Origin of the sequence: Microbacterium trichothecenolyticum, from assembly GCF_041938625.1 — a bacterium.
GTDB classification, from domain to species: domain Bacteria; phylum Actinomycetota; class Actinomycetes; order Actinomycetales; family Microbacteriaceae; genus Microbacterium; species Microbacterium trichothecenolyticum_D.
Genome location: NZ_CP169427.1, coordinates 3,639,373 through 4,094,444 on the forward strand (window position 1 = coordinate 3,639,373; position 455,072 = coordinate 4,094,444).

At 70.0% G+C, this 455,072-nt stretch carries 397 protein-coding genes, 3 tRNA genes and 4 pseudogenes (2 of these 404 only partly in view); 206 read left to right on the top strand and 198 right to left on the bottom strand.

Annotated elements, in window-relative coordinates; all coding sequences use genetic code 11:
• Nucleotides 1-11: the final stretch of an ABC transporter permease gene (locus ACEYYH_RS16940; RefSeq protein WP_374975478.1), read on the top strand. 787 nt of this gene lie to the left of the window's left edge; only the last 11 of its 798 coding nucleotides appear in the window; the start codon falls outside the window, past its left edge; its stop codon occupies nt 9-11.
• Between the two features lie 53 nt (nt 12-64).
• Here ACEYYH_RS16940 and ACEYYH_RS16945 read toward each other — a convergent pair whose 3' ends face one another.
• On the bottom strand, nt 65-475 hold the full coding sequence (locus tag ACEYYH_RS16945) for an ArsR/SmtB family transcription factor (protein ID WP_374975479.1): 411 nt from the start codon (nt 473-475) through the stop codon (nt 65-67).
• 128 nt (nt 476-603) lie between these two features.
• Between ACEYYH_RS16945 and ACEYYH_RS16950 the strand changes: the two genes are divergently transcribed.
• Genes ACEYYH_RS16950 through ACEYYH_RS16960 form a run of 3 tightly spaced genes read left to right on the top strand, consistent with a single transcriptional unit; the run spans nt 604 to nt 3,109 of the window.
• On the top strand, nt 604-2,016 hold the full coding sequence (locus tag ACEYYH_RS16950) for a TrkH family potassium uptake protein (protein WP_374978250.1): 1,413 nt from the start codon (nt 604-606) through the stop codon (nt 2,014-2,016).
• A gap of 4 nt (nt 2,017-2,020) precedes the next feature.
• Nucleotides 2,021-2,680: a TrkA family potassium uptake protein gene (locus ACEYYH_RS16955; protein WP_374226639.1), complete on the top strand. Its 660-nt coding sequence runs from the start codon at nt 2,021-2,023 to the stop codon at nt 2,678-2,680.
• Between the two features lie 51 nt (nt 2,681-2,731).
• Nucleotides 2,732-3,109, top strand: coding sequence for a YybH family protein (locus tag ACEYYH_RS16960; RefSeq protein ID WP_374975480.1), 378 nt, complete (start codon nt 2,732-2,734; stop codon nt 3,107-3,109).
• Nucleotides 3,110-3,112: 3 nt separating this feature from the next.
• Here ACEYYH_RS16960 and proC read toward each other — a convergent pair whose 3' ends face one another.
• Entirely contained in the window at nt 3,113-3,958 is an 846-nt protein-coding gene (gene proC / locus ACEYYH_RS16965; RefSeq protein WP_374975481.1) for a pyrroline-5-carboxylate reductase, read from the bottom strand.
• A 178-nt stretch (nt 3,959-4,136) separates the two neighbouring features.
• On the opposite strand from proC, the gene ACEYYH_RS16970 reads away from it, so the two are divergent.
• The 5 genes from ACEYYH_RS16970 to ACEYYH_RS16990 all read left to right on the top strand — a co-directional run bounded on the left by ACEYYH_RS16970 (nt 4,137) and on the right by ACEYYH_RS16990 (nt 8,441).
• A complete protein-coding gene (locus ACEYYH_RS16970; protein ID WP_374975482.1) occupies nt 4,137-4,547 on the top strand; it encodes an ArsR/SmtB family transcription factor in 411 nt (136 codons plus the stop codon).
• Between the two features lies 1 nt (nt 4,548).
• Nucleotides 4,549-5,220: an SRPBCC domain-containing protein gene (locus ACEYYH_RS16975; RefSeq protein WP_374975483.1), complete on the top strand. Its 672-nt coding sequence runs from the start codon at nt 4,549-4,551 to the stop codon at nt 5,218-5,220.
• 124 nt (nt 5,221-5,344) lie between these two features.
• Nucleotides 5,345-6,457 carry an alpha/beta hydrolase gene (locus ACEYYH_RS16980; protein ID WP_374975484.1) on the top strand — a complete coding sequence of 371 codons (1,113 nt, stop codon included), beginning with the start codon at nt 5,345-5,347 and terminating at the stop codon, nt 6,455-6,457.
• 66 nt (nt 6,458-6,523) lie between these two features.
• Nucleotides 6,524-7,489: a cation diffusion facilitator family transporter gene (locus tag ACEYYH_RS16985; RefSeq protein ID WP_374975485.1), complete on the top strand. Its 966-nt coding sequence runs from the start codon at nt 6,524-6,526 to the stop codon at nt 7,487-7,489.
• 25 nt (nt 7,490-7,514) lie between these two features.
• On the top strand, nt 7,515-8,441 hold the full coding sequence (locus ACEYYH_RS16990; RefSeq protein WP_374975486.1) for an LLM class F420-dependent oxidoreductase: 927 nt from the start codon (nt 7,515-7,517) through the stop codon (nt 8,439-8,441).
• Between the two features lie 11 nt (nt 8,442-8,452).
• On the opposite strand, the gene ACEYYH_RS16995 is transcribed toward ACEYYH_RS16990, so the two are convergent.
• From ACEYYH_RS16995 to ACEYYH_RS17020, 6 genes are read right to left on the bottom strand one after another with little or no spacing between them, the layout of a single operon-like run.
• Nucleotides 8,453-8,758, bottom strand: coding sequence for a CHY zinc finger protein (locus ACEYYH_RS16995; protein ID WP_374975487.1), 306 nt, complete (start codon nt 8,756-8,758; stop codon nt 8,453-8,455).
• A 17-nt stretch (nt 8,759-8,775) separates the two neighbouring features.
• A complete protein-coding gene (locus ACEYYH_RS17000; RefSeq protein ID WP_374975488.1) occupies nt 8,776-9,387 on the bottom strand; it encodes a CbiQ family ECF transporter T component in 612 nt (203 codons plus the stop codon).
• Nucleotides 9,381-10,064 (bottom strand): energy-coupling factor ABC transporter ATP-binding protein, encoded by a 684-nt coding sequence (locus ACEYYH_RS17005; protein ID WP_374975489.1) that lies wholly within the window; start codon nt 10,062-10,064, stop codon nt 9,381-9,383. The genes ACEYYH_RS17000 and ACEYYH_RS17005 overlap by 7 nt, the downstream gene beginning before the upstream one ends.
• Complete coding sequence (locus tag ACEYYH_RS17010; protein ID WP_374975490.1) at nt 10,061-11,185, bottom strand: thiolase family protein; 1,125 nt, start codon at nt 11,183-11,185, stop codon at nt 10,061-10,063. The genes ACEYYH_RS17005 and ACEYYH_RS17010 overlap by 4 nt, the downstream gene beginning before the upstream one ends.
• A complete protein-coding gene (locus ACEYYH_RS17015; protein ID WP_374975491.1) occupies nt 11,175-12,269 on the bottom strand; it encodes a class I adenylate-forming enzyme family protein in 1,095 nt (364 codons plus the stop codon). Before ACEYYH_RS17015 ends, ACEYYH_RS17010 begins: the two co-directional genes overlap by 11 nt.
• A complete protein-coding gene (locus tag ACEYYH_RS17020) occupies nt 12,266-12,913 on the bottom strand; it encodes a biotin transporter BioY (protein WP_374975492.1) in 648 nt (215 codons plus the stop codon). The genes ACEYYH_RS17015 and ACEYYH_RS17020 overlap by 4 nt, the downstream gene beginning before the upstream one ends.
• A 77-nt stretch (nt 12,914-12,990) precedes the next feature.
• Here ACEYYH_RS17020 and ACEYYH_RS17025 point away from each other — a divergent pair, with 77 nt between their 5' ends.
• A complete protein-coding gene (locus ACEYYH_RS17025) occupies nt 12,991-13,596 on the top strand; it encodes a TetR/AcrR family transcriptional regulator C-terminal domain-containing protein (RefSeq protein ID WP_374975493.1) in 606 nt (201 codons plus the stop codon).
• Nucleotides 13,597-13,613: 17 nt separating this feature from the next.
• On the opposite strand, the gene ACEYYH_RS17030 is transcribed toward ACEYYH_RS17025, so the two are convergent.
• Complete coding sequence (locus tag ACEYYH_RS17030) at nt 13,614-14,339, bottom strand: DUF2306 domain-containing protein (RefSeq protein WP_374975494.1); 726 nt, start codon at nt 14,337-14,339, stop codon at nt 13,614-13,616.
• 332 nt (nt 14,340-14,671) lie between these two features.
• Here ACEYYH_RS17030 and ACEYYH_RS17035 point away from each other — a divergent pair, with 332 nt between their 5' ends.
• Nucleotides 14,672-15,616 carry a DUF222 domain-containing protein gene (locus tag ACEYYH_RS17035; protein WP_374975495.1) on the top strand — a complete coding sequence of 315 codons (945 nt, stop codon included), beginning with the start codon at nt 14,672-14,674 and terminating at the stop codon, nt 15,614-15,616.
• Nucleotides 15,597-15,881, top strand: a complete 285-nt coding sequence (locus ACEYYH_RS17040; RefSeq protein WP_374975496.1) for an HNH endonuclease signature motif containing protein — start codon at nt 15,597-15,599, stop codon at nt 15,879-15,881. Before ACEYYH_RS17035 ends, ACEYYH_RS17040 begins: the two co-directional genes overlap by 20 nt.
• A 100-nt stretch (nt 15,882-15,981) precedes the next feature.
• Here the strand turns inward: ACEYYH_RS17040 and ACEYYH_RS17045 are convergent, their stop codons facing one another.
• Complete coding sequence (locus tag ACEYYH_RS17045; protein WP_374978251.1) at nt 15,982-16,413, bottom strand: nucleoside deaminase; 432 nt, start codon at nt 16,411-16,413, stop codon at nt 15,982-15,984.
• A 100-nt stretch (nt 16,414-16,513) separates the two neighbouring features.
• Between ACEYYH_RS17045 and upp the strand changes: the two genes are divergently transcribed.
• Nucleotides 16,514-17,146, top strand: a complete 633-nt coding sequence (gene upp / locus ACEYYH_RS17050; RefSeq protein WP_374975497.1) for a uracil phosphoribosyltransferase — start codon at nt 16,514-16,516, stop codon at nt 17,144-17,146.
• Between the two features lie 16 nt (nt 17,147-17,162).
• Here the strand turns inward: upp and ACEYYH_RS17055 are convergent, their stop codons facing one another.
• The 4 genes from ACEYYH_RS17055 to ACEYYH_RS17070 all read right to left on the bottom strand — a co-directional run bounded on the left by ACEYYH_RS17055 (nt 17,163) and on the right by ACEYYH_RS17070 (nt 23,242).
• Entirely contained in the window at nt 17,163-18,425 is a 1,263-nt protein-coding gene (locus ACEYYH_RS17055) for a type III PLP-dependent enzyme (protein WP_374975498.1), read from the bottom strand.
• Nucleotides 18,422-18,976 carry a hypothetical protein gene (locus tag ACEYYH_RS17060; RefSeq protein WP_374975499.1) on the bottom strand — a complete coding sequence of 185 codons (555 nt, stop codon included), beginning with the start codon at nt 18,974-18,976 and terminating at the stop codon, nt 18,422-18,424. The genes ACEYYH_RS17055 and ACEYYH_RS17060 overlap by 4 nt, the downstream gene beginning before the upstream one ends.
• A gap of 218 nt (nt 18,977-19,194) precedes the next feature.
• Nucleotides 19,195-19,515, bottom strand: coding sequence for a DUF3467 domain-containing protein (locus ACEYYH_RS17065; RefSeq protein WP_374975500.1), 321 nt, complete (start codon nt 19,513-19,515; stop codon nt 19,195-19,197).
• Nucleotides 19,516-19,618: 103 nt separating this feature from the next.
• Entirely contained in the window at nt 19,619-23,242 is a 3,624-nt protein-coding gene (locus ACEYYH_RS17070; RefSeq protein ID WP_374975501.1) for a TM0106 family RecB-like putative nuclease, read from the bottom strand.
• Nucleotides 23,243-23,647: 405 nt separating this feature from the next.
• On the opposite strand from ACEYYH_RS17070, the gene ACEYYH_RS17075 reads away from it, so the two are divergent.
• Nucleotides 23,648-25,708, top strand: coding sequence for an NAD(+) synthase (locus tag ACEYYH_RS17075; RefSeq protein ID WP_374975502.1), 2,061 nt, complete (start codon nt 23,648-23,650; stop codon nt 25,706-25,708).
• 49 nt (nt 25,709-25,757) lie between these two features.
• Here ACEYYH_RS17075 and ACEYYH_RS17080 read toward each other — a convergent pair whose 3' ends face one another.
• Entirely contained in the window at nt 25,758-26,336 is a 579-nt protein-coding gene (locus ACEYYH_RS17080) for a hypothetical protein (protein WP_374975503.1), read from the bottom strand.
• Between the two features lie 129 nt (nt 26,337-26,465).
• Between ACEYYH_RS17080 and ACEYYH_RS17085 the strand changes: the two genes are divergently transcribed.
• Both ACEYYH_RS17085 and ACEYYH_RS17090 read left to right on the top strand, forming a co-directional pair.
• On the top strand, nt 26,466-27,941 hold the full coding sequence (locus tag ACEYYH_RS17085; protein WP_374975504.1) for a phytoene desaturase family protein: 1,476 nt from the start codon (nt 26,466-26,468) through the stop codon (nt 27,939-27,941).
• Between the two features lie 4 nt (nt 27,942-27,945).
• Nucleotides 27,946-29,430 carry a lipase maturation factor family protein gene (locus tag ACEYYH_RS17090; RefSeq protein ID WP_374975505.1) on the top strand — a complete coding sequence of 495 codons (1,485 nt, stop codon included), beginning with the start codon at nt 27,946-27,948 and terminating at the stop codon, nt 29,428-29,430.
• On the opposite strand, the gene ACEYYH_RS17095 is transcribed toward ACEYYH_RS17090, so the two are convergent.
• Entirely contained in the window at nt 29,402-30,949 is a 1,548-nt protein-coding gene (locus tag ACEYYH_RS17095) for an MFS transporter (protein WP_374975506.1), read from the bottom strand. The two genes, ACEYYH_RS17090 and ACEYYH_RS17095, sit on opposite strands and share 29 nt — an antisense overlap.
• Before the next feature lie 67 nt (nt 30,950-31,016).
• Between ACEYYH_RS17095 and ACEYYH_RS17100 the strand changes: the two genes are divergently transcribed.
• Entirely contained in the window at nt 31,017-31,574 is a 558-nt protein-coding gene (locus ACEYYH_RS17100) for a nucleoside phosphorylase (RefSeq protein ID WP_374975507.1), read from the top strand.
• A gap of 57 nt (nt 31,575-31,631) precedes the next feature.
• Here the strand turns inward: ACEYYH_RS17100 and ACEYYH_RS17105 are convergent, their stop codons facing one another.
• Together ACEYYH_RS17105 and ACEYYH_RS17110 are read right to left on the bottom strand one after the other, a co-directional pair.
• A complete protein-coding gene (locus tag ACEYYH_RS17105; protein ID WP_374975508.1) occupies nt 31,632-34,640 on the bottom strand; it encodes an AAA family ATPase in 3,009 nt (1,002 codons plus the stop codon).
• Nucleotides 34,637-35,785, bottom strand: coding sequence for an exonuclease SbcCD subunit D (locus ACEYYH_RS17110; protein WP_374975509.1), 1,149 nt, complete (start codon nt 35,783-35,785; stop codon nt 34,637-34,639). The genes ACEYYH_RS17105 and ACEYYH_RS17110 overlap by 4 nt, the downstream gene beginning before the upstream one ends.
• A gap of 110 nt (nt 35,786-35,895) precedes the next feature.
• Here ACEYYH_RS17110 and ACEYYH_RS17115 point away from each other — a divergent pair, with 110 nt between their 5' ends.
• The 4 genes from ACEYYH_RS17115 (at nt 35,896) to ACEYYH_RS17130 (ending at nt 38,080) form a co-directional block, all read left to right on the top strand.
• Nucleotides 35,896-36,369 carry an 8-oxo-dGTP diphosphatase gene (locus tag ACEYYH_RS17115; protein WP_374975510.1) on the top strand — a complete coding sequence of 158 codons (474 nt, stop codon included), beginning with the start codon at nt 35,896-35,898 and terminating at the stop codon, nt 36,367-36,369.
• 89 nt (nt 36,370-36,458) lie between these two features.
• The gene (locus ACEYYH_RS17120; RefSeq protein WP_116195798.1) at nt 36,459-37,019 is read left to right on the top strand and encodes a hypothetical protein; all 561 of its coding nucleotides are present in this window, start codon (nt 36,459-36,461) and stop codon (nt 37,017-37,019) included.
• A 3-nt stretch (nt 37,020-37,022) separates the two neighbouring features.
• On the top strand, nt 37,023-37,754 hold the full coding sequence (locus ACEYYH_RS17125) for an alpha/beta fold hydrolase (protein WP_374975511.1): 732 nt from the start codon (nt 37,023-37,025) through the stop codon (nt 37,752-37,754).
• A 110-nt stretch (nt 37,755-37,864) separates the two neighbouring features.
• Nucleotides 37,865-38,080 (top strand): hypothetical protein, encoded by a 216-nt coding sequence (locus ACEYYH_RS17130; RefSeq protein WP_374975512.1) that lies wholly within the window; start codon nt 37,865-37,867, stop codon nt 38,078-38,080.
• Nucleotides 38,081-38,090: 10 nt separating this feature from the next.
• Here ACEYYH_RS17130 and ACEYYH_RS17135 read toward each other — a convergent pair whose 3' ends face one another.
• From ACEYYH_RS17135 to ACEYYH_RS17150, 4 genes are all read right to left on the bottom strand, one after another.
• A complete protein-coding gene (locus ACEYYH_RS17135) occupies nt 38,091-38,537 on the bottom strand; it encodes a DUF1622 domain-containing protein (protein ID WP_374978252.1) in 447 nt (148 codons plus the stop codon).
• A 56-nt stretch (nt 38,538-38,593) separates the two neighbouring features.
• Nucleotides 38,594-39,202 (bottom strand): hypothetical protein, encoded by a 609-nt coding sequence (locus ACEYYH_RS17140; RefSeq protein ID WP_374975513.1) that lies wholly within the window; start codon nt 39,200-39,202, stop codon nt 38,594-38,596.
• Nucleotides 39,202-39,441 carry a hypothetical protein gene (locus ACEYYH_RS17145; protein WP_374975514.1) on the bottom strand — a complete coding sequence of 80 codons (240 nt, stop codon included), beginning with the start codon at nt 39,439-39,441 and terminating at the stop codon, nt 39,202-39,204. Before ACEYYH_RS17145 ends, ACEYYH_RS17140 begins: the two co-directional genes overlap by 1 nt.
• A gap of 96 nt (nt 39,442-39,537) precedes the next feature.
• Nucleotides 39,538-39,831 (bottom strand): GNAT family N-acetyltransferase, encoded by a 294-nt coding sequence (locus ACEYYH_RS17150; RefSeq protein WP_374975515.1) that lies wholly within the window; start codon nt 39,829-39,831, stop codon nt 39,538-39,540.
• Between the two features lie 519 nt (nt 39,832-40,350).
• Between ACEYYH_RS17150 and ACEYYH_RS17155 the strand changes: the two genes are divergently transcribed.
• Together ACEYYH_RS17155 and ACEYYH_RS17160 are read left to right on the top strand one after the other, a co-directional pair.
• Nucleotides 40,351-41,154, top strand: coding sequence for a winged helix-turn-helix domain-containing protein (locus ACEYYH_RS17155; protein ID WP_374975516.1), 804 nt, complete (start codon nt 40,351-40,353; stop codon nt 41,152-41,154).
• 51 nt (nt 41,155-41,205) lie between these two features.
• Nucleotides 41,206-42,213: a DNA-3-methyladenine glycosylase family protein gene (locus tag ACEYYH_RS17160; protein WP_374975517.1), complete on the top strand. Its 1,008-nt coding sequence runs from the start codon at nt 41,206-41,208 to the stop codon at nt 42,211-42,213.
• 57 nt (nt 42,214-42,270) lie between these two features.
• Here ACEYYH_RS17160 and ACEYYH_RS17165 read toward each other — a convergent pair whose 3' ends face one another.
• Nucleotides 42,271-43,440 carry an RtcB family protein gene (locus tag ACEYYH_RS17165; protein WP_374975518.1) on the bottom strand — a complete coding sequence of 390 codons (1,170 nt, stop codon included), beginning with the start codon at nt 43,438-43,440 and terminating at the stop codon, nt 42,271-42,273.
• A gap of 400 nt (nt 43,441-43,840) precedes the next feature.
• On the opposite strand from ACEYYH_RS17165, the gene ACEYYH_RS17170 reads away from it, so the two are divergent.
• Both ACEYYH_RS17170 and ACEYYH_RS17175 read left to right on the top strand, forming a co-directional pair.
• Complete coding sequence (locus ACEYYH_RS17170; protein ID WP_374975519.1) at nt 43,841-44,218, top strand: STAS/SEC14 domain-containing protein; 378 nt, start codon at nt 43,841-43,843, stop codon at nt 44,216-44,218.
• 94 nt (nt 44,219-44,312) lie between these two features.
• Complete coding sequence (locus ACEYYH_RS17175) at nt 44,313-44,729, top strand: VOC family protein (RefSeq protein WP_374975520.1); 417 nt, start codon at nt 44,313-44,315, stop codon at nt 44,727-44,729.
• Between the two features lie 54 nt (nt 44,730-44,783).
• Here ACEYYH_RS17175 and ACEYYH_RS17180 read toward each other — a convergent pair whose 3' ends face one another.
• From ACEYYH_RS17180 to ACEYYH_RS17200, 5 genes are all read right to left on the bottom strand, one after another.
• Entirely contained in the window at nt 44,784-45,833 is a 1,050-nt protein-coding gene (locus ACEYYH_RS17180) for an LLM class flavin-dependent oxidoreductase (RefSeq protein WP_374975521.1), read from the bottom strand.
• Nucleotides 45,834-45,867: 34 nt separating this feature from the next.
• Nucleotides 45,868-46,182 carry a hypothetical protein gene (locus tag ACEYYH_RS17185; protein ID WP_374975522.1) on the bottom strand — a complete coding sequence of 105 codons (315 nt, stop codon included), beginning with the start codon at nt 46,180-46,182 and terminating at the stop codon, nt 45,868-45,870.
• 1 nt (nt 46,183) lies between these two features.
• A complete protein-coding gene (locus ACEYYH_RS17190) occupies nt 46,184-47,704 on the bottom strand; it encodes an FAD-binding oxidoreductase (RefSeq protein ID WP_374975523.1) in 1,521 nt (506 codons plus the stop codon).
• Nucleotides 47,704-49,194 carry a (Fe-S)-binding protein gene (locus ACEYYH_RS17195; protein WP_374975524.1) on the bottom strand — a complete coding sequence of 497 codons (1,491 nt, stop codon included), beginning with the start codon at nt 49,192-49,194 and terminating at the stop codon, nt 47,704-47,706. The genes ACEYYH_RS17190 and ACEYYH_RS17195 overlap by 1 nt, the downstream gene beginning before the upstream one ends.
• A 118-nt stretch (nt 49,195-49,312) precedes the next feature.
• The gene (locus ACEYYH_RS17200) at nt 49,313-50,230 is read right to left on the bottom strand and encodes an aldo/keto reductase (RefSeq protein WP_374975525.1); all 918 of its coding nucleotides are present in this window, start codon (nt 50,228-50,230) and stop codon (nt 49,313-49,315) included.
• A 96-nt stretch (nt 50,231-50,326) separates the two neighbouring features.
• On the opposite strand from ACEYYH_RS17200, the gene ACEYYH_RS17205 reads away from it, so the two are divergent.
• Nucleotides 50,327-50,551 (top strand): hypothetical protein, encoded by a 225-nt coding sequence (locus ACEYYH_RS17205; RefSeq protein WP_374975526.1) that lies wholly within the window; start codon nt 50,327-50,329, stop codon nt 50,549-50,551.
• Between the two features lie 69 nt (nt 50,552-50,620).
• Complete coding sequence (locus ACEYYH_RS17210) at nt 50,621-50,806, top strand: DUF1918 domain-containing protein (protein ID WP_116195782.1); 186 nt, start codon at nt 50,621-50,623, stop codon at nt 50,804-50,806.
• Nucleotides 50,807-50,830: 24 nt separating this feature from the next.
• Here the strand turns inward: ACEYYH_RS17210 and ACEYYH_RS17215 are convergent, their stop codons facing one another.
• Together ACEYYH_RS17215 and sigJ are read right to left on the bottom strand one after the other, a co-directional pair.
• Nucleotides 50,831-52,978: a S9 family peptidase gene (locus tag ACEYYH_RS17215; protein ID WP_374975527.1), complete on the bottom strand. Its 2,148-nt coding sequence runs from the start codon at nt 52,976-52,978 to the stop codon at nt 50,831-50,833.
• A gap of 45 nt (nt 52,979-53,023) precedes the next feature.
• Nucleotides 53,024-53,905 (bottom strand): RNA polymerase sigma factor SigJ, encoded by an 882-nt coding sequence (gene sigJ / locus ACEYYH_RS17220; protein ID WP_374975528.1) that lies wholly within the window; start codon nt 53,903-53,905, stop codon nt 53,024-53,026.
• A 128-nt stretch (nt 53,906-54,033) separates the two neighbouring features.
• On the opposite strand from sigJ, the gene ACEYYH_RS17225 reads away from it, so the two are divergent.
• Nucleotides 54,034-54,777, top strand: coding sequence for an SDR family oxidoreductase (locus tag ACEYYH_RS17225; protein ID WP_374975529.1), 744 nt, complete (start codon nt 54,034-54,036; stop codon nt 54,775-54,777).
• An 81-nt stretch (nt 54,778-54,858) separates the two neighbouring features.
• Nucleotides 54,859-55,605 carry an SDR family oxidoreductase gene (locus tag ACEYYH_RS17230; protein ID WP_374975530.1) on the top strand — a complete coding sequence of 249 codons (747 nt, stop codon included), beginning with the start codon at nt 54,859-54,861 and terminating at the stop codon, nt 55,603-55,605.
• A gap of 54 nt (nt 55,606-55,659) precedes the next feature.
• On the opposite strand, the gene ACEYYH_RS17235 is transcribed toward ACEYYH_RS17230, so the two are convergent.
• From ACEYYH_RS17235 to ACEYYH_RS17245, 3 genes are all read right to left on the bottom strand, one after another.
• Nucleotides 55,660-56,493 (bottom strand): aldo/keto reductase, encoded by an 834-nt coding sequence (locus tag ACEYYH_RS17235; RefSeq protein WP_374975531.1) that lies wholly within the window; start codon nt 56,491-56,493, stop codon nt 55,660-55,662.
• A 53-nt stretch (nt 56,494-56,546) separates the two neighbouring features.
• Nucleotides 56,547-56,765, bottom strand: a complete 219-nt coding sequence (locus ACEYYH_RS17240) for a hypothetical protein (protein WP_374975532.1) — start codon at nt 56,763-56,765, stop codon at nt 56,547-56,549.
• A gap of 80 nt (nt 56,766-56,845) precedes the next feature.
• Nucleotides 56,846-57,475, bottom strand: a complete 630-nt coding sequence (locus tag ACEYYH_RS17245; protein ID WP_374975533.1) for a TetR/AcrR family transcriptional regulator — start codon at nt 57,473-57,475, stop codon at nt 56,846-56,848.
• Between the two features lie 99 nt (nt 57,476-57,574).
• Between ACEYYH_RS17245 and ACEYYH_RS17250 the strand changes: the two genes are divergently transcribed.
• The 4 genes from ACEYYH_RS17250 (at nt 57,575) to ACEYYH_RS17265 (ending at nt 61,505) form a co-directional block, all read left to right on the top strand.
• Complete coding sequence (locus ACEYYH_RS17250) at nt 57,575-58,609, top strand: agmatine/peptidylarginine deiminase (RefSeq protein ID WP_374975534.1); 1,035 nt, start codon at nt 57,575-57,577, stop codon at nt 58,607-58,609.
• Nucleotides 58,606-60,348 (top strand): amidase, encoded by a 1,743-nt coding sequence (locus ACEYYH_RS17255; RefSeq protein ID WP_374975535.1) that lies wholly within the window; start codon nt 58,606-58,608, stop codon nt 60,346-60,348. The genes ACEYYH_RS17250 and ACEYYH_RS17255 overlap by 4 nt, the downstream gene beginning before the upstream one ends.
• Nucleotides 60,349-60,438: 90 nt before the next feature.
• Nucleotides 60,439-60,876: a hypothetical protein gene (locus ACEYYH_RS17260; RefSeq protein WP_374975536.1), complete on the top strand. Its 438-nt coding sequence runs from the start codon at nt 60,439-60,441 to the stop codon at nt 60,874-60,876.
• Nucleotides 60,762-61,505: a C45 family autoproteolytic acyltransferase/hydolase gene (locus ACEYYH_RS17265; protein WP_374975537.1), complete on the top strand. Its 744-nt coding sequence runs from the start codon at nt 60,762-60,764 to the stop codon at nt 61,503-61,505. Before ACEYYH_RS17260 ends, ACEYYH_RS17265 begins: the two co-directional genes overlap by 115 nt.
• 94 nt (nt 61,506-61,599) lie before the next feature.
• Here ACEYYH_RS17265 and ACEYYH_RS17270 read toward each other — a convergent pair whose 3' ends face one another.
• On the bottom strand, nt 61,600-62,667 hold the full coding sequence (locus ACEYYH_RS17270; protein WP_374975538.1) for a class I SAM-dependent methyltransferase: 1,068 nt from the start codon (nt 62,665-62,667) through the stop codon (nt 61,600-61,602).
• Nucleotides 62,668-62,796: 129 nt separating this feature from the next.
• On the opposite strand from ACEYYH_RS17270, the gene ACEYYH_RS17275 reads away from it, so the two are divergent.
• Nucleotides 62,797-63,813: a GlxA family transcriptional regulator gene (locus ACEYYH_RS17275; RefSeq protein WP_374975539.1), complete on the top strand. Its 1,017-nt coding sequence runs from the start codon at nt 62,797-62,799 to the stop codon at nt 63,811-63,813.
• Nucleotides 63,814-63,822: 9 nt separating this feature from the next.
• Here the strand turns inward: ACEYYH_RS17275 and ACEYYH_RS17280 are convergent, their stop codons facing one another.
• Nucleotides 63,823-65,277, bottom strand: a complete 1,455-nt coding sequence (locus tag ACEYYH_RS17280; RefSeq protein WP_374975540.1) for an MFS transporter — start codon at nt 65,275-65,277, stop codon at nt 63,823-63,825.
• 115 nt (nt 65,278-65,392) lie between these two features.
• On the opposite strand from ACEYYH_RS17280, the gene ACEYYH_RS17285 reads away from it, so the two are divergent.
• The 4 genes from ACEYYH_RS17285 to ACEYYH_RS17300 all read left to right on the top strand — a co-directional run bounded on the left by ACEYYH_RS17285 (nt 65,393) and on the right by ACEYYH_RS17300 (nt 67,704).
• Nucleotides 65,393-66,046, top strand: coding sequence for a TetR/AcrR family transcriptional regulator (locus ACEYYH_RS17285; RefSeq protein WP_374975541.1), 654 nt, complete (start codon nt 65,393-65,395; stop codon nt 66,044-66,046).
• A gap of 62 nt (nt 66,047-66,108) precedes the next feature.
• Nucleotides 66,109-66,513, top strand: coding sequence for a DUF6855 family protein (locus tag ACEYYH_RS17290; RefSeq protein WP_374975542.1), 405 nt, complete (start codon nt 66,109-66,111; stop codon nt 66,511-66,513).
• Nucleotides 66,514-66,520: 7 nt separating this feature from the next.
• Entirely contained in the window at nt 66,521-66,880 is a 360-nt protein-coding gene (locus ACEYYH_RS17295; protein WP_374975543.1) for a DUF1801 domain-containing protein, read from the top strand.
• Nucleotides 66,877-67,704 (top strand): esterase/lipase family protein, encoded by an 828-nt coding sequence (locus ACEYYH_RS17300; RefSeq protein WP_374975544.1) that lies wholly within the window; start codon nt 66,877-66,879, stop codon nt 67,702-67,704. Before ACEYYH_RS17295 ends, ACEYYH_RS17300 begins: the two co-directional genes overlap by 4 nt.
• A 174-nt stretch (nt 67,705-67,878) precedes the next feature.
• On the opposite strand, the gene ACEYYH_RS17305 is transcribed toward ACEYYH_RS17300, so the two are convergent.
• The 3 genes from ACEYYH_RS17305 to ACEYYH_RS17315 all read right to left on the bottom strand — a co-directional run bounded on the left by ACEYYH_RS17305 (nt 67,879) and on the right by ACEYYH_RS17315 (nt 69,694).
• Entirely contained in the window at nt 67,879-68,352 is a 474-nt protein-coding gene (locus ACEYYH_RS17305; RefSeq protein ID WP_374975545.1) for a GNAT family N-acetyltransferase, read from the bottom strand.
• Nucleotides 68,349-68,717, bottom strand: a complete 369-nt coding sequence (locus ACEYYH_RS17310; RefSeq protein WP_374975546.1) for an HNH endonuclease — start codon at nt 68,715-68,717, stop codon at nt 68,349-68,351. The genes ACEYYH_RS17305 and ACEYYH_RS17310 overlap by 4 nt, the downstream gene beginning before the upstream one ends.
• A gap of 146 nt (nt 68,718-68,863) precedes the next feature.
• Nucleotides 68,864-69,694, bottom strand: a complete 831-nt coding sequence (locus tag ACEYYH_RS17315; protein WP_374975547.1) for a Cof-type HAD-IIB family hydrolase — start codon at nt 69,692-69,694, stop codon at nt 68,864-68,866.
• Between the two features lie 123 nt (nt 69,695-69,817).
• On the opposite strand from ACEYYH_RS17315, the gene pgi reads away from it, so the two are divergent.
• Complete coding sequence (gene pgi / locus ACEYYH_RS17320) at nt 69,818-71,497, top strand: glucose-6-phosphate isomerase (protein WP_374975548.1); 1,680 nt, start codon at nt 69,818-69,820, stop codon at nt 71,495-71,497.
• A 284-nt stretch (nt 71,498-71,781) separates the two neighbouring features.
• Here pgi and ACEYYH_RS17325 read toward each other — a convergent pair whose 3' ends face one another.
• Complete coding sequence (locus ACEYYH_RS17325; protein WP_374975549.1) at nt 71,782-73,887, bottom strand: glucose PTS transporter subunit IIA; 2,106 nt, start codon at nt 73,885-73,887, stop codon at nt 71,782-71,784.
• Nucleotides 73,888-74,269: 382 nt separating this feature from the next.
• On the opposite strand from ACEYYH_RS17325, the gene ACEYYH_RS17330 reads away from it, so the two are divergent.
• A complete protein-coding gene (locus ACEYYH_RS17330) occupies nt 74,270-75,163 on the top strand; it encodes a phospholipase (RefSeq protein ID WP_374975550.1) in 894 nt (297 codons plus the stop codon).
• A gap of 65 nt (nt 75,164-75,228) precedes the next feature.
• Here ACEYYH_RS17330 and ACEYYH_RS17335 read toward each other — a convergent pair whose 3' ends face one another.
• The 3 genes from ACEYYH_RS17335 to ACEYYH_RS17345 form a co-directional block, all read right to left on the bottom strand.
• The gene (locus ACEYYH_RS17335) at nt 75,229-75,936 is read right to left on the bottom strand and encodes a DUF899 domain-containing protein (protein WP_374975551.1); all 708 of its coding nucleotides are present in this window, start codon (nt 75,934-75,936) and stop codon (nt 75,229-75,231) included.
• Between the two features lie 537 nt (nt 75,937-76,473).
• Nucleotides 76,474-78,090, bottom strand: coding sequence for a cation acetate symporter (locus ACEYYH_RS17340; protein ID WP_374975552.1), 1,617 nt, complete (start codon nt 78,088-78,090; stop codon nt 76,474-76,476).
• Nucleotides 78,090-78,458, bottom strand: coding sequence for a DUF485 domain-containing protein (locus tag ACEYYH_RS17345; RefSeq protein ID WP_116195758.1), 369 nt, complete (start codon nt 78,456-78,458; stop codon nt 78,090-78,092). Before ACEYYH_RS17345 ends, ACEYYH_RS17340 begins: the two co-directional genes overlap by 1 nt.
• Nucleotides 78,459-78,639: 181 nt before the next feature.
• Here ACEYYH_RS17345 and ACEYYH_RS17350 point away from each other — a divergent pair, with 181 nt between their 5' ends.
• From ACEYYH_RS17350 to ACEYYH_RS17365, 4 genes are read left to right on the top strand one after another with little or no spacing between them, the layout of a single operon-like run.
• Nucleotides 78,640-79,878, top strand: coding sequence for a sensor histidine kinase (locus ACEYYH_RS17350; protein WP_374975553.1), 1,239 nt, complete (start codon nt 78,640-78,642; stop codon nt 79,876-79,878).
• Entirely contained in the window at nt 79,875-80,618 is a 744-nt protein-coding gene (locus tag ACEYYH_RS17355; RefSeq protein ID WP_374975554.1) for a LytR/AlgR family response regulator transcription factor, read from the top strand. Before ACEYYH_RS17350 ends, ACEYYH_RS17355 begins: the two co-directional genes overlap by 4 nt.
• Nucleotides 80,615-81,028: a DUF485 domain-containing protein gene (locus tag ACEYYH_RS17360; protein WP_374975555.1), complete on the top strand. Its 414-nt coding sequence runs from the start codon at nt 80,615-80,617 to the stop codon at nt 81,026-81,028. The genes ACEYYH_RS17355 and ACEYYH_RS17360 overlap by 4 nt, the downstream gene beginning before the upstream one ends.
• Entirely contained in the window at nt 81,025-82,506 is a 1,482-nt protein-coding gene (locus ACEYYH_RS17365; protein WP_374975556.1) for a cation acetate symporter, read from the top strand. The genes ACEYYH_RS17360 and ACEYYH_RS17365 overlap by 4 nt, the downstream gene beginning before the upstream one ends.
• Nucleotides 82,507-82,539: 33 nt before the next feature.
• On the opposite strand, the gene ACEYYH_RS17370 is transcribed toward ACEYYH_RS17365, so the two are convergent.
• Nucleotides 82,540-84,339: a DUF2207 domain-containing protein gene (locus ACEYYH_RS17370; RefSeq protein WP_374975557.1), complete on the bottom strand. Its 1,800-nt coding sequence runs from the start codon at nt 84,337-84,339 to the stop codon at nt 82,540-82,542.
• Nucleotides 84,340-84,381: 42 nt separating this feature from the next.
• Between ACEYYH_RS17370 and ACEYYH_RS17375 the strand changes: the two genes are divergently transcribed.
• Nucleotides 84,382-84,822 carry a MarR family winged helix-turn-helix transcriptional regulator gene (locus tag ACEYYH_RS17375; RefSeq protein WP_374975558.1) on the top strand — a complete coding sequence of 147 codons (441 nt, stop codon included), beginning with the start codon at nt 84,382-84,384 and terminating at the stop codon, nt 84,820-84,822.
• 151 nt (nt 84,823-84,973) lie between these two features.
• Here ACEYYH_RS17375 and ACEYYH_RS17380 read toward each other — a convergent pair whose 3' ends face one another.
• Together ACEYYH_RS17380 and ACEYYH_RS17385 are read right to left on the bottom strand one after the other, a co-directional pair.
• A complete protein-coding gene (locus tag ACEYYH_RS17380; protein ID WP_374975559.1) occupies nt 84,974-85,708 on the bottom strand; it encodes an ABC transporter permease in 735 nt (244 codons plus the stop codon).
• On the bottom strand, nt 85,705-86,529 hold the full coding sequence (locus ACEYYH_RS17385; RefSeq protein WP_374975560.1) for an ABC transporter ATP-binding protein: 825 nt from the start codon (nt 86,527-86,529) through the stop codon (nt 85,705-85,707). Before ACEYYH_RS17385 ends, ACEYYH_RS17380 begins: the two co-directional genes overlap by 4 nt.
• A gap of 62 nt (nt 86,530-86,591) precedes the next feature.
• Here ACEYYH_RS17385 and ACEYYH_RS17390 point away from each other — a divergent pair, with 62 nt between their 5' ends.
• Both ACEYYH_RS17390 and ACEYYH_RS17395 read left to right on the top strand, forming a co-directional pair.
• The gene (locus ACEYYH_RS17390; protein ID WP_374975561.1) at nt 86,592-87,776 is read left to right on the top strand and encodes a low temperature requirement protein A; all 1,185 of its coding nucleotides are present in this window, start codon (nt 86,592-86,594) and stop codon (nt 87,774-87,776) included.
• Between the two features lie 39 nt (nt 87,777-87,815).
• Entirely contained in the window at nt 87,816-88,400 is a 585-nt protein-coding gene (locus ACEYYH_RS17395; RefSeq protein ID WP_374975562.1) for a thymidine kinase, read from the top strand.
• Nucleotides 88,401-88,459: 59 nt separating this feature from the next.
• On the opposite strand, the gene ACEYYH_RS17400 is transcribed toward ACEYYH_RS17395, so the two are convergent.
• The 3 genes from ACEYYH_RS17400 to ACEYYH_RS17410 all read right to left on the bottom strand — a co-directional run bounded on the left by ACEYYH_RS17400 (nt 88,460) and on the right by ACEYYH_RS17410 (nt 91,110).
• Complete coding sequence (locus ACEYYH_RS17400; RefSeq protein WP_116195751.1) at nt 88,460-88,912, bottom strand: Hsp20/alpha crystallin family protein; 453 nt, start codon at nt 88,910-88,912, stop codon at nt 88,460-88,462.
• 138 nt (nt 88,913-89,050) lie between these two features.
• The gene (locus tag ACEYYH_RS17405; protein ID WP_374975563.1) at nt 89,051-90,634 is read right to left on the bottom strand and encodes an L-serine ammonia-lyase, iron-sulfur-dependent, subunit alpha; all 1,584 of its coding nucleotides are present in this window, start codon (nt 90,632-90,634) and stop codon (nt 89,051-89,053) included.
• 104 nt (nt 90,635-90,738) lie between these two features.
• Entirely contained in the window at nt 90,739-91,110 is a 372-nt protein-coding gene (locus ACEYYH_RS17410) for a VOC family protein (protein WP_374975564.1), read from the bottom strand.
• 104 nt (nt 91,111-91,214) lie between these two features.
• Between ACEYYH_RS17410 and ACEYYH_RS17415 the strand changes: the two genes are divergently transcribed.
• Nucleotides 91,215-91,379 carry a hypothetical protein gene (locus ACEYYH_RS17415; protein WP_374975565.1) on the top strand — a complete coding sequence of 55 codons (165 nt, stop codon included), beginning with the start codon at nt 91,215-91,217 and terminating at the stop codon, nt 91,377-91,379.
• Between the two features lie 23 nt (nt 91,380-91,402).
• Here ACEYYH_RS17415 and ACEYYH_RS17420 read toward each other — a convergent pair whose 3' ends face one another.
• Both ACEYYH_RS17420 and ACEYYH_RS17425 read right to left on the bottom strand, forming a co-directional pair.
• Complete coding sequence (locus ACEYYH_RS17420; RefSeq protein WP_374975566.1) at nt 91,403-92,245, bottom strand: NAD(P)H-hydrate dehydratase; 843 nt, start codon at nt 92,243-92,245, stop codon at nt 91,403-91,405.
• A complete protein-coding gene (locus ACEYYH_RS17425) occupies nt 92,229-92,954 on the bottom strand; it encodes a histidine phosphatase family protein (RefSeq protein ID WP_374975567.1) in 726 nt (241 codons plus the stop codon). The genes ACEYYH_RS17420 and ACEYYH_RS17425 overlap by 17 nt, the downstream gene beginning before the upstream one ends.
• Nucleotides 92,955-92,994: 40 nt before the next feature.
• On the opposite strand from ACEYYH_RS17425, the gene ACEYYH_RS17430 reads away from it, so the two are divergent.
• The gene (locus ACEYYH_RS17430; RefSeq protein WP_374975568.1) at nt 92,995-93,477 is read left to right on the top strand and encodes an alpha/beta fold hydrolase; all 483 of its coding nucleotides are present in this window, start codon (nt 92,995-92,997) and stop codon (nt 93,475-93,477) included.
• A gap of 102 nt (nt 93,478-93,579) precedes the next feature.
• Here ACEYYH_RS17430 and ACEYYH_RS17435 read toward each other — a convergent pair whose 3' ends face one another.
• From ACEYYH_RS17435 to ACEYYH_RS17445, 3 genes are all read right to left on the bottom strand, one after another.
• The gene (locus tag ACEYYH_RS17435) at nt 93,580-94,665 is read right to left on the bottom strand and encodes a winged helix DNA-binding domain-containing protein (RefSeq protein WP_374975569.1); all 1,086 of its coding nucleotides are present in this window, start codon (nt 94,663-94,665) and stop codon (nt 93,580-93,582) included.
• A gap of 164 nt (nt 94,666-94,829) precedes the next feature.
• The gene (locus ACEYYH_RS17440) at nt 94,830-95,000 is read right to left on the bottom strand and encodes a hypothetical protein (RefSeq protein ID WP_374975570.1); all 171 of its coding nucleotides are present in this window, start codon (nt 94,998-95,000) and stop codon (nt 94,830-94,832) included.
• 67 nt (nt 95,001-95,067) lie between these two features.
• A complete protein-coding gene (locus ACEYYH_RS17445) occupies nt 95,068-95,295 on the bottom strand; it encodes an RNA-binding S4 domain-containing protein (protein WP_116195746.1) in 228 nt (75 codons plus the stop codon).
• A gap of 58 nt (nt 95,296-95,353) precedes the next feature.
• On the opposite strand from ACEYYH_RS17445, the gene ACEYYH_RS17450 reads away from it, so the two are divergent.
• From ACEYYH_RS17450 to ACEYYH_RS17460, 3 genes are read left to right on the top strand one after another with little or no spacing between them, the layout of a single operon-like run.
• Nucleotides 95,354-95,692 carry a metalloregulator ArsR/SmtB family transcription factor gene (locus tag ACEYYH_RS17450; RefSeq protein WP_116195745.1) on the top strand — a complete coding sequence of 113 codons (339 nt, stop codon included), beginning with the start codon at nt 95,354-95,356 and terminating at the stop codon, nt 95,690-95,692.
• A 1-nt stretch (nt 95,693) separates the two neighbouring features.
• Nucleotides 95,694-96,341 (top strand): dihydrofolate reductase family protein, encoded by a 648-nt coding sequence (locus tag ACEYYH_RS17455; RefSeq protein WP_374975571.1) that lies wholly within the window; start codon nt 95,694-95,696, stop codon nt 96,339-96,341.
• A 10-nt stretch (nt 96,342-96,351) separates the two neighbouring features.
• Complete coding sequence (locus ACEYYH_RS17460) at nt 96,352-96,843, top strand: SRPBCC domain-containing protein (RefSeq protein WP_374975572.1); 492 nt, start codon at nt 96,352-96,354, stop codon at nt 96,841-96,843.
• 12 nt (nt 96,844-96,855) lie between these two features.
• Here ACEYYH_RS17460 and ACEYYH_RS17465 read toward each other — a convergent pair whose 3' ends face one another.
• On the bottom strand, nt 96,856-97,125 hold the full coding sequence (locus ACEYYH_RS17465) for a hypothetical protein (RefSeq protein ID WP_374975573.1): 270 nt from the start codon (nt 97,123-97,125) through the stop codon (nt 96,856-96,858).
• A gap of 374 nt (nt 97,126-97,499) precedes the next feature.
• Between ACEYYH_RS17465 and ACEYYH_RS17470 the strand changes: the two genes are divergently transcribed.
• Together ACEYYH_RS17470 and ACEYYH_RS17475 are read left to right on the top strand one after the other, a co-directional pair.
• The gene (locus ACEYYH_RS17470) at nt 97,500-98,294 is read left to right on the top strand and encodes a hypothetical protein (RefSeq protein WP_374975574.1); all 795 of its coding nucleotides are present in this window, start codon (nt 97,500-97,502) and stop codon (nt 98,292-98,294) included.
• The gene (locus ACEYYH_RS17475) at nt 98,287-99,189 is read left to right on the top strand and encodes a hypothetical protein (RefSeq protein ID WP_374975575.1); all 903 of its coding nucleotides are present in this window, start codon (nt 98,287-98,289) and stop codon (nt 99,187-99,189) included. Before ACEYYH_RS17470 ends, ACEYYH_RS17475 begins: the two co-directional genes overlap by 8 nt.
• Nucleotides 99,190-99,282: 93 nt before the next feature.
• Here ACEYYH_RS17475 and ACEYYH_RS17480 read toward each other — a convergent pair whose 3' ends face one another.
• Nucleotides 99,283-99,792 (bottom strand): GNAT family N-acetyltransferase, encoded by a 510-nt coding sequence (locus ACEYYH_RS17480; RefSeq protein ID WP_374975576.1) that lies wholly within the window; start codon nt 99,790-99,792, stop codon nt 99,283-99,285.
• A gap of 91 nt (nt 99,793-99,883) precedes the next feature.
• Between ACEYYH_RS17480 and ACEYYH_RS17485 the strand changes: the two genes are divergently transcribed.
• On the top strand, nt 99,884-100,525 hold the full coding sequence (locus ACEYYH_RS17485) for an LON peptidase substrate-binding domain-containing protein (RefSeq protein ID WP_374975577.1): 642 nt from the start codon (nt 99,884-99,886) through the stop codon (nt 100,523-100,525).
• A gap of 472 nt (nt 100,526-100,997) precedes the next feature.
• Here ACEYYH_RS17485 and ACEYYH_RS17490 read toward each other — a convergent pair whose 3' ends face one another.
• The gene (locus ACEYYH_RS17490; RefSeq protein WP_374975578.1) at nt 100,998-101,261 is read right to left on the bottom strand and encodes a ribbon-helix-helix domain-containing protein; all 264 of its coding nucleotides are present in this window, start codon (nt 101,259-101,261) and stop codon (nt 100,998-101,000) included.
• 279 nt (nt 101,262-101,540) lie between these two features.
• Nucleotides 101,541-101,846, bottom strand: coding sequence for an NIPSNAP family protein (locus ACEYYH_RS17495; RefSeq protein WP_374975579.1), 306 nt, complete (start codon nt 101,844-101,846; stop codon nt 101,541-101,543).
• Nucleotides 101,847-102,062: 216 nt separating this feature from the next.
• On the opposite strand from ACEYYH_RS17495, the gene ACEYYH_RS17500 reads away from it, so the two are divergent.
• Nucleotides 102,063-103,220, top strand: coding sequence for a DUF4232 domain-containing protein (locus ACEYYH_RS17500; RefSeq protein ID WP_374975580.1), 1,158 nt, complete (start codon nt 102,063-102,065; stop codon nt 103,218-103,220).
• Between the two features lie 28 nt (nt 103,221-103,248).
• On the opposite strand, the gene ACEYYH_RS17505 is transcribed toward ACEYYH_RS17500, so the two are convergent.
• Complete coding sequence (locus ACEYYH_RS17505; protein ID WP_374975581.1) at nt 103,249-103,722, bottom strand: hypothetical protein; 474 nt, start codon at nt 103,720-103,722, stop codon at nt 103,249-103,251.
• A gap of 95 nt (nt 103,723-103,817) precedes the next feature.
• Nucleotides 103,818-104,300: a MarR family winged helix-turn-helix transcriptional regulator gene (locus tag ACEYYH_RS17510; protein ID WP_374975582.1), complete on the bottom strand. Its 483-nt coding sequence runs from the start codon at nt 104,298-104,300 to the stop codon at nt 103,818-103,820.
• Between the two features lie 86 nt (nt 104,301-104,386).
• Between ACEYYH_RS17510 and ACEYYH_RS17515 the strand changes: the two genes are divergently transcribed.
• Nucleotides 104,387-104,869, top strand: coding sequence for a hypothetical protein (locus tag ACEYYH_RS17515; protein ID WP_374975583.1), 483 nt, complete (start codon nt 104,387-104,389; stop codon nt 104,867-104,869).
• Nucleotides 104,870-105,077: 208 nt separating this feature from the next.
• Here the strand turns inward: ACEYYH_RS17515 and istB are convergent, their stop codons facing one another.
• Entirely contained in the window at nt 105,078-105,878 is an 801-nt protein-coding gene (gene istB / locus ACEYYH_RS17520; RefSeq protein WP_374975584.1) for an IS21-like element helper ATPase IstB, read from the bottom strand.
• Nucleotides 105,878-107,087, bottom strand: a pseudogene (istA, locus tag ACEYYH_RS17525) (IS21 family transposase). Before istA ends, istB begins: the two are co-directional and overlap by 1 nt.
• On the opposite strand from istA, the gene ACEYYH_RS17530 reads away from it, so the two are divergent.
• Complete coding sequence (locus tag ACEYYH_RS17530; protein WP_374978296.1) at nt 106,990-107,199, top strand: hypothetical protein; 210 nt, start codon at nt 106,990-106,992, stop codon at nt 107,197-107,199. The pseudogene istA and the gene ACEYYH_RS17530 overlap by 98 nt on opposite strands.
• A 353-nt stretch (nt 107,200-107,552) precedes the next feature.
• Here ACEYYH_RS17530 and ACEYYH_RS17535 read toward each other — a convergent pair.
• Nucleotides 107,553-107,696, bottom strand: a pseudogene (locus ACEYYH_RS17535) (toxin); the annotation flags it as partial.
• Nucleotides 107,697-107,750: 54 nt separating this feature from the next.
• A pseudogene (locus ACEYYH_RS17540) lies at nt 107,751-109,100 on the bottom strand (esterase-like activity of phytase family protein); the annotation flags it as partial.
• Between ACEYYH_RS17540 and ACEYYH_RS17545 the strand changes: the two are divergent.
• The 3 genes from ACEYYH_RS17545 to ACEYYH_RS17555 all read left to right on the top strand — a co-directional run bounded on the left by ACEYYH_RS17545 (nt 109,063) and on the right by ACEYYH_RS17555 (nt 111,452).
• The gene (locus ACEYYH_RS17545; protein ID WP_374975585.1) at nt 109,063-109,677 is read left to right on the top strand and encodes a hypothetical protein; all 615 of its coding nucleotides are present in this window, start codon (nt 109,063-109,065) and stop codon (nt 109,675-109,677) included. The pseudogene ACEYYH_RS17540 and the gene ACEYYH_RS17545 overlap by 38 nt on opposite strands.
• 315 nt (nt 109,678-109,992) lie before the next feature.
• Nucleotides 109,993-110,460, top strand: coding sequence for an IS3 family transposase (locus ACEYYH_RS17550; protein ID WP_374975586.1), 468 nt, complete (start codon nt 109,993-109,995; stop codon nt 110,458-110,460).
• Entirely contained in the window at nt 110,379-111,452 is a 1,074-nt protein-coding gene (locus tag ACEYYH_RS17555; RefSeq protein WP_374975587.1) for a LacI family DNA-binding transcriptional regulator, read from the top strand. Before ACEYYH_RS17550 ends, ACEYYH_RS17555 begins: the two co-directional genes overlap by 82 nt.
• 3 nt (nt 111,453-111,455) lie before the next feature.
• Here the strand turns inward: ACEYYH_RS17555 and ACEYYH_RS17560 are convergent, their stop codons facing one another.
• From ACEYYH_RS17560 to ACEYYH_RS17570, 3 genes are read right to left on the bottom strand one after another with little or no spacing between them, the layout of a single operon-like run.
• Nucleotides 111,456-112,580: a Gfo/Idh/MocA family protein gene (locus tag ACEYYH_RS17560; RefSeq protein ID WP_374975588.1), complete on the bottom strand. Its 1,125-nt coding sequence runs from the start codon at nt 112,578-112,580 to the stop codon at nt 111,456-111,458.
• Nucleotides 112,577-113,392, bottom strand: a complete 816-nt coding sequence (locus tag ACEYYH_RS17565) for a DUF6807 family protein (protein WP_374975589.1) — start codon at nt 113,390-113,392, stop codon at nt 112,577-112,579. The genes ACEYYH_RS17560 and ACEYYH_RS17565 overlap by 4 nt, the downstream gene beginning before the upstream one ends.
• Nucleotides 113,389-114,933 carry a family 43 glycosylhydrolase gene (locus tag ACEYYH_RS17570; RefSeq protein ID WP_374975590.1) on the bottom strand — a complete coding sequence of 515 codons (1,545 nt, stop codon included), beginning with the start codon at nt 114,931-114,933 and terminating at the stop codon, nt 113,389-113,391. The genes ACEYYH_RS17565 and ACEYYH_RS17570 overlap by 4 nt, the downstream gene beginning before the upstream one ends.
• Before the next feature lie 43 nt (nt 114,934-114,976).
• On the opposite strand from ACEYYH_RS17570, the gene ACEYYH_RS17575 reads away from it, so the two are divergent.
• Nucleotides 114,977-116,533: a pectinesterase family protein gene (locus tag ACEYYH_RS17575; protein WP_374975591.1), complete on the top strand. Its 1,557-nt coding sequence runs from the start codon at nt 114,977-114,979 to the stop codon at nt 116,531-116,533.
• Between the two features lie 54 nt (nt 116,534-116,587).
• Here ACEYYH_RS17575 and ACEYYH_RS17580 read toward each other — a convergent pair whose 3' ends face one another.
• The 5 genes from ACEYYH_RS17580 to ACEYYH_RS17600 all read right to left on the bottom strand — a co-directional run bounded on the left by ACEYYH_RS17580 (nt 116,588) and on the right by ACEYYH_RS17600 (nt 121,981).
• Entirely contained in the window at nt 116,588-117,358 is a 771-nt protein-coding gene (locus ACEYYH_RS17580; protein WP_374975592.1) for a sialate O-acetylesterase, read from the bottom strand.
• A complete protein-coding gene (locus ACEYYH_RS17585; RefSeq protein ID WP_374975593.1) occupies nt 117,355-118,743 on the bottom strand; it encodes a Gfo/Idh/MocA family protein in 1,389 nt (462 codons plus the stop codon). The genes ACEYYH_RS17580 and ACEYYH_RS17585 overlap by 4 nt, the downstream gene beginning before the upstream one ends.
• The gene (locus ACEYYH_RS17590; protein WP_374975594.1) at nt 118,743-119,654 is read right to left on the bottom strand and encodes a carbohydrate ABC transporter permease; all 912 of its coding nucleotides are present in this window, start codon (nt 119,652-119,654) and stop codon (nt 118,743-118,745) included. Before ACEYYH_RS17590 ends, ACEYYH_RS17585 begins: the two co-directional genes overlap by 1 nt.
• The gene (locus ACEYYH_RS17595) at nt 119,647-120,576 is read right to left on the bottom strand and encodes a carbohydrate ABC transporter permease (protein WP_374978253.1); all 930 of its coding nucleotides are present in this window, start codon (nt 120,574-120,576) and stop codon (nt 119,647-119,649) included. The genes ACEYYH_RS17590 and ACEYYH_RS17595 overlap by 8 nt, the downstream gene beginning before the upstream one ends.
• 97 nt (nt 120,577-120,673) lie before the next feature.
• Entirely contained in the window at nt 120,674-121,981 is a 1,308-nt protein-coding gene (locus tag ACEYYH_RS17600; protein ID WP_374975595.1) for an ABC transporter substrate-binding protein, read from the bottom strand.
• Between the two features lie 197 nt (nt 121,982-122,178).
• Between ACEYYH_RS17600 and ACEYYH_RS17605 the strand changes: the two genes are divergently transcribed.
• From ACEYYH_RS17605 to ACEYYH_RS17615, 3 genes are read left to right on the top strand one after another with little or no spacing between them, the layout of a single operon-like run.
• Nucleotides 122,179-122,922, top strand: coding sequence for an alpha/beta fold hydrolase (locus ACEYYH_RS17605; RefSeq protein ID WP_374975596.1), 744 nt, complete (start codon nt 122,179-122,181; stop codon nt 122,920-122,922).
• Nucleotides 122,919-125,276, top strand: a complete 2,358-nt coding sequence (locus ACEYYH_RS17610) for a glycoside hydrolase N-terminal domain-containing protein (protein ID WP_374975597.1) — start codon at nt 122,919-122,921, stop codon at nt 125,274-125,276. Before ACEYYH_RS17605 ends, ACEYYH_RS17610 begins: the two co-directional genes overlap by 4 nt.
• The gene (locus tag ACEYYH_RS17615) at nt 125,273-126,442 is read left to right on the top strand and encodes a hypothetical protein (protein WP_374975598.1); all 1,170 of its coding nucleotides are present in this window, start codon (nt 125,273-125,275) and stop codon (nt 126,440-126,442) included. The genes ACEYYH_RS17610 and ACEYYH_RS17615 overlap by 4 nt, the downstream gene beginning before the upstream one ends.
• A gap of 466 nt (nt 126,443-126,908) precedes the next feature.
• On the opposite strand, the gene ACEYYH_RS17620 is transcribed toward ACEYYH_RS17615, so the two are convergent.
• Both ACEYYH_RS17620 and ACEYYH_RS17625 read right to left on the bottom strand, forming a co-directional pair.
• Nucleotides 126,909-128,585 carry a thiamine pyrophosphate-binding protein gene (locus tag ACEYYH_RS17620; protein ID WP_374975599.1) on the bottom strand — a complete coding sequence of 559 codons (1,677 nt, stop codon included), beginning with the start codon at nt 128,583-128,585 and terminating at the stop codon, nt 126,909-126,911.
• A gap of 160 nt (nt 128,586-128,745) precedes the next feature.
• Entirely contained in the window at nt 128,746-129,648 is a 903-nt protein-coding gene (locus ACEYYH_RS17625) for a Glu/Leu/Phe/Val dehydrogenase dimerization domain-containing protein (RefSeq protein WP_374975600.1), read from the bottom strand.
• Between the two features lie 58 nt (nt 129,649-129,706).
• Between ACEYYH_RS17625 and ACEYYH_RS17630 the strand changes: the two genes are divergently transcribed.
• On the top strand, nt 129,707-130,486 hold the full coding sequence (locus ACEYYH_RS17630; RefSeq protein WP_374975601.1) for a tyrosine-type recombinase/integrase: 780 nt from the start codon (nt 129,707-129,709) through the stop codon (nt 130,484-130,486).
• Between the two features lie 298 nt (nt 130,487-130,784).
• Here the strand turns inward: ACEYYH_RS17630 and ACEYYH_RS17635 are convergent.
• The 3 genes from ACEYYH_RS17635 to ACEYYH_RS17645 form a co-directional block, all read right to left on the bottom strand.
• Nucleotides 130,785-130,857: transfer RNA gene (locus tag ACEYYH_RS17635), tRNA-Arg, on the bottom strand.
• A gap of 112 nt (nt 130,858-130,969) precedes the next feature.
• Nucleotides 130,970-131,299: an MmcQ/YjbR family DNA-binding protein gene (locus tag ACEYYH_RS17640; RefSeq protein WP_374975602.1), complete on the bottom strand. Its 330-nt coding sequence runs from the start codon at nt 131,297-131,299 to the stop codon at nt 130,970-130,972.
• 95 nt (nt 131,300-131,394) lie between these two features.
• On the bottom strand, nt 131,395-132,024 hold the full coding sequence (locus ACEYYH_RS17645) for an asparagine synthase (RefSeq protein WP_374975603.1): 630 nt from the start codon (nt 132,022-132,024) through the stop codon (nt 131,395-131,397).
• A 101-nt stretch (nt 132,025-132,125) separates the two neighbouring features.
• Here ACEYYH_RS17645 and ACEYYH_RS17650 point away from each other — a divergent pair, with 101 nt between their 5' ends.
• Complete coding sequence (locus tag ACEYYH_RS17650) at nt 132,126-132,974, top strand: SDR family NAD(P)-dependent oxidoreductase (protein WP_374975604.1); 849 nt, start codon at nt 132,126-132,128, stop codon at nt 132,972-132,974.
• A 193-nt stretch (nt 132,975-133,167) separates the two neighbouring features.
• Nucleotides 133,168-133,356, top strand: a complete 189-nt coding sequence (locus ACEYYH_RS17655; RefSeq protein WP_374975605.1) for a hypothetical protein — start codon at nt 133,168-133,170, stop codon at nt 133,354-133,356.
• Between the two features lie 69 nt (nt 133,357-133,425).
• On the opposite strand, the gene ACEYYH_RS17660 is transcribed toward ACEYYH_RS17655, so the two are convergent.
• The 5 genes from ACEYYH_RS17660 to ACEYYH_RS17680 form a co-directional block, all read right to left on the bottom strand.
• Nucleotides 133,426-134,370 (bottom strand): aldose 1-epimerase family protein, encoded by a 945-nt coding sequence (locus ACEYYH_RS17660; protein ID WP_374975606.1) that lies wholly within the window; start codon nt 134,368-134,370, stop codon nt 133,426-133,428.
• A 150-nt stretch (nt 134,371-134,520) separates the two neighbouring features.
• Nucleotides 134,521-136,032, bottom strand: a complete 1,512-nt coding sequence (araA, locus tag ACEYYH_RS17665; RefSeq protein ID WP_374975607.1) for an L-arabinose isomerase — start codon at nt 136,030-136,032, stop codon at nt 134,521-134,523.
• A gap of 17 nt (nt 136,033-136,049) precedes the next feature.
• Complete coding sequence (locus ACEYYH_RS17670; protein WP_374975608.1) at nt 136,050-137,672, bottom strand: xylulokinase; 1,623 nt, start codon at nt 137,670-137,672, stop codon at nt 136,050-136,052.
• Complete coding sequence (locus ACEYYH_RS17675; protein ID WP_374975609.1) at nt 137,669-138,421, bottom strand: L-ribulose-5-phosphate 4-epimerase; 753 nt, start codon at nt 138,419-138,421, stop codon at nt 137,669-137,671. Before ACEYYH_RS17675 ends, ACEYYH_RS17670 begins: the two co-directional genes overlap by 4 nt.
• Nucleotides 138,422-138,588: 167 nt before the next feature.
• Complete coding sequence (locus ACEYYH_RS17680) at nt 138,589-139,590, bottom strand: LacI family DNA-binding transcriptional regulator (protein WP_374975610.1); 1,002 nt, start codon at nt 139,588-139,590, stop codon at nt 138,589-138,591.
• Between the two features lie 260 nt (nt 139,591-139,850).
• On the opposite strand from ACEYYH_RS17680, the gene ACEYYH_RS17685 reads away from it, so the two are divergent.
• The 8 genes from ACEYYH_RS17685 to ACEYYH_RS17720 all read left to right on the top strand — a co-directional run bounded on the left by ACEYYH_RS17685 (nt 139,851) and on the right by ACEYYH_RS17720 (nt 148,611).
• On the top strand, nt 139,851-140,837 hold the full coding sequence (locus tag ACEYYH_RS17685; protein WP_374975611.1) for an ABC transporter substrate-binding protein: 987 nt from the start codon (nt 139,851-139,853) through the stop codon (nt 140,835-140,837).
• A 111-nt stretch (nt 140,838-140,948) separates the two neighbouring features.
• Nucleotides 140,949-142,484, top strand: a complete 1,536-nt coding sequence (locus ACEYYH_RS17690; protein WP_374975612.1) for a sugar ABC transporter ATP-binding protein — start codon at nt 140,949-140,951, stop codon at nt 142,482-142,484.
• Nucleotides 142,481-143,530 carry an ABC transporter permease gene (locus ACEYYH_RS17695; RefSeq protein ID WP_374975613.1) on the top strand — a complete coding sequence of 350 codons (1,050 nt, stop codon included), beginning with the start codon at nt 142,481-142,483 and terminating at the stop codon, nt 143,528-143,530. Before ACEYYH_RS17690 ends, ACEYYH_RS17695 begins: the two co-directional genes overlap by 4 nt.
• Nucleotides 143,527-144,546 carry a sugar ABC transporter permease YjfF gene (locus ACEYYH_RS17700; RefSeq protein ID WP_374975614.1) on the top strand — a complete coding sequence of 340 codons (1,020 nt, stop codon included), beginning with the start codon at nt 143,527-143,529 and terminating at the stop codon, nt 144,544-144,546. The genes ACEYYH_RS17695 and ACEYYH_RS17700 overlap by 4 nt, the downstream gene beginning before the upstream one ends.
• A 60-nt stretch (nt 144,547-144,606) precedes the next feature.
• Nucleotides 144,607-146,124, top strand: a complete 1,518-nt coding sequence (locus ACEYYH_RS17705; RefSeq protein ID WP_374975615.1) for a sugar ABC transporter ATP-binding protein — start codon at nt 144,607-144,609, stop codon at nt 146,122-146,124.
• A complete protein-coding gene (locus tag ACEYYH_RS17710; protein WP_374975616.1) occupies nt 146,117-147,151 on the top strand; it encodes a LacI family DNA-binding transcriptional regulator in 1,035 nt (344 codons plus the stop codon). The genes ACEYYH_RS17705 and ACEYYH_RS17710 overlap by 8 nt, the downstream gene beginning before the upstream one ends.
• Nucleotides 147,152-147,193: 42 nt before the next feature.
• A complete protein-coding gene (locus ACEYYH_RS17715; protein ID WP_374975617.1) occupies nt 147,194-148,045 on the top strand; it encodes an NAD-dependent epimerase/dehydratase family protein in 852 nt (283 codons plus the stop codon).
• On the top strand, nt 148,042-148,611 hold the full coding sequence (locus tag ACEYYH_RS17720) for a DUF1992 domain-containing protein (RefSeq protein ID WP_374975618.1): 570 nt from the start codon (nt 148,042-148,044) through the stop codon (nt 148,609-148,611). Before ACEYYH_RS17715 ends, ACEYYH_RS17720 begins: the two co-directional genes overlap by 4 nt.
• Before the next feature lie 115 nt (nt 148,612-148,726).
• Here ACEYYH_RS17720 and ACEYYH_RS17725 read toward each other — a convergent pair whose 3' ends face one another.
• A complete protein-coding gene (locus ACEYYH_RS17725; RefSeq protein ID WP_374975619.1) occupies nt 148,727-149,017 on the bottom strand; it encodes a DUF4287 domain-containing protein in 291 nt (96 codons plus the stop codon).
• 10 nt (nt 149,018-149,027) lie between these two features.
• Nucleotides 149,028-149,414 (bottom strand): cupin domain-containing protein, encoded by a 387-nt coding sequence (locus ACEYYH_RS17730; RefSeq protein ID WP_374975620.1) that lies wholly within the window; start codon nt 149,412-149,414, stop codon nt 149,028-149,030.
• A 71-nt stretch (nt 149,415-149,485) separates the two neighbouring features.
• Here ACEYYH_RS17730 and ACEYYH_RS17735 point away from each other — a divergent pair, with 71 nt between their 5' ends.
• Both ACEYYH_RS17735 and ACEYYH_RS17740 read left to right on the top strand, forming a co-directional pair.
• Nucleotides 149,486-150,475 carry a DUF5937 family protein gene (locus ACEYYH_RS17735; RefSeq protein WP_374975621.1) on the top strand — a complete coding sequence of 330 codons (990 nt, stop codon included), beginning with the start codon at nt 149,486-149,488 and terminating at the stop codon, nt 150,473-150,475.
• A 144-nt stretch (nt 150,476-150,619) separates the two neighbouring features.
• A complete protein-coding gene (locus ACEYYH_RS17740; protein ID WP_374975622.1) occupies nt 150,620-151,867 on the top strand; it encodes an MFS transporter in 1,248 nt (415 codons plus the stop codon).
• 9 nt (nt 151,868-151,876) lie between these two features.
• On the opposite strand, the gene ACEYYH_RS17745 is transcribed toward ACEYYH_RS17740, so the two are convergent.
• Complete coding sequence (locus ACEYYH_RS17745) at nt 151,877-152,911, bottom strand: potassium channel family protein (RefSeq protein WP_374975623.1); 1,035 nt, start codon at nt 152,909-152,911, stop codon at nt 151,877-151,879.
• 166 nt (nt 152,912-153,077) lie between these two features.
• On the opposite strand from ACEYYH_RS17745, the gene ACEYYH_RS17750 reads away from it, so the two are divergent.
• Complete coding sequence (locus ACEYYH_RS17750; RefSeq protein ID WP_374975624.1) at nt 153,078-153,452, top strand: PadR family transcriptional regulator; 375 nt, start codon at nt 153,078-153,080, stop codon at nt 153,450-153,452.
• A gap of 1 nt (nt 153,453) precedes the next feature.
• Nucleotides 153,454-154,833, top strand: coding sequence for a permease prefix domain 1-containing protein (locus tag ACEYYH_RS17755; RefSeq protein ID WP_374975625.1), 1,380 nt, complete (start codon nt 153,454-153,456; stop codon nt 154,831-154,833).
• 116 nt (nt 154,834-154,949) lie between these two features.
• Here ACEYYH_RS17755 and ACEYYH_RS17760 read toward each other — a convergent pair whose 3' ends face one another.
• Nucleotides 154,950-155,417, bottom strand: coding sequence for an SRPBCC family protein (locus ACEYYH_RS17760; protein ID WP_374975626.1), 468 nt, complete (start codon nt 155,415-155,417; stop codon nt 154,950-154,952).
• A gap of 235 nt (nt 155,418-155,652) precedes the next feature.
• On the opposite strand from ACEYYH_RS17760, the gene ACEYYH_RS17765 reads away from it, so the two are divergent.
• Both ACEYYH_RS17765 and ACEYYH_RS17770 read left to right on the top strand, forming a co-directional pair.
• Entirely contained in the window at nt 155,653-156,708 is a 1,056-nt protein-coding gene (locus ACEYYH_RS17765; protein ID WP_374978254.1) for a DNA polymerase IV, read from the top strand.
• A gap of 72 nt (nt 156,709-156,780) precedes the next feature.
• Nucleotides 156,781-157,677 (top strand): helix-turn-helix transcriptional regulator, encoded by an 897-nt coding sequence (locus ACEYYH_RS17770; RefSeq protein WP_374975627.1) that lies wholly within the window; start codon nt 156,781-156,783, stop codon nt 157,675-157,677.
• 170 nt (nt 157,678-157,847) lie between these two features.
• Here ACEYYH_RS17770 and ACEYYH_RS17775 read toward each other — a convergent pair whose 3' ends face one another.
• From ACEYYH_RS17775 to ACEYYH_RS17790, 4 genes are all read right to left on the bottom strand, one after another.
• Nucleotides 157,848-158,222: a DUF2255 family protein gene (locus tag ACEYYH_RS17775; RefSeq protein WP_374975628.1), complete on the bottom strand. Its 375-nt coding sequence runs from the start codon at nt 158,220-158,222 to the stop codon at nt 157,848-157,850.
• Nucleotides 158,222-159,202, bottom strand: a complete 981-nt coding sequence (locus ACEYYH_RS17780) for an aldo/keto reductase (protein ID WP_374975629.1) — start codon at nt 159,200-159,202, stop codon at nt 158,222-158,224. The genes ACEYYH_RS17775 and ACEYYH_RS17780 overlap by 1 nt, the downstream gene beginning before the upstream one ends.
• Nucleotides 159,203-159,317: 115 nt before the next feature.
• On the bottom strand, nt 159,318-160,970 hold the full coding sequence (locus ACEYYH_RS17785; protein ID WP_374975630.1) for an FAD-dependent oxidoreductase: 1,653 nt from the start codon (nt 160,968-160,970) through the stop codon (nt 159,318-159,320).
• A 13-nt stretch (nt 160,971-160,983) separates the two neighbouring features.
• Complete coding sequence (locus ACEYYH_RS17790; protein ID WP_374975631.1) at nt 160,984-161,331, bottom strand: UBP-type zinc finger domain-containing protein; 348 nt, start codon at nt 161,329-161,331, stop codon at nt 160,984-160,986.
• A gap of 81 nt (nt 161,332-161,412) precedes the next feature.
• On the opposite strand from ACEYYH_RS17790, the gene ACEYYH_RS17795 reads away from it, so the two are divergent.
• Nucleotides 161,413-162,177, top strand: coding sequence for an MBL fold metallo-hydrolase (locus tag ACEYYH_RS17795; protein ID WP_374975632.1), 765 nt, complete (start codon nt 161,413-161,415; stop codon nt 162,175-162,177).
• 5 nt (nt 162,178-162,182) lie between these two features.
• On the opposite strand, the gene ACEYYH_RS17800 is transcribed toward ACEYYH_RS17795, so the two are convergent.
• Genes ACEYYH_RS17800 through ACEYYH_RS17810 form a run of 3 tightly spaced genes read right to left on the bottom strand, consistent with a single transcriptional unit; the run spans nt 162,183 to nt 164,894 of the window.
• Nucleotides 162,183-163,055 (bottom strand): hypothetical protein, encoded by an 873-nt coding sequence (locus ACEYYH_RS17800; protein WP_374975633.1) that lies wholly within the window; start codon nt 163,053-163,055, stop codon nt 162,183-162,185.
• 1 nt (nt 163,056) lies between these two features.
• Nucleotides 163,057-163,755 carry an iron-containing redox enzyme family protein gene (locus ACEYYH_RS17805; protein ID WP_374975634.1) on the bottom strand — a complete coding sequence of 233 codons (699 nt, stop codon included), beginning with the start codon at nt 163,753-163,755 and terminating at the stop codon, nt 163,057-163,059.
• Nucleotides 163,752-164,894, bottom strand: a complete 1,143-nt coding sequence (locus ACEYYH_RS17810; protein WP_374975635.1) for a 3-oxoacyl-[acyl-carrier-protein] synthase III C-terminal domain-containing protein — start codon at nt 164,892-164,894, stop codon at nt 163,752-163,754. The genes ACEYYH_RS17805 and ACEYYH_RS17810 overlap by 4 nt, the downstream gene beginning before the upstream one ends.
• A 155-nt stretch (nt 164,895-165,049) precedes the next feature.
• On the opposite strand from ACEYYH_RS17810, the gene ACEYYH_RS17815 reads away from it, so the two are divergent.
• On the top strand, nt 165,050-165,496 hold the full coding sequence (locus ACEYYH_RS17815; RefSeq protein ID WP_374975636.1) for a pyridoxamine 5'-phosphate oxidase family protein: 447 nt from the start codon (nt 165,050-165,052) through the stop codon (nt 165,494-165,496).
• A gap of 38 nt (nt 165,497-165,534) precedes the next feature.
• On the opposite strand, the gene fdhD is transcribed toward ACEYYH_RS17815, so the two are convergent.
• From fdhD to ACEYYH_RS17840, 5 genes are all read right to left on the bottom strand, one after another.
• A complete protein-coding gene (fdhD, locus tag ACEYYH_RS17820) occupies nt 165,535-166,395 on the bottom strand; it encodes a formate dehydrogenase accessory sulfurtransferase FdhD (protein WP_374975637.1) in 861 nt (286 codons plus the stop codon).
• Nucleotide 166,396: 1 nt separating this feature from the next.
• Nucleotides 166,397-167,512, bottom strand: coding sequence for a GTP 3',8-cyclase MoaA (gene moaA, locus ACEYYH_RS17825; protein ID WP_374975638.1), 1,116 nt, complete (start codon nt 167,510-167,512; stop codon nt 166,397-166,399).
• Complete coding sequence (locus ACEYYH_RS17830) at nt 167,509-167,970, bottom strand: molybdenum cofactor biosynthesis protein MoaE (protein WP_374975639.1); 462 nt, start codon at nt 167,968-167,970, stop codon at nt 167,509-167,511. Before ACEYYH_RS17830 ends, moaA begins: the two co-directional genes overlap by 4 nt.
• On the bottom strand, nt 167,967-170,405 hold the full coding sequence (locus ACEYYH_RS17835; protein WP_374975640.1) for an FdhF/YdeP family oxidoreductase: 2,439 nt from the start codon (nt 170,403-170,405) through the stop codon (nt 167,967-167,969). Before ACEYYH_RS17835 ends, ACEYYH_RS17830 begins: the two co-directional genes overlap by 4 nt.
• 117 nt (nt 170,406-170,522) lie before the next feature.
• Nucleotides 170,523-171,416 (bottom strand): LysR family transcriptional regulator, encoded by an 894-nt coding sequence (locus ACEYYH_RS17840; protein WP_374975641.1) that lies wholly within the window; start codon nt 171,414-171,416, stop codon nt 170,523-170,525.
• Nucleotides 171,417-171,776: 360 nt separating this feature from the next.
• Between ACEYYH_RS17840 and ACEYYH_RS17845 the strand changes: the two genes are divergently transcribed.
• Together ACEYYH_RS17845 and ACEYYH_RS17850 are read left to right on the top strand one after the other, a co-directional pair.
• Nucleotides 171,777-173,411 (top strand): LuxR C-terminal-related transcriptional regulator, encoded by a 1,635-nt coding sequence (locus ACEYYH_RS17845; protein ID WP_374975642.1) that lies wholly within the window; start codon nt 171,777-171,779, stop codon nt 173,409-173,411.
• 90 nt (nt 173,412-173,501) lie between these two features.
• A complete protein-coding gene (locus ACEYYH_RS17850) occupies nt 173,502-174,665 on the top strand; it encodes a flavin-containing monooxygenase (RefSeq protein WP_374975643.1) in 1,164 nt (387 codons plus the stop codon).
• Nucleotides 174,666-175,387: 722 nt separating this feature from the next.
• Here ACEYYH_RS17850 and ACEYYH_RS17855 read toward each other — a convergent pair.
• Complete coding sequence (locus ACEYYH_RS17855; protein WP_374975644.1) at nt 175,388-176,470, bottom strand: transaldolase family protein; 1,083 nt, start codon at nt 176,468-176,470, stop codon at nt 175,388-175,390.
• 11 nt (nt 176,471-176,481) lie between these two features.
• Nucleotides 176,482-176,898 (bottom strand): tautomerase family protein, encoded by a 417-nt coding sequence (locus ACEYYH_RS17860; RefSeq protein WP_374975645.1) that lies wholly within the window; start codon nt 176,896-176,898, stop codon nt 176,482-176,484.
• 169 nt (nt 176,899-177,067) lie between these two features.
• On the opposite strand from ACEYYH_RS17860, the gene ACEYYH_RS17865 reads away from it, so the two are divergent.
• A complete protein-coding gene (locus ACEYYH_RS17865) occupies nt 177,068-178,507 on the top strand; it encodes a sugar porter family MFS transporter (protein WP_374975646.1) in 1,440 nt (479 codons plus the stop codon).
• Between the two features lie 66 nt (nt 178,508-178,573).
• A pseudogene (locus ACEYYH_RS17870) lies at nt 178,574-178,741 on the top strand (sugar phosphate isomerase/epimerase); the annotation flags it as partial.
• 386 nt (nt 178,742-179,127) lie between these two features.
• On the opposite strand, the gene ACEYYH_RS17875 reads toward ACEYYH_RS17870, so the two are convergent.
• The 8 genes from ACEYYH_RS17875 to iolC all read right to left on the bottom strand — a co-directional run bounded on the left by ACEYYH_RS17875 (nt 179,128) and on the right by iolC (nt 188,383).
• Entirely contained in the window at nt 179,128-179,994 is an 867-nt protein-coding gene (locus ACEYYH_RS17875; RefSeq protein WP_374975647.1) for a sugar phosphate isomerase/epimerase family protein, read from the bottom strand.
• 16 nt (nt 179,995-180,010) lie between these two features.
• Nucleotides 180,011-181,024, bottom strand: coding sequence for a Gfo/Idh/MocA family protein (locus tag ACEYYH_RS17880; RefSeq protein WP_374975648.1), 1,014 nt, complete (start codon nt 181,022-181,024; stop codon nt 180,011-180,013).
• A 22-nt stretch (nt 181,025-181,046) separates the two neighbouring features.
• Nucleotides 181,047-181,997, bottom strand: coding sequence for a sugar phosphate isomerase/epimerase family protein (locus tag ACEYYH_RS17885; protein WP_374975649.1), 951 nt, complete (start codon nt 181,995-181,997; stop codon nt 181,047-181,049).
• Between the two features lie 43 nt (nt 181,998-182,040).
• Nucleotides 182,041-183,954, bottom strand: a complete 1,914-nt coding sequence (gene iolD / locus ACEYYH_RS17890) for a 3D-(3,5/4)-trihydroxycyclohexane-1,2-dione acylhydrolase (decyclizing) (protein ID WP_374975650.1) — start codon at nt 183,952-183,954, stop codon at nt 182,041-182,043.
• A complete protein-coding gene (gene iolB, locus ACEYYH_RS17895; RefSeq protein WP_374975651.1) occupies nt 183,954-184,868 on the bottom strand; it encodes a 5-deoxy-glucuronate isomerase in 915 nt (304 codons plus the stop codon). The genes iolD and iolB overlap by 1 nt, the downstream gene beginning before the upstream one ends.
• Nucleotides 184,869-184,950: 82 nt before the next feature.
• Nucleotides 184,951-186,504 carry a CoA-acylating methylmalonate-semialdehyde dehydrogenase gene (locus ACEYYH_RS17900; RefSeq protein WP_374975652.1) on the bottom strand — a complete coding sequence of 518 codons (1,554 nt, stop codon included), beginning with the start codon at nt 186,502-186,504 and terminating at the stop codon, nt 184,951-184,953.
• A gap of 23 nt (nt 186,505-186,527) precedes the next feature.
• On the bottom strand, nt 186,528-187,424 hold the full coding sequence (locus tag ACEYYH_RS17905; RefSeq protein WP_374975653.1) for a class I fructose-bisphosphate aldolase: 897 nt from the start codon (nt 187,422-187,424) through the stop codon (nt 186,528-186,530).
• Nucleotides 187,421-188,383 carry a 5-dehydro-2-deoxygluconokinase gene (gene iolC / locus ACEYYH_RS17910; protein WP_374975654.1) on the bottom strand — a complete coding sequence of 321 codons (963 nt, stop codon included), beginning with the start codon at nt 188,381-188,383 and terminating at the stop codon, nt 187,421-187,423. The genes ACEYYH_RS17905 and iolC overlap by 4 nt, the downstream gene beginning before the upstream one ends.
• 239 nt (nt 188,384-188,622) lie before the next feature.
• Between iolC and ACEYYH_RS17915 the strand changes: the two genes are divergently transcribed.
• From ACEYYH_RS17915 to ACEYYH_RS17930, 4 genes are all read left to right on the top strand, one after another.
• Nucleotides 188,623-189,651 (top strand): substrate-binding domain-containing protein, encoded by a 1,029-nt coding sequence (locus ACEYYH_RS17915; protein ID WP_374975655.1) that lies wholly within the window; start codon nt 188,623-188,625, stop codon nt 189,649-189,651.
• Nucleotides 189,652-189,733: 82 nt separating this feature from the next.
• A complete protein-coding gene (locus tag ACEYYH_RS17920) occupies nt 189,734-190,825 on the top strand; it encodes an ABC transporter permease (RefSeq protein WP_374975656.1) in 1,092 nt (363 codons plus the stop codon).
• On the top strand, nt 190,822-191,598 hold the full coding sequence (locus ACEYYH_RS17925; RefSeq protein ID WP_374975657.1) for an ATP-binding cassette domain-containing protein: 777 nt from the start codon (nt 190,822-190,824) through the stop codon (nt 191,596-191,598). The genes ACEYYH_RS17920 and ACEYYH_RS17925 overlap by 4 nt, the downstream gene beginning before the upstream one ends.
• 149 nt (nt 191,599-191,747) lie before the next feature.
• Nucleotides 191,748-192,509, top strand: coding sequence for a GntR family transcriptional regulator (locus ACEYYH_RS17930; protein ID WP_374975658.1), 762 nt, complete (start codon nt 191,748-191,750; stop codon nt 192,507-192,509).
• 251 nt (nt 192,510-192,760) lie between these two features.
• Here the strand turns inward: ACEYYH_RS17930 and ACEYYH_RS17935 are convergent, their stop codons facing one another.
• Nucleotides 192,761-194,095, bottom strand: a complete 1,335-nt coding sequence (locus ACEYYH_RS17935; protein ID WP_374975659.1) for a glycoside hydrolase family 140 protein — start codon at nt 194,093-194,095, stop codon at nt 192,761-192,763.
• Nucleotides 194,092-195,867 (bottom strand): family 43 glycosylhydrolase, encoded by a 1,776-nt coding sequence (locus ACEYYH_RS17940; RefSeq protein WP_374975660.1) that lies wholly within the window; start codon nt 195,865-195,867, stop codon nt 194,092-194,094. Before ACEYYH_RS17940 ends, ACEYYH_RS17935 begins: the two co-directional genes overlap by 4 nt.
• An 80-nt stretch (nt 195,868-195,947) precedes the next feature.
• On the opposite strand from ACEYYH_RS17940, the gene ACEYYH_RS17945 reads away from it, so the two are divergent.
• The 3 genes from ACEYYH_RS17945 to ACEYYH_RS17955 are packed head-to-tail and all read left to right on the top strand — an operon-like array spanning nt 195,948 to nt 199,283.
• Nucleotides 195,948-197,591: an MFS transporter gene (locus ACEYYH_RS17945; protein ID WP_374975661.1), complete on the top strand. Its 1,644-nt coding sequence runs from the start codon at nt 195,948-195,950 to the stop codon at nt 197,589-197,591.
• A gap of 17 nt (nt 197,592-197,608) precedes the next feature.
• Nucleotides 197,609-198,427, top strand: a complete 819-nt coding sequence (locus ACEYYH_RS17950; RefSeq protein WP_374975662.1) for a sugar phosphate isomerase/epimerase family protein — start codon at nt 197,609-197,611, stop codon at nt 198,425-198,427.
• The gene (locus tag ACEYYH_RS17955; RefSeq protein ID WP_374975663.1) at nt 198,414-199,283 is read left to right on the top strand and encodes an SDR family NAD(P)-dependent oxidoreductase; all 870 of its coding nucleotides are present in this window, start codon (nt 198,414-198,416) and stop codon (nt 199,281-199,283) included. Before ACEYYH_RS17950 ends, ACEYYH_RS17955 begins: the two co-directional genes overlap by 14 nt.
• 64 nt (nt 199,284-199,347) lie before the next feature.
• On the opposite strand, the gene ACEYYH_RS17960 is transcribed toward ACEYYH_RS17955, so the two are convergent.
• The 5 genes from ACEYYH_RS17960 to ACEYYH_RS17980 all read right to left on the bottom strand — a co-directional run bounded on the left by ACEYYH_RS17960 (nt 199,348) and on the right by ACEYYH_RS17980 (nt 207,249).
• Nucleotides 199,348-200,940: a hypothetical protein gene (locus ACEYYH_RS17960; RefSeq protein ID WP_374975664.1), complete on the bottom strand. Its 1,593-nt coding sequence runs from the start codon at nt 200,938-200,940 to the stop codon at nt 199,348-199,350.
• Nucleotides 200,941-201,108: 168 nt separating this feature from the next.
• Nucleotides 201,109-201,936: an SDR family NAD(P)-dependent oxidoreductase gene (locus tag ACEYYH_RS17965; RefSeq protein ID WP_374975665.1), complete on the bottom strand. Its 828-nt coding sequence runs from the start codon at nt 201,934-201,936 to the stop codon at nt 201,109-201,111.
• Nucleotides 201,937-201,965: 29 nt separating this feature from the next.
• The gene (locus ACEYYH_RS17970) at nt 201,966-203,198 is read right to left on the bottom strand and encodes a glycoside hydrolase family 1 protein (RefSeq protein WP_374975666.1); all 1,233 of its coding nucleotides are present in this window, start codon (nt 203,196-203,198) and stop codon (nt 201,966-201,968) included.
• Nucleotides 203,195-205,900 carry a family 78 glycoside hydrolase catalytic domain gene (locus ACEYYH_RS17975; protein ID WP_374975667.1) on the bottom strand — a complete coding sequence of 902 codons (2,706 nt, stop codon included), beginning with the start codon at nt 205,898-205,900 and terminating at the stop codon, nt 203,195-203,197. The genes ACEYYH_RS17970 and ACEYYH_RS17975 overlap by 4 nt, the downstream gene beginning before the upstream one ends.
• Nucleotides 205,897-207,249 carry an MFS transporter gene (locus ACEYYH_RS17980; RefSeq protein ID WP_374975668.1) on the bottom strand — a complete coding sequence of 451 codons (1,353 nt, stop codon included), beginning with the start codon at nt 207,247-207,249 and terminating at the stop codon, nt 205,897-205,899. The genes ACEYYH_RS17975 and ACEYYH_RS17980 overlap by 4 nt, the downstream gene beginning before the upstream one ends.
• Nucleotides 207,250-207,354: 105 nt before the next feature.
• On the opposite strand from ACEYYH_RS17980, the gene ACEYYH_RS17985 reads away from it, so the two are divergent.
• Complete coding sequence (locus ACEYYH_RS17985) at nt 207,355-208,008, top strand: TetR/AcrR family transcriptional regulator (RefSeq protein ID WP_374975669.1); 654 nt, start codon at nt 207,355-207,357, stop codon at nt 208,006-208,008.
• Between the two features lie 28 nt (nt 208,009-208,036).
• Nucleotides 208,037-209,062: a LacI family DNA-binding transcriptional regulator gene (locus ACEYYH_RS17990; protein ID WP_374975670.1), complete on the top strand. Its 1,026-nt coding sequence runs from the start codon at nt 208,037-208,039 to the stop codon at nt 209,060-209,062.
• 39 nt (nt 209,063-209,101) lie between these two features.
• On the opposite strand, the gene ACEYYH_RS17995 is transcribed toward ACEYYH_RS17990, so the two are convergent.
• The 14 genes from ACEYYH_RS17995 to uxaC all read right to left on the bottom strand — a co-directional run bounded on the left by ACEYYH_RS17995 (nt 209,102) and on the right by uxaC (nt 227,605).
• Complete coding sequence (locus ACEYYH_RS17995; RefSeq protein ID WP_374975671.1) at nt 209,102-209,899, bottom strand: SDR family NAD(P)-dependent oxidoreductase; 798 nt, start codon at nt 209,897-209,899, stop codon at nt 209,102-209,104.
• A 199-nt stretch (nt 209,900-210,098) separates the two neighbouring features.
• Nucleotides 210,099-211,880 (bottom strand): beta-glucuronidase, encoded by a 1,782-nt coding sequence (gene uidA / locus ACEYYH_RS18000; protein WP_374975672.1) that lies wholly within the window; start codon nt 211,878-211,880, stop codon nt 210,099-210,101.
• Between the two features lie 85 nt (nt 211,881-211,965).
• Nucleotides 211,966-213,708, bottom strand: a complete 1,743-nt coding sequence (locus tag ACEYYH_RS18005) for a family 43 glycosylhydrolase (protein WP_374975673.1) — start codon at nt 213,706-213,708, stop codon at nt 211,966-211,968.
• Nucleotides 213,705-214,694, bottom strand: a complete 990-nt coding sequence (locus tag ACEYYH_RS18010) for a Gfo/Idh/MocA family protein (RefSeq protein ID WP_374975674.1) — start codon at nt 214,692-214,694, stop codon at nt 213,705-213,707. The genes ACEYYH_RS18005 and ACEYYH_RS18010 overlap by 4 nt, the downstream gene beginning before the upstream one ends.
• 105 nt (nt 214,695-214,799) lie before the next feature.
• Nucleotides 214,800-215,858, bottom strand: a complete 1,059-nt coding sequence (locus ACEYYH_RS18015; protein ID WP_374975675.1) for a LacI family DNA-binding transcriptional regulator — start codon at nt 215,856-215,858, stop codon at nt 214,800-214,802.
• Nucleotides 215,848-216,399, bottom strand: a complete 552-nt coding sequence (locus ACEYYH_RS18020) for a gluconokinase (protein ID WP_374975676.1) — start codon at nt 216,397-216,399, stop codon at nt 215,848-215,850. The genes ACEYYH_RS18015 and ACEYYH_RS18020 overlap by 11 nt, the downstream gene beginning before the upstream one ends.
• Nucleotides 216,389-217,627, bottom strand: coding sequence for a D-mannonate dehydratase ManD (manD, locus tag ACEYYH_RS18025; protein ID WP_374975677.1), 1,239 nt, complete (start codon nt 217,625-217,627; stop codon nt 216,389-216,391). Before manD ends, ACEYYH_RS18020 begins: the two co-directional genes overlap by 11 nt.
• Before the next feature lie 19 nt (nt 217,628-217,646).
• Complete coding sequence (gene uidA, locus ACEYYH_RS18030; RefSeq protein WP_374975678.1) at nt 217,647-219,440, bottom strand: beta-glucuronidase; 1,794 nt, start codon at nt 219,438-219,440, stop codon at nt 217,647-217,649.
• A gap of 55 nt (nt 219,441-219,495) precedes the next feature.
• Complete coding sequence (locus ACEYYH_RS18035; RefSeq protein ID WP_374975679.1) at nt 219,496-220,317, bottom strand: ATP-binding cassette domain-containing protein; 822 nt, start codon at nt 220,315-220,317, stop codon at nt 219,496-219,498.
• Nucleotides 220,314-222,110, bottom strand: coding sequence for an ATP-binding cassette domain-containing protein (locus ACEYYH_RS18040; protein WP_374975680.1), 1,797 nt, complete (start codon nt 222,108-222,110; stop codon nt 220,314-220,316). The genes ACEYYH_RS18035 and ACEYYH_RS18040 overlap by 4 nt, the downstream gene beginning before the upstream one ends.
• 20 nt (nt 222,111-222,130) lie before the next feature.
• A complete protein-coding gene (locus ACEYYH_RS18045) occupies nt 222,131-223,072 on the bottom strand; it encodes an ABC transporter permease (protein WP_374975681.1) in 942 nt (313 codons plus the stop codon).
• A 58-nt stretch (nt 223,073-223,130) separates the two neighbouring features.
• Nucleotides 223,131-224,690 (bottom strand): ABC transporter substrate-binding protein, encoded by a 1,560-nt coding sequence (locus tag ACEYYH_RS18050; protein WP_374975682.1) that lies wholly within the window; start codon nt 224,688-224,690, stop codon nt 223,131-223,133.
• 165 nt (nt 224,691-224,855) lie between these two features.
• Nucleotides 224,856-226,181: a mannitol dehydrogenase family protein gene (locus ACEYYH_RS18055; RefSeq protein ID WP_374975683.1), complete on the bottom strand. Its 1,326-nt coding sequence runs from the start codon at nt 226,179-226,181 to the stop codon at nt 224,856-224,858.
• Nucleotides 226,178-227,605, bottom strand: a complete 1,428-nt coding sequence (gene uxaC, locus ACEYYH_RS18060) for a glucuronate isomerase (RefSeq protein ID WP_374978255.1) — start codon at nt 227,603-227,605, stop codon at nt 226,178-226,180. The genes ACEYYH_RS18055 and uxaC overlap by 4 nt, the downstream gene beginning before the upstream one ends.
• Before the next feature lie 215 nt (nt 227,606-227,820).
• Between uxaC and ACEYYH_RS18065 the strand changes: the two genes are divergently transcribed.
• Nucleotides 227,821-229,530 (top strand): DUF5597 domain-containing protein, encoded by a 1,710-nt coding sequence (locus ACEYYH_RS18065; protein WP_374975684.1) that lies wholly within the window; start codon nt 227,821-227,823, stop codon nt 229,528-229,530.
• A gap of 36 nt (nt 229,531-229,566) precedes the next feature.
• Here ACEYYH_RS18065 and ACEYYH_RS18070 read toward each other — a convergent pair whose 3' ends face one another.
• The 3 genes from ACEYYH_RS18070 to ACEYYH_RS18080 all read right to left on the bottom strand — a co-directional run bounded on the left by ACEYYH_RS18070 (nt 229,567) and on the right by ACEYYH_RS18080 (nt 234,629).
• Nucleotides 229,567-230,592, bottom strand: coding sequence for a Gfo/Idh/MocA family protein (locus ACEYYH_RS18070; protein WP_374975685.1), 1,026 nt, complete (start codon nt 230,590-230,592; stop codon nt 229,567-229,569).
• Nucleotides 230,593-230,656: 64 nt separating this feature from the next.
• A complete protein-coding gene (locus tag ACEYYH_RS18075; RefSeq protein WP_374975686.1) occupies nt 230,657-232,144 on the bottom strand; it encodes an MFS transporter in 1,488 nt (495 codons plus the stop codon).
• A 34-nt stretch (nt 232,145-232,178) separates the two neighbouring features.
• Entirely contained in the window at nt 232,179-234,629 is a 2,451-nt protein-coding gene (locus ACEYYH_RS18080) for a glycoside hydrolase family 2 TIM barrel-domain containing protein (protein ID WP_374975687.1), read from the bottom strand.
• 87 nt (nt 234,630-234,716) lie between these two features.
• Between ACEYYH_RS18080 and ACEYYH_RS18085 the strand changes: the two genes are divergently transcribed.
• Nucleotides 234,717-235,676, top strand: a complete 960-nt coding sequence (locus ACEYYH_RS18085) for a LacI family DNA-binding transcriptional regulator (RefSeq protein ID WP_374975688.1) — start codon at nt 234,717-234,719, stop codon at nt 235,674-235,676.
• A gap of 150 nt (nt 235,677-235,826) precedes the next feature.
• Here ACEYYH_RS18085 and ACEYYH_RS18090 read toward each other — a convergent pair whose 3' ends face one another.
• Nucleotides 235,827-236,798, bottom strand: coding sequence for an SMP-30/gluconolactonase/LRE family protein (locus ACEYYH_RS18090; RefSeq protein ID WP_374975689.1), 972 nt, complete (start codon nt 236,796-236,798; stop codon nt 235,827-235,829).
• Nucleotides 236,799-236,830: 32 nt separating this feature from the next.
• Nucleotides 236,831-238,663: a flavin-containing monooxygenase gene (locus tag ACEYYH_RS18095; RefSeq protein ID WP_374975690.1), complete on the bottom strand. Its 1,833-nt coding sequence runs from the start codon at nt 238,661-238,663 to the stop codon at nt 236,831-236,833.
• Nucleotides 238,664-238,808: 145 nt separating this feature from the next.
• Between ACEYYH_RS18095 and ACEYYH_RS18100 the strand changes: the two genes are divergently transcribed.
• Entirely contained in the window at nt 238,809-239,288 is a 480-nt protein-coding gene (locus tag ACEYYH_RS18100; RefSeq protein WP_374975691.1) for a MarR family winged helix-turn-helix transcriptional regulator, read from the top strand.
• Here ACEYYH_RS18100 and ACEYYH_RS18105 read toward each other — a convergent pair.
• The 4 genes from ACEYYH_RS18105 to ACEYYH_RS18120 form a co-directional block, all read right to left on the bottom strand.
• Nucleotides 239,281-240,192 (bottom strand): carbohydrate ABC transporter permease, encoded by a 912-nt coding sequence (locus ACEYYH_RS18105; RefSeq protein ID WP_374975692.1) that lies wholly within the window; start codon nt 240,190-240,192, stop codon nt 239,281-239,283. The genes ACEYYH_RS18100 and ACEYYH_RS18105 overlap by 8 nt on opposite strands.
• Nucleotides 240,189-241,121: a carbohydrate ABC transporter permease gene (locus ACEYYH_RS18110; protein ID WP_374975693.1), complete on the bottom strand. Its 933-nt coding sequence runs from the start codon at nt 241,119-241,121 to the stop codon at nt 240,189-240,191. The genes ACEYYH_RS18105 and ACEYYH_RS18110 overlap by 4 nt, the downstream gene beginning before the upstream one ends.
• A complete protein-coding gene (locus tag ACEYYH_RS18115; RefSeq protein ID WP_374975694.1) occupies nt 241,118-242,410 on the bottom strand; it encodes an ABC transporter substrate-binding protein in 1,293 nt (430 codons plus the stop codon). The genes ACEYYH_RS18110 and ACEYYH_RS18115 overlap by 4 nt, the downstream gene beginning before the upstream one ends.
• A 173-nt stretch (nt 242,411-242,583) precedes the next feature.
• Entirely contained in the window at nt 242,584-244,734 is a 2,151-nt protein-coding gene (locus ACEYYH_RS18120; protein ID WP_374975695.1) for a hypothetical protein, read from the bottom strand.
• Between the two features lie 106 nt (nt 244,735-244,840).
• Here ACEYYH_RS18120 and ACEYYH_RS18125 point away from each other — a divergent pair, with 106 nt between their 5' ends.
• The 4 genes from ACEYYH_RS18125 (at nt 244,841) to ACEYYH_RS18140 (ending at nt 248,652) form a co-directional block, all read left to right on the top strand.
• Entirely contained in the window at nt 244,841-245,428 is a 588-nt protein-coding gene (locus ACEYYH_RS18125) for a TetR/AcrR family transcriptional regulator (RefSeq protein WP_374975696.1), read from the top strand.
• A 988-nt stretch (nt 245,429-246,416) separates the two neighbouring features.
• Nucleotides 246,417-247,031 (top strand): hypothetical protein, encoded by a 615-nt coding sequence (locus ACEYYH_RS18130; RefSeq protein WP_374975697.1) that lies wholly within the window; start codon nt 246,417-246,419, stop codon nt 247,029-247,031.
• On the top strand, nt 247,028-248,248 hold the full coding sequence (locus tag ACEYYH_RS18135; RefSeq protein ID WP_374975698.1) for an acetyl-CoA C-acyltransferase: 1,221 nt from the start codon (nt 247,028-247,030) through the stop codon (nt 248,246-248,248). Before ACEYYH_RS18130 ends, ACEYYH_RS18135 begins: the two co-directional genes overlap by 4 nt.
• A gap of 2 nt (nt 248,249-248,250) precedes the next feature.
• Nucleotides 248,251-248,652 (top strand): PaaI family thioesterase, encoded by a 402-nt coding sequence (locus ACEYYH_RS18140; RefSeq protein WP_374978256.1) that lies wholly within the window; start codon nt 248,251-248,253, stop codon nt 248,650-248,652.
• Nucleotides 248,653-248,674: 22 nt separating this feature from the next.
• On the opposite strand, the gene ACEYYH_RS18145 is transcribed toward ACEYYH_RS18140, so the two are convergent.
• Together ACEYYH_RS18145 and ACEYYH_RS18150 are read right to left on the bottom strand one after the other, a co-directional pair.
• Complete coding sequence (locus ACEYYH_RS18145) at nt 248,675-249,694, bottom strand: dihydrodipicolinate synthase family protein (protein ID WP_374975699.1); 1,020 nt, start codon at nt 249,692-249,694, stop codon at nt 248,675-248,677.
• 14 nt (nt 249,695-249,708) lie between these two features.
• Nucleotides 249,709-250,722 carry an ornithine cyclodeaminase family protein gene (locus ACEYYH_RS18150; RefSeq protein WP_374975700.1) on the bottom strand — a complete coding sequence of 338 codons (1,014 nt, stop codon included), beginning with the start codon at nt 250,720-250,722 and terminating at the stop codon, nt 249,709-249,711.
• A 110-nt stretch (nt 250,723-250,832) separates the two neighbouring features.
• Here ACEYYH_RS18150 and ACEYYH_RS18155 point away from each other — a divergent pair, with 110 nt between their 5' ends.
• From ACEYYH_RS18155 to ACEYYH_RS18220, 14 genes are all read left to right on the top strand, one after another.
• Nucleotides 250,833-252,209, top strand: a complete 1,377-nt coding sequence (locus ACEYYH_RS18155) for an aldehyde dehydrogenase family protein (RefSeq protein WP_374975701.1) — start codon at nt 250,833-250,835, stop codon at nt 252,207-252,209.
• A gap of 54 nt (nt 252,210-252,263) precedes the next feature.
• Nucleotides 252,264-253,169, top strand: coding sequence for a LysR family transcriptional regulator (locus ACEYYH_RS18160; protein ID WP_374975702.1), 906 nt, complete (start codon nt 252,264-252,266; stop codon nt 253,167-253,169).
• A 125-nt stretch (nt 253,170-253,294) separates the two neighbouring features.
• Entirely contained in the window at nt 253,295-254,803 is a 1,509-nt protein-coding gene (locus tag ACEYYH_RS18165; RefSeq protein WP_374975703.1) for a bifunctional 3-(3-hydroxy-phenyl)propionate/3-hydroxycinnamic acid hydroxylase, read from the top strand.
• Between the two features lie 9 nt (nt 254,804-254,812).
• Entirely contained in the window at nt 254,813-255,754 is a 942-nt protein-coding gene (locus ACEYYH_RS18170; protein ID WP_374975704.1) for a VOC family protein, read from the top strand.
• Nucleotides 255,755-255,764: 10 nt separating this feature from the next.
• On the top strand, nt 255,765-256,766 hold the full coding sequence (locus ACEYYH_RS18175; RefSeq protein ID WP_374975705.1) for a fumarylacetoacetate hydrolase family protein: 1,002 nt from the start codon (nt 255,765-255,767) through the stop codon (nt 256,764-256,766).
• The gene (locus tag ACEYYH_RS18180) at nt 256,763-257,590 is read left to right on the top strand and encodes an ABC transporter substrate-binding protein (protein ID WP_374975706.1); all 828 of its coding nucleotides are present in this window, start codon (nt 256,763-256,765) and stop codon (nt 257,588-257,590) included. The genes ACEYYH_RS18175 and ACEYYH_RS18180 overlap by 4 nt, the downstream gene beginning before the upstream one ends.
• 93 nt (nt 257,591-257,683) lie before the next feature.
• Nucleotides 257,684-258,973: a hypothetical protein gene (locus ACEYYH_RS18185; RefSeq protein ID WP_308866657.1), complete on the top strand. Its 1,290-nt coding sequence runs from the start codon at nt 257,684-257,686 to the stop codon at nt 258,971-258,973.
• Nucleotides 258,974-258,982: 9 nt separating this feature from the next.
• Nucleotides 258,983-259,690, top strand: coding sequence for an EthD domain-containing protein (locus tag ACEYYH_RS18190; protein WP_374975707.1), 708 nt, complete (start codon nt 258,983-258,985; stop codon nt 259,688-259,690).
• A 77-nt stretch (nt 259,691-259,767) separates the two neighbouring features.
• Nucleotides 259,768-260,613 carry an SDR family NAD(P)-dependent oxidoreductase gene (locus tag ACEYYH_RS18195; RefSeq protein ID WP_374975708.1) on the top strand — a complete coding sequence of 282 codons (846 nt, stop codon included), beginning with the start codon at nt 259,768-259,770 and terminating at the stop codon, nt 260,611-260,613.
• Between the two features lie 97 nt (nt 260,614-260,710).
• Nucleotides 260,711-262,516, top strand: a complete 1,806-nt coding sequence (locus ACEYYH_RS18200) for an FAD-dependent oxidoreductase (RefSeq protein ID WP_374975709.1) — start codon at nt 260,711-260,713, stop codon at nt 262,514-262,516.
• A 23-nt stretch (nt 262,517-262,539) separates the two neighbouring features.
• Nucleotides 262,540-264,279 carry an FAD-dependent oxidoreductase gene (locus tag ACEYYH_RS18205; protein ID WP_374975710.1) on the top strand — a complete coding sequence of 580 codons (1,740 nt, stop codon included), beginning with the start codon at nt 262,540-262,542 and terminating at the stop codon, nt 264,277-264,279.
• Between the two features lie 16 nt (nt 264,280-264,295).
• Nucleotides 264,296-265,513, top strand: a complete 1,218-nt coding sequence (locus ACEYYH_RS18210; protein ID WP_374975711.1) for a hypothetical protein — start codon at nt 264,296-264,298, stop codon at nt 265,511-265,513.
• A gap of 26 nt (nt 265,514-265,539) precedes the next feature.
• The gene (locus ACEYYH_RS18215; RefSeq protein ID WP_374975712.1) at nt 265,540-266,283 is read left to right on the top strand and encodes an EthD domain-containing protein; all 744 of its coding nucleotides are present in this window, start codon (nt 265,540-265,542) and stop codon (nt 266,281-266,283) included.
• 28 nt (nt 266,284-266,311) lie between these two features.
• Nucleotides 266,312-267,274, top strand: coding sequence for an LLM class F420-dependent oxidoreductase (locus ACEYYH_RS18220; RefSeq protein ID WP_374975713.1), 963 nt, complete (start codon nt 266,312-266,314; stop codon nt 267,272-267,274).
• Here the strand turns inward: ACEYYH_RS18220 and ACEYYH_RS18225 are convergent.
• From ACEYYH_RS18225 to ACEYYH_RS18240, 4 genes are read right to left on the bottom strand one after another with little or no spacing between them, the layout of a single operon-like run.
• Nucleotides 267,187-267,924 carry a glucose 1-dehydrogenase gene (locus ACEYYH_RS18225; RefSeq protein ID WP_308866522.1) on the bottom strand — a complete coding sequence of 246 codons (738 nt, stop codon included), beginning with the start codon at nt 267,922-267,924 and terminating at the stop codon, nt 267,187-267,189. The genes ACEYYH_RS18220 and ACEYYH_RS18225 overlap by 88 nt on opposite strands.
• 51 nt (nt 267,925-267,975) lie before the next feature.
• The gene (locus ACEYYH_RS18230) at nt 267,976-269,007 is read right to left on the bottom strand and encodes an ABC transporter permease (RefSeq protein WP_374975714.1); all 1,032 of its coding nucleotides are present in this window, start codon (nt 269,005-269,007) and stop codon (nt 267,976-267,978) included.
• Nucleotides 269,004-269,963: an ABC transporter permease gene (locus ACEYYH_RS18235; RefSeq protein ID WP_374975715.1), complete on the bottom strand. Its 960-nt coding sequence runs from the start codon at nt 269,961-269,963 to the stop codon at nt 269,004-269,006. Before ACEYYH_RS18235 ends, ACEYYH_RS18230 begins: the two co-directional genes overlap by 4 nt.
• Nucleotides 269,960-271,465, bottom strand: a complete 1,506-nt coding sequence (locus ACEYYH_RS18240) for a sugar ABC transporter ATP-binding protein (RefSeq protein ID WP_374975716.1) — start codon at nt 271,463-271,465, stop codon at nt 269,960-269,962. Before ACEYYH_RS18240 ends, ACEYYH_RS18235 begins: the two co-directional genes overlap by 4 nt.
• Nucleotides 271,466-271,586: 121 nt before the next feature.
• Here ACEYYH_RS18240 and ACEYYH_RS18245 point away from each other — a divergent pair, with 121 nt between their 5' ends.
• The 5 genes from ACEYYH_RS18245 (at nt 271,587) to ACEYYH_RS18265 (ending at nt 277,196) form a co-directional block, all read left to right on the top strand.
• Nucleotides 271,587-272,840 carry a substrate-binding domain-containing protein gene (locus ACEYYH_RS18245; RefSeq protein WP_374975717.1) on the top strand — a complete coding sequence of 418 codons (1,254 nt, stop codon included), beginning with the start codon at nt 271,587-271,589 and terminating at the stop codon, nt 272,838-272,840.
• A gap of 94 nt (nt 272,841-272,934) precedes the next feature.
• Nucleotides 272,935-273,942, top strand: coding sequence for a fumarylacetoacetate hydrolase family protein (locus ACEYYH_RS18250; RefSeq protein WP_374975718.1), 1,008 nt, complete (start codon nt 272,935-272,937; stop codon nt 273,940-273,942).
• A 4-nt stretch (nt 273,943-273,946) separates the two neighbouring features.
• Entirely contained in the window at nt 273,947-274,555 is a 609-nt protein-coding gene (locus ACEYYH_RS18255) for a cupin domain-containing protein (RefSeq protein WP_374975719.1), read from the top strand.
• Complete coding sequence (locus ACEYYH_RS18260; RefSeq protein ID WP_374975720.1) at nt 274,552-276,528, top strand: acetoacetate--CoA ligase; 1,977 nt, start codon at nt 274,552-274,554, stop codon at nt 276,526-276,528. The genes ACEYYH_RS18255 and ACEYYH_RS18260 overlap by 4 nt, the downstream gene beginning before the upstream one ends.
• 56 nt (nt 276,529-276,584) lie before the next feature.
• Nucleotides 276,585-277,196 carry a TetR/AcrR family transcriptional regulator gene (locus tag ACEYYH_RS18265; RefSeq protein WP_374975721.1) on the top strand — a complete coding sequence of 204 codons (612 nt, stop codon included), beginning with the start codon at nt 276,585-276,587 and terminating at the stop codon, nt 277,194-277,196.
• A gap of 57 nt (nt 277,197-277,253) precedes the next feature.
• Here ACEYYH_RS18265 and ACEYYH_RS18270 read toward each other — a convergent pair whose 3' ends face one another.
• The 3 genes from ACEYYH_RS18270 to ACEYYH_RS18280 form a co-directional block, all read right to left on the bottom strand.
• Nucleotides 277,254-278,507: a PHB depolymerase family esterase gene (locus ACEYYH_RS18270; protein ID WP_374975722.1), complete on the bottom strand. Its 1,254-nt coding sequence runs from the start codon at nt 278,505-278,507 to the stop codon at nt 277,254-277,256.
• A 356-nt stretch (nt 278,508-278,863) separates the two neighbouring features.
• Complete coding sequence (locus ACEYYH_RS18275; RefSeq protein ID WP_374975723.1) at nt 278,864-279,529, bottom strand: response regulator; 666 nt, start codon at nt 279,527-279,529, stop codon at nt 278,864-278,866.
• Nucleotides 279,526-280,719: a sensor histidine kinase gene (locus ACEYYH_RS18280; RefSeq protein WP_374975724.1), complete on the bottom strand. Its 1,194-nt coding sequence runs from the start codon at nt 280,717-280,719 to the stop codon at nt 279,526-279,528. Before ACEYYH_RS18280 ends, ACEYYH_RS18275 begins: the two co-directional genes overlap by 4 nt.
• 150 nt (nt 280,720-280,869) lie before the next feature.
• On the opposite strand from ACEYYH_RS18280, the gene ACEYYH_RS18285 reads away from it, so the two are divergent.
• Nucleotides 280,870-281,562, top strand: coding sequence for an ABC transporter ATP-binding protein (locus tag ACEYYH_RS18285; RefSeq protein WP_374975725.1), 693 nt, complete (start codon nt 280,870-280,872; stop codon nt 281,560-281,562).
• Entirely contained in the window at nt 281,559-282,869 is a 1,311-nt protein-coding gene (locus tag ACEYYH_RS18290; RefSeq protein ID WP_374975726.1) for an ABC transporter permease, read from the top strand. The genes ACEYYH_RS18285 and ACEYYH_RS18290 overlap by 4 nt, the downstream gene beginning before the upstream one ends.
• Nucleotides 282,870-282,981: 112 nt before the next feature.
• Here ACEYYH_RS18290 and ACEYYH_RS18295 read toward each other — a convergent pair whose 3' ends face one another.
• Together ACEYYH_RS18295 and ACEYYH_RS18300 are read right to left on the bottom strand one after the other, a co-directional pair.
• Nucleotides 282,982-283,635: an NAD(P)-dependent oxidoreductase gene (locus tag ACEYYH_RS18295; protein ID WP_374975727.1), complete on the bottom strand. Its 654-nt coding sequence runs from the start codon at nt 283,633-283,635 to the stop codon at nt 282,982-282,984.
• Between the two features lie 121 nt (nt 283,636-283,756).
• Nucleotides 283,757-284,482 (bottom strand): flavin reductase family protein, encoded by a 726-nt coding sequence (locus ACEYYH_RS18300; protein WP_374975728.1) that lies wholly within the window; start codon nt 284,480-284,482, stop codon nt 283,757-283,759.
• 135 nt (nt 284,483-284,617) lie between these two features.
• On the opposite strand from ACEYYH_RS18300, the gene ACEYYH_RS18305 reads away from it, so the two are divergent.
• Nucleotides 284,618-285,100, top strand: coding sequence for a VOC family protein (locus ACEYYH_RS18305; RefSeq protein ID WP_308866506.1), 483 nt, complete (start codon nt 284,618-284,620; stop codon nt 285,098-285,100).
• Between the two features lie 70 nt (nt 285,101-285,170).
• On the opposite strand, the gene ACEYYH_RS18310 is transcribed toward ACEYYH_RS18305, so the two are convergent.
• The 4 genes from ACEYYH_RS18310 to ACEYYH_RS18325 form a co-directional block, all read right to left on the bottom strand.
• Entirely contained in the window at nt 285,171-286,205 is a 1,035-nt protein-coding gene (locus tag ACEYYH_RS18310) for an ABC transporter permease (RefSeq protein WP_374975729.1), read from the bottom strand.
• The gene (locus tag ACEYYH_RS18315; protein WP_374975730.1) at nt 286,202-287,782 is read right to left on the bottom strand and encodes a sugar ABC transporter ATP-binding protein; all 1,581 of its coding nucleotides are present in this window, start codon (nt 287,780-287,782) and stop codon (nt 286,202-286,204) included. Before ACEYYH_RS18315 ends, ACEYYH_RS18310 begins: the two co-directional genes overlap by 4 nt.
• Nucleotides 287,779-288,885: a sugar ABC transporter substrate-binding protein gene (locus ACEYYH_RS18320; RefSeq protein ID WP_374975731.1), complete on the bottom strand. Its 1,107-nt coding sequence runs from the start codon at nt 288,883-288,885 to the stop codon at nt 287,779-287,781. Before ACEYYH_RS18320 ends, ACEYYH_RS18315 begins: the two co-directional genes overlap by 4 nt.
• A 312-nt stretch (nt 288,886-289,197) precedes the next feature.
• Entirely contained in the window at nt 289,198-290,448 is a 1,251-nt protein-coding gene (locus ACEYYH_RS18325; protein ID WP_374975732.1) for an acyl-CoA dehydrogenase family protein, read from the bottom strand.
• A gap of 262 nt (nt 290,449-290,710) precedes the next feature.
• Here ACEYYH_RS18325 and ACEYYH_RS18330 point away from each other — a divergent pair, with 262 nt between their 5' ends.
• The 3 genes from ACEYYH_RS18330 (at nt 290,711) to ACEYYH_RS18340 (ending at nt 293,311) form a co-directional block, all read left to right on the top strand.
• Nucleotides 290,711-292,009, top strand: coding sequence for a PucR family transcriptional regulator (locus ACEYYH_RS18330; protein ID WP_374975733.1), 1,299 nt, complete (start codon nt 290,711-290,713; stop codon nt 292,007-292,009).
• A 203-nt stretch (nt 292,010-292,212) separates the two neighbouring features.
• The gene (locus ACEYYH_RS18335; protein ID WP_374975734.1) at nt 292,213-292,923 is read left to right on the top strand and encodes an SDR family oxidoreductase; all 711 of its coding nucleotides are present in this window, start codon (nt 292,213-292,215) and stop codon (nt 292,921-292,923) included.
• A 55-nt stretch (nt 292,924-292,978) separates the two neighbouring features.
• Nucleotides 292,979-293,311 carry a hypothetical protein gene (locus ACEYYH_RS18340; RefSeq protein ID WP_374975735.1) on the top strand — a complete coding sequence of 111 codons (333 nt, stop codon included), beginning with the start codon at nt 292,979-292,981 and terminating at the stop codon, nt 293,309-293,311.
• Nucleotides 293,312-293,408: 97 nt separating this feature from the next.
• Here ACEYYH_RS18340 and ACEYYH_RS18345 read toward each other — a convergent pair whose 3' ends face one another.
• Together ACEYYH_RS18345 and ACEYYH_RS18350 are read right to left on the bottom strand one after the other, a co-directional pair.
• Complete coding sequence (locus ACEYYH_RS18345; protein WP_374975736.1) at nt 293,409-294,278, bottom strand: NAD(P)-dependent oxidoreductase; 870 nt, start codon at nt 294,276-294,278, stop codon at nt 293,409-293,411.
• Complete coding sequence (locus ACEYYH_RS18350; protein ID WP_374975737.1) at nt 294,275-295,657, bottom strand: M24 family metallopeptidase; 1,383 nt, start codon at nt 295,655-295,657, stop codon at nt 294,275-294,277. The genes ACEYYH_RS18345 and ACEYYH_RS18350 overlap by 4 nt, the downstream gene beginning before the upstream one ends.
• A 111-nt stretch (nt 295,658-295,768) precedes the next feature.
• Between ACEYYH_RS18350 and ACEYYH_RS18355 the strand changes: the two genes are divergently transcribed.
• Nucleotides 295,769-296,470: a helix-turn-helix domain-containing protein gene (locus ACEYYH_RS18355; RefSeq protein WP_374975738.1), complete on the top strand. Its 702-nt coding sequence runs from the start codon at nt 295,769-295,771 to the stop codon at nt 296,468-296,470.
• A 103-nt stretch (nt 296,471-296,573) separates the two neighbouring features.
• On the opposite strand, the gene ACEYYH_RS18360 is transcribed toward ACEYYH_RS18355, so the two are convergent.
• Together ACEYYH_RS18360 and ACEYYH_RS18365 are read right to left on the bottom strand one after the other, a co-directional pair.
• Nucleotides 296,574-297,938 carry a dihydrolipoamide acetyltransferase family protein gene (locus ACEYYH_RS18360; RefSeq protein WP_374975739.1) on the bottom strand — a complete coding sequence of 455 codons (1,365 nt, stop codon included), beginning with the start codon at nt 297,936-297,938 and terminating at the stop codon, nt 296,574-296,576.
• Between the two features lie 2 nt (nt 297,939-297,940).
• Nucleotides 297,941-300,118: a thiamine pyrophosphate-dependent enzyme gene (locus ACEYYH_RS18365; RefSeq protein ID WP_374975740.1), complete on the bottom strand. Its 2,178-nt coding sequence runs from the start codon at nt 300,116-300,118 to the stop codon at nt 297,941-297,943.
• A 160-nt stretch (nt 300,119-300,278) separates the two neighbouring features.
• On the opposite strand from ACEYYH_RS18365, the gene ACEYYH_RS18370 reads away from it, so the two are divergent.
• Together ACEYYH_RS18370 and ACEYYH_RS18375 are read left to right on the top strand one after the other, a co-directional pair.
• The gene (locus tag ACEYYH_RS18370; RefSeq protein ID WP_374975741.1) at nt 300,279-300,821 is read left to right on the top strand and encodes a VOC family protein; all 543 of its coding nucleotides are present in this window, start codon (nt 300,279-300,281) and stop codon (nt 300,819-300,821) included.
• A 14-nt stretch (nt 300,822-300,835) separates the two neighbouring features.
• Nucleotides 300,836-301,501 (top strand): GntR family transcriptional regulator, encoded by a 666-nt coding sequence (locus ACEYYH_RS18375; RefSeq protein ID WP_374975742.1) that lies wholly within the window; start codon nt 300,836-300,838, stop codon nt 301,499-301,501.
• Between the two features lie 878 nt (nt 301,502-302,379).
• On the opposite strand, the gene ACEYYH_RS18380 is transcribed toward ACEYYH_RS18375, so the two are convergent.
• On the bottom strand, nt 302,380-302,676 hold the full coding sequence (locus tag ACEYYH_RS18380; RefSeq protein ID WP_308866490.1) for an antibiotic biosynthesis monooxygenase family protein: 297 nt from the start codon (nt 302,674-302,676) through the stop codon (nt 302,380-302,382).
• A gap of 155 nt (nt 302,677-302,831) precedes the next feature.
• Entirely contained in the window at nt 302,832-303,449 is a 618-nt protein-coding gene (locus ACEYYH_RS18385; RefSeq protein WP_374975743.1) for a hypothetical protein, read from the bottom strand.
• 25 nt (nt 303,450-303,474) lie between these two features.
• Here ACEYYH_RS18385 and ACEYYH_RS18390 point away from each other — a divergent pair, with 25 nt between their 5' ends.
• Nucleotides 303,475-303,927 carry a tyrosine-type recombinase/integrase gene (locus ACEYYH_RS18390; RefSeq protein ID WP_374978257.1) on the top strand — a complete coding sequence of 151 codons (453 nt, stop codon included), beginning with the start codon at nt 303,475-303,477 and terminating at the stop codon, nt 303,925-303,927.
• Between the two features lie 146 nt (nt 303,928-304,073).
• Here ACEYYH_RS18390 and ACEYYH_RS18395 read toward each other — a convergent pair.
• Nucleotides 304,074-304,162 (bottom strand) — tRNA-Ser (locus tag ACEYYH_RS18395).
• Between the two features lie 119 nt (nt 304,163-304,281).
• Here ACEYYH_RS18395 and ACEYYH_RS18400 point away from each other — a divergent pair.
• A complete protein-coding gene (locus ACEYYH_RS18400) occupies nt 304,282-304,974 on the top strand; it encodes a DUF2278 family protein (protein ID WP_374975744.1) in 693 nt (230 codons plus the stop codon).
• Nucleotides 304,975-305,018: 44 nt separating this feature from the next.
• Here ACEYYH_RS18400 and ACEYYH_RS18405 read toward each other — a convergent pair whose 3' ends face one another.
• From ACEYYH_RS18405 to ACEYYH_RS18415, 3 genes are all read right to left on the bottom strand, one after another.
• Nucleotides 305,019-306,308, bottom strand: a complete 1,290-nt coding sequence (locus ACEYYH_RS18405; RefSeq protein WP_374975745.1) for a diguanylate cyclase — start codon at nt 306,306-306,308, stop codon at nt 305,019-305,021.
• 143 nt (nt 306,309-306,451) lie between these two features.
• The gene (locus ACEYYH_RS18410) at nt 306,452-307,783 is read right to left on the bottom strand and encodes an LCP family protein (protein WP_374975746.1); all 1,332 of its coding nucleotides are present in this window, start codon (nt 307,781-307,783) and stop codon (nt 306,452-306,454) included.
• Nucleotides 307,783-309,069 carry an LCP family protein gene (locus tag ACEYYH_RS18415; RefSeq protein WP_374975747.1) on the bottom strand — a complete coding sequence of 429 codons (1,287 nt, stop codon included), beginning with the start codon at nt 309,067-309,069 and terminating at the stop codon, nt 307,783-307,785. The genes ACEYYH_RS18410 and ACEYYH_RS18415 overlap by 1 nt, the downstream gene beginning before the upstream one ends.
• Nucleotides 309,070-309,310: 241 nt before the next feature.
• Between ACEYYH_RS18415 and ACEYYH_RS18420 the strand changes: the two genes are divergently transcribed.
• The gene (locus ACEYYH_RS18420) at nt 309,311-311,308 is read left to right on the top strand and encodes a DUF4012 domain-containing protein (RefSeq protein ID WP_374975748.1); all 1,998 of its coding nucleotides are present in this window, start codon (nt 309,311-309,313) and stop codon (nt 311,306-311,308) included.
• A gap of 16 nt (nt 311,309-311,324) precedes the next feature.
• Here the strand turns inward: ACEYYH_RS18420 and ACEYYH_RS18425 are convergent.
• The 3 genes from ACEYYH_RS18425 to serS form a co-directional block, all read right to left on the bottom strand.
• Nucleotides 311,325-311,409, bottom strand: a tRNA-Ser gene (locus ACEYYH_RS18425).
• A gap of 61 nt (nt 311,410-311,470) precedes the next feature.
• A complete protein-coding gene (locus ACEYYH_RS18430; RefSeq protein ID WP_374975749.1) occupies nt 311,471-312,379 on the bottom strand; it encodes an HAD family hydrolase in 909 nt (302 codons plus the stop codon).
• Entirely contained in the window at nt 312,376-313,641 is a 1,266-nt protein-coding gene (serS, locus tag ACEYYH_RS18435; protein WP_374975750.1) for a serine--tRNA ligase, read from the bottom strand. The genes ACEYYH_RS18430 and serS overlap by 4 nt, the downstream gene beginning before the upstream one ends.
• 97 nt (nt 313,642-313,738) lie before the next feature.
• Between serS and ACEYYH_RS18440 the strand changes: the two genes are divergently transcribed.
• The 4 genes from ACEYYH_RS18440 (at nt 313,739) to ACEYYH_RS18455 (ending at nt 318,489) form a co-directional block, all read left to right on the top strand.
• Nucleotides 313,739-315,133, top strand: a complete 1,395-nt coding sequence (locus tag ACEYYH_RS18440) for a diacylglycerol/lipid kinase family protein (RefSeq protein ID WP_374975751.1) — start codon at nt 313,739-313,741, stop codon at nt 315,131-315,133.
• Between the two features lie 122 nt (nt 315,134-315,255).
• Entirely contained in the window at nt 315,256-316,611 is a 1,356-nt protein-coding gene (locus ACEYYH_RS18445) for a cryptochrome/photolyase family protein (RefSeq protein WP_374975752.1), read from the top strand.
• 72 nt (nt 316,612-316,683) lie between these two features.
• Nucleotides 316,684-317,325, top strand: a complete 642-nt coding sequence (locus ACEYYH_RS18450; protein WP_374975753.1) for an NADPH-dependent F420 reductase — start codon at nt 316,684-316,686, stop codon at nt 317,323-317,325.
• A 99-nt stretch (nt 317,326-317,424) separates the two neighbouring features.
• A complete protein-coding gene (locus tag ACEYYH_RS18455) occupies nt 317,425-318,489 on the top strand; it encodes an LLM class flavin-dependent oxidoreductase (RefSeq protein WP_374975754.1) in 1,065 nt (354 codons plus the stop codon).
• A gap of 15 nt (nt 318,490-318,504) precedes the next feature.
• Here ACEYYH_RS18455 and pheA read toward each other — a convergent pair whose 3' ends face one another.
• A complete protein-coding gene (pheA, locus tag ACEYYH_RS18460) occupies nt 318,505-319,485 on the bottom strand; it encodes a prephenate dehydratase (protein ID WP_374975755.1) in 981 nt (326 codons plus the stop codon).
• A gap of 170 nt (nt 319,486-319,655) precedes the next feature.
• On the opposite strand from pheA, the gene pgm reads away from it, so the two are divergent.
• Complete coding sequence (gene pgm / locus ACEYYH_RS18465) at nt 319,656-321,299, top strand: phosphoglucomutase (alpha-D-glucose-1,6-bisphosphate-dependent) (RefSeq protein WP_374975756.1); 1,644 nt, start codon at nt 319,656-319,658, stop codon at nt 321,297-321,299.
• A 90-nt stretch (nt 321,300-321,389) separates the two neighbouring features.
• On the opposite strand, the gene ACEYYH_RS18470 is transcribed toward pgm, so the two are convergent.
• Complete coding sequence (locus tag ACEYYH_RS18470; protein WP_374975757.1) at nt 321,390-321,671, bottom strand: GlsB/YeaQ/YmgE family stress response membrane protein; 282 nt, start codon at nt 321,669-321,671, stop codon at nt 321,390-321,392.
• Nucleotides 321,672-322,151: 480 nt separating this feature from the next.
• Here ACEYYH_RS18470 and ACEYYH_RS18475 point away from each other — a divergent pair, with 480 nt between their 5' ends.
• Nucleotides 322,152-323,183 carry an IS110 family transposase gene (locus ACEYYH_RS18475; RefSeq protein WP_374975758.1) on the top strand — a complete coding sequence of 344 codons (1,032 nt, stop codon included), beginning with the start codon at nt 322,152-322,154 and terminating at the stop codon, nt 323,181-323,183.
• Nucleotides 323,184-323,269: 86 nt separating this feature from the next.
• Here ACEYYH_RS18475 and ACEYYH_RS18480 read toward each other — a convergent pair whose 3' ends face one another.
• The 3 genes from ACEYYH_RS18480 to ACEYYH_RS18490 are packed head-to-tail and all read right to left on the bottom strand — an operon-like array spanning nt 323,270 to nt 330,239.
• A complete protein-coding gene (locus ACEYYH_RS18480) occupies nt 323,270-325,816 on the bottom strand; it encodes a glycoside hydrolase family 3 C-terminal domain-containing protein (protein WP_374975759.1) in 2,547 nt (848 codons plus the stop codon).
• On the bottom strand, nt 325,813-328,194 hold the full coding sequence (gene yicI / locus ACEYYH_RS18485; protein WP_374975760.1) for an alpha-xylosidase: 2,382 nt from the start codon (nt 328,192-328,194) through the stop codon (nt 325,813-325,815). Before yicI ends, ACEYYH_RS18480 begins: the two co-directional genes overlap by 4 nt.
• Nucleotides 328,191-330,239, bottom strand: a complete 2,049-nt coding sequence (locus ACEYYH_RS18490; protein WP_374975761.1) for a beta-galactosidase — start codon at nt 330,237-330,239, stop codon at nt 328,191-328,193. Before ACEYYH_RS18490 ends, yicI begins: the two co-directional genes overlap by 4 nt.
• 115 nt (nt 330,240-330,354) lie before the next feature.
• Between ACEYYH_RS18490 and ACEYYH_RS18495 the strand changes: the two genes are divergently transcribed.
• Genes ACEYYH_RS18495 through ACEYYH_RS18505 form a run of 3 tightly spaced genes read left to right on the top strand, consistent with a single transcriptional unit; the run spans nt 330,355 to nt 334,587 of the window.
• Entirely contained in the window at nt 330,355-332,991 is a 2,637-nt protein-coding gene (locus ACEYYH_RS18495; RefSeq protein ID WP_374978258.1) for a glycoside hydrolase N-terminal domain-containing protein, read from the top strand.
• Complete coding sequence (locus tag ACEYYH_RS18500; protein WP_374975762.1) at nt 332,985-333,974, top strand: LacI family DNA-binding transcriptional regulator; 990 nt, start codon at nt 332,985-332,987, stop codon at nt 333,972-333,974. The genes ACEYYH_RS18495 and ACEYYH_RS18500 overlap by 7 nt, the downstream gene beginning before the upstream one ends.
• A 7-nt stretch (nt 333,975-333,981) precedes the next feature.
• Complete coding sequence (locus ACEYYH_RS18505; protein WP_374975763.1) at nt 333,982-334,587, top strand: YesL family protein; 606 nt, start codon at nt 333,982-333,984, stop codon at nt 334,585-334,587.
• 365 nt (nt 334,588-334,952) lie between these two features.
• On the opposite strand, the gene ACEYYH_RS18510 is transcribed toward ACEYYH_RS18505, so the two are convergent.
• From ACEYYH_RS18510 to ACEYYH_RS18520, 3 genes are read right to left on the bottom strand one after another with little or no spacing between them, the layout of a single operon-like run.
• On the bottom strand, nt 334,953-336,704 hold the full coding sequence (locus ACEYYH_RS18510) for an ABC transporter substrate-binding protein (protein WP_374975764.1): 1,752 nt from the start codon (nt 336,702-336,704) through the stop codon (nt 334,953-334,955).
• A gap of 44 nt (nt 336,705-336,748) precedes the next feature.
• Complete coding sequence (locus tag ACEYYH_RS18515) at nt 336,749-337,705, bottom strand: carbohydrate ABC transporter permease (protein WP_374975765.1); 957 nt, start codon at nt 337,703-337,705, stop codon at nt 336,749-336,751.
• 10 nt (nt 337,706-337,715) lie between these two features.
• The gene (locus ACEYYH_RS18520) at nt 337,716-338,717 is read right to left on the bottom strand and encodes an ABC transporter permease (protein ID WP_374975766.1); all 1,002 of its coding nucleotides are present in this window, start codon (nt 338,715-338,717) and stop codon (nt 337,716-337,718) included.
• A 323-nt stretch (nt 338,718-339,040) separates the two neighbouring features.
• Here ACEYYH_RS18520 and ACEYYH_RS18525 point away from each other — a divergent pair, with 323 nt between their 5' ends.
• From ACEYYH_RS18525 to ACEYYH_RS18645, 25 genes are all read left to right on the top strand, one after another.
• Nucleotides 339,041-340,051: a LacI family DNA-binding transcriptional regulator gene (locus ACEYYH_RS18525; RefSeq protein ID WP_374975767.1), complete on the top strand. Its 1,011-nt coding sequence runs from the start codon at nt 339,041-339,043 to the stop codon at nt 340,049-340,051.
• Complete coding sequence (locus ACEYYH_RS18530; RefSeq protein ID WP_374975768.1) at nt 340,048-341,835, top strand: ABC transporter ATP-binding protein; 1,788 nt, start codon at nt 340,048-340,050, stop codon at nt 341,833-341,835. Before ACEYYH_RS18525 ends, ACEYYH_RS18530 begins: the two co-directional genes overlap by 4 nt.
• Nucleotides 341,836-341,941: 106 nt before the next feature.
• A complete protein-coding gene (locus ACEYYH_RS18535) occupies nt 341,942-343,036 on the top strand; it encodes a Gfo/Idh/MocA family protein (RefSeq protein WP_374975769.1) in 1,095 nt (364 codons plus the stop codon).
• Between the two features lie 308 nt (nt 343,037-343,344).
• The gene (locus ACEYYH_RS18540; RefSeq protein WP_374978152.1) at nt 343,345-343,680 is read left to right on the top strand and encodes a transposase; all 336 of its coding nucleotides are present in this window, start codon (nt 343,345-343,347) and stop codon (nt 343,678-343,680) included.
• Nucleotides 343,677-344,549 carry an IS3 family transposase gene (locus ACEYYH_RS18545; RefSeq protein ID WP_374975770.1) on the top strand — a complete coding sequence of 291 codons (873 nt, stop codon included), beginning with the start codon at nt 343,677-343,679 and terminating at the stop codon, nt 344,547-344,549. The genes ACEYYH_RS18540 and ACEYYH_RS18545 overlap by 4 nt, the downstream gene beginning before the upstream one ends.
• 325 nt (nt 344,550-344,874) lie before the next feature.
• The gene (locus tag ACEYYH_RS18550; RefSeq protein ID WP_374975771.1) at nt 344,875-346,176 is read left to right on the top strand and encodes an ABC transporter substrate-binding protein; all 1,302 of its coding nucleotides are present in this window, start codon (nt 344,875-344,877) and stop codon (nt 346,174-346,176) included.
• A gap of 75 nt (nt 346,177-346,251) precedes the next feature.
• Nucleotides 346,252-347,247 carry a carbohydrate ABC transporter permease gene (locus tag ACEYYH_RS18555; RefSeq protein WP_374975772.1) on the top strand — a complete coding sequence of 332 codons (996 nt, stop codon included), beginning with the start codon at nt 346,252-346,254 and terminating at the stop codon, nt 347,245-347,247.
• Nucleotides 347,244-348,167 (top strand): carbohydrate ABC transporter permease, encoded by a 924-nt coding sequence (locus ACEYYH_RS18560; RefSeq protein ID WP_374975773.1) that lies wholly within the window; start codon nt 347,244-347,246, stop codon nt 348,165-348,167. Before ACEYYH_RS18555 ends, ACEYYH_RS18560 begins: the two co-directional genes overlap by 4 nt.
• Nucleotides 348,168-348,174: 7 nt before the next feature.
• Entirely contained in the window at nt 348,175-348,822 is a 648-nt protein-coding gene (locus tag ACEYYH_RS18565; protein WP_374975774.1) for a DUF624 domain-containing protein, read from the top strand.
• Between the two features lie 49 nt (nt 348,823-348,871).
• Nucleotides 348,872-350,986, top strand: coding sequence for a beta-galactosidase (locus ACEYYH_RS18570; protein ID WP_374975775.1), 2,115 nt, complete (start codon nt 348,872-348,874; stop codon nt 350,984-350,986).
• A gap of 32 nt (nt 350,987-351,018) precedes the next feature.
• Complete coding sequence (locus ACEYYH_RS18575; protein WP_374975776.1) at nt 351,019-352,299, top strand: ABC transporter substrate-binding protein; 1,281 nt, start codon at nt 351,019-351,021, stop codon at nt 352,297-352,299.
• An 82-nt stretch (nt 352,300-352,381) separates the two neighbouring features.
• On the top strand, nt 352,382-354,715 hold the full coding sequence (locus ACEYYH_RS18580; RefSeq protein ID WP_374975777.1) for a beta-galactosidase: 2,334 nt from the start codon (nt 352,382-352,384) through the stop codon (nt 354,713-354,715).
• Between the two features lie 28 nt (nt 354,716-354,743).
• On the top strand, nt 354,744-356,048 hold the full coding sequence (locus ACEYYH_RS18585; protein ID WP_374975778.1) for a glycoside hydrolase family 27 protein: 1,305 nt from the start codon (nt 354,744-354,746) through the stop codon (nt 356,046-356,048).
• 142 nt (nt 356,049-356,190) lie between these two features.
• Complete coding sequence (locus tag ACEYYH_RS18590; protein ID WP_374975779.1) at nt 356,191-357,393, top strand: Gfo/Idh/MocA family protein; 1,203 nt, start codon at nt 356,191-356,193, stop codon at nt 357,391-357,393.
• A gap of 11 nt (nt 357,394-357,404) precedes the next feature.
• Nucleotides 357,405-358,622 carry a dihydrodipicolinate synthase family protein gene (locus ACEYYH_RS18595; protein ID WP_374975780.1) on the top strand — a complete coding sequence of 406 codons (1,218 nt, stop codon included), beginning with the start codon at nt 357,405-357,407 and terminating at the stop codon, nt 358,620-358,622.
• Nucleotides 358,619-359,497, top strand: a complete 879-nt coding sequence (locus ACEYYH_RS18600; RefSeq protein ID WP_374975781.1) for a sugar phosphate isomerase/epimerase family protein — start codon at nt 358,619-358,621, stop codon at nt 359,495-359,497. The genes ACEYYH_RS18595 and ACEYYH_RS18600 overlap by 4 nt, the downstream gene beginning before the upstream one ends.
• A gap of 294 nt (nt 359,498-359,791) precedes the next feature.
• Nucleotides 359,792-360,826 (top strand): LacI family DNA-binding transcriptional regulator, encoded by a 1,035-nt coding sequence (locus ACEYYH_RS18605; RefSeq protein WP_374975782.1) that lies wholly within the window; start codon nt 359,792-359,794, stop codon nt 360,824-360,826.
• Between the two features lie 91 nt (nt 360,827-360,917).
• Nucleotides 360,918-361,931, top strand: coding sequence for a LacI family DNA-binding transcriptional regulator (locus ACEYYH_RS18610; protein WP_374975783.1), 1,014 nt, complete (start codon nt 360,918-360,920; stop codon nt 361,929-361,931).
• Between the two features lie 43 nt (nt 361,932-361,974).
• A complete protein-coding gene (locus ACEYYH_RS18615; protein ID WP_374975784.1) occupies nt 361,975-363,729 on the top strand; it encodes a CHAT domain-containing protein in 1,755 nt (584 codons plus the stop codon).
• Nucleotides 363,730-363,740: 11 nt separating this feature from the next.
• Nucleotides 363,741-364,088, top strand: coding sequence for a CU044_2847 family protein (locus tag ACEYYH_RS18620; protein ID WP_374975785.1), 348 nt, complete (start codon nt 363,741-363,743; stop codon nt 364,086-364,088).
• 87 nt (nt 364,089-364,175) lie between these two features.
• A complete protein-coding gene (locus ACEYYH_RS18625) occupies nt 364,176-365,531 on the top strand; it encodes a Gfo/Idh/MocA family protein (RefSeq protein ID WP_374975786.1) in 1,356 nt (451 codons plus the stop codon).
• Nucleotides 365,528-366,508, top strand: coding sequence for an NAD-dependent epimerase/dehydratase family protein (locus ACEYYH_RS18630; protein ID WP_374975787.1), 981 nt, complete (start codon nt 365,528-365,530; stop codon nt 366,506-366,508). The genes ACEYYH_RS18625 and ACEYYH_RS18630 overlap by 4 nt, the downstream gene beginning before the upstream one ends.
• Nucleotides 366,505-367,404: a 5-dehydro-4-deoxyglucarate dehydratase gene (locus ACEYYH_RS18635; RefSeq protein WP_374975788.1), complete on the top strand. Its 900-nt coding sequence runs from the start codon at nt 366,505-366,507 to the stop codon at nt 367,402-367,404. Before ACEYYH_RS18630 ends, ACEYYH_RS18635 begins: the two co-directional genes overlap by 4 nt.
• Nucleotides 367,401-368,522 carry a mandelate racemase/muconate lactonizing enzyme family protein gene (locus ACEYYH_RS18640; RefSeq protein ID WP_374975789.1) on the top strand — a complete coding sequence of 374 codons (1,122 nt, stop codon included), beginning with the start codon at nt 367,401-367,403 and terminating at the stop codon, nt 368,520-368,522. The genes ACEYYH_RS18635 and ACEYYH_RS18640 overlap by 4 nt, the downstream gene beginning before the upstream one ends.
• Nucleotides 368,523-368,631: 109 nt before the next feature.
• A complete protein-coding gene (locus ACEYYH_RS18645; RefSeq protein WP_374975790.1) occupies nt 368,632-370,086 on the top strand; it encodes an aldehyde dehydrogenase (NADP(+)) in 1,455 nt (484 codons plus the stop codon).
• A 155-nt stretch (nt 370,087-370,241) separates the two neighbouring features.
• Here the strand turns inward: ACEYYH_RS18645 and ACEYYH_RS18650 are convergent, their stop codons facing one another.
• Complete coding sequence (locus ACEYYH_RS18650; RefSeq protein WP_374975791.1) at nt 370,242-371,369, bottom strand: glycerate kinase; 1,128 nt, start codon at nt 371,367-371,369, stop codon at nt 370,242-370,244.
• A gap of 85 nt (nt 371,370-371,454) precedes the next feature.
• Here ACEYYH_RS18650 and ACEYYH_RS18655 point away from each other — a divergent pair, with 85 nt between their 5' ends.
• Entirely contained in the window at nt 371,455-372,147 is a 693-nt protein-coding gene (locus tag ACEYYH_RS18655) for a ThuA domain-containing protein (RefSeq protein ID WP_374975792.1), read from the top strand.
• Between the two features lie 200 nt (nt 372,148-372,347).
• The gene (galE, locus tag ACEYYH_RS18660; protein ID WP_374975793.1) at nt 372,348-373,325 is read left to right on the top strand and encodes a UDP-glucose 4-epimerase GalE; all 978 of its coding nucleotides are present in this window, start codon (nt 372,348-372,350) and stop codon (nt 373,323-373,325) included.
• 344 nt (nt 373,326-373,669) lie between these two features.
• Here galE and ACEYYH_RS18665 read toward each other — a convergent pair whose 3' ends face one another.
• Entirely contained in the window at nt 373,670-374,668 is a 999-nt protein-coding gene (locus ACEYYH_RS18665; RefSeq protein ID WP_374975794.1) for a LacI family DNA-binding transcriptional regulator, read from the bottom strand.
• A gap of 118 nt (nt 374,669-374,786) precedes the next feature.
• On the opposite strand from ACEYYH_RS18665, the gene galT reads away from it, so the two are divergent.
• The 3 genes from galT to ACEYYH_RS18680 all read left to right on the top strand — a co-directional run bounded on the left by galT (nt 374,787) and on the right by ACEYYH_RS18680 (nt 378,288).
• Nucleotides 374,787-375,986, top strand: coding sequence for a galactose-1-phosphate uridylyltransferase (gene galT / locus ACEYYH_RS18670; RefSeq protein ID WP_374978259.1), 1,200 nt, complete (start codon nt 374,787-374,789; stop codon nt 375,984-375,986).
• Nucleotides 375,983-377,179, top strand: coding sequence for a galactokinase (gene galK, locus ACEYYH_RS18675; RefSeq protein WP_374975795.1), 1,197 nt, complete (start codon nt 375,983-375,985; stop codon nt 377,177-377,179). Before galT ends, galK begins: the two co-directional genes overlap by 4 nt.
• 266 nt (nt 377,180-377,445) lie before the next feature.
• Nucleotides 377,446-378,288: an alpha/beta fold hydrolase gene (locus tag ACEYYH_RS18680; RefSeq protein WP_374975796.1), complete on the top strand. Its 843-nt coding sequence runs from the start codon at nt 377,446-377,448 to the stop codon at nt 378,286-378,288.
• A gap of 108 nt (nt 378,289-378,396) precedes the next feature.
• Here the strand turns inward: ACEYYH_RS18680 and ACEYYH_RS18685 are convergent, their stop codons facing one another.
• On the bottom strand, nt 378,397-380,682 hold the full coding sequence (locus ACEYYH_RS18685; RefSeq protein WP_374975797.1) for a glycoside hydrolase family 3 C-terminal domain-containing protein: 2,286 nt from the start codon (nt 380,680-380,682) through the stop codon (nt 378,397-378,399).
• Nucleotides 380,683-380,790: 108 nt separating this feature from the next.
• Between ACEYYH_RS18685 and ACEYYH_RS18690 the strand changes: the two genes are divergently transcribed.
• From ACEYYH_RS18690 to ACEYYH_RS18710, 5 genes are all read left to right on the top strand, one after another.
• Nucleotides 380,791-381,456 carry a TetR/AcrR family transcriptional regulator gene (locus ACEYYH_RS18690; RefSeq protein ID WP_374975798.1) on the top strand — a complete coding sequence of 222 codons (666 nt, stop codon included), beginning with the start codon at nt 380,791-380,793 and terminating at the stop codon, nt 381,454-381,456.
• 93 nt (nt 381,457-381,549) lie between these two features.
• The gene (locus ACEYYH_RS18695) at nt 381,550-382,341 is read left to right on the top strand and encodes a histidine phosphatase family protein (protein ID WP_374975799.1); all 792 of its coding nucleotides are present in this window, start codon (nt 381,550-381,552) and stop codon (nt 382,339-382,341) included.
• A 47-nt stretch (nt 382,342-382,388) separates the two neighbouring features.
• A complete protein-coding gene (locus ACEYYH_RS18700; protein WP_374975800.1) occupies nt 382,389-383,579 on the top strand; it encodes an ROK family protein in 1,191 nt (396 codons plus the stop codon).
• A 139-nt stretch (nt 383,580-383,718) separates the two neighbouring features.
• The gene (locus ACEYYH_RS18705) at nt 383,719-385,026 is read left to right on the top strand and encodes an MFS transporter (RefSeq protein ID WP_374975801.1); all 1,308 of its coding nucleotides are present in this window, start codon (nt 383,719-383,721) and stop codon (nt 385,024-385,026) included.
• Nucleotides 385,027-385,075: 49 nt separating this feature from the next.
• Nucleotides 385,076-386,578, top strand: a complete 1,503-nt coding sequence (locus tag ACEYYH_RS18710; protein ID WP_374975802.1) for a carboxylesterase/lipase family protein — start codon at nt 385,076-385,078, stop codon at nt 386,576-386,578.
• Between the two features lie 96 nt (nt 386,579-386,674).
• On the opposite strand, the gene ACEYYH_RS18715 is transcribed toward ACEYYH_RS18710, so the two are convergent.
• The 5 genes from ACEYYH_RS18715 to ACEYYH_RS18735 all read right to left on the bottom strand — a co-directional run bounded on the left by ACEYYH_RS18715 (nt 386,675) and on the right by ACEYYH_RS18735 (nt 392,455).
• On the bottom strand, nt 386,675-387,661 hold the full coding sequence (locus ACEYYH_RS18715; RefSeq protein ID WP_374975803.1) for an LLM class F420-dependent oxidoreductase: 987 nt from the start codon (nt 387,659-387,661) through the stop codon (nt 386,675-386,677).
• A gap of 88 nt (nt 387,662-387,749) precedes the next feature.
• On the bottom strand, nt 387,750-388,655 hold the full coding sequence (locus ACEYYH_RS18720) for a DNA-methyltransferase (protein WP_374975804.1): 906 nt from the start codon (nt 388,653-388,655) through the stop codon (nt 387,750-387,752).
• On the bottom strand, nt 388,634-389,683 hold the full coding sequence (locus tag ACEYYH_RS18725; protein ID WP_374975805.1) for a biotin/lipoate A/B protein ligase family protein: 1,050 nt from the start codon (nt 389,681-389,683) through the stop codon (nt 388,634-388,636). The genes ACEYYH_RS18720 and ACEYYH_RS18725 overlap by 22 nt, the downstream gene beginning before the upstream one ends.
• Before the next feature lie 104 nt (nt 389,684-389,787).
• Nucleotides 389,788-391,383, bottom strand: coding sequence for a glycoside hydrolase family 6 protein (locus ACEYYH_RS18730; RefSeq protein ID WP_374975806.1), 1,596 nt, complete (start codon nt 391,381-391,383; stop codon nt 389,788-389,790).
• A 220-nt stretch (nt 391,384-391,603) separates the two neighbouring features.
• Entirely contained in the window at nt 391,604-392,455 is an 852-nt protein-coding gene (locus tag ACEYYH_RS18735) for an alpha/beta hydrolase (RefSeq protein WP_374975807.1), read from the bottom strand.
• Nucleotides 392,456-392,569: 114 nt separating this feature from the next.
• On the opposite strand from ACEYYH_RS18735, the gene ACEYYH_RS18740 reads away from it, so the two are divergent.
• Entirely contained in the window at nt 392,570-393,043 is a 474-nt protein-coding gene (locus ACEYYH_RS18740; protein WP_374975808.1) for a MarR family winged helix-turn-helix transcriptional regulator, read from the top strand.
• A 5-nt stretch (nt 393,044-393,048) separates the two neighbouring features.
• Complete coding sequence (locus ACEYYH_RS18745; RefSeq protein ID WP_374978260.1) at nt 393,049-394,401, top strand: MFS transporter; 1,353 nt, start codon at nt 393,049-393,051, stop codon at nt 394,399-394,401.
• Nucleotides 394,402-394,506: 105 nt separating this feature from the next.
• On the opposite strand, the gene ACEYYH_RS18750 is transcribed toward ACEYYH_RS18745, so the two are convergent.
• Together ACEYYH_RS18750 and ACEYYH_RS18755 are read right to left on the bottom strand one after the other, a co-directional pair.
• The gene (locus tag ACEYYH_RS18750) at nt 394,507-396,939 is read right to left on the bottom strand and encodes a glycoside hydrolase family 2 TIM barrel-domain containing protein (protein ID WP_374975809.1); all 2,433 of its coding nucleotides are present in this window, start codon (nt 396,937-396,939) and stop codon (nt 394,507-394,509) included.
• Nucleotides 396,936-397,688 (bottom strand): TetR/AcrR family transcriptional regulator, encoded by a 753-nt coding sequence (locus ACEYYH_RS18755; RefSeq protein ID WP_374975810.1) that lies wholly within the window; start codon nt 397,686-397,688, stop codon nt 396,936-396,938. Before ACEYYH_RS18755 ends, ACEYYH_RS18750 begins: the two co-directional genes overlap by 4 nt.
• 198 nt (nt 397,689-397,886) lie before the next feature.
• Here ACEYYH_RS18755 and ACEYYH_RS18760 point away from each other — a divergent pair, with 198 nt between their 5' ends.
• The 9 genes from ACEYYH_RS18760 (at nt 397,887) to ACEYYH_RS18800 (ending at nt 413,132) form a co-directional block, all read left to right on the top strand.
• The gene (locus ACEYYH_RS18760; RefSeq protein ID WP_374975811.1) at nt 397,887-399,419 is read left to right on the top strand and encodes an ABC transporter substrate-binding protein; all 1,533 of its coding nucleotides are present in this window, start codon (nt 397,887-397,889) and stop codon (nt 399,417-399,419) included.
• A 64-nt stretch (nt 399,420-399,483) separates the two neighbouring features.
• Nucleotides 399,484-400,425, top strand: a complete 942-nt coding sequence (locus ACEYYH_RS18765) for an ABC transporter permease (protein WP_374975812.1) — start codon at nt 399,484-399,486, stop codon at nt 400,423-400,425.
• Complete coding sequence (locus tag ACEYYH_RS18770; protein WP_374975813.1) at nt 400,422-402,284, top strand: dipeptide/oligopeptide/nickel ABC transporter permease/ATP-binding protein; 1,863 nt, start codon at nt 400,422-400,424, stop codon at nt 402,282-402,284. Before ACEYYH_RS18765 ends, ACEYYH_RS18770 begins: the two co-directional genes overlap by 4 nt.
• On the top strand, nt 402,281-403,156 hold the full coding sequence (locus ACEYYH_RS18775; RefSeq protein WP_374975814.1) for an ATP-binding cassette domain-containing protein: 876 nt from the start codon (nt 402,281-402,283) through the stop codon (nt 403,154-403,156). The genes ACEYYH_RS18770 and ACEYYH_RS18775 overlap by 4 nt, the downstream gene beginning before the upstream one ends.
• 90 nt (nt 403,157-403,246) lie before the next feature.
• Complete coding sequence (locus ACEYYH_RS18780) at nt 403,247-405,679, top strand: glycoside hydrolase family 3 protein (protein WP_374975815.1); 2,433 nt, start codon at nt 403,247-403,249, stop codon at nt 405,677-405,679.
• A 134-nt stretch (nt 405,680-405,813) separates the two neighbouring features.
• Nucleotides 405,814-406,944, top strand: a complete 1,131-nt coding sequence (locus ACEYYH_RS18785) for a serine hydrolase domain-containing protein (RefSeq protein WP_374975816.1) — start codon at nt 405,814-405,816, stop codon at nt 406,942-406,944.
• 21 nt (nt 406,945-406,965) lie between these two features.
• On the top strand, nt 406,966-408,483 hold the full coding sequence (locus tag ACEYYH_RS18790; RefSeq protein ID WP_374975817.1) for a family 43 glycosylhydrolase: 1,518 nt from the start codon (nt 406,966-406,968) through the stop codon (nt 408,481-408,483).
• The gene (locus ACEYYH_RS18795; protein WP_374975818.1) at nt 408,480-411,332 is read left to right on the top strand and encodes a family 78 glycoside hydrolase catalytic domain; all 2,853 of its coding nucleotides are present in this window, start codon (nt 408,480-408,482) and stop codon (nt 411,330-411,332) included. The genes ACEYYH_RS18790 and ACEYYH_RS18795 overlap by 4 nt, the downstream gene beginning before the upstream one ends.
• 39 nt (nt 411,333-411,371) lie before the next feature.
• Nucleotides 411,372-413,132, top strand: a complete 1,761-nt coding sequence (locus ACEYYH_RS18800) for a DUF5605 domain-containing protein (RefSeq protein ID WP_374975819.1) — start codon at nt 411,372-411,374, stop codon at nt 413,130-413,132.
• A gap of 33 nt (nt 413,133-413,165) precedes the next feature.
• Here ACEYYH_RS18800 and ACEYYH_RS18805 read toward each other — a convergent pair whose 3' ends face one another.
• The 4 genes from ACEYYH_RS18805 to ACEYYH_RS18820 are packed head-to-tail and all read right to left on the bottom strand — an operon-like array spanning nt 413,166 to nt 415,939.
• Nucleotides 413,166-413,522, bottom strand: a complete 357-nt coding sequence (locus tag ACEYYH_RS18805; protein WP_374975820.1) for a DUF202 domain-containing protein — start codon at nt 413,520-413,522, stop codon at nt 413,166-413,168.
• Nucleotides 413,519-413,881 (bottom strand): YidH family protein, encoded by a 363-nt coding sequence (locus ACEYYH_RS18810; protein ID WP_374975821.1) that lies wholly within the window; start codon nt 413,879-413,881, stop codon nt 413,519-413,521. Before ACEYYH_RS18810 ends, ACEYYH_RS18805 begins: the two co-directional genes overlap by 4 nt.
• A gap of 47 nt (nt 413,882-413,928) precedes the next feature.
• Nucleotides 413,929-415,176 (bottom strand): D-arabinono-1,4-lactone oxidase, encoded by a 1,248-nt coding sequence (locus tag ACEYYH_RS18815; RefSeq protein WP_374975822.1) that lies wholly within the window; start codon nt 415,174-415,176, stop codon nt 413,929-413,931.
• A 25-nt stretch (nt 415,177-415,201) separates the two neighbouring features.
• Complete coding sequence (locus ACEYYH_RS18820; protein ID WP_374975823.1) at nt 415,202-415,939, bottom strand: FadR/GntR family transcriptional regulator; 738 nt, start codon at nt 415,937-415,939, stop codon at nt 415,202-415,204.
• Nucleotides 415,940-416,069: 130 nt separating this feature from the next.
• Between ACEYYH_RS18820 and ACEYYH_RS18825 the strand changes: the two genes are divergently transcribed.
• From ACEYYH_RS18825 to ACEYYH_RS18860, 8 genes are all read left to right on the top strand, one after another.
• A complete protein-coding gene (locus ACEYYH_RS18825; RefSeq protein ID WP_374975824.1) occupies nt 416,070-417,485 on the top strand; it encodes an MFS transporter in 1,416 nt (471 codons plus the stop codon).
• Nucleotides 417,482-419,227 (top strand): dihydroxyacetone kinase family protein, encoded by a 1,746-nt coding sequence (locus ACEYYH_RS18830; RefSeq protein WP_374975825.1) that lies wholly within the window; start codon nt 417,482-417,484, stop codon nt 419,225-419,227. The genes ACEYYH_RS18825 and ACEYYH_RS18830 overlap by 4 nt, the downstream gene beginning before the upstream one ends.
• Complete coding sequence (locus ACEYYH_RS18835; RefSeq protein ID WP_374975826.1) at nt 419,220-419,690, top strand: ribose-5-phosphate isomerase; 471 nt, start codon at nt 419,220-419,222, stop codon at nt 419,688-419,690. Before ACEYYH_RS18830 ends, ACEYYH_RS18835 begins: the two co-directional genes overlap by 8 nt.
• Before the next feature lie 86 nt (nt 419,691-419,776).
• Complete coding sequence (locus ACEYYH_RS18840) at nt 419,777-420,556, top strand: triose-phosphate isomerase family protein (RefSeq protein WP_374978261.1); 780 nt, start codon at nt 419,777-419,779, stop codon at nt 420,554-420,556.
• Nucleotides 420,553-421,347 (top strand): sugar phosphate isomerase/epimerase family protein, encoded by a 795-nt coding sequence (locus tag ACEYYH_RS18845; RefSeq protein WP_374975827.1) that lies wholly within the window; start codon nt 420,553-420,555, stop codon nt 421,345-421,347. The genes ACEYYH_RS18840 and ACEYYH_RS18845 overlap by 4 nt, the downstream gene beginning before the upstream one ends.
• Nucleotides 421,344-422,210, top strand: a complete 867-nt coding sequence (locus tag ACEYYH_RS18850; RefSeq protein WP_374975828.1) for a phosphogluconate dehydrogenase C-terminal domain-containing protein — start codon at nt 421,344-421,346, stop codon at nt 422,208-422,210. Before ACEYYH_RS18845 ends, ACEYYH_RS18850 begins: the two co-directional genes overlap by 4 nt.
• Nucleotides 422,211-422,213: 3 nt before the next feature.
• Nucleotides 422,214-422,969 (top strand): SDR family NAD(P)-dependent oxidoreductase, encoded by a 756-nt coding sequence (locus ACEYYH_RS18855; protein WP_374975829.1) that lies wholly within the window; start codon nt 422,214-422,216, stop codon nt 422,967-422,969.
• 154 nt (nt 422,970-423,123) lie between these two features.
• Complete coding sequence (locus ACEYYH_RS18860; RefSeq protein ID WP_374975830.1) at nt 423,124-424,851, top strand: hypothetical protein; 1,728 nt, start codon at nt 423,124-423,126, stop codon at nt 424,849-424,851.
• Nucleotides 424,852-424,964: 113 nt separating this feature from the next.
• On the opposite strand, the gene ACEYYH_RS18865 is transcribed toward ACEYYH_RS18860, so the two are convergent.
• The 3 genes from ACEYYH_RS18865 to ACEYYH_RS18875 are packed head-to-tail and all read right to left on the bottom strand — an operon-like array spanning nt 424,965 to nt 428,392.
• The gene (locus ACEYYH_RS18865; RefSeq protein WP_374975831.1) at nt 424,965-426,491 is read right to left on the bottom strand and encodes a DUF4038 domain-containing protein; all 1,527 of its coding nucleotides are present in this window, start codon (nt 426,489-426,491) and stop codon (nt 424,965-424,967) included.
• A 43-nt stretch (nt 426,492-426,534) separates the two neighbouring features.
• On the bottom strand, nt 426,535-427,560 hold the full coding sequence (locus ACEYYH_RS18870; RefSeq protein ID WP_374975832.1) for a LacI family DNA-binding transcriptional regulator: 1,026 nt from the start codon (nt 427,558-427,560) through the stop codon (nt 426,535-426,537).
• Between the two features lies 1 nt (nt 427,561).
• Entirely contained in the window at nt 427,562-428,392 is an 831-nt protein-coding gene (locus tag ACEYYH_RS18875) for an NAD-dependent epimerase/dehydratase family protein (RefSeq protein ID WP_374975833.1), read from the bottom strand.
• A 213-nt stretch (nt 428,393-428,605) separates the two neighbouring features.
• On the opposite strand from ACEYYH_RS18875, the gene ACEYYH_RS18880 reads away from it, so the two are divergent.
• Both ACEYYH_RS18880 and ACEYYH_RS18885 read left to right on the top strand, forming a co-directional pair.
• On the top strand, nt 428,606-431,218 hold the full coding sequence (locus tag ACEYYH_RS18880) for a family 78 glycoside hydrolase catalytic domain (RefSeq protein ID WP_374975834.1): 2,613 nt from the start codon (nt 428,606-428,608) through the stop codon (nt 431,216-431,218).
• 175 nt (nt 431,219-431,393) lie between these two features.
• A complete protein-coding gene (locus tag ACEYYH_RS18885) occupies nt 431,394-432,371 on the top strand; it encodes a sugar-binding transcriptional regulator (RefSeq protein WP_374975835.1) in 978 nt (325 codons plus the stop codon).
• Between the two features lie 15 nt (nt 432,372-432,386).
• On the opposite strand, the gene ACEYYH_RS18890 is transcribed toward ACEYYH_RS18885, so the two are convergent.
• From ACEYYH_RS18890 to ACEYYH_RS18905, 4 genes are all read right to left on the bottom strand, one after another.
• Nucleotides 432,387-433,049, bottom strand: a complete 663-nt coding sequence (locus ACEYYH_RS18890; protein ID WP_374975836.1) for an aspartate/glutamate racemase family protein — start codon at nt 433,047-433,049, stop codon at nt 432,387-432,389.
• Nucleotides 433,050-433,069: 20 nt separating this feature from the next.
• On the bottom strand, nt 433,070-433,987 hold the full coding sequence (locus ACEYYH_RS18895) for a carbohydrate ABC transporter permease (RefSeq protein WP_374975837.1): 918 nt from the start codon (nt 433,985-433,987) through the stop codon (nt 433,070-433,072).
• A gap of 1 nt (nt 433,988) precedes the next feature.
• A complete protein-coding gene (locus tag ACEYYH_RS18900; protein WP_374975838.1) occupies nt 433,989-434,870 on the bottom strand; it encodes a carbohydrate ABC transporter permease in 882 nt (293 codons plus the stop codon).
• Between the two features lie 68 nt (nt 434,871-434,938).
• Complete coding sequence (locus ACEYYH_RS18905) at nt 434,939-436,282, bottom strand: ABC transporter substrate-binding protein (protein WP_374975839.1); 1,344 nt, start codon at nt 436,280-436,282, stop codon at nt 434,939-434,941.
• 243 nt (nt 436,283-436,525) lie between these two features.
• Here ACEYYH_RS18905 and ACEYYH_RS18910 point away from each other — a divergent pair, with 243 nt between their 5' ends.
• The 4 genes from ACEYYH_RS18910 to ACEYYH_RS18925 are packed head-to-tail and all read left to right on the top strand — an operon-like array spanning nt 436,526 to nt 441,522.
• Nucleotides 436,526-438,517, top strand: coding sequence for a glycoside hydrolase family 127 protein (locus ACEYYH_RS18910; RefSeq protein ID WP_374975840.1), 1,992 nt, complete (start codon nt 436,526-436,528; stop codon nt 438,515-438,517).
• Nucleotides 438,518-438,522: 5 nt separating this feature from the next.
• A complete protein-coding gene (locus ACEYYH_RS18915) occupies nt 438,523-439,794 on the top strand; it encodes a RuBisCO large subunit C-terminal-like domain-containing protein (RefSeq protein WP_374975841.1) in 1,272 nt (423 codons plus the stop codon).
• Entirely contained in the window at nt 439,787-441,052 is a 1,266-nt protein-coding gene (locus ACEYYH_RS18920; protein WP_374975842.1) for a four-carbon acid sugar kinase family protein, read from the top strand. The genes ACEYYH_RS18915 and ACEYYH_RS18920 overlap by 8 nt, the downstream gene beginning before the upstream one ends.
• A 17-nt stretch (nt 441,053-441,069) precedes the next feature.
• A complete protein-coding gene (locus ACEYYH_RS18925; protein WP_374975843.1) occupies nt 441,070-441,522 on the top strand; it encodes an NUDIX domain-containing protein in 453 nt (150 codons plus the stop codon).
• A gap of 227 nt (nt 441,523-441,749) precedes the next feature.
• Here the strand turns inward: ACEYYH_RS18925 and ACEYYH_RS18930 are convergent, their stop codons facing one another.
• Nucleotides 441,750-444,821 carry a glycoside hydrolase family 2 TIM barrel-domain containing protein gene (locus ACEYYH_RS18930; protein WP_374975844.1) on the bottom strand — a complete coding sequence of 1,024 codons (3,072 nt, stop codon included), beginning with the start codon at nt 444,819-444,821 and terminating at the stop codon, nt 441,750-441,752.
• Between the two features lie 92 nt (nt 444,822-444,913).
• On the opposite strand from ACEYYH_RS18930, the gene ACEYYH_RS18935 reads away from it, so the two are divergent.
• Entirely contained in the window at nt 444,914-447,790 is a 2,877-nt protein-coding gene (locus ACEYYH_RS18935) for an FAD-binding and (Fe-S)-binding domain-containing protein (RefSeq protein WP_374975845.1), read from the top strand.
• Between the two features lie 219 nt (nt 447,791-448,009).
• On the opposite strand, the gene ACEYYH_RS18940 is transcribed toward ACEYYH_RS18935, so the two are convergent.
• The 3 genes from ACEYYH_RS18940 to ACEYYH_RS18950 form a co-directional block, all read right to left on the bottom strand.
• Nucleotides 448,010-449,017: a LacI family DNA-binding transcriptional regulator gene (locus ACEYYH_RS18940; protein WP_374975846.1), complete on the bottom strand. Its 1,008-nt coding sequence runs from the start codon at nt 449,015-449,017 to the stop codon at nt 448,010-448,012.
• 78 nt (nt 449,018-449,095) lie between these two features.
• Nucleotides 449,096-451,921 (bottom strand): family 78 glycoside hydrolase catalytic domain, encoded by a 2,826-nt coding sequence (locus ACEYYH_RS18945; RefSeq protein ID WP_374975847.1) that lies wholly within the window; start codon nt 451,919-451,921, stop codon nt 449,096-449,098.
• A gap of 59 nt (nt 451,922-451,980) precedes the next feature.
• Nucleotides 451,981-454,668, bottom strand: coding sequence for a family 78 glycoside hydrolase catalytic domain (locus ACEYYH_RS18950; RefSeq protein ID WP_374975848.1), 2,688 nt, complete (start codon nt 454,666-454,668; stop codon nt 451,981-451,983).
• Nucleotides 454,669-454,934: 266 nt separating this feature from the next.
• Between ACEYYH_RS18950 and ACEYYH_RS18955 the strand changes: the two genes are divergently transcribed.
• Nucleotides 454,935-455,072: the 5' portion of an ABC transporter substrate-binding protein gene (locus ACEYYH_RS18955; RefSeq protein WP_374975849.1), read on the top strand. Its footprint extends 1,185 nt past the window's final position; 138 of the gene's 1,323 nt are visible here — the first part of the coding sequence; it begins with the start codon at nt 454,935-454,937; its stop codon lies beyond the right edge, outside the window.

Here is a 455,072-nt window from a genome sequence, read left to right on the forward strand (position 1 = left end):
GCCGCCGGTAGCGCACACCGCGGGGGAGACGGATGCTGCGGCCCGCAGCATCCGTCTCCACATGTCAGCGTCCGGGGAGGCGCTTGAAGGCGCTCTCGAGGGCGTGCTTCGCGGAGGCGGCGGCGCGGCCCACGACCTCGGCCGCGTGCGCCGCGGAATCGGGCAGTGCGGCGGCGAGGCCGTCGCCGTCGATGGCGCTGTCGTCGTCGAGGAAGGGCACGAGCCAGTCGTCGACCTCGTCGAGGGGTGCGGCCGAGAGGCTGTAGTAGCGGTGCTGGCCCTCTTCGCGCACCGAGACGAGGTGCGCGTCGCGCAGCACCTTGAGGTGCTTCGAGACCGTCGGCTGACTGGCGCCCAGCTCGGTCACGATGTGCGACACGCTGGTGCCGCGCTCTCCGGCGGTGGATCGATCGAGCAGCAGTCGCAGGATGTCGCGACGCGTTCCGTCCGCGATCACGTCGAAGATGTCCGCCATGTGCTCAGATTAGTCGGGAGCCCAGCGGAGTACCATGAGCGAGACCGCCGGGCCGCCCGCACGAGGACCGTTCGCACCAGGAGGAACCCCGCATGACGGATGGCAGGCGCGCCGCCCCCGTCTCAGGCATGGGCGCTCTGCGCGCCATCGGCCACGGGTTCATGGAGTTCTTCCGCGACCTGACCCAGCGCTCACCCGCCCGGTTCGCGATCATCATCTTCCTGTCCCTGATCCTCGTGTTCACGGGGCTGTTCTCGCTTCCGCTCGCGGCGGCGAACGGTCAGGTCACTCCCTTCGCCGACGCCTTCTTCACGGCCGTGTCGACGATCTGCGTCACCGGACTCGCCACCGTCGACATGGCGACGCATTGGTCGCCATTCGGCCACGTGCTGGTGTTCATCGGCGTCCAGATCGGTGCCCTCGGCGTGCTGACGCTCGCGTCGATCCTGGGCCTCGTGATCTCGCGGCGACTCGGTCTGCGGGCGAAGCTCATCGCCGCGAGCGACTCGAATCCGCTGCGCACCCACGGCGGGCCGGTCAACGAGGGGCAGACGGTGCAGCTGGGCCAGATCGGCAGCCTGCTGGCGACGGTCGCGCTGTCGACGCTGGTGATCGAGACGATCATCGCGATCCTCCTATACCCCGGCCTGATCGTCGCGGGCGTCCCGTGGCACGTCGCGCTCTGGGAGGCGCCGTACTTCGCGGCGATGTCGTTCACCAACACCGGCTTCACGCCCAACGCCGAGGGACTGGTGCCCTTTCGTCACGACTACTTCTTCCTCACCGTGCTCATGGCGGGCGTGTTCCTGGGCTCCATCGGCTTCCCCGTCATCTACACGCTCCTCCGGCAGCGCTGGCGGGTACGGCGGTGGTCGCTGCACGCGAAGCTCACCATCATCACGACCGTGACCCTGTTCTTCCTCGGCGGCGTGGTGTTCCTCGTCCTCGAGTATGACAACCTGCTCACGCTCGGCACCAACGACGCGTGGGATACGACGTTCCAGGCGTTCTTCCTGTCGGCGATGACGAGATCCGGCGGCTTCGCGATCCTCGACATCGGCGAGCTCAATCAGTCCAGCCTGCTCGTCGCGTGCATGCTCATGTTCGTCGGCGGCGGCTCGGCGTCGACTGCGGGCGGCATCAAGGTCACGACCCTCGCGGTCATCGCGCTCGCGGTCATCTCCGAGGCGAAGGGCCGCGCGTCGAACCAGGTGTTCGGTCGCCGCATCCCGAGCGACGTGCTGCGCGTCGCGCTGTCGGTCGTCGCGTGGGGATCGACGATCGTCGCGATCTCGACGATCATCATCACGCAGATCACGAAGGCCGATCTCGGCGACGTGCTCTTCGACGTGATCTCGGGCTTCGCGACCGTGGGCCTGTCGACGGGCCTCACGGCGGAGCTGCCCGATCCCGCCATCTACGTCCTGGCCATCACGATCGTCATGGGTCGCGTTGGTACAGTGACACTCGCCGCGGCGGTGGCCGCGTCATCCCGATCGCAGCTTTACTCGCTGCCGGTGGAAAGGCCGATCGTTGGTTGAGCGGATGAGGGGCGATGCGCCCGTTCTCGTGATCGGACTCGGGCGCTTCGGCGCCGCCTGCGCGGGTGAGCTCGACCGGCTCGACCGCGAGGTGCTCGCCATCGACGACAACCTCGACCTCGTGCAGAAGTGGTCCGAGCGGGTCACCCACACCGTCCAGGCCGACGCCCGCAACATCGACGCACTGAAGCAGATCGGCGCCCAGGACTTCTCGGTCGCCGTGGTCGCGGTCGGCTCGTCGATCGAGGCATCCGTCCTCATCACCGCCAACCTCGTCGATCTGAAGGTGCCGCAGATCTGGGCGAAGGCGGTCTCGCAGTCGCACGGCAAGATCCTCGCCCGCGTCGGAGCGAACCACGTCATCTACCCCGAGCGCGAGGCGGGCGAGCGCGTCGCGCACCTCGTCAGCGGTCGCATGCTCGACTTCATCCGGTTCGACGACGACTTCGCGCTCGCGAAGCTCTACCCCCCGAAGTTCATCCGCGGCGTCGGCCTCAACGAGTCGGGCGTGCGCACGAAGTACAACGTGACCGTCGTGGGCGTGAAGAGCCCGGGGAAGCCCTTCCGCTACGCCGAGGCGAACACCGTGGTCACCAACCACGACCTCATCATCGTGTCGGGCACGAACTCCGACATCGAGCGCTTCGCGTCGCTCGAGCGCTGATCCGCCACGGCCCCCCGCGCGGATGTCGGCGGGCGGAGGCAGACTGGCGGCATGAGCGATCGAGAGAGCATCGTCGCGGGTGCCCAACGCTGGCTCGACGGCTATCGCCGGGCCTGGGCGTCCAACGACGCCGACGATATCCGCGCCATCTTCAGCGACGACGCCGAGTACCGGTACGAACCGTGGGGCGACCCGCTGCGCGGGCAGGACGCCATCGTGGCGTCGTGGCTCGAACGGCAGGACGAACCCGGGTCCTGGAGCTTCGAGGGCCGCGTGATCGGCGTCGACGGCCGGCTCGCCTTCATCCAGGGCGAGACGACCTACACGTCGGGCCGCAGCTACAGCAACCTCTGGGTGGTGACGCTGGCCGACGACGGCCGCGCGGACGCGTTCACCGAGTGGTACATGGATCGGTCGAAGGCGAGCTGAGCCTCAGGCTCCCGCCGCGAGCTCCTTCGCGCGGGCGAGGGCTGCATCCGTCGCCTCGGCGAACACGCCGTCGAGGCGCGCCTCCTGCAGCACGGCGATGGCGCGCTCGGTGGTGCCCTTCGGGCTGGTCACGCGTCGGCGCAGCTCCGCTGGGTCGTCATCGGACGCCTCGAGCAGCGCCGCGGCGCCGATGAAGGTCTGCTCGGCCATGAGCCGCGCCTCCGACGGGGCGAACCCCTTGCCGACCGCGGCCTTGGTGAACTCCTCCACGAGCAGGAAGAAATAGGCCGGGCCCGACCCCGAGATCGTGGACAGGGCGTCGATCTGCGACTCCGGCACTTCGATGACGGTGCCGACCGTCTCGAACAGCCGGCGAACCGTGGCGACCGCATCCTCGTCGGCGTGCGAACCGGCCGCGAGACCCGTGACACCGCGACCGACGAGCGCGGGGGTGTTCGGCATCGAGCGCAGCACGGTGACCCCGTCGCCCAGGATCTCCTCGAACGTCGCGATCGTGACGCCCGCGGCGAGGCTCACCACGATGGAGCCGGGCTGCAGCGCAGGAGCGATCTCGCGCAGCAGGTCCGGCACCATGACCGGCTTGACGCCGACGAGCACGACGTGGGCCGCGGCCGCAGCATCCGTGTTCCCCGTCGGATCCGTCTCGAGCGCGATGCTCGTCACGCTCGCGAGACCGCCGAGCTCCGCTGCCTTCGCGAGGGAGCGGTTCGTCGTCGTCACTCCGCCTGCCGCGAGCCCGGAACGCGAGAGGCCGCGGGCGATCGCACCACCCATCGAGCCGGCGCCGAGGATGGCGATGGGCGGGAGGTCGGGGGTGTCTGCAGCCATGGTCCGATCCTACGAGCCGCCCCGGTTCGCCACTCAGGATGGTTGCCGTCACGGCGTGCGCCGCCCCCCGCACAGACGCGACTCGCGCCGCACCCCGAGGCCATCCGTCCTGAAACGGCAACACGCGAAGACTGATATCGGTCTTGACTTATATAAGCGGCGGCGCAATCATTGGATCGTGCACGCACTCGACATCCTCGGTGACCCGGTGCGCCGGCGCATCCTCGAACTCCTGGCGGAGGGCGAGCGCAGCGCCGGCGAGATCGGCGAGGACGTGCAGCGCGAATTCGGCATCTCGCAGCCCGCCGTCTCGCAGCACCTGCGAGTGCTGCGAGAGTCCGGCTTCGCGACCGTGCGCCCGGAAGGCGTCCGGCGCCTCTACGCGATCGCCCCCGACCCGCTCGAGAACGCGGCGGCCTGGTTCGACCCTTTCCGGCGGTTCTGGCAGCCGCACCTCGACGCCCTCGGCACCGAGCTCGCGCGCGGACGCCGCGCCCGCCGCCTCGCGGCCGAACAGGCGGATGCCGAGACCCGTACCCCCGACTCCGATACCGAAGAATCCGACACGACCGATCCTCAGGAGGAATGACATGGTCGACGTACAGAGCCAGCTCGCCGCGGTGACGCGCGAGATCGCGAGCGAAGAGGTCGACGGCTTCCCGTCGCACGTGCAGACGCTCGCGCAGACGTATCCGTCACCCATCGACGACGTGTGGGACGCCGTCACCAGCGCGGACCGGATCGCCCGATGGTTCCAGCCCATCTCGGGCGAGCTCATGGTCGGCGGTCGCTACCAGATCGAGGGCAACGCCGGCGGCGAGATCCAGGAGTGCGCCCCTCCCGAAGGCGGCGCCGCGCACTACAAGGCGACGTGGGAGTACGGCGGCGGGGTGACGTGGCTCACGGTGCGGCTCACCGCCGAGCCTGGCGAGGCGACCCGCTTCGAACTGGAGCACATCGCCCGCACCGACGACGTGCCCGCCGAGTTCTGGGACCTCTACGGCCCCGGTGCCACCGGCGTCGGCTGGGACGGCGGACTGCTCGGACTCGGCCTTCACCTCACCGGCGGCGGCGGACCGAAGCCCGAAGACGCCGAGGCGTGGGCTTTCACCGATGAGGGCCGCGCGTTCTACCGCGGTGCCGCCGATGCGTGGGGTGCCGCGCACGCCGCCGACGGCGCGGATCCCGCCGCCGCCCGGCGAGCAGCCGACAACACGTATGCGTTCTACACCGGCCAGACCCCGCCATCCACGGCGGAATGACACGGATGCCGCGGCCCCGCAGCATCCGGAACATGAAAGCTGATTCACAAGGTCGGGCGGCCGGTCTATTCTCGTGAGTGGGCGGGGGCGCAGGGGCTTCCGCAGGACGTGGGAGGCACCCGGAATGACCCTCTTCGACGGCATCGCCGCACGCATCGTCGAGACGCCCGACCTGTCGGTGAACGTGCTGGAGCGCGTCGCGGACGACCCGAGCACGCCGCCCGATCGCACGGTGGTGCTCATCCATGGGAACGCCTCCTCGTCCCTCTTCTGGCAGGAGCTGATGGAGGACCTCCCCCACGATCTCCGGGTGATCGCGATCGACCTCCGCGGCTACGGCGGCACCGAGCACGCCCCGATCGACGCGACACGCGGCGTGCGGGATTTCAGCGACGACGTGCACGCGACGCTGGAGGCCCTCGGCATCCCGATCGCTCATCTCGTCGGCTGGTCGCTCGGCGCCGCGGTCGTCATGCAGTACGCGCTCGACCACCCCGTGCTGAGCCTCACGCTGGAAGCGCCGGTGTCGCCCTACGGCTTCGGCGGCACACGTCGCGACGGCACGCGGCTCACCGACGACGACGCCGGCACCGGCGGCGGGGCGGGGAACCCCGACTTCGTGCAGCGGCTCATCGACCACGACGAATCGGCGGATGCCCCGACGTCGCCCCGCAACGTCTTCCGCGCCCACTACGTCGCCCCCGGCTACCAGACCGCGCACGAGGACATCTGGGTCGAGTCGATGCTCTCGACCTCGACGGCGACCGGCAACTACCCGGGAGACTCGATCGCGAGCGAGAACTGGCCGGGATTCGCCGCCGGCACGATCGGCGTGCTCAACACGCTGGCGCCTGGGCACCACGACGTGTCGGGCATCGTCGACCTGCCCGAGAAGCCCCCGATCCTGTGGATCCACGGCGCCCTCGACCTGATCGTGTCGGACGCGTCGCTCTACGACCTGAACAACCTGGGCAAGCTCGGAATCGTCCCCGGCTGGCCGGGCGAGGACATCGCGCCGCCGCAGGAGATGGTGGCGCAGATGCGCGACGTCCTGGCGCGCTATTCCGAGGCCGGCGGAGAGGTGACCGAGATCGATCTCCCCGAGACGGGCCACACCCCGCACCTCGAACGCCCGGCCGAGTTCCGCCACGCGCTGCTCGAGGTGATCGGGTACGTCGGGCACCCGCATAATCCCGTTCCGCCGACCGAGGCGATCATCCTGCGCTCGTCCGACTGAGACCGGGCCCATCACGCCCGCGACCCGCGCGAAACGCGGGGTCGCAGCATCCGTAGACTCATCCGCATGAGTGCTTCCGGCGGCGGCAAGGCGATCCTCGCGGCGTTCCTGGCGAACATGGGCATCGCCCTGGCGAAGTTCATCGCGTGGTTCCTGTCGGGGTCGGCGTCGATGCTCGCCGAGGCGATCCACTCGGTCGCCGACTCGGGCAACCAGCTGCTGCTGATGCTCGGCGGGCGGCAGGCGAAGAAGAAGGCCGACCGCGAGCACCCCTTCGGCTACGGCCGCGAGCGGTACGTGTACGCGTTCGTCGTCTCGATCATCCTTTTCTCGGTCGGTGGCCTGTTCTCGATCTACGAGGGCATCGACAAGCTCACGCACCCGCACGAGCTCGAGAACGCGTGGATCCCGATCACCGTGCTCGTCGTCGCGATCGTGCTCGAGTCGTTCTCGCTGCGCACGGCCGTCAAGGAGAGCAACCATGTTCGGGCCAAGGGCCAGTCGTGGGTCTCGTTCGTGCGGCACGCGAAGGCCCCCGAGCTGCCGGTGGTGCTGCTCGAAGACATCGCGGCGCTCACCGGCCTCGTGTTTGCGCTGTTCGGCGTCGGCCTGACGGTGATCACGCACAACTCCGTGTTCGACGCGATCGGCACGCTCATGATCGGCACGCTGCTGATCCTCGTGGCGATCACCCTCGGCATCGAGACGAAGAGCCTCCTCGTCGGCGAGGGCGCGACGGACGCCGACCACGACCGCATCGTCGACGCCATCAACGACGGGCCCGAGGTCGAGAAGATCATCCACATCAAGACGCTCTACCTCGGCCCCGACGAGCTGCTCGTCGCCGCCAAGCTCGGGTTCGCGTCGGACGCGCCGCTCGCGCACGTCGCCTCCGACATCGACCGCATCGAGGCGCGCGTGCGAAAGGCCGTGCCGACCGCGCGCATCATCTACTTCGAGCCCGACATCTACCGGCCCGGCGACGACCCGACTCCTTCCACGGCGGAGTTCGTCATCAAGTCGGCCGACTGACGATTCGACAGGCTCAGCGACCACCATGGAATACTGCATCTTCACCGAGCCCCAGCAGGGCGCGAGCTACGACGATCAGCTCGCCTTCGCGCAGGCGGCGGAGCGCCTCGGCTTCGACGGCTTCTTCCGCTCCGACCACTACCTGCACATGGGCGACGGCGATGGGCTTCCCGGCCCCACCGACGCCTGGACGACGCTGGCGGGACTCGCCCGCGAGACATCCCGCATCCGACTCGGCACCCTCGTCTCGTCGGTGACGTACCGCGTGCCCGGGCTCCTCGCGATCCAGGTCGCGCAGGTCGACGCGATGTCGGGCGGCCGCGCCGAGCTCGGCCTCGGCACCGGCTGGTTCGGCCGCGAGCACGAGGCCTACGGCATCCCGTTCCCGGCCAAGCGGTTCGGCCTCCTCGAGGAGCAGCTCGCGATCGTGAACGGCCTGTGGTCGACCCCCGTGAGCGAGACCTACAGCTTCGCGGGTGAGCACTATCGGCTGACGGATGCCCCGGCCCTGCCGAAGCCGGTGCAGTCCCAGGTCCCTGTCATCGTGGGCGGGGGCGGCCCGAAGCGCACGCCCGAGCTCGCCGCCCGGTACGCGACGGAGTTCAACATCGGGTTCCGGTCCGAGGCGGAGTCCGCCGAGAAGTTCGCCGGCGTGCGCGCCGCGTGCGCGCGCCTCGGTCGCGACCCCGAGTCGCTCAAGCTCTCTGTGGCGCTGCCGACGCTGGCCGGGGCATCCGTGTCGGAACTCGACCGCCGTGCCGAGAACCTCGGCCGCACCGTGGACGAACTGCGCGGCGACGTGAACATCGTCGGCACCCGCGACGAGATCGTCGCGAAGGTCGAGCGCCTGGTCGCGATCGGCGCCCAGCGCGTCTACTTCCAGCTCATGGACCTGCAGGACGTCTCGCACGTCGAGTACCTCGGCGAGGTGCTCCCCCACCTCCCCCGCTGACGGCCCCGGCGTCAGCCTGAGAAATACAGCTCCCAGTGGAGCTTGCAGCCGGGGTTGAACGGCGCCGCGCACGACGGGCACGCGTTCGCCTGCGCGTACTCGCCGATGGTCAGGAGGCGTCCGCAGGAGCCGCAGAGGATGGCGTGTTCGTGATCGGATGCTGCGGGCCACTGCTCGGCCGGATGACCGGCGGCCTCCTCGTGGCAGAGGTGGCAGGGGTAGAACTCGCCGCAGCAGGAGAACTTGATCGCGATGATGTCCCGGGGCGTCGAGTAGTGGATGCAGCGGGTCTCGGCGTCGACGACGGGCCCGCGCACGCGCGGACGCTGCGGGTTCATCGCAGCCCCCGGGCGGCGAGCGCGTCGCCGAGCTGGTCGGCGTGCTTGAGGGAGACGACGAGGAACGGCACAACGAACGTGCGCAGGCTCGCTCGTGCCCCCCGGGCGCGTTGGGCGTCGCGCACCTCGCCCGCGAGCCGGGCGAGCACGGGAACGGTGCCGAGCGTCACGGTCAGCAGCAGCGCGGCCCGCTCGGCGTCGACACCGATGCGCCCGAGCGGCCGAAGTCCCCTCTCGAACGCAGCGAGGAGGTCGCTGACACGCGTGGTGAGGACCAGGAGACCCGCGAGGACGAGGGACGCGGCGACCCGGGCGGTGTTGGCGGCCGCGGCCTCCGGGCCGAGGAAGAGCAGCTGCCCCGCGATCGTGATGACGAGCACCCAGCGGATCGCGAACAGCTGCCGCCCGAGTTCGCGCATCCCGCGGCGGCCGTCGCCGAGCCCCGCCACCGCGTACGCGACGACGCTGATCGCGGCGGCCGCGCCCACCGTCCACCAGGCCGCCGGCATGACCAGCACCCCGAGCATCACCACGAGGAGCAGCAGCGTCTTGGGGCCGGCGGGCATCCGGTAGAGCCAGCTGTCGCCGGGGCGGTACAGCGTCAGCATCGCAGGGTCGTCTCGTACTCGGCGACGACCGCCGCCGGCTCGCCCACCGCCGCGACCCGGCCCTCGGAGAAGAGCACCGCGTGCTCGCAGCGCTGTGCGAGGGCCAAGTCGTGAGTCACGAGGAGCAGCCGGTGGCCCTGATCCTCGAAGAGGTGGTCGGCGACGAGCCGCGCGTTCCGCGCGTCGAGGTAGGCCGTCGGCTCGTCGGCGATCACGAGATCGGGGCGGCGCACGAATGCGCCGCAGAGTGCGAGCAGCTGCTTCTGTCCGCCCGAGAGGTCGTGCGCGGATCGCTCCGCGAGCGGCGTGAGGCCGAACCGCTCGAGAGCCGCCGCCACCCGCTCGCGGACCTCCGGCGCCGGCATTTGGTCGGCGCGGAGCGAGAACGCGACGTCCTCCGCGACCGTGGGCATGACGATCTGCGCGTCGGGGTTGCTGAACACGAGCGCTGTGCGGCGTCGCAGTTCCGCCGCATGCCTGCCGGCGTCGAGCCCGAAGATGCTGATCGAGCCGCTGGTGGGCCGCGCGAGTCCGCCGAGCAGGCGGGCGAACGTCGACTTGCCCGAGCCGTTCTCGCCGATGACCGCGATCGTGCGCGCGGTGAGGTCGACAGACACGTCCCGGAGTACGTCGGTCTCGCCGAGGCGCAGGTCCACGGCGTCCAGTCGGATCGTCATCGCACCACCTCGACGACCGCGGCGATCCCCAGCCCACCGCCGACCGAGGCGGCGGCGACGCCGAGCGTGCCCGCCGGCCGGCCGGCGCGCACGAGCCGACTGAACAGCCGCACCAGGGAAACCGCTCCGCTCGCGCCCCACGGATGACCGAGGGCGAGCGCGCCGCCCTCCGCGCACACCCGTGGATCGTCTTCGTCGACCCCGATCCGGTCGAGCACGGCGAGGCTCTGCGCCGCGAACGCCTCCACGATCTCGAACGCGTCGACGTCGGCGACGGTCGCGCCCGCAGAACGGAGAGCGGAGTGGATGCCGGGTGCCGCACCGATGCCCGGAAGCGCGGGGTCGCAGCCCACTACCGCGGCCGCGCGCACCGCGAGCCCGGGGCCTGTCCCGGACGGAGCGACGACCACCGCTGCGGCGCCGTCGCCGATGCGCGTCGAGGTGCCGGCGGTCACGGTTCCGCCGGGGAAGAGGGCGGGCAGTCGCGGCAGCAGTCGCACGGCGCCGCCGATCGCGTCGTCGTGCCCGAGCCCCGCGAGCGGCACGAGTTCGGCATCGAAGCGTCCGGTGTCGAGGGCGACACGCGCCCGCGTGTGGCTCCGCGCCGCGTGCGCGTCCTGCCGGCTCCGCGGGATGCGGTCGTGCACCGCGAGGTCCTCGGCCGCGCGGGTCATGTCGGGATCGGGGAAGCCGGCGGGCGCGAACGGGGCACGGTCGTACGCGACGCCGTCCGCGATCCGCACCGGTGCAGTGGAGGGGCTCTCGACGCCCCCGGCCACCCGCATCCGCTCGTCGCCCGCGCGGATCGCCGCCACCGCGTCCAGCACGGCGGCGAGGCCGCTGCCGCATTGCCGGTCGACCGTGCCACCAGGAACATCAGGGCCGAGCCCGGCCGCGAGCGCGGCGATCCGCCCGGGGTTGCCGCCCGGGCCCATGCAGTTGCCGAGCAGGACGTCGGCCACCTCGACCGACGCTGCGGTCACCGCTGCCGCGTCGGTCAGCGCCGCGCGGATCACGGCGGCGCCGAGGTCACCCACGCCCAGTCCGGCGAGGGCTCGGCCACGCGTGCCGATGGGCGTGCGGCGGGCGGCGATGAGCACGGGATCGCGGTCAGACGGCAAGGCGCGCCACCTCCCCGTCCACGGCCCGGCGCACCGCTTCGGCGCGCGCCGGCTTGCCCGACGCGGTGCGCGGCAGCTCGCCGGCGAACCACTGGCGCGGGCGGTGCGCCGGCGCCAGCCGCGTCGCGACGATCTCGCGGAGATCGGCGGCCGGGTCGCCGTCGTCGAGCTCGACGAACGCGGCGACGAGCGCCCCGACACGATCGCGGGGGAGCCCGAACACGATCGCATCGCGGACGCCGGGGACGGTGCGCAGCGCCTCCTCGACCTCTTCGGGCACGATCGTCGCGGACGCGCTCAGGATCGCGTCATCCGCGCGTCCGCGCAGCCGCAGTCGGCCGTCGACGAGCTCGGCGCGGTCGCCGACCGTCGCCCACTCGCCGTCGCGTCGCAGCGGACCCTCCGCCCCCGCATACCCGTGAGCGACGAACGGCGACCGCACCCACAGCTCGCCGTCGCGGACGTCCAGCTCCACGCCCGGGAACGCACGCAATCCGTCGCCGCGGTCGACCGCCACGAACGACAGCTCGGCCGCACCGTAGTAGGAGACGACACGGATGCCGGCGGCCTCCGCCCGCTCGCGAAGTCCGGCGTCCAGGTGCGAGCCGCCGACGAGCGCCGTCCGCAGCTGCGGCGGGGCGCCCGCATCGAGCACCGCCCGGAGCGTCTGCGGGGTGCCGTGCAGGCAGGCGACGCCCGCGTCTCCGACGGCGCCGAGCACCGGGCGCGGACCGCCCGCCAGCGCGTGGGCGATCGAGAACAGCGTGAGCGAGGAGGACGGAGGCACGGGAAGGGCGATCGCGCCCGGGGGCCCCGCGTCGAGAAGCTCCACGATCGTGGCGAAGGAGTCCTCCCACGAGGACCCGGTGCGCAGCACGAGGCGTGGCCGGCCGCTCGATCCCGAGGTGAGCGTGGCCCACGCGATCCCCTCGGGCGAGCCGGCCCGTTCGGCTGCGGCGAAGACGGCGTCCCGCTGCGCGTGCGGCCAGCGGGAATCGCCCACGAGCGGGACGTCGCCCGCAGCGCGCACCGCGCGCACGCGCTCGAGCAGATCGGACGCGTCGCCGTCGAGCGGGATGATCACGGCACGATGGCGGGATCGCTGTCGCCCGCAGCGGCGGGCTTCGTCCGCCAGGTCCGGCGGAACGCCCGCGGGTAGGCGCGGACCAGCGTGACCACGATGGCCGTGGCCAGCACGGCCTTCACCAGGTCGCCGGGCACGAAAACCAGACTGGTCAGCGCGGTCTCTCCCAGCGGGAGACGCGTCACGAGGCTCTGCACGGGAATGCCGAAGGCGTAGACGACGAGGATGCCACCGGTCACGATCCCGAGCAGCGTGCGCCAGGTCGTGGGCTTGCGGCCACCGGCGTGGACGATGAGCCCGATCACGATCGCTCCGGCGATCCACCCGATGAGGTACCCGGCGGACGGCCCGAAGAACACCCCGATCCCGCCGCGCCCTCCGGCCAGCAGCGGCATGCCCACCGCGACCAGACCGAGCAGCACGGTGACGGACAGCGCACCCAGCCAGGGGCCGAGGATGGCCCCCGCGAGCATCACGCCGAGAGTCTGCGCCGTGATCGGCACCGCCCCCAGGATCGAGAACCCGCCGGGCAGTCCCAGCACGGCGATGATCGCGGCGAACACGGCGACGCGCGCCAGAGCGGTCGCATCGAGTGCGCTCACGTGCGCCGGTCGGTCGAGCGAGGAAGCGGGGGGCGTGGCCATCGGACGAGGTCCCTTCTGCCGAGGAGTGCTGCTACCTGAACACCGTTCACTAGAACGGTGTTCAATATAGTGGGCTCATGGGGACGGCGCGAGCAAATCGGGGTCACACCCGCGACGAGGTCGCGCGGGCCGCGATGACGATCCTCGACGCGTACGGCCTCCCCGACCTGACGATGCGCCGGCTCGCCGCCGCGCTCGAGGTGCAGCCCAGCGCCCTCTACTGGCACTTCCCCAACAAGCAGAGCCTGCTTGCAGAACTCTCCGACCGGATCATCGCCGAGGTCGACTCCGGATCGGCTGATCCGGAGTGGACGTCTCGGGTCCGTGCGGAAGCCTCCGCGCTGCGCCGAGCACTGCTGGCACACCGCGACGGTGCGGAGCTCGTCGCGAGCACGTTCGCACTCGGACTGGGATCGCGGGGGGCGCACGATCGCCTGGCCGCCGCGATCGCCGCCGGCGGATTCGACGACGAGTCCGTCCGGCGGGCGACATCTGCCCTGCTCCACTTCGTGCTCGGTCAGGTCCTGCACGAGCAGCAACGGCAGCAGTATCGCCAGCTGGGCGTGCACAACGACGCGGACGCATCCGTGGCGCTGCGGCAGGACGACGCTCCGGAGGCCGAGTTCGCGTTCGGCGTCGATCTTCTCGTGGGCGGACTCGAGTACCGCCGGGTCGGCGTCTGACGGAACCGCGATCGACCTCAGACGGGCAGGCGGTACGAGGGCAGGCCGCGGCGACGGATGAGCCACTCGGCGAACACGAGGTTGGGGAGCCAGCACAGGAACGGCACTGCGCCGTAGGCGTTCGCGAAGGCCGAGTCGAGCTCCCACGGCTGCCCGAGCACCAGCGGGGCCATCAGCAGCAGCGGCAGCCAGATGCGCAGCATGACGCCGGAGTACGTCAGCGCGTAATTGCGGATCATCCAGGACTGGTGGCTCGGCACGTCGCGGCGGCGGATCGCACGGTACGCGCGCCAGCCCGTGATCAGCCACAGCACAGCGAGCGCGCCGAACCCGAAGAACCCGACGTAGCCGGCGGGACTCGACGGCGCGATGATCAGACCGCCGACGGCCCCGATCGCGACCGCGACCAGGTACACGCGTCCGATCCAGCGGTGCACGCGCGGCGCGCGGGTGCGCAGGCCCCGCCAGAACTGCAGCGGTCCGCTGGCGAGCGCCACCGCGCCGCCGACGATGTGCACGTACAGCGCCCCCTGCACGAACGGATGCGCAGCCGCGTACGTCGGCGCGAGCCCCACATCCTGCCCGGCGAGGTCCGCCAGTGACGCGGTGAAGTAGGGCACGGCGGAGTACGCGACGATCGCGAGCGCCGTCAGCAGGACGAACGTCCAGCCGATGCGGGAGCGGACGCCGCCCGGCCGTGGGACGGCGGGAGCGGTCCGGACAGGTTCGATGAGGCGGGTCATGGCCGTCACGCTAGGCCCGCGGCCGAGGCTGCCAGCAGGGTGCTGTCCCCCCGATGACGAGGGGCTCTCCCCCGTATCTGCAGCGGGCTCGGCCTCGCCGAGGTAGTCGCTCACGGTCGCTTGGCCGCTGAGAAACGCGACCTCGGGACAGGCGAATCAAACATCTGGCGATTGCGAGTTTCGAATGTTTGTTCTATTGTGGACTCATGTCCGAGACGCCTCCTCCGCCCGAGAGCGAGGATGGCATGTGGGTGTTCGGGGCGGAGGAAGAGTTCGTGCCGCCGGTGCCGGATGCGGTGGATCTGGTCGTGGAGACCGCGACGATGATGTCGGTGTTCGCGGCGCAGCGACTGACGCGGATCGACCTGATGCGGCGGGAGCTGCTGCGGGAGGCCGACGGCCGAGGTGACGGGGTGCGGGACATCGTGGAGCGGTCGATCCGTCTCGAGCTGGCGGCGGCGATGCGTGTCACCGAGTACGCCGCGGGGCGTCTGATCGCGCAGGCCGAAGCGCTGGTGCGGCGCTACCCGGCGGCGTTGGAGGCGCTGGGGTCGGGTCGCCTCACCGAGAAGCACGCCGAGATCATCGCGGATCTGCTTGACGAGGCGCCGCCGGAGTTACGCGAGATGCTGCTCGAACGCGCGGTGCCGCTGGCCGAATCGGAACCGGTGGGCACCTTCCGGCGGGCGCTGCGGACGCTGATCGACACCGCCCAGGCGACGACCCTGGAAGAGCGGCACCAGCGCGCGCTCCGCGCGCGACGCATCGTCGTCGAACCTGGGCGGGATGGCATGGCCGGGCTGTGGATCTTCGCGCCCGAGGTGGAGATCCACGCGATCCACGGTCGGCTGACGCAGATGGCGAAGACGATCGCGAGCGCTGAAGGTGAGACCCGCACCCTCGACCAGTTGCGCGCCGACGTCGCGACCGACCTCCTTATCGACGGCACCACCGACCACCTCCCCGCGGCGGCGTCCGGCATCCGGGCGCAGGTTGTGGTCACGGTTCCCGCGCTGTCGCTGCTCGACGACGGGTACGCCGACGCCGGTGACCCGCCGGTCGTCGAAGGCATTGGTCCGATTCCGCTGTCGAAGGCCCGCGAGCTGTGCGGCGGCGACGCCCGGTGGATACGGGTGCTCACCCACCCCGAGACCGGCATCGTGCTCTCCGTCGGCCGCGACAGCTACCCCCCCGCCGGCCCCGTTGAAGAGACTCGTCAGATGGCGCGCCGACCGATGCATGGGCCCCGGCTGCTCGATGCCCGCCTCCCGGTGTGAGATCGACCATCAGATCCGATGGGACGACGGCGGCGAAACCGCCCTGGACAACACCCTGCCGTTCTGCAAAGGCCACCACCTCGTCAAAGACAACACCGACTGGCAGGTCCGGCAGATCGAAGGCTCGGGCGGAGCCGTGGCGTGGACGTCTCCGACGGGGCGCCGGTACGTCGTGCAGCCCGAGCGCAAGGTGCCGACGTTCACCGTTCGGCCCCCGGCACGTTCTGATCTCGACGATGCACTGGGCGCAGAGGCACCCTTCTGACGAGGACGCGCCCGCCCGACAGCTGGCGCGCGACGATCATCACCGACACTCGAGCACGCCCGCGCACCGACGGTCCCGATGCGCGTCAGGACCAGTCGAATCAGCGGCGGGCGTCGAAGAAGCTTCGCAGCAGAGCGGATGCTGCGTCCTCGCGCACGCCCGCGACGACCTCGGCCCGATAAGGCAGACGCCGATCGCGCACGACGTCGTACATCGATCCGGCGGCGCCGGCCTTCTCGTCCCAGGCGCCGAAGACGAGCCGCGAGATGCGCGACTGGAGCACGGCGCCCGCGCACATCACGCACGGCTCGAGGGTCACGACGAGCGTGCAGCCCTCGAGGTTCCAGCTCCCGCGGGCCGCCGCCGCCGCGCGCAGGGCGACCACCTCGGCATGCGCGGTGGGATCGTGCTCGAGCTCGCGGAGGTTCCGCCCCTCGCCGATCACCGCGCCCGCAGCATCCGTCACCACCGCCCCGACCGGCACGTCACCCGCCTCACCCGCCGACGCGGCGAGCTCGAGCGCGCGATCCATGGCGGCGAGGTCGGCGGGGGCGGGAAGCACACGCACGAGCGTAGCCGCCCGGGCAGAAGTCGCCCCGGGTTCCGGCACCGCGACGCACTAACCTGTCTCTATGCGCCTGCACGTCGCCGACCACCCCCTCATCACCCACAAGCTCACGGTGCTGCGCGACCAGCGCACCCCGTCGCCGGTGTTCCGCCAGCTCACCGAAGAGCTCGTGACACTGCTCGCCTACGAGGCGACCCGCAGCGTCCGCGTGGCGCCGATCGAGATCCAGACGCCCGTGACGACGACGACCGGCGTCCGCATCGACGACCCGCGCCCGCTCGTCGTGCCCATCCTCCGTGCCGGGCTCGGCATGCTCGAGGGCATGGTCAAGCTCATCCCGACCGCCGAGGTCGGCTTCCTGGGCATGGTCCGCGATCACGAGACGCTCGAGCCGTCGACCTACGCCGAGCGCCTGCCCGACGACCTCAGCGACCGCCAGTGCTTCGTGCTCGATCCGATGCTCGCCACCGGCGGCTCGCTGGGTGCGGCCATCGACTTCCTGTTCGACCGCGGCGCGCAGGACGTCACCGCGATCTGCATCCTCGGCGCGCCCGAAGGCGTCGCCGCGATCGAGAAGCAGGTCGCCGGCCGTGACGTGACTCTCGTGCTCGGTGCGATCGACGAGCGCCTCAACGAGCACGGCTACATCGTGCCCGGTCTCGGCGACGCCGGCGACCGCCTCTACGGCACGGTCTGACCCGCAGCCGCACGAATCAGACGATCGGGACGCGGAGCGCGTCCGACGTCACGGCGACCTCGCCCGTCGTCGCACCGCGCCCGATCACCGCGATCGGCGTGAACGGGCGTCCGTTGAATCGCGTCGCGGTGACCGTCGTGTATGCGCCCATCGTCGGGCTCACGAGCAGGTCACCGACCTGCAGTTCGGGCAGCAGCACCTCCCGCGCGACCACGTCCGACGAATCGCATGTCGGGCCTCCGAGGGTCGCCCAGCGGTGGTTCGCGGCATCCCGACCCGTGAGATCGCGTTCGGCGAACACGAGCGGGTGGACATCCTCGGTCAGGACGTTCGAGTACGAGCCGTAGAGGCCGTCGTCGAGGTAGTACCAGCGGCCGTCGCCGCGTTCCGCGATGCCCACGACACTCGTGACCAGTGACATCGCGTCGGCCACCATGACCCGGCCGGGCTCGGCGATGATGTCGAGCCGTCGTGCGTGCGGCTCGAGCACGGGGCGGAGCACCGCCGCGACGTCTTCGATGGCCGCCGACTCGGAGTCGTAGGACGCGGGGAACCCACCGCCGATGTCGAGCGTGTCGAACTGCACGTTGAGGCGCCGCTCGAGGATGCCCATGAGCTCGAGCGTGTCGGCGGCCGCGGCGGCGAACCGGCCCGGGTCGTCGAGCTGGCTGCCCACGTGGTAGCTGAAGCCGGCGACCGTGATGCCCGCGGCGAGCGCCTGTTCGACGAGATGCGCCGCTTCGAACGGCCCGACGCCGAACTTGCTCGACAGGTCGCTCTTCGCGTGCGGGCTGCGGTACGCGAGCCGCACCAGCAGTCGCGTATCGCTCGGCGCGCCGCGGAACTTCTCGATCTCGACCTCGTTGTCGACGACGAACGTGCGCACACCCGCGGCCAGCGACTCGGCGATCTCGGCGGGCTTCTTGATCGGGTGCGTGTGGATGATGCGGGATGCCGCGACACCGCGCCGCGTCAGCATCGCCAGCTCTTCGCCGGTCGCGACGTCGAAGCCGCAGCCGGCGTCGTCGAGCACATCGAGCACCGCATCGTGGGCGAGCGCCTTCACCGCGTAGTGGAACCCCACGAACGGCAGGGCATGGCGCAGGTGCCGGTACTGGCGCCGCACGCGCTCGGGATCGAGCAGCAGCAGCGGCGTGCCGTGCAGCGCGATCGCCGCGCGGGCCGCCACGGACGACAGCAGGGCGGATGCCTCGGCCCGGCGCCGATGCTCGAGCGCGCGGGTCGTGCGCGGCTCGCGTCGCAGGGCTGCGAGGTTCACGTCGCCACCTCCTGCGGGCCGACGGGGCGACGTCCGTCGCGCAGGCCGGTCTTGGCGGTGACGGTGAACGCCCCGGCGGCGACCGCGTAGAACACGATGTCGGCGGCGACCTTACCGGCGAGCATGCCCAGCAGCGGATCGGGGATCAGCCACACGCCGAGCACGAGCGCCGCGGGGCGCACCACGAAGGTGTCGAGGAGCTCGGCGGCGCCGAACTCCGCCACGAGAAGCGCGGCGGTCCGTCCGACGGCACGTCGCCGGGTCGCGGACACGGGTGCCTGCTCGATGTAGATCGTGACCGCAAGCACGGCATAGAAGCCGATGATCTCGCCGACGAGCGCCGCGACCGCGATGAGCGTCGGGGCGTCGGTCCACAGTGTCGCGAGGAGTCCCCCGACGACCATCGCGGCGGTCCCGGCGACCTCGGCGGGCAGGTACCGGACGATCCAGAAGACGATCCCGCGCCGCCGGGGCGCAGCATCCGTCTGTAGCCTGTCCGCAGGCTCCGGCCTGGTCGCGACCGTCGCGAGCGGCTGGTCGATCGTGGTCATGGCGTCCTCCTCCGTGTGTCAGAGGAGGAAGCATCGGCAGTGATACCGGAAAGAGTGCGGCGCGGCATCCGCCCCTCGCCGAACGGATACCGCGCCTCTGCGCTTTTTACGACGCGTGGAAAGGGTACGTGGCGAAGATTTTTCGCGAAAAGGGGTTGACTTTGCCTCTGATGCCCGTCTAACGATGGCCGCGTCGGAAGGCTCGCGTGGGGACGGCGTCAGTCGCCGAGCGGGGGGTCCTGGGGGTTGCGCCGGCCGGTCTCGCGCTCCCAGAACTCGAGCTGCTGGGTGAGCGCCTTGGCGAGTTCGAACACCTGGTCCGGTGGGATGCGGATGCGGCTCACCACCCGCGCCGGCACGACCGTGTGGCGCTGACCGGTCTCGGCATCGACCTGCTCGCGCGGGGGCTGCGCAAGGGTGAGGAAGTCCATCACGAACACCGTCGGCGTGTGCCAGACGTTGGCGAAGTCGGCGTAATTGCCGCCGATGAGCTCGGGTGGGAGGTCGATCTCGAACTGCTGCGATGCGTCGTCGGCCATGCGGGCTCCTGTTCGGGCGGGTGTCTCATCCCTGACCGGTGCGAGACGCTCGGGGGCTGTCGTGTGCGACGTGTTCGACTGTGAGCGCGAGTCTACGCGGGCCTCAGCCCCGGCCGACGAGTCGGGCGAAGCCGCTCAGCCGCGCCACCCCTTCCGGGGTGTACGGCAGGTCGTCGAGGAGACCCGGGGAGTACACGACGTACGCCGTGTGCATCGCGCGCGAGACCGCCACGTTGAGGCGGTTGCGCAGCAGCAGGAACTCGAGCCCCCGCGGTGCGTCGCGCCCGCTCGAGGCCGCCAACGACACGATCGCGACGGCCGCCTCCTTGCCCTGGAACTTGTCGACCGTGCCCACGGGCACGTCAGGGAACCCCGCCGCGGCGAGCGCCGCCTCGACGGCGACCTGCTGCGCGTTGTACGGGGTGACGACGATGAGGTCCTGCTGTGCGAGCGGTCGCGGCGGCAGCGCGACCGAGGAGCCGTCGACGTCGTCGGTGGCGGCATCCGTCCAGTCCCGGCCGATGAGGTCGGTGACGAGGCGCGCGACCTCCGCGGCCTCCTCGAGCGACTGCGTGGCGTTGCCGTGATGGCGCAGGGGGATCGGGACGAGACCCGCGGGCACGCCGTCGAGGCGGCGCAGCGCCGTCGAGGGGTGCGCCTCGAGCTCGCCGCGGTACGAGAGCGTCGACACGGGCGCGGCGACCTCGGGCCGCATGCGCCGGGTCTCGGCGAGGAAGTAGCCGTACTCGTGCGGGATGACGTCGGCGCCGTCCATCACCCAGCCGAGCGCCGAGGTGTCGACGGGCGCCGGGTGCGTGCCCTGGCTCACCTGCGGGAGCTGCTGCGGATCGCCGAGCAGCAGCAGCCGCGGCGCGGCGAGCGACACTGCGATCGTCGAGGCGAGCGAGAACTGGCCGGCCTCGTCGACGACGAGGAGATCCAGGCTGCCGCGCGGGACGCGGCCCTCATGACTGAAGTCCCACGCGGTGCCGCCGATCACATACCCGGATGCCGCGTGCTCGCCCGTGAACGCCGCCACGCCGTTCTTCGGCAGCACGGTGAAGGCGTGGTCGGCCGCGGCGTCCTTCGGGGCCTTGCCCACCTGCGACGCGGGCACACCCGCGGCGATGACGCGAGCGAGCAGGTGCTCGATCGTCGCGTGCCCCTGGGCGACGACGCCGACCTTGTAGCCGTGATCGCGCACGAGCCGGGCGATCACGTGTGAGCCGACGTACGTCTTGCCGGTGCCAGGAGGACCCTGCACCGCCAGGTAGCTGCGATCGAGGTCGCGCACGGCCCGAGCGATGGCGTCGACGGCGTCGTCGCCCACGGGGGGCAGCGACCCCGTCAGGGTGCGTGGAGGACGACGGCACAGGATGTCTGTGGCCGGGTCGGCCGGGAGGGCCGGCGACGCCTCGATGACGGCATCCGCCCAGGCGTCGATGGCCTTCTGCTGGTTGCCTGCGGCGGGCGGTGCCTGCGGCGTGAGCGCGAGGGGCAGGTCGCTCCAGGTCACGCCGTCCACGGCGGTCTCTTCGACCACCGCGCCGTCGTCGAGCACCTCGACCACGGTGACCGACCGGTAGGCGTGGATCCAGCGCGGCGAGGCCTCGAAGGGGAACGGAGCCGGGAGCTCGTACAGCGCGAACGGGTTCGTGCCCTCGCTGAGCCGCGTGCCCGGGGCGAGGTCGCCGCGCAGTTCGACGATGCGCCGCTCGCCGCCCTTGCCGCTTTCGGGGAAGTGCCAGTCCTCGCGCACCCGGCTGCGGGCGGGGTCGATCGCGACGACGTCGCGCGTCTCGTCCCACAGCGAGACCGGCTCGCGCAGGCGGAGGAAGTGCGTCGCCCAGAAGGACTTCGCCTCGCGCGGGTAGTAGTCGATCGCGGCCGCGCCGAGGCGCAGCGAGCGCGCCTCGACCGAGTCATCGGGGTGGTCGAGTGCGCGCGCATCGAGCACCGTGGCGCGTGCCGACGGCTCGTACGCCCGCTCGTCGGGCTCGGGGTTCGGCGAGGGCACGAGCTTCGCCTCGCGCGCACGGTCGACGAGCCAGTCGCGCAGGCGCCGGGTCGAGACGCAGTCGTAGCGGTTGTAGTCGGCGAGGTCGTCGAAGACGGCGGATGCCTCCGCGGCGGCACCGTCGGCGTGCAGCGCGCGCGCCTCGACGTAGCGGACGATCGAGTCGTCGCCCTTCTGCACGTCGCTGGTGCGCACCTCGTCGCCCATGTAGAGCGGCTCGAGCTTCTTGATCGAGTACGAGCGGGATCCGACGCGCAGCGCCCTGCGCACGATCGGGTACAGGTCGACGAACACGCCGTCGCGCAGCAGCCGGTCGACGTCGGCCTCGCGCACACCGTGGCGCGCCGCCATGGCGAGCAGGTGCGTCGGCTCGTACGGCGCGTAGTGGTAGATGTGCATGCCCGGGTGCTGCTGCCGGCGCAGGTTCACGATGTCGAGGAAGGCCTCGAGGGCGCGCTTCTCGTCGGCGAACGAGTGCGCCCACAGCGCGGTGTACTGCTCGCGGGTGTCGACCCAGCCGAACAGGTAGTCGATGCCCCACTGCGTGGGCTCCCCCGGTGCCGGCGGCTCGGTGTGCAGCGGGTCGCCCTCGAAGTCGAAGAACAGGTCGCCGTGGTCCGGACGCGGAAGGGCGCCGAGCGCCTTGGGCGCCACGACCTCGAACACCGGGATCGGCGTAGCGGCGGCGGGAGCCTCGAGCACCGCGGCCATCGTCGCCTGCGCGACGGCCGCGCCGTCGGTGGCGATGACACTCTCGGCCACCACGATCTCGTGTGGCACGGGCTTCGGCGCGATGAGGGGCGGCGTGCCCGCCGGGCTCTCGAGCTGCAGTCGCGCCTGCGTGCGCAGCGACGCGAACACGTCGGGGTTCATACCGGCCGGACCGATCGGCGCCTCGGCGAGCTGCTCGATCGTCTCGATGCCGGCGGCGCGCAGCCGCTCGCGCTGCACCGGGCGCATGCCGGCCACGAGGAGCAGATCACGGGATGCCACGACCTCGGCGTCGCAGGTCGCGCAGCGCCCGCACGCCATGATGCCGAGCTCGCCACGCGGGTCGCCCCATGCGATCGGCTCCCCGGCCGCGCCGAGGTCGAGGCGGCGGTCGGCGATGAGGTCCGCGAGCCGCTCGCGCCGCAGCGCGAACACGGGGAGCAGGTCGTCGACCTCGTGCTCGCTGACGCTGCCGTCGCCGAGCAGGAGCTGCACGCGGTCGGAGCGGGCGACCCCGAGGCGGTCGAGCTGGTCGACGTATGCCGCCAGCTGCATGAGCGCGGTCACGCGCGCATGGCGCGCGAGCTTGGTGTCCTGCACGAGCCAGCGGCCGGCCCCGTCACGTACGAGAAAGTCCGCGAAGCCGACGAACGAGTCGGTCGAGAACGCGGCCTGGTAGACGACCTCGGCGTCCGACGCGAGGGCCGCGATCGTCTGGGCGACCGCATCGGCGAGGGCTGCGGCATCCGACGATCGCGTCTCGGGGATCTCGACCACACGATCGCCGTAGCGGGCCACGTAGTCGGCGAGCACCCGGCGCTCGTGCACCGTGCCGAGGCGCCCGGCGCGCTCGAGGGTGAGGTCTTCGGGCTCTTCGACCGGGGCCACGCGCCCCAGCCGGGCGTCGATCGCACGCAGCCACGCGAACTCGCACTCCGCCGCGGTCTTGAGATCGCTCGCGCTCCAGACGATCCGGCCTTCGTCCTCGATGTATCGCATACCCCGCCCTTCCCTCACGACGATAGCCGCGCCCCCCGACACCTCCGCCCTCCGGCGCACGCCGCACGCCGCTCGCCGCACGCCGCTCGCCGCTTGCGGCTCGCCGCTCCGACGTCTTGGCGAGTCGCCAGAATCCACGAACACGCACGTCATTCCTGGCGAGTCGCCAAAACGGTCCCGCGCCCGACGCCACGGCCCTCCCCCGACGTGTTGGCGAGTCGCCGGAATCCGCGAACACGCACGTCATTCCTGGCGAGTCGCCAAAACGGTCCCGCGCCCGACGCCACGGCCCTCCCCCGACGTGCCCTGGCGAGTCGCCGAAGCGCGGCGGGGCGCGCCGTGCGTCCTGGCGAGTCGCCAGAACGCATCGATCGGCGAGGCGAGGCACCTGACAGACTTGACCCCATGAGCCTGCCCTTCGACAGCGCGTACCGGCACGGGTTCGCCCGCGTCGCGGCCTGCACGATCCCGGTCGCCATCGCCGACCCTGCGACGAATGCCGACGCGGTGCTCGAGGCGGCGCGCGTGTGCGACGCCGACGCGGTCGCGGTCGCGGTCTTCCCGGAGCTGTGCCTGACCGGCTACGCGATCGACGACCTCGTCCTGCAGGACCCGGTGCTCGATGCCGTCGTCGTCGCGATCGAGGGCCTGGTCGAGGCATCCGTCGATCTTCTTCCGGTGCTCGTCATCGGCGCGCCGCTGCGCCACCGCAACCGCCTCTACAACTGCGCCGTCGTCATCCACCGCGGCGAGCTGCTCGGGGTCGCGCCGAAGTCGTACCTGCCGACCTACCGCGAGTTCTACGAGCGCCGCTGGTACGCGCCGGGCGATGACCAGGCCGGGCAGGACATCCGCGTCGGCGAGCTCGAGGCGCCCTTCGGACCCGACCTGCTGTTCGAGGCGCTCGACATCCCCGGTCTCGTGGTGCACGCCGAGGTCTGCGAGGACGTCTGGGTGCCGATCCCGCCGTCCTCGCGCGCGGCGCTGGCCGGCGCGACCGTGCTCCTCAACCTCAGCGGCAGCCCCATCACGATCGCCCGCGCCGAGGACCGCAAAGACCTGGCGCAGTCGCAGTCGCTGCGGTGCCTCGCGGCCTACGCGTACGCGGCCGCGGGCTCGGGCGAGTCCACGAACGACCTCTCGTGGGACGGCCAGACGATGATCTACGAGGGCGGCAGCCTGCTCGTCGAGACCGAGCGCTTCCCCGACGGCCCGCGCCGCTCGATCGCCGACGTCGACCTCGACCGCCTCCGCCAGGACCGCCTCCGCCAGGGCACCTTCGACGACAACCGCAGGTCGACGGGAGCGGATGCCGCGTTCCGCACCGTGCACTTCCGGCTCGACCCACCGCGCACCGACGTGGGTCTGCGCCGCACGCTCGACCGGTTCCCGTTCGTGCCGGACGACCCCGCGCGCCTCGCGCAGGACTGCTACGAGGCGTTCAACATCCAGGTGTCGGGCCTCGTGCAGCGCATGCGCGCGATCGGCGGGCCGAAGCCCGTCATCGGCGTGTCGGGCGGCCTCGACTCGACGCACGCCCTGCTCGTGGTCGCCCGCGCCATGGACCTGATGGGCCGCCCGCGCAGCGAGATCCTCGCGTACACGATGCCCGGGTTCGCCACGAGCGAGCACACCAAGTCGAACGCGATCGCCCTCGCCGAGTCGGTGGGCGCGTCGATCGAGACGATCGACATCCGCCCGCTCGCGACCGAGATGCTCGAGCGCATCGGACACCCGTTCGCCGACGGCGAGCCGGTGCACGACATCACGTTCGAGAACGTGCAGGCGGGCCTGCGCACCGACTACCTCTTCCGCCTCGCGAACCACCACGGCGGCATGGTGATCGGCACGTCCGACCTGTCGGAGCTCGCCCTCGGCTGGGCGACGTACGGGGTCGGCGACCACATGAGCCACTACGCCGTCAACGCCGGCGTGCCGAAGACCCTCATCCAGCACGTGATCCGCTGGGTGATCTCGCATCGCGAGGGCGTCGACGAGCGCGAGGCCGAAGTGCTGCAGTCGGTGCTCGACACCGAGATCTCGCCCGAGCTCGTGCCCATGGGCCAGGACGGCAAGATGCAGTCCACCGAGGACCGCATCGGCCCGTACGCGCTGCACGACTTCGCGCTCTTCCACATCCTCCGGTACGGGTTCCGGCCGTCGAAGATCGCCTACCTCGCCGCGCACGCCTGGCGGGATGCCGAGGCCGGTGCCTGGCCTCCCGGGTTCCCCGACGAGGACCGCTACGCGTACGACCTGCCCACGGTCGCGAAGTGGCTGCAGGTGTTCCTCACGCGCTACTTCGCCTTCGCCCAGTTCAAGCGCTCGGCGATCCCGAACGGCCCGAAGGTCTCGCCGGCGGGCTCGCTCTCGCCGCGCGGCGACTGGCGCGCCCCGTCCGACGGCAACGCGACGGTGTGGCTGGCGGAACTGAAGGCCGCCCTCCCCGAGCTGGTCAAGGACTGATGGAAGCGGATGCTGCGGCCCGCAGCATCCGTTCCCTCGACCGTCCCTCTCAGGTGGGCGCCTGCGTGTAGGCGAGAGTGATGATCCAGCTGTCGCGGGACAGATCCGCGAGCTGGTAGTAGACCTTGCGGTCAGGGATCCACCCCTTGGTGAGCGGGCTGTCGAGGCGCACGTGATCGGCCGCGACGCGTGCACCTCGGCCGTCGGCGTCACGGACGGCCTGCACGCGGGTCCAGTGGGCCAGGAGCTTGCCGAGGTCGTTCTCGTCCAACAGGTGCGAGTGCCGCTTCATGAGGTGCAGCTCGGCGTCGTCGGGGTGTGCGTCGCGCAGATCGAGCCCGAGGGAGGCGTCGGCGTCGGCGACCGCGACGACGGTGGCCGCGCGGAAGTTCACATTTCGGATCTTCAGCGGCACCTCGGCGCCGTCGACCTCGGCGATCAGCTGGGTGTGGAACCCGAACGTGCGGGGCGCCTCGCGCTCGACGCGCACATCCTCAGGATCCACGCCGAGCTTGGTCGCGACGATCTCCTTGGCGAGCGCGCGCTTGCGGTCGTGGTCCGAGAGCTTGGGGTCCCAGCCGAGTCGCGCCGTGATCCCCGCCGGAGTCTCGAGAAGCACCGATTGCATGATCCACCTCTTTCTCCGCGGACCGTCCGCACCTCCATCCTGTCGCGGGCCCGTTCCGGGAGGAAGCCCGCCACGCCACACGGCGTCAACCCCCCTCCCGGTGCCGCGACCCGATGGAAGGATGGGGCCATGGCGAGACGTGCGACGGTGATCGGCAGCGGTCCCAACGGGCTGTCCGCCGCGGTCGCGCTCGCGCGCGCCGGGTACGAGGTCCGGGTGCTCGAAGCGGCCGCGACCATCGGCGGCGGCGTGCGCACGTCGCCGCTCACGCTCCCCGGGTTCCGCCACGACGTGTGCTCGGCGGTGCATCCGGCGGCGCTCTCATCGCCGTTCTTCCGCGCATTCGGCATCCACGAGCGGGTCGGCTGGATCCACCCGCTCGCGTCGTACGCACAGCCGCTCGACGGCGGGCGGGCGGCGATCGCGTGGCGCGACATCGAGCGCACGGCCGATGCCCTCGGCCCCGACGGCCGCGCGTGGCGCGGAGTGCTGCGCCCGCTCAGCCGGCACCTCGGCGGCTTGGTCGACTTCACCGGCTCGCAGCTGCTGCGGTGGCCGCGGCATCCGATCACCACCGTCCGGTTCGGACTGCGCGCCCTGCAGCTCGGCACGCGCCTCGGCCGCGGAACGTTCCGCACCGAGGAGGCGAACGCGCTGCTGGCGGGCGTGCTCGCCCACGCGAACACCCCGATGCCCTCACTCGGAGGGGCGGCGTCCGGGATCTTCCTCGCGGCGCACGCGCACGCCGCCGACGGGTGGGCGTTTCCCCGCGGGGGATCGCAGACGATCGCGGACGCCCTCGCCGCCGACCTCGACGCCCACAGCGGAACCGTCGAGACGGGCACCCGGGTCCAGACGCTCGCGGGTCTGGACTGGGGCGATCCGGATGCTGGAGACCTGCTCCTCCTCGACACCACACCGCGCCTGCTGCTCACGCATCCTGACCTGCCCGCGCGGTATGCGCACGCGGTCCGGCACTACCGCTACGGGCCTGCCGCCGCGAAGGTCGACTTCGCGCTCGACGGTCCGGTGCCCTGGGCGCACCCCGACGTCGCCCTCGCCCCCACCGTGCACCTCGGCGGCACGCGGGAAGAGATCGAGGCGAGCGAGAACGCGGTCGCACAGGGCCGCGTGCCCGACCGACCGTACGTGCTCACGGTGCAGCCGAGTGTGCTCGACGGCACGCGGGCGCCTTCCGGCAAGCAGGTGCTGTGGGCCTACATCCATGTGCCGGCGGGCTCGACGTTCGACCCCACCGAGGCGGTCGTGCGACAGGTCGAGCGCTTCGCCCCGGGCTTCCGGCACCGCATCCTCGCCAGCCACGCGATGACCGCCGCCCAGCGCGAGGCCTACAACCCCGCCGACATCGGCGGCGACATCCTCGGCGGCGCGTTCACGTTCGCGCAGGCGATCCGTCGCCCCGTGGTGTCGACGACGCCGTGGCGCACACCACTGCGCGGGGTGTACCTCGCGTCGGCGTCGACCCCGCCCGGTCCCGGAGTCACCGGGATGCCCGGGTGGTACGCCGCGCGCCAGGCGCTACACGACAGCGCGCGCCGCGGCCACGGCGAACGCCTCGAGCTCGGGGACCTCTTCGGAGCGTGACATCATGGACGGCTTCGCCGCGGTCGACTTCGAGTTCGCTCGACAGGTGCTGCAGCGAGGCGTCGCGGCGCTGTTCGTCATCACGTTCGTCTCGTCACTGAACCAGTTCCGCCCGCTCCTGGGCGAGCACGGCCTGCTGCCCGCTCCGGAACTCCTCGAGTGGGCGCGCACCTCGAAGCGCGGGGCACGGATGCTGCGCCCCACCCTGTTCCGGTACCTCCGGTACACCGATCGCAGGCTCGTCGGCCTGTGCTGGGCGGGCATCGTGATCGCGGCGGCGCTGGTCGCCGGCGTCCCGCAGCTCGGTCCGCCGTGGGTGCCGATGCTGTGCTTCCTGGCGCTGTGGCTCGGCTACATGTCGATCACGTCGATCGGCCAGACGTTCTACGGCTTCGGGTGGGAGATGCTGCTGCTCGAGGCGGGGTTCCTCGCCGCGTTCCTGGGGTCGGACGACCAGCCGCCGCCTGTCGTCGTGATCGTGCTGTTCTGGTGGCTGGTGTTCCGGCTCGAGTTCGGCGCGGGCATGATCAAGATCCGCGGCGGGCGCGAGTGGCGCGACCTCACGGCGCTCACGTACCACCACGAGACGCAGCCGATGCCGGGGCCGCTCAGCCGCCAGGCGCACCTGCTCCCCCGCTGGTTCCACAAGGGCGAGGTGCTCGGCAACCACTTCGCGCAGCTCGTGGTGCCCTGGTTCCTGTTCGCCCCGCTCATCGGGCTGTTCGTCCTGGGCCCGGTCCCCGCGGTCGTCGGCGCGGTGGCGGCCGCGATCGTCATCGCGACGCAGGCCTGGCTCGTCGTCACCGGCAACTTCGCGTGGCTCAACTGGATGACGATCGTGCTCGCCTTCTCGGCGATCGGACTGCCCGGCATCGGCGCAGAGCACGAGGGCGCAGCATCCGTTCCTCCCGGCGTGATCGACGGGATCCCGGTGTACTGGCTCGTCGTCACGTGCGCGCTGGGCGTGCTGTACCTGGTGCTCAGCTGGTGGCCCCTGCAGAACCTGTTCGCCAGGCGCCAGCTGATGAACGCCTCGTTCAACCGGTGGCAGCTCGCCAACGCCTACGGCGCGTTCGGCACGGTGACGAAGGAGCGCATCGAGATCGTCGTCGAGGGCACGCTGGACGAGGATCCCGACAACGCCACCTGGCACGAGTACGCCTTCAAGGGCAAGCCCGGCGAGGTGCACCGCATCCCGCGTCAGTTCGCCCCGTACCACCTGCGCCTGGACTGGCTGATGTGGTTCCTGCCGCTCGGCCGCTCCCTGGACGACTGGTTCACGGCGTTCCTGGTGCGGCTTCTGGAAGCGGATGCTGCGACCCTGCGCCTGCTCGCCCACGACCCGTTCGCCGGTGAGAGGCCGCGATGGGTGCGGGCGGTGTCGTACCGTTATCGCTTCACGACGCGGTCGGAGTTCCGCGAGACGCACGCCCGATGGACGCGCGACCGGCGGCGCCGCGTCATGGGACCGGCGTCCCTGCGCCGCTGACGGCGGCCTTGCGGTCGCGAGCGGTGCGGCGGGCGGTGAGGTCGACGATGGCCACGAGGAACGCGAGCGCGAGGAAGACCGCGACCGACAGCATGCCGAACGCGTACGCGTCGTGGTACACGACGAGGTTGTCGTGTGTACCGGACTCGCGGTAGATGGCGGCGTAGAACAGCGACAGCGCGACCGCTGTGCCGACTGCGGCGCCGATGCGCTGCCCGAGCTGACCGACGGAACCGGCGAGCCCGCCCTGCTTGACCGGGATGTCGCCGAGCGTGAGCGCCTGGTTGGGCGCGATGACGAGGCCGCCGCCCGCGCCGCCGACGGTCATGACGGCGGCGGCGATGTACGGGGTCCACGCGGGGTCGCTGTAGAGCGCGGCGAGCACCAGTCCGCCGACGCACAGCAGCATGCCGACAAGTCCCCACACCACGACGACGCGGCCATGGGTGCTGACGAGGTTGCCGCCGATCCACGATGTGACGGCTGACGCGAGCGCGAATCCGATCGAGACCATGCCCGCGTACACCGGCGCGAGCCCGAGGCCCAGCTGCAGGAACAGCGTCGTGACCAGGAACATCGCCGGTGCCGCGGTGAAGTACGCGGTCTGCAGCAGCGTGCCGTTGCGGTACGACGTGATGCGGAACAGGCCCAGCGGGATGAGCGGGTTGCGCCCGCGCTTGGCATAGCCGCGCTCCCACGCGATGAACACCGACGCGAACAGCGCGAAGGCCACGAGCAGCCACCAGCGCGCGGGGTTGTCGGTGGGCGCACCGGTCGTGAACAGGAAGGGCCACATCAGTGAGACGACGCTCGCGCCGAACAGCAGCACTCCGACCGGATCCAGCTGCACCTTGCGCTGCGACCGCGTGCGGGTGTCGGGCAGCAGCCACAGCGCGAGGGCGATCGCGATGAGGCAGAGCGGCACGTTCATCCAGAAGATGAGCCGCCAGCCGTTCGTCGGTCCGCCGAGGGCGATGAGCAGGCCGCCGAGGGTCGGGCCGAAGGCCGTCGCGATGCCGATGGTGGCACCGAAGAGGCCGAAGGCGCGAGCGCGCTCCTTGCCCTGGAACAGCTCCTGCGCCATGCCCAGCACCTGGGGCATCTGGATGCCGGCGGCCACGCCCTGCAGCAGCCGCCCGATCAGCAGCACCTCCGCCGTCGGCGCGAGCGCGCACAGCACGCTCGTCACCGTGTAGAGCGAAAGCCCGACGACGAACAGCGTGCGCCGCGACCGCTGGTCGCCGAGGCGGCCCATCGGCACCAGCACGAGGCCGAAGGTGAGCACGAACCCCGACACGATCAGCTGCAGCTGGGTCGAGCTCGCACCGAGCACCTCGCCGATCGACGGCAGCGCGACGTTGACCTTCGTCATGTCGAGGATCGTGATCGCCGCGACCGAGACGCACACCCAGAAGGCCCGCCAGCGGGCTCCGTGCGAGAGGGGGATGACAGCGGTCGTGACCGGCACGGCGCGCGTCTTCTTCGAGGTCTTCTGCGGCGCCGGCTGTGACTGGGACATCCTGCCCAGGCTAGCCCCGTCCACGGCGGGCCGGGCGCAAACGTGATAGGCGGGAGATGATGGGAGGGTGAGACTCCTCGTCGCCGCCCTCGCCTCCGAGCTCGTCGCCTTCCCCGACGACCTCGACGGATTCGACCGCCTCGTCACCGGCCCCGGCAAGCTGCAGGCGACCTACGCGCTCACCCGCGCCCTCGACGCGACCGCCTACGACGAGATCGTGGTGGTCGGCACCGCCGGCGCGATCGACGCGCGGCTCGAGGCATCCGTGTACGAGATCTCGGCCGCCCTGCAGCACGACGTCACCGACATCGACGGCATCGTCGGCCAGCACGTGTCACTGCCGGCGCGGGTCGAACTCGACGCCGAGGGTGTGACGATCGCGACCGGCGACCACTTCGTCGACGACTCCGAAGCGGTGGAGGTCATCCGCCCGCTCGGGGCAGGCCTCGTCGACATGGAGACGTACGCCTACATCTGGGTCGCACAGCGTTTCGGCATGCCGATCCGGGTGCTGAAGGCCGTGTCGGACCGCGCCCAGGACGGCGCGATCACCGACTGGCACGCCGCGGTGACCGCCTGCAGCCATCAGCTGCGCGACCGCATCCGCGCCGACTACGGCGTCTGACCCTGCTCCGCCATCCGTCTCGTCTCCGCGTCGAGATGTCGGACGTCGCCGCGCGCGTCAGGCGCGGACGTCGGCGTCCTGGCGGATGACGCTCGGGCCTGCCGCTGTCGCCTCGACAGCGAGCTGCGCCGGCAGCTGCTCCTTCATCGCGGCGACGTGGCTGATGACGCCCACGGTGCGCCCGCCCTGGCGCAGTTCGTCCAGTGTGCGCATCGCGAGGTCGAGCGTCTCCTCGTCGAGCGAGCCGAAGCCCTCGTCGACGAACAGGGTGTCGAGCCTGACCCCGCCCGCGCGGGCGGTCACGACCTCGGCGAGCCCGAGGGCCAGCGCGAGAGACGCGAGGAAGGTCTCGCCGCCCGAGAGCGACTGTGCCGGACGCGACTGGCCGGTGAAGGCGTCCATGATCTCGAGGCCGAGCCCCGACGCGGCGCCGCGGGCCGCCCGGGCGTCGGTGTGCTGCAGCCGGTAGCGGCCCGACGACATGTCGCTGAGCCGCAGGTTCGCGGCGGCCACGATCTCTTCGAGCTCGGCGGCGAGCACGAACGTCTCGAGGTCCATCTTCATCGTGTTGGGGGCGCGACCCGCGACGGTGTCGGCGAGACGGGCGATGGCGGCGGCATCCGCAGCCCGAGCGGCGACTCCGGCATACGCCTGATCGATCTGCATCGCGAGATCACGCAGACCTGCCACGAGCGTGCGCGCGTCGCTCTCGGCGCGCAGCGCCGCGGTGCGTGCGGTGTCCGCCGCCGCGAGCGCGTTCTGCGACTCCTCCGTGTGCACGGGTTCGGTGGGGGCGCCCGCGAGCTCGAGCTCGAGCTCGAGCATGCGCGCCCGCGCAGCGGCGAGCTGCGCGTCGTGCGCCGAGATCCGCTCGGCGAGCGCCTCCATCTCACGGGGTGCGATCAGCGCGGCGGTCACCTCGGCGGCATCGGCGAACACGGATGCCGCGACCCTGTCGTCGACGTCGGCCCGCGCCTGCGTGGCCAGCGTGGCTGCGCGCTGCGCGTCGGCGCGGGCGTCGACCGCGGCGCGGCCGGCGTCGCGGATCGAGGTGGCGTGCGCGACGCGGTCGGCGACGCTCGCGTGCTCGCCCCGGGCGGCCTCTACCGCCTCGCGGGCGGCGTTCACGCGCTCCTGCAGCGCCGCGATCCGGGTGCGCGCGTCGGCGAGCTGGTCGGCCAGCGTCGCACGCGACGTCTCGGCCTCGAGATCGAGCGCCGCGAGCCCGGTGCGCCGGGCGGCCAGCGCATCGCGGCGTTCCGCAGCCCGCTCGGCCGCTGCGAGGTCGTCGGCGGCGACGGCCAGCTGCTCGCGGAGCGGCTCCGCCCCCTCGCCGCCGGCGCGGGCGGCCACCGCGGCATGGCGCTCGCGCGCGCGCTTCGCCGCGTCGGAGGCGGCCCGCTCGTGATGGGAGGCCGCATCTCGCCGCGCTTCGGCCGCTGCGAGGATCTCGTCGGTCACCGGCTCATCGGCGGGTGTTGCAGGAGACGGGTGCGCCGTCGCACCGCACACCGCGCAGGGCTCCCCGTCCACGAGGGTGGTCGCGAGCTCCCCCGCATAGCCGTCGAGGCGGAGCTGCAGCAGCTCGGCGACGTTCGCGGCCGCCACGGCCGCCGCGGCGGCCGCATCGCGATGGCGGAGCTCGGCCTCCCGCTGCGCGTCGGCGAGCCCCTCGGCCTCGACGGCGGCGGCGAGGCGCGCGGCGATCTCGTCGTGGCGCGCCCGCGCGGGGTCGCGCCGGGAAGCAGCATCCCGATGGGCGTCGAGTTCGGCGTCGATGCGTTCGAGCTCGGCCGGCACCTGCGCCCGCTGCGCATCGAGGGCGACGATGTCGGCTTCGAGCCTCGCCGCGTCGGCCGCGGCAGCCGTCATCCGCGCTTCGCCGTCGGCGAGGGCGGCTTCCTGCGCGAGCGCCGCATTCCACACGGCGAGCTCGCCGGTCAGTCGCTCGACCACGGTGGTGAGATCGTCCGTCAGCGCGTCATCGGTGCCGGACACCGCGCGGACCCAGACCGCCTCGGCGGACGCGGCGAGTTCCGCCGCCGCTGCCGCGGCGCCGTCGGCTCGGCGAGCGGTCTCGAGCGGGGCGCGCAGCACCTCGGCCGAGCGCGCGCGGTCGAGTCGCCGGCGGTCGTCCGCGATCAGAGGGCCGGCCGCCTCGAGTCCGGCAAGCCGGTCCCGTGCACGACCGAGCTCGGCCTGCGCCTTCGCCAGCGCGACGCGTGCGCGGTGCGCGGCTTCCGCTGCCGCGCGGGCGTCATCCGCATCGACGCGTTCGCGCGTCAGCGTGTCGAGTCTGTACGACGCGCGCTTCTCTCCGAGCTCGACGGCCGCGCGTCGTGCGGCGAGATCGAGCTTCGTCGCGCCGTCGATCTCGTCGGCCGGCACCAGCTCCTGCGCCACGATCAGGCGCTCGGCCTGATCGAGCAACGTGCGTGCCCGCTCGCCCAGCGCATCGAGCTCGTGCTGCGCCGCCTTGCTGCGCTCACCCAGCTCGCGGGCGTACTCCTCGTATCGGCGCGTTCCGAACAGCGCCCGCAGCAGTGACTGGCGCTCCGTGCCGGAGGCGAGGAGGAACCTCGAGAACCGGTTCTGCGCCAGCAGGATCACCTGCTGGAACTGCTGCGCGTTGAGCCCGAGCACCTCGTCGAGGAACAGCCCGACGTCGCGGGGCTTGGCCGCCCGTCCGATCCACGCGCCGTCGACGCGCTCTTCGAGCTCGGCGCGCGTGGGCTCGGTGGTGAGCCCGCCGCCCCGGCGAGCAGGCCGTTGGTACTCCGGCGCGCGGGTGACACGCCAGCGACGATCGCCGACGGTGAACTCCAGACGCACCTCGGTGGGGTCCTCGGGTTCGCAGTGATCGCTGCGGAGGCGCTTGTCTCCCGTCTCGTAGCGGGGCACGCTGCCGTACAGCGCGAAGCAGACCCCGTCGAGGATGCTCGACTTGCCCGCGCCGGTGCGCCCGGCGATGAGGAAGATGCCGTCGTGCTCGAACGCCTCGAAGTCGACACTCTGCTTCTCACGGAACGGACCGAACCCGGTGAGCTCGAGGTGGTGCAGCCTCACGCGGTCGCCTCCACCCGCGCGCGCTGCGCGAGCAGCTCGCCGACGAGCTCCGCCTCGCGGGCCGACGCGCCCTCGCCCTCGCGCACGTGCGCGAGGAACGCGTCGACGAGCTCCGCGTCGTTGCGTGCAGCGCGCACACGCTCGGCGTAGGTGCGCACCTCGTCGGAGCGCGTCGCGAGGGGGGCGTGGCGGACCTCTGCGCAGAAGGGGAATCGCGTGAGCAGGCGCCGCATCGGATCCCGCTGCGGCAGCGGATCCGTGTACTCGGCGCGCACCCACTCGTGAGCATGGGCGGCGAACCGCTCGTCGGTGAGCAGCTCGTCGAGGGTCGCGGTCAGGGTTGTCAGGGCGCGCGGCACCGGAAGGGGCAGCCATTCGACCTCGCCGAGTCCGTCGGCGCCGAGCTCGACCAGCCACGACCCGCGCGGCTTGTGCCCCTCGTCGAAGCTGTAGTGCAGCGGGGCACCGGCGTAGCGCACGCGAGGCGAGAGCTGCTGGCGCCCGTGGATGTGCCCGAGCGCCATGTAGTCCACGCCATCGAAGGTCGGCAGCGGCACGATGTCGAGACCGCCCTGCTGGATGTCGCGCTCGAGGTGCGGCGTGGGTTCGACCCCCGCGGCGAAGCAGTGCGCGGCCGCGATCGTGCGTCCGCCTCGGGATGCAGCATCCGTCCGCACCAGATCCATGGCGTGAGCGAGCACGTCGGCCTGAGAGCGCACGCCCGGCCACACGCTGCGCAGCAGCACGGGCTCGAGATACGGGATGCCGTAGACATGGACGGGGCCGTGCTCGTCGTGGACGGTGATGGGGGTTCCGACGGCGGCCGGGTCGGTGATGACGTGGACTCCGTCTCGGAGAAGGCCCGATTGGAAGCCGAGCCGCGCGGCCGAGTCGTGGTTGCCGCTCGTGACGACCACGGTGGCGCCGGCGTCGGCGAGGCCGCGCAGCGCGTCGGTGAGCACCGTGTACGCCCCGGCGGCGGGGGTTGCGGAATCGAACACGTCGCCCGCGACGATCACCAGGTCGACGTGGCGCTCGGTCACCTGCGCGACGAGCGCCTCGAGCACACCGCGCAGCGCATCGAGCGTGGCGTGGCCGTGGAACGACCGCCCGATGTGCCAGTCCGAGGTGTGCAGGATCCGCATGCCAACACGGTACGTTCGGCCGCTGACATCGGCGGCGAGGCAGGCCGCGGACCCGCGAACCACCGGGGTTTCCGCGTCGCTGCGACGGGTGCGCCGCGTACCCTCGAGCCATGTCCTTGCCCGAGGTCTGCGTGGTGTTCCTGCTGCGCCGCGGGCCGAACGGCGTCGAGGTGCTGCTGGGCCGCAAGCACACCGGGCTCGGCCGCGGCAAAGTGGTCGGCATCTGCGGCTGGGTCGACCCGGGCGAGGGCGCCGGCGGGGCCGCAGCGCGCGAGGTTCTGCGGGAGGTCGGCGTGCGGGTCGAGGCATCCGATCTCCATGTCGCCGGCACCGTCGAGTACCACTTCCCCACCCGGCTGGCCTGGTCGCAGCAGGCGACCGTCTTCGTCTGCCGACGGTGGGAGGGCGAGCCGGTCGGGAGCGACGGGATGACGCCGCAGTGGTACGGCCTGGACGCCGTGCCGTACGCCCACATGTGGGACGACGCCTCGCGGTGGCTGCCGGGTGTGCTCCGCGGCGGCACCGTCGACGCGCGCTTCACGTTCGGCGCGGACCTCGCGACGGTCGTGTTCACGGCGGAGTGACGGTCCGCCGGCACCGCCGGGAGCGCGGGTCCGATGCTCCTCCGGCGGGGCACCCTCCCCTGCGCGCCCCTCCGGACGTATCGTGGAACATGGCGCACAACGCAGACACCGCTCCGCGATCGACCGTGGTGGCGCTCGTGGGAGCCGACAGCGACGAGCTGTTGACGGGCCTCGCCGATGTCCCGGCGCTCGTTGCGCTCTCACTCCGCGAGGCCGAGCCGGCCGTCGCCGCGCACCTCGTCGCCTCGGTCTCGATGCCCTACGTCGTCCACGACGCCGATCCGCTCGAACACGTCGCCTCGGCCTGGGTCGAGCTCTACGAGGAGCGCGCCACGCTCGGCTCGCTCGAGGCGGAGGTCGATGCCCTCCTGGCGCTGTTCTCGTCGGGCGAGGCGGTCATGCCCGACTACTACGTCGTCGCGGGCCCCGAGGCGATCGAGGGCACATGGCGCCACTGGTGGCTCGGCGCGCTCGCGCACCGCGCACCGTCGCGCGTGCTTCCGGTCGAGGCATCCGGCGCGGCGCTGCGAGCCCGGCTGCGTTCGCTTCCCGCGTCGCGTCCGTGGCCCGAGCCGTCCGCCTGGCTTCCCCGGGTGCAGTTCGACATCCCGGACCGGGTGGGGCTGCGCGATCAGCCGGGCGCCGCCTGATCCATGGCGGAAGTCGAGAGCTTCGCGCACGCCGGCGCGATCCTCGTGGCGGAGCGGCGCGGTCGCGGTGACCGCGTCTACGTGCTGATCCACGGCATCGGCATGGGCAGAAGCGTCTTCGCTGACCTGGGACGACATCTCGGCGATGGCGAGGTCGTCGCCGTTGACCTCCCCGGCTACGGCGAGGCTCCCGAGCCGCGGCGCGTGCTGACGATCGAACGCACGGCCGACCTCGTGGCCGCGTACCTCCGGGCGCGCGTGCGCACGCCCGCCGTCGTCATCGGCCACTCGATGGGCGCGCAGATCGCGCTGGAGGTCGCTGCGCGCCACCCCGCCGTCGTGGACCGCATCGTGCTCATCGGACCCACCGTCGACCCCTCCGCCCGGACGGCACCGCGTCAGCTGTGGCGGCTCCTCCGCGACATCGCCGTCGAGAGCCCGGTGGTGATCGCTCTCGGCGCGCGGGAGTACGTCCGTGCGGGGCCGCGGCTGCGTGCGAAGTTCCACGCGATGCTCAGGCATCGCCCCGAGGACGTGCTGCCGTGCGTGCGAGTGCCCGCGCTGGTGCTCCGCGGCGAGGACGACCTCGTGGCGCCGCAGGCGTGGTGCCGGCGGGTCGCGGACGCGCTGCCCGACGGGCGGCTGGCCGAAGTGGCCGGGCACGGTCACGAGACGATGATCCGCGATGCGGCACCCGCCGCGCGACTGATCCGCGAGTTCGCCCGACCGGAGTGAGAACCGCTCGCGACTGCCGCGTCCCGGCGAAATCCTGCCATCCCCGCCGTATCCGGCAATGTCGGAACCCCCGCGTAGGTTTCACACTGTCGGAACCAACGGAGGAAACCATGTTCGCTGTATACGCCGCCGAACAGCAGTACCGCCACGACACCTGGTCGCGAGATCGCGAGCACGCGATCCTCGCCTCCATCAAGGAACGGAGGGCCGCTGTCGCTTCGCGTCACCCGGCTCGCGTGATCGCCCGCCCGCAGCGCGTCGCGTGGGCTCGGCCGATCGGGCTGCATGTCGCGGAGAACGACCCCGCGGCCTGCGCCGTCGCGTAGCCGACGACGGTCAGGGCGTGCGCGGGTCCGCCTGAGCGGATCCGCGCGACGCGCCGGCGGCCTGCTGGGCCGCGCGATCCTTCGCCACCGCGTCACCGACCATCTGGCCGCCGCTGCGGAGCAGTGCGCGGCGCCACGGGAGGGTGCCGTCGATCTCGATCTGGATCGAGATCGACAGGATGGTGCGGATGAGCACGATGAGGCCGAGGACGGCCGCGTCCTCGAGTGACGGCTTCGAGGTGATCGTGCGGATGAGGTCTGCGGCGACCAGCACCTCGAGTCCCAGGAGGATCGCGGCGCCGAGGGTCGTGCGCAGCGTCGTGAACGCGACCTGACCGCCCTCATGACGGGCGAGCGACCGGGCGCCCAGCACGACCGCGATCACGAAGCCGACGATCATGGCGGCGGCGCCGATCGCCTCGAATCCGACGGCGACGGCGGTGAACACCTCCTCCATGTGCACGCGCCCAGCCTAGGGCCGGGCGCGCACACATGGACGGCCGAATCGCGGTGTCAGCCAGCCGTGCCGCGTCGCGGGTGCGCGGGGTCGTCGGTGTCGCCCACCGACACCTGTCGTGCGAGCTCCTCGATGTCGTTCTCCGGCAGCTCGATGCCCGACTGCGTGAGCCGCTGACGCAGCACGTGCGCGATCTCCTCCAGTGGCTCGGTGCCGACGTCCTGCCGGGTCTGCGCGACGATGCCCGCGACTTTGTCGACGTCGGACGCGTTGTTCTGCGCCATCGCCGGGAGCCGCTGCTCCTGCTCCGCGCCGAGAGCGCCGGGCGTGCGCTGGGCCTCACTCGCGGTCTGCGTGTCGCGGGCGCCGTCCTGACCGTGGTGGTCGATCCCGTCCTCCACGACCCCGATGCCGACGGCCTCGTGGCTCGGCGCGGGCGCTGCCGGAGCCGCGGGCTCGACGTCGCCCTCCCGTGCGGACGACGGGTCAGTCCACGCCGGCGCCTCCTGCGCGTCCGGGGCGGGCTCGCCCATGGTCGGGGCAGAATCGGAAGAGTCTTCGCGCACGGGTTCGCCGGGCGCGGGCGTCGACGCGGCGCCGGCCGCATCCTCGCGATCCGGGTAGTTGACACCCGGCTGCTCGTACTCGTTGCCTGTCGTGCTCATCAGGGCTGTTCCCCTCTCTCGCTGTCGGTCAGCATGTCGGGGTCGGCGCCCCGCCGGGCCGCCTCTCCCTCGACCGGGTCGTCCGGCTGCAGCGCCGTGTCTGTGAGCAGCTCGGATTCGGCCGCCTCTGCGCTGCGCTCGCGGGACTCCGTGTCGTCTACCGCATCCCGTCCGCCGGGCGGGTCGGCGTTGACGACGCCTTCGGGAAGCTTCTGGTCGTTCGACCCTTCGCGGTCCATCGCATGCTCCTCTCGTCAGCCTCCACCCTCCGACGAGCGGGCCGTCGGCGACATGGGGTTGACAAGGTGAGCCGACGGTGTCGGCGCGTTACTGCGTCACGGACGCTCGTTCAGGATGCCGCGGCGCGAGGGGTTCGCATCGAACCAGTCCGCGACGTACCAGCACACCGGGATGACCTTGCGATCGCCACGCTCCTCGAGCTCGTCCACGGCCCGCTCGACGAGCTCACCGGCGTACCCGTGCCCGCGGAAGGTGGGGATCGTGTAGGCACGCGTCATGGCGACGGTGCGGCCGTCGTCGCGATAGTCCAGTACGCTCACCAGGTCGTCGCCGCGATGGAGGGTATACCGCGAGGCGTCGGCCTCTTTCGTGAAGCGGAGCTCGGTCACGCCGACAGGCTACGCCCGCGGCGGCGGGGCCGGACGCGTCTTGGGGCATGTCGCAGTGATCGCTCAGGTGGGACTCGGTGTCACACCTCGTGGGACTGAGCAATCTGTCACATTCCGAAACGATCTGGGCCCAGAACCCGTGCGATTTGACGTTTTTGGACAAAGTCGGTAATAATCGGGCACATGACTGACAACGCGCTGTATCTGTCCGCCCGGGAGGCGAACAGGACTGCCGGCATGATGATGGCCGGCCGCATTGTCATGTGTTGTCGAATGTGCCACTAGCACGGTGACCCCCGCCGGACTCCTCCTCCGCTTCTGAACACGGATCGTACGGAGTCCCCCGAAGCACCGGGTTCGTGCGTCGATCACGCGCACCCGGACCCGCTTCGCACACCGCCCAACGTCGGGCACAGGCCCCCACCGGCCTCCGGCCTTTCTCGCCACCGACGACCAGGGCCGCAGCACATCATTCAACCCGGCTCCGCCATCCGGGTTCCTCCCGCAAGGACCATCATCATGTCGACAACCGCCCTCCTCGACCGTCCCGCCACCGCGGTTCCCCACGGGGCTACACCCCAAACCCCCGGTTCGCTGACGCGCACCCCCGTCCGCCACCTCCGCGCCGTGAATCACCCGGCGCCGGTCGAGGCACCGGCCGCACCGGCCGCACCGGCCCCGGAGCCCGCGCAGCCCGGCGGCCGCGCCCTTCCCGCGGGCACCGCGCCGCGCGGCTTCGCCCTCTACGTCGGAATCGACGAGGTCAAGGCCGCCGCCTCCGGCGTGAATCTCGGCGTGCTCGTCGACGCCCTCCGCCGCACGCTCGCCGAGCTGGCCCCGTCCGCTGAGACCTACGCCACCGTCGCCCTCGCGCCGGTGGGCTCGGGCGGGCGCGACGTCGACGTCGTGCGCCTCGCGCTGCACGAGCCGTCGGCCGTCGCCCGTACCAAGCAGGAGGAGCCCGAGGAGGAAGAGCCGGCTTCGGGCGGCGTGGTCGTCGACATCTCGCGCAAGCGCGTGCTCATCGACGGCGAATCGGCCGCCTTCACATTCAAGGAGTTCGAGCTGCTGCAGTACCTGGTGCTGCGCGAAGGCCGCACCATCGAGCGCACCGAGCTCGTGACCTCCCTCTGGCAGGGTGCGACCGATGACGACGCGCCGGGCGAGCGCACGATCGACGTGCACGTGCGTCGCCTGCGCGCCAAGCTCGGCCGCTACGAGGACATCGTCCGCACCGTGCGCGGCGTCGGCTACCGCTTCGACCGTCACGCCGACGTCGTCATCCGCTACGGCCACGGCACCCCGTCGCCCGACCGCTTCTGAGAGCCGCCGCTCCGGCCGCGATGTCGGAGGGCGGGGCGTAGGGTGGGCGGCATGACCACCTCGCTCTCGCGCATCCCCCGCACGAGGGATGCCGAGCGCTTCGGTCCGCGGGCGCAGACCCGCGATCCCTGGCCCGATCACGGCCGACCGGTCGAGACGGAGTACCGCCCGCGGCATCCGCTCGATCTCCGCCGCACCGTGCTGTACCAGCGACGCGGCGCCGGCGACCCGACGATGGCGGTCTCGGGCGCGGTCATCTGGCGGGTCAGCCGCACGCCGGCGGGCATCGCGACTCTCGCGATCCGCGAGACGCATCCCGGCGTGATCCGCGGCGCGGCCTGGGGTCCCGGCCGCGAGTGGGCGCTGGCACAGCTTCCCGCGCTGTGCGGTGCGGACGACGATGCCGGCGACTTCGATGCGTCGCAGCATCCGCTCATCGCCGACGCCCACCACCGCAACCCCGGCCTGCGCCTCTCGCGCACCGATCTCGTGTTCGATGCGCTCGTGAGCGCGATCTTCGAGCAGAAGGTCACCGGCATGCAGGCGTTCGGCGCGTGGCGACGCGTCGTCACCTGGTGCGGCGAGCGTGCTCCCGGCCCGACGCCGACACCGATGTTCGCGCCGCCGACCATCGACGGCTGGCAGCATGTGCCGTCGTGGGTCTGGCACCGCGCGGGGCTCGAACCTCCGCAGTCGAAGACCGTCGTGCGCGTCGCGCGCCGCGGCGACGCCATCGTGCGCAGCGTGCTCGCCGCCGAGCACGGCGAGGCTGTCGACCGCGTACTGATCAGCCAGTCCGGCATCGGTCCGTGGACCGCGGCCGAGACCCGCATCCGGGCACTCGGCGACCCCGACGCGGTCAGCGTCGGCGATTACCACGTGGCTCACGAGGTCGGCTATGCGCTGACCGGCCACCGGATGGACGACGATGGGATGCTGCGGCTCCTGGCCGCGTGGCCGGGTCAGCGTCAGCGCGTCATCCGCCTCATCGGGGCGAGCGGTGTGCGCGAGCCGCGCCGCGGCGCGCGCCTGCACCCCGAAGACCACCGCGACCGCTGACTCCGCGCCCGGCCGCGACCCGGCCGCGGGGTCGAGCGGCCGGGTCGCGCCATCCCTTCAGTCTCCCTTCACGTTGACGAGCTGCCGCAGCGTGTGCCGCACCGTGACCAGGTCGGCCGCGTCGGCCATGACCCGGTCGATCGGCTTGTACGCCTGCGGAATCTCGTCGATGAACGCGTCGGTGTCGCGGAACTCGATGCCCGTCATCGCCGCCCGCAGCTGCTCATGCGTGAACGCGCGGCGCGCCGCGGTCCGCGAGAACTCGCGACCCGCACCGTGCGGCGAGGAGTTCAGCGACAGTGGGTTTCCGAGACCCTCCACGACGTAGGATGCCGTCCCCATCGAGCCGGGGATGAGGCCCGGGCGACCCGCATCCGCCTGGATGGCGCCCTTTCGGGACACCCAGACCTGCTTGCCGAAGTGCCTCTCCGACTCCGTGAAGTTGTGGTGGCAGTTGATCCGCTCGTGCTCGATCACAGGCTCGCCCATGACCTCCGAGAGCTGGCGGGCCACGCGGTCCATCATCTCCTCACGATTGAGCAGAGCGAAGTGCTGTGCCCATCGCAGCTCTCGGATGTACGCCCGGAACTCGGGCGTGCCCTCGACGAGGTACGCGAGGTCGGGGTCGGGAAGCGCGATCCACCACTGCTTCGCCAGGCGCTGCGCGACGCCGATGTGGTGCGTGGCGATCTTGTTTCCGACCCCCCGCGAACCGGAGTGGAGGAACATCCACACGCGGTCGAGCTCATCGGCCGAGACCTCGATGAAGTGGTTGCCCGACCCCAGCGAGCCGAGCTGCAGCCGCCAGTGGCCGGCGTACCGCGTCGGGTCGAACTCGGCCTTCTGGGCGAGTTCCTCCAGCTCCGCGACCCGCGGCTCGGCGGTGGCGACCACTTTGCGGTTGTCACGCCCCGCCGAGAGGGGAACGGCCCGCTCGATCTGCTCGCGCAGCCGTGTGAGACCGCGCGCGACGAGCTGCTCCTTCGTGAACTGGGTGCGGACCGCGATCATGCCGCAGCCGATGTCGACCCCGACGGCGGCGGGCATGATGGCCCCGAGCGTCGGGATGACCGATCCGACGGTCGCGCCCTTTCCGAGATGGGCATCGGGCATGAGCGCCAGATGCGGGTGGATGAACGGCATGCGCGACGAGGTGCGGGCCTGCTCGACGGTCTTCTCGTCGATCAGACTCGCCCACGAGAGCAGCCGGTCTGTGAGCCTCTCCATGATTCCTTTCCTTGCGAGCTCACGCACCAGTGAGGGTGCGCGGGAGCGGACCGTCGGTTCGGAGCTCCCCGGCAAGGGAAACGCCCCGGACCTGTGCGGTGCGGGGCGTGGATCAGCGGATGCTGCTACACGGCCTACGCCGGAGGAGACGACTCGTATCGGTCACCGGGCTGCTGACCCAGGACCGCCTCGAAACGGAGTTCGCGCTCAGCGTTCATCCGTCGTCCTCTCGGCTCGCTCGTGAGGCCGCGCCGGTCGGCGCAGCCACGCCACGCTAGAGGACGGCGGCGTGCGGCGTCAAGTGAGGGCGACCGTCGGCGTCCGCAGTCGTCCGCGTCCGCGACCGTCGGCATCCGCGCGCCAGCGGCGCGAACGCGCGCCTGCGCGGAAGGATGGGGGGATGATCGAGTCTCTGCATGGCCTGCCGGACGGCGTCATCGGGTTCCGCGCCGTTGGAGCCATCGACGCATCGGACTACGTCGGGTCACTCGACCCGGCCATCGATGCGGCGATCGACGCCGGCCGCAAGGTCAATCTCGTCTACGTCCTCGGCGATGAGTTCGAGCGATATTCGCTCGGCGCGCTCTGGCAGGATGCGAAGCTCGAGGGCAAGCCGGCACATGTGTGGGGGCGGATCGCGCTCGTCACCGACCACAGCCTGATCGGCGAGGTGATCCATGGGATCGCATTCCTGTTCCCCTGCGAGCTGCGCATCTTCGCGGTATCGGCGCTCGACGACGCTATCGCGTGGGCCGCGGAGGGGCCGAAGGAGGCCTGACGCGCACCTTCTTGTGGATGTCGGAGGCCCCGACGACACTGGGACGCGCCACGCGGCCGGGCGCGGCAGCCACCATCCACTTCAGGAGTTCGACATGCCCAGCCTCAATCCCTACCTCTCCTTCCGGAATCAGGCCCGTGAAGCGATGACCTTCTACCAGAGCGTCTTCGGGGGCGACCTCGACATCTCGACATTCGGTCAGTTCGAGGGGATGGTGCAAGACCCCGCCGAGAACGACCTCGTCATGCACGCGCAGCTCACGAGCCCCGACGGCTTCGTCCTCATGGGCGCGGACACACCTGGCGGCATGACCTACGAGAAACCCGCGGGCATCTCGGTATCGGTGAGCGGTGACGATGAGGCCTCGCTGCAGGGCTTCTGGGACAAGCTCGCCGACGGCGGCACCATCACGATGCCGTACGACACCCCGCCGTGGGGCGGCAAGTTCGGCATGCTCACCGACCGCTTCGGCATCGACTGGATGGTCGCGGTCAACGCCCAGCAGGCGTGAGCCCGGCGTGAGCCCGGCGGTGCCGCCGCGCGGCACCGCCGGGCGGCGGGATCGTCAGGCGAACGACGGCATGACGCGGTCGTGCACGAGCCGGAGCTGGGTATCGACGTCGGGGACTCCGGCTACCTCGCGGCCCATGAGCGCCTTGACGAGCGCGGCATCCGTGATCGCGAGGATCATGTGGTTGATCCCCGCAGGCTCGATCTCGCGCTTGATCTTCTCGGCGCACTCCTCCGGCGTGCCGGCGATCGAGAGTCGCTCGGCGAGGGCGGGTGGGGTGAGGTCGATCGCGCCACCGAGGTCTCCCGCTCCGAGCGCCGCGATCACCGGAGCGAGCTCGTCGGGTTCGACGCCGTTGCGCCGCAGCTGTTCGGGCGGCATCGCCGAGGCATAGAGGCCGACCATCGACCGCGCGGCCTCCTTCGCGGCCGCCGAGTCCTCGCCGACCGAGAACACGACCCACGCGCCGAGGTCGAGGTCCTCGACGTTCTTGCCCGCGCGCTCGGCTCCGATGCGGCAGTGCTCCACCATGTATTCGTACGCCTCACGGGTATAGCTGAGGGCGTGATGGCAGCCGTCGGAGAACTCGGCGCTGGCCTCGAACGACTTCGGACCGCGCATCGCTCCGATCTTGACCGGCATCCGTTCCTGTACCGGTCGAGCGAAGGTGAACAGCCCTGCGTAGTTGAAGAACTCACCGTCCATCGTGATGGCGCCATCGTCGAGGAACGTGCGGATCACCTTGGCACCTTCCAGCACGCGCGAGAGCGGCTTCGTGTCACTCCAGTCGATCTTGTACTGGGCGAGCAGACCGAAGTTCCCGCTTCCGATCACGACCTCGGCGCGTCCGTTCGTCAGCTCGTCGAGAGTCGCGGCCGCCTGGGCGATGAGAGTCGGCTCACGCAGCACGACACCGGAGACACTCGGCCCGAAGCGTACGTTCTCGGTCTTGTCGGCAGCGGCGGCGAACAGGAGCCAGAGGTCCTTGTGCCAGGTCTCATCGGCGGCGTACACGGCGTAGTAGCCGAGTTCGTCGGCGAGCTGGATCGATCGCAGCGACTCCTCGAGCGGATAGTCGGGCAGCATGACGTAGCTGAACTTCATGATGGTCTCCTTCGGGTGGCGGGATGCCGGACGATCAGTCCGGCGAGAGACCGTGGCTCGCGGCATCCGGGATTGTCGCGCTTCCCCCCGCGTCCTCGGCGTCGACCTCGGCGAGCACCGCTGAGCCGGTCACGACGTGCGACGCGAAGTGCCGGTGCATCCACGCGAGGTGGTCGCCGCGCGCGTTCATGATCCGCAGCGAGTCCCAATTGGGGAACTCCTGCTGGAGCACCCAGCGCTCCATGAGCCGCGGGTCCACCTCGAAGATGTGCTCGTGCGCCGTGATCGCGACGTCGCTCACGCGCTGCGGATCGGGCGGCTGCATCTGCTCGTCGTAGCGGTACGCCAACTCAGCCCCCCTCGCCGTCGCGGCCGGGGCCGTAGGCCCGGTCGAGGTGGTACTTGCCTGGATTCATGATGTTGTGCGGGTCGAGGGTGCGCTTGATGTCGAGCATGACGTCGAATCCGCGACCGAGTTCTTCCGGTACGAGGTCGACTTCGCCCTCCCGGCACGAGCCGTGGCAGGCACTGATCGAACCGCCGTGATCGATCGACACGCGCGCGATGTCGCGTTTGGCGTTCACCCACAGCTCCCACGCCCGGTCGTCGAGCTGCTGCTCCCAGATGCCGATGTCGATCTCGGTCAGGTAGTCGGCGCCGGTGCTGCCCTGCGTGTAGGCGAACATCCCCCAGTCGTCGAAGACGTCGGTGCGGCGGCGCAGCTCGGCGACGATGCCGTGCCAGGCCTTCGTCACGCTCGGCAGCTGCGAGTAGTTGATCGCTGCGTCTTCGCAGTGCCAGCTCATCGGCACGACCTGACCGTCTTTCGTGCGCCCGTGCAGCGGCGTGGCGTAGCGGTCGTGCCGCGCGGCCCAGTCGCCCTCGGAGATCTCGTCGCCGAGATAGCGGGCGCCGTGCTCCTTCGCGATGCGGAACAGCCGCCGCCCGCCCGCGCGCACCTCGTCGTCGTAGCCGTACATCACCGCGCACACGAGCGCGCGCACGTCGGTCGGCTGCGGGATGTAGGCCTCGTCGTCGCGCCGCAGGTAGGCCACCTTGTGCTCGTCGAAGAGCACCGCTCCGGCGAACGTCGCCACGCCCGCGCGGGCGAGAGCGCCCGTGCACGCGTACGCGTCGTCGTAGTTGTCGAACGACCAGAACGGCGACAGCTCCGCCTCGGCCTTCGGGAAGAGCTTGAGCGTCGCCTTCGTCGCGATGCCGAGCGTGCCCTGGTGACCCATGAAGAGGTGCTTGAGCTGGTAGCCGCTCGAGGACTTCGTGATCTTGCCGCCGATGCCGTCGCCGACGTGCAGGATCTCGCCCGTGGGCAGCACATGGTCGAAGCTCAGCACCAGATCGCGGGTGTGCCCGTACCGCGAGCCGATGAGCGACCAGCCGCTCGTGCCGATGCGTCCGCCGACGAGCGAGCACGGGTACGACGCGGGGTTGTCGGGGTAGAACAGGCCGTACGGCGCGAGGTACTCGTTCAGCTTGAGCATGTTGATGCCGGTCCCGACCGTTACGGTGCGGTTGACGAGGTCGAGTTCGTGCACCTGGTTCATGCGCTTGACGTCGACGAGGATGCCGCCGCGGAGAGGCACAGCGCCGTCTGTGAGGCCCGTCCCGCCGTCGCGCGGCACGACCGGGACGCGCAGGTCGTTCGCGATCTTCACCACCGCCGCGACCTGCTCGGTGGAGGTGGGCAGCACGACCAGGTCGGGCAGGCGCTCCGACCAGCGGTGCACCGGGAAGGGTGCGGGGACGCGGGCGCGGTTGTACCGGTCGGCCTTGCCGGTGAGGATCTGCTCGTCGGCGAGGACGGTTGCCAGGGCCCGGACGACGGTGTCGACGTCGTCGATCGTCATCGACATCAGTGGGCTCCTCCGCAGCCGCACGCGCCGCCGGAGCCACCGCCGCACCCGCCACCCCCGCAGCCACCCTCGGAGCATCCGCGCGGGCTGCGTTCGCGACCCGCCGCACCCTGCCGCGCCCGCGCGAGACGTCGGTCGCCGGTCGCGCCGCGCGTGCCGCCGACCCGGATCCCCAGCGAGGTCGCGAGCAGCTCGTGGATGTCGAGCACGTCGATGTCGACGTCGTCGCCCGCTTCGGTGAGCGGCCGCTCCGACCAGGGGCACGCGCTCACCAGGGTGTCGATGTCGAGCTTCTGGGCGTGCGAGAGGCGGCGGGCGCTGATCGCGGCGGTCAGCTCGGGCTTCTCGACCGCGAGTCCGCCGCCCGCCCCCGAGCAGTACGACCACTGCGTCACCCGGTCGACGTCCTCGAAGCGCAACCCCGGGATCGCCCGCAGGATCTCGCGCGGCTCCTTCCAGATGCCCTTGCGCTTGTTGAGCCGGCAGGGGTCGTGGTACGTGATGGCCCGGTCGACCGCGACGTCCGGCGTAAGGCGACCATCGCGGATCATCTCGGCGAAGAGCTCGACGACGAGCACCACCTCGAGGTCGAAGTCCGCTCCGAAGTACTTCGGGTAGTCCTCGGTGAACGAGATGTAGTCGTGCGGGTCGAGCACGAGGATGCGGCGCGTGCCGGTCGCCCGCCACGACGCCATGTTGTGCTCGGCGAACGCGCGCGCCTGGTCGACGTAGCCCATCTCGGCCGCGGGGCCGCCGCAGCACCACTGCTCTTGCATCAGCCCGAACTCGTAGCCCGCCTTCTGCAGGATCTGGGCGACCGCGCGCGGTACCGACGTGCGGTAGAACGCGGCCTCGCAGTCGACGAAGAGGATGCTCTCGCCGCCGACGGGTATGCCGAGCCCCTCGGCCCAGTCGCGCACGGTGTCCTGCCCGACCGGCTGCGCGCCGAGCACCGGCTCATGGCTGCGCTCGGCGGTCAGCTCGTTCCACACCTTGTAGCCGGGTTGGTGGATGCCGGAATCCACCGCGAGCGCGCGAGCGGCCTTGACCACGTCGACGGTGCGCGTGCGGAACCGATAGAAGTCGCCGGTGAAGAGGGTGTTCGGGCAGCGCAGCTCGCATGCGCCGCACTGGGTGCAGTTGACGTAGTCGGCGGCGACGTCTTCGATCGTGAGCTCGCCGCGCTCCATCGCCACCACGTTCGCGTGGAACGCCGTGGGCGTCCACGATTCGTTGCGCGTCTCGGTCATCACCGGACACACCTCGCGGCAGAACTTGTGTCCCGACGAGTAGCAGTTGTACGAGGCGTTGCGCCACTCCTCGACGAACTCCCGCGTCTTCACATCCGCGACCGGGATCACGACCTGCGACACGATCTGGTCGTTGCGGGTCAACTCCGCCAGCTCAGGCGGATTTCCGCGCATCCCAGGCGTGAAGGGCTGGAGGAGTACGTCGTCGGACGGCGATCCGTCCGGGGCGGGCTCGGGCACGGAAACCCCCTGAGCGTGGAGTCCAACCCGGCGTGTCCGGCGTCGGACTGCGTTGAGTCACATCCTGGCCGCCCGGCCCGCCAAGTTCAAGAGTGCGTCCCTCGAGAGGAAGTGGCGCTCAGGCGTAGGCGCTGTCGTCGACCGGCGACGGCGCCGGGCCGAGCGCGTCGAGCTCGGCCCAGACATCGCCCGGGATCGGCGTGGCAGCGAGTTCGTCGAGCTGCGCGAGACGCTGCGCCGACGAGATGCCGACGACGGTCGAGTCCACCTCCGGCGAGCGGAGCGAGAAGTGCAGCGCCACCGCCGGGAGGCTGACGCCGAACGACGCGGCGACGCGCTCCAGGCGCGACACCCATTCCTGCAGCTCGGGCGTCGCCGGACGATAGCCGTACATCGCACCCTCGCGCGCCCCGGTGGCGAGGATCCCGGCACCGAACGGCGCGGCGTTGAACACCGTCATGCCGCGCTCGCGGGCGTCGGCGAACACCGGCGCGGCGGACTGGTCGACCACCGTGAACCGGTTGTGGATCAGCACGGCGTCGAAGACCCCGGTGCCGACATAGCGGGCCATGAGCCCGATCGGCCCCGCCGCCACGCCGATCGCGTCCACACGGCCGGATTCGCGCAGCTCGATGAGCCCCTCCACCGCGCCGCCGCGACCCATCGCCTCGTCGAAGGTGACGGTGTACGGGTCGTGCAGGTGCAGCAGCGGGAGCCGGTCGACGCCCAGGCGCGCGGTCGTCTCGTCGAACGACCGCATGACGCGGTCGCGGTCGAAGGCGCCGGTGTCGGGATCGCCGTCGACCTTCGAGATGACGCGCGTGACAGCATCCGTCCCCTTCCGTGCGATCGCGAGGCCCAGCACGGCCTCAGACCTCCCGCCGGCGTAGTTGTTGGAGGTGTCGATGAAGGCGTGGCTGCTGTCGAACAGCTGCTCTGCGAATCGGACAGCGGCGTCTTCTTCGGGGGAACCGGGCTCGGTGCCGCGTCCGAGAGGAGAGGTGCCGAGGGTGAGCGGGCTGACGTTGAGGATCATGACGTCCGTTCCGTGTGGAGTGCTTCCCTCCAACCTAGTGAGCGGGGCGGATGGGCAGGCCGCCCGACCGCCCCGCGGCAGCCCTAGGCTGGCCGCATGACCACGACGCGGAAGGGCTGGACGCGCGGGCACTCGGGCTGGGCGCTCGGCACGGCCCTCATGTTCACGCTGGGGATCGTCTTCGGACTCATCTGGGGCAACGTGCTGCTGGGCGTCGTGCTCGCCGCGGCCGTGTCGATCGGCTGGCTCATGGCGTACGAGTCGTGGCGCGGGCGCAACGTCGGGCTCGAGAACCGCGACGACGATGGCGCCCAGCTCTGACCGGACCCCGTCCCCCCCTACCCCTCGCCGTCGGCGCGTCGTATCGTGAGCGCCAGGAGGTGGTCCGCCATGCAAGCGAGCGTCGGCGATCGCGTGATCATCCACGGCCGCGTCGTCGGTGCCGTGGAGCGCGCGGGTGAGGTCATCGAGGTGCGGGGCAGCGCAGAGAATCCGCTGCTGGTGGTCCGCTACGACGACGGCCACGAGGCGATCCTGTCGCCGGGAAGCGACTGCGAAGTCCGGCACGCGACCTGAGGCGCGCGCCGGACGCGGCGCAGATCAGCCGAGCAGCTCGTACCGCGACGGCTCGGCGCCGAGCACGTGCTCGCCGAGGAACGCGAACACCGTCTCGTACCAGACGACCGCGTGCTGGGGCTTCAGCACCCAGTGGTTCTCGTCGGGGAAGTAGAGGAAGCGGTGCGGCATGCGCCCATCCTCGTCGGCATGGTGCTCGGCGAGCTCCGACCACAGGCGCAGGCCCTCGCCGATCGGCACGCGGTAGTCCTTGTCGCCGTGCACGACGAGCACCGGGGTGCGGATGTCCCCCACGAACTGGTGCGGCGAGTGCTCGACCATCGCCTCGGGCGTGAAGATCCGCTGCCAGTACTCCGAGCTGTCGGTCGTGCCCGCGAACTGATCGAGCGCCCACAGGCTCGCGTGTGTGACGATCGCCCGGAAGCGGTCGGTGTGGCCGGCGACCCAGTTGGCCATGTAGCCGCCGAACGATCCGCCCATCGCGGCGGTACGGGTCTCGTCGATGTCGTCGCGAGCCTCGACGGCGTCCGTGATCGAGAGCAGGTCGGTGTAGGGCTTCCCGCCCCAGCTGTTCCAGCCGCGCGCGATGAAGTCGAGGCCGTATCCCGTCGACAGGGCCGGGTCGGGCAGCAGCACGGCGTACCCGCGAGCCACGGCGAGCAGCGGCGCCCAGCGCCAGCTCCACGCGTTCCAGCTGTTGAGCGGACCGCCATGGATCCACAGCAGCAGCGGCGCCGGGGCATCAGCCGACGCACCCTCGGGCAGCAGCAGCCAGCCGCGCACGCGCGCGCCATCCTCCGCGGTCGCCTCGACCTCGGTGATCGAGCCGGGCGCGGCCGGTGCCGGCGCCGGGGTCGTGAGCGGGGTGACGACGCCGTCACGCGCGATGCGAACGGGGTGCGGCGGGACGACCCACGAAGAGCGCAGCGCGACGATCTCTCCCGTGCCGCGGTCGACCACCACGTTCGAGTAGGCGAAGTCGTCTTCGGTGAGCTTCACCGGCGTACCGCCGTCGAGCGGGATGCGGAACACCGGCCCGCGGCCGTCGTGGTCGGCGGTCGCGATGAGCGCCGCGTCGTCGGCGGCGAACGCGAGCGACGACGCCCAGTGGTCCCACTCGGCGGCCACACGGCGCGCGTCGCCGCCGTCGAGGTCCGCCACCCAGATCTCGTAGTCCGTGGGCGCGGCGGGGGTGCTCTTGACGGTGCGCAGGTACGCGATGCGCGTGCCGTCGTGGCTGACCGCCGGCATCTCGTAGTCCACATCGACCTCGTCGAACAGTGTCGTGCGCTCGCCCGTCTCCGTGTCGATCGCGACGATCACCCGGCGCCCGGCGCGCTGCTCGCGCTGCTCGAGCGACACGACGAGCGTCGACCCGTCGGGAGTGAGCGCGGCTTCCGCGTGATCGAGCGAGCGCGCCGGCTTCGGCGTCAGGTCGCGCGGGCGCGGCAGCGTCGGCGGGTACGGCTTCTCTTCGGAAACGGATGCTGCGGCCTCGGCGTCCGTGCCGGGAGTCGCAGCATCCGTTTCCGATGTGTCCTCAGCCGCCGCATCCGCCACCGCGGCGGCGATCGTGTCTTCGAGGGCGTCGATGTCGATCGCGAGAAGGTGCGGCTCGGCAGGGCCGAGGTCGTGGTCCCAGTAGCGCACCGGGTAGGTGTCGTGGAGGATCGCCGACACCTTCTTCTCCTTGCGCTTGGCGCGCAGCGCCGCTTCACCCTCGAGGGTCTCGGCGCCAGGGAGCAGGGAGGCGGCGATCACGAGCCGTGGGGAGGCGTCGGCGGTGGCGGCGATGCCGTCGACCCCGCCCGCTAGCCGCGTCACCGGACGGGCCTCGCCGCCGGTGGCCGGCAGCAGCCAGAGCTGCCCCGACTCGTCGTCGGCGTCGCCCTCGGCGTCGGGGCGCGCCGACACGAACAGGATGTCGCCGCTCGCCGTGAACGCGGCTCCCGCTTCGCCCTTGGCTGACCGCGTCAGCCGGCGGGGCGTGCCGCCGCCCGTCGCCGGCACCGCCCACAGCGACCGGTCATAGCCGGTGCCGTCCTTCTTGAGCGCCGCGACGGTGAGCACGGCGGTCCTGCCGTCGGGCGAGAGGGCGAGCGCCTCGACCCGGGGAAGGGCGATGTAGTCGGTCAGCGAGTCGAAGGGAGTGGGGGTCGATGGGGTCGCCATGGCTCCACGCTAACCGACCCGTTCGCGGCGCCGGACCGAGCCCCGTCAGCTCCATTGGGTGAGCTTGTCGGGGTTGCGCATGATGAAGACGTCGGTGATCCGGGCGCCCCGCACCTCGAGCGTGACCAGCGCGTCGGGCACGTCGTGGACCGTCGCGAGGAACCCCAGTCCGTCGGGCGTCTCGACCGGGACGAGCACCGCCTCGGGCAGCAGGCGCGGGAGGCCCAGGAGGAACCGCCCGACCCGGTCGGCGCCCTGCACCGGACGCAGCGCGGCCGAGACGCGCCCGCCGCCGTCGGAGCGCAGCACGACGCCGGGGTCGAGCACGGTGACGAGCGCGTCGAGATCGCCGGTGGTCGCCGCCGCCGCGAAAGCGCGCGCGACCGCATCGTGCTGTTCCCGCGAGGCCGCTCCCGCACGATGCTCCCGCACGCGACGCCGGGCCTGTGACGCGAGCTGACGCACGGCATCCGGACTGCGCCCGACCGTCTCGGCGATCTCCGCGAACGGCACGCCGAACACGTCGTGCAGCACGAACGCGACGCGCTCCGCAGGCGTGAGGGACTCGAGCAGCACGAGCAGGGCCATCGAGACCGATTCGTCGAGCGTGACCTGCTCGATCGGGTCGACAGGGACGGATGCTGCGAGCGGCGAGTCCTGCGGAACGGGCTCGGGCAGCCACTCCCCCACGTAGCGCTCGCGCCGGGCGCGCGCCGAGCCGAGCATGTCGAGGCACACGCGTCCGGCGACCCGCGTCAGCCACGCCGCCGGGTTGCGGATCGCGGCCCGCTCCTCGTCCGACAGCCGCAGCCAGCGGACGTACGTCTCCTGCACCGCATCCTCGGCGTCGGCCACCGTGCCGAGCATGCGGTAGCAGAGGCCGAGCAGGACGCGGCGTTCGCTCTCGACCTCGTCGGTGGGCAGCATCCGTGATCCCCTCTCGATGTTCCGACGACGCAGGCGACGTGAATGTGAGTCGTCCGCTCACATTCTCGCGCGCTGCATCGTCGGACTGTCGAGAGAGATCCCCACCCGGGGACGAGAGGAGTGAGGTCATGAGGATCGCGGTCGCCGGAGGAACGGGCGTCGTCGGAAGCCGGGCTGTCGAGGCGCTGCGCGGGGACGGGCACGACCCGGTCGTGCTCAGTCGCCGCACCGGCGTCGATCTCACCACGGGCACGGGACTCGACGCCGCGCTCGACGGCGTCGACGCGGTGATCGACGCCGCGAACGTCACGACGGTGTCGGCCGACGTCGCCACCCGCTTCTTCGAGGCGGCGACGGGCAATCTCGTCGCGGCTGCCGGCCGGGCGGGGGTCGCGCACGTCGTGCTGCTGTCGATCGTCGGGATCGACCGGATCCCCCACGACTACCTGGCGGGCAAGCTCGCGCAGGAGCGCGTGGTCGAGACGGGCACGGTGCCGTGGACGATCCTGCGCGCGACGCAGTTCCACGAGTTCGCGGGCCAGGTGTTCGACCGCGCGAAGCTCGGCCCGCTCCACGTCGCGCCCCGCGGACGGGTGCAGCCGGTCGCGGCCCGCGAGGTGGGCGCGCACCTCGCCGCGCTGGCGGCAGGCGCGCCGCAAGGGCGGGCCGCTGACCTCGCCGGACCCCGGGAGGAGCGCCTCGACGAGATGATCAAGGCGTACGCGCGGCGGACGGGCCACGGCGGCTGGATCCCGTCGGTGAGCCTGCCCGGCGGGCAGATGAAGGGCATGCGGCACGGGCTCGGCCTGCCGGGTCCGGGCGCGGTCCTCGGCACGCAGACCTTCTCGGAGTGGCTCGCCGAACTCGGCTGACCCGGGCCGCACGTCTCGTGCGGCGGGACCGCGCGGGTCTACGCTGAGCGGGGGTTCGGGTCACACGCACCGGGAGGACTCGTGAGACTCGCCATCGCCGGCGGCACCGGCATGACGGGCGGACACATCGCGGCGATCGCACGCGAGCGCGGCCACGATGCCGTCATCCTGTCGCGCCGCACGGGTGTGGAGCTGCTGAGCGGTGCGGGCCTCGCGGGCGCCCTCGACGGGGTCGACGCGCTCATCGACGTCACCAACGTGACGACCGCGAAGCCCGACGTCTCGGTGATGTTCTTCGCCGGCGCCACGAAGAGCCTGCTCGCGGCCGAGCGCACAGCGCACGTCGCGCACCATCTGGTGCTGACCATCGTCGGCGCCGAGGCGGCGCCCGACGGCTACTACGCCGGAAAGCTGGTGCAGGAGCGCCTGGTCGCCGGCGGCGACGTGCCGTGGACGATCCTGCGCACGACCCAGTTCCACGAGTACGCGGCGATGATCTATCACCGGGGCCACGCCGGCGCCCACGTCGCCCCGTCGGGCCGGGTGCAGCCCATCGCCGTCCACGAGGTCGCCGCGCACCTCGTCGACCTCGCCGAGCAGGATGCCGCGGGCCGGACGACCGACCTCGCCGGACCGCAGGAGGAGAGTCTCGCCGACATGGTGCACCGCTACGCCCACGCGATCGGACACCGCGCGCCGGTCCCCGTGGTGAACACCCCCGGCGCCCTCGGCCGAGCCCTCCGGTCGGGCGCGCTGCTTCCCGGCCCGGACGCACTGCGGGGCACGCAGACGTACACCGAGTGGCTCCACGCCCTCCCCGACGCCTGAACAGGCGAGCGGATGCTGCGGCCCGGCGCGGTGCGCCGGGCCGCAGCATCCGTGTCACATCTCCTCGTGGGTATTCGGGTCGCCGTCCCAGAGGCGACCGCGCTCGAGTGCGCTGACCGCCGCGAGCTGATCATCGGTGAGGGTGAAGCCGAAGACGTCGGCGTTCTCGCGCTGGCGGTCGGCGTCGGCCGACTTGGGGATCGGCGTGCTGCCGAGCTGGGTGTGCCAGCGCAGCACGATCTGCGTCGGCGTGACGTCGTAGACCGTCGCAAGCTCGGTGAGGATCTGCTCGGTCAGCAGCTCGCTGCGCTTCGCGAGCGGGCTCCAGCTCTCGGTGCGGATGCCGTGCGTCGCGTGGAACGCGCGCAGCTCGTCCTGCGGGAAGTACGGGTGCAGCTCCACCTGGTTCACGGCGGGCACGACGCCCGTCTCCTCGATGAGCTCGGTGAGCTGCTCCTCGGTGAAGTTCGAGACGCCGATCGAGCGCACGAGGCCCTGCTCACGCGCCTCGATCAGGCCGCGCCAGGTGTCGACGTACTTCCCGACGCTGGGGTTCGGCCAGTGGATCAGGTGCAGATCGATGCGGTCGAGACCGAGCCGGTCGAGCGAGCCCTTGATGCTGTCGAGCGCCTCCTGGCGCCCGTGATGGCGACCTGGGATCTTCGAGGCGACGAGCAGCGTGTCGCGATCGGCACCGCTGCGGCGTACGGCCTCGCCGACCTCGCGCTCGTTCTCGTAGTTGACCGCGGTGTCGAGCAGGCGGTAGCCGGAGTCGATCGCGGCGACGATGGCCTCGATCCCCTCCTCTCCGCGCAGGTCGTAGGTGCCGAGTCCCAGTTCGGGGAACCAGGTGCCGTCGTTCAAGGTCACGGAGGGGATCGTGCTCATGGTTCCATCCTGGCCCTGCTCCGCCGCGCGGGGTGCGCGTCGCGTGCGGGGCGTCACGGACGGTCGTCGACGTCGAGGGTGCCCTCGGTCGCGGCGCGCTCGTCGGCGGCCGCGCTGTCCATGCGGTCGTTGTCGAGGTCGGGGTCGAGCGGGCGGTCGTCGTCGAGTGTCGGATCGAGCATCTCGTCCGCGTCGTCGGCGGTGCCGTCCGCGATCGTGGGATCGTCGTCGTCACCGAGGGGCGCGGGGATGAGCGGTGGCTGATTGGTCATGGCGTGCTCCTTTCGCTGCCCCGAACGTACGGGCGGGGTGTGCAGGCAGCGGAGGGGCTTGTGCGGTCGTGCGAGGGCGGCTACGCACCCACCCGAACCGACCCAGGCCGGGCGCCGACCAGCGCCTCCGCCGCGCGGGCGGTGCGCGCGGCGAACCGGGTCGTGTCGGTGCCGCGCGCGAGGGACTGGGCGTTGAGTCCGTCGATCATGCCGATGAGCTCCCACGCCACCTCGCCGGGCTCGGTCGTCGAGAAGGCGCCGGTGCGGCATCCGTCTTCGACGATCGACTCGACGAGCGTCTGCCAGCGCTCCATCTGAGCACGCACCGCGAGCGCGAGCGCGTCGTTGCGGCGGGCCATCGCCCAGCTCTCGACCCACACGACGGTGAGCTCCTCGCGCTCACCGTCCATGAGGGTGTCGATGAGGGCGCCGAGCCGGGCGGCCGGATCGGCGACAGCGCCCACGACCCGCTCGACATCGCGCACCTCCTCGTCGACGAGGTCGGCGTAGACGCGTGCCACCAGATCGTCCATCGACGGCTGGTAGTGCGCGACGAGGCCGGACGCGACCCCCGCCCGCTCCGCCACGGCCCGCAGTGTGAGGGCACTGAGACCCTGCTCGCGCGCGATCCCCGTCGCCGCGGCGACGATCTCGGCTGCCCGCTCGGCGGGGGCCTTGCGGGTGCGGGGCCGCGAAGATGTGCTTGACATGGTCACGCCAGCATAGGTATCTTTCCTATTGATCGCTAGATCAATTACTTCGCGAGGCGCATCGCCGCCGCCGCGACAACGACGAACGAAGGGGCGACGATGGCCTGGAGGATGCCGCACGAGGGCGATCCGCACGAGCGCACGTGGATGGCGTTCCCGAACGAGGGGCCGACGCTCGGCGACGACCCCGCCGAGCAGGAGCGCTTCTACGCCGCCTGGAGCGCGGTGGCGAACGCCGTCGCCGGTTTCGAGCCGGTGACGATGCTCGTCGACCCGTCCAAGGCCGAACGCGCCCGGCGCATGCTCGACTCCGCCATCGACATCGTCGAGACGCCGGTCGACGAGTTCTGGTTCCGCGACCACGGGCCGACGTTCGTCGTCGACGACGAACGCCCGGGTGAACTCGGCGCGGTGGACTGGATCTTCAACGGCTGGGGAGCGCCCGAGTGGGCATCGTGGGAGAAGGCCGCGCAGCACGCCCGCTTCACCGCGGAGCGGGTCGGCGCCGAGGTCGTCAGCTCGCTGCTCGTCAACGAGGGCGGCGGCATCCACGTCGACGGCGAGGGCACGGTGCTCGTCACCGAGACCGTGCAGCTCGACCCCCGCCGCAACCGGTTCGCCGATCGCGCCCGCGTCGAGGCCGAGCTTCATCGGACCATCGGGGCGACGAAGGTCGTGTGGCTCCCCCGCGGCCTCACCCGCGACTACGACGAGTTCGGCACGAACGGCCACGTCGACATCGTCGCCACGATCCCGACTCCGGGTCGCGTGCTGCTGCACGCGCAGCAGAACCCCGAGCACCCCGACTTCGAGGTGTCGCGCGAGCTGCGCGCCTTCCTCTCGGAGCAGACGGATGCCGCGGGCCGAACCTTCGAGATCATCGATCTGCCCGCCCCCGACACGCTGCGCGACCACGAGGGGTTCGTCGACTACAGCTACGTCAACCACCTCGTCGTGAACGGCGGGATCATCGCGTGCGGCTTCGGCGAGGACCGCGCCGACGCGCGGGCGCGCGACATCCTCGAAGCCGCGTACCCGGGGCGCCGCGCGGTGACGGTCGACGCACGCCAGATCTTCGCCGGCGGCGGCGGCATCCACTGCATCACCCAGCAGCAGCCGGTGGTGGCCCGATGACCCGCCACTACCCCGTGGTCGAGAAGACGATCGCCGAGCTCCGCGCGGCCCTGGAGTCCGGCGCCGTGACCAGCGTCGAACTCGTGGACGCGTACCTGGCCCGGATCGACGCGTACGACGCTCCCGGCACGGCGACCGCCCTCAACGCGGTGATCGTGCGCAATCCCGACGCGCGGGCCGAGGCGGCAGCATCCGATCTCCGTCGTGCCGACGGCCGCACGCTCGGGCCTCTCGACGGCATCCCGTACACGGCGAAGGACTCGTTCATGGCGAAGGGCCTCACCGTCGCGGCGGGGTCGCCCGCGTTCGCCGACCTCGTCGCGCAGCGCGACGCGTTCTCGATCGAGCGGCTGCGCGACGGTGGAGCGGTGCTCATCGGGCTCACGAACATGCCCCCGATGGCGAATGGCGGCATGCAGCGCGGCGTCTACGGCCGCGCCGAGAGCCCGTACAACGCCGAGTACCTGACCTCGGCGTTCGGGTCGGGCTCGTCCAACGGCTCGGGCACGGCGACCGCGGCGAGCTTCGCGGCGTTCGGGCTCGGCGAGGAGACCTGGTCGAGCGGCCGCGCACCGGCCTCGAACAACGCACTGTGCGCCTACACGCCATCGCGCGGGGTGATCTCGGTGCGCGGCAACTGGCCGCTCGTGCCCACGATGGACGTCGTCGTGCCCCACACCCGCACCATGGCGGACCTGCTCGAGATCCTCGATGTGATGGTCGCCGACGATCCTGAGACCCGCGGCGACTTCTGGCGCGCGCAGCCCTGGATCGAGATCCCGGATGCCTCGGCCCTGCGCCCGGCGTCGTACCCGGCGATCGCGTCGGCCGATGCCGACACCGCCGCTGCAACCCTGGCGGGGCGCCGATTCGGCGTGCCGCGGATGTACATCAACGCCGACGCCGAGGCCGGGACGAACCCGCACGGCGGCATCGGCGGGCCGACAGGCGCCCGGATCGAGACGCGGCCCTCGGTGCTCGCGCTGTGGGAGAAGGCCCGCATCGACCTCGAGGCCGCGGGTGCGGAGGTCGTGGAGGTCGACTTCCCGGCCGTGACGAACTACGAAGGCGACCGGCCGGGCGCCCCGACGATTATGACGCGCGGGCTCGTGACCGAGGCGTTCCTCCAGCGCGAGATCGTCGACCTGTCGGCGTGGGCGTGGGACGACTTCCTGCGGGCGAACGGCGACCCGGCGCTGGACCGGCTCGACGACGTCGACGGCGCCACGATCTTCCCGCACCCCGACGGCGCCCTGCCCGACCGCTACACCGGCTTCGACGACGACATCGCGACCTATCCGGCGCAGGCGCGCGAGCACCCGTACGCCTCGTTCGCCGACATCCCCGAGATCGATGACGGCGCGCGGGGCCTCGAAGAGACGCGGCGCATCGATCTCGAGGACTGGATGTCGATCCTCGGCCTCGACGCCGTCATCTTCCCCGCGGTCGCCGACGTCGCGCCTGCCGACATGGACGTGAACGAGGCATCCGCCGATCTCGGCTGGCGCAACGGGGTGTGGGTCGCGAACGGCAACCTCGCGATCCGCCACCTCGGCATCCCGACAGTGACCGTGCCGATGGGGACGATGGACGACATCGGAATGCCGGTGGGCCTCACGATCGCCGGGCGCGCGTACAGCGACCCCGACCTGCTCGCCTGGGCGGCGGCGTTCGAGGCGTTGCGGCCGCGCCGCACCGCGCCCCCGCGCACGCCCGAGCTCACGCAGACCGCAGACTGAGAAACCGCGCGTACGTCGAGAAGCCACGCCAGGGGTGGTTTCTCCACCGGCACGGTTTCTCGGCCGCGCGCGATCGGAGATGGGAGAACGATGAGGCTTCGCACGGCAGTGGTGGCGGAGACGGATGCTGCGGCCCGCGGCCGCGAGCTCGGGTCGGCCTTCGGGCCGCACTACCGACAGACGGCGGCGCTCTACCTCACGCACTTCGCCGAGCTCGGCATCCCGGCCGCGCAGGTGCGCGCCATCGCCGAGCGCAGTCGCGAGGCGCTCGCCGCGTGGGCGCCCGGCCTCGCCGCTGAGTCGGACGCCATCGCGGACGCGGCGGACGTCGAGCGCTGGCGGCTCGCCGCGGTCGCCGCGCGAACCGAGATCCTCGCGGCCGCGCCGCCGCGCCCCGGCGAGTGCTCCAGGCCGTGCACGTCGGGACCGGTGTGGCGGCCGAGTCGCTCCAGACGTGGGACTGGCACGAGTCCCTCGTCCCCGAGGCGCTGCTGCTCGAGCTCACGTCGGCGAGCGGGCTGCGCGTGAAGACGTTCACGGAGTTCGGCACGCCGGGCAAGATCGGCGTGAACAGCGCGGGCGTCGGGCTGCATTTCAACATCCTTTCCCACGAGTCCGATTCGGACGCGGGCGGCGTTCCGGTGCACGCGGTCGCCCGCCGTGTGCTCGACGAGGCCCGATCGATCGACGACGCCCGATCGATCGCGGCGAGCGCGCCCGTCAGCGCGTCGACCGTGCTCACGGTGTTCGAGACCGCTCCTACGGGTTCCCGGGCCGCCGCGTTCGAACTCGCACCGACGGGACTCGGCGTCGTCGAGCCTGGCGCCGACGGGTGGCTCTTCCACACGAACCACTTCCTCGATCCGGCGCTGTCGGCGGGCGACACGATGGAGGACGCGACGACGGTCGCCCGCCTGGCGCATCTCGACCACGTGCGCGGAGAGCTCGTCGGCCTCGCGCCCACCGGTCGCGCCCTGGCGGCGTGCGGCGGGCGAGGTTCGGCCGCCGAGATCTGCATGATCCCCGACCTGGCCCTGTCCCCGCTCGATCAGTGGACGACCCTCCTCACGGTCGCCGTCGACACCGAGGAGTTCGCGCTGGAGGTGTTCCCCGGCCGTCCCGACGAGGCGGCCGCCGCGGGACTCGCGCGCTTCTGAATGCCCCACCCTCGCGCACACGGTCGCGGCGGCGACCCCGTCCGGGATCGCCGCCGCGTGCGTCTGAGTGGAGTTCGGTGCGTGTCCTCCGCCGTCAGCGCCTCGCCTCGATGATGAGGTTGAACGGCGTCTCGGCGACCACGCGCACGCGCGAGAAGCCGGCCTCGTTCAGCACCTGCGTCAGCCGCGCCGGCCCGGCCTGCGCCCCCAGCACGAGTTCCCCGCCGTCGGCGATGGAGTGAGCGGTGCAGATCATGCTCGACGCCGCGTAATACGTCTGGCCGACGATATGGAGGTTGTCCTCCAGCCGGTCAGCGGCGTTGGGCTCGACGAGCAGCAGCGTGCCGTCCGCCGTGAGCGCTTCGCCCGCGTGCCGCACCACGCCAACGGGGTCGCCCATGTCGTGCAGCGCGTCGAAGAAGCAGATCAGCCCGAACCCGCGCTCGTCGTACTCCTTCGCACTCACCTGTTCGAACGAGGTGCGCTCCTGCACGCCCGCCTCCCGCGCGTTGCGTCGCGCCTCGGCGATCGAGGGCGCGTGGGTGTCGTACCCGTGGAACCGCGAGTTCGGGAACGCCTCGGCCATGAGCACCGTGGTGTGCCCGTGGCCCACGCCGACGTCGGCGACGGCGATGCCGCGCTCGAGTGCCGGCACGACATCCTGCAGAGCGGGCAGCCACTGCGACACCAGGCTGGCTCGGTAGCCGTTACGGTAGAAGGCGGCCGTGCCGTGCGCAAGTCGAGGATCGTGGTCGCCCCACGCGATGCCCTCGCCGGTGCGGAACGCGTGCAGCGCCCGCGCCTCGTCGCTCCACATCGCCGCCGGCGTGTTCCACGCGGGCGGCAGGTACACAGGGCTGTCCTCATCGGCCAGCACGAGCGCCTGCTCGGGCGTCAGCGAGAACGTGCCCGCCTCGGCGTCGTAGGCGACGTAGCCCGCGGCGGCCTGCGAGGACGCCCAGTCGCGCACATACCGCTCGGCGCAGCCGGTGCGGTCGGCGAGCTGCTGCGAGGTGAGCGGGCCCACCTCGGCGAGCGCCTGATAGAGGCCGAGGCGTGCGCCCAGGCTCACCATCACCCCGAGGTAGCCGGCGCCGAGGTGGTCCACGGCGCGGAGCACGAAGGCGTTGAGCGCGGTTTCGTCGACGGTGTTCATCGTCATGTCGTCGGTCCTTTCTGTTCGATCGACATCGGTGATTCCATGCTCGGGATGCCGCATCCTTCTGTTCAGAGGCATCCAGACCCTCGTTCGGTCCACTCGTGCCACGATGTGGTGCGAGGAGGGCCGGACATGTCCGCACGCACGCTCGACGTGAGCGTCATCGCGTTGCCCGACACCGGGGTCGCGACGATGTTCGGCGTACTCGACGTGCTCAACTCGTTCGAGGTGATGGGCATCGGCGATCCCGCCGCCCCCGCTCCCTTCCGCGCACGGATCGTCGGTGCGCAGGAGGGGCCGCTTCTGGGCGTGAGCGGGATCCCTGTGCCCGTGTCGCAAGCGGTCGCCGACATAGAGGCGACCGACATCGTGATCGTCCCGTCCATCGTGCTCGGCCCGGACGGCTGGGAACGCGGGCGCTACCCCGAACTCGTGGACTGGGCGACCCGCATGCATGAGCAGGGCGCGCTCCTCTGCTCCGCCTGCTCCGGGATCTTCCTCCTCGCCGAGACCGGTCGATTCGACGACCGCGATGTGACGGTCCACTACGACTACGCCACCCAGTTGCGCGCCACACATCCCGACGTGCGCGTGCACCCCGAGCGCGCGCTGATGGTGACGGGCGTGCGCGACGAGCTCATCACCTCCGGTGCCTCGACCACGTGGCACGACCTCGTGCTCTACCTCACCGGCCGGTTCGCCGGCGCGACGCTGGCGCAGGAGACGGCGCGGATGTTCGCCCTGCAGTGGCACCAGGACGGCCTCGCGCCGTACATGGTGTTCGAGGGTCGGACCGATCACGGCGATGCGGTCGTCGCCGACGCGCAGGACTGGCTCAACGCCCACTCCTCCGTGGCCGCCCCCGTTGAACAGATGGTGGTGCGTTCCGGGCTGGCCGAGCGCACGTTCAAGCGCCGCTTCACAGAGGCGACCGGGGTGAGCCCGCTGACGTACGTGCAGCGGCTCCGTGTCGAAGACGCGAAGCGCCGGCTCGAGCAGACCGAGGACTCGGTCGAGGCGATCGCCTGGCACGTCGGCTACGAAGACCCGGCCTTCTTCCGGCGCCTGTTCAAGCGCGTCACCGGGCTTGCGCCCGGCGCGTATCGCAAACGATTCCGCGTGCCCGTGATCGGGGCTCGACCCTCGTAGAGCGGTGCGTCAGCGCAGCCCCGACCGCAGGTCCTCACCGGCCTCGCCGATCGCGGTGGCAGCATCTGTTCCCTCGTCGTCGGTGTGGAGCGACGGCGGGGCCGCGGCGTACGCGTCGGACAGCTCACGGTAGGGCTTCGACACGAACGCGAGCAGCACGACGAGCAGCAGCACCAGGCTGGCGCCGACGAACGCGAGGGCGATGCCTCGGGCTTCGCCCTCGCCGAGGAGCCAGCCCCACGCCTGCTGCCCCTCGGGCGAGTTCATGTACGGGATGAGCCAGAACTGGGCGATGGGCCCGATGAGGAACGCCGAGACCGGGGCCGCCGCGGACTCCACGCTGGCCGCGAAGCCGAAGACACGCCCCTGCTTCTCGAACGGCACGACGCGCTGCACGATCGTCTGCTCCGAGGCCTCCGCGATCGGCATGAGCGCCATGAAGACGAGGATGCCGAGCCCGTACAGCCACCACCACTCGCGGATCGCGAAGGCCATGCCGAGGAAGGCGATGCCGATGTTGACGAGGAGCATCGTGCGCACCGGGTTCTTGCCCAGCCCGAACTTGGCCACGAGCGCACCGCCGATGATGAACCCGAAGCTCGTGACGCCGAGGACGATGCCCCACATCTCCACCGAGAAGAGCGTCAGCCCGTACGGGTCCATGAGGGCCATGAAGACCCCGCCCACGAGGTTGTTGAAGGTCGAGAAGAGGATGAGGGCGAGCAGGCCGGGCACCGCCATGACCGCCGGGATCACGCCCTTGAAGCTGAAGCCCTTCGGCGCGTCCCCCTCCACGTGCGCGACGCCGCGCTCGGGGATCGGGACGAAGAACAGGTGGATCAGGGCGACGCCCGTAGCGGCGACGGCGATCGCAATCGTCCAGCCCATGCCGAGGAGTCCGATCGACAGGCCCGAGAATACGCTCGTCACCATGAAGGCGATGCCCTGCACCGCGCCGACGAGGCCGTTCGCCTTGTCGCGTCGGTCCGCCGGCACGAGCAGCGTGACCGTCGTCGAAAGCGCGATGTTGCGGAGGTTCTCGACGACCCCGCCCACCAGGATCACGCCGGCGAACGCCCAGAACCAGGGTCCTGTCCAGTCCAGCAGCGCGCTCTCGGGGAACGCCACGAACATCGCGCCGGCGACGACGTACGCCGACGCGGTCACGATGCTCGAGAGCAGCATCACCGACTTCTTCTTCATGTGGTCGACGATCACGCCGAACACGACGCCGAAGACGGCGACGAGCAGCATGTACGACCCGCCGATGATCGCCGTCGCGAGCACCGACTTCGTCTCGAGGTACACCCAGAACGTCAGCGCGAACCACAGGTAGCTCGACGTCACGTTGGCGAGCGCGGTGTTGACGAGCACCTGGTAGAACGCGCGCAGGGTGCGCGCATCGGGGCGGTGCTGGACGGGATCTTCGGATGCTGCGGGCCCGGCGGGGCTGGGCTGGCTCATGACGAATCCTTCGGCGTGTTCACTGAACGAGCGGTGAGGGCGAGGGTCTAAGGTGAATGTGGACACTGTTCACATTCGGGTGTTCACAACGTACACACCTGGCCGGGAGGACGCAATGACTTCACCTGCGCGTGCCTATCATCACGGCCACCTCCGACACGCGCTGATCAGCCAGGGGCTGCAGCTCGCACGCACCGGAGGGCCGGCCGCGGTGACCCTGCGCGAGGCGACCCGCGCCGCCGGCGTCTCACCCAACGCCGCCTACCGCCACTTCGCCGATCGCGACGCTCTGGTGCGCGCGGTCGCTCGCGAGGCGCAGCTCGCGCTGGCCGCCGCGATCACGGCGCGCGTCGAGGCGACGCCCGCGAACCTTTCCCCCGCCGACGCTGCGATCGAGCGGCTGCGCCGCGTCGGCCTCGCGTACATCGATTTCGCGCGCGCCGAGCCCGGGTGGTTCGAGACCGCGTTCTTCACGCAGGACACCCACGCCAACCACGGCATCGTGACCCTGGACGACGAGATCGTCGCCCCCTTCCGCCTCCTGATGGACACGCTCGACGCGATGGTCGACGCCGGAGCCCTCTCCGCCGAACGCCGCCCGTTCGCCGAGTGGGCGTGCTGGTCGGCCGTCCACGGCTTCGCCGACATCGCCGTGCACGGCCCGGTGCGGTGGCAGCCGGCTGCCGTCATCGATGCGCTCGCGGCCTCGGTCGTGGAGTCGGCGATCACGGGCGTGCGCGGCACGCCCGACCCCCCGAGCCGCGGCTGACCGGCGCCCCTTGCCGCCGCCCGATCATGCGGCCAGACTCGCACCGACGAAGGGAGATGCAGATGGCAGGTTCGGGAACCGCTGAGGACCCGTGGCGCCTCACCACGGCGCCGGGGACCAGCGAATACACCATGTACCGCGACGAGGCCGCCGACCCGCCCGCGCTCGTCTGCCAGGTGGGCTCGACGACGCTCAAGTATCACCTGAGCGCGATCGACGACCTCGCGGCGTGGCTGCGCGAGCAGGGAGACTGGGTGCCGCTCGGTGCGACCGATGAGCAGAAGCCCGCAGCCGACGGCACGGTCGAGGCCTGGGGGCGTGACGAGGGCAACCCGGTCGGAGGTTGGTACGGACTCCGCAAGGGCTACCGCGGGCGGTTCGGGATGTACCTCCCGCCGCTGCTCGAGGAGCTGGGGCTCGCCGAGCTGACACACGACAAGCGCAACAACAGCATGCGGGCGGTCTGAGAGCCGGATGCCCACCTCCCCCGACGTCGACGCGTGGTTCGAGCGCTACGACAACCCCCAGAAGCCGCTCGTCCATGCGGTGCGCCGTGCCGTGCTCGACAGCGATCCGCGCGTCACCGAGACGATCAAGTGGCAGGCGCCGACGTTCGTCTACAAGGGCAACATCGCGTCGTTCTACCCCAAGGCGCGTGCTCACGCGAGCCTGATGTTCCACACCGGCGCGTCTCTGCCCGATCCGCATGGCATCCTCGAGGGCGAAGGCGACGTCTCACGCGTCGCGAAGTTCGCCGACCTCGAAGATCTCGACCGCAAGCGAGCCGCGCTCCAAGAGATGGTGCGCGCCTGGATCGCCGCGAAGGACGCATGACCGCCACGATCACACCCCCGCATGTCGCCCACCGCGCCGCATCCTGGGTCGCCGACTACGTCTACGCCGCGCGCCGGCAGCTCGCCGTGCTGTCGTTCCCGTGGACGATCGGGCGGCCTCGTCCCGTTCCGCCGGCATGGCGCCACGGCGATCCGGCGCTGCCGGAGGTCTATCTCATCCCCGGCGTGTACGAGCACTGGACGTTCCTGCGCCCCCTCGGCGATGCGCTCGCCGCCGCGGGCCACCGCGTGGCGGTCGTGCACGGCCTGGGCGTGAACCGCCGGACCATCCCCTCGACCGCCGACCGCCTCGCCGAGATGCTCGCCCGCACGCCGGCGCCCGACACCGGGCGCGTGCTCGTCGCGCACAGTAAGGGCGGCCTCATCGGCAAGCACCTGCTCGTCTCGTCGGGTGCCGCGGCACGCGCCGCTGCGGAGGCGGCCGCGGGCGGCGATCCGGGCGAGGGCGCCGCAGCGGCGACCGACGGCGGGCGACCGCTGGGCCTGGTCGGCCTCGTCGCGGTCGCGACGCCGTTCGGCGGCTCGCGGCTGGCCCGTCTCTTCATCGTGCCGAGCATCCGCGCGTTCCGCCCCAAGGACGAGACGATCCTCACCCTCGGGCGCGAGACGTCGGTCAACGGCCGCATCGTGTCGGTCTTCGGGCCGTGGGATCCCCACATCCCGGAGGGGAGCGCCCTCGACGGCGCGACGAACATCGCCGTACCGACGTCGGGTCACTTCCGGGTGCTCGGCGCCCGCGCGACCGAGCGCGCCGTGCTGGACGGCATCGCCGTGCTCACCGGGACGAAGCCAGCGACGCCGTAGCCCCGATCAGGCCTCGGTCGACTTCGGCGTCCTCGCCTCGGACGCCGCCGCCTTCGTCAGCGGCGGTTACCACCTCGTCGACGGCGGATACGCCGCGCAAGAGCATCCGACCCCGGGAACCAGCGGCCCGCGTGCACCCGAAGCACGCGGGCCGCTTCCCATTCCGCGCGATGTCTACAGCTGCGGCGGGGTCCAGACGAGAGTGTGACCGGTCGCGGTGAACGTTTCGTTACCGGCGAGCTTGCCGGTCGTGGTCGACTCGAGCACGAAGCCTAGCGCCTCGTAGAAGTCCCGCGCGGCGTTGCCGTCGAGCACCTCGAGCTCGACCCGCCCGCCGGAGCGCGCGACGAAGTGCTCGACGAGCGCTCGACCGATCCCGCGGCGGTAGAGGCCGGGGTCGACGTAGATCCAGGTGATCTCACCGCCGTCGACTCCCACGCTTCCGGCGATGAAGCCCGCGACCGCGCCATCAGCCTCGGCGACCCAGACCTCGTCGTCGAAGAGCCCCTCGTTCTCGTACGTGGCCGCGAGGTCGAGATAGGCCTCGAGAAGGCCGGCACCCCGCAGCTCGTCGAGCCGGGCGGTGTCGTGGATGCGCTGGATGTCGTCCCAGTCAGAGCTCTCGTACGGACGGATGCTGACGCTCATGCTGTCTCCTGCGGCACCGACGCGGTTCCGCGCCATGCGGCGAGCACCTCGACGTGACGCAGCAGGAACGCCCGCTCATCGAGCCGCTTGCGGCGCAGCCACCCCGTCACCTCGTCGTTGCTCTTGCTCGCGTTGCACGACCGGCACGCCGGTACGACGTTCTCGAACGTGTAGCGGCCACCGCGCGAGATCGGCAGCACGCAGTCCTTCTGGAACGGACCCGCGGCCATGCCGCAGTAGGCGCACGCACCCCATGCTTCGACGAGAGCCTCCCACTCGTCGAGCGTGAGGTCGTTGTCGGCGGCGGCCACCCGGCGCGCGCGGCGCCGCGCGGCGCGGGCACGCCTGGTCTGACTCAGCGCCATACCCGGAGCCTATTCCCCGCCGGAGGCACGGCGTCGTCGACCCACCGCCCGCGCGTCGACATCGTGCGTTGTCGCCGAGGTGACACGCTACGCACGCGCGGATCGCGTCGTCTCGGCGAGAACGTACGATCGCGGCGCTCGGGGGCTCAGGCGACCGGGTCGGGCACGCCGTCGAGGAGCTTCCCGATCGTCGTGATCACGCCGTACTCCAGGTTCGAGGGCGCGCGGTAGCGCGCGCGGGCAGCGACGTCCGGATGCGCGTTGGCCATCGCGAACGAGAGGGACGCGGCATCCATCATCTCGAGGTCGTTGAGGTAGTCGCCGAACACCGCGGTCTGCTCGGGCGTGATGCCGGTCGCCGCCTGCAGCCGCCGCAGTGCGACGCCTTTATTGACGCCCTGGTTCATGACGTCGATCCAGTGCTCGCCCGAGACGACCACCTGGTGGGTCGCGCGGAGGTCCTCGAGCGCGGGAGCCGTGGCCGCGGCATCGGCGAAGTCGAAGATCGCGACCTTGAGGATCTGGTCGTCGACCGCGAGCAGGTCGGGTACCGCCTCCAGGCGCGCGTAGTACTTCTGGGCCTCGGAGAGGAAGGCGCCATCGGCGCGCTCGACGTACGCGGAGCGTTTGCCGCACACCACGACGCCGAGGTCGCGCCCGGCTGCGGCGAGCGCACGCAGGCGCGTGACGAGGGACGCCGTGAACGCGGCATCCATCGCGTCCGAACTGATCTCGGTGTCGCCCTCGACGACGTACGCGCCGTTCTCGGCGATGAACACCATGTCGTCGAGGTGCTCGGCGAACGCCCGTTGGAGGGTCGCGAGCTGCCGTCCACTCGCGGGCGCGAAGCGGATGCCGTCCGCGTGCAGGCGGTCGAGCAGCGGCCAGAGTGCTTCGGGTATGCGGCCGTGGCCGTCGAGCAGGGTGCCGTCCATGTCGACGGCGATGAGGCGCAGGTCGGGCGAAGGGAAAGGCATGGTGCCTCCACCATACGTTCGGCTTCCTGAACGCCCGGCGGGATGCCTGCCTCACAACGGTGGCGGGACGACGGTGAGTAACGCGTAACCAAAGCGCGCACCCGCGCGGGTACCTTGGGGTTCGTGACAGCTCCCATCGATGCCACCACCACGTCCGCCTGGTCCGAGCTCAGCTCGATCCGCGACTCGTTCGCCCCCGATCTGCGCGACTGGTTCGCCATCGATCCGCGTCGCGCCGAGCGCCTCAGCTTCGAGCTCGCCGACCTGCACGTCGACCTGTCGAAGAACCTCGTGACCGACGAGATCCTCGCGTCGCTCGTGAAGCTCGCTGAGCAGACCGGCGTCGCCGAGCGCTACGCCGCGATGGTCGCCGGCGAGCACATCAACACCACCGAGGACCGCGCGGTGCTCCACACTGCGCTCCGCCGCCCGTCCGGCGCCGAGCCCCCTCTTGTCGTCGACGGCCAGGACATCGACGCCGACGTGCAGGCCGTGCTGGAGAGCATGACTGCCTTCGCCGACCGCGTGCGCTCAGGCGAGTGGAAGGGCGTGACCGGAAAGAAGGTCACACACATCGTCAACATCGGCATCGGCGGCTCCGACCTCGGCCCCGTCATGGTGTCAGCCGCCCTGGAGCCCTACGCGACCGCCGGCATCCAGGCCCGCTTCGTGTCGAACATCGACCCGTTCGACATCGCGAACAAGACCAAGGGCCTCGACCCCGAGACCACGCTCTTCATCGTCGCGTCGAAGACGTTCACGACGCTCGAGACCCTGACCAACGCGCGCCTCGCGCGCGACTGGCTGTGGGCGGGCCTCACGGCGTCGGGCGCGATCGACGGGTCGGACGAGGCGAAGACGGATGCCGTCGCCCACCATTTCGTCGCCGTGTCGACCGCTCTCGACAAGGTGGCGGCATTCGGCATCGACACCGACAACGCCTTCGGCTTCTGGGATTGGGTGGGCGGCCGCTACTCGGTGGACTCCGCCATCGGCCTGTCGCTCATGATCGAGCTCGGCCCCGACGTCTTCCGCGAGCTGCTCGCCGGCTTCCACGCCGTCGACGAGCACATGGCGAACACGCCGCTCGAGCGCAACGTTCCCGTGCTGATGGGCCTCCTCAACGTCTGGTACTCGAACTTCCTCGGCGCGCAGTCGCACGCGGTTCTCCCCTACGCCCAGCAGCTCTCGCGCTTCGCCGCGTACCTGCAGCAGCTGACGATGGAGTCCAACGGCAAGTCCGTCCGCTGGGACGGCACCCCGGTGACGACCGACACCGGCGAGGTCTTCTGGGGTGAGCCCGGCACGAATGGGCAGCACGCGTTCTACCAGCTGATCCACCAGGGCACGCGCCTCATCCCCGCCGACTTCATCGCGTTCGCGAACCCCGCGTACGCGCTCGAGGACGGCGGCCGCGACGTACACGGCCTGTTCCTGTCGAACTTCCTCGCGCAGACCAAGGCCCTCGCCTTCGGCAAGACCGCCGAGGAGGTCGAGGCCGAGGGCACCACCGGCGCCCTCGTCGCCGCGCGCACCTTCGCGGGCAACAAGCCGACGACGTCGATCTTCGCGCCGGCCCTCACGCCGGCGGTGCTCGGGCAGCTCGTCGCGCTGTACGAGCACATCACCTTCACGCAGGGCGTGATCTGGGGCGTCAACTCGTTCGACCAGTGGGGCGTCGAGCTCGGCAAGCAGCTGGCCCTGCAGATCGCGCCCGCCATCGAGGGCGACGAGGCCGCCATCGCGGCGCAGGACGCCTCGACCCGGGCGCTCCTCGCCTACTACGCGCAGCACCGCAAGTAACGCGCACGACGTCGGACGGGGCGGATGCCGGGGCCTCCGGCATCCGCCCCGTTCTGCTGTCCGCGAATCTTGGCGAGTCGCCGAACAACTCCGATCCCGGTGCGAATCCTTGGCGAGTCGGGGAAACCTGCCCCTCCGCGGAGTTCTTGGCGAGTCGCCAGATCGCGCGCCAGAGGCGCCGGTTTCTGGCGAGTCGCCAAGACGGGTGCGTACTGCACGTGGTTGGTGAGGGGGGACGGATGCTGCGGCCCGGCGCAGTGCGCCGGGCGGCAGCATCCGTTCCCCTACTCCTTCGGGTCGACCGTGATCAGCGAGCCGCCGACGGCGATCTCGCCCTCGAGCACCGGCGACACCTCGCCGAAGTCGTCGGCGTTCAGCACGATCACCGGGGTGATGAGCGGGTATCCGGCCTTCTCGATCACCGCGCGGTCGAAAGTGACCAGCGGGGTGCCGAGCTCGACGCGGTCGCCGTTCTTGACCTTGACGTCGAACCCTTCGCCCTTGAGGTTGACGGTGTCGATGCCGACGTGGATCAGGAGTTCCACACCGCCGTCGAGAACGATGCCGAACGCGTGCCCGGTGGGTTGGGCCGCCGCGATCACGCCCGCGCCGGGCGAGAACACCGTGTCGCCGACCGGCTCGATGGCGGCGCCCGGACCCATGACCCCTCCGGCGAACACCGGGTCGGGCACCTCCGACAGCGGCACGACCTTGCCCGCCAGCGGCGACAGCACCTCGATCGAGGCCTTCTCGAGCACCGCGGTCGCCACGGGGACGGCCGCCGCAGCCGGGGCGGCCTCGGACGCGTCGATCGTGCGCGGCTCGCTCGCCTCGACGACGGCCGGAGCCACGTGCTCGGCCGCCGCCGCTGCCTCGGCCGCGTCGCGCGCCGCCTCGAACTCGGCCTGCTGCTCGGGGGTGCGGAAGTTCGACCAGATCACCAGGAACATCGAGGTGAAGAACGCGAGGCCGATCGCGATCGCGTACAGCCCCGTCGGCTGGAACGCCGGGATCGTCAGCAGCGACGTGAAGACGAAGGCCTGGGTGGTGACGCCGTTCTCCAGGCCCATCACCAGACTCCCGATGCCGATCGTCAGGCCGCCGACGAAGCAGCCCACGAGCATGCGCGGGTAGATGCGCTTGAACCGCAGATGGATGCCGTACAGCGACGGCTCCGAGATGCCGCCGAGGAGACCTGCCGCGAGGGCGCCGGTCGAGGTCTGCCGCATCTGGGTGTCGCGATGACGGAGTGAGAGCACGAGCACGCCGGCGGTCGCGCCGAAGCACGCGAAGTTCCAGGCGCCCATCGGGCCCTGGATGAAGTCGTACCCGAGCGTCTGGATGTTCAGGAGCATGATCGCGTTGATCGGCCAGTGGAGGCCGAGCGGCACCATGAACGGGTAGGCGAGCGGGATCACGATCGCGAAGATGAACGGCGAGAAGCTGTTGATCGCGGCGAGGGCCTGCGCCAGGACCGCGCCGACGTAGACGCCGATCGGCCCGATCACGAAGGCCGTCAGCGGCATCATGACCAGCATCGCGAAGAACGGCACGAAGATGAGCTGCAGGTTGGCCGTGATGATCCTCCGCAGCAGCTTGTACAGCGGGCCCAGCACCGCCGCCATGAGCAGCGGCGGGAACACCTGGGAGCTGTAGTTCGCGATCGGCATCGGGATGCCGAAGACCGGGACGATCGCGACCTGCGCGGCCTCGATTCCGAACAGCGCCGTCGGCTCGACGTCCTGGGCGAGCGCCGTGAAGCCCGGGAGCATGAGCACCGCCATGATCGCGAAGCCCACCCACGGATCCGCGCCGACCTTCTTCGTGGCGTTGTAGGCGACCATGAGCGGCAGGAAGACGAAGACGCTCTGCCACATCAGGTTGATGAACGCCCACGACGGATCCAGCGTGACACCGGGGGCGTTCCAGTCCGGGATCACGTCGAGCGTCGCCATGAGCGCCATGAACGTGATGAAGAACGAGGCGCCGAGCAGAGCCCCCAGGATCGGGCGGAACGAGTCCGACAGGAACTCGAACAGCGAGTCGATCCACGCGACCTTCCCGCGCACGCCCTTCGCGCGCTCGCGCGCTTTGATCGAGTCGATGTCGTCGGCGTCGGATGCTGCGGCCCCGCCGCCGCCCTTCATCTCGGGCAGCGCCATGATGTCGTTGTAGACGTTCTGCACGCCGCCGCCGATGACGACCTGGAACCGCTCGCCGGCCTGCGGCACGGCGCCCATGACTCCGGGGATCGCCTCGACCGTCTTGCTGTCGACACCGGACGCGTCGCGGAGCTGGAATCTGAGCCTGGTCGCGCAATGCGTGAGGCTCTCGATGTTGCCGGCGCCGCCGACGGCCTTGACGATGTCTGCTGCGGACGATGTGGCCATGGATCTCTCCTTCGCGAGATGTCGTGCGCGCACCGACGACGCACCGCACCACGCCGTGCCCCGTCGAGCGCAACGCTAGCGGTCGCATGAAGGCGCGTGAAACACCCACGCCAGGACTTTCCGTCACGGATGCTGCGCCCCGTCGTCGTGCGGCGTGGGCCGCTGCGACGACGGCCGTCGGAGTCAGGCAGATCGAGCCGCGTGAGAGATTTCTCATACTCCGATCAGGCCTTTCCCGGAAAAGCGCTCTCACGTGGCGTCCAGGAAATCACCGGGAACCGTCCAGACACGATGAGGCAGACTCGGGGGCTTGTGCGTCCGACCCGACGACGCACGGGCGCCGGCACCCGCGGCGCGAAACCCGAAGGATCGTACGTTCGTCATGCATTCAGACACCTCACTCACGCCTGCCCGCCGCTCACGCCGCCGCTTCTTCGTGCCCGCCGTCGCCACCGGAGCCGCCCTCGGCGTGCTCCTCACGACCGGCCTCACGCTCGCTTCTCCGGCCCTCGCGGCGGCCGCACCGCTGGCCGCCTCGGCCATCGCCTCGGCGGCGGCTCCTGAAGCCACCGCCGACTCGTTCCGCGAGATCCGCGCCGATGCGCAGGGCACCCTTCTCTCGGCCCGTGTCGCTCTGAGCGACGCCGCCGCGGTCACCACCGACATCGCCGCCGCCGGCCTCGACCTGGGCATCGGAGACACCTCTGTCGACACCGCCGCCCTCGAGCAGGCGGCCGATCGCCTCACGAAGCTCGACGTCGTTCCGATGCTCCTGGTTCCGGGACTCACCTCTGACGTCAGCGGCGCCACCGAGACGGTGAAGGCCCGCGTGACCGAGCTCCGCGAGCACCTCGTCGCCGCCCAGGAGAAGGAGGCCGCGGAAGAGGCGGCCGCTGCCGCCGCCGCTGCTGCGGCCGCCGAGGCGCAGCGCCAGGCGGAGGCTGCCGCCGCTCTCGCCGCCGCGAACACCCCCGAGGGCGCCAGGGCGACCGCACGCCAGATGGCCGCGTCGCAGTACGGCTGGGGCGCCGACCAGTTCTCGTGCCTCGAGTCGCTCTGGACCAAGGAGTCCGGCTGGAACTACCAGGCCTACAACTCCGGCAGCGGTGCGACGGGCATTCCGCAGTCGCTCCCCGGCAACAAGATGGCCAGCGCCGGCGCCGACTGGCAGACCAACGCCGCCACCCAGATCGCGTGGGGCCTCGGGTACATCGCCGGGTCGTACGGCACGCCGTGTGCCGCGTGGGGCCACTCGCAGGCCACCGACTGGTACTGATCAGTCGCCCGATGTGAAACGGATGCCGCACCCCGGCCGCAGACTCGGGGTGCGGCATCCGTTCGCTATGCGTGCGTGTGAGCGCCCGGGCCGTACAGTTCCGCCACCTTCTGCGACGTGAACCATCCGTCGAACGTGTCCGTCTTCGGCCAGCCTTCGGGAGAGTCCTGCCACTCCTCCTGGCGGCCGTACGGGAGCACGTCGATGAGCGGGAACGTGTGGCTCAGCTGCTCGGTGCCGCGGCCGTTCGTGTGCCACGTGCGGTACACGGTGTCGCCATCACGGAGGAAGACGTTGACCGCGAACCCGCCGCCGGCCGGCGCGTCCACGTCGGCACCGAACGAGCTGCCGGCGGTGGAGAACCAGTCCATGCGGTTGCCGGTGCGCTCCTTGTACTCGAGCGCCTCGTCGATCGGCCCCTGCGTCACGATGACGAAGCGGGCGTCGTAGGCGTCGAGGAAGTCGAGCCGCGTGAACTGCGACGTGTACCCGGTGCAGCCCGGGCAGTGCCACTCCTTGCCCTCGAACCACATGTGGTTGTACACGATCAGCTGCGACTTGCCCTCGAAGACGTCGACGAGGCGCACCGGGCCGTACTCGCCCATCAGGGTGTAGTCGGGCAGCTCGACCATCGGCAGTCGTCGACGCTGTGCGGCGATGGCGTCGAGTTCGTGCGTCGCCGCCTTCTCGCGCACGCGAAGCTCTTCGAGCTCGCGGCGCCACGTCTCGGCATCGACGACGGGCGGGCGAGCGTTCTGGGTCGTGCTCTGCATCGGAACCTCCGAGTGTGCGAGTGCGTATGTTCACACTGTACACATCTGGATCCCGCGGTCAAGAGGCTTCGATCGAAGCGATGAGCGAGCCCTCAGGAAATCGATCACGGAAACATAACAGCGAACTCTTGCCAGCGTTATCTGGCCGTTATAGAGTGCTTGCACGGTAGTTGTTTTGCTGTGGCAGCTGCCGACATGTGATTGCAGGACACTCTTGGTGCAAGGGACAAGGGCCGGTCGGTAGCCTCTCCGACCGGCCCTTACTTTTCCCGTTCGACCTGCCAATCCGTCACCGTCCGCCATCTCGCGGGCGACGCTCCTCGACACGCGCGCGCACTGCGGTCACGCGGCGCCTCAGAAGATCACGAAAAGATCACAGCAAACCCTTGCCAGCGTTATCTCACCGTTATAGAGTCGTGTGCACGGTAGCTGTTTTGCTGTGGCAGCCACCGGCATGTGATTGCAGGACACTCTTGGTGCAAGGGACAAGGGCCGGTCGGTAGCCTCTCCGACCGGCCCTTACTCTTGCCCTGAGTTCTAGTGGCTGACCGCCTTCTCGGCGCCGATGCCGGTGAGCGAGCGCACCTCCATCTCGGACTGCTTCTTGGGGTCCTCCGGCGTCTTGTCGAGCACGCTCACGATCCAGCCCAGGAAGAAGGCGAGCGGGATCGAGACGATGCCCGGGTTCGACAGCGGGAACCACGCGAAGTCGATCGCCTCGGTCTTCAGCATCGACGTCTCGGAGCCCGAGACGACCGGCGAGAAGACGATGAGCACGATGGCCGAGGTGAGGCCGCCGTACATGCTCCACAGTGCACCCTTGGTGGTGAACCGCTTCCAGAACAGCGAGTAGACGATCGTCGGCAGGTTCGCGGAGGCCGCGACGGCGAACGCGAGCGCCACGAGGAACGCGACGTTCTGACCGTTCGCGCCGATGCCGCCGATGATCGCGACGATGCCGATGATGACCACCGTGCGGCGCGCGACCTTGACCTCGGCGCCCGGCTCGGGCTTGCCCTTCTTCACGACCGACGCATAGATGTCGTGCGCGAACGACGCCGCCGCGGTGATCGTGAGGCCGGCGACGACCGCGAGGATCGTCGCGAACGCGATCGCCGAGATGAGACCGAGCAGCAGCGGTCCGCCGAGCGAGAACGCGAGCAGCGGCGCCGCCGAGTTCGGGCCGCCAGGAGCCGCGGCGATGACCGCCGGGCCGACGAGCGCGGCCGCACCGTAGCCGAGCACGAGCGTGAAGACGTAGAAGATGCCGATGAGCCAGATGGCCCACACCACCGACTTGCGCGCCTCCTTGGCCGTCGGCACCGTGTAGAAGCGCATCAGCACGTGCGGCAGCGCCGCGGTGCCGAGCACGAGTGCGAGACCCAGCGACAGGAAGTCGATCTTCGAGGTGTCGGACACGCCGTACTTGAGGCCCGGGTCGAGGATCGCGGGGTTCTCTGCGACGGCGACGGCCTGGTCGAGCAGCGCCGAGAAGTCGAAGCCGTTGAGCGCCAGCACCCACACGGTCATCACGCCGGCGCCCGCGATGAGCAGCACCGCCTTGATGATCTGCACCCACGTGGTGCCCTTCATGCCACCGATGAGCACGTAGAGGATCATCAGCGCGCCCACCACGGTGATGACGACGGCCTGGCCGAGCTGGTCGCCGATGCCGAGCAGCAGCGACACGAGGCCGCCGGCGCCCGCCATCTGCGCGAGCAGGTAGAAGAAGCACACGACGAGGGTGGTGGTCGCGGCCGCGATGCGCACCGGGCGCTGCTTGAGGCGGAACGACAGCACGTCGGCCATCGTGAACTTTCCGGTGTTGCGCAGCAGCTCGGCGACGAGCAGGAGCGCCACGAGCCACGCGACGAGGAAGCCGATGGAGTAGAGGAACCCGTCGTAGCCCGTCATCGCGATCGCACCGACGATGCCGAGGAACGACGCCGCCGACAGGTAGTCGCCCGCGATCGCGGAGCCGTTCTGACCGCCGGTGAACGAGCGCCCGGCGGCGTAGTAGTCGGCGGCCGTCTTGTTGTTCCGGCTGGCGCGGAACACGATCACCATCGTGACCGCGACGAACGCGCCGAAGATGGCGATGTTGAGCCAGGGCTCGCCGGGCGACGTCGTCGCCGCCTCTGTGAAGTGTCGCATCAGCGCGCCTCCTCGGTCTTCTCGAACTCGCCGATCTCGATCTCGTCGCGGATCTCCTCCGCGAGCGGGTCGAGGCGCTTGTTGGCGTAGTGGACGTACCAGGTCGTCACGGCGAAAGTCGTGACGACCTGCGCCATGCCGAGGATCATCGCGACGTTGACACTGCCGAACACCCGGATCGACATGAAGTCGTGGGCGTAGCTGGCGAGGAGGACGTACGCGAAGTACCAGGCCAGGCACGCGCCCAGCACCGGGAAGACGAAGCTCCGATGCGTGCGCCGGAGCCGTTGGAATTCGGGTGATGCTTGGACCGCGCCGTAGTCGACCTCTGCGAGGTTCGTCGCGGCGCTGGGGGCTTCGTTGCCCATGGCGTCTCTCCTTCGAGGGGGGTCGGCGCGCCCCGTCGGCCGCGCCGCTGCGTCAGCAGTGCGACCATGCTCGTCTTCGCCCGGTGGGGCCGGGGGCCGTCGCCGTTCGTCGTCGGTGAACGGCGCCCACGGTGCGACGAACGGCGGCCGCCCGGCGACGAACGACGGCTACGCTGGCCGCATGCCCGAGTCGATGCTGCTCGCCGCTGCCGCCGGCGTCCTCGCCGGGGCACTCGCGGTCGGCGTCGTGATCCTGCTCCGGCGCATCGTGGTGGCATCGAAGGAGCTCGGCACCGACGTCGAGCAGGCGACGTATCAGACGCTTCACCTCGCGAGCCGCGCTGCGAAGCACCTGCGCGGCGGCATCTCGGAGGGCGACGCGACCCGCGCCGGACGCCACCTCAAAGCCCTCCTCGGGTGCGAGACGCTCGCGCTCGTCGACCCGTCCGGTCACGTGATCGTAGAAGGGGACGACGCCGTGCGCGAGCTCGCCGGCCGGCTGGCCGCCGAGGCGCGTGCGTCAGGTCGCACGCAGATGCAGCGGCGTGCACGGATCGGCGAACGGGAGACGGATGCTGTCGCCGCGCCGATCCTCGCCGGCGGAGTGCCCGCGGGGGCCATCGTCGCGTTCGCGCCGCGCGTGCGGGCCGGCCTCGTGCGCGCCACCGGCGAGGTGGCTGACTGGGTCGCGGCCCAGGTGGAGCTCGGCGAGCTCGATGCCTCGAGGGCCGCGCTCGCCGAGGCAGAGGTGCGCGCGCTCCGCGCGCAGATCAGCCCGCACTTCATCTACAACTCGCTCAACGCCATCGCGTCGTTCATCAACACCGACCCGGCGAAGGCACGCGACCTCGTGCTCGAGTTCGCCGACTTCACGCGGTACTCGTTCCGCCGGCACGGCGACTTCACCACCGTCGCCGAGGAGCTCCGCTCGATCGACAGCTACCTGAAGCTCGAGCGCGCGCGGTTCGGCGACCGCCTGAAGGTGACCCTGCAGATCGCTCCCGAGGTGCTGTCGACGGTCGTGCCGTTCCTGTCGATCCAGCCGCTCGTCGAGAACGCGGTGCGCCACGGGCTCGAGGGCAAGGAGGGCGGCGGGCGCATCACGATCGAGGCATCCGATCAGGGGGCGTTCGCCGAGATCAGCGTCGAGGACGACGGCGTCGGCATCGACCCGGTCGTGCTCGAGCGGGCTCTCGCCGGCGGCGCTCCGGGCGAGCACGTGGGCCTGCGCAATGTCGACGCGCGGCTCCGGCAGGTGTACGGCGACGAGCACGGTCTCGTCGTCGAGACGAATGTCGGCGCGGGCACCCTGGTGCGCATGCGGGTGCCGAAGTCGCAGCCCGGCCGGGTCGCGGCATCCACCGGTCCGGTCCGTGCGACGGCCACCCTCGAGCGCGGCGAGGGGAGGCGCGACCCATGATCTCCGTGCTCATCGCGGACGACGAGCAGCCCGCGATCGATGAACTCGCGTTCCTGCTCGGGCAGGATCCGCGCATCGGCGTCATCCATCAGGCGTCGTCGGGTGCCGAGGCGATCCGGCTGCTCACGCGCGAGAGCGTCGACGCCGCGTTCCTCGATATCCACATGCCCGGTCTCAGCGGGTTCGACCTCGCCCGCGCGCTGCAGCGGTTCGAGCGCCGGCCCGCCCTGGTCTTCGTGACCGCGGACGAAGAGAGCGCGCTCGAGGCCTTCGACCTCGCCGCGGTCGACTACCTGCTGAAGCCGGTGCGCACGGAGCGGCTGCATCGATCGATCACGCGCGTCATCGAGGCGATGAAAGCGCAGGCTGCGCCGGCGACGGATGCTGCGGCCGCCGCGCAGGCGGAGCTCATCGCCGTGACGCTCGGCGGGACGACGCGCATGATCCGCCGCGACGAGGTGCGCTACGTGCAGGCGCAGGGCGACTACGCGCGGCTGCACACCGAGGAGGCGAGCTACCTGGTGCGGGTGCCGATGGCGGATCTCGAGCGGCAGTGGGCCGATGCGTTCGTGCGCATCCACCGCTCGTATCTGGTCGCGATCCCGCACCTCGCCCGGCTGCGCCTGGGCGGCGACCACCCCAGCGTCACGGTCGGCGGGGCGGAGCTGCCGGTGAGCCGGCGCTGCCTGCCGGCGCTCCGGGAGCGGCTGGAGTCGACGACGATCCGGCCGCGCGCATGACCGCGAGCGACGGCGGCACCCCGCCGGACCGGCACCCGCCCGCGCCGGGCCGAGTGCGCGTGACGGCTCCGCACGCCGGCTCGGCCGCAGCATCCGTCCGCTCCGCATCGTCGCAGGCGGACGGAGGGCCCACGAGCGACATCGCCGGCGTGTACGTGCGCTCGCTCATCCGCTCGCAGCTGCGGCTCGGGATCGTGTTCGCGCTCGGATTCGTGGTCGCCACCGCGCTGTTCGTGCTGGCCGTCGCGCTGGCACCCGAGCTCGACTCCACCTTCGTCATCGGCGTGCCACTGTCGTGGCTGCTCCTCGGGGCGGGCGTGTACCCGCTCGCCATCACCGTCGGCGGGCTCTACGTGCGCGCGGCGTCGCGCAACGAGGCGCGGTACCGCGCACTCGCGGAGGACGAGTGAACCCCGCCATCGGCTACTTCGCCATCGCCGCTGTGGCGGTGGCGTCGGCGCTCATCGGCTTCTACGGCCTGCGGGTGTCCCGCACCACGAGCGACTTCTACGTCGCGAGCCGCACGGTGCGGCCGTGGTGGAACGCGTCGGCGATCGGCGGGGAGTACCTGTCGGCGGCGTCGTTCCTCGGCATCGCCGGACTCATCCTGCTGACGGGATCGGCGGCGCTGTGGTTCCCGATCGGCTACACCGCGGGCTACCTCATGCTGCTGCTGTTCGTGGCCGCGCCGCTGCGCCGCTCGGGCGCGTACACGATCCCCGACTTCACCGAGGCGCGGCTCGAGTCGCTGTGGGCGCGCCGCGTCACGAGCACGCTCGTGATCGTCATCGGCTGGTTCTACATCGTGCCGCAGCTGCAGGGCGCGGCCCTCACCGTGCGGATCACGACGGGGCTCCCCGCGTGGGTGGGCTCCCTCGCCGTCGCCGTCATCGTGGCGGTGGTCGTGGCGGCGGGCGGCATGCGCTCGATCACGTTCGTGCAGGCGTTCCAGTTCTGGCTGAAGCTCACCGCGCTCGCGATCCCGGTGGTCGCGATCCTGCTGCTCATCGGCGACGTGCAGCCCGTGCTGCCGCCGATCGAGGCGTTCCCGGCGAGCGCGGGCCCCGGCGACCTCGAGGTCTACCGCACGGTGTCGCTCATGGTGGCGCTGCTGCTGGGCACCCTGGGACTCCCCCACGTGCTCGTGCGGTTCTACACGAACCCCGACGGCGTCGCCGCACGCCGCACGACGGTCATCGTGCTCGTGCTGCTGTCGGTGTTCTACCTGTTCCCCACCGCCTTCGGATTCCTCGGGCGGGCGTTCGCTCCCGACCTGGCGCAATCGGGCGACGCCGACGCGCTCATCCTCCTCCTCCCCGGCCGGCTCATCTCCGGGCCGCTCGGCGACGTGCTGACCGCCCTCGTCATCGCGGGAGCCTTCGCGGCGTTCCTCTCCACCTCGTCGGGTCTCGTCGTCTCGCTCGCCGGCGTGATCAGCCAGGACCTGCTGGGCGGGAGCGTGCGCGGCTTCCGCATCGCCGCGGTGCTGTCGTCGTTCGTCCCCCTGGTCGTGGCGCTCGCCACCGAGCCGGCGGGGCTCGCCGGCAGCGTGGGCCTGGTCTTCGCGTTCACCGCGTCGACGCTGTGCCCCGTGCTGCTGCTCGGCATCTGGTGGCGCGGGCTCACCGCGCGCGGCGCCATCGCGGGCATGCTCACCGGCGCGGTGCTCTCCGGCGTCGCGATCCTGGGGGGCGGCCTCCTCTCGGCCGGGCTTCCCGCTCTTCGTCCGTTCCTCGACCAGCCCGCCGCGTGGACCGTCCCGATCGCGGTGCTCGTGACCGTGCTCGTCTCGCTCGGCGATCGCCGCGGCATCCCACGCGGCACGGACCGGTTCCTCACGCGGCTGCACGTGCCCGAACCGACGGCCCCTCACCCCCGCGAAGGCTGAACCCGCGACCCGGGGCGGGTCGCAGCATCCGTGTCAGACGCCGCCGCCCCCTCCGCCGCCGCCGCCACCGCCCGCGGAGCCGCCACCCGAGGACCCGCCGGAGGACGACGAGGAGGAGGCCGATGTCGACAGGTTCGAGATCCCGGCCGAGAAGGCCGCGGCGTTGAAGCCGCTCGACCCCGCGTACCAGCCCGGCGAGTTGCCGGCCCCGTACAGCACCACCAGTTCTTCGGCCCACTTCTTCTCCTGGCCGAACACCACGGCGTACGGCAGCAGCGTCTCGTACAGCTTCAGCTTCACGCGGGGGTCGGACACGTCGACGAACTCCCGCTCGGCGCCCTGCGGCGACTGCAGCATGCGGATGCGATCGGCCTCGGCCCACTCGATGAACTGCTTGAGCCCGAGCAGGTGGTCGCGAGCCTCGGCGCCCGTGGCGGTCAGCGGCTTGCGCGACACCATCCCGGCGACGAGGAGAGTGACGAGCACCGCCGCGATGATCAGCAGGATCGGCACCCATGGCGTCACGTAGCCCACGAGTGCGCCGATGCCGAAGAGCAGCACCAGTAACGAGGAGCCGATCGCGACGACGAGCGGCCACGCCCGCGCGCTCAGTGGCACCTTGCGTCGCAGCCCCCGGGACGACAGTTCCGACGACGCCGCCTTCAGCACCTTCTGCGCCGTCGTCGAGAACCTCGTGTCGCTGCGGCCGAACTCGAATTCCTCACCCGGGAAGCCCAGCGGGAAGAGGCCGGGCAGCAGCATCCGTCCATCCCCGTCGGCCAGTGACGGGTTCACGAGCACGGCCTTCAGCTTCGTGCCGCCGAACCACCTGCGCGGGCCCTCTTCGATACGGATGCTGCCGACCACCGCCTGCTCGAGAACCTCGGCGGGGATCGCCTTCGTGGTGCGGCCGAGCAGCACGGCGCTCTCGAGGGCATCGATGCCGCGCGGCGGCGTGTACTCCGCGATGATGACGGGCCGGCCGGGCTCGTCGCGGAGGTGGCGTCGGCGCGTGACGGCAGCGAGCACGACCGCGGTGCCCAGCCCGAGCACGGCGACTCCGCTCTGCAGCCACCCCCACGGCGACGCCAGGAAGCCCGGATCGAACTGGATGAACGTGTCCGGGTCGAATCCGATCGCGATCGTCATCGTCTGGTACGGCTGCACGTTCTCGACGGACGCCACGACTGCGCCGTCGGCATCTTCGATCGGGCAGGTCTGAGTCGAGCTCTGGTAGCCGACGTAGCAGGCCTGCGCGCCGGTGCGCGCGCCGGCGAGGTCGTCGGGCATGGTCACGCGCGCGGTGATGCGGCCGAACGGCTGCGGCCAGGCGACGCCGTTGACGTCCCAGTAGAACTCGTCGGCGCCGGTGTCGGCGAAGTACCGCGTGACGTTGTCGAGCGTGTAGGTGAAGACGTACGTCTGGCGGCCGTGCACGTAGTCGTCGGCCCGCGAGGTCATCCAGTAGAAGCCGTCCTCGGACTCCGTCTCCTCGGCGCGGGGCGCGCCGTTCTCGTCCGTGATCGAGACGAGCTCAGGGTGCAGCGGCGCACCCTGATAGCTCTCGGGGATGATGCGCCGCATACCCCGGTTCTGATCGAAGTCGGGGAAGATCGCGACGAACGTCTCGACGACCGTCAGGGTGCTCGTGCCGTCTTCGGCGCGGCCGAGCTGATACTCGACATCGAGGCTCTCGAACGAGAAGTCGTCCACGCCCGCGTGCGCCGGGCCGGGGTTCAGGCCGGCGAGCAGGGCGCCGGCGAGCACCGCCAGCACCAGACCCGCGACTCCGAGACGACGCGCGCGCGATGACGCGACTGCAGAAGACGCCATGGGGCCAGCCTAGAGTCGATGAGAGGCTCTAATCTGGACGCTATGACCGATCGCCGTCTCGCCATCGACGCGTGGGAGAGTCTCTTCCGTGCGCAGCACGAGGTGTTCGGCGACATCAACGAAGACTTCGACGACGAGACGCTGAGTCAGGCCGAGTACGACGTGCTCCTCACGGTCACCCGCGGCGAAGACCTCACCGCGCGCCTGCGCGACGTCACCGCCAACATGCTCATCAGCCAGCCGAGCGTGTCCCGCCTCGTCGACCGCATGGTCACTCGCGGGCTGCTCACCAAGTGCGCCGACCCCGACGACGGGCGCGGGGCGCTCGTGCACGCGACGGATGCCGGGGCCTCGCTGTTCCGTCGCATCGCCAGTGCCCACGGCAGGGCCATCGCCGAGCGGATGTCGCTCCTCTCGGACGACGAGCTCTGCCAGCTGCGCGACCTCACCGCGAAGCTGCGGAAGAAGCAGCCCAGCTGCTGACCCCCGTCCCGGTCGTCGAGCGAGTGACGCCCACCCCGGTCGTCGAGCGAGTAACGCCCACCCCGGTCGTCGAGCGCGTAACCCCCGCCCCGGTCGTTGAGCGAGCGAGGAACGAGCGAGTCGAAACGCGCGCCGGACCCTCAAGCAACTCCTAGGGCGTCCGCCGCCGCAACGTGAGCGACGCGAGGATCAACGCACCCACCGCGAACGCGACCACGATGAGCAGCGGCCCGAAGACCTCCCAGCCCTCTTCGCCGCCGGTGACCGCGTTGATGGTGTCGATCGCATAGCTGAGCGGCAGGATCTTCGAGATCTGGTACAGCGCCTCGGGCATGTCCTCGCGGGGCATGAACAGCCCGCCGAGGATGATCTGCGGGAACACGATCAGCGGCATGAACTGCACCGCCTGGAACTCGGTGCGTGCGAACGCACTTGCCAGCAGCCCCAGCGCGGTGCCGAGGATCGCGTCCACGACCGCGACGAGGCCGAGCTGCCACAGCGGACCCTCGACCTCGAGATCGCACACCCACACCGCGAAGGTCACCGTGATGACCGCCTGCAGCGTCGCCATCAGCCCGAACGCCAGTCCGTATCCGACGATGAAGTCGGCCTTCGCGATCGGCGTCGTCATCAGCCGTTCGAGGGTTCCCGACCGGCGCTCGCGGAGCGTCGTGATCGACGTGATCAGGAACATCACGATGAACGGGAACAACGCCAGGATCGGGCCCCCGAACTGGTCGAACACGCCCTCCTGGTCGCTGAACAGCCACGCGAACAGCCCGACGAGCAGGCTGGGTGCGACCAGCATGAGCGCGATGGAGCGCGGGTCGTGGCTGAGCTGCCGCAGCACCCGCCCGGCGGTCGCGAGCGTCAGCACGCCGTTCATGAGGCGCTCCCGTGGTGGGGGTGCTCCGCGTGCGCGGCCTGTTCGCGCGCTTCGCGGCGGGTGAGCGGATGCTGCGCCTCTGCCTCTGCCCGCGGCTGCGCGTCGCGCTCGATGAGCGTGAGGAAGGCAGCATCCGGATCCGTCGTCCCGGTGTCGGCGAAGAGGCCGTCGGGTGTGGTGTCGGCGATGATGCGGCCCGCGCGCATGAGCACGAGGCGGTCGCAGCGGAGGGCTTCGTCCATGACGTGGCTCGAGACGACGAGCGTCGCCCCGGCGTCGGCGAGGCCGCGGAAGACCTCCCACAGCTCGGCGCGCAGCACCGGGTCGAGGCCGACGGTGGGCTCGTCGAGAACGAGCAGCTCGGGAGCGCCGAGCATTGCGACCGCGAGCGAGACGCGGCTCTCCTGTCCGCCGGAGAGCGAGTCGATGGTCTGGTCGCGCTGATCGGCGAGGCCCACCTGCTCGATGACCCGGTCGACATCGGTGCGGGGCGCGTCGACGAGCCGCGCGAAGTAGCGCAGGTTCTGCTGGATCGTGAGGTCGCCGTACACCGACGCCGCCTGGGTGTCGTACGCGACCCGCTTGCGCAGCGCACTCGAGCCCGCGGGCTCGCCGAGCACCGTCACGTCGCCGCCGGCCACCTTCTGCACGCCCACGATGGCGCGCATGAGCGTCGTCTTGCCGCACCCCGATGGGCCGAGGAGCCCGGTGATCTGTCCGCGCGGGATGTCGAGATCGAATCCCGTGAACACCTCGGTCTTCCCGCGCCGGACGTGCAGACCACGCACGCTCACCGCATCCGTCCCCGCGCTGTTCGCCACGTGTTGAATAGTGCTCTCGCGCCACCCCATCGTCAACGAGACGCGCGGTGACAGGATGGGGCATGCCCTTCGGGATGACCCGGAACGTGATGAGGCCGACGGACGCGCCGCACGCCGATCGCGTGACGTACATCGAGCTGTTCTTCGATCTCGTGTTCGTGTTCGCGCTGACGCAGCTGTCGGCGTACCTGTACGAGAATCAGAGTCCCCTCGGAGTCTTCGAGGGCGTGATCATGGTGTGCGCGCTGTGGTGGGCGTGGGTGTCGACGACCTGGGTGACGAACTGGCTCGACCCGGTGACGCTGCCGGTTCGGGGTGCCATCATCGGACTCGCCTTCGTCTCGCTGGTCATGAGCGTCTCGATCGCCGAATCGTTCGGCGAGCGGGCGTGGGCGTTCGCGATCGCGTACGTCGTGCTGCAGGTCGGGCGCACGGCGTTCATCGTGTGGGCGACGGCTCGCCACGATCCGGCCGTGTCCAGAGACTTCACCGCGGTGCTCGCGTGGACGGTCGCGAGCGCCGTCTTCTGGGTCATCGGCGCACTGTTGCCGCTCGCCTGGCAGCTGCCGCTGTGGACGATCGCGCTCGGGATCGAACTCGCGGGGACGCTCCTCGCCTTCCCCGTCCCCGGCCTCGGCAAGGTACGCCTCGACCGCTGGGATCTCTCGGGCCCGCACATCGCCGAGCGGACCTCGCTGTTCGTCCTCATCGCCCTCGGCGAGGGCATGCTCGTCACGGGCTTCGTCTTCGCCGAGACCGAGTCGTCCGCGGCATCCATCATCGCGCTCGTCGCCGCGTTCGCGACGGCCGCAGCGGCCTGGTGGATCTACTTCGACCACGGCGAGCGCGTCGGCGCCGAGGCCATCGAGTCGTCCGACGCGCCGGGTCGGCTGGCACGCACCGCCTACACCTGGATGCACCTGCCGATCGTGGCCGGCATCGTCGTGATCAGCGTGGGCGACAAGGACGCCCTCTCGCACCCGCACGCGCACGACCCCGCGGCCGCGATCGCGGTCATCGGCGGGCCGATGCTGTTCCTTGCGGGCACGGTGCTGTTCCGTCACCTGCTCGAACGGCGCTGGGCGCGCGCGCAGCTCGCGGGCCTGCTCGCGCTCGCGCTGCTCGCGGTCGCCGCGATCGTGCGCGACACGCTCACGCTGTCGATCGGCACCGCGATCGTGCTCGCGGGCGTGGCTGTCGGAGAGACGGTCGGGCGCGTGCGGCGCGGCCGCCGCGCGGGGGGCTGATCCTGCGCCCCGCACCCGTCCGGACGTAAGGTGGGCGGCATGCGGGCGACCAGGCCATCCCGGCTCCAGGTGGTGTGCGGGCCGATGTTCGCGGGCAAGTCGGAGGAGCTGCTGCGCCGCGTCCGCCGCGCGCGCATCGCGGGGCTCGAGGTCGAGGTGGTGAGCCATGTCCTCGACGACCGTCGCGGCGAGGGGCTCGTGAGCTCGCACTCGGGGTTGAGCGTGCCGTCCCGCTCGGTGCCCGACGTGTCCGCGCTCGTCTCCGGCGTGCAGGGCCGCGGCCTCGATCTCGTCGCGATCGACGAGGCGCAGTTCTTCGGCGCAGACCTCGTTCCCGCGGTCGACGAGCTGGTCGCCGGCGGGGTGACCGTCGTCGTGTCAGGGCTGTGCGTCACGTTCGACGGGCGGCCGTTCGAGCCGCTGCCCGCGCTGATGGCCATTGCCGAGGACGTACTCAAGCTCACCGCGGTGTGCGCGGTCTGCGGCGAGGACGCCGCGTTCCACCAGCGCATCGCCGCCGACGCCCCCGGAGACCCGCGCGTCCCGACCGTCGCGCAGGTCGGGGGCGTCGAGTCGTATCAGGCACGCTGCCGCCGGCACTTCACCGGCGGGGTCCGCCCGTAGACGACAGCGCGGATGCCCCGTCGCTCGGTGGTCGGCGAGGCATCCGCTCTGGAACGGCCCTACTGTTCGATCGGCTGGGGCGCGTCGGATTCGTGTGCGGTGATCGTGGGCGCGCCGCCCTCGGACATGACCTCGATCTTGCGCGGCTTCGCCTTCTCGCTGACCGGGATCGTCACGCTCAGCACGCCGTTGTTGTAGCTCGCCGAGATGCGCGCGGTGTCGACGCCCTGGCCGAGGTTGAGCTGGCGCAGGAAGCTCGCGGCCTCGCGCTCGCGGGTGATCCACTTGACGTCGTCGCCGCTGGTCAGCGTCCGCTCGGCGCGGATCGTCAGCAACTGGCCGTCGACGTCGATGTCGACCGAGCCCGGGTCGATGCCGGGAAGGTCGGCGGTCAGGACGTAGTGGTCCCCGTCGCGGTACAGGTCCATCGGCATGCGGCGCGGTCCCCGTCGCGTGTCGAAGAGACCGGCAGCAAGGCGGTCGAGGTCCCGGAAGGGGTCGTAGGTGGCCATGGTTATCTCCTCTCGATCTGGGAGTTGAGTCGAATCGGCTCAACTAAGTCGAGATTAGCACTCTCATGATGCGAGTGCTAAGTACTTCCGCGTTCGCCCTGAACGAACGGGCGCGGGCTGAGACTGGTTGAGCCGCGGTCAGCACTCGATGACGTTGACCGCGAGGCCGCCCTCGCTCGTCTCCTTGTACTTGTGCGACATGTCGATGCCGGTCTGGCGCATGGTCTCGACGACCGCGTCGAGCGAGACGTAGTGGCTCCCGTCGCCGCGCAGGGCGAGGCGTGCCGCCGTGACCGCGGTCGACGCGGCGATCGCGTTGCGCTCGATGCACGGGATCTGCACGAGCCCGCCGACGGGGTCGCACGTGAGGCCGAGGTGGTGCTCCATCGCGATCTCGGCGGCGTTCTCGATCTGGCGGTTCGTGCCGCCCATCACGGCGGTGAGGCCCCCGGCGGCCATCGCGCACGCCGATCCGACCTCCGCCTGGCACCCGCCTTCGGCACCCGAGATCGAGGCGTTCGCTTTGAACAGCGACCCCAGCGCGGTGGCAGTGAGGAGGAATCGACGGATGCCACGGCGACGGTTCGCCTCCGCAACCTGCTCGTCGTTCCAGCCTGCGGCCTCCTCGGTGGTCGCCGCGTGGCCGCGGTATCCCAGCAGGGCGCTGCCGACGAGCTCGCCGTAGGGCGTCACCGCGTTGCCGGCGCCGAGCCCGGAATCGGCGAGGAAGCGCCACCAGTACATCGCGACCGCGGGGAGGATGCCGGCGGCGCCGTTCGTCGGCGCGGTGACGACGCGCCCGCCCGCGGCGTTCTCCTCGTTCACCGCGAGCGCGAAGGCGCCCAGCCACTCCCCCGGGAGCTCTCGCCGGCCGTCGGCCTCCGAGGCCTCGAGCTGCTCGCGGATGGCGGCGGCACGTCGCTTGACGCCCAGCACGCCCGGGAGCACGCCCCCGGACTGCAGGCCCGCCTCGACGCACGCGGCCATCGTGTCCCAGATCGCGTCGAGGCCCTCGGCGATGTCCTCGTCGGGACGCAGCGCCTCCTCGTTGATGCGCGCGGCCTCGGCGATCGTGATCCCGCGCTCGTCGCACACGGCGAGCAGCTCCTCGGCGCTCGAGAAGTCGAGGGGGAACGCGTGGGCGCGCACTTCGGGCGCCTCGCCTTCGCGGCGGATGAAGCCGCCGCCGACGGAGTAGTAGGTCTCGCGGACGAGGAGTCCGGCATCCGTCTCCGCCATCGGCTCGATGTGCGGGGCCGATCCGGTCTCGCGAACGCCGGGCGCGGCGAGCGCGCGGGCCGGTCCGTCGCCGGGCGAGCTCCACGCCTCGAGCGTCATCGCGTTCGGGTGAGCGGGCAGGCGCGTGCGGGGTGCGAATACGACGTCGCCCCGCTCGAACGGCACCTCATGCGTGCCGGCCAACTCGAGCGCGCGGCCGTCGGGCCACGCGGTCCACGCCGAGCGCACAGCATCCGGATCCGCTGTCTCGGGTTCGAGACCCTGCAGACCTGCCACCACGGCGTCGGGGGTGCCGTGACCGATGCCCGTCGCGCCGAGCGAGCCGTACAGCGTGCAGGTGACGCGGCCCACCCGCGGCAGCGTGCCGCTTTCGCGGAGGCGGACGACGAAATCGTGGGCGGCCCGCATGGGGCCGACCGTGTGGGAGCTCGAGGGTCCTACGCCGATGGAGAACAGCTCGAACGCCGAGACGTAGGCGCTCATCGCCACCAGGCTAACTCGACAGGAGTGTGCACACTGGCTCCCGTTACGGACTCGATACGAGCACGATGCCTACGTGTTCGCCGTCTCATGTTGCAGCATGACGATCAGGTGGCGACGGGTCGGAACGAGACGAGGCCGACGGTGTTGCCCTCGGAGTCCTTGACGAAGGCCTGCCACTCGTCGTGCCGCGCGGGGCCGAGCGTGTCGTCCTCGTGGGTGAAGATCACGTGCGGCGGCGCGACGATCTCGGCTCGACCGCCGAGGCGCTCGAGCGCCGCCGCGACGTCATCGACCTGGAGGTACAGCACGGCCGACGGGGCGTTGCGGTCGAGCAGCAGCCGGACGCCGTCGAGGTCGAAGAAGAGCAGACCGGGCGGATCGAAGACCGCCGTCGCGTCGGCGCCGAGGAGCGAGCCGTAGAAGCCGGCGGCGCGCTGGAGGTCGTCGGCGTGCTGGGCGACCTGCACGAGTCTCATGGCGTCATTGTCGTCCCCACACACCGCCAGGGCCAGGGATCCCACCCTTCCGGTCCGACGGCAGCGAGGAGTATCAATGAGTCAGGCGATCCGGGAGGTTGGCGATGCTCTTCGTGTTCTATCTGATCCTGTTGGTCGGCGGGATGGCCCTGGTGGGTCTGTCGTTCGCTCTGCCGCTGCCGGCTCTCTGGTTCGTGCTGGGGGTGCTCTGCATCGGGGCCGCGGTGGCTGTTCCGATCACGGCGAGCGCGTTCGAACAGCGCAGATAGCGAGGCGGCTCCTCTTCGTGCGGTCATCGTCCGCTGAGGCTGTGGACGGCAGGCGTCAGCTCGCGCGCCAGATCCCGCGCGAGGAAGCCTAGGCCGATCCGCTCGCCGAGCCTGACGCCCGCGCGAGCATGCGCCCACGAGCCCCACACCGCCGCGCGCGCGGGGTCCACGCCGCGCGCGGAGAATCCTGAGAGGGCGCCCGCGAGCACGTCCCCGCTTCCGGAAGTGCCCAATCCGCCGTCGCCCTCGTCGAGCCTCCACGCGCGACCGTCGGGATGCGCCACCACGCCGTAGCAGTTCACGACCGCATCGAACTCGCGGGCGATCTCGCGGACGTCGGCGACGTCATCGGCGAGCTCGCGACCGAGCAGGATCTTCGCCTCGTCCTTGTTCGGATTGAGGATGAGATCGGCGGGGAGGCTGCCGCGATCGATCTCGGGCAGCACGCCGAGCGCGAAGGCGTCGAGCACCACGAGACGGGGCTTCGTCGCGGCGATCGCGCGCAGCGTCTCCCGCGTCTCGTCGGCGTCACTGAAGCCAGGCCCGACCAGCACGGCATCGGCCGACGCCACCCGCTCCCCCAGCTCCCCGTCCAGAGGCGCGCCGGCTTCGTCGGGGAGCGCGAGGATGCCGGCCTCCGGAAGCGCGATGCCGACCTGAGCGTCGATCGACTGCGGCACCGCGAGCGCGACGCGCCCCGCACCGACCCGCAGCGCCGACTCGCCCGCGAGGAGCACGGCCCCGGGCGAGGTGCGCGATCCGCCGACGACCACGACGTCGCCGCGGGACTTCTTCGAGTCGCCAGGATCGGGCAGGCCCCACTCCCTCAGCAGGGCTTCGGTCACAGGCTCAGCGCGGCTGGACATCGGGATCCCCGGGGTGAGCGGTGACATCGGCGCCCTCGCGCTGCAGGTGGGCCACGTCCGAGAAGGCGGCGAGCTCCCAGCCGGCCTCGGTACGGATCACGTGGGTGATCGAGGCGTTCAACACGGTGTGATCGTCGGCGAAGCTGAGCAGCTCGTCCTCGCGCAACGGCAGCAGGATGTAGAGCAGCAGCATGACCACCGCGTCGTGCACGACCAGCATCGCCGTCTCGGGCCCGCTCTCGAGCGCCTCTCGGAGGAACGACCGGAGCCGCAGCGCGACGTCCGCCCATGACTCCCCTCCCGGCGGTCGATGGTAGAACTTGCCGAGGTGGCGGCGCCGCGAGAACTCTTCGGGGTGCAGACGTGCGACACCCTGCCTCGTGAGCAGATCCAGGGTCCCGAGCTCTCGGTCGCGCAGCCGCTCGTCCAGGAAGACCGTCCGGCCCGCCGCTCCGTCGCCGAGAGCGATCGCGAGCGTTTCCCGTGCTCGCGCGTAGGGCGAGACACAGTACAGGTCGATGCCGTCGCGGTGGTCGGCGAGCCACGCTCCGAGCGCCGCCGCCTGTTCCCGCCCGGTGTCCGACAGAGGGACGTCGGCATCCCGCACGTCGAGCGGGATCACATCGAGACCCTCGATCTCGGCCCGCGTCGCCGCGATGTTCCCGATGCTCTCCCCGTGCCGGACGAGCCACAGCTCTCTCACTGCCATCGGCCCAGGCTAGGCACGTCACCCGAGCTGCGGATCCCCATTGACAGACGGTGGCGGTGGCGCCTGCACGGTCGTCGGCGATCGTTCACCCGGCGCAACCGGACACCACTGGCGTCGACGCGGCTCCGCCCTCGCGGTCGCCGATCCGACCACGGTGCTCGACGTCGCCGGCTACCCGGGCGCGCCGGAGGGCGTGGCCGAGGCGTTCCTCAAGCCGGAGACCGTGCATGAGGCGTTCGCGCAGGACCTCCCCGAGGCGGATCGCTGGACGATCGTCGCGACGCAGCGTCCGGCATCCTTCGTCGCGAACGTGACGCCGTCGGCCGCGCCCGCGTGGAAGACGATCCCGAGCTGGGCCGTGCTCGGCACCGAGGACCGCGTCATCCCGATCGACACGCAGCGCCGCATGGCAGAGCGAGCCGGCGCCACGATCACCGAGGTGGACGCGTCGCACGTCTCGATGGTGTCGCAGCCGGAGGCGACGCTCGACGCGATCCGCGCCGCGGCGGCATCGATCGGCTGATCCTTCCGTCACGCGGATCCCCCGGTATCGCACGCTCCGCGCCCGTGCGATACCGGGGCAGTCCCGTCTCCTCGACACGGCGCCGAGATCCGGTGCGTTCCGTCACACTCCGCCGGGGCTCCCCGGCTCCTGCCACACCAGGCGCGGCGCGAGTTCGAGGTACCGGGCGCAGCGGACCGCAGCATCCTGAATCGCGTCCTCTTCCTCGGGAGCAAGTCGCCGCAGCTTGCGGATCTCGAAGGTCACCGCCCGCGCCGTGAGCGTGCGCTTCATCCCCGCGACCACCTGCCCGTCCACGAGCGCCATGCCGATCGTGGTCTCGCGCCCGCGCGACAGCAGTCGGTCGGCATCGAGCGCCCAGCGCGAGTCCTGATAGCCGCGATACATCTCGTCGAGCACCTGCAGCAGGTGGCCTTTCGGCGAAACGGATGCTGCGGGCCGGCCGGGAGCGTGCCAATAGGTGCGATCGTCGTGATCGAACGAATCGAGTCGCTCCGCCGCACCCGCGAGTCCGCGGCGCACGTCGGTGAGGGTGAGCGTCGCCCAGTACGCGAGGTCGCGTTCGGTCGCGGGTCCGTGGGAGGTGAAATAGCGGAGGGCGAGCTCGACGAGCGCCTCATCCCGGTCCAGCCGCTGGGGTGCGCCGACCCGGTCGGAGAAGAGCGCGTAGGTGTGCTCTCCATCGCGCGGAACCCCGCTGCAGATCTCGGCGTGCAGCTCGAGACGGCCGGCCAGGAGCATGAGCTGCATTCCCGTCAGCTCGTGGCCGCACCCCGCGAGGGCGTCGGCGAGCTCGGTGCGCGTGCGGTCCGGGGATTCGGCAAGGGTGGCGAGCACGACGTCGGTGAGGGCGGTCAGGCGATCGCCGAGCGGGACGAGCTGCTGGTCTACCGTCGGCAGCACGCGGTCGCGGGTGAGCTCGAGGAGCCACAGCGCGTCGTCGGCGTGGACGTAGTGCCACGTCGGGCGGAGCACATGCGTCCTCAGCACGCGTCCGCTCGCCAGCAGACCGGCGAGATCGGCCGGGCTCGGGTGGCGCGTGCGGGTGGCCACGGCCCACGCCGATTGCGACGGGTTCTCGGCCTGCACGGCGAGGAGCGACCGCACGACGTCCTCCGCGCCGTCGACGGGTGCCGCGAGATGCTGCGAGTGCAGTCGCCAGCGTGCGATGTCCCGATCGGTGAGCACACGACGAGCGTATGCGGCGCGGGCGCCCCGGGTCGACGGCTGCCATGGTCTCCCGGCGGGGCCCGGGCAACGGGGCATCGATCTGTTCCCGCGAACGACGCAGTCACCCAGCGCGGCTGCCGCCCGAACTGCGGCGAGGAGGCCCGGTCGGTGACCGAACTCGGTCAGTCCTGCGCGAGGTGCAGCCCAGCGCTGGTGAAGTAGGTCACCTCGCCGGTGGCGTCCTCGACCCCGAACACCCACTTTCCGGAAGGCGTCGCCCGCATATCGATGATGATGCCGCGGGCGTTCGTCGTGAAGACATCGTCACCGGGCTTGAAAGCGGCCTGGGTCATATCTCGGATGGTACGAGGTACGGGTCGCGCCTCGCCTCCCCCGTGGGGCGGATCTTGTCCTCAGCCCTCACGGGCAGACGCGGACCGCGCGGCCCTCGAAGGTCACGACGTCGCCGAGTTGCAGCTGCCGTCCGCGGCGGCGATCAACCTCGCCGTTCACGAGCACGTAGCCGTCGATGATCGCTTCCTTCACATTCCCACCGGAGTCGAGAAGCCCAGCGAACTTGAGGAACTGCCCGAGGCGAATGGATTCGCCGCCGATCGGGACGTCTTCGATCGGAGCCGGGTTCGTCATCCCCGCATGCTAGCCGACCATGTTGACGGGTCCGCCCCTCTTCGGAATAGTTAGGTACATGCCTAACTATTCCGGAGAGCTGGATGCTGTTCTCCGCGCTCTCGCGGATCCCACTCGCCGCGCGGTCGTCGAGCGGCTGGCGAAATCGCCTGCCGTCGTCTCCGACCTGATGACGCCGTTCTCGATGGCACTGCCGTCGCTGCTTCAGCACCTGCGGGTTCTCGAGGACGCCAGAGTCGTCACCTCGAGCAAACAAGGACGCGTCCGGACGGTGAGCCTGCGACCGGGCGCGCTCGACGTCCTGCATCTCTGGCTCGGCGAGCAACGCACCTCTGCGGAACGCCAGGCAGACCGCCTCGGCATCCATCTGGCCCGCACCACATCGAAGGAGATCTGACATGACCCGCGTTCGCATCGACTTGTTCTCGTCGCTCGACGGCTACACATCGGCACCCGACCCCGAGGCCGACAACCCGATGGGCGACGACTGGGCTCCGCTGACAGCGGCATACGCGGCGACGCGCACCTTCCGGCAGAAGGTCTTCGGCGACACGAGCGGCGCGGGCACGACCGGGCTCGACGAGTCGTTCGCCGCTGCGTTCTTCGAGGGCGTGGGCGCCGAGATCATGGGCGCGGCGATGTTCGGTCTGCACGCGTTTCCCGATGACCCGGACTGGAAGGGCTGGTGGGGTGACCAGCCGCCATTCGGCACCCCCGTCTATGTGCTCACGCACTCCGCTCCGCGGCCGGCGATCCCGATGGCCGGCGGAACGACGTTCGAATTCCGGGGCGGCGCGATCGAGAACGTGCTCGCGGAGGCGACCACCGCCGCCGGCGGTCTCGACGTGCGGGTCGGCGGCGGCGTGCGCACGGCGCGCGAATTCCTCCGCGCCGGACTCGTCGACGACCTCCACGTCGCGATCGCGCCGATCGTGCTCGGCCGCGGCATCCGCGTCTGGGATGACCTGCGGGGCCTCGAATCGACACACAGGGTGCAGACCCAGGTCGCCGAGAGCGGCACGATCCACGTCACCTTCACCCGCTAGGAAGCACCCCATGACGATCGACCGCCGACTGGCCCACTCCGGATTCACTCTCACTCGCGACTACCCCGTGCCCGTCGGAAGGGTCTGGCAGGCGTTCGCCGACGGGGAGCAGAAGCGCCGCTGGGTCAGCGACGGAGACGCCTTCGAGCCTGGCGAGTGGGCGTTCGACTTCCGCGTCGGCGGACGCGACGTCGACGAGGCACGGTTCCACGGAGGGCCGCTCTCGCGGTACGAGGCGGTCTACACCGACATCGTCGAACACGTTCGCATCGTCACGACCTACGACATGTGGCTCGACGGCATCCACATGTCCACATCGGTGGCGTCCTTCGAGTTCGAGCAGCTCCCCGACGGCACCAGGCTCACGCACGTCGAACACGGCGTCTTCTTCGACAGGTTCTGGGCGGACGGCCCGAACCGCGAAGAGGGCAGCCGAGGCCTGCTGGAAGCCCTCGCCCGTCATCTCGAAGAGCATTCGGGCGGCAGGATGCTGCGTCCCTAGCGTCTCCGGGACCTACCAGACGGTGCCGCCGCCGATCGAGATGCCGCCCCACGTGAGCGCGATGAAGATTCCGGCGAACACGACGGGCGCGATGCCCTTGCCGCTGCGCGCGAGTCCCTTGAGAAGGGCGATCACGGCGAGGATTGCGGCGACGATCGAAAGTGCGCCGCCCAGGATCAGCCCGATGAACAGCGGGATGGGCATGAGCACGAGGCCGGCGAGCGCGAACCAGAACGCGGCCCAGGCAGTCGGGTTGGACTGACGTTCGACGGAGGAGGACATGGCTCCATCATCGCGTGCCGCGGAGAGACAGGAGACCCGCGGCTCACCAAGACCCGAAACTCTCGGGCGAGCCCGGCTTCGATTCGCGTGCCGCTCTCCAGCGTGCTGCCGACGCCAAGGCCCGCACCGCACCCCATCTGCTCCCACTCCCCATCCCGAATCTGAATAAGGCACATCAACGACTCATCCTCGTGCAAGGAGATCGGCATTGGCGGGAGCGACCGGACGCGACGCGTGGCGTGCTTGCTTGGGCTGACAGGTATCAGCCTTGCCATCACGCCCTCCATACCGCTGAGGATCACCTCGTCCGCGGCCGCTGACGCTCGCCAATCACCGCAGCAGAAGCCGCGGGCGCCGGCACGAGGGGGTGTGCGATGACGAGTACCCGTCGCACGTACGCGGTGGTGGTATGCGGAGTCATCGTCGCGACGGCGTGGGCGTGGCTCGCGGGCTGCGCTGGTCTGACCCCGCTGTCGGAGGTCCTCGACGAGGACGAGACGACGGAGCAGAGTCCCCCGCCGACCGACACGCCGAGCCCGACAGTGGCCGACGACGGGTCCGATGTGAGCGGATCCGGCGGTGAAGATGAGCGAGAGACCGTGATCTACATCTGGTCGTTGCCCCCGGACCCGGAGACCCCGACGTTCAACGACGACAGCGCGTACGAGTCGCTGTTCCGGAACGATTGCGATTCGGCCGAACAGCTCATTACGCGCACTGCGACCTCCTCGCCGAACTACGGGGCGTGGACCAGCCCGCGTGCCGTCGTTTTCACCGCAGCGGGCGTGGCGTACTGTCGCGGCGACGCCGCGACCGGCGCAGCGCTTACTCGTCAAGCCATCGCTGATTACGGCACGCAAGGACTCGGCCCCGCTGACACTCCCTGGTGCAAGCTCTACCGTGCGCTGCAGAGCGTCATCGAGCAGCGCCCGCCCGACTCCTTCGAATGCCTCGGTCTCTGGCCGGACGGGCCGGATTTCCAGACGGGCACCGATGCGAACGGCTGGACCTTGTGGGACGACCCGCTGACGGCCGCTGACGAATCGGCGCCAATCCCCGCACCCGAGACTCCATCGGAGCCCAGCCAGACGCCGTCTCCGTCACCGTCTTTGTCGCCATCCGATACCGCTGGGACGGACGAACAGCTACCAGGATCGTCCGATGAGTGAGCCTGGATCCGACAGCCCGGATCGCAGTGGGTTGGTGAAGACCATCACCGCGATCGTGCTCAATGTCGGCGTGCTGACCGCGCTCCTGGTGTACCTCGGATGGGCACGAAGCGATCGCATGGCCGACGAACTCGGCATCGACGAAGCGATACTCGGGATGTCCGCGCAGGACTATCTCTTGCGCAGCGTGCAGGCGGTGTTCGTGCCGATCCTGGCGGCGGGTCTGGCTGGATTCGCGTGGTTCGCGTTCGACCGGTGGTGGACGGTGCGTCGCGCGATCCGAGGCGACGACGACCCGCTCGTTCGGGGGGTCGCTCGCTGGGCGTGGCTCTTTGCCATCGGCGTGATTCTTCTCGGTGTCGGGCTGGGGTTCATGGGATTCGCCGAGACCTTCGTCGCGGGGCCTCTCGTGTGCGCCGCGGGGTTGCTCCTGTTGATGTATGGCGCGCACCTGCGCGCGAAACTGCCCGGAGCTATCCGGTCGTCGTCGCTGGCAGAGACCGTCTTCCGCGGGGCAACAGCGCTGCTCGTAGCGGTAGGAGTGTTCTGGTCGGCGACGAACTATGCAGTCGTCGAGGGGGCGGTGCTGGCCGACGGCTATGAGGACAAGGTCAAGGATCTTCCGGGCGTCGAGGTGGACAGCACGCACCCGCTCGATATCTCCGCCCCGGGGGTGCGCACGCTCTGTCATAGCGACGGAGAGATGGTGCGGTACCGGTACACGGGACTGCGGCTGCTCGACCGGACCGGTGCGAACTACTTCTTCATATCGGATGACTGGACGGACGAATACGGCGTCGTCGTGGCGCTGCCCACCGACGGCGAAGGCACGCGATTCACGTTCGTTCGCGACCCCGGCGGCGAGCGCGAAGACGGTGCCTACGTGCCCTGCTGAGTTGAGCTCGACGACCGGCTGATCCTGAAGCCGGGCTGGAACCGGGGCGTCCCATGGTAGGTCGCTCGGGCCTCGCCCGGACGATGGCCGGCCCTAGGCGACCGCGAAGGGCATGCTCAGAACCCAGCGCAGTGTTCCGTTGTTACCTCGATCGTCGTTTTCCCGATGCATCCCGATCTTCTCCGCCACCCGGGTCGACGCGCGGTTCTCGGGGTGGACAATCGCGATGACTTCCTCGGCTCCGAGTCGGTCTCTCGCGAAGTCGCGGCACGCGGCGGCCGCTTCTGTCGCGAGCCCCAGCCCTTGCCAGCGGGGCAGGACGTGGTACCCGATCTCGAGGCGCATGATTCCGTTGACGTCCTGCCACGTGAGGCCACAATCCCCGACGAACTCCCCCGCGATGGTTTCGATGATCCAAAGCCCGTGTCCGTACTGGACGTAATTCTTCAGGTTCCAGTCGATCCACGACGACGCCTGCTCGCGCGTCTTCGGGGCGGGATAGAACCGCATGACCTCCGCGTCGCCGAGAAGGCCGGCCATCGCGGGCAGATCGGCTGGAGCCATCTGGCGAAAGCCCAGGCGCGGAGTATTCGACGGAAGCATCCGTCGACCATAGCGAAAGCCTCCGCCCACTCCGCATCGGGTAGCCCACCGAGAGGCGCGGGCGACGCGTCCGGCTGATTGACTGGTGCCCATGGACGCGGTCGCGATGTTCCCGTTGGGTAGCGTCCTGCTGCCATACACGCCGCTGGTAGTGCGGGTGTTCGAACCGCGCTACCTCACCATGATCGGTCACCTGCTCGACGTGGAGGATCCTGAGTTCGGTGTAGTTCTCATCGAGCGGGGGCTCGAGGCAGGCGGTGGGGATCAGCGCTCCTCCACCGGCACGATGGCGCGGATCCTGCAGATCGAGGCGGGCGCCACGGACCTGTACGTGGTCGCCGTGGGCGGGGAACGGATCACTGTCGACCGATGGCGCGAGGACGACCCGCACCCGGTGGCCGACGTGTCGAGGATGGCTCCCCTCGTGTGGGACGAGGCGCTCGCACCGCTCCACCGCGAGGCTGAGCGGGTCGTGCGCCGCCTCGCCGCTCTCGCCTCCGTCCTTGATGAGGCGCGATGGGATCCCGGAACTGACATCTCGGATGACCCGGTGGAGTCGTCCTGGCAGCTCGCCGCGATCGCTCCGCTGGGCGAGTACGACCGGTTCCGTCTGCTGAACTCGACCAGCCTCGGAGGCCTGCTCCGCGACATCATCGACCTGTGCCTCGAGGAGGAACCAGCGCTCATCGCGCGCGCCGCCGATGTGCGCGACGCGGATTCCGGCGACTCCTGAGGCCTAGACGGAATCGTCAGGCGGCGTGATGATCGCCTCCGGCGTTATCGCGCGTGTCCGACGAATCCTGCCGACGGCCCACGCCCCCGCGACGAACGAAGCGATCGCCAGAGCAACCGCGAGCAGGAGCGCCGGCCCGTTGAGGGCCGCACTTGCCGCAAGCCAGATCGCAGCGACAAACGCTACTGAAGCAATACCGAGAGTGAGTGAAGGAGCCGCATAGCGCACGGTTGACACTCTGCCCCGCCATATGGAGCACCGCAAAGGTCGGCGAGAGCCGGGTCCGTGATCGGACGCGTCCTTCGCGTATAACCGGTTTGCTGGGCAGTGCCCGATATGGGTCCTTCAGCTCGCGCCCCCGACCGATAAGTGGCCCGTCGCGCATCACGCGACTGAGTTACACCCGAGCGCCATACGGGTAGACGGCGAGTGCCTTCCGAGATGCCGTGTTTGAGCGCCGAGCCGTGGACGTTCACCCGGCGTAAGCGGCGAGCGCGTCTCGGATCAGCTCGGATCGCGTCTTGTGCGCTCGCGCTGCACGTGCGTCCAGCTCGGCAAGCTCCTCGCTCGTAAGCCGCAGTGCGACGACCTGCGACGGCTCTGCACCTCGCCCGGGGCGGCGACGTCCGCGCTTCTTCAGCGCATCGACGTCGTAGCCAGCGTCGGCTTCCGCCACCCACTCCGAGATCTGCTGCTCGGTGACCGGTACACCATTGATGGTTTCGCCCGCGCTCATGCAAGCATGCGTAATACGAAAATCAAGAACGGGCCAGACTGGAACGGCGGAATCGCGCGCCCGAGCGCCGGGCGGCGGACGCGGCGCTGAACCGTGAGCATGATGTCGCCCCACAGGTGAGGCGCCGGGCAGTCAGCGTTCGCAAGGCCGGCCGTGATCGGACATCTCAGCGGCCCGGTCATGGGTGCATGACGCTTTGCGGCAACCTCAGCCACCATCCCGCTGGACGATTCAGCGAGACTCCCCTGCGGCTCAACCCCGATGCCCGCCGATGGACCGCTATGCGAACACCGGCGAGAGGAATCGACGCTCGTAGCGGCGGATGCACCCGGTCCGTCGTGCGAGCTCGAATGCGTTCTGACACCCTGGGTCCGTCTTCGAGGCGTTCCGGTAGACCTCATAGTCGGCCAGCGACGGAAAGGTGAACAGCGCGAACGCTTCGTCGCTGTCGCCCTCGCTGGGCAGGAAGTAGCCGTGGTGGGTTCCGCCGAGCTTGTTGACGAGGTGGATCCAGGCGCGGCCGTATTCGGTGAAGTCGTCGAGCTTGTCGGGATCGATCTCATAGCGAAGATGAACAGTGATCATCGAAGGTCCTTCAATTGGGGCGCTTCCACGAGTCTTGCCGATGCGTAGGCTGCGCGACGACGATCGCCGTCCCGTGCGCAAAGAGTGGCAGAGAGCGCTCGGAAAGTTGGCAGAGCGAAGCGCGCTGAGCGACCGGTACGCGTGCGCTCGACCATCGAGTGACCTTGGGTCCTCACGGCGGCTCCCGTGCCGCTGACTACGCCAGGATGGGACGTGATGCGCACCTCCATCAGCCGCCGCCTGCTCGCATCGAGCGCGCTCGCGGCCGGACTGTGGCTGCTGTTCGCCGTGGGCCGATGGCTCCTCTCGCGGGTACAGGGGCCGGCCGCCCAGCTTGCCCGCCTGGTCCCCGAGGTGGTGCCGGCGGGACTCCTGTGGGGCGAGAGCGGCATCTGGCTGATGCTCGCTCTCCTCGTCGGCGCGGTCTCGATCGCACTCGTGCACGCCTCGCTCGCCGAGGTCACTGCGCGCGGTGCAGGGATGTTCGTCCCGGCATGGTTCGCGACGGTGGCCGCGGGCGCCGTGGTGGGGCTCGCGCTGGACCTCGCCGTCGCGTGGGATTCTCTCGGAGACTTCGGACCCCGCGGGCTACTGGTCGGCGAGTTCGGTGCCGCCGCGGCCGCCGGGGCCCTCTGGGGTCTCGGGGTCGGATGGATGCCAGGCCTCGTCGCCCGAGCCTCTGCGCCCGTGGTAACAGCTGAAGGCCGGCCGGCGTCATCGGGGATTCGGTCGAGGTGGCTTGTGCCCGCGGCATCCTTCTCCGTCATTGCCGTGCTGCTGTCCGGGGTGGCGGCCCACGCCGCGCGCACCGCCGCCATCGAGGCAGAGGTCGCGGCGCGGCAGGAAGCCGAGGCTGAGACCACGTTCGGCGCACTCCCCGACCCCGAGGCACCCGGTGTGCCCGTTCCCGAAGCGGCGAACGTCAGCCTGACCGGCCTCGACCCCGCATGGTGCACGTCCGACAGAGCGATGGTGCTGAAGGGTGAGCCCGACGCAGCGACCGGGCACCGCGGCATGCCGATCCGGCTCATGAACTTCTCGGACCAACCGTGCGTGATCGAGGGGTACCCCGATGTGGCATTCGGCGACCAGAACCAGCACCTGCTTGACGTAACCATCGAGCACGGCGGGTCCTTCATGGCGCAGGATCCGGGTCCCCAGCGCATCGAGGTCCCCGCCGGAGGCTACGCGGTGACAGTGCTCGGATGGGACGCCGCCTCGCCGCACGGAGCGCTCGTGACGAAGACCGTCTACGCCGCACCGACGGCAGGGATGTCCCGCGGATCATGGCCGATCGATCTCGACATCGTTGAAGGCTCGACCGTCGCGGTCACCGCCTGGACGCTCGACACCGCGCCCGCGTCGTCCGGCTGATCCTTAGTCCACCGTCTCGCGCGCGGTCCTAGACAGAGTCCTCGTACGCCTCGTCCGGTGTAACTGTCGATTGGTGGACTGATCCTCGGTCAGCGGCGAGGGCTCGTCGTGCGGTAAACCACCAGCCCAGCGCAACGGCGGGGCTTGCGGATATCGCGACGATGGCCGCAGGAAGTGTCATATTCCCGTAGCCGTCCGCCGGGATCCCCCAGGCGGGTACCCACAGTGCAACCACCGTCGCCACAACGCCGACCGCCAGTCCGAACGACGCGAAGGCGAGCAGATGCCAGGGCACCTTCGGCTGCCGGCGCATCGCCCAGCCCAAAGCGAAAGCCGCCGGCGAGCCGAGCAGCAGAGCCCCCAAGGACCACGGGATGGTCGCATACAGGCTCCACACTCCATAGCCGGCCAGAGGGACTAGCAGCAGTAGCTGATGCAGACCGAGGAACCACACCCACCCGGCGATCGCTCCGCGTGCGAACTCCCACCTGGTGAAACGCATCGGCTCCGTATCGGTCCGCGGTGACAGAGGCAGCGGATCATCAGCCATGTTGCCAACGTAGTGGCGACCCTGCGTCGCACGGTCATCGATCGCGATCAGGAGCGGGCAATCCTCGGCTGCTCGGTCCCCTCCGAGCCTATGAGGCCGGCAAGCACCGCCCGCACGTCGGTGAGTGCATCGGCGCCGAACTCGCGTCGCCACTGCCGTTCGCGCTGTTCTAGGAAGTCCGCGGCTCGCCTGCAGAAGTCCTCGCCGCGATCGGTGAGACGCACCAGCTGCGCCCGCCCGTCACTGGGGTCGTTCGTCACTGTCGTGACGCTGGCATCCGTCAGGTCGCGCACGAGCGCGGCGACCGCTTGGCGCGTGATGCCGAGGCGTCCCGCGAGGGTGACGAGCCTGGTGCCGCCCGGCTCCAGTTCCGCGATCAGCGGCACATGGGCCGGGCGGATCCCCGAAGTCCCCTGAGGGTCGAGCGCGGCGAGAGCCTGGTCGTTGACGGCTCGGGATGCTGCCATCAGCAGTCTTGCGAGATCGTGGTGGGCGGCCTCGGTGAAGCGAATGAGGTCCTCATCTGACATGGCGCCTCCTTGACAGCAGATAGGCAATCTGATTGCCTACTTACGCAATTCCCTTGCTATTCTCATCGGAACGGATCACTACGCCAATGCGCACCTCACCCCTCATCCCCGGAGAATCCCTACCCGAACTCGAGTTGACCCGCTCCGACGGCGCCGTGGCCGAGCTTTGCGATCTGCTCGACAAAGACCGCACCCTGGTCTACTTCATGCGCACCCCCACCTGCCCGGTATGTCATTCGCACCTTCGCCAGATGACGCGCACAACCTTCGGCGGTGGCGCCCTGGCACGCCGCATTGTCGTCGTCGTGCCTGGCGACTCGAATGACGCGGCGACCGTCGCTGCCCGGCATCCCGAGCTGTCCGACCGCATCGTAGCCTCCGCCACTGCTCACGAATCCATCGGTCTCTTCGTTCGCGCGGGGCTCCAACAGTCCGGCACGTTCGTCGTGGACTCGGCGCGGACCGTGCTGACCGCGCGGACCGCGACCATCCCCCTGGGCTCCTTCAACGAAGCGGAAGCGCTCGAAGCGCTGGGCGAGACGAACGCGCCGGCCACGCGCACCGCATGAGGCAATCGAGCAACAGCTCGGACATACTCGGCTGCACGGCGCAGTCCCGGCAGCGGTGTTCGACCAAGAATCCCAGTGCGCGCGGTCGGCTCCCCCTTCCGAGCAGGGCCCGCATGGGGATCCCTAGCGCTCCCCCGAAGCATCGGTGTCGGCGGCGCGTGAACTCTGAACGTTATCGGCGCTCGAATAGTGAACGGTTGCGGGCAGTCTAGCCAGGGGTTTCGTCGGTGGTGGTGCGGATGCTGGGGAGGCTGTCGATGCCGCGTCCGCGGAGCCGGTAGCTGGCGCCTTTGAGGGTGAGGACGTCGGCGTGGTGGACGATCCGGTCGATCATTGCGGCGGCGACGGCCTGGTCTCCGAAGACCCCGCCCCAACCTGAGAACGGCAGGTTCGAGGTGAGGATCAGCGAGGCGTGTTCGTAGCGGGATGAGACGAGCTGGAAGAGCAAGTTGGCGGCGTCCTGCTCGAAGGGCAGGTAACCGACTTCGTCGACGATGATCAACCCGTAACGCCGCAGCCTCGCGAGCTCACGAGGCAGGTTCCCTTGCCGGTGCGCGTCGGTGAGCCGGGTGACCCAGTCCGTCGCGGTCGCGCAAGACAAGACCCGGTGCCCGTGCCGGGCCGCGACGATCCCCAATGCGACCGCCAAATGCGTCTTCCCTGTTCCGGGCGGGCCGAGCAGCACCACATTCTGCGCCTCGAGGAGGAACCCGCCCGAGGCCAGCGCGGCGACCTGCTGCCGGGCGGTGGGCTGCGCGTCCCAGTCGAAGTCCTCCAGCGTCTTGCGCGCCGGGAACCCGGCCGCCTTGATTCGCAGCTCCGCGCCGGAGGCGTTGCGCGCCGAGACTTCGCGCTCCAGGATCGCGGCGAGGTAGTCCTCGAACGACCACCCTGCATCGCGGGCTTGGTCGGCCATCCGGCTGGCGGCTTCGGTGATCCGGGGCGCTTTGAGCGCGCCGGCGAGGTAGGTGATCTGCTTCACCGACTCCGTGTTCTTCGCGGCGCCCATCAGCTGAGCCCGCCGTCGATGAGTCCGAATGCGCGGTCGTAGTCCGCGAGGTCGCGGGTCAGGTCCTCGCTGCCTGTCGCGGTGGCTCGGGGCTGCTGGAACTGGCGGCGCAATCCGGCGGCCGCGTCGACATGGGCGGGATCGGTGACGACCCGCCCGCGCGCCCAGAGCCGCGGATGGTCGGCGATCACCCGCCCCTCCAGCCGTACTCGGACCCGGGTCAGGTCCGCGCTCACGTCGACGACGCGGCCGATCGCGCGCGGGTCGACGGAGTAGTCGTTGGTGTCGATGCGGACGTAGTAGTCCCGGCCCAACCGGATCCGGTTGCGCCATCCCAGGTGCAGCGGGATCGGCGGCAACGGCAGCATCGCCGCCAGATCCGCGGCGAGCCGGTCCATCGGTGATGCGCCCAGGGTGCGCACGATGCGGCGGTTGGCGAGGGCGAGCCAGTCGGTGAACTGCTCGTTGAAGTCCGCCGGCGAGATGAACGAGCGGCCGGGCATGAACGACGTTTCGAACCAGCCATTGCGCCGCTCCACGACGCCCTTCGATTCGGGATCCCGGGGCGGCAGCAGCACCAGCTTGGTCGCCAGCCAGGGTGCCCATGAACGCGTCGACGCCATCGGCGTGACGCTTGCCGCGGCCGATGCCGGGCTCGTTGTCCCAGAGCAGCCGGCGCGGGACCCGCCCGAGCTGCTCGATCAGCTCCCACATGCCCAGCAGCAGGTCCTCAGTCTTGCGGGTCGGGATCATCCGCCCGGCCGCGAACCTCGAGTGCGCCGGGGTGATCACCAGCACCGGCAGCAGCTTCGCCGTCCCGTCCTCGAGCGGGATCTTCCGCGGCGGGAACCACAGGTCGCACTGCGCCGCGTCCCCGGCCGCCCACACCAGCCGGTCGGCCGGGTCGATGCGCTGCTGCTCCGGCCGCAACCGGTTCACGTTGTCCCGGAACCAGCGGATCGACCCCGTCCACCCGACCCGCTCGGCGAGCACCGTCGCCGGCATATCCGGCGTCTCTGCCAGCAGCTCGCGCACCCGCGGCTCGAACGGTGTGAACGACGTCGGCGTAGCTTTTCGCTCGTAGTGAGGCGGTGCGTCCGAGGCCACCGCCTTGATCACCGTCGTCCGCGAGATCCCCAAACGCTCGGCGATCCGCGCCTTCGGCTCACCCTCCGCGGCGAGCCTCCTGATGAGCGCCCAATCCTCCAAAGTGATCACTCTCCAATCGTTGAGTGTTCACTTTTCGCGCGCCGTTACTGACCAGTTTTCGAGCGCCGTCGACAGCATCGGCCACGGCCACTGCACAGCGGCCACCTTCTAGTGCACACATGGGTGCACACATGCGTGCACACATCCGGACGGCACCACGTCTGATTCCGACGATGTCGACGCACGGCATCCTTGGGACTCCGCTGCCCGATCGCAAAACCTGCTGATTCGCGGTCAAACGTTGCTGCCCCTGAATCAGCGGGGACGCGACGCTCGGCAGAAACACGAAAACCCGCGGGAATCCGCGGGCTTTCTATGCTTACTGTCTCAACACAGTGCGCGCCCGAAGGGACTCGAACCCCTAACCTTCTGATCCGTAGGCAAGCGGGGACGCGGCGAACTTCCGCGTGATTCCGCGGAGCTCGACCCCTTGTGCACACATGCGTGCACACATGGCTATCGGCCTCAGGGGAGCAGGTCGAGCATCTGCGGACGCGCCTTCATGGCGTGGATGACGAGCTCGTTGCCACTGTCGAAGACAAGCACGACGGTCTCGAGCAGCCGCCCCTGAGTGTCGAACCCGAGCCTCAGCTGGCGGGACGGCGAATCCAGCACGCCGTCCTTGGTCGAGACCACATCGGGCTCGATGTAGTCGGCGCACTGCACGATCGCCGTCTCGTAGGCCGCGAGGGTGTGCTCGGGGCGCGACCCGCTCGCGCCGCGGTGGCCGATGAGGCTCACCGTCGACGGCTGAATCTTGATCTTGTCGAGGTCGATGACCGCGAACTCGGTGTCGTCGGGCGTGCCCGGGATGCGCGCGTCGTTGCCCGGGTAGTTGTTGTCGTTGCCGATGAGCAGGCTGCCGTCCTTCAGCTGGACGACCGTCTCGAACGACTGGACGGGTAGCGAGTAGATCTCGCCGGTGCCGTAGCCGTCGCCCGCGCCGATGCCGTGCGGGTTCGCGATGCGCAGCGCGTCGAGCACCAGGCTCTTCTCGAGGTAGCCCTCGGCGTCGGTGCGGCGCAGGTCGACCTCGTAGACGCGCTTCGTGACCGACTGCTCGCCCTCGAAGTCGTCGCGCTCGATCAGGATCAGCACGTCATTGCGCACGGTGAACACGTCGCCGATGACGTTGGGCTCCTGGTCGGTCTGGTAGCTCCAGGTGCGGCCGGTGTACTGCCCGGCGCGTGTGTCGAACTCGAGGATCTCGCGCCGGCGCAGGTCGGAGTCGTCGGCGTACGAGCCCTCGACGATGGGGTACAGGTAGCGCCCGTTGACCGAGGCGGCCATCGCCTCGAATCCGCGGCTCGCGCGCACGCGCGGCGTTTCACCCGGCTGCAGGTAGGGGTTCTGGGGCGACTTGGCGCCGTCAAGCGCGTACGGCTTCTCCAGCAGCGTGCCCTCGGCGTCGAAGTGCAGCAGGAAGGGCCCGAACTCCTCGCCGACCCAGAAGGTGCCGTCCTTCGCCTTGACGACGGACTCGATGTCGAAGTCGCCGCCGGTGAGGAGGCGGTCGGCGGTTCCCTCGTTCACGATGGGGAAGTCGAGCACGCGGTTGCGGTCGTTGTATGAGATGAAGCGCTCGATCTGGATCTCGCCCCCGCCGCCGTCGGCGGTCTGCCAGGCGGGACGCACCAGGTAGTTGCGCAGGAGGAAGTCGGCGGAGTTGCCCTTCGCACCGAAGCCGTTGTCCGGCTGCGCCCAGAAGGTGTCGTCGCCGTTGTCGAGCGCGGCCGAGAAGCCGGGGATGACCTGGCCGTCCCATGGTCCGGTGCGACCGTTGGCCGGGCTCACGAGAGCGCCCGATGCGGGACCCGCCTCGAGGTGGTCGGCCGACAGCGTCGCACGGGCGACCAACGTGGGCACGTGGGTCTGCACGTACGGCGATTGTGAGGTCCCGCTGGAAGCACCTGCGGCGACGGCTGGTGCGGGAACGAGTGCGACCGCCGACACGGCGGCGATCGCGGCGGCCACTGTGCGCGTCACCGCGCTCGGGATTCGAATCATGCTCATGGCGACGAGCCAATCGCCGGCGTCCGTCACTCGCGTGAAGCCCGAGCGAAACCTATGCACATGGGCGATGAACGAATCCGGCGCACGCCGAGCCCTGGCGACTCTTCGCCTGCACTGGTACACGGCGGCGCCGACCGGCGCGTCCGAGTACGCCATTCCGGGGGCGACGACGGCAGGGGACATCCCGGTCCGCGAGCTCGCGTACACCACGGTGGAAGCGGAGTTGGCAAACCAGATCAAGGGGGTGCACGACCTGTATGTCGTCTTCGGATCGAAGGACGTGCGCGTCAAGGATCTTCAGACCCTGGGTGCACCGTCGCCGACGCTGTCGACCCCGACCATCACCGGTTCACCCGCGGTCGGGCAGCAGCTGACGGCGAAGGTGGACTCGGTGAGCCGAGGGGCCGAATTGAGCTATCAGTGGCTCGTCGATGGCGCGCCGATCCGCGGCGCCGACCGCGCGAAGTACAAGGTGGGCCCGAAGGACAAGGGGAAGACCATCGCGGTGACGGCGACCGCGACCTCCCGCGATGGCGGGTCAACATCCGCGACATCAGAAGGAGTCCACATCCAATGATGTGACAGCCGCATACCGGGGTGTCGGGGCATAGCCCTGGCACCCCACTACGTCTCATTGAAGAGCTGCGTGTCGTCCAGGTAAAGCACCCTGACGCATCAGCGACGGGGTGGTTCAAGTGAAAATGGCTTGCGCTTCGAGGACCGAGCAGTTCCCTCTGCCATGAGGCGGATGATTGAGTTTCTTCGCGATCCGGCCGAGTGGACGATGCCGGATGTGGTCGTCGACGAGCGCTACACTCCAGGTCGACACGGCCCCATGTGGTCCGGACCTACCGCACTCCGCACCCGGCACCCCGCGCACTCCTCTGGGTTCATGGTGAGCGACCGGAGCGTGCAGTCTCGAGCGGTTCGCTACACGAAACGGCTCGCGGAACCCGGCGCGGTCGCCTCGGTCGGCTCCCGTGGCGACAGCTACGACAACGCCCTCGCGGGGGCCCTCAACTCGCTCTTCAAGGCCGAGCTTGTCCGCCACCGCGGATCCTGGCGATCCATCGACGACCTCGAGCCCGCGGTCGCCGAGTACATCGATTGGTTCAACCAGCGCCGGCTGGACTTCGCGATCAGGTTGATCCCTCGCGTCGAGGCCGAGCAGAAACACAAAGGTTCACACCAGCCGCCCGTCGCAAAACCGAACGGGTCAACGCGAGCCGCCAGTAGACCCCGGGCGCAACAGAGACCGGTTACCCATAAGATTCTGGGATGGTTTACACCGCTCCCAACGACGCTGCTGAAGGCGGCGGCAAGAAGCTCACGCCGCCGCGCCGTCGGCGCGCGGTCTTAGCGACGAAGCGCGCCGTGACCATCACCGACGTCGCTGCCGCCGCGGGCGTCTCACGGGCGACGGTATCCCGAGTGGTGAATAACCTGCAGACCGTCGATCCGGCGATCGCTGAGAAAGTTCAGCGGGTGATCGCTGAATTGGACTACAAGCCGAGCGGTACTGCGCGATCGCTCTCCCTTGGTATCACCCAGACGGTCGCGATGATCGTGCCGAATCTCGGCAATCCGGTGTTCCAGCAGGTGCTGCGCGGCGTGACCATCGCCGCCGCCCGCGACGGATTCCGTGTACTCGTGGCCGACTCGCAGGAGGACATCGAGAATGAGGAGTCGATCGCGCGCGATGTCCGCCGCTATTGCGATGCGGTGATCCTCTGCTCTCCCCGGTTGGACGGGGACCGGCTGGTCGACCTGCTCCACGCCGTCTCACCCGCCGCGGTGATCAACCGCAGTAGCCAGAGCGGCACGGTGCCCGCGGTCACCGTCGACTACGCGGGCGGCGTGCGGGAGCTCGTCGACCACCTCCTCGGTCTCGGGCACCGCCGGTTCGCGTATCTCGCCGGGCCGCCCCGCAGCGCGTCGAATGTCCAGCGGATCGAGACGCTGCAGCGCCTGGCCGCCGAGCGGGACCTCACGGTCGAGTTCATCCCGTGCGGCCACACGATGGATGACGGCTTCCGCGCGTGGGACGACCTCCAGACCCGCGCCGCCACCGCCGTGCTCACCTTTAACGACATCGTGGCGCTCGGCCTGCTCGGCCGGCTCGCAGAGGAGGGTGTGCCCGTTCCCGAGAGATTATCGGTGGCTGGGTTCGACGGCATCCAGGCCAGCCGCTTCTCGTCGCCTCCGTTGACGACGATGGCATTCGACCACGTCGCGATGGGCGAGTCAGCGTGGGCCGCACTGCGTGAGGAGATGACCGGCACGTCGCGTCACGGGGACCTGATCATTCCACCGGTCCTCGTGCCGCGGCGCAGCACGGGATCGATGAGCTGAGACTCACGCCCAGGGCAGTCCCAGCTCCCGGAAGGTCCGCTCCGAACGGACCGCCTCGTGCAGCGCGGCCTCGACGCCTCTGACCACCCGGTGGGCACCGCGATCGTCTTCCGTGTCGTACCAGTGGTCGGCGGAGATGGGGCGCGGATCGGGAGCGGCCATCACACCGTCGAGCAGGCGCATGAACCCGCCGGTCGCGGCGAGCGGCGCGAGGATCTCGCCGCCGTCGCGCCGCGCGGCAAGGAGGTCGTCCAGGAGCGAGACGCGATCGAAGCGCGATGTGAAGGGCGGGGCTTCGGCGTCTGACTGATGCTGCACGACGTCGATCGCGTAGTAGAACCGCAGTCGGCCGCGATCGCCCACGATCTCGACGTACGGCTCCTCGCGCCGCGCGGCGCAGAGCGTCACCGCGGTGGTCAGACGACGGTCGTCGGCCAGAGTCAGGCGGGCGACCGACGTGTCATCGGCGGCGATCTCGTTGGCGCGATGCAGATCGAGCTCGACCCGCTCGACATCCGAATCGTCCGTCGCGCCCGCGACGGCGAGGGCGGTCGCGGTGGCATGCGCCAGCGGGTTCGTCAGCACGCCGTCGGCGACCACCCGCCCGTCTAGCTCGCGGCGCCCGGCCCATGCCGATCGCGTCCAGTACGCGCTGTCGCGCACCCAGCCCGCCGAGGCGCCGTATCGCTGCACCTCACCGACGGCGCCGTCCGCGACGAGCGCGCGCAGGGCCGGCAGCGCGGTGGAGCCGAGGCTCTGGAATCCGACCTGCACGCGTGCACCCGACCGCGCGGCGAGCGCGCGCAGCTGATCGAACTCGGACATCGTCGCCGTCGGCGGCTTCTCGAGCAGTACATCGGCGCCGGCCTCGATCGAAGCCTCGGCGATCCACGCGTGTGTGTGGATGGGCGTGCTCACGATGACGACGTCGAGGTCTCCGGGCTCCAGCATCGCGCCGACGTCCGTCATCTGCCGGACGTCTGCCGGCAGCTCGCCGTGACCGGCCGGCACCGTGTCGGCGACGGCCGCCAGCACCATCCGGCCTTCGCGCTGACCGCGCAGCACGGTGTGGACGTGCGATCGCCCGTGGCCGTGGATCCCGACGATCCCGATGCGTGGGATGCTCACCCTTCCTCAACCTCCCACGCGCGCAGGCGCTCAGCCGCCGCTGCGAGGTCGGCATCCGCGAGGGTGCCGTCGAGCACCGCGATCCGCAGCTCGAGCGCAAGCGCGGAGCCCGGATGCAGCACGCGCCGCTGTGCGGCGGCCACGGCCGGCCCGAAGCCGACGTAGCCTTCGGTGCGCACGAACCAGGGGAATCCCGGCGGCGTCCGGGCGATGAGCGTGGCGTGATCCGAGACGAGCGCGAGCCACGGCGAACTGGAGCCGTGTGCCCGTTCGTCTCCCGCACCGTCGGCGCACACGGCACGCGCCCGCCTGAAGGGCGTGCGCCAGAAGAGTCCGCCGTAGAACGCGCCGTCGCGGCCGTTGGTCTGTGGGCTGCCGAATGTGACCTCGCTCTCCGCTTCCAGGACCGATCTCCAGTTCAGCGCCCACCCGCGCTCGAACGCGCCGATGCGCAGCACGCGGCGCTCGGTGAGCAGGGACTCCCCCGTCCGATCGAGCCACGTCACTCGCTCGGCGACGCCGTCTGCGGTCGCCTTGCGCTCGTCGAGGCGCTGCACGCCGTGGTTGTCGAGCAGCTGGGATCCCGCTTCTCTCACGTACGTGCGGCCTCCCCAGAAGCTCGTGCCGTTCACGTCCGGGAGCGCCGCGCTCACGCCGTAGTGATGGGCGTGGTCGGAGGTGTGCCGGTCGGTGACGACCACGCCGGCGCGCGTCCGGGCGAGCAGGTAGGGCCGCGGCGAGAGCTGCGCCGCCATGTCAGTGCCGTCGTGGTATTCCGCCACACCGTCGGGCCCGAGAAGCACCGCGCTCATGCGCGCAGCTCCGGCACGCGGTCGCGGAGCACGACGCTCCAGTCGGAGAAGGAGGCCCGACCGGACTCGCCGCCGATCGGCGCAGCCGCGAAGAGGCCGAGTTCGGCGCCGATCCACTGGCCCGCCGTCGCCTGATGGCCCTCGTGGACCACGCGCTGCTCCCCCGGCTCGCCCACCGAGACGGTGAGCCTGCCCGTCTCGTCGGACGAGATGCCTACGCAGGCGCCGGCGCCGTTCAGCGCTTCGTCGTGCACCACGGTCTCGCTGAGGCCAGCTTCGATGCGGGTGGCGACGACCAGCCGCGGACCGCCGTCCGTCATCCGCACCCCGACCCACAGGTAGCCGCGTCCGAGGACGGTGATCCCCGCGCGAGCTCCGACCGGACCGTCGAGCGCGATGCGGACCGCGGCGTCGCACACGATGCCGGGCAACGGCTGACCGAGCACCTGCGGCAGCGTGCGCAGGCTGCCGGTGTCGTTCGCGACCGCGCGAAGGACGAGCCGACCGGGCCCACCCTCCTCGATCCAGTCCTCCCGCGGCTTTGCCTGCCAGGCCCACTGCGGACCGGGTCGTCCTTCGGCGAACTCGTCGGCGGTCTCCAGTGAGCGTCGGCGCTGCGTCGCCCCCAGCGGTGAGGGGTACTCGATCACGGGCTCGGCCGCTCCGCCGTCCACAGCACGGCCCATCACGGGCCAGCCGTCGTCGCCCCAGCCCATCGGCTGCAGATGCAGCACCCGGCCGAAGACGCCGCGGTCCTGGAAGTGCAGGAACCAGTCGCGCCCGTCGGCCGTCTGCACCCACGCGCCCTGGTGCGGGCCGTTCACCGGCGTCTCGCCCTGGGCGAGCACGATCCGCTCCTCGTACGGGCCCCATGGGCCTCGCGACCGGAACACGGACTGCCATCCGTCGGCGACACCGCCGGCCGGTGCGAAGATCCAGTACCAGTCGTTCCGCTTGTAGAACTTCGGCCCCTCCAGGGTGCGGTAGCCGGGGAGCGCATCGCCGTCGATGACGTCGACACCGGCGCCGAGCGCGGTCGTCAGGCCAGTGTCCACCGGCACGACCGTGACGAGGTTCTTCCGCCCCGCACGGCTGGCTGCCCAGCCGTGCACCAGATAGGCGTTGCCGTCGTCGTCCCAAAGGGGGCACGGGTCGATGAGTCCCAGTCCCGCGAGGAGGGTGCGGGGCGCACTCCAGGGGCCCGCGGGATCCTCGGCGCTCGTCACGAGGATGCCCTGATCCGGGTCGGGGTAGACGACGTGGAAGACGCCGTCGTGATGACGGATGCTGGGTGCCCACACTCCGCCGCCGTGACGGGGAAGCGCGAACCACTCACCGACGTGCGCGGCCGGCAGCGCGTGACCGATCAGTTCCCAGTTCACCAGGTCGCTCGAGGCGTGGATGGGAAGACCGGGCGTGCGGTTGAAGCTCGAGCACACCAGATAGAAGGTGTCGCCGACGCGGATCGCGTCTGGGTCGGGAACGTCCGCGTCGACGATCGGATTGCGGTAGAGGGGGACATCGTTCGGCAGTGAAGTCATCGTGGAGTTCATCCTACGGGAAACCGGTTACTAGACTCCTCTCATGACCAGAATCGCTCGAGTCGGCGACGACGCCGCCCTTCTCCCGAGCCTCGCTCTCGCGCTGTCCGATCCCGACGTCGTCGAGATCGTGGTCCAGCCCGGACGCTACGTCGAGCACGTGGTGATCGCACCGCGTGCGGCTCCGCTGATGATCCGGTCGGCGACGGGAGACGCACGCGACGTGACGATCAGCTTCGGGCTGCGCCAGGGTGACCGCGACCTCACGGGCATGGAGTTCGTGCAGGATTGCGCGACGCTGACCGTCGACGCCGACGACGTGACACTCGAGTCGCTCACGATCGAGAACTCGTTCGACAAGCGGGCGAACCCCGAGCTGCCCAACGTCCAGGCGCTGGCGCTGCGCACGCGCGGCGACCGGTTCACGGCGAACCGATGCCGTTTCCTGGGGCAGCAGGACACGGTGCTGCTCGACGCGCCCAGCTACGCCGCGGTGCGGCATGCGCACCTGCGCGACTGCGAGATCGAGGGAGACGTTGACTTCGTCTATGGGCGCGCGACCGCGCTCATCGAGGGGGGCGTGGTCCGCAGCGTCGGACGCGGGTACATCGCCGCCCCCAGCACGGCGAGGGAGAATCCCCGGGGATTCCTGTTCTGGAACGTCGACGTGGTCGGCGACCTCGAGCCGGGGTCCGTGCGCCTCGGTCGTCCGTGGCATCCCGGCGGCAAGCCCGACGCCATCGGTCAGGCGCTCTTCGCGCACTGCCGGCTGGGCGCCCACATCTCGCCCGAACCGTGGGAGGAGATGGGCGGGTTCGCCTGGCAGGACGCCCGCTTCGCCGAGTTCGGCAACTCCGGTCCGGGCGCCGGCGGCGGGCCCGACCGCCCGCACCTCGACGCGGCCCCCGACCGGGCGTCGTGGCTGGAGGGGTGGACGCCGGCGCCGGTCTCACCGGATCCGCGGATCGTCGTCGTCTCCGACTCCACCGCGAGCGAGTACGAGCTCGACCGTGCTCCGCGCACGGGCTGGGCGCAGCGCCTCGCCGCGCACACCGGCCGGGACGTGCGGAACCTCGCGGTCTCGGGTGCCAGCACCCGCAGCTTCATCGAGATCGGAGCCCTCGATGAGGCTCTGGAGCTGCTGCGGCCGGGCGACCTTCTCCTCGTCGGCTTCGGTCACAACGATCCCAAGCCCGATGATCGCTTCAGCGACGTCTTCACGGAGTTCGAGGCGAATCTGCGACGCTATCTCGTCGGCGCACGCGCGCGCGGCGCGCGGCCGGTGCTGCTCACCCCGGTCGAGCGACGACTGTTCGACGGCGAACGCGCCCGCTCGACGCACGGCGGGTATCCGCAGCGCGTCCGGGATCTCGCCTGCGTCGAACGGGTGCCGCTGATCGACCTCACCGTCGCGACGCGCGCCGAGTGGCAGGAGTGCGGGCCGGAAGCGAGCAAGCGGATGTTCCTGTGGCTCGAGCCCGGAGCGTGGCCGGGCTATCCGGCCGGCGCGCAGGACGACACGCATCTCTCTATGGAGGGAGCCGACCTCGTGGCAGGCCTCGTCGCCGCTGGGCTGCGCAGCGAGGGACTGATCGGATGACGAGAGCGCCGCAGCATCCGGGTCCGGATGCTGCGGCGCTCTGTTCGCGCGGCGTCAGTGAGCGACGAGCTCGCGGTAGGCCGCGAAGTAGTTCGCGCCTAGGATGCGCTGACCCGCGGCCGTAAGGTGCGTCGTCTCGTCGTTCACGTGACCGAACCCCGGAGCCTCGGCGTATCCGGTGTTGGGTACGCGCGAGGGCGTGCGACGGAGCGCGTCTGCGACCCCCTGATGGTTCGGGTAGGCCCGGCGCCGCTCGGCCGGAAGCTGTCCGACAAGGAAGGGCGCGTCGGCGGCCTCGGGAAGCCGCTCCCTCAGGGACGCGATCAGCTCATCGAGGTCGGCCGCGTACTCCTGCTCGGTGCGGCCCCCGTCGGTCTCCCCCTGGTGCCATACGACGGCGTCGATCACGGCATCGGGGCCTGCGGCAGACAGCGCCGCGCGGGCCTGCGTCACCGTCGCCTCGAACAGGTTCGGAGCCCCTTCTTTGATGAAGCCGACCTTCCACACGCCCGGATAGCTGGTGTGGCTGCGCATCCCCGTTCCGCCCATCGTGACGGGGACAATCAGGATGACGTCGTCGGCCGGCAGCGTCTCCAGCAGCAGCGCGGCAAAGGGCCCGCCGGGCCCGAGCCCGCCGGGCGGGTGCCCGCCGATCGGCGCCAGCGGCTCTCGGGCATGGACGATGCGCCCCGCGTCCGGTCCCGAGCCAGGGAACGTGAGGATGCGCGGGTCGCGCGCGTCCAGGCCGTCCGGCTCGTAGTCGGTGTTCGACCCGTTCGCATTGGACTGCCCCAGGACGAGCACGAGGTGGTGCCGACCGGTCACGCGATCGCCCCCGCCCGGGCCGCATCCGCCTCGGTGAGCGGCAGGCCGTAGTCGGCGATGCGCACCGCTCCCCCGGTCCGCAGGGACTCGTTCGCGGCGACGCCCACGATCACACTGCGGATCCCGTCGAGGTAGCCGGCCTGCCGGTGGAGCGGATCGGCGCCCGGTCCGCGGAAGACATCATCGAGCAGCATCCGGTCCCCGCCGCCGTGCGACCCAGTTCCCTCGGGGATCGGGACGACTTCGGGGACTCCCCAGAGCCGCTGCAGCACCAGGCGCGAGCCGTGCGGCCGCAGCGCTTCGGTGGCTGCCGTCTCCTCGTGCTGTGCGCTCGGATCGACCACTGGCGCCGCCTTGCCGTTGGGACCGAGGCCGCTCGTGGTGCGCTCCGCAGAGACGGCGCCACGCTCGACGACCTCGAGTTCGATGCGACCCTCCGTGCCGGTGATGGCTACCCGATAGCCCTCCCACGGGGCGTGGGCGACCAGCGAATACGACATCGACGGTCCGCCGCGGTAGCCAACCGAAACCGTCACGTTGTCCTCGATTGTGATGCCGTCCGAGAACACGTCCCGGTCGCGGTGGTAGCCGTCGAGGTCCTCAGCTTCGAGGAAGAGCGCCGAGAGCTTGTCGTCAGCGGCGAGATCGAGAGCGAAGGGGTCGTCTCGGCCGACCAGCTCGCGGCCGAGTTCCGCGCGCTCGCCGAGGCCGCGCCGACGGGCGTTCTCGGGACCGTAGAAGCGGAGACCGCCGAGTGCGAAGACGACCTCTGGGGTGTCGTCGATCCACCAGTTGACGAGGTCGAAGTGATGCGTCGACTTGTGCACGAGCAGACCGCCCGATTTTGCCTTCTCCCGGTGCCAGCGACGGAAGTAGTCGGCGCCGTGGACGGTGTCGAGGTTCCACTCGAAGTGCACCGACGTGACCTGGCCGATCCGTCCGTCGGCGATCAGCTCTCGCACGAGCGTGTTGCGGGGCGAATAGCGGTAGTTGAAGGTGACGATCAGCCGGCCGCTCGAGCGCTCGGCGGCATCGACGATGGCCGCGAGGCTCGCCGCGTCGATCGTCATCGGTTTTTCGCAGACGACGTCGAGCCCGCGCTCAAGCCCGGCGATGATGTACTCCGCGTGGGTGAAGTCGGGTGAGGTCACGACGAGAACGTCGGGACGGGTCTGCGCGAACATGTCGTCGAGCCGGTCCGGGGTGAAGTGCGGCACAGGGACGGTCACCCCCAGCTCGGCCGCGACCCCGTCGTAGTAGGTCATGCGCACGTCGTTGGTGTCGACGAACGCGACCACCTGTCCCAGGTCGGCGTGCGTCGTCAGGAGGGCCTGGAGGTACATCTCGGACCGGCCGCCCGTGCCCACGATGGTGTAGCGCCGCATCATTTCATTCCCGTCGTCGCGATGCCGTTGATGAGGTAGCGCTGGCCGATGAAGAAGAACGCCACGACCGGCACCAGTGAGACGACCGACATCGCGAACATCGGCCCCCAGGCACTGGCGCCCGTCGAGGACACGAACTCCTTGAGGGCCAGCGGGACGGTGAATAGCTTCGGGTCGGTGAGGTACAGCAGCGGCCCGAAGAAGTCCCCCCAGCTGGCGATGAACGTGAATATCGCGACCGTGGCCATGGCGGGAGTGGTGAGCGGCAGGATCACGCTCCAGTAGGTGCGGAACGCGCCGGCGCCGTCGATCTTCGCCGCCTCCTGAAGCTCCATCGGAAGGTTCCGCATGAACTGCACCAGCAGGAAGATGAAGAATGCGTTGGTCGCGAAGAACGCCGGGATCGTCAGCGGCAGGTAGGTGTTCAGCCAGCCCAGCTTCGAGAAGATGATGTACTGCGGGATCAGGACGACCTGCCCGGGCAGCAGCATCGTGCCCATCATCAGGGCGAACATGAGGCGCTTGCCCTTGAAGCGCAGGCGCGAGAACGCGTACGCAGCCATCGAGCACGACAGCATGTTGCCGAGGATCGTGAGACCGGCGATGAGGAGCGAGTTGCCGAGGTACACGTGGAACGGCTGGCTGAGTGCGGTCCATCCTTCGGCGTAGTTGTTCAGCGCCCACTCGGACGGAATCAGACCGGTGTCGGTGAACACCTGCGTGCTGGGCTTGACCGAAGCCGACAGCATCCACAGCAGCGGGTAGATCATGACGATGCCGAGGCCGACCAGCACGACATGGCGCGTGAACCGGGTTGCCGGCGTGCCGGCGATCTCTTCCTTGTAGCCGCCGGTGCTGACGCGCGAGGTGAGGCCGCGCAGTCCGGAGCGGATCGTTGTGGTGTCAGTCATCGTAGAAAACCCAATACTTCGAGATGAAGAAGTTGACGGCGGTGAACAGCGCGATGACGAGGAACATCACCCACGCCATCGCGGACGCGTAGCCCATGTCGAACCGCTGGAAGCCCTGCTGATACAGGTAGAGGTTGTAGAACAAGGTCGAGTCCGCCGGGCCTCCGCTTCCGCCGCTGAAGACGTATCCCTGCGTGAACACCTGCAGCGAGCCGATGAGACCGAGGATCAGGTTGAAGAAAATCACCGGGCTGAGCAGTGGAAGAGTCACCGCCCGGAACTGCCGCCACGGGCTTGCCCCGTCGATGGACGCCGCCTCGTAGTAGCTGCGTGGGATCTGACGGAGCCCGGCCAGGAAGATGACCATCGCGCCGCCGAAGCCCCAGATGCTCAGGGTGACGAGCGTGACGAGAGCCCAATCCGGGTCGGTCACCCACCCGGGGCCCGCGATGCCGAAGAAGCCGAGCACCTTATTGATCACACCGTCGTAGCCGAAGAGGGCACGCCACAGCATCACGACCGCCACGCTGCCCCCGATCAGCGAGGGCAGATAGAAGACGGAGCGGTAGATCGGCAGGCCGCGGACGCCGCGGTTCAGCAGCAGTGCGACGCCGAGAGCCGCGGCCATCCCGATGGGCACGGCGAAGAACGTGTAGACCAGCGTCACCCGGGTGGCCGTCGCGATCTTGGGGTCGGAGAAGAAGGTGGCGAAGTTGTCCAGACCGATGAACTTCGGCGCCTGCAGCAGGTTGTAGTCGGTGAACGCCAGCCACAGCGACACCCCGAACGGGATGAGCGTGAACAGCATGCCGATGATCCACGGCAGCAGGAAAAGATAGGCCGAGCGGGTGTCGTCGAGGCGGCTGCGGCGTCGGCGACGCCGCAACCGCTCGGCGGGGTCGGCCTCCTCAAAGAGGTCCATGGTGCCCAATCCGGCACGGACGAGAGTGGGTGCGCTCACGTGTCAGCTCCTTCGCTGGGTGGGATGCCCGGGCCTGCGCCCCGGGCATCCCTATTGCTCATTCGGCGAGCAGGGCGTCCGAGTCGGCGATGAACTTCTGCGCCGCCTCTTCGGGCGAGATGCGCCCGAACGAAAGCTCGGTCATGATCGCCGTCAGGTTGGCGGTCACCTCCCCCGCGTTGGCGGGGTCCGGGATGTTAGGCGCGAGGTTCTCCTGCGACAGGTCGGTGACGAAGCTCACGAACTGCTCCTCAGACGGTGTGAGGTCGGCGGCGACCTGCTCGGCTACCTCGGCGTTGATCGGCACGCCCAGGAACGTTCCGCGCGCGTCGTAGGACGCCGGGTCGTTCGTCAGGAACTCGACGAGCTTCGCGGTCTCCTCGGGGTGCTTGGTGGTCGCCGGGGACGTCCACAGCAGGGTCGGCGTGACCGCCATGCCGGGCTGCTCGAACTCCGTCTCGCCCGGGTAGCGGAGCAGCTTGACGTTGTCGTCTCCCAGCACGTTGGCGTTGCTGGGGAGCGTGTTGGCGGGGATCACGGTGGTCGCGATCAGCTCTCGCCCGAACGGCGACTGCTCAGCCGACTGTGCACCGGTCTGGTCCTGCGTCTCCGGCGGGGCGAAGGCCTGCGTCTCGATCAGCTCTTGCGTCAGCTCGAACCAGTCGAGCGCCGTCTCTTCGGTGATGCCGAGTGTGCCGTCCTCGTTGAAGAGATTCTCGCCGTGCTGGCGAGCGAACGCCGAGATCGTCGGTGGCCACGACATGTCGATGAACGAGCCGTAGGTGGCGCCGCCGGATGCCTCGGTGACCGACTGGGCCCACTCCGAGAAGTCCTCCCACGACCAGGTGGCGTCGTCGGGCAGGTCGACGCCCAGCTCGTCGATGACGCCGGTGTTGGCGACGATCGCCGCGGCCGTCGAACCGGTCGGGATGGAGAACACTTTCCCGTCCTCCGACGTGCTGCCGGCCACCAGGTTCTGATCCATCGCGTCGAAATCGATGATGTCCGCGTACTCGGCGTAGTCCAGCAGCGCGTCGCGTGACGTGTATTCGCCGATCCACCCGCCGACCATGAAGAAGACATCCGGCGGACTTCCGGCGGCGAACTTGGTGTTGAGCTTGTCCTGGTAGCTGCCGACGTCGGAGTACTCGAGGTTGACCGTGACGCCGGGATTCTCCTTCTCGAAGGCGGCGAGCACCTCCTCATACATCTTGGCCTCGTCCGAGTTCGCCCATGCCATGAGCGTGAGCGTGACGTCGCCGTCGGCGCCTCCGGCGTCCGAGCCGGCGCAACCCGCGAGCACGATGGCACTAACGGATGCTGCGGCGACGACGCCGAGGACGCGGCGCGTGCGTTGAGTCTTCATTGACTTCCCCTCCTGTGGAGAATGTGATTGCCTTGCGATAGTAACCGGTTTCTCGGGAACCCGTGCGGCCATGTTACGACCGATCGATCAATCGGGGAAGCGTTTTCTACGAATTTGTTGCGCGCGACGATTTATCGCAGCGGTGATGCTAACTTCTCGGAGGACTCCCCGAACCTGAGATTCCGAAAGGACCGGCGATGCTACCCGACCACCTCCCCTTCACCGCGGCCGGCGACCTCGTGCGTTGGGTGCACATCCCGGGCCGCGGCGACCCCGTGGTTTTCCTACACGGACTCGGCTGCCACGCTGGCTCGTCATGGGGCGACATCGCGGTGCGGCTCGGCCGACCGGCGTACCTGATCGATCTGCCCGGGCACGGACGCAGCGACCGCCCGACCGAGTTCGACTACTCTCTGCCCGCAATGGCGGCGGTGATGGCGATTGTCATCGAGCACCTCGCCGCGGGGCCGGTGGACGTCGTGTCGCACAGCGTGGGCGGATCGATCGCCATCGTGCTGGCCGACGCCCGCCCCGAACTGGTCCGCCACTCGGTGCTGGTCGAGCCGGCCATCGACCCGGTGCCCATCGAGCCGGGTTCCATCGCGCACTACTCCGACGCGGAGATCCTCGCCGGCGGGTGGGAGGACGTGCTGGCGGCCGAGCTCGACTGGCGCCGCTGCGACATGAGGCTGGCCGATCCGTTGGCGATCGTACGGTTGGCACGGCACCTGAGCGACGCCATGGGAGACAGCGTTCATGCTCGGCTGCGCGACACGACGGTGCCGACCACTCTGGTGCGCGGCGACCTGCGCGACTACGCCCGCCTGAACGAGTACGTGCAGGAGGGGATCGCCGACGTCCGCATCGCCGACGCGCAGCACTTCGTGATGCATGACCAGCCTGAGGCGTTCGTCGGCGTCCTGAGAGCGGCGCTGTCGTGACGCACCGGCTCGTCGCCCACACTCCGGCCGCGCGCTGGACGGAAGCGTGGCCACTCGGAAATGGTCGCCTCGGCGCCATGGCCTTCGGCGATCCGCGGCGCTCTCGATACCAGATCAACGACGACACCTGCTGGACCGGCTCCCCGGCGACCGCCCATGGAGACCTGACCCGGAACACCATCGACGGGCCGGCCTCCCTCGCACGCATCCGAGCCGCGCTCCGCGCCGGTGACGTCGCAGCCGCGACGGCGGCTGAGCAGGAACTGCAGCTCGGCTGGAGCCAGGCCTACCAACCACTGGCCGACATCTGGATCGACGTTGCCAGCCCGACCGATGAAGTTCCGCCGGATTCGTTCGAGCGCAGTCTGGATCTGGCCACCGCGACGAGCACCGTCGCATGGAGTACTCCCGAGGGAGCGTTCCGCGAGCGAGCATGGGCGAGCGCTCCGGACGGCGTCCTCGTGATCGAGCGGACCGTCGAATGCGGGGCGGCCCTGTCCGGTCGCGTCGGCCTGACGAGCCCACACCAGCACGTCACGGCCGAGACCGGCGAACTCACCGGGACGCTGACGGTGCGGATGCCGTCCGACCTGCTCCGCGACGGGCCCACCAAGACGGAACGCTCCGTGACCGACGAGGCGGCGGGCGCAGCGGTCACCGCCGTCATCGCGGTTCGATTAGAGCACGACGGCCTCGCAGACGAAGCGTTGTCGTTCACCGACGCGCGCAGCATCCGCGTCATCGTCACGACCTCGACTGACTTCGCGGGCGCCCGAGTGCAACCCCATGGCGACATCGCCCAGTTGCACGCTGAAGCAGCCGAGCGATGCACAACGGCACTACGCCTTGGGGACATGCTGCACGCGCGGCACGTCGCGGACCACCGCGCCCTCTACGACCGGATGAGCCTCGAGCTGGGCTCCCCTTGCGACGGCGACGCAACGACGCGGGATCTTCTCACCCGTGCCGCCAATGGGGATGATCGAGCCCTTGCCTCCACGGTGTTCGCATACGGCCGCTACCTGACAATCGCCGGTTCACGGCCGGGCAGTCGGCCACTCAACCTTCAGGGCATCTGGAACGACAAGCTTCTGCCGCCCTGGCGCGGGAACTACACGACCAACATCAACCTCGAGATGAACTACTGGCCGACCGAGGCCGTGAACCTCGCGGAGTGCCACGAGCCCCTGCTCGACTGGCTCGAGGATCTGGCTGCCAACGGCGCCATCACCGCGCGCGAACTGTACGGAGCCGCCGGATGGACGGCCCACCACAACTCCGACGTCTGGGCGTTCTCGGTGCCCGTCGGCGACGGCGCGTTCGACCCCGTGTGGTCGATGTGGCCAATGGGCGGCGTTTGGCTGTGCCGTCACCTCTGGGAGCGCTGGATGTTCTCGCAAGACGTCGCGGAGTTGCGTGACCGCAGCTGGCCGCTGCTGCACGGCGCCGCTGCCTTCGCGCTGGATTGGCTGGTGGAGCTGGACGACGGTTCTTTGGGCACGATGCCGTCCACGTCGCCTGAGAATCATTTCATCCGCGGCTCCAGGACGACAGGTTTGACCGTGTCGACGACGTCCGACTTGGCGATGATCCGCGACCTGCTGAGCAATCTCACCGCTGCCGCCGAAGTGCTGGAGATCGACGATGCGGTGGTCAACGCAGCGGCCTCTGCTCTCTCGCGCCTGCCTCGGGAACACGTCACCGCTGAGGGCCTCCTCGGCGAGTGGTACGACGACGCCACCGATGCCGAACCGCACCACCGTCATCAGTCCCATCTGTACGGTGTGCTTCCGGGCGACGCGCTGACGCCCTGGCGGGACGTCGACCTCTGCCGCGCCGCGGCACGCAGCCTCGACGCACGGGGACGCGAGACCACGGGCTGGTCGTTGGCCTGGCGCGTCGGCCTCCGCACGCGGCTTCGCGATGCAGCGGGCGCACATGCTGCGCTGCGCGATTTCCTCGCACCGGTCCAAGACCCCGACAATCCGGGTCCCTCTGGCCAGGCGGGCCTCTACGGGAATCTGTTCTGCGCCCATCCCCCTTTCCAGATCGACGGCAACTTCGGTGTCACCGCGGCGATACTCGAGATGATCGTGCAATCTCACGGCGGGCGGATCAGCATCCTCCCCGCGCTGCCAACGGAATGGGCGAGCGGGCGCGTGCGCGGCGTGCGGGTGCGCGGCGGAGCTGAGATCGACCTGGAGTGGACCGAGGGCGAACCGGTGGCGTTGATGCTCCGAGGCCGGCCCGGCAGTACGCACGTCGTCGAGGTAGCGGGCGAGCTCAGCACCCTGACCATCGGCCCCGACGGCGAGCTGGCGGTGCCCCTCCCCGTGCGAAGCGGCCGACGATGACGGATGCTGCAACCGGCGACGCCGCGCGCGAGCCCGCCGATCTGGCAGGCCTGGAAAGACTTCGTTCGCGACTGGATCCGGCGTTCCCGTCCCGGCCACGCGAGCAGATCCCCGCGGCGCTTCGCTCGGTGCTCGGCGTGCCGAATCCTCCCGCCGACGCGAAGACGGAATCGGTCGATGAGTGGACTTCCGACGGAGTCGACGGCACGTCTCTGACCTGGGACGCCGGCTACGGCCCGCGCACGGAGGGTTGGCTGCTGCGCCCCGCCGGAGAGCGCACACCGCTGCCGGGCGTGCTCGCTCTGCATTGTCACGGCGGCAAGCGGTGGTTCGGGAAGGAGAAGATCGCCGATCGGGACACGCCGCCAGCGGCATCCGTCGCGGCGTTCCGTGACGAGTGTTATGAGGGTCGGGCGATCGCGAACGACCTTGCCCGAGCGGGCTATGCCGTGCTGGTGCACGACGCTTTCAGCTGGGGCAGCAGACGATTGTCGATCGACCAGATGTCGTGGCGGGCCCGCCGGATGGCGCAACTCGAGGTCGAGGAGCAGCGACGCCGCGGCGTGGACCTAGACGAGGTGGCCGTGTACGACATTCACGCCGGCGCGAACGAGGACTCACTGGCCAAGACGCTCGGCCTCATCGGCACGTCGTGGGGAGGCGTGGTGGCATGCGACGACATCGTCGCTGCCGGTGTGCTCGCCGCCGACCCTGCGACACAAGCCGGCGGCGTCAGCGTGATCGGGTTCTCCGGCGGCGGCGCGCGCGCGGGTATCCTCGGGGCTCTCTCGCCGGACGTGCGCGGGGTCGGCATCGTCTCGATGATGTCGACGTTCGAGGCGAACCTCGACGGCCATGTGCAGACTCATACGTGGATGCTCCACAATCCCGGCATGGCGCGCATCGCTGAGTGGCCCGACATCGCCGCTGCGCGCGCTCCGCGACCGTTGTTCGTGGGCTTCACCTCTCGCGACTCGCTGTTCTCTGCGGAGGGAATGCAGGCATCGGACCAGGCGATCGCACGCCGCTACGCCGAGTCCGGAGCCGCGACGGCATACCGCGCAGAGTGGGCGGACGCTCCGCATTCCTTCCCTCTTGAGATGCAGCGGAGTTGCATCTCCTGGCTCGACGACATCAGTGCTTTTTCGCGAGCGGTGCATGGGTGAGATCAGCGTTGGGTCGAACGTGCCTAGCCGCGGAACTCGGCCACCGCGGTGTCACTTCGCCAGACCGCAACGTCGATGAGCAGGTCGAATCCCCATTGGACGCTCGTCCGCGCACATGCCGGGAGCTCATCGCCTCGCCAACAGGGTGCGATGAGGGTGATCTGTGCGGTCGAGCAAGCGCTGCGGCGCGCGGCCTGCCCGGCGGACCGACGCGACAGCAACTCGGGCACGAGTGCGGGGCCAGACCGGGCGCCTGCCCTAAGGTCTCGGAAAGGTAAGAGGACGCGAGGTCGGCAGGCAATCGCGCAGGTCGCCGTGCGCTGTGCCTGGTCGCGCGTGCGACGCGGCAATCGAGGGCAGGTGCGCACCACGCCGTGGAAGACGTCCGGGAAGGTGAGAGCCCGCGCCATCCCCGCGCGGGCTCTCGGCTGGCCCGGAGTCACTCGAAGCCAGCGGTCTCAGAAGTTCATGCGTATTTGATCGCGGGTCGCGCGTTCAGATGATGAACGATCTCCCGTTGGTGGGGCGCGACCACGCGCGCAGAGATGCGGACATCGAGCAGGAGGAACGGGCGGTCCTCGGGATTCATGAGTGACCAGTCTTGGAGGGCTTTCAGGTCGTCCAGGGACTCGACGACCACGCCGTGCGCACCTACAGCTCGAGCGAGGCCCGCGAAGTCAACCTCGGGAATGAGCATGGGCGTTTCGGACAGGCCGAGGAGGCCGTAGAGGTTCACCTCCGCACCGTATGCCCCGTCGTTCCACACGATCGCGAGACCGCGTCCTCCCGCGACCCGTACGGCCGATTCGAGGTCGGCGAGGGCCATGAGTCCGCCGCCATCCCCGGTCGTGAGGACGACGGTCGCGTCGGGTTTGGCGAGCGCGGCGCCGGGGACGGAGGGGAATCCGAAGCCGATCGACTGGTAAGCGGTGCCGACCATGACCATGCGCTCCGGCGATGCGACGGGCCAGTACATGTTGGCCCAGCCGATGAAGTGCCCACCGTCCGAGACGACGACGCGGTTCGCGGGTAGGTGTTCGGCGATCCCCCGCGCGACCGCCCGAGGGTCGAGCCGGCCGTCGGGTGCGTACTCGTCGGCGTCTTCGCGTTCACACAAATGCTCGACGTCCACCGAGCCGCGCCATCCGCCGTGGGCGTGGTCGAGACGCTGAACCTGGTCAGCCAGGAGTCCGGCGACTAGTCTCGCGTCTCCCTGGATGTACGCCCCGACGTGGGGGTGGGTCGCAGCCGGACGGATGTCGACCTGAGCGACGTATGTGCCGGGTGCGAACCGCCCGCCGAACCTCATCGTGAACTGGTTCAGGGATGCGCCGAACACCACCACGACGTCGGCCTGACGGACCAGCCGCATGGCCTTCTCAGCGCCGAACCCCCCGACGACGCCCAGGTCGTTCGTCGAGTCCGGGAAGATGCTGCGCGCCAGTGCCGTCGTGGCGGTGAGAGCTCCGACGCTTGCGGCGAGCCGTCCGAGCTGATCGGCTGCTCCTGCCAGAAAGGCACCGCGCCCGGCGATGACGAGCGGCCGCTCCGCTTCGGCGAGTCGTCCGGCGAGTGAGTAGAGGTTGTCCTCGGAGAACCGGTCTGCCAGCGCGACCGGCACCGGCAGTTCAGGCCTCGTCGAACCCGGAACCGCGCCGGCCTCCGATCTGGCCACGTCGTACGGTATCGCGAGCACAGTCGGCACCCGATACTTCATGGCGTGCTCCACCGCGATGACCGTCGTGGCGGCGGCATCCGTCCGTCGTACTGTGTACGTGCGAGCGCCGCATGCGGCCGCCAGCGCGATCTGGTCAACGTCCCAAGCCCGGGGACCCGACGTGGGTTCGTCCCCGACCACAAGCACGAGCGGAATCTGGGCCTGCGTCGCTTCGGCGAGGGCCGTAAGGGTGTTGGTGAACCCGGCGCCGTAGGTGGTGGTGGCCGCCGCGAGGGACCCCGACACCCGGTAGTGGGCGTCGGCGGCGACGACCGCGCCGGCTTCGTGGCGCAGCGCCGTATACGTGGCGCGAGTTTCGCGCTCAAGGGCGTCGAGGAAGTAGGCGTTGCCGTTCCCCATGACGCCGAATACGTGATCGACGTGCTGAGCGAGGGTGATCGCGACGTGCGCGGAGACGCTGGCCATGGGTGCCTCTCTGGTCAGGACTGAGTTGTCGGCGGCAGCTGGATCGCGGACGCATCCTCTGCCGGCGTCGGGGCGTTCGTGTCGACAGCTGTCGTCGCCGGTGTGGATGCGACCAGTGCAGCCCGCTTCGCGGAGGTGCGGCTCCAGATGAGGGCGGCGATCAGAAGGATGCCGATCCAGATCGGGAGCGCGATGGCCCCCGTGACGAAGTCAGGGTTGATGACCATGAGCACCACGAGCAGGGCGAAGTATCCGAGGCAGATGTAGTTCGCCCACGGGTGGAATAGGGAGCGGTACGCGGTCCTCTCGCCTGCAGCGTCCTTGCGTCGACGGAAGCGTTCAGCTGGTTGTTCGCCGGCCCGAACAGATAACGACAGCGCAGCCGCTCGATCACCGACTCGTCGATGATGCCGCCGATCGCGGCCGGCGCCAGGATGTCCACGTCCAGCCCCAGCACCTCATCCACCGCGACCTCACGGGCGCCGGGATGCTGGGCGAGGAACCGGGCGACGCGTTCCTTGTCGACGTCGGCCACGAGTAGATCCTGCGTCTCGGAGTAGATGTGCTCCGCCAGGTACCAGCCGACAGCGCCGAGCCCCATCACCGCGGCGCTCTTACCGGTGAGAGAGTCCGTGCTCTCGCGGAACCGAACGGCCTCCTTCAGCGCGAGGTACGTGCCGTAGGCGGTGGGTCGCCCGCTCTCCCCCAGCGGTGAACTCGGGCCGTTGGTGAACTGGGCGGAGAAGTGCTCGTTGATGACGTCAGCCATCTCGGTCGGGAAGTTCATGTCCGGACCGGTCATGGTCCGGCACCGGTCGAGCGCGAAGGCGAGAAATCCGAGCGCCTCCAGGTCCGCAACGTCGAGGGGCTCCATCTGCACGGTGGTCTTGCTTCCACCGAAGTCCAGGCCGGCAGCGATGTTCTTGAAGCTCATCGCACGGCTGAGATTGAGGCCATCGACGAGAACGGCGAACTCTTCCTCCTCGAGGGGATGGCGTCGGATTCCGCCGGCGAGGATGGCATGGCGCTTGTTGAGGATCCCTTGGCGCCGGCTCAGTGCCATCTTCGCCCGCGGCGTCGGACCCGCCTCCGTTGCCGGCGCGCACCGCACCCTGTCCGCGATGCTCGGCTACGCCGTCGAGAACGGGATGATCAACCGCAACGTCGCGGAGGCCGTCGACCTGCCGAAGCAAGCGCCCGCCGCGCGAGACTCGCTCACCCGACATGAGGCCGCGGCACTCATCGCCCTCGGAGACCCGAGGTGGAATCTCCCCCTCCTCTCCGGAGCACGCGACGGCGAGATGCGCGGTCTTCGACACAACGATCTCGACCTGGACCACAACCTCGCCCACGTGTCCTGGAACCTCGTCGAGGTCACCTCGCTGCACGGCTGCGGCGGAACCTGCGGCTTCAAGGTCGCAGGACGATGCCCGCAGCGGATCCTCGAGATCGCCCCCAGCCTCGAATACGAGCTACTCGAAGGCCGCTGGGCGCTCGTCCGCCCCAAGTCCTACAAGCCGCGGGTAGCACCGCTCACGCCCGAGGTTTCCGCAGCACTGCGGACGCACATCGAGAAGAACAGCGACCCGAACCCCCACCACCTGGTGTGGCATCGACCTACCGGCAGGCCGCTCACGAATGAGGACAGCAACACCGCGTTCCGATCGGCGCTTGCCGCTGCCGGGATCAAGCGACCCGCAACCACGCACTGGCTCCGCCACACCTACACGACCATGGCCGAACACGCGGGCATCCCGTGGGTCGTGTACGCCGGCATCTCCGGCCACGGGTCCGAGGACATCTCCCGGAAGTACACACACCAGCTCGAGCAAGAAGCGCGCGCCGGCATCGCAACACTCGCCAGCTACCTGAACCCGCCCCGGCCCGACACTCGCAGCTGAATCACCCGCGGCACACCACCGTTGTGGGCGAAGGCGCCTGTGCCTTCGTGGCAGATCCCGCGGGCTCCGGCAAGCCAAGCGTCAGAGATGTCCTGATGCAGAACTGTCCGGCATGTCCTGAGACATCCCGCGCTGGCGGTTCCCGCAGCCTCGATCTAGTGCACACATAGGTGCACACATACGTGTGGTGTGCTGTGACGCCATGTGGCGTCGTCGCCACTCGCGCCGATACCCGCAAGAAACAAGAAAAGCGCCGGTAAACCGGCGCTTTTCTCAAGGTTACTGTCTCAACACAGTGCGCGCCCGAAGGGACTCGAACCCCTAACCTTCTGATCCGTAGTCAGATGCTCTATCCATTGAGCTACGGGCGCACGTTGCTCGCTCTCGCGCACAACGTCGTCAAGAATACCTGACGGACGCGCGCCGCGCGAATCGGCGGACGGATGCTGGATTCCCGGGCGTGTCCGCACGCACCGGGCTCTCCTATCCGCCGTCGAGAGCGCGCAGCTGCCGTTGCAGCGCGACCTGCCGGTAGGAGGTGTCGATGAGCTCGGCGAGGAGCTCCCAGTCACCGGCATCCGGTTCCACGCGCAGCGCAAGCCAGCCGTACGCCCCCTCGTAGGCCGGCACGAAGACGTCGTCGCGCTGGAGAAGCACTGGACGCTCCAGGTCGTCGGGGATGAACTCGACCGCGCCGATGTCGTCGTGGGCGGCGCCGACGATCGCGAACTGGCGCTTGCCCGCGCGGAACGTGGAACGCCCGTGCGCGAGGACTTCGGTGGCCTCGGGGTACGGCAGGCAGATCTTACGCACCCGCCTGGTAAGCGGGTGATCCACGGGGAAACGCATCGGATGCGGTGCGGCATCGTCGACCACGGGTCGAGGCTACGCCTCACGCGCGGACGCTGTCAGGAGTCGAGCTCGCTGACGTCGATGCCGGAGATACGGGGCGAGTGTGCCGCGGGCTCGGCCGGGGGCGCAGCATCCGTCTCCGGATCGTCGTGATGGCGCTTGTGCGCCGCGAGGCGCGGGAGGTCGACGAGGCGGATCGACTGCATGCGAGCGGCGCGCATGCGGTCGTAGTCGGGGTCGAGTTCGGGGCGCATGCCCTCGACCCGCAGGCGGCGCTGCAGGTTCGACTCGACGTCGCCCCATGCGGCGTCACGGGACTGCTCGATGAACGTCCGCACCACGTGCGGGTCGTCGGCCATGCGCCGGAGGGCGGTCGCCACGCCCGCGTACTGCCGGCCGCGCCGGCGAAGGTTTCGGGTGTCGCGGTCGCGATAGTCGTGCGTGCCGTCGGGGTCGGTGAACTTGCCCCACGCCTTCTTGCGCTGACGTTTGACGAGTGCGGCGGCCTGCTCCTGCTCGTCAGCGAGGCCGAGGAGCGTCTCGCGCGCGAACGGCGTGAAGGCGACCACGTCGAACGGCTCGTCGTGCGCGATCGTCTCGACGAGGATGCGGTTGCGGATCGCCAGGCGCGCCGCAGCGGACGCGATGGACACCCCTTCGGCAATCGCCTCTGCGGTCTTGCCCATCGAACCTCCCCTCAAAGGCTAGCGTCCGTCGGGCCCTCCCGAGTCAGCGAGAATCGTATGCGCGGCTCGTCGACGGCGACGGCCGGACCGAGAGGCATCACATGGCGAAGCGGCCACCCCTGGACGTGCGCGGGCGCACCACCGTCATCACCGGCGCCGCCGCGGGCATAGGGGCCGACGTCGCCCGGCAGCTCGCCGCGCGAGGGGCGCGCATCGCCCTCCTCGACCGCAACGCCGACGGGCTCGCCGCAGTGGCCGCGACCCTCGAGGGCACGGGGCACACCACGCACGTGATCGACCTCACCGATGACGACGCCGTGACTGTCGTCGTGGCGGAGGTCGAGGCATCCCATTCCCGCATCCAGGCGCTCGTGACGTGCGCCGGCTCGTCGATGCTCGGCGACATCGACCAGGTCACGATGGCCGAGATGCGCTGGCTCATGGATGTGAACCTGTGGGGCACCGTGAACGTCACGCGGGCGCTGCTGCCGGCGCTGCGGCGCGAGCCGGCGGCGCACATCACTCACCTGGTGTCGATCTACGGCCTCGCGGCACCGGCCGGGCGCATCCCCTATGCGATGAGCAAGTTCGCGGTGCGCGGCTTCACCGAGTCGCTTCGGCACGAGCTCGAACGCTCGACGATCACCGTCGGCGCGGTCTACCCCGCGGGGGTGAAGACCGGCATCATCCTGCACGGCAGGTACGCCGCGGCGATCGACCCGGCGGTCGCGCAGCGCGCGGCCGCGGCGCAGGCCAAGATGTACCACACCGAGCCCGCCGACGCGGCGGCGCGCATCGTCGAGGCGACGGTCCGCCGGCGTCCGCGCACGATGATCGGCCGCGATGCGCGCCTCGTCGACGTGCTCGCACGCGTCACGCCGACGCACTACTGGGCACCGATGCGGCGCCCGCTCCGCGACGCGATCGACACCACGACACCGGTGCGCTGACGCCGCGGGGCCACGCGCACCCACCCCTGCCACCCTGCACGCCCATCCTCGGGCCCACCGCTCCGCCCCGGGGCGGCAGCATCCGTTCGTGCGCGTATCAAGTGATACGCACCGAATCAACCCCCTGCACCACCCGAACCCTCGCGCGTACCGTCGGTGTCATCCCTCATGAGAGGAGAGATCGATGGGATTCATGGACGACGCGAAGGAGACGGCCAAGGCCGTCGGCGAGAAGATCCAGGACGCGTGGGAAGACACCACCGATCGAGTCGGGGACAAGGTCGACGAGATGAAGGCTGACGCCGAAGTCAAGAAGGCCGAAGCGGAGCGCGACTCGGTGAAAACGCGCAACGAGATCAAGGAAGACCTGCGGGACACCTGATCCGCAGAACGATGAAAGCGGAGCCGACCGGGGGGCCGGCTCCGCTTTCCCTGTCCTGGCGCGGAAGACTCAGTCGATCGCGGCGATGCGCCAGGAAGCGGTGACGGATGCCTCGGGCTCGATGACGATGAGACCCGCGTCGTAGCCGTACGACCCGGCGTTGAACGCATCGGGTGCGCATGTCATGGGCTCGACGGCGAGGCCGAGGCGGCTCTGCGCGGCGTCGGGCTTGTCGGCCGTGTGGATCTGGACCCACGGGCACGTGGCATCCCACGACATCTCGACGCCCGAGCCCGCGGGATCCGTCACGCGCACGGTGGCGGTGCCATCGGCATCGCGGATCAGGCCGGAGTACGCGTGGTCGATCTCGGCGGCGCCGATCGCGCGCGGCGAGCGGAAGTCGAAGCGCTGCGGGTCATCGGCGTCGACCGCCACGAGATCCGTCGGGATGAGGCGGTCGGGGGTGACGGCGAGCACCTGGGCGGCGGGCAGCTCGAGCGTCCAGCCGTCGACACGGCCGTCGCCGGCGACGAGGTACGGGTGCGGGCCGGTGCCCCACGGGGCGGGCTCGTCGCTCTCGTTGTGCGCCGTCACCGACTGCGTGAGCCCGTCGGGCCCGAGGGAGAAGGTCGTCGTGACGACCAGGCGCCACGGGAAGAACGTCTGCGGCTGGATGACGGCCGCGAGGGTCACGTGGTCGGGGCCCTTGTCGATCGCCTCGAAGTCGAGCCACGTCGCGAGGCCGTGCAGGGCGTGCGAGCGCGCGGGCTCGGTGAGCGGCAGCTGGAAGTCGCGGCCGCCGAACGAATAGCGCCCGTCGACCACGCGGTTCGGCCAGGGGGCGAGGGTCGCGCCGCGGTGCGCCGGGCGTACCTCGTCGGCCTCGAACGGCACGACGAGGTCGCGGCCGCGATAGGTGAGCGAGCGGAGCGTCGCGCCGACGCTCGCCACGACGGCTTCGTAGTCGCCGGCGCGCAGGGCGTGCTGAATTCCGGATGCGGGGGGACGTGCCATGTGAGGCTCCTTGCGGATCGGGGATGCCGCCACCCAGAGTAGCGGCGAGGCTCAGGGCGCCTCGAACCCAGGGATTCGCGCTGAGACCGAGGGCGACGCCCCCGGGTTCGCGCGGAATCCCCGGTCTCGTCGAGACCGGGGATTCCGGGGTCAGAAGCCCTGGGCGAGGCGGTAGTACGCCTGGTTCCAGCGGAGCTCCCGCTGGAACCCGCGCACCGTGGTGTCGTCGTCGATCACGACGAGCTCAGTGGCGGCGATGTCGGCGAAGTCGCGGAACACGTCGATGCCGACCGCGGTCGTCATCACGGTGTGGTGGGCGGCGCCGGCGGCGAGCCAGCAGGCGGCGCTCGTCGCGAAGTCGGGCGCGGGCTTCCACACCGCGCGGCCGACGGGCAGCTTCGGCAGGTCGGGGGCGTCGACGTTCTCGACGACGTTGGCGACGAGGCGGAAGCGATCGCGCATGTCGCTCATCGCGACGACGAGCGCGGGGCCGGGGTCGGCCGTGAAGACGAGGCGCACCGGGTCCTCCTTGCCGCCGATGCCGAGCGCGTGCACCTCGAGACGCGGCCTGGCGCTCGTCAGCGACGGCGACACCTCGAGCATGTGCGCGCCGAGGATCCGCTCGCTGCCCGGCACGAGGTCGTAGGTGTAGTCCTCCATGAGGCTCGCGCCGCCGGGGAGACCGGCACCCATCACGTTCGCGACGCGCACCAGGATCGCCGTCTTCCAGTCGCCCTCGGCGCCGAAGCCGTAGCCCTCGGCCATGAGCCGCTGCACCGCGAGGCCCGGCAGCTGCTTCAGCGCGCCGAGGTCCTCGAACGAGGTGGTGAAGGCGCCGAAGCCGCCCTCCTCGAGGAACGAGCGCAGGCCGAGCTCGATCGCCGCACCGTCCCGCAGCGACTGGTGGCGGTCACCGCCGGGAAGCAGCTCTTCCGCGACGTCGTACTCGCCGAGGTAGACCTCGACCAGCGCGTCGACGTCTTCCTCGGAGGCGGCCCCGACCGCGGCGACGAGCTCGTTCACGCCCCACGTGTTGACCTGCACGCCGAACCGCAGCTCGGCCTCGGTCTTGTCGCCCTCGGTCACGGCGACGTAGCGCATGTTGTCGCCGAAGCGCGCGAGCTTGAGCGAGCGCGAGGCGGCCCAGCCGGCGGCCGCGCGCTGCCAGTCCTCGACCTGCTGCAGCACCGCGGGGTTCGACACGTGACCGACGACCGTCTTGCGCGCGACGCCGAGGCGGGTCTGGATGTATCCGAACTCACGGTCGCCGTGCGCGGCCTGGTTGAGGTTCATGAAGTCGAAGTCGATGTCAGCCCACGGCAGCTCGACGTTCGCCTGCGTGTGCAGGTGCAGCAGCGGCTTCTGCAGCGCGTCGAGGCCCGCGATCCACATCTTCGCCGGGCTGAACGTGTGCATCCACGCGACGACGCCGATGACCTCGTCGCGGGCGTTCACGTCGAGCGCGAGGCGGCGGATCGAGTCGGAGTCCTTGAGGACGGGCTTCCACACGACCTTCACCGGGAGGCCGGCGAGACCCTCGGCGACGGCCCGGGACTGCTCGGCGACCTGGCGCAGGGTCTCTTCGCCGTACAGCGTCTGGCTGCCGGTGACGAACCAGATCTCATAGGCGTCGAGCGTGGTGGACAGGGGCGTGCGGGTCATCGTGGGTCCTTCGTGAGTCAGAGGGCGGAGACGGCGGCGGCTTCGAGGGCGAGGCCGGCGCGATAGCGGTCGAGGTAGGCCGCGAATCCCGCGACATCGGCGGGATCCGGTTCGGCGGTCGCGATCGCCGCGTCGGCGAAGACACGGTCGTCGAGATAGGAGGCGAGGGTGATCCCGGATGCTGCGGCCGCAGCATCCGTCATCGCCACCGCCCGTGCGTACGCGGCGAGCACCGCGATACCCCATGCGCCGCCTTCCGAGGCGGTGTCGCCGACCGACACCGGGGCGCCGAGCGCCCCGGCGAGGAAGCGCTGGGCGACGCCGGCGGTGCGGAACATGCCCCCGTGCGCGAACATGCGGTCGAGCGCCACACCCTCGCCGTCGAGCACGCGCATACCGAGCGCGAGGGTGCCGAAGACGCCGTAGAGCTGGGCGCGGATCGCGTTGGCGAGCGTGAGGCGGCTGTCAGGCGTGCGGACGAAGAGCGGACGCCCCTCGGTGAGCCCGGCGATCGGCTCGCCGGCGAGGTGGTTGTAAGCGAGCAGTCCACCGGCGTCGGCCTCACCGTCGAGCGCCTCGCGGAACAGGGTCTCGTACACTGCGTCGTCGGCGAGCGGGGTGCCGGCCGCCTCGGCGAAGCGTGCGAACATGCCGGCCCAGGCCGCGAGCTCGCTCGCGCCGTTGTTGCAGTGCACCATCGCGACGGTGTCGCCGACGGGAGTCGTGACGAGGTCGAGCTCGTGATGCACCTCGGCAAGGGGGCGCTCGAGCACGACCATCGCGAAGATGCTCGTGCCGGCGCTGACGTTGCCCGACCGAGGGGCGACGGCGTTGGTCGCCACCATGCCGGTGCCCGCGTCACCTTCCGGGGCGCAGAACGGGATGCCGGGGCGCAGTGAGCCGGAGGTGTCCAGCAGCGCCGCGCCCTCCGCCGTGAGCGTGCCCGCGGGCGCACCGGCGACGAGCGAAGCGGGGAGGAGCTCGGCGACGTGCGCGACGGGCAGCCGGCCGGCCGCGAGGGCGTCGTAGCGCGCGAGGAGGTCGGCGTCGTAATCGCGCGTCGCCGAGTCGATCGGGAACATGCCTGACGCGTCGCCGACGCCGAGTACCTTCTCGCCCGTCAGCTTCCAGTGGACGTAGCCGGCGAGCGTCGTGACGAACCGGATGTCGGTCACATGCGTCTCGCCGTCGAGCACGACCTGGTGCAGGTGCGCGATCGACCAGCGCAGCGGGATGTTCACCCCGAACGCCTCGCTGAGCTCGGCCGCAGCCGCACCGGTGTTCGTGTTGCGCCACGTGCGGAACGGCGCGAGCAGCTCGCCGGCCTCGTCGAAGGCGAGGTAGCCGTGCATCATCGCCGAGACGCCGATGGCCCCGAACGTGTCGGGCGCGACACCGTGGCGCTGCTGCGTGTCAGCGACGAGGTCGGCGTACGCCGCCTGGAGTCCCGACCACACGTCGTCGAGCGTGTAGGTCCAGAGGCCGCCCTCGTACCGGTTCTCCCACGCGTGCGACCCCACCGCGAGCACGGTCGCCGGGTCATCGGCGTCGACGAGACACGCCTTGATCCGCGTCGATCCGAACTCGACGCCGAGCGCGGTGCGGCCTTCGCGGATGGCCTGGGCGGCAGCATCCGTCATCGCCCGCCCTCCTCTTCGCGGCGCTCGTCGGTCGACTGCCCGTACACGTTCTGGTACCGGTCGTAGAGGCTGTCGATCGCGCTCTGCGGGATCGGGACGAGCGGACCCGCCTCCCGCGCGTAGTGCACGGTGCGGGCGACATCCTCGACCATGACGGCGGCTTTCACCGCGTCCTTGGCGGAGACGCCGATCGTGAACGGGCCGTGGTTCTGCATCAGCACCGCGCGCGAGCGGTGCCCGGTGAGCGTCTCGACGATGCCGCGGCCGATCGAGTCGTCGCCGATGATCGCGAACGGACCCACCGGGATCGGGCCGCCGAACTCGTCGGCCATCGCGGTGATGACGCACGGGATCTCCTCGCCGCGCGCGGCCCACGCGACGGCGAACGTCGAGTGCGTGTGCACCACTCCCCCGACCTCGGGCATGTTGCGGTACACGTACGCGTGCGCCGCGGTATCGCTCGACGGGCTGCGCTCGCTGCCGAGGCTCCCCGGGATGACGTTGCCGTCCAGGTCGCACAGGATCATGTTCTCGGGCGCGAGGTCGTCGTAGCTCACCCCGCTCGGCTTGATGACGAAGAGGTCGGCGCCGGGCACGCGCCCCGACACGTTGCCGCCGGTCCAGACGATGAGGTTGTAGCGGACGAGCTCGGCGTGCAGCTTCGCGACATCGGCGCGGACTTCGGCGATGGATGCCTCGACCTCAGGGCCGAACGTCGGGTCCGGCGTCGCCGGTTCGGGGCTGGTCACGGGGTCCTCCGTCGGGTCTCGTGTGGTGTCGGGGCACTCGGCCGCGATTGATGTTACCGGTAACATCAGCACTTGCCAACCTCGACTCCCGCCTGCTCGCCTGTCACGAGGCGCCGGCGCCGGCGACGCGTGGTGACAGGTGAGCAGGCTCGGCTCGCCCGGGAGGTTCAGTGGGGTGGTGCCGTCGAGGACCGCACGACGAGACGCGGGGGAGCGGGGACGGATGCTGCCTCCCCGAGCACCCCGGCGACCGCTCGGCGCGCCTCGCCGCCGAGGTCGAGACCGACCGTGGTGAGCGCCGGGCGGTAGTACGCAGCATCCGGGTTGTCATCGAAACCCACGATGCTCACGTCGCCCGGCACGTCGACGCCGGCCGCGCGGAGCCCCGCGATGAGCCCGAGGGCCATCTGGTCGTTCGCGACCGCGATCGCGGTCGGACCGCCGGGTGCGTGCAACGCGGCGGCGATCTCGGACGCCAGAGCGGCCCCCGATCCCGCCGTCCAGTCGCCGCCCCAGCGCGGACCCGGCTCGATCCCCGCGGCGGCGAGCGCGCGCAGCATGCCCGCCTCGCGGGAACGCGCCTCGAGCCATTCGTCGGGGCCGGCCACGCGGCCGACACGTCGATGCCCGAGGTCGAGGAGGTGCGAGATCGCGAGCGCCGCGCCCGCCTCCTGCTGGTCGGCGCCGGCGCCGGTGTGCAACGCCGTGATCGCGACACCGGGGTGAGCCTCGACCAGCGCGGTGAGCGTCGCCGCGTGGGGCGCGAGCACGATGAGCCCGTCGACCCCCTGCGCGAGCAGACGGTCGGCCGCGTCGCGGACGGATGCCTCGACCGAGGCGTCCGCGTACGCCGTCGCGATCCACCGCCCGGCATCACGGGCGGCCGTCTCGAGCGCCGCGATGCCGACGGCGGGCCCGTACAGGGTGGCGTCGGAGGCGATGACTCCGAGCGTGCGCGTCGTGCGGGTGCCGAGAGTGCGGGCGGCGTTGTTCACGCGGTAGCCGAGTTCGCCGATCGCCTGCAGAACGCGGTCGCGCGTCTCGGGGCGGATGTTGGGCTGTTCGTTGATGACGCGCGACACCGTCTGCGTCGAGACTCCCGCGGCGCGTGCGACGTCGCGCACCCCGATGCGCCGGGAGCCGGCGCGCGCGGGCGTGCTGTCGTCCATGGCGCACACCCTATCGACCACTCGGCACCCCTCGCCGCACCGATGTGCCCGTATGTGATCCCTCACTTTTGGTCATGGTGAGGCGTACAGGCGCTCGGCAGAAGATCAGACCACATCTCGCGTTACAAAACTGTTACCGCTAACATCTTGCCAGGGCATGGAATGTGAGGGCTAACATTCCATCGTCCGGCCGTACCGCAACGGCCGACGCCTACACCGAGCCGGCAGTGATGCCGGACCAGAACGAGGAGGTTTTGGAAATGCAGAAGAAGACGCTTCTCGCCGGGTTCGCGCTCCTGGGGGCTCTCGCCCTCACCGCGACCGGCTGCGCCGGAACAGACACCGGCGCCGGCGGCGACGGCGGGGGCGACGACGTCGTCACCGTCGGGTTCGCACAGACCGGGTCGGAGTCGGGCTGGCGCTCGGCGAACACCGAGTCGATGAAGGAGGCCTTCTCGGCCGAGAACGGGTTCGAGCTGATCTTCAACGCGGCCGACAACGACACGGCCGCCCAGATCGCCGCCGTGCGCGACTTCATCAATCAGGGCGTGGACGCGATCGTGATCGCCCCCATCGTCGAAGACGGCTGGGACGACGTGCTGCAGGAAGCGGCGGATGCCGGCATCCCCGTGGTCCTCGAGGACCGCACCGTCTCGGCGTCGGACGACCTCTACGCCAGCTGGGTGGGCCTGGACTTCAAGAAGGAAGGCGTCATGGCCGGCGAGTGGGCGGCAGAGACCTTCGCCGACACTCCGACCAAGATGGTGGTGCTCGAGGGAACGACCGGCTCCGCTCCGGCGAACGACCGGGCAGAGGGCTTCGACGAGGCTGTCGAGGGCACCGCGATCGAGAAGATCGACTCCCAGACGGGCGACTTCACCCGTGACGGCGGCAAGACGGTGATGGAGGGCTTCCTGCAGAAGTACGGCGTCGACGGCATCGACCTGGTCTATGCCCACAACGACGACATGGCCCTCGGCGCGATCGAGGCCATCGAGGCCGCAGGGGCCGAGCCCGGCGTCGACATCCAGATCGTGTCGATCGACGCGGTCAAGGACGGCATGCAGGCGCTCGTCGACGGCAAGATCAACTTCATCGTCGAGTGCAACCCGCTGCTCGGCGAACTCGCCGCCGGCCTCGTCACCGACGTCCTCGCCGGCAAGGACGTCGAGACAGAGGTCTACGTCGAGGACCAGACCTTCACGCAGGAGCAGGCGGCAGAAGTCATCGACAGCCGCCCGTACTGATCGCGCAGCCGATCCTGTATCAAGGTAGGTCGAAAGCACACCGCCGGGAGACCGTCGAGGTCTCCCGGCGGACGTGCCGACGCTGAAGCCCCGAAAGGCAGCTGAGTCACCATGTCCGCGGACACCGCAGTCCCGCCGGTCGTCGAGATGACCGGGATCACCATCCGTTTCCCCGGCGTGCTCGCCCTCGACCACGTCGATTTCACCCTCCGCCCCGGTGAGGTCCACTCCCTCATGGGCGAGAACGGCGCCGGCAAGTCGACCCTCATCAAGGCGCTCACCGGCGTGTACCCGATCGACGCCGGACAGATCGTCGTGAACGGGAGCGCGCAGCGCTTCGCAGGCACGGCCGACGCGCAGGCCGCCGGCATCTCGACCGTGTACCAGGAGGTCAACCTCTGCGGAAACCTGTCGGTCGGAGAGAACGTCATGCTCGGCCACGAGCCCCGCACCGCGAGGGGGATCGACTGGAAGGCCGTGCACCGCCTCGCCGCCGCGCACCTGCAGAGCCTCGGGCTCACCATCGACACGCGGTCGATGCTCTCGAGCCATTCGATCGCCATCCAGCAGCTCATCGCCATCGGACGGGCGATGGTGCTCGACGCGAAGGTGCTGATCCTCGACGAACCCACGTCGAGTCTCGATCGCAGCGAGGTGGAGCAGCTCTTCGGCGTCGTGCGCGACCTGCGCGACAAGGGCGTCGCGATCCTCTTCGTGAGCCACTTCCTCGACCAGATCTATGAGATCTCCGATCGGATCACGGTGCTCCGCAACGGCCGGCTCGTCGGTGAGCACCTGGTGAGCGAGCTGCCCCGAGGCGAGCTCGTCACGAAGATGATCGGCCGAGAGCTCGATGAGCTCACGGCCCTCGCCTCCGTCGCCGACCGGCCGATCGACCGCAGCGGCGTGCCGGTGCTGCGCGCGAGCGGTGTCGGCAGACGCGGCATGCTCGACCCCGTCGACCTCCAGGTCTACGACGGCGAGGTCGTCGGTGTCGCCGGGCTGCTCGGCTCGGGTCGCACCGAGCTGGTACGCCTGCTGTACGGCGCCGACCGCGCCGAGACCGGAGACATCGAGGTCGCCGGCCGGCCGGCGAAGCACTCCTCGCCGCGGCGGGCGATCGAGAACAAGATCGCGTTCTCGTCCGAGAACCGCCGTGCCGAGGGCATCATCGCCGACCTGACGGTGGCCGAGAACATCGTGCTCGGCATCCAGGCCCGCCGCGGCGCCATGCGCCGGATCACGAAGACGGAGGCCGACGCCGTCGTGGCCGAGTACATCGAGGCGCTGGGCGTCCGCCCCGCCGACCCGACGATGCTCGCCGGAAACCTGTCGGGCGGCAATCAGCAGAAGGTCCTGCTCGCCCGATGGCTCGCGACCGCTCCCGAGCTGATCGTGCTCGACGAGCCCACCCGCGGGATCGACGTCGGCGCGAAGGCCGACATCCAGCGCAAGGTCGCCGAACTCAGCGCCCAGGGCCTCTCGGTCATCTTCATCTCATCCGAGTTGGAGGAGGTGCTGCGGATCGCACAGCGGATCGTCGTGATGCGCGACCGCCGCAAGATCGGCGAGCTGGACTCGAGCGACGTCGATCTCGACGGGCTCATCGACTACATCGCCAACCAACCCGAGGAGAGTGCGGCATGAAGGCGCTCATGAGGCACCGGCTGTTCTGGCCGATCGTCGCCCTGCTCGCTCTGATCGCGATCAACACCATCGCCCGCCCGCAATTCATCCTCGTGACCCTGCGCGACGGCGAGCTGTACGGGGCGCTCATCGACATCCTCCGCAACAGCGCCCCGCTCATGCTCGTCGCCCTCGGCATGACGATCGTGATCGCGACCCGCGGCATCGATCTCTCGGTCGGCGCGATCATGGCCGTCTCGGGCGCCGTTGCACTCACGATCATCGACGGCTCGCCCGATCCCGGCAATCTCGGCACGGTCGCGGTCGCCCTCCTGGTCGCGCTCGCGGTGTCGCTCGTGCTCGGTGCCTGGAACGGCTTCCTGGTCGCCGTCGTGGGGATCCAGCCGATCATCGCGACGCTCGTGCTCATGCTCGCCGGCCGCGGCATGGCCTTGCTGATCACCGAGGGCTTCATCACGACGGTCAACAGCCAGCCGTACGAGTTCCTGGCGACGGGCTACCTCATCGCACTCCCCTTCGCCCTTCTCATCTGGGTGATCGCCGCCGTCGTGATCGCCCTGCTCGAACGGCGTACGGCGCTGGGCATGCTGACGGAGGCCGTCGGGATCAACCCGGAGGCGAGCCGGCTCGCGGGCGTCCGGGCCCGCGGCATCGTGTTCGGCGCGTACGCCGCCAGCGGACTGCTCGCCGGCATCGCCGGAATCATCTACAGCTCCAACATCCGCGCCGCGGATGCGAACGCGGCCGGGCTGTTCATCGAGCTCTACGCGATCCTGGCCGTCGTCCTGGGCGGCACCTCCCTCATGGGGGGCAAGTTCACCATCGCCGGCACGGTCATCGGCGTGCTCACGATCCAGACGCTGGAGGCGACCATCCTCTTCCTCGGTGTGCCTTCGGCGCAGAGTCCCGTGTTCTTCGCGCTCGTCGTCATCGTCGTCGTGCTCGTCCAGTCGCCTCGGCTTCATCGCTGGGCGCGGAGCGCGCTCAGCTCGGCGAGATCCCGCAACCGATCCGACGCCGACGCCCGGACGGGGGTGGCATCGTGACCAAGAGCCTCGAGGCGACCGGACTTCGCACCGCGCACGCGTCCCGCTATGCGACGTTCATGAGCAGGCACGCGTCGCTGATGCCCACGTTCGCCGCGGTCGCGATCCTCATCGTGCTGCTCATCGGCGCCCAGGCGCGGTTCCCCCGGTTCCTCAGCCCGGGCAACCTCTCGGCGCTGCTCCTGGACAACGCCTACCTCGTCGTGCTCGCCGTCGGCTTGACCTTCGTCATCCTCACCGGAGGCATCGACCTGTCCGTCGGGTCGGTGATGGCGTTCACGGGCATCCTGGGGGCGAGTCTGCTCTCGCAGGGAGTACCGGCCGTCGTCGCGATCCCGGTGATGCTCGTCGCCGGCGCCGTCATCGGCCTGCTGGTCGGCATCCTCGTCCAATACTTCGGCGTCCAGCCGTTCATCGCCTCTCTCGCCGGCCTCTTCCTCGCCCGGGGACTGGCATTCGTCGTGAGCCTGTCATCGATCAGGGTGGAGGACCCGGTCGTCCTGTGGCTTCAGCGCACGCGCTTCAGCGTCGCCGGCTGGTACATCACGCCCACCGGGATCATCGCGCTGCTGGTCGTGGCGATCGCGTTCGTGGTGCTCTTGTGGTCCCGGTTCGGCCGCACGGTGTACGCGATCGGCGGCAACGAGCAGTCCGCCCGGCTGATGGGGCTCAACGTCGCGCGCACCAAGATCGCGGTGTACGTCATCAGCGGGCTCTGCGGCGGGCTGGCCGGGCTGCTGCTCACCGCGTACTCCGGGGCCGGCTACCCGCGCAACGGGATCGGCACCGAACTCGACGCGATCGCGGCCGTGGTCATCGGCGGCACGCTCCTCACCGGCGGCACCGGCTACGTGCTGGGCTCGCTGATCGGCGTGCTGGTCTACGGGACGATCAAGAAGCTGATCTCCTTCATGGGCGCCGAACAGGCCTGGACCCAGATCATCATCGGAGCACTGCTGCTCCTGTTCATCGTCGTCCAGCGCGTGATCGTCGCGCGGTCGCAGCGTCGCAGGTAGGAGGGCGACACCACGTCTGCGCACAGCGGCCGCGCCTCACTCCGCCGGGATAATGGCCTGATGGACGAGGCGCGGCCGATGCTGCAGCTCTCCGGGGCGACGGTGCGCTTCGGGGCTGATGCCGCGATCGACGGCGTCGATTTCCGCCTCTTCCCCGGCGAGGTGCACTCGCTCATGGGCGAGAACGGGGCAGGCAAGTCGACGCTCATCAAGGCGATCACCGGCGCGCTCCCCTTGGACGCGGGGGTCCTCTCCCTGTCCGGTCGCGTCGTCCACTTCAGTTCACCGCACGATGCCCAGGCCGCCGGGATCAGCACGGTGTACCAGGAGATCGACCTCCTGCCGAACGTCTCCGTCGCCGAGAACATCGCGCTGGGTCGCGAGCCGCGGCGCGCCGGCATGATCGACTGGCGCCGGATGCGGCGCGAGGCCCATGAGGTGCTGAGCGACCTCGGGCTCGACATCGACCCCGGGTCGCGGCTGGGCACGCATTCGCTCGCGGTGCAGCAGCTGGTGGCGATCGCCCGTGCGATCTCGACCGACGTGCGCGTCCTCGTGCTCGACGAGCCGACGTCGAGTCTCGACCTCGACGAGGTCGCCGAGCTCTTCCGCGTCATCCGCGATCTCAAGCAGCGCGGCGTCGCGATCCTCTTCGTGTCGCACTTCCTCGACCAGGTCTACGAGATCTGCGACCGGGTGACCGTGTTGCGCGACGGCAGGTTCATCGGCGAATACCTCACGCGCGAGCTGCTGCGCATCGACCTGGTGCAGGCGATGCTCGGCCGCACGGCGACCGCCCTCGCAGCGGCGCCGCGGGCGGACGACGGCACCGAGACGCCGCGTCCGGCGCTCACCGCACGAGGGGTCACCGCAGGCCCCGGCATCCGCGACGCGGATCTCGACCTGAATGAGAGCGAGGTGCTCGGCGTGGCGGGCCTCCTCGGCTCAGGACGCACGGAACTCGCCCGCGCGCTGACCGGGATCGATCGCGTCGACGGCGGGGTGATCCGCATCGAGGGCTCCGGTGCGACGCCCTCCGGACCTCGATCGGCGATCTCGCTGGGGGTCGTGTACTCGTCCGAGAACCGCCGTACCGAGGGGATCATCAGCGAGCTGAGCGTGCTCGAGAACATCACTCTCGCACTCCAGGCCGACAGGGGCATGATGCGCCGCATCCCGCCCGCTCGTCAGCGCGAGCTCGCCGCGAGCTGGGTCGAGGCGCTCGACATCCGCCCTCCCGACCTCGATCGCCCTGCCGGCACGCTCTCGGGCGGCAATCAGCAGAAGGTGCTGCTCGCGCGTCTGCTCGCGCTGTCGCCGCGCGTGCTGGTGCTCGACGAGCCCACCCGCGGAATCGACGTCGGCGCGAAGGTCGAGATCCAGAACCTGGTGGGCGAGATGGCCGCGAACGGACTCTCGGTGATGTTCATCTCGGCCGAACTCGAGGAAGTGCTCCGCGTGGGGCATCGCGTCGCGATCCTGCGCGACGGCCGGATCGTCGACACGCTTCCCTCGGAGTCCCTCACCGTCGACTCGCTCCTCGCCCTCGTCGCCCGACCGGAAGAGCTCGATGAGTGACCCTCGTGTGACGGCCGACGACGGATCGACGCGGGCCGCGAACATCTTCGACGTCGCCCGTCTCGCAGGGGTGTCGCACCAGACGGTCTCGCGCGTCATCAACGACCTCCCGAACGTGCGTCCCGCGACCCGCGCCCGCGTGGAACAGGCCATCGCCCAGCTGCGGTACAGCCCCTCCCCCGCCGCTCGCGCCCTCGTCACCCGGCGCACGCGCACCATCGGCCTGGTCACACCGGGTGTGCCCGATTACGGCCCGACGTCGATCGCGACGCACTTCAACATCGCAGCGCGCGCGGCGCGTTACAGCGTCGACACCGTCAGCGCGGTCGACCCGGATCCCGCGGCGATCAAGGGCGTGGTCGAGGGGCTGCTGCGTCAGCGGGTGGATGCCGTCGTCCTCATCGTCGTCGACATCGGAGTGCTGGAGGTGGTGCGCGGGCTGGACCTCAGCATCCCGCTCGTCGCCGCGACCGCGGCGGCGAGACGGGGGCCGCACATCGTGTCCATCGACCAGTACCGCGGCGCCCGGTCCGCGGTGCGCCACCTCGCCGAGCTCGGTCACACGCGCATCCTGCACCTTGCGGGCCCTACGCGCGCGCCGGATGCGCTCGAGCGCATCCGGGGGTGGCGGGACGAGCTCGCCGAGCGCCGGCTCGAGATCGTCGAGCCGCATCACGGCGACTGGTCGGCGGCCAGCGGCCACCGGGTCGGGCTCGAGCTCGACATCGCGCCGGGCAGCGCCGTGTTCGTCGGAAACGACCACATGTCGATCGGCCTGCTGTCGGCGCTGCGTGAGCGCGGCCTGCGGGTTCCGGAGGACGTCAGCGTCGTCGGCTTCGACGACGTCCCGGAAGCGGGGTTCCTCTACCCACCCCTCACCACGGTGCGTCAGGACTTCGGCACGCTGGGCGAGCTCATCATGCAGAAGGTGCTGGTCGCGGTCGAGGAGCCCGACAGCGTCACCGAGGACACGCCGCTGCCGACGCACCTGATCGTCCGCGAGTCGACCAGCCCGCCCGGGCCCTGATCCGACCGGCCCGCCGCCCGGCGGAGGTGGCAGGCTGGAGTCATGCGCATCGCCCTCACCGGTTCGTCCGGCAAGCTCGGCACCGTCGTCGCCCGCGAACTGCGCGCCGCCGGCTACGACGTCATCGGCATCGACGTCGTCGGCACCCGCGGCCCCGACTTCGTGCAGGTCGACCTCACCGACTACGGCCAGGTCGTCGACGCCCTCGCCGCCGTGAACGACCGCCACGACGGGTTCGACGCCGTCGTGCATCTCGGGGCCATCCCGGCCCCCGGCATCCGTTCCGATGTCGCGACGTTCCACAACAACATGAACGCGACGTTCAATGTGTTCTGGGCGGCCGTGCGGCTCGGCATCCGTCGCATCGTCTACGCGTCGAGCGAGACGGTGCTGGGGCTGCCGTTCGACGTGCCCCCGCCGTACATCCCGGTCGACGAGGAGTACCCGCCGCGCCCCGAGTCGGTGTACTCGCTCGTGAAGACCCTCGAGGAGCGCATGGCGGTCGAGCTGGTGCGCTGGCACCCCGACCTGTCGATCACCGGCCTGAGGTTCTCGAACGTGATGGTGCCGGAGGACTATGAGGCGTTCCCCTCGTACGACGACGATGCGCTGAAGCGCAAGTGGAACCTCTGGGGCTACATCGACGCGCGCGACGGCGCGCAGGCGGTGCAGCGCGCGCTCGAGGTCGCGCCCGCGGGCTTCGAGACGTACATCATCGCGGCCGCCGACACCGTGATGTCACGCCCCAACGCCGAGCTCGTCGCCGAGGTCTTCCCCGGCGTCGAGACCCGCGAGTTCGGCGAGCATGACACGCTCCTGTCGATCGACAAGGCCCGGCGCCTCTTGGGCTACGACCCGCAGCACTCGTGGCGGGATCACGTCTCGGACTCATGAGCGACGACCCGCGCCTTGCTGCCGCCCGCTACCGTGCGGCGCACCGCGGCGAGGCTGAGGACGGAACGGATGCCGCGTCCCAGGGCTCGCAGGCGGCGCGGGCGTATTCGGCGGCCGATCGGGCGGCGGTCGTCGAGACGGCGATCCAGCAGGCGATCCGCCGGGGCGAGTTCGACGATCTGCCCGGCGCAGGCAAGCCGATCCCCGGACTCGGTGAGACCCACGACCCCGACTGGTGGATCCGCCGCAAGATCGAGACCGAGCAGCTGAGCGGCCTCGGCCCGCCGGCGCTCATGCTGCGGGTCGAGAACGTCGAGCTCGACGCGAAGCTCGACGACCTCTCCCACGAGGCCGACGTGCGCGAAGCCCTGGAGGATTTCAACCGCCGCGTGATCGAGGCGCGACGTCAGCTGCTGGGCGGCCCGCCCGTCGTGACCCCCACGCGCGATGTCGACGCCGAGGTCGCCGCGTGGCGCGATCGCCGCGAGGCGCGCGCCGCCGTTCCTCAGGACGCCACGGATGCTGTGCCCCGCCGTCGCCCGTGGTGGCGGCGCCCGCGCGGGTAAGTCCCCTCCGGTGCGGGGCGCATCCCGCGCGTTCGGGGCGCATCCCGCGCGTTCGGGGCGCACCGCGTGCGCCCCGAACGGGAGCGGTGCGCCCCGAACCCGGCGCGGACCTGAGTCAGGGATTCGGGTTCGTCGCCTTGCCGTCGAGCCACAGCGTGTTCGACGGATCGCTGTGGGTGGTGTCGGTGCCGACGTGCTTGTCGCTGATCTGCGGACCCTTGGTGATGACGTGCACCAGGGCCATCGCGTGGCCGCGGCCGAGACCGTAGTCGGCCGCGAGCCACTCGATGATCGGTGTGGACTTGGTGTTCTCGTCGAAACCCTTCTCATGCGCCTTCTCGATGAGCTGACGCGGCGTGAGGCCGGTCTTCGTCTCGATGTTGTCGAGATATGCCTGGAACGACATGCGGTTCTCCTCAGCTGCCGGTGGACGGGATGTCGAGCACTCCAGGAGCATCCTGCCACTCCTGGATGATGCGGGCGGAGGCGTGGATGCACAGCACCCGCAGTCGCCCGCTGCCGCAGTTCTTGAAGCCGTGCCACGCGCCCGCCGGCGCGGTGGCCGTGTCGCCGGCGACCGCGTGGAGCGTCTCGCCGTCGACCGTGATGCGTGCCTCGCCCTCGAGGAGCACCCACGTCTCGGGGTACGGGTGGCGGTGGATGTCGGGTCCCTGCCCCGGTTCGTTGTCGACGAAGAAGTACGACACACCGGCGCCGTGCTCGGCGCCGATGAAGCGGCGCAGGGTGCCCGTGCCGACGCGGGTGTCGGCGGCGTGGACGATGTCCGGGATCGCGATGCTCATGGGGTGCTCCCTCTGGTCGGTGATGTGATCCCACCCTCCTCGGCTCCGTGCGTGGACCCTATAGTTTCGATGTGGATCGAAAGTTCGTCGACTTCCAGCTCGCCCCGGACGACCTCACCGCGATCCGATTCGGAATCTCGCCCGGTCACGAGCTCTGCCATGCGGTGCGTGCGATGCTCCGGCCCGACGAGTACCCCCTGCAGTGGGGATGGATGCGGGCGACCCGCGGTGCGATCCCGCGCGACGACTTCGACCTGCTCGCGTTGCTGATCCGCGAGGAGGGCTACTTCCCTGACTTCCTCACCACGACCCCGACCTGGGAGCTCACCCCCGAGGCGGAGGCCGAGCGCCTGCGCGACATCGGCGACGAGCGCTTCGAAGTCGACATGACGAAGGTGCTCGTCCGCACCCACGGCGCCCGCCGCGCCGCTGTGCAGCGAATGCTCGATCAGCCCGACCGCGCCCGCCCGATGATCGCCGAGGCATGGCTGTCCGTCTGGAACGCCGGCATTGCCCCGGTCTGGACGCAACTCGAGCGGCTGCTGCGCGCCGACATCGCGGTGCGCTCGCGCCGCATCGCCGAGAGCGGCATCGGCGCGATGATCCAGGGGCTGCACGACCGCGTCGCGTGGTCGGACGGAGCCGTGCGCGTCACGATGCGCATCTGGAGCGAGGTGGTCGACTGCCGCGGGAGCGGCCTCGTGCTCGTGCCGTCGGTGATGGGCGCGACAGGATGCTTCGTCCTCACCGAACCGCCGGCGCAGCCGACGCTCTTCTACCCCGCGCACGGCGTGACAGCGACGTGGGCGCGGGACCCCGCCGACGTATCCTCCGCACTCGGCGCGCTGCTCGGCCCCGCACGCGCGCGCATCCTGCTCGACGCGCACGAGCCGCGCACGACCTCGCAGGTCGCACGCGACACCGCGCTCGCCCTGTCGACCGCCTCGCACCATCTCACCGTGCTGCGCGACGCGGGTCTGGTCGCCAGCGCCCGCGACGGCGCCCGCGTGCTGCACCGCCGCACCCCGCTCGGCGAGGCGATGATCGGCGCCGTGCTCTGATCCGCCCCGGCCAGGCCCCACTCAGGTGGGCCACGGTAGACTGGCCGCGCCCATTTCGATGTGCATCTACCTGTCTGCGGCTCCCCGGCTGCGCACAAGGCGGCACCAACAGCCGCCGACCCTCGGCGCTTGGCCAGGAGCAAGATGCACACGACATTCGTCGAGACCGACACCTCTGCGCGCGGCGCCGTTCGGCGCCCGAGCCTCATCCGGGAGGCCGGCTACGCATACTTCCCGATCGCGCTGATCGCGCGCCTGCCGTTCGCCATGATGGTGGTCGGCATCCTGACCCTCGTCGTCTCGGCGCGCGGATCTCTCGCGCTCGCCGGCGCGACGAGCGCCATGACGGGCCTGGGCACCGCCCTCGTCGGGCCGCTGCTGGGCGCCGCCGCCGACCGCTTCGGCCAGCGCCGCGTGCTGCTGATCGCGGGCGCGGCCAACAGCGCGATGCTCGTGACACTGGCGTGGCTGGCTTTCGCGCCGGTTCCGGATGCTGCGCTCCTCGCTGTCGCGTTCTTCATCGGCGCGACCATGCCCCAGGTCGCGCCGCTCTCGCGCAGCCGCCTTGTCGGCATCATCGGCCGCGCGTACCCGACGCAGCGCCGCAGGCCGGTCGTCGACGGAGCCATGGCGTACGAGTCCGCGGCAGACGAGATCGTGTTCGTGTTCGGCCCGGTGATCGTGGGCCTCCTCGCGACGACGCTCAACCCGGCCGCTCCGGTGATCGGCGCCGCCGTGCTCGGACTGGTCTTCGTGAGCGCGTTCGCCCTGCACCCCACGGCGCAGACCGTCACGGCCGCCGTGGGCGCCGCGCGTCCGGAGCAGGCGCCCGTGCGCGACCTGTTCCGCCCGCGCGTGCTCGCGCCCGTGGCGGGCGCGCTGGGCATGGGCCTGTTCTTCGGGGCGATGCTCACGTCCCTCACGGCGTTCATGGCCGAGCGCGGCGTGCCCGAGCAGGCCGGGCTCGTCTACGGCGCGATGGGCATCGGCTCTGCGGCCCTCGCCCTCGGCGTGGCCCTGTTCCCGGCACGGTTCGCGCTGCGCGCCCGCTGGCTGACGTTCGCCTCGATCCTCGTCACGGGCACGATCGCGCTCCCGTTCGTCGGGAGCATCGGCGCGATCGCGGTCTGCCTCCTCGTGATCGGCGTCGGCATCGGACCGACGCTGGTCACGCAGTACAGCCTCGCCGCCGCGTTCAGCCCGCGCGGCCGCTCGGCCACCGTGATGACGATGCTCGGCTCTGCCATCGTCGTGGGTCAGTCCGCAGCATCCGCCCTCACGGGACTCGTCGCCGACGCCGCCGGCTCCGGCACCGCGCTCGTCGCGCCGCTGGTCGCGGCGTCGGTGGTACTCGCCGCGGGCGTCTGGAACGCCCTGGCCTCGCGCGGCTGACGGCGCCTGCTAGCGAGTCGCGTCGGCGAGGAGCCGGCGCATCTCGGCCATGGCCTCCTCGGACTGGGCGAGCAGCACGCGGAGGCGCTCGACGGTCTCCTCGGATTCTTCCGCCCGGACCTCGGGCTCGATCCCCGGCGACTCCGGCGTTCCCGCGATCGGCGCTCCGGGCCCGCTCTCAGCCGCCGCGCCGGCCTTGACGGCTCCGGCCACGGCCCCTGCCGCGACCCCCTTGGCCGCGTGATCGGCGATCGACGGCTGGCCCGCCTCGGTGCGCGCGGCGCTCGTGTCGTCGGCCGGCGCCGGGGTCGCAGCATCCGTCTCTCCCTCTTCTGCGGCCTTGCGAGGGCCGAGGAAGAGGTTCGCGAGATAGCCGGTGAAGGTACCGAAGATGCCGACGCCCACGATGATGATGAGTGTGCCGATCATGCGGCCGGCGTTGGTGACGGGGTACTGGTCGCCGTAGCCGACCGTCGAGATCGTGACGAGCGTGTACCAGAGCGCGTCCGACGCGGTCGTGATGTTGGCGCCGTCGGCGTCCTCTTCGACGTAGAGGATCGAGATGCTGCCGAACTGCAGCACGAGGATGCCCATGAGCAGCAGGGTCATGAGGGCGCTGTTCGCGCGGTCGTGGATGAGGGTCGTCCAGACGGTCCGCGGGCCGAGCTCGCGCAGCAGGCGGAAGACCCGCAGCAGGCGGAACAGTCGCAGGATCTTGAACTGCGGGAACGGCAGGCTCGCCAGCAGGTCCGCCCAGCCGAAGCCGCGGAAGAAGTAGCGGGACGCCTTCGGCGCGGTCGAGATGCGGTAGATGAAGTCGCCGAGGAAGATCGCGCTGAACAGGGCGTTCATCACCGACAGCACGAGCTCGAGTGCGCTGTCGCCGCTCACCGCGTAGACGAGCACCAGGTTGAAGATCGACAGGATCGACAGCGCGCCGATGAAGATCTCGTACGCGGTGTTCTTCAGCTCGGAACGGGCGTCCGCGCGGGCCTTCGCACGTGCACGTGAACGCTCGCGGATCTCGGAGAGGGAACGGGCCATGGCGAGGCTCCTCGGGTCGGGCGGGGCCGGATGCGTCCGGCTGTGGCCCCATTTTGCTCGCACCCCCGGCCGACGTGCGACCGCCACGCGATATCGCGATGCATACCTTGCAGTTCTAGGTAACTTGTACTTCTATGTATCTAGAACTTCTCGGCAGGAGGACGACGTGAAGATCGGCAAAGACCTGGTCGCCGCCGCGGCGACGCCGATGGTGCTCGGCATCCTCGCGGAGGGCGAGTCGTACGGCTACGCGATCCTGCAGCGCGTGGGCGAGCTGTCGGGCGGCGAGCTCGAGTGGAGCGACGGCATGCTGTACCCGCTGCTGCACCGGCTCGAACGGCTCGGGCACGTGGAGTCGTCGTGGGGCGCCTCCCCGGCCGGGCGACCCCGCAAGCACTACCGGCTCAGCCAGACCGGGCGCGCGGCGTTCGCCGAGCAGCGGCAGCAGTGGGCGGTGGTGAGCCGGGCCCTGCAGCGCGTGTGGTCGGATCGCGACGGCGGCACGGACTTCGCCGGCATCCCGGCCTTCGGAGGGGCCTGACATGACCGAAGATCTCGACCCCCGCATCGAAGACCAGATCTCGACGTGGCGCGCGTACGTCTCGCGCCCCGAGGCGATCGACGGCCGCGACGTCGACGAGCTCGAGGACCACCTGCGCGGCCAGATCGACCGGCTCGAGGCATCCGGCCTCGACGGCGACGAAGCGTTCCTCGTCGCGGTGAAGCGGCTCGGCGGCCTCGACGACCTCTCGCGCGAGTTCGCGCGCGAGCACTCCGAGCGGCTCTGGAAGCAGCTGATGTTCCGGGACGAGCCGCGTGCGCCCCGCACCGGCGGCGGACTGCTGCTCGCCGTCGGACTCGCGATGGGCGCCGCCCTCGCGGTGAAGATCCCGGCGCTGTTCGGCATCGAGTTCGCGGAGAACGGCGACTTCTACGGCCGCTGGTACGCGCTGCTGGTGCTGCCCTTCCTCGCGGCGTACTTCCTGGTGCGGCGCAAGGCGTCGCTCGCCACGATCGCGGTCGTGGCCGTGCCGTTCGTCGCGGCGGCCGTCGTGATGGCGGTCTACCCGTTCGCCCCGGGCGGCGCGACGCTCATGCTCGCGGCGACACATCTCGTCGTGGTGCTGTGGCTGGTGACCGGCGTCGCCTATGTCGACGGGCGCGTCAGGTCGAGCCGCGCCCGCATGGACTTCATCCGCTTCACCGGCGAGTGGGTCGTCTACCTCGCGCTCATCGCCCTCGGAGGCGGTGTGCTCATCGCGCTCACGATGGGCGTCTTCGCCGCGATCGACCTCGACGCCGGCTGGTTCGTCGAAGAGGTCATGGTGCCGTGCGGCCTCGCGGGCGCCATCATCGTCGCGGCGTGGCTGGTCGAGGCGAAGCAGAGCGTCATCGAGAACATCGCCCCGGTGCTCACGAAGCTCTTCACGCCGCTGTTCACACTGCTGCTGCTCGCGTTCATCGTCGCCGGCTTCATCCAGGGCAACCTCATCGACGACAGCACGACCGAGGTGTTCGGCCAGCGCGACCTGCTCATCCTCTTCGACATCGTGCTGGTCGTGGTGGTCGGCCTGCTGCTCTACGCCCTCTCTGCGCGCGATCCGCTGGCGCCGCCCTCCTGGTTCGACCGGATGCAGCTCGTCATGGTCGTCGCGGCGCTCGTGGTCGACGTCATGGTGCTCGTCGCGATGGTCGGACGCATCGCCGAATGGGGCGCGAGCCCCAACAAGCTGGCCTCGCTCGGACTCAACGTCATCCTGCTCGCGAACCTCGCCGGCGCCGCATGGCTGCAGCTGCGCTTCGCGATGCATCGGGCGCCGTACGAGCGTCTCGATCGCTGGCAGACCGGCTTCATGCCCGTCTACCTCGCCTGGGCGGCGATCGTCGTGGTCGTCTTCCCGCCGCTCTTCGGGTACGTGTAGGAGGAGAGGAACGGATGCTGCGACCCGGCGCTCAGCGCCGGGTCGCAGCATCCGTCTCACCACCCCTTCGCGCGAGAGGTCCCCCGCTGCGCGAAGCCTGTGGGCGCACCGCGGGGTCAGGGCGCCGTGCCGCCGTGGATCTCGCCGCGCCAGCTGCCGGTCTCACGACCGCGCTCCTCGATGAAGTCCTTGAACCGCTCGAGGTCCTTCTTCACCGCGTGCTCGTCGATGCCCAGCGCCGCGCCGGTCTTCTCCGTGAACGTCTCGGGCGTCCAGGTCATCTCGAGGGCGACCGTGGTGCGGTCGCCGAGCGACTGGAAGCTCACCCGTCCGCTGTGCACGGCCTCACCCTGGCTCGCCCACGCAATGTGGTCGTCGGGCACCTGATCTGTGATCGTGGCGTCGAACTCGCGCTCGACCCCGCCGATCTTCACGACCCAGTGCTGACGCCGGTCGCCGAGCTGGTCGATGCGCTCCACCGCGGACATGAACCGCGGGAACTCCTCGAACTGGGTCCACTGGTCGTACACCGCGCGGATCGGGGCGTCCACGTCGGTCTCTGCTGTCACCGTGCTGGTTGCCATGACGGCTCCTCTCATCGGGAACAGCCACGCTACGAACCGCCCCCTGCGGCCGCACGGGGGTTGACTCGTGGCGGAGCGGCCGGTACGGAGACGGATGCTGCGACCCGGCGATGACGCCGGGCCGCAGGTGTGCGGCCGGGCGGATGCGCCGTGTCGGCGGCGACGCCTAGTCTCGTGTCATGCGCCGGTCGCGAGGGGCGGGATCGTGAGCGACATCATCGCGCCCCGGCGCTGGGTGCTCCACGTCGACCTCGACCAGTTCATCGCCGCCGTCGAGATCCTGCGCAACCCCGAGCTCGCGGGCAAGCCCGTCATCGTGGGCGGCCGAGGCGATCCCACCGAGCGCGCGGTCGTCTCGACGGCCTCGTACGAGGCACGCGAGTTCGGTGTCGGATCAGGGATGCCGCTGCGCATCGCCGCGCGGAAGATCCCGGATGCCGTGATCCTGCCGGTCGACGCGCCGCTGTACCTCGCGGCGTCCGAGGAGGTCATGGCGACGCTGCGTGCCCAGCCGGGAGCCGTCGTGCAGGTGCTCGGGTGGGACGAGGCGTTCGTCGGCGTCGAGACCGACGACCCCGAAGGCTATGCCCGCCGGCTGCAGCAGGACGTGCTCGACCGCACCCGGCTGCACTGCAGCGTCGGCATCGGAGACAACCTGGTGCGCGCGAAGAATGCCACCGACTTCGGCAAGCCGCGCGGCACCTTCTCCCTCACCGCCGACAACTGGCTCGAGGTGATGGGCCACCGGCCGACGATCGCGCTGTGGGGCGTCGGCTCCAAGATCTCGAAGCGGCTCGCGCTGCTCGGCATCGAGACGGTGGCGGAGCTCGCCGTGGCCGACTCGGATGCCCTGACGCAGGAGTTCGGGCCCAAGATGGGGCTCTGGTATCGCCAGCTCGGTCGCGGCGACGGCACGAACGTCGTGGACGACACCCCTTGGGTGCCCCGCGGCCACAGCAAGGAGACGACGTTCCAGGTCGACATCGTCGAGCCCGTCGAGATCGAGGACGCCGCCCGCCGGCTCGTGGGCGAGGTGCTCGACGAGGTGGCCGCCGACGACCGCCCCGTCGTCGGGCTGGGGCTGAAGGTGCGCTACGCGCCGTTCCTCACCAAGACGTTCACGAAGAAGATCCCGTCGACGTCCGACCGCGAGGTCGTACTCGCCCGCACGATGGAGCTCGTCGCGAAGATCGAGCCCGGCCGCCCAATCCGCCTCCTCGGCGTACGGGCCGAGATGGCGATGCCCGACGACGCCCGCGAGGGCCACACGCCGACCCGCGGCGGCTGGTGACCGATACGGGACTGGGTAGACGGGCACTCGCAGAGCCTGCCAGCGCGGGATCCCGCGACGTAGCGTGGAGTCATGGCTGACATCCGCGCCGAGGTGAAGGAGTTCTTGAGCTCCCGTCGCGCCCGGCTCACCCCCGAGCAGGCGGGCCTGCCCGCGTACGGCGGCAACCGCCGGGTCGCGGGCCTCCGCCGCGAGGAGGTGGCGATGCTCGCCGGCGTCTCCGTCGACTACTACGTGCGCCTCGAGCGGGGCAACCTCTCCGGCGCGTCGGAGAGCGTGCTCGACGCCGTCGCCCGCACGCTCCAGCTCGACGAGGCCGAGCGGGAGTACCTGTTCGACCTCGCGCGCGCGGCCGGTCCCGGGCGGAAGCCCGCTCGACGGCCGTCGGCGACCGTGAGGCCTGCGGTGCAGCAGGTGCTGGACGCGTTCACCGAGGCTCCGGCATGGGTGCGCAACGGCCGGCACGACATCCTCGCCGCGAACCTGCTCGCCCGGGCCCTCTACTCCCCCGTCTTCGACGACCCGCGCCGGCCCGTCAACACCACCCGGTTCGCCTACCTCAACCCCGCTGCCCGCGAGTTCTGGCGCGACTACGACCAGATCACGCACGACTCCGCCGCGATGCTGCGCATGGAGGCGGGCCGCAACCCGCACGACCCCGAACTCATCCGCCTCGTCGGAGAGCTGTCGACGCAGAGCGAGCTGTTCCGCGAGCGCTGGGCCTCGCGCGACGTGAAGTTCCACCGCAGCGGCCTCAAGCGCCTGCACCACCCCGTGGTCGGCGACCTCGAGCTGAACTACGAGTCGATGGACCTGCCGAGCGAGCCCGGGCTCGTGCTCAACGTCTACACCGCCCCGGCGGGCTCACCGTCGGCCGACGCCCTCAAGCTCCTCGCCTCGTGGGCGGCGACGCAGGCCGCCGAGTTCGCTTCCTTCGACGCGTCCGCGTCCGCCGACGCCGCGCGCTGAGCGGATCCCGGCTTCGAGCCAAGGGATTCCCACCGAGACCGAGTACGACGTCCCCGGTCTCAGCCGGAACGCCTTGGCTGGACCGCCGGACCTCAGAGTGCTGCTCGCCTGTCACGATGTGCCGGGCGAGCCAGCACTTGGTGACAGGTGAGCAGCAGTTCGGGCTGCGATCAGGCCGGCATGACGAGCAGCGTCGTGGCCGCGGCATCCGGTCCGGTGATCGCGCCGACGGGACCCGGTCCGTAGCGGTCGTACTTGGCGTGCAACGCAGCGTCGACGGCGGGCGCCACGGCCTCGTCGGCCAACCCGAACGTCACGTCCTTCTCGACGCCGCCGGCCGTCACTCGGCCGGCGCCCGACCGCAACGCGCGACGGAACCAGCCGTTCTCGGGGCCGTGCGCCGACCGGATGTAGAGCGCGTCCCCCACCGCCGCGTGCCAGATCGTGACGGCCGGGCGCAGCGTTCCGTCGGGCCGCCGCGACGAGATGCGCAGCTCGGTGGCCGCGCCGACGCGGCGCAGCTCGCTCTCGTCCCACGCAGCCATCACAGACCCACCATCGCCATGCCGGCGTCGTTGTAGCGGTTGCCCACCACCACGGCAGCGAGCCTGTCGAGCGTCGCGACGTCGTCGGCTGACAGCGCCACCACGGTCGCACCGGCGTTCTCGTCGACGCGCTCACGGCGGCGCGTGCCCGGGATCGGGACGACGGACGGATGCCGCGACAGCAGCCACGCGAGGGCCACCTGGCCGGGCGTCGCCCCGCGTGCGGCGGCGACCTCGCGCACGCCGTCGACGATCGCCTGGTTCGCGCGGAGGTTGTCGGGTTGGAAGCGCGGGGTGGTCGCGCGGAACTCGCCCGGTCCGAACGTGGCGTCCGCCGTGACGGTGCCCGTCAGGAATCCCTTGCCCAGCGGGCTGAACGGCACGAACCCGATGCCGAGCTCGATGCACGTCGGCAGCACCTCGGCCTCGGGGTCGCGAGTCCACAGCGAGTACTCGCTCTGCACGGCCGTCACAGGGAACACCGCGTGCGCGCGACGGATGGTGGCCGCACCGGCCTCGGAGAGACCGAAGTGCTTCACCTTCCCCGCCGCGACGAGCTCGCCGACGGCGCCTGCCACATCTTCGATGGGCATGGCGGGGTCGACGCGGTGCTGGTAGAACAGGTCGATCGCGTCGACGCCGAGGCGCTGGAGCGAGGCATCCGCGACCCGACGGATCTGCTCGGGGCGCGAGTCGGTGCCGCGCATCTTTCCGTCGACGATGTCCCAGCCGAACTTCGTCGCGACGACCACGCGGTCACGGATCGGGGCGATCGCCTCGCCGACGAGCTTCTCGTTGTCGTACGGGCCGTACACCTCGGCGGTGTCGATGAACGTCACGCCCTGGTCCACCGCGTAGCGGAGCACGCCGATCATGTCGTCGCGGTCGCCGGGATTCGGGCCGTAGCTCATCGACATCCCCATGGCGCCGATGCCGATCGCCGAGACCTCGAGACCCTGGCCGAGCTGCCTGGTGTGCATGGTTCCTCCTCGTGCCGCACAGCGCTCGCCCGCGGCATCCTTCATCCCACTCCTGTCAGCGTGCAGGCGGGAGACCCCGCTGTGACAGGTACCGCGAGAACCCCTCGCGAAGGCGTCAGCGGATGTCGGCGAGCGCGCGGTGGACGGATGCCACGGCGCTGGACCCCTCCCCCACCGCGGCGGCGACGCGCTTCATCGATCCTCGCCGCACGTCGCCCGCGGCGAAGATGCGGGGCACGGACGTCTCGAACGGCAGCGGTTCACGGCCCATTCCCTGCCACCGCTCCAGCGACTGCACCGACACGTCGGTGCCGGTTCGCAGGAACCCGTCGGCGTCGCGATCGAGCTCCGCGAGCCAGGAGGTCGCGGGCTCGGCGCCGATGAAGCAGAACAGCCCGCGCGCCGCGACGTCGCCGATCGAGTCGATGCTCACCCTCTCGAGGACGGACCCGCCACCGAGCGCCGTGACACGGGACTGGGTGTGCACGTCGATCCGTGGATCCTCGAGCAGCCGGTCGACGAGGTACGACGACATGCGACTGCCGAGATCGGAGCCGCGCACCACCAGGTGCACGGGGCATCCGTTCGCGGCGAGGTACAGCGACGCCTGCCCGGCGGAGTTGGCCCCGCCGACGACCACCACCGGCGACTCGAACACCTGCCGGAGCTCCAGCGGAGTGGCGGCGTAGAAGATGCCCGCGCCCTCGAACTCGTTCCAGCGGTCGAGGTCGAGCGTGCGATACGCGGCTCCCGATGTCACGATCGCCGTGCGGGCGCGGATGACGCGACCATCGGTGAGCGTGACGTCGAGGTCGCGCCCTGCCGGACGGAGATCCGCCGCCTCGCAGGGCGCGTAGACCCGCACTCCGAACTTGAGCGCCTGCAGCGACGCCTGGCCGATGAGGTCGCCGCCGCTGACGCCGAACGGGAAGCCCAGGAAGTTCTCGATGCGCGACGTCGCCGCCGCCTGCCCACCCGGGGCCACGGCATCCAGCAGCACCGTGCTCAGCCCCTCGGACGCCCCGTAGATGGCGGCGGCGAGGCCGGCGGGTCCGCCGCCCACGACGACCAGATCGACGACCTCGTCGGCCCGGCCCTGGTAGCTCAGCCCGAGGCGCTCGGCGACCATGCCGGGCGTCGCATTCTTCATGGCCTCGCCTTGGATGAAGGCGACCGGCAGGTCGTCGAGGCCGATGCCGTGCTCGCCGAGCGTCCAGAGGTCTCCGGGCTCCAGCTCGATCGCCGTGTGCACCAGGTCGACCCGTTCGGCGAAGCGCCGCAGGGCGAGGAAATCCCTCGATGAGCGCGGTCCGACGAGCTTGAGGGTCAGTGCGGCGGGTCCGGTGCGGAGGATCTCCCGCCGTGCCCACAGCGCGTGGAGGATGATGTCGCACAGTTCGTCGTCTTCGGCCATCAGCAGTCTGAGGCGCGACCGGCTGACCCGCAGCATCCGTCCCGCCTTCGTCGCCCGTGCCGACAGGAACGCGCCCTGCCCGTTGAGGAGGCCGAGCTCACCGACGAAGCTGCGCGGGCCCATCGTGCCGACGTGCGTCTCGCCCACCCATCCGAAGGCGACCCGGACGATCTCGATCTCGCCGGTGTCGACGAGGATCAGGTCGTAGTCGAGGTCGCCGGCTTGGAACAGGTACTCGCCCGCGGCGACGTCCTGCGGCTCGCCGAACGACCGCAGGCGCGCCCACTGCGCGTCGGTGAGCGCGGGCTTCATCATGCGCTCGAACTCGCGCTGCGTCATCTTCGCGTTGCCCATCGCACGCCCTTTCTCAGCGGTGGATCAGTTCGCGCCAGTCGGCCGGAACCCGGCCTCGCGGCCCTGGCGACGGCTGGGTGTCGGGACGCGACTCGGGCGGCGAGAGCCGCGGCCCGTCGACGTAGTCCTGGGCGACGTAGTCCCAGAACCAGTCCTCGCCCGGTTCGAAGCTGCGGACGTAGCGGTGGCCCGTCGCCCGGAAGTGCGCGGTCGCGTGCTGCGCCGGCGAGGTGTCGCAGCATCGCACATCACCACACACCGCGCAGCGCCGCAGGTGCACCCACCACCCGCCGACGTCGTCGCAGTCGGCGCAGCCCTCGCCCGAGGGCGGCACGGTGGGGTCGATCTCGCTCAGGCTCATGCGCCTGCCTCTCGTCGCACGCGTTCCGTCGGTGCGATGGTAACGCGCCACGGACCGCGGAGGGCCGGTTAGAGTGGCGCGATGATCGAGGTCGCGGACGGTGTGCTCGTCGCCACGAGCCGCGTGATGTCGACGACCTCGACCGTGCTGTTCCGCGATGGCGAGGCTCTGCTCATCGATCCGGCGTGGATGCCCGACGAGCTCGACGCCCTCGCCGACGAACTCGATGCCCGCCGACTCCGCGTCATCGGCGGCTTCGCCACGCACGCGCATCACGACCACCTGCTGTGGCACCCGCGCTTCGGCGACGCCCCGCGCTGGGCGTCGGCCGCGACCGCGGCGCTGGCGCGCGACGAGCGGGAGGCCCTCTCCGGCGCGCTCGGCGGGGATTTCGCGAGCGAGCTGGTCGAGCTGATGGGACGTGTGGAGGCGACGGATGCTGCGATCCCGCGTGCGTCGGTTCCGCGGGGATTCGCCCCCGAACTGGTGGTGCACGACGGTCACGCCCCGGGTCACACCGCCGTGTGGCTGCCGGAGCAGCGAGTGCTGATCGCGGGCGACATGCTCAGCGATCTGGAGCTGCCCCTCCCCTTCGAGCCCGACAACCTGCCGTCGTATGCCGCCGCGCTCGACCTGATCGCTCCGTATGTCGCCCATGCCGACGTCGTGATCCCCGGCCACGGATCGCCCGGCACCGACGCGACCCGTCGTCTGGACGCCGATCGCCGCTACCTCGACGACGTCATCGCCGGACGGGTGCCGACCGACCCGCGCCTCGCGAACGCGGGGATGCCGGAGGCGTACGAGCGCCTCGCAGCCCTGGTCGCGGGGGCCGCCGACCCCTGAGCACCTCAGTCGAGCTCGGCCGAGGTGTCGCGCGGGTAGGCGCCGCCGGCGAGCTTCACGAGCTGCGCATGGGCGTACTCGCAGACGAGAGCGTGGCGGTAGACCATGCGGGGGACGTCGACGTTCGAGTCCATCCAGAGGCTCATGCCGGCGAGCTTCCAGTGGCGGAAGGTGTCGTCGCCGGTGACGAGCGCGAGGATCTCGAGGAACGAGTCGTCGAACCGGATCGAGTGCACCGCGCGACGGTACTCCTCGACCGTGAGCGCCATCGAGAACGGGATGTTCATGAAGCACAGCGCGGTCTGGATGTCGAGCCGCAGGTAGCGCCGCCGACCCCGCTCGGCATCGAGCGGCGGGATGTCGAGCTGTGCGAAGTCGAGGCTGTCCGGCCGCGTGAGGGGAACCCCGTCGAGCGCGATGAGCACGTCGTACACGTTGACGTCGTGCTCGACGACGGCCGAGTCGCCGAGTCCCGCGAGCGTCTCCGGCCGGAGTGTGACGGGCGCCATGTCGACCGCCGTGTTGCGGATGATGAAGTTCACGAGGTTCGTCTCGACCACGAAGTGCCGGATCAGCAGCTCGACCGCGCCGGGCGCGACGAAGCGCCGCAGGAACCACACGCACAGCGCGTCCATCGTCGCCAGCGGCATCCACCGGAACGGCAGCACGCGCTTCACGATCGAGATGATCGCGACGAGCACGCGCGAGACGATCCGCGCGATCGGATAGAGCCACCGGCGCGACAGGCGCCGCTGGTCGTTGATGATCCGACGAACCAGCGCGCGGTCGAGCGGGACGGAGGGATCGGCGTACACCGCCTCCCACATGCTCGGATCGGAGCGCACGAACTCCGGGATGCTCGGTCGCGGCGCCGCCACGTCAGCGATCCAGTTCCTCGAGCTGCAGCGCATACAGGCGTGCCACCACCTGCGCGCAGCGCACGATGTCGTCGGCATCGCCGTCGTCGATGATGCCCGAGGTCAGGATCGCCTCCATGTCGCCGGTGTGCGCGGCGTCGGCATCCTGGTGGTAGCGCATGAAGTGCACCTGATTGTCGGCGAGACCGAGCACCTCCTGGAATCGCGCCGCCCAGCCCGCCGCGCGCTTCGCGCCCAGCCCTTCGATGATGAACATCGCGCCCAGCAGCCCGACCGGGTTGGGCTGGGCGGCGTAGTGGAACATGTAGCCCGACAGCGCCTCCGACCCGAGGTTCTTGCGGCCGCGGCGCAGCTCGTCGAGCGAGCCGCCGATCGCGACGTAGTCGCGCTCGAGCATCAGGTAGTCGCGGTGCTCCTCCTCGGCGTGGCGGATCGCGGCCGCGCGCAGCTCGAAGTGCTCGATGTCGAAGCTGGACGCCGCCCGCGAGATCCACGGCGACCCGTCGACCACCTGCTGACGCAGGTTGAAGAGCAGCCGCCGGTAGTCCTCGAGCGTGACGGTGCCGTCGGCGAGGCGCTGCAGGATCGGCACCCGGTCCAGCCGCTCCTCGAGCTCGACCCAGACGTCCGCGAGGCGCTCGAACAGGGTGCCGGCGCCGTCCGAGGCGGTGCCGGCGGAGACGGTCGTGGTGCTGCTCATGTCGGTGCTCCTTGCTGGTCGCGGGGTGCGACCACGGTGAGATGGGCGAAGGCGAACGAGAACCGCCCGGACTCGGGCACGGCGAGAAGGACGGTCTCGCCCGGCGCGAAGCGCCCGGTGTGCCACGCCTCTTCGAGCGCGATGAAGATGCTCGCCGCTCCCGTGTTGCCTCGCGTCTCGAGGTTCGAGAACCAGCGGTCGGTGTCGAGCGTCGGGATGCGGCGGCGCAGCGCCTCGAACGCGACGTCGCGGAACATGTTCGTGCTGTAGTGGCAGACGACGTGGTCGAGATGACGCACGTCGACCAGCCCGATGTCGACGAGCTCCTCGAACTGGCGGATCCCGGCATCCGCGAGGTCGTCGAGCATGCTCACGTCCTGCCGGAGCAGGAACATCCCGGCCGCGTCCCCCTCGGCGATGCCGACGTCCTGCCAGGTGCCGCCGACGACCGGCTCGGCGCCGACCATGCCGGCCCGCATGCACACGTCGTGCTCGTGCGCGAGCGAGACATGGCGCACCCAGTCGACGCGCAGCGACGGCTTGCTCGGGTGCGGCTGGAACTCGACGACGACCGCGCCCGCCCCGTCAGACAGCATCCAGCGGAGGAAGTGGGCGTCCATGCCGGCACGGATGCCGTCGTACCGGCGCTGCCGGAGGCTCCGGCTCGCGAGCTCCGAGCCCACCACGGCGGCCCGGGGATGGTCGCCGAGCCGGACCTTGCTGACGACGGCGTCCAGCGCCGCGAGGCTCGACGCGCACACGCCGGACGCCGACAGCAGCTGCATCGGCCCACCGCCCAGTCGCCCGTGGACCATCGACGCGAACCCGGGTACCAGCACGTCGCCCATCGTGGTCGCGCACGCGAGCATGCGGATGTCGCCGGCGTCGATACCGCGGTCGTCGAATGCGGCAGAGAGGGCCTTGACGGCGAGCTCCTCGTTGAGCTCCGTCGGCTCGCCGCGCTCGTCGAGCGCGTAGTGCCGCTGCCGGATTCCGTTCGAATCGAGGATGCGCCGCCGGATCCGCTCCGTGACCGCGTCGTCACCCCCGAGACGCGCCGCGATGCCGTCGTTGTCGACCGGCTCCCCCGGCAGGTACCGGCCGAACCCGGTCAGGTAGGCATTCGCCGTCGCGCCCATGGTGAGAAGACTAAGGGGCGGACACGGATGCTGTGCCCCGCAGCATCCGTCACCTCCGAAGTGACAGTGCCCCGGTCCCGTTTTCGCCGCGACGGAACTATGGTGTGCGCAGAGGGGTCGCGTGGCGGCGGCCGAGTATCGACGGAGATGACGTCATGGAACACACCAACGATGCGGTCGTGACTCTCAGCGAAGAGCAATGCTGGAACCTGCTCGCGCGCGGCGAGCTGGGTCACCTCGCCCTGGATGCGAACGGCGATCCCGACATCTTCCCGGTGAATTACGTGATCGACGGGCCCCGCGTGCTGTTCCGCACCGCGCCCGGCTCCAAGCTCGCGGAACTCGCGGAGCATCCGCGGGTGGCGTTCGAGGTCGACGAGTACGACGACACGTACGCCTCGAGCGTGATCGTCAAAGGCGTGGCGGAGCGGATCGAGCTGCAGCGCGAGATCGACGAGGCCGACGCGCTGCCGCTCACCCCGTGGATCCCGACACTCAAGTACCGCTGGGTGCGCATCGTGCCGACGCAGATCACCGGGCGGTGGTTCGCACGCACGCCGGAGCCCGAGCGGTACAAGGCATCGTCGAAGGAGGGCGCGTAGGCGGGTTCGCGGGGTCGAACGCCCCTGCATCCGCGGGTCTACACGCTCACGCGGCCGCTCCCCGCGTACACGTTCAATGACCGTCCTCGCGAGAACCCGACGAGGGTGAGCCCGGACGCCGCCGCCAGTTCGACGGCCAGCGACGACGGCGCCGACACCGCCGACAGCGCCGGGATGCCGGCCATGATCGCCTTCTGCACGAGCTCGAAGCTCGCGCGGCCCGACACCTGCAGCACGGTTCCGGTCAGCGGCAGCCGGTCTTCGAGCACGGCCCAGCCGATCACCTTGTCGACGGCGTTGTGGCGCCCGACGTCTTCGCGCAGCACGAGGAGCTCGCCCGACGCGGCGTCGAACAGCGCCGCGGCGTGGAGGCCGCCGGTCTTGTCGAACACCTCCTGACCCGCGCGAAGCTCGTCGGGCAGGCCCGCCAGCCAGTTCGCGGGGAAGGTGACATCATCCGCGCCTACGTCGTAACGCGACTGCTTCTCGATGGCCTCGATCGACGCGGTGCCGCACACGCCGCACGAACTCGTCGTGTAGAAGTTGCGCGCGATGTCCACGGCCGCGGGCGCGACATCCGGCGCCAGGGTGACGTCGAGGACGTTGTACGTGTTGTTCCCGTTCGCACTCCCGGGGGATGCACCCGTGCCGGGCCCGCCGCAGTGGATCGCGGAACGGAAGTCCCGACCCGAGCGGATCACGCCCTCGCCGGTCAGGAACCCGGCCGCGAGCTCGATGTCGTTCCCGGGGGTGCGCATCGTGACGGTGAGCGGCTCCCCCGCGACACGGATCTCCAGCGGCTCCTCCACCGCGAGGGTATCCGGCCTCCGGCGCGTGACCGCGCCCGACTCATCGAAGACGATGCGGGTGACGGGGCTGCGGGTGGTGATGCGGCCCATCTCAGCCGCCGATCGCGTTCATGCCGCGCGCGGGCTGCAGGAAGGCGGGATCGTTGATCGCATGCCCCGGCAGCTTGCCGTGCACGCAGGACCGCAGCATCCCATCGATCCCGGTCTCGACCGGCTCACCCCCCGGGGAAGGGCCGGTGCGGAGGATCGGCAGCAGGTCGTACTCGGTGCTCGAGAACAGGCAGTTGCGCAACTGCCCGTCCGCGGTCAGCCGCAACCGGTCGCAGTCGCCGCAGAACGGCGCCGTCACCGACGCGATCACCCCCACCGCGTGCGGGCCGCCGTCCAACACCCACCGCGCCGCGGGCGCCCCACCCCGACCGGGCACGGGCGTCAACGTCCACCGCGCCGACAGGGCGGTCAGGATCTCCTCCTGCGTCACCATCCGCGACCGCTCCCAGGTGTGCCCGGCATCCAACGGCATCTGCTCGATGAACCGCATCTGCGCGTCATGCGCGATCGCGAACTCCACCAACTCCACCAGCTCGTCCTCGTTGACATTCCGCATCGCCACCGCATTCAGCTTCAGCGGCCGCAACCCCGACGCCTGCGCTGCGGCGATCCCCGCCCGCACATCGTCCAGCCGGTCCCGGCGGGTCAGCACGTGGAACCGGTCACGACGCAGCGTGTCGATCGAGATGTTCAACCGGTGCAACCCGGCATCCACCAGCGCGGGCAGCAGCTCCGGCAGCCGGATCCCGTTCGTGGTCATCGCGACCTCCACCGGCGCCCCGTCCGGCCCGGTGATCGCCGCCAGCCGGCGCACCACCTCGACGATATCGGTGCGCAGCAGCGGCTCCCCACCGGTGAGCCGGAACGTGGTGATCCCGTCCGCCGCCGCCACCCGCGCGATCCGCACGATCTCATCCACCGTCAGGATGCTCGTCCTCGCCAACCACTCATTGCCCTGCTCCGGCATGCAGTACGTGCACCGCAACGAACACCGATCCGTCAACGAGACCCGCAGATCCCGATGCACCCGCCCATGCATGTCCACGAGGGGAGCGCCCATCGACACGGCCGGCGCCGCGGTCGCGGGTGCGCCGCGGTCCGCGGATGCCGCGGGATGCAGCATCCGTCGCCCGATCGTGACCGGGATCGCCGTCATCCGCCGAGTCCCAGCCAGGTGGCGGTGCCGTCGATCTCCACCTGCCGCTTCCACACCGGGAGGTCGGTCTTGATCGTCTCGATGAGGGTCCGGCACACGGCGAAGGCGTCCCCGCGATGCGCGGAGGCGACGGCGACCACGACCGCGATGTCCCCGACGCTCAGGCGTCCGACCCGATGCGACACGGCGACGAGCGCATCGCTGCGGCGCACGGCGGCCTCGGCGATGCGTCGCAGCGCGCTCTCGGCGTCAGGATGTGCGGAGTACTCCAGAGCGTCGACGGCGGACGCGGCATCCGGATCGTGATCGCGCACGCGGCCGACGAATGTCGTGACCGCCCCCGCCGCAGGGTCGTCGACGGCCCGCAGATGCGCGTCGACATCGAGCGGCGCCGAGTCGACCACGGCGAGGCACACCGCCCCCCTGGCGCCGGGCGATGCGGGCGCGACCGTGCTCATCCGCGCCGCTCGAGCCGGACGATGACGGCCTTGGAGGTGGGTGTCCCCGACACGTCGGCGACGGAGTCGAGCGGCACGAGCACGTTCGTCTCGGGGTAGTACGCGGCGGCGTTGCCCCGCGGCGTGTTGTAGGCCACGATCCGGAACTGTTCGGCGCGGCGCTCCTCGATCGTGCCGTCGGGCCGTGTCCACTCCGATACCAGGTCGACGATCTCGTCTTCGGCGAAGCCGAGATTCTGGATGTCCTTGGTGTTCACGAGCACGACGCGGCGGCCATCGTGGATGCCGCGGTACCGGTCGTCCTTGCCGTAGATCGTGGTGTTGTACTGGTCGTGCGAGCGCAGCGTCTGCAGCAGCAGCCGGCCCCGCGGGATCACCGGGTACTCGAGCGGGTTCGCCGTGAACCGGGCCTTGCCGTCGATGGTCGCGAACCGGCGGGCGTCGCGGGGGCCGTTGGGCAGGAAGAACGTCCGGCCCTTCTGGATTCGCGTCTCGAAGTCCTCGAACCCCGGGATGGTGCGCTCGATGTGCGAGCGGATGAGGGCGTAGTCGGCCTCGAGCGCCGCCCAGTCGGCGTGAGGGACATTGGCCGACCCTTCGGCAAGCGCCGTGACCCGGTGGCCGGCCGGTTCCGTGTGTTCGGGCTCCGCGGCGCCGTGCTCGGGAAGGCCGCGCTCGGGATCGCCGCGGTGCGAGACCGGGGCGGCCACCGGGGATGCTCCGTCCCCGAAGACGAGCCCGCAGATCCGCGCGACGATGGCGACCTCGCTGAGCAGGTCCTCCGACGGCGGCGCGAGCCGGCCGCGCGAGGCGTGCACCGCGCCCATCGAGTCCTCGACCGTGACCCGCTGCTCCGCGCCGCCGCGGCGGTCGCGATCGGTGCGGCCGAGCGTCGGCAGAATGAGCGCACGGCGCCCCGTGACGACGTGCGACCGGTTGAGCTTGGTCGAGACGTGGACGGTGAGCCCGACCCGCGCCATCCCGGCCTCGACGACCGCGGTGTCGGGGGTGGCCGACACGAAGTTGCCGCCCATGCCCATGAAGAAGGGCACGCGACCGTCCCGCATCGCGCGGATCGCCTCGACCGTGTCGAAGCCGTGCTCGCGCGGGGCGCGGAACGAGAATTCGCGGTCGAGCGCCTCGAGGAACTCCTCGGCAGGCTTCTCGTAGATGCCGACGGTGCGGTCGCCCTGCACGTTCGAGTGCCCGCGGACGGGGCAAACGCCGGCGCCCGCTCGTCCGATGTTGCCCTGCAGCAGCAGCACGTTGACCACGTCCCGCAGCGTCGGCACGGAGTGCTTGTGCTGGGTCAGCCCCATCGCCCAGCACACGATGGTGGCCTTCGACGCGCGCACCTCTTCCCCGATCTTGCGCAGCGTCTTCTCGGGCAGCCCGGTCGCTTTCACGAGCTCGGGCCACGCAGCATCCGTCATCGCCTGACGGTAGGCGTCGAAACCGCTCGTGTGCTCCGCGATGAACTCGTGGTCGAGCACGCCCCCCTCGGCCGTTTCGATCTCGAGGAGGTGCTTGCCGATCGCCTGGAACAGCGCCTGGTCGCCGCCCGCGCGCACCTGCACGAAGCGGTCGGCGATCTTGGTGCCGCCGAACGCCACGCCGCGCACGGTCTGCGGGTTCTCGAACCGCATGAGCCCGGCCTCGGGCAGCGGATTCACGGCGATCACCCGCGCGCCGCGCTGCTTCGCCTTCTCGAGGGCCGAGAGCATGCGGGGGTGGTTCGTGCCGGGGTTCTGGCCGGCGACGATCAGCAGGTCGGCCTCGTGGATGTCTTCGATCGACACGGTGCCCTTGCCGATGCCGATGGTCTCGGTGAGCGCCGAACCCGACGACTCGTGGCACATGTTGGAGCAGTCCGGCAGGTTGTTCGTGCCGAGGCCCCGCACCAGCAGCTGGTAGAGGAATGCGGCCTCGTTGGAGGTGCGTCCGGAGGTGTAGAACACGGCCTCGTCGGGGTCGTCGACGGCTCTGAGCTCGTCCGCGACGAGGGCCAGTGCGTCGTCCCACGAGATCGGCCGGTAATGGGTCGCGCCCTCATCGAGCACCATGGGGTGCGTCAGCCGGCCCTGCTGCCCGAGCCACCAGTCGTCGTGGGCGCGCAACTCCTCGAGCGAGTGCGCGGCGAAGAAGTCCGGACCGACGCGGCGGAGCGTGGCCTCTTCGGCGACCGCCTTCGCGCCGTTCTCGCAGAACTCCGCCATATGGCGCTTGTCCTCCTCGGGCCACGCGCAGCCGGGACAGTCGAACCCGTCCTTCTGGTTCACGCGCATCAGCGTCTGCACCGACCGCGCGACGCCCATCTGCTCGTTCGCGATCTGCAGTGCGTGCAGCACCGCCGGCACGCCCACCGCGACCTTCTTGGGTCGCGACACGTGCATGCGCGTCTCGTCGATATCTGTCTTCGGGGGCTGCGTCGCCATGGCGCCAGGTTACGTCCCGAGAAGAGGCCGCCATCACGGCGTGGCACCGCCGGCGATCGCCGAGCGAATTTCCCGCACGCGAGGGCGCATGATCCGGTATCATCCCGCGCCGGCGCGTCAGGCGGGGGGAGTCACCAGACGGCGCGCGGCCGCGTCGACGGCCAGCGACAGCGGCGGCCGCGGTTCCTCGCCGAGCGTCGCGAGCACGATCGGGATGCTGACCTCGGGGCGCACGATCTCGGCGGCCTGCACGCCGATGCTCGCGGCCGCCTTCGGCACCGCGGAACGCGGCACCACGCTGACCCACTCCCCTGTGCGCGCGAGGGCGAGGAGCGCCTCGACCGAGTCCACTTCGACACGCGGACGCAGCCGCACCCCCCGGTCGGCGAGCGCGTCGTCCAGGATCTGCCGCGCGCGCATGCCCGGCTCGAGGACGCACACCGGCAGTTTCTCAAGCTCGGCCAGTTCGATCGTGCCCCCGAGGTCGGTGCGGGCCGCCGCACCCACGACCACGAGACGATCCGTCTCGACGAGGATGTGACGGATATCGTCGGCCGCTGCCGCCGACGGGTGCAGCAGGCCGGCATCGAACTCGAACGAGCGAAGGCCGGCGACGACCTGCTCGGATGTCAGGCCGGTGATCAGCCGCACCTGCAGATCGGGATGCGTGGCGCACAGCTCGGCGAGCACCCTCGCCGCCAGCGCGACACCCGACGGGATGACCCCGACGCGCACGACTCCGTTGAGGCGGGCCGCCGCGCTGCTGACCTCGTCTTTGAGCGCGCGGTGGTCGGCGATCATGCGCCGCGCCCACACCAGCACCGCCTCGCCCTCTGGTGTCAGCCCCTGGAACGAGCGGCCGCGCCGCACCAGCGGCACGCCGAGCTCCGCCTCGAGCTTGCGGATCGACTCCGACAGGGCGGAGGCCGATACGAAGGACGCGGCGGCGGCGCGGCCGAAGTGCTTCTCCCGCGCGACCGCGACGAAATACTCGAGCTGAGTGAACAGCATCCCGCGCCCCCTCGTCGTCGTCGCACGACCGAACTCCGCGCGATCGACCCGTGCGACCTCGTTCTTCACACAGCGTACGAGTTCTTGACGCTGAACCGTCGCCCGGGCAGTGGGCCACACGCATCTAGTGCCTCGTCCTCGAACGGCTCCCCCGACGGATGCTCGCGCCACGGTCGATCCCGACGCGATCGCGCTGACGCGATCGCTCGCGCGTGACAGTAGCCGACGCTCCTCCGGCGCCGGAGGCACTGCGGCGTTGCCACCGACGCTCCTGCGGGGCTAGCCTGACGCTGGTGCCGGTCGGAGCCGACGGTCCCTGACTCCGGGTGCGGCCGTCACCGTCAGTTCAGGGGAGTCCTCATGGACGCGCCGACCGCCCTCGATCGAAGGCGCACCGCTTACGGCGAACATCGCTGGAGTGACGCCATCGCCGACTTCGACGCGGCCGATCGAGCGTCGGCGGCGACCGCCCTCGACCTCGCGCAGTTCGCGATCGCGGCAACCCTGGTCGGACGATTCGAAGAGGGCGTCGACTGGCTGACGCGGGCCCACGAGGCCTTCCTTGCAGACGGCGACGTGGACGGCGCGGTCCGCTGCGCCGCGTGGCTCGGGATGCAGTTCATGGACGCCGGGGACCGCGCGCAGGCCGGTGGCTGGTTCGCGCGCGCTCAGCGACTGGTGGACGAGCACCCTGAGGGACGCCCCGACCACGGCTTCCTCCTCATCCCCGAGGGGCTCGCCGCGTTGTACGGCGGTGACGGCGCTCGAGCCGCATCCGTATTCGGTCGCGCCGCGGAACTCGCCCGCGCCGCGAAGGACCCCGACCTCGTCGCGCTCGCCGAACTCGGCCTCGGGCAGTCGGAGATCATGCTCGGGCGGCCCGCGGCGGGACTCGCGCGGCTGGACGAGGTCATGGTCGCCGTCACGGCCGGCGAGGTCTCGCCGGTCCCCTCCGGCATTGTGTACTGCGCCGTGCTGCAGGCGTGCCGGTTGGCTTTCGACGTGCAGCGCGCCCACGAGTGGACCCGGGCGCTCGACCGCTGGTGCGCCGAACGGCCCGACATGGTCGCGTTCAGCGGGCAGTGTCACGCCCAGCGTGCGGCGCTGTTCCTGCTCCACGGCGCCTGGGCGGAGGCTCTCGCCGCGGCCGAGGAGGCACAGGAGCGCTCGGCCCGCGGAGACCGCGACGGGCTTTACAGCGCCTGGTACCAGCTTGGCGAGGTGCACCGGCTACGCGGAGAGCCGGATGCCGCGATGGCGGCGTACGAACAGGCCTCGCGTACCGGCTGGGAGCCGCAACCCGGCCTCGCGCTGCTGCGGCTGGCCCAGGGGGAACCAGCTGTCGCGCGCACGATGATCCTCGCCGCCGCAGACCGCCTGGACCCGGCCGAGCGACGCTGGCTGCTCCCGGCGACCGTGGAGATCCAACTCGGCGCGGGCGACGTGGTGGCCGCGCGCGCGGCGGTCGATGAGATCCGCGCGCTCACCCGATCCAACACGATGCCGCTGGTGCAGGCGATCTTCGAGCAAGCCGAGGCAGCCGTGCTCCTGGCCGAGGGTGATCCCCGCGCCGCCCTCACCACCGCGCGGCACGCGTGGGCGAAATGGCGGGAACTCGACGTCCCCTACGAGGCGGCGCGGTGCCGCGTGCTCGCGGCGCGGGCGTGCCGGGCCCTCGACGATGAGGCGTCCGCAGCCATGGAGCTCGATGCGGCGCGGGCCGAGTTCGCCGAGCTGGGGGCCGGGCAGGCGCTCGCGGCGATGGAGACCGAATCGCCGAGCGCGCCCACCCCGCAGCCCGGCGGGCTCTCTGCCAGGGAGGTCGAGGTGCTCAGGCTCGTGGCGGCCGGCGAGACGAATCGCCAGATCGCCGGGGAGCTCTACCTCAGTGAGAAGACAGTCCAGCGGCACCTCAGCAACATCTTCGGAAAGCTCGGCGTGTCGACGCGGTCCGCAGCGACCGCGTTCGCCTTCCGGCACGAGCTGGCCGGCTGACCCTGTGCGCGAGACGTCCCACGGCGCCGTCAGGTGAATGGGTGATTCTCTCGACGCGGCCGCGGGCATCACCGGCCTAGCCTGCCGTCCATGAACGAGACCCACGACACCAGGGAGCCGACCCGCGTGCCCGACACCGTCGTCATCGGCGGCGGGCAAGCCGGGCTGGCGATCGGCTTCCATTTGAAGCGGGAGGACCGCGACTTCGTGATCCTCGATGAACAGCAGCGCATAGGCGACGCGTGGCGAAAGCGCTGGGACTCGCTGCGCCTCTTCACTCCGGCGCGGTATGACGGGTTGCCCGGCATGCGATTCCCGGGCGATGGGCTGTCTTTCCCTACCAAGGATGAGCTCGCCGACTACCTCGAGGAGTACGCGAACCGGAATGCGCTCCCGGTTCGGACGGGTGTGCGTGTCGATGGCGTCCGTCGTGAGGACGGCCGATTCGCGATCAGCGCCGGCGATCGTCGGTGGACGGCGGAGCGCGTGATCCTCACCACCGGCGCCTTCCGCGACCCGAGGGTGCCCGACTTCGCACGCGAGCTCGCGACATCCATCCTCCAACTGCACTCCGCCGACTACCGCAATCCGCTCCAGCTGCAGCCTGGACCGGTGCTCGTCGTCGGGCTCGGCAACTCCGGTGCCGAGATTGCACGGGAGCTCAGCCGCACGCATCCCACGAGCGTCTCAGGGATCCCGGGCGGCGAGCTGCCCGTGCGTCACGGGCGAGCGGCGGCCCGGTTGGTCTTCCCCGCCGTGAGGTTCATCGGACTGCACGTGCTGTCGCGGGGCACGCCCATCGGGCGGCGGATGCTGCCGAAGCTCGCCACGCGCGCCGCTCCGCTGATCCGCACCCGGCGGAGGGAGCTCGCAGCCGCCGGAGTCGTGTCCGTCGGCCGCGTGACGGGTGTCAGCGATGGGCTTCCCGTCGCCGACGGACGAGTGCTCGCCGTGACGAACGTGATCTGGTGCACCGGATTCCGCCCCGACTTCAGCTGGCTTCAGGTTCCTGCGTTCGACGAGACGGGACGGATCAGGCAGTGGCGAGGCGTGGTGACGTCGGTTCCCGGGCTCTATGTGCTCGGCCTGGATGCGATGTACTCGATCAACTCCGAAAGCCTGCCTGGCACGGTCCGCGACGCGGCGTATCTTGCCCGCCACATCGCCGCGGAGCGCCACCTGTCGGCGACGCCGCCTCGGACGGCGCCGGTGCCGGCGTCCTCGCGGCATTCGACGGCGGCGCACACGGCATAAACGCGAGAAACCCCCGGAAGACCGGGGATTCTGCTGCGGGGACGGAGGGATTCGAACTCCGCCTAGTGGGATCCGTTCGGTCCGCTTCGCTCCTTCTGGTTCCAGATTCCGCGGAATCCCGCGACCTGCGCGCTGACACGAGATGCTTTGCGTCGCGCTGAATCCCTCTCAATCCGGCGCATCCGTGGGCACCACGTGGGCACGGCGTGCTCGGCAAGTCTGGACCCGCAGAGCACAGGCCCCTTCAGCAAGTCCACGAACTTTCTGAGATCCGTAGTCAAGCGGGATACGACGCGGATTTCACGTGATTCCGCGGATTTCGACCGCGGGTGCACACATGCGTGCACACATCGCCATTGGCCCGGGCGAAGTCTGGCGTCTCCGGCGTGCGCACAGCGGGTGGCCCGCCAGCAGCGCCTCCACGGTCGCGTAGACCCGGGAAAGTAGGCCATCGCCCGTGGAGTACTCCTCCAGTGTCTCCTCTGCCTCGTCGGCGTGGTGACTCCGGTGGCCGCCAACAGCATTGCCACGTCGGGCGCGTCGCCCCGCGACCTGTGCCGACCGAGACGAGCTTCATCGCGAGCCGCATCCTAGGCTCGCCAGCCTGAACGACGATCCCGCCGTGGTCGTAGAGAGTCACCAACTCGGCACCGCACCGTTATTGGTAAGGGAGAACATGGCGTGCGGCCGGACGACCAGTCCGGAGCCCGGTCGGCCGGGTCTCACGCCGCCGGGACGAGGATGTCCCGCACCAGTGCGTCGAGCTGCGCGTCGGCGTCGAGGAAGTGCCGCAGCGTGTTGCGGGCGGCGCCGAAGTCGGCGAACTCCTCGGGGCGCATGCCATCGACATCGTAGGCCCGGCGGAATTCGCTGAGCGACATCAGCTCGTCCAGGATCGCCGCGGGCACAGGCTCGGCGATCCGGTCCTCGGCGAGGATGCCGTTGGAGTCGATCCGGTGCTGCCAGTCGAACGGCGGCGAGATCACAAGGTCTCCCCCGACGAGCTCCGACCACTGCAGATGATTGCGGAACGCCGCCGACAGGATGCGGCTGCGGAAGCCGCGCGCGGTGAACACTGCGTGCGCCTTCTTGAGGGCTGCCACACCGGCCCAGTCGAGCGTACCGGGCGCGGCGAGGATGCGGTTCTTCGCGGTCCACGCCTTGAGCCAGTCGTCCAGGCGACCGCCCATGATGGTGACGACGTGGCCGAACTCACGCTCGGCAAGGCCGGCCTCGCGGCGCCGGTCGAGCGCGCGCTCCAGAGCCTCGCCGACCGCGATGGCCTGCGGCACCGTGAAGCTCAGCGTCGCGTTGATGCTGACGCCGCGGAAGGCGGCCTCCTCCATCGCGGCGATACCGGTCGCGGTCGCGGGGATCTTGACGATGATGTTCTCGGCGAGCTGCGAGAACTCGACCGCCTGGGCGACGAGGGCGTCGACGTCGCGGTGCAGGCGCGGGTCGGTCTGGATCGACAGGCGGCCGTCGCGTCCGCCGCTCGCGACGAAGGCCGGCTCGAGCAGGCGCGCAGCCTCGATGGAGAGGTCCTTGACGGCCTGCCAGCCGAGCTCGGACTCCCCCCAGGTCGGATGATCCGCCGCGAGCTCTTGGAGGCGCGGCTTCCACACGTCGGGGCGATTGCGGATCGCCGTGAGGGCGATCACCGGGTTGCATGTGGCGCCGACTGCGCCGAGCGCGATGGAGCGCCGCAGCTCCTCGGGATCGGCCGAGTCGTTCCACAGCACGGTCGGGAACCGCTCGGCGGCCTGCGCGAAGGGGCGGGCCGGGGCGTCCGTGACGATGGTCATGTCGCTCGCCCTCAGACGCTGGCGCCAGCCGGCTTGGCGGCCGGCACGGCTAGCTCGCCCGTCATGTACTGGGCACGACCGAAGCCGAACGACCAGTCCTGCGGCCCGTTCTCGACGTAGCCGATGAAGACGTCCTCGCCGTCGACGCCCACGGTGGCCAGGCGCGTGGCGATCTCGGCGTACAGTTCCTGCTTCGTCTCATCGGTGCGGCCGCGCTGCGTGAAGATCTGGATGATCACCGGGTCGGTGCGGTCGAAGCCGAGACCGGCGTCCTCGGCGACGATCGTGGCGCTTGGACGGGCGGTGATCACCTGGAAGCGGTCGCGGACCGGGATGCCGTAGACCGCGACGATCGCGTCGTGGATGGCGCCGGCGATCTCGGCCGAGTTGGTGCGGGCGTCGCTGTGGTCGATGCGGACGAGCGGCATGGGGGTCTCCTTGGGGTAGAGAACTTTGTCCTGACATTCTTACATCTGTCGACCGGGTCGTCAATTCGCATCGATCTTGTGCGGATCTATAACTCATGACAGTATGTCCTTACAATTAGAATCAAGGGCAGCGTCCGCCTACGATCGACTCACGCGAAGGAGCGTCCTCGTGTCGCATACCAACACCTCATCCACCGCCCGGGTAGGCGGTACCGCCGGCAAGGGCTTCCTTATCCGGCTCACGGTCATCTCGACGCTCGGTGGCCTGCTCTTCGGCTACGACACCGGGGTCATCTCCGGCGCCCTGCTCTACATGCGCGACGATCTCGCGATGACGACCGCGCAGGAGGCGTGGGTCGTCAGCTCGCTGCTGTTCCCCGGCGCCGCGTTCGGCGCACTGCTCGGGGGCCGCATCGCGGACTGGCTGGGCCGCAAGAACAGCCTCATCGTCTGCGCCGTCATCTTCCTCGTCGGCGCGCTGGGCTGCGCTCTCGCCCCCAACGTCGCGCTGATGGTCGCCGCCCGAATCCTGCTCGGCTTCGGCGTCGGCGCGGCCGCCGTCGCGTGCCCGCTGTACCTCGCCGAGATGGCGCCCGCCGAACGTCGCGGACGCATGGTGACCATCAACGAGCTCATGATCGTGACCGGCCAGATGCTCGCCTTCGCGATCAACGCGCTCCTGGCCGTGACGATCGAAGACACCCATGTGTGGCGCATCATGCTCGGCGTCGCCGCGATCCCCGCCGTCGTGCTGCTCATCGGCATGTTCCTATTGCCGGAGTCGCCGCGCTGGTTCGGTGCGCGCGGCCGCGTCAACGAGGCTCGTCAGGTGCTCACCCTCAGCCGCACGCCCGAGCAGGTCGAGGCGGAGGTGTCAGACATCGTCGCCACGGCCAAAGCCGAGGGCGACAGCCGCAAGCACGCGTGGCACGCGCTGCGCGACAACCGCTGGATGCGTCGGCTGCTCTACATCGGGTTCGGCCTCGCCGCGGTCCAGCAGGCAACCGGCATCAACACCGTCAACTACTACGCGCCGAGCATCCTCACTGCGTCGGGTCTCGGCGACCAGGCCGCCCTCATCGCCACCATCGGCGTGGGCGTCACGAGCGTCGTCATGACGATCCTCGGCATCTGGCTGCTCGGCTTCGTACCGCGCCGCGTCATGCTGATGATCGGATTCGGCGGCGTGGTCGGATCTCAGCTGCTCCTCGCGTTCCTCTTCACGCTGCCGCAGTCGGATGCCACGAGCTACCTGATCCTCGCCGGCATGATGCTCTTCGTCGCCTTCGTGCAGGCCTTCATCGGCACCGGCGTGTGGCTGATGCTCAGCGAGATCTTCCCGCTGGCGATCCGCGGCCTCGCGATGGGCCTCGCCGTGTTCGTGCTGTGGACTGTTAACGCCCTTATCTCGTTCGTCTTCCCGCAGATCGTCGAGGCGATCGGCTCGACGCCGACGTTCCTGCTCTTCGCCGCGATCAACGCCCTGTCGTTCTTCTTCATCTGGCGCGCGGTGCCCGAGACCAAGGGCCGCTCGCTCGAGCGTCTGGAGGAGGACTTCCGCACCCAGGCGATCCGCACCGTTTCCCGCCGCGAGCGCCTCGGCGCCTAACCCCCATTCCACGACGACGGCGCTCGCGACACCGCGGGCGCCGTCGTCGGCACGAAATGCCTTCCCATGCATCTCGGCATCTACAACGCGATCCTCTACGACCGCGACCTGGCCGCGGCGATCGAGGTCGTGCGCGACCTCGGGCTGACCGGTCTCGAGATCAACACCGGCGGGTTCCTGCCCGCTACGCAGGTTCCGGCTTTCGACGAGATCCTCGGATCGGATGCCTCGAGGTCGCTGCGGCGGTGCTGAAGGAGGCGGATTCCGCGCTCGCGACTTCGGTGTCTGATCGCACACGAGAGGAGCCCGGGCATCAGCCCGGGCTCTTCTCGTGTGGTCAGGAGACGAGGATCTCCAGAAGGCCTCGCATCGTCGAGGCGACGGTTAGCGGTCGCTCTCGGAGGCCTTCGTCGAGAACATCTCCGGGGCAACCAGCCGTCGTAGCCGGTCGACTTCACGGCGTCCACCCAAGTCTTCGCGTCCGGAGCCGTCGCGCTCTGCGACGAGAACCGCGCCGACCCGGTCACGGTGAGTCCGTCGACATACGGCAGCAGCGATTCGGCGGCGAAGCCCGCGTCGAGACGGCGGGCAGGCGTCGTCGGCGTTCGTGGTGAGAGGGTTCAGCCGATCAGTTCGCGCAGGCGCTCGAGCTGGAAGCGCGAGACCTCGTCGGCGGTCTCGTCCTCGGCGAAGACGTTCGACACGATGAGGCCGTCGTCCCGGTCGAGGTAGCCGATCGCACGCAGCGTGTCGAACAGCTCAGTCCAGTTCACGTCGCCGTCGCCGATGCGCAGGTGCTGGTGGATGCGCGCCTCGTTGCCCGGGGGGTTCGAGATGTAGCGCAGCCCATGCGAGCGGTGGTGATCGAACGTGTCGGCCGTGTACACCGCTCCCAGACGGTCGCCGAGCTCCGGGAGGAGCGTCGTCGCGCGGTTGCCGTAGTGGAACGTGTGCGAGGCGACGTAGACGAAGCCGATGGCCTTCGAGTTGAGCCCGCGGAGCACGCGCCACGCCTCGAGCCCGTCCTCGACGAAGTCGTCAGGGTGCGGGTCGATGTTCAGGCGCAGACCCTCCTGCTCTACGAGGGGCAGCAGCTCCTCCATGGAGCGGTAGAAGGCCGCCTCGGATTCTTCCGAGCGCTCGGGGCGCCCTGAGAACTCGGTGTTGATCACGGGGATGTCGAGCTCCACCGCCAGCTGGATGATGCGGCGGAAGTTGCGCACGGCGGCTTCCCGCTGCGGCTCCTCCGGCCAGGAGATCCGCTGCACGGGGAGGATGGCCGGGATGCCGACACCGGCGTCCTTCGCCGCCTTCTTGAAGCGCGCGACGACGTCGTCGTCGGCCTTCGGGTAGCGGAAGAACGGCGAGAAGTCGACGTGCGGCGTGAGCTGCAGGTGCTCGTAGCCCAGGCGCGCGGCGACCTCGGGGAACCCGAAGAGCGAGAAGTCGTGGTGGTACGGCGTGGGATCGAGCGCGATGCGGACCATGGGGACTCCTCCGGGATCAGGCGTAGAACGCGGGGCGCTCGGCGAACTGGACCGGGACGATGCCGCCCTCGAGCGCCTTGACGCCGGCCTCGCAGGCGAGGGCGACGAGGTAGCCGTCCCACGCGTTGGGGCCGTCGACCAGTCGGCCATCCTTGACGGCGTTCACCCAGCGCTGGATCTGCTCGTCGTATGCCGACGCGAAGCGCGTGGTGAAGCTGACGTGGTCCGCGATCGAGAACCGGCCGTCGCGCCACTGCTGCAGGCCCGAGGGCTGTCCGATTCGGGCGATGCCCTTCTCGAAGACCGCCTCGGTGGCGACCTGGTACCCGAACTGCACGCTGACGTTCATCTCGACGTCCACGAGCACGCCGTTCTCGAGCTCCATGATCACGAGGATCGGCTCCCGCAGGTGCTCCGGTGTGAGGGAGTTGCGGCGGGGGAACTTCACCTCGACGGACTTCACGGTGGAGCCCGCGAGCCACGGCACGACATCGAACTCGTGCACGACCGAGTCGGTGATGAGCATCGTCTGCGTGTACGAGTCGGGCACCGACGGGTTGCGGTGCACGGCGCGCAGCATCACGAGGTCGCCGGCGTCACCGGAGGTGATGAGCTCGCGCAGGGCCGCGTACTCCGGGTCGAACCGGCGCATGAAGCCCACCTGGATGTGGGGACGATCGAGCTTCTGCTCGAGCTCGAGGATCTTGAACGACGAGGTCGAGTCGGGCGTGAGCGGCTTCTCGCACAGAATGGGCAGCTTCGCCTCGAGCACCGGCACGAGCACCGGCTCGTGGAACTGGCCCGGCACCGCGATGAGGACCGCGTCCACGGCGTCGGCGGCGATCGCGTCCTCGATGCGGGCGAAGATCGCCGCGCCCGGCGCGTTGGCCGCGGCAGCTGCCGCTCGGCCCTGGTCGGGCTCGACGACGGCCGAGACGACGGCGCCCGAGATGCGGTGGGTAATGCGGGCGATGTGGTCCGCGCCCATGAGGCCGGCGCCGACGACGCCGATGCGGAGGTCGTTGCTCATGTTGGTTGTCTCCAGGGGTCGATCAGTGGACGCGGGCGAAGTGGGTGCAGCTGAAGATGTGCTCGCGCGTGCGCTTCGCGATGGGGAACGGATAGTCGACGTCGCAGCCGTACATGTCCTGCTCGACGATCGCGAAGATCTCGCGGTCGATCGCCGCGACGGCCTCGATGATGGGTGCCAGGTCGGGCACGCCGTGCGGCGGTTCGATCATGATGCCCTGGGTGACGGCATCCGCGAACGGCACGTCGTTCTTCAGCACGTCGAACAGCAGCGACGTGTCGACCTGCTTGAGGTGCAGGTAGCCGATGCGCTCGGGGCGGTCTTCGATGAGCTTGACGTTGTCGCCGCCGTAGTACGCGAAGTGACCGGTGTCGAGACACAGGTTGGTGTAGCGGACGTCGGTCTCGTCGAGGAAGCGGAGCACCTCGCGCGTCGTCCCGACGTGGCTGTCGGCGTGCGAGTGGAACTGCTGCTTCATGCCGAACTCCTCGAGCAGCGCCTTGCCGAGGCGGTCGTGGCCGGCGGCGAGCTTCTTCCACTGCTCGTCGGTGAGCGTACGTGACTCGAGCACCTCACTGGTCGCGTCGCTGCGCCACAGGTCCGGGATCACAACGAGGTGCTCGGCGCCGAGCTTCGAGGCGAGACCGGCGACTTTGATCGCCTGGTCCCAGGCGCGCTGCCATTGATCCTCGCCCTTGTGGAAGCCGGTGAACACGGTGCCGGCCGACAGCTTCAGGCCGCGCGAGCCGAGCTCGTCCTCCAGCTGGAGCGGGTCGGTGGGCAGGTACCCGTACGGGCCGAGCTCGATCCACGAGTAGCCGGCCTTCACGACCTCGTCAAGGAACCGCTGCCACGGCACCTGCTTCGGGTCGTCCGGGAACCAGACGCCCCACGAGTCGGGCGCGGTGCCGATGCGGAGGCCGGGGCCGTTGGCCACGACGACGTCGGAGTCGGCGGGAATGGTGTCGGTCATGTGTTTCGCCGTTTCTGTTTCGAGGGGGTCATGCGTCCGCGGCTCAGCCGAGCAGCGGCTTCTGGCTCGCCTGCTGGGTCAGATACTCGTCGCGCGCTCGCTGGGTGCTCTCGAGGGTCGAGACCTCGGGAACGGGCACATCCCACCATCCGTCGCCGTCGGGCGCGTAGACGAGCGGGTCGCTGTTGATGTGAATGAACGTCGAGCGGTCGGATGCCTTCGCCTGGGCGACGGCGGCCTTCAGGTCGTCGATCGCCGAGGCGCCGGGCTCGATCTCGACGACGTCGAGGCCGTAGCTGCGGGCATTCATCGCGAGGTCGACAGGGAGGATCTTCTCGCCCTGGAAGTTGCGGGCCTCGCCGTCGTACTCGCGGTACCACGTGCCGAAGCGCTCGGAGCCGACCGTCTCGGACAGATGGCCGATCGACGCGTAGCCGTGGTTCTGGATGAGCACGACGATCAGCTTGATCCCCTCGGCCACCGCTGTGACGAGCTCGGTGTTGAGCATCAGGTACGAGCCGTCGCCGACCATCACGATGACGTCGCGTTCGTCGCCGTCGGCGATGAGCCCTCGCTTGGCGCCGAGGCCGCCGGCGATCTCGTAGCCCATGCACGAGAACGCGTACTCGACGTGATACCCGAGCGGGTCGCGCACGCGCCACAGCTTGTGAAGGTCGCCCGGGAGCGACCCCGCCGCCTGCACGATGACGTCCTCCGGTGCGCTGGTCGACTGCACCGCCCCGATGATCTCGGGCTGGCCGGGCAGCTCGAGGCCGGACGGCGCGAAGGCGTTGTCGACCGTCTTGTCCCACTCGGCCTTCTCACGCGCGATGCGCCCGCTGTACTCGCGCGAGATCTCGAAGCCCTCGAGCTCGATCGCGAGCTCCGCCAGAGCCTCGCGGGCGTCGGCGATGACCGGCAGCTGCGAGCCGTGCTTGTACGCGTCGAAGGAGGCGACGTTGATGTTGACGAAGGTGACGTCGGGGTTCTGGAACGCGGTGCGCGACGCGGTGGTGAAGTCGCTGTAGCGCGTGCCGATGCCGATGATGACGTCCGCCTCAGCGGCGAGGCGGTTCGCGGCCAGCGTGCCGGTGGCGCCGACGCCGCCGAGGTTCTGCGGGTGGTCCCAGTTCAGGACGCCGCCGCCAGCCTGCGACGTGCCGACGGGGATGCCGGTCGCCTCGACGAGCGCGCGGAGCTGGTCCTCGGCGCCGGAGTAGATGACCCCGCCGCCCGCGACGATGAACGGGTTCTTGGCGCCCCGGATGGCCGCGACAGCGCGTGCCAGCGGCCCGCGCTCGGGAAGCGGCCGGCGGATGTGCCACTCGCGGTCCTGCAGGAACTCCAGGGGCACGTCGAGCGCCTCGGCCTGAACGTCCTCGGGGAGCGCGATGGTGACGGCGCCGGTCTCGGCGGGGTCCGTGAGCACGCGCATCGCGGCGAGGGCGATCGAGTAGAGCTGCTCGGGGCGCTGCACGCGGTCGAAGAAGCGCGACAGCGGGCGGAAGGCATCCGTGACCTGCAGGCCGATATCCCACGGCTGCTCGAGTTGCTGCAGCACCGGGTCGGCGACGCGCGTGGCGAAGGTGTCGCTGGGCAGCAGCAGCGCCGGAAGGCGGTTGGTGGTGGCCAGGGCCGCGGCGGTGAGCATGTTCGCGGCGCCCGGGCCGACCGACGCGGCCGACGCGTAGGTGCCGCGACGGCGGTGCATGCGGGCGTAGCCGACGGCCTGGTGCACCATCGCCTGCTCGTTGCGGGCCTGATAGTACGGCATGAGGTCGGGCTGCTCAACGTTGACCTGCTTCAGCGCCTGGCCGATGCCTGCCACGTTGCCGTGGCCGAAGATGCCGAACATGCCGGCGATCGTGCGCTCGCGGATGTCGCCGTCCACGGTCCACTGGTGGGCCAGGAACTCCACGAGCGCCTGACTGACCGTCATCCGTTTGGTCGCGCCCATCAGCGGTCGCCTTCCTTGTCGTCGGTGAAAGGCAGTCGATCGTCGATCGCCTGCCCGTTCCAGGTGTCGCGCACCCATGCGTGCGCCGGGTCGTCGCTGATGAGCCAGGCCCGCTCGGGGTCGGGACCGGCCATCACGTTGAGGTAGTACAGGTCGTACCCCGGGGCGGCCACGGCGGGACCGTGGTACCCGAAGGGAACGAGCGCGATGTCGCCGGTGCGCACCATCGCGTTGATGTCGATGTCGCCCGCCGGGGACGAGTACGTGCTGAACATGCCGAACGAGGTCCCGGGCGCAGCATCCGCTCCCGCGACCGGAGCGGTCTCGAAGTAGTAGATCTCCTCGAGGCGCGACTCGTGGCCCGGTACGTGCTCGTCGTGCTTGTGCGGCGGGTACGACGACCAGTTCTCGGCCGGCGTGATGACCTCGCACACGATGAGGCGGGCGGCGTCCAGCGCCTGCGGCGTGCCGAAGTTGTGCACCTGACGGCTCGAGCGGCCAGCGCCCCGCAGTTCGACGGGCGTGTCGGACGCCGGGATGTACTGCCAGGGGCGCGCCTCGGCGGTTGGCGCCTCGGTCACCGCGACACGACCGTGGCCGCGCACCTCGGCGGTCGTGCCGGTCGGCAGGTACAGCACGTCGGTCGGGCCGTCGAACACTGACGCGCGACCGTGCAGGCGCGTCTCCCATTCTCCGGGGAAGTGGTGGTGCACGACGCGAAACTCGCCGCCGAGCGGCACCACGATGCGCTCGACACCGCGGTCGTCGAGCGTCAGCGTCTCACCCTCCTGGAGGTTCGCAACGCGGATGCCGGTGTGCTCCCACCCGGGGGTGGTGGCGTCGACGACGCTCTCCCACCCGTCACGGGCAAGGTCGCCTCGGCGGTGGAACCAGCGCTGGTCCGAAGTGCTCATGTCGTGCTCTCGTGTGTCGATTGTGGAGGACGGATGCCGCGGCCGCGAGTCCCCCCGGATTCGCGGCCGCAGCAGTCAGGGGTCAGTTGTTCTGGGGGAAGCCGAGGTTGATGCCGCCGTGGCTGGCGGGGTCGAGCCAGCGGCTGGTGATGGCCTTCTCGCGGGTGAAGAAGTCGAATCCGTGCACGCCGTAGGCTTTCGCGTCGCCGAACAGGGACTGCTTCCAGCCGCCGAAGGAGTGGTAGGCGACGGGGACGGGGATGGGCACGTTGATGCCGATCATGCCGACCTCGACTTCGTTCTGGAACCGGCGGGCAGCGCCGCCGTCGTTGGTGAAGATCGCGGTGCCGTTGCCGAACTGCCCGGAGTTGATCAGCTCCAGTCCCTCGTCGTACGACTGCACGCGGACGACGGAGAGCACGGGTCCGAAGATCTCCTCCTGGTAGGCGCGGCTGGTGGTGGGGATGTCGTCGATGAGGGTGGGTCCGAAGAAGAACCCGTCCTCGTGCCCGTCGACGGTGAAGCCCCGGCCGTCGACGACGATCTTCGCGCCATCCTGCTCGGCGATGTCGACGTAGGACGACACCTTGTCGCGGTGGATGTCGGTGATCAGCGGGCCCATGTCGGGCTCGACACCGTCCACGCCCGCCCCGTTGCCGATGCGCAGCTTCGCGATGCGCTCCTGGATCTTGGCGATCAGCTCGTCGGCGACGGGCTCTACGGCGAGCACCACGCTGATGGCCATGCAGCGTTCCCCGGCGGCGCCGTAGCCGGCGTTCACGGCCTGGTCGGCGACGAGGTCCAGGTCCGCGTCGGGGAGCACCAGCATGTGGTTCTTCGCGCCGCCGAGCGCCTGCACCCGCTTGCCATGCTTGGACGCGGTCTCGTAGATGTACTGCGCGATCGGCGTCGACCCGACGAAACTGATCGACTGCACCACCGGAGAGGTGAGCAGCCCGTCCACGGCGAGCTTGTCGCCCTGCAGCACCGTGAACACCCCGTCCGGCAGGCCGGCTTCCTTCCATGCCTCGGCCAGCCACAGCGCCGCGGATGGGTCCTTCTCCGACGGCTTGAGCACAACGGCGTTGCCGGCGGCGATCGCGATCGGGAAGAACCACATCGGCACCATCGCCGGGAAGTTGAACGGGCTGATGATGCCCACCACACCCAGCGGCTGCTTCAGCGAGTACACGTCGACGCCGGTCGACGCGTTCTCCGAGAAGGCGCCCTTGATGAGATGCGGGAACCCCGTCGCCAGCTCCACGACCTCCTGGCCGCGGAGGATCTCGCCCATCGCGTCCGAGACGACCTTGCCGTGCTCGGCGGTGATGATCTCCGCCAGCTCCCGCTTGCGCTCGTTGAGCAGCTCCCGGAAGTTGAACAGCACCGTCTGGCGCTTGGCGATGGAGTACGTCTTCCACACCCGGTAGCCGGCCTCGGCCGAGGCGATGGCCTCGTCGATCTCCGCCTGGTCGGCCAGCGCGACCCGCGCGGACACCGCACCGGTCGCCGGGTTGAACACCGGCGCCGTCCGGCCTGAAGTCGAGGCACGCTCGGCGCCGTCGATCCAATGCGAGATCACCCGCACATCAGCGTCCCCGTCGGTCGTCGAGAAAGAAGTCTGGGTAGTGCTCATGAGGTTTCCTTTGTGAGGGGGATTCAGAGGTCGGGGTGCACGAGACCGGCCGCGATGTCCACGGCGGCCGCGACGTCTCCATCGGGCGGGTAGAGCAGGGTGCGCCCAACGGTCAGGCCGCGCACACCGGGGAGCGAGAGCGCGTCCTCCCAGGCGGCGAAGGTCTCATCGGGGTCGACACCGGAGTCGCCGCCGAGGAGGAGGGTCGGCATCGTCGTCGCCGCCATCACGCGCTCCATGTCTTCCACGACGGGGAGCTTCATCCAGGTGTAGGCGCTGGAAGCGCCGAGACCGGAGGCGATGGCGATCGAGAGGATGACGGCATCCGTCGACAGGTCGTTGACGACCCGACCGTCGACACGGTGGCTGAGGAAGGGCTCGAGCATGATCGGCAGCCGCGCCGCGGCGGCCTGGGTGATCACGTCGGCCATGGCCGCGAGCGTCGAGACGGTGCCGGGGTCGGCCAGGTCCACCCGCACGAGCGTCTTGGCGAAGTCCACGCCCGAGGAAACCATCGTCGGCACGTCGTACGCGGTCATGCGGTCGTCCATCTCGAACGACGCGCCGCGCAGGCCGCCGCGGTTCATCGAGCCGACGACGATCTTGTCGTCTAGCAGGCCGAGTGCGGCCAGGTCGTCGATGATGTCGGGAGTGCCGAGCACGCCGTCCACGCCGGGACGGCTGAGCGCCGTGGCCAGGCGGTCCAGCAGGTCGTACCGGTCGGCCATCGCGGTCGGATTCTTGCCGACGGCGAGCGCGCCTCGGGCGGGGTGGTCCGCGGCCACGATGAAGATGCGTCCGTCGCCGCGGAGCACGTCACGCCGACGGCGGTCGGTGAGGAACGCGCCGATCGACGCCGGCTCGGTCGCACGGATCTCTCGGAGGCGTGCGAAGTCCTCTGCGGCGAGGAATTGCGTCATCGGGAGGCTCCCGTCTCGAGGATCGCCGAGACCTCGGCTTCGGTGGGCATGGCGGTGGAGCACTCAAGGCGGGACGCGACAACGGCTCCGGCGATGTTGGCGAACCGGAGGATGCGCTCGAGTCCCCAGCCGGCGAGGAGCCCGTGGCAAAGGGCGCCGCCGAAGGCGTCGCCGGCGCCGAGTCCGTTGACGACGTCCACCCAGTACGGCGGCACCTCGACGGACTCGTCCTTGGTCTTGGCGAGCACGCCCTTCGGCCCCTGCTTGACGATCGCCAGTTCCACGCCGCGCTCTAGCAGCGCATCGGCGGCGCGGTACGGATCGGTCTCTCCGACCGCGACCCCGCACTCTTCGCGGTTGCCCACGGCGACGGTCGAGTAGGCGAGCGCGCGGCCCACCTGGACTGCGGCCTCGGCGGGCTCCGCCCAGAACATCGGCCGGTAGTCGAGGTCGAACACGGTGTAGCCGCTCTCGCGGGCCTGCAGCGCGGCGTGATGGGCGGCGCGGCTCGGCTCTTGGCTGAGGCCGGTGGCGGTGAACCACAGAATGCGGGCGTTGCGCACGGCGTCGAGGTCGAGCTCGGCCGGCGCGATGTTAAGGTCGGGAGCCTTGGGCTCTCGGTAGAAGTAGAGCGGGAAGTCGTCCGGCGGAAAGATCTCACAGAAGGTGACTGGCGTCTTCAGGGTGGTGTCATCGACCCGCACGTATCGGTTGTCGACACCCAGGCGTTCGAGCTCGCGCAGCAAGTAGCGGCCGAAGGGGTCGTCGCCCACGCGCGAGACCAGCGCGGAGCGGCGGCCGTAGCGCGCAGCGGCGACGGCGACGTTCGCCGCGCTGCCGCCCAGGAACTTGCCGAACGTCTCCACATCTTCGAGGCCACGGCCTGACTGGAGGGGGTAGATGTCGACTCCGAGGCGGCCGAAGCTCAGCACGTCGGGAACGAAGGTGTTCTCGGTCATACTCCGCTGTACAACTCTCTGATCGAGGATCGGAACTCCGGTTCGGGGGATCCGGCGGGAAATTTGTCCTAACAATAGCACAAGGCGCGCTCAGCACAACACTCGCCTACGTCCAGCATCGATGATTCCGAAGGTTATGTAAAGACATTCTGTTGACAGATTGCCAGCTCGGGTTCTACAGTGCGTGACAGCAACGATGCTCGGTGCCCCTTGCACCGCACTCGAAAGGACACGAAGACGTGAACACCCGAACCATCGCGCGCAGCGCCGTCGCCCTGGCGGTCGTGGCCGCTGCAGCCCTCGTCACCACCGCCTGCACCGCCGGAGGCTCCTCGAGCGACAACGAGTCCGCCGCGGCCCTCGACAGCGGCTACGGCTCGCACGCCGAGAACCGCAACACCTACTTCTTCACCTACTACAACCCCGCGGGAGACCCCTTCTGGGCCCAGATCTTGAACGGCGGCGAGGATGCCGCCGCTCTGGGCGGCCTCGAACTCACCCACCAGACCGCTGAGGGCGACCCCGACAAGATGGTCGACCTCGTGCAGACAGCGATCGCCACCGACCCGAGCCTGATCTTCATGCCGTTCAACGAGGGCGAGAAGTGGGTCGGCGTCGCCTGCGACGCGGCGGATGCCGGCATCACCGTCATCGCCTACAACGTCCCCGCCCCCGAGAGCGCCGCCGACTGCGTGAAGGGCTTCGTCGGACAGGACTTCTTCGAAGTCGGCACGATCGTCGGCGAGCGCCTCGTCGAAGAGGCGGGTCTCGGTTCCGGCGACAAGGTGCTCTTCCCGGCTGAGGAGCCCGAGCAGCAGTACGCCATCCAGCGCGGCGGCGGCGTTCAGGAATCCCTGGACGAGGTCGGTGCGAAGGGCGAGTTCCTCCGCACGTCGGGCAACGACGAAGAGGCGCTCAACTCGCTCACCGCGTGGCTGACGGCGAACCCGGACGTCGCGGCGATTGCACCGCTCGGCGGCACCCCGCACCGCAACATCGTCGCAGCCATGGAGGCCGCCGGTGTCACCGCGCCGGTAGTAGGCTTCGACACCTCGCCGCAGGTCGTGGCCGGCATCAAGAACGGCGACATCATCGCCACGGCCGACCAGCAAGGCTACGTGCAGGGCTTCCAGGCTGTGACCCAGGGCGTGCTGTTCCTCGACTTCGGCCTGTCGCCCGCGAACATCAACTCCGGCGGTCAGGGCCTGATCGACGCATCCAACGTCGAGCTGCTCGAAGACGAGAGCCTCGAGGGCGTTCGATTCTGAGTCGAGCGGGGGACGGATGCCGCATCCGTCCCCCGCTCCGGACCGGCGCAGGCGAGGACGCCCGCGCAGAAAGGTGACAGCGATGTCCACCCCCACACCCGGCTCCACCGAGCACGTGCTCACGGCGCCCGCCCCAACGGAGACCGTCGCCACCGGTCGCCGGCTGGCCGACAACCAGCCGCGCACCGCCGGTGAGCGGTTCCGCGAGTCGATACGCTACAGCCGTGGCCGCGGCGCGTTCGAGATCGGCATCATCCTTTCGGCGGTGCTCCTCGGCTTCATCGTCGCTGGCCTCGTCGCACCCACTCAGTTCCCGTTCCTCTCGGCTTCCAATCTTTCCGGCGTCATCTCCCAGAGCATCCCGGTGCTCGCTCTGATGGGCATCGCCGCGGGCATCCTGATGGTCGCCGGTGAGTTCGACCTCTCCCTCGGCGCCAACGTCGGGTTCTCCGCCATCGTCTTCATCAACGTCTCCGAGGCCTTCGGCTGGGGCTGGGGCATCCCGGCCGCGCTGTTGGTCGCCACCTCCATCGCGCTGGTCAACGGCGTCATCGTCGTGGTCTCCAAGATCCCGTCGTTCATCGCCACACTCGGCATGGGGTTCTTCTGGACGGGCGCCAGCATCTTCGTCAACGGCACGTCGCCGGCGATCCTCGTCGACGCGAAGGACGACGTGCTGACACAGCTGTTCGCAGGCGACTTCGGCTTCTTCCGGTCGCAGCTGCTCTGGCTCGTCATCATCGGCTTCGCCGCATGGGTGTTCCTGCACCGCCACAAGCTGGGCAACCACATCTATGCGGTCGGCGGCAACGCGTCCGCGGCCAAGGCGATCAGCATCAACCCCGCTCGGGTGCGTCTGCTGGCGTTCGCGATCTTCGGCCTCCTCATCGGGTTCGCCTCGATCCTGATCTCGGTGCGCACCGGCTCGATGCAGCCGGGAAGCACCGACGACTACACCCTCATGGCGATCGCTGCGGCGGTCGTGGGCGGGACGTCGCTCAACGGCGGACGCGGCTCGGTGATCGGAATGATCGTCGGCGCCGCCCTGATCCGCCTCATCGAGAACGGCCTGATCCTGGCCAAGGCGCCGGGCTTCTACATCCAGCTGTTCGTCGGCCTCATCATCGTGATCGCCGCGGTGTTCAACAAGCTCATGGAAGGAAAGGCGTCATGACCGCCGACGACTACCTGCTGCGCCTGGAAGGCGTCACCAAGCGCTACGGCGCCAACACCGTCCTCAAGGATGTGTCGTTCGACATCGGCAAGGGCGAGGTCGTGGGCCTCCTCGGAGACAACGGCGCGGGCAAGTCGACGCTGGTCAAGATCATGTCGGGCGTGGTGCCGATGACCTCCGGCGCCTACTACTGGGACGGCGCCGCCGTCCCGACCGTCAATCGCCAGGCGACCGAGGCCCTCGGCGTCGAGACGATCTTCCAGGACTCGGCCCTAGTGCCGCAGATGTCCATCACCCGCAACATCTTCATGGGCCGGGAGATCACCAATCCCCTCGGCATCATGAAGCTGAAGCGGATGAACGAGATCGCCACCGAGATCCTCGACACGGTCGTCACGATCGAGGGCATCAAGAGCGCCAAACAGCTCGTCTCGTCGTTGTCGGGCGGGCAAGCGCAGGCGGTCGCCATCGCCCGGGCCGTGCACTTCAAGCGCAGCCTGCTGATCCTGGACGAGCCCACCTCGGCGCTGGCCGTGCGCGCCACCGAGGCGCTGCTGGACTATCTGCGCCACCTGCGCGACGAGGGCGTCAGCTCGGTCCTCGTCACCCATAACCTGCACCACGCGTATCAGGTCTGCGACCGGCACATCGTGATGAATCACGGCCGGAAGATCCTGGACGTGCGCCGGGAGGACACGACCGTCGAAGAACTCACCGCGGCCGTGGTCGAGGGCGAAGTCGGCATCCGCCGCGTGCGGGCCGGGACATTCTGATCCGTGCGGTGGCGGTGCCGTCCGACGGCACCGCCACCGTGCCGCCACGGCGCGCGGGCCGGGGATCCGACCGGACAAACCGTGGTCCAGGTACGATTGTCGGGACAATAGGCCGTTGCCACGAGACGGCATTGATGAGGGAGCTCTCCATGACGGACGCCAGCACGATGTGGGTCGACGACGTCCTCGCCGACCTCGATCGCACCGGCCCGGTCCCCCTCTACTTCCAGGTCTCCAGCGCGCTCGAAGCCGCGATCCGCTCAGGTCGCATTCCGGCCGGGGCGCGCCTCGAGAACGAGATCGCGATCGGCCAGCGCCTCGGGCTGTCCCGCCCCACCGTGCGCCGCGCCATCCAGGAGCTCGTCGACAAGGGCCTTCTCGTCCGCCGCCGGGGCATCGGGACCCAGGTGGTGCAGGGCCAGGTGACCCGCCAGGTCGAGCTCACCAGCCTCTACGAAGACCTCAAGAACGCGCAGCACGAGCCGGGCACCCGCGTACTGACGCACGAGACGCGCCCCGCCGAGGCGGGCGTCGCCGAACACCTCAGTATCCCGGTCGGCACGGACATCGTGTACCTCCGGCGCCAACGCCTGACCGACGGGATCGCCGTCGCGCTCCTGGAGAACTACCTGCCGCCGGAGTTCGGCGACATCACCACCGAGCAGCTCGAGACGCGAGGTCTCTATCAGATCCTCCGCGCCCGTGGCGTGACGATCCGCATCGCCAACCAGAAGATCGGGGCACGCCGCGCGCACGGCGACGAGAGCGAGCTGCTCGGCATCGACAAGGGCGGCCCCGTCCTGACCATGGAGCGCGTCGCCTTCGACGCGTCCGGCCGCGCCGTCGAGTTCGGCCATCACTGCTATCGCCCCGACATGTACAGCTTCGAGACCACGCTCGTCGCCAAGTAGGCCAGGCTCCTGCCCGGAAGCGACACACCCACCGTGCAGCTGGGCCTCTACAACTACCAGACGCCAACCGAGTACGAAAGACTCAACGACACACCATCCGCGCCGCCAGCTAGCGACCGCGACTGGAACCATCGGGTGGCTCGCGTCACAGGCTTCACGTATCCGTGCAGCAGTCCCGCCCCAGAGTCACAGTCGCCTGTACGCCTTCGGGTGAGCTGAAGACAACCGGTCACGTTCGGACCGGTGACTATTCAGCGACGCCTCGCGTGGAAGGAAGAGATCCCCGGAGCGGGGTGATCGGCATCCGCGGAGTCGATCACCAGCACCCAGTCGGGTCCGCCGCGCGGCGGGGAGAAAGTCTGCGGCTCACGCGTAGAGCCATCCCCGAGGCGAAGGGCTGTCCCGGTTCGGGGATCGAACCACCAGGCGGTGTAGCGGTCGCCACGGATGCTCTCCAGCGTCAGCTGCACCTCCACCCCGGCGGGCAGGAAGACGAAAGCGAAGCTCCCGGCCCGGTCTCGAGTGGCGCGCACGTGGTAGACGCCGACTGCGGGGTCGCCGAGGATCATCGATTGATCCGGTATCCGGTCGAAGTAGGGTCGCGAGAGCAGCAAATCCTTCGCGTGGCGCACCTGACCGGCCCCGGGCAACTGAAGGGCCTCGCGCCACGGCATCCGCACCCACATACGCGGGTCCCGTCCGACGTCCCACATCTGCCACACCGGCCAGCAGCCGTACGTGTGGCCGTGCGCCCCCGCGAACAACGCCCAGTACAGCCCCTTGCGCACGTCGTAGTCATCGAGAAAGCCGCCCGCGAGGTTGCCGATCTGGTCGACGCTCTCTTCGTAGGCTGGTTCCATGTCCATGCACGGGATGACGGGGGTGCGCGCGTAGTCCGCTTCGATCATGCGCCAGTTCTCGAAGTTTCGGCCGTGGCCGCTCTGCACGGTATGGAACTCGAGCCACGGCTCGCCGGCGTAGTATTCGCTCGTCGAGTGCTGGCCCCACGTATGGGCGGTCATCAAGTTGCGGCCCCCATCGCCCGCGCGAACACCCTCGGCCAGTGCGCGCACGATCTCGAGGTGCTCAGGGGTCTCGATGGGGCGATCACCGCCCAGGATCCAGATCACGCTGCGCTGCGCGAACCGGCGGCCGACGTACTCACCGAAAGACCGGCACCCATCCGGGGTTAGCATCTCGGGGCCGATGCCCCACAGCAGGTTCCATTTGTCGCCCCACGTCGGAAGCAGACCGATCGTCAGGCCGAGCGACTCGGCGAGGTCGAAGACGGCGTCGACGTGCGCGATGTATTCCTCGTTGGGCCGGGTGACGTCTTCGTCGAGGAGTGGAAGACGGCCCGAGGGGTCGGGAACGCGCAGGCCGTCTAGTTCGGCGAGCAGCACCGTCTGGATCACGGTGAAGCCTTTGGCCGCCCGGTCACGGAGGTAGAGCTCGGCCTCACCGAGGGTGCAGCGGTGCAGCAGCTCCCACGCCGTGTCGGCAAGGTAGAAGAACGGCGAACCGTCGCTACGCTGCAAGAAGCGACCGTTGTCGCTGACCGCGATCGGACGTCCCTGCGCGATCATGCGGGCACCGCGCTGACTGCCTCGCCGACGGTTACCCCGGCGCCGTTGAACGCGTCGACGGCGAACCACGTGTCCTCCTCGGCATTCAGCGAGGGGACGTCGAGATCGTTACGGTCGTACACAAGCCAGCTGCGGTACAACGCGTCAGGGCCTGCCCCGTAGCGCACGTTGTACCCGATAGCACCGTCGACTGCCGGCCACGACACATGCGCGGTGCGTGGCTCGGTGCGCACCGCCCTTGGCTCTGCGGCCGCGGGGAGGGCTACGCCGGCTCGACCGAACACTCGGAGACCGCTGACGGCGAAGGCGCCGTCGAAGGGCAGACTCGCCGCGGTCACCCGCACGAAGCGGAATTCGCGCGGGACGTCGAGCGTGATGAGGGCGTGCGGCCGGTCGGCGCCCTCGACCCGGCCGTCGTGCAGTATCTCCCATGTCTCGCCGTCAACCGACCCCTCGACAACCACGAGCGCCGGGGTGTGCTCGCGGTAGATACCCCGCCAGGTGTGGCCGCCGTCGGCTCCCTCCTCGATAGGCTCCGCGGCGACCGCCAGTTCGTGATCGGCGAGGTTCACCTGCACGATGGCGACGGTGCTCACCGCACCCAGGTCGAGGGAGATCCACTCCCCCACCCCCGGCGCGGCCGTCGCCCACCAGGTCTGGATGTCCTCGTCAGCCGCGAGCGCGGGCTCGTGACCCGGCACCGCCGACGAGGCCGTCACCGACGAGCGATAGGACAGCAGCATCCACTCGGGCGTGATCTTCGCCCAGGGATCGAACGGGCCGTCGGGAAGCGCCAGGGGGTAGTCGGCGAAGTTCTGATTGCACGTAAGCACACCGTCGGCGTCGAAGCCGGCCGGGAAGACCCCCAGGCGTCGCTCAAACGCCCCGTTGACGCTGATGCGCATGGTCGCCGCATGCCACCAGTTGCCATGCTTGTCCTGAATCGTGCTGCCATGGCCGGCTCCAGGGGCGAATCCACCCGGCTTCGACGAAAACGGGCTAGCCGTGGCGTAGGTGAAGGGCCCGAGCGGGGAATCACCCACGTAGTAGCCGTCGGCGTAAGTGTTGTTCTGCGTCGCCGGCGCGGCGTATTGCAGGTAGTAGCGGCCGTCGTGCCGGGTCATCCACGCGCCTTCGATGTACGGGGCTGAGCTTGCGAATGACGCGACGATACGCTCGCGCTCGGTCGTTGGCTCGGGGACAACATAGTTCTCGCCGAGCCGTTCCCATCCGCGCACGACCGTGTCTGCCCGGATGAGCTCCACCGGTTCGCCGATCGGGGTCAGGTCCGGATTGAGTTCGACGCCGGTAACCGGCTGCACGTTGTCGCAGCCCCAATAGAGGTAGATACGGCCATCGTCGTCCTGAAAGAGGTTGGGGTCCCAGAACGAGAACGTCCCGGGGGAAACCTGTTCGAAGTCGTCGGCGAGGGGATCGGTGCTGCGGAAGAACGGCGAGTTCGAACCCTTTCGCGACGCGCTGATCAAGAGCGCACCGTTGACCTCGCGAACGTCGGGGGCGTAGTCGAAGGGCGGCAGCTTGTCAGTTGGCTGGTACACCCAGTCTAAGAAATCGCCGGAGTGCCAGAATCCGCGCGACATCGACGCGAAGAGGTAGTACCGGTCGCGGTACAGCACGAGTGAGGGGTCCGCGGCCTCGCGATGCACGTTTCGGGCTGGCTCGCCGACGGTGACGCCGCTCACCACACCGGTGAAGCGGATGTCTTGGTAGCGGTAGGCCAGATCCATCGGATTGCACAGAATGCGCGTCATTGTCGTCTCATCTCGAGTGGAACGGGCACGGCGGTTCAGCGCCCACCGGACGGTCGTAGTCAAACATGAACCTTGTGTGCTTGACAACCGATTGCCATCGCTCGATCCTGATGTGGTCTACTTGTCTTCGCGACAACCCGAGTTCGCACGAGAAGACGCATGACGAAGGAGTTCTGCGCACGATGGCTGCACCCACTTCGACGGCGACGACGCCAACCGCTCGCCTGCCCTTCGGCAAGCTTGTCGCCTGGGCCGGAGCCGGCCTCTCCGCCGCGGCGAACTTCATCATCCTGGGCTACACGGCCATCTACTGCACCGATACGCTCGGCCTCTCCCCCGCGATCGTCGGGGCCCTACTGCTCGTCGCCAACCTCTGCAACGGCGTGTTCGGACTCGTCGCCGCATTCATCGTCGACCGCAGCCCCGAGACCCGCTGGGGCAAGGCCCGCCCGTACGAATTCGCTGTGCTGGGCATCTGGCTCGCGACCTGGCTGCTCTTCTCGACGCCCTCGTCGTTCGGTGAGACCGGTCGCATCATCTGGGTGTTCGCCACCTTCATCAGCATCCAGGCGGTGTTCGACACTCTCCTGCGCGCAAACGACAATCTCTATCTCGCCCGCGCCTTCTACGGGCGTCGCGTGTATGCGAAGGTCACCACACGGTCGGGCATCATCACGTCACTCGGCGCGATCGCCGTGACCGTGACCCTCCCGATGGTGCTGAACGCGGCCGGCAAGTCGCCCGAAGGCTGGTCGTTCGCGGTGCTGTGCTTCGCGGTGCCGCTTGCCGCGATCGGCATGAGCCGCTTCCTCTTCGTCAAAGAGGTGCATCTCACCGCCGATGCCGGCGCGCCCCCGGTCACGATCCGCGACATCATGACGGCGCTCCGCGGCAACGTGTGGATCTTCGCGATCGCCGCACTGCAACTTGTGGCCTCGGCGATCAACGGGGCCGGCGCCGGGGCGTACTACTTCCGCTACATCGTCGGAAACCTCGGCATGCAGTCCATCGTCCTGGGCGCGGGCCTCATCATCCTGCCGACGATCCTTCTCCTGCCGGTGCTGATGAAGCGGGTGGCGATCTCGCGGATCGTCATGTTCGGCGCGATCTCGGGCGTCATCGGCTCCGTGGTGAACGCGTTCGCCGGTGGCAGCATCCCAATCCTCATCGCGGGCGGGCTGTTCACCGGGCTCGCTCTCCTTCCCGTGAGCTACCTGATCTCGGTGATCATCCTCGACCTCTGCTCATACAACGAGTGGAAGGGCAACCGTCGCCTGGAAAGCACCATCGGCGCAATCGTCGGCATCTTCGTCAAGGTCGGCGCCGGCCTCGCCGGTGGCTTCGTAGGCCTCGCACTCGCGGTCTCCGGCTACGACGGCACCCTCGATGCGCAGCCCCCGGCAGCGAACGCCACGATCGTTGCGCTCTACTCCTGGTTCCCGGCGGTGCTGTTCGTGCTCATCATCGTCATCATGGCGATCTACGGCCGCTTCGACCGCCACATCCTCCCCGAGGCTCAAGCGGACCTGGAAGCGCGTGATGAGGCACTGTCCGCAACCGACGAGGTCATCCTGGTGCCGACCCCGCCGGTGATCGTCGGCGGCCCCGCGGGCGTCGACCCCCTGCCGACGCTGGAACTCGCCGAGCTCGAGCGAGCCGCCGAGCTGGAAGAGCGCGCCGAAGACGACACCCGTTCAGAAACTCCCCGTACCGACGCGGACTGACCCTCCGAAAGGACCGCATGACCTCCCCCCGTTCATCTCTGCAGCTCTACAGCGTCCGCGAGCAGCTGACCGACCTCGACGGGACCCTGGCGCGCATCGCCGCCCTGGGCGTCCGCAATGTCGAGCCGTTCTCGATCTTCGACCGGACGATGGAGATGATCCCGGCGCTGCAGCGCCACGGGCTCACGGCGCCGAGCGGGCACGCGCCCTTCCTGTCGGACGAGATCGAATATCAGGGGAACCTGGTTGCGCTGCCGCCGCTGGGCGTGACGCTGCAGGCTGCGAGGGCGCTCGGCGTCGAGGTGCTCGTCGACCCCCTGGTACCCGCGTCCCGCTGGCAGACCGCCGACGAGATCGCCCGCACGGCGGATCGGCTCAACGCCGCTGCTGCCCAGGCCGCGAACGCGGGCCTGCGCGTGGGGTACCACAATCACTCGTTCGAATTCCATCACCGGGTAGGCGACACGACCGCGTACGAGCACTTCGTCTCGTTGCTCGACCCGCGCGTCGCGCTCGAGGTCGACGTTTACTGGGCGGCCACAGCCGCGCAGGACGTGCCCGCGCTCCTGCGCCGTCTCGGCGACCGCGTCTTCGCGCTGCACCTCAAGGACGGCACCGTCGACCGCGACCCGTTCGCGACGCCGGAAGGCTATGTCGCGGAGGAACTCGACCTGCACCCGCTGGGTGAGGGATCTCTCGACCTCAGCGCGATCCTGGAGGCCGCGCCCGCCGAGCGACTCGACGTGATCGAGTTCGACCACGTCCGTGGCGATGTCTTCGCCGCGATCGAGTCGTCGCTGGCATACCTGGAGGAGTCGGTGAGTGCCACGTCCTGAGCCCGCCGGCCCGTTCCTCGTGCCGGGGGGCACCGCGCTGATCACGGGCGCCAGCTCCGGGCTCGGCGCGGAGTTCGCCCGCCGGCTCGGACGCCGCGGCCTCAGCCTTGTCCTGGTGGCCCGACGCACCGATCGGCTCGAGGCGCTGGCCTCCGAGATCCGCGCCGATGCCCGTGTCGACGTGACAGTCATCGGGTGCGACCTGATCCCGCCTGGATCGGCAGCGACCCTCCACGCACAGACGCGGCGGCGAGGCATCGCAGTGGATCTGCTCGTGAACAATGCCGGCTTCGGCACGCTGGGCGATGTGATCGACACCAACCCGGAATCAGCCGACGACGTGATCGGGCTGAACGTCACCAGCCTCACCGGGCTCTCGCAGCGCTTCGCGTCCGACATGGTCGCGAACCGCCGCGGGGCGATCGTGAACGTCGCAAGCCTCGCCGCGCTGCTGCCGGCACCCCACATGGCGGTCTACGGCGCCACCAAGGCGTACGTCGAGAGCTTCACCCAGGCGCTGCATGCCGAGCTCGCACCGCACGGCGTGGCGGCGCTCACAGTGCTGCCGGGCCCGACCCGCACCGAGTTCTTCGACAGGTCGGGTGGGCGGATCGGCCCCGACAGCGCCTACCTCACGCCGGCGGCGGTGGTCTCAGCCACCCTGCGGGCCCTCGACAAGCCGCGCGTACCACTGGCCGTCGTCCCCGGCCGCGGCAACGCGTTCGCCGCCCCTGTGATGGGACGGCTCCCGCGCCGGCTCGGGCTGGTCCTCAGCGAGAAGATGATGCGCCTGGGTCTGGACATCTCCGAAAAGGATGCATCCTCCGCGGTCGCTCCGCCGCCCGCGGGTTCGTAGGTCCGCCGACCCGCGACGACGAATGGATGCGGTCGGGCTCCGGCGCGACCGCATCCGTTCGTGGTCAGACCGATAGGTCCTCCACGCGGAGGATTCGGTCGCCGTATCGCGCGTGGCCGAAGCTCTGCGGCCGACCGGAGGCGTCAGGTCCGAACCGGATGCGGGCGCCGTCCGCGAGGCCCGACCACGAGATGCGGAGTCGCATCTCGCCGTTGTCCGCGCCCGTGAGGGTCAGGTCCGCCTCGTACACGGTGCCGTCGGTCATAGAGGCGACGGTGCGCTCGACGCCGTTGCAGAAGCGCTGCCCGTCGTCGCTGAAGTCGACGAACCGCAGCTCCGTGCGGGAGGCCGCGCCGAGGTGTGGGGCCGGCTCGCGCTCGTACTCGACGTGGCCCGAGTGGCGCCCGGCGATACGCGCCGACCGGACATCCGGCAGCGGGGCGGCGAGCCAGCGCTCGGCATCCGTCCCCCTTATGGCGCACGTCACGACCGGCGCCGGCGCGGCGGGCACCGCCGCGGACGGCAGGTGATCCTCGAGGCGCGCCGCGCGGATGCGCATCTCGGCGTCGTATCCCCGACCGCTGCCACGGCGCATCTCCATCCACATCGCCTTCGTGCCCTTCGGATGCCAAGACATCGGCGAACAGTAGACCCAGGCGTCGTCGCTGCTGTTGAGGGCGACGCCCACGTACGACGGATCGGTGGACGACCGCGCGATGTCGACCAGGACCGGGCCTACATTCCCCAGGCGGAACTGGCGCACGCCGTCGACGGCGTAGATGTAGGCACCCCAGGCGAGTTCACGACCGACGAGACTCCCGTAGGGCCGGGGCACGATCCCCAGCACCGCGAGATCGGTGGTCGCGGATGCACGCGTCGACATCACGATCCCGAGCGTCTCGTCGGGTGAGAAGATCGTCGTCTCGTCGTATCCGGGTGTGCGGGTGACGGGTGTGACGGACGCCACGGCCAGGTCCTGCACGACGGAGTCCGTCAGCACGTTGCCGCCGTCACCCACCGAGGAGATCGCGGTGCCCCCGCGCACGAACTGCTTGACCTCGCCGCCGAGAGCCGGTCGCACCCGGCTGTATCCTTCGCGTTCGGGATCCGGCACGAAGGTGTCGGCGCTGCTGATGATCGCCGGGTCGTCGATCACATAGCCCTCGGATGTCCGGCGCAGCGTCCCGAGGGCGGCGAACGCCGTGAAGTCCTTGCGCAGCGTGGTCCACGCGATGCGCTCATCGTGCGACACGATGATCTCCGACCAGTGGTGCGACACCCGCGTGTCGGCGGCCAGGCCCCAAGGGTATTCGACGCCTATCAGTTCCGCACTGACGCAGGAGTCCAGATCCGGCACGGCCTCGAGGACGTAGTCGCCGAGCAGGACGCGCCGGTTGTCGGCGAAGGGCATGTGACGGATGCCGTTTGCCGTCGGCGACTGCGGGATCCGGCCGGCGAAGATCTCGCGGAAGCCGGTGCCGTCGTCGTCGACGATCGCCACACGGTACCAATGATCGTCCACCGGATCTTCGACGTTCCGGTGGAGGAGGAACACCCTACCGGAGAACGTGTACGTCGCACTCAGGACGCGCACATGCTCGGGAACGGGGACGGTGAAGACCTCGATGGCTCCGAACTCGTCGGTAGCGAGCTTCATGCAACTCCCCCGCTTCCGGCGCGGCGGTCGGCGGGAAGCAGGCGGGCAGGGGCGGATCGGGGCTCGAGCATCGATGTTGCCTTCCTCGCGCGTCGTCGCGCGGGTCTGTGAGTGGACGACGTCGTCCGAGAGTCGCGATGGTGCGGGCCCGAGGGGCCCGCACCATCATCAGAGGGTTTCGCCGGCGTCGGCGAGCAGGGTGCTTCCCGTCATGACGATCGACAGGTCGCTGGCGGCGAACAGCACGACTCGGGCGATGTCGTCGGGCGTGCCGGCCCGGCCGATGAGGCTCTGCGTCATGGCGCTCGGCACGCCGCTCTGGTCGATGCCCGCCTCGGCCATCGCCGCCATCGCCGCCTGGGCGGCCGCGATGTTCCCCTCCGTGGGCACGTAGCTCGGAGCGACGCCCAGGACGCGGATGCCTCGGGGCGCAAGCTCGAGCGCGAGCTGACGGGTGAGCCCCCGCGCGGCGTGCTTCGAGGCGACGTACGCCGAGAGTCCCTGCGCGACGCCGCGGAAGCCGGCGGTCGAGACGATGTTGACGATGACGCCGCCCTCGTCCATCCGCCGTGCGGCCTCGCGGGCGCCGTTTCGGACACCGCGCGTGTTGACCGCGAACACGGCCTCCCAGAGCTCGTCGGGCATATCGAGCAGGCGGGCGCTGGGGAAGATGCCGGCGTTGTTGATCCAGATGTCGACGCCGCCCAGCGCCGCGACCACGTCGTCGGTCGCGGCAGCGACGGCGCCGGCATCCGTCACGTCCATGGCCACGCCGACCGCGCGACCGCCGTGATGGTGCTCGATGTCGGCGGCGGCCGCGGCGGCCGCCGCCTGGTCGAGGTCCGCGATCGCGACCGATGCCCCGGCCTCAGCGAGGCGCAATGCGATCGCCTTTCCGAGGCCCTGCGCACCTCCCGTGACGACGGCTCGCCGGCCGGCGAGTGAGAGGAGGTCGGTCAGTGGCTGCGCCGAGACGTCGGCGAAGGGGAAGGACATCGGTGTCTCCGTTTCGGGTGGGGTGCGGGTCAGGCCAGGCCGTTGCGCTTGGCGATCTCGCCGAGCCAGCCGAGGCTCGGCTTCGGCGTGCGCACGAACGTCTCACGGTCGACGGCGATGAGACCGAAGGTCGGCTCCCAGTGGCCCCATTCGAAGTTGTCGAGCAGGGTCCAGTGCAGGTAGCCGCGCACGTCGATGCCGTCGGCGATGGCGTTGTGGAGGCCGCGCAACGCCGCATCGGTGTAGCGGACGCGCTCGGTGTCGTCGCCGGTCGCGATGCCGTTCTCCGTCACGAGGATCGGCACGCCCTGCGTGACCTCGGTGGCGTGGCGCACCGCCATCTCGAGCGAGTCGGGACGGAACGTCGTACCGACGAGGGTGTTGTCGGGGAGCTTCGGGTGGGGCACGAGGCCGTTGGCGTCGACTTCCTGGCTCGAGTACGCCTGTACGCCGGCGAAGTCGTCGCCGCGGCTACCCTCCCAGAAGATGTCCTCCTTGCCGTAGCGGATCTCCTCCAGCTTCGCCTCGCCACCGGGCTGTGCGGTGAGGGCACCCGCGGCGATGGTCCAGCCGACCTTCGCGCCGGTGCGGGCCCGGACGATCTCGCGCGCCGCGTGGTGGATGTCGACGAACTTCCGCCCGATCTGGGGGTCCGCGTAAGCGAGGAAGTTGTTGCGCGCGGCCTGCTCGCGCTCCTCGTCGCTCGTGTACTCGGCCTCGACAGTGGGACTCTGCCACTGACCGCCGGACTGCGCGGCCATGCGGGCCATGGCCGTCATGATCGCAGCCTGCATGTTGGGCTCGTTCATCGTGGCGACCCACGCGACGCCGTCGAGGATAGTGGTGGCCTCGGTGACGAAGCGGATGAACTTGTCCGACGCGTCGGGAGCCGACCAGCTGCCGTCCTTTGCGAACCACTGCGGTGTTGTGAAGTGCTGCAGCGTGATCACCGGCGTGATGCCGAGCTCGAAGCAGAACTCGATCTGACGCCGGTAGTGCGCGAGCTCGGCCTTCGAGAACCGGCCCGGCAGCGGCTCGATGCGCGCCCACTCGATGCCGAAGCGGTAGGAGTTCAGGCCGGCCTCGGCGAGCAGTGTGATGTCTTCACGCCAGCGGTGGTAGCTGTCGACGGCGTCGCCGGAGAGCTCCATGCCGGGGGTCACCTGCTCCTGCGCCCACCAGTCGCTGTTGACGTTGTTGCCCTCGATCTGGTGCGGCGCCGTGGAGGCACCCCACAGGAAGCCCTCGGGGAAGGTGGTCATCGTTCGTCCTCTCGTTCGTCGTGAAGTCCTCGCGCGCGGTGCGGTCCGCGGGCGTCGGTGGTCGTGCCATCCGGCAGCACGATGCGCACGCCGACGCTGGCCGGGGCATCGACCGAGACCTCGATCTCGTCGCCCTCGATCCGCCACTCGACCGCGATCAGGCCCTGGGGCGAGTCGTGCGTGCCGCGTGCCCAGGTCACCTCGGGGGTCGGGACCGGCTGCACCACGACATCGGTCCAGGCGACGCTGTTCTCGGCCTGCCGGAGCCCCACGACGTGAGTGTGCAGAAAGCGCACGACGGCACCCTTGCTGTAGTGGTTCAGCGACTCGTGGGCGACACCGTTCTCATCGATGCCATCCCAGTCCTCCCAGATGGTCGTCGCCCCCCTGTCGAGCATCGCGAGCCACGACGGCGACGTGCGCTGGAAGAGGACCGCGTACGCGATGTCGGCATGGCCCAGGTCGGCGAGCATCGGGAGCAGGTCGCCCGTCGAGAGGAAGCCCGTGCCGAGGTGCAGACCCGCCTCACGGATGAGCTGGACGAGACGGGATGCCGCGGCCTGGCGCTGGTCGTCGGGGACGAGCCCGAACGACAGCGCGCGGACGTACGCGGCCTGCGTGTCGGCGAGAGTGCGACCACCGGGAAGTAGGAATTCGGTGCGCCACGCGTCGCGGACCTTCTCGGCCGTCGCGGCATAGGTCGCAGCATCGGTCACCCGTCCGAGGATCTGAGCGATCTGGGCGAGGGTGGCGGTCGAACGATAGAGGTAGGCGGTGCCGACTTCTCCCTTGTCCGCCATGAACCAGGCCATCGGGTTCGAGTGGACCGGGTCGACGAGACTGCCGTCGGCCGCGCGCGGCTTCGGCTCGATCCACTCTCCCCAGTGGAACGAGCCGTCCCACAGGAATTGCTCGTGCGGCTGCTCCTCGGCCGAGCGCTGGATGCGGGACTGGTGACGCGCTGTGCGCGCCGTACCGAGTGCCCAGTCGACCCAGCGGGCCATCGCATCCCAGTTCTCGGCGAGCACATCCCGGTCGCCGTACGAGAGGTACAGCTCCCACGGCACGGCGACGATCGCGTCGCCCCAGCCCGCGGAACCCGTCATCATCGCGAGCTGGTGCTGCAGGTTGTGCTTGATGCGACGGCCGTCGGGCGAGAAGTTGGCGATACGCCCGTCGTCGAGCTGGTCGTCGCGCACCGACTGCAGCCATTTGCGACTGAAGCCGAGCACGTCGTAGAGGCGCGTCGCGGTGGGCACGAAGATCTGGTAGTCGCCGGTCCAGCCGATTCGCTCGCGGGTCGGGCAGTCCGTGGGGATGTCGACGGCGTTGCCGAGCCAGCTCCACCGCGCGAGCTCGTGCAGCCGGTTGAGGTCGTCGTTGCTCGAGGCGAACGTGCCGGTCTGGCGGAAGTCGGTGTGCACGACGCGCATCTCGAGGGACGAGGCATCCAGGGTCCCGCTCTCCCGTGTGATGCGGGCGTACTGGAAGCCGTGCACCGTGTGGCGGGGTTCGAAGACCTCCGCACCCCCGCTCGAGACGACCTCGTCACGCTGCACGAACGGCCGCGCGGGCTCGCCCGGACGCACCGAGTCGAGGTGGGTGGTCGAGAGGTCGCCGTCGGGGCCGACGAACTCGCCGTAGTCGATGACCGTACGCGTGCCGGCGGGGCCGAGGTCCGCGAGGCGGATCCAGCCCGACGCGTTCTGCCCGAAGTCGGCGACCCACGTTCCATCGGCCACCTCGGTGAGGCTCACGGCAGGGCGTGTGTCGACGATGCGCACGGGCGGCGCGGGCGACCAGCTGATCGCCGGCGGCGCGTGAACGACATCGACGAGAACGGATGCTGCGGCTTCGTGTCCGGACGAGAAATCGGTCATCTGCCCGGCCATGAGGTCGGCCTGGACGATCTCGCTTCGGCTGCTCGTCCACTCCCCGTCGGTGACGATGGTGCGGGTGGAGCCGTCGGCGAAGTCCACGTGCAGCTCTGCGCGCGCGCCGAGCACTGTGCCCCATCCCGCAGGCTCGCGGAAAGCGCCCACCTGACCGCGGAACCAGCCGTCGGAGAGGACGATCTCGAGGGTGTTCGCACCCGGACGGAGGCTCTCGCCCACGTCCGAGGCCTGTGCGTACAGGGTGCGGTCGTAGGAGGTGGCGCCGGGCGTCAGTTCTGCCGTGCCGACGCGCTCGCCGTTGATGAACGCCTCGTACACGCCGAGGGCGGTGGCGTACAGGCGGGCCGAGGCGACACCCTCGGGGACCTCGACGGTGGTGGCGAGCACGTGCGCGGGGCGGCGACCGTAGCCCGCATTGTCGCTCTCTGCCGGCGAGATCCATCGGGCGGTCCAGTCCTCGTCGAACAGGCCGGCCTCGAACCGCGACCACGCCGACCACCCCGATGTGCCGAGATCGGTCGTCGTGCGCACACGCCACTGCACGCGCTGCGTGCTTCGCAGGGGCGCCCAGGGCCACGGGGCACGCAGGTGCTCGCGGGTGTGACGGATGACGGTGCCGACCGGCTCACCGTCGACCGTCGCCTCGAGTTCGTACCTCTCCTGATGCGTGGCCCCGCGCGGAAGCAGCCACGACAGCCGCGGCGTGGGGCCGGACACGATGAACTGGTCGCCACCGGCGTCGACCGCCAGGCCTGAGGGTGCGGCATCCGTCTGCGTCGCTGCCGCGACGGTCTCGATCGAGGTCATCGGACGGCCTTGACCTTGAGCAGGATGATGAGTCCGCCTACGAGGGCGAGCACCGCACCGCTGAGGTAGAGCAGCGTGTAGTTCTTGTCGCCGCCGACCGCCCCGATCGTGATGATGAGAGGTGCGATGAGCGGGGCCAGGGCGCTCGGGATCTTCTGTGCGAAGGCGACCACCGCCATGTAGCGTCCCGCCTCGGCGCGGTCGGGCAGGATCGCGTAGACGATGGCCTGGTCGACGGTCGCGAAGACCGCGATCGCCATCTGCATGAGCACGGCGCCGACGATGAGCTGCGGCAGAGACCACGCGAACGCCTCGGTGATGGCGCCGCCGACGAAGAGCAGGGCGGCGATCATGACGAACAGGCGGCGCCGCTTGAGCTTGTCGGAGAGGAAGCCGCCGGCGAGCGCACCGGCGGTCGCCGCGACGATGCCAAGCATGCCGATGGTGGCCACGACGCCGGCGACCTCGCGCACCGGGAGATCCAGGCGCTGCGCGTAGAAGAAGGTGCCGAACGTGGTGTTGAAGTACAGACCGAAGAAGAAGACGAACCGTCCGAGCCAGTTCCACGCGAAGGCCGGGTAGCGGCGCACGCTGAAGCCGTAGCTCGAGACGACCTTCTTGAGCGTCACCGACGAGTCGACGGGAAGGTCCTTGGAGCTGCCCTCGGGCTTGAAGACGGGGAACAGGACGAGCAGGACCGTGCCGATGATCGCGGGGACCAGGAAGACGAGCATAGTGCTCGACGACACCGCGTAGGCGATGCCGATGCCGATCACGGGGGCGATCTGCGTCATGACGCCGGTCAGCGCGGACACCTTGCCGCGCTGCTCCTCCGGCAGCTTGTCGGCCTGGATGGTCTGGATAGCGGCACCGGCGGTCGACCAGCCGACCATCGCGACCGCCCAGCCCGCACCCACCAGAAGGAGGTTCGGTGCGACGCCGATGATCAGCGCACCGACCACGCCGAGCACCGCCCCGAGGAAGAGGAACGGCGTGCGTCGACCGAGCCGCGAGCGCGTGCGGTCGCTCCAGATGCCGATCATCGGGCTGAGGATGAGGAACACCAGCTGGGCCGAACCGGTGACGTAGCCCAGCACCTCCTCGTGGCCGGGAGCGAGCTCGGTGATGCGCAGGGCGAGACCGTAGGCCAAGGGCACCATCATCGCGATGGAGGCGCCGAAGCTCGCGGCCATCAGCCAGAAGACGTACCCACCGCTGACCCGCGGCATCGCCGAGGCGGCGGCATCCGTCGTCCTCTCGTCCGGGGCTGCCGCGCCCGTCTCATCGGCGACCGCGAGAGAGGCGGCGACGTCGTCGACGGCCCCCCGCTCTGACATGTTCTCGCTCACTTCGACTCCTTTGTGGTTCACCCGGGCTTCGGTGGCAACCGGTTGCAAGATCGACAAAAGGTAACCACAGTGGTAACAAGAATGCAAGTACAGAAACGAGACAGCATGACTTCGCGTCCTCGCGCAGCCGAGCGCACCCCCCGACGGGTGCACGCCTCGACGCCGGAACGGCGTCGCCAGATCGTGAAAGCCGCGCTCGCGAGCTTCGCCGAGCACGGCTACGAACGCGCATCCCTGCGCGACATCGCCACCCGCGCCGACCTCACGCACGCCGCCCTGCTACGCCACTTCTCGGGTAAGGACGAGCTGCTCCTCGCCGCGCTCGCGCAGCGAGAAGCCGACGAGGAGGAGATGGCGGCGCGCATCGGGGCGTCGAACATGCCGGCCGAGAAGATCCTCGGTGTCGTGCTCGAAGACGAGTTCGCGGATCCGGACTACCAGCGCAACTGGATGGCGCTGACCGTCGCCGCGACGAACCCCGCTCATCCCGCGCACGAGTTCTTCGTGGGCCGCCGCGAGCGCATGCGGGGGCGCTTCACGAGCGGTCCGCTGCCGCTCGCGCGCGAGACCGGCGAGACGACCGCCGACGAGAAGGCGACCCTCGTGCTCGCGATGGTCGACGGGCTGCGCATCCAGTGGCTGCTCGATCCCTCCCGCGATGCACTGTCGCTGCTCGAGCTCTTCATGAAGCTCTTCGGTGGCCCCGCTGACGAGGAGCACGCGCCTGAAGGCGTCGGTGGGTCCGCTATGAGACGATGAGCGGCAGCGACACAGGGATGAGGAGCGCGTGGAAGAAGCGGAGACAGACGCCCGATCGGTCAGACGCAAGGCACACCCGACGATCTACGACGTCGCAAAACTCACTGGGTTCAGCGCGTCGACCGTGTCGCGAGCGCTGAACAAGCCGGGTCGCATCAACGCCAAGACCGAGCAGCGCATCCGGGATGCCGCGGCGAGCATCGGGTATCAGCTCAACCCGATGGCGCGGGCGCTGCCGACCGGGCGCACCGACACGATGGCTGTGCTCATCTCCGACATCACGAACCCCGTATACCTGCAGCTCCTCCGCGGCGCCGAACACGTGGCGACGTCGAGTGAGCTGACGCTCGTCTTCGCCGAGTCTCAGGAGGATCCCGCACTCGAGCTCTCGACGGCGCGCCGCCTGCTGCCGTCGGTGGATGGCGTGCTGCTGTTCGGCTCTCGCCTCACCGACGAGCAGATTCTCGACCTGGCCGAAATCAAACCGATCGTGCTCGCCAACCGCGAAGTCGAGGGTGTGCCGGCGATCGTGCCCGATGTCACTGTCGGGATCCGCCAGGCGGTCGAGCATCTTCACAGCCTGGGTCACCGCTCGATCGGCTACGTGTCCGGCCCCGCCACGTCATGGATGAACCGGCGACGGTGGGAGGTCGTGTTCGAGAGCGCGGTCGCCCGTGGGCTGACCGTCGTCGAGATCCCCATCGGGGACGCGACGATCGCCGGCGGTGAAGCCGCGCTGCCGCGGGTGCTCGCATCGGGGGTCACCGCGGTGCTGACCTACAACGACCTCGTCGCGCTCGGACTCCTCAGAACGGCCCGCGCCGCGGCGGTCGACGTCCCGGGCGGGCTCAGCATCGTCGGCTTCGACAATGTATTCGGCGCGGACCTCACGACACCGACGTTGACGAGCATCGCCACCCCGTCCAACGAGGTGGGCGAGGCCGCCATGCGGCGCCTGCTCGTGGAACTCGATCGCGGAGCGGAGACCGCGGCCGGCGTGCTCCAAACCTCGCTCGTCATCCGAGAGTCGACGGCGGCGCCCGGCACCGCGTGAGTGACGCCCGGATCGCAGGGTAAGGAGCGAGGCCCGCACTCAGTTGAGCAGAGCCCCCATTTGCTTCGCGATCAGTGTCGTCGCATGCTTCGGGCTCAGACGCGACAGGCGGTCCATCGCCGCGGCGTCGGCGCCGATCGTCGCGCGGAACTTGCCCTTGCGCACCGCATCAACGATGACTCTGGCCGCCTCGGCAGGGGCGGTGGTCTTGAACGCGGGCGACCCGGCCGAGGCATCACCCAGCGCCACGCCGGAGTTGGCGGCGATGTCGGTGCCGATCGCGCCGGGGAATACCACCGTGACGGCGACATTCGTGTCGAGCAATTCGGCATAGAGCGCCTCAGTGAGGATCTTCACGGCTGCCTTAGACGCGCCGTAGACCGCCTGGCCGGGGACCGGAGCGTAGGCCCCCATGCTCGCGATGTTGACGAGGGCGGCGGCAGGGCGCGAGAGGAGCATCGGCAGAAACGCCTTGCACATATAGATCGTGCCCCAGAAGTTGACGTTCATCACCTTCTCGATCTCCGCGAACGGCAGGTCGTTGACCTTGACGAACTTCTGGATCACGCCGGCGACATTGATGAGCCCGTCCACGCGACCGTGGAAGGCCGTCGCCGCAGCGGGCAGCGCCTCAACCGCCTCGCGGTCGGTGATGTTCACGACGTGGGTGGAGAAACGTCCGCCCGCGTTCGCGAGACGCGCCGTCTCGTTGAGACCGGCCTCACTGAGGTCAACGCCGGCAACCGATGCTCCTGCCGCGAGTAGCTCCCGGGACACTTCGCGTCCGATGCCGTTGCCGGCTCCTGTCACGACGAAGCTCTTGTCGAGGATGTCCATGTTCTCTTTCCTTTCGTTCACCGGTCAGCCGATCCGGCGTCGCCGGGGCGGCGGCATCCGCCTTCGTCTCGTCCGCGGCTGCCACGCCGTACTAGGATGGCAACCGGTTGCAAGCGGACCGGTGGCGTCGTTGAGACTCGCTCGTCGTCCGAGAGTCGACGGCGGCGCCCGCGTAGCGTTGAACCGCGGGTGCGTGGACTCAGGCAGGCATGCTCGTCCACCGAGCCCGCAGGGCGTGAACCGCACCCTTCGGCCGCCGGTCGCGCGTGAAGACGCCCTTCTTGTTGCCGTCGACGCGCTGCGTGATCGGCATGGCCTGGAAGTCGGCGAAGGCCCACACGTGCTCACCGACGACGGCATCGACACGGTCGATCACCCGATGGTAGGTCTGCAGCAGCGCGGTCTGGTAGTCCTCGCTCCACGGCTGGTCGAGCACGGTGTGCAGGCCCACCACCGCATCGGCGCCGAACTCCGACATCACGATGGGCTTCCCGAAAGCGCGCTCCCACCCCCGCAACTCCTCCTCGAGATTCACTTCGGCCGCTGCGAGGTCGTTCGTGTCCTGGTACCAGCCGTAGTAGCGGTTGATGCTCAGCACGTCGAACATGTCGGCGATGCGATCGGTGTCTGGGCGCGCGAGGATCATGTTCGCGTACGTGATCGGGCGCGTGGGGTCGAGGTGCCGGGTGAGCGCGACGAGCGGTGCGAAGTAGTCGCGCGCGCCCTGGTCGCGCGCGTCGGGCTCGTTCGCGATGGACCACATCACGACGCTGGGGTGGTTCTTGTCGCGCGCGATCAGCTCCCGCAGGTGCTGGGCGTGCGCATCCCGCGTGGGATCCCCGAACGACTCTGGCCCGAAGGTGCGGATGTCGGTCTGGCCGAGGTAGCCGGCGGCGATCGCGAGGTTGAGCCCGACGGCGGCCGTCTCGTCGATGACGACGATGCCCTGCCGGTCGGCGTAGTCGAGCACCTCCTCGGCATACGGGTAGTGAGAGGTCCGGAACGAGTTCGCACCCATCCAGCGCATGAGGTCGACGTCGTGAACGAGGTACGCGTCGTCGTGCCCCTTGCCGCGGACGGGGCTGTCTTCGTGCTTGCCGAACCCCTTGAAGTAGAACGGCTCGCCGTTGATCAAGAACCTGTTCCCGCGCACCTCGACGGTGCGGACGCCCACCGCGAGTGGGTAGCTGTCGACGACCTCGCCGTCGCGGATCACCTCGGCGACCAGGTCGTACAGGTACGCCGCTCCCGGCTGCCACAGCCGGACATCGTCGATGCGCACCGACCCGGTGGCACCGCGTGACTCCCCTACGGGGCGTCCGTCCGCGTCGGCGACGCGCACCCGCACCGCGGCGCCGTCGCCGAGCGCCGTCGTAGCGACGTCGTAGCGAACGATCCCGGTCGAGCCTTCGACCTCGGTGACGATCGTGATGTCGTCGATCCGCTCCACGGGTGCCGAGTACAGCCACACCGAGCGGGCGAGACCGCCGTAGTTGAAGAAGTCGTGCATGTAGCGCTGCCGCCGGTGCCCTCGCCCGTCGGTCTCCACGTTGCCCGGTGGGATCGAGTGCCTCGTCAGACGGTTGTCGACGCCGATCGTGAGCCGGAACTCCTGCCCGGCCGACACGAGGTGGGTGATGTCGGCCTCGAACGGCGTGTAGCCGCCGACGTGGGATGCCACCCGCTCATCGTCCACGTACACGACGCCTTCGTGCGTGGCGGAGTCCAGGCGCACGAAGACCCGTTCGCCCGCCCAGCCGCGCGGCACGCGCACCATGCGCTGGTACCAGACGACCCCGACGTGGTCGTGCACGTCGGCGTCGACGAACAGGTCGTTGTAGCTCGACGGAACCGGAGCCTCGCGGGTGGTGGAGAGCGCGCTCGTCCACGGCTCCTCGCCCACCGCGCTCTCCAGCGCGAAGCGCCAGAGTCCGTCCAGCCGGACGAGTTCCCGCGTGGCGGTCGAACGGGGTGTCAGCATTTTCGTTACCTCCTCGGCGGCGGTGCCGCCTGTTGAAGACTTGGGTGTCAGGGGTTCTCGCGCGTTCCTGCCATCGGACCGTCGGTCAGCCGATCCGTACGACGGGCCCGAGGGTGACCCCCGCTTCGTTGAAGCTGTCGACTGCGGCCCAGTACCTCGGCCCCGCGTTAAGCGAGCCGATCTCGAGCTCCGTGCGGTCGTAGACCAGCCAGCTGTGGTACAGCTTCTCCGGCGCGAGGCCGTAGCGGATGTTGTAGCCGACGGCGCCCGGCACCGCGTCCCAGGCGAGGACGGCCGTGCGTGCATCGGGCCGGGTCGCCGTCGGCGTGACCGCCGCCGGCTTCGCCACATCGGCGTGCCCGAACACCCGTAGACCGCTGAGCGCGAAGGGCCCACCGAACGGCATGGCGCCGGCGGTGACGCGCACGTACCTGACCTCGTGGGGCGCGGGCGGCACGATGAACGCGTGCGGCCTGTCTTCCCCCCCGTCGGCGGTGTCGTGGACGAGCGTCCACTCTGCACCGTCGACCGAGACCTCGACGCGGAACTCCGTGGGGTACGAGTGTGGGAAGATGCCGCGCTTGCTCACGGTGCCCTTCGCCAGATCACGAAGCTTCGGCGCATGCTGCTCGAGCTTGTGGTCGGCGAGATTCACCTGCAGCGCGTGAACAGTCATCACCGCGCCGAGATCGATGCTCAGCCATTCGCCGTGTTCTCGGGAGCCGGCCACCCACCACGTGCGCACCGACTCGTCGGTCGCGAGCTTCGGCTCGTGCTCCGCACGGAAGGACGATGCCGTGGCCTCGGCCCGATACGAGAGCAGCATCCAGCCGGGAGACGCCTCGGTCCACGGGTCGAAGGCGCGGTCGGGAATCGACATCGGGAAGTCGGCGAAGTTCTGATTGCAGAACAGCACGCCGTCGTCGTCGAATCCCGCGGGGAACAGACCGATCCGCCGTTCGAAGTCGGCATTGACCGAGATCCGCATCGTGGCCACGTGCCACCAGTTTCCGTGCCGGTCCTGGAAGGTGCTGCCGTGCCCGGCGCCGGTGATGAACCCTCCCGGCTTCGACGAGAACGGGCTGTTCTGGTCGTACTCGAAGGGACCGAGCGGCCCCGTTCCGGTGTAGGAGCCGTCGGCGTACGTGTTGTACTGCGTGCCCGGGCCCGCGTACTGGAGGTGGTAGCGCCCGGCGACGCGGTTCAGGTAGGCGCCCTCGATGAAGGGCGAGTCGCCGATGTAGGCATCCATGATCTTGCCTGCGATCCCGCGTCGCACCACGGGTACATAGTCGTCGCCGGGGCGTTCCCACCCACGGACCGCGGCGTCCGCCTCGATGAGGGGCACCCCCTCACCGATCTGCTGCAGTGATTCGCGGTCGAGCTCCACGCCACGGATGGGCTGATTGTGCGAGCAGCCCCAGTAGAGATACAGCCGTCCGTCGTCGTCCTGGAACGTGGCGGGATCCCAGAAGGCGATCTCGCTCGAAGCGACCTCCTGGAAGTCGTCGGCGAGCGGGTCGACGCTGCGGAAGAAGCGACCCTTCGCGCGACGAGATGCCGTGAACAGGAGTGCACCGTCGACCTCGCGCACGTCGGGCGCATAGTCGGTCGCCGGGATCCGGTCGCTGTGCTGCAGCTCCCACTCGACCAGGTCCTCGGAGTGCCAGAAGCCGCGAGTCATCGAGGCGAACATGTAGTAGCGCCCGCGATAGTGCACGACGGTGGGATCTGCGGCCTCACGGTGGACGGAGCGCCCACCGAACGGCATCCGTACATCCTGATACCGGTACGCGAGATCGACCGGATTGCAGACGACACGGTTCACCGGGACACCTCCTCGGCCACCGCGCAGGCGTGCATGTCGGCGAGCACCGCATCCATCGTCCGCGCCAGCGCCAGGGTGTCATCGCGGCCGTGCCAGGGGTGCTCGAGCAGCCCGTCGTCCAACGCCCCGATGACGGCGGCCAGCATCTGCCGGTACCCGTTGCCCTCACGCGGGTGCTCGACGATCTCGGGCGCCCCGAAGATCCGCTCGGCCGACCCCGCATGCACGCGGGCGCGGGTCCCCGCCCAGAACATGGGGGCGAGTGTGACCCATCCGCGCTCACCGCTCACGGTCGCGGAGAGGTCGAGGAACCGGACTCCCGACCACGCGAGCTGCGCGAATCCGTCCGCGGCCTCGAACGTGGCATAGCCCTCGACATCCGTGCCGTCCATGAACTCCCCCGACGCCAGCACGCGGCGGGGTTCGCCCAGGAACCACTGGGCGAGGGCGACCGGGTAGATCCCGCGGTCTCGAAGGATGCTGCCTCCCTGCGCCGGGGTGAGCGTGCGACTGCGCGCCTGGAACGGCGTGCCGAAGCTCGCACGCACGCTGCTGACCTCGCCCAGGAGTCCACCCGAGATGCGATCGAGGATCTCCACGTGGAGAGGGTTGAACCTCATCCACATGGCCTCCATCGCGAACAGCCGCGTGCGGCGCGCGACGTCGAAGATGCGCTCCGCTTCGCCCTCAGTGGTCGCGATGGGCTTCTCGATCAGCACGTGTTTGCCGGCTTCGAGCGCCTCGATCGCGATGTCGGCGTGGGTGTGCGCCGGCGTGGCGATATAGACGACGTCGACGTCGGTGCGCTGCAGCAGCTCCTCGCGCGAGTGGGTGGAGAAGGGGATGCCGTGGGCGGCGGCGAATGTCGACGCCCGTTCCGGTGTCCTCCCCCAGGCCGCGGTGATGGCGCCGGGCGCCACCGCCTGCAGATCCGGCACGAGCCGATCCGAGATGTCGCCGGTGCCGATGATGGCCCATCTGTGCATGTCTGCCTTCCTCGGGGTCTCGCCGTCAGGGGAACCAGAGCGATAGCCGATTGTCGAAGTGGTGTGTGATGGTGCTGCGATGCCCGCTGATGAGCCGGCAACGGCTCACGCGCGCGGTCCGGTGCTGCCCCGCACGATCAGGCGGGTCGGCAACGGGCCGTCGTTGTTCTCATCGATGTCGTTGCCGAGTTGGGAGAGCACCTTCTCGACGGCCCTCTCCCCTGCTCGCTCGAGCTGCGCCTGCACCGTCGTCAGCGGCGGCACGATCAGCTCGCTGCCGAAGATGTCGTCGAAGCCCGCGACACTCAGCGTGCCGGGCACGTCCACGCCCGCGGACGCGGCCGCCTGCATGAGGCCGATCGCCATCAGGTCGTTGAAGGCGATGACCGCGGTCGCGCGCGCGGCGAGCACTCGGCGCAGGGCCGCACGGCCTCCCTCGATGGTGGGAATGTTCGGCCCGATCTCGACCATTCCGCACTCGAGGCGCTCAGCGGCGTCGAGAAGCGACTCCCACCGACGACGGCTGATCCAGGACGTCTCGGGACCCGCCAGGTAGACGATCGACGTGTGACGCAGCTCGACGAGATGGTCCATCATCGCGTTGACACCGCTTTCGACGTCGGGGAGGACCTCCGCGACGGTGCCGACGCGACGGTTGATGAGCACCATGGGCTTGCGCTGGGCGAGCGCCCCGATCTTCTCGTCAGCCAGACGTGTCGTGGCCAGCACCAGGCCGTCCACGCTGGGCAGCATGCGGGAGATCGCCTGCTCCTCCGCCTGCCCCGACTCCTGCGACTCGGCGATCACCAGGGTGTAGCCCGCGCGCGCGGCAGCGTGCTCGGCCCCCCGCACGATGCCGAACACGACGGGGTTGGTGATGTCGGCGACCAGCAGCCCGATCGTCTGGCTGCGTCCGGTCGGCAGGGCCCGCGCCATCGGGTTGAATCTGAAGTCGAGCCGCTCGGCGGCGTCGCGGATCTTCGCCTCGGTCTTCTCGCTGATGCGGCCCGGCTTGCTGAGGGCCCGGGAGACGGTCGACGGATTGACTCCGGCGAGCTCGGCGACGTCGTAGATCGTCGCCGCGCCGCCTCGACGCCGGATGCGAGCGACGAGTTCGGGAGGCGGCGCCTCGCCCGATCTCGTGATGGTGTCGTCAGCGTGCACGCGCGTCCAACCATCCCCGCGCGGCACGCGCAAGATCGGCGACCGGCGCAGTCACGTCCAGGGCGACTCCCACCTCGTCCTCTCCCAACGGCTGGAGCGTGTCGAGCTGAGAGCTCAGCAGCGCAGGCGGCATGAAATGCCCCTCGCGACCGCCGGCGCGGGCGGCCAGCAGTTCGGGAGACCCCGTGAGATGGACGAAGACCACGCCTGGCGCCGCGTCTCGAAGCCGGTCGCGATACGACCGCTTGAGCGCCGAGCACGCGACCACCGTCCGCTCGGCGTCGGTGATCGTCGCTGCGACGGCATCCAGCCACGGCCATCTGTCCTCGTCCTCCAGGGGGATGCCTGCCGCCATCTTCGCGACGTTCGCGGCCGGGTGCAGGTCGTCGGCATCCACGAATCGTGCGCCGATCAGACGCGCGAGCTCGGCGCCGACCGACGACTTCCCCGACGCCGAGACACCCATGACGACGACGCGGGCGCGGCGCGCAGCGTCCGCTCGTCCGTCCTCGCCCGCGCTCACGAGCAGCTCACCAGTCATGGACAGTGCCGTCCGCGAGCCGGTTGTACGGCAGGTAGGCCTGCTCGTAGGGGTACTTGCCGGCCTCGTCCATGTTCAGCTCGACACCGAGTCCGGGCTTATCACCCGGGTGCAGGAATCCGTCGTTCCAGGTGAAGGACTGCTCGAAGGTCTGGTCGGTCTTCTCACCGTGGCGCATGTACTCCTGGATGCCGAAGTTGTGGATCGCGAGGCCCAGGTGCATCGCGGCGGCCATTCCGACTGGCGAGATGTCGGTCGGACCGTGCATGCCCGACTTGATCTGATACTGCGACGCGTAGTCGAGCACCTTCTTCAGGTGCGTGATGCCGCCGGTGTGGGTGACAGCGGAGCGGACGTAGTCGATGAGCTGCTCGCGGATGATCTGCTGGTAGTCCCAGACGGTGTTGAAGATCTCGCCGATCGCGAGCGGCGTGGTGGTGTGCTGACGCACGAGGCGCAGCGCCTCCTGGTTCTCGGCGGGCGTGCAGTCCTCGAGCCAGAACAAGTCGTACGGCTCGATCGACTTGCCGAGCTTCGCCGCCTGGATCGGCGTGAGCCGGTGATGGGCGTCGTGCAGCAGCGGCAGCTCGGGCCCGAACTCGTGGCGCACCGCCTCGAACACGGTCGGGATGTGGCGCAGGTAGGAGCGGGTGTCCCAGTCCTCCTCCGCGGGGAACGCGCCGCGCTGAGCGGGTTCGTGGTCGTAGCGCACACCCGTATTCGCTTCGAAGGTCGCGTTCGAGGCGATCCCGTAGATCGACTTCAGGCCGGGCACGCCGGTCTGCACGCGGATCGCCCTGTAGCCCTGTTCCTGATGCGACCGGATGCTGTCGAACAGTTCGGGGAGCTCCTTGCCAGACGCGTGCCCGTAGGCGAGCAGGCCGGTGCGCGACGCGCCGCCGAGCAGCTGGTACACCGGCATGCCTGCGGCCTTGCCCTTGATGTCCCACAGCGCCATGTCGACGGCCGCGATCGCCGCCATGGTGACGGGGCCGCGGCGCCAGTAGGCGCTCCGGTACAGGAACTGCCAGGTGTCCTCGATCCGCGACGCGTCGCGCCCGATGAGCAGCTGGGCGACATGGTCCTTGAGGTAGGCGACGACCGCCAGCTCGCGTCCGTTGAGGGTGGCGTCCCCCAATCCCGTGACACCGTCGGACGTCGTGAGCTTCAGGGTCACGAAGTTACGGTCGGGGCTGGTGACGATGACTTCGGCTTTGTCGATGATCATGGGAATGCTCCGCTCGATGTCAGGATTCGGTTCCGGGCTTGCGGCCGTCGAGCCCGCGCCAGCGGCGGCGCAGTGCGAATGCGGCTGACTTCGGCTTGCGGTCCCGCGTGAAGATGCCCTTCTTGTTGCCCCCCACTCGGTGCAGGCCATTGGTGGTCGCGAAGTCCGAGAAGTTCCAGACCTGCTCGCCGACGAATTGCGGGAAGCGGTCGAACACGCGGTGGTACATCTCCAGCAGGTCGGTCTGGTACTCCTCGGTCCAGACCTGGTCCCAGACGGAGTGGAGACCCGGCATGGTGTCAGCACCGTACTCGGTCATCATGATGGGCTTGCCCGTCCGGTCGACCCAGCCCTGGATATCGCCCTGCAGGTAGAGCTCGGCCGTCGCGAGATCGCCGGCGTTGATGTACCAGCCGTAGTAGCGATTCATGCTCACCACGTCGAACAGGTCGACGATCTGGTCGTTCTTGAACGTCGCGAACATGACCAGCGAGTAGGTGAGCGGACGCGTCGGATCGAGCTCGCGCGCGAGGTTCACGAGCGGTTCGAAGTACTCGCGCGAGCCGTCCTCGTTCGACGCCGGCTCGTTCGCGATGCACCACATGACCACCGACGGGTGGTTCTTGTCGCGGCCGATGAGCTCGCGCAGGTGCTGCGCGTGCGCGGCCTGCGTCGCGGCACCGGCGTACTGCTCCGAGAACGTGGGAAAGGGCGGGGTGCCGCTCAGACCGCCCACGACGCCCATGTTGAGTCCGACGGCCGCGGTCTCGTCGATGACGACGATTCCGTGCCGGTCGGCGAAGTCGAGGACGTCTTCGGCGTACGGGTAGTGCGAGGTGCGGAACGAGTTCGCCCCCGACCACTCGAGAAGCTGGAAGTCGTGCACCATGTAGGCGTTGTCGTGGCCCTTGCCGCGGATCGCGGTGTCTTCGTGCTTGCCGAAGCCGGTGAAATAGAACGGCTCGCCGTTGATGAGGAACTCGTGGCCGCGCACCTCCACGGTCCGCACGCCGACGGCGACGGGGTACGAGTCCACGACGGTGTCGCGCTGCACCGCCTCCACGGTCAGTTCGTAGAGGTAGGCGGCCCCCGGCTTCCACAGCACGACGTCGGGTACCTGGAGAGCACCCTCGTACCCCGAGCCCTCCGCGACGACGGCGCCGGCCGCATCCGTCAGCCGCACGCGCACGTCAGCGTCGCCCACGACCTCGACCTGGTAGTCGACAATGCCGGTCGAGCCCTCGAAGCCGGTCACGACGGTGACGTCGTCGATGCGCGTGGCGGGCAGCGAGTACAGCCACACCGAGCGCGCCAGCCCGGCGTAGTTGTAGAAGTCGTGGAAGTACGTCTGGACGCGCTTGCCCGTCATGCCGACCTCGATCTTGCCGGGCGGGATCGTCTCGTTCGAGAGATCTCCGCTCACGGCGACCGTCAGCCGGAAGGCGCCGCCGGTCTCCACGGCGTCGGTGATGTCGATGTCGAACGGCGTGTATCCGCCGACGTGCTCCCCCGCGAGCGCGTCGTCCACGTACACCCGCGCCGCATGCGTGGCCGCATCGAACCGCAGCAGGATGCGTTCGCCACCCCAGCCGCGCGGCACGCGAACTTCGCGCTGGTAGTAGACCCATCCGACGTGGTCGCGGATCTCGGGGTCGGTGAACAGGTCGTTGTAGCTCGCGGGCACGGCGGCCTCGAGGGGTGTGTCGAGTACCGCGGTCCACGGCTGCTCTGTCAGTCGCGTGTCGATCCCGAACCGCCAGACGCCGTCCAGATTGACGAGTTCACGGGTGGGGGTGGGCGTGGGCTTCAGCATCGATGGCCTTCCTGCGCTTCTCTGCGCTGTAACGGTTGGGGAGATCAGGGGTCGATCACGCCGCCAGGAGCCGGCGACGCTCCTCGCGTCGCTGCTGCTGGACGACCGGGTCGGCCACCGGCGCCGCCAGCAGCAGCCGCTGCGTATAGGGGTGGTCGGGTGTGGTCGTGACTGTCGCGGCGGGACCGGTCTCGACGATGTCGCCCCGGTAGAGGACGGCGACCCGGTGGCTGATGTGGCGGACGACCGAGAGGTCGTGCGACACGAAGAGGTACGCCACGCCGGTGGATCGCTGGATTTCCATGAAGAGGTCGAGAACGCGCTCCTGGGTGGACAGATCGAGGGCGCTCACCGGTTCGTCGCAGACGATCAGCTTCGGCTGGGGAGCGAGCGCCCGCGCGATGGCGACGCGCTGGCGCTGCCCTCCCGAGAACTCGCGCGGGAGGCGGTCGGCGGCGTCCGCAGGCAGCCCGACCTGGTCGAGCAGGATGCGCACCCTCGTCCGGGCATCCTTCGCGGTGGCTCCCTGCACCACTAGCGGCTCCGCGAGGATGTCCCCGATGGTGAGCGAGGGATTCAGGGAGGTGTACGGGTCTTGGAAGACGACCTGGATGTCCTTGCTGAGGCGCCGGCGCGCTCGCGGGGCGAGCCGGCTGATCGTCTCGTCCCGGAACGAGATCTCACCACCTGAAGGCTTGACCAGACCGAGCACCGCGCGACCGATCGTCGTCTTACCCGACCCCGACTCACCGACGAGACCGAGTGTCTCGCCCGGCGTGACATCGAGGGAGACCCCGTGCAGCACTTCGACGGGCTTCGCGCGCCATCCCCGGCCGGGGAAACTGACCCGAAGGTCGGCGATCTTGAGGAGGCTCATCGGACGGCTCCTTCCGATGCCGCAGCGACCGGCGCGTCGGAGCGGACCACGCTCTCGTCGAGGATCGCGCCGAGCAGCATCCTGGTGTACTCGTGCTGGGGATTGCGGAAGATCTCCACCGCCGGCCCCGCTTCGACAACGGCGCCCTTCTGCATCACGACGATGCGGTCGCAGATGTCGGCGACGACGCCGAAGTTGTGGGTGACGAGCAGGATCGCCATGTCGAGTTCCGCCTGAAGATCGCGGAGCAGATCGAGGATCTCGGCTTGAACCGTCACGTCGAGCGCCGTCGTGGGCTCGTCGGCGATCAGCAGCTTCGGCCCGCTCGCGACCGCACCGGCGATGAGCACGCGCTGCGCCATGCCGCCGGAGATCTGGTGCGGGTAGGAGTCGAAGGTGCGCTGAGGGTCAGCGATGCCGCAACGCTCCAGCAGGGCGAGCACGCGCTCCTTCGCCTCCTTCTTCGAGATCTTCAGCGCCGCGCGCACACCCTCGACGAGCTGTGCGCCGACCCGGTATGACGGATCGAGATTCGACATCGGCTCCTGCGGGATGTACGCGATCGCCTTTCCGCGGAGCGGCCGCATCTCGGCGTCGCTCAGTCCGACGAGCTCCTCGCCGTCGAAACGGATCGAGCCGCGGGTGATGACCGCTTCGGGAGGCAGCACGCCCAGGCTCGCGAAGGCGGTCTGGGTCTTTCCCGATCCAGACTCTCCGACCAGCCCCACGACCTGACCACGCGCGATCGACAGCGACACGCCGCGGACGACCTCGCGGGGGTCGCCGCTGGGACCCCGGTAGGCGATGCCGAGATCGGCGATGTCGAGCAGTCCCGTCCCCGCAACTCGGCCGGCGGTCCCCTCACCTGCCACGCGCTGTCCGTCGCCGACCTTGACCGGCGTGGGCTTGGAGCCCTCGAGCGTGTCGCGCAAGGCGTTGCCGAGCAGCACGAGCGCCGCGGTGATGACGCCGAGCATGAGGCTCGGCCACAGGAACTGCGTCGGTGCGATATAGAGGTTTCGGAAGCCGGACGAGATCATCGCGCCGAAGCTCGGGATCTGCAGCGACCCGACGCCGAGGAACGCAAGCCCCGACTGGACCGCGATCGCGGAGCCGGCGAGGAAGGCGGCGGCGATGATGATCGGCCCGCGCACGACGAACAGGACGTGTCGGCCCAGGATCCGCAGATCGCCCAGGCCGGATACGCGAGCGGCGTCGACGTAGAGCTCGTTCTTCACCCCGACGACGAGGTTGCGGACGATCCGGTAGATCCCCGGAGACAGCAGCACACCGAAGATCAGCATGGTGAAGCGGTAGTCCCCGCCCGTGACGGGCATCAGGATGATCAGCAGCAGGATGCCGGGGAACGTCATGATGAGGCTGAACAGCCACTCGGTCGACGCCCGCGTGACCGATCCGAAGTAGCCGCCGACCAGTCCCGCGACCACACCGACGATGAGCGCGACGCCGGCGCCGATGAGGGCCGAGATCGCGGCGGTGTTGATGGAGTGCAGCAGTCGTGTCCAGATGTCGCGCCCCGTCTCGTCGGCTCCGAGCGGGTACCCCGGGGTGCCGACGGGCGCGTTGACCATCGCGAGATCCGCGTCGTTCGGCCCATGCTGGGTGAGGACGGGAGTGAGGATGCCGAGCAGGAAGATGGCCAGCAGGATGCTCGTCGTGATGACGAACTGCGGGTCCTTGAGCAGCCGCCTCCACATCGGCGTCCGCGAGGCGGTCGCCGCGTCTTCGAGGGCGACGATGAGTTCGGTGCTGGGCGCCGTCATCTCATTCATGAGGGTTCCACGTTCGTCGCTCAATGGACTCTCGCTTTCGGGTTCAGCCAACCGTTGGCCAGGTCCGTGAGGAGGTTGACCACGGTGACGAGCAGCACGCCGAAGGCGGTGATGCCCATAATCACAGGGATGTCGCCCTGGAGCGACGCGTTGAACGCGAAGCTGCCGTAGCCGGGCAGCGCGAAGACGTTCTCGATGATGAGCGCGCCGCCGAACATGGCGATGAACTCCAGTGACATGACCGTCAGCGCAGGGCTCGCCGCGTTGCGGAGCGCATGCCTGACCACGATCGAGGTGGTCGACACTCCGCGGGTACGGAGAGTGCGCACGTAGTCGCGGCGAAGCTCGTCGATCATGCGACCGCGCACCTGGGCCGCCATATTCGCCACGCCGCCGATGGTGAGCACGATCACCGGAATGGTGATGCTGCGCGCCCAAGCGGCCGGATCCTCGCCGGGAGGCGTGTAGCCGGTCGCCGGAAGCCATTTGAGCTGCACCGCGAAGATCACCACCAGGCCGATGGCCAACAGGAGCCCGGGGATGATGTAGCCGATGAGGGAGATCCCCTGGGACAGGCGGTCAGCCGCTCCGCCGCGCGACGCGGCCCAGACACCGAGGATCGTCGAGAAGATCACGGTCAGGATGAGGGCGGGCAGGATCACGGACAGTGTGACGGCGAGGCGCTGCAGCACCGTGGGAGCCACGGGAAGAGAGGTGTACACCGAGGTGCCGAAGTCGCCCTGGACGGCTCCCGCCAGCCAGTTGAAGTACTGAGCCACGACTGGCTGGTCCCACCCCTTGGACTGCATGAGAGCCTCGGTGGTCTCGGGGGTCGCCGACTGGCCGAGGATCGTCTTCGCGACGTCCTGGAAGGAGGTGCTCAGCAGAAGGAAGGTGATGAAGGTCACCAGCACCGCGAGCACGAGGCCGGCACCGAGCCGGCGCAGGATGTACGAGGTCATCGTCGTTCCCTGGGATCGGTCCGGGGATGCGGGCGGGTGCCCCCATCCCCGGACGGCATCACTCGCTGACGCCGAACTGGCGCACGGTGGGGACGGAGCGGCCGTCGTCGATGACGACGATGCCGTCACGAGCGGCCCACGTTCCACCGACGAAGACGATCGGCGCCTCGAAGGCCTGGTCGACGGCGTACGCGTTGAGCTCCTGGTAGGCCGGGAGCGCCGCGTCGAAGTCGACCGTCGTGTTGATGGTCTCGAACAGCGCGTCGATCGTCGGATCGGTGTAGCCGCGCGGGTTGGAGTAGCCGCTCGTGCTGTAGTGCGACGCCGCGTCCGCCGGGTCCGAGTTGAATCCGGTGATCTGGAAGCTGAGCGGGTAGTCGCCCGACAGGTGGGCGGACTGCGCCTGCTGCGGCGGCACCGGCACCCATTCCAGCGTCAGACCGATATCGGCGAACGCCTGCGTGAGGGTCGGTTCGAGCGAGGTCGACAGGAACGTGCTCGGGATCTGGAAACTCTCGCCGGCGCAGCCCGCCTCCTCGACGAGTTCGGCGCCCTTCTCGGGGTCGTAGTCGTAGGTCTCGTTGAGCTCCTCGTCGTAGACCTGGCCGAACGGGCTGAAGACCTGCTCCGTCACCTTGCCGACGCCGGCGAAGAGACCTTCGAGCACGCCCTCGCGGTCGATGGCGTAGTTGATCGCCTGACGCACGCGCTGGTCGCCGAGGCATGGCCACTGCTCGCCCCCGCGATCGAGGATGTCGAGGTAGGCCACGGCCTGGGCCTCGATCGGCTGGATGGCATACTCGTCGCCGAGCTGGCCCAGCAGCTGCGTCTGCACGGTCCCCGCGTTGATCTCTCCTGCCTGCAGCGCGTTGAACGACGCCGTCGGGTCCTGCAGCACCCGCACCGTGAAGGTCTTGAACGGGATCGCGTCCGCGTTCCAGTAGTCGTCGCGTTTGTTCAGGACGTAGGTGCTGCCCGGCACGGTCTTCGTCGTGTCAAGCGTGAACGGACCGGAGCCCACGGGATCGGTCGCGGTGCGCTCGTCGTCGATCGTCGCCGGATCGCCGATCGCGCCGGTGCTCTGTGCGAGGTTGGCGAGGAACTGGGGGTCGAAATGCGTGAAGTGCACGACGACGGTGAGGTCGTCTTCGGCGGTGACGTCGGAGACGGCGCCGTACTTGACCTGCACGATCCCGGGGGTGTTCTTATTGCGGAGCATCGTGGTGACGACAGCGTCGGCGTTCACGGGGTCGCCGCTGCTGAAGGTCATTCCTTCGCGCAGCTTGAGCGTCAACTCGGTGCCGTCTTCGTTGTACTCCCAGCTCTCGGCGGCGTTGGGAATGAGCTCGCCGGTGTTGTTCTCCTTCGCCAGCAGCGTGTCGAGGATCGACGACCAGACGAACATCTGCTGCCCGTCGACGAGCTGTGCGGGGTCGAGCGAGTTCGGCCCCGATACCGCCGCGATGGCGAGGTCCTTCTCCACGACGGGGCTGGAGGAGCCGCTCGGTGCGGCGTCCGGGGAGCCGGCGCAGGCCGACAGGGTCAGCACGGCCGTCAGCGTCGCAGCGCCCGCGAATGCGAGACGGCGCGGCATGCGGCCGGGGCGGGAAATCGACATGTATCCAGACTCCTTTGAATGAATGCGGTGGACATGCAACCGCTTGACAGATTCTTCGGGTGAAGAGTCACACGGTGTGCTTCGAGGCAAGTAAATCACCCAATTGCCGTGGTGACAACCGATTGCCAAGATTGTTTTGAAACGTATCCGTTTCGTGATCCTCGCTCAGCGGCTCGGGGCGGCGGCACGACCGATTGCTCGGGTGAGCTCCGCCACGAACTCGTCGTCCTCCGCTAGCGAAGCGCTGACCCTGGCGAGACCGGTAGCGGTAGCTCCGATCGCACCGTCGCTCGCGAGCCATGCGGCCAGCGCCCCGGCTGCACCCGATGCGGGCCGGCCAGCAGCGCGCTCACGTTCGGCCACGGGTACGATTCGCAGTCGCACTTTGGTCGCGGTGTCGAGCGCGATCTGCGCCAGCGGGTGCGCGATGCGCGGGTTCGCGAAGCGCTCGAGCAGCGCGTGGCGGTAGGCGGGCAGGCCCAGGCCCCCAGGAAGGCTCCGCTGCGCATCGTCCCAGAAGTGTTCCACCGCATCCCGGCAGACCTCATCGGAGATCGCCTCGGATACGAGGTCGTGGCCCCGCAGCGGGCCAAGGCACGCCAGGATCGTGTGCGCCCCATTGAGGAGCCACAGCTTGCGCGCCTCCCAGGGCTCCAGGTCGACCGTGAATCGCGCTCCCGCGGTCTCCCATGCCGGCCGGCCGGCGGGGAACTCACCCGATATGACCCAGTCGCTGAAGTCCTCCGCGACGACGGGAGCAGCATCCCCGTACCGCGCAGTGAGTCGCGCCAGCTCGGCGGGCTCGACACGAGGAGTGATGCGATCGACCGAACACGAGACGAAGGACACCTGGTCCGCGCACCAACGGGCGGTCTCGGGAACGGATGCTGCCAGCCCGAACACTGCTCGCGACAGATGCCCGCCGTTGTCGGGGAGGTTGTCGCACGAGACGACCGCCAGCGGTCCGGCGCCTGCCCGCCGACGCGCGTCGAGCCCGGCGACCAGCCGTCCCAGGGCCGTCCGCATCCCCCGCGCGGCGTCGGCGTCACCTTCGGCGACGCGCGCCAGCAGCCGGCGGTCGGCGACGACGAGCGGATCCAGGTCGTCGGGCAGTCCGTCGGCGCCCGTGCGGTAGCCCGCCTCGGTGATCGTGAGCGTCACGATCACCGTCGTGGGAGCGGAGAGATCTGCGAGAAGTGATGCCATGTCGTCGCCCGGATGGGCACGCACGATGCTTTCGACCACCTCTTGACGGTCGCCTGCGGCCGAACGGGTGACCAGCGAGTACACGCCGTCCTGGGCGGTGAGGGCGTCGGCGAGACCGGTACTTCGACCGGTGTAGGCCGCGATCCCCCACTGCGCCGCGTCGTCGGCGCGGCTGGTGTACCACGCCGTATGCGACCGGCTGAAGGCCCCGAGCCCGAGATGGACGATCCGCACCGGCGGTGCGGGCCGCGAGCGCGTCGGCGCGTCATCATGGGGACCCGTCACAGCTTGAACACCCGCTTCGGCTGAGGACCGACGATGTCCTCCAGGATCGAGCCCGCGGCGGCCTCGGTGAGCCGGCCCTCGCGGACGAGACGGGCAAGGAACGAGGCATCCGCCCGCCTCGCCGTGTCGTGACGCGCGGGGATCGAGAGGAACGCGCGCGTGTCATCGATGAAGCCGGAGCCGCGCGAGAAGCCCGCAGACTCGGTGACCGCGGACCTGAAACGAGCCATCGCGTCGGGCGCGTCGAGGAACCACCACGGCGCGCCGATGTAGACGCTCGGGTAGAAGCTCGCCATCGGAGAGATCTCGCGCGAGTACACGGTCTCGTCGACGGCGAACAGCACGAGATGGAAGGACTTCTCCAATCCGAACCGCTCGAGCAAGGGCCTGAGACCCCTCACGAAGTCAGTGCGCCGCGGGAAGTCGTGACCCGTGTCGGGGCCGAACCGCTCGAAGGTCGCCGTGCTGTGGTTGCGAACCACGCCGGCGTGGAGCGTCATCACCAGACCGTCCTCGACGCTCATCCGCGCCATCTGCAGAAGCATGTGACCGCGGAACGCTCGACGCTGGCGCGCGTCCGCCCGACCCGCGACCACCGCTTGGAAGAGGCTGGCCGCCTCGTCGGGCGTCATGTCGACCGTGTGGGGATCCTCGACTCCGTGGTCGGCGGAGGTCGCCCCGTGGCGGATGAAATGCGCTCTGCGAGCGCACAGTGCCTCGAGGTATCCGGGGAAGGTCGTCGCCTGTCCCTCGTGGCCGATGAGGCGATCCACGTCCGCGGTGAAGCCCGGTGCGTCGGGATCGATATAGCGGTCGGGGCGGAATGTGGGCAGCACGCGCCCGGCGAGGCCACTCGCGGCGATCTCGGAGTGGAGATGCAGATCGTCGAGCGGATCGTCTGTCGTGGCGAGCACGTCGATGCCGAACCGCTCGAAGAGCGCGCGCGGACGGAAGGGCGGTGTGTCAAGCTTGGCCTGGATGCCGTCGAAAAGCAGTTCCGCAGTCTCCGCAGACGGCTCGAGATCCATGCCGAGCACGGAGTGCAGCTCTTCCTCGAGCCAGTAGCCCATGGCAGTCCCCGCGAATACACGCCACTTCTCGCCGAAGATGCGCCATGCCTCGCGAGGATCGATCGGATGCCCGCCGACACCGAGGTCGGCCAGATCCACTCCCGACGCGTGCAGCAGTCGGGTCACATAGTGATCGTGCGTGACGAGCAGCGCTGTGGGATCGGTGAACGGTTCATCGTGCGCGATCCATTCCACCGGTACGTGACCGTGCGGTGAGACGATCGGCGCCGTCGCGACGCGCTCGTACAGAGCTCGCGCGATGTCACGGGTGCGGGCCTCGGCGGGGAACAGGCGGTCCGGATCGCGGGTCGGGGCGCCGGTGGTCGCGACGCGGCCGCGGCGCGGATCGATCACGGGGAGGCGCAGACCGTTACCGCTGCCTGTATTCAAGGGGCCACCCCCGCCGGCTCCGGGGCGGTCGCACAATCGTGGAGGGCAGAAGTCATCGTCGTCTTTCCGTGATCAGGGCGGCCGGATCAAACTGGCAACCGATTGCACACTACTTTGCCCGCAAGCCGACCGCAAGCAGACCGGACTCGCCGTTGGCTGCGACTGGCCAGCCGCGTTGGATGCGGAAGCAGTGTTTGACAATCGGTTGTCATCCTGTGAGCATCAGATGTGTCGGCGTCGTCGGCGTCGCCGCGCCCTTTCGAGGAGGACTCACGATGGAATCGGTCATCGATGACCAGCAGCCAGGCGGAACGACCGGAACCCTTCCCCATCTGCGGCGCGCCGGAAAGACGAGTCAGCTCATCGTGGACGGCAAGCCCTACCTCGCGCTGGGCGGCGAGCTGCACAACTCCAGCGCGTCGAGTCCCGAGTACATGGCGCCCATCTGGGACAAGCTCGCAAGCAACGGTGTCCGGACGGTCATCGGCGTCGCCAGCTGGCAGCTCGTCGAGCCCGAGGAGGGACGCTTCGACTTCGCGGCCGTCGACGATCAGATCGAGCAGGCGCGCGCACGCGGCATCCGACTCGTCCTCATCTGGTTCGGCGCGTACAAGAACGCGGAGTCCACGTACGCGCCGTCCTGGGTGCGTCGCGACGAGGCGCGTTTCCCCCGCGCCGAGCGGGATCAGGAGAACTTGGTGAGGGGCCGATTCACGCTCGACGCCCCGATCCTGAGCGTGTTCGGCGAGGACCTCTTGGCAGCCGACGCCCGTGCGTTCGCCGCGCTGATGGCTCACCTCGCCGAGATCGACACCGACCACACGGTCATCGCGGTGCAGGTCGAGAACGAAGTCGGACTCCTGGGCGACAGCCGCGACCGCTCGCCCCTCGCGACCGCTGCATACGAACGACAGGTACCGCAGGAGCTCCTGGAGGGACTGGGCCGGCGCGGCGATACGCTCCACCCCTGGCTGCGCGAGGTCTGGACGGCCGCAGGCGGCCGCACGGCCGGCACGTGGGCGGAGGTGTTCGGTGCGAACGGCGACGGCGACGAAGTCTTCATGAGCTGGGGCTTCAGCCGCTATGTGGACCGCGTCGCGCAGGCGGGTGTCGCCGCGCACGGGCTCCCCGTGTTCACGAACGCATGGCTGGGGCCGCAGCCCAACGCGCAGGCACCGGGCCAGTATCCGAGCGGCGGCCCGGTCGCCCGCATGCTCGATGTCTGGCAGATCGGCGCGCCGAGCCTGGCGTTCCTGTCGCCCGACATCTACATCGACGACTTCGAGGGCACACTCGCGCAGTACGACGTCAACGGGAATCCGATCTTCGTCCCTGAGGCGCGCCCCGACGCCGCTCTCGCCTTCGTCGCCTTGGGTGCCCACAAGGCGATCGGCTTCCACCCGTTCGGCATCGAATCCGTGCCCGACGACAGCGAGCTGTTCCGCGCGTACGCGGTGCTCAACGAGATGACCGACCTGATTCTCGAGGCACAGGCGAACGATCGGATCCACGGCTTCCGCGTCCGGACCGGGGAACGGCAAACGGCGACGATCGGGGGCTTCGAGATCACGATCTCCGGCTCGTTCCAGACGTTCGGCCTCTTCGGGGAGGGCACGGGCGCCGCCGCCGACGAGGTCGTCGGCTATGGGCTCATCCTGCAGGTCGACGCGGACGAGTTCGTCGTTGTCGCGCGGCACGCGTCGGTCGCCTTCAGCCGCACAGACGCGGTCGTCGAGTTCGACCGGCTGCTCGAGGGAACCTATCGCGACGGGGCGTGGGCGCCGCGGCGGACGCTCAACGGAGACGAGCGGCATTTCATGTTCCGCAGCGATGACGTGCGCACGGTGCGGATCTCGCTGCTGCGGCGGCCCGGCAGTGCGGTTGACTAACCCGTCGAGTGCCTTCCCCGACACTGCCGTCGGCGCCTATTCGCTATCGTTCGGTGGCCCAAGGGGGAAAAGTCCCGCCTCGCCGGTCATGCCCCACGAGGGGACGGATCGACGCAGGTCATCGAGCTGGCGATAGACGGCGAGGATGTCGAGCGGCGTGTGCTCGTCCACGAGGAGCGAGCCCGAGAGGATGGCTCGGCATGCGGCCTCGATCATCGGTGTGAACCCGTTGCCCTCGATCGTGAATTCCCGCCGCTCTCCACCGGTGAGTCCGCTCGACGGCCGGTGCACTGTGAATCCCGAGCCGGCCCAGAACGGGGCGTCGATCGTGATCCACCCGGCGGTGCCGTTGACCGTGGCCGACATGTCGGCGTATTCGACGCAGGAGGCGGCCACCTGCGCGTACTTCCCACCGGCGTACTCCAGAGTGGCGTGGACGGACACGTCCACGCCACCTTCGAACTCCGCCCGCGCATTCACCGCGGCCGGATCTCCGAGGAGGATGTGCGCGAGAGTGACCGGGTAGATGCCTTGATCCAGCAGCGTGCTGCCGCCGAGCGCGGCAGACCACCGGCTTCCGACACCGCGCGGGAAGGGGACGCCGAAGGACGCGCGGATGCTGCGGACCTCACCGATCGCGCCCTCGCGCACCGTTTGGCGCAGACCCTCCATCATCGGGCTGAACTTCATCCACATTGCTTCCATGGCGAGCAATCCGACACTGGAGGACAGGTCGAGGATGTCGGCGGCTTCCGCGCGAGTCAAAGCAAGCGGTTTCTCCACCATGACGTGCTTTCCTGCCGCGAGCGCGGCTCGGGCGATCGCCCGATGGGTGCCGTGCGGTGTGGCGATGTAAACAGCATCGATCGTGCGGTCGTCCCACAGTTGCGAGAGGTCTCCATAGCCACGCGAGGCGCCGATGTCGGCGGCGAAGGACGCGGCGCGGGTCTCGGACCGTGAACAGACGGCAACCAGCTCGGCGTCGGCGGCCCGATGGAAGTCGAGTGCGATGGCGGTGGACACGTCGCCGGTACCGACGATCGCCCAGCGGACGTTCTTCATGGGAAAGCCTTCGACAGGGTGCGGCGGGAGTGCGACGTGGCGCCTCCCGCCGCACGCGGAGCGGTCAGTTGCCTGTCTCGGCCGGTTCCAGTCGGCGCGCGGCGAGATCCCGCTGCATCTGGGACATGGTCTTGTCGATCTTGATGAAGTACACGATCGCACCCTGGATCACGGCGATGATCGCGGGCAGGCCGAGGTAGAGGAACACCTCGATCGACGTCACCGACGAGGGTTGAGTGGCTGCGCTTGGATCGTACTGACCGGCGGCCAGCAGCCATCCGACCAGGGCCGCGCCGAGACCTGCCCCGAAGTTCTGACCGGCGGTCGCGGCCGCGTAGGTCATGCCGTCCACGCGAACGCCGGACTTCCACTCGCCGTAGTCGACGATGTCGGCGATGAGCGCGAACATTGCTGCGGCGGCGGGGACGCCGCCGATGGCGCGGATGAGCGAGCCGGTCAACACGAGTGTCAGGTTCGACGGATCGATGAACGTGATGCCCGCGCCGACGAGCGTGATGGCGACGCCGACGAGCATGGGCACACGCTTGCCCCACCTACCGATGATCACGGGCATGAACCAGATCCCGATGATCAACGGCGCGAGCGAGACGAAGCTGAGGAGGCTGTACAGGTTGGGGTCGCCCAGAACGTCCTTAGCGAAGTAGATTCCCGCGCCTGCTGACCCGGAGAGGATGTATACGAAGAAGAAGAAGGCGAATCCGAGGTAGAAGTATCGGTTGCTCAACAGGATCTTCAGCAGCTGCCGGAGCGGTCGCTTCGCGCTGCGGTCCGCGTCCCGGGCCGGCTTGACGCGCTCCTTCGTGCCGAAGAACACCACCAGGAGGGTGATGAGCGAGATCGCGCCGTAGATGAGGATCGTGAGAGACCAGCCCGACTGGCCACCACCGAACGAACTCACGACGGGGATCGTGATGATGTTGACCGCCATGCCGGCGACGAGGGCGCAGACGGTTCGGATGACGGTGAGGGACACGCGCATTTTGCTGCTGGAGGTGATGACCGACAACAGCGTGTGGTACGCGAGGTTCGAGGCGACGAACCCCACACCCAGGCAGAAGAAGTAAAAGACGAACGCGTAAATCTCTTTGCCGGTCTTGTCCAGCCCTTGCGGGACGTTGAACAGCAACACGAAGGTGGCCACCAGGAACGGGGCGCTGAAGAGTATCCACGGTCGCGCTTTGCCCCACCGGGTGGAGGTCTTGTCGATGAGGGTGCCGACGATCAGGTCCATCGTGCCGTCGAGGATCCGGCCGAACAGGAGCATGGTACCGGCGATCGCGGGCCCGATGCCGGCGGTATCGGTGAGATAGAACAGCAGGAAGCTGGTGATCGCACCGAAGATGAGGTTCCCGCCGATGTCGCCCACGCCGTAGGCGAGGCGCTCCCGGATGTTCAGGCGGCCGCCGGCGGGGTCCTGGGTGTCTTCCCCGACGCCTACGGCTGCGAGGGCGGCGGTTGCTGATTCTTCGTTTGTCATCGCGACGGCAGCGCGAAGCTGCTCACCCGATGTCTGTGCGGCGTCCTTGGCCATGAGGGTGACTCCTTTGTCTTGTTGCCGGGGTTGGTCAGGCCGGGTCGACGACGATTTCGACCTGCGCGTCGAGGCCGTCCTGGGTGTGAACGGTGACCGTGACCGAGCCCGCGCCGGTGGGACGCAGCACGGCGATCGCGTGTCCGTCGAAGGTCGTCTGGGATGTCGCGGTGAAACGTTCGTCGGTGTCCGGTCGTGCGCTTGCCAGGCCCTGCAGCACGGCGGGGCCGTCGACAGTCACCTCGACGGCGCGGTCGTCGGAGGTGACAGGGACCCCGGCTGCATCCTTGAGGTCGATGTCGACGTAGGCGAGGTCAGCGGGGGACGCGGTGATCCGGTGCCGGTCGACGGTGAGTTCCAACCTGGTGGGGCCCTCCGGGCTGGTGAGCACCGCCCTGCCCATCTCCACACCCGCTGAGTAGGCGACCGCGACGATCTCGCCGTGCTCATACGCCGCCTCGAACTCGGCACGGAACTTCTGCTGGGCACCGACTGTGCATCGTCCCACCGAGCGCCCGTTGACCAAGAGCTCGATCTCCTCCGCGTCGCTGTAGACCTCCACGATGAGAGGGGTCCCGGCATCCACGCTCCAGTCCCAGCTGGCGATCGCGTCGGACCATGCCCACACGCTCGGTATCGGTGTGCGTCCGTTGGTCTCGGGGCGACGCACCGCGATGTAGGGCTCGTGGCGCAGGCCGAACACGATTTCGCGGTAGAACGACGCCGGGCGGCGGCGACCGGTGATGTCGATGTCGCCGCACCAGGCCAGCAGCCACGGGAAGCTTCCGCCGAAGGGAGGCTCGCTGTCGTCCTGGTAGGCTGCGCGACCGAGGCCCGCTTCGCCGATGTAGTCCCACCCCGTCCAGGTGAAGTCGCCGATGAGGTTTGGCTGACTGTTGATGGTGGCCCAGTTGTCTGCGATCCGCAGTGGCGAGGTCTCCGTGCCGACCGTGATCCGGTGCGGGAACAGTTCGAGGTCGAGGGTATACCGGGAGTCGCCGTAGTTCAGTCCGGCGACGTCCAGGACGGCGAGCGATTCGGCGGTGCGTTCGCTGACGAGTTCGGAGGCGCTGATCTGGCCCATCAGGTCGTTCATTCCACCCATGAGCGCATTGACGCCGCCCGCACCGTCGCCCTGCGCGGCCATCGCGGCGAACTCGCGGATCACCGCGACCATGCCGTTGACGCCGTTGGTGATGTAGCGCGTGGGGTCGATCTCCCGGATGCGCTCCGCGATCCTGCGGCCCCAGACAGCGTTGATCGGGTCACCGGTTTCGGGGATCTCGTTGCCAATGGAGTAGAGGATCACGCTTGGATGGTTGATGTCCTTGCGTACCATCGCCTCGGTGTCGCGCGCCCACCACTCCGGGAAGTCGAGCGCGGAGTCGAACGAGTTCTTCGACTCGGTCCACACATCGGACAGTTCGTCCATGACGAGCATTCCGAGCCGGTCGCAGGCGTCCAGCATCGCCGGGCTGATGGGGTTGTGGGCGCTGCGGATGGCGTTGAAGCCAGCGGCCTTGAGCAGTTCGACCCGCCGTTCCTCTGCCCGCGCGATCGCGGCGGATCCGATCGGCCCGTTGTCGTGGTGGATGCAGGCACCGCGGAGCTTCACGACCTCTCCATTGATCCGCAGGCCATGAGCGGGATCGAGCTGCAGGAGCCGGATACCGAACGGCGTGACGCGCTCGTCGATGCGGTCGCCGTCGACGACCGTCGTGACGACACGGTAGAGGGCGGGTCGGTCCACGCTCCACAGCTGCGGACCCTCGACGGACAGACGTTGGCGCAGCACAGCGGCTTCGCCCGGAATGACCGTGACCTTCGCGGTGTCCTGCCCGATCGGGGTGCCTGCAGGGTCGAGGATCGCTGTGGAGATCTCTGCGGTGCGCGGGCGCGGCGCATCATTCTGAATCCTGGTGGCGATAGCGACCACCGCCTGATCTGCCTCGATCTGCGGTGTCGTGACCACGATTCCGTCGGCGGCGACATGAACCGGCTCCTGGACGGTCAGCCATACGTCCCGGTAGATCCCGGCACCGGTATACCAGCGCGAGTCCTCGTGCACGCGGGCCTCGACCCGGATCGTGTTGATCTCGCCGTACCGCAGGAAATTGTTCGCAATGACGCGGAAGACCGCGTATCCGGACGGACGTTGACCGGCGAACCTGTCGTTGATGAATACGACCGCGTCGCGGTACACACCATCGAACTCGAGCTCTACGTGCCGGTTGACCCACTCTTCAGGGACCTCGAACGCCTTCTCATACTGGAACGCCCCGCCTGGGAAGAACCCCGAGTCGCGGCCGTTGCCGGCCGCCCGATCCTCACCGATCAGCGCGTCGTGCGGCAGCGTGACCGCGACCGCATCCGGCGCGGTCCCACCCAACTCGAAGAAGATGCTGGCCTTGGGTCGGACCGTCCACCCCTCATTGAACGAGTGGCGCCCCATTCGGGGCGTGACGATGGTGGCAGCGGCGACCATGAGACTCCTTTGTTACTGACGCGGGTAAGTTCCCCGCGTGGATGCTAGCTTCGAAGAACTGACGCGCGCAAGTTAAAGGAGCACGGCGTGGTGACGAGAAGGCCGACCTCCACCGACGTCGCCCGTGCCGCCGGGGTGTCACGCGCAACCGTCAGCTACGTGTTGAACGAGACACCAGGGCAGACGATCTCTGCGTCCGTACGCCAACGAGTACTCGAGGAGGCAGCGAGGGTAGGGTACGTACGCAACCCTCAGGCGCGCGCGCTGGCGACCGGCCAGAGTCATATCATCCTGGCCCTGCTACCGGAGTGGCCGGTCGAATACCTGCTTCGCGAACTGCTGGACGAGATGTCCCTCGCCTTGGATGAGGCCGGATACTCGCTGGTCACCGCGAAGCCATACGCCAGCGGTCGCACCGCACCGCTGTGGGAGTCTCTCCGCCCCGATGTCGTCGTACCGATAGAGCCGATCGACGACCGGCGAGCGGAGACCATCCGGCGGTCCGGTGCGCAGCTATTGATGCCGGACAATGCTCAGCGCGCGGCCTTCGACATAGGCCCCGAGCTGCAGACCACGCACCTTCTCGACCTCGGCCACACCGCGATCGCCTACGCCTCGACGACAGTTCGCGGCATGGACGCCATGGACGCCGACCGGATGCGACGTAGCCAAGAAGTAGCTGCGCTCGCCTCGATTTCGTTCACTACCGCGCCGGTGGATCACACCACCGCGCAAGAACAGGTCAACGCCTGGACCCGTTCGGGTGTAAGCGGAGTGGTCGCTTTCAACGACGACACCGCCGCACAGGTGCTCGGCGCCGCGCTTCGGAACGGGCTGAGAGTGCCGGACGACCTTGCGGTGATTGGCCACGACGACTCGCCGATAGCCACCATGACTTTTCCTTCGCTCTCCTCCGTTCGCGTGGACGTATCGGGACGAGGCAGGTACTTCGCCGAGCGCGTTCTCGCCGCCGCCCGAAATGAACCACTGCCAAAGGAGGCACCCCCCGGAGTGCGCGCCCACCTCGTGCGCCGAGAATCGACCTAGTGGCGCGCGCAAATGATCCGTTCTGCGTTGTGGATCGCGCGCCAGCGGGGGACGCGTGCGCGCACCCCTCACCCGTTGCCTCGCGCCCCAACCTTGGGACGAGCACGGAGAGCGGTCCTAGGACCCGCTCCCCGCGCTCGGCTCTCGACCTCAGCCGCCGTTGGACTGGCGGATGCCCCGGGCCGCGGCTTCGAAGGTGTAGACGAACCCGCCCGCGTCGCCGCTGACGGTGATGAATCCGCGCGTCGTCCCAGGGAGGATGGCGACGTTCGTGGCCGTGTGCAGCCCCTCGCCAGGGATCCGGATCGTCTCCACGAGCGCCCCCGTACGGCTGTACACCGCGATCTCCGGCTTCATGTGGAACGCCTGATACACGTTGCCCGCCGCGTCCACGGCCGTCGAGTCGATCCGCGAGGCACCGGCGTCGACATGGATGGCGGGGAATGCGGAGAGCACACTCGTTCGCGACGCATCGAGCTGGTAGTAGTCGATGCGGTTCGCGTTGTACTGCGCGACCCACAGCCCGACATCGTTCTCGTCGAAGACGATCCCGTTCGGAGACGGGAGGTCTTCCGCGAGCACGCTGACGGCTCCGTCCACACCGATTCGGATCACACGACCGGGCGTCACCCATCCCGGACCGTCCATCCCCGTCGTGTCCGTGACGAACATGTTCCCGTCCGGATCGAACGCGATGTCATCGGCCAGCACCGGGCGACCGTCCACCTGTCCTGCGAAGTGGGTGCGGGTGTCCTCGCCGTCCTGGGTGATACTGACGATGCGGCTCCCGAGGAAGTCGGTCAGGTAGATCCGACCGTCCAGCGGGCTGACCTGCGCGGAGGTGAAGGCGCTCACGTCGTCGGTGTAGAGCGGTTGGACGGTCTTGTCTTCCACATCGATCCTCAGCACTTTCGGCTCACCGGCGGGCGCCATCACGTCTACGACGTGCAAGGTGCCATTCGCGGAGAACGTTGGTCCTTCCAGGAGCGTTCCGCCCGTCACCTCGTGCGGCGAGGTGACCTGGACGAGCTCCTCGGCGACCTGGACCCCGCCCACCGACAGCGATTCGGGCGCGGGTTGATCTGGCGTGTCGACGCACCCGGCGAGCAGGGCGGACAGCATCGCGGTGCCAGCGACTACCGGTACCGCACGTCTCACCCGGCCACCCCCGCATGCTCGGCTTCACGGACGCGCGCATCCTCCTCGCTGCGGACGAGCACCTCCGCCATGTCTCCCTCTCGCCAGTCGGCGAGGAGGCGATGGAAGGCTACGGGACCCGGCGAGTAGGAGAAGCCCGAAGCGACGCCGGTGCCCTCCGCGTTGTAGTACCCCGGTGTGCACGCCGCCTGGAACGCGGAGGAATCCCGTGACGACTCGCGGACGGTCTGCACCCAGGCGGCCTCGGATTCGCGTGTCGGCTCGACGCGGGATGCGCCCTCGGCGTCGGCCCTCGCCACGATGGCGGCGATGTGCTCGGCCTGCTCCTGGAGGATGTGTACGAAGTTCACCGAGTTCGCATTCTGCACCGCCCCGAGCTGGAACAGGTTCGGGAAGCCATGCGTGAAGAACCCATGCAGCGTTCGCGGACCGAACGCCCACGTCTCCAGCAGCGATCGGCCGCCGCGGCCGACGACGGGGAGGGTGCCCGAAACGACACCTGAGACCCCGGTCTCGAAGCCGGTCGCGAAGATGACGCAGTCGACCTCGTATCGATCGTCGCCGACGCAGACCTCGGACGCGGACATCGCGGTGATCCCATGCGTGTCAGCGGTGTCGACGAGCCTGACGTGGGGCAGGTTGAACGCCTGCAGATAATGGTCGCTGAATCCCGGCCGCTTGCACATGTAGCGATACCAGGGCTTGAGCGCCTCCGCGGTTGCCGGATCGGCGACGATCTCGTCGACACGGGATCGAAGGCGGTTCATGGTCGCAGCGTCTTCGAGCTCGTTGCGCAGCCGGCGCTGGTCGTCGAGCTCCGCCGCGCCGGTGAGATAGTTGCGCTGGAGGTCGGCGGTGGCGGTCCAGGCGTCGGTCACGAGCAGCTCGTGGACGGGCTCTCCTGCGAGCACCGACAGAAAGTTCTCCATACGCTCGCGCTGCCACCCGGGTCGGAGCGAGGCGGCCCACTCAGGGTCGGTCGGGCGGTTGTCGCGCACGTCGACGCTGGACGGGGTTCGCTGGAAGACCAGGAGTTCGCCCGCACTCTCGGCGAGCGCCGGCACGATCTGAAGGGCCGTCGCGCCGGTGCCGACCACGGCCACTCGTTTGTCGGCCAGTCCCGACAGTCCCCCCGCCGGCGAGCCGCCGGTGTATCCATAATCCCAACGGCTGGTGTGGAAGGTGTGACCCGCGAAACTCTCGATGCCGGGGATTCCGGGAAGCTTGGGCTGGGTCAGCGTTCCCGACGAGGTCACGACGTAGCGCGCCCGGAACCGATCGCCGCGATCGGTCGTGATCTCCCACTCGTCGAGGCTCTCGTCCCACGTCATCGCGGTGGCGCGGGTATGAGGGATGAAGTCGCGGTAGAGGCCGTAGTGCTCCGCGATCCGGACCGCGTGGCGGCGGATCTCCTCGCCCGTCGCATAGCGCTCTGTGGGCATGTAGCCGGTCTCCTCGAGCAGCGGCATGTACACGTATGACTCGATGTCGCACCGTACGCCGGGGTACCGGTTCCAGTACCAGGTACCGCCGACGTCACCGGCCTCGTCCATCATTCGAACGGATGGCACGCCTGCGCGGGTGAGGAACGCCGCCGTGAGAAGTCCTCCGAATCCGGCGCCGATCACGAGCACCTCGACCCGGTCGGTGAGCGTGTCGCGTGGCGCGGGCTCGGTGTAGGGATCCTTCGCGTAGTAGCCGAACTGTCCGTTCGCGGATCGGTACTGGCGAGCGCCGTCGCGGCGCAGGCGGCGCTCGCGTTCGGCCGCATAGCGCTGCCGGATGTCGGTCAGTTCCGCCGGGGAGATGCGGTCCGGGCCTGTGGGCATTGCGGGTCCTTTCGTCTCGCGCGCGGTCGGGTGGTGGGGAATCCACCCGCGGCCGGCGGGAGGCCGGTGGTGCACGCAGGAAAAGGTTAGCCCCGAACTAACTATCTTGAGCTGGGAATCCGCTGAGGGGCGCTACGGTACTGGTGTGACCCAGGGCGATCCCGCCACCTCCGCGCGGCAGCGCATCGAGGTGCTGACACTGGCGATCTCCGTGCGCTCGCTCCCGCTCATGGTGGGTTCGCTGCTCAAGACCGATCTGAGCATCCAGCAGCTGAAGGTGCTCACCGGAGTGGTGGTGACCGACATCAGCAGCACCAGCGAACTGGCGGCGTCCTTCGCGGTCTCCAAAGCCACCATGTCCAAGCTCGTAGACCGCCTCGTCGACCAGGCGCTCGTGGAGCGCGTGGTCGACGAGGCGGACCACCGGGTTCGTCGACTGGTGCCGACGAATCTCGGCCGACAGGTGATCGCCGAGCTGATGGCTGCGCGCCCCGAGATGGGCACGGACGTCCTGCGCGGGCTCGACCTCGCGGAGCTCGAAGCACTCGAGACTGGCCTGCGCGCAGTCAACCGGGAGATCCAAAGACTCAGCCCCGGCTCGCTGGCCACCAAGCCGGTCACTTGATCGCGCCCGCGCCGATCCCCTTCACGATGTGCCGCTGCGCCATCAGGTAGAAGACGATCACCGGCACGATCGAGATCGTCGTCGCGGCGAGAAGGATCTGCTGCTGCGGCGTCTCGGCCGACGTGAATGCCGTGAGTCCACGCTGGATCGGCATGAGCTCGTTGTCGTCGAACAGCACGAGTGCCATGAGGTACTCGTTCCAGGCTCCCAGGCCCTGGATGACGGCGACAGCGGCGAGGCCGGGTCGGGCGAGCGGCAGGATCACGCTCCAGAAGACGCGCAGCGGCCCCGCGCCGTCGAGCGCCGCGGCCTCCTCGAGGTCCCGCGGCTGGCTCACGAAGAAGCTGCGCATGATGAGCGTCGACATCGGGATGCCGGACGTGATGAGGATCAGCACGTAGCCGATGGGGTTGTTGGTGAGCCCCAGCGAGATGAGCAGCTTGTACTGCGCCAGGAACATCGCCGGTGCCGGGATGATCATGACTGCGAGGATTACGAACGTGAATGCACCCTTGCCCGCGAACTCCAGGCGCGCCAGGGCATAGCCGGCGAGGCTGGAGACCAGCAGGATTCCGAGCACCGCCGCGCCCGTGTAGATCACACTGTTGCGGAGGTAGGTGGCGAGATCACCCTGCACCCATGCCGTGACGTAATTGCCCCACTGCGGGTCGCGCGGCAGGAATCTCTGATTCGTGAGCAGTTCAGTGAGCGACTGCAAGGATCCGGACAACATCCATAGGAGCGGGAACAGGGCGGTCAGCGCGGCGATCCCGAGAAGTCCGTAGAGGCCGATCTTGTGGGCGGGAACGCGACGGCGGGGTGACCGCGAGCGCGGTCCTCCGCGATCGGTGCGTTCGGTGACGAGGGGAGCGTCGGCTCCGGCCGTGTCATTGATGAGTGTCATACCCGCGACCTCCGTCCTGCGATCGCCAGCTGGATGAGCGACAACAGTACGAGAGCGCCGCCGAAGATCACCGACATCGCGGCCGCGCTGCCGTAGCGCCAGTTGACGAATGCCTCGTTGTAGATCGCGAGCGTCGGCACCATCGTGTGATAGCCGGGCCCGCCGTTGGTGAGCACCTGCACCGTTCCGAAGATCTGCAGCGCTCCGAGCAGGGTGAGCAGGCTTACGATGGAGGTCACGGGTGCCAGTTGCGGCCAGGTGACGTAGCGGAACTTCGTCCAGCGGTTCGCGCCGTCCAGCTCCGCCGCCTCGTACAGCTCCTTGGGCACGTCCTGCAGGCCCGCCAGGAACAGCAGGAATGCGAAGCCCCAGTGGTACCAGACGAAGACCGCGGCGACCGAGATGAGGGCGAAAGCCGGGTCGCCGAGCCAGTTCTGGGCCAGCGCACCGAGGCCCACCGACTCGAGAAGGCGGTTCAGGACACCGGTGCCGGGTGCCAGGATGAACCCGAAGAGGAGGCCGACGACCACCACCGACAGCACGCCCGGAAGGTAGAACACCGTGCGGAAGAAGGTCGTGCCGCGCGTGATGGCGTTGACGGCGAGTGCGAGCCCGAGCGCAAGGCCGTTGCCGATGACGAATCCGATGACGCCGAAGAAGAGGACGTTGCGCATCGACGCCCAGAACACCGGATCGCTCATGACGAATTCGTAGTTCGCGAGCCCGACCCATGGCGTGTCGGGACTGACGCCGTCCCACGACTGGAAGCTCAACAGGATCGCCTGGGCGAACGGCGTGATGGTGAAGACGCCGATCAAGACGATGGCCGGTGCGAGGAAAATCCAGCCGATGATGTTGCGGCGCACACCGCGCCGCCTGTGCGGCGCCGCAAGGCGGCGCCGCACAGGGATCTGGAGCTGTGCCGTCACGACGACCGATCCTGCGCCGCCTGGATCGCCGCCAGCGCATCGTCGACCGTCGTCTCACCCAGCACCAGCCGCTGAGCCTCGGCCACGATGGCCGTCCGGACGTCGGTGCTGAAGGTGGTCGACATCACCTGCAGGGACTCCACGCCGGCCGCATAGCCAACCAGCGGCTCGGGGACCTCGCCACTGGCCAGCAGTTCGGGGTTCGTGGGGAGGATCAGCCCGACCTCGGCGAACACCTGCTGCTGTTCGGACTCGGTGAGCCACTTGACGAAGTCGAGCGCAGCCTCGGGGTGCTCACCCTTCGGGTTGATGACGGCGCCCTTGCCGGGGATGCCGGGCGAGCGCGGATCCAGCGGCGCATCCTCGGCACCGAGGATGCCGATCGAAAAGTAGTCCGTGAACTCCGGGTTGGTGCGGAAGCCGACCGACACGCCGGGCGAGGCGTCGAAGATCGAGCCCAGCGTCTGCGTGAAGAAGGCCGTCTCGACGGTCGGGTTGTCGTCCTGACCACCCGGGAGCGCACCGTTCGCGATGACGCCGGCGTTCTTGAGATCGACGAGGAACTGGAAGGCGTTCCGCCAGCCTTCGCTCTCCCAGCTCTCATCACCGTTCAAGGTTGCGGCGATCTCCTCGTCGGTGAGCCAATTCGAAGCGAGCCCCTGAATCAGCGGTGGAGTGAGCGATGCGGCGATCGAGAAGTTGCCGTCACCCTCGTTCGCGTCGATGAAGTCCTCCACGGTCGCCGGCGAATCGTTGACGACCATGTCGGCCAGAGCGGGGTTGACCATCATGCCGTAGGTCTGCGTCTCCCAGTGGGCGCTGTAGATACCCGCCGGGACGCCGAGGTTGTTGCCGTCCTCGAATGTGGACATCTCGATGACTTCGGGGGTGAAGTCCTCGCTCCACCCTGCCTCGAGCTCGTCCGTGAGGTCCATCGCCCAGCCGGCCTTGTAGAAGGGCGCCATGTCCGTCGCTGCGAACGACGAGTAGATGTCGGGCATATCGCCCGATTGCGCGCGCGCCTGGAGCTTCGGCAGATAGTCAGCGGGGCCGGGAGAGTCGATCGTGACCTTGACTCCGGTCTCCTCGGTGTATTGCTCCGCGAGCTGATTCAGCGCGGCCTCCTGACCGCGGGACTGATTCAAGAAGGTGAGTTCGATGTCCTCGGCGGCGGTGGGGTCAGCTTCCGGCGCAGCCTGCGAGCATCCGCTGATGGCGAGCGCGGTCGCGATCCCCAGCGAGCCGGCGAGAATCGCACCGCGGCGTCCCCTGGTCATGAGTGCGGTCATGAAATGGTCCTCATCTTTGAAAGCCGGGAAGGCGCCGCCGGAAGCTTCGGTCGCGACTGAGGGAAGACCGCCGGGTTGCCTTCGCTATGGGGTGATGTGTGTTGCCTGGTGGCGCAGCATCCGTTCTGTCAATCGGTTGCCAAACCCCATTGTTCATGAAGTCAAATTCAAAATCAATAGACAACTCTCAAATTGGACACCGGGGTCCCCGCCCACGCGCCTTCGGTCTCGACGATCCATCCCTCGGGCATCGCCGCGCCGGCCCGCACCGCCGCGGCCATATGGGCGACCGCAGCGAGGACGCCACCATTGGCGGGCAGGTAGAGCGTCAGAAAGCCGGGCATCTGGGGGTTGTGGCCGTTTCGGAGGAAGACGTTCTTGGCAGACGGATGCAGCAGGGCATCCAGCGCACGCGGGATCTCACCCAGCCGCGTCGCTGTCATCGCCATCACCGGGTAGTCCCACCCCCAGCTGGACTGCAGGTCCCAATCGCTCCATACCGCGTCGAGTGTCGCGCGCATGATTCCGAGGTCGATGATGTCGGTATCCGGCAACCACCCCGCCGCCATCAGCATCGACGGATGATCCTTGCGGATGAGATAAGGCGGCGTCGCGATCGCCGCGTACGTGCCATCGGGTAGTACATGGGGCGAGCGCATGTTCGCTGCAACTCGCTGCCAGTCCACGCGCGGCTCCAGCCCGATACGCCGCCGCCACTCGTTCGCACACCGGAGCGCCCACGACCAGTACGCGAGCTCGAAGGTCGGGCTTTCGGTCGTGGCGCGGTCGGCCAGATAGCTCTCCTGCGCGGGAATCAGCGGAGCCGGCAGCACGTACGCACCGTCGCGCTCCTCAACGAAGTCCGCCATGAAGTCTGCCGTCGCCTCGATGAGCGGGTAGTGCTGTCTCAGGAAGTCGTCGCCTCGGCCCTCTTCGCGCAGCAGCTCCAGCAGATGGATCAGGTGGGGCTGCTGCCAGACCAGGAAGACGCCGATGTTGCTCGGGGACTCGCGCGCCGACGGATCGGTCTGCTTGGGCCAGCGCGCGCCGCGGTAACCCTGCCGCGCAGCAGTCGCGCGCGCCCGCTCGACCGCGCCGTGGTACCACGGGAGGCTTCGCTCGAGAAGGTGCCCACGCCCCCAGAGCGGGAAGTGCGCCGCGTGCCACCAGTGCATCTCGAGGTGGAACTTGCCGGTCCACGTGTTGTAGGTGAGCCCGGATTCCGCGGGCGGGGTCGATCCCGCGCTGTTCACTGCGAGCAGGTACTGCGAGAGCACGACGCGCCGCTCGAGTTCCTGCGCTCGAGGATCAGTGCTGCCGCCGAAGCTGACGGCCGCGCCATCCTGCCAGAACCCCTGCCACCAGTCCGCGGCGCGGGCTCGCACCTCTTCGAACGATGCGGGGTCGAGTGACGCCGCCGACTTTCCAGGAGCCAGCGCGACGACCACGTCCAGGTGGGACAGGCCGGCCGCGGTCGCAAGGATGCGATCGCCGCCGTCCGCCAGCCGACCGGACGTCTCGATCTCCACGGCGTAGGTCGTGGACTCGACCGTGCGTTCGGCGACGCCGCGCCGCGTCCCGTCCGGAAGCCACGAGGTTGCGTGCTCGAGCGGAAGCTCGAACGACGCTAGGTCGTCGGGCTGCTCATCGAAGACCCAGGCGACGCCCCAGCCCCGCTCGAGCAGGCCGGACTCGACGTGTACGGCCAGCACGTCGCGAGCGGGGTCCGCGACGGTGGTCACCGAGACGCGCTCCCCCTCGAGGGAGTACTCCGCCAGCACCGTCGCCGAGAACAGATCGAGTTCCGTCCGCACATCGACGAGCAACGACGGATGCTGCGGCTCCGCGCCGTCCGGACCCACCAACGCCAGTCGCCCCAGGTGTGCCCGGCGGGGGTTGTAGTGGAACCACGCTCCGGCCTCGAACTCCGCGGCGATCGGGTCGGCGGGGCGCTGGAGTCCCATCCGGTCCAGATACGGCACCGGCCCCTGGCGCGTGTCGTAGGCCGTCTCAGCCTCTTCCAGCCGGAAGTCCCGCGTCGCGCGCGTGCGGTACCAGCCCCAGCCGGCCTGCGTGCGCAGCGGGATCTGGAAATCGTCGACCTCGAACGGTCGCACCCGCTGCTCCGGCAATCCGGAGACGCCGTCCGTGATCACCCGACGCGGGTCCGGCACGATCTCGTGGAAGCGCGGGAACGTCTGCAGGCCCGAGACGTCGACGGACATCGCAATGTCGCCATTGCCCACCGTGAGCACGGCGGTCGGGTGAGCGGAGGTGTACACGGGGTTGTGCGTGCGCACCAGCCGGCGGCGATCAATGGTCACTCGGCGTCCTCACCTTCGATAAGTTGAATTCTGAGCCGACTATTAATTTGGCGTCGAGCATAACATTGCTGGCGAAGCGTCCTGCTGGCGCGGAGAGGGAGCCCGGATGTCGACCAAGCGCGGACCGTACGCGAAATCCGATGCGCGACGTCGCTTGCTGAGCGCCGCTGCCCTCGAGCTGGTGCGCCAGAAGGGCCACCGCAATGTCGCGATCTCCGAGATCGCCGAGTTCGCGGAGACGAGCGAGCCGACGGTGTACTACCACTTCCCCACCAAGGAGAGCCTTCTCATCGCGGCGCTCAAGCAGCACGACGACGAGAACACCCGCGCGCGCGATGACGAGGCTGGCCCCATCGCAGAGATGGGAGGTCGTGCCGAGGCGGGCGTCCAGCGCACGAACTACGCCCGGTTGTACAACGAGCTCGCTGGCGCCGCCGCCGACCCGGCGCACCCGGCCAACCCCTTCTTCCGCGAACGCTGGTCACGCTCGGTTGCCGTCGTCGCCGCCGACATCCGCCGCCTTCAGGAACTCGGGCGGGTGCCCGAGAACATCGACGCGGACGACGCCGCGCATCTGCTGCTGGCGGCATGGGAGGGCCTTCAGCTGCAATGGATGCAAGGTCCGCCGTTCGACATCCGGGCCCTCATCGAGTCCCACATCCGTACGCTGCTCGGTCCGCGCGCGATCGACTGAGTGCCGGGCGGGTTTCGGCAGGATCCGCGTGGGGACCCGCACGGAACGCTCTGTGTGCCAGCCGCCGGGCTCGACGTGATAACCTGCGTTCCCGCGGATCTCGGGATGCTGCCGCCGGAAGTTCGACTGGCCGACCTGCGCTGCCCGGCATCCCGAAGGAGTGTGCCGTTTCGCACACGTCGTCGCGCAGATCGATGACGAGCGTCGTCGGGTCGGCCCACTCCACGTCGGTGGCGAGGTTGGGCTCGATTCCGAAGGACGGATCGGTGAGAAGCAGGGTCTCGCACATGTTGGCGACGACGAGAAGCGCCGAGTCGGTCCCTGCCTTGCTCGGGTCGATCGACGTCGGTTCACCCGTGTGGATCCCCCACGTGACGTGGTCGACCGCCTTGGTGCCGGCTGGGGTGGTCTCCACGAGATCTGCGGGATCGAACGTCGACTTCGGTTGCGGTTCGCCGCCTCCGCCGGCGCAGCCGGCGAGGATGAGGCCGGCAGCGACGGCAGCCGCGCCGATCGCGAGGATCCTGGTCCTTCTCATGGGTGTCGCTCTCTTTCCTCTGCGCTGTGATGCCGTCGCGGACTGTCGGCCGGGTGACGGCGATCGGGATGGAGCACGGGTCCGTCGCGGGCTGACGGTCACCTCCCCGTCCTCGGCGTCTTCGCCTTGACCCGACCGATGCTGGGGAAAAGGCCCGCGCCGCAGTGACAATGTTCCGCCCTGCGGTACGGTCGCGAGGCACTCCCAGTGCAGTTTGCATCCAGGGTTGAACGGCGGCGCGCAGGACGGGCGCGCCTCGGCACGGGCGTTTTCGGCGATCGTCAGTGTGCATTCACACGGCCCGCACAGGACCGCACGCACGGCGTGCTCGTCCGTCGGCCATTGCTCGGCCGGATGGTTGACGGATTCCGCGTGACAGAGGTGGCAGAGGTAAGACTCGCCGCAGCAGGTTACTTGATCGCGATGACGTCCAAGGCTGCGGAGTAATGGATGCACGCGATGATCCGGGAACGCGACTCCCTCGGCATGATGATGAACCGGTCCACCCGGGTCGCGGAACTCGTCGACGCCTGGCTGGCCGATTTCGCGGAGCGGGCGAAGCCGAAGACGCTGACCAACTACCGCTCCAAAGTGCGCACCAAGGTCCTCCCCTCGCTCGGCCGCAGGGTCGTGTCTGAACTGACCCCGGCGGATGTGCGGCGGATGCATGCCGCGATCCGCGCGTCGGAGGCCGGGTACTCCAGCGTCGCCAGCGCCCACCGCACCCTGGTCACCATGCTCGAGTACGCGAAGTCGGAGCGTGTCATCAGCGGCGAGAACGTCGCGATGCTCGCCCCGCCCCGACGCGGCCGGGTCGGCAACGCCAAGGACTCGTTCACCCACGAACAGTCCAAGGCACTGCTACGGGCGGAGGATGCCCAGGTCACGCTCGGGCTGCTCACCGCTTGCTTCGACGACGTAGAAGGGGTTGGTGGCGATACCGGCCCCGGTCCCGGCGAGGGACCGGCCTGCACGCCCCGTGGTGGTCCCGCCACCGAGAGCGCGCGGGGCTCTCACCGCAATACGATACGATTCGTACAGCATAGTGGTGGGAGCCCGGGATGAACCGTGAAGTGCATGACCGTGACGCCGTGATCGTGGCCTACCGTCGAACGCCGTTCGGCCGGGCGCGCAAGGGGTCTCTCGCATCCGAGCGACCCGAGGACCTTGCCCTGACCGCCGTCAGGGCGGCGCTCGCAGCTGTCCCCGAACTCGATCCCCACGGCCTGGACGACTTCTATCTGGGCACAGCCGTGCCGGAGGGCGCGCAGGGTGACAACATCGCCCGCAGGGTCGCCATCTACGCCGGCTACGACGCGCTGCCGGGCGCGACGATCAACCGCTTCTGCGCGTCTTCGCTGCAGGCGCTGGCAACCGCGGCGCAGGCCATCCGCGCCGGCGACGGCGACGCGTTCCTCGTAGGCGGCGCGGAGTCCACGAGCAGCACTCCCCCCGTGCCGAAGGACATCTATCCCGGCGGCGAGCCGGCGGCCGAGCGGGTCGATGCGCTCCTCGCATCTGGCGCCCCATGGCGAGATCCGCGCGAGTCCGCTCTCACGCCGGACGTCTACGTCGCCATGGGGAAGACCGCGGAGCTCGTCGCTCGCCAGACCGGCACGACACGCCGGGACCAGGACGAGTGGGCGCTGCGTTCACAGCGCCGCGCCCACGCCGCACTCCAATCGGACTTCTTCGCCGCGGAGATCGCGCCGCACCTCCGCGCAGACGGAACCAGGGTCACCGCCGACGACGGCCCCCGACCCGATACGACACTCGACGTGCTGGCGTCGCTGAACCCCGCCTTCCTGCCGACGGGGACGGTGACGGCTGGCAACGCCAGCCCGCTCAACGACGGCGCGTCGGCGGCGGTGCTCACCAGCGGGCGACGCGCGCGGGAGCTCGGACTGGTGCCGCTCGCGCGCGTCCTCGGCGTGTCGGCGAGCGCGCTGTCACCCGAGATCATGGGCCTCGGCCCCGTCTCGGCCACCCGACGGCTGCTCACTCGACTGGGCCTGTCGATCGACGACGTGGATCTCGTCGAGCTCAACGAGGCGTTCGCCGCGCAGGTGGTTCCGGTGGTCCGCGAGCTGGGTCTGGACCCCGAACGCGTGAATGTGCACGGCGGCGCGATCGCCCTCGGCCATCCGTTCGGCGCGACGGGCGTGCGGCTGGCCGGAACGCTGATCAACGCGCTGCGAGAACGCGACGGGCACATCGGCCTGGCGACGCTGTGCGTCGGTGGCGGTCAGGGCATGGCTCTGGTCATCGAACGACTCGCGTGACCATGGGCACGATCGATCCGTTCATTCGCGAGCTGACCTCTGACGAGCCGGTGCTCGACTGGTTCGGAATCACCATCCACGAGGCCCATGACGGCGTCGCCGTCGTCACGCTGACCGTGGACCCCCAGCAGGTGAACGGCAACCGGATGGCGCACGGCGGCGTCGTGTTCGCCGTGGCCGACCAGGCGTTCGCCATGGCCGCGAACACCGTCCTGCGCTACGCCGCCACCGCCGATGCGACGATCCAGTACCTGGCCCCGACCCGTGCCGGCGACCTGGTGACCGCACGGGCGCGAACGACGTACCACGACGAGCGACGCGCGGTGATCGACGTCGAGGTCGTCGCCTCCGGCCGGGTCGTCGCGATGTACCGCGGCACCGCGCGGGCGACTCGACGAGAGTAGTCGCCCGCGCGGGCACGAGTCGTCAGGCGCTGACGCGACCTCGCACGAACTCGCTGTCGGGCAGATCGGTGACCGGCAGTCCCGACGCGATCAGCGCCTGGCGCGCCTGCTTCATCAGCCGATCGGGGATGCGGGGGGCCGGTGCCCGCAGCGCTCCGCCGTTGAACCCGGCGAGCCACTCCTGGTACTTCCACCCGGTGCGGTTGATCACGGTCGTTCCGACCGCCGAGCCGACGAGAATGGCCGTGTTCGCGGCGCGCGCGGGAGCGACCTGCCACCAAAGGCTCATCGCTTCCTCCCACCGGCCGGAGCGGGCGAGCTCGAACGCGCGCGGGAAGTAGTCGCTCATCCAGTTGGTGTTGCTCGTCCCCGAGAACTGGAAGTCGAGGACGGACATCAGCGGGATCGTCTCGCCCTCGATGGGGCACGAGATCACGACCTCGTCGCGGAAGTGGTGGTACATCTCCATGATCCCCGGGATCCCCGGATTGCCCTGCTCGGCTTTGATGGCGACGATGTTCGGGATCTCATCGAGCACGGTCCGCACCCACGGCACGGGCATCCCGGCGTTGTCGATGCGCTCGAAGCCCCACGCGGGCAGCCCGAAGAGCATGACGCCGAGATCGGTGGAATCGGCGAGCTGCTTGGTGTAGTCGAACACCTCGTCGAGCGACGTCGGCCAGAAAGCCGTCGGATACGACAGCAGCACGCTGTCGACGCCCTCCTTCTCGGCGAGCGCCAGTGCGTGGATGTTCTCCTCGAGCGTGTTGAACGCCGCATGGAAGAACAGCTGGAAGTCGGGGCCGCCCGCTTCGCGAGCGACCGCGGTCACCCGCGCGTTCTCTTCCGGGGTGATGTTGAGCTCTGTGACCAGCAGCGTGCCGGCATATCCGAGTTCCTTGAGCTTGAGGATGTCGTGGCGGATCGCGTTCTCGTTGATCCGCGAGAAGTCGGCGGAGTACGAGGGCATGGTGACAGCGATGCACCCCTTCCAATGCTCACGTGCCCAGTCGCGCGCCTGACTCTTGGTGTAGTCGACCATGTGTGTGTTCCTTCTCACTTGCGTGTGGTGACGATTCCGACCGGCAGCACCGTGCCGATGCCGCGCTCGCGCGCGAGATCGACGAGCGCTTCGGCGACGACGACGTCTTGAAGCCCCGAGCCGGTCGATTTGTAGATCCGGATGCCGCGCTCCGTGTCGACGGCCCGCTCTTGCAGCAGCACCGCATTGAGGGAGGCCGTCAGCGCGTCGACGTCGACGCCTGCCTCGCGCGCGGCGATGAGATCGCCGCTGCCGTTCACGACCTCGTCGACGGTGTCCGCGACGATCAGGTCGGCTCGGGCGAGCAGATCGGCGGGCAGTTCGCGTTGCCGGGGAGTGGTGGACCCGATCGAGACCACTGTGGCGTGGCCGGACACCCACTCCGCAGCGACCGTCGGCGTCTCGTTGCGCGAGCGGGCCGCGCAGAGGATGAGGTCTGCGTCGCGGACGGCCTTCTCGGCGGATTCCACCGGCTGCACCGGAACGCCGAGAGATTCCGCGAAACGCGCGGCGAACCGCTCCCGGTTCCCGGGCGTCGGGCTGTAGACCGCGACCGATGCGAACTGCGCCACGAGGGCCAAGGCTGCGGTGTGCGACTGGGCTTCGAATCCCGAGCCGATCACTCCGACACGGAGCGCACGCGGCGGCACGAGCACCTCGGTCGCCACCGCGCTCGTGGCCGCGGTTCTCAGGCCGGTCACGCGATTGCCGTCCACGAGCGCGACCAGATCCGCCGTCTCCTTGTCGAACAGCGAGATCAGATAGCTCACCCGCAAGCCGTCGGCGAAGGTGCCGTTGATCGACTTCGCCCCGAAGAGCCGCCCACTACCCGGCACCGACGGCATCACCCGCATCCACTCGCGCCCGGAATCGGCGAAGATCCGACCGGGATTGCGGCCGTCATCGACGGGAGCACGGTACGCGGCGCGCACGGCGGCGATCGCCCGCGGCAGATCGGACAGCCGCTCCACGTCGGCGTCCGTCAAGAACATCGGCGGCGCCGCCGGCGTCTGGGGATCGTTGGTCACTCGTCGCACTCCCTCGTGGTCCATTGCGGCCTGCTGCACAAATCATACACGGTACGTTTCGTATCTAATAGGTGTACAGTGATGTCACCCCAGATAGCGAGGAGTGTCCCATGGCGATCGCCACCGTCAATCCGACGAGCGGGAAGACCGAAGTCATCATGGACCCCCACACCCCGGCAGAGGTGAGCGCCCGGATCGCGGAGGCGAGCGCCGCCGCCGCCATCCTGCGGCGCACCACGTTCGCGCAGCGAGCGGAATGGATGCGTCGGGCGTCGGGCTTCCTCGACGAGCACGCGGAAGGGCTCGGCGAGCTCATCACCGTCGAGATGGGCAAGCCGATCGCCCAGTCCCTCGCCGAGGTCGCGAAGTCGGCGAGGGCGATGCGCTTCTACGCGGCGAACGCGGAGAGGTTCCTCGCGGATGCTCCCCTCGACGATCCCACCGCCGTCAACGCCGCACGAGCCTGGACGCGGTATGAACCGCTGGGCGTGATCCTGGCCGTGATGCCGTGGAACTATCCCCTGTGGCAGGTCATCCGCTTCGCCGCACCCGCCCTGATGGCTGGGAACGCGGGGCTGCTCAAGCACGCCTCCAACGTGCCGCAGTGCGCGATGGCGTTGGACTCGCTGTTCGAGAACGCCGGCTTCCCCGCAGGCTCCTTCCGGACGCTGCTGATCGGCGGGGGCGACGTCGCCGACGTGCTGGCCGATCCCCGTGTCGCAGCCGTCACTCTCACCGGATCGGAGCCGGCCGGCCGCTCCGTCGCCTCGATCGCCGGTCGGCATATCAAGAAGGCGGTGCTCGAACTCGGCGGATCGGACCCGTTCATCGTGCTGCGCTCGGCCGACGTCGCCGCAGCGGCGCAGACGGCGGTCCGGGCGCGGGTGAGCAACAACGGCCAGTCCTGCATCGCCGGCAAACGCTTCATCGTTCACACCGACGTCTACGACGACTTCGCACGGGAGTTCACCCGGCTGATGTCGGAGCTGGTCGTCGGCGACCCGCTGGACCGCGCGAGCGAGATCGGCCCGCTGGCGACCGAGGCAGGCCGCGCCGAGCTGGCCGAGCTCGTCGAAGACGCGCGCCAGAAGGGTGCCACGATCCTCACCGGCGGGTCTGCGCCCGATCTTCCCGGGTGGTTCTACTCCCCCACGGTCGTCGCAGACCTTCCCGACGACGCCCGCCTGATCCAAGAGGAGGCGTTCGGCCCCGTCGCTTCCCTGTACCGCGCCGCGGATGACGACGATGCGCTGCGCATCGCGAATCAGACCGGTTTCGGCCTGTCGAGCGCCGTGTGGACGACCGACCCCGACGAGGAGGAGCGCTTCGTCGCCGAACTCGACGCGGGGGCCGTCTTCATCAACGGCATGACGGTGTCGTACCAGGAGCTGCCGTTCGGCGGGATCAAGCGCTCCGGATACGGACGCGAGCTGGCCGCTGTGGGACAGCGTGAGTTCTGCAACCTGAAGACCGTCTGGAAGGCTTAGCCTGAGAAGTCGTCGGGGTCGACGTCGCCCCGCGCTCGCGAGAGGTGGGTGCATGTGGCCGCGCCGGCGGATTACAACCTGCTGAAGCCGCTGCGCGCGCTTCTGGAGGAGCGCAGCGTCACCCGCGCCGCCGCCCGAATGCACGTCTCGCAGCCGGTGATGTCGCACCACCTGTCCCGCCTGCGCGCGCACTACGGCGACGTGCTCCTCATCCGCCGGGGCAATCGCCACACCCTGACCCCGCTGGCCGAGCGCCTGCTCGCCGCCCTCCCCCAGGTGCTCGCAGAAGCCGATCAGCTGTTCCAGCTGCAGGGCCGCTTCGATCCCGTGACCAGCACCCGCACGTTCACCATCGCCGGCGTGGACTACGCTGTCGCGCGGATCGCCCCCGCGCTCAGCGCCATCACCGCCCGCGAGGCTCCGAACGTCCGCTTCGAGTTCCCGCCCGTCGACGCTCGGCTCGTGAACGGCTTCCCCGACTCGATGCGCACGATCGACGCGGTCATCCTCCCCCACGGCTATCTCGTCGATCAGCCCCATGTCGATCTACCGCTCGAGCGATGGGTCTGTCTCGTGGATGCCGCGGCGGGCGTCTCGGAGGAACCGACGGCCGATGAGCTGCTCACTCGACCCTGGGTGCAGAATCTCGCGGCGAGAGAGGACATGAACCCCGCGCGGCGGCAACTGCAGTTCCGCGGCATCGAGATCGCGGTGGCAGCGGTGACGCCGCACTTCTTCGTGATCCCCTCGCTCATCCTCGGGACGGACCGGGTGGCAGCAGTACCCGAAGGCCTCGCCGCCATGGCGATCACGATGCACCCGCGCTTGCGCGCGTTCAGCCCGCCGCTCGATCTGGCCCCCGTGCACGACGCGTTCTGGTGGCTTCCCGACCGCGAGCACGATGTCGAGCACGTGTGGTTCCGCCGCCTTCTTCGCCGGGTGGCGGAATCCGTCATCTGATTTTCGGATGACGGTTATGAGCCGTTGGTCGTTACGCGATCACGGATGTCGTTGCATAGTGGGTCTGCAGGCACACGTATCCAAGAACCGATACGATCCGTACTGAACACGAAGGAGTGTTTTCCGTGACTTTCGATGTCGATGTGGTGGTGGTCGGAGGTGGGCCGGTCGGAACGACGGCGCTTGCGCTGTGCGGCCGAGCGGGGCTCAGCGCCGTCGCGTTCGAGAAGGACGTCGACCTGTGGCCCACCGCCCGCGCCGTCCACTTCGACGGCGAGACGATGCGCACGCTGCAGAGCCTCGGCGTCGCCGCCCGATTCCAGCAGGTCACGATCCCCATGCGCGACGTCGCGATCCTGAACGAGGCAGAAGAGGTGCTCGTCCACGCTCCGACCGACCGGATCGGCGAGCAGGGCTGGAACGACCACATCAGCTTCCACCAGCCCGACGTCGAGCAGCTCCTCCGCGAAGTCGTCGCCGACACGCCCGGTGTCGCGCTGCGCTGCGGCGAGATGGTGACCGACGTCGCCGACACCGACGACGGCGTCGTGGTCACCTCGACGGATGCAGGCGGCGCGCTGCGCATGACGCGCGCCCGCTGGGCGATCGTCGCGGACGGCGCCCGGTCGGGGATCCGCCATCGGTTGGGCATCGAGAGCGACAAGTACGGCGAGGACGCCCAGTGGCTGGTTGTCGACGGCCAGCTGGTGGGCGCACCCGGCTACGAGGCCGACATGATCCAGTTCGGCCGTTACACGCGCCCCGCCCTGTGGCTGCGGCTGCCCGGCGACCGCGTCCGCATGGAGTTCATGCTGATGCCCGACGACGACCCCGCCGAGATCGTCACGCCCGCCGCGGTCGAGCGCATCAGCCGGGGCGCCCTGCCGGCCGACAAGTTCACTCCCGACCGGCAGGCCATCTACACGTTCCGCGGGCGCATCGCACGCGAGTGGCGGCGCGGCAACATCTTCCTCGCAGGCGACGCCGCCCACCAGGCGCCTCCCCTCTTCGGTCAGGGCCTGTGCGCCGGCATCCGCGATGCAGCCAATCTGGTCTGGAAGCTCGATCTGGTCGCGCGCGGCGCAGCGGACGAGAGCCTGCTCGACACCTACGAGAGCGAACGCAAGCCGCACGCCACCTTCTGGGTCGAGACCGCTGCGAACCAGGCCGTCATCATCCAGACGACCGATCCCGAGGTCGCTCGCGGTCGCGACGAGTACATCCGTGCCCACCCGGGCTCGTCGGCGGTTCCCGAGCCGCCGGCGCTCGGGCCAGGCCTTCACGCCGGCGAGCACGGCGGGGGCGGAAAGCTCGGACCCCAGCCGATCCTCGCAGACGGCATCCGGCTGGACGACATGGTCGGATCGCACTTCCTCGTCGCCACGGAGCGCGCGCTCTTCGACGATCTCTCGCCGGCACTGCGCGCAGCCCTGGAGGACGACGCCGAGACCGTGACCCTGCTGGATCCGGCCAAGGTGTCGGACCTGCTCGCGACGCTAGGCGCCCGCGCCGCCGTCCTGCGCCCCGATCACTACACCCTCGGCACCGCCGGGACCGCACCGGAGCTCGAGCGGCTCCTGCTGATGATCCCCTCGCTCGCCGGCGCCGCAGATCTCACCGCTGAATCGCGTTAGGAGCACATCATGTCGTTCAGCCCCATCACCCACATCCGCCACTTCGACATCGCCGTCCCCGACTTCGAGAAGCAGATCGAGTTCTACAAGAACCACTGGGGACTGACTGTGCAGCACGACGACGGCGACGTCGTCTACTTCGCTGCGGAAGGCTCGCCCGAGCAGTACATCACCCGCGTGCGCCGCGCCACCGACAAGCGCCTCGACCTGATCGCCTTCGGCGCCGCCGACCGTGAAGCGGTGGACGGCCTCGCCGAGACCCTGGCCACGGCCGGCGTGAAGCTGGTCTTCGAGCCGACCGATCTGCAGACCCTCGGCGGCGGGTACGGGTTCCGCTTCTTCGATCTGGAGGGCCGCACGGTCGAGGTGTCCACCGATGTCGAGGTTCGCCGGCACCGCAAGATCGAGAAGCGCGAGGCGATCCCGGTGCGCCTGTCCCACGTCGTGCTGAACTCGAATCGACCCGAAGAGATGCGCGCCTGGTACGAGAGGCACCTCGGATTCCGCCTCTCCGACACGCTCAACCACCCGCACGTCGGCGACCTCTTCTACTTCATGCGCTGCAGCTCCCAGCACCACTCGATGGCCATCGCCCGCGGTCCGCACGCGTCGCTGCAGCATGCCTCGTTCGAGATGCGCGGCATCGACGAGTACATGTACGGGAGCGGCCGCATGATCCGTGCCGGCTACCGGAAGATCTGGGGACCCGGCCGTCACCGCGCCGGCGACAACACGTTCACGTACTTCATCGACCCCAACGGCAACACGATGGAGCTGACGACCGAGCTCGAAGAGCTGGACGAGGACTCGTGGCACCCGCACATCTACGACGTGCAGCAGCCCGAGACGTCCGACCAGTGGGGAACCGGTGGCGACATGGACGAGTTCATCACCAAGGAGATGTTCAACGACTCCGATGACCGTCACCTCTTCGTCGCCCCGCCGCTGTGAGCCGCGAGCGATGACCTCCTTCGCGATCGCCTCGCTCCAGCTCGACGGGGAGGTCATCCCCAGCGTCGTCCACGACGAGCGCGTGTTCGACATTCGTGCCGCTCTCCCCGCCGTCGCGCGCACCGCCGACCTGTTCCCCGACTGGGACCGCAATCTCGACGTGCTGACCGCGCACCTCGAGCGCGGCGCCGACCCCGTCGGCGACGCCGAGGCGCTCCTCGCCGATCGCGCAGGACGGATGCTGCCGCCCGTGCAGCCGGTCGGTCCGGTGCTCGCCGCGGGCGCGAACTATCGCGAGCACATCATCCAGATGAGCGTCGCTCATGGCCTCGGCTCCGACGGCGCTTCGCCGGAGACGCTGCGCGCCGACGCCGCCGCTGAGATCGACGAGCGCGTGCGCCGCGGCGACCCGTACATCTGGACCGGTCTGCCGTCGGCGGTATCGGGCGCCCGCGACGACGTGGTGCTTCCCGACGTCGGACGCGACGTGGACTGGGAGCTCGAGCTCGGCGTCTACATCGGTCGCGCTGCGCACCGCGTGGCCGCCGATGACGCGCTGCGGCACGTCGCCGGGTACACGATCGTGAACGACCTCACCGTGCGCTCGCTGGTGCCTCGCGATGACATGGCCAAGATCGGCACGGACTGGTTCCGCGCGAAGAACCAGCCGGGCTTCTTCCCGACCGGGCCCTGGCTGGTGCCGGCCCGCTTCGTGCCCGACCCCGGCGCGCTCACGATGCGACTCCGGCTCAACGGGCAGGTCATGCAGGACGCCTCGAGTGCAGACCTTGCGTTCGACATCCCTGCGCTGCTCAGCTACGCGTCTTCGATGGCGGTGCTGCAGCCGGGTGACCTTCTCATCACCGGCTCGCCCGCGGGCAACGGCTCCCACTGGGGACGCTTCCTCGCCGACGGCGACGTGATGGAGGCCGAGATCGCGGGCCTGGGCACGCAGCGCAACGCGGTGCGCGGCCCCAGCGGCCGGCTGCCGCCCTGGCAGGCGAGTCGATGACGCTCAGGCAGAGCCAGTTCGTTCCCCCGGTCCCCCTCATCGTCGCCGAGGCGTACGGTCTGCTCGACCACGTGGCGCTGAGCACGCGGCGCACGAGCGGCAGCCCGCAACAGCTCGCCGAGTTGCTCGCAGGCGAGATCGACCTCGCAGTGACCGCCATCGACAATCTGTTCGCCTGGGTTCCGGCGGGAGCCGACGTGCAGCTCGTGGCGCAGATCGAGAGCACCACCCCGCTCAGCGTCTTCGGGATCGGCGATGCGACGACGCTGGCGGAGCTGACGGGCCGGCGCTTCGCGGTGGATGCCGCCGCCAACGGATTCGCGCTGGCGGCCCGCTGGCTGCTCGAGCAGGCGGGCGTTCACGACGTGCGATTCCTCGAGGTCGGCGGAGTGAAGGAGCGTCTGGAGGCCCTGCTCGAAGGTCGCGCCGATGCCACTCTGCTCGGACCGCCGTTCGACGCGATGGCGGTCGACAGCGGGGCGATGCTGCTCGGCAGCGTGCCCGAAATGATCCCGGGGTACCCCGGGCAGGGGCTCGTGGCACGCGCCGACGCGATCGGGTCGGGGGAACTGGCGGCGTACCTCGAGCTGCTGCAGGTCGCCACGAGGATCGCGAACCGGCTCGAGGTCGCCGAGGGCATCGAGTTGCTGGTCGCCGCCGGGTTCGGCAAGGCTGCCGGCTCGGCGTGGGCGACCCGCCCGCGCTCGTTACGCGTGCCCGCTTCCGGCCTCGAGGTGCTCACGAGCGTGCGGTCGGACCTCGACCTGCTCCCTGCCGGGGTCGATCTGGCCGACCTCTGCGCCCCCGGCTGCCTGGTGAGGTGATCCCGCGTGTCCGCCCCGGCACGCGAACCTCGATTCGATACGGGTCGTAGCGTACGCTTAGACCATCTCGCGCCCGACGAAGGGACAGCCGTGATGACGACCGCCGGCATCGCCGACACCCTCGGAGCCCCCCTCAGGGTCAACTCGGTCACGATCAAGAACCGCATCGTCCTCGGCCCCATGGCTGTGCTGCGGCCGACCGCCGACGGGCGCGCGAGCGACCAGTCGATCGCCTTCCTCGAGCGCCGGGCGCGGGGCGGGGTGGGACTGGTGATCGTGGGCGGCGCGGTCGCGAGCGCACGAGGCTGGAACGAATCGCCGTTCACGCCGAACCTCCGGTTCGACGGCGACGAGTACATTCCCGACCTCGCCCGCCTGGTCGATGCGGTGCACGGGGCCGGCGCGAAGGTCTTCGCGCAGATCTTCCCGAGCTTCGGCCGCATGGGGGTTCCCCGGGGCGGCGCACGACTCATCGCCGCGAGCCCGAAGCCCGTCGTGCTCGGGGCGCAGGGGCTCCCCGACCACGTCTACGTCCCCGGCGGCAGGACCACGCCCGTGCCGGACGAGGCCACGGCGGCCGACATCGCGCAGATCCAGGCCGACACCGTCGCCGCCTCGCTGCGGGCGAGGGCGGCCGGATTCGACGGCATCGAGATCGGCGCTCACATGTGCTATTTCTACTCGTCGTTCCTCTCACCACTGGCGAATCAGCGCACCGACGGGTACGGCGGCAGCGCTGAGAACCGGGCGCGCGCGCTGAGGGACGCCGTGGCCGCCACGCGCGTCGCCGTGGGTCCGCACTATCCGATCGGCATCCGCGTGAGCGTCAACGACCACATGCCGGGCGGTCAGGGACCCGAAGGCTTCGCCGAGGTCGTCGCGCACATCGTGCCGGCCGGGCTCGACTTCGTCTCGCTGAGCGAGGCCAACTACGAGTCGATGGCGGCGAACGTCCCTTCGAGATCGGGAACGATGCTCGATCACCACGAGCCGCAGATCTTCCGCGCCGCCCTGGGCGACATCCCGCTCTTCCTCTCCAGCACGCCCGATCCCCAGCAGGCCGCCGACGCGATCGCGGCCGGTCATGCCGACGCCACCATGCTGGCGCGGCAACTGCTCGCCGATCCGGATTACGCGAACAAGGTGCTCGGCGATCGCCTGTCCGAGATCGTCTGGTGCGACCACGGCAACTCCTGCCTACGGCGTCTCATGACGAACGTGCCCGTCGCCTGCCACAAGAACCGGGAGATGGGAAGGGAGGATCCGCACGCGGCGCGCGCGACCCTGCCCCAGAACGCGCTCATCTGGGCATCCGGCAACGCCCTGCTGATGAAGATCGCCGACACCGCCGCGCGGATGCTTCCCGCGCGCCCGACCCATTGAGGACACGCGATGACCCCCGCATTCAAGCTGGTCCTGCTCCTCCGCTCGAGCGGCACGCACGACACCGGCTCGTTCATCGACGCCTGGACGAGACTCGACCTCGAGAATCCCATCGACGCCCCCGGCCTCCTCGCTGCGGCCTTCAACGGGCCGGTGGCCGGTCGCGTCCCCATCTCGCACATCGGTGCGGCGCCGTTCGACGCCGCGCTCGAGACGTGGTGGGCACGCAAGAACGACGCCGCCGACTGGGTCGTCTCCCGCGCCTTCAGCGACGACTGGCTGCCCCGGCGGCTGGCGATCCTGGCGGCACGACCGACGGGAATCGGAGGAGCCCCGCAGGTCCTGTGGGAGAGCGACGCCCCCGTCCCGCCCGACGCCGTCAAGGTCTTCACGCTGCCGGTGTCGCGACGCCGCATGCGATTCGTCGAGTTCAGCTCCCACTGGACAGGACAGCACGCGCAGCTCGCCCTCGAGGGGCCGGGCACCCGTGAGCGTCTGCTCCGCCTCGAGGACACTCCCGCACCCCTGGGCGTGAGCACCCGCCTCCAGCACAGCCGCTACGACGGCGTCGGCGCTCTCACCTTCGCGTCGCTCGACGCGCTCGACGAGGAGTTCGCGACCGAGCACTACCGCGACAAGGTCGCCGCCGACGAGCTCACGTTCACCGAGCCGGAGTTCTCGGCCGGCATCCTCACTCGGGAGATCTCCCGGATCTGACGTCCCGTGCGAAGCCCCGGTGTCGCGCGGTCGCCCGCGGCACGTCGGTACAGACGCGGCGACCGGAAGGGAAGATCATGGCCGGAAGGCTGGAGGGAAAGGTCGCAGTCATCACCGGCGCGGCGAGCGGGATCGGTCGTGCCACCGCCGACCTCTTCGTGGCGGAGGGGGCTCGTGTCATCGCCGCCGACATCGATGATGAGCGCGGCGCGGAGCTCGAGGGCGTGCACGGGGACCGACTCCGGTATCGGCATGTCGATGTCACGAGCGAAGCCGCCATCGCCGCAGCGGTCGACGCCGCGGCGGCGGAGTATGGGCGGCTGGACATCATGTTCAACAATGCAGGCGCCCCCGGCGACCCCGCGCCCGTGCTCGAGCTCACCGCCGAAGGATTCGATCGCACGCTCGCCCTGCTCGCGCGCTCGGCCCTGCTGGGGACGCGATTCGCGGCACAGCAGTTCCAGAAGCAGGAGTCGGCGGGCGCGATCATCAACACAGCGAGCTCGGCCGGGCTCCAGGGCGGGTGGAGCACTGCCGGCTACACCATCGGCAAGCACGCCGTGATCGGCGCGACGCGCCAGTCGGCCGCCGAACTCGGACCGCTGGGCATCCGGGTCAACGCGATCGCCCCCGGCATCATCCGCACGCCGATCATGGCGCGCAGCTTCGGGGTGCCCCTCGAGCGCGCCGAGGAGTTCGCGGAGTTCCTCAACGCCCGCCACGGGCGACTGCAGCCCATCGGGCGGCTGGGCCTCCCCAGCGACATCGCGGAGGCGGCGCTCTGGCTCGGGAGCGACGCCTCGACGTTCGTCACGGGGATCGTCCTGCCCGTCGACGGCGGCGCCACCTCGGTCTACGCAGGGGCGGCGACGACGGATGTGTCCGACGCCGTCCAGGCGTTCCTCTCGCAGTCCGAGGGTTGACGCACGGGGCCGGCCCACAAATATAATCGATACGTATCGTTTCTTATGCGGCCTCGCCGCAGGTCACGTCGATGAACAACTCGAAGAGGAGTCGTCCATGTCCATACCCACCCACCCGCCCGTGGTGGCCGCGTCGGCGGTCGAGTCCTGGATGAGCGAGGCCGATGTCATCGTCGTCGGCGGCGGGGCCTCCGGATTCACGGCCGGACTCGTCGCCGCGGACGCGGGATCGCGCGTCCTGCTCCTCGAGAAGGCGGACGCGATCGGCGGCACGTCGGCGAAGTCGGGCGCGGGCATGTGGGTGCCGGCGAACCGGCACATGCGCGCGGCGGGCATCGAGGACCCGCTCGATCGATGCCTGGTGTTCCAGGCCCGCACGTCGCGGCCGCACCGCTTCGCACCGTCCAGCCCGACACTGGGCCTGGAGCAGTGGGAGTACGACCTGCTCCACACCTTCACCCACCACGCCGGCAAGGCCTTCGACGCGCTCGAAGACATGGGGGCGATGCACACGATGTGGATGCCCGCCTTCCCGGACTACTACCCGCAGCTCGTCGACGGACACCTGACGACGGGCCGCGTGCTGGTGCCGATCCAGCCCGACGGGGCCGCCGGCCAGGGCATCGAGCTCATCCGTCAGCTGAGCGCCGCATTCACCGAGCGCGGCGGTGAGATACGGGTCGCGCACCGGGTGGTGAGCGCCGTCGTGGACGACGACGCGGTGGTCGGCGTGATCGCGACCACGCCAGCAGGAGAGGTCGCCCTGCGCGCGCGCCAGGGCGTCGTCTTCGCCTCCGGCGGATTCACCCACAACGCCGAACTGCGCGACAACTTCCTGCCGCACCCGGTCTTCAGCGGGTGCGCGGTGACCACGAACGAGGGCGACTTCATCCCGATCGCCGAGAGTCTCGGCGCGCCGCTTCGCAACATGAACAACGCGTGGAACTCGATGGTGCTGCTCGAGCACGCGGTCACCGACTACCCGATCATGGTGGCCACGTTCGAGATCGTCGGGCGCAGCATCCTCCTCGTCAACCGCGCCGGGAGACGCGTGGCGAACGAGAAGCAGGTCTACTCGGAATCGTGCGCCGTGCTCGCCGAATGGGACGGCACGCGGGCCGAGTACCCGAACCTGCCTCTGATCGCGGTGTGGGACCAGGCCAACGCCGACGAGTTCGGCGGCCTGATGCTCGACGGCGGCATGATGCCGGCGTCGGGCGCAAGCGACGCCGAGCATGCGCACGTGATCTCTGGCGCGACGCTGGAGGAGCTCGCACAGGGCATCCGGGAGCGCTTCGCGACGTACGCCGACCACATCGGCGGCGTCGCCCCCGCCGCTGACTTCGAGGACCGCCTGGCCGAGACGATCCAGCGGTTCAACGAGTTCGGGCGCAACGGCCGCGACGAGGACTTCCACCGCGGCGAGGCGCCCATCGAGCAGTACCTGCAATCGTTGCAGGAGGCGGCCGCGTCGATCGGCGAGGGCGCCGGCTTCATGGAGGCGAACTCGTCGCTGCAGTCGCAGTCGTGGACGGTCGACGGGCAGGAGGCACCGCAGGGCCGCCTCGCGGAGCGCATCCCCGGTGCCGGGCTCGCGAGCGCCACCTTCGCGCCGCTCGCGGACGAGGGTCCCTACTACGCCGCACTGCTGGTGCCGGGAACGCTCGACACCAAGGGCGGACCCAAGACCGACGTCCACGGTCGTGTGCTCGATCACCTCGAACGGCCGATCCGCGGCCTCTACGCGGTCGGCAACTGCGCGGCCTCGCCGTCGGCGCACGCGTACTGGGGAGCCGGCGGCACACTCGGACCGATGATCACGTTCGCGTGGCTGGCCGGACAGCACATCGCCGCGTCGTCCTCCGCGGACGCCGTCGCGACCGCCGCCGAAGCGATCCGATGAACCGTCTCCAGGAGCAGACCGACATGTCCGCGAGCACACCGCAGTCTTCCGAGCCCGCCGTCCTCCGACCCGCGGACGACCAGGCGTGGGACGCCGAGGCCGACGTCGTCGTCATCGGCACGGGCGTGGCCGGCGACACGACAGCCATCCACTGCGCCGACCTCGGCTCATCCGTGATCATGCTGGAGAAGTCCGTCGCTCCCGGTGGGACCAGCGCCAAGTCCGGCGGCGGCATGATGGTGCCCAACAACAGCTATCAGCGGGCGCTCGGCGACGTGGAGACCAAAGAGGACTTCATCGCGTTCCTCGCCCGGGTCGGGCGACCCCTGCTGTACTCGGCAACCGACCCGACATTCGGCCTGCCGCAGTGGGAGTACGACCTGATCGAGGCCTACTTCGACCACGCCGGCGACGCGCTCGCGCGCCTGGAGGAGCTCGGCGCGCTGCGGGTCATGCACATCGCCGGCTGGCCCAGCTACAGCGACGTCCCGGAAGATCGGATGCCGCGGGGGCGCTACGTCGTGCCGCAGGACGACGCGGGAGAGATGTCCAACGGGCGCAACGCGATCGAGCGGATGATGCGCACACTGGACCGGCTCGGCGTCGAGGTGCGTCTGGGATTCCGCGTCGACGGCGTCTACCTGAACGACGCGGGCGAGGTCGTCGGGGTCCGCGGACATGACGGCACGGATTCGAGGTCGATCCGCGCCCGCAAGGCCGTGGTGTTCGCCAGCGGCGGCTTCACCCACAACACGCCCTACACCCGCGAGTACATGAACGGGCGCATCGTGGGCGGCTGCGCCGCCGTCACGAACACCGGCGACTTCCTGCCGATCGCCAAGAGCCTGGGACTTCCGCTGCACCAGATGGACGAGGCCTTCTGGGCGCCGGTCGTGTGGGAGCAGGCGCTCGCGCACGATCCGTCCCTCATCGCCAACTTCAACTGCGCGGGCGACAGCATGCTCGTGGTCAACAAGTACGGGCACCGGATCGCCAACGAGAAGGTCACCTATCACGACCGCACGCGATCGCACTTCCTGTGGGACCCGACGCTCGTCGAGTACCCGAACTTCCTGCAGTTCGTTGTGATGGACAAGCGCTGCCGCGACCGTTACGGCTACGACGGCTTCATCGACCTCACGGCCGGCAACTTCATCCCCCGCGTGGGCGAGACCTCGCCGTACTTCCTCGAGGGGGAGACCCTCGAGGAGCTGGCGGAGCGGTTCGCCGAGCGGCTCGCGCTGCATCCCGACGACGCCGTGGGCACCAGACTGGCCGACGACTTCGCCGCCACGCTGCGGGCCTCGATCGAGCGGTTCAACGTCTTCGCCCGCCAGGGTCGGGACGACGACTTCCATCGCGGTCAGACGGCGATCGAGCAGTTCTTCATGGGACTGGACAACCAGCTCCGCCCGGCCGACGCCGATCCCGACGGCGCCAGCGAGCAGCTCGATCCGACGCTGCACCCGCTCTCGGACGAGGGCCCGTACTACGGCATCATCCTGGCACCCGGGGTTCTCGACACCAAGGGCGGACCCAAGGTGAACGCGACGCTGCAGGTGCTCGACGGAGACGGGCGGCCCGTGCCCGGCCTCTACGGAGTGGGCAACTGCGTCGCATCCGCGTCCGGCCAGGCCTACTGGTCGGCCGGGTGCACATGGGGTCCGTACCTGACCTTCGGCTACATCGCCGCCCAGAGCATCGCCGCAGAACCCGACAAGCAGATCGGCACCGGCCGCGACTCCTCTCGCGTCCTCGCCTGAACCCTCAGGAGCACGCATGGAGAACCCCGCCGCCAGCCCCGTCCTCGACGGCGTCGCATCGCCCGACCCCCTCTTCACCCCGATCACGATCAACGGCCGAACCGCCCGCAACCGGTTCGCTCTGCCGGCGATGCAGCGCGCGTCGCTCGACTTCCGCCCCACCCCGCGGATGGCCCCCACGCTGCGGGCGGTCGCCGAAGGCGGCTGCGGCCTGATCATCTCCGAGGGCTCGTCGCCCGACCACCCTGCCGCGTATTGGCAGCAGGTCTTCAGCGTCATCGGCGACGACACGGTGCCCGAGTGGCGCGAGGTGGCCGATACGGTGCTCGCCACGCCGGGAGTGCTGTTCCTCATGCAGCTGTGGCACCCCGGGGCGATCCGCCTCGTCGTCGAGGGCATGAGCAACCCGTACCCCGATCAGCCCACCCTCAGCGCGTCGGGGCTCGTGCAGGAAGGCCGGCGCAACGGGCGGGCGATGTCGGCGCAGGAGCTGCGGGAGACGCTCGACGCCTACGTCCACAGCGCCCGGATCGCGCAGGACCTCGGCGCGCACGGCGTCGAGATCCACGCCTGCCACGGGTACTTCCTCGACCAGTTCCTGTGGAACGAGACCAACGAGCGCACCGACGAGTACGGGGGCGCCACCCTCGCGGAGCGCGCCGCCTACCCGGCCGAGATCGTGGCCGCGATCCGCGAAGCGACCGGTCCCGACTTCGTCATCTCGTTCCGGTTCTCCCAGTGGAAGGAGGTCGACTACACCGCGCGCATCGCCGAGCACCCGGATGAGCTCGGCCCGTTCCTCGCGCGCCTGCGCAGCGCAGGAGTCGACCTCTTCAACGTCTCCACACGACGCTTCGACGCCGTCGCGTGGCCTGAGCTCGACGCGAAGCTGACCCTGCCCGCGTGGGTCAAGTCGTTCACCGACGCGCCGGTGCTGGCCATCGGCAGCGTGGGACTGTCCACCGACTTCGCCCACGACATCCTCGAGAACGAGGAGCCCCGCTCCCAGGCGGAGCACGACTTCGACCGCGTGCGGCTCGGTCTCGAGGCGCGCGAGTTCGACCTCATCGGTGCCGGTCGGTCCCAGATCGCCAACCCCGATCTCGTCTCGCGGGTGCGCGCCGGCGAACTCGGCGCGGTGCGCAGCTTCCGCAAGGCGCGCGACCTCGCCGGCGTGGACGAGCACTTCATCCACATCGGGCAGATCGTGGCGCAGTCGCGGAAGAAGGACTGACCGCCGGCTCGGCCGCGGGAGCGCACATGGCCGGCATCAAGCTCTTCGACCCGTTCTCGCGCCGAGCGGATATCTCACGAGCCGACTTCTCGCACCACTGGATCACCTACCACGCCGAGATCGTCACGCACATCCGCCGCATCACGCGTTACGTGCAGAGCGTACGGCTGGACGACTCGCCCGCGCTGCTGGACGAGCTGTTCTCGTCGTCGAGCTGGGACGGATGCGCCGAGACCTGGCATCCCACGTCCTCGTCGGTGCTGGCCATGCCCCATGAGCCCCGCTTCGCGGAGCTCATGGCAGACGAGCGCAACTTCCTCGATCTGACGCGCCCCCGGCATCTGATCTCCTCCGAGGAGACCCTCGTCGACGAGCACGGCTTCGATCCGCGCGTACGCGGGGTCAAGCTCCTCGTCTTCGTACGGCGGCGCCCCGAGATGAGCGGGAGCGACTTCGCGGACCGCTGGCCCTCCGCCGCCGACCGGGACCTCGGTCGGCGCCTGGGGGTGACCCGGCATGTGCGGTGCACCGCCATCGGCCACGTCGCCCGTGCTGCCGACGGCTCGGGCGATCTCGGCGCGGCGGGCGCGGCATCCGTCTCCGACGACGAGTACGACGGGGTTCAGGAGCTGTGGTGGCGCCACCTGCGCGCGATGGAGGATGCACTCGCCGCGCAGCCCGAGGCAGCGCAACGCCTCTTGGCCGGCGACCTGATCGACGCCCCGCGATCGACGACGCTCATCGCGCACGAACGGATCATCGTCGCATGACCGCACGGACCGCAGCGGAGGGGGCGGGATGAAGGTCGGCGTCCTCCCGCTCTCGTCGCACATCGCGGACCCGGCGTGGCTGACCGAGTTCGCCGCCGCGGTTGAGCGCACTCCGGCGGAGTCGGTGTGGATGTTCGAGCACGTCGCGCTGCCGTCGCAGTACCGGTCCGTCTACCCGTTCAGCCCGGACGGGAAGATGGGCGGCCCGACCGATGCGGACCTGCCCGACCCGCTGCAGTGGCTGCAGCACCTCGCGGCCCTCACCGACCGGGTGAGACTTGCGACGGGGCTGATGATCCTGCCGCTGCACCATCCGCTGATCCTCGCCAAGCGCCTGGCGACCCTCGACCGCTTGTCGCGCGGACGTGTGATCGCCGGCTTCGGGATCGGCTGGCTGGCCGAGGAGTACGAGGCGCTCGGAGTGCCGTTCACCGAGCGCGGGCGACGGGCCGACGAGGCGCTACAGGTGCTGCGCGCGGCGTGGGCACCCGGCGCTTCCGAGTTCGCGGGGCGCTACCACTCCTTCCGGGACCTGCACGTGAATCCGAAGCCGGTGGATCCGGCCGGCGTGCCGATCGTCTTGGGGGGCGGGTCGCGGGCCGCCATGCGCCGCGCGGCGCACTGGGGCGACGGCGTGTTCCTGCTCGGTCAAGACCTCGCGCACATCGGCGGCCTCCTGCAAACGCTGTACGAGGAGGCGGACGCGATCGGGCGGCCCCGGGAGCAGTTCGAGATCACCGTGGACGCTCCGGCGGACCGGAGGGCCGCCGATCGGCTGCGCTCCTGGCACGTGGACCGCGTCGTCGTGGCCGCTCCGGCCGACGATCTCGACACGTGGGAGCGCACCGTCGACCGCCGCTGCCAGGAGTTGCTCGAGGGCGGACGCGGGCCCGGCGCCGCCCGCTACTGCGCGGGCAGCCCGGCCGTCTCGCCGCCGTCGACCACGAACTCGGCACCGGTCGCGAACGAGCTCTCGTCGGAGGCGAGATAGACGATCAGCTCGGAGATCTCCTCCGGCCGGCCGGCGCGGTGCATCGGCACGTGTGCGAAGTCTTCGAAGAAGCCGTCGATCATGGGCGTGTCGATGTTGCCCGGGTGGACCGAGTTGACGCGGATGCCCCGCGAAGCAAGCTCCATCGCGGCCGACTTCGTCAGCCCGCGCAGCCCGAACTTCGACGCGTTGTAGCCGGCGACCCGCGCGAAGCCGCGCAGCCCCGCCGTCGAGGAGATGTTGACGATGGAGCCCGCCCCGGCGGCCGCCATCAGCGCAGTCACCGCTCGGATGCCCTTGAACGCGCCGGTCAGGTTGATCGCGATGATGCGATCCCACGCGGCATCCTCGTATTCGTCGATGGGAGCGAAGTCCACGATCCCCGCGTTGTTCACGAGCACGTCGAGGCGCCCGAACGTCCTCTCGACCTGTGCGACCGCGGACGCCCATTGCGGCGTGCTCGTGACGTCGAGGGCGATGAAGGAGACCGCGTCGCCGAGCGTTTCGGCGACGTCCCGGCCGTGGGCGTCGTCGAGATCGGCGATCACGACGCGACCTCCCTCGCGCGCGAGCGCCCGCGCGTGCGACACGCCCATGCCTCCACAGCCGCCGGTGACGAGCGCCACCTTGCCGTCCAGCCGTCCGCTCACGATCGCCCGCTCCGCGGGCTCAGCCGCTCGCGGGTGCCCCAGCGCTCCGGCTCAGAAGCGGTCCCGCACATGCCGCTCCCGCCCGTACAGCGCGACGACCGCGAGGATGATGATGCCGTACACGATGCGGCTCTGCGCCTCGGCGAGACCGCGGCTGGTGATGATCGTCGCGACGACGGTCAGGATGAGTGCGCCGAGCGCGGTGCGCGTGAAGCTGCCCCGCACCGACCCGAAGGTCGTCCCTCCGACGAGCACCGCCGCCAGGCCCGAGAAGAGGTACGGGTCGCCGGTGCCCTGCGCCCATCCCGATCCGAACGCCGCGATGAACATGCCCGCGATGCCGGCCAGCACGCCCGACAGGGCGAACACGCCCGCCCAGATGGCGGCCGTGTTCACTCGGGTCAGCGCCGCCGCCCGCGGGTTGACCCCGGTGGCGTACAACCGGCGGCCGGTCGCGGTGCGCGAGAGGAACAGCCACAGCACGACGCCCAGCAGGACGACGATCAGGATGATCGGCGGGATCGGCAGGCCGAACGTCGTTCCGGTGAGCTGCGCCAGCGCGCGCAGGTCCTCCGGCGGCTGGCCGTTGTAGTCGCCGTTCACGAGGAACATCGAACCGCCGGCGAGGACCGCGCCGACGCCGAGTGTGAGCACCAGCGGCTGGATCCGCAGCCAGTGGCACGCAGCCCCGACCAGTGCCCCGATGCCGCCGCACACGACGACGGTGACCAGCAGCGCGAACCACGTCGGCCAGCCGAGCCGGCTGGTGGCGTTGGAGGCGATCATCGCCCCGAACAGGATGTAGCCCGCGACGGCCAGATCCATCCCACCCAGGATGACCACGAGCGTCTGCCCCATGGCGGCGAGCGCGAGGAGCGACGCGAGCACCAGGATCGAGACGGCGGCCTGCGGCCTCGTCGCGAAGGCGGGAATGAGCGCGACCAGGACGGCGACGAGCACGATCAGCACGAGCACCTGGATGAAGGGGGTCTCCACGGCCCACCGGCGCACCCTCGCCCAGCCGCGGGTGGGAGGAAGCGGCACGGTCAGTGATCGCGTGACGCCCGTCGAGGGTCCGGTCATGCGCGGCTCCTTGTCAGTCGCGGATTGAGGAGGGTCGCGCCCAGGAGCACGCCGAGCACGAGCACGAGCCCGTAGGTGACCTGGACGAGGCTGGGCTGCACACCGGCCGCCGTCAGCAGCTGCTGCACCAGATAGATGACCACTGCGCCGAGGAAGGTGCCCAGGAGCCCGCCGCGACCGCCGCCGAGGTTCGCGCCGCCGAGCACGGCGGCCGCGATGCCCAGCAGCGCGTAGGTCGTCGCGAGCGAGGACTGCGAGGACTGCAAGAGGGCCGACAGTGCGATGCCGCCGACGCCGGCGAACACACCTCCGAGCGTGTAGGACAGCACACGCACGAGGGTGACGTTCACCCCGGAGCCGTAGGCCGAGATGTCGCTCTCCCCCGTGGCGAGCAGATTGCTGACGAATGCCGTCCGCCGCAGCACGAACCAGACGAGCGCCACGCTGCCCATCGTGATGGCTGCCGCGGGGAACCAGCCGAAGGACCCGGCGAGCGCCTCGCTCCAGTTCGGCGGCGCCGGCACGGGCTGCTTCGAGATGGTGACCGCGATGCCGACGAGCACGAAGAACACGCCGATCGAGGCGACGACGGGGTGCAGCCGCACCACCGCGACGAGGATGCCCGTGACCGTTCCGACGGCTGCCGAGGTGAGGAGCAGGATCGGCACGGCGACGTACCACTCTCCCCACCCTGCGGGGATCAGCACCGCGATGAAGAGGCAGTTGATCAGCGTCGCCAGCGGCCCGACCGAGATGTCGATGCCGCCCGAGAGGATCGCCGGAGTCGACGCGAATCCGACGAGGACGAACGGCGCGAGGGTCGCCAGCGTCGCGGGCAGCCGCTCGGGGGCGAGGAAGCTCGGGCTCACGATCAGATTGACGACGAGCAGGATGAGCGCGAGCACGAAGGCGAACGCCCAGCTGCGCCGCTGGAGGATGCCCTGGACGCGGCTCATGCGACCGCTCCCGCCCGCTGACCGAAGTAGGCGGCGACGACCGCCTCGCTCGTGAGGCTCTCGCGAGGGATCTCTGCGAACACCGACTGGTCCCGGAACACGAGCACGCGATCGACGAGCTCCACCAGCTCCTCCACTTCGCTCGAGAGCAGGACGATGCTCATGCCGTCTGCGCACAGTCGATCGAGGATCGTGTAGATCTCACGCTTGGTCATGATGTCCACTCCTCGCGTCGGGTCGTTCAGCAGCAGCACCTTCGGGTCGGTCGCGAGCCATCTGGCGAGGACCACCTTCTGCTGGCTGCCGCCCGAGAGACTCGAGATCGGGTCGTCCTGCGTGCCGAGTCTGATCTTCAGCGCCGACACGAACTCCGCGAACCGCTTCCGCATGCGCCCGCTGCTCAGGAGCACGCCCCGGCGGTCCTGCCGCAGTGTCGGAAGGGCGAAGTTGTCGCGGATCGACATCGACTCGAACAGCGACTCGCCCCGGCGCTCGCGCGGGAGGTAGGCCACCCCGAGCTTCGCGCCGTTGCCCGGCCGGACGCCGATGTCGGGGCTGAGCACCCGGGTCACCGCGCCCGGGCCGGCGGTCACCCCGGCGAGGCGCTTCAGGAACGCGTCCTGCCCGTGACCTTCGAGCCCCGCAAGTCCGACGAGCTCGCCGGCACGCAGGGTGAGGTCGATCGGCGCCGCGCCGGCGGCGAGTGTCACGCCATCGGCGCGCAGCGTCGGATCACCCAGCGGGCGGTCGCGGTCGAGGCCGTGGATCACCCCGCTGGTCCCGGTCATGTCGGCGATGAGGCGGTCCACCGAGAGGTCCCCACGGTCCACGGTCGAGACGGTGCGGCCCGACCTGAGCACGGAGACCCGGTCCGAGATCTCCTGGACCTCGTCCATGCGATGCGAGATGAACAGCACGCCGACCCCGTCGGCGGTGAGCCGGCGGATCTCTGCGAAGAGCCGGTCGCGGGTGCGCACGTCGAGCGCTGCCGTCGACTCGTCGAGGACGAGGGTGCCGGGATCGCGCACCAGCGCCCGGGCGATGCAGATCGCCTGCCGTTCCGAGAGCGAGAGCGTGCCCGCGGGGGCGTCGAGGTCGATGCCGTCGATGAGACGGCCGAGGGTGTCGGCCGCGATGCGCCGCTGCGCGGTGCGAGCAAGACGCCGGACGAACACGCCGTCGGTGCCGAGCCAGATGTTGTCGAGCACCGACTGGCTGGTGGCGGTGAGCACCTCCTGGAACACGACCGCTATCCCCCGCCGGTGGGCCTGCCGGGGGCTGCGCAGCGTGAGCGGCGTCGCGCCCATCGTCAGCGAGCCGGAATCGGGGCGGTGGACGCCACCGATGATCTTGACGAGCGTCGACTTGCCGGATCCGTTCTCGCCGAGGAGCGTGTGCACCTCGCCGGGGCGCAGCTCCAGTTCCGCGTCCACCAGGGCGCGCGTGGCACCGAAGTGCTTGCTGATCCCGGTGAGCCTCAGCCCACTCCCGGCAACCGACATCTTGACTCCTCGTCGAGTTCACCCACAGAGGGCGGTACATCAGATACTAGACGAACCGTATCGAATGTGTCTATCCTGAACTCGCGCAATGGATGCGCCCACTCAAAGAGGAGTTCCACACATGCTCAAGCCCACACGCATGGCGCGGATGGGAACCGTCGCCACAGCACTCGCCGCCATCGGTGCCCTCAGCCTGTCCGGCTGTACGCCCGCCGCGACCGACAACCCCACCGACACCGCGTCGGCCTCAGCCGCGGGTGAATGCGGCTCCGTCCCGCAGCTCGGCGCCAACGACCCGAACGGCCTGCTCGACGACTTCAGCGAAGATGTCAAGGCGGGATACAACGCCTACGGCATCGAGGTGCAGGAGTCGGCCTGGGCGGACTGGAAGTCCGACAAGACCGAGGGCTTCACCGCCGCGATCGTCGGACAGGCCCCGGCCGCCCCGTACATCGCCACCTACCAGGCGCAGCTGCTCGAATCGCTCGAGGCGCAGGACGTCGAGGTCGTCGCCAATCTCGCACCGAACGACCCGACCGACGTGCCCGGACAGATTCAGATGTTCAACCAGGCCCTCTCGCTTCAGCCCGACATCATCTTCCTCAACCCCGCCGCACCCGAGGCGGCCATCGATCTGGTCGCCCAGGCGCACGACGCCGGGATCCCCGTGATCTCGACCGTGGTGCCGCTGGACTCGCCCTACGCCATCAGCCTGACCAACAACTCGAATCTCCAGGCGATGGAGACCGCCGCCGGCGTCCTCGGTGCCATCGGCGGCAGCGGGACGGTGCTGCAGGTCGACGGCGTCCCCGGCATCCCGCCGCAGCTGTTCTTCGAGGACGGCGTCGCCAAGGCGCTCGAGCTGTGCCCGGACGTCTCGATCGTCGGCCAGGTGCAGGGCTTCTTCCAGCCCCCGGCGGCACAGCAGGCCGTCGTCCAGTACCTTGCGACCAATCCCGCGGGAGTGGATGCCGTGTTCCAAGCCGGATCGATGGGCTGGGCGATCCGCGACGCGTTCGAGCAGGCCGGCATGCCGGTCCCGCCGATTCAGGACATCAACGCGTCGCAGGGCATGGCCGCGTACGCGGCGGCGAACCCCGACTACCCGTACTTCGGCACTGCGACCCCGCCGATCCCGGCCGCGAAGGCGGCCGCTCAGATCGGTCTCAAGGTGCTCGCGGGCGCGGGACCGAAGGTCAACCAGATCGCCTGGGGGCCCTACGTCGTCGACCAGGAGAACATCGGCGACGTCGTGGACCCGTCGTGGTCCGAGTCCGACGGCACGGATCTGACGGTGGAGGGGGTCTACCTCACCGACGACCAGATCGCGGAGTTCTTCAACAATCCAGAACTCGGCCCGCAGACAGCCGAGTGAGCCCAGGGGTGGGCGGCATCGCCGCCCACCCCTTCGCCGCTCGCAAATCCGATACCATACGTTGCGTATCGCATCGAGAGAAGGAAGTTGCACCATGAAGCTCGGACGAATCGCCGTCGACTCCCCCGATGGCCGCGAGGTGCGCGTCATCGCGGCAGAGCCCGAGAACAACCGCGTCGTGGATCTGCGACGGGCGTACGCGCTCGCCCTTCAGCGGGGCGGGGCTACTGAGGACGGCGCCCGCCACCTCGCTGCGGCGACGTTCGGCGACCTCACGCGCGGCATCTCCACCGGCGACTTCTTCCTCGAAGCCGCACATCGCGCGCTGACCGCCGCCGACGACGCCTCCACACCGCTGGACGACGCGACCTTCGTCGCCGCGATCAAGCCGCCGGTGCTCCGAGACAGCCTCACGTTCAACGGGCACATCAAGAACTTCTTCGGCAACGTCATGAAGACCACGCCGACCAGGGCGGTGTACGAGCGTCCGGGATACTTCAAGGGCTCCACGGCGACCCTCTACGGCTCGGGTGAGACCGTCCCCTACCCGAGCATCACGGAGCAGCTGGACTACGAGCTCGAGATCGGCTACATCATCGGCAAGCCCGGCCGCAATGTAACGCCCGAGCGCGCCTTCGACCACGTGTTCGGCATCACGATCTTCAACGACTTCAGCCTCCGCGATGTGCAGGTCCTGGAGAGCCCCATAGGCATGGGGGCGCAGCACTCCAAGGACTTCGCCTACGGGATCGGACCGTGGATCGTCACCATGGACGAGATCCCCTCGATCATCGGACTCACCGGCCAGGTGCGCGTCAACGGCGAGGTCTGGTCGGACACCCGCGTCGAGGACTTCATCTGGACGCCGGAGGAGACGGTCTCGTACGTCTCGCAGTTCGACGGCCTGCAGCCGGGCGACCTGATCGGATCGGGCACCATGGCCTTCGGCGCGGGCGCCGAGCTGCGCCGCTTCCTGCAGCCGGGAGACCTGCTCGAACTCGAACTCGAACGCGTCGGCGTGCTCCGCTCCCCGATCGCGGCTCAGAGTGAGACCCCGTCCTGGTGGCCGACCCCCCAGCCGTTCCCGTTCGAGGAGGCCTGAGCGCATGACCGAATCTCCCCGAGTGCGCCGCGTCGTCACCGGTCACGACGACGACGGCCGTGCCGTCATCCTCATCGACGACATCGCCCCGAACGCCTTCGCGTCCGAGGTCATCCCCGGCTTCGGCGCCGCGGTTCCCTGGCTGACGGCCTACCCCGCCGACCATGTGTCCGACGACGACCCCGTCGGCCCGGGGTCGGCCACGCCCACGTTCCCCCGCGTCGGCGAGACGGTGTTCCGCATCGCGGAGTTTCCCCCGGACGCCTCCTATCCGAGCGACGCCCAGGACCGCATCTTCGACGAGATCGACGGAAAGGCCGAGGCCGCCGAAGGGGCGAGGCACTCCGGGGGAAAGCACTTCTGGTTCCACCGCACCGACTCCCTCGACTACGCCATCGTGCTCGAGGGCGAGATCACCCTGCTGGTGGACGACGGCGAAGCGACGCTCCGGGCCGGCGACGTCGCCGTGCAACGCGCGACGAGCCACGCGTGGTCGAACCGCACCGACCGCATCGCGCGCGTCGCGTTCGTCCTGATCGGCACCGAGCCCCTCTCGGCAGACGAGATCGCCGCCCAGCGCCGCGGCATCCCGGTGGAATCGGCGCGCCCATGATCGTCGACGCCGAAGCCGGCATCGGCGAGGTCGCGTGGCGACTCGACCCGTCCCTCGAATCGCAGACGAACGTCGCCCGCTTCGCCGATTTCCTGCGTTCCCGCGGCGTCGAGCTCGGCGAAGACTACGAGGACCTCTGGCAATGGTCGGTCGACGAGCCCGAGCACTTCTGGTCGGCGTGGGCGGACTTCGCCGGCGTGGCGATGAAGGGTGCCCCCGGCGTCGTCTGCAGCGCGGATCCGATGCCCCGCACCCGCTGGTTCCCCGGCCGTCGACTCAACTACGCCCGGGAGCTGCTCGCCGGGCACGAGGGCACGGCGATCGTCGCGATCTCGGAGAGCGGCGAGCGCACCGAGATCACGTTCGCGCGACTGCGCGCCGATGTCGCGGCCTTCGCCGCGCACCTCCGCGAAGGCGGAGTGGGTCCCGGTGACCGCGTCGTCGGCATCCTTCCGAACATCCCCGAAGCGGTGATCGGGCTGTTGGCGACAGCGTCGATCGGAGCGGTGTGGTCGGTGTGCGCGCCCGAGTTCGGCCCGGGGGCGATCGTCTCCCGTTTCGCCCAGCTCGAGCCGACGGTGCTGATCGCGGCGCCCGGCTATGAGCTGGGCGGCACGGACCGGCACCGCGAAGCCGAACTGGCCGAGGTGCTGCGCGGTCTGCCGACCCTCCGCCGCATCGTCTGGGTGACCGGTCACACGCGTGCGCGCCCGGTCGACACCGCGGTGGCTTCGTGCGACTGGGCGGAGGCCGTCGCCGCCCCCGCCGAGGCCGAGTTCGCCGACGTCGAGTTCGACCACCCGCTGTGGGTGCTGTTCTCGTCCGGCACGACGGGCGTCCCGAAAGGCATCGTGCACGGCCACGGCGGTGCGCTTCTCGAGCAGCTGAAGCTCTGCAGCATCCATGACGACATCCGTCCGGGCGATCGCGTTCTCACGATCGCATCGACCAGCTGGGTGGTGTGGAACGGGCTGGTCGCCGCCCTGGGACTGGGCGCCGCCATCGTGCTGCTCGATGGCAACCCCACCCATCCCGCGCTGGACCGCCTCTGGCAGGTGGCAGGCGCCGAACGGGTGAACGTGCTCGGCGTGGGCGCAGGTTTCGTCCATGCGTGCGCGAAGGCGGGACTCGAGCCCGCTCGCGACCGCGATCTCTCGGCCTTGAGGGTGGTGACCGTCACGGGCTCCCCGCTGTCGGCCGACGGCTTCCGCTGGGTCTACGGGAGCGTCGGAGACGTGTGGCTCACGTCGCAGAGCGGCGGCACCGACATCGCTTCGATCTTCGTGGGCGGGGTACCGACTCTGCCCGTGCGCATCGGGTACATCCAGGCCCCGGCGCTGGGCGTACGCGTGGAGTCCTGGAACGAGGACGGCGAACCCACGCTCGGCCGAGGCGAGTTGGTGGTGTCGGCACCGCTGCCGTCCATGCCGCTGCGGTTCTGGGGCGACCCCGGCTTCGAGCGGTATCGCGACAGCTACTTCACGACGTTCCCGGGCGTCTGGCGGCACGGCGACTTCATCGAGTTCTCGAGCGAGGGCATCGTGATCCACGGCCGTTCCGACTCGACACTCAACCGCAACGGCATCCGTCTCGGCTCTGCCGACATCTACGCAGCGGTGGAGGGGCTCCCCGAGGTGACGGAGGCGATGATCGTAGGGGTCGAGATCGGCGCCGACTACTACATGCCGCTGTTCGTCGCCCTCGCTCCCGGAACGGATGCCGACGATGCTCGCGCGGCCATTCGCACAGCGATCCGAACGCACCTGTCGCCTCGGTACCTGCCCGACGACATCGTGGTGATGCCGGCCATCCCGCACACGAAGACCGGCAAGAAGCTGGAGGTCCCGGTCAAACGCCTGCTCCAGGGGAAGAAGGTCGACGAGGTCGTCGACCTCGGCGCCGTCGACGACGCGGCGCTGCTGGAACTCTATGCGGCTTTCGCGGCCGCCGCGAGCGCACGGAGCGGCAGATGAGCGGGCGCGCCACAATGAACGTTCCGTATCGGACGCCGAGGACCTAGGGTCTACCCGTGGCAATTCGCAGTGAACAGAGCCGGCAGGCGATCCTCCAGGCGACGATGAAGCTCCTCGACGAGCGCGAGCCGGATTCGGTGTCGGTGCAGCAGCTGTCCATCGAGCGCATCGCGCGTGAGGCCGGCGTCAGCAAGACCACCATCTACCGCTGGTGGCCGAGCAAGGCGGCAGTGATCATCGACACCTTCCTCGAGAACCACATCGTGCAGACGACGATGAGGGACGATCTTCCCGCCGTCGACGCCCTCCGTGAGCACGTCGTCGCGCTCGCGAAGCTGTACGCCGGTCACGAGGGCCGCCTCATGGCGCAGCTGATCGCCGAGAGCCAGTACGACACCGCCACCCTCGACACCTTCAAGACGCTCTTCTGGCGGCCTCGACGCGAGGTGGTGAACCGGGTGATCGAGCGGGCCATCGCCGAAGGCTCCATCCGCAGCGGCTACTCGCCGGATGAGCTCGCCGAGCGCATCTACGCCCCGATCTACTTCCAGCTGCTGTTCCGCGAGGGCGCCTTCGACGCCGACACCATCTCCGCGGGCTTCGAGCTCGCGCTGCACGGGATCGCCGGACAGCCGCACGCCAACGGTTCTGCGACCGCGACCGCCTGACCGCGGCGGCCGCCGGCTGAGTCGTGCGGGGGCGCGGAGGCGCCCCCGCACGTGCCGTCATCCGCAGCTGGCCACCTTCGCGTACCCTCCGGTCGAGTTCGCCTGGAGGCTGGTCGTCGTCGCGTCGCCTTGCCCCAGGTAGGCGAGCGTGCCCAGGGCGTAGTACGGGTTGTAGGGGTTGACGCCGTAGGAGGTGGCCCTGCCCGCTGCCTTGTGAGCCGCGTTGGTCGCCGTGAAGCACGACGTCGGCGTCGGCGTCGGCGTCGCGCTCGGGGTCGGGGTCGGGGTCGGGGTCGGGGTCGGGGTCGCCGAACGATCCATGCGGCGGTTGTTGTCGAAGAAGAACTTCGTGACGTAGGCCGGGTAGTCGATGCTGTTCGCGGAGATGTAGGAGCCTCCCGAGCCCGCACCCGCCGGCCAGTTGTGGCCCAGGTTGGAGTTCTGGATGACCGAGACCCGAGGCCCTCCGCCGTCGGAGTACAGCGTCCCCGCACCGTTGGTGTTCGTGCCTGCGAGGCCGGCGAGGCTGAAGCTCGAGCTCGCCGACGCACCGTAGATGTCAGCCATGATCTGCCCGTTGAGGGAGTTGTAGCCCGGCGCGACCGTGCTGTCGTTGCTGCCGTAGACGATCGACGTCAGCTGCGTTGCGAACGATGTCGAGGCGGTCCCCGCGAAGGTCTTGCAGGTCGAGATGCCCTGCGCCTTGGAGACGGCGACGCTGCTGATCTGTCCGGACGTGGTGCCCACCGTGGGGCCGGCGTTGATGCCGATCCCGGCGAATACGTCGGGGGCGAGGCATCCCATCACCATGGTCTCGCCTCCGCCCGACGACAGGCCCGAGATGTACACCTGGTCGGGATCGATGCCCAGCGCGCTGCGCGCCGAGAGGGCGGAGACAAGCGACAGGAGGTTGTCGTCGTGACGGGACGGGTTGGCGTGGGAATGGGTGCTGTCGTAGTAGTCCCAGCAGCCGAGGATCACCCCTCCCTGCGGTGCGTCCGGGAGCGCGACGACCATGCCGTAGGCATCGGCCGTCGCCGCCCAGTTGCCTGCCGACTGCAGATCGGAGGCCTTCTGCAGGCAGCCGTGGAGGCTGACCATGAGAGCCCGCCCCGCCGGTGCCGCAGGGGCGGTGGCGGGTGTGTACAACCGCACGCTCATCTCGCCGATGGTCTCGGTCGACCACACACCGGCGGGGGCGGATGCCGCGACGGCCTGGGCGCCGGTCGAAAATGCCAGCAGTCCCGCTATGACGAGGGCGGCAGCCGCCAGCCCGCGGGGGAACGTCATCCTTCGAACACGATCAGTCATAGACCATCTCCTTCGATGTCAGCGGTGCGACACTGCACCGGGACGAAACATACCTGAAAGATGATTCAGGCGATAGGTTAAACCTTCCCGCCCTCCTCGCCGACAGCGGCAGGCGGGCGGGCGAGCGGGCGAGATCCCGGCGAGCACGGCGAACCGCATCCGTCGAATGGTTGATATCCGGTTCGACCGGCTTGGCGACGCGGTCTCGGCTCTGGCCGGGTGGACTGGACAGGTGAATCACGTTCTATCGCGCTTGTCCGGCACAGCACCGTGGCGTCTTCGCCCGGCCCGTTCGTCGCCATGACGAATCGCCCGGCCGGCCGCGGGCGGACCGAGAGTGTGCCTCACGATCGCCTTTACATCCCGGGAACGAGCAGCCCGCTCTCGTATGCGGCGATCACCAGCTGCGCGCGGTCGTGCGCACCGAGCTTCATCATGATTCGCTTCACATGCGTCTTCGCGGTGTGCGGTGAGATGAACAGTTCTGTCGCGATCTCATCGTTGGAGCGACCCCGAGCCACCTGACGCAGCACCTCGGTCTCGCGTTCGGTGAGCTGTTCCAGCCCGGCCACCCCTGGCCCCGCACTGCCCGATGCGGGAAGAACATATCGCGTGATGAGGGCGCGAGTCGCGGCGGGCGAAAGGAGCGCCTCGCCAGCGTGAACGGCTGCGATGGCCCGGACGATGTCCTCCGGCTCCGCCCCCTTGCCGATGAAGCCGCTAGCACCGGCACGCAGCGCCGCGACGAGATACTCGTCCTCTTCGAACGTCGTGAGGATGAGCACGCGTGTCTCGGCGAGGTGCGGATCGGCGCAGATCCGCGCCGTCGCTTCGATGCCGTCGCGTTCGGGCATCCGGATGTCCATCAAGACGATGTCCGGACGCAGCCGGCGCGCGAGCTGCTCCGCCTCCACACCGTCCACGGCCTCGCCGACCACCTCTGCGACCCCCGCGCTCTCGAGCAGGTCTCGCACCGCGGCACGGATGAGGGTCTGGTCGTCGGCGATGAGCACTCTGATCACCGTTCCTCCTCCTCAGGGATCGGCAGGGTCACCACGAGGCGGAACCCTGTCGCGGAGTCACCGGTCTCCATGGTCCCGCGCACGGCGGCGACCCGCTCGCGGAGGCCGATGAGCCCGAAGCCGACAGGAGCATCCGGGTCTCGCAGCTCCGTCGATCGGTCGACGGGGTTCGTCACGATGATCCGCGCACTCTCGTCCGCCACGTCGATCAGCACGTGCGCGCGGTGCTCGGAACCGTGCTTGAGGGCGTTGGTCAGACCTTCCTGAACGACGCGGAAGGCCACGGCGTCGCTCGGGATCGGCAGCCTCGCGGGATCGCCCTCCACGCGGGTCACCACGGCGAGCTCGGAAGCGCCGAAGGAGGCGACGAGCGCGTCGAGCTGCCGTAGGCTGGGCTGCGGCGCATCCGCGGCGCCGCCACCGGCTCGCGGCTCCTCGGCCCGGAGGACCGCAAGCAGATCCCCGATCTCGCGCAGCACCGCGCGCGAAGCAGAGCGGATGGTGGCCAACGCCTCTCGCGCCTTCTCCGGCCTGCTCTCGAGGGCGGATGTCGCTACACCGGCGTTCAGGCTGACCACGGAGATCTGGTGGGCGACGGCGTCGTGAAGGTCACGTGCGATCCGGAGACGTTCCTCGCTGACTGCTCGCATCGCCTCCGCCTCACGGGTCTGCTCTGCGCGGATGGCGCGCTCGGTCACGGCATCGAGATACTCGCGCCGCGATCGCGTCGCATCGCCTCCGGCAGCCGCGAGCGCGATCGACACCACAACCTGGAACACACGCGGTTCGAGGATGTCGCCCAGGGTGATCGTCGCGGCCGTTGCGATGACGACCACAATCACCCCAAGTGCGACCAGCGACGACCGGCGCGGCAGTCGATTCGCGGCACCGAACATCGCGACGACGACCGCCAGCAGCACACCGGGCGAGACGAAGCCGAGGAATCCGCAGGCTATGTATATCGCCACGCAGGCGCCGAGCACGCCCAACGGCCAGCGGCGTCGCAACGGAAGCAGCGCGGCCGGAAGCAGCGACGCCGCGACTTGGAGTGGGTCTTGGGGGAGCAGTGCAGGGTCCGGATACGGCACGACGACGGCGCCCACGATGAGGATCGCGGCGATGATGTCGCCGACCCAAGCGGGCGGACGATGAGGCGACCGCAGCGGCTCTTCTCCTGCACGGCTCGGCACGACTCCAGTGTGCCGGGTTCGTCGCGCGCACGCGTGACCCGGTGGGGTGATCGCGAAGTACCCCCGCCGGGGTATGCGAGTGTCTCCGGCCGGGGGACGCGTGGTGCACGTCCCCCGGCGAGGCTGATGGAGACCCCTGGGAGGAGACCCATGACCACCCCCCTCATCTCGATCAGGGACGTACACAAGACGTACGGCCGTGGCCCCAACCGCTTCGAGGCGTTGCGCGGCGTGAGCCTGGAGATCAACGCCGGCGAGAGCATCGCCATCATTGGCAAGAGCGGATCGGGCAAGTCCACGCTCATGCACCTGCTCGCACTGCTCGACGCCCCGACCGACGGGAACATCGCGCTGGAGGGTGTCGACACGAGTCGGCTTCGCGGCCGGGCGCTGAACAGGACCCGCAACAAGACCTTCGGGTTCGTCTTCCAGCAGTTCTTCCTGACGCCCAACACGTCGGTGCTCGACAACGTCGTGCTTCCGTTGAAGATCGCGGGTGTCAGGCGCGGCGAGCGCAAGCGCCGCGGCATCGCAGCCCTCGAGCAGCTCGACCTCGCCGACAAGGCGCGCAACAAGTCGACCAATCTGTCGGGCGGCCAGAAGCAGCGCACTGTCATCGCACGCGCGCTGGTCAACAATCCCAGGGTCATCTTCGCCGACGAGCCGACGGGCAACCTGGATACGGTCACGGGCGGTGTCGTGGAGGACATCCTGTTCTCGCTCAATCGCGAGCACGGCATCACGCTCATCGTCGTCACGCACGACGATGACCTCGCCGCCCGCTGCGACCGGCGCATCCACATCCGCGACGGCGTCATCCTCCCCGAGGAGGTGGCGGCATGAAGACCGGCGACCTGATCACCTCAGCCGTCTCGAACGCCTTCCGTTCGAAGACGCGCACGCTCTTGACGATCCTCGCGATCTTCGTCGGCGCCTTCACCCTGACGATCACCAGCGGGCTGGGGACCGGCATCAACCGCTACATCGACGACACCGTCTCGTCGATCGGCGCGGAGGACGTCATGGCGGTCACCAAGACCTCGGACTCCACCGCCGGGGGCATCCCCACGGGCGATCCCGTCGAGTACGATCCCGACGCGGTCGCCAGCGCGCAGCCCGGCCCGCCTGGCGCCGCGGGATCGGTGATCGCGATCACACCCGACGACCTCAAGACCCTGTCCAGCATCGACGGCGTGCTGCGCGTGGAGGCGACCAAGACCGTCACCCCGGACTTCATCCAGCACGATGGCGGGACTCGCTGGGTCATCGGGGCGGGGTCGCTCATCGCCGGCCAGACGGTGGAGCTCGCCGCGGGAACCATCCCGGACAGCGCTTCCGACGAGTATCAGGTCGCCGTTCCGCTTACCTTTGTGGACGCGCTCGGCTTCGATGACGCCGACGCGGCGATCGGCCAGACGGTCACCATCGCGGTGAGCGACCCGACCCGTGTCCAGCACGAGGTGGAGGCGACCGTGGTCGGCGTCGCTGAGGAAGCCTTCACGGGCGGCGGTGCGAGCGCGCTCCCCAACCAGGCTCTGACGGACGAGCTGTTCGGGCTGCAGAACAGCGGCGTCCCCGCCGATGAGCAAGAGCGGTTCGCCAGCGCCAGCATCTGGTTCGACCCGGACGCCACCGCCGAGCAGATCGATGTTCTCCAGGCGGACCTCGAGGACGCTGGATTCACGGGAACCACCGTGGCCGATCAGCTCGGAGCCTTCACCGCGGTCATCGACGCGATCGTCCTGGTACTGAATGGCTTCGCTGTGATCGCGCTGCTGGCGGCGAGCTTCGGGATCGTGAACACCTTGTTGATGTCGGTGCAGGAGCGGACGCGGGAGATCGGCCTGATGAAGGCGATGGGCATGGGCAGCGGGCGAGTCTTCAGCCTCTTCAGCCTCGAGGCGATGTTCATCGGGTTCCTCGGCAGTGCGGTCGGCGTAGGGATCGGGATGCTGGTCGGAAGCGCGATCAGCACCGCGCTGGCAGACGGGCTGTTCGCCGATCTGCCTGGACTCTCGCTGATCGCATTCGATCCGGCATCCATCGTGACGATCATCCTGATCGTCATGGGAATCGCTTTCGTCGCCGGAACGCTGCCCGCAGCGCGAGGGGCGAAAGCCGATCCCGTCGACTCACTCCGTTACGAGTGAGACCACGGTGCGGCGGAATACGACCCCCGCGCTTCGCCGCACCGGCGGCCCCGATCGGAGTGAACGGGGCCGCTCCCGATGGGGTCTCACGGATTCGGACGCGGGAAGCGCCTCAATGGATGGCGGTGAAGCGACGCCGACGATGCGCGGGCGTCTCGATCTCGTCGAGGATCGCCAGAGCGAGGTCGGCCGCCGAGATCGTGGAGGTTCCCTCTTCGTCTCGGAGGAGGATGTCGCCACCGAGCACGTACGAGCCTTTCGACGGCGTACCCAGCCAGGATCCGAAATCCGCGGGCGGGCTCACATAGAACCAGTCGACCGAGGCGGGGCTGTCCTGCAGGAGGTCGAAAACCTTCAAGCCGGTCTCGATCTCGGGCTTGGCATCCGCGGGGAGCTGGTCACGCGCCACATCCCACAGACGAGGTCCACCGTCGGCGACGAGGAGCGACGAGGCCCCTCCGATGTACCCCAGACGTGTCGGGGTTCCCGCCAGCCTCCCGATGAGGCCTTCGATGACGGCTTCCTGCTTTCCGCCGGCAAGGTCGGAACGCGGTGAGAGTGCGACGACGACGACGTCTCGTCCAGCCACCGCATCTTCGAGGACCCCGCCGTCGAGGACGGATCCTGTGCGATACTCAACGCCGTCGATCTGCTCGGCAGGCGCCGACCGGCTCACAGCCGTGACCAGATGCCCGCGTCGCCGACCTTCGGCGACGACCGCCGCGCCCGCGTAGCCGCTTCCTCCCAGCACCGTGATGCGTGCCACCTCGACTCCTTCCGTTCCGCTCATCTCATTCATCATTCTGCCCGTCTCGATCGCCGAGCTCCTCCGGGCCCGTGGGGCCGTCCCCTGCGACGACGCGCGTGCGCGATGTCCGCGACTTCGGTCACACGAGCGGGGACGAACGGTCCAGGGCCAGCCAGGTGCGGCTGTGATAGACCAACGGAGCATTGAGCGCGTCCCCGTCGTCGGCGGGCGCTTTCGCGTGCGTCACATTCACGACAATCAGACGAGAGGTGCCCGCCTCGAGGGTGTTGACGATCTCGCCCCTGAGCCGAACGGGGGGCTCGACGAAGTAGGGCTCCCCCGTGGGCAGCACACTCCACGAGTCGCGATCGGCGAAGCGGTCGACACCGCTGGTCGCGCAGAGTCGCGCAAGTTCGACGTTCGTGGTGTCGAGCAGGTGGACGACGACCGACGACGATCGAAGGATCGTCGGCGTCGCCGACGAGAGCGAGGACACCGAGAAGACGAGAAGCGGCGGTGTCGCACTGACGGAGAACACCGAGGTCGCGGTCATGGCCACGGGGCCGTCGCCCGCGTCGGCTGTGATGACGGCGACACCGGCGGCATGGTTACGGAAGGCCAACCGGAACTCGTCCGCCGAGATCCCCTCAACCAGCTCCGCATCGGCAGCGAGCGCGGCAGCGGGCGCCTCGTGGAAACGGCGATCGGATGTGATGTTCGACAGCATTGTCATTGTCCCTTCGTCCTCGTCCTCTCGCCGGCCAGGGGGCCTGCGGAGGTCGTGGGAAGAGTCAACTTCTCCGAAGCGGGCTGGACTCGCCCCGAGCAGCAAAAATCGCTGCCGCAGATTGGTTCGGTGAGCCAAGACAGCCCCGCCAGCGCCGACGGACGATGAGTGCAACCGAACGACACACAAAGAAGGGTTGTCGACGATGATCGAAGAAGATCTCACCCGTCCGCCAGCAGAACGAGGCGTCCGAGTAGAGGGCGGGGCCGTCTGATGGCCCGCGTTCAGCATCTCGCCGTGCGCGTGTCCGACATCGAGCGCTCCACGAAGTTCTATGTCGAGACCTTCGGAGGCAAGGAGGTTCTGCATCCCTACCACACCGGCGTCGAGATGACGGAAATCATCATGGGAGTCAAGGACACCGACTATCGGATCGGCTTCGTCGAGCTACCCGACGGTTTCGGCCTGGAACTGTTCCAGTTCATCCCGGACCGAAACCCCGTCATCGGCGTCCCGCAACCCCAGGCGTCCTTCATGCACTTCGCCATCGCCGTCGACGACGTCGCCGCAACACTGGCGCGCGGCGTCGCGCTCGGCGGCGAGAGCTTCGGCGACCCGAACGGCTGGGCCCCGAGCGACCCCGGCAAGTACGCCTACCTGAAGGATCCCGACGGCAACATCCTCGAGCTCAACGACACCACTTGGGAGCGCATCCTGACGTCGGCGACCGAGCTGTACCCCGAGGCCAAGCTGTAGCGAACGGACGGGATGCAGCAAGAAGGGCTGGGGTTCTCACCCCAGCCCTTCTTCCTTCCTGCCGGAAGCGTCAGCCGCCGACGCGATTGCGACGGCCGAGATAGGTGGACAGCCCGACCGCGACGAGCAGCACGACACCGTTGAAGACGTTGGTCGCCCAGCTGCTCGCACCCATCAGCGTCAGACCGCTGACCACGATGGATACGAACACCGCGCTGATGACCGTACCGATCACGTTGAAGAATCCCGGTGTGATGGCGGTGGCGCCGAGGAAGACGGCGGTGAGCGCGGGGAAGAGCAGCGCGCCGCCGTCCACGGCGGTCGCGCTCCCCAGCCGTCCCAGCTGGACGATGCCGGCGATGCCTGCGATGACGGCCGACACGACGAACGTCATCCACACGCTCCGATCGACCCGGATGCCGACGAGGCGGGCGCTGGAGGCGTTGGACCCGATCGCGTAGAGCGATCGCCCCGACGGAGTGTGCTGGAAGAAGTACCAGATCACCGCTGCCGCGACCACGACGAGATAGAACACCACGGGGAGGCCGAGCCACCTCAGCGAACCGAACGCGATCAGCGCGGAGTCCGCGGGAAGCACGAAGGTCTTGCCGGCGCAGTACCAGATGGAGACGCCCGACAGCAGAGTGGCCATTCCGAGGGTCGTCACGAACGGGTTCATCTTGAATTTGACGACGAACAGCCCGTTGAGGAATCCGATCGCCGCAGACAGGAGAAGAGGAAGCACGATCGCCACCCACAGCGGCACGTGCAGCTCGACCTGCAGGCCGGCCGAGAACACGAAGCTCGCGATCGCCGTGGCGCCGACCGAGAAGTCGAAGACGCCCGCCACGAGGGTGAACAGGGCCGCCAATGCGACGAGGGCGACGACGGCATTGCTCCCGAGCACGACGTTGAAGTTGTTGATCGTGGGGAAGGCGGTGCTGGCCGGGGGGACGACCGAGAAGAAGACGATCACCGCGATGGTGATGAAGATCAGGGCATACTTCTCCAACACCCCCACCACGGCGCGCGACGAGGTGGCGGTGCTGGTGGGTGGAGCGGTCGTCTTCGGCGACTCGGCGGTCGTCGTGGCTTGCGCGGTCATGCGGCACTTCTTTCTTCGGTTTTCGGGCTGGAGAGCACCGCTGCGGCGAGCTCGTCGACGGACGTCTCGGCTGCGGCGACTTCACGGACGATGCGTCCGTCTGAGACGACGACGATCCGATCGCAGAGTGCATGGAGCTCGCCCAGGTCGCTGGAGACGATGACCGCCGCGTTGTCGTTGCGGGCTGATTCGCGGATGACGTCGTAGATCTCCGCGCGGGACATCGCATCGACCCCCTGGGTCGGCTCGTCCAGCAGCAGGAGACGAGGATCGCGCTGCATCCACCGGGCGAGAATCGTCTTCTGCTGATTCCCTCCCGACATCGATGCGAACAGGGCGTCCGGACCGGCGACCTTGATACGGAAGCGGCCGATCAGATCGACGGCGAACCTCCTGGCCAACGCCCCGTCCAGACGACCTCGGCGCCGCAGACGTGGGAGGACGGCGACGGAGAGGTTCTGGCTCACCGTGAAGTCGGCGAATGCCGCGTCGCGTGATCGGTCCTCGGGGACGAGCGCGATTCCCGCCTTCATCGCCTGCTTGACCGTTCTCGGCGAGAAGTCCCGACCGTCGAGCAGCATCCGCCCCCGCTCCGGGCGGAAGCACCCGAATGCCAGCGAGAGCAGTGTCGACCTGCCCGAGCCCGCGAGCCCGGCGACACCCACGATCTCGCCGCGGTGCACGGTGAGGCTCACGTCCGTCAGCGGTCCTGCTGCGATCCCCTCGAATGCGAGCAGGGGGGCCGAGCGCGCATGCGAGATCGATCCTGTCGGCTCGAGAGCGCGCACCTGGCTCCCGGCCATGTAGGCGATCAGCTCCTCCTCAGACGGGGAGGAGTCGATCAGGTGCGCGGCCACCTTGCCGTCGCGGAACACGGTGAAGTCGTTCGAGACGGCGAGAACCTCCTGCATGCGATGGCTCACGATGACGAAGGTCTGTCCCTGCACGGCGCGCAGCCGCACCCTCTCGAGAAGCTCCGTCGACTCGCGGCGCCCGAGCGACGCGGTCGGCTCGTCGAGGACCACGATGAGCCGCCCCGACTCCTCGTCCTGCAATGCCCGGGCGATCGCGACGAGCGTCTTGTCGGCGGGTCGCAGCCGATGGATCGGGGTGTCCGGTGTACCGGCGATCCCGTACGCGGCGATCAGCGAGGCGACCCGCTCCCGGAGACGCTTCCAGTCGATGCCGCCCGCCGCGTGGACGGGGTAGCCGGATGCCAGCGCGATGTTCTCCTCGATCGACAGGTCGTCGAAGAGTCCCAGATCCTGGTGGACGAAGCGCAGTCCGGCTCGTTCGGCATCCTCGGGACCGTACCCGGCGAGGTCGACCGGCACGCCGCCGACCTCCAGCTCCCCGCCGTCTGCCGCGTAGACCCCGGCGAGGACTTTGATCGTCGTGCTCTTGCCCGAACCGTTGCCGCCGAGCAATGCATGGATCGTTCCGGGACGGACCTCCAACGAGACGCCGTCGAGAACGCGCACCGGTCCGAAGCTCTTCACGAGCGCGTTGAGCCGCAGCACCGGCGGTTTCGATTCCGGAGGCTGAGCCGCCCCCGTTCCCGCGGTGAGGTGGGTCATCCCTTGCCCCAGGAGGCGAGGTAGGCGGACTCCCAGTCGCCGCCGTCGAACGGGCCGGACGCGGGCAGGTTGTTGTCGGCATCGACCACCACCATCGGCTGCGCGCTGTATGCCGGCGACTGATCGGCGAGAACCCGGATCGCAGTGTCGACGGAGGCCCACTGCGCCCACCGCGTGGCTTCACCCACCGCGCCCAGGGTGATTCCGGCGTTCGATCCGCTCCGGATCAGGTCGAGAGTGGTCGTGTCGGAAGGCCCGCCCACGACGATCGTCAGGTCCTCGACGCCCGACTGCGCGATCGCCTGGTAGAGCCCGCCGGTGAGGAATCCGCCACCCGGGATCTGCAGCACGTTCACGTCGGGGTTGGCCAGGAGCGCGGTCGTCACCTTCTGGATGAAGCTGCCGCTGGCTGCTTCGGGGTCGGTGACGTCGACGTTCACGACCACCTTGCCGCCGAGCTTCTCGAACTCGGTGACGAACCCGTCGGTGATCAGGGGGCCGAATCCGTTGGTCGTGTGGGTGAGTGTGATCGCTCGCGGGGCGTCTTCGGTGATGCCGTACGCCCAGTCCGCACCCAGCTGACCGTAAAGGGCCCACTTCTCGTCGAACGAAGTGCCTTCGAGCCACTGCGGCACGGCGTCCCACAGTGCGGGGTCGCAATCGTCAGGCCCACCGCCGCCCACGATCGTGATCCCCGCATCGCGCGCCTCTTTGAAGGCGGCTTGCGCCGCCATGCAGCCGAAGCCCATGGGGATGATCACATCGGCGCCGGCCGCGATGGCCTGCCGGATGGCGGTGGCGAACCCCTCCGGACTGAGTTTGCCGTCCGCGACCTCGACATCCCAGCCCGCCGCTTTGCCCCCCTCGACCAGGCCGGCTGTGCCTTCGGCGCACCCGGAGTTGGACTCGCCGCACGAGATGACGTACAGGCTGACATCGTCGGCGACATCGGCCGGTGGGAGCTCCAGGTCGCCGCCGAGTCCGGCATAGGCCTTGTCGAGTGCGGCTTGCGCCTCTGCCGACCGTTCCTGCGTCGCGGCGCCCTCGGGCGTCGCTCCTGTCGCGCATCCGGCAAGAGTCATCATGACGACGGCGGCTGTCACGAACGCCAGCGGCCCGGCGCCCGCTCGGTCAGCTCGGTGATTCGAATACATGATCGTGTCCGCTTCTTCCTGCGGCCGCCATCGGCCGCAATCGGGTTCCCGCTCCGAGAGCCTCGGTTTCATCCTTGAAACGCGAGTGTGTTCACTGTCACTGCACATCGGGCTGGGAGGCTTGCTCGGAGAGACCAAAGTGCGCGGGTCACGTTGACCCCCGGGGGCAACGGATCCGTCCGCGTGTCCACAAAGAAGGTCCCCGGCAGCGCACACCGGGGTGGTGCGCTGTCGGGGACCGGGTTCGAGTGAGGCGGGTGGTCAGGCTCCGAGCAGATCGAGTCCGAAGTGCGCCCTCGCCGCCTGGACCTCGATGACCGGGACATGCTCGGCAATCTGCGCCTTCGACATCTGTGAGACGAGGAAGTAGTCCTGGAGGGCAACGCCACGCCGAGCGACCGACGAACCGACCGAACGGAACAGCAGCTCGGTCGCTTCGTGCGCGAGACGGCACGACGCGTACATCATGCTTCCGACCGTGAGCCACTCCTCGAAGGGAGGGATGTCACCCGACACGTGCCGCTCACCCAGACGCTCGTACTCGCGCGCCGCGCCGAGGAGCGTCGCCTGGGCGGCGTCGATCGTCGCGCGGGCGTGGCCCCAGATGCCCTGACTCTCGGCGTGCAGGTACCGCTCGACGATCGGCGGGTGCAGCCGCTTCTTCGTCAGGATCGTCTCTTCGTAGGCGTCGAACGCCGCCCATGCGGTGCCGACCTGGACTGCGGCCAGCGAGGCGGGGTACAGCGCCTGAATCTGACCGAGATACAGCGGGTTTCGAGTGGAGCGCGTTCCGTGTGTCCCGTCGGGAAGGGTCGAATAGCCCCACTCGAACATGGAGGAGACGTGCGACGCCGGCACGAAGACGTTCTCGGCGACGACCGCGTTGGATCCGCTTGCTCCGAGCGCCATCGTGACGTGGGCGCCCCACTCGGGGTCGATGGTGTAATCGTCGCGCGGGAGGAGGACGACCACAGGCGCCGGTTCCTTCCCCTCCTCGAGGAGGATCGCGGTCACCATGGCGTGGGTCGAGTACGGCACACCCGACGAGTACGGCCACTTGCCGTTGATGACGTACCCGCCATCAGTCGGAGCCAGTGTGCCGTGTGGCGATGCAGAGTGCGGCGCGATGAACACCCCGTCCTCGCCGAACGCATCCCGAGCGACCTCCTCGGGGAAGTGGGCGACCAGCGGGATCGTGTGGCCGGTACCGAGCGTGAGGCACCAGCCGATGCCGGGGTCGCCCCGGGAGATCTCGATCATCGTGCGGTAGTACGTCTCGAGGCCGAACTCGTAGCCGCCGTACCGGCGCGGCTGCACCAGCCGGTAGAACCCGGCGTTCCCGAAGATCTCGTGGAGCTCGGCCGAGTACGTGCCGGCCTCGGCCGCGGCCACGCGATTCTCTCGCAGGACGGGACGCAGCGCGGCCGCCCGCTCGATGACTTCCTGCGGAGCGAGGCCGGGCTCCGGTACGCGGAGACCGCCCATGACGGCGGTGGTGTCGTTCGACGACATTGTCGTTCCCTTCGTGAGATCCGTCCCGGAGCGTTCCGCCCTCGGAGGAGGAGTGGGACGAGTCAACTTCGCACGCGCACCCGCCGCTTGCCCCGTCCGGCAAAATCGACCCCGGCGCTTTGACCCGGCGAGGCAAGTCGGTCGCGCCGATCCGCCTTCCGGCCTGCGCGTGCTTGCCCTGCCACACCCGGCGCGTATAGTGCTTGCCACGCGCCCTAACCAAGTGCTCGGGCGCTCGCGAGGAGGCGGGAGGGGGTCATGCATGCCTGACAGCGGATCCTGGGTACGCAGACTCAGCCCCTCCGCACCCGTCGAGGAGTTCGAGCCGGATTGCCTGCCCGAGACGTGGAATCGCACGGTCGCCGCGATCGGAGTCGGACCGGCTGCATGGGTCGTAGAGTTGTCGGACTCTCTTGCGCCGCTGGCCCTGGACCCCGAGATCGGCCCCGCCCGACGCGACGAAGCACTCGCCGAGGTGCGACCGACGACGCAGGCCGTGGTGATGCAAGCACTGGTCGCGCTCGATCAGGGGCTTCCCGTGCCGACATCCGTTCCGCCCGAGACAGCCGTGCAGATCGCCCGGGCCGTGCGCAGACGAGTGCCCGTGGCGACGATCCTGAAGTATCAGCGCACATCGCACGCCTACCTCAGCGACGTCCTGGTCGAAGCGTGCCGCCAGCTGGTGCCTCCGGAGGAGCAGACGCAGCAGCTGTCACAGCTCTCCCGGCTCCTGGTCGACCACGTCAGCGGATTCTCGCTGGCGTGCACTGCGGCGTTCATCGTCGAGGAACAGTCGTGGCTCGCGAGCATCGACGGCTCGCGGGGCGAGCTCGTGCGTTCTCTTCTCGCTGGTGAGCCGCCGGCAGGCGACCCCTCGAAGACACTCAGGTACGACCTCTCGAACCGGACTCACGTCGGACTGGTTCTCAGACGCGAGGCACGCGACGACGATGCCTCCCATGAAGCTTTGGCCAGGGTAGCCGCGGCGCTGCTGACCCGCATCGGCGCGACCGGTCAGCTCGTGATCCCCGCGGACGAGCATGAGGTGTGGGCCTGGGGCTCCTTCGTGAATCCCCGTGATGCCGATGTGCGCTCGATCGGCAGCAGCCCAGACACCCTCGTCGCCGTCGGGCGCCCGGCATCCGGCCTCGAGGGATTCCGCAGCACGCACGAGAACGCCGGCACGGCGGCACGGGTCGCACTTCTTGCGAACGTTCCCCACTCGCGCGATCGCACAGTCTTCTTCGACGACGTGCGACTGACGGCGCTGCTCATGGCCGACCCGGTGGCCGCAGCGCGCTTCGTCCAGGACGAGCTGGGAGCGCTCGGTGGCCCCCGCGAGGCGGTCCTTCGCGAGACCGTCCGCGTCTACCTCGAATGCAACTGCAGCCCGGCGAGCGCCGCGACCCGGCTCAATGTCGTCAAGAACACCGTCGTGTACCGCATCCGGCGCGCCGAGGAGCTCCTCGGACGCAGCGTGAAGGAGCAGCAGGGCATGCTCTGGTCGGCGCTGCACCTCGCCGAGACATTCGATCTGGCTGACGCGTCCCACCCGGCCTGAAGGCGAGGGGGCCGGGGCTCTTGTCCTCCCGGCCCAACACTGTCGGCAGGATTGGGCCCTGCGGCGCAAGCCGGGCGACTGCCGTGGCCGCTTGAATCGACGCAGAACCGCGGACCCGACGCCCCATCGAGACGTGCCGAGCCCGCAGCCACACCCCACGGCTCCTCATCGGATGCCCGAGACCTCGAGGAAGAGGAACCAGCATGACCACGACCACCCGGACGTACCTCGTCGTCGGCGGAACCAGCGGGATCGGGCTCGAGATCAGCCGCGCGCTGACAGCGCGCGGTGACCGCGTCGTCCTGACAGGGCGCGACGCGGAGCGCGCGACCGAGGTCGCGGCGGGGCTCGGCGAATCGGCGGCGGGAATCGCGCTCGACCTCGCCCAGCCCGAGACCATCGCGGCCAGCCTCGCCGGCGTGGGAGACGTGCACGGTCTCGTGATCGCCGGCGTCGAGCGCGATTCCAACACGGTCCGCGACTTCGACATCGCGGGCGCCACCCGCATCGCGACCCTCAAACTCGTGGGGTATGCCGAGACGATCCATGCGCTCGGTGAGCGGCTCGCGAACAGCACTGAGACCGGAATCGTGCTCTTCGGCGGAGTGGCACGCTATCGCCCGTACCCGGGCTCGCTCACGGTTTCGACGGTGAACGGCGGGGTGGAGGGCCTCGGAACGGCGCTCTCGGTCGAGTTGGCGCCGATCCGGGTGAACGTCCTGCACCCGGGCATCATCGGCGACTCGCCGTTCTGGTCGGGCAAGGAGCAGGCGCTGGCCGCTTATCGCTCCCGCACCCCCGGTGGCGAACTCGCCACCGTCGCCGATGTCGTCGGCGCAGCGCTCTTCCTGCTCGACAACCGCGGTATCTCCGGCGAACAGCTCCACGTCAACCGGGCCACGCTGGCGTCCTGACCCGCACACCTCTGCCGCCCGCCCTGCGAACGGCGTTTTGAAGGGACACAGTTCGATGAGTGCACTGACAGATCGACACCATCTCGGCGGCCCCGCGGGCGAGGGCAGGCACTTCGTCGTGTGGATGAGCGCCCGCGACGAAGTGTCGGCTCTCGTCGCCGGCTACGTCGTCCGGATCGACGAGCGCGCTCCGACGGGCCTGCGCATCCTCGCGGAGGGCGTCCCGCCCGCGGTCGTCGCCGGGCTCCTCCGAGAGCTCAGGATCGGGCATCTCCAGGACTACGACGTGGCGGTGATGTTCAGCGATTGGCGTCTGCGCGCACTCGCCCCGGCAGACACGCCCCGCTCACCGCTGGGCACGTTCCTCTCGGTACGCGTCGAATACTGAGCGCGCACCGCCACCCGGCGCAACGGGCTCCCCGTCGCGCCGCCAGCCGTCGCCGCGGGTCGTCACTCCTCGCGGCGGGGAGTCGTCAGCCGGCGTGTCAGATCAGGTCACGCCGGCTGACTTCGGCGATCGCGCTCCAGTCGAAGTCCTTCAGTTCGGGATCGGCCAGGGCGCGATCGAACACCGCCACGAGCGCTTCGAGGGTCGCCGGACGCACACCACCCGCCTCGGCCACCTCCTGCGCAAGGCCGAGGTCTTTGCGCCCCAGGACCATCTGGAAGCCGGGGGGAGTGTATTGGCGCCGCGCGATGAGATCTCCGTACACGGCGTAGACGGCTCCCCCGAAGAGGGTGCTGGAGAGCAGCTCGGTGAACAGCGCGGGGTCTACCCCCTGCCTCTCGGTCATGGCGACCGTCTCACCGATCGCCTGCATCGCGTGGATGATGTTGTAGTTGACGGCAGCCTTCACCGCGTTGGCCACGAACGGACGCTCGCCCAGTCGCCAGGTGCGCGTCCCGATGGCCGCCAGGTACGGCTCGAGACGCTCGACGGATGCCGCGGGCCCCGCAGCCAGGATGTTCAGCTGGCCCGCCTTCGCGATCTCAGGCCGGCCCAGCACCGGCGCAGCCACGTACACCGCCCCGGCCGCTTCGAACTGCGACGTCAGCCTGTCGGCGAGCGCGGGACTGATCGACGCCATCATGACGTGGGTGCGTCCCGCGAGGCCGGCGACGGTGACGGGATCGAAGACCGACTCCACGGCCTCGTCGTTGGCGAGCATGGAGAACGACACATCGGCCGACAGCGCCTCCCCCGCGTCCCGGGCAGCGGTGGCGCCGCGATCGACGAGCGCCGCGACAGAGCCGCTCGATCGGTTCCAGACGATCACCTCGTGCCCGGCATCGACGAGCCGCCCCGCTATGCCCGACCCCATCGAGCCCAGTCCCAGGAACCCGACAGTGCTCATGCCTCACCGCGCCCGGCGCGGGTGTTGAGGTGCGACTGCGAGTCTCGACGCAGATCGAGCGGGCCGTCGATCGTGTAGTACCGCTTGCCCGCGACGAGCAGGTCCTCCGCGGGGAACTTGGTAATGACTTCGCATCCGTCCGCGGTGACGACGACCTCCTCCTCGATGCGTGCGGCGCCCCACCCGTCGGCCGACGGCCAGTAGGTCTCGAGCGCGAACACGTTGCCCTCTTGCAGCACCTCGGGGTGATCGAGCGAGGTCAGCCGGGAGAAGATCGGCTTCTCCCAGATCGACAGGCCGACTCCGTGTCCGTACTGCAGGGCGAACGCCTCCTCCTCGTCACCGAAGCCGAACTCCTGGGCGGTCGGCCACACGGACACGATGTCGGCGGTCGTCGCCCCGGGGCGAACGAGTGCGATCGCCTGATCCATGTACTCGCGTGCGCGGACATACGCGTCCTTCTGCGCGGAACTCGCCGACCCGACGGCGAACGTCCGGTAGTAGCAGGTGCGATAGCCGTTGAAGCTGTGCAGGATGTCGAAGAACGCGGGGTCGCCCGGGCGGATCAGCCGGTCGCTGAAGACATGCGGGTGCGGGGAGCATCGCTCGCCCGAGATCGCGTTGACCCCCTCGACGTACTCCGAGCCGAGATCGTAGAGTGTCTTGGCGACGAGCCCCACTGCCTCGTTCTCTCTCACACCGGGACGGAGGAACCGGTACAGCTCTTCATAGGCGGCGTCGACCATCGAGGCCGCCTGGGTGAGCAACCGGATCTCGTCGGGCGTCTTGACTCGACGGGCCTCCATGAAGACCTGCTGCCCGTCGACGACCTGAACGCCCTCCTGCTGCAACGCGAAGAGGATCGGCAGCTCGATCACATCCACGCCGAGCGGCTGCGCGGCGAGCCCGAACTTCTCGAGCTCGCGCTTGATCTTCTTCGCGACCTTCGCAGCGATGTGCGCGTCGGGGGGGAAAGCGCCCCGCAGCGTCGAGATGCCCGCGCGGGCGCCGCTCTCGAGCCGCCGACGCTTGGCGCCTTCATGTGGCGCGTGGGGATCGGCATCCATCTCGGCCGTGGTCGTGTCGAGCCAGGGGTTGTACAGCGCGTGGTGTTTCGCCGCCGATCCGAAGTCCCACACGATGGGGTCAGTGTTGCGCGTGAGGAGCGAGAAGCGGATGAGCTTGTCCATCGCCCACGTGCCGATGTGCGTGCCGCTCATGTAACGGATGTTCGAGAAGTCGAACGCGAGCACCGCGCCGAGCTCGGACCTGTCGAGCTCGGCTTTCAGCCGCGCCAGCCGCGCGTCGCGCAGACGATCCATGTCGATACGAGTCTCCCAATCGACGGCGTTCGTTCCGGTCGTTCCGGTGCTCCTCATCGAGGCCTCCTCGTGACGGCGCGCGGTCTGGTACTTTACGCGCGTATAGTCTCACTGTACACGACTGTCGGCTTGGCGGTATACACTGACCCAAAACCCAGAAGGGGTCGCATGTCAGAAAGCCTGGGTGCACGCATCCGCGCCGCACGCACAGCACGCGGAATGAGCCTGCGCAGCGTCGCGCAGTCTCTGGGAGTCTCGGCGTCGCTGGTGTCGCAGATCGAGATCGGCAAGACGCAGCCGTCTGTGTCGACGCTCTACGCCCTCGCCAGCCACCTCGGTGTGTCGATCGATGAGCTCATGGGCATGCCGGCTGCGGCTCCCGCGTCGAGCGATGGCGCCCCGATCGACCACGGCAGCCCCAGCGCACGCATCGTTCAGCAGGCGGCGGACAACCCGGTGATCGAGATGGAGAACGGCGTCCGCTGGGAGCGCCTGGCCGTCGGCGTCGGCGGGCCGGTGGACGCCATCCTGGTGACCTACGCGCCCGGCGCCACCAGTTCGGTCGAGGGCAAGCTCATGCGACATGCGGGAGTGGAGTACGCGTATCTGATCGAGGGCGAGCTCACCCTGCAACTCGAGTTCGACACCCACATCCTGCGGCCCGGCGACTCGCTGCACTTCGACTCGATCCGCCCCCACCTCTACCTCAACCACACCGACGCCCCCGCCAAGGGCGTGTGGTTCGTCCTCGGCCGTCGCCAGCAGAACCTCGCCCTTCCGGACTCCCCTCTGGCCGCACCCCCTGCATCCGGTGCGACGCCGGCTTCGGCGGTCGACGTGCTCCGCGCGATGGACGAGCTGACGACCTGAGCCGTCGCCCGCGTCGCGCCAGGCGAACGGGACCTCGCTCGGGGGTGGCACCTTCGTCAGGGGGTGGATGCCGCGGAGAACGTCGTCATCGATACTCCCCGCATCAGATGAGGATGGTCAGCGGGTTCTCGATGCGTCGCTGGAACGCGGCGAGCCACTGGGCGGCGACGGCGCCGTCGAGCACCCGGTGATCCGCGGAGAGCGTGACTGTCATGACCTGCCCCACGGCGAGCTGACCCGTCTCGTCCACGACGGGCATCGGCCGCGCCGCTCCCACGGCGAGGATCCCGGACTGGGGCGGGTTGAGGATCGCGCTGAACTCCGACGTCCCGTACATCCCGAGGTTGGAGACGGAGAAGCTCCCGCCTTCGAGCTCGTGCTGCTTCAGTCGGCCGGCGCGAGCGCGTTCCGCCAGCTCGGCGACCGTGGCGCTCACGTGCGTCAGCGGCATCCGCTCGACGGATCGCAGGACGGGAGTGGTGAGTCCGCCCTCGGTCGCAACGGCGACCGAGAGGTCGACCGACGAGAAGGTGCGGATGCTGTCGCCGTTCCAGATCGCGTTGGCAGCCGGAACCTCGACCAGCGCCCCGGCCACGGCCTTCAGGACGAAGTCGTTCACCGAGATCTTGCGAGGCGCGGTCTCGTTGACCAACCGACGCAGTTGCAGCAGTGCATCCACGCGGCAGTCCGCGACGAGGTAGAAGTGGGGAACCGACGACTTGCTCTCGGTCAGGCGTCGGGCGATCGCCTTGCGCATCCGATCGAGCGGGACGTCCTGGTGCGACGCATCGGCGACCGCCGGCTGCGGCGTCGGTGCCGAGGACGCGGGGGTGGCGACGGGAGCCGGGTGCGCGTCGGCCGGCGGCGCGGCGAACGCGGCCTGCGCGAGGTGCTTCTCGAGGTCGCGGCGCACGATCCGCCCCTGTGGGCCCGTGCCCTGGATGTCGCCGATGGCCACACCGCTCTGCGCGGCGAGCCGGCGAACGAGAGGACTCGCGAAGAGGCGGCGCCCGTCGCCGTCACCGTCTGCCGCGGGAGCTGCGGCGCGCTCGGCAGCCGGGGCGGGCTCCGCAGCCGGCGCGGGGGCGGCAGCCGGGGCGGGGGCGGGAGCCGCGGCGCGCTCGGCAGCCGGTGCGGGGGCGGCAGCCGAGGCGGGCTCCGCAGCCGGCGCGGACTGAGACGCGACACCGATCTCGGAGAGGGCTCTCTCGATGTGCTCGTCGGTCTCCCCGGACGCGAGCATCACGATGATCGGGTCGCCGACGGCGACGCTGTCGCCTTCCGGGACGAGGAGACGGCCGATGATGCCACCCGTCTCGGCGGTGAGCTCCACGATCGCCTTGTCGGTCTCGATCTCGGCCAGCGCCTGATGGATCGCCACGACTGCGCCGGGCTCGACGAGCCAGGTCTGGATCGCGGCTTCCTCGGCGCCGGCCAGCACCTCGGGCATGCGGATGATGTCAGCCATGGTCAGGCTCCGAATCCGGCGCGGACCGATTCCAGTCCCGCGACCACTTCTTCGGTACGGGCGATGGCGGCGCGTTCGAGAACACGGGAGATGCTCGGCGACGCTTCCTCGCCGGTCACTCGCGCGACGGGCTGGTCGAGCCAGTCGAAGTAGCGGCGCTGGATCTCGTCGGCCAGCCACGCGCCGTACGACGTGCCCTGTGCTCCCTGTTCGACGATGAGCACGGCGTTCGTCTTCTTGATGCTCTCGCCGAGCGTGCCCCAGTCGATGGATGCGCGGTCGAGCCAGCGCAGATCGATGAGCTCGGCGTCGATGCCGGTCTGCTCGATCGCCTCCTTCGCGTGGGCGATCATCGACAGGTAGCTGATGACCGTCACGTCCGAGCCCTCGCGCAGGACCGCAGCCGACCCCGGCGGGATCACGTAGTCGAGGTCGCCCTCGGGGATCTCGTCGGTCGTCCCGTACAGATCGACGTGCTCGATCACGAGTACCGGGTCCTGGAGGGCGAGCGCGGCGTTCATGAGTCCGATGTAGTCGGTGGCGTTGGATGCGGCGACGATGCGCCAGCCGGGACTCGTGGCGAAGATGCCCGCGGGGTCCATGAGGTGCTGCGATCCGTACCCGGATCCCATCGCCACCTTGGTGCGCAGCACGAGCGGAACCGGGTTGTCGCCGCCGAACATGTGCCGGGCCTTCCCGATCTGGTTGAAGACCTGATCGGCGGCGACCCACATGAAGTCGGGGTACATGAACTCCACGACGGGGCGGAACCGCCCGTCGAGGGCGAGGCCCCCGGCCAGACCCACGAAGGCGTTCTCGCTGATCGGCGTGCCGAGCACACGGCCCTCGCCGTGCGCCTTGACCAGACCCTTCGTGGCGCCGTTCGTCCCTCCGTTGAGGCGGTGCACGTCCTCCCCCATCACCACGATGCGAGGATCTTCCGTCATGCGCCGGTCCATCACCTGTGCGACGGCATCCACGAACTTGATCGTGCGGGTAGGGGCGGCGCCGTCGAGTCCGGGCAGACCCACGACCTCGCTGCCGTCGCCGCGGACGCCGACGTTGACGAAGCTCGTCTCGGGCCACAGTTCGGGACGCACGCGGCGCTTGCCCGGGCGGTCGGGGTCGCTCTCCAGCAGCTGCTCCACGGCCTCGGTCATCGCGCTCTGCACGCGTCCGCGGAGCCCGGTCACGTCGTCCTGGGTGAGCAGGCCGCGCCGGATCATGTGCTGGGCGACGAGGTCGAGCGGGTCGCGCGCCCGCCAGGCCGCTTCCTCTTCCTTCGTGCGGTAGCCGAAGGCGCTGCCGGGGTAGGGGCCGTTCTGGTGGAAGAAGCGGTAGACCTCGGCTTCGATGATCGTGGGGCCTCCGCCGGAGCGCATCCGCTCGGCTGCCTCTTCCATCGCGAGATGCACGGCGAGCGGGTCCATGCCGTCGACGCGCCAGGAGGGGATGCCGAACCCCTGACCCCGGACGGAGAATCGCGGGTCGGCGGTGATCTCGTCGGCGTGGGTGGAGACGGCGTACAGGTTGTTCTCGACGAAGAAGCAGACCGGCAGCTTCCACGCCGCAGCCAGGTTCATCGACTCCAGCACCGACCCGATCTGCGCGGCGCCGTCGCCGAAGTAGTTGATCGTGAGGTCGGTCGTGCCGGACTGCTTCTGCGCCCAGGCGTTGCCCGTCGCCATCGGAGCGCCGCCGCCGACGATCGCGTTGGTACCCAGCGCTCCGGCCTCGAACCACTGCAGGTGCATGGATCCGCCCCGACCGCGGCAGTACCCCTGCGCCAGGCCGAGGATCTCGGCGAGAGTGCGCTGCAGCACGGTCTGGATGGCGGGAGTGACGGGGTGCGCCGGATCGATCACTCCGTCGGCCACGTGAGTGAGCGCCTTGGCGAGGAACTGATGATGCCCGCGATGCGACCCGTTCACGCCGTCCGCGGAGCGCAGGCCCATGATCGACCCGACCGCGCCGCCTTCCTGGCCGATGCTCGAGTGCGCGGGGCCGTGGACGATGCCCTCACCGGCCAGCTCCAGCACCGACTCCTCGAATGCACGGATCAGATGCAGCTGAGTGAGCATCGTTCCGAGGAAGGCCGGCTTCGCGGCATCCCAGTCGGCGCGTGTCGTCGACAGGTCGAACCAGTCGACGCCTGTCTGCAGTCGCTTCTTCTTCGGCATCGTCGCCCATTCCGGTCAGCGTCGCAGCGAACCGCTGTGATCACCACCACCGTAAGCCAGGATTTGATCCAATACAAGCCTTTCGCTTCTCATATACGAGGCTTCTGCGGCTAGAATCGACTCACTGGATACAATCCACCGAGAGCAAAGGGGCCTACGGATGCCTGAGAAGAAGGCGCGAGGCATTCCCGGCCTTCGCGGGACGGATCACATCGGCTTCACCGTGCCCGACCTCGAGGAGGCTCACCACTTCCTGGTCGACATCCTCGGGTGCGAGATGATCTACGAGCTCGGCGCGAAGCGCGCGGACGACGATTGGATGCAGACGCACCTGGGCGTGCATCCGCGCACCGTCGTGCGGGAGATCCGGTTCTACCGGCTCGGCAACGGCGCGAACTTCGAGGTGTTCTTGTACGAGGCCGCCGACGGGCAGGCGCCGCAACCTCGCAACAGCGACATCGGCGGTCACCACATCGCGTTCTACGTGGACGACCTGGATGTCGCCGTGAGCTACCTTCGTGAGAACGGTGTCGCCGTCATGGGGGATCCGACCGCGAGCAAGCAGTCGGCCGAGGGCCAGCGCTGGATCTACTTCCGCAGCCCCTGGGGCCTCCAGTTCGAGCTCGTCAGCTTCCCGGCCGGCAAGGCGTACGAGAATGGAGCCGAGCGGGTGCTCTGGCATCCGGCACATCCCGACCGATGACGGAAGGAACCCGGATGCCGCCAAGCGTGACGACCCACGGTGCCACCGGCGCGCGGGTCGCGGCGACTCTCCGCGAGGCGATCCTGTCCGGAGAGTACGCCCCCGGCGAGCGCATCAGGCAGGACGAGCTCGCCGAACGGCACGGTGCGAGCCGACTGCCCGTGCGAGAAGCCCTGCGCATGCTCGAGGCAGAGGGCCTTGTCACCCTGGTCGCCAACACGGGCGCGTGGGTTTCGAAGCTCAGCGTCGAGGAATGCCAGGAGATGTACCAGGTGCGGGAACGATTGGAACCGCTCCTGCTTCGACTGAACGTGCCGCTGCTGACCGAAGACACGATCGACGGCCTCCAGTTCCTCGCCGATTCGATGGAGGCCTGCGAAGACGTAGAGCGCTTCCTGCGCCTCGACCGCGAGTTCCACCTGTCATGCCTGAACGCCGTATCGACCAGCCTGCTCGGAGACATCGTGCTCAACCTGTGGAACCGCACGCAGCACTATCGGCGGGCCGCCACGCGCCTGTTCTACCTCGACGGCGACCGGAGCGTGCACCACGACCATCAACTCCTCGTCAACGCGCTGGACAAGCGGGACGCGGAGGAGGCTGAACATGTGCTGGCGCGGCATATTCGTCGAAGTCGGCTCGAGCTGGCCCGCCATCCGGAGCTATTCGACAGTCGCTAAGGAGAGCCGGCGGCGCGACGCGCCCGCTCTTCTCTGCGCGATTGCCGGGCATCCTGCCCTGCACATCGACCGGGTCGAGGATGTCCTGGCCACGCTACTTCCACGCCGTCGACTTCCCCCGCTCGCAGGCGCCGACGCGCAGTGCAACGTCGCCTTGATGGACGTCGCCACCCCACCGTCGACGGTGTTTCGGGGTCTTCATTCAACGCCTACGCGGGCCCGAAGAACATCAGCGAGTTGCCGTTCGCCGATCATGACGGTGGCCGTCGGGCGGATGCGCGGAATATCGAACTCCTACGCACTGCGAGGACGGCCCGGCGACCGACTGGCTGCCCACAGCCGTTTCTACGGTCGACTGCCTGAACCGCCGCGCGTGGCCGAGACCACGCTGCTGGTCGTCGCAGATGCGTGAGATGCGCGAGCGACCGTTCTATGGTCCGATGAGCGCGCGCCTGGGCGAGCACCAGCAGTCTCACCTCACACCATCATCATGCATGTGCTCATATGACCAAGAACACAACCGCGTCGCCGCATCGCACACAGCTCAACCCAACGTTGAAGTCGCGCATGGCCGAGCCGCACCGGCCACAGGGGAACTTCGCCTCCGGACGATTGCTCACCGCCGCCTCGTCGTGGATGTTCGCCCTACGAGAGTCGAAGGGCCCGGCGGACGCCCGAGCAGAGCACGCTTCGCCGCCATCGTCGGCGACGCCAGCCGTGGCCTTTCCTTGCTTGCCTACTTTGTTTCGCAACTTTCCTAGCGTCCCTCTGTGACAAGAGTGCCGGCTCAACGAGCCACAAGCTGATCCGAGTGTCTCAGGGGTCGAGACATCCGGCTGATGTTCGGCGCGTGCCAGCGACGCGGCCTGGCCTTTGGGCTAGAGGTGATCGAGCACCTCCGCACGAGTGAGAGTGGGGGCCGACACGACCAACGACGCCAGCGGCGGAACCCCCGCCGGCGTTGAGCGCCATGACCGGTAAGCCTCATCGTCGGCGATTGTTGCCCACCGCTCCACGAGCACGAATCGCGTCGGGTCGTCGACGTCAACCGAGACCTCGACGCCAAGGCATCCCGGCTGAGCCCGAGTGCCCTCAAGTGTCTTGCGGATGAGCGCAGGAGCCTCGCCGAGGAGGTCGGGATCGAGTCGGACTACGAACACAGACAGCACAGTCATGATTCATGTGTAGTCGTACTTCTATCGAGTGTCAAGTAACGCTTCACGACGTGGAGCATGGCTGAATTCCAGCCATGCGCGACACGATCCGCGGGCATCTTCGCATCTTTCGCCGACCGAGGAGTCGGCGATTCTTCAAACACGTGACTGTCTGCCTAGACCCCGCCGCGTAATAACGCCGGTTGTCCGAGCGTCACCCCGTTCTGGTTGAAGGAGTCGACTGCGAACCACGTCTCCTGGTCGGCGTTGAGGGACGGCACGTCGAGGTGCGTCCTGTCGTACACCAGCCAACTGCGGTAGAGCTTGTCCGGGCTCGCGCCATAGCGGATGTTGTACCCGTGGGCGCCGGCAGCGGCGTTCCAGGTGAGACGTGCGGTCAGTGCGTCCAGACGCACCGCGTCAGCCGCCACCGGGGGCGGGGCACTGCCTTCTCCGTGTCCGAAGAGGCGGAGTCCGCTCACCGCGAAGGCGCCGCCGAAGGGAAGCGCACGCGCGGTGACCCGGATGAAGCGCAGCGGGTGAGGCTCGTCCAGAACGATGAGCGCATGCGGACGGTCTTCGCCCGTGCCCGAACCGTCGAACAGTACGGTCCAGTCAGCACCGTCGCGTGATCCCTCGACCAGGACCTCGGCTGCGTCGTGGGTCGGGTAGATTCCACGCCAGGTGTGACCGCCGTCGGCACCCTCATGCAACCGCGGTGCCGATTCGGCGAGCGCGTGATCAGCCAGGTTCACCTGGATCGACTTCGCGCGTTCCCGGATCTGGGTCGTCACGAATGCCGTCGAGGTCAATGGCGAGATCTACGTCGGCACGCCGAAGTCTCACAAGATACGAAGCGTGCCGATGCCCCGCTTCCTGCGTGATGAGCTGGCGGGGCGCGTTGCACGACTCGGCCCTGACGATCTGGTGTTTCCGAGTAAAGCCGGGACCTACATGAGGCGCGTGCGCACCGCGGCGTCGAAGTCGTGGTTCAAGACCGCTGCAGAATCGATCGGCATGCCGCAACTCCACATCCACGACCTACGCCATACCGCGGCGTCCCTCGCCGTGCAGGCCGGCGGGAACGTGAAAGCGATTCAGCGGATGCTGGGTCATGCCTCGGCCGCGATGACCCTGGACGTATACGCCGATCTCTTCGACGACGACCTCGATGCCGTGTCGACCGCTTTGGATCAGGCGCGGGCAGCGCAACTCGATGCGCGCAGAGGCACCCGCCCAGACCAGACGACGCCCCCCACATCAAGCGACTGACCAGCCTGTACCGCCTGCCAAGGCATCGTCGCGGAACCCCCGCTACGGAACGGATGTGGGCAGAATGTGGGCACGGCCCCTGTTGAAGAGTTTCGAGCACCCAAGAAAACCGCGGAAAATCAACGGTTTCGAGCGGAGAGGTAGTGCGGAGACGGAGGGATTTGAACCCTCGGTCCCCTTGCGAGGACTCCACCTTAGCAGGGTGGTGCACTAGGCCTGACTATGCGACGTCTCCAGGCATCCGGCCGCGAGGGCGCGGATGCACCCAGCAATCATAACCGAGACCGGGACCGCTTCTTGCACCGGGGAGCCGGGCCCGGGTATCACGCACGACAACCGCCGACTCATCCTGGTATGCCGTTCACACAGTACGGAGTGCTCAGCGGATCCCTCGTGTCGCATGAGCGGGACGACCCGGACGAGTTCGGGCGCTGGTGGCACGTCAACCTCAAGCTCCGCAGCGGGGCGCGCGACTACCGTGTCGCGGTCGATGTCGACAGCAAGAACTCCGCCGCCGGAGTGCAGTGGAAGACCATCCGCACCACGGGCGCGAAGCTCGGCTGGCCGGCTCCGCCGGCGCCGGGCTTCACGAAGCTCGCCTCCACCCCCACCTCGGGCGCGATCGACGTCATCCGCCACCGCGAACTGCGGGTCGTCGGCATCCGCCGGCTCCTGCAGTGGCTGTTCCGCGCACGGGACGCTGTTGCCGCCGACCGGTCGCCCTTCTGGGTTCCGTTCCTCAGACCGTGGCGCTCGGGCGACCAGCTCCAGGCGTCGCAGGCGCTGGAGGCGACGCTGCGCGTGGGGGCGCTCACGCTCGTCTGGGGCGAGCCGTTCCCCGAGGGCGCGGCGCCGGCGTCGGTGCGCGGCATCCATAACGTCCATCAGAACCAGGGTGATCCCGCCGGTTCGCAATGGTTCGCCGAGAACGGGATCTGGCAGGACGGGGGCGTCGCGACCCAACAGCCCGACGGCAGCTGGGTCGTGTTCATCTCGAAGTTCTCGACGCAGTCCGACCGCACCGACAGCCAGGGCCACCCGGTCTGAACCCGGATCTCACCGCACCGATCACGACGACGGGACCGCGTCGTTCAGACGGCGCCTGCCACACGGTTGCCGCCCCGGCTCTTCGCGACGTACATGGCCTGGTCCGCGAGCCGGATAAGGCGATCGACGGTGTGCGCAACGGGGCGGCCGGCGGCGGTCGCGATCCCGATGCTCGCGGCGATCGGCAGCGACGAGGGCAGGAAGCGGTATTCCGCCTGGACGGCGTCGCGCAGTCGTTCCGCGATCTCGATCGCGTGCGCCTCGTCGGCGTCGCAGACCACGACGAACTCGTCGCCGCCGTAGCGGGCCACGACGTCGTTCTCGCGGACGCTCGCCTGCAGCCGCCGCGCGACTTCCCGCAGCACCTCGTCGCCTCGCTCGTGCCCGAGGTGATCGTTGACCGACTTGAACCCGTCGAGGTCGATGAAGATCACGGTCGTGTGCGCGAGGTCGTTCAATGCGGCGAGCTCTTCGAGCGCTCGCCGATTCGGGAGGTCGGTCGTCTCGTCGTGCATCGCCGCGTGCTGCAGCCGACGCTGCAGCCGGAGGGTCGCGAGCTTCTGGGCGGCCTGCCCGGCGAGGGCCTCTGCGAGGGGAGTCGCCTCGTCGTCGAACGCGCGCGGGTGCCGGAAGAAGCAGGCGAACATCCCGGCGTCACGGTCGTCGAGGCGCAGCGGTGCGGCGATGAACGCTGAGACCCCGGACTCCCGCATCGCCGCGCTCAGCACCGGCGAGAGCTGGTCGGCCTCGGCCTGTCCGCTGACCTTCACGACCTGACGCGACTCGAGCGGTGCCGCCGTGACCACGGACTCGGCGATCGTGTCCTGCAGCGGGTTCGTGCCCGCCGTACGATGCAGGACGCCGTCATCGCCGTAGAGCGTCACGACGGACTCCTCCGCCTGATACGCGCGAGCGGCGGTGCCGGCGAGGATTTCGCTGAGGCGCTCCTCGTCGTTCGCTGTTCCGAAGGCGATCGACGCGTCCATGATCAGCTGAAGGCGGCTCTGCGTGCGATCGGCAAGACTGTGCATGCGCCGCAGCCGCTTCCCCGACGCGTAACGGTCCGAGGCCTCGAGGGTGGTCATCACCGCACCGCTCCCGCTCTGCTGCCGCACGACCATGACGACGCGATCCGAATCTGCGACGCTGGCCATAAGGGTGGACGTCGTCCCGTCGAGGAAGTCGGGGACGACCACGAGCAGCTCGTCCAGAGCGCGGCCGACCGGTTCGACGCCGATCCACGCACGGAACCACGTGTTCGACGCCACGATCCGGTCACGGCCGTCGACGATCAGCACGCCGACCGGGAGCGCGTCGATGTCCGGTCCGATCATCGGTTCCTCCCCCGCGTCGGGCGCGCAGCGCGCGTGAGAAATCTAACCCACGAGGCTCGTACCGCGCCGCTCTTGGCACGCAATGCGAACATCGGACGGATGCTGCGCAACCACGGCTCCGCGACCAGCCAGACTTTGCGGACTTACCGGCCCTCGGGCACGGTGCAGGTGGTCTGCGCCGCGGTCTGCCCGGCGATGTCGGACGGCAGCTCGACACGCGTCTCCGCCGCCGGTGTCTCGGTGACCGGCGCCTCCGCGGCTGGCGTCTCAGCGGCGGGCGTCTCAGCGGCGGCCTCGGTCGCCCCCGGAGTCGGAGCCACCTCGGGCTTGACGGCCTCGCCAGTCACCTCGACGCCATAGCCCTGGCTCGCGTCACCGGTCAGCGTCAGCGGCTGGTTGGCCTTGAGCGCATCGAACAGCACCTTCGCAGCATCCTTCACCGGCATCACCCGGCTGGCGCCGTCGCCCAAGGCGTAGCGCGTCGGGTACTGCACGAAGACGATGTCCTCGTACGGCACGTCCTTGACCGCCATCGCGATCTGCACCATGAGGGTGGGGTTCGTGAGGCCGGAGCTGAGCACGAGCTGCTCCTGCTGCACCTGACTGATCGCGGTGGTGGCGAGGTTGAGCAGTGTTGCCGGGTTCGCGAGCACCGAATCGGACTGGAGCTTGCGCACCATGGACGACATGAACTGCTGCTGGTTCGAGATGCGGCCGAGGTCGGAGCCGTCGCCGATGCCATGACGGATGCGCAGGAACTGCAGCGCCTGCACGCCCTGCAGGGTGTGGGTCCCGGCGGTCAGTTCGAGTCCGGTGTGCGAGTCGCTGATGTCGCCGGCGACACACACGTCGACGCCGCCGATGGCGTCGGACATGTTGATCACACCGGTCCAGCGGATCGCCGCCGCGAAGTCGATCTCATCCTCGATGAGGGATTCGATCGTGAGCACCGTGCACGCGAGACCGCCGTACTGGTACGACGCGTTGAGCATCTGCGACGACATCGCCGAGTAGTTCCCGCTGCCGTCCTCCTTCGGGCACGACGGGATCGGCACGAGCATGTCGCGCGGGAACGAGACTACGGTCACGCGGCGCGGCTCGTCCGAGATGTGCACGAGCATCGTGACGTCGTTGCGCTCGCCCTCGGTCGCCTTGGCCTGGCACGCCCCCGAGAGCGCGGCGTTCGCGCCCTCGCACGAGTCGGTGCCGACCATGAGGATGTTCACGCCGCCCTCGATCGCGCCGAGCGACGGCGGCAGCGGCTTCTCCTCGTCGAGCACGACGGCGTTCGCGGTGATCGTCTGCGTCGCGTCGAACAGGTTGTAGGCGGCGATGCCGGCCGCACTCACGCCGAAGACGGCGAGCGCGACTCCGAACATCGCGAAGAGGGTCATGAACGGATGCCGCGACTTCAGCACTCCGTGGCGCGCGAGGGGCGTCTGGCCCTCTCTCGAGGGCCGCTTCGTCGATGCCATCAGCCGTTGGACCTGACGTTGCCTGCGGAGCAGGTCTGCTGAGCAGCGTTCTGGCCCGGGATGTTGTCGGGCAGTGCGACCGCGGTCTCGCTGGGCGCGGGCGTCGCCGACGGGTCGGCGGTCGCCGTGGGTGCGGGGTCGGCGGGCGCCTCGGTAGGCTGCGGGTCGGCCACGATCACTCCTCCGGTGAGGTCCTGGTCGTGCGTGACCTCGATCGGCTCGTTGGCCGCGAGCGCCGCCCACAGCTTCTCGGCCGAGTCGTAGTCGGGCACCACGCGGTTGACGTCGGCGGGGTCGGTCAGCACCGGGTACTGCACGAACACGATGTCTTCGAACGGCACGTTCTTGACCGCGAGCGCGATCTGCACGAGCGTCATCGGGTTGGTCAGCGACTTGCTCGGCGTGATGTTGTCGACGGCCGTCGCCGCGAGCTTGTACAGCGTCGCCGGGTTCGACAGCACCTCGTCGCTCACCAGCTTGCGCGCGAGGCTCGACATGTACTGCTGCTGGTTGCTGATGCGGGCCAGGTCGCTGCCGTTCTGCAGGCCGTGGCGGGTGCGCAGGAACTGCAGCGCCTCGACGCCCTGGATCGTGCGAGGCCCAGCCGGCCAGTTGATGGCGGTGTACTTGTCTTTGATGCCGCCGTTGCCGATGCAGACGTCGACGCCGCCGATCGCATCGGTGATGTTGATGACGTTGCCGAAGCTCACCTTCGCGGCGAACGGGATGTTCTGGCCGCTGAGCTCCTTGATCGTCTTCGCGACGCAGGAGAGTCCGCCGTAGCCCCACGCTTCGTTGATCTGCGACTTGCTCGTCGCCGACGTCGTCGAGCCGTCCTCGCGCGTGCACGACGGGATCGGCACCATGAGGTCACGCGGGAACGACACCACGGTCACGCGGCGCGGGTTGTCGGAGATGTGGACGAGCATGTTGACGTCGTTGAGCTGCCCGCCGGCGTCCGCGCCGGTGCAGCGGTCGCCGAAGAGATAGGCGTACTGCTCCTCGCACTCGTCCGTCCCGACCAGGAGCACGTCGACACCGCCCTCGATCGCGCCGATGTCAGGCGGGACCGAGCCCTGGCCCTCGAGCTCGACGGCGTCCTCGGTGAAGCTGGTCGTGAAGTCCGTCGCGGCATAGGCGGCGACACCGGCACCCGACACCAGCACGACGGCGGCGACGATGCCGACGAGCTTCAGGATGAAGCCGAACGGGCTCGGAGACGACAGCTCTCCGTGACGGGCCACCGTACGGCGGCCGCGCCTCGTGGGCTTGTGCGTCGAGCTCACTCGGTTCCTTTCAAGGGGTCTGGGACACCGCCGAAGACGCGCTGTGTGTACACGGGAGACTCCACCGCAGACAAGAATTCCACAGTCGTTCTGTGATTCGCCCTGGACACATCAGACCGATGCCGAAGTATCGGGGTATCCTTTCACACCCCGCTGAGGGTGGGCTGAGGGCGCGCTCCGTCCCGACGATCGACCCCGGCCGGAAAGATTCCCGCCACACTCACCCGGTAGCATCCCGGGCGTGACCGCCCCCGCGCCCTCGCCGGCACCGCGCCCCGCCACGAAGAGTTCCGCTGCGCGCCGTCGCCCTGCGCCGCGGCAACCGCTTGCCCGCCACGCCGCCCGGGAGACGCAGGCACAGCTGCGCCGCCGACGCAGGTATCTCGTGTTCTGCCTGGTGGGCGGTCCGATCGCCGCGGTCCTTCTCGTCGCGCTCTTCGCCGTCGGGACGTTCGCCCAGCAGGTGCTGCAGGTGCGCGATGACATGGAGACGGCGAAGGAGCAGCTGAAAGTCCTCGCCGCCGCTGCGGTGTCCATGGATGTCGCTCAGCTCGAGCAGGCCAGCGAGGACGTCCTCAACCGGACGACGAGGGCGCACGCCACGTCGAACGGCATCCTGTGGGATCTCGCCGCCGAGCTTCCTCAGGTCGGGAACAACGTGCTCGCGGTGCGCACCGTGACAGACGCGGTCAACACGATCACCTCGCAGTCCCTCCCGCCCCTCGTCGACATGATGGCCGCCGCCGGCGCGGAGGAGCGCACCGGGGACAGTCTCGGGATCGACCTGCGGCCGTTCCTCGGGGCGGGGAGCGTCCTGCCGACGGTCATCTCCTCTCTCGAGGAGGCGTCGGCGATCGCGGCGAACCTGGACCGCACCGGCGTCCTCCCTGCCGTGTACGAGCCGCTCGACGGGATGACGGAGTTGATCGCCCTGGCCATCCCCACCCTGAACATCGTCCAGGAGCATCTCCCGGCCATCCTGCACGCGGCGGGCGCGGACGAGCCCATGGTGTACCAGCTGGTGATCCAGACGCCGGCGGAGATCCGCGCGACCGGCGGCGGCCCCGCCCACTGGCTGGTCCTGAAGGTCGAGAACGGCCAGGTGGAGCTTCTCGGCCAGGAGAACGGCGTGGATCTGATGTACATCGAGCTGCCGGAGCTGGGGTTCGACACGGTGAGCGGGTCGCTCCTCAAGCTGCCGACCGAGACCCGTTCGCTGTATCCCTTCGAGTTGACGAACTGGTCGTCGAACTTCACGATGACGCCGCACTTCCCTCGCGCCGTGGAGCTGTTCCAGGCGACGCGCAAGTTGACCGGGAAGGAGCAGTTCGACGGGGTGATCTCCATCGATCCGATCGTGCTGGCCCACATGCTCGAGGCGACGGGACCCCTGACCCTCGCCTCCGGCGAGGTCGTGAACGCCGAGAACACCGCCTCTCTGCTGATGAGCGAGCCGTACGAGCGGTTCGGCACGGACAACGCCGCGATGGACGCGTACTTCAGCGAGGTGACGACGGTCATGTTCGACGCCCTCACCGGCGGCGACTGGGAGATCGGCGCCATGTGGGATCAGCTCGTGCGCAGCGCCGAAGAGGGGCGCGTCTTCGCCTGGTTCGAGGACGACGGCCTGCAGGCACTCGCACATGAGTACGGCCTGGATGGAATCCTGCGGGAGGACAACACCGAGGCGACCCAGCTCGGCATCTACTTCAACGACTACACCGTCGGCAAGCTGAACTACTGGCTGGACTACTCGCAGCATGCGAGCTGCAACGTGGCAGAGCGCACGATCACGGTCACGATGGATCTGCACAGCCGCATGACCGAGGACATCAAGAGCGAGTACACCCTGGGGCTGCGCAACCGGTTCCGCGGGATCGACCCGAGGACCATGATGCTGGATGTGCTGTTCTTCGCCCCTCCGGGTGCGGAGATCCTCTGGACCGACCCCAAACGGGGCGACTGGCAGGATTCGGCGAACTGGCAGGGCAACCGGTTCCGCGACCGCTCAGGTGTCGACCACGACAACACCGCGCTCAGCCGGACGCTCCTGCTCGAAATGGGCGAGGAGCGGACGATCTCGTACGAGGTCCGGCTGCCTGACGGCGATCTCGGCCCGCTGGAGTTGCGCCACTCGCCCGGCCCCAACCACACCGACGTCACCGTCGACGCCGACTGCGGCGCTCTCTTCGCCAGCCCGGAAGGCTCCCGCAACATCCGCCTGTCGAAGATCGGCTGAATCGGACAGCACACTGCGGAGGGTGTGGGATTCGAACCCACGGGACATTGCTGCCCACTGGTTTTCAAGACCAGGTCCATCGGCCGCTCGGACAACCCTCCCGACCGATGCCGCCCCGGGGGGAGGCATCCGTCGAACAGTCGTCGAGTCTAGCCGACGGCGTCAGAGGCGGCGGAGCACCGCGGCCACTCCGCCCTCGTGCACCGACTCGGTGATCTCGCCCGCCGCGTCTCGCACTTCCTGCGGGCCCTGCGCCATCGCGACGGCGCGGCCGCCGTTGTCGAGCGCCCAGCGGAACATGCCGACGTCATTGCGGCCGTCGCCCATCACCAGCACGTGCGCGGGGTCGATGCCGAGCTCGGTGCGCACGAGCTCGAGGCCCGTGCTCTTGTCGACGCCCTTCGGGGCGATGTCGAGCCACGCCGTCCAGCCCACCGCGTACGACACGTGATTGAGGCCGATGCGCTTCACGAGGTCGACGAAATCCTGCTCGCCCTTGTCGGGTGAGACGACGACCACGCGGCACACCGGCTGGGCGCCGAGCTCCTCGAACGGCACGCGCCGAGCCTGCGTGAGGTTCCAGTCCTCGAGGTACTCGGTGTAGAGGCGTCGCCCGTCGGCGAGCTCCACGAGGTACCGGGCGTCGGGAAGGTGCACGCGCAGCTGCTCGAGCACTTCGCGCGGGTCGAACGTCTCGACGTGCCAGCGGTCGTAGCGCAGCTCGTCGGCTTCGACGCGCTTCAGCACCACGGCGCCGTTGGAGCAGACGACGAACTCGGGGGCGATGCCGAGCACCCGCACGATGCCGCGGGTGCCCTCCCAGCTGCGTCCGGTCGCGACCATCACCTCGTGGCCGGCACGGTGCGCGTGCTCCACGGCGTCGACGACGCCGGGACTCAGCGACTCGTCCTCGAGGAGGACGGTGCCGTCGATGTCGAGCGCGATGAGCAGCTGCTCGGTCGCGACTGCGGGGTTCTCGGTGTCGCGCGCCACCTGCTCGACGAGCTTCGCGGCCTTCTTCGGCGCGACGACCTTGATGGAGCCGGTCTTGGGCAGGTGCGCTTCGCTCACGCGATCGGCTCCATCACCTCGAGCCCGCCGAGGAAGGGCCGCAGCACCTCGGGGACCGTGACGGATCCGTCCTCACGCTGGTGGGTCTCGAGCAGCGCGACGATCCAGCGGGTGGTCGCGAGCGTGCCGTTGAGGGTCGCGACCGGCTGCGTCTTGCCGCCTTCGGGTCGGTAGCGGATGTCGAGCCGGCGCGCCTGGTATGTGGTGCAGTTCGAGGTGGAGGTGAGCTCGCGGTACGCGTTCTGCGTCGGTACCCAGGCTTCGACGTCGTACTTGCGAGCAGCGCTCGAGCCGAGGTCGCCGGCGGCGACGTCGATCACGCGGTACGAGAGGCCGAGGTCCTGCAGCATCCCCTCCTGCATCGCGACGAGGCGCAGGTGCTCGGCCTCCGCCTCCTCGGGCGTCGTGTAGACGAACATCTCGAGCTTGTTGAACTGGTGCACGCGGATGATGCCGCGGGTGTCCTTGCCGTACGAGCCGGCCTCGCTGCGGTAGCAGGTCGACCAGCCGGCGTAGCGCTTGGCGCCGCGGGTCAGGTCGAGGATCTCGTCCATGTGGTACCCGGCGAGGGGCACCTCGCTGGTGCCGACGAGGTAGAGGTCGTCGTCTTCGAGGTGATAGACCTCGGCGGCGTGCTTGCCGAGGAACCCGGTGCCGCGCATCACCTCGGGACGCACCAGCGTCGGCGGGATGATCGGCGTGAAGCCGGCCTGCAGCGCGCGGTCGAGCGCGAGGTTCATGAGGGCGATCTCGAGCCGCGCGCCGATGCCCGTGAGGAAGTAGAAGCGGCTTCCCGACACCTTGGTGCCGCGCTCCATGTCGATCGCGCCGAGCTTCTCGCCGAGTTCGAGGTGATCCCGCGGCTCGAAGCCGAATGCGGGGATCTCGCCGTGCGTGCGCAGCGTGATGAAGTCGTCTTCGCCGCCCGCGGGCACGCCGTCGATCACGATGTTCTCGAGGACGCCGAAGGCCTCGGCGGATGCCTCCTCCGCCGCAGCGACAGCGTGCTGGGCCTGCTTCACCCGCTCGCTGAGCTCCTTGGCCTCGGCGACGAGTGCCGCCTTCTCCTCTTTCGGCGCCTGCGCGACCTTCTTGCCGTGCGCGTTCTGCGCCGCGCGGAGCTCTTCGAAGGCCGTGATGGCGGCGCGTCGCGCGCGATCGGCTTCGACGGCGGCGTCGACGGTGTCGGGTGACTCGCCCCGCGCTTCCTGCGAGCGCTTGACCAGCTCGGGATTGTCGCGAAGCAGCACGGGATCGATCACCCTGCAAGCTTAGTCGGCGACCGCGAACCGGCACCCGGACTGTCAAGCCCCACGTCCGATGCCCCCGCCCGGCGATTCGGGTCCTAATCTGTACCTCATGGCGGCGGCATCCGGATCGGGCAACGGTCTTCCCAGCGACGACGCTCCCGTCGACGACGTTCCGACCGGGGAGATCCCCGTCGATCTCAACCCTCATCCGGCCGATGCGATCTACGCCGACGGGCCGTCCACGTCGGAGCTCGACCTCGTCGATGTCGCTGAGGAGGGGACGGATGCTGCGGCCCCGGCCTCCGCCGACTCTCCGGCGCCCGCCCCCACCGGCGACGACGCAGGCGCCGTTGACGCTGCGGACGACGGCGCGGGCGAAACCGAGCCGGGAGCGGCGGCCGCGCCGGACGACGTCCTCCACGAGCCGGAGGACGTCGGATCGGACACCACCGACGACGAAAGCGGTGAGGCGCGTCGTGTAGGTCCCGAGGGCGAGACGCGCCCGATGGAGAGCAGCGGCCGGCCCGCACCCAAAGCGGCGCTGGTCTACAACCCCATCAAGGTCGACGCGGACACGCTGCGCCACACCGTCACCCGCCTCGCTTCCGAGGCCGGCTGGTCGGAGCCCCTGTTCTACGAGACGACGGTCGACGACCTCGGCGACGATGTCACCCGGCAGGCGCTCGACGAGGGCGTCGACGCGGTGCTCGTCGCGGGCGGCGACGGCACGGTGCGCGCGGTGTCGGAGGCGATGAGCGGCTCGGGCGTGCCCCTTTCCATCGTGCCCAGCGGCACCGGCAACCTGCTCGCCCGCAACCTCAAGCTGCCGCTCACCGAGCCCGAGGCGATGATCCGCGCCGTGTTCGACGGCGACCAGCTGTCGATGGACGTCGGCTGGACGGAGCTTGCCCGCCCAGACGGAACCACCGCCGAGCACGCCTTCGTCGTGATGGGCGGCATCGGCGTCGACGCGGCGATGATCGCGAACACGAACCCGCAGCTGAAGAAGACCGTGGGCTGGGTCGCCTATGTGGATGGGGCGGCCCGGTCGCTGCCGAGCGCGAAGCCGTTCCGCGTCGTCTACGAGCTGCCCGGCCACCGGCTGCATTCGTCGAAGGTGCAGAGCGTGCTGTTCGCGAACTGCGGCAGGCTGCCCGCCGGCCTCGACCTCATCCCCGAGGCGTCCGTCGCCGACGGCGCGCTCGACATCGTGATCTTCCAGCCCAAGGGGCTCTTCGGCTGGCTCTTCGTCTGGCGTCGCGTCGCGTGGGACAACAGCTTCCTCCGCCGCTTCCGCGCCGGCCGCCGCGTGCTGTCGCTGCGGACGAAGGACAACGCCGTCGTCTACTCGCGCGGGGCCGGCATCGAGCTCGCGACGCACGAGGCACGGCCCGTCCAGCTCGACGGTGACGAGTTCGGCGAGGCCCTCTCGGTCAAGACCCGCGTCGAGGCCTCTGCGCTCCTCGTCGTGATCCCCAAGGGACACACCACCGACGGTCTCTGATCTGCACGGATGCCGCGGGCCGCGGCATCCGTCTCCTTCTCAGCTCTGCGAGGGCGGGCGGCAGAATCTGAACGGGCTGTCAATGCCCGATGCGGACAGCCCCGCCGCGCAAGGATGGGTGCATGGCCGGCCCCTCGATCGTGTGGTTCCGCGATGACCTCCGCCTCGCCGACAATCCCGCGCTGCGTGCCGCGATCGACCGCGGCGAGCCGATCATCGCGCTCTATGTGCTCGACGAGGAGTCGCCCGGAATCCGCGCGCTCGGCGGTGCCTCACGCTGGTGGCTGCACCACTCCCTCGCCTCGCTGGACGAGCGACTGCGCGAGCGCGGCGCGACCCTCGTTCTGCGGCGCGGTCCGGCGGAGCGCGTCGTACGCGATCTGGTGACGGATGCTGCGGCCGGCGCCGTCTTCTGGAACCGGCGCTACGGCGTGCCCGAGCGCGCGATCGACGCCGCGCTCAAGACGGGGCTGCGGGACGAGGGTGTCGAGGTCGCATCCTTCGCCGGTTCGCTGCTGTTCGAGCCGTGGACCGTGAAGACGGGCGCCGGGTCGCATTTCTCGGTGTTCACGCCGTTCTGGCGCGCGTGCCTGGCGCTGCCGTCACCGCGGGCGCCGATGCCCGAGCCGCGCGAGGTCGACGGCCTGCGGCGGGGCGCAGCATCCGATTCCCTCGATGAATGGGAACTGCTCCCCCAGCGCTCCGACTGGGCGGGCGGGCTGCGCGAGGCGTGGGAGCCGGGCGAGCCCGCGGCGCGACGGCGTCTGCGCGCGTTCCTCGAGGACGACCTCACGGCGTACGACCGGGCACGGGACGAACCGTCCGCGGGCGCGACCTCGCTCCTGTCGCCGCGCCTGCGCTGGGGCGAGGTGAGCCCGTTCACGGTGTGGCACGAGACGGTCGAAGCGGGGCACGGGGGCAGATTCCTCTCGGAGCTCGGCTGGCGCGAGTTCGCGTGGCACACCCTGTTCCACTTCCCCGAGCTCGCGACGAAGAACCTCCGGCCGGAGTTCGACGCGTTCCCGTGGCCACGGCTGAAGCCGACGCACCTGGAAGCGTGGCAGCGGGGCCGCACCGGCGTCCCGCTCGTCGACGCGGGCATGCGCGAGCTCTGGACGACCGGCTACATGCACAACCGCGTGCGGATGGTGGCGGCATCCTTCCTCGTCAAGAACCTGCTCATCGACTGGCGCCGCGGCGAGGAGTGGTTCTGGGACACGCTCGTCGACGCCGACGAGGCGAACAACCCGTTCAACTGGCAGTGGGTCGCCGGCTCCGGCGCGGATGCCGCGCCGTACTTCCGGATCTTCAACCCCGAGCTGCAGGCGAAGAAGTTCGACACCGATGGACACTACGTGCGCGACTGGGCCCCCGACGCAGTCGGCGACGACGCCCCCGAGCCGCTCGTCGATCTCGGCGAGACCCGCAAGGCCGCGCTCGAGGCCTACGAGCACGTAAAGCGGGCCGCGCGCTCCTGACGCGTGGGCCGTGATGACGTCCCGTGACGGAATTCCGGAATGGGATGCTGCGCCCCGCGGTTGCGGCTCGACATGACCACGATCGGAATCATCGGTGCAGGACACATCGGCAGCGCGCTCGCGCGCGCCTTCTCGGGACTCGGCTACGACGTCGTGATCTCGAACTCACGCGGACCCGAGAGCCTCACGAAGCTCGTCGACGACCTGGGGCCGAAGGTCACCGCGGCGACCGCCGTCGACGCGGCCGCGGCGGCCGACATCGCCGTGGTGACGGTGCCGCTCAAGGCGCTGAAAGACGTTCCGGTCGAACCCCTCGCCGGCAAGATCGTCCTCGACACGAACAACTACTACTTCGAGCGCGACGGCCACATCGACGCCCTCGACCGCGGCGAGGCCACGACCTCGGGACTCCTCCAGGAGCACCTGCCCACCTCGAAGGTCGTGAAGGCCTTCAACCACCTGTACGCGTCCGACATCAACGCCGGCGGGCTCGCCGCCGGCGACCCGAACCGCCGTGCCCTCGGCACCGCGAGCGACGACGCCGACGCCATCGAGTTCGTCACCGGCGTCTACGACGCGCTGGGCTTCGACACCGTGAGCGCGGGTCCGCTGAGTGAGTCGTGGCGCCTCGAGCGCGACCGCCCCGCGTACGTGGTCGCACAGACCGCCGCCGAGCTGCGCGACAACCTCGCGAAGGCGAACCGCCTGCCCTGAGTTCCGACCGCGCTCGGCACGTTTCGACTCGCAAGCTCGCTCAACGACCGGGATGGGCGATCCGGAATGCGGATGCCGGGGCGTGGGTTGCCTTCAGCGATGAGCACTGCGACCCCCGCCCCGGCCCTGTCCGTTCTCGACCTCGTTCCGGTGCACACCGGGCAGACGAGCGCGCAGGCGGTCGCGGCATCCCTCTCCCTCGTGGACGCGGCGGATCGACTCGGCTATCGCCGGTACTGGTTCGCCGAGCACCACAACATGCCGGCCGTCGCCTCGACGACGCCGCCGGTGCTCGCGGCGGCTGCCGCAGCGCGCACATCGCGCATCCGGCTCGGGTCGGGCGGCGTCATGCTGCCGAACCACTCCCCACTCGTGGTCGCCGAGCAGTTCGCGGCCCTCGAGGCTCTCGCACCGGGTCGCATCGATCTCGGGCTCGGGCGGGCGCCGGGTTCGGATCCGGTGATCACGCAGCTCCTGCGCCAGAGCGGCACCACGAGCGACGTCGAGCGGTTCCCCGACCACGTGCGCGACATCCTCTCGCTCGTCGCCCCCGACGGCGCCTCGCTGCGCTTCACGTCCGGCGGCACCTACGACGTGCACGCGACGCCCGCCGCGACGACGACACCGGAGGTGTGGCTGCTCGGCTCGAGCGACTATTCGGCGCAGCTCGCCGCGTCACTGGGCCTGCCGTACGTGTTCGCGAACCACTTCTCGGGCGAGGGCCTCGAGCGCGCGCTCGAGCTCTACCGTTCGGCGTTCACACCCTCCGAGACCCTTTCCCTCCCGCGCACCTTCCTCACCGCGAACGTGCTGGTCGCGCCGACCCAGGACGAGGCCGAGGAACGCGCCCTGCCGAACCTGCGCATGACGGCGCGGCTGCGCACCAACAAGCCGCTGGTCGCACTCGAGACGGTGGAGCACTCCCTCTCGAACGCGGCCGACTTCGCCGGCCTGGGCGACACGTTCATGACCTCGGCCCGAGCGAAGTGGTTCGTCGGCACGGCGTCGGCCGTAGCATCCGATCTCCGCTCCTTCGCCATGAAGCACGGCGTCGACGAGGTCATGATCTCGCCGATCGCGGGATCGTACGAGAATGAGCCGATGGATGCCGCGCCGGGCCGCCTGCAGACCCTCGAGCTGCTCGCCGCCGAGCTCGGACTGTGAGCCCGGCGGGGCTCGTCAGTCCAGAGGCTCGGGTTCCCCGGAGATGAGCCCCCGCAGCCAATCCCGTGCCTCGACGAACACGTCGTCCGCGTAGCGCTCGGGGTAGCGCACGACCGCTCGGTCGGCGCGCGGGTACGACCCGAGGAACGTGACCCGGGGGCTGAAGCGGCGCAGGCCCATGAGGGCGTCGGCCATGCGCTCGTCCTCGAGGTGCCCGTCGGCGTCGACGACGAACCGGTAGCGGCCGAGCTCGTCGCCGATCGGGCGCGAGGCCAGCAGCGAGAGGTTGATGCCGCGGGTGGCGAACTGCTCCAGCATCTCGAGCAGGGCGCCCGGGTGGTCGTCGGGAAGCTCGACGATGAGCGAGGTCTTGTCGGCGCCGGTCGGCGGCGGCGGCACGACGGTGCGGCTGACCAGCACGAACCGGGTGACGGCGTTGGGGTTGTCGCCGATGTTCGAGGCGAGCAGCTCGAGCTCGTGGTGCTCGAGGATTCCGGGCGGGGCGATCGCGGCGTCCGCGTCGCTCGATCCGTCGAGGAGCCCCATCGCGCTCGCGACGTTGCTCGCGGCGGGGACGTGCGCGTGTGCGGGCAGCGTGCCGGAGAGCCACTGCAGGCACTGGGCGTAGGCGACGGGGTGGGCGGCGATGAGCGAGACGTCCTGGAGCCGCGCGCCGGGGCGTCCGACGAGGACGAACTCGACGGGCACCAGGTACTCGCCGACGATACGGAGGCCCGGCACGGTGGCGAGGGCGTCCTGCGCGGTCGACACGCCGCCGTCGACGGAGTTCTCGATCGCGATCATCGCGGCATCGGAGCGGCCTTCCACGACGTCGGCGAGCGCCTCGCCGACATTGCGCACCGGCCGCCATTCCTGGCCCCGAGCCTCGGGCACCTGGGCCAGCGCCGCCTCGGTGAACGTGCCCGCGGGCCCCAGGTAGCTGTACGTGCGGCGGACGGGAACGGGAGCCTGCGCGGAGGCGGCCTCGGAAGTCACGCGTGCCAGCCTAGCCCGGGCCCTCCCGTGATCTCGCGGGACCACAGCTCAGGCAGATCCCGCCAGTCCGGCCGTCTGCGGCGTCCCCGGCCGCCGTTCTGCCTGAGTTGTGCGCCGCCCGACCGTCACGGATCGTGCACGGCAGGCCGAGGACAGGCAGACTGGGACGCATGACTCGCGCAGGACAACCGGCCGAAGCATCCGACCTCATCGACATCGATGAACTGATCGCCGCCTATTACGACGTCACGCCAGACCCCTCGGTTCCCGAGCAGCGCGTCGCGTTCGGGACGAGCGGTCACCGCGGCTCGTCGCTGTCGGCCAGCTTCAACGAGAACCACATCCTCGCCACGACGCAGGCGATCGTCGATTACCGGCGCTCTCAGGGCATCGAGGGCCCGCTCTTCCTCGGGCGCGACACACACGGTCTGTCGCTGCCGGCCGAGCGCAGCGCCATCGAGGTGCTGGTCGCCAACGGCGTCGACGTGCGGGTCGACGCGCGGGACTCGTGGGTGCCGACCCCCGCGCTCAGCCACGCGATCCTGACCTACAACCGCGGGAAGGATGCCGCGGACCCCACCCGCGCCGACGGCATCGTCGTGACGCCGAGCCACAACCCGCCGCGCGACGGCGGCTTCAAGTACAACCCGCCGAACGGCGGCCCGGCCGACACCGACGCGACCGGCTGGATCGCGAACCGGGCGAACGAGCTCATCGCCGCCGGCCTCGAGGGCGTCGCCCGGACGCCGTTCAAGGACCTCGATTCCGACACGCTCGGCCAGTACGACTTCCGCGACGCCTACGTGCGCGATCTCGCGAACATCATCGATGTCGAGGCGATCCGCAGCGCCGGCGTGCGCATCGGCGCCGACCCGCTGGGCGGCGCGTCCGTCGAATACTGGGCGCTCATCGCCGAGGTGCACGGCCTCGACCTCACGGTCGTGAACCCCGACGTCGACCCTACGTGGCGGTTCATGACGCTCGACTGGGACGAGAAGATCCGCATGGATCCGTCGTCGCCGTCGGCGATGGCCGGGCTCATCGGCCGCCGCGAGGAGTACGACATCCTCACCGGCAACGACGCCGACGCCGACCGCCACGGCATCGTCACGCCCGACGCCGGCCTCATGAACCCCAATCACTACCTCGCCGTCGCGATCGACTATCTGTATTCGCACCGGCCGGAATGGCCGGCGGATGCTGCGATCGGCAAGACTCTCGTGAGCTCGATGATCATCGACCGCGTGGCCGAATCGCTGGGCCGCGAGCTGCTCGAGGTTCCGGTCGGGTTCAAGTGGTTCGTGCCCGGGCTGCTGGACGGATCGGTCGCCTTCGGCGGCGAGGAGTCGGCGGGCGCATCGTTCCTCCGCAAGGACGGCTCGGTGTGGACGACCGACAAGGACGGCATCCTGCTGTGCCTCCTGGCAGCCGAGATCCTCGCGGTCACCGGCAAGACGCCTTCGCAGCGCTATGCCGAGCTCGAGGCCGAGTTCGGCGCCTCGGCCTACCAGCGCGTGGATGCCCCGGCGTCGCCCGCGCAGAAGGCGGCGCTCGGCAAGCTCGCCCCGGAGGCGGTGACCGCGACCGAGCTCGCGGGTGAGCCCATTACTGCGAAGCTCTCGCACGCGCCGGGCAACGGCGCCGCGATCGGCGGCCTCAAGGTGCAGACCGAGCATGCGTGGTTCGCCGCGCGCCCGTCGGGCACGGAAGACGTCTACAAGCTCTACGCCGAGTCGCTGCGCGGCCCCGAGCACCTGGCGCAGGTGCAGGCCGAGGCCCGCGAGGTCGTGTCGCAGGCGCTCGCAGGCGCCTGAGCCTTCCTCACACAGCGACGCCCGGACCCGCGCGCGGGAGCGCGCGGATCCGGGCGAGGTTCTGTGCGTTCGAGCCCGGGGTCGCCCGGGTCAGGCGCGGTTGACGCCGCGGCGGCGCGTGAAGAGCACGTAGAGGCCCAGCACGACGATCGAGCCGAGGATCGAGCCGATGATGCCCGACGGCTGCAGGAAGCCGCCGTTCGGGTCGCTGCCGAACAGCAGGAAGCCGAGGAAGCCACCGACGAACGAGCCCACGATTCCGAGGACGATCGTCAGCAGGATGCCCATGCTCTGCTTGCCGGGGATGACGGCGCGAGCGATGAGGCCGGCGATCAGGCCGATGATGATCAGGCCGAGGATGGTCCAGAGCATGTTTCTCTCCTTCTGTCTCCTGGACGCTGCGGGGGGTGCGGCGCCTCCTATGAGATGACGAAGACGCTATCGCCGCCCCTTCTCCCGGCCAGGCCTCTACCGCTCGAGCCTCGGGAACGGTACATTACGCGTCCGCGCGCTGCGGCCCCGGGGCCTGCGCAGCGTTCGGGGCGTTTCGACTCGCTCGTTCCTCGCTCGCTCAACTGTCACTGTGGGTAGTGGCTGACCGTGTCTGCTGGCAGGGTCGGCTTGGTGCTCGCTGTCGGGTGTGACTCGCCGCTCAACTGATCACGCCTGGCGTGTGTCTTCCGCTCGAACTGTCCACTCGATGGTGAGCGCCGACGCCGGGTCCTGCCCGTCGTGGTGACTTGATAGAAGCACGGCCGTGATGGCTCATGACAGTTCTGTCCCGCGACGACTCCATCAGAGCCCGGGCGTCGGCTACGACCGCCCCGTCCGCTCAAAGATCAGGAGATCGCAGTGACCATCGTCGCAGACAGGTACCGGTTCGTCACCGGTGTCGACACCCACTCCAAGAAGCATCAATACGCCGTCGTGGACCACACTGGCCGGCTCGTCGACGAACGCGCGTTCCCCACCTCCCCGGCAGGCATCGCCCGCGCTACGAAGTGGCTGGACACCATCGTCGGCGGTCAGCCGCTGCTGGTGGCCATCGATGGTGCCGGTTCCTACGGCCGACAGCTGGCCGAGGCGTTCGCGGGCACCGGTGCCCGGATCGTCGAAGCCCCGTCCATCCGCTACCGCCCCGCGGGCAAGGACGACCGCCTCGATGCCCGCACCGCCGCCACCACCGTGCTGCCGATGGACGCCGACCGGCTCACCGACCGCAAGGCCGGTGCCGAACGCGACGCGATCCAGGTGCTGCTCACCGCCCGGACCGAGATGACCCGGGACCGCACCCGCACCCTCAACGCGCTCACCGCGCTGACCCGCCGGTTCGATCTCGGCATCGATGCCCGCCGCTCCCTCACCACCGCGCAGATCACCACCATCGCGGCCTGGCGCACCCGCCCCACCGACCCCCTCGACGTCCGCACCGCCCGCGCCGAAGCCGTCCGGCTCGCCACCCGCGCCCGCACGCTGACCACAGACCTCGCCGGCAACAAAACCACCCTGCACCAGCTCACGGTCCAGCTCGTCCCGCAGCTGCTGGCCGAGCCCGGCATCGGGCCGGTCAGCGCCGCGCAACTCTACGCGTCCTGGTCACACCCTGGCCGGGTCCACTCCGAGGCCGCGTTTGCTCGCCTCGCCGGCGTCGCCCCGAAGCCCGCCTCCAGCGGCGACCGCGTCCGCCACCGCCTGGACCGCGGCGGCGACCGGCGCCTGAACGCCGCCCTGCACCGCATCGTGATCACCCGCTGGCGCGCCCACCCCGAAACCCTCGCCTACATCTCCCGACGCCGCGCCGAAGGACGCACCGACCGCGACATCCGCCGCTGCCTCAAACGCATCATCGCCCGACACCTCTACCGCCTCCTCGAAGCCGGTTGACGAACATAGAAGCTTCGAGCGGGAAACACGAGCGGAAGGAGCTGCAGCGCCCGGAGACGAAACGCCGTCGGTGCTCCGCGCCGACGTCAGGCCGTCGTGACCTCCAGCTCCACCCGGACGGGCAGCGACCATGCCGACGGACCCGCGGCCACGACGTACGTGCCCGGCTGCACCCGCAGCGCGCCGGCGTGGAGCCAGTCATCGACCGCCCCGGGGAGGCGCACGGCGTCGTCCCACACGGCGAGGCGCGCGGGAGAGAAGGTCAGCTCGACGTCGCGGGTCTCCCCGGGCGCGAGCCGCACGCGGCGATATGCCACCAGAATGCGGCGCGGCGCGGGCAGCGCCAGATCCGCCCCCGGCAGCGCGTACAGCTGCACGAGCTCCTCGGCGGCGCGATCGCCGGTGTTGCGCACTCGCACCACCGCGGTCATCACGGACTCGTCGGCCCGCGGCGCGAAGCCGGCGTGCCGGTGGGTCGGCGCGGGCGCGGGGGTCGCAGCATCCGTCAGTGAAACCGACTCGTACGCGACCGAGGTGTAGGTAAGTCCGTGCCCGAACGCGAACGTCGGCTCGCCGGACTGGTGACGGTAGGTCGCACCCTGGCGGAGGGTGTCGTAGTCGAACAGGTCGCCGGCCTGCTCCTCGGTGGCGGGCCAGCTCTGCGAGAGGCGGCCCGACGGCTCGCGGTCGCCCGAGAGGACGTCGATCACGCCGTGCCCGAGCTCCTGCCCGCCGTGGCTCGACCAGACGACGGTCTCGGCCTCGACGCCCTCGAGCACGTACGGGTAGCTCGACACGATCGTGAGCACGGCGCGCGGATTCGCCTCGCGCGCGGCGCGCCACACCTCGGCCCACGCGGCGGGAAGGCGCAGGTGCGGACGGTCCTCGGTCTCGCGGCCGTTGAGGTGGGGGTCGTTGCCGACCGCGACGATGACCGCATCGGCACGCGCGGCCGCCTCGGCGACGGCCGCGGCGCCCGATCGCACCACGCGCACGCCGAAGCGCTCGGCCTTGTCGAGCGTGACGGCCTCGGCGGCGAGCAGCCCCGAATCGCGGAACACCCGCAGCCACCGCCCCGACCCGAGGTGCAGGAGCGACCACGTACCGTCGGCGTGGACGTGCGTGCGGAAGCTCTCCTGCACGACCCACTCGCCGACGCGGGTGGCGTCGGCGCGCATCGGCCACTTCGCGCCGGCGAGCAGCAGTCCGCTCGCACGGGAGCGGAGCGTCAGGATGCCGTCGCCCCAGTCCGTCACGTCGAACAGGGCGTCGTCGGCCGCGGCGTCGCCTGCCGCCTCGACCACCGAGCCGTCGGCGTTCGACACGACGTACCGGCCGTTGGACGACGCCCGGAGCGCGATCGTGTCGGCGCCCGTCGCGAGTTCGGCCACGTCGAAGCGCTCGGCGGCGCCCGCGCCGATCCCGACCGCGTACGGCGGGGTGCCGGCATACCAGTCCGTGAGCACGAGGTCGGCGAGCGGGCCGACGACCGCGACCCGTGACGCCCGGGAGAGCGGCAGTACTCCGGCGTCGTTCCGCAGCACGACGACCGAGCGCACCACCGCCTCCCGAGCGAGTTCACGGGCGCCGGGCGCGTCGATCGCGTCGACGCCGATCCCCGCGTACGGGTCGGCGTCGCCGTCGAACTCGCCCGTCCGGATGCGCAGCTCGAGCAGTCGCAGCACGGCCTGGTCGACGTCGCCCCTGGTGAGCAGGCCCTCGGCGAGCGCCTGCGTCACATAGCCGATGGTGGGCGCCGCGTTCGCGTCGTTGTCGGTGAACGAGTCGAGGCCGGAGGTCACGAGGGCTGCCGCGGCGTGCACGTGGTCGGGCTGGGTGCGCTGCGTGGTGACGAGGAACGTCGGGGCACCGGCATCCGACACCACCGCGATCGACTCGTCGGACCACGTCCGGGCCTCCGCGACGAGCTCGGGCTGCGTGTGCGCCGGGACGCCGTTCACCCTGTTGTACGCGAGCATCATGCCGCCCGCGACACCCTCTTCGACCGCCTGCCGGAAGGCGGGCAGCTCCTCCTCGTGGAGCGTCCGCAGCGACATCTCGGACGACGTCGTCGAGCGGTCGGTCTCGTTGTTGTACGCGAGGAAGTGCTTGAGCGCGGGCACGGTGCGCCACACGCGGGGGTGGTCGCCGCGGAGCCCGCGCGAGTACGCGGTACCGAACACCGCGGTCACGTGCGGGTCTTCGGAGTAGCCCTCCTCGTTGCGGCCCCATGCCGGGTGACGCAGCGTGTTGACGACCGGCGCCCAGACGTTCAGGCTTACCAGCGGGTTCTCGGCGTGCTTCGCGCGCACCTCGATCGCCGCGACCTCGCCGACCTTCCGGACGAGATCGGTGTCCCACGTCGCGGCGAGGCCGACCGGCTGCGGGAACACCGTCGCACGCCCGAGCCACGCCGCGCCGTGCAGCGCCTCGCAGCCCGTGTGCCACGCCGCCACACCGAGCCGCTCGACCGCGGGCGCGGCCTGGTGCAGCATCGCGATGCGCTCCTCGGGCGTCAGCCGGTCGAGGAGATCGCGGGCGCGCGCGGCGAGCGGCTGGTCGACCTGCCGGAACACGGGCGCGTGGTCCTCGGCGAGCGTCGTGGTCGCAGCATCCGTTGCCACGTCAGTCATCGTGCGGTCTCCTCTTCGAGCTCGATACGGATCTCTCCGGATGCTGCGGCCCGGGCGATCCGGTCGCCCACCTGCAGCGCCCACGGGGCGTGCGCGTCGTCCGTCGACGCGATGATCGCGGCGCCCTCGCGGCGCACGCGGAACGTGGTGGCGCCGACGCCGTCTATGGATCCCTTGGCGTCGTGCCCCGGGACCCTCGTCTCACGGTCGTATCCGTCGGGCAACTCGAAGCAGCGCAGGGTCACGCCGTCGGACCAGTCGTAGTCGGGGCGGCTGTCGTCCGCGCCGAACGGCAGCACGGTGCCGGGGCGCACACGCAACGGCACGGAGTCGTACCCGTGGGTCTCGGAGACCCACCGGCGGCCGTCTGTGACCGAGCCGTCGAGGAGCGAGGTCCACTCCCCCTCGGGCACGTAGTACTCCACGCTGCCGTCGGCGGTGAAGATCGGCGCCACGAGCAGCGCGTCGCCCAGCATGTACTGGGTGTCGGCGTCGAAGCCCGAGCGGTCGCCGGGGAACTCGAGGGCCATCGGGCGCATCATCGGCGTGCCGCAGCGATGCGCCTGCTCGGCCGCGCCCGCGAGGTACGGCATGAGCCGCATCTTGAGCTTCGTGAACGTGCGGGCGATGTCGACCGCCTCGTCGTCGAACGCCCACGGAACGCGCACCGACGACGAGCCGTGCAGCCGCGAGTGCGACGACAGCAGTCCGAAGGCGAGCCAGCGCTTGAAGAGGCCCGGGTCGGGCGTGCCCTCGAAGCCGCCGATGTCATGGCTCCAGTACCCGAAGCCCGACATCGCGAGCGACAGACCGCCGCGGAGAGACTCGGCCATCGACAGGAACGTCGAGTCGTTGTCGCCGCCCCAGTGCACAGGGAACTGCTGCGATCCCGCGGTCGCCGAACGGGCGAAGACGACCGCGTCGCCGACACCGTGGTGCCGCTCGAGCGCGCGGAACACGACCTCGTTGTAGAGCTTCGCGTAGTAGTTGTGCATGCGGTGCGGGTCGGACCCGTCGTGCCACACGACTCCTTCGACCGGGATCCGCTCGCCGAAGTCCGTCTTGAACGCGTCGACCCCCTGGTCGAGCAGGCCCTGCAGCTTCGCGACGTACCAGTCCGCGGCATCCGGGTTCGTGAAGTCCACGAGTCCCATGCCCGCCTGCCACATGTCCCACTGCCAGACGCTGCCGTCGGTGCGCGTGAGCAGGTAGCCGTTGTCGGCCGCCTCGCGGAACAGCGCCGAGCGCTGCGCGATGTAGGGGTTGATCCACAGCGAGACGTGCACGTCGCGCTCGTGCATGCGGGCGATCTGCCCCACCGGGTCGTGGAACGCGCGCGAGTCCCACTCGAAGTCGCTCCACTGGTACTCGCGCATCCAGAAGCAGTCGTAGTGGAACACCGACAGCGGGATGTCGCGCTCGGCCATGCCGTCGACGAACGCGCTGACGGTGTCTTCGTCGTAGCTGGCGGTGAAGGATGTCGTGAGCCACAGCCCGAACGACCACGCGGGCACCCGCGCCGGGCGGCCGGTGAGCGCGGTGTAGCGGCGCAGCACGTCCTTCGGCTCGGGGCCGGCGATGACGTAGTACTCGAGCGACTCGCCGCCGACCGAGAACTGCACGCGCGAGTTGACCTCGCTGCCGATCTCGAACGACACGTTCTCGGGGTGGTCGACGAACACGCCGTACCCGCGCGAGGTGAGGTAGAACGGCACGTTCTTGTACGCCTGCTCGCTGGACGTGCCGCCGTCGGCGTTCCACGTGTCGACGGTCTGGCCGTTCTTGACGAAGGCGCCGAACCGCTCGCCGAGCCCGTAGACGCGCTCGCCCGGCTCGATGCTCAGCTGCTGGTGCACCCACGTGGGCTTCGTGCCCCCGGCGGCCGTGCCGGCGGTCCCGGCCGTGCCCGCGGTCGCGGCGGTGCCGTTCTTGCCCGTCGTGTCGGTGAAGTGGCCGATCGACCGCGGCAGCGAGCTCGTGAGCACGCGCCCGTCGGCCTCGACGAAGTCGACGCGCCACTGCCCCGCCGCGCGCGCGACGCGCACCTTCAGCGGGCCGGCGTCGAGCACGCCTTCGATGTCATCGACGGTGATGGTGGGCCGGAACCCCTCCGCGCCGAAGATCTCGAAGTCCGGCCCGCGGTGCACGGCGCCCGCGTGACGCTCGACCCGCACCTTGACGACGCCCGGCGCGGGCGCCGAGAACGTCATCGTGAGCATCGCGCGGTTGAGGGTGTCGCCCCGGTCGCGGATCGCGGCGGTCGGTGCGTACACGGTCATCGTGCCCGCCGCCTCGTCGACGCGGATGTCGTCGACCTCGACCGCGTACAGCGGGGCGAGGCCGGGCCTGGTCAGCCAGTAGCCATCGGTGAACTTCACTCTGCGTGCCTTTCGATGAGCACCATGGCGGCGCCGGAGGCCAGCGTCAGCTGCCCCTCGACGTCCGCGTCCGACAGGAGATCGCGGCGCGGGCCGGGCAGTGTGATCCGCCGCTCCTGTTCGCCGTGGTTGAGGAGGAAGAGGGCTTCGCCGCGCTGGACCGCCTCGACGCCTTCCGGCAGCGCGCGGCCGGGCAGGACGCCGACGACATCGGCAGCGTCGAGGGCGTCGTCGAGCACCGCGGCGAGCGCGTCGTCCGAGACGACAGCGCCGAGGTACCACGCGGTGCCGTCGCCGACGCGGTGGCGGGTGATCGCGGGTGCGCCTTCCAGGTGGCCGGCACCGAACCGGGCGAGCACGTCGGCACCCTCGGCGCGAAGGCGCTCGCCGAGAACGGATGCCTCGACCTCGGCGGGAGCGGTCGTCCAGGTCGGCTCGACCGCGACGGGGGTCGGCGCGTCCGGCAGACCCACCCACTCCTCGCCGCTCACACCGAGCACGTCGCGCAGCAGCACCGGCGAGCGGCCGGTCAGGATGCCCGCGTTGACGTCCGCGACCCCCGAGAACGGCCCGACCACAAGACTCGCACCGCGCTCGACCGCCGTGCGGAGGGTGGCGGCAGCATCCGTTTCGATGATGTACGTGTGCGGCACGAGCACGGTGGCGTACGCCGACAGGTCGGTGCCCGGACGCACGAGGTCGACCGCGACGCCGCGGCGCCAGAGCGCGCGGTGCCAGCGCTGCACCTGCTCGAGCGTGTCGAGGCGCTGCGTCGGGCGGCCCGGCTCGTCGGCGGCCCAGCGCGACGGCCAGTCGAAGAGGAGGGCGACGGATGCCTCGACCCGCGCACCCACGACGGACCGCAATCTGCGCAGGTCGGCGCCGAGCACGCATGTGTTCTCGAACACCTCGGTGTCGGCGCCGGCGTGGGGCAGCATCGCGGAGTGGAAGCGCTCGGCACCGGTGCGCGCCTGACGCCACTGGAAGAAGCAGATCGCATCGGCTCCGCGGGCGACCGCCTGCAGCGAGTCGAGGCGCGCACGGTCGCGGCTCTTGGGCAGGTTGTGCGGGCGCCACGACGTCGCGCTCACTGCCTGCTCCATGAGCACCCACGGCCGCCCGCCGCCGAGCGAGCGCATGAGGTCCTGCACGAGCGCGGTGTCGGAGGACGACGTCGCGGTCGCGTGGTCGGGGTACTGGTCGTCGGCGACGACGTCGACGTCGGCGGCCCACTCCCACAGGTCGGTGAGCGGCTCGAAGCCCATGAAGTTGGTCGTGATCGGCTGAGTGGCGCCGGTCGCGCGGATCGCGTCGCGCTGCTCGGTGAACACCCGCTGCAGTGCCCACGACGTGTAGCGACGGAAGTCGAGCGATTGCGCGGGGTTGACGAGATAGGGCATGCGCCGCGGTGGCACGATCTCGTCGAAGTCGCGATACCGCTGGGCCCACACGAGCGCGCCCCACGCGTCGTTGAGCGCCTCGATCGTGCCGTATCTCCCGCGCAGCCAGAGCCGGAACTCGCGGGCGGCCTCGTCGCCGAAGTCGATCTGCCCGAACTCGTTGCCGACGTGCCACAGGCGCACGGCGGGGTGCGCGGCGTAGCGCACGGCGAGGGCGGTCGCGATCGCGACGGCGTGCTCGCGGTAGACGCGCGAGGCCGGCGTGAACTGGTTGCGCGACCCGGCCGCGAGGCGCACGCCGTCGGGGTTCACGGGCAGCGTCTCGGGATGCAGGATGCCGAGCCACGGCGGCGGCGACGCGGTCGGGGTGGCGAGGTCCACGGCGATGCCGTGCGCGTGCAGCAGGTCGAGCACCTCGTCGAGCCAGGCGAAGTCGAACTGCCCCGGCGACGGCTCGAGGCGCGCCCAGCTGAACACCCCGACCGTCACGAGGTTGACGCCGGCGCGCACCATGAGGTCGGCATCCTCCTGCCAGAGATCGCGGGGCCACTGCTCGGGGTTGTAGTCACCGCCGAAGCAGATGCCGAGGTCGCGGGTGATCTCGGAGAACCCGTCGATGCGGCGCGGGTCGGGCGTGGTGGCCATGAAGCGGGGAACCTCTTCGCTGAGTTTCGATCGGACGTTGGCGGGATTGTCGGCGAGAAGGGCGTCGAACTTTCGAAGCGCTTCAACACTGAGAAGGTATACTACGACTGTGACGATGTCCACGCGCCGCGATGATGCGGCCCCGCAGGTCCTTTCCGAAGGCCTCCACGTCCTGCGCGCCTCCACGCCCGCCGCGCGGTGGCTCGAGGCGTACCCGGTCGGCAACGGCGTGCGGGGTGCGATGTGCGCGGGGCTCACCGGCGGCGAGCGACTGTGGTTGAACGACATCACGGCCTGGTCGGGCCACGCCGGCGCCGACCCGCTGGAGGGGGTCACCGCCCGCGGGCCGCAGACGCTCGACGCCGTGCGTGCCGCAATCGACGCCGGCGACCTCGACACCGCCGAAGCGCTGCTGCGGCGCATGCAGACCCCGTGGGCGCAGGCGTACCTGCCGCTCGGGTGGATCGACCTGGCGGTGGAGACGGATGCTGGGGGCCTTGGTTCGCTGCCGGGTCCGGGGCGTTTCGACGCGGTCGCTGGCGCTCCCTCGCTCAACGAGCGGGGGGCCGGCTTTGAACCGGTCGTTGAGCGAGCGAGGAACGAGCGCGTCGAAACGCCTCGGGTCTACGGGCGGCGCCTCGACCTCACGACCGGCGTCGCGACGCACGCGTACGCCGTCGGCGACGTGGACGTGCGGCACCGCACCTGGGCGGATCTGGTGACGGGCGCGCTCATGCACGAGGTCACGGCGAGCGAGCCCGTCCGCGTGCGCCTCGAGATCGGGTCGCTCCTGCGCCCGCGCTCGGCGCCGCGATCGGCGGGCGGGGACCTCGCCACCGAGTGGTGGCTCCCGGTCGACGTCGCGCCCGGTCACGAGAGCCCCGCCGAGCCCATCCGGTACGACGAGCGAACCGGCCGGCACGGCGCGATCGTCGTCCAGGCCCGCGGCGCCTCCGAGGTCGTCGACGGGGTTCTCGTCGGTGCGCCCGCGACGACGCACCTGTTCGCGATCGCGACCGCCACCGCGCCTGCGCTTCCCGGCGACCCGGCCGATGCCCGCGACGCGGAGGGACACGCCGCGGCGGTGCTGCGCGGCATCCGCGGCTCCGTCGATGTGCACGCGACCGCGGCCGAGCTCCTCGCCGCCCATGAGGCCGCGCACGGCGAACTCTACGGGCGCTGCACACTCGACCTGGCGAGGCCTGACGACACGACGGCGCTCGACACCGTCGACCGCGTCGCCCGGGCGCAGGAGCGCGACGACCCCGGCCTCGCCGCGCTCGCGTTCCACTACGGGCGGTACCTGATGATCGCGTCGTCCCAGCCGGGCGGACTGCCGATCACGCTCCAGGGACTGTGGAACGCCGAGCTTCCCGGCCCCTGGTCGAGCTCGTACACCCTCAACATCAACACGCAGATGGCGTACTGGCCGGCCGAGATCACGAACCTCGCGGAGTGCCACGAGCCCTTGCTGCGGTTCACGCGGCGGCTCTCTCAGACCTCCGGCCCGGTCGTCGCCCGCGAGCTCTACGGCGCCGACGGCTTCGTGGCGCACCACAACTCCGATGCGTGGGCGTACGCCGCGCCCGTCGGCGCCGGCCACGGCGACCCGGCGTGGGCGACCTGGCCGCTCGGCGGCGTATGGCTCGCGCTGCACCTCTGGGAGCACTACTCGTACGGCGGCGACCGGACGTTCCTGCGCGAAGAGGCGTGGCCGGTGCTGCGCTCGGCGGCGGCCTTCGCGCTGTCGTGGATCCAGACCGACGGCGAGCGCGCGTGGACGAGCCCGTCGACGTCGCCCGAGAACCACTACCTCGATGCCGACGGCCGCGAGCGCGGCGTCGCGGTGTCGTCGACGATGGACATCGCGCTGCTGCGCGAGCTCGCTGCGGTGTGCCGCGGCGCCGCGACGGTGCTGGACCACGACGAACCCTGGGTCGCCGAGCTCAGCGAGCTCACGGATGCCCTCCCCGACCCGCAGGTGTCGGCACGCGGCGACCTGCTCGAGTGGGATCGCGAGCGCGTCGAGGCGGAGCCCCTCCATCGGCATCTCTCGCACCTCGTCGGCCTCTTCCCGTTCGCGCAGATCACGCCGGACGCGACCCCCGGCCTCGCGCGCGCGGCATCCGAGTCCATCCGCCTGCGCGGACCCGAGTCGACCGGCTGGGCGCTCGCGTGGCGTGCCGCGATGCAGGCGCGCCTGGGCGACGGGCCGGCCGTGCACGCGCAACTGCGGATGGCGCTGCGCCCCGCCGACGGAGGCCCCCATGCCCACCGCGGCGGCCTCTACCCCAACCTCTTCAGCGCCCACCCCCCGTACCAGATCGACGGCAACCTGGGCGTGACCGCGGCCATCGCCGAGGCCCTCGTCCAGTCGTTCGACGAGCACTCACGCCCGGTCACTTCCGGGTTTGGGGCGCAGAACCTCCGTTGGGGCGCAGAATCTCCGCCCCAACGGAGGAATGACGCCCCAAACCTCGCCGACGAGGCGACGGCGGCCGTCACGCTGCGACTGCTGCCGGCGCTGCCGCCGCAATGGCCCGATGGTCGGGTGCGCGGCATCCGTTCCCGGGGAGATGTGTCGGTCGACCTGGAATGGTCCGGCGGAGAACTCGTGGCGGCGCGGCTTCGCGCGGGCGCGCGAGCGGTGACAATGAATGTGCACGGGCCGGACGGTTCCCTCGGGACCTTCGAGCTCGCACCCGGAACCACACGGGTGATCGAACGAGGAGAGCGGGGGACCTCATGGTGACGATCGCGGATGTCGCGCAGAAGGCGGGCGTGTCGATCTCGACGGTGTCGTACGTCATGAGCGGCAAGCGGGCCATCTCGCAGGAGACGCGCGACCGCGTCGAGAAGGCGATCGACAGCCTCGGCTTCAGCCCGCACGCGGGGGCGCGGTCGCTGGCTTCCCGCTCGACGAACGTCATCGGCCTGCAGGCGCCGCTGCGCACCGGCGTCGACGTGCACGTCGTGATGCAGATCGTCACCGGCGTCGTCACCCAGGCGCGCAAGCACGGGTACGACATCCTGCTGCTCGCGAGCGACGACTCCAAGGCGCTGCAGCGCGCGGCGAAGGGCTCGATGGTCGACGCGCTTCTGGTCATGGACGTCGAGTCCGACGACCCGCGCATCGACACCCTGTCGGGCCTGGGGCATCCGAGCGTGCTCATCGGGCTCCCCGAGGGGCGTCGCTCCGTCCCGTGCGTCGACTTCGACTTCGAGGCCGCCGGATGGCTCGCCGTCGACCGGCTCGTCGCGCTCGGGCACAAGCGCATCGCGCTCATCGGCTCGCCGCCCGAGGTCATGTCGCGCCACACGTCGTACGCCGACCGGCTCGCACGCGGCTTCCTCGCGGCGTGCGACGCGAACGGCGTGACAGGCACCGTGCATGCGTGCCCGAGCTCGGCCGAGTCCATCGCCACGGTCGACGGCGTGATGACGGAGGACCCGAGCATCACGGGCTTCTTCGTGCACAACGAGGGCGCCCTCCCCCACGTCGCGGCCACGATCGGGCAACGCGGCCGCCGGCGCGGGGACGAGCCCGCCATCGTGGCGCTGTGCCCGGACGACGTGGCGCGCTCGGTGCCGGGTCTCGCCGACAGCATCGCGGTGCCCGCCGAGGCGATCGGCGCGGCGGCGACCGACATGATCTGCGAGATCCTGGCGAGCGGCGCGAAGCCCGCGGTGCGCCTGCTGCCGCCGGCGCTGACCGGCGCGTCCACGACCCCCTGACCGCGGCATGAGGATCGACCCCGACAGCCGCGCCCTCGGCGGCTTCTCGACGTTCCTGACGTTCGTCGGGCTCAACCTGCTGTACATCCTCGTGTGCCTGCCGATCGTCACGATCGGCGCCGCGACGAGCGCGCTGTACGAGGTGACGATCCGCTACTCCGACGACGAGAGCGGACGCCCCCTCAAGGACTTCTTCCCGGCGTTCCGCGCGAACTTCGGCCGCGCGACGGTGCTGATGCTGTGCCTGCTCGTGCCCGCCGTGCTGCTCGGGTTCTCGAGCGTGTTCTGGTTCTCGTACCCTGCGCTGTTCGCGGGCGTGGCCGGGGTCGTCGCGGTGATCGGCGCGGTCTACCTCTTCGCCGCGTTCCTCTACGCGATGGCTCAGGTCGCGTACCTCACGGGACCCGTGCGCCAGACGCTGAAGAATTCGATGCTCCTCCCGGCCGCGGAGCCCGTACGCACGTTGGGAGTGCTGGTCATCCCGGTGACGGCGGTCGCCTTGACGATCCTGTTCCCGCCGGTCGCGATCCTCGTGGGGACGATCGGCTTCTCCGTCGGCGCCTACGCCACCGCGTTCCTCTTCCGCAGCGTCTTCGCCCGCCACGAGGCCTGACTGCTCAATCACCTGTGGGCCGCGCAGAGCGACGCGGTCTTGCGCCGTGGTTGGCGCCCACCACTTGCCATAGCCTCAATGAACTTCCGACGCACACGTCCGACCGTGACGCCCACGGCCGATGAACTTCCGACGCACACGTCCAACCACCACGCCCACGGCCGATGAACTTCCGACGCACACGTGCCGGCGCTGAGCGCGACACCTTGACTCGCCGCGCCGGCGCTATCGAAACGTGTGAGTCGGAAGTTCATCGACCCCAGCGGAGGTTCCTGCCCGTGCGCGACGCCGGGGCCGCAGCATCCGTAAAAAGTCGAAGGGCTCGGGATGCTGGATCCCGAGCCCTTCGCTTCACACGGTGTGGGTTAGCCTGTGAACTCCTCTGCCACGGCTTCGCGCGCGTCGTTCTGCGACTTCGCGTTGGTCATGTCGAAGTCGAGGACCTTCTCGTAGCCGAGGCCGTTGGCGGTCTCGATGAGCTCGTCGCGCAGCGACTCGAACTGGGCCTCGTTCTCGGCGAAGACCATCTGCCACGAGAACTGCTTGATGATCTCCTTGACCTGGTTGCGCAGGGTCTCGATCTCGGAGTCATCGGCCGGCGCCGCGTAGCTCGCGCCCGGCGCGACGAGCACCTGGTCGTTGGTCTGCAGGTACTCCATGGTCGAGGTCGCGCCGCCCATCTTCTCCGACCAGTCCACGGTCAGCGGGTTGGCGATCGACGCCTGGTAGGTCGGCCAGAACGTGTAGCTGTACGGCAGGCCCGTCTCGGGGTCGGTGTCGATCGGAAGCACCGCGCTGAGGTTCAGCGCGGACACGCCGTCGGCGTACTCGCCGCCGCCCCACTCCTCGGGAACGGTCGCACCGCCCTGCAGGAAGACCTCGTTGCCGAACTCGGTGAGCTCGGGCTCGCCCGCGTCGTTGACGTCCCACGTGAGACCCTTCGGGCCCGCGGACGCTCCGGTCTGGCTGCTGTTGGCGTACGCGCCCTCGGGCGAGTAGAGCCAGTCGATGAACGCGGCGATGCGCTCGGGGTCCTCAGCCTTCGACCCGATCGCGAACACCTGCTTGCCGCCGTACGCCTCGGCGCCGTACGAGAAGATGTTCTGGTCCGCCAGCGGCACCATCTCGAAGCCCTTGCCGGCGGCCATGTTCTCCTCGGTGTTGAAGGCGGACTGGCCCAGCCACGGCCACCACGAGAAGAGCACCTGGCCGTTCTGGAACTTCGAGAAGAGCGTGTCGTAGTTCTGCGTCGTCGACTCGGGGTCGACGAGGCCGAGCTGGTTGGCGTCGAAGTAGAGCTTCAGATTGCGGATGTACTCGCCGTCGGGGTCGAGGATCGACTGGTAGTCCGAGCCGTCGGCCTTGGCGAGCACGAATCCGATCTCGTCGTAGCCGTAGAAGCAGGCGGGCTGCTTGGCCGTGACCATCATGTTGCCGTCCCAGTCCTTGAAGAGCGAGAAGGCGTAGGTGGGCTGGCCGTTGTCGGCGGTCGGGTGCGCGGCCTGCATGTCGGCGAGCACCGGAAGAAGGTCCTCGAGGGTGCCGATCTCGGGGTAGCCGGCCTCCTTGTAGTAGTCCCAGCGCAGGTACGGGCCGAAGGTCGGGTTGAGGCCCTCCGACGGCTCGGTGGGCTTGAGCGAGGAGACGGCCGACGGGAAGCCGTAGACGCCGTCCTTGCCGTCGTTGAGGTGCTCGACCGCGGCGTCGAACTTCGCGAGGTTGTCCATCGCGCCGTAGTAGTCCGCCGAGTCCTTGACCAGGCCGCCCTCGATGAGCTCGTCGAGCTTCTCGCCCTTGTCGGTGATGATCAGGTCGCCGAGGTCGCCGGCCGCGACGCGCGTGTTGTAGAGGGTGTCACCGCCGCCCGCGACGTTCGGGGCGATGATGTTCAGCTTCATGTTGAACTTGTCTTCGACGATCTTGGCGAACCAGCCCTGCTGGACGCCCATGTAGTTCGCGAGACCATCGAACACATCGATCGTGATCTCCTCGTCCCACTTCTCGGGGAACTGGTCGATCGCGCCCTGGTCGTCTCCGCCGCCCGCGCTGCAGGAGGCGAGCGAGCCCGCGGCGAGCAGTGCCACGAGAGCCAGGGACACCTTCTTTCGAAGCGTCATTGCTTTCCTTTCTTGGTGGTTCTCTTGGTGGTCCGTGGCCGCCGTCAACCCTTGACGGCGCCCAGCATGATGCCCTTCACGAAGAAGCGCTGGAACAGGGGATAGATGAAGATGATCGGCAGCACGACGAGCACCGAGACGGTCATGCGTATCGAGGTGGGCGTCTGCTCGGTGGCGAGCCCGGCGATCTGGCCGATGTTGCCGCCGGCATTCTGCGCTGCCTGAGCGAGGCTCGATGCCTGGTTGATGAACATGTAGAGCAGGTACTGCAGCGTGTACAGGCTCTGGTCCGTGATGTAGATCAGGGTGTCCTGGAAGCTGTTCCACTGCGTCACCGCGCTGAAGATCGCGATCGTCGCGAGGATCGGCGTCATGTTCGGCAGGTACACCCTGAAGAAGACCTGCAGGATGTTGGCGCCGTCCACCTCGGCCGCCTCCTGCAGCTCCTTCGGCATCGACTCGACGTAGGTCTTCGCGAGGATGACGTTGAACGGCTGCACCACGAACGGGAGCACGTACACCCAGAAGTTGTTGGTGAGACCCAGCGTCTTCATGATGATGAACACCGGGATCAGGCCCGCGCTGAAGTACATCGTGATGATGAGGAAGCGGTACCAGAACTTGCGGCCCCACATGCGGGTCTGCGTGAACATGAACCCGAGGAACGCGGAGGCCAGCACCGTCAGGGCGGTGCCGATGACCGTGCGGCCGACGCTGACGACGGTCGCCATCGGCAGGCCCGGCAGCTGGAAGACCTGGGCGTAGTTCGACAGGTGGAACCCGACCGGCCACAGCCGCACGTCGCCGAGCGCCGAGATGTCGTTGGCGCTGACCGAGTTGATGATCAGGTAGTAGAAGGGGTACGCGCAGATCAGGGCGAACAGGAGGAACAGCGCATAGTTCGCGAGGCGGAACACCGCATCGCCGACCGTTCCGCGGTAGCGCGCCGAGGTGTCGCCCTTCTTCGTCGTGGTGAGCGTCTTCGTCATCGTCGTGGTCATGACCGGCCTCTCAGACGATCGATTCGCCGCGGACGCGCTTGGAGACCGCGTTGACGGTGAGCAGCAGGGCGACCGAGATCAGGCTCTTGAGCATGCCGATCGCCGTGGCCATCGACAGGCTGTTCCCTGTCATGCCGATGTTGTAGACGTACAGGTCGAGCACCTGGATCCACTGCTTGTTGAACGCGTTCTGGAACACGTAGTACTGCTCCATGCCGTTGTTGAGGATGTTCGCGATCGACAGCAGCAGGAGGACGAGATAGGTCGGCATCAGCTGCGGGATCGTGATGTAACGCATCAGCTGGAACCGGCCGGCGCCGTCGATGCGCGCCGACTCGTACAGCGACTGGTCGATGCCCGCGATCGCGGCGAGGTAGATGATCGCGCCCCAGCCGAGCCCCTTCCAGATGCTCCAGAGCGTCATGGTGATCCAGACGTTCTGGTCGGTGTCGAGGAATTTGATCGGCGCCGTGATGAGCCCGGCGTCGGTGAGCACGTCGTTGACGAGACCCGAGCTCGAGAACAGCGAGAACGCGATCATGTAGACCAGCACCCACGAGATGAAGTTCGGGAGGGCCGTGAGCGTCTGCACCGAGTTGCGGAACCAGGGCGCCTTGATCTCGTTGAGGAGGATCGCGAAGAACAGCGGCAGGACGGATGTCGCGATCCCGAGGAAGCTGATCGCGAGCGTGTTCAGCAGCACCTGGCCGATCTGCGCCATCTGCGTGGGCGAGGAGACCAGCATCTGGAACCACTGCAGGCCGACGAACTCGCTGCCCTCCAGGCCGAGCGCCGGCTTGTAGTCGTACAGCGAGTAGATCCAGCCGTACAGCGGGAGGTACGAGAACAGGAACGCCAGGACCAGGAACGGCACGATGCAGAGGAACAGCGTGAACGACGTCCGGCTGCCCGCGGGACGCAGCCGCCGACCGCGCTGCTTCTTGACGTTCTGGTCGAGGTTGTGGACGGCCGCCTCCTGGAAAACGACCTGCGACTGCGCCTGAGTGGTCATCGGTGCGTGCCCTGGTTCGTGGCATCCGCCGAGGCCGGGTGAGCATGCCGTTCCATGTCACTCCTTCGTGTACGTGGCTGCCGCTCTGTCGAGGGGCGGGATCCGAGGTTCGTCCGTCGAACCGCTTCGATTTCGAACCGCTTCGATTGAAGAGTAGGCGGGCGCAGACGATTCGTCAAATGTCTTCTCGTCACGCGGGGGTAACGATCCGGCGGAGTCTGTGAGACTCTGCCACGATTCGGAAAGCGCCTACCATGGTCGGATCGGACGCGCGGGGGCGTCCGCCCGGACCCGCTCCGGGTGAGCAGGACAGGACGAACGACATGAAGCGAGTCGGCATCCGCGATGTCGCCGAGCGCGCAGGCGTCTCCATCAGCACCGTGTCGAACGCCCTCAACCGCCCGCACATGGTCAGCGAGCGACTCGTCGACCGCGTGCGCTCCGCGGCCGACCAGCTCGGCTACGTGCCGCTCCAGGCCGCGCAGCAGCTGCGGGCCGGACGCTCCGGCCTGCTGGGCATGACGGTGATCAACATCGCGAACCCCTTCTTCGCCGACATGGTCGCCGGCGCCGAGGACGCCGCCTCCGCCGCGGGGCTGCGTGTGCTGGTCGGCAACTCGAGCGACGACGTCGCCAAGGAGCGTGACCACCTCGAGCTGTTCGAGCGCGTGCAGGTCGAGGGGGCGCTGGTCAGCCCGTTCGGCCCCCTCGAACCCTGGCTGCACCGACTGCGAGGCCGCGGCATCCCGGTCGTCCTCGTCGACGCGATCGACGACTCCGGTGAGCTGCCCTCGGTGTCGTTCGACGACGTCGCGGGCGGCCGGCTCGCCGCCGAGCACCTGCTCGCCGCCGGGCGGCAGCGGCTCGCATTCGTGGGCGCTCGCGCGGAGGTGCGCCAGGTGCGCGAACGCCTGCAGGGCGCCCGGCTCGCCGTCGCCGCCCACCCCGGCGCGACGCTCGAGCCGATCTGGACCGAGCGCACGACGTCGGAGCTCGGCGTCGCGTTCGCCGAACAGCTCGCCGCCCGCTCCCCCGCCGATCGCCCGGACGGGATCGTCACCTCCAACGACCACCTCGCCATCGGACTGGTGCACGGACTCATCTCGCGGGGAGTGCGGGTTCCCGAGGACGTGGGCGTCGTCGGCTACGACGACATCGAGTTCGCCGCGATCGCCGGAGTGCCGCTCACCTCCGTGCGCCAGCCGGCCCGCGAGATGGGCCGCACCGCAGCGGAGACGCTGCTCGCCCGGATCAGCGGCACGGCGGGCGCCGACCTCGGAAGTGTGGTCTATCGGCCCGAACTGATCGTTCGCGCCAGTACCATGTCGGCATGACGCAGAAAGCGTTTACCGGACCCATCCGCATCATCTCGATCGCGCAGAACCCGCGCCCCGGCCGCTCGGTGCTGAAGCTGCTCGCCCGCCGGCCCGGCCGCATGACGCTGGCGGTCCTCGCGTTCGCCTGCAAGGAGATCCCGCTGTGGTTCCTGCCCGTCGTCACGGCACGGATCATCGACATCGTCGCGACCGGCGGCGAGGTCTCGACGGTGCTCATCTGGTTCTCGGTGGCGGCAGTGCTGCTCGTCCAGAACTACCCGATGCACATCGTCTACACGCGCAACTTCATGACGGTCGTGCGCGACACCGGCGCCGACCTCCGCAACGCACTCGCGGCGCGCCTGCAGAGCCTCTCGATCGGCTACCACACGCGGGTGAGCTCCTCGATCGTGCAGACCAAGGTCGTACGCGACGTCGAGAACATCGAGCTCATGCTCCAGCAGGTGACCCATCCGCTGCTGTCGGCCACCATGGTCATGATCGGTGCCATCTCGATGACCGCGATCGCGGTGCCGCAGTTCCTGCCGGTCTACGCGCTCGCGATCCCGATCGCCATCGGCATCCGCTACGGACTGCGCAACCGGTCGCGCGAACGCAACGAGGTGTTCCGCCGCGAGGTCGAGACCCTGTCCGCGCGCGTCGGGGAGATGGCCTCGCTCATCCCCGTCACGCGCGCGCACGGCCTCGAGCGGACGGCCGTCACCCGCGTCGCCTCCGGCGCCGACGGCGTGCGCCGCGCGGGCCTGCACCTCGACATGCTGAACGGCCATGTGGCGTCGATCTCGTGGGTCGCGATGCAGCTTCTGGGAGTGGGATGCCTCGTGCTCGCGGCGATCTTCTCGCTCACCGGTTTCCTCCCCATCACCCCGGGCGAGGTCGTGCTGCTGTCGACCTACTTCACGCTCTTGACCGGCGGCCTGACGCAGCTGCTGATGCTGATCCCGGTCGGCGCGCGCGGCCTGGAGTCGATGCGGTCGATCTCGGAGGTGCTGCAGGAGCCCGACCTCGAGCAGAACGAGGGCAAGCGCGCCGTCGCGCACGTCGGCGGACACCTCGAGCTGGAGCACGTGTCGCACCGCTACGACGAGGCGGAGCGGGATGCCGTGCACGACATCTCGCTGGACATCACGCCCGGCGAGACCGTGGCCTTCGTGGGCTCATCGGGCTCGGGAAAGTCGACGATGCTCAACCTCGTGCTCGGCTTCGTGCGCCCGACCTCGGGCCGCATCCTGCTCGACGGCGTCGATATGCAGGCCCTCGATCTGCGCACCGTGCGCCAGTCGGTCTCGGTCGTGCCGCAGGAGTCGGTGCTCTTCGAAGGGACGATCCGCGAGAACATCGCGTACGGCCTCGACGACGTGTCGGACGATCGCCTGCACGCGGCCCTGCGCGACGCGAACGCCGCCGAGTTCGTCGACCGGCTCCCCGACGGATGGGACACGGTGGTCGGCGAGCGCGGCGCACGCCTCTCCGGCGGCCAGCGCCAGCGCCTCGCGATTGCGCGGGCGCTGGTGCGCGACCCCCGCATCCTGCTGCTCGACGAGGCGACCTCGGCCCTCGACCCCGAGTCGGAGGAGCTCGTCAAAGAGGCGCTCAACCGACTCATGAAGGGCCGCACGACTCTCGTCGTCGCCCACCGTCTGTCGACGATCCGCCAGGCCGACCGCATCGTGGTGCTCGAGCACGGCGAGGTCGTCGAGGTCGGCGGGCACGATGCCCTCGTCGCCGCCGAGGGCCGCTACGCCCACCTGCACGCGACGCAGGCCGGCCTCCCCCGTTAGGCGAGCCAGAGAGCGGGATAGCGCTTTCCGCTTCAAGCACCTACCATGGAGGAGCGGGTGGGGCGGGGCCGCAGCATCCGTTCGCGATCCACCCGAAGGAGCAACCGTGACCGACACCCTCCGCTGCGCCATCGTGGGCACGGGAGCGATCGCCCACGCGCACGCGAAAGCCATCGCGGCCTACCCGCACGCCGAGCTGGTCGCGGTCACCGACCTCAGCCGGGCGTCGGCCGAGGCCTTCGCCGAGACGTACCGCGCGCCGGCCGTGTACGACGATCTCGATGCGCTCCTCGCCGCCGAGCACCCTGACGTCGTCCACATCTGCACTCCCCCGGGCGCGCACACCGCACAGACGCTCGCGGCGTTCGCGGCCGGCGCGCATGTCGTGGTCGAGAAGCCCCCGGCACCGTCGCTCGATGAGCTGCAGGAGATGACGGATGCTGCGGCCGCCGCGGGCCGGCAGCTCGCCGTCGTCTTCCAGCAGCGCACCGGCACCGCCCCCGCTCACGTGAAGCGCCTGCTCGACTCCGGCGCGCTCGGTCGGCCGCTCGTCGCCCAGTGCCAGACGCTCTGGTACCGAGACGCCGCGTACTTCGCCGTGCCGTGGCGCGGCCGGTGGGAGACCGAGGGCGGAGGCACGACGCTCGGCCACGCCATCCACCAGCTCGACCTGCTGGCGTTCCTGCTCGGCGACTGGACGCGGGTCGAGGGACGGCTCTGGCGCCTCGACCGCGAGACGAGCACCGAGGACGTCTCGACCGCGACGGTGGTGTTCGAGGGCGGCGTCGTCGCACAGGTCGTCTCGAGCACGCTGTCGCCGCGCGAGACGAGCTCGATCCGCATCGACACCGAGAAGGCGACGGTCACCGTCGACCACCTGTACGGCCACGGTCACGAGAACTGGCGCATCACCCCGGCGCCGTTCGTCGACGCCGACGAGGCCGCGACCTGGGAACTGACCGGCCCCGAGGAGCGCAGCGACCACGCGTACCTGCTGCGCGACGTGTTCGACGCCCTCCGCTCGGGCGCGCCCCTGCCGCCCACGGCCGAAGCACCGGCGCGTTCGCTCGAGCTGGTCGCGGCGATCTACGCGTCGGCCGACGCCGACGGCGCGGTCGTGAAGCCCGCCGACCTCGCGGCGCACCCGACGCACCGCCGGAGCTTCGCGAGCGCCGTCATCGACCTGCGGCCGGCCCGCTGACCGTCGGTCATCCAGATCGGGTGGCACGGCTCGGTCGTCACCCGCGATGAGGCCCGGCTGTACTTCTTCCGGCACCCCTGGTGTGGGACGGCAGCGAACTCGCCGACGTCGACGAGCGCAGCCACCGGCGCAGCCCGCGCACGTCGCGCGCCCGCGCGTGGTCGACGGTGACCTCGTCGCCGAGCGCTGATCCGCGGCATCCGTCCCACGCCCCTCCGCTCACCCCCGTCAACAGGTCAACCGGGGTTCCGCATGAGAGGAGCGAGTGGGGTGCCCCAGCGATGGTGGAGTCTGGTCCTGTGGAGGAGATGAACTCAGGGAGTAAGGATCCCCGGGCTGGTGGGCGCCATCAGTACACGCCGGCCGAGCGGGCCGAGGCGGTGCGGATCGTTCGGTCGTCGAAGGGGCGCACGATCTTGGAGATCGCCGCGGAGTTGGGCATCAATGACAAGACGTTGAACCAGTGGGTCGTGCAGGCGCGCAACGCGGACATCGATCCGGAGGGCTCGATGACGGATGCCGCGAAGCGGCGGATCCGGGCGCTGGAGAACCAGGTCGCGCAGTTGGAGAAGGATCTCGAGTTCGAGAAAAAAGCGCGGGCCTTCACCCAGGCGATCTCACTGCGTCGGAGAAATTCGAAGTGATCGATGGGTTGAAGGCAGACTTCGGGATCAAGTACCTGTGCGGCAAGCTCGGTGTGTCCGAGTCCGGATATCACGCCCGTCAGAGCCGGCCGCTGTCGGCGCGGGAATCGCGGCGGTGGCAGACGACCTCGCGAGTGCTGGGTGCGTTCGTGCAGTCCGGCCGCGCGGATGGGCACCGCAAGATCGCCGCGACACTGCGCGCCGACGGCTACAGCGTCAACGACAAGACCGTGCTCGCGGTGATGCGGGATCTGGGCGTGATGGCTCCCGCGGCCCGGGCCGCGTATCGGAAGGCGGCCGCGCGTGCCCGACGCACACCGGACCCCGCCGACCTGGTGCAGCGCCGCTTCAACGACACGATCCGGCCCGGGACGGTGCTGGTGGGCGACATCACATACGTCGCCACCGCGGAGGGCTGGTTGTATCTGGCGACCGTCATCGACCTGGCCACCCGCATGGTGATCGGCTGGGCAACCGGGAAACGACAGACCGCGGAGCTGGTCGTCGCCGCCATGAAACGTGCCCAGGCGACCGGTCACGTCCAGCCCGGTGCGATCTTCCACTCCGACCACGGCACCCAGTACCGCTCCAAACGGTTCGCCCGCTTCTGCACCCGTCACGGCATCCGCCGCTCGATGGGTGAGAACTTCGAATGCTGGGACAACGCGGTCGCGGAATCGTTCTTCTCGAAGATCAAGAACGAACGACTCCGCTGGCTGCAGCTGACCACCCGCCGCCACGCGACCCGAGAGATCGCGGACTACATCGAACACTTCAACACCACACGCCGGCACCAGACCCTCGGCTACGCCACCCCCGCCGAGACCATGACCCGACTCACAACCCGACCCGCTGCAATCGCAGCCTGAAACGAAAGGAGCAGGGACCGACTCCACGACACGCGGAGCGCCCTAGAGCGAATCTCTCCTGCAGAAGGCCGGTTGACCTGTGGGAAGCGGGGGGGCCGGCCCCGTAGCTGACTGGGACCGCGCACAGTCGCAGCCGCCGCTCGTTACTGAATCGTTCTAATTTCTCGGGACGATGTCTTGCGAAACGTTTTTTGAGCGAGTACGGTAGCGGGCAAGCGCTTTCCAGCATCGCAAGATCAGCACCACGAGCGCCCGACACCGCACATACAGACGAGGAACGTCTCGCGCGGACGAGAGAACGCAGACGTTCACAAGGAGGACAAGGATGTTCAGCAAGAAGCGGGCATTCGCCGCAGCCGCGTTCGCGGCCGGCGCCGCCCTGGTGCTCGCCGGCTGCGCCGGCGGCAGCGACGAGACCCCGGACGCCGCGCCCACGTTCGACCCGAACGAAGAGGTCACGCTCGACCTCGCGTTCTGGGGCAACGATGTGCGCGCCGAGCTCTACAACGAGGCCATCGCGGCGTTCAACGAGGAGTACCCGAACATCACGGTGAACGCGACGTTCCTCGCGTTCCCGGAGTTCTGGGAGAAGCGCCAGACCGAGGCTGCCGGCGGCAACCTTCCCGACGTCATGCAGTTCGACTACTCGTACCTGCGGCAGTACTCCGAGAACGGCCTTCTGCTTCCCCTCGACCCGTACCTCGGCAACATCATCGAGACCGACCCGCTGCCCGAGAACATCCTCAGCATCGGCGTCGTCGGCGACGAGACCACCGGCATTCCGACCTCGACCAACGCGTGGGGCCTGTTCACCAACCCGGTTCTGCTCGAGCAGGCCGGCGTGGAGGAGTTCGCCGGAGGCAGCTGGGAGGACTACGCCGAGTGGATGGGTGAGGTCACCGACGGCGCCGGCGGCGCGTTCTGGGGTGGCGGCGACTACACCGGCCGCATCCAGAACTTCGAGCTGCAGCTGCGCTCGGAGGGCTCGTACCTGTTCAGCGAGGACGGCGAGCCCGGCTTCGACGAGGAGCGCCTCACCGAGTTCTGGGAGTCCGGCCAGGACATCCGCGACGGCATCGGCATCCCGCAGCAGCGTGTCGAGGAGGTCGCCCCGAAGGGCGCCTTCGACAGCGCGCTCACCGCGAGCGAGCTCACGTGGGACAACTTCGGCGCCGGCTACCTCGCCGGTCTCGGCGAGGGCTACACCGAGCTCGGCCTCATCGCTCCGCCGGTGACGGAGGAGGGCGCGAAGGACCTGTACCTCAAGCCGTCGATGCTGCACACGATCTCGGCCAACACCGAGCACCCCGAGGCTGCGGCCACCCTCGTCAACTTCCTCGTGAACTCGCCGCAGTCGGGTGAGATCTTCGGCACCAACCGCGGCCTGCCCGCGTCGGAGACCGCCCTCGAGGCGGCCGAGCTCGACCCGCTGAGCGAGCAGGTCAAGGAGTACGAGGCGTCGATCGCCGACCGCCTCGGCGACGCCCCGCCCGTGCCGATCGTCGGCTACGGCACCCTGGAGGAGAAGTTCCGCCAGCTCGGCACCGAGCTCAACTTCGGCACCGTCACGGTGGAAGAAGCGGTCTCGCAGTTCTTCTCCGAGATGGACGTCGTCCTCAACCAGTGAAAGCTTCCGGGTCCGGGCGTACGATGCGCCCGGGCCCGGAAAACCACTCCTCCACAACCCGTATCGGAGAGTCTCGTGAGCACCACAGCGACCAGAGTCATCGTGACCGGTGAGAAGTCCTCACGCCGGTCCCTGTTCCGCCGGAGCAGCCCTGAGCACGTGAATCGGCCGGGTCAGCGCCAGCGTGTCGTCAAGGAGACGCTGGCCGGGTACGGGTTCCTCGTCCCGTGGCTGATCGGGTTCTTCGGGCTCACCCTGATCCCGATGGCGTACTCGCTGTACCTGTCGTTCACGCGATACAACATCTTCGCGCCGCCGAAGTGGATCGGCTTCGACAACTACATCCGGATGTTCACGAACGACCCCGCGTTCGTGCAGTCCGCACAGATCACCCTGATCTACGTCCTGGTCGGCACCCCGATCACGCTGGCCGCCGCGCTCGGCGTGGCGATGCTGCTGAACTACCGCGACAAAGGTGCCGGGTTCTTCCGCTCCGCGTTCTACGCCCCGTCCCTCATCGGCGGCTCCGTCAGCGTCGCGATCGTGTGGCGGGCCATGTTCGCCAGTGACGGCCCCGTCGACAACGCGCTCTCCGCGATCGGCATCGACCTGGGCGGCTGGATCGGCAACCCCGCACTGGTGCTGCCCGCGATGATCCTCCTCGCGATCTGGATGTTCGGCGCCACGATGGTGATCTTCCTCGCCGGCCTCAAGCAGATCCCCAAGGAGCTCTACGAGGCGGCCGAGATGGACGGCGCCGGACCCTGGCACCGGTTCCGCGCCGTCACCCTGCCGATGCTCTCGCCGGTGATCTTCTTCAACCTGCTGCTCGGCCTGATCGGCGCCTTCCAGGTGTTCGCGTCCGCGTACATCATCTCCAACGGCACCGGCGGCCCCGCCGGGATGACGAACTTCATCACGCTGTACCTCTATAAGCGCGGCTTCAGTGACGGCCAGATGGGCTACGCCGCCGCCATCGCGTGGGTCCTGCTGATCGTCGTCGCGATCATCGCCTTCATCCTCTTCCGCACCCAGCGCTCCTGGGTCCACTACGCCGGAGACAACCGATGAGCACCACCAGCTTCGGCGAACCTGCCATCGCCACCCTCGAGAACCAGCTCGACGCCACCCCGCAGCAGCCGCGCCGCAAGGTGAAGCGCTCCACCTGGCAGACCCTCATCTGGTTCGTCGTGCTGATCGTCATCACGGCGGTCGTGCTCTACCCGCTGGTGTGGCTGCTGTTCTCCACCTTCAAGCCCAACAGCGAGTTCGGCTCGAACATGGGTCTGCTGCCGAACAACCCCACGCTGGACAACTACGCGAAGGTGATGGAGGGCATCGCCGGCGTCCCGATGTGGCGGTTCTTCCTGAACAGCTTCATCATCGCCGTCGGCTCCGTGATCGGCGTGCTGCTGTCGTCGTCGCTGGCCGCCTACGCCTTCGCCCGCATCCAGTTCAAGGGCCTCGGCATCCTCTTCGCCGCGATGATCGGCACGCTGCTGCTGCCGTTCCACGTCGTGATCATCCCGCAGTACATCATCTTCCAGCGCCTCGACATGATCGACACGTTCTGGCCGCTGCTGCTGCCGAAGTTCCTCGCCACCGAGGCGTTCTTCGTGTTCCTGCTGGTGCAGTTCATCCGCCAGATGCCGCGCGACATGGACGAGGCCGCCCGCATCGACGGCGCCGGACACGTCCGCATCTTCTGGTCGATCATCCTGCCGCTGATCAAGCCCGCCCTGATCACCTGCTCGATCTTCGCGTTCATCTGGGCCTGGAACGACTTCCTCGGACCCCTGCTCTACCTCACCAGCCCCGAGAACTACCCGCTGCCCATCGCGCTGCGTCTCTACAACGACCAGACCAGTGTGAGCGACTACGGCGCCACCGTCACCGCCTCCTTCATCGCCCTCCTCCCCGTGCTCCTGTTCTTCCTGGTGTTCCAGCGCTTCCTCGTCGACGGCGTCGCCACGCAGGGGCTCAAGGGATAGGACCACCATGGACCGCCGAGAACTCCGTGCCGCGCGTCGCGCCGACGCGTCCGGAGCAGGGCCCACCCTCGAGGAGCGGGCCCCGGCCCGCTACCCGGGCGCCAAGGGAGCGTTCGCCCTGTTCGGCGAGGTGCTGCTGACCGGGCTGCTCGTCGCCGCGGCGGGCCTGCTCGTCGTGACGCTGCCCGCGGCACTGGCCGCCGGCATCCGTCATCTGCGTCGCTACGTGAACGCGGAGCAGTCCCACGTGAAGACGTTCTGGCAGGACTGGCGCCGGGCACTCCCCGGCGGCCTGGTCGTCGGTGTCGCCGCCGTCGTCCTCACCTTCGTGCTCACGCTCGACATCTCCCTCGCGAACTCGGGCGCCCTGCCCGGCGGCGGCCTCATCTCGATCGTCGGGTGGGCGGGCCTCGTCGCCGGCTCCGTGGCGCTGCTCGTCGCGGCGGGTGCGTGGACGCCCGAGCGCGGCTGGCGCGCAGCGGTGCGCAGCATCCCGTCCTCCCTCGCCTCCGACCCGATCGCCGCCGTGTATCTCGTGGCCGCCGCGGTGCTGGTCGGCGTCATGACCTGGATGCTCGCGCCGCTCATCATCGCGGGACTCGGCTGCGCCGCGTTCGCCGTCGTCGCCCTCCCGGCGCGCCGCGGCCGGCGCTGACCCGCACACCTCTCTCGAAGACAAGACCAGCCAGAAGGAGCTGATCGACGTGCTGTACGGCGCCGACTACAACCCCGACCAGTGGCCCGAGGACGTGTGGGACGACGATGTGCGCCTCATGCAGGAGGCCGGCGTCAACATCGTCAGCCTCGGCATCTTCGCGTGGTCGCGCATCCAGCCCACCGAGGACGCATGGGATTTCGCGTGGCTCGACGCCGTCATCGACAAGCTGCACGCCGGCGGCATCGCCGTGAACCTCGCGACGGCGACCGCCTCTCCCCCGCCATGGGTGAGCAAGACGTACCCCGAGACGCTGCCGGCGAACGAGTCGGGCGCCTCGTACTGGCCGGGCAGCCGCCAGCACTTCGCGCCCTCGTCGCCGATCTACCGGCGCCTCGCGGGCGAGCTGGTGCGCCGACTCGCCGAGCGCTACGTGCACCACCCCGCCGTCGTGATGTGGCACGTCGGCAACGAGTTCGGCTGCCACCTCTGGATGGACTTCTCGGATGCTGCGCGCGACGCGTACCGCGGATGGCTCGAGAACCGCTACGCCACCGTCGAGGCGCTCAACCAGGCCTGGGGCACGAGCTTCTGGTCGCAGCGCTACGGTTCGTTCGACGAGATCTTCCCGCCGCGCCTCGCCCCCTACAGCCACAACCCGTCGTCGATGCTCGACTGGCGCCGGTTCACGAGCGACATGCTGCTCGAGTGCTACCTGATGGAGCGCGAGATCCTGCTCGAGGCGGGTGCCACGCAGCCGATCACCACGAACTTCATGGGTCCGTTCAAGCCGGCGGACTACCGTAAATGGGCGCCGTTCATGGACGTCATCGCCGACGACTGCTACCCCGATCCTGCGAACCCGAACCGCGTGCGCGACGCCGCGTTCCAGCGCGATCTCGCGCGCTCGCTGAAGCCCGGCGCGCCCTGGCTGCTGTGGGAGCAGGCGACGGATGCCGTCAACTGGCGTCCCGCGAATCCCGGCAAGCGTCCGGGCGCCCTGGTCGCCGAGACGGCGCAGTCGATCGCGCGCGGCGCGGACGGCATCATGTTCTTCCAGTGGCGGCAGTCCCGCGCCGGCAGCGAGAAGTTCCACTCGGCGATGCTCCCCCACGCCGGCACCGAGACCCGCACGTGGGACGCGGTGACCGAACTCGGGGCGCGCCTCGCCGCGCTGCCGGAGCTCCCGACGCCCGGGCGCGACGCGCAGGTCGCCCTGGTGTTCGACTGGGAGAACTGGTGGGCCGTCGAGGAGCGCGACCACCCCACCGAGGTCGACTATCTCGCGCTCGTGCTCGAGTGGTACGGCGCCTTCCATGCGCGCGGCATCCAGGTCGACATCGTCGGCCCCGAGGAGGTCGACCACGCGTACGACCTCGTCGTCGCCCCGGCCCTCTACCTGCTGCGCGACGAGGGCGCCTCCGCGCTGGCCCGCTTCGTCGACGACGGCGGGACGCTTCTCACCGGCCCGTTCACCGACATCGTCGACGCGCACGACCAGTTCCGCGCCGGTGGCTTCCTGACGCAGCTCGGACCGCTGCTGGGTCTGCGGTTCGAGGACTTCGGCGTCCTCGCCGGCCTGTCCTCCGGGGGTTCGGGCGTCGGTGCGTTGAGCGCCGACGCCGTCCAGGCCGCGCGCGACGCCGCGAGCCGCGGGACCGTGACGTTCGAGCTCGACGGGGTCGAGCAGTCCGGACGCCTCGTCGCCGAGACGGTCCACGCCGCCGGCGCGACCGTGGTCGCCGCGTTCTCGTCGGGCCCGCAGGCCGGTGCTCCGGCACTCACGCGCCACCGCTTCGGCTCGGGCGAGGCCTGGTACACCGCGACCCAGCCTGTGAGCAACGGCGCTTCGGCCGGCGGACCGAGTGCCGACGCGCTCGACGCCGTCGTCGCGGCGGTGGTCGCAGCATCCGGTGTCCGTCCGGTCGTGGCGGATCTGCCTGCGGGTGTCGAGGCCGCGCGCCGGGGCGACCTCGTCACCCTCATCAACCACGGCGACGCGCGGGTCGAGATCGCGCTCGACGGAACGGATGCCGAGACCGGTGTCGCCGTCGAGCGCGTGGTGCTCGATCCGCAGGGCGTCGCGTTCGTGTCGGCGCCGGCCGCCACCTCAGACCCCGCCACCCCCCGCGCCCGGGCCACCGCCAGCGCCACTCACTCCTGACCTTCACCACCACCGACGACTGGAGCCCATCCATGCCTGCACTTCGCACCCTGCTCGCGGCCGCCGCACTGACCGCCGGCGCCGCGCTCGTCCTCTCCGGATGCTCCGGCGCCCAGGGCGACGCCGCCGCGTTCGACCCGGACGAGAAGGTCACCCTCGACTTCGCCTTCTGGGGCAATGACGACCGCGCGACCCGCTACAACGACCTGATCGCGGCGTTCAACGAGGAGTACCCGAACATCACGATCAACACGTCGTTCACCGACTTCCCGAGCTTCTGGGAGAAGCGCCAGACCGAGGCAGCCGGCGGCGGCCTCCCGGACGTGTTCCAGTTCTCCGACAGCTACCTCCGCCAGTACGCGGAGTCGGGCAACCTGCTCGATCTCGCCGATGTGTCGGACTACATCGACACCACGACCTTCGAGGAGTCGCTGCTCGGCACGGGGGCCCTGGACGGCGTGCAGTACTCACTGCCGACCGGCTACAGCCTGTGGGCGAACTTCGTCAACGACGACCTCGTCAAGCAGGCCGGCGTCGAGGCGCCGGAGGGCGGCACGAGCTTCGCCGACTTCGACGAGTGGATGGCCTCGGTCACCGACGCGACCGGCGGCGCCGTCTACGGCGGCACCGACTACACGCAGCGCATCCAGGTCTTCGAGCTGCAGCTGCGGGCGAACGGGGACAACCTCTACACCGAGGACGGCGAGCTCGGGTTCACCGAGGACGACCTGCGCGAGTTCTGGGAGTCAGGCGCCGAGATCCGCGACGGGGTCACCGTGCCGCAGCAGAAGCTCGAGGAGATCTCGCCCAAGTCCGGCTTCGGCGCCGCCCTCACCGCGAGTGAGATGAGCTGGAGCAACTTCCTGGGCGGCTACCTCGCCGACTCGGGCGCCTCGTCGATCTCGCTCGTCGCGCCGCCCACCGCGAAGGAAGGCTCGAAGGACCTCTACCGCCAGGCGGGCCTCCAAGTCGCGATCGCCGCGAACACGGAGCACCCCGAGGCAGCGGCGCTCTTCCTCGACTTCGTCGTCAACAGCCCGGAGGCGGGCGAGATCTTCGGCACCACGCTCGGCTTCCCCGCGTCCTCGTCGAAGCTCGAGGGCACGACGCTCGAGGGTGCCGACAAGCAGGTCGCCGACTACATCGAGTCGGCGTCCGAGCGCATCGGCGACGCCCCGCCGGTCCCCGTGGTCGGCTACGGCTCGCTCGAACAGACCTTCTGGGACCTCGGCAAGTCGATCGGCCTCGGCGCGCTCTCGGTCGACGACGCCGTGACCCAGTTCTTCGCCGAGGCGGATGCCATCCTCGGCTGATCCGCCCAGATCCGCGCGAGCGGATGCTGCGGCACGGCCCCGTGCCGCAGCATCCGTTCCCCTCACTCGAGAGGACCGCCCCGTGACCGACGCGACCGCACGACTCGACACGCACGGCGGTACGAATCGCGTGAGCGCTTCGCCGACTCCTCGGACGGACACACGGATGCTGCGCGCCGACGCCACCGGCCATTCCCGCGCGGAGCTGCGCCCGACGATGGCGAACCGCGAGGACGCGCGGCCGGGGCTCGCGCTGACGAGTCGCGCCCTGCTGCGTGACGGGCGGCCGTGGCTGCCGGTGTCGGGCGAGCTGCACTACACGCGCGTGCCGCGCGAGCGTTGGACCGAGCGACTGCGGCTGATGCGTGCGGGCGGCGTCTCGGTGGTGTCCACCTATGTGTTCTGGCTGCACCATGAGCCGGTGCGCCGCGAGACCCGCTTCGACGGGCGCTACGACGTGGCCGCGTTCGTCGACGCCGTGCGCGCCGAGGGCCTCGAGATCATCCTGCGGATCGGGCCGTGGGCGCACGGCGAGATGCGCAACGGCGGGTTCCCCGACTGGGTGCAGCAGGCGCGGGTGCAGCACCGCACCGACGACCCCGCCTACCTCGAGCTCGTCCGGGAGTGGTTCGACAGGCTCGCGGCCGCGCTCGACGGCCGCAGCACGCCCGAGAGGGTGCTGGGGATCCAGCTCGACAACGAGCTGTACGACCAGCCCAGGCACCTCGTCACGCTGAAGCGCCTCGCGCGCGAGGCAGGGTTGTCCGCACCGCTGTGGACCGCGACGGCGTGGGGCGGCGCGGAACTGCCCGACCCCGAGGTGCTGCCGCTCTGGGGCGGATACGGCGACGGCTTCTGGGTCGACCCGGGCGAGCCCTGGGAACCGACCTTCCGCGCGCACTACTTCTTCTCCGACACATGGGACGACCCCGGCATCGGCGCGGATGTGCGGGGCGAGGATGCCGCGCGTGCCTCGGAGCTGTCGCCGTGGTTCCCCGCGGCGACCTGCGAGCTGGGCGGCGGTATGGCCACGGCCTACCACCGCCGCCCGCGACCGGACGCGCTCGACATCGCGGCCGTCGCGCACGCGAAGCTCGGCAGCGGCTCGGCATGGCAGGGGTACTACATGTACACCGGGGGCACGAACCCCGGACCGGGCCTCGAGGAGACGCAGTCCACCGGCTACCCCAACGACATGACGCGGCTGAGCTACGACTTCCACGCGCCCATCGGCGAGTCCGGCCGTACGGCGCCGAGCCACGCGGCGCTGCGCCTGCAGCACGCGTTCGTCGAGGCGTTCGGTGATCGGCTCGCGCCGCTGCCGTCGCACCTGCCCGACGTCCGCCCGTCAGGCGTCGAGGACGCCCACACCCTCCGCTGGGCGGTGCGCGCCGACGACGGCGCAGGGTTCGTCTTCATCGGATGGCATCAGCCTCACGTGCCGCTGCCGACGTATCGCGGCGCGCGCCTGCGCATCGACACCAGCCACGGCCCGGTCGAGCTGCCGAGCGCACCGGTCGACATCCCGCCCGGGACTCTGGCCCGCTGGCCGCTCGGGCTGCAGGTCGCCGGCGTCACGATCGACTGGGCCACGGCGTCGGCCGTCACGGTGCTGCCCGGGTCGGCGAGCACTCCGCCGGCGCTCGTGCTGATCGAGGACGCCGGCATCCCCGTCGAGGTGGCGCACGACGGCTTCGCGCATGCTGTCACGCCGGGCGCGGCACCGGTGCGGATCGAGGAGGCGGACGGCGCGACCCTCGACGTGCTCGTGCTCCCCGCCGCGGACGCCCCCCGCGTGTGGGTCGTCGACGCCGCCGCGGGCGGGCGACGGCTCTTCGTCGGATCCGACGAGCTCACGTGGGATGCCGCGGGCCGAGTGTCGGTGCGCGCGAGCGGTGACGCGCCCGACGTGCGCGAGTACGTCGACGGGGCCTGGCGCGCGCCGGACTGGGAGCATGCCGGCGGCGCCGCGGTCGCAGCATCCGTATCGGTCCATCTCATCCGCGAGGGGACGCTGCCGTCCGGCGACTACGGTTCTCGCGACGGCCGGCAGGCGGCGCCCGATGACGCCGTGCTCGACGCCCACGCGGCGGTGTACCGCCTCGACATCCCTTCCGGCCTCGATGCCGACGCGGTGCTGCGCGTGCGGTGGGCGGGCGACGTCGCGCAGCTGCGGGTCGACGGCATCACCGCCACCGACCGGTTCTGGGACGGGTCCGAGCTCGTCGCGAACGTCCGCGACGTCGGCGCCGGGCAGGACGCCCGCGTCGAGCTGCACATCCTTCCGCTGCGGCGCGACACGGGCGTGCACCTGCCGGTCGACGCCGCGGCCCGCCTCGCCGCGTCCGGCGACGGGCTCTGCGCGCTCGACGACGCCCGCATCGACCAGCGCGCCCTCTGGCACGAGATCCGCTGATACGCGACGACAGGAAGACGAGACGGCGATGACGCTGCGCAAGACCGCCACCCCGCCCATGGGGTGGAACAGCTGGGACTGCTACGGGACGACGGTGACCGAGGCCGAGGTGCTCGCCAACGCCGAGTTCATGGCCGAGCATCTGCTCCCGCATGGCTGGGACACGATCGTCGTCGACATCGACTGGGCCGACCCCACCGCCCGGTCGCACGGCTACAACGAGTCCGCCCCACTGGTGATCGACGGGTTCGGGCGCGTGCAGCCGGATCCGGTGCGCTTCCCCTCGGCGGCCGGTGGCGCCGGCTTCGGGCCGCTCGCCGAGCGGATCCACGAGCTGGGCCTGAAGTTCGGCATCCACATCATGCGCGGCGTCCCGCGGATCGCGGTCCACCGCGACCTGCCGGTTCTCGGCGCCGAGGCGACCGCCTCGGGCATCGCGGATCCGTCGAACTCCTGCGAGTGGAACCCGCACTACGTCGGGCTCGACCACCGCACGCCGGGCGCGGCGGCCTACTACCACTCGATCGCCGACCAGTACGCGCAATGGGGCGTCGACTTCATCAAGGCGGACGACATGCTGTGGCCGTACCAGGCTGCCGAGATCGAGGCCCTCTCGACGGCGATCGAGGCCGCGCCGCGCGAGATCGCGCTGTCACTGTCGCCGGGCCGCGACCTGTCGGCCGCGCACCTCCATCACCTCCGCGCGCACGCCACCATGTGGCGCATCTGCGACGACCTCTGGGACCGGTGGGACGACCTGGAGGCGAACTTCGCCCGCCTCGCCCGGTGGGCGCCGCTCGCCGGGCCCGAGGGCTGGCCTGACGCCGACATGCTGCCGCTCGGCCGCATCGGCATCCGCGCCGAACGGGGCGAGCCCCGCGAGGGGGCGCTCACGCTCGCGGAGCGCCGATCGCTCGTGACGCTCTGGGTCATGGGCCGCTCGCCGCTCATGATCGGCGGCGACCTGCCGACGAGCGCGCCCGAGACGATCGCGCTGTTCCAGAACGACGGCGTGCTCGAGGTCCTGCGCGACTCCACCGGCAATCGCGAACTCCTGCGCGAGCGGGACCTCGTGGTCTGGGCCGCTGAACGCGGCGACACCCGCTGGGTCGCCGTCTTCAACACCGCCCACGAGGCGCGCGAGGTGCCGTTCGACACCCGCTCCCTCGGGTTGGGGTCCACTCCGTCCTCCGTCGTCGATGTCTGGGGCGCAGCATCCGTTCCGGTCGAAGCCGTGCACGAGCAGTCGGATGCCGCGCGCGGCGTCGCCCCCGGCAGTTCGGTCGTGCGGGTATCGCTGGAGCCGCACGGGTGCGTGCTCTTGCGCGCCTGACGGAACGGTGGTCGGATGCTGCTGGGAAAGCGCTTGCGCCGCATCAGAACCCGTGTCACACTATTGGAAAGCGTTTACCCACTCTCCGGTCCCGAGCCGGAGCCCGGGTACCCACAGCCTTCAGAGCAGAAAGCAGGACCCCATGACTGACACGACCCTCGCCCCGGCCTCTGCCGAGGCATCCGTCCGCCCGACCGTGCGTGAGATCGGCATCATCATGAACGGCGTCTCGGGCCGCATGGGCTACCGCCAGCACCTTGTGCGCTCGATCCTCGCGATCCGCGAGCAGGGCGGCATCGAGCTGCCCGACGGCACCAAGGTCACCGTGAAGCCGCTCCTCGTCGGCCGCAGCGAGGCCAAGCTCGCCGAGCTCGCCGCCACTCACGGCATCGAGGACTACACGACCGACCTCGATGCGGCGCTCGCCGACCCGCGCTGGGAGATCTACGCCGACTTCCTCGTCACCAAGGCGCGCGCCTCGGCGCTGCGCAAGGCGATCGCCGCCGGCAAGACCATCTACACCGAGAAGCCCACGGCCGAGACGGTCGACGAGGCCCTCGAGCTCGCGAAGCTCGCGCAGGAGGCCGGCGTCAAGACCGGCGTCGTGCACGACAAGCTCTACCTGCCGGGCCTCCAGAAGCTCAAGCGCCTCATCGACTCGGGCTTCTTCGGCCGCATCCTGTCGGTGCGCGGCGAGTTCGGCTACTGGGTCTTCGAGGGCGACTGGCAGCCCGCGCAGCGTCCGTCGTGGAACTACCGCTCCGAGGACGGCGGCGGCATCATCGTCGACATGTTCCCGCACTGGAACTACGTGCTCGAGAACCTGTTCGGCGAGGTCAAGACCGTCTACGCGCAGGCCGCCGTGCACATCGCCGACCGCTGGGACGAGAGGGGCGAGCACTACACCGCCACCGCCGAGGACGCCGCGTACGGCATCTTCGAGCTCGAGGGCGACATCGTCGCGCAGATCAACTCGTCGTGGACGGTGCGGGTGAACCGCGACGAGCTCGTCGAGTTCCACGTCGACGGCACGCACGGCTCGGCCGTCGTGGGCCTCTTCGGCGCGAAGATCCAGCACCGCAACGCCACGCCGAAGCCGGTCTGGAACCCGGACCTCGCCGACGACCACGACTACGACGCCGACTGGGCCGAGGTTCCCACGAACGACGTTTTCCAGAACGGCTTCCGCCAGCAGTGGGAGGAGTTCCTCGTCTCGTACGTCGAGGGCACCGAGTACGTGTTCGACCTGCTGTCGGGCGCGCGCGGCGTGCTGCTGGCCGAGGCCGGCCTGCAGTCGAGCCGCGAGGGCCGCAAGGTCGAGCTGCCCACGCTGTCGCTGGACTGATCGGACGACGGATGCCGAAGCTCACCCTTCTCTCCGACGCCGGAGCTCTCTCCGCCGTCGAGCTGAACGAGTCCCCGGGCTACACCAAGCCCGAGGGTCCGCTCCAGAGCCGCGTGGCGTATGCCGCCGCGCACGTCGTCCCGAAGACCTGGGCCGACAACACCCCGGGTCAGCCGGCCGAGGTCGACTGGGACGCGACGCTGGACTTCCGCCGCGCCGTGTACTCGTGGGGTCTGGGCGTCGCCGACGCCATGGACACCGCCCAGCGCAATATGGGCCTCGACGCCGCCGCGACGCGCGACCTCGTCGCGAGGTCGGCGGAGGTCGCCCGCGAGGAGGGCGGCTCGGTCGTGGTCGGGGTCAACACCGACCACGTCGAGGCCGAGCGCATCTCCCTGCAGCTGGTCGTCGACGCCTACAGGGAGCAGCTCCACTTCAGCGAGGAGCAGGGCGCCGGCCCCGTGCTCATGGCGTCGCGCCACCTCGCCCGCGTCGCGGAGTCGGCCGAGGACTACCGCCGGGTGTACCGCGAGGTGCTGCAGTCGGCGACCGTGCCGGTCGTGCTGCACTGGCTCGGCACGGCGTTCGATCCGGTGCTCGAGGGCTACTTCGGAGCCCCGGGCTGGCTCGACGCCTCGAACGTGCTGCTCGAGATCATCGAGGAGAACGCCGACAAGGTCGCGGGCGTCAAGATGAGCCTGCTCGACGCGGCATCCGAGGTGTCGGTGCGCGAGCGCCTTCCCGAGGGAGTGCGCATGTTCACCGGCGACGACTTCAACTACGTCGGGCTCATCGGCGGTCAGGACGTGCCCGAGGCGACCCAGCCCGAGCGCAACCCGTCGTCGCCGCGCCAGCACTCGGACGCTCTGCTCGGCGCCTTCGCGGCGATCACGCCGGTCGCATCGGCGGCGATCCAGGCGCTCGACGCCGGCGACCCCGCGAGGTACCTCGAGATCCTCGGCCCGACCGAGGAGCTCAGCCGCCAGGTTTTCGCCGCGCCGACGTTCTACTACAAGACCGGTGTCGCGTTCCTGTCGTGGCTCAACGGCCACCAGCCGGCGTTCCAGATGGTCGGCGGCCTGCACTCGGCGCGGAGCCTTCCGCACCTGTCGCGCATCGTCGAGCTCGCGAACTCCTCGCTCGCCTTCGAGCGTCCCGAGCTCGCGGCCATCCGCTGGCACGGGATGCTGCGCCACAACGGCATCGACGTCCCGGGGGTGATCGCGTGAGCGTGGATCCGCGTCTGTCCATCAACCAGGCCACCATCAAGTACGCCGACCTCGCGACCGCACTGCGCGTGACCGCCGAGGCGGGCGTGCCGGCGATCGGCCTGTGGCGCGAGCCGGTGCAGGAGGTGGGCCTCGCGACCGCTGCCTCGATGCTCGCGGACTCGGGTCTGCGTTTCACGACGCACTGCCGCTCGGGCTTCTTCACGATGCCCGAGGGCCCCGCGCGCCGCGCGTCGATCGACGACAACCGCGTCGCGATCGAAGAGGCCGCGACGCTCGCCGCCGCGGGCGCCGAGGGGTCGACCGCGATCCTCGTGCTCGTCGCCGGCGGGCTGCCCGAGGGCTCCCGCGACCTGGTGGGCGCGCGCGAGCGGGTGCGCGACGCCATCGGCGAGCTGGCACCGGATGCCGCAGCCGCGGGCGTCACGCTGGCCATCGAGCCGCTGCATCCGATGTACGCGTCCGACCGCTGCGTCGTCTCGACGCTCGGGCAGGCGCTCGACATCGCCGCGGACTTCGATCCTGCCGTCGTCGGCGCCACTGTCGACACGTTCCACATCTGGTGGGACCCCGACGTGCTGGCCTCGATAGAGCGCGCCGGCCGCGAGGGCCGCATCGCGACGTATCAGGTGTGCGACTGGAAGACGCCGCTCCCCGCCGACGTGCTGCTCAGCCGCCACTACCCCGGCGACGGTGTCATCGACTTCGCCTCGCTGACCGACGCCGTCGAGGCGACCGGCTACGACCGCGACATCGAGGTCGAGATCTTCAACGAGGAGATCTGGGCAACCGATCCGCTTGTCGCCGTGCAGCGCACGGCCGCCGGATTCGCAGCATCCGTCTCGCCGCACCTGCGCGCTCGCGCCGCCGGCTGACAGGCTGCCGCCGTCTCGAAGCGCCCGCGGGTTTCTTGGCCCCCGCGGGCGCTTCGTCGTTCGCGGGGCTGAGAGCCCCTTCACTTGCGCTGTTTGTACGCCAAACCTCGGGTGGCGCGTACATACAGCGCAAGTGAACCGATTCACTCGACCGTGGTCGTCGCGTGGCGGCGGCCGAGGCTGCTCAGCGGTCCGACCGTGCGAGGCATGTAGGTCCTCAACTGGGGAAAAGGAGGGGGGAAATCGCTTCCCAACCTATCGCCGGAACCGGACACAGGCTCTAGACTCTGGCCTGTGAGCGACATGATCGCGCCTACCCGAGGCGCCGCCACCCTTCACGATGTCGCGCGCGAGGCTGGGGTCTCGCTCGCGACCGCGTCACGGGTGCTCAACGGCTCGACGCGAAAGGTGGCCGAGAGCTACCGTGAGCGCGTCGAGGCCGCAGCCGAGAAGCTCGGCTACACCGCCAATCTCTCCGCCCAGGCCACCGCACGAGGCACCTCTGCCATCGTCGCACTCCTCGTCGCCGACATCGCCGACCCCTACTTCGGACAGCTCGCCTCCGGCGTCGCACGCGGCGCCGATGAGGCCGGTCTCGTCGTCACGATCGCGATCACAGAGCGCGATCCGCAGCGCGAGGTCAAGCTGGTGCGGGCCCTCCGCGGACAACGGCCACGCGGCCTGATCCTGGCGGCCTCCCGCGTCGAGGGGCCCGACGCCGTGGGCCTGCAGGGCGAGCTCGAGGCGTTCTCGAACATGGGCGGCCGCGTCGTCGTCGTCGGTCCCGGCGGGGGATCTGCCCGTTCGGTCGCGGTCGACAACCGCGGCGGCGCGGCGGCGCTCGGCGCCGAGCTCGCGGGCATCGGCTATCGCGATGCCATCGTGCTCGCGGCATCCGAGGGCATCCGCACCTCCGACGACCGCGTCGACGGGTTCACCGAGGGCTTCACCGGTGCGGGCGGAACGGTTCGCGAGGTCCGCCGCGCGGGCTTCACCCGCGACGCCGGATACGCGTCCGCGGCGGAGCTGCTCGAGGGCGAGGTGCCCGAGGGCACGCTCATCTTCGGCATCAGCGACGTGGTCGCGATCGGCATCATGTCGGCCGTGCGCGACGCGGGGCGTCAGGTCGGCGCCGACATCGCCGTCGCCGGCTTCGACGACATCGCCACGGGGCGCGACATCCGTCCCGGCCTGACGACCGTGCGCGTCCCCCTCGAGGATCTCGGCTACCGTGCCCTCCACGCCGCCACCGATCCGGAATGGGATGCGGCCGAGCCGCAGCTCCCGCTCGAAGTGATCGTGCGCGGCAGCACGCCGCCGCGCGCCTGACACGCGGCGGCGCCGACGGCGGGGGCATATGCCCCGGTGAGGAAACGCTTCCGGGTAGGCTGAGCGCGCCGAGACCCAGGGAGACACACGGATGCCTCGACCGCCCCGCGCCGACCGCTCGACGCGCGTCACCATCGCCGACGTCGCCGCCCGGGCGGGGGTGTCGCTGTCGACCGTGTCCCGCGCACTGAACGGCAACCCCACGGTGGACCCCGCACTCGCGGAGCGCGTGAAGGAGGCCGCCGCCGATCTCGACTACACCGCGAGCCCCGTCGCGCGCAGCCTCGTGCTGGGGCGCACGCAGACCGTCGCGGTGGTCGTTCCCGACCTCGGCAACCCGACGTTCCAGGCGATCCTGCGAGGACTCAGCCATGCGGCCGCAGCCGACGACTACCACGTGCTCGTCGCCGACTCGGCGGAGTCCGTCGAGGAGGAGCGCGTGCTCGCGGGCACGACGCGGCGACGCACCGACGGCGTCATCCTGTGCGCACCGCGCCTGCCGCAGGACGAACTCGACCGCCTCGTCGGCGGGCTGAGGCCCGTCGTGCTCATCAACCGCGCCGCCGGCGGCGTGCCGCACGTGCGCGCGGACTACCGGACCGCCCTCGCCGCCGAACTCGCTCACCTCCACGGGCTCGGGCACCGGCGGATCGTCTTCCTCGCCGGCGCGCCGGGCAGCGTCGCGAACACCGCGCGCCTCGAGGCGATCGCTTCCTTCGTCGCCGAGCACCCCGACACCGAGGTCGCCGAGATCCCCTGCGGCGTCGACTTCGAAGCGGGCGCCGCGGCGAGCGCAGCAGTGCTCGCGTCGGGCGCCACGGCCGCCCTCGCGTTCAACGACCTCGTGGCCATGGGCCTCTTGAGCACCGTGCAGGCGAACGGATGCCGCGTCCCCGGCGACCTCTCGATCGTGGGGTTCGACGACATCCCGTTCGCGCGGTACACGACTCCCCCGCTGACCACCGCTGCCGTGCCCGCGACGGAGCTCGGCGTGCAGGCGTGGGCGCGCATGCGCGAGCTGCTCGAAGGCGCCGAGCCGAGGCATCCGCTGACCGTCCTTCCCGAGCTGACGCTCCGCGGCACAACGGGCCCGGCGCCCGCCTGAGCCCACTGTTGCCGGGGTGCTCGCGGCGGGACAATGAGCGCAAATGGACCCCGCCGTCATGGAGCTGGAGATCGGGCCCGGACCCGAGCCGGGCTCGTATGTCGCGCGCGTGCTGCGATCGGTGGGCGGCGGCGAACCGCGCGAGACCTTCCGCCTCGACCTGGATGAGCTCGTCGATCGGCGACCCCTGCTCGAGGCGAGTGTGCTGTCGTCGGCGGTGTCCGCCCGGCGGGTGATGTCGGACACCGAGGCGGTGCTGCAGGACGTCGGCCGGCGACTCTTCGATGCGGCGTTCGCGGGGAGCGTGGGCACCGCCTATCGCACGAGCATCGCCGTCGCCTCGGAGCGCGGGCTCAGCGTGCAGGTCTCCCTGCGCCTCACCGCCCCCGGACTGGCCGCGCTGCCGTGGGAGGCGCTCTACGACGCCGAGACCGACCGCTACCTCTGCCGCAAGGAGCCGCTCGTCCGGCACGTGCCCGCAGCTCACACACCCGTCCTCCGGATCGCGCCGCCCCTCCGGGTGCTCGGCATGATCTCGTCACCCCGCGGGCTTCCGCTGCTCGATGTGGAGCTGGAACGCGACCGACTCGAGCAGGCGCTCAGCCCGCACATCGACGACGGGCGCGTCGAGCTGAGCTGGCTCGAGGATCTCACGTGGGACGGCCTGCACGCGAAGCTCCTCGAAGGGTCGTGGCATGTGCTGCACTTCATCGGCCACGGTGCGTACGACACCAGGGCCGACGAGGGCGTGCTGGCGTTCGTGGGTCGCGACGGCCGGGCGGACTACGTCACGGCCTCCGCACTCGCGGACCTCCTGGACGAAGCCGAGCCGACACCGCGCCTCGTGGTGCTCAACTCCTGCCAGTCCGGCACCGGCGGACCCACCGACCTGTTCTCGGGCACCGCTGCGGCACTGGCGCGCAGCGGCATTCACGCCGTCGCCGCCATGCAGTTCTCGATCAGCGACGACGCCGCGCTCGCCTTCTCGCGGGGGTTCTACACCGCGCTCGCGCACAACCGCGGCATCGACGAAGCCGTGCGCAGCGGCCGGATCGGCATCCTCGGCGCGGGTCGCGGGACCCTCGAATGGGTCACTCCCGTGCTCTACCTCCGCGGCGACGCCCATCTGTTCGATCTCGGACCGGTGCCGACGGACCACGTCGCTCCGCCGCCCCCGCCCGCACACGCCGACGCGACAGGTCGCCCCCGGGGCGACACTCCAGAGCAGAGGGAGCCCGCATCGGCACGCGCATCGGCCGCCTCAGCGGCACCGGCCCCACCGACGCCGGCGACCGCCGGGGAAGGCACGGCCCGTCGGCCCGCGTGGCGGCGCTGGGCGATCGCGGGTGCGGCGTCGGTGCTCGCCGCCGGCGCCGTCGTCACCGCACTCCTTCTGATTCCGTTCGGTGGCGACCCCGGCGGGTCCGGCGATCAGCCGAGCACGGCGGAGCTCGCCGTCCCGCTCGACATGGACTGGGTCGACGTCGGGCTGTACTGCACCCTCGGCGACGAGTTCGTCATCGAGGTGACCGGACGCGGCTGGCTCGACGAGACCGCCGACTCGCAGATCGGCCCGGACGGCCTGCCCGCCGGGGAGCGCCCGGAGGCCCGCGTCCTCCCCGATGCGAACACGGGGTCGGTCATCGGCAAGCTCGATACGACGCCGGAGATCTTCGCCGTCGGCACCGGGACCACGTATCCGTGCCCGGCCCAGGGCGGCCTGATGCTCGGCATCAATGACACGGACCTCGCGAACAACAGCGGCGAGTTCGGAGCTTTCGTGACGCTGAATCAGTAGGGAGGGTGCGCATGGTCGCGAATCTGGTGGAGTTCCCGTTGAGCGACGGCGGATCGGTGGTGATCGTCTCCGGTGGGCCGGGCAGCGGACAGGACCCGCCTGGGCCGGTCCTGCGCGGTCGCGTCTCGGAGGCGGTGGTCACTCAGGCGAGCGAGTCGTTCGAGACGGTCGTACAGCGGGTCCAGCCCGCGGCGACCGCCGTCCTCGATGCGGCCCGCTCGGGTCCGCACCCCCCGAGCGAGGTCACCGTCGAGTTCGGGATCGAGATGTCCGCGGATCTCGGCGCCGTGATCGCGTCGACGGCGGTGCAGGCGAACTTCAAAGTCACCATCACCTGGCAGCGCGACGGGGCGCGCTGAGCACCGTCTCTCCGCGATCCGGATTGTCGGCGAGCGCTTTCCACCTCTCTCGTGGTATCGTGAGAAAACGTTTCCTGAAGGAGTGAGATGAGCCACCGACGGTATGCCCTCGTCGGCGCAGGACACCGCGCCCAGATGTACGTCGACGCGATCACCGGGCGCTACTCCGACGACGCCGCCCTGGTCGCGCTCTGCGAGCCGAATCCGGTGCGCGCGCAGTACTACGTCGACCGCGTGGTCGAGGCGGGCTTCCCCGCGCCGGCCCTCTACGGCCCCGGCGACCTCGAGACGATGGTCCGCGAGCAGCGGGTGGATCGGGTGGTGATCTGCGCCCGCGACGACCTGCACGCGCCGCTCATCGTGCGGGCGCTGGATGCCGGCGCCGACGTCGTCGTCGAGAAGCCGCTCACGATCGACGGGCCCTCGGCTGCGGCCATCGAGGATGCGATCGACCGCACCGGCCGCGAGGTCGTCATCACGTTCAACTACCGCTACTCGCCGCGCAACTCGGCCCTCCGCCAGGTCATCCAGGACGGCACGATCGGGCAGGTCACCTCCGTCGACTTCTCGTGGGTGCTCGACACCAAGCACGGCGCGGACTACTTCCGCCGCTGGCACCGCGAGAAGAAGCACTCGGGCGGGCTGCTGGTGCACAAGGCCAGCCACCACTTCGACCTCGTGAACTGGTGGATCCGCTCCGTCCCACGCCGCGTCTACGCCTCCGGCGCGCTGCGGTTCTACGGCGCCCACAACGCCGCCGCTCGCGGCCTCGGCGCCCGCCCGGCCCGCGGCACCCACGACGGTGGCGATGCCTTCGAGCTCGACCTCCGCGACGACGAGCGACTCAAGGCCCTCTACCTCGACGCCGAGCAGCACGACGGCTACCTGCGCGATCGCGATGTGTTCGGCGAGGGCATCACCATCGAAGACAACCTCGCACTGGTCGTCGACTACGCCTCGGGTGCGACCCTGAGCTACTCGCTCAACGCCCACTCGCCGTGGGAGGGCTACCGGGTCGCGGTCAACGGCACCCTCGGCCGCGCCGAGCTCGAGGTCGTCGAACGCGGCGCGGTGCTCGCGGACGAGGGCCTGCATCCCGTGCTCGACCCGTCCGCCAGCGACGCCGGCACTACCGGGTCGCTTCGCCCCGAGGGCGAGCGCCTCATCGTGCAGCGCCACTGGGAGGCCGCCTACGAAGTGCCGCTCGTGGGCAACAGCGACGGCCACGGCGGCGGCGACGCGCTCCTGCTCGCCGATGTCTTCGAGGGCCCCGGCGACGACCCGCTCGCCCGCCCCGCCGACTGGCGCGACGGCGTCCGCTCCATCGCCGTCGGCATCGCCGGCAACCGCTCCCTCGAGACCAGGCTGCCGGTGCAGGTCGCCGACCTCGGCATCCGCTTCCTCGCGAGCGACGCGGCGAGCGCCGAGGCCGTCCGGGCATGACCCGTATCGCCGTCACCGGCGGCGCAGGGCGCCTGGGTCGCAGCCTCGTCGCGGGACTCACCGTCACGGGGCATGAGCTGGTGTCGCTCGACCGCGCCGTCTCGGACGCCCGCGAGCTGCACGACATCGAGCAGATCGCCGTGGACCTGACCGACACGGATGCTGCGACCCGCGCGATCGCCGGCACCCGCGCCGACGCCCTGATCCACCTCGCCGCGATCGCGGTGCCGTTCAGTGCGCCCGAGGACGTCATCCTGCGCACGAACGCGACGATGGCGCTCAACGTGATGTCGGCCGGCGTGGCCGCAGGCATCCCGAAGATCGTCACGGCGTCGAGCCCCACCGTGCTCGGCTACCACGCGCCGATCGGCTGGCTCCCCGATCGCTTCCCGCTCGACGAGGAGACGACGCCGAAGCCGTGGAACGCGTACGCGCTGTCGAAGCACCTCGCCGAGCAGACGATCGCGATGCTCGCCCGCCAGACCGGCGACGCCACCCGTTTCGCGGCCTTCCGCCCGTGCTACGTCATCGCCCCCGAGGAGTGGCAGGGCGCACCGACGCAGCAGGGCCACACGGTACGCGAGCGGCTCGCCGACCCCGCGCTGTCGGCACCCGCCCTCTTCAACTACGTCGACGCCCGCGACGTCGCGACGTTCATCGACACCCTGCTCGTGGCGCTGCCCGAGATCCCCAACGCCGAGGTGTTCTTCGTAGGCGCCGACGACGCCCTCGCCCGCGTTCCGCTCGCCGAGCTGCTGCCGCAGTTCGTGCCCGGCACCGACGAGCTCGCGGCGGGGCTGGCCGGCACGGCGCCGGCTTTCTCGAACGCGAAGGCCCGGCGCGTGCTGGGCTGGCGCCCCGCCCACACCTGGCGCGGCGAGCTCGGCGAGCCCGCGGACGACGCTCGCCCCGCGAGCAGGAGCGACCACGACTCCGCCCCCACCCTCGACCCCGGCCGAAAGGACGTGCTGGCGTGAACTTCGACGGCATCCTCTTCTTCCCCGTCACCCCCTTCGACGCCGACGGACGCGTCGACGAGGACCTGCTGCGGCAGCACCTCGACACCACCCTCGCCCACGCCCCCGGCGGCGTGTTCCCGGCGTGCGGGACGGGCGAGTTCCACGCCCTGTCCGCCGACGAGGCCACCCGCGTCGTGCAGGTCGCGACCGAGACCGTCGCGGGCCGTGTGCCGGTCGTGGCCGGCACCGGCGGTCCGCTCGGGCACGCGACGACCCTCGCGCGTGGTGCGGCCGACGCCGGCGCCGACGCCCTGCTCGTGCTGCCGCCGTACCTGGTCGGCGGTCCGCAGGCCGGACTCGTCGCCTATGTCGAGGCGGTGGCGGCAGCATCCGATCTCCCCGTCGTCATCTACCACCGCGGCACCGCGCAGTACTCGGTCGACTCGGTGCGCCGCCTCGCCGCCAACCCCAAGGTCGTGGGCTTCAAGGACGGCGTCGGCGACGTCGGCCTGGCGCAGCAGATCGTGCGCGCCGTCGCGGCGGAGGGCCGCGACGACTTCGCGTTCTTCAACGGGCTGCTCACCGCCGAGCTGACGCAGGGCGCGTACCGCGGCATCGGCATCCCGCTGTACTCGTCGGCCGCGTTCGCGATGATCCCCGAGGTCGCGAACGCGTACTACCGCGCGTACGTCGACCGCGACGAGGCACGGCGCGCCGAGCTGCTCGACGGCTTCTACTCGCCGCTCGTCACGCTGCGCGACAAGACCCCCGGGTTCGGCGTCTCGCTCATCAAGACCGGCCTGCGCCTGGGCGGCCTGCCCGTCGGGTCGGTGCGCGCGCCGCTGGTCGACCCGACACCCGCGCAGGAGGCGCGTCTGGCCGAGATCCTCGAGGCGGGGCGAGCGCTGCTGTGACCACCGCTTCGGCCTCGGCGGAGTCGCCCCGCACCACGATCGCGTCGTTCGACGCACGGCTGCTGCGCGTGCCGCTGGCGCGGCCGTGGGCGGCCGACGTGACGTCGGTCGGCGTCGTCGCGACGCACGTCGTGCGCTCGGACGGCGCCGAGGGCTGGGGCTTCTCGTGGACGCCCCAGATCGGGGCCGAGGCCGTGCACGCTCTGCTCGCACACGACATCGCGGCGTGGGCCGTCGGCCGCTCGGCCGAGCCGGGTGAGACGTGGCTGGCGCTCTGGCAGCACCTGCACGAGGCCGGCGGCGGCGGGATCACGACGATCGCGATGGCCGGGCTCGACCTCGCGCTCTGGGATGCCGCGGCGCGCGCCGACGAGAGATCAGTCGCGCAGTGGCTGGGCACACAGCGCGAGAGCGTGCGAACGTACGGGTCGGGCGTGAACCTGCACTACTCGCTCGACGAACTCGTCGCACAGGTGCGGCGCTGGGTCGACGCCGGCTTCGACGTCGTCAAGGTGAAGGTCGGAAAGCCCGACGTCGCCGAGGACCTCGACCGCATGAAGGCCGTGCGCGAGGTGCTGGGCCCCCACCGGCAGCTCATGATCGACGCGAACCAGCGGTGGGACCTCGACCGTGCGACGCGGTCGCTCGAGGTGCTCGCCGAAGTCTCGCCGGCCTGGATCGAGGAGCCGCTGCGCGCCGACGACTTGTACGGCCACTACGAGCTGTCGAAGCGCCTGAGCGCGTCGAGCGGCATCCCGATCGCGGTCGGCGAGAACCTGCACAACGTGTACCGGTTCGACGACTTCCTGCGCACGGGCGCGGCGCAGATCGTGCAGCCCAACATCGTGCGCGTCGGCGGGATCACCCCGTTCCTCGGCATCACCGGCATCGCGGGCGCCTACGGCGCAGCGGTCCACCCGCACCTGCTGCCCGAGCTGTCGGGCCAGCTCGCGCTGTGCCTCCGCGCCGTGCCGGGTGTGCCGGAGCCGCTGGTCGAAGACGTCGAGGACGCGGGCTTCGGCCCGCTCGGTGCGCTGCGCGATCCGTCGCCCGTGCGCATCGCCGACGGCGCCCTCACCGAGGTCCCCCACGTCGGCCTCGGCATCCGCTTCTCCTGACATCCACACCTCATGACCCCGCCCTCCCTGCTCACCTGTCACGGAATGCTGCGCCGACCAGCAGGTTGTGACAGGTGAGCGGAATTCGCTCCGGCTCGAAGGATCACGCATGACCACGACCACGACCACGACCGAACTCGAGTCCCTCGCGCAGGCAGCCGCCGCTGCGGCGCCGATCTGGAGGGCGACGGATGCCGCGACCCGCGCGTCGTGGCTCCGCGCCGCCGCCGACGCGCTCGATGCGAACATCGACGAGCTCGTCGCCATCGCCGACGAGGAGACCCGCCTCGGCGAGACGCGTCTGCGCGGCGAGGTCGGGCGCACCGCGGGGCAGCTGCGCCTCTTCGCGAGCGTCGTCGAGGAGGGCTCGTACCTCGAGCTCACCGTCGACGACCCCGATCCGTCGGCGACGCCGCCCCGCCCCGAGCTGCGCCGCATGCTCACCGGCGTGGGACCGGTCGCGGTCTTCTCGGCGTCGAACTTCCCCTTCGCGTTCTCGGTCGCCGGCGGCGACACCGCCTCGGCCCTCGCGGCCGGCAACCCGGTCATCGTGAAGGCGCACTCGGGCCACCCGCGCCTATCGGAGCGCACCGCCGCTATCGTCGCCGCAGCACTCGTCGAGGCCGGTGCGCCCGAAGGCTCGCTCGCCCTCGTCGAAGGTCGCGAGGCGGGTGGCGCCCTGGTGCAGCATCCGTCCATCCAGGCCGCGGGCTTCACCGGCTCGCTCGGCGGCGGGCGTGCACTCTTCGATCTGGCGTCGGGTCGCCCCGACCCGATCCCGTTCTACGGCGAGCTCGGGTCGGTGAACCCGGTCGTCATCACGCCGGCCGCCGTCGCGGCGCGCGGCCAGGCGCTCGCCCAGGGTCTCGTCGGCTCGTTCACGCTCGGCGTCGGCCAGTTCTGCACCAAGCCCGGCGTCGTGTTCGTACCCGAGGGCGCAGGGTTCGAGGACCTCGTGGCCGGCTTCGCGGCGGGGGCCGCCGGCGGCCCGCTGCTCACCGACCGCATCACCGCGGCGTTCCCATCGGGTATCGAACACCTCGAGGCCGACCCGTCGGTGTCGGTGGTGGCGCACGGTCTTCCCGCCGAGCCGGGGTCGGCGCAGCCGGTCGTGCTGTCGACGGATGCCGCGGCCGTCGCCGCGCGCCCTTCGACGCTGTTGGAGGAGTGCTTCGGGCCCGTGACGCTGCTCGTGCGCTACTCCTCGGACGAGGAGCTGCGCGCCGCGCTCGAGGCCGTGCCGGGGTCGCTCACCGCGACGCTGCACTCCGAGGCGGGCGACGATGTCGCGGCGGTGCTCGAGGTGCTCACCCGCAAGGCCGGGCGCGTGCTCTTCGCCGGATGGCCCACCGGGGTCGCCGTGACCTGGTCGCAGCACCACGGCGGCCCGTGGCCCGCGACGACCTCGCTGCACACCTCGGTCGGTGCGACCGCGATCCGCCGGTTCCTCCGGCCGGTCGTGTTCCAGGACGCCCCGGAGGCACTGCTGCCCGAGGTGCTGCGCGACTCCGCGCTCGCGCGCCTGCCGCACCGCCGCAACGGCGTGCTCCGCACCGGCCGCTGACCCGGTTCGGAGGGTCGAGGTTGCCCGTCGGTTCGGCGCGTTTCGACTCGCAGGCTCGCTCAACGACCGGTGGGTGGGTACCGGTCGTTGAGCGAAGGGCGCTCTGGCGCCCGCAGTCGAAACGCCTGAGCCGGAGAGCGAGCTGTGCCCCGAGTTCAGCCGGCCTGGAGCTCGTGGGCGAGGAGCGCCCCGGACTCCTCGAGCCACCGGGCCGTCTCGGCCATGGCTAGCTCACCCGAACCCGCGAGCTCGGTGAGCGAGACCGTCCCGGCGAATCCCGAGGTGTCGGCGTCCGCGGCGACGCGGCCGGCGACCAGCACCACCGGCACGCCCGCGGCGGCAGCGACCGCACCGACGTGCGCGGGCACCTTGCCCGCCGCGGACTGGCCGTCGTACGACCCCTCTCCGGTCACGACGACGGATGCTGCGGCCACCGCCGCGTCGAGACCCACGAGCTCCGCGACCGCCGCTGAGCCGGGCACGAGCCGCGCACCCCACGCCAGCAACCCGAACCCGGTGCCGCCCGCTGCGCCCGCACCCGGAGTCTCGGGGTCGCCGGCGACCAGCGCCGCCAGTCGCGCGAGGCCGACGTCGAGCACCCCGATGTCCTCCGGCAGGGCACCCTTCTGCGGGCCGAACACCGCGGCCGCCCCGCGCGCGCCGAGGAGCGGGTTCGTCACGTCGCTCAGCACCGTCACTCCACCGGATGGGAGCGGCGCGAGCCCCGACAGGTCGGCCGCCGCCACCGAGCCGAGCCCACGCGCGCCGGCCGCAACAGGCTGACCCGCAGCATCCGTGAATCTCGCTCCGAGTGCCGTGAGCATGCCGGTGCCGCCGTCGGTCGACGAACTCGATCCGATCCCGAGCACGAGGCGCGACACCCCGCGCGCGAGGGCGTCGGCGATCGCCTCGCCGAAGCCGCGGGTGTGGGCGTCGAACGCGCGCAGGCGCGGCGGGGTGCCGAGCAGCTCGATGCCGCTCGTGTTGGCGAGCTCGACGACAGCGGTGCCACCCGGCGCCTCCGCGGTCGGCGGCAGCAGCACCCACGACGCCTCGACGGGCTCGTCCTCGGGACCGGTCACGGTCACCGGCATGCGCCGGGCACCCGGCACCGCGGCCGCGAAGGCGTCGACGGTGCCCTCGCCGCCGTCGGCCATCGGCATCAGCCGGAGCTCGCTGTCAGGGCGCTCGCGGCGCCATCCGGCGGCGAAGGCCTCGGCGGCGGCCGCGGCGCCGATCGTTCCCTTGAACGAATCGGGGGCGATCACGACGGTGTGGGCCATGGCGTCATTCTCCTCGGGCACGCGCGGTGTCGTCGTTTCCGGCTCGATCCTCGCGGAAAGCGTTATCCTGCAGATCATGGTATCCATGGATCGACCGGAAGCCGAGCCCGCCCCACCCCGCGCGGTCATCGCCACCGGCACCGGCAGGTACGCCGACCCGTGGCATCCGTTCCTCGCCACCTCGGCCCGCATCGCCGACGCGCTGCGCGCCGACGGCTGGGAGGTCGTGGTCGACGACGACGTCGACCACGCGCTCGCGCACCTCGATGGGTTCTCGCTGCTCCTCGTGAACGCCGGCGACCCGTGGCGCGAGGGGGCCACCGAGCTCGGCCATCGCGCTGACCCCGCCGCCGACGCCGGCCTGCACGCCGCGATCGCCCGGGGCATCGGACTCGTCGCGGTGCACGCCGCACTCTCGAGCCTGCGCGACCACCCGGCCTGGCGCGCGGCCATCGGCGGCGAATGGCAGCCCGGAACCTCGTGGCATCCCCCGGTCGGAGGCGCACGGGTGAGGGTCGTCGACGGCGATCACCCCGTGAGCGAGCGGATGCTGCACCTCGACGTGTTCGACGAGCGCTACAGCGACCTCGTGGTCGACGCGGGCGCGCGCGTGCTCGCGGTGCACGACGTCGACGGCGCCGAGCACCCCGCGGTGTGGATCCGGGAGGACCCGACCCGCGCCGTCGTGTGCTCCCTCGGCCACGACGAGCGTTCCTACGACTCCCCGGAACACGTGGGACTGCTGCAGCGCGCCGCGCGCTGGGCGGCGCGCGTCTGAGGCTTTGCGCCGGCGCAGAGAATCGGAGTTCTCGTGCAACACGCCGGGGGACGGATGCCGCCACCCGGCGTGTCTGCCGGAACCTCCGACGCGGTGCACGCCGAGAGCACGACTCGGCCGGGAACGCGGCATCCGTCCGACCGGGCAGAATGGAGACGGCGCCGCTCGGCGTATCCGCCCCCAGCAGAATCCGGAGTGACATGTCCTGGCTCGTGACCGGAGGTGCCGGCTACATCGGCGCCCACATCGTCCGTGCGCTCGCAGACGCGGGCCTGAACTCCGTCGTCATCGACGACCTCTCGAGCGGGCACGCGTCATTCGTCCCCGAGGGCGTTCCGTTCGTGCAGGGCTCGATCCTCGACGGCGAACTCGTCGAGCGCACCCTCCGCGAGCATGGGGTCGTCGGCGTCATCCACCTCGCGGGCTTCAAGTACGCCGGGGTCTCGGTGCAGCGACCGCTGCACACCTACGCGCAGAACGTCGAGGGCACGCGCGTGCTCCTTGCCGCGATGCAGGCCGCGGGTGTCGCGAACCTGGTGTTCTCGTCGTCGGCCGCCGTCTACGGCACCCCCGACGTGCCGCTCGTCACCGAGGACCTGCCCAAGCGTCCCGCCTCGCCCTACGGCGAGTCGAAGCTCATCGGCGAGTGGATCATCCGCGACCAGGCGATCGCGACGGCCGCGTCGGAGCACGCCCTCCGCTACACCGCGCTGCGCTACTTCAACGTCGTGGGCTCGGGCGACCCGTCGGTCTACGACACGAGCCCGCACAACCTCTTCCCGCTGGTCTTCGAGGCGCTGCTCGCGGGCAAGACGCCGCGCATCAACGGCGACGACTACGACACCCCCGACGGCACCAACGTGCGCGACTACGTGCACGTGGCCGACATCGCGGCGGCTCACGTGGCGGCCGCGCAGCGCCTGCTGGCGAACCGCCCGATCGAGCCCGCCTACAACCTGGGTTCGCAGAACGGGCTGAGCGTCCGCGAGATCATGGACGCCATGGCCCGCGTGACGGGCATCGACTTCACGCCCGAGATCGCACCTCGCCGCCCGGGCGACCCCGACCGCATCGTCGCGACGGGCGAGCTGGCCGCGCGCGACCTCGACTGGAAGAACCGCTACACCGTCGACGAGATGGTCCGCACCGGCTGGGAGGCCCGCCGGGCCGCGAGCTGAGGCATCCACGGGGCGGGTGATTCTGGCGACTCGCCAGGATCCCTCGTCCCCGGCGCAATTCTTGGCGACTCGCCAAGAACCCTCGTCCCCGGCGCAGTTTCTTGGCGACTCGCCAAGAGCCCTCGTCCCCGGCGCAATTCTTGGCGACTCGCCAAGAGCCCTCGTCCCCGGCGCAATTCTTGGCGACTCGCCAAGAACCCTCGTCCCCGGCGCAGCTCTTGGCGACTCGCCAAGAGCCCTCGTCCCCCGTGCAGCTCTTGGCGACTCGCCAAGAACCCAGGCGAAACCCACAGCGTCTGGCGACTCGCCAAAACCGGGGACGAGCGCCGACACCCACTCCGGGGTCAAGACGGGGCGGGGGCGGTGCTCTCGCGCACGACGAGGCGCGTGGGCACGGTCTCGAACGCGGCGGGCGTGCCGGCCTCGATCCCGTCGACGAGCGCGGCGACCGCACGCGCGCCGAGAGCGTCGAAGTCCTGGCGCACGGTGGTGAGCGGGGGACGGTAGTCCGCGGCGTCCGCCACGTCATCGAAGCCGCCGACGACACTCACCTCGCCCGGCACCTCGCGGCCCGACTCGGCCACGGCGCGGAGCACCCCCAGCGCCATCTGGTCGTTGGCGGCGAAGACGGCGGTCGCACCCGTTTCGAGAAGAGCGGATGCTGCGGCGAAGCCCGACGCGGACGTCCAATCTCCGCGCACCATGGGCGGCACAGCCGCGCCGGCCGCCGCCAGCGCCTCGCGCCAGCCCCGCTCGCGCTCGGCCGCGGCGAACGAGCCGTCGGGCCCCGCCAGATGGTGCACGGTGGCGTGGCCGAGTGCGAGCAGATGCTCGACCGCCGACCTCGCGCCCGCGGCGTGTTCCGTCTCGACCACCCCGAACCGGTTGTCGCGGGGCGAGTCGACCACCACGAGCCGCAGCCCGGAGGCGCCCACATCCGCCCCGCGGACGCGCGCGGTGGCCTCGTTCAGCACGATCGCCCCGTCCACGCCCTGCTCGGCCAGCCGCTCGAAGGCGGCTGCGACGTCGCCGTCGGCGCCGAGCGTCACGACCGTGAGCGCATAGCCGCGGGTGGCCGCGGCATCCGCCACCGCCTGCAGCATGCGGGAGTTGCCCACCGAGGCGAGGGTCGACACCACGAGCCCGATGGTCTGCGTGCGGCCGGTGCGGAGGGCCCGCGCGGCGCGATGCGGACGGTAGCCCAGCGCACTCATCGCCGCCTCGACGCGGGCCCGGGTCTCGGGGTCGACGCGGGGGCTCGCGTTGACCACCCGCGACACGGTCTGTCCCGAGACGCCTGCGCGCTCCGCGACGTCCGCCATCGACACACGCCTGGCTGTCATGCCTCACCTCGATCTACGGATGCCGCCGCCATCACGCCGGGATGCAGCATCCATGTTGACGATAACATAGCCGAGTTGCTAGCGTGTTGACGTGAACATCTCTCAGGACGACACCGTCGTGTCCGCCCGCGACCTTCCCGCTGAGACCCTCGGCGCGGGCGTGGTGAAGCGCCCCACCCGCCTTGCCGACGGGCGTGAGCTGGTCTACTACGACGACCCCGAGACGACGCTCGGCCCCGACCGCGCGATCGACGCCCGCGATCTCGCACCGCGGCCCGACACGGCGACGATGCGCCGCGACGTCCTGACCGGGGACTGGGTGTCGATCGCCGCGGCGCGCCAGAACCGCGCGTTCCTGCCGCCGGCCCACCTCGACCCGCTCGCGCCGCAGACGCCGACGAACCCGTCCGAGATCCCGTCGCTGTACGACGTGGCCGTGTTCGAGAACAAGTCGCCGTCGTTCGGACCCGCGCTCGCCGTCGCCCACGGCGATGCTCCCGCGGGCCCTCTCGGCGAAGCCCTCGTCGGCACCGATCCGCCGCGCAATCTCGACGACCTCGTCGCCCCCGGCCTCGGCCGCACCCGCACGAGCGTCGGCCGCTGCGAGGTCGTGTGCTTCAGCCCCGAGCACTCCGGTTCGTTCGGGTCGCTCTCGGCCACCCGCGCCCGCACCGTGATCGAGGCGTGGGCCGACCGCACCGCGGCGCTGTCGGCACTCCCCGGAGTCGAGCAGGTCTTCCCGTTCGAGAACCGCGGCGAGGCGATCGGTGTGACGCTCCCGCACCCGCACGGACAGATCTACGCATACCCGTACATCACGCCGCGCACGACGAGCCTGCTCGCGTCGATCGATCGCGAAGGCCCCGACCTGTTCGCGCGCATCCTCGAGTTCGAACGCGCAGGCGACCGCGTGATCCTCGAGGGCGAGCACTGGACGGCGTTCGTGCCGTTCGCGGCGCGCTGGCCGATCGAGATCCACCTGCTGCCGCACCGCCACGTCGCCGACTTCGCCGAGACGACGGATGCCGAGCGCGACGAGCTCGCCCCGCTCTACCTGCGGCTGCTCCGGGGCGTCGACGCGCTCTACGATTCGCCCACGCCGTACATCGCCGCCTGGCACCAGGCGCCGGTGCACCGCGGCCGCGACACCGCGCGCCTGCACCTGCAGCTCACGTCGCCGCGCCGCGCGGCCGACAAGCTCAAGTTCCTCGCCGGATCCGAGGCCGCCATGGGCGCTTGGATCGGCGACATCCCGCCCGAGACGGCCGCGGCGAAGCTGAGCGACGCCGTCGCATCCATCCCCGAGGAGACCCTGTGACCGCCACCGACATCCGCACCGCCGCCATCGCCCGTGCGCTCTTCGCCACCCGGTTCGGCGCCGACGCGACCGGCACCTGGTCGGCTCCCGGACGCGTGAACCTCATCGGCGAGCACACGGACTACAACGACGGCTTCGTGCTGCCGTTCGCGATCCAGCACCGCACGCACGTCGCGCTCGCCCCGCGCGCCGACGGCGTCTTCCGCGTGCGCGTCGCCTCGACGTTCGACGACGCGACCGTCGAGGTCGCGCTCGACGAGCTCGACACCCTCTTCCCCGAGCAGCGCGACGACGTCCCCGAGTGGGCGCGCTACCCGTTGGGTGTCGCGTGGGCGCTGCTCGCAGCATCCGGAACCGATCCGCGGGCCGTCACCGGCGTCGACCTCGCGTTCGCGTCGGACGTGCCGGTAGGCGCCGGCCTGTCTTCGTCGGCCGCGATCGAGGGTGCGACCGCCGTCGCCCTCGCCGACACCTGGGGCATCGACCTCGACCGCGTCGCCCTGGCGAAGGTCGGCCGCCGCGCCGAGAACGAGGCGGTCGGCGCGCCGACCGGCATCATGGACCAGATGGCGTCGCTCCTCGGTCGCGCCGACTCCGCCATCTTCCTGGACTGCCGATCGCTCGAGGCGCAGGTCATCGACCTCGGCTTCGCCGATGCCGGCCTCGAGCTGGTCGTCATCGACACCGGCGTGAAGCACTCCCACGCGACGGGCGGCTACGGCGAGCGCCGCGCCGCGTGTGAGCGGGGCGCCGCGGCGCTCGGCGTGCCCGCGCTCCGCGACGTGGGCGTCGACGACCTCCCCCGCCTCGCGGAGCTCGTGGACGACGTCACCTTCCGCCGCGTCCGCCACGTCGTCACGGAGAACCAGCGCGTGCTCGACACGGTGCGCACGCTCCGCGAGAAGGGACCCACCGCGATCGGCGACCTCCTGGTCGCGTCGCACGCGTCGATGCGCGACGACTTCGAGATCTCGGTCCCCGAGCTCGACACCGCGGTCGAGGCCGCCCTCGCGGCCGGCGCCGTCGGCGCCCGCATGACCGGCGGCGGCTTCGGCGGCGCCGCGATCGCGCTGGTCGCGCATGATCTCGTCGACGCGGTGACGAACGCCACGACCGCCGCTTTCGCCGCCGCCGGCTTCGCCGCGCCGACGATCTTCACGGTGACCCCGTCTGCGGGGGCCGCGCGCGACTGACGATCGCGCACCCGGGCTGCTCGCAGGCACGACGGGTTTCGACTGCAGGCGCCAGAGCGCCCTTCGCTCAACGAGCGATGCTGAAGTGCCGCTCGTTGAGCGAGCTTGCGAGTCGAAACGCCGGAGCGCGGCGCAGACGCCCGGGCTCCTGAACGCCGCGTGAACGCTCGTGACGCGCGGGGGCAACCCACTGGCGATGACGGATGCTGCGGCCTAGCGTCGAACGCAGGGTCGCGGCATCCGTCCGCGATCCGGAAGGAGCGATCGTGGCGTACATCACCGTCGGGACCGAGAACTCGGTCGACATCGACCTCTACTACACCGACCAGGGTCCGTCGGATGCCCAGCCCGTCGTGCTGATTCACGGCTTCCCGCTGAACGGCGAGTCGTGGGGCAAGCAGCAGGCGGCGCTGCTGGATGCCGGCTACCGCGTGATCGCGTACGACCGCCGCGGGTTCGGGCAGTCGAGCAAGGTCGGCTCGGGGTACGACTACGACACCTTCGCCGGCGACCTGCACGCCCTCATCGAGGACCTGGATCTCCACGACGCGGTGCTCGTGGGGTTCTCCATGGGCACCGGCGAGATCGCGCGCTACCTGTCGCGCTACGGCAGCGGCCGGGTCGCGAAGGCGGCCTTCCTCGGGTCGCTCGAGCCGTACCTCCTCAAGACCGAGGACAACCCCGAGGGCGCGGGCCCGCAGGAGTTCTTCGACGGCATCGCACAGTCGGTGCGCGACGACCGCTACGCCTTCATCGCCGGGTTCTACAAGGACTTCTACAACCTCGACGACACGCTGGGTTCGCGCATCTCGCAGGAGGCGCTCGACGCGAGCATCCAGATCGCGACCTACGCCGGCAACACCGCGCTCGCCGCGGCGCCGCTCACCTGGCCCACCGACTTCCGCGCCGACATCCCCGCGATCGACGTGCCCGCGCTCATCCTGCACGGCACCGCCGACAACATCCTGCCGATCGACGTCACGGCCCGCCGCTTCAAGGACCTCCTCCCCGACGCGACCTACGTCGAGATCGAGGGCGCCCCGCACGGCCTGCTGTGGACCCACGGCGCCGAGGTCAACGAGGCGCTGCTCGCCTTCCTCAACAGCTGACATGTCTCCCCGAGCCGCGAGAGTACAGCTGGTCGCCGAGAGGTAGGGAAGCACCCGCACTCTCGTCCACCCGCTGTACTCTCGCGGTTGGGGACGGGACGCGGGAGGCTACTGCTGGGGCTCGCCGGCGTTCGCCATCGCGAGGAGCCCGTCGATCATCTCGGGGCCGGCTGCCGCGCCGTCGCCCGCGAGGGCGCCCATCATGCCGATGCGGCCGATGGGGAACGACTCCATCATCTTGGACATGTCGACGCCCTCGGGCATGATCGACGCCGCGCTCTCATCCAGGCCGCCCATCATCTGGGCGAGCGCGGCCTGCACGATCGGACCGGCGACCGGATGGCTCAGCACCTCGCCCATCGACGACGTGCGCGACAGCGGGAGGGTGAGCACGTCACCGTCGACGGCCACGGCGACGGACGAGCGGATGTCGCGGCTCGACGCCGCGACGTCGACCGTGTACTCGCCACCCTCCACGACCCAGCGGTCGGCGCGGATGTCCCAGTACGCGAGGTCCTTGCGGCGCACCGTCAGCGTCACGACCCGCGTCTCGCCCGGCTCGAGCGCGACCGACGCGAACGCCTTGAGCTCGCGCGGTGCGCGCTGCACACCCGACCCGGCAAGGGATGTGTAGACCTGCACGACCTCGCGGCCCGCGCGCTCGCCGGTGTTGGTGACGGCGACGGTCACCTCGACATCGCCGTTCGCGTCGACCTGAGCCGCAGCATCCGTGTACGAGAAAGACGTGTACGACAGGCCGTGGCCGAACGGGAACGCGACCTCGAGGTGACGCGCGTCGTACCAGCGGTAGCCGACGAAGAGGCCCTCGCCGTAACGGGTGTGCGAGAACTCGCCCGGGAAGTCGAGGAACGCGGGGGTGTCTTCGAGGCGCACCGGGATCGTCTCGGTGAGCTTCGCCGACGGGTTGACGTCGCCGAACAGCACGTCGGCCGTCGCACCGCCCCCGGCCTGACCCAGCAGCCAGGCCTCGAGGATCGCCGGCACGCGGTCGGCGAACGGCAGCGCGACCACGCCGCCGTTCGAGAGCACCACGACGGTGTTCGGGTTCACCGCCAGCACCGCATCCACCAGTTCGAGCTGCACGGCGGGCAGATCGATGTCGTCGCGGTCGTAGCCCTCGGACTCGAGACGGGCGGGAAGGCCCAGGAACAGCACCGCGACATCGGAGACGGATGCTGCGGCCACGGCCTCGTCGCGCAGCGCCGCCGCCTCGTCGGCCGAGACCTCGAGCGCATTGCTGAAGCCCTGCGCGTACGCGACGTCGCCCGCGGCGAGCGCGCGGATCTCGTCGAGCGCGGCGTCGAGGCGCGTGGGGTTGATCATCGACGAACCCGCGCCCTGATAACGAGGCGCAGCGGCGAACTCGCCGATGACCGCGACCTTCGCGTCCTTCTCGAGCGGGAGCACGCCGCCGTCGTTCTTCAGCAGGACGATCGCGCGGCCGGCGGCCTCGCGGGCGAGAGCATGGTGAGCGTCGACGTCGAGGGGGCCTGCGACCGCGCCCGCACCCTCGGTCGCCTTGCGCACGAGGTCGAGAACGCGGCCGGCCGCGACATCCACCACCGACTCGTCGAGCGATCCGTCCTGCACGGCCGCCACGATCTGTGCGTCGGTGACGCCGTTGGACGACGGCATCTCGAGGTCCATGCCCGCGGCGAGGCCCGGCACGCGCTCGTTGACGGCGCCCCAGTCCGAGACCACGAGACCCTCGAAGCCCCACTCGTCGCGCAGCACCCGGGTCAGCAGCCACGGGTCCTCCGAGGCGTACACGCCGTTGATGCGGTTGTACGAGCACATGACGGTCCAGGGCTGGGCGTCCTCGACGACGCGCTGGAAGCCGCGCAGGTAGATCTCGCGGAGCGGCCGGGGGTCGACGTCGGACGACGACCGCATGCGGTCGTTCTCCTGGTTGTTGGCGGCGAAGTGCTTGAGCGAGGTGCCCACGCCCTTGGACTGGATGCCCTGCACGATCGCGGCGCCCAGCACGCCCGAGACGATCGGATCCTCGGAGAGGTACTCGAAGTTGCGGCCGCACAGGGGCGACCGTTTGATGTTGATGCCGGGGCCGAGCAGCACCGCGACGTTCTCGATCGAGGTCTCGGCGCCGAGCGCCTCGCCGACGCGGTGGACGAGGTCGACGTCCCACGACGAGCCGAGGCCGACCGCGGGCGGGAAGCACGTGGCGGGCACGCTGTCGCCGAGGCCGAGGTGGTCGCCGCCTTCGCGCTGCTTGCGCAGGCCGTGCGGGCCGTCGGTCACCATGATCGCGGGCACACCCAGGCGCTCGACGGGCTTGGTGTACCAGAAGCTCGCGCCGCTGGTGAGCGACGCCTTCTCTTCGAGGGTGAGTTCCGTGAGATCGGGGATGCTCATGGCGTTCCTTCCGCGCTGGAGTGACGAGGCTCCGCAGTGAGCGCTCGAACCAAAACCTTATGTCATTTGGTTTTGAGAAATCAAGCGATGTTCGGGTTTACTTTCCCTATGACAGAGAGCGGCACGGGGCGACGGGGCTCCTACGCGAAGGGCGTCGCAAAGCGCGAAGAGATCCTCACGCGCGCACTCGACGTGATCGCCCGCGAGGGCTATCGCGGCGCTTCGGTGAAGGAGCTGGCGGATGCCGTCGGTCTCAGCCAGGCCGGACTCCTCCACTACTTCGACAGCAAGGAGGAGCTCTTCACCGAGATCCTCCGCAAACGCGATGAGCTCGACTCCGTCGGGCAGGGCCTCGGCGGAGACCTCCAGCACGGACTGATCGCAGCCGAAGGCACGGAGCCGCTCGATATCCGCTCGGGCTACCTGGATGTGATCCGCCACAACGCCGACGTCCCCGGCCTTGTGCACCTGTTCGCCCGGCTGTCGGTCGACGCGGCCGATCCCGAGCACCCGGCCCACCAGTTCTTCGTCACCCGCGGCGAGAGTCTGCGCGGATTCTTCGCGGAGGCCGTCGCGGCGAAGCAGGAGACCGGCGAGATCACCGACCGGCTCGACCCCGAGACGATCGCGCGCCTGTTCCAGGCGGTCGCCGACGGCATGCAGCTGCAGTGGATGCTGGAGCCCGACGTCGACATGGCCGCCACGGTGGGCGCCTTGTTCGAGCTGCTCACCCCGGCCGCAGCGACCCCTGACGACGGCGGCGCCACGAAGTAACGATTCCGCAAACCTCCTTCGCAATTGAAACCGAACGTCGCTAGGTTTCAGTCTCGCGGTCGACCGGCCGCGAAACCCATCGAAGGAGATGACATGAATCGGACGACCGGACGCCTCGCGATCGCCGCGAGCATCGTGCTGGGCACGTCACTGCTGGGCGGCTGGACCGTGCAGCAGCAGGCGCAGGCCGCCCCGCCGGACCACGCACAGAAGGACGCCACCGTCCAGGTGTTCCTCACTCGCCACGGAAAGACTGTGCTCAACACGCTCGACCGCGTGCAGGGCTGGTCGGACTCGCCGCTGACCGCTCCCGGCCGGGCCGTTGCGGAGGTCGTGGGCGAGAACCTCGGCGAGCGTGAGGGACGGATGGATGCGGCGTACTCGGCCGACATGGTCCGCCATTACGAGACGGCGAGCCTCATGCTCGACGCCATGGGCTCGAAGCTCGAGCCGGTGCGCCTCGAAGGCCTGCGCGAGATCAACTTCGGCGCCTTCGAGGGAGCCGAGAACGGCGAGATGTGGTCGCCGATCATGGCGCATCTCGGCGTCTCGTCGATCGAGGAGGCTCTGAGCGGCCGGAGCATGACCGATCTCGTCGGCGTGATCAAGGAGATCAACCCCGACCCGTCGCTGCCCGCCGAGGACTGCGACGACGTGAACGCCCGCATGCTGGAGAGCCTGAACGCGATCGCCGCCGACGCCGCGAAGCACCGCGACGACCAGGTGCTCGTCGTCTCGAGCGGCCTGTCGATCACGTGCGTGCTCGACGGGCTCGGCTCTGAGCTGCCGCCGACCGGCATCGCGAACGGCGCCGTCAACCTGCTCGAGTACAAGGCCGGCAGCTGGACCGTGAAGTCGGTCAACGACACCAGCTACGCCGGCTGAACCCAGGGCGGGAGCTGCATCTCCCGCCCGACATCTACGATGCACGTATGCCCCTGGCCACCCCCGACGTCCGACGCCACAACCTCGGGCTGGTGCTGCGGCAGGTGCTCGAGGCCGGCGCGATCGCCCGCAGCGACATCGCGGGGCGCACCGGTCTCTCCCGGGGCGCGGTGACCTCGCTCGTCGCAGATCTCCTGGGCGCCGGCCTCGTACGCGAGGCCGATGTCGTCCCCGCCGAGGGTCTCGGCAGACCCCGCGTGCACCTCGAGCCCGCCGGCGACGATGTGTGCACACTGACCGCTCTGCTCGACGCCGACAAAGCCACCGCCGTCGCCGCGGCGCTCGACGGCACCACGCTCGCCCGCGTCGAACGACGCCACGGCCGACCGATGCGCGATCCCGACGCCGTCGTGCGCGTGCTGGCCGACGTCCTCGATGAGGTGGGCGCGACGCTCACCGGGCGGCGGATCGTCGACCTGAGCGTCGTCGTGTGGGCACCCGTCGGGGGTGTTCCCCCGCGTGTGCTCGCCGACACCGACCTCGAGTGGGGAGAGGTCGACCTGCTCGGTCTGCTGCGTGCGCGATCGGCCGTCGTCGCAGCCTACGAGGCCTCCGGCGGCGAGATTCGCCTCCTCCCCGACAGCCAGGTAGCCGCGCTCGCCGAACACGCGTCCGCGGGTCGGCCGGCCACCCTTCTATACCTCAAGAGCGACTCGGGCATCGGCGGAGCCATCGTGTTCGACGAAGGCTCGCCGCGCGTCGTCGGCGCTGCGCTGGGCCACCTTCCGGTCGTCCCCGACGGCGCCCTGTGCCTCTGCGGCCAGCACGGCTGTCTCGTCACGGTCGCCGGTCCGGACCAACTGTTCGCTGCGGCCGGTCTCGACGCGCTGGCCGCCGAGGCCGGTCTCGCGGCCGCGAGCGACGAGTTCGTCCGGCGCATCCGCGCGGGCGTACCCGCGGCCACGACGGCGTGGCGCACCGGCGCCGCGGAGATCGCGCGCTCGCTCCAGATCGTCGCCCTCTCGGTCGACCCCGACATCATCGTCGTCGGCGGCTACCTCGCCTCACTGGCGGGCGAAGTGGATGCCGCGTTCCGCGCGATCCAGCCCCACATCGCCCACGCCGCCGAGCTGACGCCGGCGCGCGTGATCGGCAGCACGCTGGGCGCGGACGCCGCCTTGCTCGGCGCGCAGCACGGCGCCCGCGAGCGCCTGCTCGCCGATCCCCTCGCGATCTGACCACCGAGCCCACGTGGCATTCCGCGGCACTCGCAACATAATTCAGGACTTGAACTTTCTTCCGTGGAGTCCCACACTGTAAGCCGAACGCTGTTCGTGTTTCACCACCGCACCCGACATCTCGACGATGAGGAGTCTCATGACCACGCACCCCGCCGGCGATCCGGCCTCGGCGATCGCCTCCACCGGCACCATCGCGAATACCCCGCCCGCGGCGGGCGAGCCTGCGGCCAGCCCGCCGCCGTCCAAGGCGCTGCTGCCCGGCATCCTGATCAACGCCCTCGCCCTCTTCGCCACCTACGGCGGACTCATCGCGGTACTGCTCCCCTCGCAGCTCTACCTGCTCGACCCCGCCCACAAGGCCGAGAACCTCACGATCGTCCAGACGATCTCGTTCGTGTTCACGCTGTTCGCGCAGCCGATCGTCGGCGCGCTGAGCGACCGCACCCGTTCGCGGTTCGGACGTCGCGCGCCGTGGATGGTCTCGGGGGCGATCATCGGCGCCCTGTTCCTCTTCGGCCTCGGCGCGATGAACACCGTGTTCTGGATCGCGATCTTCTGGGTCGTCATCCAGGTGTCGCTCAACGCCGTGCAGGGCCCGCTGACCGCGATCACCCCCGACCGCTTCCCGCGCGATCGTCGCGGCGCCGCGAGTGCGATGTTCGGCATCGGCACGCAGGTGGGCATGACCCTCGGCGTCATGCTGGCGGGTGCGCTGGGCAGCAGCATCGGAATCGGCTACAGCGTCTTCGGCATCATCGTCGTCGTCGCGACCGTGCTCTTCGTGCTCCTCAACCGCGACTGGTCGTCGAAGGATGCGGCGGTCGAGCCGTGGAGCTGGGCGCGCTTCTTCGCGGGGTTCTGGATCAACCCCCGCAAGCACCCCGACTTCTTCTGGGCGTTCACCGCGCGACTCCTGCTCATCCTCGGGTACTTCGTCGTGACCGCGTTCCAGCTCTACATCCTCACCGACTACATCAGGATGTCGCTCGGCGAGGCGCAGGGCGCCGTCGTCACGCTGACCCTCGTGTCGCTCGTGCCCACGCTCGCGGCGATCATCGTGTCGGGCTGGTGGAGCGACAAGGCCGGCCGCCGCAAGATCTTCATCTACGCGGCATCCGTCGTCATGGTCGTCGCCCTTGCGTTCCCGCTGTTCATGCCCGACCTCACCGGCATGATCATCATGAGCGTCCTCAACGGCATCGGCTTCGGCCTCTACATGGCCTGCGACGCGGCACTCATGACCGAGGTGCTTCCCAGCCAGGATGCGGCCGCCAAGGACCTCGGCATCCTCAACGTGGCGACCAACATCCCGCAGGCGCTGAGCTCCGTGATCGCGCTCGCGATCATCTCGGCGTTCGGCGGCTACGCCTCGCTGTTCGTGTTCGGCATGGTCTTCGTGGTGCTCGCGGCCCTCGCGCTCATCCCGATCAAGAGCGTGCGGTAGCCGTCCGATCCACGGTAGACATCAAGAACCATGCGATAGGAGAGAGTGCATGACCGAGACCACCACGACCACCCGCTACGCGGAGGCCGACACCGTCACCGGAAGGGTGCGCGGCTTCTGGCGGGGCGAGCCGGGCGCCGGCGGATCGGCCGCGTTCCTCGGCATCCCGTTCGCGAAGCCGCCCGTCGGCGAGCTGCGGTTCGCGGCGCCGGTGCCGGCCGAGCCATGGGAGGGGGTCCGCGACGCGCTCGCGTTCGGCGCCACCGCGCAGCGCGGCGACCCCGGCGTGACGCTCATCCCCGAGCCGTCCGTGCCGGGCGAGTCGACGCTCAACGTCAACGTCTTCACGCCGGTGCCGGGAGAGACGGATGCTGCACTCCCGGTGCTCGTCTGGATCCACGGCGGCGGCTTCTTCGCCGGCTCGCCCGCGAGCCCCTGGTACGACGGCCGCGCATTCAACCGCGACGGCGTGGTCACCGTGACGATCTCGTACCGGCTCGGTTTCGACGGGTTCGGCTGGATCGAGGACGCGCCGTCGAACCGGGGTGTGCGGGACTGGCTGCTGGCGCTCGAGTGGGTGCAGGACAACATCCGGGGCTTCGGCGGCGACCCGTCGCGCGTCACGATCGCGGGGCAGTCCGCCGGTGGCGGGGCGGTGCTGACGCTGCTCGGGATGCCGGCGGCGCAGCACCTGTTCCACTCGGTGTGGGCGCTGTCCGGCGCCACGGCCGACGTGGCAGCCGATCGCTGGGAGGCGATCGGGCGGGACGTCGCCGCCCGGGTCGGGGTGACGCCGACGCGCACGGCGCTGTCGACGGTGCCGGAGGAGCGCATCATCGAGGCGCAGAAGAAGGCGACGAGCGTGGCGGGCCCGGACGCGATCACCAAGCTCCTCGACGACGGCCTGCTGCTCGGCCCGTCGATCGACGGCGACCTCCTCACCCGCCCCACGATGGCATCGATCGCAGCAGGTGTCGGGGCCGACAAGCCGCTCGTGCTCGGCGCGACGGACGACGAGTTCTCGATGGTCGTCGCGGGGCAGGCGAAGACGCTCCGCTGGATCCCGCTGGGCTTGCTGCTCGGCCGGTCGGGTCTCAAGGGTGCGCAGCGCAAGGCCTACGTCGCCGCGAACCGGGACGTCGTCGCCCGCGGCCACGCCGCCGTGCTCGGCCGATACATCACCGACCGCATGTTCCGCAGCGCCGTCGTGCGCACGGCACGGGCGCGGGGCGCCGCCCCGACGTGGGTGTACCGCTACGCGTTCCGCTCGTCTCAGCCCGGAGCGGTCAACGGCTCGGCGGTGCACTGCATCGACGTGCCGTTCTGGTTCGACTGCCTCGACTCGGTGCAGATCGAGCCGCTCACCGGCCCGAACCCGCCGCAGCCGCTCGCCGACCAGACGCACGCGGCGGCCGTCGGGCTGATCGTCGACGGCGACCCCGGCTGGCGCGCGTGGTCGTCGGCGCCCGGCACGACGCGCGTGTTCGGCGGCCCGTCCGGCTCGCCCGAGGTCGACGCACACGGTTACGCCGCGATCGCAGCGCTCGTCTGACCCGGGCTCCCGCAGCCCCTGCAGCGCGGGAATCGCGAGAGGGTGGGTCCCCGCCGATGCAGCGGCGAGGACCCACCCTCTCGTGTGTGCGGTGCGTCAGGAGAGCGCCGGGATGACCTCGCGTTCGAAGAGCTCGACACCGGAGAGGTCGTACGCCGCCTCGGGGAAGTAGTGGATCGCGTAGCCGAGGCCGTGCTCGGAACGCTCCGCGAGCCGCTCGGCCACCTGCTCCGGAGTGCCGAAGGCCGGCGACTCGAGGTAGTCGTGCTCGATCCTCGCCACGCGCTCGTCGCCGACATGCGGGCGCAGTCGCTCGACGACGGCCGACAGGCGCTCGCGAGCCTCCGCCTCAGTTGCGCCGACGATCGTGTTGAAGTTCGACGACCGCGTGATCTCGGAGAAGTCGCGACCCAGCGCCTCGCAGTGACCGCGCAGCACGTCGCTCTTGTGGTCGAACTCCTCGACCGATCCCGCGAAGTTCGTGTACGCGCCGTACTTCGCCGCGATCTTGAGCGTCACCTTCTCACCGCCGCCGGCGATCCAGAAGGGGATCCCGCCGTCCTGCAGCGGCAGCGGCTGCACGATCGCGCCGTCCACCTGGTAGTGCTTTCCGTCGAGGGTGGCACGGCCGGTGGTCCAGGCCTGCTGCATGATGTCGACGCCTTCGCGCAGCATCCGGAGTCGCTCGGGCACCGGCGGGAAGCCGTAGCCGTACGCCTCCCACTCGTGCTCGTACCAGCCGCCGCCGATGCCCATCTCGGTGCGCCCGCCCGAGACGATGTCGACGGTGGCGGCGACCTTCGCGAGGTAGGCGGGGTTGCGGTACCCCATGCAGGTGCACATCTGGCCGAGACGGATGCGGCTGGTGGACGCCGCGAACGCCGCCATGAGCGTCCACGCCTCGTGGGTGGTCTCGTCCGAGTGGACCGGGGTGGTGTGGAAGTGGTCGTAGACCCAGAGCGACTCCCATGGGCCGGTGTCGGCGCGCTGCGCGAGGCCGTTCATCACCTCCCAGTGGCTCGAGGGCTCGATGCCGACGAGGTCGAATCGCCAGCCTTGGGGGATGAAGGTTCCGAAGCGCATGGTCCCCACCCTAGGGCGATCGACGGATGCCTCGGCCCGGCGCAGCGCAGGCTTGTCTGTCCGCGTGTGACGGCGTATAAGCGTTCGCTCACCGACCGGGTTCGGCGAATACCCGGGCGTGCGGCATCCGCTCGCGCATTACGGCGATCGCGTCGGGATTGTGGTCCACGAGCACCGCGTCGCGCCCGAGCGCGGACGCGACCGCGCCGGTCGTGCCCGAGCCCGCGAAGAAGTCGAGCACCCGATCGCCGGGGCGCGACGACGCCTGGACGATGCGCCGGAGGATGCCCTCAGGCTTCTGCGTCGGGTAGCCCGTCTTCTCGCGCCCGGTGGTGGGAACGATCGTGTGCCACCAGACGTCGGTCGGGAGCTTGCCGCGCTCGGCCTTCTCGGGCGTGACCAGCCCCGGCGCCATGTACGGCTCGCGGTCGACGGCGTCCGAGTCGAACCAGTACGCTTTCGGATCCTTCACGTACACCAGGATCGTGTCGTGCTTCGTGGGCCATCGCTTGCGGGTCTTCGCCCCGTAGTCGTACGCCCAGATGAGCTCGTTGAGGAACCGCTCGCGGCCGACGAGCGCGTCCATGAGCACCTTCGCGTAGTGCGCCTCGCGGTAGTCGAGGTGCAGGTACAGTGTGCCGTCGTCGGCGAGCAGCCGCCACGCCTCGAGCAGCCGCGGCTCGAGGAACCCCCAGTAGTCGTCGAACGTGTCGTCGTAGGCCCGCAGGTCACCCCGGATCCGCTCGTACTCGCGCCCGTGGAACCCCCGCCGCACGATCGCTTCTTCAGATGGGGAGACGGATGCTGCGGACCGCGCGGTCTCGATGGACCGCTCCTGCGGGCGGCCGGTGTTGAAGGGCGGGTCGAGATAGATCAGGGTGAACGACGCGTCGGGCAGGCCGCGGATGACCTCGAGGTTGTCGCCGGGGTGGATCTCGACGGAGCCGGGGGGCGCAGCATCCGTCGCCCCGGTCAAGGAACCCGGCGAAGCCATGCGTCCGTCGCGAACTTCGACGCCACGAGGGCTTCGGCCTCGGCGTATTCATCGTCGGTGATGCGCCCGGGGACGGCGCCGTAGAGGTTCGTGAAGGTCTCCTCGAGCTTGGCGATGATCGCCTCGCGGGGCAGACCCGTCTGCCGCCGCAGCGGGTCGACGCGCTTCGCCGCCGACGTGGTGCCCTTGTCGCTGAGCTTCTCGCGGCCGATGCGCAGCACCTCGGTCATGACGTTGCCGTCCATGTCGTAGCTGAGGGTCGCGTGGTGCAGCACTCCGCCGTTGGCGAGGCGCTTCTGGGCGGCGCCGCCGATCTTGCCCTGGGGCGAGGCGATGTCGTTGAGCGGCTGATAGGTCGCTTCGATGCCGAGGGCGCGCAGCGCGTGCAGCACCCAGTCATCGAGGAAGGCGTACGAATCCGCGAACGTGAGGCCGGCGACCAGGGATGCCGGCACGTACAGCGAGTAGGTGACGATCGAGTTCGCACCCATGAGCATGGCACCCCCTCCCGAGATGCGGCGGACCACGTCGTAGCCGTGGGTCGCGGCCCCCTCGGGGTCGACCTCGTTGCGCAGCGACTGGAACGAGCCGATCACGACGGCGTTCTCGTTCCACTCCCAGATGCGCAACGTCGGGCGCCGGCGGCCGTCGCCGACACGGCCGGTGAGCACCTCGTCGAGGGCGAGGTTCATGCGCGGCGAGACCGGCCTCTCGTGCACGATCTCCCAGTCGAAGTCGCGCCAGCCGGGGGCGGTCACGAGCGCGCGGCGCACCGCCGTGCCGACCGCCTCGGGAGTGAATCCGAGGAGCTGCGCCCCCTCCGGGAGTGCGGAGCGCACGGCGGCGGCGATGGCCGCGACATCCGACTCGATGGGGAGCCCGTTGACGGCCGCGTCGATGTCGGCGAGCGCGTCGTCGGGTTCGAGGAAGAAGTCCCCCGCGAGGCGGAAGTCCGCGATGCGCCCGTCGCGCTCCTCGAGGTCGACCACCACGAGCTTTCCGCCGGGCACCTTGTATTCGCCGTGCATGGGTTTCAGCCTATTGGCGCGCGCCGGGGGCGCGCTCCGCCCGACGACCGGGCACCGTCGCGCCGGCCGTCGGGCGTGTGCCGGCTACACCGGCGCGCCGCGTGTCACGACGTGCACGCGCGCCCGTCGAGCAGGAACTGCCACGGCGTCGCCACCGCGCCGTCCGCGTGCACGACGGTGTCGGGAGCGTTGCCCGTGCGCTTGGTGGCGCCGGTCACTGTGACGATCCCCTCGTCCTGCGCGACCGTCGCGCGGGTCGCCTTCGTGATCCGCTGGCCGTCGGGCGCCGCGAAGCTGAGCGCGAAACGCGAGCCGACCGCGCCCGAGAGCCGCACTGCGGCGGATTCACCGTCGAGAGTCGGCGCCCAGTCCACATGGCAGTCCAGCGGCGCGATGCCGGGCTCGGCGGACGCGATCAGCTCGCGCGCCTGCTGCGTGAACCACTGGCCGGCCGCGGGGTCCTCGTACCCGCGCTCGGGGTCGGTCGGACCCGCGGTGCCGCGGTAGCACTTGCCGTCGGACTCGCCGGGCACCTTGATCCAGAGGTACGCATCGACGAGCGGCACGTCGATGGTCGTGTCCGGACGCGAACCGAGGCCGCGGTCCGGCGGGTTGCACCAGTCCTCGTGCGTGTCGCCGTACGCTCCTTCGTGGTTCCACGCTCCGAGCCCGTTGCGGCTCGTGTCGATCACGAAGTGCGTCGTCGGCTGGGTGGCACCGAGGATCGCGGCGTAGCGCGAGTCCACCCCTGAGGTGTTGAGAGCGGGGTCCGCGGCATCCGGGCTCCACTGGCCATACTGCGACATGCCGACGCCCTGCCAGTCAGTCGCGGGACCGCCGTTCCAGTACTGGTTGCCGCACGAGCCGAAGTCGCCAAAGTTCACCTCGCTGACGTACGCGATGCATTGCGACACCCACGTGCCGTACGCCGTCGAATTGGCGGTGAACTGGTAGTTCGACGTGTTGAGGAAGAACCCGTCAGTGCGCTGAACCCCGGCCTTGATCAGGCGGTCGGAGATCTCGCCGATGTTGAGCCACGCCGCGTTCGTGCCATCGAGGTAGACCGAGGTCGCGGGAAGTGCGGCGAAGGCGTCGACGGCGTGGTTCAGCTGTGCGAAACGGTCGGTCGCGGCTGTGTCCGCGGGCACCTCGGCCGGCTGGCACCACTCGACCTGTCCGTCGAGCGTGGTGTAGTGGGGGATGACCCCGAGCCCGTCGGGTTCGAGGATGACCGTGGCGTCGCGCCCGGCGATGCCTGCGGCGAACCCATCGATCCAGGCGTTGTACGCCGCGGTGTCGGCCGCGCCGCCCGCGGAGTACTGGGCGCAGTCGCGGAAGGGGAGGTTGTACGCGACGAGCACGGGCATTCGCCCCTGAGCGGCGGCCGCCGTCACGACGGCGTCGACGCCGGCCTCCACCTCGGCCGGCGTGCCGTCGGTGAACCACGTCGCCGAGGCGATCGATCCGAGCAGCTGGGCGTCATCGCGTGCTTGGCCGCTGAGTGACTGGGCCGCTTCGAGCGTCGTGCTCCACGGATCGACGTACAGCTCCGAGCCTGTGAGGCCGGTGCCCTCATCGGCGGCGGCCGCGGTCACCGTCAGCGGCACGGCGAGGGCGGCGACCAGCACAGCCGCCGCGCCGAGGGCGAGGGCCCGTCTTGTCGGCGGACCGCCGCGGAGTCGAGCGGGTGCCAGAGTCATGTGTCCTCCTTGGACTTCTCGGCCGCCGGGCGCCGTCGCCCGGGGAGCATCAACGTCGGCCACGCCGCACTATGGGAGCGCTCCCACGCTGATCACTGCGGCCAGAATGGCGTACGCGCCCACCTGCCGTCAAACGCGCCGCACCGCACCGCGCCTGACCGCACGGCGAGGCCGTCGGCGGGGTCCGTCGCACCTCCTGATCGGACAGGCCCCAGCGATCTCAGGTGCGGTCGGCGATGTGCCTGTCGAGCCAGGCGAGCAGGTCGGCGCGGACCTCGGCCTGCATGACCTCGTTGAAGATCTCGTGGCGCGCGTCGGGGTACACGAGCGTCGTCACGTCGGTGAAACCCGACCGCGTGCGGTACGCGTCGGCCAGACGGTGCACGCTGCGGGGGCCACCGACGGTGTCGTCGCGGCCGACCATCAGCAGGGTGGGGATGTCGACACCGAGGTTCTTGCGCGGCTTGCCGAGGAGGCGCACGGTGTCGAGCGGACCGAACAGCTTCGGGAGCGTCTCGTGCGTCGTGAGGCCGTCGGCGAGAAACTCCTCGCCGACCTTCGGGTCGGATGAGAGCCATTCGACGCCCGTCGCTCCCGGGCCGTTCCAAGGCTTGTTGAGATCTCCCGAGTTGAGCGAGCCCGGCCACAGCAGCGACGACCCCGACAGCACCAGTGCGTCGTAGGCGTCGGGGTGGTCGTTGACGAGCTTCTGAGACATGAACGAGCCCCACGAATGCCCGAGCAGCACGAGGGGGAGGTCGGGGTTCTCGGCGCGGATCTGCTGCGTGAACTGCCACAGACCCGAGATCGTCGCGCGCAGGCCGCCGGGCCCGAGCTGCCCGAGCTTCGACGCGTCGCCCTTGTGCTGGCCGATGCCGGTGCGGCCGTGGCCGCGGTGGTCGTCGGCATACACCGTGAACCCGTCCGCGGTGAGGGCGTCGACGAGGGCGGTGTATCGCCCGGCGTGCTCTCCGACGCCGTGGAGGAGCTGCACCACACCCCGCGGTCCCGTCTTCGCCGGGTGGACGTCGTAGACGATCGTGACGCCGTACGCGTCGGTGTACTCGGGCATGCGCAGAAGTCTAGGGGGACGGATGCCGCCGCCCGGCGCAGGACGTCCAGGACGCAGCATCCGTCCCGTCCGAACTTTCTTTAGCAAGACTAATGAGCTATGCTAACTAACCGGATGAGCAGCAACGAGACTTCAGATTCAGACACCGGCCCCGACGCCGGCGCTCACGCAGACCTCTCCCCCGCCGCTTCGCAGCTGCGCATCGCGACGTTCCGCCTCGCCCGCCGCATGCGCACGCAGCGCGCCGTCGACTCGATGAGCGACGGACAGTTCGCCGTGCTCGCGGCGCTCAAGGTGCACGGCCCGCACACGCTCGGCGATCTCGCCGAGCGTGAGCGCGTCTCAGCCCCGTCGATGAACCGCACGGTCAACTGCCTGCAGGACTCGGGCTACATCGTGCGCGGCGCCGACGAGCGCGACGGCCGCAAGGTCGTGATCTCCCTCACCCCCGAGGGCATCGCGGTCGTCGAGGAGACCGCCCGTCGTCGCGACGCGTGGGTCGAAGCCACCCTTGCCGAGCTCACCCCGGCCGAGCGCGAGATTCTCGCCGCCGCCGCCGAGATCATGGAGCGGATGGTGGCCCGATGAGCGCGATGTTCCGGTCCTTCTCCGCCTTCAACTACCGCGTCTGGTTCATCGGCGCGCTGGTGTCGAACATCGGCGCGTGGATGCAGTCCACGGCCATCAGCTGGGTGGTCCTCACCGAGCTCACCGACAACGACGCGGCCGCGATGGGCGTCACGATGGCGCTGCAGTTCGCCCCGCCGCTGCTGCTCGTCGGCGTCACCGGACTCGTGGCCGACCGCTTCGACCGTCGCAAGCTGCTGCTCGTCACCCAGAGCCTGCTGCTGCTTCTCGGCGTCGCGATCGGCGTGCTCATCTTCGCCGGCGTGATGACGCTGCCGATCATGTACCTGTTCGCGCTCGCGCTCGGTGTCGTCGCCGCGTTCGACAACCCGGCGCGGCAGGCCTTCGTCTCCGACCTCGTCGCCCGCGAGAACGCCTCGAACGCGGTCGCACTGAACGCCGCGTCGTTCAACGGCGCCCGCATGATCGGACCGGCCGTCGCGGGCATCGTCATCGTCGCGGTCGGCACCGGGTGGGTGTTCGTCGCCAACGCGGTGACGTTCCTCGCGATGCTGGGGGCGCTCCTGCTGATCCGCACGCACGAGCTCGTACCGCGCGTGAAAGCGCCGCAGTCCTCACGCCTCGCCGACGGGTTCCGCTACGTCGCCGGCCGCCCCGACCTCATCGTGACGTTCGCGATGGTGTTCATCATCGGCGCGTTCGGCATGAACTTCCCGATCCTCGCGTCGACCATGGCGGTCGAGTTCGGCAAGGAGGCCGACGGGTTCGGCCTGCTGAGCTCGATCCTCGCGATCGGCTCGGTGGCCGGGGCGCTGATGGCCGCCCGCCGCGACCGCGCGCGACTGCGCGTCCTCATCATCGGCACCGCGATGTTCGGCGTCGCGGCCGTGGTGTCCGCGTTCATGCCGACGTACTGGCTGTATGCGATCACGCTCATGTTCACCGGCTTCGCGGTCGTCACGATGATGACGACGGCGAACGGCTACGTGCAGACGACCACCGACCCGGTGCTGCGCGGCCGCGTGCTGGCGCTGTACATGGCGATCCTGATGGGCGGCACCCCGATCGGCGCGCCGATCGTCGGCTGGGTCGCGGCCGAGTACGGCCCGCGCATGGCGATCCTCGTCGGCGCGGTCGCCGCTTTCGTCGCGTTCGCGATCGGCGCCACGTGGCTGCTGTGGTCGGGCCGTCTGCACCGTCACGAGCAGAAGCGGTTCCGCCTCACGCTCGACGAGACGCGCCCGCTCACGATCGTCGCTCCCGAGGAGTTCAGCGACGAGGTCGCCGGCACGACGCCGATCCGCGTGCTTCCGAGCGACGAGGAAGACAAGCTCCGCGCCCGCGCCCGCGCCAGCTGACCCGCCGTCCCGAACCCCGCCGCTCGGTGTTCGTTCGCCGCAGATGTACGCGTTTCGGCCCGATCCGTGTACATCTGTGGCGAACGAACGAACGAGGAGGCGGAGCTACGCGCGGACCGTCAGCGACGCGGAGGCCGGAGCCAGGCCGTCGGCCGCGACAGTCACGGTGGTCGTGCCCGGACCGGTCGGCCGCACGATCGCCAGCGCGCGGCCGTCGTGGGTCGTGACCGACGGGCCGGCGAAGGATTCCTCGCTGCGGATGCGGCCGGTGCCCAGCCCGACGAGTTCGGCGTCGCCGGTGACGGTCACCGTCACGAGCCGGTCGGCCTCCGTCGCCACGACCCCGTCGGCGTCGGCCAGCGAGATCGCGACGAACCCGAGTCCGTCGACCGGAATCTCGGACTGCTCGACGGATGCTGCGAGCCCCACCTCGCCGGCCGTGCGCAGCGTCGCCCGCCCGACCTCGGCACCGGCGGTGCGGGCGATGGCGATGAGCTCCCCCGGGCGGTACGCGGTCTCGAAGCGCGCGCGGAAAGCCTGCTCGACTCCGACGGCGGCGACACCCAGCGGGACGCCGTCGAGCTGGAGCTCCACTTCCTCCGCCGGCGCGTAGACGTCGACCGTGACCGGGGCGCCGGGCTCGGCATCCCACGTCCACGACGACACCGAGTCGTCCCACGACCACGGCGTCGTGGCGGTCGGGCGCCCGTGGTGCCGCGGCGGATGCACCGCCAGGTACGGGTCGGTGCGCAGCCCGAACACGATCTCGCGGTAGTGCGACACCGGGCGGCGGAAGCCCGTGATGTCGATGTCGCCGCAGCCGGCGAGCAGGTGCGGGTACGGTCCAGCGGTACCGGTCGGCTCGTAGCCCGGCTCGTCGGTGTAGTCCACACGGCCGATGCCGGCCTCGCCGAGGTAGTCCCAGCCGGTCCAGGTGAAGTCGCCGATCACGTGGTCGAGACGCTCGACGAGCTCCCACATCTTCTCGATGCGCGACGGGAACGTCTCGGACCCGACGATCACGCGGTTCGGGAACAGCTCGCGGTCGAGCTCATATCGGGAATCGGCGTAGTTGAAGCCGACGATGTCGAGCACCGACGCCGACTCCTCCGTCGACGCGGTCACGAGCTCGGACGCGTTGGCCTGCGCCATCATGTCGCCCATCGTCGCCATCATGGTGTTCGGATCCGCCGGCTCGCCCTCGCTCGCGCCATCACCCTCGGCTTCGCGCATCCGGTCGAGATTGGCGATGATCCCGTTGATGCCGTTCGTGACGAACCGCGTGTCGTCGTGTTCGCGGAACGCCTCGGCCAAGCGCCGGCTCCAGGCGGAGCCTGCGGGCGTCGCCAGCTCGAGGATCTCATTCCCGATCGAGTACATGATGACACTGGGATGGTTGAGGTCCTTCGCGACGAGCGCCGCGACATCGTGGCGCCACCGCTCGGGGAAGCTCGGAGCTGCGTCGAACGCGACCTTCGAGCGGGTCCAGGTGTCGGTGAGCTCGTCCATCACGAGCACCCCGTGCCGGTCGCACGCGTCGAGCATCGCGCGGCTCATCGGGTTGTGCGAGCTTCGCAGCGCGTTGAACCCCGCTGCCTTCAGCAGGTGCACGCGCCGGTCCTCGGCCGCGGCGAAGGTCGCCGCTCCGAGCGGTCCGCTGTCATGGTGCACGCACGCGCCCCGCAGCTTCACGGTCTCGCCGTTGATGCGCAGCCCCCGTGCCGCATCGACCTGCAGGCGACGGATGCCGAAGGTCGCGGCATCCGTGTCCATCAGCTCTCCACCCTCATCGGCGAGGGTCGTCCGCACTTCGTACAAGGCGGGCTCGTCGACACTCCAGAGCCGCGGATCCTCGACGGCGAGCCGCACGCGGGCGACCCCGTCGGTACCGGGAAGCACCGTCACGGGTGCCGTGCCGCTCGCGACGTCGGAGCCGTCCGGCGCGGCCAAGGTCCAGCTGAGGCGGAGCATGCGCGTGTGGCGGGAGGTGTTCCGCACCGTCGTCGCGAGCTCGATCACGGCACGATCGGCGTCGATGTCGGGCGTCGTGACGCGCGTTCCGTCGAGCGGGATGTGCACGGGATCGGCGACCACGAGGTGAACCGGGCGATAGATGCCCGCGCCGGAATACCACCGGCTGTCACGGTGCGCGCGCGCCTCCACGGTGACGCGATTGGGCTCGCCGTAGCGGAGATACGGGTCGAGCACGGCCTCGAACGCGTTGTAGCCGTTGGGCTCGTGCACGACGGCATCGCCGCCTAGGAACACGACGGCGTCGCGGTAGACGCCCTCGAACTCCAGCCGCACGGTCTTGTCGCGCCAGCCGTCGGGCACGTCGAAGGTCTTGGCATACTCGAACACGCCGCCGGGGACGTAGCCCGTGTGCACGCCCTGGTCGCTCTCGGCCGAGCGGGGCAGGTCGCGCACGGCGTCATGCGGCAGCCGGACGGACCGGGGCGCGGACTCCGGCGTGGGCGCTTCGAAAGCGCCGAGCTTCGGGCCGACGGTCCAGCCGTCGAGGAAGGGCTCGCGGATCATGCCTCGGCTCCGTCGCGCGCCGCGGAGCTCTCGCCGTCGGAGGCGGTCGACGACTGGGAGGTCTGGGGGCCCATCACGTCGAGCGCGTTCTCGATCCCGACCAGGTCGTATCCGCGGATGAGGCTGCGGAAGACCTCGTGGAGCGCCTCGGCCATATCCGTCGACTCGGGGTCGAGCAGCCACTGCACCTGCAGGCCGTCCATCAGCGCGATCGTCGCGACCGCCGCGCGACCCGGATCGACGCCGTCGACGAGGCGCCCCGCGGCTGCCGCACGCTCGAAGGAGCCGGTCACGCTCGTGCGCACGTACTGGTAGCGGTTGACAAAATAGGCGTGCGCGGGATGCGACGGCGCCGTCGCCTCGGCCGACAGGGTGGTGTACAGCTCGACGATTCCCGGCTGGGCAGCGTTGAATCGCGCGAGCTCGGCGAGCGCCCGCAGCGCTTCCACGCCGTCGGGAACATCGAAGTCGACGCGTTCCCGCGACAGGTTGTCGCGGTGATCGAGCAGCGCCAGCAGCAGCGCGCTCTTGCTGCGAAAGTGGTGCAGGAGCCCCGCCTCACTCATCCCGACGCGCTCGGCCACCTCTCGGAGCGAGCCGGCGCGGTAGCCCGACTGGGAGAACACTTCGAGCGCGGCATCGAGGATCGCGGTACGCGTCTCCTTCGACTTCGCATACTCGCCACGCGGCTTTCGAGCCTTCGTGGGAGCGGTTCCCCCGCGGCCCGTGGCGGCAGTGGTCTCGGTCATCGTCTCACCGTATCCCCGGGCTGTCTCGCGCACCTCCATCGGTGCCCCCGCCAGGGTCCTTCCCTTCGGTTCTATAACGAATTCCTAGCGCTCGCTAGTTTTTTGTGTCAAAAACCTAGCGCTCACTAGAAATTGCTGTTAGCGTCTCCCGCCAGATGGCGATCCGCAGGGGCATCGCCACAGATGAAGGGACCAAGGATGTTCCGTTGGAAGGCCACAGCAGCCACCATCGCGATCGCCGCTCTCGCCCTCACCGGCTGCGCCGGTGCCGGGGACGACGGGTCGAGCGGAAGCGACTCCGGCCGAGCAGACCGGCTCACGCTCACCGCGATCGTCGCCCCGACGAGCTATGACATCGGCCAGGGCGCCGAATACGGCAACCGGAGCCCGTTCTTCCAGGCGGTCTTCGACACCGTGCTGCAGAAGAACTCCGCGGGCGAGATCGAGCCCTGGCTCGCCACCGAGTGGGAGTACAACGAAGACAACACCGTGCTGACGCTGACGCTCCGCGACGACGTGGAGTTCACCGACGGCACGCCGCTGGACGCCGAGGCGGTCGTGGCGAGCTTCGAGCGCTTCCGCGACGGGACCTCCCCGCAGGCCGCGACCTTCGCCGGCAAGGAGTTCGCGGCGGTCGACGCCACCACGGTCACCATCACGCAGCCGGCGCCCGACCCGTCGCTGATCAACCTCCTGTCGATCGCCCCCGGCCTCATCCAGGCCCCGTCGACCTTCGACGACCCCGACTCGGCCACCGAGCCGATCGGCTCGGGCCCGTACGTGCTCGACACCGCCTCGACGGTCACCGGCACGACTTACGTCTACACGGCCAACCCCGACTACTGGAACGCGGATGCCGTCAAGTACGACAACCTCACCATCAACGTCATCGAAGACCCGACGGCGACGCTCAACGCCCTGAAGGCCGGCGAGGCCAACGGCGCGAAGATCGTGAACAACGACACGATCCCCGAGATCGAGGCATCCGGCTGGACGATCGAGTCCAACGAGCTCGACTTCCACGGCCTGCTGCTCTTCGACCGCAACGGCACGATGGCTCCCGAACTCGCCGACGTGAAGGTGCGCCAGGCCATCAACATGGCGTTCGACCGCGAGGCGCTGCTCGAGGCGCTCCAGGCCGGCTACGGCACCGTCACCGAGCAGGTCTTCCCGGAGACGTCGGTCGGCTACGACGACGCGCTGGACAGCACCTACGAGTACGACCCGGAAGGCGCCAAGGAACTCCTCGCCGAGGCCGGCTACCCGGACGGGTTCTCGATCGACATGATGTCGACACCGGCCTTCCAGACCACGTTCGACCTCGTCGCCCAGCAGCTCGCCGACATCGGAATCACCGTGAACTACACCGACCCCGGCACCGGCAACTTCATCACCGACATGCTCGCCCCGAAGTACCCGGCGACGTGGATGGCGCTCGAGCAGAACCCGGACTGGCAGCTGATCAACTTCATGATCGCGCCCGACGCCACGTTCAACCCGTTCCACTCGCAGGACCCGCAGGTCGACGAGTACATCTCGACCATCCAGAACGGCACGCAGGAGGAGGCTGAGCAGGCGACGAAGGATCTCAACGCCTGGATCGTCGAGAACGCCTGGTTCGCACCGTTCTTCCGGGTCCAGGGCACGTACGCGACCGACGCGAACACGAACGTCGAGTTCTGGCCCACTAACGCCTACCCGTCGATCTTCGACTTCTCGCCGAAGAACTGAATCCTCTCCCCGTCCGCTCGCGCTCCGCGGGCGGACGGGGAGACACCACCCACGGGAAAGCGACATGCTCTCATTCATCCTCCGACGCGTGCTGTCGGGCGTCATCCTCATCGCGGTGATCTCGTTCCTCGCGTTCGTCCTGCTGTACGCCGCGGGCGGCGACATCGCCCGCCGCATCCTCGGCGAGAACGCCACCGCCGAGACCGTCGCCAAGAAGACCGAGCAGCTCGGGCTGGATCAGCCGCTGCTCCAGCAGTACTGGAACTGGGTCACCTCGGCGCTCACCGGCGACATGGGCCGCAGCTGGTTCACCGGCGAGCTGGTCTCGACGAGCGTCAGCAACCGCCTCGCGGTCACCCTCTCGATCGTGATCGGCGCGACGCTCGTGTCGGCTGTCATCGCGGTCGTGCTCGGCATCCTCGCCGCCCGCCGCGGCGGATGGGTCGACGGCAGCGTCCAGGTGATCTCCCTCATCGGCTTCGCCATCCCCGGCTTCCTCATCGCGCTCGGCCTCGTGCTCGTGTTCGCGATCAACCTGGGCTGGTTCAAGGCCACGGGCTATGTGCCCCTCACGACATCGGTGGCGGGATGGCTCTCATCGGTCACCCTGCCGATCGTGGCGCTGTCGATCGGCGCGATCGCGGCGGTCTCGCAACAGGTGCGCGGCTCGGTCATCGACGCGGTGTCGCGCGACTACGTCCGCACGCTCCGCTCGCGCGGCCTCAGCACGAACTCGGTCGTCTACCGTCACGTCCTCCGCAACGCCGGCGGCCCCGCACTCGCAGTCCTCGCCGTGCAGTTCATCGGCCTCCTGGGCGGCGCGGTGATCGTCGAGCAGGTCTTCGCGATCCCCGGCATGGGCCAGCTCACCGTCCGCGCGACGACCCTCGGCGACATCCCCGTCGTGATGGGCGTGGTGATCGCGTTCGCGATCATCGTCGTCATCGTGAACCTCCTCATCGACCTCGCCCAGGCGGCGCTGAACCCGAAGGTGCGACTCTCATGACCGCCATCGACGTCCCCCTCGACGTACCGGTCGCCCCGGTACGCGTCTCGCTCTGGCGCCGTCTGCTGCGCCGCCCCGTCGGCCTCGCTTCGCTGATCTTCCTCGTCTTCCTCGCAGTGATCGCCATCATCGGCCCGGCGATCGCCCCGCAGGACCCGAACTACGCCGACATCCGCAACGTGCTCGCCCCGCCGAGCGCCGCGCACCTGCTCGGCACCGACGGCAGCGGCCGCGACGTCTTCTCGCGCCTGCTGGCGGCGACCCAGACCACCGTCGCGGCGGCCCTCCTCGCCCTCGTCGTGGCGCTCGTCCTCGGTGTGATCAGCGGCCTCATCGCCGGCTACTACCAGGGCTGGTTCAACAGCGCCGCGACGTGGGTCACCGAGCTCAACATGGCCCTGCCCGGCATCGTGGTGCTCCTCGCGGCGCGCGCCGTGCTCGGCCCGTCGGTGTGGATCTCGATGTTCATCTTCGGCATCCTGCTCGCGCCGGCGTTCTACCGGCTGGTGTACGCGTCGGTGACCGCCGTGCGCACCGAGCTGTACGTCGATGCCGCCCGCGTGTCGGGTCTCAGCGACACGCGCATCATCGGACGCCACGTGCTCTCGGTGGTGCGGGCCCCGATCATCATCCAGTCCGCGATCATCGCGGGCATCGCCATCGCGATCCAGTCGGGCCTCGAGTTCCTGGGTCTCGGCGACATCGCCGTGCCCACCTGGGGCCAGATGCTCAACGACGGCTTCAAGAACATCTACAAAGAGCCTCTCCTGATGCTCTGGCCGTCGCTCGCGATCGCCCTCACGTGCATCGCGCTGACCCTCCTGGCCAACGTCATGCGCGACGAGATCGAGCGCACCGTGTCGGTGAGGCGCAAGCGCCGCCGCGCCGTGGCGACCGCGACCGGCTCGGTGGCCGCGGTGACGACCTCCGTCGGGCTCAGCGGCGGCGACGTCGTCGACCTCGACGAGCCGCCGATCTTCGAGAGCGACGGCGTCATCGTCCACAAGGGCGACGCGCGCACCAAGGCCACCGAGAAGGTGCTCGACGTCCGCGACCTGCACGTCGGCTACGACCAGCCCGACGGCTCGCACATCGAGGTGGTCCACGGCGTCTCGCTCGACATCCGCAAGGGCGAGGTGCACGGACTCATCGGCGAGTCGGGGTCGGGCAAGACGCAGACCGCGTTCGCGGTACTCGGCCTCCTTCCCCGCGGCGGTCACGTCACGGGCGGCTCCATCCTCTACGAAGGCGCCGAGCTCGCGGGGGCCGACGACCGCGGCTACGCCGGCCTGCGCGGCAAGCGCATCGGCTACATCCCCCAGGAGCCGATGTCGAACCTCGACCCGTCGTTCACGATCGGCAGCCAGCTGGTCGAGCCGCTGCGCAAGAACCTCGGGCTCTCGAAGAAGGCGGCCACCGACCGCTCGCTCGAGCTGCTCGCCCGGGTCGGCATCCCGAACCCGAAGCGCACGTTCGACGCGTACCCGTTCGAGGTGTCGGGAGGCATGGCGCAGCGCGTGCTCATCGCGGGCGCCGTCTCGACCGACCCCGACCTCATCATCGCCGACGAGCCGACGACGGCCCTCGACGTCACGGTGCAGGCCGAGGTGCTGGAACTCCTGCGCGACCTGCAGGCCGAGCGCCACATGGCGATGCTCCTGGTGACGCACAACTTCGGCGTCGTCGCCGACCTGTGCGACCGGGTCACGGTCATGCAGAGCGGCCGGTTCGTCGAGCAGGGACCCGTGCGCGCGATCTTCAACGACGCACACCACCCGTACACGCAGGCACTGCTGGACGCGATCCTCGACGAGGGTCCCGCCCGTGGCCCGCTCGTCACGAAGGGAGCACGGGCATGAGCACTCCACTGGACACCCAGGTGCAGGCCACCCCGCTGCTGGACATCAAGGACCTCGTCGTCGAGTACCCGGGCAAGGGGTTCCGCGCCCAGCCGTTCCGGGCCCTCAAGGGCGTCTCGCTCGACATCCTGCCGGGTGAGACGGTCGGCCTCGTCGGAGAGTCGGGGTCGGGCAAGACCACGCTCGGACGCGCGGCCCTCGGCCTCGCGCCGGTGACCGAGGGGTCGATCTTCTACGACGGCAAGGACATCTCGCACCTCAAGCGCCAGGAGCGCCGCGCGCTCAGCTCCGAGATCCAGGTCGTGTTCCAGGACCCGTACTCGTCGCTGAACCCGTCGATGACGATCGAGCAGATCCTCACCGAGCCGCTGACCGCGGCGGGCGTCTCTTCGAGTGAGGCAAAATCGCGTGTGCGCGACCTGCTCGATCAGGTGGGACTTCCCGCCGACGCTCGCGGTCGCCTTCCCCGCGAGTTCTCGGGCGGTCAGCGCCAGCGCGTCGCGATCGCGCGGGCGCTCGCGCTGCGGCCGCGGCTCATCGTGTGCGACGAGCCGGTGTCGGCGCTCGATCTGTCGACCCAGGCCCGCGTGCTGGACCTCTTCATCGACATCCAGAACCGCACCGGCGTCGCCTACCTCTTCGTGACGCACGACCTCGCGGTGGTGCGCCACATCAGCCACCGCGTCGCCGTGATGTATCGCGGCGAGATCGTCGAGACGGGCGACGGCGACCGGGTGACCTCCGAGCCCCAGCACCCCTACACCCAGCGTCTCTTCATGGCCGCGCCGGTCCCCGACCCCGACAAGCAGGAGGAGCGCCGCATCGCGCGCCGTGCCCTCCTCGACGCCGAAGCGTCCGCGAGCGTCGCCTGACGAAGACGGATGCTGCGGCTCGGCGCCTCCTGCGGGCGCCGGGTCGCAGCATCCGTCCCCTGAAACTCCCTTGAGAAAGAGCCTCCCCCGATGACCGACACCGCCACCTCCACGCACCCCGAATCGGTGCTGCACCTCGTGCCGCTGCTCGAGCGCCTCACGCTCGAGCAGAAGGCCGCCCTCGTGCAGGGCGCCGACTTCTGGACCACCGTCTCCCTGCCCGAGATCGGGCTCCGGGCGATGACCCTGTCGGACGGCCCGGCGGGCGTTCGCGGTCCGCGATGGGACGAGCGCGAGCCGTCGCTCAACCTGCCGTCGGGTTCGGCCCTCGCCGCCTCGTGGGACGTCGAGCTGGCCTACCGGTACGGCGCGGCCGCAGCATCCGAGGCCCGCCGCAAGGGTGTCGACGTCGTCCTCGGACCGACGATCAACCTGCACCGTTCGCCGCTCGGCGGCCGTCACTTCGAGTGCTTCAGCGAAGATCCCGAGCTGAGTGCCGAGCTCGCCGCCGCGTACGTGCGGGGTCTGCAGGACAACGGCGTCGCCGCGACGCCCAAGCATTATGTCGCCAACGACTCCGAGACCGACCGCTTCACCGTGGACGTCCGCGTCGGCGAGCGCGCGCTGCGCGAGCTGTACCTCGCACCGTTCGAGCGTGCCGTCGAGGCCGGAGCGTGGGCGATCATGAGCGCCTACAACGCCGTCGATGGCGTCACGATGACCGAGAACGACCTGCTCGAGACGCCGCTCAACTCGGAGTGGGGCTTCGACGGCGTCGTGATCAGCGACTGGACCGCCGTGCGCTCGCTCGACTCCGTGGCCGCCGCGCAGGACCTCGCGATGCCCGGACCGGCCCCCGCGTGGGGCGACCTGGTGGACGCGATCCGCGACGGCCGGGTGAGCGAGGCCGACCTCGACCGCAAGGTGCTGCGCCTGCTGCTGCTCGCCGAGCGCGTCGGCGCACTCGGCGACCGGGCGCCCCTCGAGCCCGCTCCGCTCGACGGTCCCGCGTTCGCGCGCGCCGCCGCGATCGAGGGCACCGTGCTGCTGCGCAACGAGGGAGTTCTGCCGGTGGATGCTGCGTCCCTCGGCCGCGTCGCCGTCATCGGGCAGAACGCGCGCGAGGCCCGCACGCAGGGCGGCGGCAGCGCCACCGTGATCCCCGCGTCCGTGGTCTCGCCGCTCGAGGCGATCCGCGCCGCGGTGCCGGCCGCGGACGTCCGTTACGAGATCGGCGCGGTCGTGCAGGAGGGGGTCGCCGAGATCCCGCTCGCACAGCTGACCAACCCGGCGACGGGCGAGGCCGGCATCCGCGTCGCGTTCTTCGGCGCCGACGGCACCGAGCTCTTCGCCGAGAACCGTAGATCGACGGCCCTGGTGTGGTTCGGCGGCGACGCGCCCATCGCGGCGAGCGCCACGGTGGTGTTCGAGACCCTGTTCACGCCGACCGAGTCGGGCGAGATCGAGCTCGGCTTCGCCGGTGCGAACCGGGGCAAGCTCTACGTCGACGAGCGTCTCGTGCTCGACGACGCGCCGGTCATCGAGGGCACCGACCTGGGCGCGGCCTTCCTCAACCCGCCGTCGATCACCGCCACGGTCGCCGTCGAGGCCGGTCGCGAGACCGCCGTCCGCGTCGAGTTCACGCGCGAGAGCCACGGCGCACTTTCGGGCGCGCTCAGCGCGACGCTCGGCATCGCGCCCGAGCGCACCGATCCCGACGAGCTCATCGCGCGAGCGGTCGCGGAGGCCGCGGCATCCGATGTCGCGATCGTCGTCGTGGGCACGAACTCGAAGGTCGAGTCGGAGGGCTACGACCGCACCAGCCTCGACCTTCCCGGCCGCCAGGACGACCTGGTGCGCGCCGTCGCCGCCACCGGCACGCCGACGATCGTCATCGTCAACGCGGGCTCGCCGGTGGTGCTGCCGTGGGCGGACGAGGTCGCGGCCGTCGTGCAGGGCTACTTCGGCGGGCAGGAGTTCGGGCACGCGATCGCCGACGTGCTCACCGGCGCCGCCGAACCCGGCGGCCGCCTTCCCACGACGTGGCCGGCGGCGCTGGCCGACGTGCCGGTGACCGAGGTCGTGCCCACCGACGGTCGCCTGGAGTACCGCGAGGGCCTGCACATCGGCTATCGCGCGTGGCTGAAGGCCGATGCCGAGCCCGCGTTCCCGTTCGGCCACGGACTCGGGTACACGACGTGGTCGTGGGGTGCGGCCCAGCGCATCGGCGACACGGTCGAGGTGACGCTCGCGAACACCGGCGACCGCGACGGCAAGCAGGTCGTGCAGGTGTACGCCGAGCGCGCGGTCTCAGCCGTGGAGCGCCCCGAGCGGTGGCTCGTCGGATTCGCGACCGTGCACGCCGCCGCCGGCGGGACGGTGACCGCGATCATCCCCGTTCCCCGGCGCCGCCTTGCGCACTGGGCCGGCGAGTGGGTCGTCGAGCCCGGCTCGTTCACGCTCCGCGCCGGCGCCTCGGTGGCGGACCTGCCGCTGTCGGTCGACTGGACCGTCGAGTCCTGACCCTCCGCCGGGCAGAACTCCTCAGATTTCGCCCGACAGGCCCCGCTAGGGGGTTGGTCGGGGCCGATGAGCCCCGAAATCTGCGGAGTTCTGCACATCGCGACATCACCCGCCCCACTGCCGAGAGGAACCTGATGCAGCACCTGACCACCGCCCGCCTCCGGGGGAGCGCCGACGAGCGGCTGGAAGAGGTCGTCGCCCGGCTCGAGGGATTCCTCGCCGCCGACCCCGACCTGTCGTTCCAGGTCGCGGCGTTCCATGACGGGCACCCCGTGCTCGACGCGTGGGGCGGGCCGCACCTGGCCGAGGACTCGGTCATCGTGCCCTACTCGGTCACGAAGAACACGATCGGGCTCTCGATCGGCCTTCTGGTCGAGCGGGGCGAGCTCGACCTCGACGAGCGCGTCGCGACCTACTGGCCCGAGTTCGCGGCCAAGGGCAAGCAGCACGTCACGGTGCGCCAGCTGCTGTCGCACCAGGCCGGCCTGCCGCAGGCCGCACCCGCACTCACGTGGGACGAACTGCTCGACCACCATGCGGCGGCGGAGCGGCTCGCGGCGAGCCGCCCGTACTGGTACCCGGGAAGCGCATTCGGCTATCACGCCATCACGATCGGCAACCTCGGCGACGAGCTCGTCTTCCGGGTGACCGGACGGACGCTGCACGAGTTCTACGAGCAGGAGATCCGCGCCCCGCACGGCGTCGACTTCTTCCTCGGCCTTGCCGCCGACCAGGAGCACCGTCGGGTGGACGTGCTGCCGATGATCAGGCCGGTGTCCGACACGTCCGCACCGACCTTCTCGGCGCTCGGCCCGGTCGTGTTCGGCTCGATGGGCGGCGAGGTCGACCTCGCCAACTCGCGCCGCAGCTGGGCGTACGGCCATCCCGCCGGTTCGGGCACCGGCACCGCCCGCGGCCTCGCGCGCCTCTTCGCCGCGGCGGTCACCGGCGTCGACGGCGCCGATCCGTTCCTCAGCGCCGACACGGTGGCTGAGATCGGCCAGCAGCAGATCCGCGGCTACGACGAGGTGCTCCACCAGCAGGACCGCGCGCACGCGATCGTGTTCCAGAAGCCGTCGCAGCAGCTCGCGTTCGGCGGGCCGCGTGCGTTCGGCCACGACGGCGCCGCCGGAGCGCTCGCCTGCGTCGACCCCGACACCGGGCTGGCGTTCGCATGGACGATCGCGCGCGGCCCGTGGCCGGGCGGCGCGGACCCGCGTGCGGTCGCGCTCGCCCGGGAACTCGGCATCCGTCTCTCGTCCTGAACCTCGCCCCGAAGGAACCTCGTGAGCACGCTCTTCAACCCCCTCATCAACGGCTTCCACCCCGACCCGAGCGTCGTGGCGGTCGACGGCGCGTATTACCTCGCGACGTCGACGTTCGAGTACCTCCCCGGCATTCCGATCCACCGCTCGACGGACTTCGAGACGTGGGAGCTCATCGGCCACGTCGCGACGCGGCCCGGACAGCTGGGCGTCGAGGAGGTGCCGACCGGGGGCGGCGCGTGGGCGCCGACGATCCGTCATCACGACGGGATCTTCCACCTCGTCATCACCGATGCGATGGGCCGCGGCATGCTGCACTTCACCGCGACGGATGCCGCGGGTCCGTGGAGCGACGGCGACCTGCTCGTGAAGGCCGACGGGTCGGGCACGCTCGAGGGCATCGACCCCGACATCGCCTGGGACGCCGACGGCACCTGCTACGTCACGTTCTCGGGGCTGCAGCTGACAGGTGCGCTGAATCCCAACCAGCCGGCGCACCTCGGGATCCAGCAGGTGCGGGTCGACCTCGCGTCGCACCGTGCGCTCGAGGAGCCGCGCTCGCTGTGGTCGGGTACGGGGCTGATGTTTCCGGAGGCGCCGCACCTCTACGCGATCGACGGCGCGTGGTACCTCCTGATCGCCGAGGGCGGCACCGAGCGCGGGCACTCGATCTCGATCGCGCGGGGCTCCTCGCCCGAAGGCCCGTTCGTCGGCGCTCCGGGCAACCCCCTCGTCTCGGCACGCTCGACGCCGCGGCCGATCCAGAACACCGGCCACGGCGACCTCGTCGTCGGCCCCGACGGCGACTGGCTGTGCGTGCTGCTCGGCGTGCGGCCGCGCAGCGGCACCCGCGCCTTCTCGGCGCTCGGGCGCGAGACCTTCGTGACGCCGGTGACGTGGGACGACGGGTGGCCCGCGATCGCGCCTGTCGAGCTGAACCCGCGGCCCGGCACGCGTGTCGAGGTCGACTTCGACGGCCCGCTCGACCACGAGTGGGTCGGCATCCGCCGGCTGCCCGCCGAGATCGCCGACCTCTCCTCGCGTGAGGGCGCCCTCGTGCTCCGCGCCGACGGCACGACGCTCGCCGACTCGCGCCCCGTCTTCGTGGGCCGCCGCCAGGAGCACCTGAACAACGCGGTGACCGTGCGCGTCGACGTCAGCGGCTGCGTGGGCGGTCTGGCTGTGCGCTACGACGAAGGCTTCCGGCTCGAGATCGAGGCCGGTCGCGGCACCGTCACGGCCCGCGCAGCGCTCGGCGGCCTGCTGCAGGAGTGGAGCGCCCCGCTCCAGGGCGACATCGTCGACCTGCACCTCGACTCCGCGAAGCCCGGCCCGGGCTGGCGCATGGTCTCGACGAGCGACATCTTCCACGTCGGGTTCACGGCCGACGGCGGCGAGCGCGTCGAGCTCGCCGAGGTCGACGGGCGGTTCCTGTCGTCGGAGGTCGCGGAATCGTTCACGGGCCGCGTCATCGGCGTGTACGCCGTCGAGGGCGACGTCGCCGTGCTCGGCTGGACCGCGGAGGGAGACGACGAATGACGGATGCTGCGACTCCCGCCTCCACCGGACACCCGAGCCCGCGCGTCGCGACGCTGCGGGCCGAGCTCCGCGACGACACCGCCTTCGTCGCGACGCCGGAGCCCCGTCTGACCTGGACGGTGTCCGCGGCGCCCGCCTGGCTCCAGGCCGCGGCCGAGATCACCGACGGCATCGAGACCCGGTCGCACGAAAGCGGCGACTCGGTGCTCGTCCCGTGGCCGTTCGCGCCGCTCGCCCCCGGTGAGACCCGCGAGGTCCGGGTGCGGGTGCACGCCGCCGACGGCCGCGCGACAGGCTGGAGCGCACCGCTCGAGGTCGCCGCAGGGTTCCTCGCCGACGGCGAGTGGGTCGCGCAGCCTGTCGGGCTCGCCGTGCCCGCGCGTGACGCGCAACCCGCGCTCGTGCGCACCCGCTTCACCCTCGACCGCCCGGTCGAGCGCGCGGTGCTGTTCTGGACGGCACTCGGCGTCGCCGAGCCGGAGCTCAACGGCGCGCCCGTCTCGGACGACGTGCTCTCCCCCGGGTGGACCGCGTACCGCGACCGCCTCGTGCACGAGACGGTCGACGTGACCGGCCTGGTCCGCGAGGGCGAGAACGTGCTGGGCGCGGCGATCGCCGGCGCCTGGTACACCGAGAAGTACGGCTTCTTCACCTTCACGAACCGCCTCTACGGCACGCAGCCGTCGTTCCTCGCGCAGCTGCGCATCACCTACTCCGACGGATCGACAGAGACCGTGGCCGCGACCGGCGACGGCTGGACCGCGACCGGCGACGGGCCCGTCGTCGACAGCGGGATCTACGCCGGCGAGCACCAGGACCTCCGGCACGAGATCCCCGGCTGGTCCTCGCCCGGACGACCCGGCGACGCGGACTCCGTCTGGGCCCCCGCCCGCGTGGGGGCCGCCGCCCTTCCCGGCTACGAGAACGTCCCCGTGCCCGAGGCGCGCGTCGCGCCGCCCGTGCGCCGCATCGACACGCTGCCCGTCGTCGACGTCATCGACTCCCCGTCCGGCGGCCGGATCCTCGACTTCGGCCAGAACCTCGTCGGGCGGCTGCGGCTGCGGGTGAGGGGCGCCGCCGGCACGCGCGTGACGGCGCGCCACGCCGAGGTGCTCGAGGACGGCGAGCTCAGCATCCGCCCCCTCCGCAATGCGCGGGCGACCGCGACGTTCGATCTGTCGGGCGCGGACGACGTTCTCGAGTCGCGGTTCTCGTTCTACGGCTTCCGCTACGCCGAGGTGACCGGACTCGACGTCGACTCGTCGCAGGTCGAGGCGGTCGTGCTGCACAGCGACCTCCGCCGCACCGGCTGGTTCGCCTCATCCCACGCGCAGCTGGACCGGCTGCATGAGAACGTCGTGTGGGGCATGCGCGGCAACTTCCTGTCGCTCCCGACGGACTGCCCGCAGCGGGACGAGCGGCTGGGCTGGACAGGCGACATCCAGGTGTTCTCGCCGACGGCGAGCTTCCTCTACGACGTCGACGGCTTCCTGACGTCGTGGCTGCGCGACCTCTCGTTCGAGCAGGCCCGCAGCGACGGCACCGTGCCCGTCGTCGTCCCCGCTGCGCTCCCCTCGTTCGGCGGGCTCGGGCCCACCGCGGCATGGGGCGACGCGGCCACCGTCGTGCCCACCGTGCTGCACCAGCGCTTCGGCGACATCGGCGTGCTGGCCGCCCAGTACCCGAGCATGAAGGCGTGGGTCGACGCCGTGCTCCGCGACGCGGGCGACACCGGCCTGTGGGCCGGCCGCATGCAGCTGGGCGACTGGCTCGACCCGGCGGCCCCGCCCGACAAGCCCGGGCAGGCGAAGGTCGACGGCGACATCGTCGCGACGGCGTACCTCGCCCGGTCGCTCCGCCAGGTGGCAGACGCCGCATCCGTTCTGGGAGAGGACACGGATGCTGCGGCCTATGCATCACTCGCGGAGCGCAGCCGCGCCGCCTTCGTGGCGGAGTACGTGACGCCGGCCGGTCGCATGATGAGCGACGCGCCGACCGCCTACGCGCTGGCCCTCGAGTTCGACCTCGTCACCGACGCGGGCGTGCGCGACGCCCTCGCCGAGCGCCTCGCGGCGCTCGTGCGGGAGGGCGGCTATCGCATCGGCACCGGATTCGTCGGCACCCCGCTCGTCACCGACGCGCTCACTCGGGCCGGCAGGCTCGCCGCGGCCGAGCGCCTGCTCCTGCAGACCGAGTGCCCGTCGTGGCTCTACCCGGTGACGATGGGGGCGACCACCGTGTGGGAGCGCTGGGACAGCCTCCTCCCCGACGGGTCGGTGAACCCCGGCGAGATGACGTCGTTCAACCACTACGCCCTGGGTGCGGTGGCCGACTGGCTGCATCGCTCGGTGGCCGGTCTCGCGCCCGCCGCACCGGGTTACCGCCGCGTGCGGATCGCACCGCGCCCTCTGGCCGGGCTCGACCACGCGTCGGCCCGGCACGTGACGCCGTACGGCGAGGCATCCGTGTCCTGGGTCCGTGACGGCGACGACATCGTCGTGACCGCGGAGGTTCCGGCGAACACCACGGCCGAGCTGGACGTCCCCCTCGGGCCGCGCCTCTCCGAGGTGGGTTCGGGGCGGCACGAATGGCGCGTTCCGGCGGAGCCGGCACGCGCATTGCCGCCCCTGCCCGGTCTCACGGCGTCCCTCGCGGAGGTGATCGACGACCCGCGCGCCTATCAGGCACTGCTGGACACGCTCGGCGAAGCCGACGAGGATCGGGCGCGGACCGTGCGCACCGAGACCCGCTGGGCCGAAGGACGCCCGGTCTCGACCGCCCTCATGTTCATGCCGCCGGCTCTGCTCCACGCCGTGGACACCGCCATCCGCTCCGCCACAGCCCGCTGACGCGGCCGATTCGGCCGCCAGAGAGAAGGAACGACCACGATGTTCGACCGCGCCTCCACCTTCGGAGACACCCTCGACAGCCCCGCCGGCCGCGCCGTGCTCGAGACCCATCTCCCCGGCATCGCCGCGTCGCCCATGGCGGCGCAGTACCGGGGCGCGCGGCTGGGCCAGCTCGTGGCACTCGTCCCCGCCCTCGAGGACCCCGACGCGCAGGAACTCCTCTGGGAGGCGCTCGCGGGCATCGAAGACGGCGATGACGCGCGTGCCCCGTACGCGCCGGCGATCAGCCCCGACCCGGCCTACGAGAGCGCGGAGGTGACGCGGGGGTCAGCATCCGTCGTCCTTCCCTCCCCGACGACGAAGTGGGGCGTCCTCGAGGTGCGCTTCGACGGCCCGAGCCACGGCAACCCGTTCGTCGACGTCGAGCTCGACGCCGTGTTCACGCGGCCCGACGGCTCCACCGTGCGGGTCGGCGGCTTCTACGACGGCGACGGCCGGTATCTCGTGCGCGCCCTCGCCGACGCCGAGGGCGACTGGACCTTCGTCACGCGCTCGACGGCGCGGTCGCTCGACGGTCTCGGCGGCACGGTCACCGTGACGGCAGCGCGCGCGGGCGCCCACGGGCCGGTGCGGGTCGACGGCTTCCACTTCCGGCATGCCGACGGCACCCGCCACCGCCCCCTCGGCACCACGGCGTACGCCTGGACGCACCAGAGCGACGAGCTGCAGGAGCGGACCCTGCAGACGCTCGCCGAAGCGCCGTTCACGAAGATCCGCATGTGCCTGTTCCCGAAGTCGTACCTGTTCAACGCGAACGAGCCGAGCGACTTCGTGTTCCCCGGGTCGCTCGACGACGGCTTCGACCTCGAGCGGTTCGACCCCGCCCACTTCCGCCGGCTCGAGCAGCGCATTGCGCAGCTGGGCGAGCTGGGCATCGAGGCCGACCTCATCCTGTTCCACGCGTACGACCGGTGGGGCTTCGCCGACCTCGGCCCGGCCGTCGACGAGCGCTACCTGCGCTATGCCGTGCGACGCCTCGCCGCGTTCTCGAACGTGTGGTGGTCGATGGCGAACGAGTACGACCTGCTGTGGTCGAAGACCGGCGCCGACTGGGAGCGCCTGGCCGCGGTCGTCGGCGAGGAGGATCCCTTCGGCCACCTCAACTCGATCCACAACTGCCGACCGCTCTACGACTACGCGAAGCCGTGGATCACGCACGTCAGCATCCAGCGCGTCGACGTCTACCGCACGGCCGAGAACACCGACGAGTGGCGTGAGAACTGGGGCAAGCCCGTCGTGATCGACGAGTGCGCCTACGAGGGCGACATCGATCAGGGCTGGGGCAACATCACCGGCGAGGAGATGGTGCGCCGGTTCTGGGAGGGCGCGGTACGCGGCGGCTACGTCGGCCACGGCGAGACCTACCTCCCCTCGGCGCTCGGGCTCGACGACGAGGTGCTGTGGTGGTCGAAGGGCGGCGTTCTGCACGGCACGTCTCCTGACCGCATCGGGTTCCTCGAGCGGCTGCTCGCCGACGCGCCCGAGGGCGTATGGGACCCGCTCCCGTCCGACTGGGACGTCCCGTGGGGCGGCGCCGACACCCACCGCGTCGGTTACTTCGGCTTCAACCGCCCTCGCTTCCGCAATGTCGTGCTCGGCGACGGCGAGTGGACGATCGACGTCATCGACACCTGGAACATGACCGTCGAGCGGCTCGAGGGCACCCACCGCACCACGGTGCGGGTGGCGCTCCCCGGCCGCCCGTTCATGGCCGTCCGCGCGATCCGCGTCGCCGACTGACGGGCACGCGGGCCGTCGGGCGACCGGCATCCGTCAGAGCGTCGCGCCGCCGCGCACGGCCACGGCGAGGACGACCGCGAGGCCGGTGACCCCGACCGCGAGGATGAACACGGCGAGGATGCCGAGAACGCCGCCGCCCGGCATCCTCGCCCTGTCGCCCTCGACGCGGAGGACCTCGTTCACACGGCGGTACCGCCGTCGTGCGCTGAGGTAGAGCCATGTGGTGGCCAGCAGGCCGGCGACGCCGCCGAGCGCCCACCAGGCGTCGCCGAATGCCGACGGCAGGAGACGGAACGCCACGAGCGAGCCGACCGCGAGTGCCAGCGCCGTGCGCCGCCACGCCAGTTCGGTGCGCTCGGGCTGCAGGCCGTCGTCGAAGAGCGGGGTCATCGCAGCAGGATCGCCAGGATCACGAGGATCCCGGCCAGCGTCACCGAGGAGCCGAGAAGGACCCCGAGCGGCGAGGTCGGCAGGGGCCTCCCCTCGCGGAGCGCGAGCTCGGTGCGCATCCAGCCGAACCAGGCGAGCGCGGGGGTGAGGATGCCGACGGCGACGAGCACCACAGACGCCGCCAGGCGAAGCCCGGCGTGGAGGTCCAGCCCGAGCACTTCGAGCGCGACGCCACCCGCGATCAGGGCGAGCGCCGTTCGGATCCACGCGAGGAAGGTGCGCTCGTTGGCGAGGGTGAACCGGGCGTCGGGTTCGGTTCCCCGCGAGAACACCGAGCGGGGAAAGCGTCGATCGCTCATCCGGCGACCGTCCAGGGGATCACGGCGAGGGACATCGGAGCCTCCGGTCAACGCGTCCCGCGCACGCCGACTCGTTCGAGGTGCGCGTTCGAGAAGCGGCCGTCGGGGTCCAGCCGCTCGAACACAGCGCGCGCGTCGGCGAGGCGCGGGTGCACGCGCTCGATCGCGGCCCGATCGAAGCCGTGGAGCTTGCCCCAGTGCGGGCGCGCCTCGAACGGCTCGAGCGCGGCCTCCACGCGGGCGACCGCGGCCGCGACCTCGTCCGGGTGGTTGTGCCACGTGAAGTGGATGATCACGACGTCGCGCCGGTACGCCGGGCTCAGCCACAGCTCGTCGGCGGCGGCGGTACGCAGCTCGGTCCAGATGAGATGCGGACGGATGCTGTCGCCCAGCGCCCGCACCGCGTTCAGCGCCGCGATCGCATCGGCGCGGGCGACGAAGTACTCGCTCTGGATCTCGTCGCCGAACGACGGCTCGGCGTCGAGGCGGAAGTGCGGGAGTCGCAGCATCCAGGGTCCTGGCGCGGAGAGTTCCGTGACGTTGTCCTCCACGCCGAGCGGCGATTCCTCCGCCTGGGCGCGCACCCCGTCGAGGATCGTGTCGGGCACGGCATCGTCGTCGGCGTCCAGTCGCGTCTTCACCCAGATGAAGCCGATCGACGGCTCCTCCCAGCGCGAGAACACCGAGACGCTGTACCCCGCCGAGGTGAGCTCGTCGTAGGAGGCGAGCGCGGCCTCCCACGAGACGCCGGAGTAGATGTCCTGCCGGGCGCGGAACGCGGGCACGATGTCGAGGGTCAGCGACACCACGATGCCGTAGGCGCCGAGCCCGACCACGAGGGCCTCGAAGTCGGGGTCGCCGCGGCGCACGTCGTGCACCTCGGCATCGGCCCCGACGTAGCGGAGTGCCCGGACGGATGCCGACAGCACCGGATTCGCATCGCCCGAACCGTGGGTTCCGGTGGCCGTCGCGCCGCCGACGTTGATGTGCGGGAGCGACCCCATGTTGCGCAGAGCCCACCCGCGGTCGTCGAGCCAGACCGCGAGCACGCCGTAGCGGACGCCGGCGGGCACGGTGACCGTCTGCGCCGCTTCGTCGAGCGCGAACTCGGCCGCGAACCCCGTCACGTCGACGAGCGTGCCGGTGGTGTCGGGGAGATCGGTGAAGGAGTGCCGGGTGCCGAGCGCGCGCACCCGGCCGGGTTCGCGCAGCACCCGCACGACGTCGTCGACCGACGTCGCTTCGACGATCCGCGGTGCAGCGTACTCGTAGGTTCCAGCCCAATTGCGCGCCATCGCGCCCCCTTCTCGGATCTGCGGTTCAGTGCGCGGCTTCGGCCGCGAGTCGTTGCGAGGCGGTCGCCATGTGCAGCGCCATCGCGGAGGCCGCGGCATCCTCATCCTCCGCCTCGATGGCGCGGAAGACGGCGTCGTGCTCGTCGATGGCGGTGCGGGCCTCGTCCTCGTCGTGGACGGCCCGGTCGGCGTACACCTGCAGCAGCGACCGCACGACGTGCAGCAGGTCGATGAGCGTGTCGTTGCCCGCGGCCGCGGCCAGCGCGTTGTGGAAATCGAGGTCGGCCCGCGCGAACGCCGTGAGGTCGCCCACGCCGCCGCGCATCCGCTCGAGAGATCCCGAGATCGCAGTCAGATCGGATGCTGCGGCCCGGCCGGCGGCGAGACGTGCGACGTAGATCTCGAGCCCCGAGCGCAGCTCGAGCAGCTCGGCCGTGTTCTTCTGCCCGATCAGCAGTCCCCAGCGCAGCGTCTGCGGCAGGAGTTCGCTCGCGGTGCCGCGGAGATACGTGCCCGAGCCCGGACGCACGTCGACGATGCCGAGGATCTCGAGCGCGGCCAGGGCCTCCCGCACCGCGGATCGCCCGACGCCGAGCGTGGCCGCGAGCTGTCGTTCCGGGGGCAGGCGGGTGCCGGCCTCGAGGTCCCCGCTGGTGAAGAGGTCCATCAGGCGACGGGCGACCTCTGACACGGGCGTGCCCGTCGGGAGCGCGCCCAGGGCCGCCGTGATCTCGGCCGAGCGGTCGTCGGGATAGGCGGGCATGCGAACAACCTATCCTGCGTGCAGCGACAGAGAAAGGTTTTGGTCAACCGGTTCTTGCATTTGGTCAACCGGTTTGTCACAATGGTCGTCGGAATCACCCTCGATCACCGTCGATGAGCCAGGAGTCACCGTGGACCAGAACCAGACCGTCGCAGACGCGCCACCCGTCGCGCGATCCGCCATCCGCAAGGTGTCGATCCGCCTCGTGCCGTTCGTCGCGCTGATGTTCTTCATCAACTACCTCGACCGCACCGCGATCGGCTTCGCCGCCCCCAACGGCATGAACGAAGACCTCGCCCTCAGCGCCGCTCAGTTCGGCTTCGCGTCGGGCGTCTTCTTCATCGGCTACATCCTGCTCGAGGTGCCGTCGAACCTGGCGCTGCACAAGTTCGGCGCCCGCCGGTGGCTCTCGCGCATCATGGTGAGCTGGGGCATCGTCGCGCTGCTGTTCACGTGGGTGCAGAACTTCGAGCAGCTCGTCGTGCTGCGCTTCCTCCTCGGCGTCGCCGAGGCCGGCTTCTTCCCCGGCGCGATCCTCTTCCTCAGCCTCTGGGTGCCTGCGCAGTACCGCGGCCGCATCCTCATGCTCTTCTACCTGGCGCAGCCGCTCACGACCGTCATCGGCGCCCCGCTGGCAGGCTGGCTCATCCAGCAGCACGAGGTCTTCTTCGGCCTCGAGGGCTGGCGCTTCATGTTCTTCGGCGTCGCGATCCCGGCGATCATCGTCGGCGTCATCGCCTGGTTCTACCTCAAGGACAAGCCCGCCGACGCGAAGTGGCTCACCCGTGACGAGCAGGTCTGGCTGACCGACGCGCTCGACCGCGAGAAGGCCGCCACGCAGAAGAAGGAGCACGGCCACGTGTCGGCGCGCTTCGCCTTCAAGAGCGGTCGCGTGTGGGTGCTCTCGTTCATCTACTTCGGCTTCATCTACGGCCTGTACGCGCTGGCGTTCTTCCTCCCCACGATCATCGAGGGCTTCCAGACGCAGTCCGGCGTCACCTTCGACACGCTGCAGAAGGGCCTCATCACCGCCATCCCGTACCTGCCGGCCGCCGTCGTCATGTACTTCTGGTCGCGAGACGCGTCCAAGCGCGGCCTCAAGACGTGGCACATCGCGGGTCCCGCGATCGCCGGTGCCGTCAGCATCCCGCTGGCGCTGTTCATGGGATCGCCGGCCGCCACGATCGCGGTCATCACGGTCACGGCCTGCGCGATCTTCGCCGCCCTGCCCAACTTCTGGACGCTGCCCACGCGCTTCCTCACGGGAGCCGCGGCTGCCGCAGGTGTCGCGCTGATCAACACGATCGGCAACCTGGCCGGCTTCTCGGCCCCGTTCGTCACGGGCTTCGTACACGACTGGACCGGCGGCTACGAGGTGCCGATGTTCATCGTCGGCTTCGTCATGCTCGTCTCGGCGGTGCTGATGGTCGTCCTTGCCCGCAGCAACCGCATCAACCCGGTCGTCGTCGACGACGCGGATGCTGCGCCCGCCGTGGACGCGGAGGCCCTGCACGCCGCGGCCGACCCCCAGGGCGACGCGCGATGACCCGTCTCTGGAACGAGCCGGCGGACTTCGCCGACGAGATGATCGACGGGTTCGTCGCGGCGAACGAGCGGTACGTGCGCCGGGTACCCGGTGGTGTGGTGCGCTCGACGGTGTCGCCGGCCGGTCAGGTCGCGGTCGTGGTCGGCGGCGGCTCGGGCCACTACCCCGCGTTCGGCGGGCTGGTGGGTCCCGGGCTCGCGCACGGCGCGGCGATGGGCAACCTGTTCGCATCGCCCTCGACACAGCAGGTGTTCGCGGTCGCGAAGGCGGCTGACAACGGCGGCGGCGTGTTCTTCTCCTACGGCAACTACGCCGGCGACGTGCTGAACTTCGACGCGGCGCAGGAGCGCCTGCGCGCCGAGGGCATCGCATGCGAGACCGTCACGGTCACCGACGACATCGTGTCGGCGTCGGCGGGCGAGAAGCACCGGCGCCGCGGCATCGCGGGCGACCTGACGGTGTTCCGCATCGCGGCCGCGGCCGCCGAGTCCGGTGCCGACCTCGCCGAGGTCACGCGACTGGCCCGCCTCGCCAACGAGCGCACCCGGTCGTTCGGGGTCGCGTTCACCGGCTGCACCCTCCCCGGTGCCGAGCAGCCGCTGTTCACCGTCCCCGAGGGGCGGATGGCGGTCGGCCTCGGCATCCACGGCGAGCCGGGCATCGACGAGACCGACATCCCCACCGCCGACGGACTCGCCGAGCTGCTCGTCGAGAAGCTGCTGGCCGAGGTGCCCGACGGGGTCGAGCTCGCGGGTGCCCGCGTCGTTCCCATCCTGAACGGCCTCGGGTCACTGAAGTACGAGGAGATGTTCGTCGTCTACCGGCGCATCGCGCAGCTCTTGACGGACGCCGGCCTCGAACTTGTCGACCCGCACGTGGGCGAGTACTGCACCAGCTTCGACATGGCGGGCACCTCGCTCACCCTGTTCTGGCTCGACGAGGAACTCGCCCCGCTGTGGGACGCTCCCGTCGACACTCCCGCGTACCGGCGCGGCTCCGTCGCACCGCAGCAGCGTCTCGTCGCCACCGACAGCACCGCCGTCATGGCCGAGGCGATCGAGCCCGGGGACGAGGCATCCCAGTCCGTCGCCCGCACCGTGCTCGCCGCGGTGCGCACGATCGTCGACACCGTCGATGAGCATGTCGACGAGCTCGGCCGGATCGATGCGATCGCCGGTGACGGTGACCACGGCATCGGCATGCAGCGCGGCTCGCACGCGGCCCTCGCCGCCGCGACCGCCGCCGTCGACGCCGGTGCCGGCGCCCGCACCACGCTCGCGCACGCCGCCGACGCGTGGAGCGACAAGGCGGGTGGCACCTCGGGCGCGCTGTGGGGCGTCATCCTCAGCGCGGTCGCCGCGAAGCTGGGCGACGAGGGCCGCCCCGACGCCGCCGCCATCGCCGCGGGCGTCGCGGCCGGATCGCGCGGCGTCACCGACTACGGCAAAGCCGAGATCGGCGACAAGACGATGGTCGACGCACTCGTGCCGTTCAGCACCACCCTGACCGGTGCGGTGGATGCGGGCGCGGGCCTCACCGATGCGTGGCGGACGGCGGCGGAAGCTGCCACCCGCGCCGCGATCGCGACGGCCGAGCTCCTCCCCCGCATGGGCCGCGCGCGCACGCACGGCCAGAACAGCGTGGGCACCCCCGACCCGGGCGCGATCTCACTCGCGCTCATCGTGACCGCCGTGGGCGAGACGCTCGCGGCCGAGAACAAGAAGGAGAGCGCGAATGCCTGAGCCGCTGCGCATCGTGATCGGCGCCGACGACGCCGGCTTCGACTACAAGGAGATCCTGAAGAAGGACCTCCTCGCCAACCCCGGCGTGGTCGAGGTCATCGACGTGGGCGTGGACGCCGACGGCCACACCCCGTACCCCAGGGTCGCCATCGAAGCCGCGCAGCAGGTCGCCGCCGGCACCGCCGACCGCGCGCTGCTGATCTGCGGCACGGGCCTGGGCGTCGCGATCGCGGCGAACAAGGTCCCCGGCATCCGCGCCGTCACCGCCCACGACTCGTTCTCGGTCGAGCGCGGCGTGCTGTCCAACAATGCGCAGGTGCTCACCATGGGCCAGCGCGTCGTCGGCATCGAGCTCGCCCGCCGCCTGGTGCGCGAGTGGCTGACCTACCGGTTCGACACCACCTCGGCATCGGCCGACAAGGTCGCCGTCATCGACGAGTTCGAGACCACCGGCTCCTGCTGATGACCGAGCACGAACTCCTCAGAACCGCACCGGACTCGCAGGAGTCCGCCCGGAGTCCGCAGGCTTCGCGCGAATCTGAGGAGTTGGTGCACCCCCAGGTCACGGTCGGGGTGAGCCTGAAGACGTACTTCGGGCACGAGCGGGCACGCGCGTGGTTCGCCGATGTGGCGGCCCGCGTCGCCGGTCACCCCGCCGTGGCCGCCGGGGATGTGCGGTTCTTCGTCATCCCCAGCTACCTGCAGATCCTCCCCGCCCTGGCCGCGTTCGCCGGCACGCCGGTGCTGGTCGGCGCGCAGGACGTCTCGGCCTACCCGCCGGGCGCGTACACCGGCGAGGTCACCGCCGAAGAGCTCGCCGAGGTCGGCGTCCAGGTCGCCGAGATCGGGCACGCCGAACGCCGCCGCCTGTTCGACGAGACCGACACCGTCACCGCCGGCAAAGCTGCCGCCGCGCTCAGCCACGGCATCACCCCGGTGCTCTGCATCGGCGAGGCCGAGCACCTCGGCGCCCCCGCCGCCGCCCTCGCGAACGTCGAGCAGCTCGCCGCGAACCTCGAGCAGGTCCCCGCCGGACCTGTCATCGTCGCGTACGAGCCGGTCTGGGCGATCGGCGCCGCCGAGCCCGCTCCCGACGCGCACATCGCCACCGTCACCCGGGCCCTCCGTGCCGCCGTCGACGCCGATCCCGCCCGCGCGGGCAGCGTCGTCATCTACGGCGGCTCCGCCGGCCCCGGCCTGCTCACCCGCCTCGGCGATGCCGTCGACGGACTCTTCCTCGGCCGCTTCGCCCACGAGGTCGACGCCCTCGTCGCCGTGCTCGACGAGGGCGCCGCGCTCGCCTCGTCCCGAGCGGGGGTCGACGCATGATCGGCCTCGGGACCTACGCGTTCTTCTGGCAGCACTCCGACCAGGTGCCGGAGCCGCTCTCGCTCGTCGGCGCGTTCGAGGCGACGAAGGAGCTCGGCGTCGACCTGTTCCAGATCTGCGACTTCGCGCCCCTCGAGGCCATGACCGGCTCCGAGCTCACCGATGCCGCGGCCGCGGCGCGCGACCTCGAGCTGATGATCGAGCTGGGCACCAAGGGCATCGAGCCGCATCGACTGACCCGCTTCCTCGACCTCGCGAGCGCGTTCGACACCACGCTGGTGCGCAGCATGCTCTACTCCGCCGAGACCCGGCCCACACTGGAGCAGGCCGAGGAATGGCTGCGCGCCGTGCTCCCCTCGTTCGAGGCGGCCGGCGTCGACCTCGCGCTCGAGACGTACGAGCAGGTCTCGACCGAAGACCTCGTCGCCCTCGTCGAGCGCACCGGCAGCAACCGCCTGGGCATCTGCCTCGACCCGGCGAACGTCGTCGCGCGCCTCGAGCGTCCGCGCGACTGCGTCGAGCAGACCGCCGCGCACGTCAAGAACGTGCACGTCAAGGACTTCGCCTTCGCCCGCCAGCCGGGCTGGGTCGGCTTCACCTACGGGGGCGCGCCCATGGGCGACGGCCTCCACGACTACCCCCACCTCCTCGAGACCGTCCGCCCGCGCGAGCGCGGGATCAACGAGGTCGTCGAGCACTGGCTCTCCTGGCAGGGGGATGCCGAGACCACCGTCCGCACCGAGCGGGAATGGACCCGCCGCACCATCGAATATCTGAGGAGCACGACATGAGCACGACCACCACCGACACGTACAAGATCGCCGTCGTCGGCGCCGGCGGGAAGATGGGCATGCGTGTGTCCAACAACCTCGTCAAGACCGACCACACCGTCTGGTACGTCGAGAACTCGCCCGCCGGCCAGCAGCGCACGATCGACGCGGGTCGTGAGCTGACGGATGCCGCCACCGCCGTCGCCGACGCCGACATCGTCGTCCTGGCCGTCCCCGACCTCGCCCTCGGCCCCGTCACCGCCGATCTCGTGCCGCAGCTGAAGTCGGGCGCGATCGTGCTGACGCTGGACCCGGCCGCCGCGTACGCGGGTCTGCTCACCACGCGCGAGGACGTCGTCCAGGCCGTCGCGCACCCCTGCCACCCGTCGGTGTTCCTCGAGCGCACCACCAAGGAGGAGTGGGCCGACACCTTCGGCGGCATCGCCGCCCCGCAGGACGCCATCGCGGCCGTCGATTCCGGCGACCCGGCCCACAAGGCGATCGTCGAGGCCACGGTCCGCGCGATCTACGCCCCGGTCATCGACGTGCACTTCGTGACCGTCAAGCAGCTCGCCCAGCTCGAGCCGACCCTGGTCGAGACCGTCGCCTGCATGATCGGCGCACTCCTCAACGAGGCGCTCGACGAGGCGATCAACACCATGGGCGTTCCCGAGGCGGCGGCGCGCAGCATCCTGTACGGCCACACCCAGGTGGCGCTCGCCAACGGCCTGCGCGGCGACAACCCGTTCTCGGACGCGTGCCTGATCGCCATGGACTACGGCCGCGAGTCCATCATCAAGGAGGACTGGAAGAAGATCTTCCGCGATGACGAGCTCGACAAGAATCTCGCGCGCATGCTGCACCTCGACCACATCGAGCGCTGATCCATGGGCCAGCTGGAGGGCAAGACCGCGCTGGTCACGGGCGGGGCGCTCGGCATCGGCCTGGCCGTCGCGACGCGGTTCGCCCGTGAGGGCGCGCGGGTGATCCTCGCCGACCGCAACGGCGAGGGCGCGGCCGCGGCCGCCGCCGAAATCGGCGAGAACGCCCGTGCCGTCACGATGGACATCTCGGACGAGGACGCGGTCGCCGCCGCCTTCGCCGAGGTCGAGGCGGCCGGCTGGGCGCCCGACGTCGTCGTGGCCAACGCCGGCGTGCAGCTGTTCGGGCAGGACGCCCCGGCGGCAGATCTCGACCTGGACGTCTGGCGCCGCACGATCGACATCAATCTGACGGGCACGTTCCTGACCGTGAAGCACGCGGTGCGCTCGATGCTGAAGAGGGGTGGCGGGTCGATCATCCTGACCGGCAGCCCCACCGCGGTCAACGGCGAGGGCAAGGACTTCACCGCCTACAGCGCGTCGAAGGCCGGCATGCACGGCCTCGCCCGCACGGTCGCCGCCGCATACGCCGACAAGGGCATCCGCGTGAACACGGTGCAGCCGGCGTACACCGAGACGCCGCTGGTGGCCGCGATCAGCGAGGACCCCGCCTCCCGCGCCGCGATCATCAGCCGCATCCCGATCGGCCGCGCCGGCACTCCCGACGACGTCGCGGGCATCATGGTGTACCTCGCGAGCGACGACGGCGCCTTCGCGACGGGAGCGACGTTCCAGGTCGACGGCGGCATGACCTCGCTCTGACCCCGATCACCGACTGCTCACCTGTCACGATCCGCCGCCACCGGTGGCACATCGTGACAGGTGAGCAGCATCTCCGGACGAACACGAACTGCTCACCTGTCACGAACTGCCGCCACCCGTGGCACATCGCGACAGGCGAGGCGAGGATGGAACGATGACGGACCTGTGGAACGGCGAGCCGGCGCGCGAGTGGAAGAGCGGCCCATGGTCGCTCGAACTCCGTGACGACGAGTTCGCCGACATCGCCTACGAAGGCCACGTCGTGCTCCGTTCGGTGCGCGCTGTCGTGCGCGATCGCAACTGGGACACCGCGGACCTCGTGGTCGACCGCGTCGACGCGTCGGGCATCGCGCTGACGCTGCACGTGCACTCGGTGGGTCTCGGCTCGGACCTCCGCGGTGTCGTCCGCGCCGAGGTGCGCGGTACCGGGCGCCTCCGCCTGCTCGCCGACCTCGAATCTGCCTCGGAGTTCCAGACGAACCGCACCGGTATCATCGCGCTGCACCCGCCCGCGCTCGCGGGCGCCGCGATGGACGTCCGCCATCCCGACGGCGAGGTGACGCACTCCCGGTTCCCCGCCGACATCAGCCCGCATCAGCCCGCGTTCGACATCGCCGGCCTGTCGTGGTCGCACGACGGCCTCGCCGTCGACGTGCGCTTCGCCGGTGACGTCTTCGAGATGGAGGACCAGCGCAACTGGACGGATGCCTCGTACAAGACGTACAGCCGCCCGCTGGCGCTGCCCTTCCCGTACACGCTCGCGGCGGGTGAGCGGATCGTGCAGTCGATCGACATCAGGGTGTCGGGAACCCCGACGCCGGTGGACGAGGACCGGGTCACCCGCATCCGGCTCGAGGAGGGCCCGGCGCTCCCCGCGATCGCGGTGTCGGCGTCGACCGCGCCCGATCCTGATCCCGCCTTCGCCCCCACGGGCTCAGCGGTTCTCGTCGAGCTCGACCTCGCGACCCGCAACTGGCGCGCCGCACTCGACCGGGCGGCAGCATCCGGTCTCCCGCTCGATGTCAGGTTCGTGCTCGCAGACGACGACCCCACGGCCCTCGACCACGCCGTGCCCGCGTTGCACGATCTGTCCGTCGCGCGCGTCACCGCGTTCCCGCCCACGGGCGCGGCGCGGCACGTGTCGGACATCGACGCGATCGGCGCCCTGCGCCACGCGCTCACCGAGGCGGGCATCGAGGCCGAGGTGGTCGGCGGCGCGCGCTCGCACTTCACCGAGCTCAACCGCGAGCACCACCGTCTTCCGCGAGGCCTCGACGGGATCGTGTTCAGCAGCACGCCCCTGTTCCACAGCCTCAGCTCCGCCCAGCTCGTCGAAGCGGTGCCGATGCAACGACTGGTCGCGACCCAGGGAGTGCGCCTCGCCGCAGGACTGCCCGTACACATCGGGCCGATCTCGCTCCGGCCCCACTTCAACGACGTGGCGACGACGCCGCCGCCCATGCCGGCGCACGACGACCTGCGCGACGGCTACGGCTCGGCTCTGACCGACGCCGTCGACCCGCGCCAGGCGGCTCCCGAACTCGCCGCGTGGACCGTCGCGAGCGCCGCCGCCTTCGCCGTGCCCGGAGTCGCGACCCTCGCGTATTTCGAGGAGTGGGGCCCTCGTGGGGTGCGCACGGTCGACGGCATCACCCAGCCGGCGTTCGACGCCGTCACCGCGCTCGCGGCGCTCGCGGGCGAGCCGGGCCTTCGCGGCGGCTCCCCCGACGGCCTCGTATGGGCGCTCGGTGCCCGCACCGCCGACGGCGACGTCGTGCTCATCGCCAACCTCGACCGCCGTTCGCGCACCGTCGAGGTCGAACTCCCGGGCGGCGAGACCCGCACCGCGGAGCTCGCCCCCGGATCCTTCGTCCGGGTCTGACTCAGGCCTCGCGCCAGACGCGCACGTCCCAGCGGGCGAGCGTCACCCTCGATGCCCGCCTCGAACACCGTGTCATCGAGGACGGATGCTGCGGCCCGCGCGACGACCACCGGTCAGCCCCCGACGCGCGTGATGCGCAGCGCCAGCGCCTCGCCCTCGGGCAGCTCGACCGGTGCGGACGCACGATCGAACGCGTCGTTGCGCTGAACGTCGTCGAGCGTGAACGTTCGGCCGACCGGTGTCACCGTCATGTTCCACGTGTCGATGACGTCGACCTCGAACCGGTCGCCGGCCTCCGGCCGCTCGCCGGAGACGCCGATCGGCAGGCGGAAGTCCCACGTCGCCGGCGCCGAGGCGCCGAGGTACTGCACGTAGAGGCGACGGGGGATGCCGGCGACATACGCCGGGTCGTCCCACTTGTCGATCGGGTCGAGGCCCGCTCCGTCGACCTCCTCGAGGATGGTGCGCAGGAAGGCCAGCCGCGCGGGCGACTCGCCGCGGAACGGACCGCCCTCGACCATGTGGAGGCTGCCCGACTCGGTGACGAAGCTCTCGCCGTGCGAGGCGTACGTGCCGGCGACCGTGGCGATCCAGAACTGGTGCACGAGCTGCTCGGCGTCGAGGTGGCCCCAGCGGTCGGGGATGTCGCCCTCGTACTTGATCTCGTCGAGCACGACGGGCTTGCCATAGACGTCGCGGTAGAGGTTCGCGCGGCCGAAGTCGGTCGTGACCGCGCCGTTCTGGATGGAGGCGTGGGTCACCCACGGTTGGTTGTTGTCGTAAAGCTCGATCCAGTTGTGGATGGAGCGGAGGTGATCGTACGGGTCGATCTCGGCGAGCAGCTCGCCGGTGCGATCCCAGCGGTCGTCCGGGCGCTCGAGCTGGTCGAACTCGTTGCACAGCGACCACCACACGTGCGGGTGGGCGGCGAGCCGAGCGACGAGGTAGCGGAGGTAGATCGCGTCTTCCTCCTCGGTGAGCTCGTGCAGGCCGAACTGCCCGCGGTCGTACGCGTTGTAGATGAGCACGTCGGCCTGGATCCCGCGCTCCCCGAGCACCTCGACCGCGCGGTCGAGTCGCTGGAAGAACCCCGGGACGGGCTTCGTGACGTCCCATCGTCCGTCGGTCTTCTCGAACGGCATGAGCGTCGGGACGTGCTCGATGTAGCCGCCGCCCTGTGGGAACACCATGAAGCGGAACTTGTTGAAGCCCGCCTCCGCGACCGCGTCGACCGTAGAAGAGAACAGCGGCTCGTCCTGATGGAGCCAGTTGTACGCGGTCGCACCGACTGGCCGGAACGGCGTGCCGTCGGCATGCGCGAAGTGGAAGCGATGCGCCACGCGCACCGGCCCGTGGTCGGTGCCGCGCACCGCCTCGAACGCGCCCGTCAAGGCCGAGAGCGCAGCATCCGTGCTCTCGCTCGTCCACGACCACTCCCCCTCGAGGTCGGGCGCGAACCGCACGCGGTAGGCGGTTCCGCCATCCCAGAAGCCGGGGACGACGCGCTCGGCTCCGGATGCTCCGTGCCGCGCGCGCACGGTGACGGGCGTGCGGTCCGCGGGGATCACGTCGCTGCCGGTGAACGTCAGCTCGACGGGGCGGTACAGCTCGGACTGGGGAGCGCGGAGCGCTGAGGACACGGGGATTCTCCTTCGATGTCGTATCCGTGTGGGGTGCAGGGGTTCAGTGTGCGCGGCGTGAGCTCTCGCGCACGATCAGCTCGGGCTCGTAGACGTGCTGCGCCGCGGCGCCGTCGGCGTGTGGCCCGGTCCCATGCTCGATCGCCTCGAACAGCAGGTCGACCGCGGCCGCGCCGAAGTCGTCGTGGCGCGCGCGCACGCTCGTGAGCGGGATGAGGGAGGCCTCGGCGAACTCGTTGTCGTCGTACCCGACGAGCGCGAGGTCGCCGGGAACCGAGACGCCGCCCGCCACCAGCGCCTGCAGCAGGCCGAGCGCCAGCACGTCGTTCGCCGCGAACACACCGTCCGGCCGCTGGGCCGCAGGGCGAGCCGCCAGGGCCGCACCGACCGCGCGTCCGGCGGCGATGGACCGCTCTGCGACCTCGATGACCTCCGGAGGATCGACGGATGCTGCGACCGCGGCGTTCCGCATGCCCTCGAGGCGATCGCTCACCTGCTGCACGGGCAGCGGGCCGCCGACGAAGGCGAGGCGGCGGCATCCGTTCGCGATGAGGTGCTCGCCCGCCTGCCGGCCGCCCGAGACGTCGTCGATCGACACCGATGGCTGGCGCTCGTCACACGCGCGGCGGCCCACGAGGACCGAGGGTGTGCCGCGCTCGCGCATCGCGGCGAGCCTCGCCTCGATCGGCTGGAACGAGGAGACGAGCAGGCCGCGCACCTGACGCTGCTCGAAGGCCTCGAGATAGGCGTCCTCGCGCTCGCGGTCGCCGTGGGAGTGGGCGAAGAACACCGTCATGCCGAGTCGCTCGGCGCGGTACTCGACCTCTTGCGCGAGCTCGCTGAAACGCGGGTTGCTGACGTCGGGCGAGAGGTAGCCGATGAGGCTCGAGACGCCGAGGCGCAGCTGGCGGCCGGCGCTCGACGGCACGAAGCCGAGCTCGTCGATCGCCTCGGCGATGCGCCGTACCCGCTCGGCCGACACCCGATCGGGGTGGTTGAGGTACGCCGAGACCGTACCGACCGCCACGCCGGCGCGGGCGGCCACCTGACGGATGCCGGGACGGGACATCTCAGCGCCAGTCGTGCTCGGCGACGAAGCCGAGCCGCTCGCGGATCTTGCGGGTCGACATGAGCGACTCGAACTCGCCGAGGTCGGAGGCGACCGGGGTGCCGGGGAACCAGCGCTCGGCGACCTCGCGGGAGGGCTCCGCGTTGCCGGAGTCGGCCGCCGCGACGTTGTAGACCTCGAACCCCGGCTCGGCGGCGCCCAGTGCGAGGGCGACCGCGAGCGCCCCGTCGCGGGCGTCGACCCACGAGCCGACGAGGTCGCGGCGGTAGTCCGGCTCGGCGGCCCGCTCGAACGTCGCGTACTCGTCGGGCCCGACGACGTTGGTGAAGCGCAGGGCGGTGATCGACGTCTCGGGCGTCCATCGCACGAGCTGCGCGGCGATCGCCTCTTCCGCCACCTTGCCGAGGCCGTAGGTGTTGTTGGCACTCGTGTACGTCTCGTCGACGGGGAGGAACGGCGGCGCCTCGTCGAACGGGAAGCCCATCGCGGTGATGCTCGACGCCAGCACGATCGTGCGGATGCCGGCGCGGTGCGCCGCGAACAGCGCGTTGAACGACACCGCGACGTTGTTGTGGAAGGTCGCGGCATCGGGCACCAGCCCGTTCACGGGGATCGCCGCGAGATGCACGAGAGCATCGAGCCCGTCGTGGCGCGCACTGACCGAGAGGAAGGCATCGAGGGTCTGACCGAAGTCGGTGAGGTCGACCCGCGTGAAGCCCGCGCCCGGTGCGCCCGCGAGATCGAACCCCATCACCTCGTGGCCGTCGGCGCGCAGCCGCTCCACCGTGGCCCGCCCGAGCTTGCCTCCGCTGCCGGTGACGCCGATCCGCATGTCGTTCCTCCGTGTACTACCGATCGCCGCTTGAAACGTTTCGATCTCCGTGCGACACTCACTGTACACGCCAGAACTGAAACGTTTCGAACTGCGAGCATCTCTGCTCGCCCGTCGCGAAACGTCGCCCGGGTCGACACTTCGTGACAGGTGAGCAGCAGTGAGACCTGAAGTCGCCGTCCAGGCGCCGCCGCCGAACCAGGAAAGGACCCGATGTCCGTCATCGTCGACCCACCCCGCATCGAACACCATCGCGAGCCGCTCGGCATCGGGGAACGGATGCCGCGCCTCTCGTGGCGCGTCGCCTCGGCCCCGTCCGGCTGGCGCCAGACGTCGTACTCGGTCGAGGTCGACCGCGGCGGCGAGGTCACGACCTACGTCATCGACTCCGGCGAGCAGGTGCTCGTCGCCTGGCCGGCCGAACCCCTGCGCTCGCGCGAGATCGTTTCGGTGCGGGTCGCCGTTCGTGGTGCGGACGGCGCGTGGTCCGCAGCATCCGTCCCCACCGTCCTCGAAGCCGGATTGCTCGAGCCCTCGGACTGGGTCGCCCGGCCCGTCGGCTCGTTCCGAAACGAGAACCCCATGTCGGACCAGCGCCGGCCCTCGCTCGTCCGCCGCGGCTTCGACGTGCGCGACGGGCTCATGCGCGCCCGCCTCTACGCGACGGCGCACGGCGTGTACGAGGCCGAGCTCAACGGCGCTCGCGTCGGCGACGACACGCTCTCCCCCGGCTGGACCGTGTACGGCAAGCGCCTGCGGTACTACACGTACGACGTGACCGACCTCGTGGCCCCCGGCGCCAACGCGCTCGGCGCCTGGCTCGGCGACGGCTGGTACCGCGGGCGGCTCGGCTGGCGCGGCGGCTTCCGCAACCTCTACGGCGACGACCAGTCGTTCCTCGGCCAGCTCGAGCTCACCTACGCCGACGGGTCCCGCGAGATCGTCGCGACCGACCACTCGTGGCGTGCGGCGCCGAGCCCGATCCTCGCGAGCGGCATCTACGACGGCGAGGACTACGACGCCCGCGAGGAGCTGCCCGGATGGTCCACCCCCGGCTACGACGACTCGGCGTGGGAGGGCGTGCAGGAGCGCCACCGCGACCCCGCGACGCTCGTCGCGCCGACCGCTCCCCCGGTGCGCTCGACCGAGGAGGTGCAGCCGGTCGCGGTGCTGACGGGGCCGAGCGGCTCGCGCATCCTCGACTTCGGCCAGAACCTCGTCGGCCGCGTGCGGATCCGCGTCTCCGGCGAGGCGGGCACCACGGTGAGCCTGCGCACGGCCGAGGTCATGCAGGACGGCGAGATCTACACCCGACCGCTCCGCGCGGCCCGCTCCACCGACAACTACACGCTCGCCGGCCGCGACGTCGAGGAGTGGGAGCCCCGCTTCACCTTCCACGGGTTCCGCTACGTCGAGGTCACCGGCTGGCCGGGCGACCTCGACGCCGATGCCGCCGCCGGAGCCCTCGTCGCCCGGGTCTACCACACGGATCTCGAGCGCACAGGGTGGTTCGAATCCTCCGACCCCGCGCTCAACCGCCTGCACGAGAACGTGAGGTGGGGCATGCGCGGCAACTTCGTCGACATCCCCACCGACTGCCCGCAGCGCGACGAGCGGATCGGCTGGACGGGCGACATCCAGGTCTTCGGGCCGACGGCCTCCACCCTCTACGACGTCTCGGGCATGCTCTCGGGGTGGCTGCAGGACCTCGCGATCGAGCAGCTGCCCGACGGCACCGTCCCCTGGTACGTGCCGGTGATCCCCGCCGACAAGGCGTGGACGCCGATGCGCCCCGGCGCCGCGTGGGGCGATGTGGCGACGCTCCTCCCCTGGACCCTGTACGAGCGGTTCGGCGACGTCGGCGTGCTCGCCGCCCAGTGGGACAGCGCGCACCGCTGGGTCGACCTGCTCGAGCGCATCGCCGGCCCGACCCGGCTGTGGGACACCGGCTTCCAGCTGGGCGACTGGCTCGACCCGGCTGCTCCGCCGGACGACCCCGCCGATGCGCTCACGGACCGCTACCTCGTCGCGACGGCGTACTTCGCGAAGTCGACGCGCACGGTGGCTCGGATGGCGGAGGTGCTCGGGCTCGCCGACGAGCGCGCGCACTACGACGCGCTCGCCGACGAGGTGGTGGCGGCCTTCGAGGCGGCGTACGTGAACGACGACGGCACGATGACCAGCGACGCGCAGACGGCGTACGCGCTCGGCCTGCGGTTCGACCTCATCACCGATCCGCAGCGACGGGATGCTGCCGCCACCCGCCTCGCCGACCTCGTGCACGCGGCGGGCAACCGCATCGCGACGGGCTTCGTGGGCACGCCTCTCGTCTCCGACGCGCTGAGTTCGGGCGGCCAGGTGCCGGCCGCGTACGACCTGCTGCTCGAGCGCGAGTGCCCGTCCTGGCTCTACCAGGTCGAGCAGGGCGCGACGACGGTGTGGGAGCGCTGGGACTCGCTGCTGCCGGACGGCACCGTCAACCCGGGCCAGATGACCTCGTTCAACCACTACGCGCTCGGCGCCGTCGCGGACTGGATGCACCGCGTCATCGGCGGGCTCGCCCCCGATGCCCCCGGCTACCGGCGGATCCGCTTCGCGCCCCGCCCGGGCGGCGGGCTCACGTCGGCCTCGGCGCGCCAGCTCACCGCGTACGGCGAGACGGCGATCTCGTGGCGCATCGAGGGCGGGCAGCTGCACGTCGAGCTGACGGTCCCCGTCGGCGCCGAGGCCGTCCTCGACCTCGAGGGCGCCGACGCGGAGACGCTGACTCATGGCACGCACACCCGTTCGGTGCCCGTGTCGATGAGGGTCGCCGTCCCTGCCTGATCCGAGCTCGATCGCCGACCGTGTCGGATTTCGGATGCTGCGGGCCGCAGCATCCGAAATCCCCGGTCGCTGTGTGAATCCGCAGGCCGCGGCACTGGCGTTCTGCGCGGAGAGTGAATATCCTTTCGTTAGCGAATCCGAATACACACTGCGGATCGCCACGATCGGAGACGCCGTGCCCCTGACGCCCTACACCCGGCCCGCGGACGGGCAGGTGCGCCTGCTCACGAAGGTCGCGCGCATGTACCACGAGCGTGGTGTGCGCCAGGCCGACATCGCGGCCGCGCTCAATATCTCACAGGCCAAGGTCTCGCGTCTGCTCAAGCGCGCAGAATCCGTGGGCATCGTGCGCACGATCGTCACCGTCGCCCCCGGCGTCTACGCCGATCTCGAAGAACAGCTCGAAGCGAAGTACGGCCTCGCTGAGGCCGTCATCGTCGACGTCGATCCCGAGGCCGACGAGAGCGAGCTGCTGGCCTCGCTCGGCGCGGGGGCGGCCGCGTACCTCGAGGCGACCCTCTCGGGCGCCGACCGCATCGGCGTCTCGTCGTGGAGCCAGACGATCCTCGCGATGGTCGACCGCATGCGCCCCTTCACGGTGCGCGGCGCGACCGAGGTCGTGCAGCTGCTCGGCGGCGTCGGCGCCCCCGAGGCGCAGAGCCACTCGAACCGGCTGCTCGGCGAACTCGCGCGGACGCTCGGCGCGGAGCCCGTCTACGTGCAGGCTCCGGGCGTCGTCGGCGACCCGGCGATCCGCGACAGCCTGTTACAGGATCCCTCGATGCAGGAGGTCGCGCGCCACTGGAACGAGCTCACGATGGCGATCATGGGCATCGGCAGCATCGAGCCGTCCGACGCGCTCGCCGCAAGCGGGAACGCCTTCGCCGCCGAGGAGCGTCAGGCGCTCCTCGACCAGGGCGCCGTCGGCGACATCTGCCACCGCATCTTCCGCGCGGACGGGTCGCTCGTGCGCGGCGCGCTCGACGACCGCATCATCGCGATCACCGTCGAGAACCTGCGGCGCATCCCGCGCCGCGTCGGCATCGCCGGCGGCGAGCGCAAGCTCGAGGCGATCCACGGCGCCCTGGCCGGCGACTGGGTAACGACGCTCGTGACCGACCTGCGCTCGGCCGAGGCCCTCGCCGAGCGCTGACCGGCGCGGCCGGGTTCAGCGCGCGGAGAGGGACTCCGCGAGGCGCTCGACGCCGAGGCGGGGGCTCGTGAGCACGGGCACGTCGACCGATACGGCGTCGGCGGCGGAGGCCATGGACGCCTGAGCCAGCACGATGACGTCGGCCTCGGCGGCGCCGCGCTCGATGGCGGCGGCGACGAGACGGTCGTGGGCCGCGCGGTCACCGCCTGCCACAGCAGCGAACGCGCCCTCGATGACCTCGCTCGTGAACTCCGGCTCGACGCCGGCGAGGGCCGCGCGCTCCTGGAGCAGGCCCAGGGTCGGGCGGCACGTCGTCGGCAGGGTCGCAAGCACACGGATGCGGCGTCCTGTGCGCACCGCAGCATCCGCCATCGCTTCATCCACACGGAGGACCGGCACACCTGCCGCCGCGGCGGCGGGCGCGGCGAGCTCGGAGATCGACGAGCACGTGAACATCACGGCATCCGCTCCCCCCGCCGCCGCTGCGCGCACGAGGTCGTCGATGCGCTCGGGCACCGAGTCCGCGCGCGCCTCATCGCCGAGGTCGGCGACGATACGGTCGTCGAGATAGTTCACGACGGTCGCGCCCGGGAGGAACTCCGCAGCCAGCGCGCCGAACGGCGCGATGTTGACGGCTCCGGTGTGCAGGAATGCGATGCGCGGTGGGGTCGGGGTCACGGGACCAGCCTCTCAGCTTCTCAGCCCTTGAGGGCGCCGCCGGACATACCGGCCATGATCTTCTTGTTGAGCGTGAGGAAGAGGATCAGCAGCACGACGATGTTGATGCTGACGGCCGCGAAGAGCGGGCCGTACTGCGTGGAGCCGTACTCGTCGCTGAGGCTCAGCAGACCCACCTGGATGGTCGCGAGCTCGGGCCGAGTGGTGAACGTCAGCGCGATGAGCAGGTCGTTCCACACGCTGAAGAACTGCACCAGGCCGATCGTGAGAATGGCGTTCTTCATCATCGGGACGCCGATCACGAAGAACGAGCGCAGCGGACCCGAGCCGTCGACGGTCGCGGCCTCGAAGATCTCTCGCGGCACCGACCGGAAGTACGTCGCCATGAGGAAGGTCGTCAGCGGGAGCCCCATGACGGTGTACGTGATGATGAGCGGCCACAGCGTGTCGGTGATGCCGATGCGGAAGTACGTGATGAACAGCGGGACGAGGATCATCTGACCGGGCACCATGATGCCCGCGAGGATGTACAGCAGAACGCCGTTGCGGCCCTTCCAGATCATCACCTCGAGCGCGTAGCCGGCGGCGACGCCGATGAAGACGATGAAGATCACCGACGGGATCGTCACCAGCACGCTGTTGAGCCAATTGCGTGCGACGTTGCCGTTGGTGAGGGCGGTGACGTAGTTGTCGAAGTTCCACGTCTCGGGAAGTGACAGCGCGGGGTTCGAGAGGAACTCGGACTGGGTCTTGAACGAGCCGAGCACCATCCACACCTGCGGGTACAGCACCACGACCATCAGGACCGCGACGAGGATCCAGACGGGCAGGCGGCGGAGCGCCTTCACGGCGGTGCGCTTGGCGCGGCCCGGTCCGGGCCGCCGCACCGTCGGGGTTGCCACGGTGTAGGCGGGCTTCTCGGTGTGCGTCAGAGTCATGTCAGACCTCCGCCTTGCGGCGCGACGAGCGGAAGATCGCCAGGGTGAACACCAGGCAGAGCGCGGTGAGGAGGACGGCGATCGTCGAGCCGTAGCCGTATTCGGCGTACTCGAACGCGGTGCGATACATATACAGGGTCATCGGCGCGGTGGACGTGCCGGGTCCGCCGCCGTTCAAGGCGAGCAGGCTGTCGAAGACCTTGAGCGTCGCGTTGAGGCTGAAGATGATCGACGACAGCAGGATCGGCAGCGACAGCGGCACCACGATGTGGCGGACGAGCTTCAGTCCGTTGGCGCCGTCCAGGCGGGCGGATTCGATCACCTCTTCGGGGATGTCGAGCAGCCCCGCGTAGAGGAGCACGGCGTAGAAGCCCATCGAGCTCCACAGCGTCATGAGGATCGCCAGGGTCATGGTGCCCACGGTGGAGGCGAGCACCTCGACGCTCTCGCCGCCGAAGAAGTTGATGATGTCGTTCACCGGGCCCTGGTTGTCGCCGACGGCGACGAAGCTGCGGAACAGCAGCGCCACGGCGACGGTCGGGAGCACGGTCGGGAAGAAGACGAACGTCCGCACGAGCGTCGAGCCCTTGCGCAGGACGAAGACGTACAGGAGAGCGAGACCGTAGCCGAGGGCGACCTGCCCGATCGTGGCGACGACCGCGAAGAACACACTGACCCACATCGACTGGAGCGCGTTCGGGTCGGTGAAGAAGGTGGCGAAGTTCTGGAGCCCCACCCAGTCGAACCCGCGGAGCGAGTTGCCCTCGAAGAAGGAGAGACCGAGGGACCAGCCGACCGGCACCACCTTCAGCAGGGTGTACAGCACCAGAGCCGGTGCCAGCAGGATGAAGATCGTCTTCCGATCTCCGAAGATCGAGTTCATCTGCGAACTGCTTTCTCTCTCGAAGAGCCGGCTCCCCGGGCGAGCGCCCGGGGAGCCGGTACGGGGTCTCAGCCGTTGGCGTCGATGCTCGCCTGGAGCTGGGTCATGTACTCCTCGGCGGTCATCTGGCCGGTCGTCAGCAGCGTCGCGTTCGTCGAGGCGAGCGAGTTGCTCTTCGAATCCATGAGGGCCTCGAACCACAGTACGGTCTCGTCGATGCCCGCGATGCGCTCCTGGATCTCGGCGGTGTTCTCCGAGATGTCGGTGACCTCGCCGTTGACCGCGAAGCCCGAGATCACGCCGGCGTCCTGCAGGGCCTGCTGGCCGTAGTTCTCGGCGATGCAGCTGATCCAGTCGACGACCTTCGGGCCGAACTGCTCGGCGTTGATGATCATCGGAGCGCCCGCGTTCGCGGCGTACTGGTCGATCGAGCCCTTGCCGCCCTCGACCTCGGGGAACGGCATGAAGCCGACGTTCTCGCCGCCGATCTGGTTGCGCTCCGGGTCGTTGATGGCGCTGAGCAGCCACGAGCCGTCGTACGTCATCGCGGCCTGGCCGGTGAGGAACATGTTCGACGACGTGTCACCGTCGCGCGTCGAGAAGCCCTCGCCGAAGTAGCCGGCCTCGGCGAAGTCCGCGAGCGCCTGCGCGCCGGCGACGTACTCGGGCTCGGTGAGCTTCGCGTCACCGTCGCGCACCGCGGCCATCGCGTCGGGACCGACGTTGCGGAAGATGTACATGCCCATGATGCGCGTGAGCGGCCAGCCGTTGGCGCCGGCCTCGGTCATGGGCACGACGCCCGCTTCCGCCAGGGTGTCGGCAGCGTCGAGAAGATCGTCCCACGTCTGCGGCTCTTCGAGGCCGTTGTCGGCGAAGATCTCCTTGTTGTAGAAGATCCCCTCGATGTTGTACTGGTACGGCATCGAGTACATGCCGCCGTACACCTGCTCGACGGTCGACGCGGCGGCCGGAAGGACGTTGTCCCACGCGCCGGAGCCCTCCAGCGCGGCCTTCAGGTCGCCGACCAGGCCCGCCGCGTTGAGGTCGCCGTCCGGGCGGATGAGCGCTGTGCCGGCGATCGTGTGGGTCGGCAGCGCCCCCTGGCTGGCGAGCAGCGTCACCTTCTGGACGGTGTCGGCCTGCGCGACCTTCTGGTGCTCCAGCGGAAGCGCCTCGTTCTCGGCCTCGCAGGCACCCTCCGAGAGCGCGGTGAGCTGCTCCTCGAGCACGGGGTTCTCATTCGCCGTCATGACGCTGAATGCTTCGGGATCGGTCCCGCCGGCACCGGCGCCGCCTCCCTCGGACGATCCGGTGTCGGGGGTGCCGCTACCGGCACAGGCGGCCAGCGGCAGCACCGCGGCGAGTGCGATTCCCAGCGCCGCGATGCGGCGGCGGTTGCTGCGGGTGTTCATAGCGTCCTCCTTGACGACGACCATGCGGGTGAAAGGTACGACCACGACAGTAGGGACGATTTCGATGTGTGTCAACAGTCAGTACTGAAATTCTATTCACTTTGAGACGATTCAGGCGCTAGACTGCATTTCCATGCAGCGTTGCGAGAACTTTCATCACTGCCTAGTCTGACCCGCATCAGCCCCGCCTTGCCGCGACGCTGCGACGAGCACGAGACTGAACGCCACTCGGAAGGAACAACGATGACCGCGACCACCGCGACCAGGGCCCACGCCCGGCTGCGACCCCTCGGCGCCGACAGCGCGCGCTGGGCGAGCGGCTTCTGGGGCGATGTCCACGAACGCACGCGCGATGTCACCATCCCGCAGATCTGGTCCTCCCTGAGCGATCCGGCCGTCAGCGCCGGGCTCGCGAACTTCCGCATCGCGGCCGGCCTCGAGGAGGGCTCGCACGCCGGCCCGCCCTTCATGGACGGCGACTTCTACAAGTGGCTCGAGGCGGCCATCGCCCGTCTCGAGACGGACCCCGACCCCGAGCTCGCCGCCCGGATCGAAGAGATCGCACGGCTCATCGCCTCGGTGCAGCGCGAAGACGGCTACCTCCACACGCCGACCATCATCTCGACGCGCAACCACGAGGACGCCATCGCCCTCGCCGACCGTTTCAACTTCGAGACCTACAACCTCGGCCACCTCATCACCGCCGGCGTCCGCCACTACGAGGTGACCGGGTCGACCACTCTGCTCGACGCCGCGCGCAAGGCCGCCGCCTTCCTCGAGGACCTCGCGACCAACAAGCCGCTCGAGCTCGCGCGCAGCGCCATCTGCCCGTCCCACTACATGGCGGTCATCGACCTCTACCGCGCGACCGGCGACGAACAGTACCTGCGCCTGTCGGAGGCGTTCATCCGCGTCCGCGACGACTTCGAAGGCGGCGACGACAACCAGGACCGCGTCCCCGTCCGCGAGCAGACGGTCGTCGCCGGGCACGCCGTGCGGGCCAACTACCTGTATGCGGGTCTCGCCGACCTCGTCGCCGAGACCGGTGATGAGGAACTCGAGGCGGTGCTCGAGAACCTGTGGCGCGACGTCGTCGACACGAAGCTGTACATCACCGGTGGCGCCGGAGCCCTCTACGACGGGGCCTCCCCCGACGGCTCACCGTGGCAGAACCAGATCAGCCGCGTGCACCAGGCCTACGGCCGCGCCTTCCAGTTGCCGCACACGACCGCTCACAACGAGTCGTGCGCGAACATCGGCCTGATCCTCTGGGGCGAGCGGATGCTGGCGCTCACAGGCGACGCGACCTACGCCGACGTCATCGAGCAGGTGGCCTTCAACAGCCTCCTGTCGAGTATCAGCCTCGCCGGCTCGGAGTACTTCTACACGAACGCGCTGCGCCAGGTGCGCGACCTGCCCTATCCGCTCCGGCGCCCGGGTGACACCGCGATCCACCCGGTGCCGGTGCCCCCGCCGTCGGACGAGCGCCTCCGCGAGTCGTACCTCAGCTGCTTCTGCTGCCCGCCGAACATCGCGCGCACGCTCGCGCGGTTCCACGAGCGCGCGGCGTCGATCGGCGAGGAGGGCCTGTTCGTCCACCTGTACGGCGGCAGCACGCTCGACGTGACGACCGACGACGGGCGCCGTCTCGCCCTGCGCGAAGACGGCGACTACCCCTGGAGCGAGCAGATCAGGTTCACCGTGACGGATGCTGCCGCCGGCGGCATCCCGCTCCACCTGCGTATTCCCGGCTGGTCGTCGGGCGCGACGCTCACCGTGAACGGGGCCGCGGCGCCGGTGACAGAGCCCGGCACGTATACGCGCATAGAGCGCGAGTGGCAAGTGGGCGACGTCGTCGAGCTGACGCTGCCCATGCCTGTTCGCGTGCTGCGCGCCCACCGACTCGCGGAGGAGGCAACCAACCAGGTCGCGGTGCGCCGCGGACCGGTGGTGTACTGCGTCGAGAGCGCCGATCTTTCCGAGGGCGTCGTCCTCGAGCAGGTCGCGCTGCGGCGCGGCACGGCGTTGACGCCGGTCGAGGCCGAGGTCGCCGGCTACCGCGTGATCGCCCTCGACACGGAGGCGGTCGTGCTCCCCGGCTCCGACGAAGACGCGCTGTACGACGACCTCGCCGATACGGCACTCACGACGGCACCCGTGCGACTGATCCCCTACTTCGCGTGGGGCAACCGCGGCGCCGGCGAGATGTCGGTCTGGCTCCCGCTGGTCTGGTGACGCGTATGACTTCTTCACCCGTCACGTCGCAGCATGTCGTCGCGACGTACGTCATCGAGACCTCGCTGCCCCTACGGCAGGCCGCCGAGGTGCTCGCCGGCGAGCAGTCCACCGGCACGTTCGTCCGCGTCGAGCGCGAGTCCGACGACCTGCGCGCGCGCTTCGCCGCCCAAGTCGAGTCCATCGACGAGCTGCCGCTCACCGGCGCCTCGCCGCTTCCGGGAGCCGTCGGCGACCCCGCGCTGCGCCGCCGCGCGCGGCTGCGACTGCGGTTCCCGCTCGACAACTTCGGGCCGTCGCTGCCGAACCTCCTCGCCGCTGTCGCGGGCAACCTCTTCGAGATCAAGGAGCTGGCGGCGATCCGCCTGGTCGACCTCGAGCTGCCGCCGGCGTTCGCCGAGCGCTACCCCGGGCCGGGGTTCGGCGTCGAGGGCACGCGCCGGCTGGTCGGCCGCCCCGAGGGCGCCCTCATCGGCACGATCGTCAAGCCCAGCATCGGCCTGTCCCCCGCCGACCTCGCGGAGGTCGTCGGTCAGCTCGCCGAGTCGGGCATCGACTTCATCAAGGACGACGAGCTGCAGGGCAACGGGCCGAGCGCGCCGCTGGCAGAGCGGGTCGCCGCGGTCATGCCGGTGCTCGAGCGCTACGCCGACCGCACCGGCCGCAAGCCCATGTACGCGTTCAACATCACCGACGACATCGGGCGGCTGGAGGCCAACCACGACCTCGTGGTGGCGGCCGGCGGCACGTGCGTGATGGCGTGCATCAACCTCATCGGCCTGCCGGGCCTCGAGTTCCTCCGCAGCCACAGCAGCGTGCCGATCCACGGACACCGGGCGATGTTCGGCTCGTTCGGACGCTCGGAGCAGGTCGGCATAGGCTTCCGTGCGTGGCAGAAGCTCGCCCGGCTCGCTGGCGCCGATCATCTGCACACGAACGGCATCAGCAATAAGTTCTACGAGACGGACGAACAGGTGCTCGACTCCATCGCCGCGGTGCGTGAGCCGCTGCTGGGGCTCACCCCCACGCTGCCCGTGCTGTCGTCGGGCCAGTGGGGCGGGCTCGCGCACGCGACCTACGCCGCGGTCGGCACCACCGACCTGCTCGTACTCGCCGGCGGCGGCATCCACGGTCATCCCGACGGCGCGGCGGCCGGTGTCGCGAGCATGCGCGACGCGTGGGCGTCGGCGGCGCGCGGCGAGACCATCGACGACGCGTACGAGAGTTCCTCCGCCCTCCGCCGCGCCGCCGAGCTCTTCGGTCCGGTCCGTGCCTAGAGGCGTTCGCCGCGCCGTCGCCTTCTACGGCGACGACTTCACCGGGAGCGTCGACGCGCTCCTGCAGTTCGCGCGGCGCGGCTGGACAGGGCGGCTCTTCACGGGACTTCCGGATGCTGCCGCCCTGCGTCGCGCGGCGGACGAGGTGGACGTGGTCGGCGTGGCCGGCATCTCGCGTTCGCTCGCGCCCGACGAGATGGACGCCGAGCTGCGGCCGGTGTTCGCTGCCTTCGCCGAGCTCGAGCCGGCGATCGTGCAGTACAAGGCGTGCTCCACGGCCGACTCCGCGCCGGGTGTGGGCAGCCTCGGGCGCGTCGTCGAACTCGCGCGCGAATCGTTCGGCGAGCGCCCGGTGCCGATGCTGTTCGCCCAGCCCGATTTCGGGCGGTACACGCTCTTCGGCCAGCACTTCGCCGCCGAGCGCGGCACGGTGTACCGGCTCGACCGGCAGCCGACGATGTCGCACCACCCCTCGACGCCGATGACCGAGGCCGATCTCGCGGTCCACATCGGCCGCCAGACGGACCTGCCCGTCGGCTCGATCCCGCTCGTCGCCTTCGACGACCTCGAGGCGCTGCTGCGCAGCTCCGCCGAGTCGGCGCTGGTTCTCGACGCCCTGACCGACGAGCACCTTGTCATCATCGGTGAGGCTGTCGCGGCGCTCCCCGCGCCGGTGTTCGCGATCGGCTCGGGCGGTCTCTCCCACGGGATCGCCGCCGCCAGACCCCGCAGTGGTCCTGCCATCCCGGCGTCGACCCCCGCGGCCGGGCCGGTGCTCGTCGTGTCGGGCAGCCGTTCGGCGCAGACGCGCCGGCAGGCGGATGCCGCCGCCGCCGCGGGCTGGCTGGTGCAGCCGCTGCCGCTCGACGGGCCCGGGCGGGAAGTCGTCGTACCCGACGTGATCGCCGCGCTGCGCGCCGGACGCGGCGTCGTGGTCACGTCGGACGACGCGGACGCGACCTCGGCCGGCGACCGCCCGGTGCTCGAGGCGATCGCCGAGGCGGCAGCATCCGTCATCTCCGCCGTCGCCGGCGACGGAGCGGCACGGCGCGTGATCGTGTGCGGAGGCGACACCTCCAGCCGCGTCACGCGCCTGCTCGGCGTGGAGTCGCTCTCGATCGCCGCGAACCCGTGGGGCAACGTCGTGCTGCTGCGTGCTCACGCCGCCGACCCGGCCATCGACGGTCTCGAGCTGCTGCTCAAGGGCGGGCAGGTGGGTGCCGACACCCTCTTCACCGACGTCGCGGCGCTCGGCTGACGGTAGGTTGGGTCGCCGTGACCCGCTTCTCCGTCGTTCCTTCGTCGTACGTCTTCCTCCGTCGCGGCGGGGCGGTACTGCTGCAGCTGCGCCAGAACACCGGCTACATGGACGGATGCTGGGCAGCCGGCGCCGCAGGACACGTCGAGCTCGGCGAGACCGCCGTAGACGCCGCGATCCGCGAGGTCCGCGAAGAGCTCGGGTTGACGCTCGCCGCCGCGGCGCTGACGCCGGTCGCGGTCATGCAGCGCACAGACGGCACCGACAACCCCATCGAGCAGCGCGTCGACTGGTTCTTCGTGTGCGACGAGTGGGAGGGCGAGCCCGAGATCCTCGAGCCGCGCAAGTGCGCCGAGCTCGCCTGGTTCGACCTCGACGCCCTCCCCGACCGCATGCCCGAGTACGAGCGCGAGGCGCTCGGCGCGCTGCGAGCTGGCGCCGGAGCGACCCTGCTCAGCCACGGCTTCTGAACTATCCTGCTGGGCGCGAACGCGCCGCGCCGGGATGGCAACTGCCGAAAACACCATTGAACCTCCGGTTCACACAGCATCAGGCCGGTGCCGCGATCGGCGTGCGTGCACCTTCCGCTGGTCACGTAGCTGTGTGAACCGGAAGTTCAATGCCCTTCTGAGGACGCCCGAGCGGGCTGACGGCGCCGACCGGGGCCGCTTGCGCGGCCGGTGTTGAGGCCGCGCGGTCAGCGTGCCTCTAGGCGCACGCTCCACGTCGTGCGCTCGCGCGGGATGCGGTACTTCTCCGGAAGAGCAGGACCGACGGATGCTGAGCCCACACCCTGCTGCGCGTGATCAATGTTGAGCCAGACCCGACCCGAATCGACCAGGTCGTGGGGCTTGGCGGCACGGTCGAGGTCGTGCGACGTCCAGCGGCGCGCGGTGAAGTCGAACTCGGGACGACCCTCGACCCGCAGGGACGGGATGCCGGCGCCCGCGACCTCGAGCCACCGCGTCTGCACGTGGTTGCCGTTCTCCTGCGGCACGGGGTAGGGCACCTGGAGGTCGTCGATCGACTGGGCGAAGCGCCCGACGCGTGAGGCCTCGAACGAGTCGACGTAGGTCTCACCCGGACCGCGGCCGAACCACGTCACCCGCTCTGCAGCGCCAGGGAGCCCGAACAGCAGCCCGAGGCGCGGCACGAGGATGTCGCGATGCATGTACGGGGTGTCGATCCACGGCCCGACGAAGTCGGCGTCGACGTCGAGCACGAGTCCGTCGCCGTCGGCGGTCCACGTCATCGTCCACGCGACGCCGTGCGGGTGCGTGCGCGGCGCCGTGCGCCCGCTCACCCGGAGCCGCCCGTCGTGCGCATCGACCACGTCGACACGGTGCAGCAGCCGGTGCAGCATCGTCTTGCGCCACACCCCGGCGATGTTGTTGGTCTCGCCCTGGCCGTGGTCGTTCTCGGTAGGCGCGCGGTACAGGTCGAGCACCGGACCGTCGAGCTCGAGCTGTCCGAGACGCAGCAGGCGGCCGGTCGCCTTGTCGAACGCGGCCGGCCCCACCACGATCCCGACGTCCGAGCGCGAGAAACCGTCACCGCGCAAGGAAACCGCGCGAGGCGCGGTGTCTCGGGCGGCATGTGGTTTCTCGGCGCCGCGCACCGCGCCCACCCGCTGCCCCCACGCCACGACGTGCCCCGCCGGCGCCCAGATCTCGTCTGCGGCGAGCGCCGCCTCGACCGTGAGCACGGTGTCGCGGGCGCCCGACGCGAGCGCGGTGGCGGCAGCATCCGGAATCGAGACCTCCGCCGATTCCCCCGGCGCGAGGGCGGGAACGGACAGCAGTCCGCTCGCGGCGACCTCGCCGTCGGCCTCGACCGACCACCGGAATGCGAGGTCGGCCGTGTCGGCGCTGTGGCGGTTGTTCACGATGCGCACGGTGTTGTCGCCCACGGTGATCCCGATGGTCTCGTGCGCCTTCGCCAGTTCGACGAGGCCAGGGGTGGGCGTGCGGTCGCTGAACACCAGCCCGTGGAGGCCGAACCGGCCGCCGCGCGGCTCGTAGTCGACGTCGTCGCCGTGCATGACGAACGGCACCCCGTCGTCGGTCACGGCGTTCAGCCCGTGGTCGATCCACTCCCACACGAACGCGCCGCAGAGGCGGTCATGGGCGCGGATGATGCGCCAGTAGTCCTGCAGGGATCCGGGGCCGTTGCCCTGCGCGTGGGCGTACTCGACGAGGAGGAAGGGGAGGGCGCGCCGGCGCTCCTCGTCGGCCTCGGTGACGCCCTCCGGCAGCGGCGCGACGCCACCGGATTCGTTGAAGACCATGCCGTGCATGCTCAGCCGCCCGCCGCGGGGCTCCTCGCGACGGCCGATCTGGTCGAGCAGCTCGAGCGACGGGTACATGAGCGAGTAGAAGTCGGAGTCCCGGTAGCTCGGGTCGCGCTCATAGATCACGGCGCGGGATGGATCGCGTTCGTCGAGCCAGCGGCGCATCTCGGCGAAGCCGTCGCCGGTCATGCTCTCGTTGGCGAGCGACCACACGACGATGCTCGGGTGGTTCTTGTGCGGCTCGACGGTGCGCACGAGGCGGTCCATCACGGCATCGCGCCACTCCGGCAGCGCGGGCGGGTTGTGCACCCAGCCCTCGTAGATGAAGCCATGGGTCTCGAGGTCGGTCTCGACGATCACCCACAGCCCGTACTCGTCGCACAGGCGCAGGAACTCCGGATGAGGCGGATAGTGGCTGGTACGCACGGCGTCGATGTTCGCGCGCTTCATCATCACGATGTCCCGGATCATCGTGTCGCGGTCGAGCGCACGTCCTGTGTCGGGGTGGTGCTCGTGGCGATTGACGCCGCGGAACGTGACGGGCCGCCCGTTCACCGTGAAGACGCCCTCGACGATCTCCACGTGCCGGAACCCGACGGCGAGCTCGATCGTCTCGCCGCTCGAGCGAAGGGTGCCGCGATACAGCCGCGGCCGCTCCGCGCTCCACGGCTCGACGGGGATCGTCACGGTCTCGCCGACCGGGACACGGATGCCCAGCTCGGGCATCTCGACGACGGCCTCGGTCGAGGCATCCACCCGCAGCGTGCCGAGGCCCGTCGCAGCGTCGTAGTCGGCGTGCACGAAGTGGTCGTCGATGGCACCCGCCGGGCGCGCGAGCAGCCGCACGTCGCGGAAGATGCCCGGGAGCCACCACATGTCCTGGTCCTCGAGGTACGTGCCCGCCGACCAGCGGTGCACGCGCACGCACAGCACGTTGCGTCCGGACCGCAGCGGTGCGTCGAACTCGAACGGCAGGCGGCTGCCGGTCGACCAGCCGAGCTCCTCGCCGTTCAGCCAGACCTTCGCGCACGAGTCGACGCCCTCGAAGCGCAGCACCGCCGGGCCGAAGGCCTCGGGGACGTCGAAGACGAGCCGGTGGTCGCCGGTCGGGTTCTCGGTCGAGACGCGAGGCGGATCGAGCGGGATCGGATAGGCCGTGTTCGTATAGAGCGGCCCCTCGTCGGTGCCGAGCATGCGGCGCGCAGAGCCGCCTGCGAGCGGCGTGAACTCCTCGAGCACCCAGTGCGACGGCACCGGCATCGCGTCCCACCCCGCGTCGTCGAAGTCGTCGGCGATCCATGCCGACCCCGTGCCCGCAGCCGTCGGCGAGAGCCCGAAGCGCCACACCCCGTTGAGGTCGACCGTCGGGGCATCGCTGACGGCGTCGGCCCGCGGCATCCGTCGTCCCGCTCCCGGAGCGGTGCTCTCCCAATACCGCTCGACGTCATCGCGGGAGAGGACGGGCTCAGTGGAGATCACGGTGGACGATCCGCTAGTCTGCATATCCATAGGAGCTTGCATATCCATTCTCTCTTGAATGTGATTGCAGTCTAGCTCAGCGAGGAGTTCCCATGGCAAGAAGCGCCGCCCCCGCGACCCTGCCCGCCGCCGCCGTTGCGGACGGTGTTGCGCGCGCCGTCGGCGAGGCATCGCGCCTCAAGTCCCGCGCCATCGACCGCGTCGCGTACGCGAGCGACGCCTCGCACTTCCTGCTCACGCCCGAGGCGGTGCTCGTCGCCGCCGACGCGGGCGAGGTCGGCCGCGTGATGCGCGAAGCCGGGCGCAGCGGGTCGCGGCTCACGTTCCGCTCGGGCGGCACGAGCCTCTCGGGCCAGGCGTCGACCGACGGACTCCTCGTCGACGTGCGACAGCGGTTCCGTCGCATCGACGTGCTCGACGACGGGCGCCGCGTGCGCGTGCAGCCGGGCGCAACGGTGCGGCAGGTCAATGCACGCCTCGCGCGCCACGGCTACCGGCTCGGCCCCGATCCGGCGAGCGAACTCGCCTGCACGATCGGCGGGGTGGTCAACAACAACTCCAGCGGCATGGCCTGCGGCATCACCGAGAACACCTACCAGACGCTCGAGTCACTCGTGTTCGTCCTGCCGTCGGGCACGGTCGTCGACTCGGGCGCGCCCGATGCCGATGCGGCGCTCCGCGCGGCCGAGCCCGCTCTGGTCGACGGCCTGATGCAGCTGCGCGAACGCGTGGTCTCGAACCCGCGGTCGGTCGAGATCATCCGCCGGCAGTTCGCGATGAAGAACACGATGGGGTACGCGATCAACGCATTCCTCGACTTCGACACCCCCGCGCAGCTGCTCGCGCACCTCGTCGTGGGCAGCGAGGGGACGCTCGCGTTCGTCGCGGAGGCGACCTACCGCACGGTGCCGATCCTGCCGCGCATGGCGGCGGCGCTGACGGTCTTCCCCGATCTCGCGGCCGCGACGCGCGCCCTCCCCGAGCTCGTCGCGACGGGGGCCGCGACCCTCGAGCTCATGGATGCGACGTCGCTCCGGGTCGGGCAGTCGCTCGCCGGAGCTCCGCGCGAGATCACGGGGCTCACGGTGCGCGACCAGGCGGCGCTCCTCATCGAGTTCCACGCGCACGACGACGACGAGCTCGCGGACCTCGTCGCGCGGGGCGCGCAGACGCTCGCGGTGCAGCCGCTTGAGGCCGCAGCATCCTTCTCGTCCGATCCGGTGGCGCGCGCCGCCGCGTGGAAGCTGCGCAAGGGCCTCTACGCCTCGGTCGCGGGCGCCCGCCCCAGCGGAACCACGGCGCTGCTCGAAGACGTCGTCGTGCCGGTCGACCGCCTCGCGCCGACGTGCGCGACACTGCAGGCGCTGTTCGAGCAGTACGCCTACGACGACAGCGTGATCTTCGGGCACGCGAAGGACGGCAACATCCACTTCATGCTGACGGACCGCTTCGAGTCGGCCGACCAGCTCGCCCGCTATCGCGCGTTCACGGAGGACATGGTGGAGCTCGTGCTCGGCGCCGGCGGCAACCTCAAGGCCGAGCACGGCACGGGCCGCGTCATGGCGCCCTATGTGCGGCGGCAGTACGGCGACGAGCTCTACGACGTCATGCGCGAGCTCAAACAACGGTGCGATCCGGCGGGCATCCTCAACCCGGGCGTCATCATCGACGACGACCCCGAGGCGCACCTGCGCCACATCAAGCTCGCCGATCCGATCGAGGCCGAGGCCGATCGCTGCGTCGAATGCGGCTATTGCGAGCCCGTGTGCCCAAGCCGCGACCTCACCCTCACGCCGCGCCAGCGGATCGTGACGCGGCGCGCGATCGCCCGGGCCGAGGCATCCGGCGATCACGCGCTCGTGCGCGAGCTGGAACGCGACTACGACTACGCGGGCGTCGACACGTGCGCCGTCGACGGCATGTGCCAGACCGCGTGCCCGGTGCTGATCAACACCGGCAGCCTCGTGAAGCGCCTGCGCCGTGAAGACGCCGGCTCGGCGGCGAACGTGGCATGGAAGGGCGCCGCGCACGCGTGGGGAGGGGCGACCCGTGCCGCGAGCATCGGCCTCACCGTGGCCGATCGACTCCCGGCGCCCGTCGTCACCGCCGCAACCGACGTCGGCCGCGCCGTGCTCGGCACCGACACCGTGCCGCGCTATTCGGGCGATCTCCCCCGCGGCGGAGGCGCGCGCTCGCGTCTCGGTTCGAGCGTCGGCACGAGCGATGGAGCGCCGGTCGCGGTCTTCCTCCCTGCCTGCGTCAACGCGATGTTCGGCCCCGCGGGCGACGGGGTCGGGGTGACCGAGGCGTTCCGCCGGCTTGCCGAGCGCGCGGGCGTCCGGCTCGCGGTGCCGGACGGCGTCGACACGCTGTGCTGCAGCACCCCCTGGACCTCGAAGGGGCACGCGGGCGGGCGCGAGGTCATGGCCCGCCGGGTGGCCGCGTCGATCACGGACGCGTCGCGCGGCGGAGAGCTCACGATCGTGACGGATGCCTCGAGCTGCACCGAGGGCTTGATCCACCTGCTCGCCGATGCCGGCGTAGACGCCCGCGTCGAAGACGCCGTCGCCTTCGCCGAGCGCGTGCTGCTCCCCCGCCTCGGCGAGGTGGCACCGCTCGTCGGCTCGCTGGTGCTGCATCCGACGTGCTCGTCGACCCAGCTCGGTCTGGACCCCGCCCTGCGCCGGGTGGCCGCAGCCGTCGCTTCTGAGGTGGTGGTGCCAGACGCGTGGTCGTGCTGCGGCTTCGCCGGAGACCGGGGGATGCTGCATCCCGAGCTCACCGCATCCGCGACCGCCGCCGAGGCCGCCGAGGTGCAGGCTCTGGCCGCCGATGCGCACGCGTCGTGCAACCGCACCTGCGAGCTGGGCATGACCCGGGCCACCGGCGCGGCCTACCGCCACGTGCTCGAGCTGCTCGAGGAAGCCACCCGGCCGGCGCCGGCGCCGGCGCCGGCGCATCCGGCGTAGCGCGCGACCCGCGCGTCCGCCCCAGCCCACCCCGCGAACTCGACACCTCACGCTGCGCGCGGAGTTCTTGGCGACTCGCCAGAAGCGCCCGCGAGCACCGCCCAACCTGGCGACTCGCCAAATTCGCGACCGCGCACGGCTCGATTCAGCTCCTGGCGACTCGCCAAGAACACCCGTGAGAACGACCGAACCTGGCGACTCGCCAGAATGGGAGACGGCTCAGCCCGCGGTCGACTCCCGCACGACGAGCTCCGGCTGGAAGCGAACGGTGCGCGGGTGATCGCCCTCGGGGTCTTCGAGGTCTTTGAGGAGCAGGTCGACGGCGGTGTAGCCGATGAGGTGCGCGGGCTGGCGGATCGAGCTCAGCGGCACGACGGTCGCCGACGCGAAGTCGATGTCGTCGTACCCGATCAGTGCGATGTCGCGCGGCACCTGCACGTCGGCCATCAGCGTGAACGCCTGCAGCGCGCCGACGGCGAGCAGGTCATTCGCCGCGAACACCGCGTCCGGCCGATCGGCAGGGGCGCGGCCGCGGAGGAGCTCCCCCGCCTCGCGCCCCTGCAGCACCGACAGCGCCGACATCTCGACGACCTCGATGCTCGCCCCGTCCACCTCGGCGACGGCACGGCGCGCGCCCTCGAGGCGGTCCGCGACCTGGCGGATCGTGCGGGGACCGCCGATGAACGCGATGCGGCGGCGTCCGATCGACAGCAGGTGGGACGCCGCGAGGTAGCCGCCCTCGACGTCGTCCACGGACACCGAGCCGAACGCCCGTTCGGCGTCCTCATGGTCGACGAGCACCACCGGGACCCCGCCGGCGTGCAGACGGGCGAGGCCCGCGAGGTCGCCGGCGACGGGTGTGACGAGCACGCCGTTCACCCGCTGCTCGCGGAAGAGCTCGAGGTAGGCCTCCTCGCGGTCGGAGCGCTCGTCGCTGTTGCCGAGCAGCACGCTCATCCCGGCCTCGGCGGCGCGGTCCTCCGCGCCCCGTGCGACCTCCGCGAAGAACGGGTTGCCGGCGTCGAGCACGATCAGCGCGATGCTGCGGCTGCGACCGGCTCTGAGCTGCCGCGCGGCGTCGTTGCGCACGAAGCCCAGCTCCTCGATCGCCTGCGTCACGCGCTCGACGGTCGAGGGCGACACCTTCTCGGGACGATTGAGCACGTTCGAGACCGTGCCGACGGAAACGGATGCCGCAGCCGCGACATCGCGCACGCTCACCACCATTGCTCCCCCAGTGTTCAGATCCGCTTCCCGCGAGTGTAGGGCACGGGGCAAGCGGCCTCGCGCTCGCCCCGGACAGGCTCACGCATTAGCGGTCGCCTCCTCGCGCTCCGCCGACAGCGCGGCGAGCCGTGCAGCGATCTCCTGCTGCGTCTCGGGGCCTGCGTGCATGAAGAGCGCCTCTCCGAGTTCGCGGGCGTCCGACCACTTCGTGTGCGTGCGGAAGCCGTGCGCGGCCTCGGGGCTCGACGCTTCGAGCACCTGGCCGATGGCTTCGTACGCCTCGAGGTCGTCGATGACGGCCGCGAGCGTCGAGTCCAGGCCGATGCGCGAGGCGGCGGCCGCCGGCGCGGTGTCGGCGACCTCCCAGGCGTGGGCTCCAGAGCCGACTTCGAGCTCGCCGCCGTCGGGCAGCACGACGACGGCGGTCGTGTTGGGCGGCACCGTCGCCTCGACGCGGACGACGCCGTCCCGGCGCGACCAGCCCGCACGCGCGGTGCCGTACGGCGTCAGGTGCTCGGCCCACGCGTGGTCGAACTCGGCGAGCGGGCGTGGCTGGATGCGGATCCGCTCGTATCCCGGCGCGTCAGGCGCGAGGCCCGCGACGACGCGGTGAAGCCAGTCGCCGACGGCGCCGAGCGCGTAGTGGTTGAACGACGTCATCTCGCCCGGGTTGATCGTCCCGTCGGGAAGCATCGAGTCCCACCGCTCCCAGATGGTGGTCGCGCCCATGGTGACGGGGTACAGCCACGACGGGTTCTCCGTCTGCACCAGCAGGCGGCGTGCGGCCTCGAGGTTGCCGGTGCGCGTCAGGGCGTCCTGGATGATCGGCGTGCCCACGAACCCGGTGCTGATACGGTAGCCCGACAGTCGCGTGAGCTCGGCGAGCCGCGCACCGAGCACCTCCTGCTGGTCGGCGGGGACGATGTCGAACACGATCGCCATCGCGTACGCGGTCTGCGCGTCCGACATCATGCGCCCGGCGGGTGTCACGTACTCGGCGAGGAACGCGGCGCGCACCTCCTCCGCGATCTGCGCGTACTCCCGTGCCTCGTCGTCCTTTCCGAGGAGGGCCGCGGCGCGCGCGACGGCATCTGCCGACCGGAAGAGGTACGCCGACGCCACGATGTCGGCATCCGTCTTCGCGTTCGCGGGCAGGTGGGGCGGCGCGTCGGGGTCGAGCCAGTCACCGAACTGGAACATGCCTTCCCACAGCCGGCGCGGGCCGGCCAGGCGGATCAGCACGTCCGCCCAGCCCTTCATGCTCGGGTACTGGCGCTCGACGGTGGCGACGTCGGCGTATCGCTCGTGCAGCACCCACGGCACGATCGTCGCGGCATCGCCCCACGCGGCGGCGGGGCGGGCGACGCCGAGCGCGTTCGGCACGACGAACGGCACCACGCCGTCGACCTGCTCGAGCGCGAGGTCGCGCAGCCACGAATCGAGGAACCCGCGCACGTCGTAGAGGAACGACGCGGTCGGCGCGAAGACCTGGATGTCGCCCGTCCAGCCGAGGCGCTCGTCGCGCTGCGGGCAGTCGGTGGGCAGGTACAGGAAGTTGCCGCGCAGCCCCCACACGATGTTCTCGTGCAGCTGGTTGACGAGGGGATGGGATGCCTCGAACCAGCCGGTGCGCTCCATGTCGCTGTGGATGACGACCGCGGTGACGGACGACGGGTCGAACTCCCCGGGCCACCCCTCGATCTCGGCGTAGCGGAAGCCGTGGAAGGTGAACTCCGGCTCCCACTCCTCGACGCCCTCGCCTGCCAGCGTGTAGTGGTCGGTCGCGGCAGCGGCGCGCAGCGGCCGCGTGCCGAGCTCGCCGTGCTCGAGCACCTCGGCATGCTTCAGCGTGATCACGGTGCCCGCGGGACCCGACACCCGGATCCGCAGGCGGCCGACCAGGTTCTGTCCGAAGTCGAGGACGGTCCTGCCGCTCGGGGTGGTGATGACCTCGCGCACGGCGAGGTCTTCGATGCGACGCACGAAGGGGGACACGCGGGCCTCGGGCGTACGCAGCGCGTCGAGTTCGGCGACCGGCGCCCAGTCCTCGGCGCGGTAGCCCGCCTCGGCGAAGCCATGGCCGTCGGCGTCCACGAGGGCCCGCCGGGCGTCGTGGTCCTCGCCCGCGTAGAGCCCGCTGGCCGTGATCGGTCCGGTGGACCCCTGCCAGGCGGCATCCGTCACGATCCATCGGCCCGACCCGTCGGTGTACTCGATGAGCAGCTGCGCCGCGAAGCGGGGCTGGTCGGCGTAGAGGGGCCGCGCGTTCTCGCGGAACCCGAAGCTCTCCGTCGCCCACGCGCCGGCGAGGCGCACCCCGATCGCGTTGCGGCCCTGCGTGAGGAGGCGGGTGACGTCGGTGGTCTCGTGGATGGTGCGGTGCGCATAGGGCGTCCAGCCGGGCTTCATGACCTGGTCGTCGACGTCGACGCCGTCGATCGCCACCTGGTACACGCCGAGCGCCGTCGCGTAGAGCGTGGCGCGCGCGACCGGGCCGGTCACGTCGAACTCGGTGCGCAGGTACGCGGGCTGCGCGTTCTCGGCCGGCTCGCCGAGGCCGATCGTCACCGCCTGCCACTCGCCCTCGGCGAGGAACCCGGCGACGACGCGCTGCGGCTCGCTCCAGTCGCCCGTGGAGCCGTCGACGCCGGTGACCCGCACGCGCAGCGACACCTCCTCGCGCGCGGCGAGCGGAGCGAACGGCCACGGGATCCGCGTGGACGCGCGGCCCTCGACGCGGTGCGACGACACCTCGCCGGCTCGGGTGATCTCAACCTCGGCACCCGCCTGCAGCCAGTCGGAGGTGTCTGTCTCGGTGCGCCAGCCGATCTCGGGGACCGGCGAGGCGACGACGTCGCTGCCGTAGGGCGCGTCGATGACGATGTGGGGAACGGGGCCGCTCATGGCACTCCTTGAAGGGTCTGGTGTGTGGCTCTTGAGTGTTCTGTGGACGGATGCTGCGATCAGGCGGGCACGACCGCGCCCGGTGTCGCGATGGCCGGCGCGGTGACCGCGATGCGGTGCGTGCCGTGGCCGAGTTCGGCGGGGGCGGGAGCGCCGTCGACGGTCGCGGCTGAACCGGCGGTCACCGGCAGGTCGAGCACGGCCCGCGAGCCGAACGGCACCTCGAGGGTGGCCTCGAAGACGTCGCCGTCGACGCGCCAGTCGATCGCGAGCCGCCCTTGAGGGGTCTGGATCGACGCCGAGGCGTGCTCGAGCCCCACCGCCGGGCGCGGAGCGACGTGCACGGTGCGATACCCGGGGTCGGCAGCATCCGGAGCCAGTCCCGCCACGGTGCGGTACACCCAGTCGATCATCGCGCCGTACGCGTAGTGGTTGAACGACAGCATGCCGGTGTCGTCTTCGGAGGCGTCCTCGGTGGGGAGGGCGTCCATGGCGCCGGAGTGGATGCTGCCGTCGGGCAGGATCGCGTCCCAGCGCTCCCACACCGTGGTCGCCCCGCGGTCCACCTGGTAGAGCCACGACGGGGCTTCGCGCCGGAGCAGCATGCGATACGCCTCGTCGAGGTGGCCCGAGTTCGACAGCGCGAACAGCACGAGCGGCGTGCCGAGGAAGCCCGTCGCGATGCGTCCGTTCTCGCGACGCACGTTCTCGGCGAGCGCGTCGGCGATCTCAGTTCGGCGTTCGGCAGGCGCCAGCGCGAACTCGAGGGCGATCGCGGCACCGCTCTGCGTGCGGATCGCCTCGTCACCCCAGCGCTCGAAGGTCGCTGCGCCGACGCGGTCGGCGAGGGCTTCGTAGTCATCGGCGCTGTCGCCGTCACCGAGGATGCGCTCCGCCCGGGACAGCAGTCGGGCCGACCACGAATAGAACGCGTTCGAGACGAACTCGCTCGAGACCTTGGCCTCCCAGGGCCGCTCGCCCGGGGCGTCCGGGTCGAGCCAGTCGCCGAACTGGAAGTCGCCGCCGGGCAGCACGACGCCGTCGCCGGCGCGGCGGCGCAGGTGCTCGACCCACCGCCGCATGCTGCTGCGCTGCCGCGCGAGCACCTCGGTCGAGCCGTACGACTCGTAGACCGCGAGCGGCACGATGGTCGCCGCATCCGCCCATCCGGCCCGGCCCATGTTCTCGGTCGGCACCCCGCCCATCAGCATGTCCTGCGGACGGATGATGTCGGGCACGACCGCGGGCACGCCGCCCTCATCGGTCTGGTCGATCTCGACGTCGCGCAGCCACGACATCCAGAACGACTCGGTGTCCATGAGGGTGTTCGCCGTCGCGGCGAACGCCTGCGCGTCGCCGGTCCAGCCGAGGCGCTCGTCGCGCTGCGGGCAGTCGGTGGGCACCGACACGAAGTTGTCGCGCTGCGACCAGAACACGTTCGAGTGGAACCGGTCGAGCGCCTCGTGCGACGAGGAGAAGGTGCTGCGCGGCGCGAGGTCGCTCGAGATCGCGACGGCCGTCGCCGAGACCACCTCGGCGCCCTGGACGTCGGCGTAGCGGAAGCCGTGGAACGTGAACGCCGGCTCGAGCGTGTGCTCGCCGTCGCGGTCGAGCGTGTAGACATCGGTGGCCTTCGCCGACCGCAGCGCCTTGACGTGCAGGTCACCGGAGGGCTCGAGCACCTCGGCGTGACGCACGGTGACGACATCGCCTGCGCTCCCGCGCACGACCAGGCGCACCCAGCCCGACAGGTTCTGCCCGCCGTCCAGTCGTGTGCGTCCGCCGTGCGGCGTCGGCGCCATCGGCAGCTCCGCGACCACGCGCACCGGCGGCGCCGAGCGCGGCTCGAATCGCGCGAAGTCGATGTCGACGATGGATGCTGCGACCCACCCCTCGCCCGCGTACCCGGGCTCGTGCACGGCGGGGTCGTCGAGGCGCAGGTCGGTCGAGGTGCCGTCGTAGATGCTCGCGCTGCGGAGCGGTCCGAAACCGGTCTGCCACGAGGCATCCGTCGAGCACACGACCTCGCCGTCGGCCTCGACCTGCGCGAGCGCGCCGGTGCGGTCGCCGTAGATGGCCTGGCGGCGGGCGAAGCCGAAGCTGCCGCGGTACCAGCCGTCGGCGACGGCGAGCACGATGACGTTCGGGCCGGGGCGCAGGAGGGACGTGACGTCGAGCGTGTCGACGAGGATGCGCTCCTGGTACGACGTCCAGCCCGGGGTGAGGAGGGCGTCGGTCGCGCGGACGCCGTTGATCCAGGCGTCGACGAGGCCGAGGGCGCTGAGGCGCAGGCGTGCGGTCTGCGGCGCTCTCTTGAGGACGAACTCGGTGCGCAGGAGTGGGACGGGACCGTCCGCGGGCGTATCGGCCCCGATGACGGATGCTGCGAGCTCGGAGCCGTCGACGCCGGCCTCGACCACGAGTGGCGCACTCCACGCGCTCCAGCCGCGCTGCGTCGCGACGCGCACCGAGAAGGCGCGGCGCTCGCGCGGCCCCAGATCGCCGGCGACGGCGATGCCGACCGACCGGGGATCGGCGACGGGCTCGGCGGCGGTCGGCTCGGCGCCTTCGGCGCCCTCGCGGAGCTGGTACCCGACGAGGCGGGCATCGGGATCGTCGCTCTCGGCACGCCAGCTCAGCCGCAGGCCGGTGCGCGGCACGCCGAGCAGTCCGTCGCCGTGCTGGGTGCGCAGCCCGATGGCGCGCACGGCGGCGTCGACTGCAGCGGGAGAGGGAAGAGCCGTCATGGCTGGGTCCTTTCGGCGGTCGGCCGCGTCGCCGACCCGCTCACCCATCGTGAAACGATTCATGGTTCTTGTCAATGGAAGTGTAGACCGTTACACAATCGTGACGGCTCGAATCGCGACCCACTGTTGACCCGGCCTCGAAACGGACGTACCTTACGAGAGTTGAATGGTTTCAATGCCACCTGGGCCCTGGAACCGATCAACGCAGCACCAGGGAATCCGGCAGCGTGGGCGGACCATCCGCTCGGCTTTACAAGGAGGTAAAGATGAAGAGCTCTTCTACCCGGAGAGTGCTCCTCGCGGGAGCAGGCATCGTGGCACTCGCCGTGCCGCTCGCCGCGTGCAGCGCCGGGGGCGGCTCCGACGACGGCACGGTCGAGATCAGCTATCTCACCCAGAGCGAC

Bases quoted from the DNA above. Each gene is read 5' to 3' on its own strand.
- ACEYYH_RS16945 (WP_374975479.1), bottom strand. From the start codon at position 475: ATGGCGGACATCTTCGACGTGATCGCGGACGGAACGCGTCGCGACATC.
- ACEYYH_RS16950 (WP_374978250.1), top strand. From the start codon at position 604: ATGGGCGCTCTGCGCGCCATCGGCCACGGGTTCATGGAGTTCTTCCGC.
- ACEYYH_RS16955 (WP_374226639.1), top strand. From the start codon at position 2,021: ATGAGGGGCGATGCGCCCGTTCTCGTGATCGGACTCGGGCGCTTCGGC.
- ACEYYH_RS16960 (WP_374975480.1), top strand. From the start codon at position 2,732: ATGAGCGATCGAGAGAGCATCGTCGCGGGTGCCCAACGCTGGCTCGAC.
- proC (WP_374975481.1), bottom strand. From the start codon at position 3,958: ATGGCTGCAGACACCCCCGACCTCCCGCCCATCGCCATCCTCGGCGCC.
- ACEYYH_RS16975 (WP_374975483.1), top strand. From the start codon at position 4,549: ATGGTCGACGTACAGAGCCAGCTCGCCGCGGTGACGCGCGAGATCGCG.
- ACEYYH_RS16980 (WP_374975484.1), top strand. From the start codon at position 5,345: ATGACCCTCTTCGACGGCATCGCCGCACGCATCGTCGAGACGCCCGAC.
- ACEYYH_RS16985 (WP_374975485.1), top strand. From the start codon at position 6,524: ATGAGTGCTTCCGGCGGCGGCAAGGCGATCCTCGCGGCGTTCCTGGCG.
- ACEYYH_RS16990 (WP_374975486.1), top strand. From the start codon at position 7,515: ATGGAATACTGCATCTTCACCGAGCCCCAGCAGGGCGCGAGCTACGAC.
- ACEYYH_RS17000 (WP_374975488.1), bottom strand. From the start codon at position 9,387: ATGCTGACGCTGTACCGCCCCGGCGACAGCTGGCTCTACCGGATGCCC.
- ACEYYH_RS17005 (WP_374975489.1), bottom strand. From the start codon at position 10,064: ATGACGATCCGACTGGACGCCGTGGACCTGCGCCTCGGCGAGACCGAC.
- ACEYYH_RS17020 (WP_374975492.1), bottom strand. From the start codon at position 12,913: ATGGCCACGCCCCCCGCTTCCTCGCTCGACCGACCGGCGCACGTGAGC.
- ACEYYH_RS17025 (WP_374975493.1), top strand. From the start codon at position 12,991: ATGGGGACGGCGCGAGCAAATCGGGGTCACACCCGCGACGAGGTCGCG.
- ACEYYH_RS17030 (WP_374975494.1), bottom strand. From the start codon at position 14,339: ATGACCCGCCTCATCGAACCTGTCCGGACCGCTCCCGCCGTCCCACGG.
- ACEYYH_RS17040 (WP_374975496.1), top strand. From the start codon at position 15,597: ATGCCCGCCTCCCGGTGTGAGATCGACCATCAGATCCGATGGGACGAC.
- ACEYYH_RS17045 (WP_374978251.1), bottom strand. From the start codon at position 16,413: ATGGATCGCGCGCTCGAGCTCGCCGCGTCGGCGGGTGAGGCGGGTGAC.
- upp (WP_374975497.1), top strand. From the start codon at position 16,514: ATGCGCCTGCACGTCGCCGACCACCCCCTCATCACCCACAAGCTCACG.
- ACEYYH_RS17060 (WP_374975499.1), bottom strand. From the start codon at position 18,976: ATGACCACGATCGACCAGCCGCTCGCGACGGTCGCGACCAGGCCGGAG.
- ACEYYH_RS17065 (WP_374975500.1), bottom strand. From the start codon at position 19,515: ATGGCCGACGACGCATCGCAGCAGTTCGAGATCGACCTCCCACCCGAG.
- ACEYYH_RS17070 (WP_374975501.1), bottom strand. From the start codon at position 23,242: ATGCGATACATCGAGGACGAAGGCCGGATCGTCTGGAGCGCGAGCGAT.
- ACEYYH_RS17075 (WP_374975502.1), top strand. From the start codon at position 23,648: ATGAGCCTGCCCTTCGACAGCGCGTACCGGCACGGGTTCGCCCGCGTC.
- ACEYYH_RS17080 (WP_374975503.1), bottom strand. From the start codon at position 26,336: ATGCAATCGGTGCTTCTCGAGACTCCGGCGGGGATCACGGCGCGACTC.
- ACEYYH_RS17085 (WP_374975504.1), top strand. From the start codon at position 26,466: ATGGCGAGACGTGCGACGGTGATCGGCAGCGGTCCCAACGGGCTGTCC.
- ACEYYH_RS17090 (WP_374975505.1), top strand. From the start codon at position 27,946: ATGGACGGCTTCGCCGCGGTCGACTTCGAGTTCGCTCGACAGGTGCTG.
- ACEYYH_RS17095 (WP_374975506.1), bottom strand. From the start codon at position 30,949: ATGTCCCAGTCACAGCCGGCGCCGCAGAAGACCTCGAAGAAGACGCGC.
- ACEYYH_RS17110 (WP_374975509.1), bottom strand. From the start codon at position 35,785: ATGCGGATCCTGCACACCTCGGACTGGCACATCGGGCGGTCGTTCCAC.
- ACEYYH_RS17115 (WP_374975510.1), top strand. From the start codon at position 35,896: ATGTCCTTGCCCGAGGTCTGCGTGGTGTTCCTGCTGCGCCGCGGGCCG.
- ACEYYH_RS17120 (WP_116195798.1), top strand. From the start codon at position 36,459: ATGGCGCACAACGCAGACACCGCTCCGCGATCGACCGTGGTGGCGCTC.
- ACEYYH_RS17125 (WP_374975511.1), top strand. From the start codon at position 37,023: ATGGCGGAAGTCGAGAGCTTCGCGCACGCCGGCGCGATCCTCGTGGCG.
- ACEYYH_RS17130 (WP_374975512.1), top strand. From the start codon at position 37,865: ATGTTCGCTGTATACGCCGCCGAACAGCAGTACCGCCACGACACCTGG.
- ACEYYH_RS17135 (WP_374978252.1), bottom strand. From the start codon at position 38,537: ATGGAGGAGGTGTTCACCGCCGTCGCCGTCGGATTCGAGGCGATCGGC.
- ACEYYH_RS17140 (WP_374975513.1), bottom strand. From the start codon at position 39,202: ATGAGCACGACAGGCAACGAGTACGAGCAGCCGGGTGTCAACTACCCG.
- ACEYYH_RS17145 (WP_374975514.1), bottom strand. From the start codon at position 39,441: ATGGACCGCGAAGGGTCGAACGACCAGAAGCTTCCCGAAGGCGTCGTC.
- ACEYYH_RS17155 (WP_374975516.1), top strand. From the start codon at position 40,351: ATGTCGACAACCGCCCTCCTCGACCGTCCCGCCACCGCGGTTCCCCAC.
- ACEYYH_RS17160 (WP_374975517.1), top strand. From the start codon at position 41,206: ATGACCACCTCGCTCTCGCGCATCCCCCGCACGAGGGATGCCGAGCGC.
- ACEYYH_RS17165 (WP_374975518.1), bottom strand. From the start codon at position 43,440: ATGGAGAGGCTCACAGACCGGCTGCTCTCGTGGGCGAGTCTGATCGAC.
- ACEYYH_RS17170 (WP_374975519.1), top strand. From the start codon at position 43,841: ATGATCGAGTCTCTGCATGGCCTGCCGGACGGCGTCATCGGGTTCCGC.
- ACEYYH_RS17175 (WP_374975520.1), top strand. From the start codon at position 44,313: ATGCCCAGCCTCAATCCCTACCTCTCCTTCCGGAATCAGGCCCGTGAA.
- ACEYYH_RS17180 (WP_374975521.1), bottom strand. From the start codon at position 45,833: ATGAAGTTCAGCTACGTCATGCTGCCCGACTATCCGCTCGAGGAGTCG.
- ACEYYH_RS17190 (WP_374975523.1), bottom strand. From the start codon at position 47,704: ATGTCGATGACGATCGACGACGTCGACACCGTCGTCCGGGCCCTGGCA.
- ACEYYH_RS17200 (WP_374975525.1), bottom strand. From the start codon at position 50,230: ATGATCCTCAACGTCAGCCCGCTCACCCTCGGCACCTCTCCTCTCGGA.
- ACEYYH_RS17205 (WP_374975526.1), top strand. From the start codon at position 50,327: ATGACCACGACGCGGAAGGGCTGGACGCGCGGGCACTCGGGCTGGGCG.
- ACEYYH_RS17210 (WP_116195782.1), top strand. From the start codon at position 50,621: ATGCAAGCGAGCGTCGGCGATCGCGTGATCATCCACGGCCGCGTCGTC.
- ACEYYH_RS17215 (WP_374975527.1), bottom strand. From the start codon at position 52,978: ATGGCGACCCCATCGACCCCCACTCCCTTCGACTCGCTGACCGACTAC.
- sigJ (WP_374975528.1), bottom strand. From the start codon at position 53,905: ATGCTGCCCACCGACGAGGTCGAGAGCGAACGCCGCGTCCTGCTCGGC.
- ACEYYH_RS17225 (WP_374975529.1), top strand. From the start codon at position 54,034: ATGAGGATCGCGGTCGCCGGAGGAACGGGCGTCGTCGGAAGCCGGGCT.
- ACEYYH_RS17235 (WP_374975531.1), bottom strand. From the start codon at position 56,493: ATGAGCACGATCCCCTCCGTGACCTTGAACGACGGCACCTGGTTCCCC.
- ACEYYH_RS17240 (WP_374975532.1), bottom strand. From the start codon at position 56,765: ATGACCAATCAGCCACCGCTCATCCCCGCGCCCCTCGGTGACGACGAC.
- ACEYYH_RS17245 (WP_374975533.1), bottom strand. From the start codon at position 57,475: ATGTCAAGCACATCTTCGCGGCCCCGCACCCGCAAGGCCCCCGCCGAG.
- ACEYYH_RS17250 (WP_374975534.1), top strand. From the start codon at position 57,575: ATGGCCTGGAGGATGCCGCACGAGGGCGATCCGCACGAGCGCACGTGG.
- ACEYYH_RS17255 (WP_374975535.1), top strand. From the start codon at position 58,606: ATGACCCGCCACTACCCCGTGGTCGAGAAGACGATCGCCGAGCTCCGC.
- ACEYYH_RS17260 (WP_374975536.1), top strand. From the start codon at position 60,439: ATGAGGCTTCGCACGGCAGTGGTGGCGGAGACGGATGCTGCGGCCCGC.
- ACEYYH_RS17270 (WP_374975538.1), bottom strand. From the start codon at position 62,667: ATGACGATGAACACCGTCGACGAAACCGCGCTCAACGCCTTCGTGCTC.
- ACEYYH_RS17275 (WP_374975539.1), top strand. From the start codon at position 62,797: ATGTCCGCACGCACGCTCGACGTGAGCGTCATCGCGTTGCCCGACACC.
- ACEYYH_RS17280 (WP_374975540.1), bottom strand. From the start codon at position 65,277: ATGAGCCAGCCCAGCCCCGCCGGGCCCGCAGCATCCGAAGATCCCGTC.
- ACEYYH_RS17285 (WP_374975541.1), top strand. From the start codon at position 65,393: ATGACTTCACCTGCGCGTGCCTATCATCACGGCCACCTCCGACACGCG.
- ACEYYH_RS17290 (WP_374975542.1), top strand. From the start codon at position 66,109: ATGGCAGGTTCGGGAACCGCTGAGGACCCGTGGCGCCTCACCACGGCG.
- ACEYYH_RS17295 (WP_374975543.1), top strand. From the start codon at position 66,521: ATGCCCACCTCCCCCGACGTCGACGCGTGGTTCGAGCGCTACGACAAC.
- ACEYYH_RS17300 (WP_374975544.1), top strand. From the start codon at position 66,877: ATGACCGCCACGATCACACCCCCGCATGTCGCCCACCGCGCCGCATCC.
- ACEYYH_RS17305 (WP_374975545.1), bottom strand. From the start codon at position 68,352: ATGAGCGTCAGCATCCGTCCGTACGAGAGCTCTGACTGGGACGACATC.
- ACEYYH_RS17310 (WP_374975546.1), bottom strand. From the start codon at position 68,717: ATGGCGCTGAGTCAGACCAGGCGTGCCCGCGCCGCGCGGCGCCGCGCG.
- ACEYYH_RS17315 (WP_374975547.1), bottom strand. From the start codon at position 69,694: ATGCCTTTCCCTTCGCCCGACCTGCGCCTCATCGCCGTCGACATGGAC.
- ACEYYH_RS17325 (WP_374975549.1), bottom strand. From the start codon at position 73,887: ATGGCCACATCGTCCGCAGCAGACATCGTCAAGGCCGTCGGCGGCGCC.
- ACEYYH_RS17330 (WP_374975550.1), top strand. From the start codon at position 74,270: ATGCATTCAGACACCTCACTCACGCCTGCCCGCCGCTCACGCCGCCGC.
- ACEYYH_RS17335 (WP_374975551.1), bottom strand. From the start codon at position 75,936: ATGCAGAGCACGACCCAGAACGCTCGCCCGCCCGTCGTCGATGCCGAG.
- ACEYYH_RS17340 (WP_374975552.1), bottom strand. From the start codon at position 78,090: ATGCGACACTTCACAGAGGCGGCGACGACGTCGCCCGGCGAGCCCTGG.
- ACEYYH_RS17345 (WP_116195758.1), bottom strand. From the start codon at position 78,458: ATGGGCAACGAAGCCCCCAGCGCCGCGACGAACCTCGCAGAGGTCGAC.
- ACEYYH_RS17350 (WP_374975553.1), top strand. From the start codon at position 78,640: ATGCCCGAGTCGATGCTGCTCGCCGCTGCCGCCGGCGTCCTCGCCGGG.
- ACEYYH_RS17355 (WP_374975554.1), top strand. From the start codon at position 79,875: ATGATCTCCGTGCTCATCGCGGACGACGAGCAGCCCGCGATCGATGAA.
- ACEYYH_RS17360 (WP_374975555.1), top strand. From the start codon at position 80,615: ATGACCGCGAGCGACGGCGGCACCCCGCCGGACCGGCACCCGCCCGCG.
- ACEYYH_RS17370 (WP_374975557.1), bottom strand. From the start codon at position 84,339: ATGGCGTCTTCTGCAGTCGCGTCATCGCGCGCGCGTCGTCTCGGAGTC.
- ACEYYH_RS17375 (WP_374975558.1), top strand. From the start codon at position 84,382: ATGACCGATCGCCGTCTCGCCATCGACGCGTGGGAGAGTCTCTTCCGT.
- ACEYYH_RS17380 (WP_374975559.1), bottom strand. From the start codon at position 85,708: ATGAACGGCGTGCTGACGCTCGCGACCGCCGGGCGGGTGCTGCGGCAG.
- ACEYYH_RS17390 (WP_374975561.1), top strand. From the start codon at position 86,592: ATGCCCTTCGGGATGACCCGGAACGTGATGAGGCCGACGGACGCGCCG.
- ACEYYH_RS17395 (WP_374975562.1), top strand. From the start codon at position 87,816: ATGCGGGCGACCAGGCCATCCCGGCTCCAGGTGGTGTGCGGGCCGATG.
- ACEYYH_RS17400 (WP_116195751.1), bottom strand. From the start codon at position 88,912: ATGGCCACCTACGACCCCTTCCGGGACCTCGACCGCCTTGCTGCCGGT.
- ACEYYH_RS17405 (WP_374975563.1), bottom strand. From the start codon at position 90,634: ATGAGCGCCTACGTCTCGGCGTTCGAGCTGTTCTCCATCGGCGTAGGA.
- ACEYYH_RS17410 (WP_374975564.1), bottom strand. From the start codon at position 91,110: ATGAGACTCGTGCAGGTCGCCCAGCACGCCGACGACCTCCAGCGCGCC.
- ACEYYH_RS17415 (WP_374975565.1), top strand. From the start codon at position 91,215: ATGCTCTTCGTGTTCTATCTGATCCTGTTGGTCGGCGGGATGGCCCTG.
- ACEYYH_RS17420 (WP_374975566.1), bottom strand. From the start codon at position 92,245: ATGTCCAGCCGCGCTGAGCCTGTGACCGAAGCCCTGCTGAGGGAGTGG.
- ACEYYH_RS17425 (WP_374975567.1), bottom strand. From the start codon at position 92,954: ATGGCAGTGAGAGAGCTGTGGCTCGTCCGGCACGGGGAGAGCATCGGG.
- ACEYYH_RS17440 (WP_374975570.1), bottom strand. From the start codon at position 95,000: ATGACCCAGGCCGCTTTCAAGCCCGGTGACGATGTCTTCACGACGAAC.
- ACEYYH_RS17445 (WP_116195746.1), bottom strand. From the start codon at position 95,295: ATGACGAACCCGGCTCCGATCGAAGACGTCCCGATCGGCGGCGAATCC.
- ACEYYH_RS17450 (WP_116195745.1), top strand. From the start codon at position 95,354: ATGCCTAACTATTCCGGAGAGCTGGATGCTGTTCTCCGCGCTCTCGCG.
- ACEYYH_RS17455 (WP_374975571.1), top strand. From the start codon at position 95,694: ATGACCCGCGTTCGCATCGACTTGTTCTCGTCGCTCGACGGCTACACA.
- ACEYYH_RS17460 (WP_374975572.1), top strand. From the start codon at position 96,352: ATGACGATCGACCGCCGACTGGCCCACTCCGGATTCACTCTCACTCGC.
- ACEYYH_RS17465 (WP_374975573.1), bottom strand. From the start codon at position 97,125: ATGTCCTCCTCCGTCGAACGTCAGTCCAACCCGACTGCCTGGGCCGCG.
- ACEYYH_RS17470 (WP_374975574.1), top strand. From the start codon at position 97,500: ATGACGAGTACCCGTCGCACGTACGCGGTGGTGGTATGCGGAGTCATC.
- ACEYYH_RS17475 (WP_374975575.1), top strand. From the start codon at position 98,287: ATGAGTGAGCCTGGATCCGACAGCCCGGATCGCAGTGGGTTGGTGAAG.
- ACEYYH_RS17480 (WP_374975576.1), bottom strand. From the start codon at position 99,792: ATGCTTCCGTCGAATACTCCGCGCCTGGGCTTTCGCCAGATGGCTCCA.
- ACEYYH_RS17485 (WP_374975577.1), top strand. From the start codon at position 99,884: ATGGACGCGGTCGCGATGTTCCCGTTGGGTAGCGTCCTGCTGCCATAC.
- ACEYYH_RS17490 (WP_374975578.1), bottom strand. From the start codon at position 101,261: ATGAGCGCGGGCGAAACCATCAATGGTGTACCGGTCACCGAGCAGCAG.
- ACEYYH_RS17495 (WP_374975579.1), bottom strand. From the start codon at position 101,846: ATGATCACTGTTCATCTTCGCTATGAGATCGATCCCGACAAGCTCGAC.
- ACEYYH_RS17500 (WP_374975580.1), top strand. From the start codon at position 102,063: ATGCGCACCTCCATCAGCCGCCGCCTGCTCGCATCGAGCGCGCTCGCG.
- ACEYYH_RS17505 (WP_374975581.1), bottom strand. From the start codon at position 103,722: ATGCGTTTCACCAGGTGGGAGTTCGCACGCGGAGCGATCGCCGGGTGG.
- ACEYYH_RS17510 (WP_374975582.1), bottom strand. From the start codon at position 104,300: ATGTCAGATGAGGACCTCATTCGCTTCACCGAGGCCGCCCACCACGAT.
- ACEYYH_RS17515 (WP_374975583.1), top strand. From the start codon at position 104,387: ATGCGCACCTCACCCCTCATCCCCGGAGAATCCCTACCCGAACTCGAG.
- istB (WP_374975584.1), bottom strand. From the start codon at position 105,878: ATGGGCGCCGCGAAGAACACGGAGTCGGTGAAGCAGATCACCTACCTC.
- ACEYYH_RS17550 (WP_374975586.1), top strand. From the start codon at position 109,993: ATGGTGAGCGACCGGAGCGTGCAGTCTCGAGCGGTTCGCTACACGAAA.
- ACEYYH_RS17555 (WP_374975587.1), top strand. From the start codon at position 110,379: ATGGTTTACACCGCTCCCAACGACGCTGCTGAAGGCGGCGGCAAGAAG.
- ACEYYH_RS17565 (WP_374975589.1), bottom strand. From the start codon at position 113,392: ATGAGCGCGGTGCTTCTCGGGCCCGACGGTGTGGCGGAATACCACGAC.
- ACEYYH_RS17570 (WP_374975590.1), bottom strand. From the start codon at position 114,933: ATGACTTCACTGCCGAACGATGTCCCCCTCTACCGCAATCCGATCGTC.
- ACEYYH_RS17575 (WP_374975591.1), top strand. From the start codon at position 114,977: ATGACCAGAATCGCTCGAGTCGGCGACGACGCCGCCCTTCTCCCGAGC.
- ACEYYH_RS17585 (WP_374975593.1), bottom strand. From the start codon at position 118,743: ATGCGGCGCTACACCATCGTGGGCACGGGCGGCCGGTCCGAGATGTAC.
- ACEYYH_RS17590 (WP_374975594.1), bottom strand. From the start codon at position 119,654: ATGACTGACACCACAACGATCCGCTCCGGACTGCGCGGCCTCACCTCG.
- ACEYYH_RS17595 (WP_374978253.1), bottom strand. From the start codon at position 120,576: ATGGACCTCTTTGAGGAGGCCGACCCCGCCGAGCGGTTGCGGCGTCGC.
- ACEYYH_RS17600 (WP_374975595.1), bottom strand. From the start codon at position 121,981: ATGAAGACTCAACGCACGCGCCGCGTCCTCGGCGTCGTCGCCGCAGCA.
- ACEYYH_RS17605 (WP_374975596.1), top strand. From the start codon at position 122,179: ATGCTACCCGACCACCTCCCCTTCACCGCGGCCGGCGACCTCGTGCGT.
- ACEYYH_RS17615 (WP_374975598.1), top strand. From the start codon at position 125,273: ATGACGGATGCTGCAACCGGCGACGCCGCGCGCGAGCCCGCCGATCTG.
- ACEYYH_RS17620 (WP_374975599.1), bottom strand. From the start codon at position 128,585: ATGGCCAGCGTCTCCGCGCACGTCGCGATCACCCTCGCTCAGCACGTC.
- ACEYYH_RS17625 (WP_374975600.1), bottom strand. From the start codon at position 129,648: ATGGCACTGAGCCGGCGCCAAGGGATCCTCAACAAGCGCCATGCCATC.
- ACEYYH_RS17630 (WP_374975601.1), top strand. From the start codon at position 129,707: ATGCTCGGCTACGCCGTCGAGAACGGGATGATCAACCGCAACGTCGCG.
- ACEYYH_RS17645 (WP_374975603.1), bottom strand. From the start codon at position 132,024: ATGGGCAAGACCGCAGAGGCGATTGCCGAAGGGGTGTCCATCGCGTCC.
- ACEYYH_RS17650 (WP_374975604.1), top strand. From the start codon at position 132,126: ATGGCGAAGCGGCCACCCCTGGACGTGCGCGGGCGCACCACCGTCATC.
- ACEYYH_RS17655 (WP_374975605.1), top strand. From the start codon at position 133,168: ATGGACGACGCGAAGGAGACGGCCAAGGCCGTCGGCGAGAAGATCCAG.
- ACEYYH_RS17660 (WP_374975606.1), bottom strand. From the start codon at position 134,370: ATGGCACGTCCCCCCGCATCCGGAATTCAGCACGCCCTGCGCGCCGGC.
- araA (WP_374975607.1), bottom strand. From the start codon at position 136,032: ATGACCCGCACGCCCCTGTCCACCACGCTCGACGCCTATGAGATCTGG.
- ACEYYH_RS17670 (WP_374975608.1), bottom strand. From the start codon at position 137,672: ATGACGGATGCTGCCGCCCAGGCCATCCGCGAAGGCCGCACCGCGCTC.
- ACEYYH_RS17680 (WP_374975610.1), bottom strand. From the start codon at position 139,590: ATGGACGACAGCACGCCCGCGCGCGCCGGCTCCCGGCGCATCGGGGTG.
- ACEYYH_RS17685 (WP_374975611.1), top strand. From the start codon at position 139,851: ATGCAGAAGAAGACGCTTCTCGCCGGGTTCGCGCTCCTGGGGGCTCTC.
- ACEYYH_RS17690 (WP_374975612.1), top strand. From the start codon at position 140,949: ATGTCCGCGGACACCGCAGTCCCGCCGGTCGTCGAGATGACCGGGATC.
- ACEYYH_RS17695 (WP_374975613.1), top strand. From the start codon at position 142,481: ATGAAGGCGCTCATGAGGCACCGGCTGTTCTGGCCGATCGTCGCCCTG.
- ACEYYH_RS17705 (WP_374975615.1), top strand. From the start codon at position 144,607: ATGGACGAGGCGCGGCCGATGCTGCAGCTCTCCGGGGCGACGGTGCGC.
- ACEYYH_RS17710 (WP_374975616.1), top strand. From the start codon at position 146,117: ATGAGTGACCCTCGTGTGACGGCCGACGACGGATCGACGCGGGCCGCG.
- ACEYYH_RS17715 (WP_374975617.1), top strand. From the start codon at position 147,194: ATGCGCATCGCCCTCACCGGTTCGTCCGGCAAGCTCGGCACCGTCGTC.
- ACEYYH_RS17720 (WP_374975618.1), top strand. From the start codon at position 148,042: ATGAGCGACGACCCGCGCCTTGCTGCCGCCCGCTACCGTGCGGCGCAC.
- ACEYYH_RS17725 (WP_374975619.1), bottom strand. From the start codon at position 149,017: ATGTCGTTCCAGGCATATCTCGACAACATCGAGACGAAGACCGGCCTC.
- ACEYYH_RS17730 (WP_374975620.1), bottom strand. From the start codon at position 149,414: ATGAGCATCGCGATCCCGGACATCGTCCACGCCGCCGACACCCGCGTC.
- ACEYYH_RS17740 (WP_374975622.1), top strand. From the start codon at position 150,620: ATGCACACGACATTCGTCGAGACCGACACCTCTGCGCGCGGCGCCGTT.
- ACEYYH_RS17745 (WP_374975623.1), bottom strand. From the start codon at position 152,911: ATGGCCCGTTCCCTCTCCGAGATCCGCGAGCGTTCACGTGCACGTGCG.
- ACEYYH_RS17755 (WP_374975625.1), top strand. From the start codon at position 153,454: ATGACCGAAGATCTCGACCCCCGCATCGAAGACCAGATCTCGACGTGG.
- ACEYYH_RS17760 (WP_374975626.1), bottom strand. From the start codon at position 155,417: ATGGCAACCAGCACGGTGACAGCAGAGACCGACGTGGACGCCCCGATC.
- ACEYYH_RS17770 (WP_374975627.1), top strand. From the start codon at position 156,781: ATGGCTGACATCCGCGCCGAGGTGAAGGAGTTCTTGAGCTCCCGTCGC.
- ACEYYH_RS17775 (WP_374975628.1), bottom strand. From the start codon at position 158,222: ATGGCTGCGTGGGACGAGAGCGAGCTGCGCCGCGTCGGCGCGGCCACC.
- ACEYYH_RS17780 (WP_374975629.1), bottom strand. From the start codon at position 159,202: ATGCACACCAGGCAGCTCGGCCAGGGTCTCGAGGTCTCGGCGATCGGC.
- ACEYYH_RS17785 (WP_374975630.1), bottom strand. From the start codon at position 160,970: ATGGGCAACGCGAAGATGACGCAGCGCGAGTTCGAGCGCATGATGAAG.
- ACEYYH_RS17790 (WP_374975631.1), bottom strand. From the start codon at position 161,331: ATGAGCCTGAGCGAGATCGACCCCACCGTGCCGCCCTCGGGCGAGGGC.
- ACEYYH_RS17795 (WP_374975632.1), top strand. From the start codon at position 161,413: ATGATCGAGGTCGCGGACGGTGTGCTCGTCGCCACGAGCCGCGTGATG.
- ACEYYH_RS17805 (WP_374975634.1), bottom strand. From the start codon at position 163,755: ATGAGCAGCACCACGACCGTCTCCGCCGGCACCGCCTCGGACGGCGCC.
- ACEYYH_RS17810 (WP_374975635.1), bottom strand. From the start codon at position 164,894: ATGGGCGCGACGGCGAATGCCTACCTGACCGGGTTCGGCCGGTACCTG.
- ACEYYH_RS17815 (WP_374975636.1), top strand. From the start codon at position 165,050: ATGGAACACACCAACGATGCGGTCGTGACTCTCAGCGAAGAGCAATGC.
- fdhD (WP_374975637.1), bottom strand. From the start codon at position 166,395: ATGGGCCGCATCACCACCCGCAGCCCCGTCACCCGCATCGTCTTCGAT.
- moaA (WP_374975638.1), bottom strand. From the start codon at position 167,512: ATGACGGCGATCCCGGTCACGATCGGGCGACGGATGCTGCATCCCGCG.
- ACEYYH_RS17830 (WP_374975639.1), bottom strand. From the start codon at position 167,970: ATGAGCACGGTCGCGCCCGCATCGCCCGGCGCCAGGGGGGCGGTGTGC.
- ACEYYH_RS17835 (WP_374975640.1), bottom strand. From the start codon at position 170,405: ATGGCGACGCAGCCCCCGAAGACAGATATCGACGAGACGCGCATGCAC.
- ACEYYH_RS17840 (WP_374975641.1), bottom strand. From the start codon at position 171,416: ATGCTGTTCACTCAGCTCGAGTATTTCGTCGCGGTCGCGCGGGAGAAG.
- ACEYYH_RS17845 (WP_374975642.1), top strand. From the start codon at position 171,777: ATGGACGCGCCGACCGCCCTCGATCGAAGGCGCACCGCTTACGGCGAA.
- ACEYYH_RS17850 (WP_374975643.1), top strand. From the start codon at position 173,502: ATGAACGAGACCCACGACACCAGGGAGCCGACCCGCGTGCCCGACACC.
- ACEYYH_RS17855 (WP_374975644.1), bottom strand. From the start codon at position 176,470: ATGACCATCGTCACGGACGCCCCGGCCCGCCCCTTCGCGCAGGCCGCC.
- ACEYYH_RS17860 (WP_374975645.1), bottom strand. From the start codon at position 176,898: ATGCCGCTCGTCCGCATCGACCACAGCGACGCCCGCACCAACTCGGCC.
- ACEYYH_RS17875 (WP_374975647.1), bottom strand. From the start codon at position 179,994: ATGGTCCGCATCGCGCTCGATCCCACGCCGTACCACCACGACTTCTCG.
- ACEYYH_RS17880 (WP_374975648.1), bottom strand. From the start codon at position 181,024: ATGAGCAACGACCTCCGCATCGGCGTCGTCGGCGCCGGCCTCATGGGC.
- ACEYYH_RS17885 (WP_374975649.1), bottom strand. From the start codon at position 181,997: ATGACCGACACCATTCCCGCCGACTCCGACGTCGTCGTGGCCAACGGC.
- iolD (WP_374975650.1), bottom strand. From the start codon at position 183,954: ATGGGCGCGACCAAACGGATGACGGTCAGTCAGGCGCTCGTGGAGTTC.
- iolB (WP_374975651.1), bottom strand. From the start codon at position 184,868: ATGAGCACTTCGGACCAGCGCTGGTTCCACCGCCGAGGCGACCTTGCC.
- ACEYYH_RS17900 (WP_374975652.1), bottom strand. From the start codon at position 186,504: ATGAGCACTACCCAGACTTCTTTCTCGACGACCGACGGGGACGCTGAT.
- ACEYYH_RS17905 (WP_374975653.1), bottom strand. From the start codon at position 187,424: ATGACGCAATTCCTCGCCGCAGAGGACTTCGCACGCCTCCGAGAGATC.
- iolC (WP_374975654.1), bottom strand. From the start codon at position 188,383: ATGACCGAGAACACCTTCGTTCCCGACGTGCTGAGCTTCGGCCGCCTC.
- ACEYYH_RS17920 (WP_374975656.1), top strand. From the start codon at position 189,734: ATGTCCACCCCCACACCCGGCTCCACCGAGCACGTGCTCACGGCGCCC.
- ACEYYH_RS17925 (WP_374975657.1), top strand. From the start codon at position 190,822: ATGACCGCCGACGACTACCTGCTGCGCCTGGAAGGCGTCACCAAGCGC.
- ACEYYH_RS17930 (WP_374975658.1), top strand. From the start codon at position 191,748: ATGACGGACGCCAGCACGATGTGGGTCGACGACGTCCTCGCCGACCTC.
- ACEYYH_RS17935 (WP_374975659.1), bottom strand. From the start codon at position 194,095: ATGATCGCGCAGGGACGTCCGATCGCGGTCAGCGACAACGGTCGCTTC.
- ACEYYH_RS17940 (WP_374975660.1), bottom strand. From the start codon at position 195,867: ATGACGCGCATTCTGTGCAATCCGATGGATCTGGCCTACCGCTACCAA.
- ACEYYH_RS17950 (WP_374975662.1), top strand. From the start codon at position 197,609: ATGACCTCCCCCCGTTCATCTCTGCAGCTCTACAGCGTCCGCGAGCAG.
- ACEYYH_RS17960 (WP_374975664.1), bottom strand. From the start codon at position 200,940: ATGAAGCTCGCTACCGACGAGTTCGGAGCCATCGAGGTCTTCACCGTC.
- ACEYYH_RS17965 (WP_374975665.1), bottom strand. From the start codon at position 201,936: ATGTCCTTCCCCTTCGCCGACGTCTCGGCGCAGCCACTGACCGACCTC.
- ACEYYH_RS17970 (WP_374975666.1), bottom strand. From the start codon at position 203,198: ATGACCACCTTCCCCGAGGGCTTCCTGTGGGGTGCCTCCACGGCGCCG.
- ACEYYH_RS17975 (WP_374975667.1), bottom strand. From the start codon at position 205,900: ATGACCTCGATCGAGACCGTCGCGGCAGCGACGCAGACGGATGCCGCA.
- ACEYYH_RS17985 (WP_374975669.1), top strand. From the start codon at position 207,355: ATGACTTCGCGTCCTCGCGCAGCCGAGCGCACCCCCCGACGGGTGCAC.
- ACEYYH_RS17995 (WP_374975671.1), bottom strand. From the start codon at position 209,899: ATGGACATCCTCGACAAGAGCTTCGTCGTGACAGGAGCCGGCAACGGC.
- uidA (WP_374975672.1), bottom strand. From the start codon at position 211,880: ATGCTGACACCCCGTTCGACCGCCACGCGGGAACTCGTCCGGCTGGAC.
- ACEYYH_RS18010 (WP_374975674.1), bottom strand. From the start codon at position 214,694: ATGCACAGATGGGCCATCATCGGCACCGGCGACATCTCGGATCGGCTC.
- ACEYYH_RS18020 (WP_374975676.1), bottom strand. From the start codon at position 216,399: ATGACTGGTGAGCTGCTCGTGAGCGCGGGCGAGGACGGACGAGCGGAC.
- manD (WP_374975677.1), bottom strand. From the start codon at position 217,627: ATGATCATCGACAAAGCCGAAGTCATCGTCACCAGCCCCGACCGTAAC.
- uidA (WP_374975678.1), bottom strand. From the start codon at position 219,440: ATGCTGAAGCCCACGCCCACCCCCACCCGTGAACTCGTCAATCTGGAC.
- ACEYYH_RS18035 (WP_374975679.1), bottom strand. From the start codon at position 220,317: ATGAGCCTCCTCAAGATCGCCGACCTTCGGGTCAGTTTCCCCGGCCGG.
- ACEYYH_RS18040 (WP_374975680.1), bottom strand. From the start codon at position 222,110: ATGAATGAGATGACGGCGCCCAGCACCGAACTCATCGTCGCCCTCGAA.
- ACEYYH_RS18045 (WP_374975681.1), bottom strand. From the start codon at position 223,072: ATGACCTCGTACATCCTGCGCCGGCTCGGTGCCGGCCTCGTGCTCGCG.
- ACEYYH_RS18050 (WP_374975682.1), bottom strand. From the start codon at position 224,690: ATGTCGATTTCCCGCCCCGGCCGCATGCCGCGCCGTCTCGCATTCGCG.
- ACEYYH_RS18065 (WP_374975684.1), top strand. From the start codon at position 227,821: ATGCGGAAGCAGTGTTTGACAATCGGTTGTCATCCTGTGAGCATCAGA.
- ACEYYH_RS18070 (WP_374975685.1), bottom strand. From the start codon at position 230,592: ATGAAGAACGTCCGCTGGGCGATCGTCGGTACCGGCGACGTGTCCACC.
- ACEYYH_RS18075 (WP_374975686.1), bottom strand. From the start codon at position 232,144: ATGGCCAAGGACGCCGCACAGACATCGGGTGAGCAGCTTCGCGCTGCC.
- ACEYYH_RS18080 (WP_374975687.1), bottom strand. From the start codon at position 234,629: ATGGTCGCCGCTGCCACCATCGTCACGCCCCGAATGGGGCGCCACTCG.
- ACEYYH_RS18090 (WP_374975689.1), bottom strand. From the start codon at position 236,798: ATGCTGTCCGCCCTGCTCGCCGGGTGCGTCGACACGCCAGATCAACCC.
- ACEYYH_RS18095 (WP_374975690.1), bottom strand. From the start codon at position 238,663: ATGCCCACAGGCCCGGACCGCATCTCCCCGGCGGAACTGACCGACATC.
- ACEYYH_RS18105 (WP_374975692.1), bottom strand. From the start codon at position 240,192: ATGACACTCATCAATGACACGGCCGGAGCCGACGCTCCCCTCGTCACC.
- ACEYYH_RS18115 (WP_374975694.1), bottom strand. From the start codon at position 242,410: ATGACCGCACTCATGACCAGGGGACGCCGCGGTGCGATTCTCGCCGGC.
- ACEYYH_RS18125 (WP_374975696.1), top strand. From the start codon at position 244,841: ATGTCGACCAAGCGCGGACCGTACGCGAAATCCGATGCGCGACGTCGC.
- ACEYYH_RS18130 (WP_374975697.1), top strand. From the start codon at position 246,417: ATGCACGCGATGATCCGGGAACGCGACTCCCTCGGCATGATGATGAAC.
- ACEYYH_RS18135 (WP_374975698.1), top strand. From the start codon at position 247,028: ATGAACCGTGAAGTGCATGACCGTGACGCCGTGATCGTGGCCTACCGT.
- ACEYYH_RS18140 (WP_374978256.1), top strand. From the start codon at position 248,251: ATGGGCACGATCGATCCGTTCATTCGCGAGCTGACCTCTGACGAGCCG.
- ACEYYH_RS18145 (WP_374975699.1), bottom strand. From the start codon at position 249,694: ATGGTCGACTACACCAAGAGTCAGGCGCGCGACTGGGCACGTGAGCAT.
- ACEYYH_RS18155 (WP_374975701.1), top strand. From the start codon at position 250,833: ATGGCGATCGCCACCGTCAATCCGACGAGCGGGAAGACCGAAGTCATC.
- ACEYYH_RS18170 (WP_374975704.1), top strand. From the start codon at position 254,813: ATGTCGTTCAGCCCCATCACCCACATCCGCCACTTCGACATCGCCGTC.
- ACEYYH_RS18175 (WP_374975705.1), top strand. From the start codon at position 255,765: ATGACCTCCTTCGCGATCGCCTCGCTCCAGCTCGACGGGGAGGTCATC.
- ACEYYH_RS18180 (WP_374975706.1), top strand. From the start codon at position 256,763: ATGACGCTCAGGCAGAGCCAGTTCGTTCCCCCGGTCCCCCTCATCGTC.
- ACEYYH_RS18185 (WP_308866657.1), top strand. From the start codon at position 257,684: ATGACGACCGCCGGCATCGCCGACACCCTCGGAGCCCCCCTCAGGGTC.
- ACEYYH_RS18190 (WP_374975707.1), top strand. From the start codon at position 258,983: ATGACCCCCGCATTCAAGCTGGTCCTGCTCCTCCGCTCGAGCGGCACG.
- ACEYYH_RS18195 (WP_374975708.1), top strand. From the start codon at position 259,768: ATGGCCGGAAGGCTGGAGGGAAAGGTCGCAGTCATCACCGGCGCGGCG.
- ACEYYH_RS18200 (WP_374975709.1), top strand. From the start codon at position 260,711: ATGTCCATACCCACCCACCCGCCCGTGGTGGCCGCGTCGGCGGTCGAG.
- ACEYYH_RS18205 (WP_374975710.1), top strand. From the start codon at position 262,540: ATGTCCGCGAGCACACCGCAGTCTTCCGAGCCCGCCGTCCTCCGACCC.
- ACEYYH_RS18210 (WP_374975711.1), top strand. From the start codon at position 264,296: ATGGAGAACCCCGCCGCCAGCCCCGTCCTCGACGGCGTCGCATCGCCC.
- ACEYYH_RS18215 (WP_374975712.1), top strand. From the start codon at position 265,540: ATGGCCGGCATCAAGCTCTTCGACCCGTTCTCGCGCCGAGCGGATATC.
- ACEYYH_RS18220 (WP_374975713.1), top strand. From the start codon at position 266,312: ATGAAGGTCGGCGTCCTCCCGCTCTCGTCGCACATCGCGGACCCGGCG.
- ACEYYH_RS18230 (WP_374975714.1), bottom strand. From the start codon at position 269,007: ATGACCGGACCCTCGACGGGCGTCACGCGATCACTGACCGTGCCGCTT.
- ACEYYH_RS18235 (WP_374975715.1), bottom strand. From the start codon at position 269,963: ATGAGCCGCGTCCAGGGCATCCTCCAGCGGCGCAGCTGGGCGTTCGCC.
- ACEYYH_RS18240 (WP_374975716.1), bottom strand. From the start codon at position 271,465: ATGTCGGTTGCCGGGAGTGGGCTGAGGCTCACCGGGATCAGCAAGCAC.
- ACEYYH_RS18245 (WP_374975717.1), top strand. From the start codon at position 271,587: ATGCTCAAGCCCACACGCATGGCGCGGATGGGAACCGTCGCCACAGCA.
- ACEYYH_RS18250 (WP_374975718.1), top strand. From the start codon at position 272,935: ATGAAGCTCGGACGAATCGCCGTCGACTCCCCCGATGGCCGCGAGGTG.
- ACEYYH_RS18255 (WP_374975719.1), top strand. From the start codon at position 273,947: ATGACCGAATCTCCCCGAGTGCGCCGCGTCGTCACCGGTCACGACGAC.
- ACEYYH_RS18260 (WP_374975720.1), top strand. From the start codon at position 274,552: ATGATCGTCGACGCCGAAGCCGGCATCGGCGAGGTCGCGTGGCGACTC.
- ACEYYH_RS18270 (WP_374975722.1), bottom strand. From the start codon at position 278,507: ATGACTGATCGTGTTCGAAGGATGACGTTCCCCCGCGGGCTGGCGGCT.
- ACEYYH_RS18285 (WP_374975725.1), top strand. From the start codon at position 280,870: ATGACCACCCCCCTCATCTCGATCAGGGACGTACACAAGACGTACGGC.
- ACEYYH_RS18290 (WP_374975726.1), top strand. From the start codon at position 281,559: ATGAAGACCGGCGACCTGATCACCTCAGCCGTCTCGAACGCCTTCCGT.
- ACEYYH_RS18305 (WP_308866506.1), top strand. From the start codon at position 284,618: ATGGCCCGCGTTCAGCATCTCGCCGTGCGCGTGTCCGACATCGAGCGC.
- ACEYYH_RS18310 (WP_374975729.1), bottom strand. From the start codon at position 286,205: ATGACCGCGCAAGCCACGACGACCGCCGAGTCGCCGAAGACGACCGCT.
- ACEYYH_RS18315 (WP_374975730.1), bottom strand. From the start codon at position 287,782: ATGACCCACCTCACCGCGGGAACGGGGGCGGCTCAGCCTCCGGAATCG.
- ACEYYH_RS18325 (WP_374975732.1), bottom strand. From the start codon at position 290,448: ATGTCGTCGAACGACACCACCGCCGTCATGGGCGGTCTCCGCGTACCG.
- ACEYYH_RS18330 (WP_374975733.1), top strand. From the start codon at position 290,711: ATGCCTGACAGCGGATCCTGGGTACGCAGACTCAGCCCCTCCGCACCC.
- ACEYYH_RS18335 (WP_374975734.1), top strand. From the start codon at position 292,213: ATGACCACGACCACCCGGACGTACCTCGTCGTCGGCGGAACCAGCGGG.
- ACEYYH_RS18340 (WP_374975735.1), top strand. From the start codon at position 292,979: ATGAGTGCACTGACAGATCGACACCATCTCGGCGGCCCCGCGGGCGAG.
- ACEYYH_RS18345 (WP_374975736.1), bottom strand. From the start codon at position 294,278: ATGAGCACTGTCGGGTTCCTGGGACTGGGCTCGATGGGGTCGGGCATA.
- ACEYYH_RS18350 (WP_374975737.1), bottom strand. From the start codon at position 295,657: ATGAGGAGCACCGGAACGACCGGAACGAACGCCGTCGATTGGGAGACT.
- ACEYYH_RS18355 (WP_374975738.1), top strand. From the start codon at position 295,769: ATGTCAGAAAGCCTGGGTGCACGCATCCGCGCCGCACGCACAGCACGC.
- ACEYYH_RS18360 (WP_374975739.1), bottom strand. From the start codon at position 297,938: ATGGCTGACATCATCCGCATGCCCGAGGTGCTGGCCGGCGCCGAGGAA.
- ACEYYH_RS18365 (WP_374975740.1), bottom strand. From the start codon at position 300,118: ATGCCGAAGAAGAAGCGACTGCAGACAGGCGTCGACTGGTTCGACCTG.
- ACEYYH_RS18370 (WP_374975741.1), top strand. From the start codon at position 300,279: ATGCCTGAGAAGAAGGCGCGAGGCATTCCCGGCCTTCGCGGGACGGAT.
- ACEYYH_RS18375 (WP_374975742.1), top strand. From the start codon at position 300,836: ATGCCGCCAAGCGTGACGACCCACGGTGCCACCGGCGCGCGGGTCGCG.
- ACEYYH_RS18380 (WP_308866490.1), bottom strand. From the start codon at position 302,676: ATGACTGTGCTGTCTGTGTTCGTAGTCCGACTCGATCCCGACCTCCTC.
- ACEYYH_RS18400 (WP_374975744.1), top strand. From the start codon at position 304,282: ATGCCGTTCACACAGTACGGAGTGCTCAGCGGATCCCTCGTGTCGCAT.
- ACEYYH_RS18405 (WP_374975745.1), bottom strand. From the start codon at position 306,308: ATGATCGGACCGGACATCGACGCGCTCCCGGTCGGCGTGCTGATCGTC.
- ACEYYH_RS18410 (WP_374975746.1), bottom strand. From the start codon at position 307,783: ATGGCATCGACGAAGCGGCCCTCGAGAGAGGGCCAGACGCCCCTCGCG.
- ACEYYH_RS18440 (WP_374975751.1), top strand. From the start codon at position 313,739: ATGGCGGCGGCATCCGGATCGGGCAACGGTCTTCCCAGCGACGACGCT.
- ACEYYH_RS18445 (WP_374975752.1), top strand. From the start codon at position 315,256: ATGGCCGGCCCCTCGATCGTGTGGTTCCGCGATGACCTCCGCCTCGCC.
- ACEYYH_RS18450 (WP_374975753.1), top strand. From the start codon at position 316,684: ATGACCACGATCGGAATCATCGGTGCAGGACACATCGGCAGCGCGCTC.
- ACEYYH_RS18455 (WP_374975754.1), top strand. From the start codon at position 317,425: ATGAGCACTGCGACCCCCGCCCCGGCCCTGTCCGTTCTCGACCTCGTT.
- pgm (WP_374975756.1), top strand. From the start codon at position 319,656: ATGACTCGCGCAGGACAACCGGCCGAAGCATCCGACCTCATCGACATC.
- ACEYYH_RS18470 (WP_374975757.1), bottom strand. From the start codon at position 321,671: ATGCTCTGGACCATCCTCGGCCTGATCATCATCGGCCTGATCGCCGGC.
- ACEYYH_RS18480 (WP_374975759.1), bottom strand. From the start codon at position 325,816: ATGACTGACGTGGCAACGGATGCTGCGACCACGACGCTCGCCGAGGAC.
- ACEYYH_RS18490 (WP_374975761.1), bottom strand. From the start codon at position 330,239: ATGGCCACCACGCCCGACCCGCGCCGCATCGACGGGTTCTCCGAGATC.
- ACEYYH_RS18495 (WP_374978258.1), top strand. From the start codon at position 330,355: ATGTCCACGCGCCGCGATGATGCGGCCCCGCAGGTCCTTTCCGAAGGC.
- ACEYYH_RS18500 (WP_374975762.1), top strand. From the start codon at position 332,985: ATGGTGACGATCGCGGATGTCGCGCAGAAGGCGGGCGTGTCGATCTCG.
- ACEYYH_RS18505 (WP_374975763.1), top strand. From the start codon at position 333,982: ATGAGGATCGACCCCGACAGCCGCGCCCTCGGCGGCTTCTCGACGTTC.
- ACEYYH_RS18510 (WP_374975764.1), bottom strand. From the start codon at position 336,704: ATGACGCTTCGAAAGAAGGTGTCCCTGGCTCTCGTGGCACTGCTCGCC.
- ACEYYH_RS18515 (WP_374975765.1), bottom strand. From the start codon at position 337,705: ATGACCACGACGATGACGAAGACGCTCACCACGACGAAGAAGGGCGAC.
- ACEYYH_RS18520 (WP_374975766.1), bottom strand. From the start codon at position 338,717: ATGACCACTCAGGCGCAGTCGCAGGTCGTTTTCCAGGAGGCGGCCGTC.
- ACEYYH_RS18525 (WP_374975767.1), top strand. From the start codon at position 339,041: ATGAAGCGAGTCGGCATCCGCGATGTCGCCGAGCGCGCAGGCGTCTCC.
- ACEYYH_RS18530 (WP_374975768.1), top strand. From the start codon at position 340,048: ATGACGCAGAAAGCGTTTACCGGACCCATCCGCATCATCTCGATCGCG.
- ACEYYH_RS18540 (WP_374978152.1), top strand. From the start codon at position 343,345: ATGAACTCAGGGAGTAAGGATCCCCGGGCTGGTGGGCGCCATCAGTAC.
- ACEYYH_RS18550 (WP_374975771.1), top strand. From the start codon at position 344,875: ATGTTCAGCAAGAAGCGGGCATTCGCCGCAGCCGCGTTCGCGGCCGGC.
- ACEYYH_RS18560 (WP_374975773.1), top strand. From the start codon at position 347,244: ATGAGCACCACCAGCTTCGGCGAACCTGCCATCGCCACCCTCGAGAAC.
- ACEYYH_RS18565 (WP_374975774.1), top strand. From the start codon at position 348,175: ATGGACCGCCGAGAACTCCGTGCCGCGCGTCGCGCCGACGCGTCCGGA.
- ACEYYH_RS18575 (WP_374975776.1), top strand. From the start codon at position 351,019: ATGCCTGCACTTCGCACCCTGCTCGCGGCCGCCGCACTGACCGCCGGC.
- ACEYYH_RS18585 (WP_374975778.1), top strand. From the start codon at position 354,744: ATGACGCTGCGCAAGACCGCCACCCCGCCCATGGGGTGGAACAGCTGG.
- ACEYYH_RS18590 (WP_374975779.1), top strand. From the start codon at position 356,191: ATGACTGACACGACCCTCGCCCCGGCCTCTGCCGAGGCATCCGTCCGC.
- ACEYYH_RS18595 (WP_374975780.1), top strand. From the start codon at position 357,405: ATGCCGAAGCTCACCCTTCTCTCCGACGCCGGAGCTCTCTCCGCCGTC.
- ACEYYH_RS18610 (WP_374975783.1), top strand. From the start codon at position 360,918: ATGCCTCGACCGCCCCGCGCCGACCGCTCGACGCGCGTCACCATCGCC.
- ACEYYH_RS18615 (WP_374975784.1), top strand. From the start codon at position 361,975: ATGGACCCCGCCGTCATGGAGCTGGAGATCGGGCCCGGACCCGAGCCG.
- ACEYYH_RS18620 (WP_374975785.1), top strand. From the start codon at position 363,741: ATGGTCGCGAATCTGGTGGAGTTCCCGTTGAGCGACGGCGGATCGGTG.
- ACEYYH_RS18625 (WP_374975786.1), top strand. From the start codon at position 364,176: ATGAGCCACCGACGGTATGCCCTCGTCGGCGCAGGACACCGCGCCCAG.
- ACEYYH_RS18630 (WP_374975787.1), top strand. From the start codon at position 365,528: ATGACCCGTATCGCCGTCACCGGCGGCGCAGGGCGCCTGGGTCGCAGC.
- ACEYYH_RS18645 (WP_374975790.1), top strand. From the start codon at position 368,632: ATGACCACGACCACGACCACGACCGAACTCGAGTCCCTCGCGCAGGCA.
- ACEYYH_RS18650 (WP_374975791.1), bottom strand. From the start codon at position 371,369: ATGGCCCACACCGTCGTGATCGCCCCCGATTCGTTCAAGGGAACGATC.
- ACEYYH_RS18655 (WP_374975792.1), top strand. From the start codon at position 371,455: ATGGATCGACCGGAAGCCGAGCCCGCCCCACCCCGCGCGGTCATCGCC.
- galE (WP_374975793.1), top strand. From the start codon at position 372,348: ATGTCCTGGCTCGTGACCGGAGGTGCCGGCTACATCGGCGCCCACATC.
- ACEYYH_RS18665 (WP_374975794.1), bottom strand. From the start codon at position 374,668: ATGACAGCCAGGCGTGTGTCGATGGCGGACGTCGCGGAGCGCGCAGGC.
- ACEYYH_RS18685 (WP_374975797.1), bottom strand. From the start codon at position 380,682: ATGAGCATCCCCGATCTCACGGAACTCACCCTCGAAGAGAAGGCGTCG.
- ACEYYH_RS18690 (WP_374975798.1), top strand. From the start codon at position 380,791: ATGACAGAGAGCGGCACGGGGCGACGGGGCTCCTACGCGAAGGGCGTC.
- ACEYYH_RS18695 (WP_374975799.1), top strand. From the start codon at position 381,550: ATGAATCGGACGACCGGACGCCTCGCGATCGCCGCGAGCATCGTGCTG.
- ACEYYH_RS18700 (WP_374975800.1), top strand. From the start codon at position 382,389: ATGCCCCTGGCCACCCCCGACGTCCGACGCCACAACCTCGGGCTGGTG.
- ACEYYH_RS18705 (WP_374975801.1), top strand. From the start codon at position 383,719: ATGACCACGCACCCCGCCGGCGATCCGGCCTCGGCGATCGCCTCCACC.
- ACEYYH_RS18710 (WP_374975802.1), top strand. From the start codon at position 385,076: ATGACCGAGACCACCACGACCACCCGCTACGCGGAGGCCGACACCGTC.
- ACEYYH_RS18715 (WP_374975803.1), bottom strand. From the start codon at position 387,661: ATGCGCTTCGGAACCTTCATCCCCCAAGGCTGGCGATTCGACCTCGTC.
- ACEYYH_RS18720 (WP_374975804.1), bottom strand. From the start codon at position 388,655: ATGGCTTCGCCGGGTTCCTTGACCGGGGCGACGGATGCTGCGCCCCCC.
- ACEYYH_RS18725 (WP_374975805.1), bottom strand. From the start codon at position 389,683: ATGCACGGCGAATACAAGGTGCCCGGCGGAAAGCTCGTGGTGGTCGAC.
- ACEYYH_RS18730 (WP_374975806.1), bottom strand. From the start codon at position 391,383: ATGACTCTGGCACCCGCTCGACTCCGCGGCGGTCCGCCGACAAGACGG.
- ACEYYH_RS18735 (WP_374975807.1), bottom strand. From the start codon at position 392,455: ATGCCCGAGTACACCGACGCGTACGGCGTCACGATCGTCTACGACGTC.
- ACEYYH_RS18740 (WP_374975808.1), top strand. From the start codon at position 392,570: ATGAGCAGCAACGAGACTTCAGATTCAGACACCGGCCCCGACGCCGGC.
- ACEYYH_RS18745 (WP_374978260.1), top strand. From the start codon at position 393,049: ATGTTCCGGTCCTTCTCCGCCTTCAACTACCGCGTCTGGTTCATCGGC.
- ACEYYH_RS18750 (WP_374975809.1), bottom strand. From the start codon at position 396,939: ATGATCCGCGAGCCCTTCCTCGACGGCTGGACCGTCGGCCCGAAGCTC.
- ACEYYH_RS18755 (WP_374975810.1), bottom strand. From the start codon at position 397,688: ATGACCGAGACCACTGCCGCCACGGGCCGCGGGGGAACCGCTCCCACG.
- ACEYYH_RS18760 (WP_374975811.1), top strand. From the start codon at position 397,887: ATGTTCCGTTGGAAGGCCACAGCAGCCACCATCGCGATCGCCGCTCTC.
- ACEYYH_RS18765 (WP_374975812.1), top strand. From the start codon at position 399,484: ATGCTCTCATTCATCCTCCGACGCGTGCTGTCGGGCGTCATCCTCATC.
- ACEYYH_RS18770 (WP_374975813.1), top strand. From the start codon at position 400,422: ATGACCGCCATCGACGTCCCCCTCGACGTACCGGTCGCCCCGGTACGC.
- ACEYYH_RS18775 (WP_374975814.1), top strand. From the start codon at position 402,281: ATGAGCACTCCACTGGACACCCAGGTGCAGGCCACCCCGCTGCTGGAC.
- ACEYYH_RS18780 (WP_374975815.1), top strand. From the start codon at position 403,247: ATGACCGACACCGCCACCTCCACGCACCCCGAATCGGTGCTGCACCTC.
- ACEYYH_RS18785 (WP_374975816.1), top strand. From the start codon at position 405,814: ATGCAGCACCTGACCACCGCCCGCCTCCGGGGGAGCGCCGACGAGCGG.
- ACEYYH_RS18795 (WP_374975818.1), top strand. From the start codon at position 408,480: ATGACGGATGCTGCGACTCCCGCCTCCACCGGACACCCGAGCCCGCGC.
- ACEYYH_RS18800 (WP_374975819.1), top strand. From the start codon at position 411,372: ATGTTCGACCGCGCCTCCACCTTCGGAGACACCCTCGACAGCCCCGCC.
- ACEYYH_RS18805 (WP_374975820.1), bottom strand. From the start codon at position 413,522: ATGACCCCGCTCTTCGACGACGGCCTGCAGCCCGAGCGCACCGAACTG.
- ACEYYH_RS18810 (WP_374975821.1), bottom strand. From the start codon at position 413,881: ATGAGCGATCGACGCTTTCCCCGCTCGGTGTTCTCGCGGGGAACCGAA.
- ACEYYH_RS18815 (WP_374975822.1), bottom strand. From the start codon at position 415,176: ATGGCGCGCAATTGGGCTGGAACCTACGAGTACGCTGCACCGCGGATC.
- ACEYYH_RS18820 (WP_374975823.1), bottom strand. From the start codon at position 415,939: ATGCCCGCCTATCCCGACGACCGCTCGGCCGAGATCACGGCGGCCCTG.
- ACEYYH_RS18830 (WP_374975825.1), top strand. From the start codon at position 417,482: ATGACCCGTCTCTGGAACGAGCCGGCGGACTTCGCCGACGAGATGATC.
- ACEYYH_RS18835 (WP_374975826.1), top strand. From the start codon at position 419,220: ATGCCTGAGCCGCTGCGCATCGTGATCGGCGCCGACGACGCCGGCTTC.
- ACEYYH_RS18845 (WP_374975827.1), top strand. From the start codon at position 420,553: ATGATCGGCCTCGGGACCTACGCGTTCTTCTGGCAGCACTCCGACCAG.
- ACEYYH_RS18850 (WP_374975828.1), top strand. From the start codon at position 421,344: ATGAGCACGACCACCACCGACACGTACAAGATCGCCGTCGTCGGCGCC.
- ACEYYH_RS18855 (WP_374975829.1), top strand. From the start codon at position 422,214: ATGGGCCAGCTGGAGGGCAAGACCGCGCTGGTCACGGGCGGGGCGCTC.
- ACEYYH_RS18860 (WP_374975830.1), top strand. From the start codon at position 423,124: ATGACGGACCTGTGGAACGGCGAGCCGGCGCGCGAGTGGAAGAGCGGC.
- ACEYYH_RS18870 (WP_374975832.1), bottom strand. From the start codon at position 427,560: ATGTCCCGTCCCGGCATCCGTCAGGTGGCCGCCCGCGCCGGCGTGGCG.
- ACEYYH_RS18875 (WP_374975833.1), bottom strand. From the start codon at position 428,392: ATGCGGATCGGCGTCACCGGCAGCGGAGGCAAGCTCGGGCGGGCCACG.
- ACEYYH_RS18880 (WP_374975834.1), top strand. From the start codon at position 428,606: ATGTCCGTCATCGTCGACCCACCCCGCATCGAACACCATCGCGAGCCG.
- ACEYYH_RS18895 (WP_374975837.1), bottom strand. From the start codon at position 433,987: ATGACTCTGACGCACACCGAGAAGCCCGCCTACACCGTGGCAACCCCG.
- ACEYYH_RS18900 (WP_374975838.1), bottom strand. From the start codon at position 434,870: ATGAACTCGATCTTCGGAGATCGGAAGACGATCTTCATCCTGCTGGCA.
- ACEYYH_RS18905 (WP_374975839.1), bottom strand. From the start codon at position 436,282: ATGAACACCCGCAGCAACCGCCGCCGCATCGCGGCGCTGGGAATCGCA.
- ACEYYH_RS18910 (WP_374975840.1), top strand. From the start codon at position 436,526: ATGACCGCGACCACCGCGACCAGGGCCCACGCCCGGCTGCGACCCCTC.
- ACEYYH_RS18915 (WP_374975841.1), top strand. From the start codon at position 438,523: ATGACTTCTTCACCCGTCACGTCGCAGCATGTCGTCGCGACGTACGTC.
- ACEYYH_RS18935 (WP_374975845.1), top strand. From the start codon at position 444,914: ATGGCAAGAAGCGCCGCCCCCGCGACCCTGCCCGCCGCCGCCGTTGCG.
- ACEYYH_RS18940 (WP_374975846.1), bottom strand. From the start codon at position 449,017: ATGGTGGTGAGCGTGCGCGATGTCGCGGCTGCGGCATCCGTTTCCGTC.
- ACEYYH_RS18945 (WP_374975847.1), bottom strand. From the start codon at position 451,921: ATGAGCGGCCCCGTTCCCCACATCGTCATCGACGCGCCCTACGGCAGC.
- ACEYYH_RS18950 (WP_374975848.1), bottom strand. From the start codon at position 454,668: ATGACGGCTCTTCCCTCTCCCGCTGCAGTCGACGCCGCCGTGCGCGCC.